This is a genomic window from Acinetobacter sp. A22 (assembly GCF_030913345.1).
Taxonomy (GTDB): Bacteria; Pseudomonadota; Gammaproteobacteria; order Pseudomonadales; family Moraxellaceae; genus Acinetobacter; species Acinetobacter junii.
In genome coordinates this window covers 1959808-2421180 of record NZ_CP133162.1, presented here as the reverse complement: position 1 = coordinate 2421180, position 461373 = coordinate 1959808, and the positions used below count along the sequence as shown (strand labels likewise).

416 protein-coding genes, 13 tRNA genes, 5 rRNA genes, 17 pseudogenes and 3 riboswitches (2 of these 454 cut by a window edge) are annotated in these 461373 nt (G+C 39.4%); of the genes and pseudogenes, 261 read left to right on the top strand and 190 right to left on the bottom strand.

All coding sequences use genetic code 11. The features are described from left to right. The 3 genes and pseudogenes from Q9Q86_RS11820 to Q9Q86_RS11810 all read left to right on the top strand — a co-directional run. Nucleotides 1-1740: ribosomal RNA gene (locus tag Q9Q86_RS11820) — 23S ribosomal RNA — on the top strand; it begins 1152 nt to the left of the window's first position. Between the two features lie 174 nt (nt 1741-1914). Continuing rightward, a 5S ribosomal RNA gene (gene rrf, locus Q9Q86_RS11815) occupies nt 1915-2029 on the top strand. A gap of 204 nt (nt 2030-2233) precedes the next feature. Continuing rightward, nucleotides 2234-3625: pseudogene (locus tag Q9Q86_RS11810) on the top strand (Na/Pi cotransporter family protein); the annotation flags it as partial. Between the two features lie 40 nt (nt 3626-3665). On the opposite strand, the gene Q9Q86_RS11805 reads toward Q9Q86_RS11810, so the two are convergent. Then, nucleotides 3666-4741 (bottom strand): IS3 family transposase gene (locus tag Q9Q86_RS11805; protein ID WP_140986748.1). Its coding sequence is split into 2 segments (ribosomal slippage): nt 3666-4489 and nt 4489-4741, totalling 1077 coding nucleotides; the frame shifts between segments, so codons are not numbered across the junction. A 333-nt stretch (nt 4742-5074) separates the two neighbouring features. On the opposite strand from Q9Q86_RS11805, the gene cysK reads away from it, so the two are divergent. Then, complete coding sequence (gene cysK / locus Q9Q86_RS11800) at nt 5075-6076, top strand: cysteine synthase A (RefSeq protein ID WP_112987662.1); 1002 nt, start codon at nt 5075-5077, stop codon at nt 6074-6076. 60 nt (nt 6077-6136) lie between these two features. Here cysK and Q9Q86_RS11795 read toward each other — a convergent pair whose 3' ends face one another. The 5 genes from Q9Q86_RS11795 to Q9Q86_RS11775 all read right to left on the bottom strand — a co-directional run bounded on the left by Q9Q86_RS11795 (nt 6137) and on the right by Q9Q86_RS11775 (nt 9210). After that, entirely contained in the window at nt 6137-6655 is a 519-nt protein-coding gene (locus tag Q9Q86_RS11795) for a lytic transglycosylase domain-containing protein (RefSeq protein WP_004957196.1), read from the bottom strand. 362 nt (nt 6656-7017) lie between these two features. Continuing rightward, nucleotides 7018-7581, bottom strand: a complete 564-nt coding sequence (locus Q9Q86_RS11790; RefSeq protein WP_004917154.1) for a lytic transglycosylase domain-containing protein — start codon at nt 7579-7581, stop codon at nt 7018-7020. A 327-nt stretch (nt 7582-7908) separates the two neighbouring features. Beyond that, the gene (locus Q9Q86_RS11785) at nt 7909-8139 is read right to left on the bottom strand and encodes a DUF2798 domain-containing protein (protein ID WP_004917151.1); all 231 of its coding nucleotides are present in this window, start codon (nt 8137-8139) and stop codon (nt 7909-7911) included. Between the two features lie 4 nt (nt 8140-8143). Further along, nucleotides 8144-8707, bottom strand: a complete 564-nt coding sequence (locus Q9Q86_RS11780) for a flavodoxin family protein (protein ID WP_112987661.1) — start codon at nt 8705-8707, stop codon at nt 8144-8146. Nucleotides 8708-8721: 14 nt separating this feature from the next. Further along, nucleotides 8722-9210 carry a DUF2938 domain-containing protein gene (locus Q9Q86_RS11775; RefSeq protein ID WP_112987660.1) on the bottom strand — a complete coding sequence of 163 codons (489 nt, stop codon included), beginning with the start codon at nt 9208-9210 and terminating at the stop codon, nt 8722-8724. A gap of 81 nt (nt 9211-9291) precedes the next feature. On the opposite strand from Q9Q86_RS11775, the gene Q9Q86_RS11770 reads away from it, so the two are divergent. The 8 genes from Q9Q86_RS11770 (at nt 9292) to Q9Q86_RS11735 (ending at nt 18275) form a co-directional block, all read left to right on the top strand. Beyond that, nucleotides 9292-9696 (top strand): helix-turn-helix domain-containing protein, encoded by a 405-nt coding sequence (locus Q9Q86_RS11770; protein ID WP_112987659.1) that lies wholly within the window; start codon nt 9292-9294, stop codon nt 9694-9696. Between the two features lie 125 nt (nt 9697-9821). Continuing rightward, nucleotides 9822-11072, top strand: a complete 1251-nt coding sequence (locus tag Q9Q86_RS11765; protein ID WP_171293834.1) for an esterase-like activity of phytase family protein — start codon at nt 9822-9824, stop codon at nt 11070-11072. Between the two features lie 78 nt (nt 11073-11150). Then, nucleotides 11151-12356 (top strand): MFS transporter, encoded by a 1206-nt coding sequence (locus Q9Q86_RS11760; RefSeq protein WP_112987657.1) that lies wholly within the window; start codon nt 11151-11153, stop codon nt 12354-12356. 82 nt (nt 12357-12438) lie between these two features. Then, complete coding sequence (locus tag Q9Q86_RS11755) at nt 12439-12822, top strand: transposase (RefSeq protein ID WP_004762545.1); 384 nt, start codon at nt 12439-12441, stop codon at nt 12820-12822. Continuing rightward, entirely contained in the window at nt 12819-13154 is a 336-nt protein-coding gene (gene tnpB / locus Q9Q86_RS11750; RefSeq protein ID WP_157938043.1) for an IS66 family insertion sequence element accessory protein TnpB, read from the top strand. The genes Q9Q86_RS11755 and tnpB (Q9Q86_RS11750) overlap by 4 nt, the downstream gene beginning before the upstream one ends. Nucleotides 13155-13228: 74 nt before the next feature. Continuing rightward, entirely contained in the window at nt 13229-14854 is a 1626-nt protein-coding gene (locus Q9Q86_RS11745; protein WP_308150308.1) for an IS66 family transposase, read from the top strand. A 201-nt stretch (nt 14855-15055) separates the two neighbouring features. Beyond that, a complete protein-coding gene (locus Q9Q86_RS11740; protein WP_004958398.1) occupies nt 15056-17440 on the top strand; it encodes a YgiQ family radical SAM protein in 2385 nt (794 codons plus the stop codon). A 301-nt stretch (nt 17441-17741) separates the two neighbouring features. Further along, nucleotides 17742-18275 carry a DUF2726 domain-containing protein gene (locus tag Q9Q86_RS11735; RefSeq protein WP_112986910.1) on the top strand — a complete coding sequence of 178 codons (534 nt, stop codon included), beginning with the start codon at nt 17742-17744 and terminating at the stop codon, nt 18273-18275. Here Q9Q86_RS11735 and Q9Q86_RS11730 read toward each other — a convergent pair. The 9 genes from Q9Q86_RS11730 to mdtD all read right to left on the bottom strand — a co-directional run bounded on the left by Q9Q86_RS11730 (nt 18272) and on the right by mdtD (nt 27170). Then, entirely contained in the window at nt 18272-18628 is a 357-nt protein-coding gene (locus tag Q9Q86_RS11730; protein WP_004957219.1) for a RidA family protein, read from the bottom strand. The genes Q9Q86_RS11735 and Q9Q86_RS11730 overlap by 4 nt on opposite strands. Nucleotides 18629-18703: 75 nt before the next feature. Further along, entirely contained in the window at nt 18704-18907 is a 204-nt protein-coding gene (locus tag Q9Q86_RS11725) for a hypothetical protein (protein ID WP_004957220.1), read from the bottom strand. Between the two features lie 61 nt (nt 18908-18968). After that, nucleotides 18969-20372, bottom strand: a complete 1404-nt coding sequence (gene creD / locus Q9Q86_RS11720; protein ID WP_112986909.1) for a cell envelope integrity protein CreD — start codon at nt 20370-20372, stop codon at nt 18969-18971. Nucleotides 20373-20447: 75 nt separating this feature from the next. Beyond that, nucleotides 20448-21881, bottom strand: a complete 1434-nt coding sequence (creC, locus tag Q9Q86_RS11715; protein ID WP_235655795.1) for a two-component system sensor histidine kinase CreC — start codon at nt 21879-21881, stop codon at nt 20448-20450. A gap of 42 nt (nt 21882-21923) precedes the next feature. Continuing rightward, complete coding sequence (gene creB, locus Q9Q86_RS11710; protein WP_039046885.1) at nt 21924-22646, bottom strand: two-component system response regulator CreB; 723 nt, start codon at nt 22644-22646, stop codon at nt 21924-21926. A gap of 298 nt (nt 22647-22944) precedes the next feature. Continuing rightward, on the bottom strand, nt 22945-24012 hold the full coding sequence (dinB, locus tag Q9Q86_RS11705) for a DNA polymerase IV (RefSeq protein WP_039046884.1): 1068 nt from the start codon (nt 24010-24012) through the stop codon (nt 22945-22947). After that, a complete protein-coding gene (locus Q9Q86_RS11700) occupies nt 24002-24763 on the bottom strand; it encodes a GH25 family lysozyme (RefSeq protein ID WP_075695877.1) in 762 nt (253 codons plus the stop codon). The genes dinB and Q9Q86_RS11700 overlap by 11 nt, the downstream gene beginning before the upstream one ends. An 11-nt stretch (nt 24764-24774) precedes the next feature. Then, entirely contained in the window at nt 24775-25743 is a 969-nt protein-coding gene (locus tag Q9Q86_RS11695; RefSeq protein WP_112986907.1) for a hypothetical protein, read from the bottom strand. 38 nt (nt 25744-25781) lie between these two features. After that, nucleotides 25782-27170: a multidrug transporter subunit MdtD gene (gene mdtD, locus Q9Q86_RS11690; RefSeq protein ID WP_112986906.1), complete on the bottom strand. Its 1389-nt coding sequence runs from the start codon at nt 27168-27170 to the stop codon at nt 25782-25784. Between the two features lie 164 nt (nt 27171-27334). Between mdtD and Q9Q86_RS11685 the strand changes: the two genes are divergently transcribed. Beyond that, complete coding sequence (locus Q9Q86_RS11685) at nt 27335-29113, top strand: choice-of-anchor I family protein (protein WP_112986905.1); 1779 nt, start codon at nt 27335-27337, stop codon at nt 29111-29113. Nucleotides 29114-29163: 50 nt separating this feature from the next. Here the strand turns inward: Q9Q86_RS11685 and Q9Q86_RS11680 are convergent, their stop codons facing one another. Beyond that, nucleotides 29164-29784, bottom strand: coding sequence for a TIGR00730 family Rossman fold protein (locus tag Q9Q86_RS11680; RefSeq protein ID WP_004917099.1), 621 nt, complete (start codon nt 29782-29784; stop codon nt 29164-29166). 327 nt (nt 29785-30111) lie between these two features. Here Q9Q86_RS11680 and Q9Q86_RS11675 point away from each other — a divergent pair, with 327 nt between their 5' ends. The 5 genes from Q9Q86_RS11675 (at nt 30112) to Q9Q86_RS11655 (ending at nt 37432) form a co-directional block, all read left to right on the top strand. Further along, nucleotides 30112-31686, top strand: a complete 1575-nt coding sequence (locus tag Q9Q86_RS11675; RefSeq protein ID WP_004917094.1) for a TerC family protein — start codon at nt 30112-30114, stop codon at nt 31684-31686. Between the two features lie 98 nt (nt 31687-31784). Next, nucleotides 31785-32267: a YchJ family protein gene (locus Q9Q86_RS11670; RefSeq protein ID WP_112986904.1), complete on the top strand. Its 483-nt coding sequence runs from the start codon at nt 31785-31787 to the stop codon at nt 32265-32267. 52 nt (nt 32268-32319) lie between these two features. Beyond that, complete coding sequence (locus Q9Q86_RS11665; RefSeq protein ID WP_112986903.1) at nt 32320-32964, top strand: trimeric intracellular cation channel family protein; 645 nt, start codon at nt 32320-32322, stop codon at nt 32962-32964. Between the two features lie 414 nt (nt 32965-33378). Beyond that, nucleotides 33379-35598, top strand: coding sequence for a DNA topoisomerase IV subunit A (gene parC / locus Q9Q86_RS11660; RefSeq protein WP_004917083.1), 2220 nt, complete (start codon nt 33379-33381; stop codon nt 35596-35598). A 154-nt stretch (nt 35599-35752) separates the two neighbouring features. Then, the gene (locus Q9Q86_RS11655) at nt 35753-37432 is read left to right on the top strand and encodes a long-chain-fatty-acid--CoA ligase (RefSeq protein WP_004958444.1); all 1680 of its coding nucleotides are present in this window, start codon (nt 35753-35755) and stop codon (nt 37430-37432) included. Between the two features lie 94 nt (nt 37433-37526). Here Q9Q86_RS11655 and Q9Q86_RS11650 read toward each other — a convergent pair whose 3' ends face one another. After that, nucleotides 37527-37919 (bottom strand): hypothetical protein, encoded by a 393-nt coding sequence (locus Q9Q86_RS11650; protein ID WP_004958447.1) that lies wholly within the window; start codon nt 37917-37919, stop codon nt 37527-37529. A 144-nt stretch (nt 37920-38063) separates the two neighbouring features. On the opposite strand from Q9Q86_RS11650, the gene Q9Q86_RS11645 reads away from it, so the two are divergent. Together Q9Q86_RS11645 and ppa are read left to right on the top strand one after the other, a co-directional pair. Continuing rightward, nucleotides 38064-38462: an MAPEG family protein gene (locus Q9Q86_RS11645; RefSeq protein ID WP_004957262.1), complete on the top strand. Its 399-nt coding sequence runs from the start codon at nt 38064-38066 to the stop codon at nt 38460-38462. Nucleotides 38463-38577: 115 nt separating this feature from the next. Beyond that, the gene (gene ppa, locus Q9Q86_RS11640; protein WP_004957263.1) at nt 38578-39105 is read left to right on the top strand and encodes an inorganic diphosphatase; all 528 of its coding nucleotides are present in this window, start codon (nt 38578-38580) and stop codon (nt 39103-39105) included. Between the two features lie 106 nt (nt 39106-39211). Here the strand turns inward: ppa and Q9Q86_RS11635 are convergent, their stop codons facing one another. Continuing rightward, nucleotides 39212-40537: an OprD family outer membrane porin gene (locus Q9Q86_RS11635; RefSeq protein ID WP_112987536.1), complete on the bottom strand. Its 1326-nt coding sequence runs from the start codon at nt 40535-40537 to the stop codon at nt 39212-39214. Nucleotides 40538-41272: 735 nt separating this feature from the next. On the opposite strand from Q9Q86_RS11635, the gene Q9Q86_RS11630 reads away from it, so the two are divergent. Beyond that, nucleotides 41273-42085 carry a TorF family putative porin gene (locus Q9Q86_RS11630; protein WP_112987537.1) on the top strand — a complete coding sequence of 271 codons (813 nt, stop codon included), beginning with the start codon at nt 41273-41275 and terminating at the stop codon, nt 42083-42085. A gap of 275 nt (nt 42086-42360) precedes the next feature. Here Q9Q86_RS11630 and Q9Q86_RS11625 read toward each other — a convergent pair whose 3' ends face one another. Both Q9Q86_RS11625 and Q9Q86_RS11620 read right to left on the bottom strand, forming a co-directional pair. Beyond that, nucleotides 42361-42939, bottom strand: coding sequence for a hypothetical protein (locus Q9Q86_RS11625; protein WP_227540307.1), 579 nt, complete (start codon nt 42937-42939; stop codon nt 42361-42363). Between the two features lie 29 nt (nt 42940-42968). Then, nucleotides 42969-43610: pseudogene (locus tag Q9Q86_RS11620) on the bottom strand (ATP-binding protein); the annotation flags it as partial. A 114-nt stretch (nt 43611-43724) separates the two neighbouring features. Here Q9Q86_RS11620 and Q9Q86_RS11615 point away from each other — a divergent pair. The 7 genes and pseudogenes from Q9Q86_RS11615 (at nt 43725) to Q9Q86_RS11585 (ending at nt 50991) form a co-directional block, all read left to right on the top strand. Next, a complete protein-coding gene (locus Q9Q86_RS11615) occupies nt 43725-44420 on the top strand; it encodes a heteromeric transposase endonuclease subunit TnsA (protein ID WP_004756440.1) in 696 nt (231 codons plus the stop codon). Then, nucleotides 44417-46015 (top strand): annotated as a pseudogene (locus Q9Q86_RS11610) (Mu transposase C-terminal domain-containing protein); the annotation flags it as partial. The gene Q9Q86_RS11615 and the pseudogene Q9Q86_RS11610, both read left to right, overlap by 4 nt. Before the next feature lie 66 nt (nt 46016-46081). After that, a protein-coding gene (locus Q9Q86_RS11605) for an IS3-like element ISAba21 family transposase (RefSeq protein ID WP_089024808.1) occupies nt 46082-47247 on the top strand; the annotation gives its coding sequence in 2 pieces (ribosomal slippage) (nt 46082-46340 and nt 46340-47247; 1167 coding nt in all). A 42-nt stretch (nt 47248-47289) separates the two neighbouring features. Next, a pseudogene (locus Q9Q86_RS11600) lies at nt 47290-47583 on the top strand (transposase); the annotation flags it as partial. Continuing rightward, nucleotides 47580-48431, top strand: coding sequence for a TniB family NTP-binding protein (locus Q9Q86_RS11595; protein ID WP_004756436.1), 852 nt, complete (start codon nt 47580-47582; stop codon nt 48429-48431). The pseudogene Q9Q86_RS11600 and the gene Q9Q86_RS11595, both read left to right, overlap by 4 nt. A 19-nt stretch (nt 48432-48450) precedes the next feature. Then, the gene (locus Q9Q86_RS11590; protein WP_004756433.1) at nt 48451-49542 is read left to right on the top strand and encodes a TniQ family protein; all 1092 of its coding nucleotides are present in this window, start codon (nt 48451-48453) and stop codon (nt 49540-49542) included. A gap of 18 nt (nt 49543-49560) precedes the next feature. After that, nucleotides 49561-50991 (top strand): hypothetical protein, encoded by a 1431-nt coding sequence (locus Q9Q86_RS11585; protein ID WP_004756430.1) that lies wholly within the window; start codon nt 49561-49563, stop codon nt 50989-50991. Nucleotides 50992-51194: 203 nt separating this feature from the next. Here Q9Q86_RS11585 and Q9Q86_RS11580 read toward each other — a convergent pair whose 3' ends face one another. The 3 genes from Q9Q86_RS11580 to Q9Q86_RS11570 form a co-directional block, all read right to left on the bottom strand. Continuing rightward, a complete protein-coding gene (locus Q9Q86_RS11580; protein WP_004756429.1) occupies nt 51195-51887 on the bottom strand; it encodes an SDR family oxidoreductase in 693 nt (230 codons plus the stop codon). Nucleotides 51888-51953: 66 nt separating this feature from the next. Continuing rightward, a complete protein-coding gene (locus Q9Q86_RS11575; RefSeq protein ID WP_005329743.1) occupies nt 51954-53843 on the bottom strand; it encodes an FAD/NAD(P)-binding protein in 1890 nt (629 codons plus the stop codon). Between the two features lie 131 nt (nt 53844-53974). Further along, on the bottom strand, nt 53975-54589 hold the full coding sequence (locus Q9Q86_RS11570; RefSeq protein WP_227540289.1) for a glutathione S-transferase N-terminal domain-containing protein: 615 nt from the start codon (nt 54587-54589) through the stop codon (nt 53975-53977). A 307-nt stretch (nt 54590-54896) separates the two neighbouring features. On the opposite strand from Q9Q86_RS11570, the gene Q9Q86_RS11565 reads away from it, so the two are divergent. From Q9Q86_RS11565 to Q9Q86_RS11525, 9 genes are read left to right on the top strand one after another with little or no spacing between them, the layout of a single operon-like run. Continuing rightward, the gene (locus tag Q9Q86_RS11565; protein ID WP_005329741.1) at nt 54897-56387 is read left to right on the top strand and encodes an aminotransferase class V-fold PLP-dependent enzyme; all 1491 of its coding nucleotides are present in this window, start codon (nt 54897-54899) and stop codon (nt 56385-56387) included. Between the two features lie 40 nt (nt 56388-56427). Then, on the top strand, nt 56428-56658 hold the full coding sequence (locus Q9Q86_RS11560) for a sulfurtransferase TusA family protein (protein ID WP_004756412.1): 231 nt from the start codon (nt 56428-56430) through the stop codon (nt 56656-56658). Nucleotides 56659-56689: 31 nt separating this feature from the next. Beyond that, nucleotides 56690-58216, top strand: a complete 1527-nt coding sequence (locus Q9Q86_RS11555; RefSeq protein WP_004756411.1) for an NAD(P)-binding domain-containing protein — start codon at nt 56690-56692, stop codon at nt 58214-58216. After that, nucleotides 58206-59516: a hypothetical protein gene (locus Q9Q86_RS11550; RefSeq protein ID WP_004756409.1), complete on the top strand. Its 1311-nt coding sequence runs from the start codon at nt 58206-58208 to the stop codon at nt 59514-59516. Before Q9Q86_RS11555 ends, Q9Q86_RS11550 begins: the two co-directional genes overlap by 11 nt. Continuing rightward, on the top strand, nt 59513-59863 hold the full coding sequence (locus Q9Q86_RS11545; protein WP_004756408.1) for a DsrE family protein: 351 nt from the start codon (nt 59513-59515) through the stop codon (nt 59861-59863). Before Q9Q86_RS11550 ends, Q9Q86_RS11545 begins: the two co-directional genes overlap by 4 nt. Continuing rightward, on the top strand, nt 59860-60204 hold the full coding sequence (locus tag Q9Q86_RS11540; protein ID WP_004756406.1) for a DsrE family protein: 345 nt from the start codon (nt 59860-59862) through the stop codon (nt 60202-60204). The genes Q9Q86_RS11545 and Q9Q86_RS11540 overlap by 4 nt, the downstream gene beginning before the upstream one ends. Then, complete coding sequence (locus Q9Q86_RS11535; protein ID WP_004756404.1) at nt 60201-60440, top strand: hypothetical protein; 240 nt, start codon at nt 60201-60203, stop codon at nt 60438-60440. Before Q9Q86_RS11540 ends, Q9Q86_RS11535 begins: the two co-directional genes overlap by 4 nt. An 18-nt stretch (nt 60441-60458) precedes the next feature. Further along, nucleotides 60459-61694 (top strand): asparagine--tRNA ligase, encoded by a 1236-nt coding sequence (locus tag Q9Q86_RS11530; RefSeq protein ID WP_004756402.1) that lies wholly within the window; start codon nt 60459-60461, stop codon nt 61692-61694. A 33-nt stretch (nt 61695-61727) separates the two neighbouring features. Further along, nucleotides 61728-62789, top strand: coding sequence for a nitronate monooxygenase family protein (locus Q9Q86_RS11525; RefSeq protein ID WP_004756400.1), 1062 nt, complete (start codon nt 61728-61730; stop codon nt 62787-62789). Nucleotides 62790-62837: 48 nt separating this feature from the next. Here the strand turns inward: Q9Q86_RS11525 and Q9Q86_RS11520 are convergent, their stop codons facing one another. After that, the gene (locus tag Q9Q86_RS11520; RefSeq protein WP_004756399.1) at nt 62838-63713 is read right to left on the bottom strand and encodes a LysR family transcriptional regulator; all 876 of its coding nucleotides are present in this window, start codon (nt 63711-63713) and stop codon (nt 62838-62840) included. Nucleotides 63714-63837: 124 nt separating this feature from the next. Here Q9Q86_RS11520 and Q9Q86_RS11515 point away from each other — a divergent pair. Beyond that, a protein-coding gene (locus Q9Q86_RS11515) for an IS5 family transposase (protein ID WP_112987637.1) occupies nt 63838-64589 on the top strand; the annotation gives its coding sequence in 2 pieces (ribosomal slippage) (nt 63838-64174 and nt 64174-64589; 753 coding nt in all). A gap of 70 nt (nt 64590-64659) precedes the next feature. Here Q9Q86_RS11515 and Q9Q86_RS11510 read toward each other — a convergent pair. The 13 genes and pseudogenes from Q9Q86_RS11510 to Q9Q86_RS17490 all read right to left on the bottom strand — a co-directional run. Further along, nucleotides 64660-64864, bottom strand: a pseudogene (locus Q9Q86_RS11510) (transposase domain-containing protein); the annotation flags it as partial. Between the two features lie 117 nt (nt 64865-64981). Beyond that, nucleotides 64982-66853, bottom strand: coding sequence for a hypothetical protein (locus Q9Q86_RS11505; protein WP_112987117.1), 1872 nt, complete (start codon nt 66851-66853; stop codon nt 64982-64984). Nucleotides 66854-66897: 44 nt separating this feature from the next. Beyond that, a complete protein-coding gene (locus Q9Q86_RS11500) occupies nt 66898-68292 on the bottom strand; it encodes a dsDNA nuclease domain-containing protein (RefSeq protein ID WP_004756395.1) in 1395 nt (464 codons plus the stop codon). A 2-nt stretch (nt 68293-68294) separates the two neighbouring features. Then, nucleotides 68295-68756, bottom strand: coding sequence for a Mov34/MPN/PAD-1 family protein (locus tag Q9Q86_RS11495; protein ID WP_004756394.1), 462 nt, complete (start codon nt 68754-68756; stop codon nt 68295-68297). A 5-nt stretch (nt 68757-68761) separates the two neighbouring features. Continuing rightward, complete coding sequence (locus Q9Q86_RS11490) at nt 68762-70474, bottom strand: ThiF family adenylyltransferase (RefSeq protein WP_004756392.1); 1713 nt, start codon at nt 70472-70474, stop codon at nt 68762-68764. Next, entirely contained in the window at nt 70474-71487 is a 1014-nt protein-coding gene (locus Q9Q86_RS11485; protein ID WP_000211631.1) for a nucleotidyltransferase, read from the bottom strand. The genes Q9Q86_RS11490 and Q9Q86_RS11485 overlap by 1 nt, the downstream gene beginning before the upstream one ends. A gap of 114 nt (nt 71488-71601) precedes the next feature. Beyond that, complete coding sequence (locus Q9Q86_RS11480; protein ID WP_001141890.1) at nt 71602-71781, bottom strand: hypothetical protein; 180 nt, start codon at nt 71779-71781, stop codon at nt 71602-71604. A gap of 205 nt (nt 71782-71986) precedes the next feature. After that, entirely contained in the window at nt 71987-73069 is a 1083-nt protein-coding gene (locus Q9Q86_RS11475) for an ImmA/IrrE family metallo-endopeptidase (protein ID WP_000148670.1), read from the bottom strand. A 261-nt stretch (nt 73070-73330) separates the two neighbouring features. Further along, the gene (locus tag Q9Q86_RS11470; protein ID WP_112987118.1) at nt 73331-73885 is read right to left on the bottom strand and encodes a metallophosphoesterase; all 555 of its coding nucleotides are present in this window, start codon (nt 73883-73885) and stop codon (nt 73331-73333) included. 58 nt (nt 73886-73943) lie between these two features. Continuing rightward, nucleotides 73944-75569 (bottom strand): IS66 family transposase, encoded by a 1626-nt coding sequence (locus tag Q9Q86_RS11465; RefSeq protein WP_157938044.1) that lies wholly within the window; start codon nt 75567-75569, stop codon nt 73944-73946. Nucleotides 75570-75643: 74 nt separating this feature from the next. Beyond that, on the bottom strand, nt 75644-75979 hold the full coding sequence (gene tnpB, locus Q9Q86_RS11460) for an IS66 family insertion sequence element accessory protein TnpB (protein WP_157938043.1): 336 nt from the start codon (nt 75977-75979) through the stop codon (nt 75644-75646). Beyond that, nucleotides 75976-76359, bottom strand: a complete 384-nt coding sequence (locus Q9Q86_RS11455) for a transposase (protein ID WP_004762545.1) — start codon at nt 76357-76359, stop codon at nt 75976-75978. The genes tnpB (Q9Q86_RS11460) and Q9Q86_RS11455 overlap by 4 nt, the downstream gene beginning before the upstream one ends. An 88-nt stretch (nt 76360-76447) precedes the next feature. Beyond that, nucleotides 76448-76576: pseudogene (locus Q9Q86_RS17490) on the bottom strand (serine/threonine-protein phosphatase 2); the annotation flags it as partial. A gap of 141 nt (nt 76577-76717) precedes the next feature. On the opposite strand from Q9Q86_RS17490, the gene Q9Q86_RS11450 reads away from it, so the two are divergent. Together Q9Q86_RS11450 and Q9Q86_RS11445 are read left to right on the top strand one after the other, a co-directional pair. Further along, entirely contained in the window at nt 76718-76996 is a 279-nt protein-coding gene (locus Q9Q86_RS11450; protein ID WP_000993734.1) for a hypothetical protein, read from the top strand. A 73-nt stretch (nt 76997-77069) separates the two neighbouring features. Then, a protein-coding gene (locus Q9Q86_RS11445; RefSeq protein WP_112987637.1) for an IS5 family transposase occupies nt 77070-77821 on the top strand; the annotation gives its coding sequence in 2 pieces (ribosomal slippage) (nt 77070-77406 and nt 77406-77821; 753 coding nt in all). Between the two features lie 92 nt (nt 77822-77913). Here Q9Q86_RS11445 and Q9Q86_RS11440 read toward each other — a convergent pair. Both Q9Q86_RS11440 and Q9Q86_RS11435 read right to left on the bottom strand, forming a co-directional pair. Then, nucleotides 77914-78759: pseudogene (locus tag Q9Q86_RS11440) on the bottom strand (YifB family Mg chelatase-like AAA ATPase); the annotation flags it as partial. 69 nt (nt 78760-78828) lie between these two features. Continuing rightward, nucleotides 78829-79056 carry an accessory factor UbiK family protein gene (locus tag Q9Q86_RS11435; protein ID WP_004958469.1) on the bottom strand — a complete coding sequence of 76 codons (228 nt, stop codon included), beginning with the start codon at nt 79054-79056 and terminating at the stop codon, nt 78829-78831. Nucleotides 79057-79331: 275 nt separating this feature from the next. Between Q9Q86_RS11435 and glnK the strand changes: the two genes are divergently transcribed. The 7 genes from glnK (at nt 79332) to Q9Q86_RS11400 (ending at nt 86178) form a co-directional block, all read left to right on the top strand. After that, nucleotides 79332-79670, top strand: coding sequence for a P-II family nitrogen regulator (gene glnK, locus Q9Q86_RS11430; protein WP_000780326.1), 339 nt, complete (start codon nt 79332-79334; stop codon nt 79668-79670). A 67-nt stretch (nt 79671-79737) separates the two neighbouring features. Then, the gene (locus tag Q9Q86_RS11425) at nt 79738-81150 is read left to right on the top strand and encodes an ammonium transporter (protein WP_075695870.1); all 1413 of its coding nucleotides are present in this window, start codon (nt 79738-79740) and stop codon (nt 81148-81150) included. Nucleotides 81151-81320: 170 nt separating this feature from the next. After that, nucleotides 81321-81785 (top strand): transcriptional regulator NrdR, encoded by a 465-nt coding sequence (gene nrdR / locus Q9Q86_RS11420; protein ID WP_004957298.1) that lies wholly within the window; start codon nt 81321-81323, stop codon nt 81783-81785. A gap of 12 nt (nt 81786-81797) precedes the next feature. Then, the gene (ribD, locus tag Q9Q86_RS11415) at nt 81798-82898 is read left to right on the top strand and encodes a bifunctional diaminohydroxyphosphoribosylaminopyrimidine deaminase/5-amino-6-(5-phosphoribosylamino)uracil reductase RibD (protein WP_112987271.1); all 1101 of its coding nucleotides are present in this window, start codon (nt 81798-81800) and stop codon (nt 82896-82898) included. Then, nucleotides 82895-84187, top strand: coding sequence for a DNA adenine methylase (locus tag Q9Q86_RS11410; RefSeq protein WP_004917048.1), 1293 nt, complete (start codon nt 82895-82897; stop codon nt 84185-84187). Before ribD ends, Q9Q86_RS11410 begins: the two co-directional genes overlap by 4 nt. Before the next feature lie 342 nt (nt 84188-84529). Beyond that, entirely contained in the window at nt 84530-85369 is an 840-nt protein-coding gene (locus tag Q9Q86_RS11405; protein ID WP_112987270.1) for an MIP/aquaporin family protein, read from the top strand. 149 nt (nt 85370-85518) lie between these two features. Further along, a complete protein-coding gene (locus Q9Q86_RS11400; RefSeq protein ID WP_039046875.1) occupies nt 85519-86178 on the top strand; it encodes a riboflavin synthase in 660 nt (219 codons plus the stop codon). 33 nt (nt 86179-86211) lie between these two features. On the opposite strand, the gene Q9Q86_RS11395 is transcribed toward Q9Q86_RS11400, so the two are convergent. The 3 genes from Q9Q86_RS11395 to Q9Q86_RS11385 form a co-directional block, all read right to left on the bottom strand. Beyond that, entirely contained in the window at nt 86212-86838 is a 627-nt protein-coding gene (locus tag Q9Q86_RS11395; RefSeq protein WP_005403523.1) for a hypothetical protein, read from the bottom strand. Between the two features lie 34 nt (nt 86839-86872). Then, complete coding sequence (locus Q9Q86_RS11390; RefSeq protein ID WP_004917037.1) at nt 86873-87289, bottom strand: DNA polymerase III subunit chi; 417 nt, start codon at nt 87287-87289, stop codon at nt 86873-86875. A 153-nt stretch (nt 87290-87442) separates the two neighbouring features. Next, the gene (locus Q9Q86_RS11385; protein WP_112987269.1) at nt 87443-88891 is read right to left on the bottom strand and encodes a leucyl aminopeptidase; all 1449 of its coding nucleotides are present in this window, start codon (nt 88889-88891) and stop codon (nt 87443-87445) included. A gap of 158 nt (nt 88892-89049) precedes the next feature. Between Q9Q86_RS11385 and lptF the strand changes: the two genes are divergently transcribed. The 4 genes from lptF to Q9Q86_RS11365 all read left to right on the top strand — a co-directional run bounded on the left by lptF (nt 89050) and on the right by Q9Q86_RS11365 (nt 94069). Then, nucleotides 89050-90150, top strand: a complete 1101-nt coding sequence (lptF, locus tag Q9Q86_RS11380; protein WP_004917030.1) for an LPS export ABC transporter permease LptF — start codon at nt 89050-89052, stop codon at nt 90148-90150. Next, entirely contained in the window at nt 90150-91220 is a 1071-nt protein-coding gene (gene lptG, locus Q9Q86_RS11375) for an LPS export ABC transporter permease LptG (protein WP_005403525.1), read from the top strand. The genes lptF and lptG overlap by 1 nt, the downstream gene beginning before the upstream one ends. A gap of 119 nt (nt 91221-91339) precedes the next feature. Next, nucleotides 91340-92884: a 2,3-bisphosphoglycerate-independent phosphoglycerate mutase gene (gpmI, locus tag Q9Q86_RS11370; RefSeq protein WP_005403526.1), complete on the top strand. Its 1545-nt coding sequence runs from the start codon at nt 91340-91342 to the stop codon at nt 92882-92884. A gap of 9 nt (nt 92885-92893) precedes the next feature. Continuing rightward, entirely contained in the window at nt 92894-94069 is a 1176-nt protein-coding gene (locus Q9Q86_RS11365; protein ID WP_005403527.1) for a S41 family peptidase, read from the top strand. 39 nt (nt 94070-94108) lie between these two features. On the opposite strand, the gene Q9Q86_RS11360 is transcribed toward Q9Q86_RS11365, so the two are convergent. From Q9Q86_RS11360 to Q9Q86_RS11350, 3 genes are read right to left on the bottom strand one after another with little or no spacing between them, the layout of a single operon-like run. Then, nucleotides 94109-95539 (bottom strand): sigma-54 dependent transcriptional regulator, encoded by a 1431-nt coding sequence (locus Q9Q86_RS11360; RefSeq protein WP_004917021.1) that lies wholly within the window; start codon nt 95537-95539, stop codon nt 94109-94111. Between the two features lie 22 nt (nt 95540-95561). Then, nucleotides 95562-97127, bottom strand: coding sequence for a PAS domain-containing sensor histidine kinase (locus Q9Q86_RS11355; RefSeq protein ID WP_112987268.1), 1566 nt, complete (start codon nt 97125-97127; stop codon nt 95562-95564). A 15-nt stretch (nt 97128-97142) separates the two neighbouring features. Then, complete coding sequence (locus Q9Q86_RS11350) at nt 97143-97778, bottom strand: response regulator (RefSeq protein ID WP_004957336.1); 636 nt, start codon at nt 97776-97778, stop codon at nt 97143-97145. A gap of 211 nt (nt 97779-97989) precedes the next feature. Here Q9Q86_RS11350 and pbpG point away from each other — a divergent pair, with 211 nt between their 5' ends. The 4 genes from pbpG to Q9Q86_RS11330 all read left to right on the top strand — a co-directional run bounded on the left by pbpG (nt 97990) and on the right by Q9Q86_RS11330 (nt 101723). Beyond that, on the top strand, nt 97990-99051 hold the full coding sequence (gene pbpG, locus Q9Q86_RS11345; protein WP_146751475.1) for a D-alanyl-D-alanine endopeptidase PBP7/8: 1062 nt from the start codon (nt 97990-97992) through the stop codon (nt 99049-99051). A 164-nt stretch (nt 99052-99215) separates the two neighbouring features. Beyond that, the gene (locus tag Q9Q86_RS11340) at nt 99216-100244 is read left to right on the top strand and encodes a transposase (protein WP_305156047.1); all 1029 of its coding nucleotides are present in this window, start codon (nt 99216-99218) and stop codon (nt 100242-100244) included. Between the two features lie 76 nt (nt 100245-100320). Then, the gene (locus Q9Q86_RS11335; protein WP_004957343.1) at nt 100321-100935 is read left to right on the top strand and encodes a hypothetical protein; all 615 of its coding nucleotides are present in this window, start codon (nt 100321-100323) and stop codon (nt 100933-100935) included. Between the two features lie 23 nt (nt 100936-100958). Beyond that, nucleotides 100959-101723 (top strand): hypothetical protein, encoded by a 765-nt coding sequence (locus Q9Q86_RS11330; protein ID WP_112986667.1) that lies wholly within the window; start codon nt 100959-100961, stop codon nt 101721-101723. An 82-nt stretch (nt 101724-101805) separates the two neighbouring features. On the opposite strand, the gene thrC is transcribed toward Q9Q86_RS11330, so the two are convergent. The 4 genes from thrC to xerD form a co-directional block, all read right to left on the bottom strand. Next, entirely contained in the window at nt 101806-102945 is a 1140-nt protein-coding gene (thrC, locus tag Q9Q86_RS11325) for a threonine synthase (protein ID WP_002048893.1), read from the bottom strand. A 58-nt stretch (nt 102946-103003) separates the two neighbouring features. Further along, the gene (locus tag Q9Q86_RS11320) at nt 103004-104305 is read right to left on the bottom strand and encodes a homoserine dehydrogenase (RefSeq protein WP_004917010.1); all 1302 of its coding nucleotides are present in this window, start codon (nt 104303-104305) and stop codon (nt 103004-103006) included. Between the two features lie 126 nt (nt 104306-104431). Beyond that, nucleotides 104432-105247 (bottom strand): DsbC family protein, encoded by an 816-nt coding sequence (locus tag Q9Q86_RS11315; protein WP_004957350.1) that lies wholly within the window; start codon nt 105245-105247, stop codon nt 104432-104434. A gap of 136 nt (nt 105248-105383) precedes the next feature. Next, complete coding sequence (gene xerD / locus Q9Q86_RS11310; RefSeq protein ID WP_112986666.1) at nt 105384-106304, bottom strand: site-specific tyrosine recombinase XerD; 921 nt, start codon at nt 106302-106304, stop codon at nt 105384-105386. A gap of 149 nt (nt 106305-106453) precedes the next feature. On the opposite strand from xerD, the gene Q9Q86_RS11305 reads away from it, so the two are divergent. The 5 genes from Q9Q86_RS11305 (at nt 106454) to ftsW (ending at nt 111540) form a co-directional block, all read left to right on the top strand. Next, the gene (locus tag Q9Q86_RS11305) at nt 106454-106714 is read left to right on the top strand and encodes a FeoA family protein (protein WP_020899909.1); all 261 of its coding nucleotides are present in this window, start codon (nt 106454-106456) and stop codon (nt 106712-106714) included. Further along, on the top strand, nt 106711-108564 hold the full coding sequence (locus Q9Q86_RS11300) for a ferrous iron transporter B (protein ID WP_112986665.1): 1854 nt from the start codon (nt 106711-106713) through the stop codon (nt 108562-108564). Before Q9Q86_RS11305 ends, Q9Q86_RS11300 begins: the two co-directional genes overlap by 4 nt. Before the next feature lie 13 nt (nt 108565-108577). Further along, on the top strand, nt 108578-108829 hold the full coding sequence (locus Q9Q86_RS11295; protein ID WP_039046864.1) for a DUF6587 family protein: 252 nt from the start codon (nt 108578-108580) through the stop codon (nt 108827-108829). 148 nt (nt 108830-108977) lie between these two features. Next, complete coding sequence (gene murD / locus Q9Q86_RS11290; RefSeq protein WP_039046863.1) at nt 108978-110336, top strand: UDP-N-acetylmuramoyl-L-alanine--D-glutamate ligase; 1359 nt, start codon at nt 108978-108980, stop codon at nt 110334-110336. Between the two features lie 10 nt (nt 110337-110346). Then, nucleotides 110347-111540, top strand: a complete 1194-nt coding sequence (gene ftsW / locus Q9Q86_RS11285; RefSeq protein WP_004916997.1) for a putative lipid II flippase FtsW — start codon at nt 110347-110349, stop codon at nt 111538-111540. Between the two features lie 54 nt (nt 111541-111594). Here the strand turns inward: ftsW and gluQRS are convergent, their stop codons facing one another. From gluQRS to thiC, 5 genes are all read right to left on the bottom strand, one after another. Continuing rightward, nucleotides 111595-112458 (bottom strand): tRNA glutamyl-Q(34) synthetase GluQRS, encoded by an 864-nt coding sequence (gene gluQRS / locus Q9Q86_RS11280; RefSeq protein ID WP_112986664.1) that lies wholly within the window; start codon nt 112456-112458, stop codon nt 111595-111597. Between the two features lie 133 nt (nt 112459-112591). Beyond that, the gene (gene dksA / locus Q9Q86_RS11275; RefSeq protein ID WP_004916993.1) at nt 112592-113125 is read right to left on the bottom strand and encodes an RNA polymerase-binding protein DksA; all 534 of its coding nucleotides are present in this window, start codon (nt 113123-113125) and stop codon (nt 112592-112594) included. Between the two features lie 189 nt (nt 113126-113314). Further along, nucleotides 113315-114130: a 3',5'-cyclic-AMP phosphodiesterase gene (gene cpdA, locus Q9Q86_RS11270; RefSeq protein ID WP_039046861.1), complete on the bottom strand. Its 816-nt coding sequence runs from the start codon at nt 114128-114130 to the stop codon at nt 113315-113317. 21 nt (nt 114131-114151) lie between these two features. Continuing rightward, nucleotides 114152-114763: an NUDIX domain-containing protein gene (locus Q9Q86_RS11265; protein WP_039046894.1), complete on the bottom strand. Its 612-nt coding sequence runs from the start codon at nt 114761-114763 to the stop codon at nt 114152-114154. Between the two features lie 75 nt (nt 114764-114838). Continuing rightward, nucleotides 114839-116734 carry a phosphomethylpyrimidine synthase ThiC gene (gene thiC / locus Q9Q86_RS11260; protein WP_005403539.1) on the bottom strand — a complete coding sequence of 632 codons (1896 nt, stop codon included), beginning with the start codon at nt 116732-116734 and terminating at the stop codon, nt 114839-114841. An 84-nt stretch (nt 116735-116818) separates the two neighbouring features. Further along, nucleotides 116819-116938, bottom strand: a riboswitch (TPP riboswitch). A gap of 147 nt (nt 116939-117085) precedes the next feature. Between thiC and phoU the strand changes: the two genes are divergently transcribed. Together phoU and Q9Q86_RS11250 are read left to right on the top strand one after the other, a co-directional pair. Continuing rightward, nucleotides 117086-117808: a phosphate signaling complex protein PhoU gene (gene phoU / locus Q9Q86_RS11255; protein ID WP_004916988.1), complete on the top strand. Its 723-nt coding sequence runs from the start codon at nt 117086-117088 to the stop codon at nt 117806-117808. A gap of 219 nt (nt 117809-118027) precedes the next feature. After that, nucleotides 118028-118147 carry a hypothetical protein gene (locus tag Q9Q86_RS11250; protein ID WP_004916987.1) on the top strand — a complete coding sequence of 40 codons (120 nt, stop codon included), beginning with the start codon at nt 118028-118030 and terminating at the stop codon, nt 118145-118147. 437 nt (nt 118148-118584) lie between these two features. On the opposite strand, the gene Q9Q86_RS11245 is transcribed toward Q9Q86_RS11250, so the two are convergent. Both Q9Q86_RS11245 and argH read right to left on the bottom strand, forming a co-directional pair. Next, a complete protein-coding gene (locus Q9Q86_RS11245) occupies nt 118585-118860 on the bottom strand; it encodes an oxidative damage protection protein (RefSeq protein WP_039046860.1) in 276 nt (91 codons plus the stop codon). Between the two features lie 9 nt (nt 118861-118869). Then, nucleotides 118870-120303 (bottom strand): argininosuccinate lyase, encoded by a 1434-nt coding sequence (gene argH, locus Q9Q86_RS11240; protein WP_004957372.1) that lies wholly within the window; start codon nt 120301-120303, stop codon nt 118870-118872. Between argH and Q9Q86_RS11235 the strand changes: the two genes are divergently transcribed. From Q9Q86_RS11235 to Q9Q86_RS11080, 32 genes are all read left to right on the top strand, one after another. Next, complete coding sequence (locus Q9Q86_RS11235) at nt 120294-121436, top strand: sensor histidine kinase (protein ID WP_005403540.1); 1143 nt, start codon at nt 120294-120296, stop codon at nt 121434-121436. The genes argH and Q9Q86_RS11235 overlap by 10 nt on opposite strands. A gap of 57 nt (nt 121437-121493) precedes the next feature. Then, a complete protein-coding gene (locus Q9Q86_RS11230) occupies nt 121494-122234 on the top strand; it encodes a LytTR family DNA-binding domain-containing protein (protein WP_004916982.1) in 741 nt (246 codons plus the stop codon). Between the two features lie 110 nt (nt 122235-122344). Continuing rightward, nucleotides 122345-123262 carry a hydroxymethylbilane synthase gene (hemC, locus tag Q9Q86_RS11225; protein ID WP_004916978.1) on the top strand — a complete coding sequence of 306 codons (918 nt, stop codon included), beginning with the start codon at nt 122345-122347 and terminating at the stop codon, nt 123260-123262. Between the two features lies 1 nt (nt 123263). After that, nucleotides 123264-124040 (top strand): uroporphyrinogen-III synthase, encoded by a 777-nt coding sequence (locus Q9Q86_RS11220; RefSeq protein WP_005403542.1) that lies wholly within the window; start codon nt 123264-123266, stop codon nt 124038-124040. Then, nucleotides 124037-124867: a hypothetical protein gene (locus tag Q9Q86_RS11215; RefSeq protein WP_112986663.1), complete on the top strand. Its 831-nt coding sequence runs from the start codon at nt 124037-124039 to the stop codon at nt 124865-124867. The genes Q9Q86_RS11220 and Q9Q86_RS11215 overlap by 4 nt, the downstream gene beginning before the upstream one ends. A 6-nt stretch (nt 124868-124873) precedes the next feature. After that, complete coding sequence (locus tag Q9Q86_RS11210) at nt 124874-126067, top strand: hypothetical protein (protein WP_004916972.1); 1194 nt, start codon at nt 124874-124876, stop codon at nt 126065-126067. Nucleotides 126068-126075: 8 nt separating this feature from the next. Beyond that, a complete protein-coding gene (locus tag Q9Q86_RS11205) occupies nt 126076-126507 on the top strand; it encodes a thioesterase family protein (RefSeq protein ID WP_004958542.1) in 432 nt (143 codons plus the stop codon). 382 nt (nt 126508-126889) lie between these two features. Continuing rightward, nucleotides 126890-127216 carry an H-NS family nucleoid-associated regulatory protein gene (locus tag Q9Q86_RS11200; protein ID WP_004958548.1) on the top strand — a complete coding sequence of 109 codons (327 nt, stop codon included), beginning with the start codon at nt 126890-126892 and terminating at the stop codon, nt 127214-127216. A 180-nt stretch (nt 127217-127396) separates the two neighbouring features. Continuing rightward, on the top strand, nt 127397-128140 hold the full coding sequence (gene gspN / locus Q9Q86_RS11195; protein WP_005403545.1) for a type II secretion system protein N: 744 nt from the start codon (nt 127397-127399) through the stop codon (nt 128138-128140). Further along, the gene (locus Q9Q86_RS11190; RefSeq protein WP_004957388.1) at nt 128140-128988 is read left to right on the top strand and encodes a type II secretion system protein N; all 849 of its coding nucleotides are present in this window, start codon (nt 128140-128142) and stop codon (nt 128986-128988) included. The genes gspN and Q9Q86_RS11190 overlap by 1 nt, the downstream gene beginning before the upstream one ends. 41 nt (nt 128989-129029) lie before the next feature. After that, a complete protein-coding gene (gene gspD / locus Q9Q86_RS11185; protein ID WP_004916953.1) occupies nt 129030-131285 on the top strand; it encodes a type II secretion system secretin GspD in 2256 nt (751 codons plus the stop codon). A 63-nt stretch (nt 131286-131348) separates the two neighbouring features. Further along, entirely contained in the window at nt 131349-131960 is a 612-nt protein-coding gene (locus tag Q9Q86_RS11180; protein WP_112986662.1) for an FHA domain-containing protein, read from the top strand. A 65-nt stretch (nt 131961-132025) separates the two neighbouring features. Next, the gene (locus Q9Q86_RS11175; RefSeq protein ID WP_112986661.1) at nt 132026-132718 is read left to right on the top strand and encodes a phosphoglycolate phosphatase; all 693 of its coding nucleotides are present in this window, start codon (nt 132026-132028) and stop codon (nt 132716-132718) included. An 82-nt stretch (nt 132719-132800) separates the two neighbouring features. Beyond that, on the top strand, nt 132801-134294 hold the full coding sequence (trpE, locus tag Q9Q86_RS11170; RefSeq protein WP_112986660.1) for an anthranilate synthase component I: 1494 nt from the start codon (nt 132801-132803) through the stop codon (nt 134292-134294). Between the two features lie 98 nt (nt 134295-134392). Further along, nucleotides 134393-134468: transfer RNA gene (locus tag Q9Q86_RS11165), tRNA-Thr, on the top strand. A 53-nt stretch (nt 134469-134521) separates the two neighbouring features. Then, nucleotides 134522-134605 (top strand) — tRNA-Tyr (locus Q9Q86_RS11160). A gap of 34 nt (nt 134606-134639) precedes the next feature. Continuing rightward, nucleotides 134640-134715, top strand: a tRNA-Gly gene (locus Q9Q86_RS11155). 11 nt (nt 134716-134726) lie between these two features. Beyond that, nucleotides 134727-134801 (top strand) — tRNA-Thr (locus Q9Q86_RS11150). 165 nt (nt 134802-134966) lie between these two features. Beyond that, on the top strand, nt 134967-136157 hold the full coding sequence (gene tuf / locus Q9Q86_RS11145; protein ID WP_004913952.1) for an elongation factor Tu: 1191 nt from the start codon (nt 134967-134969) through the stop codon (nt 136155-136157). Between the two features lie 54 nt (nt 136158-136211). Continuing rightward, nucleotides 136212-136287: transfer RNA gene (locus Q9Q86_RS11140), tRNA-Trp, on the top strand. Nucleotides 136288-136363: 76 nt separating this feature from the next. After that, on the top strand, nt 136364-136801 hold the full coding sequence (gene secE, locus Q9Q86_RS11135) for a preprotein translocase subunit SecE (RefSeq protein WP_004674339.1): 438 nt from the start codon (nt 136364-136366) through the stop codon (nt 136799-136801). A 7-nt stretch (nt 136802-136808) separates the two neighbouring features. After that, on the top strand, nt 136809-137342 hold the full coding sequence (gene nusG, locus Q9Q86_RS11130; protein WP_004916944.1) for a transcription termination/antitermination protein NusG: 534 nt from the start codon (nt 136809-136811) through the stop codon (nt 137340-137342). Nucleotides 137343-137453: 111 nt separating this feature from the next. Continuing rightward, nucleotides 137454-137882 (top strand): 50S ribosomal protein L11, encoded by a 429-nt coding sequence (rplK, locus tag Q9Q86_RS11125; protein WP_004637639.1) that lies wholly within the window; start codon nt 137454-137456, stop codon nt 137880-137882. A gap of 3 nt (nt 137883-137885) precedes the next feature. Continuing rightward, complete coding sequence (gene rplA, locus Q9Q86_RS11120; RefSeq protein ID WP_004916940.1) at nt 137886-138581, top strand: 50S ribosomal protein L1; 696 nt, start codon at nt 137886-137888, stop codon at nt 138579-138581. A 246-nt stretch (nt 138582-138827) separates the two neighbouring features. Then, entirely contained in the window at nt 138828-139334 is a 507-nt protein-coding gene (gene rplJ / locus Q9Q86_RS11115; protein ID WP_004957403.1) for a 50S ribosomal protein L10, read from the top strand. A gap of 42 nt (nt 139335-139376) precedes the next feature. Then, a complete protein-coding gene (rplL, locus tag Q9Q86_RS11110; RefSeq protein WP_004916934.1) occupies nt 139377-139748 on the top strand; it encodes a 50S ribosomal protein L7/L12 in 372 nt (123 codons plus the stop codon). A gap of 308 nt (nt 139749-140056) precedes the next feature. Further along, nucleotides 140057-144145 (top strand): DNA-directed RNA polymerase subunit beta, encoded by a 4089-nt coding sequence (rpoB, locus tag Q9Q86_RS11105; protein ID WP_112987503.1) that lies wholly within the window; start codon nt 140057-140059, stop codon nt 144143-144145. Between the two features lie 149 nt (nt 144146-144294). After that, entirely contained in the window at nt 144295-148488 is a 4194-nt protein-coding gene (gene rpoC, locus Q9Q86_RS11100) for a DNA-directed RNA polymerase subunit beta' (protein ID WP_004916929.1), read from the top strand. A gap of 170 nt (nt 148489-148658) precedes the next feature. Next, a complete protein-coding gene (locus Q9Q86_RS11095; RefSeq protein WP_004916926.1) occupies nt 148659-149015 on the top strand; it encodes a hypothetical protein in 357 nt (118 codons plus the stop codon). A 178-nt stretch (nt 149016-149193) separates the two neighbouring features. Next, nucleotides 149194-149577: a transposase gene (locus Q9Q86_RS11090; protein WP_148699016.1), complete on the top strand. Its 384-nt coding sequence runs from the start codon at nt 149194-149196 to the stop codon at nt 149575-149577. 20 nt (nt 149578-149597) lie between these two features. Continuing rightward, nucleotides 149598-149909, top strand: a complete 312-nt coding sequence (tnpB, locus tag Q9Q86_RS11085) for an IS66 family insertion sequence element accessory protein TnpB (protein ID WP_158319084.1) — start codon at nt 149598-149600, stop codon at nt 149907-149909. Between the two features lie 74 nt (nt 149910-149983). Then, on the top strand, nt 149984-151588 hold the full coding sequence (locus Q9Q86_RS11080) for an IS66 family transposase (protein ID WP_305155932.1): 1605 nt from the start codon (nt 149984-149986) through the stop codon (nt 151586-151588). A 27-nt stretch (nt 151589-151615) separates the two neighbouring features. On the opposite strand, the gene Q9Q86_RS11075 is transcribed toward Q9Q86_RS11080, so the two are convergent. Beyond that, nucleotides 151616-152086, bottom strand: a complete 471-nt coding sequence (locus Q9Q86_RS11075; RefSeq protein ID WP_112987534.1) for a DUF4442 domain-containing protein — start codon at nt 152084-152086, stop codon at nt 151616-151618. A gap of 114 nt (nt 152087-152200) precedes the next feature. Between Q9Q86_RS11075 and Q9Q86_RS11070 the strand changes: the two genes are divergently transcribed. The 5 genes from Q9Q86_RS11070 (at nt 152201) to htpG (ending at nt 158166) form a co-directional block, all read left to right on the top strand. After that, on the top strand, nt 152201-153076 hold the full coding sequence (locus Q9Q86_RS11070; RefSeq protein ID WP_112987535.1) for an alpha/beta fold hydrolase: 876 nt from the start codon (nt 152201-152203) through the stop codon (nt 153074-153076). 122 nt (nt 153077-153198) lie between these two features. Further along, the gene (locus tag Q9Q86_RS11065) at nt 153199-154620 is read left to right on the top strand and encodes a Na+/H+ antiporter family protein (RefSeq protein WP_020899659.1); all 1422 of its coding nucleotides are present in this window, start codon (nt 153199-153201) and stop codon (nt 154618-154620) included. A 452-nt stretch (nt 154621-155072) separates the two neighbouring features. After that, nucleotides 155073-155657, top strand: coding sequence for an OmpW family protein (locus Q9Q86_RS11060; RefSeq protein WP_004916920.1), 585 nt, complete (start codon nt 155073-155075; stop codon nt 155655-155657). Nucleotides 155658-155777: 120 nt separating this feature from the next. Continuing rightward, complete coding sequence (locus Q9Q86_RS11055) at nt 155778-156128, top strand: lysozyme inhibitor LprI family protein (RefSeq protein WP_112987533.1); 351 nt, start codon at nt 155778-155780, stop codon at nt 156126-156128. A 118-nt stretch (nt 156129-156246) separates the two neighbouring features. Beyond that, nucleotides 156247-158166 (top strand): molecular chaperone HtpG, encoded by a 1920-nt coding sequence (htpG, locus tag Q9Q86_RS11050; protein ID WP_004957422.1) that lies wholly within the window; start codon nt 156247-156249, stop codon nt 158164-158166. 95 nt (nt 158167-158261) lie between these two features. Here the strand turns inward: htpG and Q9Q86_RS11045 are convergent, their stop codons facing one another. The 4 genes from Q9Q86_RS11045 to Q9Q86_RS11030 form a co-directional block, all read right to left on the bottom strand. Then, nucleotides 158262-159383 carry a hypothetical protein gene (locus Q9Q86_RS11045; protein ID WP_112987532.1) on the bottom strand — a complete coding sequence of 374 codons (1122 nt, stop codon included), beginning with the start codon at nt 159381-159383 and terminating at the stop codon, nt 158262-158264. A gap of 171 nt (nt 159384-159554) precedes the next feature. Further along, nucleotides 159555-160991 carry a hypothetical protein gene (locus Q9Q86_RS11040; protein ID WP_112987531.1) on the bottom strand — a complete coding sequence of 479 codons (1437 nt, stop codon included), beginning with the start codon at nt 160989-160991 and terminating at the stop codon, nt 159555-159557. 11 nt (nt 160992-161002) lie between these two features. Continuing rightward, on the bottom strand, nt 161003-161188 hold the full coding sequence (locus Q9Q86_RS11035) for a hypothetical protein (RefSeq protein WP_112987530.1): 186 nt from the start codon (nt 161186-161188) through the stop codon (nt 161003-161005). A gap of 388 nt (nt 161189-161576) precedes the next feature. Continuing rightward, nucleotides 161577-162272 carry a DsbA family oxidoreductase gene (locus Q9Q86_RS11030; RefSeq protein ID WP_112987529.1) on the bottom strand — a complete coding sequence of 232 codons (696 nt, stop codon included), beginning with the start codon at nt 162270-162272 and terminating at the stop codon, nt 161577-161579. 175 nt (nt 162273-162447) lie between these two features. On the opposite strand from Q9Q86_RS11030, the gene Q9Q86_RS11025 reads away from it, so the two are divergent. The 4 genes and pseudogenes from Q9Q86_RS11025 to Q9Q86_RS11010 form a co-directional block, all read left to right on the top strand. Beyond that, entirely contained in the window at nt 162448-163197 is a 750-nt protein-coding gene (locus tag Q9Q86_RS11025; RefSeq protein WP_112987528.1) for a hypothetical protein, read from the top strand. 64 nt (nt 163198-163261) lie between these two features. Then, nucleotides 163262-163780: pseudogene (locus Q9Q86_RS11020) on the top strand (ABC transporter transmembrane domain-containing protein); the annotation flags it as partial. 49 nt (nt 163781-163829) lie between these two features. Beyond that, nucleotides 163830-164581, top strand: a protein-coding gene (locus Q9Q86_RS11015; protein WP_112987637.1) for an IS5 family transposase whose coding sequence is annotated in 2 segments (ribosomal slippage) — nt 163830-164166 and nt 164166-164581 — 753 coding nt in all. Because the reading frame shifts where the segments join, the coding sequence is not laid out codon by codon here. A gap of 13 nt (nt 164582-164594) precedes the next feature. Further along, a pseudogene (locus Q9Q86_RS11010) lies at nt 164595-165884 on the top strand (ABC transporter ATP-binding protein); the annotation flags it as partial. A gap of 83 nt (nt 165885-165967) precedes the next feature. Here the strand turns inward: Q9Q86_RS11010 and Q9Q86_RS11005 are convergent. Beyond that, nucleotides 165968-166666, bottom strand: coding sequence for a hypothetical protein (locus tag Q9Q86_RS11005; protein WP_112987187.1), 699 nt, complete (start codon nt 166664-166666; stop codon nt 165968-165970). Between the two features lie 302 nt (nt 166667-166968). Between Q9Q86_RS11005 and Q9Q86_RS11000 the strand changes: the two genes are divergently transcribed. Continuing rightward, entirely contained in the window at nt 166969-167481 is a 513-nt protein-coding gene (locus tag Q9Q86_RS11000; RefSeq protein WP_004916891.1) for a hypothetical protein, read from the top strand. 57 nt (nt 167482-167538) lie between these two features. Here the strand turns inward: Q9Q86_RS11000 and Q9Q86_RS10995 are convergent, their stop codons facing one another. The 3 genes from Q9Q86_RS10995 to fadB all read right to left on the bottom strand — a co-directional run bounded on the left by Q9Q86_RS10995 (nt 167539) and on the right by fadB (nt 171666). Then, nucleotides 167539-168162: a PH domain-containing protein gene (locus Q9Q86_RS10995; RefSeq protein ID WP_112987186.1), complete on the bottom strand. Its 624-nt coding sequence runs from the start codon at nt 168160-168162 to the stop codon at nt 167539-167541. Between the two features lie 165 nt (nt 168163-168327). After that, nucleotides 168328-169500, bottom strand: coding sequence for an acetyl-CoA C-acyltransferase FadA (fadA, locus tag Q9Q86_RS10990; RefSeq protein ID WP_005403562.1), 1173 nt, complete (start codon nt 169498-169500; stop codon nt 168328-168330). Between the two features lie 12 nt (nt 169501-169512). Then, nucleotides 169513-171666: a fatty acid oxidation complex subunit alpha FadB gene (gene fadB, locus Q9Q86_RS10985; RefSeq protein WP_112987188.1), complete on the bottom strand. Its 2154-nt coding sequence runs from the start codon at nt 171664-171666 to the stop codon at nt 169513-169515. 654 nt (nt 171667-172320) lie between these two features. On the opposite strand from fadB, the pseudogene Q9Q86_RS10980 reads away from it, so the two are divergent. The 6 genes and pseudogenes from Q9Q86_RS10980 to pgsA all read left to right on the top strand — a co-directional run bounded on the left by Q9Q86_RS10980 (nt 172321) and on the right by pgsA (nt 178791). Further along, a pseudogene (locus tag Q9Q86_RS10980) lies at nt 172321-173380 on the top strand (diguanylate cyclase domain-containing protein). Nucleotides 173381-173525: 145 nt separating this feature from the next. Next, complete coding sequence (gene lpxO / locus Q9Q86_RS10975) at nt 173526-174440, top strand: lipid A hydroxylase LpxO (protein ID WP_004957454.1); 915 nt, start codon at nt 173526-173528, stop codon at nt 174438-174440. A gap of 245 nt (nt 174441-174685) precedes the next feature. Continuing rightward, nucleotides 174686-175249, top strand: coding sequence for a hypothetical protein (locus Q9Q86_RS10970; RefSeq protein ID WP_146751470.1), 564 nt, complete (start codon nt 174686-174688; stop codon nt 175247-175249). Between the two features lie 145 nt (nt 175250-175394). Further along, nucleotides 175395-177194: an excinuclease ABC subunit UvrC gene (uvrC, locus tag Q9Q86_RS10965; RefSeq protein ID WP_112987184.1), complete on the top strand. Its 1800-nt coding sequence runs from the start codon at nt 175395-175397 to the stop codon at nt 177192-177194. Between the two features lie 105 nt (nt 177195-177299). Beyond that, on the top strand, nt 177300-178124 hold the full coding sequence (locus Q9Q86_RS10960) for a thioesterase family protein (RefSeq protein ID WP_112987183.1): 825 nt from the start codon (nt 177300-177302) through the stop codon (nt 178122-178124). A 79-nt stretch (nt 178125-178203) separates the two neighbouring features. Further along, complete coding sequence (gene pgsA, locus Q9Q86_RS10955; protein WP_004916874.1) at nt 178204-178791, top strand: CDP-diacylglycerol--glycerol-3-phosphate 3-phosphatidyltransferase; 588 nt, start codon at nt 178204-178206, stop codon at nt 178789-178791. A gap of 224 nt (nt 178792-179015) precedes the next feature. Here the strand turns inward: pgsA and Q9Q86_RS10950 are convergent, their stop codons facing one another. Then, nucleotides 179016-179795: an IclR family transcriptional regulator gene (locus Q9Q86_RS10950; RefSeq protein WP_112987182.1), complete on the bottom strand. Its 780-nt coding sequence runs from the start codon at nt 179793-179795 to the stop codon at nt 179016-179018. A gap of 417 nt (nt 179796-180212) precedes the next feature. Here Q9Q86_RS10950 and Q9Q86_RS10945 point away from each other — a divergent pair, with 417 nt between their 5' ends. The 3 genes from Q9Q86_RS10945 to Q9Q86_RS10935 are packed head-to-tail and all read left to right on the top strand — an operon-like array spanning nt 180213 to nt 183567. Continuing rightward, a complete protein-coding gene (locus Q9Q86_RS10945; protein ID WP_112987181.1) occupies nt 180213-182306 on the top strand; it encodes an FUSC family protein in 2094 nt (697 codons plus the stop codon). Next, entirely contained in the window at nt 182299-182505 is a 207-nt protein-coding gene (locus Q9Q86_RS10940) for a DUF1656 domain-containing protein (RefSeq protein ID WP_112987180.1), read from the top strand. Before Q9Q86_RS10945 ends, Q9Q86_RS10940 begins: the two co-directional genes overlap by 8 nt. A 60-nt stretch (nt 182506-182565) precedes the next feature. Then, nucleotides 182566-183567 carry an HlyD family secretion protein gene (locus Q9Q86_RS10935; RefSeq protein WP_112987179.1) on the top strand — a complete coding sequence of 334 codons (1002 nt, stop codon included), beginning with the start codon at nt 182566-182568 and terminating at the stop codon, nt 183565-183567. Nucleotides 183568-183732: 165 nt separating this feature from the next. Here Q9Q86_RS10935 and ruvX read toward each other — a convergent pair whose 3' ends face one another. From ruvX to recN, 3 genes are all read right to left on the bottom strand, one after another. Further along, nucleotides 183733-184176 carry a Holliday junction resolvase RuvX gene (ruvX, locus tag Q9Q86_RS10930; RefSeq protein WP_004916868.1) on the bottom strand — a complete coding sequence of 148 codons (444 nt, stop codon included), beginning with the start codon at nt 184174-184176 and terminating at the stop codon, nt 183733-183735. Next, nucleotides 184169-184723 carry a YqgE/AlgH family protein gene (locus tag Q9Q86_RS10925; protein ID WP_112987178.1) on the bottom strand — a complete coding sequence of 185 codons (555 nt, stop codon included), beginning with the start codon at nt 184721-184723 and terminating at the stop codon, nt 184169-184171. Before Q9Q86_RS10925 ends, ruvX begins: the two co-directional genes overlap by 8 nt. Nucleotides 184724-184837: 114 nt before the next feature. After that, nucleotides 184838-186499 (bottom strand): DNA repair protein RecN, encoded by a 1662-nt coding sequence (gene recN, locus Q9Q86_RS10920; protein WP_099949296.1) that lies wholly within the window; start codon nt 186497-186499, stop codon nt 184838-184840. 334 nt (nt 186500-186833) lie between these two features. On the opposite strand from recN, the gene Q9Q86_RS10915 reads away from it, so the two are divergent. From Q9Q86_RS10915 to Q9Q86_RS10900, 4 genes are all read left to right on the top strand, one after another. Then, on the top strand, nt 186834-186986 hold the full coding sequence (locus tag Q9Q86_RS10915) for a hypothetical protein (RefSeq protein ID WP_171293753.1): 153 nt from the start codon (nt 186834-186836) through the stop codon (nt 186984-186986). A 35-nt stretch (nt 186987-187021) separates the two neighbouring features. Beyond that, nucleotides 187022-187348, top strand: coding sequence for a pyrimidine/purine nucleoside phosphorylase (locus Q9Q86_RS10910; protein WP_004958605.1), 327 nt, complete (start codon nt 187022-187024; stop codon nt 187346-187348). A 189-nt stretch (nt 187349-187537) separates the two neighbouring features. Beyond that, nucleotides 187538-188287, top strand: a complete 750-nt coding sequence (rlmB, locus tag Q9Q86_RS10905; protein WP_004916859.1) for a 23S rRNA (guanosine(2251)-2'-O)-methyltransferase RlmB — start codon at nt 187538-187540, stop codon at nt 188285-188287. A 30-nt stretch (nt 188288-188317) separates the two neighbouring features. After that, nucleotides 188318-189229 carry a DMT family transporter gene (locus tag Q9Q86_RS10900; RefSeq protein WP_112987177.1) on the top strand — a complete coding sequence of 304 codons (912 nt, stop codon included), beginning with the start codon at nt 188318-188320 and terminating at the stop codon, nt 189227-189229. On the opposite strand, the gene coaE is transcribed toward Q9Q86_RS10900, so the two are convergent. From coaE to pilB, 4 genes are read right to left on the bottom strand one after another with little or no spacing between them, the layout of a single operon-like run. Then, a complete protein-coding gene (gene coaE / locus Q9Q86_RS10895; RefSeq protein WP_112987176.1) occupies nt 189226-189825 on the bottom strand; it encodes a dephospho-CoA kinase in 600 nt (199 codons plus the stop codon). The two genes, Q9Q86_RS10900 and coaE, sit on opposite strands and share 4 nt — an antisense overlap. A gap of 1 nt (nt 189826) precedes the next feature. Next, nucleotides 189827-190687, bottom strand: coding sequence for an A24 family peptidase (locus Q9Q86_RS10890; RefSeq protein ID WP_112987175.1), 861 nt, complete (start codon nt 190685-190687; stop codon nt 189827-189829). Beyond that, nucleotides 190687-191913: a type II secretion system F family protein gene (locus Q9Q86_RS10885; protein WP_112987174.1), complete on the bottom strand. Its 1227-nt coding sequence runs from the start codon at nt 191911-191913 to the stop codon at nt 190687-190689. Before Q9Q86_RS10885 ends, Q9Q86_RS10890 begins: the two co-directional genes overlap by 1 nt. A 24-nt stretch (nt 191914-191937) precedes the next feature. Continuing rightward, entirely contained in the window at nt 191938-193662 is a 1725-nt protein-coding gene (pilB, locus tag Q9Q86_RS10880; protein ID WP_112987173.1) for a type IV-A pilus assembly ATPase PilB, read from the bottom strand. 345 nt (nt 193663-194007) lie between these two features. Here pilB and tpiA point away from each other — a divergent pair, with 345 nt between their 5' ends. From tpiA to Q9Q86_RS10835, 9 genes are all read left to right on the top strand, one after another. Then, nucleotides 194008-194799 (top strand): triose-phosphate isomerase, encoded by a 792-nt coding sequence (gene tpiA / locus Q9Q86_RS10875; protein WP_112987172.1) that lies wholly within the window; start codon nt 194008-194010, stop codon nt 194797-194799. 12 nt (nt 194800-194811) lie between these two features. Further along, nucleotides 194812-195141, top strand: coding sequence for a preprotein translocase subunit SecG (gene secG, locus Q9Q86_RS10870; RefSeq protein ID WP_004916847.1), 330 nt, complete (start codon nt 194812-194814; stop codon nt 195139-195141). Between the two features lie 57 nt (nt 195142-195198). Next, nucleotides 195199-195283, top strand: a tRNA-Leu gene (locus Q9Q86_RS10865). 43 nt (nt 195284-195326) lie between these two features. Beyond that, nucleotides 195327-195403 (top strand) — tRNA-Met (locus Q9Q86_RS10860). Between the two features lie 85 nt (nt 195404-195488). Further along, nucleotides 195489-195565: transfer RNA gene (locus tag Q9Q86_RS10855), tRNA-Met, on the top strand. Nucleotides 195566-195763: 198 nt separating this feature from the next. After that, on the top strand, nt 195764-196288 hold the full coding sequence (gene rimP, locus Q9Q86_RS10850; RefSeq protein ID WP_004916844.1) for a ribosome maturation factor RimP: 525 nt from the start codon (nt 195764-195766) through the stop codon (nt 196286-196288). A gap of 37 nt (nt 196289-196325) precedes the next feature. Beyond that, nucleotides 196326-197810 (top strand): transcription termination factor NusA, encoded by a 1485-nt coding sequence (gene nusA / locus Q9Q86_RS10845; protein ID WP_112987097.1) that lies wholly within the window; start codon nt 196326-196328, stop codon nt 197808-197810. 10 nt (nt 197811-197820) lie between these two features. Continuing rightward, nucleotides 197821-200535, top strand: a complete 2715-nt coding sequence (gene infB / locus Q9Q86_RS10840; RefSeq protein ID WP_112987098.1) for a translation initiation factor IF-2 — start codon at nt 197821-197823, stop codon at nt 200533-200535. After that, nucleotides 200535-200936: a ribosome-binding factor A gene (locus Q9Q86_RS10835; RefSeq protein WP_112987099.1), complete on the top strand. Its 402-nt coding sequence runs from the start codon at nt 200535-200537 to the stop codon at nt 200934-200936. The genes infB and Q9Q86_RS10835 overlap by 1 nt, the downstream gene beginning before the upstream one ends. Before the next feature lie 64 nt (nt 200937-201000). On the opposite strand, the gene Q9Q86_RS10830 is transcribed toward Q9Q86_RS10835, so the two are convergent. The 15 genes from Q9Q86_RS10830 to Q9Q86_RS10760 all read right to left on the bottom strand — a co-directional run bounded on the left by Q9Q86_RS10830 (nt 201001) and on the right by Q9Q86_RS10760 (nt 217249). Continuing rightward, the gene (locus tag Q9Q86_RS10830) at nt 201001-201381 is read right to left on the bottom strand and encodes a Na+/H+ antiporter subunit G (RefSeq protein ID WP_112987100.1); all 381 of its coding nucleotides are present in this window, start codon (nt 201379-201381) and stop codon (nt 201001-201003) included. Between the two features lie 11 nt (nt 201382-201392). After that, nucleotides 201393-201668 (bottom strand): monovalent cation/H+ antiporter subunit F, encoded by a 276-nt coding sequence (locus Q9Q86_RS10825; protein ID WP_004916826.1) that lies wholly within the window; start codon nt 201666-201668, stop codon nt 201393-201395. Beyond that, nucleotides 201665-202192 carry a Na+/H+ antiporter subunit E gene (locus tag Q9Q86_RS10820; protein WP_099949289.1) on the bottom strand — a complete coding sequence of 176 codons (528 nt, stop codon included), beginning with the start codon at nt 202190-202192 and terminating at the stop codon, nt 201665-201667. Before Q9Q86_RS10820 ends, Q9Q86_RS10825 begins: the two co-directional genes overlap by 4 nt. Nucleotide 202193: 1 nt before the next feature. Beyond that, a complete protein-coding gene (locus tag Q9Q86_RS10815; protein WP_112987101.1) occupies nt 202194-204005 on the bottom strand; it encodes a monovalent cation/H+ antiporter subunit D in 1812 nt (603 codons plus the stop codon). Then, complete coding sequence (locus tag Q9Q86_RS10810) at nt 204005-204373, bottom strand: Na+/H+ antiporter subunit C (protein ID WP_004876507.1); 369 nt, start codon at nt 204371-204373, stop codon at nt 204005-204007. Before Q9Q86_RS10810 ends, Q9Q86_RS10815 begins: the two co-directional genes overlap by 1 nt. A 1-nt stretch (nt 204374) precedes the next feature. Further along, the gene (locus tag Q9Q86_RS10805; protein WP_112987102.1) at nt 204375-207218 is read right to left on the bottom strand and encodes a monovalent cation/H+ antiporter subunit A; all 2844 of its coding nucleotides are present in this window, start codon (nt 207216-207218) and stop codon (nt 204375-204377) included. 252 nt (nt 207219-207470) lie between these two features. Next, nucleotides 207471-208853 carry an AAA family ATPase gene (locus Q9Q86_RS10800; RefSeq protein ID WP_005403583.1) on the bottom strand — a complete coding sequence of 461 codons (1383 nt, stop codon included), beginning with the start codon at nt 208851-208853 and terminating at the stop codon, nt 207471-207473. Nucleotides 208854-208877: 24 nt separating this feature from the next. Next, nucleotides 208878-210380, bottom strand: coding sequence for a UvrD-helicase domain-containing protein (locus Q9Q86_RS10795; RefSeq protein ID WP_004916813.1), 1503 nt, complete (start codon nt 210378-210380; stop codon nt 208878-208880). 9 nt (nt 210381-210389) lie between these two features. Continuing rightward, nucleotides 210390-211157: a bifunctional phosphoribosyl-AMP cyclohydrolase/phosphoribosyl-ATP diphosphatase HisIE gene (hisIE, locus tag Q9Q86_RS10790; protein WP_005403584.1), complete on the bottom strand. Its 768-nt coding sequence runs from the start codon at nt 211155-211157 to the stop codon at nt 210390-210392. Between the two features lie 92 nt (nt 211158-211249). Continuing rightward, a complete protein-coding gene (locus Q9Q86_RS10785) occupies nt 211250-211630 on the bottom strand; it encodes a VOC family protein (RefSeq protein WP_039908824.1) in 381 nt (126 codons plus the stop codon). Nucleotides 211631-211652: 22 nt separating this feature from the next. Further along, nucleotides 211653-212969 carry an NAD(P)/FAD-dependent oxidoreductase gene (locus Q9Q86_RS10780; protein WP_112987103.1) on the bottom strand — a complete coding sequence of 439 codons (1317 nt, stop codon included), beginning with the start codon at nt 212967-212969 and terminating at the stop codon, nt 211653-211655. Nucleotides 212970-213092: 123 nt separating this feature from the next. Further along, nucleotides 213093-214712, bottom strand: a complete 1620-nt coding sequence (locus Q9Q86_RS10775) for an AarF/ABC1/UbiB kinase family protein (protein ID WP_004916803.1) — start codon at nt 214710-214712, stop codon at nt 213093-213095. Nucleotides 214713-214724: 12 nt separating this feature from the next. Further along, a complete protein-coding gene (locus Q9Q86_RS10770) occupies nt 214725-215393 on the bottom strand; it encodes an SCP2 domain-containing protein (protein WP_005403588.1) in 669 nt (222 codons plus the stop codon). Between the two features lie 10 nt (nt 215394-215403). Continuing rightward, nucleotides 215404-216348: a bifunctional demethylmenaquinone methyltransferase/2-methoxy-6-polyprenyl-1,4-benzoquinol methylase UbiE gene (gene ubiE, locus Q9Q86_RS10765; RefSeq protein WP_004916798.1), complete on the bottom strand. Its 945-nt coding sequence runs from the start codon at nt 216346-216348 to the stop codon at nt 215404-215406. Between the two features lie 193 nt (nt 216349-216541). Beyond that, entirely contained in the window at nt 216542-217249 is a 708-nt protein-coding gene (locus tag Q9Q86_RS10760) for a hypothetical protein (protein ID WP_171293754.1), read from the bottom strand. A gap of 204 nt (nt 217250-217453) precedes the next feature. Here Q9Q86_RS10760 and Q9Q86_RS10755 point away from each other — a divergent pair, with 204 nt between their 5' ends. Then, complete coding sequence (locus Q9Q86_RS10755; protein ID WP_004916792.1) at nt 217454-218872, top strand: hypothetical protein; 1419 nt, start codon at nt 217454-217456, stop codon at nt 218870-218872. Between the two features lie 21 nt (nt 218873-218893). Here the strand turns inward: Q9Q86_RS10755 and Q9Q86_RS10750 are convergent, their stop codons facing one another. Continuing rightward, nucleotides 218894-219400 carry a hypothetical protein gene (locus Q9Q86_RS10750; protein ID WP_004916789.1) on the bottom strand — a complete coding sequence of 169 codons (507 nt, stop codon included), beginning with the start codon at nt 219398-219400 and terminating at the stop codon, nt 218894-218896. A gap of 183 nt (nt 219401-219583) precedes the next feature. Between Q9Q86_RS10750 and Q9Q86_RS10745 the strand changes: the two genes are divergently transcribed. The 3 genes from Q9Q86_RS10745 (at nt 219584) to recD (ending at nt 228793) form a co-directional block, all read left to right on the top strand. Beyond that, complete coding sequence (locus tag Q9Q86_RS10745) at nt 219584-223225, top strand: exodeoxyribonuclease V subunit gamma (protein WP_112987105.1); 3642 nt, start codon at nt 219584-219586, stop codon at nt 223223-223225. A 3-nt stretch (nt 223226-223228) separates the two neighbouring features. After that, nucleotides 223229-226948, top strand: coding sequence for a UvrD-helicase domain-containing protein (locus tag Q9Q86_RS10740; RefSeq protein WP_112987106.1), 3720 nt, complete (start codon nt 223229-223231; stop codon nt 226946-226948). A gap of 99 nt (nt 226949-227047) precedes the next feature. Next, a complete protein-coding gene (gene recD / locus Q9Q86_RS10735) occupies nt 227048-228793 on the top strand; it encodes an exodeoxyribonuclease V subunit alpha (RefSeq protein ID WP_205669700.1) in 1746 nt (581 codons plus the stop codon). 675 nt (nt 228794-229468) lie between these two features. Here recD and Q9Q86_RS10730 read toward each other — a convergent pair. Next, nucleotides 229469-230767 carry a serine hydrolase gene (locus Q9Q86_RS10730; RefSeq protein ID WP_112987108.1) on the bottom strand — a complete coding sequence of 433 codons (1299 nt, stop codon included), beginning with the start codon at nt 230765-230767 and terminating at the stop codon, nt 229469-229471. A 236-nt stretch (nt 230768-231003) separates the two neighbouring features. Between Q9Q86_RS10730 and rpsO the strand changes: the two genes are divergently transcribed. The 3 genes from rpsO (at nt 231004) to Q9Q86_RS10715 (ending at nt 234920) form a co-directional block, all read left to right on the top strand. Continuing rightward, a complete protein-coding gene (gene rpsO, locus Q9Q86_RS10725) occupies nt 231004-231273 on the top strand; it encodes a 30S ribosomal protein S15 (RefSeq protein WP_004656162.1) in 270 nt (89 codons plus the stop codon). 255 nt (nt 231274-231528) lie between these two features. Then, nucleotides 231529-233616, top strand: coding sequence for a polyribonucleotide nucleotidyltransferase (gene pnp, locus Q9Q86_RS10720; protein WP_171053834.1), 2088 nt, complete (start codon nt 231529-231531; stop codon nt 233614-233616). Nucleotides 233617-233699: 83 nt separating this feature from the next. After that, nucleotides 233700-234920 carry a magnesium transporter CorA family protein gene (locus Q9Q86_RS10715; RefSeq protein ID WP_004916768.1) on the top strand — a complete coding sequence of 407 codons (1221 nt, stop codon included), beginning with the start codon at nt 233700-233702 and terminating at the stop codon, nt 234918-234920. A 23-nt stretch (nt 234921-234943) separates the two neighbouring features. On the opposite strand, the gene Q9Q86_RS10710 is transcribed toward Q9Q86_RS10715, so the two are convergent. The 5 genes from Q9Q86_RS10710 to Q9Q86_RS10690 all read right to left on the bottom strand — a co-directional run bounded on the left by Q9Q86_RS10710 (nt 234944) and on the right by Q9Q86_RS10690 (nt 241634). Next, entirely contained in the window at nt 234944-235270 is a 327-nt protein-coding gene (locus tag Q9Q86_RS10710; protein WP_004957551.1) for a chaperone modulator CbpM, read from the bottom strand. Between the two features lie 11 nt (nt 235271-235281). After that, entirely contained in the window at nt 235282-236226 is a 945-nt protein-coding gene (locus Q9Q86_RS10705; protein ID WP_112987109.1) for a DnaJ C-terminal domain-containing protein, read from the bottom strand. A gap of 332 nt (nt 236227-236558) precedes the next feature. Further along, nucleotides 236559-237434 (bottom strand): Hsp33 family molecular chaperone HslO, encoded by an 876-nt coding sequence (gene hslO / locus Q9Q86_RS10700; protein WP_112987110.1) that lies wholly within the window; start codon nt 237432-237434, stop codon nt 236559-236561. A gap of 119 nt (nt 237435-237553) precedes the next feature. Continuing rightward, nucleotides 237554-239374, bottom strand: a complete 1821-nt coding sequence (locus Q9Q86_RS10695; RefSeq protein ID WP_112987111.1) for a cation:proton antiporter — start codon at nt 239372-239374, stop codon at nt 237554-237556. 34 nt (nt 239375-239408) lie between these two features. Beyond that, nucleotides 239409-241634, bottom strand: a complete 2226-nt coding sequence (locus Q9Q86_RS10690) for a primosomal protein N' (RefSeq protein WP_171293756.1) — start codon at nt 241632-241634, stop codon at nt 239409-239411. Nucleotides 241635-241834: 200 nt separating this feature from the next. On the opposite strand from Q9Q86_RS10690, the gene gspF reads away from it, so the two are divergent. The 3 genes from gspF to Q9Q86_RS10675 all read left to right on the top strand — a co-directional run bounded on the left by gspF (nt 241835) and on the right by Q9Q86_RS10675 (nt 244109). After that, nucleotides 241835-243040 carry a type II secretion system inner membrane protein GspF gene (gene gspF, locus Q9Q86_RS10685; RefSeq protein ID WP_004957567.1) on the top strand — a complete coding sequence of 402 codons (1206 nt, stop codon included), beginning with the start codon at nt 241835-241837 and terminating at the stop codon, nt 243038-243040. A 23-nt stretch (nt 243041-243063) separates the two neighbouring features. Next, nucleotides 243064-243501 carry a type II secretion system major pseudopilin GspG gene (gspG, locus tag Q9Q86_RS10680; RefSeq protein ID WP_004916750.1) on the top strand — a complete coding sequence of 146 codons (438 nt, stop codon included), beginning with the start codon at nt 243064-243066 and terminating at the stop codon, nt 243499-243501. 263 nt (nt 243502-243764) lie between these two features. Beyond that, nucleotides 243765-244109 carry a hypothetical protein gene (locus Q9Q86_RS10675; protein ID WP_112987113.1) on the top strand — a complete coding sequence of 115 codons (345 nt, stop codon included), beginning with the start codon at nt 243765-243767 and terminating at the stop codon, nt 244107-244109. 55 nt (nt 244110-244164) lie between these two features. On the opposite strand, the gene lnt is transcribed toward Q9Q86_RS10675, so the two are convergent. Both lnt and Q9Q86_RS10665 read right to left on the bottom strand, forming a co-directional pair. Next, complete coding sequence (gene lnt, locus Q9Q86_RS10670) at nt 244165-245724, bottom strand: apolipoprotein N-acyltransferase (RefSeq protein WP_112987114.1); 1560 nt, start codon at nt 245722-245724, stop codon at nt 244165-244167. Beyond that, entirely contained in the window at nt 245721-246560 is an 840-nt protein-coding gene (locus Q9Q86_RS10665; RefSeq protein WP_004916742.1) for an HlyC/CorC family transporter, read from the bottom strand. The genes lnt and Q9Q86_RS10665 overlap by 4 nt, the downstream gene beginning before the upstream one ends. Before the next feature lie 175 nt (nt 246561-246735). On the opposite strand from Q9Q86_RS10665, the gene tusA reads away from it, so the two are divergent. Beyond that, the gene (tusA, locus tag Q9Q86_RS10660) at nt 246736-246993 is read left to right on the top strand and encodes a sulfurtransferase TusA (protein WP_004916739.1); all 258 of its coding nucleotides are present in this window, start codon (nt 246736-246738) and stop codon (nt 246991-246993) included. A gap of 4 nt (nt 246994-246997) precedes the next feature. Next, nucleotides 246998-247594 (top strand): LysE/ArgO family amino acid transporter, encoded by a 597-nt coding sequence (locus Q9Q86_RS10655; RefSeq protein ID WP_112987115.1) that lies wholly within the window; start codon nt 246998-247000, stop codon nt 247592-247594. Nucleotides 247595-247606: 12 nt separating this feature from the next. Here the strand turns inward: Q9Q86_RS10655 and Q9Q86_RS10650 are convergent, their stop codons facing one another. Beyond that, nucleotides 247607-248221 carry a DoxX family protein gene (locus tag Q9Q86_RS10650; RefSeq protein WP_004916732.1) on the bottom strand — a complete coding sequence of 205 codons (615 nt, stop codon included), beginning with the start codon at nt 248219-248221 and terminating at the stop codon, nt 247607-247609. 161 nt (nt 248222-248382) lie between these two features. Between Q9Q86_RS10650 and Q9Q86_RS10645 the strand changes: the two genes are divergently transcribed. Together Q9Q86_RS10645 and Q9Q86_RS10640 are read left to right on the top strand one after the other, a co-directional pair. Then, nucleotides 248383-248688: a hypothetical protein gene (locus Q9Q86_RS10645; RefSeq protein WP_112987116.1), complete on the top strand. Its 306-nt coding sequence runs from the start codon at nt 248383-248385 to the stop codon at nt 248686-248688. A 65-nt stretch (nt 248689-248753) separates the two neighbouring features. Beyond that, nucleotides 248754-249320, top strand: a pseudogene (locus Q9Q86_RS10640) (DUF692 domain-containing protein); the annotation flags it as partial. Here the strand turns inward: Q9Q86_RS10640 and Q9Q86_RS10635 are convergent. Further along, the gene (locus Q9Q86_RS10635) at nt 249303-250331 is read right to left on the bottom strand and encodes a transposase (RefSeq protein WP_305156084.1); all 1029 of its coding nucleotides are present in this window, start codon (nt 250329-250331) and stop codon (nt 249303-249305) included. The pseudogene Q9Q86_RS10640 and the gene Q9Q86_RS10635 sit on opposite strands and share 18 nt — an antisense overlap. A 53-nt stretch (nt 250332-250384) precedes the next feature. Here Q9Q86_RS10635 and Q9Q86_RS10630 point away from each other — a divergent pair. From Q9Q86_RS10630 to Q9Q86_RS10615, 4 genes and pseudogenes are all read left to right on the top strand, one after another. Beyond that, nucleotides 250385-250726 (top strand): annotated as a pseudogene (locus Q9Q86_RS10630) (DUF692 family multinuclear iron-containing protein); the annotation flags it as partial. Then, on the top strand, nt 250723-251454 hold the full coding sequence (locus Q9Q86_RS10625) for a DUF2063 domain-containing protein (protein ID WP_112987617.1): 732 nt from the start codon (nt 250723-250725) through the stop codon (nt 251452-251454). The pseudogene Q9Q86_RS10630 and the gene Q9Q86_RS10625, both read left to right, overlap by 4 nt. A gap of 16 nt (nt 251455-251470) precedes the next feature. Further along, nucleotides 251471-252088 carry an RNA polymerase factor sigma-70 gene (locus Q9Q86_RS10620; RefSeq protein WP_004958699.1) on the top strand — a complete coding sequence of 206 codons (618 nt, stop codon included), beginning with the start codon at nt 251471-251473 and terminating at the stop codon, nt 252086-252088. Next, complete coding sequence (locus tag Q9Q86_RS10615; RefSeq protein ID WP_004916718.1) at nt 252082-252273, top strand: zf-HC2 domain-containing protein; 192 nt, start codon at nt 252082-252084, stop codon at nt 252271-252273. Before Q9Q86_RS10620 ends, Q9Q86_RS10615 begins: the two co-directional genes overlap by 7 nt. A gap of 78 nt (nt 252274-252351) precedes the next feature. Here the strand turns inward: Q9Q86_RS10615 and Q9Q86_RS10610 are convergent, their stop codons facing one another. Beyond that, nucleotides 252352-254064, bottom strand: coding sequence for an electron transfer flavoprotein-ubiquinone oxidoreductase (locus Q9Q86_RS10610; RefSeq protein ID WP_004916716.1), 1713 nt, complete (start codon nt 254062-254064; stop codon nt 252352-252354). A 187-nt stretch (nt 254065-254251) separates the two neighbouring features. On the opposite strand from Q9Q86_RS10610, the gene Q9Q86_RS10605 reads away from it, so the two are divergent. The 5 genes from Q9Q86_RS10605 to Q9Q86_RS10585 all read left to right on the top strand — a co-directional run bounded on the left by Q9Q86_RS10605 (nt 254252) and on the right by Q9Q86_RS10585 (nt 258680). Beyond that, nucleotides 254252-254863, top strand: a complete 612-nt coding sequence (locus Q9Q86_RS10605; protein ID WP_112987616.1) for a DUF1285 domain-containing protein — start codon at nt 254252-254254, stop codon at nt 254861-254863. Nucleotides 254864-254907: 44 nt separating this feature from the next. After that, nucleotides 254908-255780, top strand: coding sequence for a glutamate racemase (gene murI / locus Q9Q86_RS10600; protein ID WP_112987615.1), 873 nt, complete (start codon nt 254908-254910; stop codon nt 255778-255780). A 110-nt stretch (nt 255781-255890) separates the two neighbouring features. After that, nucleotides 255891-256919, top strand: a complete 1029-nt coding sequence (locus tag Q9Q86_RS10595; RefSeq protein WP_004957594.1) for a DUF4062 domain-containing protein — start codon at nt 255891-255893, stop codon at nt 256917-256919. 69 nt (nt 256920-256988) lie between these two features. Further along, nucleotides 256989-258005, top strand: a complete 1017-nt coding sequence (gene hemH, locus Q9Q86_RS10590; RefSeq protein WP_004916701.1) for a ferrochelatase — start codon at nt 256989-256991, stop codon at nt 258003-258005. Nucleotides 258006-258035: 30 nt separating this feature from the next. After that, nucleotides 258036-258680 carry an MBL fold metallo-hydrolase gene (locus tag Q9Q86_RS10585; RefSeq protein WP_004916699.1) on the top strand — a complete coding sequence of 215 codons (645 nt, stop codon included), beginning with the start codon at nt 258036-258038 and terminating at the stop codon, nt 258678-258680. Here the strand turns inward: Q9Q86_RS10585 and Q9Q86_RS10580 are convergent. After that, nucleotides 258677-258868 carry a DNA gyrase inhibitor YacG gene (locus Q9Q86_RS10580; protein ID WP_004916696.1) on the bottom strand — a complete coding sequence of 64 codons (192 nt, stop codon included), beginning with the start codon at nt 258866-258868 and terminating at the stop codon, nt 258677-258679. The genes Q9Q86_RS10585 and Q9Q86_RS10580 overlap by 4 nt on opposite strands. A gap of 90 nt (nt 258869-258958) precedes the next feature. Between Q9Q86_RS10580 and Q9Q86_RS10575 the strand changes: the two genes are divergently transcribed. From Q9Q86_RS10575 to Q9Q86_RS10555, 5 genes and pseudogenes are all read left to right on the top strand, one after another. Then, the gene (locus tag Q9Q86_RS10575) at nt 258959-259603 is read left to right on the top strand and encodes an SAM-dependent methyltransferase (RefSeq protein WP_005403605.1); all 645 of its coding nucleotides are present in this window, start codon (nt 258959-258961) and stop codon (nt 259601-259603) included. Next, complete coding sequence (locus tag Q9Q86_RS10570) at nt 259596-260798, top strand: TIGR03862 family flavoprotein (RefSeq protein WP_112987614.1); 1203 nt, start codon at nt 259596-259598, stop codon at nt 260796-260798. Before Q9Q86_RS10575 ends, Q9Q86_RS10570 begins: the two co-directional genes overlap by 8 nt. Before the next feature lie 118 nt (nt 260799-260916). Next, nucleotides 260917-262191: pseudogene (dctA, locus tag Q9Q86_RS10565) on the top strand (C4-dicarboxylate transporter DctA). Between the two features lie 113 nt (nt 262192-262304). Continuing rightward, nucleotides 262305-262718, top strand: coding sequence for a GFA family protein (locus Q9Q86_RS10560; protein WP_004916686.1), 414 nt, complete (start codon nt 262305-262307; stop codon nt 262716-262718). A gap of 23 nt (nt 262719-262741) precedes the next feature. After that, nucleotides 262742-263350, top strand: a complete 609-nt coding sequence (locus Q9Q86_RS10555) for a flavin reductase family protein (RefSeq protein ID WP_042890903.1) — start codon at nt 262742-262744, stop codon at nt 263348-263350. Between the two features lie 43 nt (nt 263351-263393). On the opposite strand, the gene Q9Q86_RS10550 is transcribed toward Q9Q86_RS10555, so the two are convergent. Continuing rightward, nucleotides 263394-263726: a HopJ type III effector protein gene (locus Q9Q86_RS10550; RefSeq protein ID WP_004958735.1), complete on the bottom strand. Its 333-nt coding sequence runs from the start codon at nt 263724-263726 to the stop codon at nt 263394-263396. Nucleotides 263727-263865: 139 nt separating this feature from the next. On the opposite strand from Q9Q86_RS10550, the gene Q9Q86_RS10545 reads away from it, so the two are divergent. The 3 genes from Q9Q86_RS10545 (at nt 263866) to Q9Q86_RS10535 (ending at nt 265703) form a co-directional block, all read left to right on the top strand. Further along, entirely contained in the window at nt 263866-264714 is an 849-nt protein-coding gene (locus Q9Q86_RS10545; protein WP_112987613.1) for a DUF2071 domain-containing protein, read from the top strand. A 76-nt stretch (nt 264715-264790) separates the two neighbouring features. After that, a riboswitch (Fluoride riboswitch) is annotated at nt 264791-264857 on the top strand. 117 nt (nt 264858-264974) lie between these two features. Next, nucleotides 264975-265355, top strand: coding sequence for a fluoride efflux transporter CrcB (crcB, locus tag Q9Q86_RS10540; protein WP_004916675.1), 381 nt, complete (start codon nt 264975-264977; stop codon nt 265353-265355). A gap of 15 nt (nt 265356-265370) precedes the next feature. Then, on the top strand, nt 265371-265703 hold the full coding sequence (locus Q9Q86_RS10535) for a DUF190 domain-containing protein (RefSeq protein ID WP_112987612.1): 333 nt from the start codon (nt 265371-265373) through the stop codon (nt 265701-265703). 94 nt (nt 265704-265797) lie between these two features. On the opposite strand, the gene Q9Q86_RS10530 is transcribed toward Q9Q86_RS10535, so the two are convergent. The 4 genes from Q9Q86_RS10530 to Q9Q86_RS10515 all read right to left on the bottom strand — a co-directional run bounded on the left by Q9Q86_RS10530 (nt 265798) and on the right by Q9Q86_RS10515 (nt 269516). After that, entirely contained in the window at nt 265798-266052 is a 255-nt protein-coding gene (locus Q9Q86_RS10530) for a type B 50S ribosomal protein L31 (protein ID WP_004916670.1), read from the bottom strand. Between the two features lie 141 nt (nt 266053-266193). Continuing rightward, nucleotides 266194-267486: an AarF/ABC1/UbiB kinase family protein gene (locus Q9Q86_RS10525; protein ID WP_112987611.1), complete on the bottom strand. Its 1293-nt coding sequence runs from the start codon at nt 267484-267486 to the stop codon at nt 266194-266196. Nucleotides 267487-267668: 182 nt separating this feature from the next. After that, complete coding sequence (locus Q9Q86_RS10520; protein WP_112987610.1) at nt 267669-269018, bottom strand: MATE family efflux transporter; 1350 nt, start codon at nt 269016-269018, stop codon at nt 267669-267671. 36 nt (nt 269019-269054) lie between these two features. After that, the gene (locus Q9Q86_RS10515; protein WP_099949258.1) at nt 269055-269516 is read right to left on the bottom strand and encodes a DMT family transporter; all 462 of its coding nucleotides are present in this window, start codon (nt 269514-269516) and stop codon (nt 269055-269057) included. A gap of 136 nt (nt 269517-269652) precedes the next feature. Here Q9Q86_RS10515 and hemW point away from each other — a divergent pair, with 136 nt between their 5' ends. Further along, nucleotides 269653-270807, top strand: a complete 1155-nt coding sequence (gene hemW / locus Q9Q86_RS10510; protein WP_112987609.1) for a radical SAM family heme chaperone HemW — start codon at nt 269653-269655, stop codon at nt 270805-270807. A 46-nt stretch (nt 270808-270853) separates the two neighbouring features. Here the strand turns inward: hemW and Q9Q86_RS10505 are convergent, their stop codons facing one another. From Q9Q86_RS10505 to Q9Q86_RS10485, 5 genes are all read right to left on the bottom strand, one after another. Beyond that, complete coding sequence (locus Q9Q86_RS10505) at nt 270854-272029, bottom strand: DUF4382 domain-containing protein (protein WP_112987608.1); 1176 nt, start codon at nt 272027-272029, stop codon at nt 270854-270856. A gap of 267 nt (nt 272030-272296) precedes the next feature. Further along, nucleotides 272297-272372 (bottom strand) — tRNA-Lys (locus Q9Q86_RS10500). Between the two features lie 119 nt (nt 272373-272491). Next, nucleotides 272492-272567 (bottom strand) — tRNA-Lys (locus Q9Q86_RS10495). Nucleotides 272568-272740: 173 nt separating this feature from the next. Beyond that, entirely contained in the window at nt 272741-274582 is a 1842-nt protein-coding gene (locus Q9Q86_RS10490) for a long-chain-acyl-CoA synthetase (RefSeq protein ID WP_112986899.1), read from the bottom strand. 191 nt (nt 274583-274773) lie between these two features. Beyond that, nucleotides 274774-278133, bottom strand: a complete 3360-nt coding sequence (locus Q9Q86_RS10485) for an Rne/Rng family ribonuclease (RefSeq protein ID WP_112986865.1) — start codon at nt 278131-278133, stop codon at nt 274774-274776. Nucleotides 278134-278923: 790 nt separating this feature from the next. Between Q9Q86_RS10485 and Q9Q86_RS10480 the strand changes: the two genes are divergently transcribed. From Q9Q86_RS10480 to Q9Q86_RS10465, 4 genes are all read left to right on the top strand, one after another. Next, the gene (locus Q9Q86_RS10480; RefSeq protein WP_112986866.1) at nt 278924-279856 is read left to right on the top strand and encodes an RluA family pseudouridine synthase; all 933 of its coding nucleotides are present in this window, start codon (nt 278924-278926) and stop codon (nt 279854-279856) included. Next, complete coding sequence (locus Q9Q86_RS10475) at nt 279853-280527, top strand: HAD-IA family hydrolase (protein ID WP_112986867.1); 675 nt, start codon at nt 279853-279855, stop codon at nt 280525-280527. Before Q9Q86_RS10480 ends, Q9Q86_RS10475 begins: the two co-directional genes overlap by 4 nt. Before the next feature lie 75 nt (nt 280528-280602). After that, nucleotides 280603-281301, top strand: coding sequence for a YafY family protein (locus tag Q9Q86_RS10470; protein ID WP_004957644.1), 699 nt, complete (start codon nt 280603-280605; stop codon nt 281299-281301). Between the two features lie 51 nt (nt 281302-281352). Next, nucleotides 281353-281964 (top strand): glutathione S-transferase family protein, encoded by a 612-nt coding sequence (locus tag Q9Q86_RS10465; protein ID WP_112986868.1) that lies wholly within the window; start codon nt 281353-281355, stop codon nt 281962-281964. A 44-nt stretch (nt 281965-282008) separates the two neighbouring features. Here the strand turns inward: Q9Q86_RS10465 and Q9Q86_RS10460 are convergent, their stop codons facing one another. Beyond that, a complete protein-coding gene (locus Q9Q86_RS10460) occupies nt 282009-282917 on the bottom strand; it encodes a LysR substrate-binding domain-containing protein (RefSeq protein ID WP_112986869.1) in 909 nt (302 codons plus the stop codon). Nucleotides 282918-283303: 386 nt separating this feature from the next. Here Q9Q86_RS10460 and Q9Q86_RS10455 point away from each other — a divergent pair, with 386 nt between their 5' ends. After that, a complete protein-coding gene (locus tag Q9Q86_RS10455; RefSeq protein ID WP_112986870.1) occupies nt 283304-284356 on the top strand; it encodes an MBL fold metallo-hydrolase in 1053 nt (350 codons plus the stop codon). On the opposite strand, the gene Q9Q86_RS10450 is transcribed toward Q9Q86_RS10455, so the two are convergent. The 3 genes from Q9Q86_RS10450 to katG form a co-directional block, all read right to left on the bottom strand. Beyond that, nucleotides 284343-284750: a DoxX-like family protein gene (locus Q9Q86_RS10450; protein WP_112986871.1), complete on the bottom strand. Its 408-nt coding sequence runs from the start codon at nt 284748-284750 to the stop codon at nt 284343-284345. The two genes, Q9Q86_RS10455 and Q9Q86_RS10450, sit on opposite strands and share 14 nt — an antisense overlap. Continuing rightward, entirely contained in the window at nt 284747-285187 is a 441-nt protein-coding gene (locus tag Q9Q86_RS10445; protein WP_112986872.1) for a thiol-disulfide oxidoreductase DCC family protein, read from the bottom strand. The genes Q9Q86_RS10450 and Q9Q86_RS10445 overlap by 4 nt, the downstream gene beginning before the upstream one ends. A gap of 102 nt (nt 285188-285289) precedes the next feature. Beyond that, complete coding sequence (katG, locus tag Q9Q86_RS10440; RefSeq protein ID WP_004957656.1) at nt 285290-287494, bottom strand: catalase/peroxidase HPI; 2205 nt, start codon at nt 287492-287494, stop codon at nt 285290-285292. A gap of 533 nt (nt 287495-288027) precedes the next feature. On the opposite strand from katG, the pseudogene Q9Q86_RS10435 reads away from it, so the two are divergent. Beyond that, nucleotides 288028-288486, top strand: a pseudogene (locus Q9Q86_RS10435) (hypothetical protein). A 117-nt stretch (nt 288487-288603) separates the two neighbouring features. Here Q9Q86_RS10435 and ptsP read toward each other — a convergent pair. Continuing rightward, nucleotides 288604-290898: a phosphoenolpyruvate--protein phosphotransferase gene (ptsP, locus tag Q9Q86_RS10430; RefSeq protein WP_004957663.1), complete on the bottom strand. Its 2295-nt coding sequence runs from the start codon at nt 290896-290898 to the stop codon at nt 288604-288606. 92 nt (nt 290899-290990) lie between these two features. Further along, the gene (locus Q9Q86_RS10425; protein ID WP_004876647.1) at nt 290991-291467 is read right to left on the bottom strand and encodes an RNA pyrophosphohydrolase; all 477 of its coding nucleotides are present in this window, start codon (nt 291465-291467) and stop codon (nt 290991-290993) included. A gap of 183 nt (nt 291468-291650) precedes the next feature. Here Q9Q86_RS10425 and Q9Q86_RS10420 point away from each other — a divergent pair, with 183 nt between their 5' ends. The 4 genes from Q9Q86_RS10420 (at nt 291651) to Q9Q86_RS10405 (ending at nt 295519) form a co-directional block, all read left to right on the top strand. Then, nucleotides 291651-292301 carry an HAD family phosphatase gene (locus Q9Q86_RS10420; RefSeq protein WP_004957667.1) on the top strand — a complete coding sequence of 217 codons (651 nt, stop codon included), beginning with the start codon at nt 291651-291653 and terminating at the stop codon, nt 292299-292301. A gap of 150 nt (nt 292302-292451) precedes the next feature. Further along, on the top strand, nt 292452-293891 hold the full coding sequence (locus Q9Q86_RS10415) for a DUF2252 domain-containing protein (protein WP_112986873.1): 1440 nt from the start codon (nt 292452-292454) through the stop codon (nt 293889-293891). A gap of 53 nt (nt 293892-293944) precedes the next feature. Continuing rightward, nucleotides 293945-294691, top strand: coding sequence for a sporulation protein (locus tag Q9Q86_RS10410; protein ID WP_112986874.1), 747 nt, complete (start codon nt 293945-293947; stop codon nt 294689-294691). A 72-nt stretch (nt 294692-294763) separates the two neighbouring features. Continuing rightward, nucleotides 294764-295519 (top strand): hypothetical protein, encoded by a 756-nt coding sequence (locus Q9Q86_RS10405; RefSeq protein WP_112986875.1) that lies wholly within the window; start codon nt 294764-294766, stop codon nt 295517-295519. A 2-nt stretch (nt 295520-295521) separates the two neighbouring features. On the opposite strand, the gene Q9Q86_RS10400 is transcribed toward Q9Q86_RS10405, so the two are convergent. Both Q9Q86_RS10400 and Q9Q86_RS10395 read right to left on the bottom strand, forming a co-directional pair. Then, nucleotides 295522-296385, bottom strand: a complete 864-nt coding sequence (locus Q9Q86_RS10400; RefSeq protein ID WP_004916621.1) for a LysR family transcriptional regulator — start codon at nt 296383-296385, stop codon at nt 295522-295524. A 51-nt stretch (nt 296386-296436) separates the two neighbouring features. Next, nucleotides 296437-296643: a DUF2061 domain-containing protein gene (locus Q9Q86_RS10395; RefSeq protein WP_017397277.1), complete on the bottom strand. Its 207-nt coding sequence runs from the start codon at nt 296641-296643 to the stop codon at nt 296437-296439. Nucleotides 296644-296962: 319 nt separating this feature from the next. Between Q9Q86_RS10395 and leuC the strand changes: the two genes are divergently transcribed. From leuC to leuB, 4 genes are all read left to right on the top strand, one after another. Continuing rightward, the gene (gene leuC, locus Q9Q86_RS10390) at nt 296963-298381 is read left to right on the top strand and encodes a 3-isopropylmalate dehydratase large subunit (protein WP_112986876.1); all 1419 of its coding nucleotides are present in this window, start codon (nt 296963-296965) and stop codon (nt 298379-298381) included. 12 nt (nt 298382-298393) lie between these two features. Continuing rightward, nucleotides 298394-299044: a 3-isopropylmalate dehydratase small subunit gene (gene leuD / locus Q9Q86_RS10385; RefSeq protein WP_004958794.1), complete on the top strand. Its 651-nt coding sequence runs from the start codon at nt 298394-298396 to the stop codon at nt 299042-299044. A 147-nt stretch (nt 299045-299191) separates the two neighbouring features. After that, the gene (locus Q9Q86_RS10380) at nt 299192-299767 is read left to right on the top strand and encodes a hypothetical protein (protein WP_112986877.1); all 576 of its coding nucleotides are present in this window, start codon (nt 299192-299194) and stop codon (nt 299765-299767) included. Between the two features lie 45 nt (nt 299768-299812). Continuing rightward, entirely contained in the window at nt 299813-300892 is a 1080-nt protein-coding gene (leuB, locus tag Q9Q86_RS10375; RefSeq protein WP_112986878.1) for a 3-isopropylmalate dehydrogenase, read from the top strand. A 60-nt stretch (nt 300893-300952) separates the two neighbouring features. Here leuB and Q9Q86_RS10370 read toward each other — a convergent pair whose 3' ends face one another. After that, a complete protein-coding gene (locus Q9Q86_RS10370) occupies nt 300953-301360 on the bottom strand; it encodes a hypothetical protein (protein ID WP_112986879.1) in 408 nt (135 codons plus the stop codon). Nucleotides 301361-301516: 156 nt separating this feature from the next. Here Q9Q86_RS10370 and Q9Q86_RS10365 point away from each other — a divergent pair, with 156 nt between their 5' ends. Next, nucleotides 301517-301888 (top strand): lysozyme inhibitor LprI family protein, encoded by a 372-nt coding sequence (locus Q9Q86_RS10365; protein ID WP_112986880.1) that lies wholly within the window; start codon nt 301517-301519, stop codon nt 301886-301888. A 59-nt stretch (nt 301889-301947) separates the two neighbouring features. Here Q9Q86_RS10365 and infA read toward each other — a convergent pair whose 3' ends face one another. After that, nucleotides 301948-302169, bottom strand: coding sequence for a translation initiation factor IF-1 (gene infA / locus Q9Q86_RS10360; protein ID WP_001284370.1), 222 nt, complete (start codon nt 302167-302169; stop codon nt 301948-301950). Nucleotides 302170-302399: 230 nt separating this feature from the next. Here infA and Q9Q86_RS10355 point away from each other — a divergent pair, with 230 nt between their 5' ends. Then, nucleotides 302400-303407 (top strand): AraC family transcriptional regulator, encoded by a 1008-nt coding sequence (locus tag Q9Q86_RS10355; protein WP_112986881.1) that lies wholly within the window; start codon nt 302400-302402, stop codon nt 303405-303407. 41 nt (nt 303408-303448) lie between these two features. Here the strand turns inward: Q9Q86_RS10355 and truA are convergent, their stop codons facing one another. The 5 genes from truA to asd form a co-directional block, all read right to left on the bottom strand. Then, the gene (truA, locus tag Q9Q86_RS10350; RefSeq protein WP_112986882.1) at nt 303449-304246 is read right to left on the bottom strand and encodes a tRNA pseudouridine(38-40) synthase TruA; all 798 of its coding nucleotides are present in this window, start codon (nt 304244-304246) and stop codon (nt 303449-303451) included. Between the two features lie 15 nt (nt 304247-304261). Further along, on the bottom strand, nt 304262-305230 hold the full coding sequence (locus Q9Q86_RS10345) for an asparaginase (RefSeq protein ID WP_171293836.1): 969 nt from the start codon (nt 305228-305230) through the stop codon (nt 304262-304264). Nucleotides 305231-305274: 44 nt separating this feature from the next. Next, complete coding sequence (locus Q9Q86_RS10340) at nt 305275-306582, bottom strand: FimV domain-containing protein (RefSeq protein ID WP_112986883.1); 1308 nt, start codon at nt 306580-306582, stop codon at nt 305275-305277. A 63-nt stretch (nt 306583-306645) separates the two neighbouring features. Further along, entirely contained in the window at nt 306646-308064 is a 1419-nt protein-coding gene (locus Q9Q86_RS10335; RefSeq protein ID WP_087539903.1) for a FimV domain-containing protein, read from the bottom strand. A 140-nt stretch (nt 308065-308204) separates the two neighbouring features. Further along, nucleotides 308205-309323: an aspartate-semialdehyde dehydrogenase gene (asd, locus tag Q9Q86_RS10330; RefSeq protein ID WP_004916583.1), complete on the bottom strand. Its 1119-nt coding sequence runs from the start codon at nt 309321-309323 to the stop codon at nt 308205-308207. Between the two features lie 189 nt (nt 309324-309512). On the opposite strand from asd, the gene Q9Q86_RS10325 reads away from it, so the two are divergent. Further along, nucleotides 309513-310622 (top strand): endonuclease/exonuclease/phosphatase family protein, encoded by a 1110-nt coding sequence (locus Q9Q86_RS10325; protein ID WP_112986884.1) that lies wholly within the window; start codon nt 309513-309515, stop codon nt 310620-310622. Nucleotides 310623-310897: 275 nt separating this feature from the next. Here Q9Q86_RS10325 and Q9Q86_RS10320 read toward each other — a convergent pair whose 3' ends face one another. Next, nucleotides 310898-311833 (bottom strand): lauroyl acyltransferase, encoded by a 936-nt coding sequence (locus Q9Q86_RS10320; RefSeq protein WP_112986885.1) that lies wholly within the window; start codon nt 311831-311833, stop codon nt 310898-310900. Between the two features lie 206 nt (nt 311834-312039). Here Q9Q86_RS10320 and Q9Q86_RS10315 point away from each other — a divergent pair, with 206 nt between their 5' ends. Next, nucleotides 312040-312582, top strand: a complete 543-nt coding sequence (locus Q9Q86_RS10315; protein ID WP_112986901.1) for a DUF4334 domain-containing protein — start codon at nt 312040-312042, stop codon at nt 312580-312582. Nucleotides 312583-312635: 53 nt separating this feature from the next. Here the strand turns inward: Q9Q86_RS10315 and Q9Q86_RS10310 are convergent, their stop codons facing one another. Then, nucleotides 312636-314549: an ATP-binding cassette domain-containing protein gene (locus Q9Q86_RS10310; protein WP_112986886.1), complete on the bottom strand. Its 1914-nt coding sequence runs from the start codon at nt 314547-314549 to the stop codon at nt 312636-312638. 32 nt (nt 314550-314581) lie between these two features. Here Q9Q86_RS10310 and Q9Q86_RS10305 point away from each other — a divergent pair, with 32 nt between their 5' ends. From Q9Q86_RS10305 to Q9Q86_RS10250, 12 genes are all read left to right on the top strand, one after another. After that, the gene (locus Q9Q86_RS10305; protein ID WP_004916571.1) at nt 314582-314827 is read left to right on the top strand and encodes a SlyX family protein; all 246 of its coding nucleotides are present in this window, start codon (nt 314582-314584) and stop codon (nt 314825-314827) included. A 15-nt stretch (nt 314828-314842) separates the two neighbouring features. Beyond that, nucleotides 314843-315778, top strand: a complete 936-nt coding sequence (locus tag Q9Q86_RS10300) for a PIN domain-containing protein (protein ID WP_112986902.1) — start codon at nt 314843-314845, stop codon at nt 315776-315778. Between the two features lie 89 nt (nt 315779-315867). Next, the gene (locus Q9Q86_RS10295) at nt 315868-316317 is read left to right on the top strand and encodes a hypothetical protein (protein ID WP_004958841.1); all 450 of its coding nucleotides are present in this window, start codon (nt 315868-315870) and stop codon (nt 316315-316317) included. 33 nt (nt 316318-316350) lie between these two features. Then, the gene (topA, locus tag Q9Q86_RS10290) at nt 316351-318990 is read left to right on the top strand and encodes a type I DNA topoisomerase (RefSeq protein ID WP_004958844.1); all 2640 of its coding nucleotides are present in this window, start codon (nt 316351-316353) and stop codon (nt 318988-318990) included. Then, nucleotides 318991-319836: an NYN domain-containing protein gene (locus Q9Q86_RS10285; RefSeq protein ID WP_112986887.1), complete on the top strand. Its 846-nt coding sequence runs from the start codon at nt 318991-318993 to the stop codon at nt 319834-319836. Nucleotides 319837-319843: 7 nt separating this feature from the next. Then, nucleotides 319844-320602 (top strand): hypothetical protein, encoded by a 759-nt coding sequence (locus Q9Q86_RS10280; RefSeq protein ID WP_004659076.1) that lies wholly within the window; start codon nt 319844-319846, stop codon nt 320600-320602. 168 nt (nt 320603-320770) lie between these two features. Continuing rightward, nucleotides 320771-321343 (top strand): HdeD family acid-resistance protein, encoded by a 573-nt coding sequence (locus Q9Q86_RS10275; RefSeq protein WP_004659074.1) that lies wholly within the window; start codon nt 320771-320773, stop codon nt 321341-321343. A 123-nt stretch (nt 321344-321466) separates the two neighbouring features. Beyond that, nucleotides 321467-323446, top strand: a complete 1980-nt coding sequence (locus tag Q9Q86_RS10270; RefSeq protein ID WP_112986888.1) for an ATP-dependent helicase — start codon at nt 321467-321469, stop codon at nt 323444-323446. Nucleotides 323447-323504: 58 nt separating this feature from the next. After that, nucleotides 323505-323750 carry an RNA-binding protein gene (locus tag Q9Q86_RS10265; protein WP_004916519.1) on the top strand — a complete coding sequence of 82 codons (246 nt, stop codon included), beginning with the start codon at nt 323505-323507 and terminating at the stop codon, nt 323748-323750. 6 nt (nt 323751-323756) lie between these two features. Next, nucleotides 323757-324116 (top strand): ASCH domain-containing protein, encoded by a 360-nt coding sequence (locus tag Q9Q86_RS10260; RefSeq protein WP_112986889.1) that lies wholly within the window; start codon nt 323757-323759, stop codon nt 324114-324116. Nucleotides 324117-324185: 69 nt separating this feature from the next. Next, on the top strand, nt 324186-324689 hold the full coding sequence (locus tag Q9Q86_RS10255; protein WP_004916508.1) for a DUF6586 family protein: 504 nt from the start codon (nt 324186-324188) through the stop codon (nt 324687-324689). 116 nt (nt 324690-324805) lie between these two features. Then, nucleotides 324806-325084 (top strand): hypothetical protein, encoded by a 279-nt coding sequence (locus Q9Q86_RS10250; RefSeq protein WP_004916505.1) that lies wholly within the window; start codon nt 324806-324808, stop codon nt 325082-325084. Between the two features lie 47 nt (nt 325085-325131). On the opposite strand, the gene Q9Q86_RS10245 is transcribed toward Q9Q86_RS10250, so the two are convergent. The 4 genes from Q9Q86_RS10245 to Q9Q86_RS10230 form a co-directional block, all read right to left on the bottom strand. Beyond that, complete coding sequence (locus Q9Q86_RS10245) at nt 325132-326847, bottom strand: cation:proton antiporter (RefSeq protein WP_004916503.1); 1716 nt, start codon at nt 326845-326847, stop codon at nt 325132-325134. Nucleotides 326848-327110: 263 nt separating this feature from the next. Further along, entirely contained in the window at nt 327111-327266 is a 156-nt protein-coding gene (rpmG, locus tag Q9Q86_RS10240; protein ID WP_003654787.1) for a 50S ribosomal protein L33, read from the bottom strand. 12 nt (nt 327267-327278) lie between these two features. Then, the gene (gene rpmB / locus Q9Q86_RS10235; protein WP_004649871.1) at nt 327279-327515 is read right to left on the bottom strand and encodes a 50S ribosomal protein L28; all 237 of its coding nucleotides are present in this window, start codon (nt 327513-327515) and stop codon (nt 327279-327281) included. Nucleotides 327516-327683: 168 nt separating this feature from the next. Beyond that, nucleotides 327684-329138, bottom strand: a complete 1455-nt coding sequence (locus Q9Q86_RS10230; protein ID WP_005403636.1) for a coniferyl aldehyde dehydrogenase — start codon at nt 329136-329138, stop codon at nt 327684-327686. Nucleotides 329139-329259: 121 nt separating this feature from the next. On the opposite strand from Q9Q86_RS10230, the gene Q9Q86_RS10225 reads away from it, so the two are divergent. The 5 genes from Q9Q86_RS10225 to Q9Q86_RS10205 all read left to right on the top strand — a co-directional run bounded on the left by Q9Q86_RS10225 (nt 329260) and on the right by Q9Q86_RS10205 (nt 332967). Beyond that, nucleotides 329260-329961 (top strand): TetR/AcrR family transcriptional regulator, encoded by a 702-nt coding sequence (locus tag Q9Q86_RS10225; RefSeq protein WP_004916498.1) that lies wholly within the window; start codon nt 329260-329262, stop codon nt 329959-329961. 81 nt (nt 329962-330042) lie between these two features. Continuing rightward, nucleotides 330043-330909 carry a formyltetrahydrofolate deformylase gene (gene purU, locus Q9Q86_RS10220; RefSeq protein WP_004916496.1) on the top strand — a complete coding sequence of 289 codons (867 nt, stop codon included), beginning with the start codon at nt 330043-330045 and terminating at the stop codon, nt 330907-330909. 230 nt (nt 330910-331139) lie between these two features. Beyond that, complete coding sequence (locus tag Q9Q86_RS10215) at nt 331140-331898, top strand: energy transducer TonB (protein WP_112986890.1); 759 nt, start codon at nt 331140-331142, stop codon at nt 331896-331898. A 42-nt stretch (nt 331899-331940) separates the two neighbouring features. Then, nucleotides 331941-332561 carry a MotA/TolQ/ExbB proton channel family protein gene (locus Q9Q86_RS10210; RefSeq protein ID WP_004958871.1) on the top strand — a complete coding sequence of 207 codons (621 nt, stop codon included), beginning with the start codon at nt 331941-331943 and terminating at the stop codon, nt 332559-332561. 1 nt (nt 332562) lies between these two features. Beyond that, a complete protein-coding gene (locus Q9Q86_RS10205) occupies nt 332563-332967 on the top strand; it encodes a biopolymer transporter ExbD (protein ID WP_004916491.1) in 405 nt (134 codons plus the stop codon). 49 nt (nt 332968-333016) lie between these two features. Here Q9Q86_RS10205 and msrA read toward each other — a convergent pair whose 3' ends face one another. From msrA to Q9Q86_RS10165, 8 genes are all read right to left on the bottom strand, one after another. After that, nucleotides 333017-333541: a peptide-methionine (S)-S-oxide reductase MsrA gene (msrA, locus tag Q9Q86_RS10200; RefSeq protein WP_004916488.1), complete on the bottom strand. Its 525-nt coding sequence runs from the start codon at nt 333539-333541 to the stop codon at nt 333017-333019. A gap of 109 nt (nt 333542-333650) precedes the next feature. Beyond that, complete coding sequence (locus Q9Q86_RS10195; protein WP_227540282.1) at nt 333651-334049, bottom strand: META domain-containing protein; 399 nt, start codon at nt 334047-334049, stop codon at nt 333651-333653. A gap of 138 nt (nt 334050-334187) precedes the next feature. Beyond that, nucleotides 334188-335243 carry a DUF4105 domain-containing protein gene (locus Q9Q86_RS10190; protein ID WP_042890915.1) on the bottom strand — a complete coding sequence of 352 codons (1056 nt, stop codon included), beginning with the start codon at nt 335241-335243 and terminating at the stop codon, nt 334188-334190. A gap of 20 nt (nt 335244-335263) precedes the next feature. Further along, nucleotides 335264-335773 (bottom strand): dihydrofolate reductase, encoded by a 510-nt coding sequence (locus Q9Q86_RS10185; protein ID WP_112986892.1) that lies wholly within the window; start codon nt 335771-335773, stop codon nt 335264-335266. Nucleotides 335774-335793: 20 nt separating this feature from the next. Continuing rightward, complete coding sequence (gene thyA, locus Q9Q86_RS10180; RefSeq protein WP_004916477.1) at nt 335794-336636, bottom strand: thymidylate synthase; 843 nt, start codon at nt 336634-336636, stop codon at nt 335794-335796. 158 nt (nt 336637-336794) lie between these two features. Then, nucleotides 336795-337370 (bottom strand): xanthine phosphoribosyltransferase, encoded by a 576-nt coding sequence (locus Q9Q86_RS10175; RefSeq protein WP_004916475.1) that lies wholly within the window; start codon nt 337368-337370, stop codon nt 336795-336797. A gap of 88 nt (nt 337371-337458) precedes the next feature. Further along, nucleotides 337459-338175, bottom strand: coding sequence for a DUF3108 domain-containing protein (locus tag Q9Q86_RS10170; RefSeq protein ID WP_004916473.1), 717 nt, complete (start codon nt 338173-338175; stop codon nt 337459-337461). 193 nt (nt 338176-338368) lie between these two features. Then, the gene (locus Q9Q86_RS10165) at nt 338369-339046 is read right to left on the bottom strand and encodes a hypothetical protein (protein ID WP_112986893.1); all 678 of its coding nucleotides are present in this window, start codon (nt 339044-339046) and stop codon (nt 338369-338371) included. Nucleotides 339047-339290: 244 nt separating this feature from the next. Here Q9Q86_RS10165 and Q9Q86_RS10160 point away from each other — a divergent pair, with 244 nt between their 5' ends. Both Q9Q86_RS10160 and Q9Q86_RS10155 read left to right on the top strand, forming a co-directional pair. After that, nucleotides 339291-340178, top strand: a complete 888-nt coding sequence (locus Q9Q86_RS10160) for an energy transducer TonB (RefSeq protein ID WP_004957789.1) — start codon at nt 339291-339293, stop codon at nt 340176-340178. A gap of 253 nt (nt 340179-340431) precedes the next feature. Then, entirely contained in the window at nt 340432-342582 is a 2151-nt protein-coding gene (locus tag Q9Q86_RS10155; RefSeq protein ID WP_112986894.1) for a TonB-dependent siderophore receptor, read from the top strand. 64 nt (nt 342583-342646) lie between these two features. Here the strand turns inward: Q9Q86_RS10155 and Q9Q86_RS10150 are convergent, their stop codons facing one another. The 4 genes from Q9Q86_RS10150 to miaB form a co-directional block, all read right to left on the bottom strand. Continuing rightward, nucleotides 342647-342946: an antibiotic biosynthesis monooxygenase gene (locus Q9Q86_RS10150; protein WP_112986895.1), complete on the bottom strand. Its 300-nt coding sequence runs from the start codon at nt 342944-342946 to the stop codon at nt 342647-342649. Between the two features lie 11 nt (nt 342947-342957). Continuing rightward, nucleotides 342958-343443: an rRNA maturation RNase YbeY gene (gene ybeY, locus Q9Q86_RS10145; protein WP_039047584.1), complete on the bottom strand. Its 486-nt coding sequence runs from the start codon at nt 343441-343443 to the stop codon at nt 342958-342960. Nucleotides 343444-343735: 292 nt separating this feature from the next. Continuing rightward, nucleotides 343736-344809 (bottom strand): PhoH family protein, encoded by a 1074-nt coding sequence (locus Q9Q86_RS10140; RefSeq protein WP_004916462.1) that lies wholly within the window; start codon nt 344807-344809, stop codon nt 343736-343738. A gap of 39 nt (nt 344810-344848) precedes the next feature. Then, the gene (gene miaB / locus Q9Q86_RS10135) at nt 344849-346300 is read right to left on the bottom strand and encodes a tRNA (N6-isopentenyl adenosine(37)-C2)-methylthiotransferase MiaB (RefSeq protein ID WP_004958909.1); all 1452 of its coding nucleotides are present in this window, start codon (nt 346298-346300) and stop codon (nt 344849-344851) included. 215 nt (nt 346301-346515) lie between these two features. Between miaB and Q9Q86_RS10130 the strand changes: the two genes are divergently transcribed. The 4 genes from Q9Q86_RS10130 to Q9Q86_RS10115 all read left to right on the top strand — a co-directional run bounded on the left by Q9Q86_RS10130 (nt 346516) and on the right by Q9Q86_RS10115 (nt 350777). Then, a complete protein-coding gene (locus tag Q9Q86_RS10130; RefSeq protein ID WP_112986896.1) occupies nt 346516-348507 on the top strand; it encodes a lytic transglycosylase domain-containing protein in 1992 nt (663 codons plus the stop codon). 26 nt (nt 348508-348533) lie between these two features. Then, a complete protein-coding gene (locus Q9Q86_RS10125; protein WP_171057508.1) occupies nt 348534-349220 on the top strand; it encodes a ribonuclease I in 687 nt (228 codons plus the stop codon). Between the two features lie 168 nt (nt 349221-349388). Continuing rightward, a complete protein-coding gene (locus Q9Q86_RS10120; RefSeq protein ID WP_004916445.1) occupies nt 349389-350375 on the top strand; it encodes a malate dehydrogenase in 987 nt (328 codons plus the stop codon). A gap of 159 nt (nt 350376-350534) precedes the next feature. Further along, nucleotides 350535-350777 carry a DUF2789 family protein gene (locus tag Q9Q86_RS10115; RefSeq protein WP_004916443.1) on the top strand — a complete coding sequence of 81 codons (243 nt, stop codon included), beginning with the start codon at nt 350535-350537 and terminating at the stop codon, nt 350775-350777. Nucleotides 350778-350792: 15 nt separating this feature from the next. Here the strand turns inward: Q9Q86_RS10115 and Q9Q86_RS10110 are convergent, their stop codons facing one another. Together Q9Q86_RS10110 and Q9Q86_RS10105 are read right to left on the bottom strand one after the other, a co-directional pair. Further along, nucleotides 350793-351320, bottom strand: a complete 528-nt coding sequence (locus tag Q9Q86_RS10110; RefSeq protein WP_112986897.1) for a hypothetical protein — start codon at nt 351318-351320, stop codon at nt 350793-350795. A gap of 63 nt (nt 351321-351383) precedes the next feature. Next, on the bottom strand, nt 351384-351992 hold the full coding sequence (locus Q9Q86_RS10105; RefSeq protein WP_004916440.1) for a 2OG-Fe(II) oxygenase: 609 nt from the start codon (nt 351990-351992) through the stop codon (nt 351384-351386). Between the two features lie 118 nt (nt 351993-352110). Between Q9Q86_RS10105 and Q9Q86_RS10100 the strand changes: the two genes are divergently transcribed. The 12 genes from Q9Q86_RS10100 (at nt 352111) to Q9Q86_RS10045 (ending at nt 364663) form a co-directional block, all read left to right on the top strand. Further along, nucleotides 352111-352968, top strand: a complete 858-nt coding sequence (locus Q9Q86_RS10100; RefSeq protein WP_112986898.1) for a 23S rRNA (adenine(2030)-N(6))-methyltransferase RlmJ — start codon at nt 352111-352113, stop codon at nt 352966-352968. A 39-nt stretch (nt 352969-353007) separates the two neighbouring features. Beyond that, nucleotides 353008-353841 (top strand): CDP-diacylglycerol--serine O-phosphatidyltransferase, encoded by an 834-nt coding sequence (pssA, locus tag Q9Q86_RS10095; protein ID WP_087540924.1) that lies wholly within the window; start codon nt 353008-353010, stop codon nt 353839-353841. Nucleotides 353842-353858: 17 nt separating this feature from the next. Next, on the top strand, nt 353859-354920 hold the full coding sequence (locus Q9Q86_RS10090) for a DUF6670 family protein (RefSeq protein ID WP_039047591.1): 1062 nt from the start codon (nt 353859-353861) through the stop codon (nt 354918-354920). A 419-nt stretch (nt 354921-355339) separates the two neighbouring features. Continuing rightward, nucleotides 355340-356876: ribosomal RNA gene (locus Q9Q86_RS10085) — 16S ribosomal RNA — on the top strand. A gap of 59 nt (nt 356877-356935) precedes the next feature. Then, nucleotides 356936-357012, top strand: a tRNA-Ile gene (locus Q9Q86_RS10080). A 70-nt stretch (nt 357013-357082) separates the two neighbouring features. Beyond that, nucleotides 357083-357158: transfer RNA gene (locus tag Q9Q86_RS10075), tRNA-Ala, on the top strand. Between the two features lie 420 nt (nt 357159-357578). Next, nucleotides 357579-360470 (top strand): 23S ribosomal RNA (locus tag Q9Q86_RS10070). 174 nt (nt 360471-360644) lie between these two features. Beyond that, nucleotides 360645-360759 (top strand): 5S ribosomal RNA (gene rrf, locus Q9Q86_RS10065). The 16S, 23S and 5S rRNA genes sit together here with 2 tRNA genes alongside, the layout of an rRNA operon. Nucleotides 360760-360866: 107 nt before the next feature. Then, nucleotides 360867-361256: a hypothetical protein gene (locus Q9Q86_RS10060; protein WP_112987559.1), complete on the top strand. Its 390-nt coding sequence runs from the start codon at nt 360867-360869 to the stop codon at nt 361254-361256. A 323-nt stretch (nt 361257-361579) separates the two neighbouring features. After that, nucleotides 361580-362065, top strand: a complete 486-nt coding sequence (locus tag Q9Q86_RS10055; RefSeq protein ID WP_235655798.1) for a DUF4256 domain-containing protein — start codon at nt 361580-361582, stop codon at nt 362063-362065. 168 nt (nt 362066-362233) lie between these two features. Next, nucleotides 362234-363397, top strand: a complete 1164-nt coding sequence (locus Q9Q86_RS10050) for an acyl-CoA dehydrogenase family protein (protein ID WP_112987561.1) — start codon at nt 362234-362236, stop codon at nt 363395-363397. A 93-nt stretch (nt 363398-363490) separates the two neighbouring features. Beyond that, on the top strand, nt 363491-364663 hold the full coding sequence (locus Q9Q86_RS10045) for an acyl-CoA dehydrogenase family protein (RefSeq protein ID WP_112987558.1): 1173 nt from the start codon (nt 363491-363493) through the stop codon (nt 364661-364663). 43 nt (nt 364664-364706) lie between these two features. On the opposite strand, the gene Q9Q86_RS10040 is transcribed toward Q9Q86_RS10045, so the two are convergent. Then, the gene (locus tag Q9Q86_RS10040) at nt 364707-365204 is read right to left on the bottom strand and encodes a GNAT family N-acetyltransferase (protein ID WP_087539358.1); all 498 of its coding nucleotides are present in this window, start codon (nt 365202-365204) and stop codon (nt 364707-364709) included. Next, nucleotides 365201-365800 carry a TetR/AcrR family transcriptional regulator gene (locus Q9Q86_RS10035; protein ID WP_004964166.1) on the bottom strand — a complete coding sequence of 200 codons (600 nt, stop codon included), beginning with the start codon at nt 365798-365800 and terminating at the stop codon, nt 365201-365203. Before Q9Q86_RS10035 ends, Q9Q86_RS10040 begins: the two co-directional genes overlap by 4 nt. A 191-nt stretch (nt 365801-365991) precedes the next feature. Between Q9Q86_RS10035 and Q9Q86_RS10030 the strand changes: the two genes are divergently transcribed. From Q9Q86_RS10030 to Q9Q86_RS10005, 6 genes are all read left to right on the top strand, one after another. Further along, nucleotides 365992-367797, top strand: coding sequence for an acyclic terpene utilization AtuA family protein (locus Q9Q86_RS10030; protein WP_112987557.1), 1806 nt, complete (start codon nt 365992-365994; stop codon nt 367795-367797). 18 nt (nt 367798-367815) lie between these two features. Continuing rightward, a complete protein-coding gene (locus Q9Q86_RS10025) occupies nt 367816-368694 on the top strand; it encodes an SDR family oxidoreductase (protein WP_112987556.1) in 879 nt (292 codons plus the stop codon). Nucleotides 368695-368699: 5 nt separating this feature from the next. Next, the gene (locus Q9Q86_RS10020) at nt 368700-370313 is read left to right on the top strand and encodes an acyl-CoA carboxylase subunit beta (RefSeq protein ID WP_112987555.1); all 1614 of its coding nucleotides are present in this window, start codon (nt 368700-368702) and stop codon (nt 370311-370313) included. A 90-nt stretch (nt 370314-370403) separates the two neighbouring features. Continuing rightward, the gene (locus Q9Q86_RS10015; protein ID WP_112987554.1) at nt 370404-371561 is read left to right on the top strand and encodes an acyl-CoA dehydrogenase family protein; all 1158 of its coding nucleotides are present in this window, start codon (nt 370404-370406) and stop codon (nt 371559-371561) included. 14 nt (nt 371562-371575) lie between these two features. Continuing rightward, the gene (locus Q9Q86_RS10010; protein WP_112987553.1) at nt 371576-372409 is read left to right on the top strand and encodes an enoyl-CoA hydratase/isomerase family protein; all 834 of its coding nucleotides are present in this window, start codon (nt 371576-371578) and stop codon (nt 372407-372409) included. Continuing rightward, nucleotides 372409-374367, top strand: a complete 1959-nt coding sequence (locus Q9Q86_RS10005) for an acetyl/propionyl/methylcrotonyl-CoA carboxylase subunit alpha (RefSeq protein WP_112987560.1) — start codon at nt 372409-372411, stop codon at nt 374365-374367. The genes Q9Q86_RS10010 and Q9Q86_RS10005 overlap by 1 nt, the downstream gene beginning before the upstream one ends. 29 nt (nt 374368-374396) lie before the next feature. On the opposite strand, the gene Q9Q86_RS10000 is transcribed toward Q9Q86_RS10005, so the two are convergent. The 7 genes and pseudogenes from Q9Q86_RS10000 to Q9Q86_RS09970 form a co-directional block, all read right to left on the bottom strand. After that, nucleotides 374397-374864 (bottom strand): hypothetical protein, encoded by a 468-nt coding sequence (locus tag Q9Q86_RS10000; protein WP_112987552.1) that lies wholly within the window; start codon nt 374862-374864, stop codon nt 374397-374399. Between the two features lie 111 nt (nt 374865-374975). Next, nucleotides 374976-375895, bottom strand: a pseudogene (locus tag Q9Q86_RS09995) (lipase secretion chaperone). A 12-nt stretch (nt 375896-375907) separates the two neighbouring features. Further along, nucleotides 375908-377254 (bottom strand): sphingomyelin phosphodiesterase, encoded by a 1347-nt coding sequence (locus tag Q9Q86_RS09990; protein ID WP_112987551.1) that lies wholly within the window; start codon nt 377252-377254, stop codon nt 375908-375910. Nucleotides 377255-377590: 336 nt separating this feature from the next. Then, on the bottom strand, nt 377591-378010 hold the full coding sequence (locus Q9Q86_RS09985) for a roadblock/LC7 domain-containing protein (RefSeq protein ID WP_005402056.1): 420 nt from the start codon (nt 378008-378010) through the stop codon (nt 377591-377593). Between the two features lie 21 nt (nt 378011-378031). Continuing rightward, on the bottom strand, nt 378032-378574 hold the full coding sequence (locus tag Q9Q86_RS09980; protein WP_004909026.1) for an ATP/GTP-binding protein: 543 nt from the start codon (nt 378572-378574) through the stop codon (nt 378032-378034). Nucleotides 378575-378582: 8 nt separating this feature from the next. After that, complete coding sequence (locus Q9Q86_RS09975; protein ID WP_004964145.1) at nt 378583-379554, bottom strand: hypothetical protein; 972 nt, start codon at nt 379552-379554, stop codon at nt 378583-378585. A 150-nt stretch (nt 379555-379704) separates the two neighbouring features. Then, nucleotides 379705-379950: pseudogene (locus Q9Q86_RS09970) on the bottom strand (roadblock/LC7 domain-containing protein); the annotation flags it as partial. Between the two features lie 56 nt (nt 379951-380006). Here Q9Q86_RS09970 and Q9Q86_RS09965 point away from each other — a divergent pair. Beyond that, nucleotides 380007-380939 (top strand): IS5 family transposase, encoded by a 933-nt coding sequence (locus Q9Q86_RS09965; RefSeq protein ID WP_041525416.1) that lies wholly within the window; start codon nt 380007-380009, stop codon nt 380937-380939. Between the two features lie 53 nt (nt 380940-380992). On the opposite strand, the pseudogene Q9Q86_RS09960 reads toward Q9Q86_RS09965, so the two are convergent. The 6 genes and pseudogenes from Q9Q86_RS09960 to rplM form a co-directional block, all read right to left on the bottom strand. Beyond that, a pseudogene (locus Q9Q86_RS09960) lies at nt 380993-381112 on the bottom strand (roadblock/LC7 domain-containing protein); the annotation flags it as partial. A 393-nt stretch (nt 381113-381505) separates the two neighbouring features. Beyond that, complete coding sequence (locus tag Q9Q86_RS09955; RefSeq protein WP_087539375.1) at nt 381506-382168, bottom strand: hypothetical protein; 663 nt, start codon at nt 382166-382168, stop codon at nt 381506-381508. An 18-nt stretch (nt 382169-382186) separates the two neighbouring features. Further along, a complete protein-coding gene (locus Q9Q86_RS09950; RefSeq protein WP_087539377.1) occupies nt 382187-382612 on the bottom strand; it encodes a ClpXP protease specificity-enhancing factor in 426 nt (141 codons plus the stop codon). 14 nt (nt 382613-382626) lie between these two features. Further along, entirely contained in the window at nt 382627-383283 is a 657-nt protein-coding gene (locus Q9Q86_RS09945; protein ID WP_112987460.1) for a glutathione S-transferase N-terminal domain-containing protein, read from the bottom strand. 132 nt (nt 383284-383415) lie between these two features. Further along, nucleotides 383416-383802, bottom strand: coding sequence for a 30S ribosomal protein S9 (gene rpsI / locus Q9Q86_RS09940; RefSeq protein ID WP_004909015.1), 387 nt, complete (start codon nt 383800-383802; stop codon nt 383416-383418). 12 nt (nt 383803-383814) lie between these two features. After that, entirely contained in the window at nt 383815-384243 is a 429-nt protein-coding gene (gene rplM / locus Q9Q86_RS09935; RefSeq protein ID WP_004909012.1) for a 50S ribosomal protein L13, read from the bottom strand. Between the two features lie 261 nt (nt 384244-384504). Here rplM and Q9Q86_RS09930 point away from each other — a divergent pair, with 261 nt between their 5' ends. The 17 genes from Q9Q86_RS09930 (at nt 384505) to Q9Q86_RS09850 (ending at nt 400351) form a co-directional block, all read left to right on the top strand. Beyond that, nucleotides 384505-385173, top strand: a complete 669-nt coding sequence (locus Q9Q86_RS09930; protein WP_112987461.1) for a hypothetical protein — start codon at nt 384505-384507, stop codon at nt 385171-385173. Nucleotides 385174-385291: 118 nt separating this feature from the next. Continuing rightward, nucleotides 385292-386260, top strand: coding sequence for a 4-hydroxythreonine-4-phosphate dehydrogenase PdxA (gene pdxA / locus Q9Q86_RS09925; RefSeq protein ID WP_004909007.1), 969 nt, complete (start codon nt 385292-385294; stop codon nt 386258-386260). A 32-nt stretch (nt 386261-386292) separates the two neighbouring features. Further along, nucleotides 386293-387105, top strand: a complete 813-nt coding sequence (gene rsmA / locus Q9Q86_RS09920) for a 16S rRNA (adenine(1518)-N(6)/adenine(1519)-N(6))-dimethyltransferase RsmA (RefSeq protein ID WP_004950303.1) — start codon at nt 386293-386295, stop codon at nt 387103-387105. Beyond that, nucleotides 387105-387944: a symmetrical bis(5'-nucleosyl)-tetraphosphatase gene (locus tag Q9Q86_RS09915; RefSeq protein ID WP_112987462.1), complete on the top strand. Its 840-nt coding sequence runs from the start codon at nt 387105-387107 to the stop codon at nt 387942-387944. The genes rsmA and Q9Q86_RS09915 overlap by 1 nt, the downstream gene beginning before the upstream one ends. A 124-nt stretch (nt 387945-388068) precedes the next feature. Continuing rightward, entirely contained in the window at nt 388069-389385 is a 1317-nt protein-coding gene (locus Q9Q86_RS09910; RefSeq protein WP_171293790.1) for a glycosyltransferase family 1 protein, read from the top strand. 27 nt (nt 389386-389412) lie between these two features. Then, nucleotides 389413-389964: a phosphatase PAP2 family protein gene (locus Q9Q86_RS09905; protein WP_004908998.1), complete on the top strand. Its 552-nt coding sequence runs from the start codon at nt 389413-389415 to the stop codon at nt 389962-389964. A gap of 82 nt (nt 389965-390046) precedes the next feature. Continuing rightward, nucleotides 390047-390247 (top strand): Fe-S cluster assembly protein IscX, encoded by a 201-nt coding sequence (gene iscX, locus Q9Q86_RS09900; protein WP_004652532.1) that lies wholly within the window; start codon nt 390047-390049, stop codon nt 390245-390247. A 106-nt stretch (nt 390248-390353) separates the two neighbouring features. Then, on the top strand, nt 390354-390785 hold the full coding sequence (ndk, locus tag Q9Q86_RS09895; protein ID WP_004908995.1) for a nucleoside-diphosphate kinase: 432 nt from the start codon (nt 390354-390356) through the stop codon (nt 390783-390785). Between the two features lie 121 nt (nt 390786-390906). Further along, nucleotides 390907-392142, top strand: coding sequence for a 23S rRNA (adenine(2503)-C(2))-methyltransferase RlmN (gene rlmN / locus Q9Q86_RS09890; RefSeq protein WP_004950309.1), 1236 nt, complete (start codon nt 390907-390909; stop codon nt 392140-392142). A gap of 16 nt (nt 392143-392158) precedes the next feature. Continuing rightward, nucleotides 392159-392959 (top strand): type IV pilus biogenesis/stability protein PilW, encoded by an 801-nt coding sequence (pilW, locus tag Q9Q86_RS09885; RefSeq protein WP_004908991.1) that lies wholly within the window; start codon nt 392159-392161, stop codon nt 392957-392959. After that, the gene (locus Q9Q86_RS09880) at nt 392950-393741 is read left to right on the top strand and encodes a RodZ domain-containing protein (RefSeq protein ID WP_004950312.1); all 792 of its coding nucleotides are present in this window, start codon (nt 392950-392952) and stop codon (nt 393739-393741) included. The genes pilW and Q9Q86_RS09880 overlap by 10 nt, the downstream gene beginning before the upstream one ends. Before the next feature lie 24 nt (nt 393742-393765). Beyond that, complete coding sequence (gene ispG / locus Q9Q86_RS09875) at nt 393766-394881, top strand: flavodoxin-dependent (E)-4-hydroxy-3-methylbut-2-enyl-diphosphate synthase (RefSeq protein ID WP_004908985.1); 1116 nt, start codon at nt 393766-393768, stop codon at nt 394879-394881. Then, on the top strand, nt 394878-396170 hold the full coding sequence (gene hisS / locus Q9Q86_RS09870; RefSeq protein WP_075696795.1) for a histidine--tRNA ligase: 1293 nt from the start codon (nt 394878-394880) through the stop codon (nt 396168-396170). Before ispG ends, hisS begins: the two co-directional genes overlap by 4 nt. A 31-nt stretch (nt 396171-396201) precedes the next feature. Next, nucleotides 396202-396900: a tetratricopeptide repeat protein gene (locus Q9Q86_RS09865; protein WP_004950316.1), complete on the top strand. Its 699-nt coding sequence runs from the start codon at nt 396202-396204 to the stop codon at nt 396898-396900. Next, complete coding sequence (gene bamB, locus Q9Q86_RS09860; RefSeq protein WP_004908980.1) at nt 396900-398042, top strand: outer membrane protein assembly factor BamB; 1143 nt, start codon at nt 396900-396902, stop codon at nt 398040-398042. Before Q9Q86_RS09865 ends, bamB begins: the two co-directional genes overlap by 1 nt. 177 nt (nt 398043-398219) lie before the next feature. Then, nucleotides 398220-399629, top strand: a complete 1410-nt coding sequence (der, locus tag Q9Q86_RS09855; protein WP_004908978.1) for a ribosome biogenesis GTPase Der — start codon at nt 398220-398222, stop codon at nt 399627-399629. 65 nt (nt 399630-399694) lie between these two features. Further along, nucleotides 399695-400351 carry a 4'-phosphopantetheinyl transferase superfamily protein gene (locus Q9Q86_RS09850; protein ID WP_004908977.1) on the top strand — a complete coding sequence of 219 codons (657 nt, stop codon included), beginning with the start codon at nt 399695-399697 and terminating at the stop codon, nt 400349-400351. Nucleotides 400352-400429: 78 nt separating this feature from the next. Here the strand turns inward: Q9Q86_RS09850 and secF are convergent, their stop codons facing one another. The 7 genes from secF to queA all read right to left on the bottom strand — a co-directional run bounded on the left by secF (nt 400430) and on the right by queA (nt 407824). Continuing rightward, the gene (gene secF / locus Q9Q86_RS09845; protein WP_004908975.1) at nt 400430-401398 is read right to left on the bottom strand and encodes a protein translocase subunit SecF; all 969 of its coding nucleotides are present in this window, start codon (nt 401396-401398) and stop codon (nt 400430-400432) included. 10 nt (nt 401399-401408) lie between these two features. Beyond that, complete coding sequence (gene secD, locus Q9Q86_RS09840) at nt 401409-403310, bottom strand: protein translocase subunit SecD (RefSeq protein WP_004964104.1); 1902 nt, start codon at nt 403308-403310, stop codon at nt 401409-401411. Between the two features lie 51 nt (nt 403311-403361). After that, entirely contained in the window at nt 403362-403691 is a 330-nt protein-coding gene (gene yajC / locus Q9Q86_RS09835; protein ID WP_004908970.1) for a preprotein translocase subunit YajC, read from the bottom strand. Nucleotides 403692-403802: 111 nt separating this feature from the next. Then, nucleotides 403803-404933: a tRNA guanosine(34) transglycosylase Tgt gene (gene tgt / locus Q9Q86_RS09830; RefSeq protein ID WP_112987464.1), complete on the bottom strand. Its 1131-nt coding sequence runs from the start codon at nt 404931-404933 to the stop codon at nt 403803-403805. A gap of 162 nt (nt 404934-405095) precedes the next feature. Beyond that, a complete protein-coding gene (locus Q9Q86_RS09825; protein ID WP_112987465.1) occupies nt 405096-405665 on the bottom strand; it encodes a LemA family protein in 570 nt (189 codons plus the stop codon). A 79-nt stretch (nt 405666-405744) separates the two neighbouring features. Then, nucleotides 405745-406773, bottom strand: a complete 1029-nt coding sequence (locus tag Q9Q86_RS09820) for a hypothetical protein (protein ID WP_112987466.1) — start codon at nt 406771-406773, stop codon at nt 405745-405747. Between the two features lie 13 nt (nt 406774-406786). Continuing rightward, a complete protein-coding gene (queA, locus tag Q9Q86_RS09815) occupies nt 406787-407824 on the bottom strand; it encodes a tRNA preQ1(34) S-adenosylmethionine ribosyltransferase-isomerase QueA (protein WP_099949190.1) in 1038 nt (345 codons plus the stop codon). 180 nt (nt 407825-408004) lie between these two features. Here queA and Q9Q86_RS09810 point away from each other — a divergent pair. From Q9Q86_RS09810 to Q9Q86_RS09770, 9 genes are all read left to right on the top strand, one after another. Further along, a tRNA-Leu gene (locus Q9Q86_RS09810) sits at nt 408005-408091 on the top strand. Nucleotides 408092-408704: 613 nt separating this feature from the next. Then, complete coding sequence (locus Q9Q86_RS09805) at nt 408705-409976, top strand: sensor histidine kinase KdpD (RefSeq protein ID WP_112987467.1); 1272 nt, start codon at nt 408705-408707, stop codon at nt 409974-409976. Nucleotides 409977-410048: 72 nt separating this feature from the next. Continuing rightward, nucleotides 410049-412796, top strand: coding sequence for a bifunctional [glutamate--ammonia ligase]-adenylyl-L-tyrosine phosphorylase/[glutamate--ammonia-ligase] adenylyltransferase (gene glnE / locus Q9Q86_RS09800; RefSeq protein WP_112987468.1), 2748 nt, complete (start codon nt 410049-410051; stop codon nt 412794-412796). A 26-nt stretch (nt 412797-412822) separates the two neighbouring features. Further along, complete coding sequence (locus Q9Q86_RS09795; RefSeq protein WP_112987469.1) at nt 412823-413749, top strand: branched-chain amino acid transaminase; 927 nt, start codon at nt 412823-412825, stop codon at nt 413747-413749. 142 nt (nt 413750-413891) lie between these two features. After that, entirely contained in the window at nt 413892-415052 is a 1161-nt protein-coding gene (locus Q9Q86_RS09790) for a nucleotide sugar dehydrogenase (RefSeq protein WP_112987470.1), read from the top strand. Between the two features lie 166 nt (nt 415053-415218). Next, the gene (locus Q9Q86_RS09785) at nt 415219-415974 is read left to right on the top strand and encodes a glycosyltransferase (RefSeq protein WP_112987471.1); all 756 of its coding nucleotides are present in this window, start codon (nt 415219-415221) and stop codon (nt 415972-415974) included. A gap of 4 nt (nt 415975-415978) precedes the next feature. Next, nucleotides 415979-417604, top strand: a complete 1626-nt coding sequence (locus Q9Q86_RS09780; RefSeq protein ID WP_171293792.1) for a glycosyltransferase family 2 protein — start codon at nt 415979-415981, stop codon at nt 417602-417604. A 99-nt stretch (nt 417605-417703) separates the two neighbouring features. Beyond that, nucleotides 417704-418357, top strand: coding sequence for a hypothetical protein (locus tag Q9Q86_RS09775; RefSeq protein WP_227540275.1), 654 nt, complete (start codon nt 417704-417706; stop codon nt 418355-418357). Between the two features lie 32 nt (nt 418358-418389). Then, on the top strand, nt 418390-419439 hold the full coding sequence (locus tag Q9Q86_RS09770; protein ID WP_112987487.1) for a glycosyltransferase: 1050 nt from the start codon (nt 418390-418392) through the stop codon (nt 419437-419439). Here the strand turns inward: Q9Q86_RS09770 and Q9Q86_RS09765 are convergent. From Q9Q86_RS09765 to Q9Q86_RS09745, 5 genes are all read right to left on the bottom strand, one after another. Next, entirely contained in the window at nt 419428-420537 is a 1110-nt protein-coding gene (locus tag Q9Q86_RS09765; protein ID WP_112987473.1) for a glycosyltransferase, read from the bottom strand. The two genes, Q9Q86_RS09770 and Q9Q86_RS09765, sit on opposite strands and share 12 nt — an antisense overlap. Before the next feature lie 53 nt (nt 420538-420590). Next, nucleotides 420591-421457 carry a lysophospholipid acyltransferase family protein gene (locus tag Q9Q86_RS09760; protein WP_112987474.1) on the bottom strand — a complete coding sequence of 289 codons (867 nt, stop codon included), beginning with the start codon at nt 421455-421457 and terminating at the stop codon, nt 420591-420593. Between the two features lie 5 nt (nt 421458-421462). Then, nucleotides 421463-421684, bottom strand: a complete 222-nt coding sequence (locus tag Q9Q86_RS09755; protein ID WP_004908914.1) for a hypothetical protein — start codon at nt 421682-421684, stop codon at nt 421463-421465. A gap of 159 nt (nt 421685-421843) precedes the next feature. Beyond that, complete coding sequence (gene aspS / locus Q9Q86_RS09750; protein ID WP_004950367.1) at nt 421844-423625, bottom strand: aspartate--tRNA ligase; 1782 nt, start codon at nt 423623-423625, stop codon at nt 421844-421846. Nucleotides 423626-423778: 153 nt separating this feature from the next. Continuing rightward, nucleotides 423779-424537, bottom strand: a complete 759-nt coding sequence (locus Q9Q86_RS09745) for a DUF4184 family protein (protein WP_112987475.1) — start codon at nt 424535-424537, stop codon at nt 423779-423781. 133 nt (nt 424538-424670) lie between these two features. Here Q9Q86_RS09745 and znuD point away from each other — a divergent pair, with 133 nt between their 5' ends. Then, on the top strand, nt 424671-426746 hold the full coding sequence (gene znuD / locus Q9Q86_RS09740; RefSeq protein WP_112987488.1) for a zinc piracy TonB-dependent receptor ZnuD: 2076 nt from the start codon (nt 424671-424673) through the stop codon (nt 426744-426746). A 78-nt stretch (nt 426747-426824) separates the two neighbouring features. Next, entirely contained in the window at nt 426825-428288 is a 1464-nt protein-coding gene (locus Q9Q86_RS09735) for a phospholipase D family protein (protein ID WP_112987476.1), read from the top strand. A gap of 30 nt (nt 428289-428318) precedes the next feature. Here the strand turns inward: Q9Q86_RS09735 and Q9Q86_RS09730 are convergent, their stop codons facing one another. Further along, nucleotides 428319-428765, bottom strand: coding sequence for a hypothetical protein (locus tag Q9Q86_RS09730; protein WP_004908900.1), 447 nt, complete (start codon nt 428763-428765; stop codon nt 428319-428321). A gap of 168 nt (nt 428766-428933) precedes the next feature. Here Q9Q86_RS09730 and Q9Q86_RS09725 point away from each other — a divergent pair, with 168 nt between their 5' ends. Together Q9Q86_RS09725 and Q9Q86_RS09720 are read left to right on the top strand one after the other, a co-directional pair. After that, nucleotides 428934-429419 carry an RcnB family protein gene (locus Q9Q86_RS09725; RefSeq protein WP_112987477.1) on the top strand — a complete coding sequence of 162 codons (486 nt, stop codon included), beginning with the start codon at nt 428934-428936 and terminating at the stop codon, nt 429417-429419. 138 nt (nt 429420-429557) lie between these two features. Further along, nucleotides 429558-429935, top strand: a complete 378-nt coding sequence (locus tag Q9Q86_RS09720) for an RcnB family protein (RefSeq protein ID WP_112987478.1) — start codon at nt 429558-429560, stop codon at nt 429933-429935. Nucleotides 429936-429971: 36 nt separating this feature from the next. On the opposite strand, the gene Q9Q86_RS09715 is transcribed toward Q9Q86_RS09720, so the two are convergent. From Q9Q86_RS09715 to Q9Q86_RS09700, 4 genes are all read right to left on the bottom strand, one after another. Further along, the gene (locus tag Q9Q86_RS09715) at nt 429972-430469 is read right to left on the bottom strand and encodes a phosphate-starvation-inducible protein PsiE (RefSeq protein WP_004950384.1); all 498 of its coding nucleotides are present in this window, start codon (nt 430467-430469) and stop codon (nt 429972-429974) included. A gap of 129 nt (nt 430470-430598) precedes the next feature. Next, nucleotides 430599-432380 carry an acyl-CoA dehydrogenase C-terminal domain-containing protein gene (locus Q9Q86_RS09710; protein ID WP_112987479.1) on the bottom strand — a complete coding sequence of 594 codons (1782 nt, stop codon included), beginning with the start codon at nt 432378-432380 and terminating at the stop codon, nt 430599-430601. 160 nt (nt 432381-432540) lie between these two features. Further along, nucleotides 432541-434343: an acyl-CoA dehydrogenase C-terminal domain-containing protein gene (locus tag Q9Q86_RS09705; RefSeq protein ID WP_112987480.1), complete on the bottom strand. Its 1803-nt coding sequence runs from the start codon at nt 434341-434343 to the stop codon at nt 432541-432543. A 481-nt stretch (nt 434344-434824) separates the two neighbouring features. Then, on the bottom strand, nt 434825-435202 hold the full coding sequence (locus Q9Q86_RS09700; protein WP_112987481.1) for a heavy-metal resistance: 378 nt from the start codon (nt 435200-435202) through the stop codon (nt 434825-434827). A gap of 130 nt (nt 435203-435332) precedes the next feature. Here Q9Q86_RS09700 and baeS point away from each other — a divergent pair, with 130 nt between their 5' ends. Both baeS and Q9Q86_RS09690 read left to right on the top strand, forming a co-directional pair. Continuing rightward, the gene (baeS, locus tag Q9Q86_RS09695; protein WP_112987482.1) at nt 435333-437000 is read left to right on the top strand and encodes a sensor histidine kinase efflux regulator BaeS; all 1668 of its coding nucleotides are present in this window, start codon (nt 435333-435335) and stop codon (nt 436998-437000) included. 47 nt (nt 437001-437047) lie between these two features. Next, nucleotides 437048-437731 (top strand): response regulator, encoded by a 684-nt coding sequence (locus Q9Q86_RS09690; protein ID WP_004908887.1) that lies wholly within the window; start codon nt 437048-437050, stop codon nt 437729-437731. A 44-nt stretch (nt 437732-437775) separates the two neighbouring features. Here the strand turns inward: Q9Q86_RS09690 and Q9Q86_RS09685 are convergent, their stop codons facing one another. The 6 genes from Q9Q86_RS09685 to Q9Q86_RS09660 all read right to left on the bottom strand — a co-directional run bounded on the left by Q9Q86_RS09685 (nt 437776) and on the right by Q9Q86_RS09660 (nt 443816). Beyond that, the gene (locus Q9Q86_RS09685; protein ID WP_112987483.1) at nt 437776-438852 is read right to left on the bottom strand and encodes a hypothetical protein; all 1077 of its coding nucleotides are present in this window, start codon (nt 438850-438852) and stop codon (nt 437776-437778) included. A 598-nt stretch (nt 438853-439450) separates the two neighbouring features. Then, nucleotides 439451-440032 carry a murein L,D-transpeptidase family protein gene (locus tag Q9Q86_RS09680; protein ID WP_112987484.1) on the bottom strand — a complete coding sequence of 194 codons (582 nt, stop codon included), beginning with the start codon at nt 440030-440032 and terminating at the stop codon, nt 439451-439453. Between the two features lie 10 nt (nt 440033-440042). Next, complete coding sequence (locus Q9Q86_RS09675; RefSeq protein WP_112987485.1) at nt 440043-441485, bottom strand: YdiU family protein; 1443 nt, start codon at nt 441483-441485, stop codon at nt 440043-440045. Between the two features lie 120 nt (nt 441486-441605). Beyond that, a complete protein-coding gene (locus Q9Q86_RS09670) occupies nt 441606-442775 on the bottom strand; it encodes an acyl-CoA desaturase (protein ID WP_004908876.1) in 1170 nt (389 codons plus the stop codon). Nucleotides 442776-442972: 197 nt separating this feature from the next. After that, nucleotides 442973-443515 (bottom strand): IS630 family transposase, encoded by a 543-nt coding sequence (locus Q9Q86_RS09665; RefSeq protein ID WP_305155981.1) that lies wholly within the window; start codon nt 443513-443515, stop codon nt 442973-442975. After that, complete coding sequence (locus Q9Q86_RS09660) at nt 443466-443816, bottom strand: IS630 transposase-related protein (protein ID WP_112987694.1); 351 nt, start codon at nt 443814-443816, stop codon at nt 443466-443468. Before Q9Q86_RS09660 ends, Q9Q86_RS09665 begins: the two co-directional genes overlap by 50 nt. Nucleotides 443817-443896: 80 nt before the next feature. On the opposite strand from Q9Q86_RS09660, the gene Q9Q86_RS09655 reads away from it, so the two are divergent. Next, on the top strand, nt 443897-444424 hold the full coding sequence (locus tag Q9Q86_RS09655; RefSeq protein WP_112986218.1) for an META domain-containing protein: 528 nt from the start codon (nt 443897-443899) through the stop codon (nt 444422-444424). 23 nt (nt 444425-444447) lie between these two features. On the opposite strand, the gene Q9Q86_RS09650 is transcribed toward Q9Q86_RS09655, so the two are convergent. The 3 genes from Q9Q86_RS09650 to Q9Q86_RS09640 all read right to left on the bottom strand — a co-directional run bounded on the left by Q9Q86_RS09650 (nt 444448) and on the right by Q9Q86_RS09640 (nt 447727). Beyond that, nucleotides 444448-445167, bottom strand: a complete 720-nt coding sequence (locus tag Q9Q86_RS09650; RefSeq protein ID WP_112986217.1) for a glycerophosphodiester phosphodiesterase — start codon at nt 445165-445167, stop codon at nt 444448-444450. Nucleotides 445168-445188: 21 nt separating this feature from the next. After that, nucleotides 445189-445776, bottom strand: coding sequence for a cob(I)yrinic acid a,c-diamide adenosyltransferase (locus Q9Q86_RS09645; protein WP_004950418.1), 588 nt, complete (start codon nt 445774-445776; stop codon nt 445189-445191). A gap of 94 nt (nt 445777-445870) precedes the next feature. After that, nucleotides 445871-447727, bottom strand: a complete 1857-nt coding sequence (locus Q9Q86_RS09640; protein ID WP_112986216.1) for a TonB-dependent siderophore receptor — start codon at nt 447725-447727, stop codon at nt 445871-445873. A gap of 36 nt (nt 447728-447763) precedes the next feature. Next, nucleotides 447764-447977: riboswitch (cobalamin riboswitch) on the bottom strand. 118 nt (nt 447978-448095) lie between these two features. On the opposite strand from Q9Q86_RS09640, the gene Q9Q86_RS09635 reads away from it, so the two are divergent. Genes Q9Q86_RS09635 through Q9Q86_RS09625 form a run of 3 tightly spaced genes read left to right on the top strand, consistent with a single transcriptional unit; the run spans nt 448096 to nt 450487 of the window. Next, a complete protein-coding gene (locus Q9Q86_RS09635) occupies nt 448096-448752 on the top strand; it encodes a phosphoribosylanthranilate isomerase (protein WP_112986220.1) in 657 nt (218 codons plus the stop codon). Further along, a complete protein-coding gene (gene trpB, locus Q9Q86_RS09630; RefSeq protein WP_004908869.1) occupies nt 448736-449965 on the top strand; it encodes a tryptophan synthase subunit beta in 1230 nt (409 codons plus the stop codon). The genes Q9Q86_RS09635 and trpB overlap by 17 nt, the downstream gene beginning before the upstream one ends. A gap of 9 nt (nt 449966-449974) precedes the next feature. Next, nucleotides 449975-450487, top strand: a complete 513-nt coding sequence (locus Q9Q86_RS09625) for a DUF1543 domain-containing protein (protein WP_112986215.1) — start codon at nt 449975-449977, stop codon at nt 450485-450487. Nucleotides 450488-450535: 48 nt separating this feature from the next. Here Q9Q86_RS09625 and Q9Q86_RS09620 read toward each other — a convergent pair whose 3' ends face one another. After that, nucleotides 450536-452317 (bottom strand): bifunctional UDP-sugar hydrolase/5'-nucleotidase, encoded by a 1782-nt coding sequence (locus Q9Q86_RS09620; RefSeq protein ID WP_112986214.1) that lies wholly within the window; start codon nt 452315-452317, stop codon nt 450536-450538. A gap of 214 nt (nt 452318-452531) precedes the next feature. Here Q9Q86_RS09620 and Q9Q86_RS09615 point away from each other — a divergent pair, with 214 nt between their 5' ends. Next, complete coding sequence (locus Q9Q86_RS09615; RefSeq protein ID WP_112986213.1) at nt 452532-453527, top strand: DUF2804 domain-containing protein; 996 nt, start codon at nt 452532-452534, stop codon at nt 453525-453527. A 39-nt stretch (nt 453528-453566) separates the two neighbouring features. Here Q9Q86_RS09615 and Q9Q86_RS09610 read toward each other — a convergent pair whose 3' ends face one another. After that, nucleotides 453567-454442: a metal-dependent hydrolase gene (locus Q9Q86_RS09610; RefSeq protein ID WP_075696782.1), complete on the bottom strand. Its 876-nt coding sequence runs from the start codon at nt 454440-454442 to the stop codon at nt 453567-453569. A gap of 116 nt (nt 454443-454558) precedes the next feature. Here Q9Q86_RS09610 and Q9Q86_RS09605 point away from each other — a divergent pair, with 116 nt between their 5' ends. Next, entirely contained in the window at nt 454559-455581 is a 1023-nt protein-coding gene (locus Q9Q86_RS09605) for an AraC family transcriptional regulator (RefSeq protein ID WP_112986212.1), read from the top strand. Between the two features lie 35 nt (nt 455582-455616). On the opposite strand, the gene Q9Q86_RS09600 is transcribed toward Q9Q86_RS09605, so the two are convergent. After that, nucleotides 455617-456948 carry a Na+/H+ antiporter NhaC family protein gene (locus Q9Q86_RS09600; protein WP_039047033.1) on the bottom strand — a complete coding sequence of 444 codons (1332 nt, stop codon included), beginning with the start codon at nt 456946-456948 and terminating at the stop codon, nt 455617-455619. Nucleotides 456949-457223: 275 nt separating this feature from the next. Between Q9Q86_RS09600 and trpA the strand changes: the two genes are divergently transcribed. The 5 genes from trpA to Q9Q86_RS09575 form a co-directional block, all read left to right on the top strand. Beyond that, nucleotides 457224-458027: a tryptophan synthase subunit alpha gene (gene trpA, locus Q9Q86_RS09595; protein ID WP_004908864.1), complete on the top strand. Its 804-nt coding sequence runs from the start codon at nt 457224-457226 to the stop codon at nt 458025-458027. Then, the gene (accD, locus tag Q9Q86_RS09590) at nt 458024-458920 is read left to right on the top strand and encodes an acetyl-CoA carboxylase, carboxyltransferase subunit beta (protein ID WP_004908863.1); all 897 of its coding nucleotides are present in this window, start codon (nt 458024-458026) and stop codon (nt 458918-458920) included. The genes trpA and accD overlap by 4 nt, the downstream gene beginning before the upstream one ends. Further along, nucleotides 458917-460203 carry a bifunctional tetrahydrofolate synthase/dihydrofolate synthase gene (gene folC / locus Q9Q86_RS09585; protein ID WP_112986211.1) on the top strand — a complete coding sequence of 429 codons (1287 nt, stop codon included), beginning with the start codon at nt 458917-458919 and terminating at the stop codon, nt 460201-460203. The genes accD and folC overlap by 4 nt, the downstream gene beginning before the upstream one ends. After that, the gene (locus Q9Q86_RS09580) at nt 460194-461267 is read left to right on the top strand and encodes an SPOR domain-containing protein (protein ID WP_112986210.1); all 1074 of its coding nucleotides are present in this window, start codon (nt 460194-460196) and stop codon (nt 461265-461267) included. Before folC ends, Q9Q86_RS09580 begins: the two co-directional genes overlap by 10 nt. Before the next feature lie 75 nt (nt 461268-461342). Then, nucleotides 461343-461373, top strand: partial view of a hypothetical protein gene (locus tag Q9Q86_RS09575; RefSeq protein WP_112986209.1) — the start only. Its footprint extends 908 nt past the window's final position; the window shows 31 of its 939 coding nt (coding positions 1-31); its start codon is at nt 461343-461345; the stop codon falls past the right edge of the window.

Genomic DNA, 461373 nt, shown 5'->3' with positions numbered 1-461373 from the left:
GGATGTATACTTTGTATACGTGGTAGGGGAGCGTTCTGTAAGCCGATGAAGGTGTATTGAGAAGTATGCTGGAGGTATCAGAAGTGCGAATGCTGACGTGAGTAACGACAAAACGGGTGAAAAACCCGTTCGCTGAAAGACCAAGGGTTCCAGTCCAACGTTAATCGGGGCTGGGTGAGTCGACCCCTAAGGCGAGGCCGAGAGGCGTAGTCGATGGGAAATTGGTTAATATTCCAATACTTCTGTGTAATGCGATGAGAGGACGGAGAAGGTTAAGTCAGCCTGGCGTTGGTTGTCCAGGTGGAAGACCGTAGGCATGCATCTTAGGCAAATCCGGGGTGCTCTATGCTGAGAGTCGATAGCAAGCTGTACTTGTACAGTGAAGTGGCTGATACCATGCTTCCAGGAAAAGTCTCTAAGCTTCAGTTACACAGGAATCGTACCCGAAACCGACACAGGTGGTCAGGTCGAGTAGACCAAAGCGCTTGAGAGAACTCTGCTGAAGGAACTAGGCAAAATGGTACCGTAACTTCGGGAGAAGGTACGCTGCTGACGGTGATGGGACTTGCTCCCTGAGCGGTTGGCAGCCGCAGAAACCAGGCCGCTGCAACTGTTTATTAAAAACATAGCACTCTGCAAACACGAAAGTGGACGTATAGGGTGTGATGCCTGCCCGGTGCTGGAAGGTTAATTGATGGGGTTAGCGTAAGCGAAGCTCTTGATCGAAGCCCCAGTAAACGGCGGCCGTAACTATAACGGTCCTAAGGTAGCGAAATTCCTTGTCGGGTAAGTTCCGACCTGCACGAATGGCATAATGATGGCGGCGCTGTCTCCAGCAGAGGCTCAGTGAAATCGAAATCGCTGTGAAGATGCAGTGTACCCGCGGCTAGACGGAAAGACCCCGTGAACCTTTACTGCAGCTTGACATTGAACTTTGACCTTACTTGTGTAGGATAGGTGGGAGGCTTTGAAGTTGGAACGCTAGTTCCAATGGAGCCGTCCTTGAAATACCACCCTGGTAATGTTGAGGTTCTAACTCTGTCCCGTAATCCGGGACGAGGACCATGTCTGGTGGGTAGTTTGACTGGGGCGGTCTCCTCCTAAAGAGTAACGGAGGAGTACGAAGGTGCGCTCAGCGTGGTCGGAAATCACGCGTAGAGTATAAAGGCAAAAGCGCGCTTAACTGCGAGACCCACAAGTCGAGCAGGTACGAAAGTAGGTCTTAGTGATCCGGTGGTTCTGTATGGAAGGGCCATCGCTCAACGGATAAAAGGTACTCTGGGGATAACAGGCTGATACCGCCCAAGAGTTCATATCGACGGCGGTGTTTGGCACCTCGATGTCGGCTCATCTCATCCTGGGGCTGAAGCAGGTCCCAAGGGTATGGCTGTTCGCCATTTAAAGAGGTACGCGAGCTGGGTTTAGAACGTCGTGAGACAGTTCGGTCCCTATCTACCGTGGGCGCTGGAAATTTGAGAGGATCTGCTCCTAGTACGAGAGGACCAGAGTGGACGAACCTCTGGTGTACCGGTTGTCACGCCAGTGGCATCGCCGGGTAGCTATGTTCGGAAGGGATAACCGCTGAAAGCATCTAAGCGGGAAGCCTACCTCAAGATAAGATTTCCCTAGGAATTTATTCCTCTAAAGAGCCGTTCGAGACTAGGACGTTGATAGGTTGGGTGTGGAAGCACGGTGACGTGTGAAGCTGACCAATACTAATTGCTCGTGAGGCTTGACTATACAACACCCAAACAGTTGTTGTATTCAAGATAAATTCAATACATAACTTGATTTAGTGTACAAACTAGTTACAATACAGACCAATTATCTAATCCGTTAATAACTCTTTGGATCGTAAGTAAGGCAAACATTATTAATTAATGTGAATAAGACCCGAAAACACCACAACAGTTTGCTGGCGACAATAGCAAGAGTGAACCACCTGATCCCTTCCCGAACTCAGAAGTGAAACCTCTTCGCGCTGATGGTAGTGTGGCGTTTGCCATGTGAGAGTAAGTCATCGCCAGCTTTTAAATCTAAAACACCCCCTCCGCATACGCAGAGGGGGTGTTTTTTATTGAAATAAGAAAACTTAAAACTAATCTCAATTGTTTTATCTCTACTTCAATTTATAATCGAGTTAAATTCATAATTATAAAAAAGGAATTCAGCATTGAATGTAATTATCCAGTTGCTAGGTGGTATAGGCCTATTCCTTTTAGGCATGTCTCTGATGACGGATAGCTTAAAAGCAATCGCTGGTGAAGCTCTACGACAATGGTTAGTTAGATTTACAAATTCTCCGATTAAAGCTGTTTTATCAGGGATTGGTCTAACTGTAGTTGTACAATCCTCTACAGCTACTACTTTAGCAACAATTGGTTTTGTCAGTGCAGGCGTTCTTAGTTTTAGTCATGCAATTGGAGTGATTATCGGAGCGAACATAGGGACAACAAGTACGGGATGGTTAGTTGCACTGCTGGGATTGAAATTCTCAATTGCAAGTTTCGCCTTACCTATGATCGGAATTGGAGCTCTGCTTAAAGTATTAGGTAATGAAAAAGTTTCTTTTTTAGGATTAACTTTAGCTGGATTCGGCCTGCTATTCTTTGGAATTCAAATATTACAAGATGTGATGAGTGGTATCGCTGAACTTATTGATTTATCTCGTTGGGCAGAGCCAACACTTATAATGAAGGTCATTTTAGTGGTGATAGGCATTTTGATGACCATCCTATTACAGTCATCAAGTGCAGCAATAACAACGACATTGGCAGCATTATCTACTCAAGCAATCAATTTTGAACAAACTTTAGCATTAGTGATCGGTCAGAACATTGGGACCGTCGCAACAGCAGTACTCGCGGCGATGGGAGCGACCACAAGTGCAAAGCGGACAGCAGCGGTTCATGTTATTTTTAATGTAGTTACGGCAATTTTTGCTTTTCTTATTTTGTCTCCAATCTTTGTATGGGCATATCAACATGTGGATGCGATCCATCAATTAGATGAAGTATTGTTAGTTGCAGCATTTCATACAGCTTTTAGCTTATTGGGAGCATGTATTTTCATGCCTCTTTTACCTAAATTTGAGCAACTGATTATCCGTTTACTACCTGAACAAGAGCCTGTGACGACCCGTTATTTGGATGAGTCACTTTATAGCGTTCCAGCATTGGCAATTGCAGCAGTAGAACGAGCATTATTGAAGTCGATTGCAGATATGTACAGTGTATTGGTTCGTTGTATCCGAAACGAGATTATTCCTTCACTTGTAAATATAAGTGAATATGATCATACACTTGTAAAAGTTGAGCAGTATCTAAAAGAAATGTCGATTCCACAGTCGAATATTGATCAGCAGCGCTTTATTATTTTGTTACGGTTAGTTGTGTATGTTCGAGTGCTTAAAAATGATTTAGCTGATGTTTCTAAAATTGAATTTATTCAAAATCAAAGCATTATTTATGATTTAGCACAGCGTTTCGCCACAGTTTTGGAGCAGAATATTTCTTATTTACTGCAGCAACCTTTTTCAAATTTACCTGAATCATTGGTAAATGAATTAACTGAAATAGTCGAAGAGCTGAAAGAGAAACAAGAATTTGTTCGACAACAACTGATAGGGTAATCCTCCCATAAATAACTGAATTTAAAAGTAGAGGTTAAGCAGCCATCAAAGGTGGTTTGCCTCCGTTAGCTTGATGTGGTCGTTCATGATTGTAGTGCCACAACCACTGTGTTGCATAATCTTGTACTTGCTCCAATGTATCGAACAAATGTTTGCTCACCCAACTATAACGCATTGTACGATTGTATCGTTCGATATAAGCATTTTGTTGTGGCTTGCCTGGTTGAATATATTCAATACGGATACCATGCTCAGCTGCCCAACGTACGAATTCGTGGCTGATAAATTCAGGTCCATTGTCGCAGCGAATCACAAGCGGTTTGTCTCTCCATTCGAGCAATTGGTTAAGTGTACGAATGACGCGCAGTGCAGGCAGTGAAAAACCTGCTTCAATCACTAAACCCTCACGTCGATAGTCGTCAATTACGTTAAGCAAACGGTAACTTCGTCCATCACTTAACTGATCATGCATAAAATCCAATGACCATATTTGATTTGGATGAGTTGGTTCCTTCAATGGTTCAGGTACATGTCGTTTTAATCGTCTTCTTGGTTTGATCCGCAGATTCAATGCCAGCTCACAGTAAATACGGTAAACACGCTTGTGATTCCAGCAGCAACTCTCAACATGCCGTAAATACGAGAAGCACAAACCAAAGCCCCAATCGGAATTTTCCTCAGTGAGTTCAATGAGCTGTTCAGCAATAAGTGCATTGTCATCGCTGAGTTTGGCTTGATAGCGGTAGCAGGTTTCACTAATGCCAAATGCTTTACAAGCCAAACGAATACTAATGGCATGCTGGGCAACTGCCTGTTGTGCCATCTTACGACGACAAGATGGCTTTACCACTTTTTTGCCATCGCTTCCTGGATGATTTCGGCCTTTAATCGCTCTTCCGCATACATCTTTTTAAGTCTGGTATTTTCGGCTTCTAGCTCTTTCAGTCGAGCCATTAATGATGTATCCATACCACCATATTTGGCACGCCATTTATAAAAGGTAGCATTACTCATGCCGTGTTCACGGCAAAGGGTCGCTACAGGTGTGCCAGATTCTGCCTGTTTCAAGATGGACATGATCTGACTGTCAGTAAATTTAGATGTTTTCATGCAGAATCTCCTGCTCGTATCTTAAGAGAAAATTCTACTTTTAGATCCTATTATTTTTAGGGGGGATTACCATAGAAGATGCTGCAAACAAGAATATTCCTGCGACTTATACTTTAGAGCTCTTAGCTGCGCAAAGATGGTTGGAACATCTTATAGTTCACTGTAGCCGTGTAGCAATCTTGTTGAGTGATACAACACACATATTAGTGGATGATGAAGTAGAGTTAGCTCATTAAAATATAACTTTTCATAAATCCTACGTTTTCTACTTTCCTACTCAGCTGACAAGCCTATAATGATTGAGAATCATTCCAAATCTAATAAGGAAATAACATGTCGACCGATCAACAATTTCCAACGCCTGCAAACTTAGGGATAGCAGTATATTCAAACAATGCTGAAGCGATTGGTAATACACCATTGGTTCGTATCAATCGTCTGATTAAAACTGGCGCAACAGTATTGGCAAAAGTTGAAAGTCGTAATCCTGCATTCTCAGTGAAATGCCGTATTGGTGCAGCTTTGATTGCGGATGCGGAAAAGCGTGGTGTGTTGAAAGCGGGTATGCATATTGTTGAACCAACCAGTGGCAATACAGGAATTGCATTAGCATTCGTTGCAGCAGCAAAAGGTTATCCAATCACTTTGACAATGCCAGCCAGTATGAGTTTAGAACGCAGAAAAGTATTAAAAGCTTTAGGCGCGAATCTTGTTTTAACTGAACCTGCTAAAGGTATGAAAGGTGCAGTAGATGAAGCGGTTCGTTTAGCAACGGAAAATCCAGAGCTTTATTTTCTACCACAACAATTTGAAAATCCAGCCAATCCACAGATTCATGTTGACACTACAGGTCCAGAAATCTGGCAGGCAACCAATGGAGAAGTTGATATTCTAGTTGCAGGTGTTGGCACGGGCGGGACAATTACTGGCATTTCTCGTTATTTTGAGCAAGTTCAGAATAAGCCAATTTATTCTGTCGCAGTTGAACCTGCTGAATCTCCAATCATTACTCAAACAAAAAATGGCGAAAGCATTTCACCCGCACCGCATAAGATTCAAGGTATTGGAGCAAACTTCATTCCTAAGAACTTAGATTTGGATTTGGTGGATGAGGTTGTACCCGTAAATAGTGCCGATGCGATTGAGTGGGCAAGAAAGTGTGCAACTCAAGAAGGCATTTTGGTTGGTATCTCAAGTGGTGCAGCTTTAGCAGCAGCAGCTCAAATTGCAGAACGTCCTGAAAATACCGGTAAAACCATTGTGGTGATCTTGCCTGATAGTGGTGAGCGTTATTTATCTTCTGTTTTATTTGAAGGTTTATTTGACGAAGTTTGATTCTATTGTTTAGTGAGTAAAAACCATGCCTAAGCGCATGGTTTTTTTATTACTTCATTCTTATAAGGCTTTCTTTAAGGTTTTTTCATGGCGCTTAACTGAGCGTGCATATTTCTTCGCTTTATGGCGAGTCCAAAAACTACGTTCATAGCCTGTCGGTCCAACATTGTAATACGCTACAGCTTTAGACCAACTGCCAGCAGATTTGTAATAGCTAGAAAGAATATAAGCACCACAGTTGATATTGGTATTTTCATCATACAAATTGCCAGGGCAAGATGTACTCCAATAACTAGAAATAATTTGAGTTAGACCAATCGCACCTGTGGGAGAACGCGCTGAGCTATTAAAATTTGATTCTTGGCGAATTAGTGCAGCAAGTAAAGTCGGTGAAACATCATAACGTTCAGCACTTTGCACAATCATAGGAGATAAACGATTGGCAGTATTTGGAGCAACAGAATAAGCATTTTGCAAACCTGAAGACAATTGATTAGATCGGTTTGCAAATGACCCGCTTAAACTACTGCATGCTGTCATACTGATCGCTATCATGATCAAACTAATTTTTAAAATCATTCCATTAAATTTATTGATACGACTGTATTGATCAGTATGATTGAATAAGAATTGCAAAATAATAAACCAAAAGTACAAAGATGAATTGATGGTATTAACACCATGTAAATGAGTCAATAATAGTTATTTTGCGATCATGTGAAGAGCATTGTTTAGATATAAAAAAAGCCCCGACATCCTGTCGAGGCTTTTTCATATTTGGTTTCTTGCCGTTAACTCCTGTCAACGACCACGTCCTGTGCTTCTTGTTGTTCTGAATGAGACTTCCTGTCTCTTTATGATTCTTATAATAGAGCTTTATACTTTAGTCGTATATTCGCTAATCACCGCAACTGATGTACGTATATGCGTACATGATGTAATCATAATGCTTCTTTTAAAGCTTGCTCATGGCGTTTTACTGAGTTGGCGTAGCGATGTGCTTGATTGCGCATGTAAAGACTTCTTTTATAACCGGTTGGCCCGACATTGTAATAACCAAGTGCTTTGAACCAATCACCAGTCGCTTGATAGTATTTTGCAAGAATGTATGCGCCACAATTAATATTAATCTGTTCATCATAAAGATTTCCAGAACAGGTCTGTTGCCAAAACTTGGGACGTACTTGGGTCAAACCTACGGCATCTGCTGATGATCTGGCATTGGCGATATAGCTAGATTCTTGTCGAATCAGTGCAGCAAGTAAATGTGGAGAAATGTTATAAGATTCAGCACTTTGCAGAATCATGGGTGCGACACGATTTGCAGTCGTTGGATGAACAGAAAAAGCCGTTTGAATGCCTTGTGAAAATTGTTGTGAATGGTTGATTGTTGGTGATTTTGTTGTTGTACATGCAACGATGAAGTAGGCACTAATAACTATAAAGCTGAGTTTAAGACATTTGTTTTGAAACTGAGTAAAAGAAAATCTGTATCGCGTTATCATCGTGAAAAAAGTGTGTCCATTCTATAAAAGCACGCGGATAGTAAAAAGAGGCCTAGTTCGGGTCAATGATAGTTCATAGGCAAAATCGTTGGTTTTTATATTTTAGGCTTGACTTAATTTAGAAAAAAAGAAGCCTCGACTTCCTGTCGAGGCTTCTTCGTATTTGGTGCTATCACCAACTCCTGTCGATGACCACGTCCTGTGCTTTTTATTATTTTAAATGAGACATCCTGTCTCTATGTCTTGCATTCTAGGTAAGTATTGGCATGTTGTATATGCGTTAATCACCTGATTTCGTGTAGGCTGTGGCTTACATAGTTGAATATCTCAATGCTTCAAATTGGCTGTCTTTATTATCCATGCTACTAGCTTTTGAGCAATCGGTGCACAGACTAATACACTTGGAAATGCAAACATCCACGCCACAATCCAAGCTGACATCCACATTGAAAAGAAGTTATCAATTAAACCTACCGCTTTAAAGGTAGTAATTCCTGAGATGAGAAATGACATCATGCAAGATAATATGAATGGAAATAAAAGACTTGCTGCCTTCACGTAATCACCTCTGAATTGCATTTAAATTTAATGCAAAATTTTGCCCGAATAATTGGGCGGTTTTAATATCACCAAAATCAAACGCATTGGCTGCACTTTGATGTTCAGCTTGTGCCATTAAACCTGACCAAGAACCAAGACGATTGAGTGCCTGAGTATAAGGTATACCTTGATGTTGTTCAGGTAGAACAGGATTACCAATCCATATCATACCGTGTTGCATACAAAAGGTGAAAAGTGAAATGAGTGTCGACTGTTTATCTCCAGCAGGAAGTGATGAAACCGTAAATCCTGCCGCGAGTTTTCCTTTTAGGCTTTGCTTTTTCCATAATGGTCCTGTGAGATCCATCAGTTGTTTGAAGGTGCCTGAAACACCGCCTAAATAAGTTGGACTACCCCAAATGAGTCCATCATATTGGGTGATGAGGTCTGGATGAGCCATCAATGATTCTGCTGTAAACAAATCAATTTGAATATTCTCTACTTGTGCAGCACCTATTTGAATTTGCTCTGCAATAGATTGTGTATGACCTTGGCGGCTATGATAGATAATTGCGATAGATTTCATGGAGTCGTCCTCGATTAGAAAAAATTAAGCAATACAGCGGTGAGAAATAAACCACACCCAAAAATACTGTGATTGATCAAACTTTTGATGCGGTTAATAAAAGGCTGAGGTGTTTTTGAGGCAGCGATACCTAAACCCATCGCGGGTTGCATGATCAGGAAAGGGATCAAAACAGTGATGACACTAAAGGAAAGTGCAGAAGGAAATTGAGGTTGAGCCAACCAATTTTGGCCTACCATTAAAATAAAGCTGAAAGAGAAAATGACACCCACACTGTAATGAGCAATCCAGCCAAGTAGATATTCATGTCGAATTTCTGGACTTTGAGCAATGGATTGATGCTGGATTTTTCCACGCAAAATCCAGCCAACCCAACGCCCAAGTAAAGCAAAATTTAACGTTGGGATATTGAATCTTTTTAGTATCAACAACCAAATATCCATGATGATGGTTGCACCAATACCAAGTCCAAAAATGTAAATCAATCGTTCCAACACATTCATTTCATCACCTAGAGCCTTTACCAATAAAATCTGATAAATTGATTGTGCAAGTTCAAGTTAACTTGAAGTCAAGGGGGATTTATGGATATTGGTGAAGTCGCAAAAAAAGCAAAGCTCACGACATCGACATTGCGCTTTTATGAAGAGAAAGGGTTAATCAAATCGATTGGTCGTCATGGCTTACGTCGTCAGTACAGTAAACAAGTTTTGGATCAACTGGCTCTCATTGCATTAGGTCGAGCAGCAGGCTTTTCATTGGATGAAATTGCAAGCATGTTTGGGCAGGATGGAAAGCCTGAGTTGGATCGGAAAATGCTGAATGATAAGGCAGAACAATTAGAACAAATGACACGACGTTTACATTTTATTAGCGAAGGATTGAGACATGCTGCGATATGTCCCGCAGAAAATCATATGCAATGTCCGACTTTTCAGAATTTTTTAAAAGCTGCGATTGCAGGTGAATATCAGCCCACAAAACTCTAAAACAAAATAGAGTTTTAAGGAGAAAGCATCGGATTGCATCGCCATAAAGATGTCATTTTATTGAAGTCAAAGTTTCATAAAAACTTGTTCTAATTTTTCTTAATTTTTACCAAATGTATAAAACCATGAACAAGAAAACTTTATTGGCTTTATTGTGCTGTAGTGCTTTGGCTTTAACGGCATGTAATGATGATGATCAAGATCAAAAAACATCGGTAGATCAAGTGACTGAGCCAACCTTGATCTCTTTTGCTAAGCTGCCTGTAGAAACCTATGCGATTGGACCTGATTCTGGCAACGCTGTCAGTGGCGCTAATGGTATTTACCCACCATTTAAAGGGCAACCTGTACAAGGTTTCTCGGCTGCTTTGAAAAATGAAGACGGTAGTTATATGGCGATGTCTGATAATGGTTTTGGTACGCAAGACAATTCAGCGGATTATTTATTGCGTATTTATAAAATCAAAGCCGATTTCAGAACAAAAAATAAAGGTACAGGGCAAGTTTCAGTCCAAAGCTTTATTCAATTACGTGATCCCAATAAACGTATTCCATTTGAAATTGTGAATGGAAGTACTTCAGAACGATTATTAACGGGTGCCGATTTTGATCCTGAGTCGATGCAACGTGCAGTAGATGGGAGCTATTGGATCGGTGATGAGTTTGGCCCTTACTTATTACATTTCTCAGCAGAAGGAGTTTTATTGGATGCACCAATTGGATTGCCTAATCCTTTAAATTCAGCCCAAGAACTACGTTCCCCTCAAAACCAATTCAACAAAGCCAACATCAATTTTGTTGAGCCTTTGGTACAGCGCAGTGGGGGCTTTGAGGGAATGGCGATTTCTCCAGATGGCAAATATCTATATCCTTTACTGGAAAAGCCATTGCTGAATGATGCTACAGGTCAACTTCTGATTTCTCAATTTGATATTCAGAAGAAAAGCTATACGGGACAATATTATTGGTTCGCTTTAAATAGCAAGGCAACCAATATCGGTGATTTCCAATTGTTTAGTGATAAAGATGGCATCATCATCGAACGTGATGCGAGCCAAAATAATTTAGGTGGGTATAAAAAGCTGATACGAGTTACTTTGACCGAGCCTAAACAAATGGTAGTGCGTGAAGATTTGTTGGATTTAATCAAAATTGCCAATCCAAATTTACTCTATGGCACAGCGCGTGAAGGGGATATTGGAACAGGTCAGGTCTTTGCTTTCCCATTTGAAACGATTGAAGATGTAATTATTGAAAATGGAACGACATTAACTGTATTGAATGACAATAATTTCCCAGGTTCTTCGGGACGTAATGCCAAACTTGCGGACGACAACGAAATTATCCAGATTCGTTTGCCGAAAGCATTATTTTAAACGTCGGGTAAAATTAGCCGAAATGGTCATTCCTCATTTCGGTTGAAAGCGTATACTGATCAGGCAGAAGGAGTCCTCATGTCTGAATCAGTTACACGCCCAACCCATATTGAATATGGTTCAAAATCGTTTACCGCGATTTTATGGTCTTTGTTCTTTGCTGGTTTTGCTTCCTTTTCATCTTTGTACTGTGTACAGCCGATGATGCCAATCTTTGCAAAATTCTTTCGGGTCACACCGACCCACAGTAGTTTCCCTTTATCTTTTTCAACCATTGCACTCGCGATTGGTTTGTTGTTCACAGGATTCATATCTGATCGTTATGGACGCAAAAGGATTATGGTGTTTGCCTTATTTTTTGTTTCCATATTATTGCTGATTAGTGCTTCATTTCCGATTTGGGAAATTTTTCTGACTACTCGTATTTTTATTGGCTTAGCAGTGAGTGGTGTCGCAGCGGTTGCAATGACCTATATTGGAGAGGAGATCGCACAAAAAGATATCGGTTTTGCCATGGGGCTATATATTTCAGGTACGGCAATTGGTGGAATGGGAGGGCGTTTAATCGCGGGAGTTTTAGTTGATTTTATTTCTTGGCAATCTGCTACTTATATTATTGGTTTTCTAAATCTGATTATCGCTTGTTTATTTTATTTTTTATTGCCCAAATCGCAGCACTTTAAACCGTATCCCTTTCGGTTTTCTCGCTTTAAGGATGCATTTGAACAAAACTTAAAAGATTCAAAATTAAGGATTTTATTTGCCCAAGGTTTTATCTTAATGGGCTGTTTAGTGACAGTATTTAACTACATTAGCTATCATTTATTAGAAGCACCATTTCACTTATCACAAGCATGGATTGGTGTGATTTCGATTGCTTATCTAGCAGGTATTTATAGTTCGCCTAAAGCCGCGCAATGGGGCTTTAAGTATGGACGAGATAAAGTTCTGCCGATGATGTTAATGACGATGATGATTGGCTTGTGGTTTACACTCATTCCATCATTATGGTCAATTTTGATCGGTTTGATTATCTTCGCTTTTTCATTTTTTGCAGCGCATTCGACCGCAAGTAGTTGGGTTTCAGTACAAGCAGTTCAATATCGTGCAGTGGCATCCTCGCTGTATTTATTCTGCTATTACATTGGTTCAAGTTTGCTCGGCAGCTTCGGTGGATTGGTTTGGGAGCAGTTTGGCTGGATTGGAATTAATTTGAGTGTGAGTGTGGTTTTGGTGATTGGGTTAGTATCCGCTTTATATCTTGGTAAATTACAACGTTCGTAAGCGTCCGCTGAACACACCTTATGAATTCATCCTATAAGCCTTAATTTAGTCCCCACTTAAAAACAAGTGGGGACTAAAATTTATGACTACAAATCACCAGACATCCATCGCATCTCTTGCGAAAAAACGAAGAACATACAGTGCTGAATTTAAACAGCAGATCGTTCAGGCTTGTAAAGCACCGGACGTTTCAATTGCTTCGGTCGCTTTGCAACATGGATTGAATACAAATCTTGTATCCAAATGGATTCGCTTAATTGATGGTAAGCCAGGGAATGATCGCTCACCACTACCGAATAAACCTGCATTTATTGCCTTATCTTGCTCTGCACCATTAGATCCTACTCCTACTGACATGTTAACGGTTCAAATTACTTTACCCCACTCAAAAGCAGAAATTGGCTTGAAATGGCAAGTATCAGAAATATCTGCTTTAGCAGAATTACTCAAGGCACTTGCAACATGATCCGCATTGATGAAATCTGGCTTTCTACCCAACCTCTGGATATGCGAGCAGGGATGGATACTGTCATTGCTCAGGTGGTGAGAACCTTTGGCTCGATCAAGCCGCACTGTGCTTACCTGTTCTGTAATAAACGTGGTCATCGTATGAAAGTACTGGTGCATGATGGACTGGGCATCTGGCTGTGTGCCCGGCGGCTGGAACAGGGCAAATTTCACTGGGCTAAGCTTCACCAAGGTGAAACCGTGGCCCTCAGCCCGGAACAGTTACAGGCACTGATCCAGGGTTTGCCCTGGCAGCGCATTGGACGACAGCAGGTGGTGACGATGCTTTAAACCAGGCTGTTCCATTCCGCTATTCTCCAAACGTTCTATTTCATTCTTCTCATGACCTCAGGCATACTGCGGTCATGAATACGCTGCCTGACTTAAGCCAACTGACCCATGAACAACTGCTGGAATTTACCAGACAGTTGGCGCTGCAGCATCAGTCTCTAGCACAATCAAACCAGCAATTAGATGCCAGAGTTCAACATCTTGAAGTCACCAATCAGCAATTAGATTCTAAAGTTCAACATCTTTCTATTCTCAATCAAAAATACGAGCATGAACTCGCACTATTTAAACAGCACAAATTCGGCAGTAAAAACGAACATCTCACTGCAAAACAAATCCATCTCTGGGATGAAGCGGTTGAAGAAGATATTGCTGCTGTTGATCTGGAACTGGAACGGCTGAATGCAGATAAAACCGATGCAGCGACACAGAAAGCCAAAACCAATAAACCTAAACGTCGACTGCTGCCCGATCATCTACACACCATTCGTATTGAGCATGAACCAGCATCAACCCAATGCAGTTGTGGCTGCCAGTTACGTCGTATCGGCGAAGATATCAGTGAAAAACTGCATTTCAGACCGGCACAGTTCTATAAGGAACAGCATGTGCGTGGCAAATGGGTCTGTGATCAGTGTGACACCCTGACTCAGCAAGCGATGCCCGCCTATGTGATTGATAAAGGCATTGCTTCACCTGAACTGCTCAGCCATGTGCTGGTATCGAAGTATGCCGATCATTTGCCGCTGTACCGTCAGCGCCTGATCTATCAGCGGGCGGGCATTGATCTGTCCAGATCTACTTTATCTGACTGGATAGGTCGCTGCGGTGTGGAACTGGAACCTCTGGCCAATGCCTTAAAACAGGTGGTGCTGCAACAGCGGGTGATCCATGCAGATGAAACACCAGTCACCATTATGCGGATGGGTGATGATGAGAAAAAACCGAAGAAAGGTTATGTCTGGGCCTATGCCACTACACAGTACAATCCAGTTCAAGCGGTGATCTATGACTTTCAGGATAGCCGTTCAGGTCAGCATGCTGCAGAGTTCTTGAATGGCTGGCAGGGTTATCTGGTCTGTGATGATTACAGTGGTTATAAAGCACGCTTTAAATCAGGCGATGTCATTGAGGTGGGCTGCATGGCGCATGCACGTCGTAAATTCCATGAGCTACATGTGACTGGGAAAAGTCAGATCGCTGAACAGACATTACTGATGATTCAGAAACTGTATGCGATAGAAGCCGAACTCAGGAAAAAGACCGATAGTACAGCAGAACACCGCCGCGAATACCGACAACAGCACAGCCAACCGGTGATGCAACAACTGTATGAATGGCTCAACCAACATTATCTGACGGTGCCATCGAGTTCTCCAACCGCCAAGGCCATCAATTACAGTCTGAAGCGTTGGCCAGCCTTAAGCCGCTATCTGGATGATGGCAATCTACCCATTGACAATAACTGGGCAGAGAACTCAATGCGCCCCTGGGCATTGGGCCGTAAGAACTGGTTGTTTGCAGGTTCGCTGCGCAGTGGACAGCGAGCGGCAAATATCATGACTTTAATCCAGTCAGCAAAGCTGAATGGGTTGGATCCGTATGCCTATCTCAGTGATGTGCTGAAAAGGCTGCCGACGCATAAAGCGACCCAAATAGAAGAATTACTGCCACATCGCTGGAAATCCAACTCAAATTAAAAAATAGGCATGGGGTTCAGCGGACGCTTACCAACGTTCAGCCTAAATTATTAAATCTGAATAAACTTTGTACAAATAATTTGTTATCTCCTTGTTCTTGAATGCTTTATAAACAGGGAAAATGAATTGAATTCATGTTAAAATGATCGGCTTTCATCTTTAGATGTCTCTCCTTCATCTGCTAGCCGAGATTCGCAAGCTATGTCTACTGCCTATACCAAGCAGACTGCGCCTAAAGCGCTGTTTGATTACGACAAATATTGGGCGTCGTGTTTTGAACCCGCACCATTTTTGCCGATGTCACGAGAAGAAATGGATCTACTCGGTTGGGATGCGTGTGACTTTATTTTAGTTTGTGGTGACGCTTATATTGATCATCCATCTTTTGTATCGGGTGTGATTGGGCGTGTGCTCGAAGCACAAGGCTTCCGTGTAGGTATTATTGCTCAACCAGATTGGACCAATGTTGAAAGTTTCCGTGTTTTAGGTAAACCAACCATTGCGTGGGGCGTAACTGCGGGCAATATGGATTCGATGATTAACCGTTATACGGCAGATCGTAAAATCCGTTCAGATGATGCTTATTCGCCAAATAATGAACCGAATAAACGTCCAGATCGTGCTGCCACGGTGTATTGTCAGCGTTGCCGTGAGGCTTTTCCTGATGTGCCAGTATTGCTCGGTGGGATTGAAGGTAGCCTACGTCGTATTGCTCATTATGATTATTGGTCAGACAAGGTTCGCCGTTCAATCTTGATGGATTCTAAAGCCGATTTATTAATGTATGGAAATGGTGAGCGTGCAATCATTGAAGTGATGCATCGTTTAGCTAAAGGTGAGAAAGTTCATGACATCACTGATGTTCGTGGTACTGCATTTATTATTAATAAACACAATAAAGCATCAAAAGCACAATTTGTTGAAATCGCAAGTAATGATGTGGATACGATTGGTCGTGTAGACCCAATTATCAATCCATATGTCATGACTGAAGATATTGATGGCTGTGAAGTTGAAAAAGAAAAAGGCAACTCACTCGCACAATATCAAAATTTCCAAAAAGAAATTGTGACCAATCCAATCGTTCGTGAAGGGGATCAACTTGATCCAGATACGCAGATCGTACAGTTAAAACCTGCGCCATCCAAAGCGATTAAACATAAGTTACCTCCACGTGAACTCGCTGTGATTCGTTTGCCTTCTTTTGAAGAAGTCGCCAATGATCAAGTGCTGTATGCGCACGCCAACCGTATTTTGCATCTGGAAACCAATCCAGGAAATGCTCGCGCATTGGTACAACGCCATGGCGAACGTGATGTTTGGATTAATCCACCACCAATTCCGTTAACAACGGAAGAAATGGATTATGTCTTTGATTTACCTTATGCACGTTTACCGCATCCAGCTTATGGTAATGCGCGTTTCCCTGCATTTGATATGATCAAATTCTCTGTGAATATCATGCGTGGTTGTTTTGGTGGTTGTACGTTCTGTTCGATTACTGAACATGAAGGTCGTATTATTCAAAACCGTTCTGAAGAATCAATTCTGCGTGAAATTGAAAAGATCCGTGATACTGCACCTCAATTTACAGGCATTATCTCAGACTTAGGTGGTCCAACGGCAAACATGTACCGTTTGCACTGTAATGACCCTGAAATCGAGAAGAACTGCCGTAAACCGTCTTGTGTTTATCCAGGTGTTTGTCAAAACTTACACACTGATCATGCGCCATTGGTTCAGCTTTATCGTAAAGCACGTGAAATCAAAGGCGTGAAGAAGATTTTGATTGGTTCTGGTCTGCGTTATGATCTCGCAGTATTAAACCCTGAATATGTCAAAGAGTTGGTACAGCACCATGTTGGTGGCTATCTGAAAATTGCACCTGAGCATACCGAACATGGTCCATTATCCAAGATGATGAAACCAGGGATCGGAACTTACGACCGCTTTAAACAAATGTTTGAACGTTTTAGTAAGGAAGCAGGGAAGGAACAATATTTAATTCCTTACTTCATCGCTGCGCATCCGGGTACAACGGATTACGACATGATGAACTTGGCGATTTGGCTGAAAAAGAATGGTTTCCGTGCCGATCAGGTACAAACCTTCTATCCATCGCCAATGGCAACTGCAACCACTATGTATTATTCAGGCAAGAATCCATTGTCTAAAGTGGCGCGTTATACTGAAAATGTCGATATCGTGAAAGGCGAAAAACGTCGTCGTTTGCATAAAGCTTTCTTGCGTTACCATGATCCAAATAACTGGCCTTTATTACGTGAAGCACTGAAAGAAATGGGGCGTTCGGATTTAATTGGTAATTCGAAACAGCATCTGATTCCAACCTATCAGCCACAAGGCACGGCTGAAGGTGAATATAAGTCTGCTCGTAAGAAAAACTCGACCGTGGCTGGTGATTCTGTAAAACGTGGTCAACAGTCTCGTCCGCAGTCTCAATCGAGTCAGAAACGTCCACAAAAAGGACAAATCTTAACGCAACATACAGGTTTACCACCGCGTGAAACTGGTGATAAAAAGCCATTTTCAGGAAAGAGTAAACCTAAGGCTAAAGCTCATCGTTAATATTTAAAAGAAAGGGAAACATGCTTTCCCTTTCTTTTTGTCTGAAAATGTCAAAATAATCACAATTTAAGTGTAAAACTACAATTTATAGAAACATATACTGACAATATCAACTTGAAAATTTAAGCTATGATGATTATAAATAAAGAGCAGAACAACTTTTACGACTTTGGTCGACTAGTAGAAAACGATTAAAAACTTTAAAGTTGCACTGCTAAAATGACTTTGCTATCGCTGTTATTGATTAAAAAAATGGCATAAAGCCAAATGATTATAAAAAATCTAAAGGGATTGGTTAGAAATGTATTATTTCATTACATTAGCTGGGTTGCTAATAATTGCAGCACTCGCGCTTCGGCGTATGCATCAAAATCAACGTCAAGATAGTCCGTTAAAACGCCGCGGCATTCTCACGATTTCTGAACAAATTACACTTATGCGCTTACAGGCTGTTTTGCCACGTCATACTGTACTTGCACACGTGTCTTTTGATGCTTTATTGACAACAAAATATGCGCATACACGCCGTAAGTATCAAGGACTAATGGCAGATTTTGTTGTGCTTGATCAACAATATCAGGTTCTCGCTGTGATTGAGATTGCAGATGAGTCTTCAATTAATCGTTTGAATCAAAAATACTATCAAGATAGTTTGTTGGAGCTGGCTGGTTATAAAGTGCTACGCTACAGTAGTATTCCAACAGAACATGAATTACGTGAAGATTTGGTATCTGATCCTTATGAATCAAACACCATTATGACAACTTCATCTACCTCATTGCCTCAAACAGAACGTATGATGAAGTACAGTATGTTTGCTGCAAAATCGTCTTAATCTGGAAGAACAGCAGTAACGGTCATTTCTACTAGTACGTCAGGTGCATAGAGTTTAGATTCTACGCAGGTACGTGCTGGGGGATGACCTTCAGCAATCCATGCATCCCAAACCGCATTCATCGCGGCATAATCTTTCTCGATGTCTTTAAGAAAAATAAGCACTGACAAAATATGGGTTTTATCTGTTCCTGCTTCCGCTAGTAAACGATCGATATTATCTAAAGTCTGCTGTGTCTGAGCAGTCACATCTACACTGGTATCATCAGCTAATTGACCTGCTAAATGAACCAAATTTCCTGAAATTGCGACTTCGCAGTAACGAGAAGTAACATGCAAACGCTGCACAGACATAAGATTTACCTGAATGAATAACAATAGAAAAGATTGTACTTGATACAATTCTGATGCAGTGTAAATTTGTTTAAATTAGGCTGAAAAAGTTTCTATTTCCATTAACTTACGTTGTTTAAAAATCAAAATAGAGCGGGATTGTGGGCAAATAATAATATTGCCGAGATTCAGAAATTGAATTTTGGCTTGTCGAAGTTGATTTAAACAGCTCGCAATAGAGCTCTGGTTGGGACACAGTTGTTTGAGTTGGCTCAGAGCTGAAGTGGTCGTGTGATACATGATCTTATTCCTTATCATCATTGTTAAAAATTGGGCAAAGATACGACCTTGCCCGATTCGTTTATATGTTTTGTTGTTCGGATTGATACCAATTGACGTGGCGTGTGATGTACATGACGCATGCAATTAAAATGAAAGACAAAATGGAGCCGAACAAGAACGTTTTTCCGCTGGATTGTAGTAATAGATACATCATGCCGTATAAAGCACTGAGCAAAACACCGAAGAGTATGGCGGCTTTAAAACCTTGAACGACGAAGTATAAATACCAAGTAATCAAGCCAATACATGCAACTGCCGCAATCAGATAGGCAAGGGAAAAAGCGTAATATTCACTGATTGATAGTAATAAGACGAAGAACACGCCTTGTGCCATGGCAACCAAAGCATACTGAACAGGATGAATTTTGAGATTCTTCAAAACCTCGAATAAAAAGAAGCAACCAAAGGTAATAATGATCACCATAATGCCATATTTGATGGCACGATCAGTTTGGGTATAAATATTAACGGGTTCTAAAAATTGCGTTGAAATACCAGAAATGTTATTTGAAGATGTATTTGAAGTAGCATAAGCAGCTTCAACATCACTGATCAGATTGCTTTGAGTATTTAAAGCTTGGTAAAAACACTGACTGTTTTCACAAGTTGAGAGACGATCTAAATTACGTTTACCTAAAGCAATATTTTTCCAGTCCGCTTCAAAAAGTTGTCTTTTGCTCAGTTTCTTAAACGGTAAACTTTGACCATCGTATTTCACATCACCCCAATTGCCTTTAGCTTGATATGTCATTTCGTAACTGGTTGGGATAAAGGCAAATTCGCTTAAACCTTCTAGATCAAATTGCAGATTAAAGCTAAAACCTTGTTGGAGTTTTTGGATCAGTTCAGGATATTGCTTGCTGGTGATATGTAGTAGATCAAAGCCATGCTGTCCTTGGCTTTGTTCAGAAAAGTCAAATTTGTAATTTTTTCCATCAATATTAAACGTTGGCTTTGTGTTTAGACCGCGAGCATCTTGGATAGGGAAAATGATTTCAGCTTGATCCCAAAGATAGTTGTGTTGAGGTTCAATCGTAGCGCCTTTAAATACGCCTTTTCCTTGCATGTGATTTTGATAACTAATCGCTTTATACATACTACGTTTGTAGGTATTGTCTGAAACTTTAAATTCAGCTGTCCAGTCTGTTGTTTCTGCACCTAAGGTAATAAATGCTGTTTGCGTGCAATCGTAAGTTTTCTTTTGTTCATCGGTACATGTAGTTTGAATTTGATAGGGAAGTTTTAAATAGGGTGCAATCACTTGTTGTGGGCGAATTTGTTCTTTTGCTATGTCCCGAATTACTTGTTGTTGATAGCTTTGGCGCTCATCTACTAAGTTGGAGATGAAAAAAAGACCAATATAAAAAATCAAAATCAGGAACAAAATCGCTCCTATTTTCAGATTAATAAAGTTTCTGCGCATGGTGGATTCCATTGTCATTGTGATCTGACAAGTATCTCGAATCGATATGCGTTCTAAATGAGTTGTAATTGAAGCTTATGTGAAGTTTCGATGAAGTATAATTTTTACCAGTACTCCTGATTTGTGTTGCTCTAAGAAGTCTAAATCATTTTCAGGGATATTTTGAATGGTGACGTGACCTTGATGCTGTTGGATAATCTGTTGCACGATACTCAGACCAATACCTGTACTTCGTTGCTGATTTTGCGGACGAGGTAATGAAAAATAGGTTTCAAAGACACGATTTAAAGCGTATTCAGGGATGGTTTCACCCTCATTGAATAATAGAATTTCAATACCACCAGTGATAGTGACGGTATTTGCCCTGAGTTGAATTGCGAGAAGACCGTGTTCAGAGCAAAAGTCTCTTGCGTTATCTAAAAGATTATTGATTGCTTGCTTAAGCCAAAAGGGATCAGCATAGATTGCGCAATATTCAGGAAGATTCAGCTCTATTTGAATCTGTTTAATTTGAAGAGCACTCTGTTGTTGTATCAAACAATCCCGAATTAATTTTGATAAATCAATGTTTTGAAACTCTAAGGCGTGCTGATTTTTCTCTAAGCGTGTGAGCAGTAGCATGCGTTCGATTAAAGATTGTAAGCGATGACTTTGCTCAACAATATGTGCTGCAAATTGTTGTTGATCTGCTAAGGGTAAATCATCTTGTAATAGTTCTGCACTGGCTTGAATTGCCGTGAGTGGGCTTTTTAACTCGTGGGTTAGCGTATTGACATAATTTTCGACATAAGCACGATCTTCGAGTTTCTCTCGCATTTCACTGAGCGCTTGTGTCACTTGGTTGAGCTCTTTTGCAGAATAGAAAAATGGAGCTTGATTGACGGGTGCTAGTGCTTGAGCATAGCGACGCACTTTATCAATGCTGTGTCTTAACCAATATGCCACCATGCTTGCGAGTAATAAACTCAGTGCGGCGATCCAAAGCGCTTGATGAATCAGTTGACGTTCTGCACGAGCAATATACGGTTGCACGGACTGATTTGGTTTACCAATGCTAACTACACCAAGTAATTGTTGTTTGTAAATAATGGGTGCAGCAATATGCATCACGCTGCTGTTTCGATCATAAGGATTGGTTGCAGTAGAACGTGCGCCGTATTTGCCGCGTAAAGTCAGATAAACATCATTCCATTTAGAATAGTCTTGCCCAACGGCTTGATCTTCGGAGTCGTAGATGACAATACCGTGCTGATCTGTAATATACAGTTGTTGGTTAATTTCATCTTTTTGATGCTGCCAAATTGTGGCATTGAGTTGGCGTGATAATGCTGTTTGAATTTTTTGATCAAATTCAGGTGTACTGACTTTTTGTTGTGCCACATCTTCTGCAATCAGTTGGGCAATAATATTGGCATTCTCGGCGAGAGTATCTTCGACCACTTGACGGACATTTGGTTTAACCTGTTGATTCAACGTGTAGGCAATAAAGCTCAGGCTCAGCATAACCACTAAGCTAAAGAAAAACCAAATGCGGATAAAGATGGACATTGGTTAACCTAACTTCACTAAACTATACCCAAACCCTCGATGTGTCCGAATGGGATCATCATCAGGGGTAATTTGTTTAAGCTTTTGTCTTAAACTTTTAATATGGGTATCGACTGTACGTTCTAGGCTATGCTCAGGATGTTCCCAAATATGATCCATCAGTTGTTGTCGGCTAAACACTTGTTCAGGATGCTGAATAAGTAAAAATAACAAACGATATTCATAGCGTGTCAGTTGCAGTGTTTTCCCATGATATTGAATCTGTAGCGATTGTGGATTGCACGTCCATGTTACAGATTGTAGGGGTATTTCTACTTGGCTGATTGATGGTTGTGATGAGATATTTTGCGCCTGTATTTCCATTCTGCGCCAAATGGCTTTGATTCGTGCCACAATTTCTCGTGCACTAAAAGGCTTTGTACAATAATCATCTGCGCCGATTTCTAGACCAACAACACGGTCAATTTCGTCATCTCGTGCAGTGAGGAATAATAAAGGTGTTTGATATTTTTGGCGTAGCTGTTTGCAGACTTCAAAACCATTCTGATCAGGTAAACCAACATCTAAAATAATAAAATCAAAAGCTTGTTCTGAAAGATATTGTAGTGCTTGAGCCCCTGTATTTGCCCAACTCACGTTCCAGCCTTCGCGCTCAAGAGCATAACGTAGCGGAAGAATAATCGCAGCTTCATCTTCAACACAGAGAATTTGTTTTTGATTCATCATGATTAACTAATCAATATTTTCTAATTTTATTGGGTTAGTTTAGCGGAAGATATGGTTGAGAAAAGTAGGAATACTCATTTTTATAATTATTTAATAAAGCAAAGGACACTTGAAGTGCCCTGTAATATTCGGATTTGATCGTCACGCCAACCACAGGAGCAAATGCTAAAAGCGAGGATTTCTTTAGCAAGAGCAAATGACAAGGATAATGTCACTGCGATGCTTAGAGTACTGAAAACCGCATAAAAAGCAAACATAAATTTGAACGAGAATTGTGCTTTTGCATAAAAAAGCAACGTTACCACAAGGAAAGTTGAGATTCTTCCTCATGCGTCTGTAGTTGGTAAACGCCTACACCGACTAAACGGAACTGAAAACTTTGATCAATATGCATTTCTTCGATTAATTGCAAAACCACTTGTTCTAAATCTTGCTGCGAGCGCAGAGGGAGTTTAAAACTCTTACTATGCTGCAAGGTTTGAAAGTTTTTGAGTTTGAGTTTGACGTTTACCCCACGAGCAGTCAGTTGTTTTTTTTGCAAACTGCGCCAGACTTGTTCTGCTAAAGGCTGCCAAGCATGAGCACATTGATTCAATGTGTAGTCATCATCAAAGGTAACTTCTTTCGAGATTTGTTGGCGTTCACGTTCTGCTTTAACTGGACGATGATCAATGCCTTGTGCATATAAATACAGCTGTTTACCGTATTTTCCGAAGTGATGGATGAGTACGTTCTCTTCTATTTTTTGTAGGTCGCCCAAGGTGTGTAAATTTAATTGATTTAATTTTTCATGCGTGACTTTGCCAACGCCAGGGATTTTATTCAGTGCTAAGTCTTGAATAAAATGTTGGATTTGATGGGGTTTGATTACAAATAATCCATTCGGTTTATTCCAATCAGATGCGATCTTAGCCAAAAACTTATTAGGTGCAACGCCTGCAGAGGCTGTCAGTCCTGTGACGGCAAAAATATCTGCGCGAATTTGAGTCGCAACTTCAGTAGCGCTCGGGATGTTTTTTAGATTCTCAGTGACATCCAAATAAGCCTCATCTAAAGATAATGGTTCGATGAGTGGTGTGTATTGCTGAAAAATTTGATGAATTTGTGCTGAAACCTCTCGATATTTCTCAAAATGAGGTTCAATCACCACCACTTGAGGACAAAGCTTTTTTGCTTGTCCCATCGACATCGCAGAACGTAGACCAAAAACACGAGCAGGGTAGGAGGCAGCGGCAATCACAGCACGTGGGTGGTGTGAGGAAATGACCACTGGTAAATCTTTAAGTTCAGGACGATCACGCAGCTCAACTGAGGCAAAAAAAGCATCCATATCGATATGAATGATTTTGCGTAACTCATTTGCCATCTTGAATGCCTTGCTGCTCAAGAAAGATACGCCACTGGCGTGGTGAATCCGCATACACATTTAAATCAACTGCTTTAGATATCCCATCAATTTTTCCAGTTTGGGTGTGTTGCCAAAATAGCCATTTACGTCCGTCTTTTAATTCAGGTTTAGCTTCGTAATCACGAACCCATAGCGGCGTATCGTTAAAGCTCCCCATCAAAACGATGTGATAAAAACTCTTAGAAATATAGAAAATAGGTTGTTTGCCATAATGTTGTTGTAATTGATCATGCATGACCTGAATTTCTTTGAGTAACTGTTCTTTGGTATAGGTATTAATACAATTACTGTCATATTCCAAATCAATCACAGGGGGAAGGGCATCTGCTTTCTTTGGAACAGTCGCGATAAAATTTTCAGCTTGAACTTTGCCATCACGACACAGGCGATAGAAATGATAAGCACCGACATGCAACCCCTGTTCGCGAGCTTTTAGCCAGTTGTCCTGAAACTTACGATCTTTAAAATCGCCACCTTCTGTGGCTTTGAGATAGACAAATTGATATTGCATCGGAGAGATTTTTTTCCAGTTAATCTCACCTTGATGATGTGAAACATCAAAACCGCGAATCGAATAATCTTGTGCAGAAGCTTTTTGTTGGTAGAACAAACCGAAATAACTGACGATACCTAACATGACGGCTAAACCGATACTGGTATAAGTTGGATAATGCTCAGAGAGTCGGTATTTCGCAGTTTTTTTCGCCATGTCGTCAGAAGTTATGCAAGGTCTAATAGAGAGTCGGATTTACAATACTGATCATGGATTGATTGTACTCGTTTTGCTTTGGGATGAACCATCTGACTACCAAATTGTTCCACAAATCTACACGATGCATAATCTTTAGCCTGTTGTTCATATTCACGAACCCAGTTTTCTCTGTGTGCCATGCGCTCGTTTGATATCGGCCATATACCTTGTCTTAATCGCTCTACGCCTATTCGCCACGGTTTAGGACTGATTCGGGCGCGAAAGCAATTTTGATTTTGGCACATCAGGTCATAATAGGGATCGGCATAAATTGCTTTGAAAAATGATTGAACTTGCTCACCACGAGGTTCAAAGGTTTGATGCATAACTAAAATTCGATAACCATTGGGCGTGCGATAAACACGTAAGTGCCATGTTGGATAATGTGTTGAGAACGCTCTAATTTTCTCTAGAGCTTGTTGTTCAGGTGCGCCCTTAAGTTTTTGTTGGAATTTAAATACCGATTTTGCAATCAGGCTCGTAACTAGAAGCGAAAGGACAAATCCAATGCCAAAGATAAACCAAGAAGAAAAATAAAATGCGCCTAAACCGCTGCTAGCCAGTAATACAAAGAAAATGATGAAGTACAAACTAGAATGAGGTTGGGTCACAAAATCAATATCAGCGAATAAGACATCAGGTGTGTTTAGACATAATGCACCATAGCTATTACGCGTAATAATCACATCATCGTACTGGCTGATGATTTCCTCTCGAATAGGTAAGCCCTCTGCACCGTTATAAGCAACTTTATGATCGATACGCCGAACCTTTTTATCTATTTTAAGTTGTTCAAGCGCCTCAAAGACTCGTTGCTCGGCATGCTGCTGAGCCGCTTCAATATTTTCATCTGACCAACCAAAGCGTTTAATCGTATATTGGCGACCTTCAAATTTCGCTTTGGTTTTTGCTTCAGCCCAATATTTAGGGATGATCATCTCTAAATCCTTCTTATTTTTGATATTTTATTACTTAATTAATCTGTTGTTTCTTTCGGAATTTGCCAAAAAATCCAAGCAGTAATGATATTGATACATCCTAAAGAGATGAGTGTGGCATGGAAAGCTGTAGTTATCGATGATGTTGGAAAATGTTGACCATATACATTGATCAATGTACCTGCTAAAGCAACCCCGATACTCATCGAGAGCATCATAATCATCGATAAGAAGCTATTTCCACTACTCGCATCATGCTGTGGTAAATCTTTAAGGGTGAGCGTATTCATGCCAACAAACTGCAGTGAGTTGAGCGTCCCAAAGATAAATAAATGTAATATTTTTAGCCATAGAGGCGTATCAGCGGTCATTAATGCAAAACTGGCAATACATAGACCCACCAATACGGTATTGGTGAGCAGAAAGCGACGATAACCCACTCTTTGAATGATCGGACGAATAATCGGTTTGGAAAATAATGCACCTAGTACCATCGGGATCATCATTAAACCTGTGATAAAGGGTTCGAAGCCAAAAGCCACTTGCAGCATCAACGGTAAAATAAAGGGAATCGCATTACTGCCTAGACGAGCAAAGAAATTTCCTAGTACCCCAATTGAAAAAATCTTATAGCGAAATAAACGTCCATGAAACAAAGCATTTTGATGGCTATGTGCATGATAGGCATAAGCAACTGTTGCAATCGTACCTGCAACTAATAAGGAAATACTGACTAAACCTGAATATTGAGGTGCAGCAATATTCTCAATGCCTAAAGACAATCCGACCATTGCGATCATGAGCAAGATAAAACCACTTAGATCAAAGGCTTTTACGCTCGGTTCTTTTTGGTTAGGCATGACTTTGAAGGTCATGATCATCCCTAAAACTCCCATCGGGATATTGATCAGAAAAATCCAGTGCCATGTAGTGACTTCGACGAGCCATCCGCCCAATGTCGGTCCCATGAGTGGACCAATTAAACCAGCCAAACTCATTAGGCTCATAGCAGAGAGAAACTGAGAGCGGGGAATTAATTTAAGTAGTGCCAAACGACCAACAGGCATGAGCAATGCACCACCAATCCCCTGAATGACACGAAAGAATAGCAACTGATCGAGATTTTGGGATAAGCCACAACCTAGTGATGCTAAGCTGAAAATTACCATCGAACTGAGATAAATATTGCGAATACCAAAGCGATCAGCAAGCCAACCGCTTAACGGGATACAGGCTGCAACGGATAATACATAAGCGACAATGACTCCATGCATTTGCAATGGGTCTTCATTGAGCTGAACTGCCATTGCAGGAATCGCCGTGTTGACGATCGTGGTATCTAAGGCCTGCATAAAGAAGCCTATCGAAACCAATAATACCAACAAGCGAAATTCAGGTTGTACAGCTTGATGAGTCGTCGTTGTCATATATTTTAAGGTGCTAAAACTCCATTCAAGTTTAATGCAAAAGAGCCTGAAAGAAAGACAATAATTGTCAAAGAGACGTCATCGAAATGACATCAAAATGTCATCGAATTTGAATCTCAGAACACTAGATTGATCCTACATAATAAATCGTATGGAAATTGATCATGAAGTTTAAGATTTCAGTTTTATTGACAGCTTTACTGTCTGTGGGATTAGTGGCATGTAACGATAATAATGACAACAACAATAAATCAGAACAAATTGAACCTACCCCTGAAACCATTAAATTAAGTGTATTAGGACACTATAAAACCAATATTTTTGCTGAAAGTGCAGCAGAAATTCCTGCGTATGATGCGGCAAGCAAACGGTTATTTGTCGTGAATGCACAAAAAGGTTTGGTAGATGTACTGGATGCATCTAAGCCTGAACAACCTGTTCATATTGCAGAACTTTCTGCACGTGATTATTTAGCTGACTCAGAAGTGAATAGTGTTGCCGTACAAAATGGCATCGTGGCGATTGCAGTCCAAGCAAAAAATAAAACCGATGCAGGTCTCGTGGTTTTCTTTAATGCCAAAGATTTGAGTTTTATGAGTAAAGTGGCTGTAGGTTCGTTGCCTGACATGCTGACCTTTAGTCCAAATGGCAAAACTGTTTTAGTGGCAAATGAAGCTGAGCCAAATGATGATTATTCGATTGATCCTGAAGGTTCGGTCAGTATTATTGATATTCAAGACATTAAACAACCTAAAGCGAGTATTGCTGATTTTAGAGCTTGGAATAGCCAAAAGGCAGATCTCATGGCAAAAGGTGTGCGTATTTTTGGACCAAATGCTACGGTTGCTCAAGATTTAGAACCCGAATACATCACCATTTCAGGTGACAGCAAAACGGCATGGGTGACATTACAAGAAAATAATGCGATTGCACGAATTGATATTGCTCAGCAGAAAGTTACCGATATTTATCCATTGGGCTATAGAGATCATGGCGTAATGGGTAATGAACTGGATGTCAGTGATAGAGACAGCAAGATAGATATCAAAACTTGGACTGGTTTAGTGGGTATGTATCAGCCAGACTCGATTGCGAATTATCAAGTGAATGGACAAACCTATTTGGTCACAGCCAATGAAGGGGATAGCCGTGAATGGTTAAAAGATGAAGATGCCTATTTTGCGGGTAACTTAGCTCAAGGTTATGTTGAAAATATCCGTATGAAGCATTTATTTAACAGTAAAGGCTTCAATGCGGAAGGTGATTATCCTGCCCATTTACAAAAGATCGCAAATGGTGTGAAAGGAGCTAAACTTAATCCTGTTACATTTGCCTATTGTGGTGCGACAGCAACCGAAGCAGGAGATTGTCGTAAAGATGGTAATTTAGGCCGTTTAAATATCGCATGGAATATGGGATATCAAACCAATGCGGATGGATCACCAAAGCTAGATGCAAATGGACGATTAACTTACGATAAATTGTATGCCTATGGCGCACGTTCATTTAGTATTTGGAATACACAAGGACAGTTGGTATGGGATTCAGGAAGTGAGTTTGAGAAGAAAATTTCTGAACTGTTTCCAACTTATTTTAATACCGATCATGAAGCCGTTAGTTTAGATGATCGTAGTGATAATAAAGGTCCTGAACCTGAAGGTATTACACTGGGCACGATTGGTGCGAAGACCTTTGCATTTATTGGTTTAGAGCGAATGAGTGGCGTGATGGTATATGACATTACTACACCAATGCAGCCTAAATTTGTTGAATATTTCACGACTCGTAATTTTGTGGAAACGGATAGTGCCAAGCAAGGTGATTTAGGACCAGAAGGTTTGATCTTTATCGCTGCCAAAGACTCACCAAACGGCAAGCCCTTATTGGTTGTCGGAAATGAAGTGAGTGGCTCTACTGCAATTTATCAAGTGAATGTTCAGTAATAAGTTATAAAAAAGCGGATCAATAGATCCGCTTTTTTGATCAAAATACATCAAACTTCAATATGGGTCGGTGCATCCAAATTTTTAATTACATTAGAAATTTGTTCAGTAGTTTCACAAATAATCACTTTGGCACGATGTTGAGGGGGAAGAAATCCTTCTTCTACTGCATAATCAAGTTGGGCAATCAGTGCATCATAGAAACGATTGACGTTATAAATAATCATTGGTTTTTGATGCTGATTGAGTTGTCCCCAAGTCGCAATTTCTAGAATTTCTTCAAAAGTTCCCAAGCCACCTGGCAGAGCAATAAAGGCACTAGCACGCTCAGCCATTAACGCTTTACGTTCATGCATGGTCTCTACGACGTGTAACTCGGTGAGTTTACTATGAGCAATTTCATAATCCAGCATGAACTCAGGAATGACGCCAACGACTTCGCCACCATGTTCTAAAACCGTATCTGCGACTTGTCCCATTAGACCAATACTGGCACCGCCATATACGATGCCAAAGCCTTGATCAGCGACATGCTGTGCGAGTTCAATCGCTTTATCGCGGTAGATTGGTTTATTACCTGTACGTGAACCACAATATAGCGCAATTAAAGCTTGAGTTGTTTTTGGGAGAGGTGTTGTTCTTTTCTCAGTCATTCTTAGTACACTATTCATTTCGTTTATTTTTCACCTTATCATTTTCATTCTAGTTGTCTAGGCTAAATCACTTTTATGACAGTTTTATGCACATTTTACATACAATCTCTTTTGGCAATACTTAGAAAGAATTTGTAAGAAACATCCACATAAAAAAGGTGAATTTCACTACGATCTTGCCTATACTGAAAATCCTTTTATTAATTTATGTACCTCTATGAGTAGTGGTTGTTGTCGATCCGCTTTGTTTTTATTTCCTAAGAAAAATGTTTTGGCTGCTAATGCCGGCCTTTTAAAATTTAAACTCCAATACCTTGCTGCCAATTTTGCAGAGGAGTCTCGTCAATGATCTTCGAATGGATGTCTGACCCTTCTGCATGGGTTGGTTTGGCGACTCTAGTCGTATTGGAAATCGTATTAGGTATTGATAACCTTGTTTTTATTGCGATTTTGGCGGAAAAATTACCGCCAGAACAACGTGCTGCTGCTCGTAGAATTGGTTTAATTCTCGCATTATTAATGCGTTTGGTTTTGTTGGCATCCATCGCTTGGGTGGTCACTTTAACCCAACCGCTTTTCCATGTGTTCGATCATCCTTTCTCAGGGCGAGATTTGATTCTGTTGTTCGGTGGTGTGTTCTTATTGTTTAAAGGAACAATGGAATTACATGAGCGAATTGAAGGTAAGCAGACCTTAAAAGAAGAAAATCCAGTACATGCTGCATTCTGGATGGTGGTTGTACAGATCGTTGTACTTGATGCGGTATTCTCACTTGATAGTGTAATCACCGCTGTGGGTATGGTCAAAGACCTTTCAGTGATGATGATCGCGGTGACGATTGCGATTGGTATCATGTTGTTGGCAGCACGTCCTTTGATGGAGTTCGTCAACAAACACCCAACCGTTGTGATTCTGTGTCTCGGTTTCTTGATGATGATTGGTTTCTCCTTAGTCGTTGAAGGCTTTGGTTTCCATATTCCGAAAGGCTATTTATACGCAGCGATCGGATTCTCTGTTTTGGTTGAAATGGTCAACCAAACTATGCGTCGTAACCAAGAAAAACTTGTGACAACGACTGACTTGCGCTATCGCACTGCTTCAGCAGTGTTGCGTATGTTGGGCGGCAAAAATGATGGTCAAAACAAAGAAGCGGAAGATGTTTTAGCAACTCAAGCTTATGCCAAAGAAGTCTTTGACGAAGATAATGGTGTGTACCATAGCGTACTTGTACAAGGTGTACTGGGATTGTCGGAACGACCTGTTAAATCGGTCATGACACCTCGTCCAGAGTTAGAGTGGTTAGATTTAGATTCTGATCCTGAAGAGTTAAAACAGCGCTTAATGGCAATGACCCACTCACGTTTAATTATTGCGCGTGGTGAGCTGGATAATATTGAAGGTATTGTTCTGACTCATAAAGTATTAAATGAATATATTGAAACAGGCTCAATTGATTTCACAAAACATATTAGAGAACCTTTGATTGTTCATGAAAATGCGCAAGTGTTGATGGTGATGGAGCAATTACGTCAAGCACCTTTGCAAATGGCGATTGTACTCAATGAATATGGTTCAATTGAGGGTATTGCGACTCCTATTGATGTGCTTGAAGCGATTGCTGGTGAGTTCCCTGATGAGGATGAACTCGAAGCTGCGGCGGCAAGCTTAGAAGACGGTTCGATGTTGCTAGAAGGATCGACTGATATTCGCCATGTGTCATTGTTACTCGGTAAGGACTTAGTTGATGAAAGTGAAGAATATTCAACTTTGTCGGGTTATATTCTTTTCCATTTAGGACGTTTGCCTGAAAATGGTGAAATGATCGAAGCCGATGGTCATCGCTTTGAGGTGGTGACGATGGATGGGCACAAGATTGAAAAAGTGCGCATCATTGCAAAAGACAAAACATCTGAAAAGTAATTCGATTTGTTGAGTTGCTTTAAATCCCTGAGCTAAATCTAATATGTAGAGCAATCACATTATGGTTTTCTCAGGGTTTTTATTTTTGAGAATGAAAAATGACTGTGTTAGAGAATTGCCCTTGCGGACAAGGTTTATACATAAATTGTTGTCAGCCTTTGCATCTAAAACAACAATTTGCTGAACATGCAGAACAGTTGATGCGTTCACGCTATAGCGCATTTGCCTTGCAAAAAATAGATTATATTGTTGAGACGACTGCTTTAGGTCAACAGTCTATGCTTGATCGTGTGGCAATTGCAGATTGGAGTCAGTCCAATCAATGGTTAAAATTAGAAGTGTTACAATACCAGCCTAAACTTGATAAAACTCATGCCTTAGTCGAATTCAAAGCCCATTATTGTGATCAAAATCAGGATGCAAAACAGCAGCATATACATCATGAAATTTCACATTTTGTTTTACATCAGCAGCGTTGGTATTTTCTTGATCCAACCTTGAATATGCAAGTCACCATGAAACAACCGTGTATTTGTGGTTCGGGGAAAAAATTTAAACAATGTTGTGCACAATTCATCTAAGTTTGTCTTAAAATAGCGCACACTTTTATGCCTGATTGAAGGATGTAGGCAGATGTTGCTCACCGTTATTTACATTATTGCCATTACTGCGGAAGCAATGACAGGAGCTCTGTCAGCGGGCCGTCGTAGTATGGACTGGTTCGGTGTGACACTGATTGCCTGTGTGACAGCTTTGGGTGGTGGTTCAGTTCGAGATGTGTTGTTAGGGCATTATCCTTTAACTTGGGTGAAGCATCCTGAGTATTTGGTACTGACGTGTTGTGCCGCATTTGTCACGATTATTATTGCCAAATGGATGAAGCATTTACGCAATATCTTCTTGGTACTTGATGCTTTAGGTTTAATTGGTTTTACCATTATTGGTTGCCAAATTGCGTTGTCGATGGGGTACGGTTTTGTCGTCTCAGCCGTTGCAGGAGTTTTGACAGGAGTATCAGGTGGTATTCTGCGTGATATTCTGTGTAATGACGTGCCTTTAGTGTTCCGCCGTGAGCTATATGCCAGCATCTCCTTTGTTGCTGTGATCTGTTATTGGGTCTGCTTAGAGGTTGGTTTGCCACATGATTTGACCGTTATTTTTACTTTGGTTTTTGGTTTTACTTTACGTTTGATCGCGATTTATTTTGGCTTGGAAATGCCGAAATTTATTTATAAAGAAGATGATGCGGAATCTGCTTCGTCTACGGATGAGCATTGATTGATTAGCTGTATATGCGATGCTTTGAGATAAATTAAAATGAATGATATCAAGTTTGATAAGAAAGATTTTTATAAAAGTAACAAGCTTTTTCTTATCTTGGTGATTGTATATTTTCTGGCACAGTATAAGTTTCAGTTAGATGTTTTAAACATTCTGCATGATCTCCTTTTATTCGGAGTGACTGTCGGATTGTTCAAATTACTAAGAAATACTCAACAAGATCAACTGAATTATCTTATTCCGAATATTATGTTTATTTGTCTCATAATTTTTCAGATTGTATTTAAAAAATAACATCTCTTGTAAGACAGCATTTGACGTTTAAACAACAACAAGGGCTTGTCACAACGCTTTCATCCACATAGCATACAAAGCATTGACGATAACAATGATTTTGGATGACTTGCTGAAATGACCAGCCTTGCACATCATGCAACCGAAAACCGTTCCGTAGCTGAATTCACAGAACAAGCTTATTTAAACTATGCCATGTACGTGATCATGGATCGTGCATTGCCACATATCAGTGATGGTTTAAAACCTGTACAGCGCCGTATCGTATATGCGATGAGTGAGTTAGGTTTAAAATCAACAGGTAAGCCAAAGAAATCTGCACGTACTGTCGGTGATGTACTGGGTAAATACCATCCACATGGTGACTCAGCATGTTATGAAGCGATGGTGTTGATGGCTCAGCCATTTAGTTATCGTTATCCTTTGATCGAAGGTCAAGGCAACTGGGGTTCACCAGACGATCCTAAATCCTTCGCTGCGATGCGATATACCGAAGCTAAGCTATCCGCTTATAGTGAACTATTGCTGAGTGAACTAGGACAGGGCACCAGCGAATGGCAAGATAACTTTGATGGTTCGATGAAAGAACCAATCACGTTACCTGCACGTATTCCCAATATTTTGCTGAATGGCACCACAGGAATTGCGGTGGGGATGGCGACTGACATTCCGCCTCATAACTTACGTGAAGTGGTAAAAGGTACGATTGCATTGATTCGCAATCCTGAAACCACAGATGAAAAATTAGCAGAATACATCCCTGCACCAGATTTACCGACTAAAGCAGAAATTATTACCCCACCTGAAGAATTATTAAAAATTCAAACCACAGGTCGTGGTAGTTATCGTATGCGTGCGGTATATACCATTGATAAAAATGAAATCGTAATTACTGAACTACCGTATCAAGTTTCAGGTTCCAAAGTGATTACTCAAATCGCTGATCAAATGATCGCTAAGAAATTGCCTTTGGTCAGTGATGTACGAGATGAATCGGATCATCAAAACCCAACACGTTTGGTGATTGTACTGCGCTCTAACCGTGTCGATGCAGAAACGGTAATGAGTCACTTATTTGCTACGACGGATTTGGAATCTAGCTATCGCGTCAATCTAAATATGATTGGCGCGGATGGTCGTCCGCAAGTTAAATCGATTCGCCGTATTTTGTTGGAATGGATTGAAATTCGTAAGCAAACGGTGACACGTCGTCTTCAATACCATTTAAATAAAATCGAAAAACGACTGCATATCTTGGCAGGTCTTTTAATTGCTTATCTCGATATTGATACTGTGATTCGAATTATTCGTGAGGAAGATCAACCAAAACCAGTGTTGATGCAGCACTTTGGGATTGATGACATTCAAGCGGAAGCCATTTTAGAGTTAAAGCTTCGTCACCTCGCCAAGCTTGAAGAAATGGAAATTCGTCGTGAGCAGGAAGAGTTAGAAGCGAAAGCTGCGATTATTCGTGAGCAATTGGCAAACCCAGAATCATTGAAGAATTTAATCATAAATGAATTAAAAGAAGATGCTAAAAAGTTCGGTGATGATCGCCGTTCACCTATCGTTACTCGTGCTGATGCTGTACAAATTAAAGAGCAGGACTTAATGCCTGCGGAAACGGTGACGGTTGTTTTATCCGAAGCAGGTTGGGTGAGAGCTGCCAAAGGCGGTGATGTCGATGCTGCGAACTTAAACTATCGTGCTGGCGATCAATATCTCAGCCATGCAGTTGGAAAGACCAATCAGCGGGTGTATTTCTTGGATGAAACAGGTCGAAGCTATGCTTTACCGATCAGTAGTTTGCCATCGGCACGTGGATTGGGTGAGCCTTTAAGTTCTAAACTTGCACCAGCCAGCGGTGTGTCATTTATTCAAGTCTTTATTGAAGATGATGCGAGTGAATTGCTTGCCGTGAGTTCAAATGGTTACGGCTTCAAAACACAAGCAGCTCAACTTGATACCAATGCTAAGGCAGGTAAATCCTTCTTGACTGTGGCAGATAAAGCGACGGCATTACCATTGTTGCCAATTCAGCAAGCGACACATGTTGCAATCTTAAGTTCTGCGGGTAGGTTACTTATCGTTGATTTGACTGAGTTACCTGTGCTGAATAAAGGTAAAGGTAACAAGTTGATACAACTTGATGAAAAAGAGCAAATTTTATCCATGACAACCTTGAATTTAGATGAAATAATCCAAGTCGCTGCAGGACAACAACATCTAAAACTGAAAGGGGATGATCTCCAAAAATATATAGGAAAAAGAGCAACAAAGGGGCAACTTTTACCACGGGGATATCAAAAAGCAAATAGACTCCTCATTCAGAGATAAGGCTAGTATTCTGCGACACAAATACGTTATATATGAAATATATTCATCTTGTGTGAATAGATTGACAAGGCAATTCAAAAAGTTAAAAAAAATGTTTTGCCATGGAAAGTAACGTTGTTACATTTTAAGGATTACACTCGGAGATAATGGCATTATGGAAAAGATTTGGTTTGCTGAATACCAAAAGACAGGAATTCCAGAAACAGTTGCACTGCCTGCTGAAAACACCTCACTTGTTGATATTTTTGAACGCAATTTCCAAAAATTTGGTTCACGTGATGCCTTTATCTTCATGGATAAAGTTTTAACGTATAATGAATTAGAAGTCGCTAGTCGTAAATTCGCAACATATTTACAAAGCCTGGGTTTGGCAAAAGGATCACGCGTTGCGGTGATGATGCCTAACGTATTCCAATACCCAGTGGTTGCTTTAGGTGTATTCCGTGCAGGCTTAGTACTGGTAAATGTGAATCCACTTTACACAGCACGCGAACTTGAGCATCAATTAAATGACTCAGGCGCGGAAGCTCTTGTGATCATTGAAAACTTTGCAAGTGTATACCAAAGCATTATTGGTAAAACGCCTGTGAAGCATGTTGTGGTAGCAACTGTTGGCGATATGTTGGGGACCTTAAAAGGTACGATCGTTAACTTCGTTTTACGTAAAGTGCGTAAGCAAATTCCTGCTTGGAACATTCCAGGTCATGTGAAGTTTAATACTGCATTAAACAAAGTAAGCCCAAGCAATTATAAACGTCCAAGCTTAACCTTGAGTGACACTGCTGTACTTCAGTACACAGGTGGTACAACAGGTGTTTCAAAAGGTGCTGAATTAACTCATCGCAACCTTGTATCAAACTTATTGCAGTGTGACGGAATTTTCTCAAGTAAATTCGGTACGGGTGATGGTGCTAAAGATGACCGTATCGTATGTGCTTTACCGCTTTATCACATCTTTGCATTCATGGTGTGTGCACTTTACGGTATGTACAAAGGTCAAGCGAATATCTTGATTCCTAACCCACGTGACTTACCAGCTGTTGTTGGTGAATTACGCAAATACAAACCTTCATTCTTCCCAGCAGTAAATACATTATTTAATGCTTTAGTGAACAATGAAGAGTTTAAACAACTTGACCATAGCAATCTTAAGATGGCAATGGGTGGTGGTATGGCTGTATTGCCTTCAACTGCTGCTGCTTGGAAGAAAGTAACAGGTACGATCATTATCGAAGGTTATGGTTTATCTGAAACTTCACCAGTTGCAACTGCAAACCCACCAACAACAACTGAGTTTAGTGGCACAATCGGTATTCCATTGCCATTAACAGAAGTTGTATTGCTTGATGATGATGGTAACGAAGTAGCACAAGGCGAACAGGGTGAGATTTCAATCCGTGGTCCTCAAGTCATGAAAGGTTACTGGAACCGTCCTGACGAAACTGAAAAAGTGATGACTAAAGATGGTTTCTTCCGTACTGGTGACGTCGGTATCATGGATACACGTGGTTACTTCAAGATTGTAGACCGTAAGAAAGATATGATCTTGGTTTCAGGCTTTAATGTTTATCCAAGTGAAATCGAAGAAGTGATTGCAAAACATCCTAAAGTATTGGAAGTTGCTGCGATTGGTGTACCTGATGAAAAATCAGGTGAAGTGCCAAAACTATTCATCGTGAAAAAAGATCAGTCATTAACGACTGAAGAAATCTTGGCTTATGCAAAACAAAACTTAACAGGTTACAAATGCCCTCGTTATGTTGAGTTTATGGATGACTTACCAAAATCAAACGTAGGTAAAATCTTACGTAAAGATTTACGTAAACCTGCTTAAGCAACCAACCTTTACACTGCTATAACCGCAGCTCACCCTTTAAAAAAAGGGAGGCTGCAAAAACGCCGCAATCGCGGCGTTTTTTTGTTTGGGTTTATTTAGAGTTATTCGACTTCATTAACCAGCGATCAATATACGGTCGACCTATGCCGACAATCCCGACAAATACAACCATTGTGGCAAGTTGGAAACGTAGACGAGTAGGATCAATCCCATTAAAACTAAAATAATTATCTGCTACAGCGTAAGCAACAATAATACTCAACCAATGCCAAAGCGTTAAACGCTTAATCCCAACAGCATAGAAGGCAATCGTCAGTATAACAAAGGTCCCTAGAGTTGATTGCCAGTTCAAGTTTGCACAAATTACGCTAAGCAAAAATGCCATGATTGGCAGCACGACTTTCAATACACGATCTACGAGGACTTGATGTTGTCGTTGCTGTGCAAGTACTTCAAACATTTCTTTTTGATCTGGATGTTGCATAGTCTAACCCTAGAAAACTAAAAATGAGTTACAAGTGGATGGCATATAAACTTGAGAGATTTGTCGAATATACACAAATGAAAATTAAATAAATTTTAGGTTATGATAGCATGATCAAAAGAATTTCAAGTGACGGATGTGAGCATGCAAGGTATTGGCGGCATTATATTGATTATTATCGTCGCGTGTCTGTTGCCCTATGTTTTCACCTTGATTGCAAAATCGAAGGGTGGTTTTCAAGCAAAAGATAATCAGAATCCGCGTGAATTTCTAGCTAAAACGACAGGTTTGGCCGCACGTGCCAATGCTGTACAGCAAAATAGTTTTGAAAGCTTACCTTTGTTTATTGCGGCTATATTAATGGCTGAATATATGGTGGTACCTGAGAAATTTATTATGACTTTAGGTTGGGCTTATATCGTTTGTCGCGTGATTTACGGTATTTGTTATCTAGCGAATTTAGCGACTTTGCGTTCGATCATTTGGTTTTTTTCGCTACTTTGTCCGATTCTCCTTTTTGTGATTACTGTCAAAATGACTTAAGGTGAATAAAATAGAAAATTCTCTAGCTAGTGGTTTTCTAGCATCATTTTCATTGTATTCACGTTATAATCTCTCGGATTTACATCTAAGTTCACCAATATAAACGAGTGTTGATATGAGTTATAGCAATATTCCTGCGGGTAAAGACGCACCAAACGACATTTATGTCATCATTGAAATTCCTGCAAATGCAGCACCTATCAAATACGAAATCGATAAAGATTCGGATGCGTTATTTGTAGATCGTTTTATGGGTACAGCAATGTTCTACCCTGCGAACTACGGTTATGTGCCAAATACATTATCTGAAGATGGTGACCCATTAGACGTTCTTGTTGTAACGCCACATCCTGTTGCTGCTGGTTCTGTGATTCGTTGCCGTCCAGTTGGTAAATTAAATATGGAAGATGATGGTGGTATTGATGCGAAACTCATCGCAGTTCCACATGAGAAGTTATCTCCTCTCTATAAAGATGTTAAAGAATATACAGATCTTCCTCCTTTATTGATTAGCCAAGTTGAGCATTTCTTTGCACATTACAAAGATTTAGAGCCTGGAAAATGGGTAAAAATTAGCGGTTGGGAAAGTGCTGATGTTGCTAAAGCTGAAGTGCTTAAAGCGATCGAAGCTGCTAAGAAGTAATTTTCTGAGTAGATTCAGCTAGATTTTATGATTTAAAGTCTAGCTGATAAAAAAACCTCCATTCAATTGAATGGAGGTTTTTTTATGACTTAAATAAAGCTGTGAATTAGAACAGTTTCACAGGAATATCAAGGAACAAACGCCATTCATTGGTTGAGCCAATGACATTGCTGACATATTGACCAGAAACATTATTATAGGTATCACTTGAACGTAAGTAAGAATAGCGAACACGTAGGCTTGCATCTTTCAATGCACCTGTTTGAACTGTATATTTGACTTGGTTAAAGAACTCATGTTCTTCGGCTTGGTCAATGATTTTTGAGCGATCTGTTATTTTAGCGATATCAATATCCCAACCATAAACAAATGCAGTTGTCCAGTTTAGACCAGGTAAACCGTGATTTTTGAAGTTGTAGTTATATTGTAGCCCGACAGATTTTTCATCATTACCATTAAAGTCACCTAAATAGGAATTAGGGACACAGATACTTTGTAAACCATCAGCATTATAGCCATAGTCATATCCAGTATTACCTGTGTTATCTTGATAAGAAAGCATGACATTATGTACATCTTTGCCATAGCCCACTGAAACAGCCCAAATCGAGTTTTTACGGTTTGCTAGATCATCTGTGGTATGTGAATCAGTGAGTGCATCTTTATCCCATTTTGTATGATAACCCATGGCATCAAGTGTTAAGGTACTCTTGTCTTTTAAGCTTTGGGTAAAGTTTACATTAGCATAATGACGTTCTAACTTATCTTGAACATCTAAGCCATAATACGATGAATTGAGTTGATCATTAAATTTATATTTAGCACCCCAAACTACTGCACGATCAAGCCCTTGACCTGTCACATCTTTATCGGTACTAATTTGGTTTGACATTTGGTTTTTTGTGAATTTACCTGCAACCACATTTAGATTTGGAATTTCATTACTTTCAATGAAAACACCTGTGTAATACTCAGGCACTAAACGGGCTTGATTACTTGCCATGACAGGAAGTGTTGACACCTGTGTACCATAAGTCACGGTTGTGTTGGAAATACGTGCTTTCACATTGGCACCACCACGAGCCCAATGATCATAAGCAAATCCACGATCATCTACAGGAATCATTTGATTACCCGTATTATTATTCGCACCAAGCTTGAAAGATGCATCACCTACTAGGCCAACACCAAAGCCAACAACACCCTTTGTAAAGCCTGATTGAAGATCAAAAATGGCAGTTTGCGCTGTTGAGCTTGTATCATTTGTTAAACCGTCTTTTTTATCACGATTTAAAAAGCCTGTGCGGAACAATACTGAACCATTTGCATCCTCAATAAAACCTTTAGCTTCGCTTTGTTCGCTTGCATATGTTGAGGAGATCAATGCGGCATTAATCAAAACCGCTAATGTTATTTTCTTTGCCTTTGGCATAGGTAGCCTCATAATAAATAAAATCAATTTTGGTCAGAATCAAAATTTTGACCAATTGTATAAGTTATGCATGAAAAAGATAGATTTTTATTAAAATATTTTAATTAAATTTACACAAAATTAGGATAAGATTTTTTGTTTTTATTCCTGTATAAAAAATAGATAAATTAAAATTAAATCAATGATATTTAATAAATAATTAATATCTTATTATTGTGATTAATATCGATTATTTTTTGATTATTTTTATGTAAAATATGTGACGATATTGAATAATTTTTTTTTAATTTAAATAGTTATTTACTAACTGGTTAAAAAGTGATTAATTTGAGTTTGCAAAAACTAACATCCCGATAAATGGTCGTTATTTTTGTGTAGAAAATATTCAGATCAGTACCTAAATTCGGTTATGCACTTTTATTGGGCGTGATTTCCCTGCCATTTTGATTGTAACTTAAAATAATCTCTGTCGTATGATTGTTGATCATTCTATTTGCATTATTCTTGTGCGAAAAAATAATTTATCTAGCTTTGTGCTTAAAAATGGATCATAAATAGAGAGAAAGATGCAATAAAAAGCATTTTGTAATTATTTTTATTATAACTATGACGATTTTATGACATGAGCACTAGGTTTTATGGTGCTTCAGTTAAGTTGGCATAGCATTTGCTATTCACATAGTGATGCAACTTAAAACATAAATCAGTCGAATATCCATCATGGGGGAGATCAGTATGATGAAATTTGCATGTAAAGCGATCGCGTTAAGTATTTTTGCTGTGACTTCGACTTTTGCTATGGCAGAAGATAAACCTTCATTCTATGGCGTTACTGCGTCAGGCAACGTATCAGCAGTAACGGATTACCGTTTTCGTGGTGTGACCCAGTCTTCAAACAACCCTGCGATTCAAGGTGGTTTTACTTTTTCACATACTTCAGGTGCATATTTAGCACTTTGGGGTTCAAGTGTTGACTTTAGTATTCCTGGTGTTTCAACTGAAACGGATGCGACACTCGGATTTACAAATAGCTTTGCTTTAACCGATAAAGTTAAACCGACTTATGATGTTGGTGTAATTCATTACGGCTATATTGGTTCAAAATCTAATTATACAAATGCTTATAATGGTAAGAAAGGTTTAGCGTTTACAGAAGTATTCGGTAAACTTACTTTCCCTGAAACATTATTAGCAGGCGATGCTCTAAGCGTAGGTGTAAATTATTCACCTGATTACTGGGGTAGAACGGATGATTTTTGGTATTTCAATTTAGGTTATTCTGCGCCTATTGCTAGTACTGGTTTAACAGGTTTAGCATCTGTAGGATACAACAAGCATAAAAACAAACATGCTTTAGGTGTTGTTGCTGGTGGTCCAGGTACAGATAAAAATTATGTCGACTATAAAGTTGGTGTAAATTATAACTTACTTGGTATTCTTGCTGAAGTTGATGTGGTTGGTACAAATGTCAGTACTTCAGGTATGAGTGATAATGCGAAGAAACCGTATGACACAGGTGTGTTATTTAGTTTAACGAAAACATTCTAATTCCTAAACGGAATAGATAAGTAAAAGCCAGCAGACATGCTGGCTTTTTTATTTGTCAGTAAAAAGAAAGTAATGGCTACTCATATTTTGCTTGAACTTATTTTTGCACCAATATTTCTATCTGCATGTACGATTGCCGCACTATTTTAATAGACTGTGTTTTTGGTGAAAGTAAATTTCTCTCCGAAATCGTTGTCAACATGAGTCAAGCTATATTCTTTTCCGTTTTCTATTTTTCGATAGCCTTTTAGAAAAACATCTGTTCCTACACCCCATCATCGTTTATCCGTACTGACCATGATTGCACCATTTGGATACATCTGTTGCACAGGGCCATCAAACATAAATCCATACGGAATATAAAGTGCTTTATGTACTTCCTCCTTACGGACTTCCATAAAGAACGGATTATTTTGATCAATCAGTTTCGAGTCTCGTAATACGCTTGATGCACGTTTATTATAAAAATCAATGATATTGAGTTCATTCTTGGCATAAACTAAGAGTGCTTTGATACTTTGTAAGTTTAAGGTTTTATTCTGCCCCAATAAGGCATTATATTTTTCAAGCAGTAACGAAGCCTGAGATGGTGTAATGTCATTAATGATAATACAGTCTTCGCCATTTCCAAGCGCGGCTTGCCATGCTGAGTCAACACCATTATAAAAGACGATGCCTCTACCTCGTTTAATTTGTTGACCTACATATCGACTTTGTTGTGGAAAGATAAGTGCTTCGCCGCCATGTAAGAGTGCAGGAACAAAAATAATAAAACGTTGAGTCCGATTGACAACTTTAAGCCCATGTTGAAAGTCACTTGGCTTTAGCTTTAATAAGGGTAATGTCTGATTCATCTTATTTTTTCTATTTTTAGTCCGTTAATTTATCCTCGATAGGACAATGCTTCGGTTAAATGGCTGCTCAAAATTGGATCACTTTCGGCTAGGTCGGCGATTGTACGTGCAACGCGTAAGACCCGATGATAGGCACGCGCGGAAAGATTTAAGCGTTGTTGCGCCATTTCAATAATTTTGACTGAGTCTTGATCTAAAAGCGCATGTTTTTCCAACAACTTTGGAGAAAGCGCTTGATTTAAACACTGCTGTCTGTGGATTTGTTTCTCGTACGCGGTGATGACACGCTGTCGTACAATTTCAGAATTCTCAGTCGTTGTGTGGTCTTGTAATTCTTTGGCTTGTAAGGGAGGTACATCAATATGTAAATCAATACGATCCAATAGTGGTCCAGAGATACGGTTTTGATAACGTTGAATACTTTCAGGTGAACATTGGCAGCGACTGTCCCGATTAAATGCATAACCACAAGGACATGGATTCATTGCAGCAATAAACTGAAAATTTGCAGGAAACGTCATTTGTCTGGCGGCGCGAGAAATCACAATCTCTTTTGACTCAAGTGGTTGTCTAAGAACTTCTAAAACTTTACGATCAAATTCAGGGAGTTCATCTAAGAATAAGACTCCTAAATGTGCAAGCGTAATTTCTCCCGGTTTTGGTTGTGAACCACTGTCATTTCCAAAGAACTATGCGACAATATGATTTAGGCTCAATGACTTAGACCCCATTTTACAAAGAACTATGCGACAAATTTTATAAAGAACTATGCAACGGAACCTAGAATGAACAATCAATCATGCGACACCGTTAACATCGTACCAGCTCGAAGAAAAATTGGTAATACACGCATTAGTGTATCTGGTTTATACCCTTTTAAAAAAGATTCCGCAGTGGCCTTTGAATCAACATTGGAACGCGATTTTCTCATTCGATTAGAGGTTGACCCTAATGTTCTTGCTGTTGAGTCTCAACCCTTTACCATTGAGTATTTTGATAATGGACAGAAACGAGTTTATACCCCTGACTTTCTCGTAACTTATAAGCATGATGATTTTCTTCCATTTATTGCACCTAAACTGGTTGAAGTAAAACCTATAGATGAATTGCAAGTTAATTTACATTTATGGAAAGCTAGATATCGTGCTGCCATGAGGGTATGCAAAGAAGAGGGTTGGAAATTTCATATTGCACATGAGGGTCGGATTCGGGATCAGTTATGGTCGAATGCCATGTTTTTACAAAAGTACCGAAAGATGGAATTTCCTCCTGCCGATTCAATGCACCTATTGGCTTATGTGAGAGATCGAGGAGCCGTAACTTTTGAGACTCTATTAGCCAGACATTTCCTTGGCAAATGGGACAGAGCAAATGGAATTAGTCAAATTTGGTATTTAGTTGCTCATGGTTATCTGGTTTGCGATTTAAATGCACCTTTACAGCCATCTACTGAACTTTGGGTAAGTGGGAGTTTGTCATGAATGATAGACGTGTGAATATCAAAATAGCTGCTGGGGAGCCTGTTCAGATAAAAGGGATTCCCCATACGATTATTGAAGTCATTGACCTGAAATCAGTTTTTGTTGAAAACAATAATACAGGTAGGAAAAATGTTGCGGCTATCAGTGAATTAAGGCCGTCAATAGCTGTGGAACAACATGAAGATCTAGAGCTCATCGCTGATAAAGACTGGATTGAGGCTGAAAGGCGTTTCAACATCATCCGTCCTTTCATTGAGGGAGGTGTGAGTGGTCGTAAGGAAGTAGAATTACGTGCTCAGGAACATGATATAAATCCAGCCACCATATATAGATGGTTAAAAATTTATAAAGCATATGGAACTATTGATGGATTGCGACCTAGAAAAGAGGGATTGCCACAAGGCAAGAAGATAATTAATAAACATGCTGAAGCAATCATTGAAAAAGCCATCAACGATTTATACCTAACTAATCAAAGAATAAGTGTTCAAAAAGTTGTACTTGAAGTGAAACGCTTATGTCATGAATACCATATCCTAGAGGTGCCTCATGCCAATACAGTAAGAAATCGTATTGCAGCGATTAGCCAGAGAGACTCTCTTCGTAAGAGGGGGTATAAGGAAAAGGCCGATAACAAATTTACACCTGCCGCAGGGAAATTCCCTCATGCTGATTATCCACTTGCCGTTGTACAGATTGACCATACACCCGTTGATCTTATTCTGGTTGATGATTTTAGCAGGTGCCCTATAGGACGACCTTTTCTTACATTGGCAATTGATGTGCGTACAAGGGTAGTTGTGGGATATTACTTATCATTAGATGCTCCCTCTGTTATGTCGATTGCAATGAGCGTTTCTCAAGCTGTACTGCCCAAAGAGAAATGGCTAGCTTCGCGCAAGATTCAAGCTGAATGGCCTGTCTGGGGAATTATGAACACCATTCATGTCGATAATGGACCTGAGTTTCACTCAGAAACTTTCAGAAATGCCTGTATGGCACATGATATTCGTCTGGAATACCGACCAGTTAAAAAACCACGTTTTGGTGGGCACATTGAACGTTTGATGGGAACATTTGCAACGGATATTCACGCAGTTCCAGGAACAACTTTTTCAAATATTTTTGAAAGAAAAGGCTATAACTCAGATACGGAAGCAGTTTTCACATTTTCCGAATTTGAGGACTGGCTAATTGATTTTATCTGTAATGTTTACCACAAAAGAAAACACTCTGCTTTAGGTACTTCTCCACTACATGCTTTTGAGTTGGGTATCTTTGGCGATAAAAACACGTTAGGTTCTGGAGCTGCCAGATTGCCTGCAAATGATCATAATTTCTTTCTTGATTTTCTACCAAGTTTTGAAAGGACGATTCAAACAACAGGTGTAACAATTGATGGCCTTGCTTATTATGCTGATGTATTAAGAGGTTGGATTAATGCTGTAGACCCCTATAATCAAAAGGAAAAACGTAAATTTATCTTTAGGCGTGATCCAAGAAATATTAGTGAGATATGGTTCTTTGATCCCGAAATCAAAAATTATTTTAAGGTACCTTTAGCGGATCAAAGTATTCCGCCATTTAGTATTTGGTGATGTGTGCTGAGAAAACAGGAGGTTTTAACTTGGTAAACTATAGACACTCATCAGGAGTTTACCATGAGCAAGAAACAGAAGACTTACACCGCAGAATTTAAAGTTGAAGCAATAAAATTGATTGAAGCCAATCAAGGCAATGTATCGGAAACAGCCAGACAACTTGGCATTTCAATGCAAACTCTTTCAAATTGGAATAATAAAGCAAAGACTGGCACCTTAGCAGGCACTAAACAATATTCACCTGATCTAAATGCCTTACTCGAAGAAAATAAAAAGCTCAAACAACAGCTCAAAACAGCTGAAATGGAACGTGAATTTCTAAAAAAGGCAGCAGCGTACTTTGCGAAAGAAAGTCAGTAAGGTACGCCTATATGAAACAGCAAAGATATTTATTCCCGATTAGCTTTATGGCTAGATTACTTCACGTTTCAGTGTCACGATTTTATGATTGGCTAAAACGAGGCATGAATAAAAGATTGGTTCAGCGAAATCAACAGACAATTTTGGTCAAAATAGCTCATGAGGAAACTAAACAAAGCTATGGCTATATTCGATTAACTAAGCATTTACAAGCGCAAGGTATCAAAATCAGTACGTATGCTGTACGTCAAATAAAAAAGCTCAACCAGCTGTATTGTAAGCGTCATAAGCGTTTCAAAAGAACTACGAAGAGTGATCATAATCGAGCGATCTACGCAAATTTACTAGAGCAACAGTTTTCAATGACTAAGCCCAATCTTGCATGGTCAAGCGATATTACATACATTTGGACTGCTGAAGGTTGGTTATACTTGGCAGCAGTAAAAGACCTGTACACGAAACAAGTGGTTGGCTATAGCTTAAATGAGCGTATGACCGCACAACTTGTTTGCAATGCACTGACTATGGCGATTCGTAATCAAAAACCAACGAAAGGCTTAATTGTTCATTCGGACAGAGGCAGCCAATATTGCAGCCATGAATATCGAAAGATACTGGAAAAATGTGATTTTCAAGGTTCAATGAGCAAACGTGGGGACTGTTACGATAATGCACCGATTGAAAGTTTCTGGGGCATACTCAAGAATGAATTAGTGCATCATTGCAACTATAAAACCAGAGATGAAGCTAAAGCAGATATTACAAAATACATTGTGTTATTTTATAATCAGCGAAGAATTCAAAAGAGTTTGGATTTTAAAACGCCAAATCAAATAGCAGAGAACTTTTATCGGTTAGCTGCCTAGCATATCCCAAGTGAAAGTCTCCTGCTAATTCAGCACATATCATGGGAACACAAAAAGATTCAGGAACTAAAGAAGGAAACTGGCGAATATCTAAAAGATCATGAACTTGGACAGGCTCTAGCTAAACTTAGGGAACGTGTTCAGGAAGCAAGCACTAAAACTCGACGGGCTCGCAGATCACGTCAGCGCAGTACCCAACACCAAATGAGTGTTAACCCTGCATCAATTCAGGGCAAAAAACATCAACAAGAGAGTACGATTTTGGAGCAACAGCTTGAAAGCGTATATGGTTTATTGCCTCTCGATGAACTGGAAAATGATGAGGATATTTCATGAGTAACTATTCACATGTTTTTCAAGAGTTTCGCCCTATTGTGGAACAGTCTATTGAGGACAGGCTCTACTTCCTGGAAGAGGACCGATGGATTGGGTATCCAGCAGCCAATGACTTACTAGACCAATTGAAAGGATTCCTGACACTTCCGAAGCGGAGCCGTATGCCCAACTTACTGGTATTGAGTAAGCCAAATAATGGTAAGACCTCAATTATTAATCAGTTCTTTAAGCTGTATGGGGAGGGTCATATCAATGCAGAAAATAATGCAGTAAAACCTGTAATTATTGTGCAGGCACCTGTTTCACCTGATGAAAAAGCTTTGTATATGGCTATTCTTGATAAGTTCTGGGTTCCCTTTCGAGAAAGAGACCCCGTTGCGAAGCTACGTTACCAAGTGGTCCATTGCCTTAAACTTTACGAGGTAAAACTCCTCATTATCGACGAAATGAATTCTTTATTATGTGGCAGCCCGATTAAGCAAAGAACTGTAATGAATGCAATTAAGTATTTGTGTAATGAAACACAGATACCCATTGTCGGGTTTGGTACAGAAGAAGCGATTAGTGTCCTGCGTACTGATCCACAGCATGTAAGTCGTTTTCGTGTGGTTAATTTGCCCTTATGGAAACTAGATAAGGACTTTCAAGCCATGGTAAATAAGTTTGAAAAAGTTCTTCCACTCAAACAGGCTTCAAAACTAGCTGAGCCAGCAACAGTAAAATATCTACATGATATTACCGATGGAAATTTAGGTAATCTGCGAACGATTTTACGGGAAGCTGCAAAGAAAGCTATTGTTTCTGGTCAGGAGTTTATCGACCGTAGCTTACTAGAAAGTGTGAAATAAGCTATGTGGAGGGCTGGGTATGATAGGTACAACAGAAGTCCATTCATGGTTTATCCCCACGACTTTACAGAAAGATGAGGCATTGTCTTCATGGTTGATACGTGCTGCACTTGATAGTGGTTGTGACCCATTAAGTCTAACTGGGGTACTCTGGCCCAAATGGCGAATTTGGTCAGTAGATGTAGATCGAGGTTTAAGCTCAGAGCATTTACGAACCTTGGCCACTACAACAAAAATTGATGAAAGCCAATTTGATTCTGCTACGCTTCGCAATTTCTTAATTAAATATAACTTGGATAATGGAACCCTTGATTCATGGTATCTGGTATTAGGTACAAGAAACCGTAAGCATCGAGGTGGCTGGCAATATTGTCCTAAGTGTTTGTCTGAGGATGGTGTTGCCTATTTCCGTTTACACTGGCGCTTTGCCTGGCATACAGGCTGTATTAAACATAATCAGCGTTTATATGATCAATGTCCGCATTGTCATAATGCCATTCAACCTAGACGACTTGAAGCCCCTGATCAGGTTATGACTTGCTGTTCAATATGTAAAAAAAACCTATTGGAAGTTAATGAATGCTTTATGAATTGTCATGCCCTGGCATTCCAAAAAGTCTTTGGTCAATTCTTGGAACAAGGCTATGCAACCTATCAAGACAAGTTGATTTCACTAAATGATTGGTTAACGGTGATTAAGTTATTTTTACAATTTATTAGAAAAGTTCTAGCTGGCTCAATAAATGGAAAAGGATGGGCTTTTCTTGAACAGCTCAAAATTCAGATGCCCCATTCTGAGTTTATCTCGAATGGATTGGTTGTTAGTCAACTTCCAGTTATCGAGAGAGAGCGGCTATTTTCCTGTATTTATCAATTACTCATCATTCCCCTAGAAAAATTTATTGAAACAGCACAATCTTTAAATATGAACAGATCTTCATTTTGGGATAAGAGAAACCAGTTGCCAGCCATATTAAGACCTATTGAAGAACAGTTAGGCTCAGTTTATCGGAACTACCCTCCAAAGAGAGCATTGGTTGATACCCTAAAACCTAAAAGTAAGGAAGCTGTAATACGAAAGTTTTTGAGATTAAAAAGAAAATTAGGATAACGCTCGGAGGGAAACGCCATGCCTCAGTGTGATGAATGTGGTGATGCGGTTGAAAAGATACACCGATGCTATAAACAGCGTAACTATTGCCATAAATGCTATGTACGAGTTTTTAAAAAACGGGATTGCCCATCATGTGGTAAAAGCTCAAGATTGCACAAAACTGATCAATTGGCTGTTTGCCAAAAATGTGAAACTAATCGCCCGTGTATTCTATGTCAACGTATAGAATATCCATTAGGAAAAATAACGGCACAAGGACCTGTTTGTAATAGCTGTTCAGTTTATTTTAGAGAGTTTCAAGCTTGTGAGCGATGTGGCGTGGCATCACAACGTTTGTCTCGTATCAGCCGTTTTGAGGATAATTTAAGAGTTTGCCCAAAGTGTGCAACCCGTGATTACCAGACATGCCAAAGTTGTAGAAGATATAGGTCGGTTGAACAGGATGCTGTGTCAGGCAAAATGCTTTGTAAAAAATGTTTAAGCTGTCCACCACTTCAATGCTTAACCTGTCAGCAACAAATTCCTGCTGGATGTGGAAAATATTGTGAATCATGTTCATGGCGAAGAATATTGGGCAATAGGATTAAGGAACTAGTTAATACATTAGTGAATCCAAGTCTTAAAGGTTACTTTGAAGAATATATGAATTGGCTTGATCATGAGGTAGGACCACATAAGGCTGCATTGCTAATTCATAAACATATTCAGTTTTTTGAAAAGACCAATAATCTTTGGAGAGATCAGATCCCAGATTATGCGCCTTTATTACATCGACTAAGGACAAGTGGTTTACGCAAATATGAGCTGCCCATCCGGTGGTTGGTTGCAGTGCATTATCTGCATATAGATACACAATCTAAAGGTCACTGTTCTGAATTTGACCAACTGAGAAAACTGGCAAACTCATGTCCAGATTCATCACTTTCAGCCCAAATTCTTCAGAACTACTATCAGGTTTTAATAAATAAAATGGATTTAGGGAAAACAAGTATACGTTCTGCCCGTTTAGCCATGAAACCAGCATCTGCTTTAATGCTGTTGGTAAGTCAATCACGCTTAGATTTACCAACAATGTGGCACGTAAAATATTACTTATTTAAGTCCCCTGGACAAGCTTCCGCTATTGTTGGTTTTCTTAATTTTTTAAACAAGAATTATGATACGAACCTTGATACGTCATGGGTACTAGATGAAAAAATAACAGAGAAAAGTAATATGAAGAAACTGGAAAAACAACTGTTAGCCATTATGAAAGTCCCAGAGGAAAATTTTAATGCACTAGAGTGGATAAAGTTAGGATTGATGTATTTCCATAATTTGGATAAATCTATTTTTAATCATATGGATAGTATTAATTTTAGGGTGCTGGATGATGGCTTTGAAGTGAGGCTTGGTGATCAGCAATATTGGATACCAAATCCAAACTTATATTTTAATAATCTATGAAAAAATTTCTTAAATAGAAATTGAATTCATCTACATTGTTGATTTTATTGAAAATAAATATTTTTTATTTATATTCACTTATAATTTTGATTGAATATAGAAAATAGATCAAGCATATCATACTGAACATATATGCCAATACGATATATGTACTTGATTTAACTGTCTTAACGTTCAATAAATATAGCAGTTTCTTGGTATAATTAACGATAATTCACTCCATTATTTAAATCAAATACTTCACCACTTAAACAATTTGGTGCCTTATCAGCTAGCCACAAAGCTGTATTGGCAATCTCTTGTACTTGGCAAAACTTGTGATTTAAGGTTGCTTCCTTTAAACGTTTTTGTCTCTCAAATGGGATCTTTTTCATTATTTCTGTTTCAACGGGACCTGGCGCAATACTAAAAGTTTGAATATTATGCTGAGCATGACTTCGAGCCATACTACGCATCCCATTAATCAATCCTGCTTTTGAAATGCCATACCAAATATCAGGGTGTCCAATTTGCCCTGCAATTGAGGCAATACTTATAATACGGCCTGATTGCTGTATTTTAAAAATATTTTCTGCAACATCAATGCTCAATTGTATTGTGTGAATCAAATTCACATTCATGATGTTATGCATTTCATTCCATGTATATGAGCTTGCCGTAAGCGTATTCATATAACCTGCATTATTAATTAGAACATCAAATGAACCAATTTGATGAATTACTTGTTCAAGCTGATCATAATAAAGCATATCTGCTTGCCAATGGCGTAAATTAGGATGTGAATATTGTGGTGCATGACGAGAAATATTATGTACGATATATCCTTGATTCAAAAATAGTTTAGCAATTTCTTGACCAATTCCTTGACTTGCACCAGTAATAACTACTTGTTTCATAATTTACCTATTTATCTAATGGAAGACACATATAAATCTCTCTTTAACTCAGCTGGTTACTTAGTATTAGAGAGTTTCGATTAGCTCTTGACTGTTCTTTACTTTTGAGGCGGCAACTACTTCATGGGTTTCTAATTGTTCAAAGAGTTCTAAGACACATTTACCTGCATCTCTAATTGCACGTGAGTTGACGCCTGGGCGAGGTAAGACATAAGTATAGAAGTTTGCTCCTTCAACTATATTTCCTAGGGCCCAAAGTGCCTTCACTTCATCACCATTTTTATTGATAGGATGATGATGATGACTTATTGCTATACCACTTGGATGATAATCACCATTAAAGAAAGGTTGGATTGTGCCATTCTTTAATAGGTTCGCAATGAATGGAGATTTATCTAATGCTGGATAGAAAGTATCTGTTCTTGCTTTTATTAGAATGTCAGCACTACTCGTATATGAGCCATCAGAAAATTCACTAATAATGTTAAAGCGACTTGTCTGGTAATTAAGTTCAACACGCCCTTTTGGACCACAAGCAAATTCAATAACTCCAGCATTTAGTAAAGCTAATAGTTGTTGGCTACGTATAACAGGAGGTCCAACAGCAATTCGATTCATAATAGGACAATATTGTTCAATAAATATTTTATGTGATGTTGGTGTTAATCCTGCATAATCAACAGCATAACGTAAACAATCCCGAATATCCCTAATAATATCTGTTGTTGCTTTAATAGCACCATCAATGTTCCCTTTTAAGGCATCTTCAATATCTGTTTGCAGATAGTTTATTGCGTATTCCTTGAATGCTTCATAGTTTTGCAAACTTGGTAATTTTCCAAAGAAAATTTGCTCAATCTTGGTAAAGTCATCAGATGTAGGCACATAAGCTTCTATATCGTACCATTTCTTATCTATAGTACATCGATATACATAACACATTTCTTTCAACAAAATTGGAAGCAATTCCTGCTCAAAATCAAGTTGCCCATTGCCTCTATTTTGTTGATTAGCTATACGTAATTTATCAATTGCATTGGTTGTAAAAAAACGAGCTTGATATTGTCCATGTGCACCTTTCTGATTTATTCCTCTACTTGCATATGGTAAGCCATAGCGAGAATACACTAGGATATGTGGTTCCTCACCAGAGGGAAGATATTTCAAGGTACCATCTGTATTTTTTATAAATTTTCCAGATCGACCTTCGGTTAGTTGAGAAATTAGGTCATATGTTGTGAGGCCTATACCTTCAATTGCAACGACAGCTTCTGAACTAATGTGATGTAACGAATAAGTATTTGTAATATTTCTAATAAAATCAGCTTTGTGGTTGGTTTTTGCAACCTCCTGAACAAATTTGAGGTACATCAAATCTTGTGGTGATGGTGTATTTTCTCCATGACCTGTTGTAATAAATACTTTATCAGCATGAAAAGTATACCCATTCGCCAATGTGATAATCTGCTGGCCATCATCCATTGAATCAATATTGTATGCAAGTTGTTGATGACGAATTATTTTAATATTTGGATGTAATTGATTGATTTGTTCACGATAAACCCAAGATAAATATTCACCTAACATACGACGTGGTAAATAAGCATTAGCATTGATTTCATTACAGATATGATTGCCTAAATAAAGAAATTTATTATTTAATTCTCGGTATCCATGCTGCCTTGCCCATTCAAGAATAGATAAACCTGGAATAATTGGTCCAGCATCTGTTACCGAATCATCGCTAAACATTGTTATTTGGCAGGCTATGGTATTTACCAAAAGATGATCTGATTGCTCTGAAGTATGAATACCTTGCCCATAAACACGAGGATCTATTAAGTGCAACTCAAACTTAAGATTCTGATCTGAAATTTTGTATATTGCATTAAGCCGTTCTAATATACTAAGACCTCTAGGCCCCATACCAATAATAGCAATTCTCACCTTGTTCATATATGTTCCTTGAATAAAATGGAGTTGATTAATTCACAAAAAATACTTAAAAATATTGTTCTATAAAATATTTTAGTAAGTTTAAATTAATTTCCTCCATTTCTTTGGTTAATAAACCTATAAACAAAAAATTATAGTATTGTGAACTCTGTTTCTTTCATGGATTTATATTGTTTAACTTTTTCAAACCATTCGTAAAGTTCGTGATATTTACTCCCCCAGTTAATATTTGGTAATCTGAAATTTAAATAGGAAAGTGCACATGCTAAACCGATTTCTGGGATATCAAATTTGATTTTATATTCACTGATTTGTTCTTCACAAGCCTGAAGCCCACGAAGAATGTGGGCAGTATGACGTTCAATAATCATTGAAGACTGATATTCAATAGGTCGTCTGCTTTCTATAACTAATTGTAAGGCACTATCAATTATTCCATCTGCTAGTGCTACACGTATTTGATCTTCCCATGTACTATTAGATAATGAGTAGATTGATTTTTTAATATCAGGTTGATAATTATTTAAATATTGACATATTATGATGCTGTCATAAATATTAAGTGACTGATCTTTCAAAACTGGAACTCGCCCAAGAGGGTTGTATTTTGTAACCAGATTTGACTCATAAACATTTGTTATTACTTCTGTAACTATAGCTTCTAAACCTTTTTCACGTAGTAGTACTCTTGCCTTGCGGGAATATGGAGATGTTGGTGATATTATAAGCCTCATAGGTACTACCATTTAAATTTTTGTTTAAAAGTACATAAAATAAATATTTATGCTTGCTTGTATATTTGATTTTGTTTGAATAAATATCAAAGAAAATCGTTTGATGTATTAAAACAGAAGTAAAATTAAAGATCATATAAAGACCTGTCAATTAAGTAATTTTTATAGGTCTATAATTTTTATTTATTTCCATATTTTTAATAGTGGTGTTAATAATTGTCACACTAATTTTTGCTGGATTTTTTTTGCAGTAATTATGTGTAATTTAAATTGCTTTTGTTGTGCCTAAAATATTTTATATTATGTGGTGAATAAATCTATGATAAATCTGGATCAAATTAGAAACCTTTTTATAGGATTGGAAACAAAATATCCAACAAGATTGGGAACGAACATTCGACAATGCTATTTGGATTCAACAGCATCAAGTTTGGCATTCCTACCTTCCGTAAATTTTATTAATGATTATCTAAAGTACTATGCAAATGTTCATAGTGATAGCCATAACTCTGCAAAAATATCGACTCAACTTTTTGAGTGGTCTGCTAATGAAATTCTGAAACTGGTTAATGCAGATCCTGAGATTTATACATGTATATTTTTGGGTAGTGGCGCAACAGCAGCAATTAATCGAGCATCTCAAATATTACGACAAATCAATCCAAAGCCTCGTGTGCTTGTTTCTTTGATGGAACATCACTCTAATGATTTACCACATAGACAACGAAGTGAGGTAACACATTTATCTTTACTTGATACACCAACTGGTCTTGGAGGAATCGATATTGAGAAACTTGAACAAGAATTAAAGACAAAAGATGTATCGTATGTAGCTGTTACTGGAGTGAGTAATGTTACAGGTATCATTAACCCAATTGAAAAAATAGCTAAATTAGCTCATAGCTATGATAGCTATATCATTATAGATGCAGCACAAATGGGACCGCATATGCCTATTGATTTAGCCATATGCAAGGCAGATGCGTTGGTTTTGGCTGGACATAAAATGTATGCGCCATCCTCACCAGGTGTTTTAATCATTAAAAAAGTTCTATTAGATTCATCCAAACCTATCGATTTAGGGGGAGGAATGGTTACTGATGTTTCATTAAGTGATTATGCCATTTCAAATATTTACCCTGACCGAGAATTAGCTGGGACACCTAATATTGTTGGTAGTATTATGCTTGGTGTTACAGCTAACACCCTACGAAGAGTGGGGATGCATAATGTTCAAGCAAAAGAACAATCTCTTACTCAATATTTGTTAAATAAATTAGCCGAGATTCCTCAAATTACAGTATATGGCAATTTAGATCCTCATAATCGTGTTGGGGTTATTTCTTTCAATATTAATAAATTACCACATAAACTCACAGCAATTATTCTCAATGATTACTTTGGTATTGCTGTCAGGAATCAATGCTTTTGTGCTCATCCATATGTACGTTCACTCATACGAGAAGAACTTTGGAGCATGGCTGATGACATAGATTTACCTGAAGAGCAAGTTGATGCTTATATTGATCGATATAAAGGTATGGTTCGCATTAGTCTTGGACTATACAACACTGTAGAAGATATAGATTGTGTTGTTTCCGCACTAATTGAAATCATATCTCATATTGATTATTACAAAGAACAATATATTGAAGATACAACTGGTGGATTTATTCATATATCTGAAAAAGAACTACCTTTGCCATTATCACAACCTGAAATTGTAATGGAAAAATATATCAGAGATCATTTAAAAAAATTAAATAAGGGCGAGGTTGAGTTTGTAAATTTAGTCATAAATGAATATTGATAATCATATTTTATTTAATTGATCACGATATGAGGATTTTATGGAAAATATGGATTTAGGGCGTATCAATCTGCAGGGGCTAAGATGTCCTATTCCAATATTAAGGATTAAGAGGATGCTTAAAAATAATTCTGATCTGAAAAATCTAGAAGTTATAACTGATCATTTAGACGTTGTCAAAGATATCTATTTATTTTGTCAGAAAAATGAATATGGATGTGTTGATCAAAGAATAAATGATACTGAATTTCTGATTGTTATAAAAATTTAGAGCAAAAGTTTAACCAATGGAAAGAGCTAAAATGGCTGACATGCAAAGACAAAAAGTTATATTAAATAAATTGGCTATAGTATTGAGTGTTAATCAAGGTGAAGGATGGCTTATTGTTGATCATCATCGTAAATGGGTAGATAAAAATAGCCTTATTTTGATTGAAGGCTATGATGAACTTACCATTGAGTCACTAACTGCATTAAATATCGAACAACGCATTATTAATCATATACCATCTAATATCAGAGACCAAAAACTTAGAACTCTCGATAAACGTGTTCTCTCCGAATCTGGTAAATTTTTTCCTATTATTGCATTGGGAACTCTTGGTAGTTTATCATTGACATTTAACTGCTCTAAACGTGGCTTAGATTCTTTAGAAGTACAAACGAAAAAGCTTCCAATAGAAAATTCATATGATTTGGTTATTGTTGGTGCTGGGCCTAGTGGAGCCTCTTTAGCAGCACATGCTGAACATGCTGGTTTAAATTACTTGTGGCTTGGCGAACCATTCAGCTTTTGGCTATATCATATTTTGCCAAATGATCTCCGCTCTCCTGCTGCTGCATCAGGTATCAATACACCTATAAATGACATGGACTTTATAAGCTTTGCTCAGTGTATTGGTGTTCCAATTGATCAACCTGTTTCGATGCCTCTAGCTTTAGCGTATTTCAATTACTTCGTCACAAAACAAAATCTAACTCCATTACCATTTACTGCTGAAAAAGTAGACTATCAGGACAATAGCTACAATGTACAACTACGAATGGCGGATCAATACCAAACTGTAAAATGTCGTAATTTGGTTTGGTGTGCTGGTCTTAAAGGAATGGAGAATATTCCAAAAATTTTACGTCAAATTCCTAGTAAAAATTTCACACATTCAAGTGATACAAATATTCCGAACACCTTATCCAAAGATTATAAAATTGCAGTAATAGGCGCAGGTCAAAGTGCTGCTGAACATGCAATACTAGCTATTGATAGTGGGGCACAAGTAAAATTATTAATTCGTGATAGCAATCTCATCTTTCGTAATTTACATTCACCAGGAAATCATCTCTACAAATGGTGTTCTAAGAATGCTGATAGTTTTGTTTATCGTCTACCTTCATTTATACAAAAGCGGTTCTTATCCTATTTATTAAAAGGAACTACTGAGCCAAAAATGAAGTTGATTAATCAATGGGATAAGCTAAAAATAATTCCAAAATTCGATTTAATACAAGCCAATGTTTTATCCGATGGAAAATTAGAACTTAAAGCACGTAGTGGGCAATGTGAGTATGTAGACCACTTAATTCTTGGCACTGGTTATAAATATGAGATCAATAAAATAAAGCCCTTAAGTGATTTACAACATCAAATAAAGAGTTCAGATGGTTTTCCGTTACTAGATGAAAATTGTATGTCTAGTGTACCTGGGCTGTTCTTCGGTGGCTATGCCGCTATGAAAAGAATAGGTCCCAAGTGCCAATTTATTGCAGGTTCCGCACTTACTAGTAAAGCACTAATGTATGGTATCTCTCAGCGATTAAAACATGATAATTAATTTACGTTCTGGATTATGGCTATTATTAGCATTGCTGCGAATTTTTGCTCCTGAGCAAGCTCTTCTAGCAGTTTTTATATTATTAACTATTCTATTTACACAACACTGGTCATGGATAAAACTGCGTAGTGGAAAGATAGCACTATTCATATTAATACTTGCAGTCATTTTACCTAATCACTGGACAACGGTATGGCATAAACTCATGCCATATGTAGATGTCATAATTATGTTGGTATCACTGAATCTCCTGAGAAGTGCAATTGCTAATAGTGCGATAAGTCAGATACTCTCACAGTGGCTGACTCAACATCGTCGCCCTTGGATAACACTTGGTGTATCAGTTGGTATATCACCTATATTTAACATGGGTACTATACCAATCTTGTTGGCAGGTTTAAGTAAGAAAGAACTGACAAACAATAGAGAAATACCCAATATTGTTGCTCGCGGAGTTGCTACAGCTAACCTTTTAGCTCCTACTTCTGCGCCTGTACTATTAACATTAAGCATGTTTCCAGCGATTAGTTGGTTCAGTGTAATGTCTATAAGTCTATTTGCCATCGTTATTATGATTGCACTAATTGGATTAAATGCTTATAGATCAAATCATTTGTTCAGTAATAATATAAACATCATTAAAGAAATTACTCCACCTGACATTTCAATCACAAACATAAATAGGTGGAAGAGTCTATTACCTGTTATTATTTTTCTCGGTACATTATTAACATTGAGTATTATTCTGCATAAACCATATTCTCAATCAATATTTATCGCATGTTTTATCACTTGGTTTTCTAGCAGTATCATTAATAACCACTCAGATTTATTTCAATTAATCAATATAGCTCAGACAAAGCTCCTACCTGAACTCATATTATTCATTGCCTGTGGCATATTAGCAATACGTCTTTATGATATCTTTGAAGGTATACAAATAGGCATTTTTTCACAAATACCAGTGTATTTAACTAGCTTTCTAATTTGTATTTTATTACTAATTGTTATGCCCTTGGTATGTCGAATAGGGCTACATCCCATCATTCCTTTCTGTATCGTTGCACCTTTAATTAGTCCGTTAACGAATGAAATCAGCCTTCCCATAATTATAACCCTTTGGCTGTGTTATTGGGTGCAATCACTCATTATTTCCCCAAGTTCAGTCATCAACTTAACTGTGAATGCAACTCTTGGAGATAACTCTTGGTACAAACCAGATTTGAGGTTCCTTTTTATCAGTAGTAGTTTTTTAACCTTACTATTTGTAGTTTTAATTGAAATGAGGATCATGTATTGAAAAATATTTTCTTTGTACTCGCTTGTGGGCCTAGGGAAAGTCGCACATTAGCCGCATTAGAAATGGCTAAGGTCTTTTTGGATAAAGGGCTTCAGGTCAACATCTTTTTAATTGGTAATGGGATCTACAATGCTATTCAGACACAAAGCATAAAGAACCATATTATTCGCTTAAGAAAACTAATTGCTCAAGGTGCAACAGTATCTACTTGCGTCAACATGGCTAAATTTTCTGGATTAGATGAGAGCAATGTTCAGGAAGGAATCCAAATAGAAAATATGATGACGTTTGCAGAGCAATACAATATGGCAGATCGCATCATCTTCTTTGGAGGAGACTCCAAATGAATGTATCCGCTTTATTTGTTCTTAGTCAAAGTCCAGCTATGTCTGATATAAACATGCAAGTTGCTCGAATGGCACTTTCTATTAGTAGTGATACCGATGTGAGTTTTGCATTTTGGCATGATGCTGTCTATCTTCTACATCATGATCATAGTAGTCCGTTTTATAATTTTTCTAATCAATACAAGTTTTTAGTAGAAAGTGATGTTCCTTTGGTTGTGCGAAAATCCGATTTGGATCAAAGGGGGCTTGAGGAATATGGAACAAAATTTCCAGTGCAATTTCTAACGAATGAGCAATTTTCAGCATATATCAATCGATATGATAAGGCATTTTTCTTATGAGCCGTTTAGTTATTTTGACAAGCTTAAATGCTATTGAAAAGTATCAAGAAATTAGAATTAAGAACGATGTAGTTTTATTGGTTGCAGAATCCATATTTAGCCGTAGTTTCACGAACCAGCCACATTTTATATGGTCAACAGAACCTTTGAAGCATATATCTCCATATGCGGAATGTATTAGTAATGATTTTTTAACTGAATTATTCAATAAACATGAAGTGATTTTAACCATCTAATAGTATCAGGAGTATCACATGCAAAATCTAAGAAATACACAACAACAATTGGTCGCGGCAGGTTGGATTGAACAAATTCAATTATTGGAAAAAGGGATTTTTAATGTCTCGATTCGACAAAATAACCAAATACATAATTGGCGTGTAGATGATAAAGATCATTTTTTAGAAAACTTGCCATTACAATCAATAGTACAATTAAATGGTGATATTTCAGAAAAAGATCCTTTATGTACTTTAAATGTATTGCATACAGCAGAGCCATTACCTATCGATATTAATCAATATAACTACAAAGACCTTGAACATCGACACTTAGGCATACGTAATAATTTCTTTCGAGCTACAGCAGAGTTTCGCCATCTTGTTAGAAAATATGCTTTTGAATTTTTGGATGATCAAAATTGTATGTTGGTTCAAACCCCAATTTTAACAAATGCATCTTGTGTTTGTAGTGGTGATGTATTTACGTTTCCTTATTACGGAAAACAGGTTGCGACTCTTATCCAAAGTCCATGGATGTATGCTGATGCGCTAGTTAGTGGGGTAGAAAGAGTCTATGCATTAAATCCCTCTTTTCGACGAGAAACTGATGCAACAGGTATACATCTGGTTGAAATTTGGCAATTGCAAGTAGATTTGGCATGGGCTAGTAATGATGAAATTATGCAAATGGAACAGGACTTAATCCACTTTATCGCAGAAAAACTCAAAAAGCATACCGATTTATATGCAAAAGCTCAGTTAGGGACAGAACATTTGGATCAGTTACTGAAACCATTTGCACGTATTACGTATGATGAGTCTGTAACTTTACTTAACGAATTAGGATACTTATTTGATTATGGAAATGATTATACAGAAGAGCATAACAATGCAATTGGTAAACATGTAAAAGTACCATATTTTATAACTGATTTTCCAATGAGTCTAAAAAACTTTTGGTTCGCTCATAGTACAGATAACTATGATTTAAGCCCATCGAATGATCTCTTTTCTCATATGGGACAAGGTGAGATAGTTGGTGGTGGTACACGAGTTTCTGACTATGAAGAACTCAAAGCAAATCTAGAATATTTTGGCCATGACTTGGATGAATTCGCTTGGTTTGTTGATATACGTCGTCACGGTTGTGTACCTCATTCAGGTTTTTCAATTGGTTTTGATAGGCTTGTTGCAACCTTTATGGGAGTAAATGATATACGCCAAGCAACTTTATTCCCTCGTATACCTCAAGGTTTATTAAAACCCTAAGTAATCAGAATTAAATGTTATAGGAGTTAGATAATGATTTTATCAGGACATGCAAAAATGATTACTGAGAGATTCCAATTTAAGTATCCAATTATTCAGGCTCCCATGGCAGGAATAACAACTGCGGAAATGGTTGCTCAAGCATGTGAAATTGGGATTTTAGGATCATTAGGTGCGGGGATGCTTGAACCCTCTGCGATTAAATCTACCGTTGAAAAGATACGTCAGCTTACGAATAAACCTTTTAATATTAATTTATTCATCATCAATGATCATCCTAAACATGATTGGGATAAGTTGGATATCGAGAAGTTACAGAAATTACATACCTCTCTAAATTTACCACCATTAGAGCTACCTACTAAATTTGCTCCAAAATTTAGTGAACAGTTTGATGTCCTTTTGCAATTACGGCCAGAGATCGCAAGCTTTACATTTGGTATTCTTAATAAACAACAAATTACAAATTTGCATGAGCAAGGATGTTTTGTCATTGGCACAGCAACTACTGTACAAGAAGCCCTAGCATGGGAGGCTATAGGAGCTGATGCAATTTGTTTACAAGGCGTTGAAGCTGGCGGCCATCGAGGTATGTTTTTAAAATCCGAAGATAGAGGAATGGCTTTATTGCCTCTGCTTATAGAAACAAAAGCTAAAGTAAAATTACCATTAATCGCTGCTGGTGGGATTATGACTGGACAAACTATAGCAGCACTGCAATCTATTGGTGCTGATATGGTTCAGTTAGGCACAGCATTTTTATTTTGTGATGAAGCTAATTTATCGCCAGCATATCGTAATAAATTACTAAGCTCATCTGGTCATGATACCAAACTGACTCAAACATTCTCAGGTAAACTTGCTAGAGGGATTGAGAATCAATTTATGAGAGAGTTGGCAAATAATGAGACAGTACCAATTTATCCTATTCAGAATGCATTATCTGGGCCTATACGTAAATGGGCAAAAGAACAAAATAATGCGGAATTTATGTCGCTTTGGGCAGGGCAAGGTGTAGGTATGGGACGTCCTCTCTCAATGCAAAAATTAGTCAGTACACTTGTAGATGAATGGTACAAAAGTAAATCTATTTAATTTTATATTTCTTTAATAATAAGGAAGAACATGATCTTCCTTATTAACCTAACATCTAGCTGAAACATTGTGAATAAGAATGTCATGAAGTAAATAAAGCTCTTTAAAATTATATAAGTAACGATTTTGACATGAGAACCATATTTGTACTGAGCTATCAGTATCATGGATCTCTTGTAAAGTAATAAGATCATTATTCATTCTCTCAATATAACTATGGGGTAACACTGCATACCCTAAACCATTGAGAACTGCCTGATATATATTGTCAATATTGTCGAAATCAATTGTTGTGAAATTAATATTTTGATTTAATAAAATTTTCTCACCAATTTGGCGGTAATAGCAACCCTTTGGATAAGCGATAAGATTAATTTCTTTAGAATATTGGGTAAGTGGTGGAAATAATTTATTGTTATAACAAAGTACAGCCGTTTCTTTCCATAAAGGAATATTATAGATACAAGGATGAATTAATTCTTCATTAATTAATCCACAATCAATATTTCCAGCGATCAATTCTGATTTTAAATGGTTTAAAGACATAGTTTTTATTGATAATGGTTGTTTCGTTTTATTGTTTAGATGCTGGATACAATCAATAAGATTACGTTGGTTAACAGTTTGTAGAATGCCGATATCAAGTGGACATGACTGTAATGTATTATTGTCAGAACTAAGATCATCCGATGCTGCATCTACAAGATCTAAGATCTGATCGCTATATTTTTTAAGTTTAACACCTTCAGCGGTTAGACAAATACCTTTAGGAGATCGAACCAATAATCTTACACCTAATAGACTTTCTAATTTATTGATATGTGAAGTAATATTGGGCTGAACACAATGAAGTTTCTGAGCTGCCCCTGAAAAACTTCCTGTTTCAATAACAGCATTAAAAACCTTTAACCCCTTGATATCCATATTTATTCCAAAAATTGATTTGTTATTTATAAATCAGAATAAATGAATAATAAACTAAATAATGTTAATCATCTAGGGCTTGTTGAGAATTAACAAAGACTACTGATTAATTTATAATAGTACTATGGATAGATACATACTTACTGATGCCCAATGGGCAAAAATGGAACCTTTTTGCCTAGGTAAAGTGACCGATCGAGGTCGTAGTGGAAAAGATAATCGATTATTTTTAGAAGCAGTCCTATGGATTGCCCGTACAGGCAGTCCATGGCGTGATCTACCTGCTCATTTTGGTAAATGGAATACCGTCTTTAAAAGATACCGTGACTGGGTTAAAGCTGGTGTATTTGAAACTATTTTTGCATCTGTAAATGAAGATGTTGATTTGGAATACGCCATGATTGATGGAACGATTGTTAAAGTTCATCGACATGGGCAAGGTGCAAAAGGGGGACTTTCAAACAGTCTATAGGTAAATCTCGAGGTGGAATGACCTGTAAAATTCTTGCCTTAGTGGATAGTCTAGGCAACCTCATTAAGTTTCGATTAATGCCTGGTCAATATCACGATTTAGTAGAAACCAAACCTTTAATTGAAGATGTTGATTTTCAAGCATTACTAGCTGATAAAGCATTTGATGCAGATTGGCTCATCCAAGAACTCAATGAACGTAAAGTGAAAGTGGTGATCCCACCCAAATCTAATCGAAAAGTAATGAGAGCATTTGATACGACTATGTATAAATGGCGTCATCTCATTGAAAACTATTTCTGTAAGTTAAAAGAATTTAAACGTATAGCGATGCGTAGTTGTAAAACAGATACGAGTTTTGAAGCCATGATTCAATTGTGCGCGAGTGTAATTAACTCTCGGTAATTCTCAACAGACCCTAGAGAGATTCAGTTTTTATTCGATAAATGTAAGCATTTGATTAAACCCACTTGACTCAAACAGGCTTCCACATATGTGGTAGTAGCTCTTCGATGTCTTTCATTTTATGTGTTGGTAGTCTTTTTAACACATCACTGAACTAGGCATACGGATCCAGACCATTCAGTTTGGCTGACTGAATTAAAGTCATGATGTTCGTCTGCCCGTTGACCTCTAAGTAATGATCCTGCAAATAACCAGTTTTTTCTGCCTAAAGCCCAAGAAAAATAAAAATCTTTACATTATAGGTGACCTATGTCTAAAAGATTACTTGCAATGGAAAGATATAAATCTGCTATTAAGTTACCAAAGAATTTAGAGATTAAAGGTTATTAATCTCAATAGATGGGCTTTTCTTCTGTTTTTTCCTTTAACTGAATATTGGTAATTCCAATTTTTCTTAGAGCATTCAATAAAGTTGATTCACCATCTGAAAAGCCAGCAGATTTTGAGCGCCTAAAAACAAATAATTGGGTAACAAGATTGGAGCCCTGAAGAGTTTTCGAATAAGAGCCCTCTGACAAAGGTAAGCTCTTCATGAGATCAGAAATATACTGTTCAAATTGTTCTAGGGTCTTTGACCTAAATACTAGCCCAGAATGCCCACGTTCCTTGTGGATGCTTTTTCCCTCTACATTTGAAATATAAATCGCTGGTTGTATATCGAAAATATAAACTGGAGGGCAATTTTTAAGAGATAGTCGAATGACTAATGCTCCGCGAGTTGCTGTTTTATTTGAATTTGCATAACACCAATTTTTATAAGCTTGCTTTTCTCCATCTGAAATATCTTCATTTTCTAAAGTTTCTGAATTGACGGAAAAGGCCATTAGAGTGGGTTTATCGTTGTAATTAAAGTCTTCTTCAAAAGTATAATAGTGTACTGCATTGACAATACTGGGATTTAACAAGCGTGCTTTTACGCAAGCATTCCAAAGGTCCATAATTCTTCCTTGTTCTGGAGCTTCAAATTCTGTGGCATTATCTTTATTAGTGGTCGGATTAATTGTGGCATTAAGAACATCCTTGGAGCTATCAGGTTCCCCTGTACCAACTGTATTGGTTTCTTTTATATTTTTCTTCCTTTGTGACCGAGTAATGGTTCTTTCATGTTTTGTTTTACTTTTTTTCGCGATGGGTCCTGAACCTAACCATTCAAATTCATGATCTAAAATAACCGTTTGTGACAATGGTCTGCGCCCTCCTTGATCTTCAGATACATTAATCTGACCAGAGCCTAGTTGTAGCTCAGGAGGCTTAGGTGCGTTGTGGTCTATAGGTTTCTTAACTTGGTGAACTTCCTTTGTGACACTTCTGATGAGGGTTTGATCTGGTAAATCTATTCCAAGAATTCTTAGACCTAAAAAAGCATTGGTACCAGAAATATTGAAACCTGAAACTCGAATCTTTCTCGTTTCCTCGTGCCATGGCATTACTTTAGGGTATATATGATTTTTTTTATCAAAATCATCATGTTTTGCAATACTGCTAAATAATATCCTTACAGCATTTTGGGTATATTCACTGTATTGATAATAGGCAATAAATACATGGTCATTTAATGTAAGGCCATCACCTATAAGAACAGTCCATGTGCCTTCCTCTCCTGGATGAGGAGTGTAGAGCCGTTCATGCCGTTCGGCCTCATCGTATGTTGTCAGAATTCTAGGAAGTTCAGTAGATAGACCATACCCTCTAACCAGAAACTCAAAACAAGGTACGAGAAGTTCCTTATATTCCTGATCCGTTAAGGAGAAAGAAATACAATTCTCACGTTTGCTTGGCTTAATATAAAATTCATTTATGTTTGAGAGGAAATGATCTATTTCCCCAGTCTTTTCGTCTCGCTTATATGTTTGAACATAGGTATGTTTAAAATCCGTATGGTCAATATCAAACTCCCGTATTTCTAAGGGAAGATAATCAACCAATCGTTCATGATGCCAAACTGTGCCAATAGGCCAAGACACCAAATCTGTTATATTGGCATCAATAAAAATAAAATTATCTGTGGGTGTGTAATCTTCCAGAAGTTCCCTAAAAGCCACATGAACTTTAGGTTGGGTATTTCTACGTTCAGCTTTTGCTAACGCCCCATACCACCACACCATTAAGAACTTTTCAGCATTGGATTCAAGAACTTTGAATGCGGGTGATTTTTTTTTATCTAAAGAGTTATCAGTATTTTCTTCATTAGAATGATTGTTCATGATCAACCTCTCTATTGGTAATATTATCGACTAGTCAATTCTTCTTATAAGTTCAGTTCGGCTGTAGGGATATATTGCCCATCTACCCAATCGTAAAGCTGGATATCGCAAATACCATTCAAGCGATGTCCCAAGACCATTGCAAAAACTGAGGGTGCTTTAATAAAGAGGTGTAATTTAGATAACTTATTTTCAGATTTGAATGAAACTAAAGCGGATTTTGCCTCTCTCACAGCAAGATTTAGAGTTTCCATATTATCAATCACATAAGAGCTTTCTAAATTCAGTCTAGGTAAGCTCTTTACTTCATCCATTGTAGAGTCAATGTCTTTACCTATAGTTGTAGGAAATCCGATAGTAACTATGGCTTCAGTTTCACCCTGTAGCTCAACAGGGTCGATTTTATTAAAAAATTGTCCCTCTTTCTGTTTATGGTCATCAGTGCGATAAGCGAGGCCATTATGTTCTATTTCAAGTAGGAAGTTACGTGTGGCACTAAAAACATAGCCAAGCATACATGCGTTGGACATTCTTTGTTTGCCATCTATAAGGAGGGTTCTACGGTCACCACTGCTATGAATAAAATCCCCAATCGATACTGCTTTTTTGATTAGGTTGTTCCAGTCGCTGGAGTTTTTTTGAGCACGATCAGGACCATTGAAATCACTAATATCTAAGTTTAAGTCTTGATACTGACTGGATGATGCTGAAAGATTAATTTTTATAGGATCGGATAGCCACTGACTTCTACTTATATCTTCTTCAAGAGCATGGCAAATAAAACTTTCAAAGTCTTTACGATATATTGGACCAAAAGATGAACGAGAAATTAGATTTTTGAACTGATCTTTTAGTTGTTTGACCTGACTCCTGAGCAGTTCAATATTTATTGTGTCTTGAATTTCACTTAGAAATATAGACTCACTATTCTCAGAATTAAAAGTTATGAAACCAACATAATCAAGAGCAAATTCAGCTAAAGAGAAATCAATTTTTTTACCAACACACCAATCAAGGTATTCCGAGCGCCCATTCACTGAAACTGAAGAGTCGTCATCATAAGAAGATCCAACCCCTCTTAATCGGTCTATTTTTGAAATTAATGGTGAGATAGCGGTGTTATAACTTGGGCATACTAAATTAAACCAAATAAAGTTTTTTGGGTGGGTATCAAAAAGACTTTTAAAACGCCTTATTTCATCCCAAAATTCCGTAGCCGTTAAGGAGTGATTTTTTGCTTCATACATTACATGTAATGACTTTTCCGAAGAAAAATAACAAACTTCTATATCACTTAATGCTTCACTCACTATATGGCTAAATGCACTTTGTGAAAGCCATAGCGGTAAGCTCCTTAATACAAATGCATCCTGATATTCAAATCCTACTCGTGCAATCGCACCACCAGTTGATTGTTTTTCTAACAGACTCGCACTCATTATTATCTCTCTAAATCTAGGGTGGATCGGTAACAGGAACCATCTGATAGGTAGGTGTGAGCACTGCCCTCAAGATGATTGTTTTTTAAATGAAAAATCAGTAAGACTACAAAATTTGCCCCAACTTTTGGATCGGACACCAATTCCCTCATGGTGTGATGGTCTTTACTGCTGGGTTGTACACTAAAGAGAGGATGGCTATGCCATTCACCTAAATAGTTAAATTTTTGATAATTATTGTTTGTTGATTTATGAAAAAGGCGAATTGCTTTAATAGCATCCGTAATTCCACGTACAAAGGATGCTATCGTTCCACTCTTTTGAACAGTTAATGAGCTAACTCTAAAATGGTTTGTACCTATATGCTCACCCATTAAAACACCGCCACATTCGTGGGTTCCAGACTTCAACAGGGCTTTTATCAGTAAAATTTGTATATCAGTAGGAATGGATATTTTCAGCATCAGTATTAACCTTTCATCGGTTCAGGCTCTTCAATAGAATTGCCATTTTCACTTTCAGATATCTGTTTATCCGTAGGAGATTCTGTTACTAACGCACCTGAACAATCGATAGGATGAGTATCAAAAGGACATTGAAATATCCAATATTTACGGAACCCTATTAAATATGCTGAATATGGATAAGAGGATTGCTCATCAATTGTACATAAAGTATCTAATGTGAACTGCGTCATAGACGCTGCAAGAGCCGTTACATCTGCATCTGATGCAATATATGTTTGGTTTTGTGTTTGAAAGCAGTAATTATTAACTTTGCCTTCTGGGATTGGTTCCAACGTTTGTAAGACACCATAAATATGATTGCGAAGCTCTAAAGGTGAGGCATCTAACGTTGGGCGACTACGGGCCATCATTGCTCCACCACCGCCACCAAAGATTTCACCCCATACCATTGGTATATGTTTTCTTTTAGCAATTGCAGCTAAGGTTAGAAATGTATGTGAGCTTGCTGTCGCATCAATAATCAGATTACATGTGGCAATGGCATTAGCGATATTGGAATTTAAATGAGGATTTTCCTGTCCACCAATTTGCATTTCATACGTTTCAACTTCTATGTCTAATACTGTTCGTTTTAATGCTCTTTCAACAGCATGGGTTTTAGCAAAGCCAACATCTAACCAGCTGAGTTCATTACGGACAAGATTGTGTGGGGCCAGAATATCATCATCAATAAGTAGAAAGTTTTTACAGCCCGACCGTGCCAGTGAAATTGCAATTTTACTTCCTAACGATCCAAGACCTACAATTGCTATCCTTGTATTATTGAGATGGCTAAATTGTGCTGGCAATCTTTGATTCTGATCATCATGTAGATTAATAGCAGGATAACTTACGAAAAGTGGTGCTGTATTATTAATCAAGAATAGTTCCAAGTTACCCTTTAAGTCATATAACAATATAGGCTGTATGGAATTTGTGAATTCCTCTTGAGCAGGCCATAAATTGCCTAAAAAGGATTCTAATGAAACTCGGTCATTTACGGATTCCTTTAATTGAGGAACAGAATCAATTCGTATCGCCCATCCAGACAATTCAAATCTTTCATTAGAAAATGATGGTACGATGTCAGGTAGAGGTTTGTTCTGAATATTTGTTGGAACAATAACGGTTTTGTCTCGAAAGCTTGAGATGGCAATCTTAAAGTCCATTTTCTCAGAATCACTACCCAAGAGTATGTGACGTAACATAGGTGTTTCAATGAACCTTTCTGAAACACCTCTTAATTTTTGACCTATTGTTTCAGAATGCCTAGATGGTACAGGTTCTACATTCATCTCCAATACAGTCATTGCATCTGTTAATAAAAGAAGCTGGGCACTTCTAACTAGATCCACTCCACTGATATTGGTATTCCAATTATCTGGGCCATATTCTAGACACAGCACTCCTGAACCACCATACTGGTGCAAGATACTCCATCTTTCACCAGATTTTTGTGGGCGTATATATGCTGGTAGCTCTGGGAAAAGCTCTGGATATACTAAAACACCATTAAAATCTATAGTTCCTATCTTTAGAGAGAAGTTCAAATGCAGTTCATTTGTGTCTGTTGAGTTCCACTCCTGAATCTTAAAACTATTTTTCTCTTTCTCAAGATCAGTCAATAACTGCCGTTCTTGAGCTAGGCGTTCTAATGGTGTTTTTAGCAGTTCCATTACGCAAAGCCTCCTGGTTTATTTGGATAAACAGGGGTTGATGGAAAGGTTAATCCCGCACCTAGAGCAGAACGGATTAAAGAGCTGGCCATATCAGCAGAGTTTGCACTTTTGTGTGATGCCGAACGTGGAAAACGATTACCCAGAACCTGCCGCCATAGGGCTAATGCTTTATCATCATCTGTTTCATTTAAGGCGTTTCGTGCAATAACAGCTTGTTCTTCTACCTTTTCATAAAAAGTTTTGAACTCATCTGCTGTAACCGCAGAAAAAACATTATTGCCTGCAACACCAGGATCTTCTAAATGTGGAATTATGCCTAGTGACGCATAAATCCCATAAGAATCCCTGATCGTTTCTAAAAGATAAACAAACAACTTTTCATAGTTGGATTCGTAGTAATTCATATGCTTGGCAACCAGGCATTCTAAAATGAATCCTTTTGGTCTTTTTAAATCAGACAAGTTCTCACGACGCCACCATTTAAATAGCTTCACAAGAGGCTTAAATCGACCATTTGCATTTTTATTCACCTCAACAGTCCACTCGGTATGGGCTGGAGGGTTGGTAACTAGCCATTCTTCAAGATGAATGTCTGGAATCAGATAGCCGCCATATCCATCTGAAATGATAGGGACAACATCCATATCAACTTTTTTCAACTTAACATTTACTGAACGACGGTTAACGGTAAGATCGGTATATCCAATATCCTTTAATGCAGTATGTACTGCATCAAGGACAATTTGAGGATCATCATTAATTGTGTGATTTGTAAGGGCAATAATATCTACATCTGGCCTTTGTGTGATTCCGCCTATGGTAGTCGGACGTACTGCCGTATTTCTTTTATAAGAACCTGATAAGAATGTATGCACATGTACTTTGCTGAATTCATTATGCACTTTTAAAGCATCACGAAGCGTATTATGTGCGCTTGAACAATCATTAACCGTTGTTGTAGATGGTTCAATATCGGAAAGTAGGTCAAGAAACTGCTGTTGAGTTGTCATAATTCTCTCTGAGCCCATGTACTAAAATGGGGCATAAAATTAAGTGCGATCAGAAAAATTAAGTAACGTACTGCTGTGAACTTTGTTGCATAGCAGTAGGTTATTTAACCTTGTTTACGATATTGAGTTTGAGTTATCAGGATCATCCGATTTTTTATTACGGATAGCATCCTTTTCTTCTTTCAATGGCCGAGTTCTGGGAAATTTAAAATATCCAGTTGGATGGACAATAATTTTTCCAGATTTATGGCGATAAGATTTACAAAACACGAAGTCTTGATTTTCGGTAGGCATTGTTAGCCCTCCTATTTTGGCGGCTCGTTTTTCAGGGCGCATACCAAAATAAGCGGGTAAATCTTGAGATTTACGGGCCTAAATGTTAGAATGGGGTTCTGACAGCCAGATCTAACATGAGGTATGCGTAGGGCTTAGAGCCATATGCCTTTCCTGTGTGAAAATCTATCAAGCCGACTCTACCCAATAGAGTCGGCTTTTTAATTTATGAAACCATCTCAATAGTCTCCATTGAATCTAGGTCAAAATAATATAGTTTTTTAAAGTCATCTTCATATAAGTCAAATAATTGAGATAACTCACTAATGACAGATGTTGATGTTTTTTTTGCATCTATTGCGTAGTCAAAGAGCATTGAAGCTACTCTATATGTCGGTTCTCGATCCAATTCATTTGGTTCAACTTTACGATAACCACGCATAGCCATCTGCCGCCATAAATTGGCACTTTGACTTGAAGTTATAGTTCCTAACTCTGACGCCCTATAGATTAAGGCTGCCATTGAGGTTTTCCATTCCTTTTTAAGTCTTAGATAGTGAGCTAAATTAGTTGAACCTAATTGATCAATAATTTTTTCTTCTGGCATTAAGAATTCGGCAGCAAAGTCATTTGCTTCTTTTTCCATGAACTCAGATGGCTCTTCATGGAGGACCAAATGCCCAAGTTCATGTGCTAGTGTGAAGCGTATTCTGTCATTTGGCTGGTTTGCATTTAGAAATACACATGGAGACACACCATGCATTTTTAAGGATACGCCATCAACATTGTTATCTTTAAAGTCGCATAAAAAGACTAAAACCCCTGCATCTTCCACAGTGGCAGTTAGGTTTTCAAGAGGTTCATTCCCTAATGCCCACAATGACCTAAGTTTTTTAGCAGCTTCTTGAGGAGTGTTTATATCTAGGCCAATTTTAAAAGTTGGTAAGGAATTTTTTCTTTTTGGCACATTTGTGAATAATTCTAATGTTTGTACATGGCCCATTTTTAACATCATTTCAGCATTCATGCGGCTCAATGCTTTAGCTGTGGTAGAGCTTTTTTTTCTGTATGCATGCAAACTAATTGGCAGTGCATTTAGCTTTTCAATATGTTCGAAAAATCGTATAGGGAAATGTAGGGCATTGGATAGATTATGGATAACTTCATCGGAGGGTTTTAAGTCCCCACTTTCAATTTTAGATAATGAAGCCTGGGTAATAGACTGTCCCATTTCAGCAATTAGTTCAGTTTGACTAAGACCACGAAAGTTTCGTGCAATACTAAGCATGTCAGGATTGAAATGAGTCATATTCACCTCCAAGATGATTGACTTACAGATCAAGTTAATCGAATAATAACTGAACAGAAAAGAGTATGCAAATTTTTCTTCAAATTATTCCTAAAATGTTTCGTTTTAATGGGTTTAAGCTTGTTTTTATGCATATATAGTGTTTTTTGTTTTTATGGATACTATATATAGTGTTTTGGTTTTTACATTTTAACATGTAAATTTCCTGAAAGAAGTATGTTTACGTCAAGATACTAAAATATGAAACCTAACATAGATCTCTTATAGTTCAAGAATGGTTAAAGGTCCCCCAAAAACAGCACCAGTATCGATAAAAAAACAATTCTGATGCTTAACAGGTTCCTTGACTACAGTATGGCCGAAATAAATTTCATCAACTCCCGTTACAGTCTTATAGATAGGATTGTATGTACTAAAACGGACACGTCCTCTATGCCATAATGCAATTTGCATGGCAGATTGTTCACCTTCAATGAAGTAGTTATTTTTAAGAACCTCTTGTTTGAAATTATCCCAGTCATTGATATGTATATCTGCATGCACAAAACCATAAACTTTATTATTATGATGAATTTCAAGAATGATCGGTAAATTGAGACACTGTTCAACAACAATTTGTTGTTGAACAGTAGGTAGCTTATATAACCAGTCTCCACCATGATAAGCATGCATTTCTTTCATTTCATTATCAAAAGTTGCTTCAATACACATCTGTTCATGATTGCCACGGATTGCTTTAAACCAGGGCTCATTAATAAGACTTAGGCATTCAAGATTTTCTTGGCCGCGATCAACCAAATCTCCAACGGAGACCAATAAATCCTGCTGAAAGTTAAATTCTAGGTAAGCGTCCGCTGAACCCCATGCCTATTTTTTAATTTGAGTTGGATTTCCAGCGATGTGGCAGTAATTCTTCTATTTGGGTCGCTTTATGCGTCGGCAGCCTTTTCAGCACATCACTGAGATAGGCATACGGATCCAACCCATTCAGCTTTGCTGACTGGATTAAAGTCATGATATTTGCCGCTCGCTGTCCACTGCGCAGCGAACCTGCAAACAACCAGTTCTTACGGCCCAATGCCCAGGGGCGCATTGAGTTCTCTGCCCAGTTATTGTCAATGGGTAGATTGCCATCATCCAGATAGCGGCTTAAGGCTGGCCAACGCTTCAGACTGTAATTGATGGCCTTGGCGGTTGGAGAACTCGATGGCACCGTCAGATAATGTTGGTTGAGCCATTCATACAGTTGTTGCATCACCGGTTGGCTGTGCTGTTGTCGGTATTCGCGGCGGTGTTCTGCTGTACTATCGGTCTTTTTCCTGAGTTCGGCTTCTATCGCATACAGTTTCTGAATCATCAGTAATGCCTGTTCAGCGATCTGACTTTTCCCAGTCACATGTAGCTCATGGAATTTACGACGTGCATGCGCCATGCAGCCCACCTCAATGACATCGCCTGATTTAAAGCGTGCTTTATAACCACTGTAATCATCACAGACCAGATAACCCTGCCAGCCATTCAAGAACTCTGCAGCATGCTGACCTGAACGGCTATCCTGAAAGTCATAGATCACCGCTTGAACTGGATTGTACTGTGTAGTGGCATAGGCCCAGACATAACCTTTCTTCGGTTTTTTCTCATCATCACCCATCCGCATAATGGTGACTGGTGTTTCATCTGCATGGATCACCCGCTGTTGCAGCACCACCTGTTTTAAGGCATTGGCCAGAGGTTCCAGTTCCACACCGCAGCGACCTATCCAGTCAGATAAAGTAGATCTGGACAGATCAATGCCCGCCCGCTGATAGATCAGGCGCTGACGGTACAGCGGCAAATGATCGGCATACTTCGATACCAGCACATGGCTGAGCAGTTCAGGTGAAGCAATGCCTTTATCAATCACATAGGCGGGCATCGCTTGCTGAGTCAGGGTGTCACACTGATCACAGACCCATTTGCCACGCACATGCTGTTCCTTATAGAACTGTGCCGGTCTGAAATGCAGTTTTTCACTGATATCTTCGCCGATACGACGTAACTGGCAGCCACAACTGCATTGGGTTGATGCTGGTTCATGCTCAATACGAATGGTGTGTAGATGATCGGGCAGCAGTCGACGTTTAGGTTTATTGGTTTTGGCTTTCTGTGTCGCTGCATCGGTTTTATCTGCATTCAGCCGTTCCAGTTCCAGATCAACAGCAGCAATATCTTCTTCAACCGCTTCATCCCAGAGATGGATTTGTTTTGCAGTGAGATGTTCGTTTTTACTGCCGAATTTGTGCTGTTTAAATAGTGCGAGTTCATGCTCGTATTTTTGATTGAGAATAGAAAGATGTTGAACTTTAGAATCTAATTGCTGATTGGTGACTTCAAGATGTTGAACTCTGGCATCTAATTGCTGGTTTGATTGTGCTAGAGACTGATGCTGCAGCGCCAACTGTCTGGTAAATTCCAGCAGTTGTTCATGGGTCAGTTGGCTTAAGTCAGGCAGCGTATTCATGACCGCAGTATGCCTGAGGTCATGAGAAGAATGAAATAGAACGTTTGGAGAATAGCGGAATGGAACAGCCTGGTTTAAAGCATCGTCACCACCTGCTGTCGTCCAATGCGCTGCCAGGGCAAACCCTGGATCAGTGCCTGTAACTGTTCCGGGCTGAGGGCCACGGTTTCACCTTGGTGAAGCTTAGCCCAGTGAAATTTGCCCTGTTCCAGCCGCCGGGCACACAGCCAGATGCCCAGTCCATCATGCACCAGTACTTTCATACGATGACCACGTTTATTACAGAACAGGTAAGCACAGTGCGGCTTGATCGAGCCAAAGGTTCTCACCACCTGAGCAATGACAGTATCCATCCCTGCTCGCATATCCAGAGGTTGGGTAGAAAGCCAGATTTCATCAATGCGGATCATGTTGCAAGTGCCTTGAGTAATTCTGCTAAAGCAGATATTTCTGATACTTGCCATTTCAAGCCAATTTCTGCTTTTGAGTGGGGTAAAGTAATTTGAACCGTTAACATGTCAGTAGGAGTAGGATCTAATGGTGCAGAGCAAGATAAGGCAATAAATGCAGGTTTATTCGGTAGTGGTGAGCGATCATTCCCTGGCTTACCATCAATTAAGCGAATCCATTTGGATACAAGATTTGTATTCAATCCATGTTGCAAAGCGACCGAAGCAATTGAAACGTCCGGTGCTTTACAAGCCTGAACGATCTGCTGTTTAAATTCAGCACTGTATGTTCTTCGTTTTTTCGCAAGAGATGCGATGGATGTCTGGTGATTTGTAGTCATAAATTTTAGTCCCCACTTGTTTTTAAGTGGGGACTAAATTAAGGCTTATAGGATGAATTCATAAGGTGTGTTCAGCGGACGCTTACAATTCTAGTTCTTCTAACTTATTCATAAGTAATGTATAGCAACCATGTAGGTCACCAACTACAAAAAGCCGACCTCGAATAGGTTTTGTATAGAACTCTACTAAGTTAGAACCTAAATCTACTTCTCTCATAATTATCCAATTGTTTAATATCAAAGTCTTCATCAAACAGGGGGAGTTTGAATAGATTGATTCTCCTTTTAATTGGACATTTGATCTTTATGTGGGGTTTTATTCTAAAATAAACGAATGTAAGTAATGGAACACAGCTAAATGAATGCACAATTAGAAGTGATGTCAGATCAGGAATTAAATAAATATGAACAAGAGCTCCTTGCTAAATGGACACCGAGAGTGGCGCTTGAAGCTCAAATTGATAGACTTAATTCTCAACGATCTGAATTGTTAGAAATTTATCACAAATTAAAGAATCCAAGGCATCCACAAAATACAAGATTGATCCATTCAATAAAGTCATTAAAACATAAGTTAGAGGACTTTGAAGATGAATTAGATGATCTTATTCAGGATGGTCAATTCAAGCAACATTAAAAATATTTATAACTACCTTATTTAGGGCTTGTTGAGAATTAACAAAGACTACTGATTAATTTATAATAGTACTATGGATAGATACATACTTACTGATGCCCAATGGGCAAAAATGGAACCTTTTTGCCTAGGTAAAGTGACCGATCGAGGTCGTAGTGGAAAAGATAATCGATTATTTTTAGAAGCAGTCCTATGGATTGCCCGTACAGGCAGTCCATGGCGTGATCTACCTGCTCATTTTGGTAAATGGAATACCGTCTTTAAAAGATACCGTGACTGGGTTAAAGCTGGTGTATTTGAAACTATTTTTGCATCTGTAAATGAAGATGTTGATTTGGAATACGCCATGATTGATGGAACGATTGTTAAAGTTCATCGACATGGGCAAGGTGCAAAAGGGGGACTTTCAAACAGTCTATAGGTAAATCTCGAGGTGGAATGACCTGTAAAATTCTTGCCTTAGTGGATAGTCTAGGCAACCTCATTAAGTTTCGATTAATGCCTGGTCAATATCACGATTTAGTAGAAACCAAACCTTTAATTGAAGATGTTGATTTTCAAGCATTACTAGCTGATAAAGCATTTGATGCAGATTGGCTCATCCAAGAACTCAATGAACGTAAAGTGAAAGTGGTGATCCCACCCAAATCTAATCGAAAAGTAATGAGAGCATTTGATACGACTATGTATAAATGGCGTCATCTCATTGAAAACTATTTCTGTAAGTTAAAAGAATTTAAACGTATAGCGATGCGTAGTTGTAAAACAGATACGAGTTTTGAAGCCATGATTCAATTGTGCGCGAGTGTAATTAACTCTCGGTAATTCTCAACAGACCCTAGTTAGGATCTATTTTCTTCTTACTTATCAGATTATTTGTCGCATAGTTGTTTGTAATGTCGCATAGTTCTTTGGAAATGACAACCACCTCCAACCAAGGCGATTGCTGATGCTGTATGGTGTGGAGCACGGAAGGGGCGTTGTCCAAAGGTATGTTGTGCATTCGCAACCGAATAGATACTAGCGACTTCTAAATTTTCTTGCGCATTTAATGGCGGTAAAATCGAAGGGAGTCGAGATGCAAGTAAGGTTTTACCTGTGCCAGGTGGGCCTTTAAAAAGTAAAGAATGCCCACCTGCAGCTGCAATTTCTAATGCACGACGAGGGCGCAATTGACCTTTGACATCAGCGAGATCGAATTGATAATAAGAAGACGCTGTATTTTCTCGTTTTGGTGAAGCCTGTAGTTGAGAACTGCCCGAAAAGTGTGCGCATACTTCTTGCAAATGTTGTGCGCCATAAACCTCAAAATTTGGAAGTTGATTTGCTTCCTCTAGATTAGCCGTAGGAACTAATAAGCGATGTTGGGCATGTTGGCAAGCCATCGCAATTGGTAATACGCCTGAAACAGGGCGTAAATGTCCATCGAGTGCAAGTTCACCAATTAATTCAAACCCTTCAGTGCAGTTTTCAGGTAATTGACCTGATGCAATCAAAATTCCAAGTGCAATTGGCAAGTCTAATCTAGAGCCGTCTTTAGGAAGATCTGCGGGTGCTAAATTGATGGTTAAGCGTTTGGTTGGGAAAAGAAAACCACTATTAATTATTGCGGATCGAACGCGATCTTTACTTTCTCGAACTGCTGCCTCAGGTAAACCCACGATAGTTAAAGAGGGTAGGCCAGAACTAATATGAACTTCGACCTCGATTTGAGGGGCATGTAGCCCCAATAATCCCCTTGTATAAATTTTTGCAAAAGACATTTTATTATTGTTCCATTGTGGTGCTTTATTTTTAATCATTTAAATGTGCAAGTTGCACTGAAAAGGTGCTTATTTTTTGTTCTGCACCATTTCTTCAAGAGTTTTCATCTGTTGTTGTAACTCAGTAAGACGTTGGTTGGCTAAATTGAGGGCAGTTCTTTGACGATCTAGTTCTTGTTTGGAAACAAGATCGAGTTTCTCGATGCTTTCATTTAATAATGCGCGGAGGTTCTTTTCTAAATCTTTTTTAGGTTGATCAATTTGCTGCAAAATCGCTTGTAAAAGAGTTTCAATCATAATGAGCTCAATGAGTTATGTATATTTGCTGCTCAGTGTAACACTGCTTGTCTGAATCCTCTAGACTTGTTGTTGAACGTTGGATGACTGGAGACTTGTTTTAGCTAAACGTTGGCAAATGAAACTTATTTTCGATTGAATATCTACATCTTCAAGGCTAAATAGGTTATAAAGAAAGCTTGTGCCTGATATTTAAAAATCCCCAACCTTTAAATATTGGCACGAAAATTGAACATAAAACCTTACTGGTGAAAATAAGCCGAAGGAAAACAAACATGAAGCTTGTAACTGCAATTGTAAAACCATTCAAATTAGATGACGTGCGTGAAGCGCTCTCTGATATTGGTGTTCAAGGGATTACCGTAACTGAAGTCAAAGGTTTCGGGCGTCAAAAAGGTCACACAGAATTGTACCGTGGTGCAGAGTATGTGGTTGATTTTTTACCAAAAGTGAAGATTGAAATTGCGATTAGCGATGAAATGGTTGATGCCGTAATCGAATCAATCACTCGTGTCGCAAGCACTGGAAAAATTGGTGACGGAAAAATCTTTGTTACGAATTTAGAACAAGTCATCCGTATTCGTACTGGTGAAACAGGGCCAGATGCTGTCTAAATTGGCATAAAGTTTGCTGAGTTAGAAATAAGAGAAATAGCTCACAAAATAAGGTTGGGGGACACGAATGAAAAAAATGCTTATGGCGCTCAGTCTATCTGGCGCACTCTTAGGTGGTTCGGCTGTTGTTTGGGCAGAAGAAGCTGCTTCAACACCAGCAACAGAACAAACTGTAGCAGCATCTGATACTGTCGCTGAAACAGTAACGACTGTTGTTGCTGAAACTACCGCTCCTGCAGAGGCTGCTCCAGCACCTGAAGAGACACCAACAGCAGATACAGGTGATACCGCTTGGATCCTTGTTTCAACAGCACTTGTTCTGTTAATGACTATTCCAGGTTTAGCGCTGTTTTATGGTGGTATGGTTCGTAAGAAAAACGTACTCAGTACCATGATGTTCAGCCTTTCAGCTGCAATTCTTGTGAGCTTGATTTGGGTGATTGTTGGTTATTCTCTCGCATTCTCTGGTTCAGGTGCCTATGTTGGTGACTTGGCGAAGGCGATGTTAAATGGCGTTGCTTTTGATGCGCTGAGCGGGACGATTCCTGAAAGCTTATTTGTAATTTTCCAAATGACCTTTGCGATCATCACTGTGGCAATTATCAGTGGTTCTATTGCTGATCGCATGAAGTATTCTGCGTTCATGGCATTCATCGCAATCTGGGTCATCCTTGTCTACGCTCCAATTACTCACTGGGTTTGGGCTGCAGACGGCTGGTTATTCAAAGCAGGTGCTTTAGACTTTGCTGGTGGTACTGTTGTACATATCAACGCGGGTGTTGCTGGTCTAGTTGCTGCATACATGTTAGGTAAACGTACAGGTCTTGGTCGTGAATCTATGGCACCACATAACCTTACTTTAACTGTAATCGGCGCGAGCTTGATTTGGGTAGGTTGGTTCGGTTTCAATGGTGGTAGCGCATTAGGTGCGGGTGCTCGTGCAAGTATGGCAATCTTGGTAACTCAAGTTGCTGCTGCCGCTGCTGCATTCTCTTGGTTACTTGTAGAACGTCTAATCCGTGGTAAAGCTTCTGTTCTTGGTGGTGCATCTGGTGCGGTGGCTGGTCTTGTTGTAATCACTCCTGCTGCTGGTTTCGTTGGTGTAGGTGGTGCATTGATCATGGGTCTGATCGGTGGCGTAGTATGTTTCTGGGGTATTACAGCACTGAAACGCTTACTTAAAGCTGATGATGCTTTGGATGCATTCGGTTTACACGCTGTTGGTGGTATCGTAGGTGCAGTACTGACAGGTGTCTTCTATAGTGATGAAATCATTAAAGCTGCTGGTGTTGTACTAGCTCCGACATTCGCTGGCCAACTTTGGGTTCAAATTGAAGGTGTATTAGCAACAATCGTATATAGTGGTGTTGTGACTTTCATTATCCTTAAAGTGATCGATCTTGTGATTGGTATACGTGTAAGCGCTGATGATGAGCGTATGGGTCTTGACCTTAGCCAACATGGCGAACGTATCGAATAATTGATCTTTCGAATATCGATAAAAAAGCAGCCCGTAAGGGCTGTTTTTTTATGTCAATGAAGAAGCATTTATATACTTTTGGTTGTACTGATGGGCTATTGTGGCTCTCTGTTTAGCAATAGCTGAAACTTTGATACACTTGGTTGATGTGAATAACTAATTGCACAACTATGCATTGTCCATTTTGTAACGCCGCTGATAGTAAAGTTATCGATTCCCGTTTGGCTGCCGAGGGTAGTCAGATTCGTCGCCGTCGTGAATGCGTGGTGTGTGGTGAGCGTTTTACAACTTTCGAAAGTTATGAAATGGTAATGCCGCGGGTTATTAAATCAGATGCGAAAAGTGAGCCTTTTGATGAAGCAAAACTTCGCCGCTCTCTGATGCACGCTTTGCAGAAGCGACCTGTGACTCAAGAGCAAATTGAGACAGTGCTGAGCGACATTCAATCCCAAATTCGCCGTCTCGGTGAACGTGATGTCAAATCTAGAACCATTGGTGAAATTGTCATGCAGGCTTTGTTTGCATTGGATCATGTGGCGTATGTTCGTTTCGCTTCTGTATACCAAGATTTCCAAGATGTAGAGGCATTTCGTCGTCAAATCGAGCAAATGCAACAACGTGAAAACGAAGCTTAAGTTAGGGAAATCATGTCCGATTTAATCCAAGACCATCTTTCTGAAAATCAGTACTGGATGCAACAGGCTATTGATTTAGCACGACGTGGTCAGTATTCGACTAAACCAAATCCAAATGTGGGTTGCGTTATTGTTAAAGATGGAAAAATCATAGGTGAGGGTTTTCATCCCAAAGCAGGTCAGCCACACGCAGAAGTATTTGCACTTCGACAAGCTGGAGAAAATGCCAAAGATGCCACGGCATATGTGACTTTAGAGCCGTGTGCCCATTTTGGTCGGACGCCACCTTGCGCGGAAGCCTTAGTAAAAGCTCAAGTCAAAAAGGTTGTCGTTGCTTGTTCTGATCCAAATCCTCTGGTTGCTGGTAAAGGCGTCAAAATCTTGCAAGATGCAGGCATAGAAGTGGAAACTGGGATTTGTAATGAAGAAGCCAAAACTTTAAATTTTGGCTTCTTAAAAGCGATGTCGACAGGTTTACCTTATGTACGTTTGAAAATTGCATCTAGCTTGGATGGGCGGACTGCGATGGCATCAGGTGAGTCGAAATGGATTACTGGAACAGCAGCACGTCAAGATGTACAACATTGGCGAGCCATATCTGCTGCGGTGATTACAGGTATCCAGACCGTTCTGGCAGATGATTGTGAACTCAATGTCCGTTCCTTAGACGGGATTGATCTCAGCTCGGTTGTACAACCTAAACGAATTATTTTAGATCGTCAGGGACAGTTACCCCTGAGTGCCAAGATTTTACAAAATCCTGAAACCGTCATGGTGATGACACCATTTCGTCAAGAACTTGCCGATTTAGGCGTGATACAATTAGCGCCGCAACCATTGAATCAATTATTGCAAACCCTCACTCAGCAATATCAAATTTATGATGTGTTGGTAGAAGCGGGTGCAACCTTATCAACCGCCTTTTTAGAACATGGTTTGGTTGATGAAATGATTAGTTATGTTGCACCTACTTTACTTGGTCAATCTGCCCGTCCAATGTTCAACGCTAAGTTTAGCAAAATGGCAGAGCAACTTCGTTTTGAGTTGGTCGATGTAATCCAACTTGGGCAAGATATTCGCCTGAGATTGCTCCCTATCCAAGAGATGATATGAATCCAGAACCATCGGTTTATCACAAACGTCGTCATGCAGCACGTACCACTGACGAGTATCTTTTTCATCAGTTAGTTCCATATCTCGGGAATAAGCGTCGACTTCTACATTTGATTTTAGAAGCGCTTGAGATTACAGGTACTCTGAATAGTAAAAAGAAGAACCCACCGATTTTTGCGGATTTTTTTGCAGGGAGTGGTGTTGTTTCTCGTTTAGCCCGCCAAAATGGGTATCGTGTGATTGCTAATGATTGGGAGCCCTATAGTCATGCACTCAATCATGCCATTTTAGCTTGTGTGGATGCACCAGCTTTCAAAGAGTTGGGTGGTTATCAAAAGGCGATTGATTACTTAAACAGGCTCCCTGAAGTCAAAGGCTGGGTGACCCATAATTTATGCCCGCGCAATGATGATATTTACGATCCTTCCCGTGATCGATTGTTCTTTAAACGCCGCAATGGCATGCGTATAGATGCAATTCGACAACAGATTGCGACATGGCAAGCTCAAGGTGCAATTAATGATGTCGAGATGAGTGCTTTGTTGGCGCCATTACTTTATTCAGCCAGTTTTGTGAGTAATACCAGTGGTGTATTTAAAAGTTTCCATCAAGGATGGGGGGGGAGAACCCAAACTGCACTAGAACGTATTGAATCTTTATTGTGGCTTACCCCAAGTCGCTTTTGTGAAATTGGTGATAGCAAACGACCTGCTGCTGAAATGTGGTGTGTAGATGCTCAGCATTTAGCAAATCAAATGAGTGGTTTTGAGGTTGATGTTGCTTATCTTGATCCTCCTTACAACCAACATGCTTACAGCAGTAATTATCATGTCTTAAATGCTTTGACTTTGTGGGATCAAGTCGACTTGCCATCACCTGATACAAAAGGCTTCAAGAGTGGTATTGATCGAGCATGGCGTAAAGAGCGTCCTAGCCCTTATAACTCTTCGAAGCATGCCAAAGATGCTTATGAGAAGTTACTTGAAACGATTAATGCACGTTATATTTTGACGAGCTATTCAACTGATGGAAATATCGAGCCTAAAGATTTACTTACAGCGAATTTAAAACGCGGCAAAGTAACACTACTGACGCAAGATGTTCCACGCTATCGAGTTAGTAAACAACGCCAATCTGAACGTGCGCGTGTACTTGAATTTATTGTCATTACAGATACTCATGCTAAGTCTGGTCCTCCATTAAGACAACTATTAGGGCAGCTTTATCATTTTGCTGAGCTAGGCGGGGTCGATACAACAGGCAACAGCACGCAACTTGCACTATGGTAGGTTCATGCAGACATCATTTTTTATAAAATGGTGTCTGGGCTTTTCTATTTTTTATCTTTTTTAATCATTAGAGCTAATATTTAGATTAAGTTATTGTTTTGTATGTGAGTTATAAAGCACTTTTATAAATTCATATTTAATTGTTAATTTTATAAATAATAATCAAAAACAGAAGCTTATATTATTTTCATTTGAACTTGTTGATTTTGTTGTTTGAAAAATATTTTACTTTTTGGTCTAAAAAGAACCTTAAAAATATTGATCATTTTCGAAAATGAATATATTTTGCCGAGCTTGATTTAAGGTCATGCTGATCAGTAGCTATGACCAAGTGAGGTTGTTATGAGTCGCTCGGAACCTACTTTATGGGGTCAATGTGTCGCAGAGTTTTTCGCTACCGCAATATTTCTATCATTTGGTATTGGTGTTGTGGCTGCACTTAAGCTTGCAGGAGCGAGCTTAGGTTTATGGGAAATTAGTATCGTTTGGGGTTTAGCAGTTGCTCTAGCTGTTTATCTGTCAGCGGGCATTTCAGGTGCTCATCTCAATCCTGCAGTGACTATTGCTTTAGCTTTATTTGCTGGGTTTGATAAACGTAAAGTCCCTTTTTATGTCATTTCACAAGTCGCTGGTGCAGCCTTGGGTGCATTCCTTGTATATGCTTTATACAGTAACTTATTTTTGGACTATGAGCAGACTCATCATATGCTCCGCGGCAGCGTAGAAGGTTTAGAGTTAGCTGGAATTTTCTCAACCTATCCACATCCGTTGTTGTCTATTGGTCAAGCATTCATGGTGGAAATGTTTATCACTATGCTTTTACTTTGGTTAATTATGGCCATTGGTGATGATACTAATGGCTTACCACGTGGAGCTTTAGCACCTATTTTGGTCGGATTGCTTGTCGCTGTAATCGGTGCTTCTTTTGGCCCATTAACAGGGTTTGCAATGAATCCTGCACGTGATTTTGGTCCTAAATTGGTTGCTTACTTTATGGGCTGGGGACCTGTCGCTTTTACTGGTGGTCGTGATGTTCCATATTTTATGGTTCCTATTTTTGCACCAATTTTAGGTGCGTGTTTAGGTGTATTGGGCTATAAATTTTTCTTTAGCCAGTTCCTAAAACATCAGCAAGTCGAAGTCAAAGAAAAGATGAACTCACAAATTTCTGAGTTTCAATAAACCTCATTGAATTGTTCAAAGGTAGTGAAATGACTACCTTTTTTATCTTTGACGATTTGAACTCTGAGTGGCTTGTTATCTCAAGTTCTTTGCTTTAAGGTATCTCATTGACTATGGCGCGTATTGCATAAAGATAGGTTGAAACTCCCATGTTTACAGGCATTATTGAAAGTTTAGGTAAGGTTGAGAGCTTACAAAGTGTGGGCGGCGATGTTCGTTTACGTATTCAAACTGATCTGGATATGTCGGATGTGCATTTGGGGGATTCGATTGCAACCAATGGTATCTGTTTGACGGTGATCGAATGGGGCGATAACTGGTATGCGGCTGATGTTTCCCGTGAAAGTTTGAATCGTACGACATTGGGGCAGTGGAAAGTTGGTCAAGTGGTGAATGTCGAAAAGGCAATGCTGCCAACGACTCGTTTTGGTGGGCACATTGTCAGTGGTCATGTTGATGGTTTGGGTGAAATTACTTTAGTCCGCCATGATGCTCGTTCATTGTATTTTGAAGTGACTGCACCTGTTGAATTAGCCAAATATTTGGCAGAAAAGGGTTCTGTGACAGTTGATGGGATCAGTCTGACCATTAACCATTTACGCGGCAATATTTTGAGTTTGAATTTGATCCCGCATACGGCTGAACGTACCAATATTGGAACTTGGCAAGTTGGAAGCAAAGTCAATCTTGAAGTTGATGTGTTGGCTCGTTATATCGAAAGATTACTACTCGGTGATAAGGCGGCTGAGCAGAAAACTGAATCAAATATCAGTATGGCATTTTTGGCCGAAAATGGTTTCTTGAAATGATTCAAAAAAGCCCAGTTTGAACTGGGCTTTTTATTATTCTTCATCTGAAAATTGACTATTTTTGAGAATGTATTCTATTTCGTCTTGCGCAATCGCATGTAATTTTGCTCTAAAAACTGTGACCGCTTGTTCAATCATACTTTCAGCTTCTAGTTCCAGTCGGACACGCACACTTTCAAGCTCAGATTGAATTTGCTCATCTTTAATGACCATGTATTGGGCTTGAGCATAATCAATACTTGGCTGTTCTGGATTTACTTGATAACGTTCAGTTTGGTCTGCAATTTCTTGGTCAATATGATGACGTAATGCTGCTAAATGTTCAGTTTGTTGTTCGAACTGACGCTCTTCGTCCGCTTGAAGCTGTGCTGCATATGCTGCTTCAGCAGCTCGTTTTTCTTCAAGCGCCTTTTCTAAAGCCAATTGTTTACGGATTCTTGCTTGTTCGATTAATTCTGCTTTGAGATCAGCATATGCTTTTTCAATTCGTTGTGCAGAATTTCGTTGTGCTTGTTCATCATGATGAACCCAAGTTTGGATGGGTGTTTGGGGCAGGAGTAAATCACAGATGCGAGCTAAATCTTCTTGATACGTTTGGCGAACCGCTTCAGGCGTGTTTAACCAACGTTTTTTAAAGTCTTGACCTACATTTAATGCCACCTGACACTCCTCGAATGACGCTCTAATTTCGGATTTATAATTTAAATGTTCGAGGTGCTATACCTAAACGACGATACATTTTAAATTTTTCTCGACCGATTTGTTTCGCAATTTCATTATTTTCAATAATTTCGATAATGTGTCGAAATTCTTGAGTTTGTTCAAGTGCATGATTGTTAAAATTAAAGACAATCCAATCATTGGATGATGGTAATTCTTCTGAAATACATACGGCACTATTTTCTAAATGAATCCCATGGGGGATAAAACTTGTTGGATCAAAAGTCCAAAGCTTCTCATCAAGTTCGTTCTGCATTTCTGCATTATCGCAATACCACCACACTTTAGGATGTTGGTTCAAAATTTTTCGGCATAAACGACAAGCACTTTCAACTTGTCGCTCAGTACTATTTTCAAATAGATAAAAACTAATTTGAGCTTGAGTTGACATCTAATTACACATATCTGTTTTTTATGGTTGAGTTGATGTATTCACTAGCGAATACATCAATATGCTCAAATAGGGCTAGAAATTTCTCAAGTTTGAATCGTCCAAAGTTATATTCAAGCCCTATTTTTATGACAAAAATAAATGTCACAACATTCAGCTATTTGCTTGAGCACGATTTGCTAAAAATTGCATCAATAATGGAACTGGGCGACCTGTTGCTCCTTTAGCTGCTCCAGATAACCATGCTGTACCAGCAACATCGAGATGTACCCAGCGATAGTCACGTGTGAAACGTTCGAGGAAACATGCTGCTGTGATTGCCCCACCATGTGGGCCGCCGATATTCGCAATGTCTGCAAAAGGTGAATCTAGCAATTCCTGATATTCTTCCATCACAGGCATGCGCCAAACACGATCGAGTGATTGTTCGCCAGCTTGTAGCAGCTCTTGAGCCAATTCATCATCAGGAGTAAATAAGCCACTTACAACTTTACCTAATGCAACGACACATGCACCTGTAAGTGTTGCAATATCAATCACAAGAGCAGGGTTAAAGCGTTTGATATAGGTGAGCGTATCACATAGAACCAGACGACCTTCTGCATCAGTATTTAAAATTTCTACAGTTTGACCACTCATGGTCGTTACAATATCACCAGGTCGAGTTGCCCGACCTGATGGCATATTTTCCGCTGCGGCAATCGCACCTACCACATGAATTGGTAGCTGTGCTTCACAAAGAGCCTGCATTGTGCCAAGTACTGAAGCAGCACCACACATATCAAATTTCATCTCATCCATACCAGCACCAGGCTTCAGTGAGATACCACCTGTATCAAAGGTTACACCTTTACCGACAAGTACGATCGGAGCTTGATCTGTATTGGCTTTGTATTCAAGAGTAATCACTCGACCTGGACGATCAGATCCTTTGCTTACAGCAAGGAACGCATACATCCCAAGGTCAGCCATTTGTTGTTCATCAAGAATGGTAACTTGCAACATATCTGGATATTGCGCAGCAAGAGCCAGTGCTTGATCAGCTAAATATTCTGGGAAGCAAATATTTCCTGGTCGATTACCTAAGTCGCGTGCATAGTTTTGTCCAGACTGAACAGCATGAACTAAGTTGAGTTGTGCATCATCTAATAGAGTTGTTTCAGCAACAAGATGAATGGTTTCTAAGACAAATTCATTTTTTTTGGATTTGAATTCGTCATAACCATAGCCTGCTTGACTTAAAGTGAGTGCGAATAAGGCATGTAAATCTGTTGGCAAAGCAGTGAGATCAATCGTAATTTCTTTAAATTTATTTTGTGACGATTTGATAATGCTTTGTGCGAGTTTTGCTAATTTATTCGGTTTTAACTCGTTACTTTTACCTAAACCAAGCAGTTGGGCATTAGCTTGCACTTCTATTTGAGCAATAAGCGGTAAATTCTCGTTAAAGACTGCTTTAAATTGTGTTGCTGAAATAAGATTATCTAGGTTGTTGATTTTATAAGACTTTGTGCTGTGTTGTAATTGCTCTGAATCAACTAAAATCCACAAGGATTCACTAGACGCTTGAGTTGGTAATGCGGTATGAAGTGTAAATTTCATTGTTTATGTAAAACCTAATGAGCAAAAAAGATAGATAAGTCCATTAAACACGTTCAGGTATGAGCTTGCAATCGGCAACATGCGATAGGTTTTATATTTTTAACATTCGGGTAAACTAGCGTTACCCCACGATTGGTCTATTTTTTGGAAGCATTACTTTGATTATTCGGCGTTATCTCGTCAAACAAGTGGTGTCCACTTCTTTGGTTGTAACTGCATTACTTACGCTCATTATCATGGGTGGTCAGTTAATCAAGATTTTTGGACGAGCTGCACAAGGTCGTTTAGATGCTGGCGTTTTGCTGAGTATCATTGCATATCGTCTACCCGAATTTTTGACGTTGATTCTTCCACTCGGTTTCTTTATTGGATTGATGCTGGTATTTGGTCGACTTTATGTTGACCATGAAATGGCGGTGTTAAATGGTAGTGGCGTCAGTCGAAATCAATTGGCAAAATTATTATTACCGATGACCTTCGTTTATTTGCTTGTTCAATCTTTTCTGATGTTTTGGGGATCATCGTCGGGAATCAGAGCTTACGAGAGTTTGATGCAAACTCAAGCAGTGCGAGCAGGTTTTGATTTGGTTCGACCGAAGGAGTTTATTTCTTCTGGGCCATACACCATTTATGCTGGCTCTTTGTCAGAAGATCGCAAAAACTTAAAAGATATTTTCTATTATCAAAAAGCTGAACGTGAAGACAAACCTGATGTCATGATCTTGGCAAAAGAAGCTACACGTGTGGAAATGGCGAATGACACAGCCAATGTGGTGGACCTCGTTCAGGGGCGACGTTATGAAATTTATCCGAATCAGCCACGCTACACTCAAGCAGAATTTCAGTCATATCGCTTACGTTTAGAAAATGATAAAGACATTAAATTTGAAAGTGATGATGTTGAAGCATTATCGATGAGTAAATTATGGCAAAAACGTGATGATTCGGTGGTTCGTAGTGAGTTGGGATGGCGGATATTTGGACCGTTTGTCATCCTTGTTGCTTTGTTGCTTGCCGTAGCATTATCAGAAGTTAGCCCGAGACAAGGTCGTTATTATCGTCTCATTCCTGCGATTTTTATTTTTGCCAGTTTAATTGTATTGATGATTGCAATTAAGACCCGAATTAGTAAAGAAGAGTTAGATATTTGGGCATATCCAGTTGTGCTTCTTGTCTATGCAATTGCAGCAGCGATTTTTGCACGCAAACAGAAATTAGCGCCTAAAATTAAGAAAGGCATTCAGCGAGTGGGGTTATGATGTTAGCACGTCGAATAGTCGCCAAACATGTGACAAAAACCACGGTACTCGCAATGTTGGGAACAACATTGGTGCTTTCCTTTTTACAAGTGTTGTTTACGTATCTAGGTGAGTTAGGCTCACTTAAACCTAATTACAATGCATGGCAGGCATTTTTGTATGTCATGTGGGGTGCGCCTCGATATTTGTATGAAATTTTGCCTGTAGCTGCGTTGATAGGTTCTGTACTTGGTCTGGGGGCATTGGCATCGAACAGTGAACTGATTGTCATGCGCTCGGTGGGTATAAGCCTATGGCGTATAGTTGGCTGGGTTATGCGTTCGGCACTGTTATTAATTGTTTTGTCTTTTGTATTAAGTGAATGGGTTATTCCATATACAAATGAAAAAGCTCAAAGCATTAAAAAACAACGTAGTGTTGCGACTTTAGGTGAAGTAAAAGGATATTGGTCCAGAGAAGGTCAACGTTTTACATATATTGACTATGCAAACTCTCAAGGGCAATTGCGCAATATTCAGTCAATTGATTTTGATCAAAATTATCGTCTTCAGTCTTTTATTACTGCTGAGAAAGGTCAGTTTGTGAAAGATGGTCAATGGACTTTACAGGACTCACATCAAGTTGATTTGCTGGCTCAAGGAAATGCGATCAAAACTGATCATGCTCAACAGGCATTAGGTCTTGCTTTGCAGCCGAAATATGTGCACATGGTAACCTTAGATCCTGAAGATTTATCTCCAAGTCAGTTGGTTAGTTTTATGCGCTATTTGGAAGAATATAGCCAAGTACCAAAGAGCTATGAACTGGCTTTCTGGCAGAAAGTATCTTCTCCTTTTGCATTGATTGCGCTGGTTTTAATTGCGTGTTCTTTTATTTTTGGTCCATTGCGTCAACAATCGATGGGCTTTAGGCTCGTGATTGCATTATTTACGGGGTTAGGATTCTTCTATTTACAAGACTTCTTGGGTTATGCAAGTTTAGTCTATGCACCATCACCTGCATGGTTTGTATTGTTGCCAATTATGCTGATGTTCGGCATCGGTAGTTATTTGCTCTATCGAGCACGTTAACGCAGCATTTGCTTTCCCTATCTTATCGATTGAGCAAAGCCATCCGTCAGGTCATAGAGAATTTTGTCAAATTTCGGTAAACTATGCCGATCAAATGATAGACAAATAGAGAGTCCAATATGACGGATGCAAATGCTGGCAAAATTCCTCACGTTCTAGTAATCATGGATGGTGTAGGACATCGTGAAGCAGTTGAAGATAACGCGTATTTAGCAGCAAAAACGCCAAATCTAACCGCCATGAAAGCGAAGCATCCGAATAGTTTAATCTCTGGTTCAGGTGAAGATGTCGGTTTGCCAGATGGGCAAATGGGTAACTCTGAAGTTGGGCATATGAATCTCGGTGCAGGTCGAGTGCTGTATCAAGATTTTACTCGTATTACTAAAGATATCCGTACTGGTGCTTTCTTTGAACATGAAGTGTTGGTTGATGCTGTAGAAAAAGCCAAAGCTGCAAATGGTGCTGTGCATATCATGGGCTTGCTGTCAGAGGGTGGCGTTCACTCACATGAAGACCATATCGTGGCGATGTGTGAGCTTGCACTAAAACGTGGTGGAAAGGTCTACTTACATGCATTTCTCGATGGTCGTGATACTCCACCACGTAGTGCAAAACCTTCGTTAGAAAAATTAGATGCTGTATTTGCTCAATACCCAAATCAAGGTCGCATTGTTTCGATGATTGGTCGTTATTTTGCAATGGACCGTGATAATCGCTGGGATCGTGTTGAACAAGCTTATCGTTTAATGACTGAGGGTGAGGCGACTCGTGTTGCTAGCAATGCGGTTGAAGCGTTGGATCTCGCTTATGCTGCTGATGAAAACGATGAATTTGTCAAAGCCACACGTATTGGTGACATTGTTAAAGTACAAGATGGCGACAGTATAGTATTTATGAATTTCCGTGCTGATCGTGCGCGTGAAATTACTCGTGCTTTTGTTGAAAAAGATTTTACAGGCTTTACACGTAAAGTAATTCCAGCACTTTCCAAATTCGTTATGCTGACTCGTTATCAAGCAAGTATTGATGCTCCCGTTGCTTATATGCCTGAAGAGTTGAAGAATTCGATTGGTGAATATCTATCAGGGTTGGGTAAGACACAGTTACGAATTGCTGAAACAGAAAAATATGCACATGTCACGTTCTTCTTTAGTGGTGGTCGTGAGGATGAATATGCAGGTGAGAAGCGTATTTTGATTCCATCGCCGAATGTCGCAACTTACGATTTAAAACCTGAAATGAGTGCAATTGAAGTCACTGATGAGTTGGTTAATGCAATCAATTCAGGTGAGTTTGATCTGTTAGTTGTGAACTATGCTAACGGTGATATGGTTGGTCATACTGGTGTGTTTGATGCTGCTGTGAAAGCAGTAGAAACTGTGGACGCATGTTTAGGTCGAGTCTACGAAGCAGTGATGGCAAACAAAGGTCATATGTTAATTACTGCTGATCATGGTAATGTAGAGCAAATGCAGGACTATGAAAGCGGACAGGTGCATACGCAACATACCACTGAGCTGGTGCCATTCATTTATGTTGGACCTACACAAGCAACAATTGCTGAAGGTGGCGTGCTTGCAGATGTAGCACCAACATTGCTTAGTTTGATGAATCTTCCTGTTCCACAAGAGATGCAAGGCAAAAATCTAATTACGTTACAATAAGGTGAGAGAATGACCCCACACAACAACATATATCGCGCATTATTTGCTAGTTTGTTGATGTGTGGGGGATATTCCTCCTTTGCTGCGCCGATCTCACATACGCATGAATGGGATGAGAGTCCTGAATCGCGTAGTGCCGAAGTTCCGATAGAATCAATTCAACAGTTTGTTCAAATCTATAGCATTGTGAAGGACAATTACGTCGATAAAAAATCTGATGATGCTTTGTTCCAACAATCCATACAAGGCCTAGTCAGTGGTCTAGATCGTTATTCTCGTTATCTTTCTGCAGAAGAATATCGCCAACTCATTCAATATACCGAAGGTGATTTAGCATCAGTTGATTTTAATTTGAATTACGACACGCATATGCGCGCATGGCAGATTCAAGATTTAAAAACAGGTTCTGATTCAAATAAATTGGGTTTGCGGAATGGGCAGACAATTTTAAAAATTGATAATCAAGAATTAAAAAATCTAAATCAAGATCAAGTTCTCGGCTTACTTTATGGGTCCATCGGAAGTACAGTACAAATACAAGCTGAAAATAGCACGAGTACTATCATCTTAGTCAGAAACAAAAAAGTTGAAACGGATATCGAACCTGAGTTACTGCACAATCAAGTTTTAGTTTTAAAAATTCGTGTCTTTCAACAAGACACTGCAAATGAAATCAAAAGAATTATTGATGAATATAGTTCAAATCGTTTGAAAGCTGTTGTTTTGGATTTACGTAATAATCCAGGTGGATTGTTATCCGCTGCTGTTGAGTCAGCCGATTTATTTTTAAACCAAGGTTTGATCGTGACGACAAAAAGTCGTTCTGAGGGAGATCAACAATTTCAAGCACTTCCTTCAAATGACTTTCAAAATCTAAAAGTAGGAATTTTGATTAATCATCGTTCCGCATCAGCTGCTGAAGTATTTACTGCTGCATTAAAAGAGCATAAAAGAGCGTGGGTAATTGGTGAAAATAGTTATGGGAAAGGTGTGGTGCAAAAGCTTTTTCCACTTCCTAGCGGAGCCGCCTTACAAATGACGGTTTCTCATTATTACACGCCTGAAGGACATATGATTGAAGGTCAAGGGATTCAACCTCATCAAACCTATCCCTTGTCGCCTGAAACAAGGGAAGATGCATATCTAGAACATGTGGCAGAGTTGACTTTAAAAAGCAAAATCTAAAAAAAACCCCAAACTTTATGGGGCTTTTTTATTCGAAGATTACTCATCATCCTCAGTATCTAAACCAAACTTTTTCAAACGATAGCGTAAAGATCGGAAGGTCATTCCAAGTTTTTTTGCTGCTAGCGTTCGATTCCAGTGGGTCAGATTTAAAGCATTCAATAACACTTCTTTTTCAATATTTTCTAAATAGCGCTCCAAACCTTCTGGCGGTAATTTTTTAGAGCTTGGGTTTGGACTCGCACTTTGCAGCGTTATTTCACTTTCATCTGACTGAACATAAGCATTTGAAGGAATACTGATTGAGCTACGCAGAGGTGCAGTTTGCAAATGAGCCAAATCAATGGTTTCATCATCACTGAGAGTGATTGCACGTTCAATAATGTTTCGAAGTTCGCGAACGTTACCTGGAAAATATTGCTGCAAGAGGAATTGCTCTGCACGTGTGGTGAGGGATTTAACAGGTAACTCCCATTCTTGGCTAATCTTTTGAATAAAATGATTTGCCAGAATTAAGATATCTTGACCACGTTCACGAAGTGGGGGCAATACGATATCCATCACATGAATGCGGAAGAATAAATCTTGTCTAAAGCGACCTTGCTGAACCAAGAGTTCTAAATCTTGGTGGCTGGCACTAATCACACGGAAATCCACATCAATTTCTTGATCTGAGCCAACTGGACGAATTTTTTTCTCTTGTACTGCACGTAAAAGTTTTACTTGCATATTTAAGGGAAGTTCTGCGATTTCATCTAAAAAAAGGCTGCCGCCGTGTGCCGATAAGATAAGACCTTGTTTATCTTGTGTTGCACCTGTAAAGCTGCCTTTCTTATGACCGAATAATTCGCTTTCCATTAATTCTGTTGGAATAGCACCACAGTTGATGGCAATGAAAGGTCCTTCGCTGCGATTACTTAAACGATGAACTAAGTTCGCAACAACTTCTTTTCCTGTTCCTGATTCACCTGTGATAAAAACAGGCGCTTGAGAACGAGCAATCTTTTTTAAAGCGATGCGTAATTGCTGAATAGGAGCTGAACGACCAATCAGCAATTTGTTTTCTAAGGCTGTTTCTACCGCCTCTTGTTCTGGTTGAGGGCGGTTTAATGCTTTTTGAATCAGTTGATCGAGATGTGTCTGATTCACTGGTTTGCTAACAAAGTCAAACGCTCCAGCTTTTAGTGCTGCAATTGCAATGTCCATATTTCCGTAAGCAGTAAGAACAGCGATTGGTGTGTTTGGATAGTTTTGAGTCACATGTTTGACAAGATCAAGACCATTTCCATCTGGAAGGTTAAGATCGGTTAGACATGCATCGTACTGAAACTCGGTAAAGAATTTTTTGGCTTGCTCCACACGATATGCAAGATGAGTTTTGATTCCCATACGTGCGAGCGTCATTTGCATAAGAAGACACAAGTCTTCTTCATCGTCTACGAGTAAGACGAGAGGTTGTTTAGTTGCCATTTCCCCGAAAAACCTAATTTAATCAATGAATTTTTGAGCATTCAATCCTGAAACATGCTCCTTGTTGTTGCTCTATATAATTGAGCTTTGCATGATTTGCCTCACAAAAACTATGAGACAAGTACAATCCTAAACCAGTTCCTTTAATTTCGGTACTAAAAAATGGTTTGAATAACTGAGAAATATCTCTTTTTGCAACGCCTGTACCAAAATCAATCACATCTATTCGGGTGCGACCATCATTTAGATGAATATTCACTTCAATATATTCTGCTTCAGGTGCATTGTGTCTTATAGCATTACGAATAAGATTGATTAATACTTGTCTTAATTGTTTTTCATCAAACATGATCGTTAAATTTTCAGGCAAACTGATTCGGATCTTAGATTTAACATCTGCTAAATCTTCATTTAATAATGTTTCAAAAAATTCTGTTAATTGAATAATTTGTGGTTCAGTGGGTTTATTACGTGCCATTCCCAGAGTATCTTGAATGATGCTATCGATCCTTTTTGCCTGTTTGCTAATCATTCGAGATAGCATGTCTTGCTGATGGATATCGCTACCCTTAAGTAATTCATTGGCTTGTACAATAGCTGCAAGTGGATTTCTGATTTCGTGTGCAATACTTGCAGAAAGTTGTCCTAAAGCTGCCAATTTTAATTGTTGAACCTGTTGAGTAAGTTTTTGGGCATCTTTCAGGATCAATAAGAATAGGGGCTGTTCAGGAACAATTAAATGTTTGACTCGAACATTGACCGTGTATGGGCTAAGTTGTGATTCAAAACTAAATTCCTCACCATCTTTTAGCTCACTAAATTTGATCAGCTCAAAAAGATCAGGTTGCCATTTTATTAAAGGTGTTTTCTCAGTAGAAACAGGGACATTAATTCCAAGTAAAGTATTGGCAGCAGGATTACTTAAAACAATATGGTTACTTTCATCTAGAACGAGATAACCATCTTCAATCTGTTCAAGGATGTAGCGGTTGATATTTTGAAGTTGATGAATCTCTATGGATTGATGGAATGTCAACGTCTCTAAAATTTTAAAACGTTGTACTGCAATACGTCCAATCGCATGCACAACAAAGAATAAAAAAGCGAGAAAGATACTATTACTTAAATGATTTAAGTTGTTGTAGTTAAAGAAATCGCCAATAAAACGTTGATAAACCACCATAATGACAGCAAAAAGTGTCACGATCAGCGAGAGCTGAGAGTTTAGTAGAATTGCAGAAGAAAAGATTACGATTACGTACAGCAAACTTAATTGTAAGTTTGGCCCCCCCGCAGAGAAAGTAATCAACGCTAAACAAATCACATCAATAAGAAAAATTAAAATGAGCTGTTTAGTGACTTGTACTGGAAGTATTTTGAGTAAAAAAAGCTGGAAAATACTAAATGCAATAAAGCAAATCAGTGTATAGAAATATAAAAAAGGATAATCATAATCTGAGGCTAATTGCTCAGCCGTTAATAAATAAATGAGCAAAAGGCTGATAGAGATAATCAGCCGATATCCACTATACCAAATACCGAGCTTATAGACAGTTTGGGAGACGGAAGAGGCTATTTTGCCCAGCATATGTGATCACTTTTCTTAAGGTTTAATAAGACCGTATCGAATCGCTAAGTGTGTGAGTTTGACATCACTATCAATCCCAAGTTTTTCAAAAATACGATAACGATAAGTATTGACAGTTTTAACGCTTACAAACAATTTATCAGCAATTTCCTGAGCACTAATACAGTTAACGACCATCATCGCAACTTGCATTTCACGTTCTGAAAGCGAATCAAATGGGGATTGTTGAGTATCTGAAAGATATGAGCTAGCTAACTGCTCTGCAATATCAGCACTGAAGTATTTACCACCTTGCATGACTTTATTGATCGCTCGAACCATCTCTGAAATTGGTGCACCTTTGGTAATATAACCTTTAGCACCAGCTTTGAGCAGTAGTGATGGGTAGGGTTCTTCTGCTAAACCACTGACAGCAATCACTTTTGTATCTGGTGCTGACTGGAGTAGTCGGCGAGTAGTTTCAACGCCACCAATTCCTGGCATATTGACATCAAGCAACACCACTTGAGGGTGTTTTTGACGAACCAATGCAATTGCTTCCTCGCCAGATTCAGCTTGTCCAATAACATCTACATCTGGATGGTCTTCTAACATACGGCAAATGCCTGTGCGTACGAGTTCATGATCATCAACAACGAGAACAGTGATCAAGAAGACCTCCTTTTTTTTCAAAAAACTGGTTTTTTGTTACATAAAGCAAAATTAGCTTGCAATGAAACGACAAAATTAGCAATCCTATTCTTTGTGATTAGAGAATAGTTGTACACAATTGTGTCTACAAAAGCTTTACCCGATTTGTTCAAATGTAAGGCATAATGATAGTAAGCGCAAATGTACAGCGTCCTGAGTTGAGTATTGTGTCGTGAAAAATTCTAAAAAATCTGTCTTGCATGTGTTAAACATGTCGATCTTGTTGGCGTGGAGTTCAACAAGTTTTGCTGAATTAGTGAATAATAATTCAGTATCTCCGAGTGCGGGCAGTTCGTCAGCTTCGATTAGTTGGTCTGCAAATGATGTCAGTCAATTTCTGGAAGATGATGAGACTGAGATCAGCCCACAAGGTTCAACTTCAGTCACGACAAGTTTACGAGGGAGTGGCTCTGCTTCCATTACTTCATCAACGGCGCCTCAAAAGAACGTACAAATACGTGACACTTTCGGGTATAGCAATCAACCCTCTGTCAATGCACGTGCAGCATTAGTCATGGATGCACAAACTGGTGAAGTACTGTACAGTAAAAATAGTAGCTTAGCAGTTCCAATTGCATCGATTACTAAAGTCATGACCGCAGTTGTGACAGCTGATGCTCGTTTAGACATGTCGGAAGAGATCACCTTACAACAAATCGATTTCGCTGGTGCTGGTGGTAAGAACTCAAGTTCTACATTGCGTGCCGGGGATACGATGAATCGTGCAGAACTACTGCTTTTCGCATTGATGAAATCTGAGAATCCTGCTGCTGCTGCTTTAGCTCGTACATATCCAGGCGGTCGTTCAGCGTTTGTGGCTGCGATGAATGCTAAAGCAAGACAACTAGGTATGACATCAACGCGTTATGCTGAATCTACAGGCCTTGATCCACATAATGTTTCATCAGCAAGAGATTTAGGTATTTTGGTGAGTGCTGCATCTCAATATGGTTTGATTCGTCAGTTCTCAACAACACCTACTTATGATTTTAATTTAGGCTATCGTGTTTTGAAGTCTAATAATACCAATGCATTAGTACGTAATGGTGGTTGGAATATTAACTTATCAAAAACAGGTTATATCAATGAGGCAGGACGTTGTGTAGTGATGCACACCACAGTTAATTCTCGTCCAGCTGTTGTCGTATTGCTCGGGGCTTCAACTTCTCAAGCACGTACAAATGATGCGACTAATCTATTAAATTGGGTGGCTACCCTACCAAAACGTATTTAGTAGCATTGGATTGTTAAAAGCTCTTCTTTATGAAGAGCTTTTTTATGTCTTTAAAAAATCAGAGAAAGACGACATAACTTGTCTTTTATCAAATAATTATATGTATTATAGGACTTACGCATTGACGGATTCAAAAAAGTACTAAAATACTTTATAAAGTATCTGTGATCAGACGAATTAAACATGCTTCTACAGCAACTTGTACTCTACCCATTTATATGGGCTTTCTCATGACAGAACCGAACTCTATTAGCTGCACACAACTTGCCGAGACTTATAATATCTCGCATGATAGTGTAAATCGCTTTCTAGAGCGTGAAGATTACACACCTCACGACCTATATCAAGAATCAATTCAACATATTGATAATAATAAACTTATAGTCAGTATTGATGATACTGTTTTAGATAAACCATATAGTCAACATATGGACTTAGTTAGCTATTTTTGGTCAGGCAAACACCACCGATCCGTCAAGGGTATTAATCTGATTACCTTGTATGCGACAGATCAAAATGGTCAAAATATTCCAATTAATTTCCGAATTTATGACAAATCTGAAAGTAAAACCAAGAATGATTACTTTATGGATATGTTAAGTGAAGTACTCAGTTGGGGTGCAAAGATTCAATTTATTACAGGTGATAGTTGGTATTCATCGACTGGAAATCTAAAAACCATAAGAAAATATGGTATTCGATTTATGTTTGGTATCGACTGTAACCGTAAGGTTTCCCCAGAAAAAGGACAATGGTTTCAACTGCGTTTATTGCCAGATTTCCATCAGGGTCAAGTAGTCTGGCTCAAAGATTTTGGCTTTGTACAATTATTTAAGACTCAGTTAAAAGAACAGCAGAGGTTTTATATTGTGCATCAAGATGAAGATGATTTATTGTCCTTTGATGGTTTTCATGAATTACATTCAAGTCATTGGAAAATAGAGCAATATCACCGGGTGATCAAACAGGTTTGTCATATTGAAAAGTTTCAAGTAAGACGATCTAAACTGATTTTGAATCATATTTTTTCAGCCTTGATGGCCTACGTTGAGATACAAAAGAACCATTTTGAGCGGATCTTTGAAAATATATATCGTTGGCAGAAGAAATTATTTAGACCAATGATCAAAAACTTCATTGATGACTTTATTCTCGATAAAAATCATCTGCTACCACAGAGAATCTATAAATAATAGTGCGTAAGTCCTATATTAATAAATCAAAAATAGAGTAATATTTATTCATTACAATAAATGATGACATTCAATCATGAATGCGATGCAACATGCTCGGATTTCCGCAAAACGTTGGGGTGGGGAGCCTGAAGACTACTATGAAATTCATGCTTTTATAGATAGTACCAAAAGCTTATGCAGTGATGCACGACACCGAGTTTTGCATACTTTATGGGGAATTAACTCAGTTGTAGTACCGATCTTTGGGCATAGTCTAGTGACGAGTACAGGCAAATCTGTTGATGTTAAAGATTTGTGTGAGCGTGATCATTTGTTAGTGGACTATCAACAGCGTTTTATTCCGACCTTACATGATTTTGTAAATGCGATAGATGTAAAACAATTACCCCAAAATTTTGAACAACATTTAGAACAATTACATCTTAACTATGTAAAGGATAAAACACTTTCGCAAATGATGTTATCGCCATTAGCACAGACGGGTAAATTACATTCTTTATTACTGACACATAATAGCTGGTTTATTTTTGATATCTTACCTCGATTGGGATCACTGCCTAGTTTGGGAAATATTCGTTATAGCCCTGCTGATTTTTTTAATGCGATGCATTTTGAATTGTGGATGGACAATGGGATGGCAATTCCTCTGAGTGCGCAAGCATTACATCAAATAAAACAAACGACTTAACGATATATTTTTAGGGGAATAAAATGAGCACATATGTGATTCGTGCCAAGTATTTTGGTTATAACGATGAAGTTTTCTACGTAGCTGGTAATCGTATTGCTAATGTTTTTGATAATAAGCAACAGGCTGAATTAGTTTATAAAAAACTTGAGATAGATGGAGCGCGTGATTTTGCATTATATGAAGTTGAATCCCTTTTTGATGCTGATGAAGCATTATTGCAGCAATTAGATGATTTCGTATATTCACGTTGTGGTGAACATATTTGCGAAGAAGGGGATGTTTCTCACGATGTATTACCTGCAAGTTTAAGTGACGATGATACCTTTGAATTTATTCAGCTTGCTGGAATGCAAAAATTCCAATTGGTTGAATTCGAAAATGAAGTCAAGTTTTATGGTTTATGGTCTGTAAAAAAACAACAATGGGTGGAGGAGCATGATGAATGCTTTGCGGGTTTAATATATTCAGAAAGTTTAGATGCTTTTAAATCTAAAGTTGAGCATATTTTTGCTGATTATGATTATTCAGCAATTGAAATAAAAGGCAGCTTGGATGAACTTTCAGCCCAACCGATTTTATTGCAAGCAATGATTAGTACACGATCTGGTTTAAGTTATGATGAAGCAAAACAAACCCTTGTCATTGATGCTTGGCAAGATGAAGCATTGTATGCTGTGAATTCGCTATTGAAGCAACCTTTGTTTGAAATTAAAGAAATTAATCTAGAAGAAATTCAAAAAATTGAAAAAGACTTAGCGAAACAATACAGCTACGATGAAGATTAATGAATATGAAGAATAAAATCATGTTCTAGTTAATAAAAAACCAGTTGCAAGCAACTGGTTTTTTATTACTAAAAATTTATTCTTACATATTTGAAAGAATAGAATCTTTAACTTGATCCATCGTTGCATCGATGGATAACATCACAGCATCCGCACATTGTTTGATTGCTGTATCTGGATCTTTCAAACCGTTACCTGTCACAGTACATACGATCACAGAACCTTCAGCAATTTTACCTGCTTTGATGTCACGAATAGCACCACCGATAGAAGCAGCAGAAGCTGGCTCTACGAAAACACCTTCATACATAGAAAGTAAGCGTTGAGCTTCAAGAATTTCGCTATCTTGAAGTTCATCGAACCAACCTTTCGAATCACGTACAACTGCTTTTGCATGATTCCAGCTTTGTGGATTACCAATACGAATAGCCGTTGCAACGGTTTCAGGACTTTCCACTGGAGCACCACGTAAGAATGGCGCTGCACCAGAAGCTTGATAACCAACCATCGTTGGTAAGCCTTCAGGTTTAGGACCAGTGAATTGATCTGTTGCTGCATCATAGATGACTTGTTCGAACTGATCAGCAGGTTGATTTGCTACTGCTTCTGTATACCCCATCCAGTGTGCAGTGATATTCCCTGCGTTACCTACTGGTAAACAGTGGTAGTCAGGTGCACGCCCTAGAGCTTCAACAATTTCGTACGCAATGGTTTTTTGACCTTGCAAACGGTAAGGATTGATTGAGTTTACGATAGTCACAGGTGCTTGATCTGCTACTTCTTTTACTAGACGCATACCATCATCGAAGTTACCGCGGATTTGCATGGTGATTGCACCGTACATCATTGCTTGAGCCATTTTACCCATTGCAATTTTGCCTTCAGGAATCAAAACGAATGCTTTAATTCCTGCACGTGCTGCATATGCCGCTGCTGCAGCTGAAGTATTCCCTGTTGATGCACAGATAATTGCCTTCGAGCCTTCTTCAACCGCTTTGGTTACAGCCATCGTCATACCACGGTCTTTGAATGAACCTGTTGGGTTAAGACCTTCGTACTTCACATAGATTTCAACGTCTTTGCCAATAATACGTGGAATGTTCTCTAGTTTAATAAGAGGAGTATTTCCTTCGCCTAAAGAAATTGCACGTGTAGTTGCAGACACAGGTAAACGGTCACGATAACGATCTACAAGACCAGTATAACGATTGGCATTCGACATGATGGTGTTCCAATATGAGGTAGAGCGGGGTGAGGGAAGGCATTTTCCCTCAACCTGATTAACTATCGAGCGATTCTAAACGAATTCTTACGATTTCGCCACGAATAGCTGGTAATGCTTGAATTTGAGCAAGAGCTTCATCCATTTTTGATTCAACAATTGGATCAGTCAAAATCACGATTGGGATGAGGTCTTTAAGGCGAGATTGTTGCATGATCGCATCAATACTAATACCTGAACGGCTGAGAATGCTAGTGACATCAGCGAGCACACCAGTTTGGTCTTCTGCATTTAAACGAATGTAATATCCCGTTGTCATTTCTTCACGGCTTAGGATTGGTACATTTGTAAGCGCTTCGAATGCAAGTTGAGGGATTGTTCCAGCACCATCTTCGGTGTATGAGATATCCCGAACAATATCAATCACATCAGCTACGACTGCGGAAGCTGTTGGTCCTGCGCCTGCACCAGCACCGTAATACAGTGTCGGACCCACCGCATTTGCTTGAACAAGTACCGCATTTTTTACGCCATTCACGTTTGCGATCAATTCTTCAGCAGGAATCAAGGTTGGGTGTACGCGTAACTCAATGCCTTTTTCAGCACGACGCGCAATACCTAAATGTTTGATACGGAAGCCAAGTTCTTCAGCATATTTCACGTCTTGAGCTGTGATTTTACTAATGCCTTCGGTATAAACCTTATCGAATTGAAGTGGAATACCAAACGCACAAGATGCCAAAATCGTCAGTTTGTGTGCAGCATCAATCCCTTCAACATCAAATGTCGGATCTGCTTCAGCATAGCCAAGCTCTTGAGCTTCTTTGAGAACATCATCAAATGCACGACCTTTTTCACGCATTTCAGTCAGAATGAAGTTACCTGTACCGTTGATGATGCCTGCAAGCCATTCGATATGGTTAGCTGCTAAACCTTCACGGATGACTTTAATAATTGGGATACCACCAGCAACAGCCGCTTCATAAGCAATTTGCACGGCATTGTCTTCTGCTGCTTTGAATAGCTCATTACCATGTTCTGCGAGTAAAGCTTTGTTTGCGGTAACAACTTGCTTGCCATGCTTAATGGCTTCCATGATGACTTCATAAGCAGGATGAATGCCACCCATGACTTCAACGACTACATCAACATCAGGTTGACGCACGATCTCCATGAGATCTGAGCTTTGTTTAATGCCTTCGAGTTGTAGATCTGGACGTGGACGGCGGGTGCCTACGTGTGTAATTTGAATTTCTCGACCAGTACGGCGTTTAATTTCAGCAGCATTTTCTTGTAATAATTTAAGGGCTCCACCACCTACAGTACCAAGACCGAGTATCGCCAGACGAACTGGTTTCACGTCACACTCCATTTTATTCAATCATTTTAATGAAGCTTGATCATAGCTAAAAAAGTGCGCAGACACTAGGGCTAAGATCATCTTTAATCTGTCGCCCAAGTCGCTTTGTGGAGTTGCTGTGAGGATTTATTTTTCGAGTCGTTTAATGATTTCTTCTGGTGTCATATATCCACCAAGATATTCGCCGTCAACGTTATAAATTGCTGGTGTGCCATTAACGCCCATGTTTAAACCTAACTGATATTGATCACGTACAGGGTTTTTACATTCTGCTGCAGTAACAGGAAGACCTTGTGATGCTTGATCAAATGCAGCTTTGCGATCTTCACTACACCAAATTGCTTGCATCGTAGGCATAAACTGCTCACCACGTGGCCATGCGATATAACGAACTTCAATACCTTTGGCATTAATTTCAGGTAAATGTTCATGCAGCTTGTGACAGTACGGGCAGCTTGAATCGGTAAAGACATAAATCACATGCTTAGCTTTACCGCCTTCCGCTGGGTAAACAATTAAATCTTCAGTTTTGAGTGCTGCTAAATGTTTTTTATTTTCTGTAGCTTGCAGAGCTTCGCTAACATTTTGTAGCTGTTTGTCGCCTAAACGGATCACATCGCCTTGGATGATGTATTGACCATCACTAGTGGCATAAACAGAACCCATGCCTTCTAGACTCACCCAGAATAGATTAGGAACTTCTGTTTTTTTAACTGCAATAATTTTAGCGTTGATATTTGCAGTTTTAAGATGTTTTTCTAAGGTTGAGACTAAACGTTGTTGCGCGTTTCGTTCACTTAAGGTTGATGCTTCACCCGTAGCAGGCGCTGTTGCTGTAAGAGCATCTTGTTTTTGCGCTGAATTTTCTTTTGAGCAGGCACTAACTAATAAAGTTGATGCTAATGCACAAGCAAGTGCAAGCTTAGACCGAGTAAACACCATAAAGAACCTTTTTTCTACGTATTCATTTGTATTAAGGGTCTAAGCATAACAAAAAAAACATCTGACTTCGTTAAATCTTGCTTAAGCTTTGTGAACTCAATCAACTTGTTGAATGCGTCATAGATAAACGGTCGGTTTAACCTCTTGGATGATGTTTGCTATGCAGCTCTTGCATTCGATGTTGAGCGACATGCGTATAAATTTGTGTGGTTGAAAGATCGCTATGACCGAGTAGCATTTGTACTACACGCAGATCAGCGCCGTGATTGAGTAAATGTGTGGCAAACGCATGTCTCAGGGTATGCGGGGATAATTCTGCAGATATATTGGCCTGTAAAGCATAGCGTTTGATCGCGTACCAAAAGTTTTGCCGACTCATGATTCCGCCATGTTGGGTAAGAAATAAATAATCGGTATTACTTTTATAAAGCTGTGGACGGGATTTTGATAAGTATTTCTCGACCCATTCACATGCGTATTGACCTAGCGGGACAAGACGCTCTTTATTTCCTTTACCTGTAATACGTAAGAAGCCTTGTTTTAAATTTATTAACTCTAAACGTAAATTCAGTAGTTCTGTAACACGTAGACCACAAGCATATAAAACTTCAAGCATGGCTCGATCACGTAAACCCAAAGCGGTACTGATATCTGGTGCATTTATCAGTGCTTCAACATCATGCTCTGATAAATCTTTGGGTAATGCTCGACCAATCTTTGGGGATTGATGTGTCGCAACAGGATTATCATCTCTAAGTTTTTGTTCTCTGAGAAATTTAAAAAATTGCCGTAAAGCTGATAAACACCGAGCAATCGAGCGTGGGCTTTTGCCATGTTTGGTCAGTGCGATCAGTACATCGGCAATATCATCACTTGACCACTCAGTAAGTACCACTGTGTCGTGCAAGTCACTACATTGAATTAAATCAGATAAATAGGCATTACGAGTATGCGGGCTTACTGTTTGTGCAACTAAATAATCACGAAATCCATGTAAAAAACTTAAATGTTCAGGGATTTTTACAGCAGCAGGAATACGAGGTTTTTTATTTAACATAACAGCTTAAATCCTTTCATCTACTGCACTGTAAAAGAAAAAGTATTTGTTGTCGATCTGTGACAAGACTAAATGCCACTGAGATTGCTTTTGGTAATTATTCTCATTTGCTTGTATACTACGTGCAAAAGAGTTATGGGTTAGAAACGGTGCGATTGTCAGCATTAAAAGTCAAACAAACAGCGAAAATCACGCAAGTGAATCGCCTAGTGAATGATAATGATGAACCAGATCTGGTAGCGATACGTCTTGAGAGTTTGGGTTTTGTGCCTGGCGCACAAGTTCAAGTGATTACCAAAGGTGTTTTTGGTGGTGACCCGATTCTAATCCAAATAGGTTTTACCCGTTTTGCTCTGCGCAAATCTGAAGCCGATAAAATTGAAATTCAGCTGGAAGGAGCACCTACATGAGTGATGCACTTCGTGTTGCCCTTGTGGGAAATCCAAACTGCGGTAAAACATCTTTATTCAATCATTTAACTGGTACCCGCCAGAAAGTAGCAAACTATGCGGGTGTTACGGTTGAACGTAAAGTTGGACATTTCCAGTTGCCATCGGGGCGTAGTGTTCGTGTTCTAGATTTGCCAGGAACTTATAGTTTACAAGCAACTAGTCCCGATGAAGCAATTACTCGTGACGTCTGCCAAGGTAAAATAGCTGAGGAAGGTCAGCAAGATGCTTTCTTGTGTGTGGTAGATGCGACGAACTTAAAACTACATCTTGGTCTCGTATTAGAAATTATTGAGCTTGGTCGTCCGATCCTCGTAGTTTTGAATATGATGGATGAAGCACGTCGTCGTGGTATTCAAATCAATACACAAAAATTATCTCAACGTTTAGGTGTACCTGTGGTTGAGACGGTTGCTGTACGTAATTCAGGAATCGAAAATTTATTACATGCACTTGATCAAGAGAAATATACCGTTCCACAGACCGAGCTGAGTGGTTTGACTGGTGAGCATCATCAGAAAATTGAAACCATTTTCAAAGATGTCGTGAATTTCGTAGATCAGGAAGATAAACGTACAGATTTCCTTGATAAAATCTTCTTGCATCCAGTGTTGGGTTTGCTCAGTCTAGCGGTGATGATGTTCATCGTTTTCCAAGCTGTATTCGCTTGGGCGGCACCATTTATGGATGGAATTGAAACATTCTTTGGATGGCTTGGTGAAACATTAGGTGCTCATATCAGTCAACCGCTTTTACAAAGTTTAGTGGTTGATGGAATTATTGCAGGTGCTGGTGGCGTAGTGGTGTTTTTGCCACAAATTCTGATCCTGTTCTTCTTCATTTTAGTCTTAGAAGAGTCTGGATATCTACCTCGTGCTGCGTTCTTGCTTGATAAATTGATGTTTAAAGCAGGTTTGAGTGGTCGTGCGTTTATTCCATTGCTTTCAAGTTTTGCTTGCGCTGTTCCGGGTATTATGGCTACTCGAAGTATTAGTGATCCCCGTGATCGTTTCACGACGATTATGGTCGCACCATTAATGACTTGTTCAGCTCGTCTACCTGTCTATGCTTTATTGATTGCAGCTTTTATTCCAGCTCAGACCGTTTGGGGAATCTTTAATCTTCAGGGTTTAGTGCTGTTTGGTCTATATATGGCCGGTATTGTTAGCGCATTATGTGTTTCATTTGTGATGAAATTTTTGCAAAAAGATAAATCACAACATGCGCTTTTATTGGAGTTGCCAAGCTATCGTATCCCCGATTTAAAAAGTGTCGGCATTGGTTTATTGGATCGTGGAAAAATCTTCTTAAAACGCGTGGGTGGAATTATCTTCGCGCTTTCGATTCTACTTTGGTTTTTATGTACTTTCCCACAAGCGCCTGAAGGTGCCACTCAACCTGCGATTGATTATAGTTTTGCTGGTATGTTGGGGCATTTAATGCAGCCTATTTTTGCTCCAGTGGGATTCAACTGGCAGATATGCATTGCACTTATTCCAGCGATGGCAGCACGTGAAGTGGTTGTTGCTGCACTGGGTACAGTATATGCCTTATCAGGAACTGATGATGATGCTGTTGCCCAAGGCTTGGCTCATTTAATTAGTGCAGATGGAACAGGTTGGTCTTTAGCTACTGGGCTGTCTTTGCTGGTGTGGTTTGTTTATGCACCACATTGTTTAGCAACTTTGGCAACGGTGCGTAGAGAAACAGGTTCTTGGAAACATGTGGCTGTGATGACCGCATATTTATTTGGTTTGGCTTATTTGATGTCTTTCTTTACTTACCAAATCGCTTCGCGAATTTGGGGCTAGATAGGAGCTGCATATGTTTGAGTATCTGATTATTGCGGTTTTGGTCGGTTGGAGTGCCATAGTTGTCTTTAAAAAGGTATTTCCTCAAACCGCAAATGCTATGTTCATGTCTTTGTCGAATGTATGTCAACATTTTGGTTGGCAACGCTTAGCTCTACGATTGAAACCTAAAATGGTTGTTGGATGTGGTGGTGGATGTGGTTGTGCAAGCGATGAAAAGGACAATAAAAAAACTGAAGATATTCAAGCCGTGAAATGGCGTTAAGATTTTTTGTTTATAAAGCCATCGAATGATGGCTTTTTTACGCACTGACACAAAAAAATGCGAATAAAGATAAAACTGAAAAAGCATTCAAAACAGCAAAGTGCTAACATTTTTGCCATTCTGTGATCTGCGATAAAATGGGGCAAAAATGTTAATACAACGTGGTGGATTAAAAGTTGTTGCTGGCTTGGGTATTTCTGGTGTGTCAGCAGTAAACTTTCTGCATGAACAAGGCTACCAAGTTGCAGTAACAGACTCTCGAGAAACTCCACCAGGTCATGATCAAATTCCTGCTGAGGTGAGAACGAGCTTTGGACGACTCGATACAGAGCTATTACTTCAGGCTGAAGAGATTATTTTAAGTCCTGGCTTAGCACCACAATTACCTGAAATTCAACAAGCCATTGATAAAGGAATTCCAGTTGTAGGGGATATTCAGCTTTTACGCCGTGCAACTGATGCTCCCATTATTGCGATTACAGGGTCAAATGCTAAAAGTACAGTGACAACACTCGTGGGTTTGATGGCTCAGGATGCTGGAAAGAAAGTGGCTGTTGGTGGAAACTTAGGTCGACCAGCCTTAGATTTATTAAAAGATAAACCTGAACTCATCGTTTTGGAGTTATCGAGTTTCCAGTTGGAAACTACTTCGCATTTGAATGCTGAAGTTGCGGTTGTTCTCAATATGAGTGAAGACCACTTGGATCGTCATGGTGATATGTTGGGTTATCACAAAGCCAAACATCGAATTTTCCAAGGTGTTAAAAAAGTCGTTTATAACCGAGATGATAATTTAAGCCGTCCTTTAGTGCCTGATGCAACACCAATGCAAAGTTTCGGTTTGAATGCTCCTGATTTAAATCAATATGGTGTGTTGAGAGATGCAGATGGCACCATGTGGCTGGCACGTGGACGAGAGCGTATCTTAAAAACCTCTGAGATGTATATTCAAGGAATGCACAATGTAGCAAATGTACTTGCTTGTTTAGCCATTGGTGAAGCTGTTGGATTTCCGTTGCCGAGTATGTTAGAGACATTGAAAACATTCAAAGGCTTGGAGCATCGTTGTGAATATGTGCAAACGATTGATGGTGTGCGTTATTACAATGATTCAAAAGGAACAAATGTCGGTGCAACTTTAGCGGCGATTGATGGGCTTGGTGCTGCTATTGAAGTCAATAAAGGCAAATTAGCACTTATTTTAGGCGGTCAAGGCAAAGGTCAGGATTTCCGTCCTTTACGTAATGCAATACAAAAATATGTGAAATCTGTCATTCTAATTGGCGAGGATGCGCCTGTAATTGAACAAGCGATACAAGGAACAAGTGTTATTCAGCATGCGTCTAGCTTAAAAGCCGCGGTCGAGCTTGCTCAGCAAGTAACACAAGCTGAAGATGTGGTTCTGTTGTCGCCAGCATGTGCAAGTTTTGATATGTTTAAAAGTTATAATGATCGCGGGCATCAGTTCGTGGCATGTGTAAATGCCTTGAGTGAAAATAAAAACTAGGAACAGCGTTATGGCGGATTTGGCCCAAAATACAGTGCAGAAGATTTCTCAAATCTTAAATCGATTGCCGAAGCTTCCAGCAGAAATGACACCACGTAACATTCTGATTTTCTGTGTGGTGTCTTTACTCTGTTTGGGTTCGGTGATGGTGGCCTCTGCTTCCATGCCGTATGCAGAATATATCCACGAAAATCCATTTTACTTTCTGATTCGACATGGTATTTCGATTGTTGTCGCTGCTGTGGTTGCATTTTTGACTTATCGTGTCTCTTTAAACTTATGGTTTAAAAATGCGTTTCCATTATGGCTCATTACGATCATATTGCTGCTCGCCGTTTTGGTGGTCGGGTCAGAAGTGAATGGCGCACATCGTTGGATTAAAGTTGGTGGTTTCACAATACAGCCAACGGAGATTGCTAAGATTGTGATGGCAATTTTTACGGCAGATTATGTGGTGCGCCGTGCGAAAGAGGTTCGAACGCACTGGAAAGGCTTGCTACGCTTAAGCGGAGTAATGGCACTTACAGTCGGTTTTATCGTTGCTGAGCCTGATCTTGGGGCAACAGCGGTGATAGTTTTAATGATGGTTGGTGTGTTCTTCTTAGCTGGCGCACCTGCGACTCAGTTCTTGATTATGTTAGGGGCGATTCTTGCAGGGATTACCGCACTGATTTTATTTGAACCATTCCGCTTTCAACGACTTATTTCATTTACTAACCCTTGGGCTGATCCATTAGGTGTGGGTTATCAGTTGTCAAATGCTTTGATGGCATTTGGTCGGGGTGAATGGTTTGGAACAGGTTTGGGACATAGTGTCCAGAAACTTTCCTATCTTCCTGAAGCACATACAGACTTTATGTTAGCAGTCTTAGGTGAGGAGTTTGGATTCTTCGGTGTAACCACGGTCATGATTCTCTCATTTACTATGCTGGCATGTTGTATTCGTATTGGTCATCGTGCATTGCAGCATAATTATCTACGTGCAGGTTATTTAGCTTATGGCATCAGCATTATTTTCCTGTTACAGATTTTGGTAAATGCGGGCATGAATATGGGCTTGATGCCAACTAAAGGTTTGACACTGCCATTTATTAGTTATGGTGGTACATCATTGATGATGTGTGCTGCGATGATTAGTCTAATTTTGAAAATTGATGCTTCAACCCAAGAGCTAAATCCTGTCAAAGAAGAATCGAATTTCTAAGGGATTTAGTTTCTGATACAAAAGAGACCCTAATTTATTAGGGTCTCTTTTGTTTTATAAATAAGTTCCTGTCAAATGAATGCCTTTAGGGATTAAATTTACATCCCATTGCTGTTCAGCTTGTTGCAGCATTATTCTAGGTTGATTTAATTCAACATTTGGTTGCCCAAGTGCCAATATGGCTTGCTGTAATAATTCAGAAGCCTTTGATACGTCTAATGCTTGTGCCAAATTTTGCTTAGATAATTTCTGACCTTGATCATTCATAGCTAGGGGTAAATGCATATAACTCAAACTTGGATAGTTCAATATAGAACCAAGCCAGATTTGTCGAGCGGTATTATCTAATAAATCTGCACCGCGAACGACATGCGTAATGCCTTGTAAATAATCATCTACCACAACTGCTAATTGATAACTAATGATGCCATCTCTTCGTTTTAGAACGAAGTCACCGAGATCATCTTTTAGGTTGGAAAATTGCCGACCTTGTAATCTGTCTTCAAAACAAATCAGCAGATCATCGACTTTTAAACGAATGGCTTGCTCAGCAAAATCAAGATTTAAATCTCGGCATGTGCCAGCATAGATGTGATTAGAGCCGAGCATTTTGCGGGTGCATTGGCAAGCATATATGGCATGTTGCTGTTTGAGTTGATCGAGTACTTGCTCATAAATAGCTAAACGATCTTTTTGGAAAATAATCTCGGCATCAGGTTCAAATTGAAAGGCATCGATGCAAGATAAAATGTGAATTTCGCTATTTGGATAAATGCGAGGAATGTCGGTATCTTCTATTCGTACTAACCACTTACCATGATTGGCTTTGGCATCACAATAGCTTGCGACAGCAGTCAGTAAAGAACCAAAATGTAAAGGGCCAGTAGGAGAGGGTGCAAAACGTCCGATATAAGACATAAAGATTTATTGTTGTCTAAATAATTAAATCTACACCTAATCCCTCCAATACAAGGAGGGAGATATGCGAAAACAATGGGTTTTTAAAATTCGCAATATTCCTCCCTTTCTAAAGGGAGGTTAGGCGGGATGGTTATCCGTTGTTTTGCTTTTCTTTGATTTCAGCCAAAGTTTTGCAATCGATACATTGAGTAGCTGTTGGACGAGCTTCTAAACGGCGTAAGCCGATTTCGATACCGCAAGTTTCGCAGAAACCGTAATCACCACTTTGGATCGCTTCTAATGATTGCTCGATTTTACGAATCAGCTTACGCTCACGATCACGTGTACGTAATTCAATCGCAAACTCTTCTTCCTGAGTCGCTCTATCATTTACATCGGGTAAAGCTGTTGATTCATCTTGCATTGTGTTGAGCGTACGATCAACTTCTGACATTAACTCTGCTTTCCATGCATTTAAGATTTGGCGGAAATGCTCAAGTTGTCCATCAGACATGTATTCTTCATTTTTTTTCGGCTGATAAGGTTCAATCCCAAACAAGCTCGCAGTTGTACCGCCTTCAGAAGCTTTAGGTTTGGTTTTGCGTACACGTTTTACAGTCGATTTTTGTTCGTCGATCACTGCTGTGTGTTCGTCCAAGACTTGATTTTGGTTGTCATTCGCCATATAGGGCATTCCTCATCTTACACGTACTATCTATACGCAAAAAATATGGTGATATGCAAGTGTTTTTATAGAAACCTAAGATGGTTTTTTCCATCAAGGGTCGACATCATATAGACTTTTTCAGCAAGATGGTAGTCATTACTGTCTAGAATTAGTGATAAATCTAGGATGTGATTTGTAATCAAAAGTTTAGTCATAACCTAAGACTTCTGAACTACTCAAGCGTTGAGAATTACTCAGACGATGTACTTGTGTTTCAATCTCGCCATTTGCTTTCAAACGGATATAACGGTAGCCAGGGTGTTCTTCATCAAGTGCAAATTTTTCACTTTTTGGTTTGAACTGAATACATGTAGAAGGGGTTGACAGGAATTCTATACCTTGCCATGACGTAATAGAGTCTTGATGTACGTGTCCACAAATAATTGCCTTAACATTGCTAAAGGGCTGAATGGTTTCAAGTAAATCAGAAGAATTTTTTAATTTATGCTGATCAATCCATGCAGATTGCATTGCAAAGGGATGGTGGTGACATGCAATCATGACATAACGATCATGTAGTTGAGTCAATAATTTTGGAAGTTGCTGCAATTGGGCATCTGCGATTTTGCCGTCAATACGATTCGGCTGGGCGCTATTTAATAAAATGACACACCAATTTCCAAGCTCGACAACTGTTGGAGCAGTCTTGTCTTGCTCATGGAATGGAAAATGATTGACATCATCGTGATTCCCAGGTGTTTGAAAAAAAGGAATGCTCAAGCTGTGCATATACTCGAGATAGCGATGATAGGTGAGTGGCGTCGGATTCTGAGCTAAATCACCTGTATGAACAATCAAGTCAATCTCAGGGTGTGTTTGACGCATCAAGTCGATTACTGCATGAAAACTTTGTTCGGGTTGCATTCCGACAAATTCTAAATGTGGATATTCAAGTAAATGAGTATCCGTAATCTGGATCATCACAAAATCTTTTTGTGATAATGTTGAGACTTGAAAAGTCACCGCTTTATCCCCTTCAGATTTTTATTGTTGTCGTAAATGCTGAGTAAGCCACTGCAATGCCATAATGACAGGTGCATTTCTCAACCGCCCATTTTTTAATAATAGAGGTGCATCAGAATAATCAAACAAATGAAGTTGAATGTCTTCACCTTCGTCTGGCATTCCAAACACGCCACCTGATGTTGGTAATTCAACATTTGCAACATATAAGTGAAAAATTTCTGAACATGCCCCTGCCGAAGGATAGAAGGTGAATAAATGTTGTAAGTCATTAACTTCACAACCCGCTTCTTCTAAGCTTTCACGGCGAATACATGTTTCAGGTGTTTCATCCCCATCTAAAACACCAGCAATCACTTCTAATTGCCAAGGTGAAACGGTATCGTTTAATGCGCCAATTCGAAATTGTTCGATCAAAGCAAAACGTCTTTGCTGATTATCATATAATAAAACACCAGCCGCTTCGGGACGGTGAATTAATTCACGATGAATAGATGATGAATAATTAGATTTATTAAATAATCTATGTTTTATTGTGACTTTCTCTACCTGAATGAACCCTCGAAATAAGTTCTCTCGAGATTCTATCGAAACGTCGGATGCTGAAAAGCTGGCGTGCTCAAGAATATTCATCATAAATTAGGATGAGATTGTACATATCTCATCCTAACCGAGAATGGTTCGTTGGAAAATCTTTTTTTAGTCGATTTACACTTTGTGGTACAGTTTTTGACCATGTTCCTGATAAGCGGTTTTCATTGCATTGAGACCTGCTTCAACTTCTGCATCTTCATCATTTGATTGATTGGCATTGTGTTGATTTTGCGCATAATCTCGCACATTCTGTGTGATTTTCATCGAACAGAATTTTGGTCCACACATCGAACAGAAATGAGCTGATTTATGAGCTTCTTTTGGAAGTGTTTCATCATGCATGCTACGTGCCGTATCAGGGTCTAAGCTCAGATTAAACTGATCGTCCCAACGGAATTCAAAACGTGCTTTAGAAAGTGCATTATCACGGACTTGCGCACCTGGATGACCTTTGGCTAAGTCTGCCGCATGCGCTGCAATTTTGTAGGTAATGATGCCATCTTTTACATCTTTCTTATTTGGTAAGCCTAGATGTTCTTTCGGTGTAACATAGCAAAGCATCGCTGTACCATACCAACCAATCATCGCAGCACCGATTGCTGAGGTAATGTGATCATATCCTGGTGCGATGTCAGTCGTGAGTGGTCCAAGAGTATAGAAAGGAGCTTCTTTACAGACTTCTAGTTGTAAATCCATATTCTCTTTAATCATATGCATAGGCACATGACCAGGACCCTCAATCATCACCTGAACGTCATGTTCCCAGGCGCGATGTGTCAATTCTCCCAGTGTTTTAAGTTCACTAAATTGCGCTTCGTCATTGGCATCTTGAACACATCCAGGTCGTAGTCCATCACCTAAGCTGAATGAGACATCATAAGCTTTCATGATTTCGCAAATTTCATCGAAATGCGTGTACAAGAAGTTTTCCTGATGATGTGCTAAACACCATTGAGCCATAATTGAACCCCCACGAGATACAATGCCTGTGAGGCGATTTGCAGTCATAGGAACGTAGCGAAGTAAGACACCAGCATGAATGGTGAAATAATCTACACCTTGTTCAGCTTGTTCAATCAAGGTGTCTTTAAAAATTTCCCAAGTGAGGTCTTCTGCAACACCATCCACTTTTTCTAAAGCTTGGTAAATTGGAACAGTCCCAATTGGAACAGGTGAGTTGCGAATGATCCATTCGCGTGTTTCATGGATATTTTTACCAGTCGATAAATCCATAATGGTGTCAGCACCCCAACGTGTTGCCCATGTCATTTTGGCAACTTCTTCATCAATAGATGAGCCAAGCGCTGAATTACCAATATTGGCATTAATCTTCACTAAGAAGTTACGACCAATAATCATCGGTTCACATTCAGGGTGATTAATATTTGCAGGGATAATCGCACGTCCTGCAGCAATTTCTTGACGTACAAATTCAGGGGTAATTTCTCTTAAATTTTGTGCACCAAAGTTTTGTCCCGCATGTTGGCGCATATCAACGTCATGACGTTGGCGTTGATTCTCACGAATTGCAATATATTCCATTTCTGGCGTGATAATACCTTGCTTCGCATAATGCATTTGCGTGACATTTTTGCCTGCTTTTGCGCGGCGAGGATTTTGGATATGAGCAAACCGAATATCTGCTGTACGAATATCTTTTAAGCGTGCTTGTCCAAACTCAGAACTCAAGGTTTCTAAAACATCGGTATCATTGCGTTCTTCAATCCATGATTGGCGAACTAGAGGTAAACCTTTGTTCAAATCAATTTGGACATTTGGATCTGTATAGACTCCAGACGTATCGTAAACCATGATCGGTGGATTATGTTCGCCACCTAAACCAGTAGGAGTATCTGTGAGACTGATTTCTCTGAACGGTACTTGGATGTCTGGGCGTGAACCTTCAACATAGACTTTTTTAGAGGCAGGTAAGATACGGGTTAAATCTTTAGCATCTTGCTCATGTTGAACAGAAATATCAGCAGGGGAAAGATTCGTTAATTGGTTCATTGCATGATCCTTATGTTTGGCATTAACGAATCAAGCACGACCAAAAACGATGGCGGATTTATCTCTTTGATAAATAAAGGCGAAGTTTTTGCTGGGCTTGATTCCTACGCAGGTGTTAACCTGATCAGGTTCAACGGTACTTGTCTTTAAATTGAGAATTAAGACAATCTCAGCAGTTTGTTAACTGCGCTCCGTCAAGCTAGGCATTTAGACTAACAGATTTTTGCTTTATTGTTGTATCAATTAACACCATTCGTTAATTGCCAAATCCATGCTATTGTCATAAAAGTTTCATCATAGTTATGGTTTAATCACCAATCATTTTTTCCATGTGTCTAGTGGAGGCATCCTGTGTGTCCAAGTAATCCAGTGTTAAGTCACCATATTTCTTCACAATTTAATGAAGACCTACAAGATGTTCATACCAAATTTATGACAATGGGTGGATTAGTAGAGCAGCAAGTTGCTAACTCAATTCATGCTTTATTAGACACAGATGCCAATTTAGCGATTGACGTTCAGTTCAAAGACAACACGGTGAATCAATATGAGCGAGATATTGATGAAGGTTTGACTTTAATTTTGGCGCGCCGTCATCCTGCTGCGATCGATTTGCGTATGGTTATTGCAATGAGCAAAGCCAATACCGACCTTGAGCGAATTGGTGATGAAGCTGCAAAAATTGCACGTATTGCCCAAAATCTTTGTGAAGAGGGTGAGTCACCACGTGGTTACATGGAAACGCGTCATATTGGTAATCAGGTTCGTGTCATGATCCATGATGCATTAGATGCATTTGCGCGTTTAGATGTGGATCAGGCTTTGAAAGTTGTTATGGCTGATGTCGATATTGATCGTGAATATCAATCAGCGACTCGTACACTTATGACATATATGATTGAAGATCCACGTCATATCGCACGTGTTATTAATGTGATGTGGGTGTTACGTTCTTTAGAGCGAATTGGTGATCATGCGCGTAATATTTCTGAGCAAGTGATCTATATGGCGAAAGGTATGGATGTTCGTCATACTAGCATTGAAGAAATTGAACAAAAAGTAAATCAAAAGTAATTTTGGCACAGCCAAAAAGATTTAATAGAAAGTGAATTTAATCAAAGTAAATCTGAAGCAGATTTTGATTAAGTTCACTTTTTTTATGAAAAACGGTTTGTTTGGATCATTTTGGGGTGATTTAAATGATCTGTTATAGTTTTTTTTGAAGGCTTTGTGGCTATATTTAGAATCAGTATTTTTTCAAAATAGTATTTTCAACCTAAAGGCGAGAATGCTATGAGTTTCCTAAAAAAGAAAAATAATGCGAGCTTCGTTTTCTTTATTATCGTTCTATATGCATGTCTTGGATTTGGTTTAGGATTTGTGATTTGGGAGTATTTCCTGCTATCTCCATAAGATTCCAGAAACGAATATGTCACACAGATATTTAGATAGAGTAAATAAAAAAATCCCAGACTTCGGGGGAAAAGTCTGGGAGAGAAATATCATGCATTGTTGAGATATTGGGGGTATCTCTATCTTTCTATAAGTAACTTTAAATAGAATCGTTCAATCTGTCATGTAGACAACTGTGTATACTCTGTAATCCTTTATTACTAGTGTAAAGATCACGTAAATAAAAATGATAAATCATAAGTGTTTTTAAATCAAAATTTGAACCTATGGTAAAAAATAACCTGTAATTAAAAAATAAAAGTTGTCTTGCCTATTTTTAAATAAAAAAAGCAATGATGGAATCATTGCTTTTGATACAAGAAATTTTAAAAATACTAAGCCCCCTTGCTTAACTTGGCAGAGCTTAGCTTTTCGATAAGGGTAGAGCGTTACTCAGCTTATCCTTGTTCAGGCTTCCAGCCTTCGGCTTTTTCTACGCTTTGATCATTGTTGAAAAATTTCTCGCGTTGTTCCTCGAGGAATTTTTTTGCATCTGGTTCAAAGACATTTAAACGTTTTTCGTTAATCAATGTGGTTTGATGTTTTAACCATTCTTGCCAAGCTTGTTTAGATACAGTCTCAAAAAATTCTTGACCCTTTACACCAGGGAATGGTGCAAAATCTAAACCTTCAAGTTCTTGTTGGTATTTACGGCAAAATACTTGTCTAGTCATGATCAGTCCTTAAGCGTATAGCTGTTCTAAGCGGGTGTGTGCACGAACAATTGCGGCTTCAACTTGTTTAGGTGAAGTTCCACCAATATGGTCACGTGCATTCACTGAAGCTTCTAAAGTCAAAGCTTTGTCAAATACATCTGCTTCAATCAGATCAGAGAATTGTTGTAACTGTTCAAGAGAAAGCTCAGACAAATCTTTTTCTTCTGCTACGCCAAGAGCAACTGCTTTACCAACAATTTCATGCGCATCACGGAAAGCAACCCCTTTTTTAACAAGGTAATCTGCAAGGTCAGTTGCTGTAGAGAAGCCACGTAAAGCCGCTTCACGCATAACTTCAATATTTGGTACCAGTGCTGGAACCATGTCTGCAAAAGCCATAAGTGAGCCACGAACGGTATCAATGGCATCAAATAATGGTTCTTTGTCTTCTTGGTTATCTTTGTTGTATGCCAATGGTTGACCTTTCATTAAGGTCAATAAGCTAATCAAGTCGCCAAAAACACGACCTGACTTGCCACGAACTAATTCAGGAACATCTGGGTTTTTCTTCTGGGGCATGATTGAAGAACCGGTACAGAAGCGATCAGGAATATTCACAAACTTGAACTGAGCTGAAGTCCATAGAATTAGTTCTTCAGACATACGTGATAAGTGCATCATGATCAAAGATGCTGCGGCATTAAATTCAATCGCAAAATCACGATCTGAGACTGCATCCAGAGAGTTTTCTGAAACTGCTTCAAAACCTAATAACTCAGCGGTATAGGCACGATCAATCGGGTAGGTTGTACCAGCTAAGGCTGCTGAGCCGAGTGGCATACGATTGACACGTTTACGGCAGTCTTGTAAACGTTCGGTGTCACGAACAAGCATTTCAAACCAAGCTAATAAGTGATGACCAAACGTCACAGGTTGAGCAGTTTGTAAATGAGTAAAGCCAGGCATGATAGTATGCGTATTTTGACTTGCTAAACTCAGTAAACCTTTTTGTAAGCGAAGTAATAAGCCTAAAATGTCATCAATTTCATCACGTAGATATAAACGAATATCTGTTGCGACTTGGTCATTACGACTGCGACCTGTATGAAGTTTTTTACCTGTGATGCCAATACGTTGAGTCAGACGAGACTCAATGTTCATGTGGACATCTTCTAAATCAATACGCCATTCAAAATTTCCAGCTTCGATTTCTGCTTTAATCGTGCTTAAACCTTGAATAATGTCATCACGTTCAGCTTCAGTGAGTACACCAACTTTCGCTAACATGGTTGCATGAGCAATAGAGCCTGCAATATCTTGTTTATAAAAACGTTGGTCAAATTGCACAGATGCTGTAAATTCTGCAACAAATGCATCCGTTGCTTCTGAGAAGCGACCGCCCCACATACCAGAGGTTTGATTAGGGCTTGCTGAAGATGAGGATTGAGAAGATGTGGTCATGGCGGCTCAGTAAAATAAAAAAGAGTATAGCAAATCCAAACGCAGATGCCGAAACTCGACGCAAGAAGTTATCGCAATCTCGTCAGATGAATTCATCAGGCACGTATTTTTTTACGAAAATTGGTCAATGGCAACACTTATTAGAACTAATTGTTGCAAGTAATGTATTGGCAATGGTTTTAGCATTGGCGGAAGCTCGCTCTTGGCATGCTTTGGAAGGTATTCGCGTTTTACAATACACCTTTTTTATTAATTGGGTGATTTTATCTTTTTCCGCATTTGTCGATTATTTTCAGGATTTCTTTACTAAGTTAAGTCAAAAGGTTGCTTTGACTTTGGGTTTTGTTGTCCTGCAAATCATTGTGTTGCTTACAACTTGCGCTGTGAATATCATTCAGTTTTGGGCAGCTCGATCTACTGGTTTTTCCGAAGATGTCTTATTTCATGGCGTAAGTTTGCATTTGGGGTATGGTATTTTATTGGGAGCTTTTTGCTTACGTTATTTATATATGCGTGAGCAATGGTTGCGTCAGCAGTACAGTGAGTTAAATGCGCGTATTCAAGCGATGCAAGCAAGGATTCATCCACATTTTTTATTTAATAGTTTAAATAGTGTGGTGAGTTTGATTTCAATAGATCCAGATAAAGCTGAAAATATGTTGATCAGTCTTTCTCGATTGTTTCGGGCCAGTTTTCAGGAGTTGAAACTGGTAAGTTTGGAGGAAGAAATTGATCTGTGTAAGCAATATCTCAGTATTGAGAAAATGCGTTTAGGTGACCGATTAACCGTAGAATGGAATATTCAAGCGACACCAATTGAGTTAAAACGAGCGACTATTCCATTATTAACGTTGCAACCTTTGTTAGAGAATAGTATTTTTCATGGGGTGGAAAAAGTTTTACAAGCTTCAACGATTAGCGTATTGGTTGAAATATTGCAAAATCAAGTCACTATAGTCATTACTAACCCCTATTCTCACGATAAAATAAAATCCAGAACAGGGAATGGTATTGCAATAGAAAATGTTGAACAGCGCTTGAAGGCTTATTATGGGCCAGCTGTGAAGTTTCAAGTGTATGGGGGAGTGTCGTTATATACGACTGTGGTGAGTTACCACGATCGAGTAAAATAATAAGTCCAGTTAACCATAAAAAATATGGATGATGTTAACGGTGACAAGGAGGAGAGGATGAAAGTTCTGATTGCTGATGATGAACCTCTCGCAGTAGAGCGTTTATCACGTTTAGTGACCCAGATGGGGCATGAAGTGATTGCGACAGCACATCATGGGCAAGATGTGTTAGATCATATTGAAAATGATTCACCAGATGTTGTTTTATTAGATATTCAAATGCCAGGGATGAATGGATTAGAGTGCGCTGAGCAATTGAGTCACTTGAACCCACGTCCTGCTATTATTTTTTGTACGGCATACGATCAACATGCATTGGAAGCATTCAAATTTCAAGCCCAAGGATATTTACTCAAACCTGTAGCCCAACAAGATTTACAGCAGGTTTTTGATAATTTAACTCAACTTACCCAAGCTCAAATGACGGGTTTAAAACAACAAGATCATATGTACGATACTAAAACTCAACGTCACCAAATTGCTGCGAAAACTTATCGTGGGGTCGAACTTATCCCTGTAGAAAATATTTATTATTTTTTGGCGGATCAGAAGTATGTCACCGTGCGCCATAAAAATGGCAGTGTATTGATAGACGAAACATTAAAAGATTTAGAGCATGAGTTTGCTGACCGCTTTATTAGAATCCATCGTAATGCGCTTGTTTCACTAGATTATTTAGAAGGTCTAGAGCTGGTTGCTGCTGGACAATACCAAGTTCGATTACGTGAACTTGAGGAGCGCTTGTCGGTGAGTCGCCGTCATTTACCAAGTCTAAGAGAGTGTATGCATCAACTATAATTTGTTGAAGCTAAGCTTGTTATGATCACTTTTTGCTTTTTTTACTTGCATTTTTAAATGATCAAGTTAAGTTTGGAGCAATTGCTTTGATCAATACTTAACTTAGATTTATGAAAACTCTAAAAATTGCAACTCGACAAAGTCCTCTTGCACTTTGGCAAGCTGAGCATATTCGTGCTCGTTTAAATGAACTTTATCCTGATTTAACGGTTGAATTGGTTAAGTTTGTAACCCAAGGTGATAAGATTTTAGATACGCCTTTGGCAAAAATTGGTGGTAAAGGATTATTTGTAAAAGAGCTGGAAGCAGCACTACTGGATGGGCGTGCTGATTTAGCTGTACATTCAATGAAAGATGTTCCGATGCATTTACCTGAAGGTTTAACACTTGCAGTGATCTGTGAACGCGAAGATCCTCTAGATGCTTTTGTATCGAATCAATATGCTCATTTTGATGAGTTACCACATGGTGCGAAAGTAGGGACCTCAAGTCTACGCCGTAAATGTCAGATACTTCAGCAACGTCCTGATTTAGAAATTATTGATCTACGTGGTAATGTCGGTACGAGGTTATCTAAACTCGATGATGGGCTGTATGATGCGATCATTTTAGCGAGCGCAGGTTTAAAACGCTTAGGTTTGGCAGAGAGGATTCGCCATTGCCTCGCACCTACATTGAGTTTGCCTGCAGTAGGGCAAGGTGCTTTGGGTTTGGAATGTCGCGCAGATGATCAAGAATTACTGGAATTAATCTCTCCTCTTCAACATGAAGTAACTTCAATTTGTGTACGTGCAGAACGTGCTTTTAATGCCTATCTTGAAGGTGGATGCCAAGTTCCGATCGCTGGTTATGCGACAATTACTCAAAATCAACTTCATATCGAAGGTCGAGTCGGTAGTGTGGATGGAAAGACGCTATTAAAAGAACAATTGTCAGGAGCATTGGATGAGGGAGAGCGATTGGGTGTGGTTTTAGCCGAAAAACTATTGGCACAGGGTGCAGGTGAGCTACTGAAAGCTTTATATTAAAATGTTATTCATCAATACGCGCCCTGAAGATCGAGCACATTCATTAAATCAAGCTCTGATTCAAGAGGGGATACAGGTTGAATCCTTGCCCTTACTTGAGTTGGTTGCTGAGCCATTTACAGCAGATTTGATGCAGTTGTATGATCAACTCAAGGCTTCGCAAGTGATCGTTGTGGTTAGTCCAACTGCTGTTGAGATTGGTATGCTGTATCTCAAGAATAGTGGGATTGATTTAGATCAACTTAAACATATTCAATGGATCGCGGTTGGGCAAGCCACAGCAGCAGCGCTAAAAACCTTTGGGATTGATAGTCTTGTTCCTGATGTGGAAAGTTCAGAAGGGATGTTGCAGCTACCGATACTTAGAGAACGTGTTGACTTAAATACAGTCGCCTTTTGGCGTGGGCATGGCGGACGTCAATTTATGATGCAACATTTGCAACAAACAGGCGTTAATATTCTCAACTTTATCCTTTATCGTCGCCAATGCCCTGAACTAAGTTTGACTAAATTTCCTAAACTCGTATCTCAATTGGTAGCACAACAACCAGTTTTTGTGTTGATTAGTAGTGAAGCAAGTTGGAGAAACTGGCAAAAGCTCACCGCACAGATTAGCAAAGAGTTGGATTGTATTTATTTAGTACTTGGTGAGCGTTTAGCTCAGGTATTGTGTCAAACGCAAAATCAAGTAGATTCTATGTTGAAATATATTCAGTTAGAAACATTAGCACCATTAGAAATTATTCATTCTATTCAAGGCTGGCAAGGACAATCATGAGAAAAATTGCTTATTTCATATTGGTTCTGGGTTTGGTGTGGTTGGCGAAACTCAGTTATGACGTTGCGCAATATTCTCAAACAATTCCTCAGCTTCAACAGCAGTTGGTTGAATCACAGCAACAATACTCTTTGTTAAATGACCAATTAGTCGGTTTACAACGACAACTGCAAGACAAAAACACCTCAAATACCAATAATAAACTTGTAACTACACCGATAACGATTGATGGTATTGCTCCCGCCGTTGTAATCAAGCAAAAACTACAATTAGTGCAGTTTGCTGTAGATCAGCAACAATTTATTTTTGCGCTAGAACAGTTGAATCAGTTGCAACAACAAATGGCTCAACATCAAGTTTCACCAGCATTGCAGCATGGTCTTATCAAAGCGATTGAACAAGATAAGCAAAACATTCAACAATATGTATTGCTGCAAACTCAGCAGCGTCAGCAGTTTGATACGTTGTTGCAGTATTTAGATCATCAGCTTCAGCAAGAAATGCAGAAACCCGATATTCGACTGCAGAAAAACAGTGAACGTTCATGGTGGCAATGGTTCAAATTTGAAAAGGTGCAACGTACTCCACCAGACTTAATCCAACGAAGTATTTTACTAAAAGAGGCTCAATTAAGATTATTACTTGCAGAGCAAGCATTACATTTAAATCAAGCCACTGAATATCGTAAGTCAATGCAAGAAGTTATGCTACTTTTAGAGGATTTGCCAGATCGTAGTAGTCAGCAAATGAAACTACGTGTGGAGAAAATGCTTAATCTTCCCGTCGTTCCTGCTCCGAAACTAACGACTCTCGGTTTGCTAGGGTAGTCCGATATGAAGCATTTATTGAAGATATATTTCCTTGCAATCCTTAGCTTATTCGCTATTTTTTCAGTCTTTAGCTATGGTTACGGTAGTGGTTACGCTTATATCTATTGGCGGGATTGGCAGTTTCAAAGTAGCTTTTGGGGATTAGTAACCTGCTTTATCCTTGTTAGCTTCATCGCTCAGGCAGGATGGTTATTAGCAAAAAGATATCTCGCACAACAGCAAAGACAGAAAGATACAATTCTTCGATTTAAAGATTTACATCCTTATGAGCAGCTTGGCATCGTTTGGTTATTAGATGCTGCCAAAGATCAGCAAGTGTTCATTGAGCGAGTTTTCACACAGTCAGGTTTACTGAGTAATATCGTTGATGCTCAATTTGATTATCGCAATGGTGATTATGAAACGGCATTGATGAATCTAGAAAAGTCAGCCCCTATGGCTTTTGAACTTGCTGAATTGCTTAGAGTGGATATTTTTCTAGAGCGACAAGAAACAGAAAAAGCACTTACACATTTGGAATTTCTCGCACAACATCAACTATCCCCTTGGCTAAGCGAAATTGAAACGGCATATCAGCAAAAAATAACCAGTTTGTGGGGTAAATTGGCCTTACAAAAGCCATGGGTGTTTTTACAAAGTACTCAACATGGGCTGCTAGATGCAGAACATCGTGATCTTTGGTTGCAGCAATTATTAATTCAATTTGATCAAGCTACTGTCGATGATTTAGGTGCACTTCAACAACGTTACATGATGCTGCATTCAGAAATAAAAGCACGGCCGTATACCAGTAAAGTACTTTGGTTAAAATTATTGGCTCGAATGCCTGAAATGAGTGTTCAGCACGAGGAGCTTGCCTTACATCTATTGCAAGAGCATTTTGATCCTGAAGTATTTTATTTGTGGTTTCAACAACAGCTACTTAAGCAAATTCCTGATTATGCTTATGTTGAACAACGAATTATGGAGTTGGAACAAAAATATACCAGCGTTCCAATGCTGGCTTTTGCAAAATGGCATATATTTATGGCGACAGATCGCCAGACTGATGCAGCACAATTGTTGGATTTATATCCTGATAATATTTTAATGAGTTATTTAAGGATTAAATCCACCTTGGGTGATGATTCTGATTTAATCAGACAGTTGAATTTAATCTTTGAAAATGATGTTAATTTTCTTAACTTTAAGATATGAGTGAAATAATGAAAGAGCTGTCTGTCTATCCAGTAATTCTTGAGCAAGCTGTTGCATGGGGGGATATGGATGCTTTTGGACATGTAAATAATGTTCAATATTATCGATATATTGAAAGTGCACGAATTGCTTATTTAATGAAATTAAACATATTCGATGAGGATATATTGACGGTTGTTGCTTCGAGTCAATGTAAATATTTAAGCCCAGTATTTTATCCTGATGTGCTGCATATTGGTGCAAGAATTGAAGAGTTAAGAAATAGTGCGTTTAGAATGCATTATGTTTTATGGAGTCGTGATCAAGCTCAAGTGGTTGCAACTGGTGAGGCCGTCATGGTGTGTGTTGGCAAACATGATTCAAAGAAAATTAATATACCTACCGAGATTCGTAATCGTATTATAACGTTGGAATCAAGTGTTGGACATCATATTGAATAATATGTAAAGACAGTTATGTATAATTTTATCTAAGTCATATTTATTGAGTTGTATCGAGGTGCAATTCAATAAATTTTTTAAAATAAAGCTTACTTATAAATCTAGATTAAGTTTATTTTAAGGTGGGTTTTGAATTGATATTTTAAGAAATAATAACAATAAAATATGAAGTTAAAAGAATGGTAAAATGTGCTGTAATATTTGATGTGAACAAAGTTTCTTTGTTTTATTGTAAATAATAGCTGATTTAAGTGAATGCTGTGATTAAGTTGACTATTTTAATATTGATTATCTAATTACATATAAATTAATATTGAGTTGAATTTTTAATTCATTTTATTTTTTGAGTGATATATTTCCCTTTTGAGTTGGAGTGGTTCTAATGAAACCAGATATTAGTGATTTATCTGTTGAAGATCTCAAGCGTTTGCAAGCTGAAGCTGAAGCTTTAATTGCAAGCAAAAAAGATCAAGCAATTGAAGATGCTTATAATCAAATTATTGCGATTGCTGAAAACGTTGGATACAGCGTTGAAGAGCTTTTGGAGCTTGGTGAGCAAAAACGTAAGAAAACAACCCGTAAAGCTGTTGAGCCGCGTTACCGTAATAAAAATAATGCAGAAGAAACTTGGACAGGTCGCGGTAAGCAGCCACGTTGGTTAGTTGCAGAATTAGAGAAAGGTGCAAAACTTGAAGATTTCTTAATCTAAGTCAAGTTTTAAAGTCATCGTATTGTCATAAGGTGATTTTATTCTTTATTAAAAAGCCAGGCTTAAAAAGCTTGGTTTTTTTATATGAGAGAATTGGCGATGTTGAAAAAGTATGCATAATGTCAATCAGAGGGCGAGTGTCTCGACAAGGATGATATTTTGCGTGTTGGTAAGGGTGGAATGAAGAAAAAAACAAAACAATGGAGATGGTGGATTTTCGCCGTTTTTGCATTCTTAATTTTTATTATTTTACAAATTCCAGCAACATGGTTAATTGCTAAGTTTTCTAAAGATAATCAAATATTACATAATGTTAGTGGCAATATCTGGCAGGGACAGGCGGATTGGCAGCGTGGTCAACTGCGAGGAACTGTCCATTGGAAAACTAGACCTCTAGATTTATTGTTATTACGTGTTGGTGCAAATCTCGATATACACAGTGGAAATACCCAATTTAATGGTGTTTTTGGTTATGGATTTGGTAAAAAAATCATGATCAAGAATCTTCAAGGTGAAGTTTCACCTGAAACCTTAAAGTATTTTGCAAATTGGCAGTGGCCTGAGAACGCGATTCAATTAAAAGATGTTCAGTTAAATTATCAAAAAGAAAAAGGATTTAGTGCTGCGGAAGGGCAGCTAAACTGGGGTGGTGGTGAATTGAATTATACATTCGGTCAACGTCAAGATCGTATGAATATGCCTTCATTAATGGCTGAAATAAAAGATGAAAATGGTCAGCTACAAGTAGATGTACGTGATCAGCGTAGTCAAAAAATGGCAAATCTAAGTCTAGACCCTAGTTTGATGCTTGATGTGCAATTGACGCAACGAATGCTTTTGAATATTCCATCATATGAAGGAAAAGCTGGTTTAGACACTTACGTGATTAGCTCACGTCAACCACTCATGCAGGGTGGCTTCTGATGAAACAATTTGCTCAAAAGATTCAACAATTGAGATGGCAGAAATTAGACAAGCTAGGTGCGTTGGTGTTGGTAATATTAGTGCTATGGCTATGTTGGAAGTTGGCTTCTTTATTTTGGTTTGTTGTCGCACCGCCGCAGCCGATGCAGTTTGATCGAGTTGAGTTGGGTTCGCAGCAAGCTCAAGTACCCAACATTAGTTCGTTTGCATTATTTAACGAACCCGCAGCAGTTTCTGCTCAAGATAATGTTAATTTAGAGTTGCAGGGTGTTTTGCTAGGTTATCCAAGTTATTTATCCTCTGCTGTCATTAAACTCAATGATGTTGCTGAACGTTATCGTGTCGGTGAGACGATTGGCTCAACGTCCTACCAACTTGCAGAGGTTTATTGGGATCATGTGATTCTTAGGCAAGGAAATGGTGCTACACGAGAAGTTAAATTCAAAGGTCTAGAAAACGGCTTATATCAACCGATAGCACCCGTTTTAAATGAAAGTATGAATAATCAGCCAACTCAAATGCAGCCCCAAGCACCTTCTCAAAGTTCTCCGCAATCTGCTTTAGGTCAAGCGATACAGCAGATGCAAGATAACCGAGAGCAGTATTTAAAAAATATGGGTGTGACTGGCGGCGGTTCAGATGGTTATGAAATCTCTGATCGAACACCATCGAACTTGAAAAACACATTAGGTTTGCGTTCAGGTGATCGTATTCTGTCGATTAATGGTCAAACTGTTGGGCAAGGGCTAAGCGAAGTACAATTATTAGAGCAAGTACGTCGTGAAGGGCATGCCAAAATAGAAATAAAACGTGGTGATCAAGTGATGACCATACAACAAAGTTTTTAGTGATAACACGTCACCACATAAGTTAGGAATAAGTGCAGGTTATGGCTTTTTTAAATCATCAACGTCCGCTTTGGGCATTACTTGCCGCAGCACCTTTAGCCGCGTCAATCAGTACCCATGTGCAAGCACAAACATGGAAGATCAATTTACGTGATGCGGACTTAACAGCATTTATTAATGAAGTTGCAGATATTACGGGGAAAAACTTTGCGGTTGATCCTCGTGTACGTGGTAACGTCACGGTGATTTCAAATAAGCCTTTAAATAAAGATGAGGTTTATGACCTATTTTTAGGTGTTTTGAATGTTAACGGTGTTGTGGCTTTACCATCGGGAAATACTGTAAAACTTGTTCCTGATAGCAATGTGAAAAATTCTGGTATCCCATATGATTCACGCAGTCGTGCGGGTGGAGACCAAATCGTTACACGTGTGATTTGGCTGCAAAATACCAACCCTAATGATTTGATTCCTGCACTTCGTCCTCTGATGCCACAATTCGCGCATTTAGCTGCTGTAGCAGGAACAAATGCGCTGATTGTTTCTGATCGTGCCGCAAATATTTATCAGTTAGAAAATATTGTGCGTAATCTTGATGGCACAGGCCAGAATGATATTGAAGCGATTAGTTTGCAATCAAGCCAAGCAGAAGAAATTATTGGTTTGCTAGAAACGATGAGTGCAACAGGCGCATCTAAAGATTTTATTGGCTCACGTGTACGCATTATTGCGGATAATCGGACTAATCGCATTTTGATTAAGGGTGATCCTGATTCGCGTAAACGTTTACGTCAAATGATCGAAATGTTGGATGTGCCTTCGGCAGATCGTTTGGGCGGTTTGAAGGTTTTTCGTTTGAAATACGCCAGTGCAAAAAACTTAGCTGAAATTTTGCAAGGCTTGGTCACTGGTCAATCAGTTTCATCGTCTTCAGCATCAAATAATGCAGGCTCATCAAATAACCCAATCAATAACCTTGTTTCAAACAATCAAAGCTCAAATTCAACATCTGGATCATCTTCCTCGATTTCCACGCCTTCAATTAATTTGAATAGCGGCTCAAATAATCAAAATGCAGGTGTTTCAAGCTTTAATGGAAATGGTGTTAGCATTATTGCGGACAGTACGCAGAATGCATTGGTAGTTAAAGCGGATCCTCAGTTAATGCGTGAAATTGAGGCCGCGATCCAGCAATTAGATATACGTCGTCAACAGGTGCTGATCGAAGCGGCAATTATTGAAGTTGCTGGTGATGATGCAGATCAATTGGGTGTTCAGTGGGCATTGGGTGATATAAGTAGTGGTATTGGATTAATAAACTTTACCAATGTTGGATCTAGTTTATCAAAACTAGCTGCTGGATATTTGACAGGTGGAGCGGCTGGTTTGGGTTCTGCAATTGGGGCTGGTTCTTCGATTGTAGTGGGTGACTATAAAGAAGGTGCGAATGGTTCACGTAAGCTTTATGGTGCATTGATTCAGGCGCTAAAAAGTAATACGAAATCCAATCTTCTTTCTACACCATCTATTGTGACGATGGATAATGAAGAAGCCTATATTGTTGTGGGTCAAAATGTGCCATTCGTAACAGGTTCTGTGACGACTAATAGTACAGGTGTGAATCCATACACCACTGTTGAACGTAAGGATGTGGGTGTAACGCTAAAAGTTGTACCGCATATTGGTGAAGGTGGTTCTGTTCGGTTAGAGGTTGAGCAAGAAGTCTCTGCTGTACAGGAAAGTCGCGGTCAAGCAACTGATTTGGTGACCAGTAAGCGTGCCATCAAAACTTCGGTTTTAGCTGATCATGGTCAAACGGTTGTTCTGGGCGGTTTGATTTCCGACAATTCAATCCATTCGAGACAAGGATTGCCTGTCTTAGGCGATATTCCTTATCTTGGGCGATTATTCCGTGCAGACAGTAAAACCAATGAAAAACGTAATCTCTTGGTTTTCATTCACCCAACGATTGTTGGTGATTCGGATGATGTGCGTCGAATTTCTCAACAACGTTACAATCAGCTTTATAGCTTGCAGCTAGCTATGGATAAAAATGGTAATTTTGCTAAGTTACCTGAAAATGTGGCTGATATTTATCGTCAACAACCGTTAAATACTACGTCACCGTATCAAAAGGTTCCAACAGCAACACAAAATCAAAGTAGTGTCGTAACTACACCTGTAGCGACTATGGAACCTCAGGTACAACAGCAATCTATTCAGCTGCCAGCAAAATCGACTGAGCGTAGTAAGAATACAGTGACAACTACGACGATTCGTTCGGCATCTTCACAGTAGATGCACAGAAGACCTTATGTCACAATGTTAAAATTGAGAGAAATTTTATAAGGATATGCATCTATGACTTGGAAACTACAAGCCATTACGGGTGAATTTACGGGGCAAGAGATTAGCGTAGAGCGTGATATGTTAGTTGGTCGTCATCAAGATGCTGACCTTTTGTTGCAATCTGCTGATATTTCTCGTCGACATGCTGCCTTGTTGTTGAAAGATCATCAGCTTTGGGTTCAAGATTTGAATTCTTCAAATGGCACATTTATCAATGATTTGAAAATTGAACAAGAAACAGAGTTGCATGATGGGGATATTTTGCAATTTGCGAGCTTTATGTTTTCTGTACTTGCACCTGTTGATGCTGAATTGCCTGAAATTGAAGCAGAGCCAGTGCCATCAACATCACACGACCAAGGTATGCTGAGTATAGCTGAACGTGCTGTCGAAACTCCAATTAGTCGTGATGGAATGCCGCAGCAAGTTGCGATTCCAAAGCCTGCGCCGATACCACAAGGTGTTGATGTGCAGTTGACTTTAGAGCAACAACCTATTCCATTTGAAGAGCCTGTATCACGAGTGGCACAAGAAGTTGAGCAACAGAAAAATGCATCTGTAGGTTTGATTTCAATTATCGTGCTGATCATTTTGGCTGTGATTGCTTGGCTGTTCTTTAAATAATTACGCGAAGCTTTTACAATCAGGGCATACCATGAGCGTATGCCTTTTTTATGTCGAGTAAATTTATGCTAATTGCACAGTTAGAGCGTCGTAGCCTTATTCTCTTTGATCTCGATGGAACACTTGTTGATTCTGCAGCAGATTTGTACCGTGCGATGAATCTCAGTTTGGAAAAACTAGGATTTCCATTAGTCACGGAAGTGCAGATTCGAGCTTGGGTTGGAAAAGGCGCTGCAAAGTTGTGTGAAACGGTGCTTGATCATTTATTTGGAGATGCTAATCCAGAGCAACTCAATCATTTACTTGATACATTTGTTGAAATTTATGCGCAGGAATTATGTGTCGACACGAAAGTATATGCAGGGGTGCTGGAATTTTTACAGCATTGTCAAACACATCAAATTACGATGGCATGTGTAACCAATAAGCCTGAACACTTGGCTCGAGGTATTCTCGATGTTTTGGGATTGAGTGCTTATTTTAAAATGGTAATTGGTGGTGATAGCTTGGCTGAGCGAAAACCACATCCATTGCCATTGTTACATTGTATGCAGCAGCAAAATGCTCTGGCTTCTGAAACCTTGATGATTGGCGATTCAAGTAATGATGTTGAAGCGGCAAGACGTGCAGGTATAGATTGTATTGTGGTCAGCTATGGCTATAATCATGGAGAAAGTATCTATGACTGCCAACCACAACAAGTGATAGATAGTTTGGCAGAATTGGTAGATGAAGATCAGGTGAGGAGAAGGGCATGAAAATGAGTATGGTTTTTCGATGGCGGGATTAAAGCAGCATTAAAACTAAACGCAGATTAAATCGAAACCATAGAGAATATTCATGACGACCTTAGTACAATTCGAACAGTTAAAATCTTTAGGCTACAACACTATTCCTGTATACCGTCAACGTTTAGCGGATACAGAAACTCCGCTTTCTGTTTTCGCGCGCTTCAAAGAACACAAACAAGCATATTTGTTTGAGTCTGTTGAAGGTGGGGAGAACTGGGCGCGTTATTCCATGATTGGGTTGGGAGAGTCGACAGTTTTTTCTTGCAATGCAGGAATCTTGACTATTCAACAGTTGGATGGTTCTGTTATTCAACAAGAATGTAGTGATCCATTCCAATATATACGTGATTTTCAAAAACAATTTAAAGTGCCGACTCAAAATGAGTTACCTGATTTACCAAGCTTTACTGGCGGTTTAGTTGGTTATCTTGGTTATGATGCAGTGCGTTATATTGAACCTAAACTTAAAAATGTACCAATAGCCGACCCTGTGTCTTTACCCGATTTATGGTTAATGCTATCTAAAACAGTTATTGTTTTTGATAATTTGAAAGATACGTTATTTTTGATTCATCATGCTGATGTGAATCAAGAAAATGCCTATCAACAAGCACAACAAAAATTAGATCAACTTGAGCAGTTGCTCGCTACGCCTGTCAGCTTACAAGCGAAACCTCATACTTCGCCACATTTCGAATCCATTACGGGTAAAGAGAAGTTTTTAGAAACCGTTGAGAAAGTAAAAGAGTATATCCGTGCAGGCGATGTGATGCAGGTTGTGCCTGGTCAACGTATGGTTTCTGATTTTGATGGTGAAGCATTGCAGGTTTATCGTGCACTCCGTCATTTAAACCCTTCACCTTATTTATTCTTGGTACAAGGACAAACACTGACAGATCAGAAGCCTTTTCATATTGTTGGTTCATCTCCTGAGATTTTGTCTCGTTTGGAGAATGGTATCGCAACAGTACGTCCTTTAGCAGGCACTCGACCACGTGGAAAAACTAAAGAAGAAGATTTGGCTTTAGAGCAAGATTTATTGGCTGATGAAAAAGAAATTGCAGAACATTTAATGCTGATTGATCTTGGACGAAATGATGTTGGTCGGGTTTCAAAGATTGGTAAGGTTCAAGTCACTGATCGTATGGTGATTGAGCGCTACTCACATGTGATGCATATCGTGTCAAATGTACAGGGTGAGGTTCGAGATGATGTCGATGCGCTTGATGTATTTAAAGCGACATTCCCTGCGGGCACACTTTCAGGTGCACCTAAAATTCGTGCAATGGAAATCATTGATGAAGTAGAACCAGTTAAGCGTGGTGTATTTGGTGGTGCTGTTGGATATTTGGGTTGGCATGGTGAAATGGACATGTCGATCGCGATTCGTACCTGTGTGATTCGTGATAAAAAAGTATATGTGCAAGCTGGAGCAGGGCTTGTTGCAGACTCAAATCCAGAATCAGAATGGAATGAAACCCAAATAAAAGCTCGTGCAGTGATCAAAGCGGTTGAATTATCATCAAATGGTTTGATTTTATGAGTTTTTCGCAGTTTTTATAAAAAAACTGCTTGCATAGCCTGAGAGTTTTGCTAAACTGCACACCGTTCCGATACGAAACGTACGAAACACTAAGAAACGCCGGCATAGCTCAGTTGGTAGAGCAACTGACTTGTAATCAGTAGGTCCACAGTTCGAATCCGTGTGCCGGCACCATCTTAATGTAGTAGAGTGTTAGAGTGAAGAACAGCACTGTGTAAGTGTGATATGGTGAGATTCCCGAGCGGCCAAAGGGGGCAGACTGTAACTCTGTTGCGAAAGCTTCGAAGGTTCGAATCCTTCTCTCACCACCATCTAGCTTCGATTGAAGTGGTTAAGTACCAACGCGCGGGAGTAACTCAGTTGGTAGAGTGGCAGCCTTCCAAGCTGCATGTCGCGAGTTCGATCCTCGTCTCCCGCTCCATCGAAGAGATCGCTCTTATAGCTCAGTGGTAGAGCACTCCCTTGGTAAGGGAGAGGTCTCGAGTTCAAATCTCGATAAGAGCTCCAGATATACAACTTGGTAGAATTTCTATAAAGATTTAAAAAGAAGCAGGCTATTATAGTCTGCTTTTCAAGTATTAGGTGTCTAGTTTTTTAGGCGAATGTCGATAAAGAAAGTTTTTCAGGGTTGTTTTTCTCTAAACTGGTGTCGACGTAAACGAGGAAAATCAAATGGCTAAGGCTAAGTTTGAACGTAATAAACCACACGTAAACGTGGGTACAATTGGTCACGTTGACCATGGTAAAACAACTTTAACTGCTGCGATTGCAACAATTTGTGCAAAAACTTACGGCGGTGAAGCGAAAGATTACTCACAAATCGACTCTGCTCCTGAAGAAAAAGCACGTGGTATTACAATTAATACATCACACGTAGAATACGATTCTCCAATCCGTCACTACGCTCACGTAGATTGCCCGGGCCACGCCGATTATGTTAAAAACATGATTACTGGTGCTGCTCAGATGGACGGCGCGATCCTTGTATGTGCTGCGACTGATGGTCCAATGCCACAAACTCGTGAACACATCCTTCTTTCTCGTCAGGTTGGTGTACCTTACATCATCGTATTCTTAAACAAGTGTGACCTTGTTGATGATGAAGAATTACTTGAATTAGTAGAAATGGAAGTTCGTGAACTTCTTTCTACTTATGACTTCCCAGGTGATGACACTCCAATCATCCGTGGTTCAGCTCTTCAAGCATTAAACGGTAACGACGGTCCTTACGGCGAAGCTTCTGTTCTTGCACTTGTAGAAGCGCTTGACTCTTACATCCCAGAACCAGAGCGTGCAATCGATAAAGCATTCTTGATGCCAATCGAAGACGTATTCTCTATCTCTGGTCGTGGTACAGTAGTAACTGGTCGTGTAGAAGCTGGTATCATCAAAGTTGGTGAGTCTGTTGAAATCGTTGGTATCCGTGATACTCAAACGACTACAGTTACTGGCGTTGAAATGTTCCGTAAACTTCTTGACGAAGGTCGTGCGGGTGAGAACTGTGGTATCTTACTTCGTGGTACTAAGCGTGAAGACGTACAACGTGGTCAAGTACTTGCTAAACCAGGTACAATCAAGCCGCACACTAAATTCGATGCAGAAGTATACGTACTTTCTAAAGAAGAAGGTGGTCGTCATACTCCATTCCTTAACGGTTACCGTCCACAGTTCTACTTCCGTACAACTGACGTAACTGGCGCGATCAAATTACAAGATGGCGTAGAAATGGTAATGCCTGGTGACAACGTAGAAATGTCAGTAGAGTTAATCCACCCGATCGCAATGGACCCAGGTCTACGTTTTGCGATCCGTGAAGGTGGTCGTACTGTAGGTGCTGGTGTTGTTGCTAAAGTAACTGCATAAGCCCAATACTGTGTTACACTCAAATCGGAAGCTTCGGCTTTCGATTTGCTTAATAGGTCAGTAGTTCAATTGGTAGAGCGTCGGTCTCCAAAACCGAATGTTGGGGGTTCGAGTCCCTCCTGGCCTGCCACTTTTTTTAAATAAAAAAGCTTGATTCTGGCTAAGTTGTCATATAATAAGTCGCGAATTCAACGACGAGTAAAAAAATGTCGAATGATAAATCGCGTGACGCATTAAGCGACGCGCCAATCCCTCAAAGAAATAATGCAGAAGTTGTAAGTTCAGGTTCGCCATTGGATGCTGTCCTGTGGTTGGTTGCTATTGCTTTGCTAATCGGTTCTGCATTGGTAAATCAGCATTTACCTGCCTATTGGGCGCCTGCAAATGATATTTGGGTGCGCGTTGGGGTAATTTTGGCTTGTATCGTTGTCGCTTTAGGTTTATTATACGCCACCCATCAAGGTAAAGGCTTTGTGCGCTTGTTGCAAGATGCACGAATTGAACTGCGTCGAGTGACTTGGCCGACGAAACAAGAGACGATCACCACTTCGTGGCAGGTGCTCTTGGTAGTAATTATTGCATCTCTAGTGTTGTGGTGCTTTGATTATGGGTTAGGTTGGTTTATTAAGTTAATTATCGGGTAAGAGCGCCATGAAACGTTGGTATATTATTCATGCCTATTCAGGCTTTGAAAAACAAGTGTTGCGTTCGCTTAATGAACGTATTCAACGTAGCACGGTAGCTGACAGCTTTGGTGAAGTCCTAGTTCCTACTGAAGAAGTAGTTGAAATGAAGGATGGTAAGAAACGTAAATCTGAACGTAAATTCTTTCCAGGCTATGTGTTAGTCGAAATGGAAATGAATGATGATACTTGGCACATTGTAAAAGAATGTCCAAAGGTTCTTGGTTTTATCGGTGGTACGCCAGAAAAACCAGCGCCAATCACACAACGTGAAGCTGATGCGATTCTTGCTCGTGTACGTAATACTGGTGAAGCACCGCGTCCTAAGACGATGTTTGAACCAGGTGAAGAATTGCTCGTTATTGATGGTCCGTTCACTGACTTTAAAGGAGTTGTGGAGGAAGTTCAGTACGAAAAGTCACGTTTAACGTTGACGATTAATGTATTTAATCGACCAACTCAAGTTGAACTTGAATTTCGACAAGTCGAAAAAACAGTTTAATTTCAGTTGTTTGAAAAGCGCCCGATTTGATCGGGCATTGTTGTTGTAATGTTTCGGCATTACTTGTTTTTTTGGGGAGCCTAACGGCGTCTGTACCCAGAGGTAATTTCAATGGCTAAGAAGATTGACGGCTATATCAAGCTGCAAGTTCCAGCTGGTAAAGCGAATCCATCTCCACCAATTGGTCCTGCTTTAGGTCAACGTGGTGTAAACATCATGGCATTCTGTAAAGAATTCAATGCTGCTACACAAAAACTTGAAGTTGGTTTGCCAATTCCTGTCGTGATCACTGTGTACAACGATAAGTCGTTCACTTTCATCATGAAAACTCCACCTGCATCTATTCTTCTTAAGAAAGCTGCTGGTATTCAAAAGGGTTCTTCTGTACCTAACAAAACTAAAGTTGGTAAGTTGACTCGTGCTCAATTAGAAGAGATTGCGACTACTAAAGAACCAGATTTAACTGGTGCTGATTTAGACGCTCGTGTGCGTACCATTGCTGGTTCTGCACGTTCTATGGGCTTGGAAGTGGAGCTATAAGACATGGCAAAGTTAACTAAACGTCAAAAAGCCATTGCTGCTGCTGTAGAAGCAAACAAAGTTTATACTTTGGAAGAAGCAGTACAAGTTCTTAACAGCCTTCCAGCTGCGAAGTTCAAAGAATCTTTAGATATCGCTGTAAACCTTGGCGTAGATCCACGTAAATCTGATCAGGTTGTTCGTGGTGCGACTACTTTACCAGCAGGTACAGGTAAAACTGTACGTGTTGCAGTATTTGCTCAAGGTGCTGCTGCTGAAGCTGCGAAAGCTGCTGGCGCTGATATCGTTGGTTTTGATGATCTTGCTGAAAGCATTCAAGGTGGAAACCTTGATTTTGACGTAGTAATTGCTGCTCCTGATGCAATGCGCGTTGTTGGTAAGCTTGGTACTATTCTTGGTCCACGTGGTTTAATGCCAAACCCGAAAGTGGGTACGGTTACTCCAGACGTTGCTAACGCAGTTAAAAATGCTAAATCTGGTCAAGCACGTTACCGTGTTGACAAAGCGGGTATCATCCACGCTGCGATTGGTCAGCTTGGCTTTAGCGAAGAAGCTGTACGTCAAAACGTTGAAACTTTAATTGCAGACTTGAAAAAATTAAAGCCTGCTACTTCTAAAGGTGTATACGTTAAAAAGATCACTTTAAGCTCAACTATGGGTCCTGGTCTTACTGTTGACGTAAACAACGTTTCTAAGTAATTAGACAGAATTTTAAAGCCTCAGACTCTTTTTTTAAAAGAGTTTGAGCAAACTTTGAATTGATAAATGAATATTTATCAGCGTCAAAGACCTCAGGTGAGAAGTGTTTTCGAACATTTTTCTTAATCTACCAGCCTGAGTAGACGTGGTGGTGTGATTTGTTCCTCCTCCACGTGTAAGTCGAAAGGCTTACGAATTGGGAGTGCATCTTTATAGATGCATAAATCACCGTTAGGAGGTTTTACAATGGCTCTTCTTATCGAAGGCAAAAAACAGATCGTTGCAGAAGTAAGCGAAGTTGCTTCTAAAGCGTTTTCTGTTGTTGTGGCTAACTATCAAGGTTCAAGCGTAGAGCAATTAACAACACTTCGTGTTGAAGCTCGTAAGTTAGGTGTGACGACTCGTATCGTTCGTAACACTTTGGCTAAGCGCGCATTAGAAGGTACTCAATTCGATATCTTAAATGACAACCTTGTTGGCCCAACCATTCTCGGTTTCTCTACTTCTGAAGATGACATGGGTGCAGCTGCACGCTTGTTCGAAGAATTTGCGAAAACTAACAAAGCATTTGAACTTAAAGCTGCTGCATTTGATGGCAAGGTTTATCAAGGTGCTGAAGTTAGCGTGATTGCAAACCTTCCGAACCAAGAAAAAGCGCTTACTATGCTCGCGTCTGTTCTTCAAGCTCCTATTTCGAAATTGGGTCGCCTCATTACAGCGCTCAAAGAGAAAAACGAGTCAGAAGCAGCTTAATCCTATTTTCACACCATTCAATATCCATTTGGAGTTATTCTCATGGCTTTAACAAACGAAGAAATCTTAAACGCAGTTGCTGAAAAAACAGTTCTTGAACTTGTTGAATTAATTTCTGCTTTCGAAGAAAAATTTAACGTATCTGCTGCTGCTGTAGCTGTTGCTGCTGCTCCAGGCGCTGGAGCTGCTGCTGCTGAAGAACAAACTGAATTCAACGTTGAGTTGACTTCTTTCGGTGCTAACAAAGTTGCTGTAATTAAAGCAGTTCGTGAAGCTACTGGTCTTGGTCTTAAAGAAGCTAAAGACCTTGTTGAAGGCGCTCCAGCTGTTCTTAAAGAAGCTGTTTCTAAAGAAGAAGGCGAAGAGCTTAAGAAGAAGCTTGAAGAAGCTGGTGCTACAGTTACACTTAAGTAATTCTGTAGGGAGTCGATTTTTTTATAATCGGCTCCAAAAAATGGCTGATGGCTCTTGGGTCATCAGCCTTTTTGCGTTACAATAATCGGCTCGTTTTTTGTTAGTTTTGCATATTTCGTGCAAATTTTTATAGAAAACAAATAAAATCAAATGCTTACCAATATTTTTTTGCTTATAAAAATATTGTTAAGCGTTTTGATACCACTAAAAATTGCAGCATTTGTAAACAGTGGTGGCCATATCGGCCTGCGTAATTCCTTCTAGGCCCGTTCTGCAGGCGGGCTTAGTTTACTTTCCGAGGACTCCAGATGGCATACTCATATACCGAAAAGAAACGGATCCGTAAGAATTTTGGTAAATTGCCCCACGTAATGGAAGCACCGTACTTACTTTCGATTCAGGTCGATTCGTATCGTACATTCTTACAAGGTGGTAAAACTCCAAAAAATCGCGAAGATATCGGTCTCCAAGCCGCATTTCGTTCAGTTTTTCCTATTGAAAGTTATTCTGGCAATGCTGCTTTAGAATTTGTTGAGTATAGCCTTGGTAAACCCGAGTTTGACGTGCGTGAATGTATTTTACGTGGTTCGACTTATGCGGCACCAATGCGCGTAAAAATTCGTTTGATCATTAAAGATCGCGAAACGAAATCAATCAAAGATGTTCGTGAACAAGAAGTGTACATGGGCGAAATGCCGCTCATGACCGACAACGGTACTTTCGTTATTAACGGTACTGAACGTGTAATCGTATCTCAATTACACCGTTCACCCGGCGTATTCTTTGATCATGATAAGGGTAAAACACACTCAAGCGGTAAAGTGTTGTATTCAGCACGTATCATTCCTTACCGTGGTTCATGGTTAGATTTTGAATTCGATGCAAAAGATTTAGTTTTCGTACGTATTGACCGTCGTCGTAAATTGTTGGCGACAGTGATCTTACGTGCTTTAAATTATAGCAATGAACAAATCTTGAATTTGTTCTATGAAAAAGTACCTGTATATCTTGATATGGGTAGCTATCAAATTGACCTCGTTCCAGATCGCTTACGTGGTGAAATGGCGCAATTTGATATCTTGGACAATGATGGTAAAGCAATCGTTGAACAAGGTAAGCGTATTAATGCACGTCATGTACGCCAAATGGAAGCAGCTAACTTAGCTAAGCTTTCTGTACCTGATGAATATTTATATGAACGTATTACAGCTGAAGACATCACACTTAAGAATGGTGATGTGATTCCTGCAAATACCGTACTTAGCCATGAAATTATGGTGAAATTGGCTGAAGGTGGTGTTAAACAATTTAACATCCTATTCACTAATGACATCGATCGTGGTTCGTTCATTGCAGATACATTACGTGCAGATACAACAACAGGTCGTGAAGAAGCGCTTGTTGAAATCTATAAAGTAATGCGTCCAGGTGAGCCACCGACAAAAGAAGCAGCAGAGAACTTATTTAATAACTTATTCTTCTCTTCTGAACGTTATGACCTTTCTCCAGTAGGTCGTATGAAGTTTAACCGTCGTTTGGGTCGTCCTTACGAAGTGGGTACTGATCAGAAGTCACGTGAAGTTGAAGGTATTTTATCGCATGACGATATCATTGATGTACTTCGTACATTAGTTGAGATCCGCAATGGTAAAGGTGAAGTCGACGATATCGATCACTTGGGTAACCGTCGCGTACGTTCTGTTGGTGAAATGACAGAAAACCAATTCCGTGTTGGTTTGGTTCGTGTTGAACGTGCTGTGAAAGAGCGTTTGAGCCAAGCTGAAACTGATAACTTGTCTCCACAAGATTTAATCAACGCGAAACCAGTTGCTGCGGCAATCAAAGAATTCTTTGGTTCAAGTCAGTTATCTCAGTTCATGGACCAAAACAACCCATTATCTGAGATTACACATAAACGTCGTGTGTCTGCGCTAGGTCCTGGTGGTTTGACACGTGAACGTGCAGGCTTCGAAGTGCGTGACGTACATCAAACTCACTATGGTCGTGTTTGTCCAATTGAAACACCTGAAGGTCCAAACATTGGTTTGATCAATTCGCTTTCTGTCTATGCTAAAGCGAATGACTTCGGTTTCTTGGAAACACCATACCGTAAAGTTGTAGACGGTCGTGTTACAGATGAAGTTGAATATTTATCTGCAATTGAAGAAGTAGGCACTGTCATTGCACAAGCCGACTCAGCAGTGGATAAAGATGGCAACTTGACTGAAGAAATGGTTTCTGTACGTCATCAAGGTGAATTCGTACGTATGTCGCCTGAGCGCGTAACACATATGGACGTTTCTGCACAGCAGGTTGTTTCTGTTGCAGCGTCATTAATTCCATTCCTTGAGCACGATGACGCAAACCGTGCATTGATGGGTTCGAACATGCAACGTCAGGCTGTTCCTACACTTCGTGCTGACAAACCACTTGTCGGTACGGGTATGGAAGCAAACGTAGCACGCGACTCAGGTGTATGTGTGATCGCGGGTCGTGGTGGTGTAATTGAATATGTTGATGCATCTCGTATCGTTATTCGTGTGAACGAAGATGAAATGATTGCGGGTGAAGCAGGTGTAGATATCTACAACCTGATCAAATATACACGTTCAAACCAAAATACATGTATTAACCAAAATGTCATCGTAAACTTGGGCGACAAAGTTGCTCGTGGCGATATTTTGGCTGACGGTCCATCGACTGACATGGGTGAACTTGCGCTGGGTCAAAACATGCGCGTCGCGTTCATGACATGGAATGGTTATAACTACGAAGACTCGATCTTACTTTCTGAGCGTGTGCTTCAAGAAGACCGTTTAACGTCGATTCATATCCAAGAGTTGTCATGTGTAGCGCGTGATACTAAGTTAGGTGCAGAAGAAATTACTGCTGATATTCCTAACGTCGGTGAAGCTGCATTGTCTAAACTTGATGAGTCAGGTATTGTTTATATCGGTGCTGAAGTTACTGCAGGTGATATTCTTGTTGGTAAGGTAACACCTAAAGGTGAAACTCAGTTAACACCTGAAGAAAAACTACTTCGTGCAATCTTTGGTGAAAAAGCGGCTGACGTAAAAGATTCATCTTTACGTGTTCCGTCAGGCACTAAAGGTACAGTGATTGACGTTCAAGTCTTCACACGTGATGGTTTAGAAAAAGATGAACGTGCGCAAGCAATTGAGAAAGCTCAGCTTGATGCATACCGTAAAGACTTGAAAGAAGAATACAAAATCTTCGAAGAAGCAGCACGTGAGCGTATTGTTCGTTTGTTGAAAGGTCAAGAATCTAACGGTGGTGGTTCGACTAAACGTGGTGAGAAGCTTTCAGAAGATATGTTGTCTGGTCTAGAGTTAGTTGATCTACTTGAAATCCAACCAAAAGATGAAGCAATTGCTGAGCGTTTAACTCAAATTCAAGTGTTCTTGAAAGAAAAGAGCCATGAAATTGATGAAAAATTTGCTGAGAAGAAACGTAAACTTTCTACAGGTGATGAGTTAACAACTGGTGTATTGAAAGTTGTTAAGGTTTACCTAGCAGTTAAACGTCGTATCCAACCTGGTGATAAGATGGCGGGTCGTCACGGTAACAAGGGTGTTGTATCAAACATCTTACCAGTTGAAGATATGCCACATGATGCCAATGGTGTGCCAGTTGATATCGTATTGAACCCACTCGGTGTACCATCACGTATGAACGTGGGTCAGATTCTTGAAACTCACTTAGGTATGGCAGCAAAAGGTTTGGGTGAGCAGATTGATAAAATGCTCAAACAACAACGTACAATTGCCGAGTTACGTTCATTCCTTGATAAGATTTATAATAAAGTGGGTGGTGAGCAAGAACAGCTTGACACACTAACTGACGAAGAAATCTTGAAGCTTGCAGGTAATTTACGTGCTGGTGTGCCTTTGGCAACTCCAGTATTTGATGGTGCTGAAGAGTCACAAATCAAAGAGTTACTTGAGCTTGCAGAGTTACCACGTTCTGGTCAACAAATCTTGTTTGATGGACGTACAGGTGAACAGTTTGATCGTCCAGTAACTGTCGGTTACATGTACATGCTTAAGTTGAACCACTTGGTTGACGACAAGATGCATGCACGTTCAACTGGTTCTTACTCACTTGTGACACAACAACCGCTTGGTGGTAAAGCACAATTCGGTGGTCAGCGTTTCGGTGAGATGGAAGTATGGGCACTTGAAGCATATGGTGCAGCATATACCCTCCAAGAAATGCTCACTGTGAAGTCGGATGACGTCGAAGGTCGTACACGCATCTATAAGAACATTGTAGATGGAAACCATTATATGGATCCGGGTATGCCTGAATCGTTCAACGTATTGACCAAAGAGATCCGTTCTTTAGGTATCAACATTGAACTGAAAAATGGTGACTAATTAGCCATTAATTCTCCTAGTTTCCACTCGAAAAGGGTGGGGGCTTCCCTCCTGAGAAAAGGAGGGGTTGAGGGAGGGTTGTTCAGTTAAAAAACAATATTTGTGACCCAGTCAGGTAAGCCTAGCTTCCTGACACACGGAGAAAAAAATTGAAAGACTTGCTCGATATCATGCGTAAGAAAACGGATTCAGAAGGTCATGCACCGATTGAATTTGACCGTATCCGTATTGGTCTTGCGTCACCAGAGATGATTAAGTCATGGTCTCACGGTGAAGTTAAAAAGCCTGAAACCATTAACTACCGTACTTTTAAACCTGAACGTGACGGTTTGTTCTGTGCCAAAATCTTTGGTCCAGTAAAAGATTACGAATGCTTGTGTGGTAAATACAAGCGTATGAAATATAAAGGCGTCATTTGTGAAAAATGTGGCGTTGAAGTAACGACTGCTAAAGTTCGTCGTGAACGTATGGGTCACATTGAACTTGCTTCTCCAGTTGCACACATTTGGTTCTTGAAATCATTACCGAGCCGTATTGGTTTACTTCTTGATATGACATTACGTGATATCGAGCGCGTATTATATTTCGAATCTTATGTCGTTACTGATCCTGGTATGACTCCGTTTGAAAAGTATCAACTTTTAACGGATGAAGAATACTACAATGCACTTGAAGAGCACGGTGATGAATTCACAGCGAAAATGGGTGCAGAAGCTGTTCAAGACTTGTTGAAAGACATCGATCTTGAAGCTGAAATTGCTCGTTTACGTGAAGAGATTCCACAAACGACTTCAGAGACGAAACTTAAAAAAGCGTCTAAACGTTTGAAGTTGATGGAAGCATTCAAAGAATCAAACAATAAGCCTGAATGGATGGTGATGAATGTACTTCCAGTACTTCCACCAGACTTACGTCCGCTTGTACCTCTTGAAGGTGGTCGTTTCGCGACTTCAGACTTAAACGATCTATATCGTCGTGTGATTAACCGTAACAACCGTTTGAAACGTCTTCTTGATCTTGCTGCACCAGACATTATCGTACGTAACGAAAAACGTATGTTACAAGAGTCTGTTGATGCATTGCTTGATAACGGTCGTCGTGGTCGTGCGATTACAGGTTCGAACAAACGTCCATTGAAATCTTTGGCTGATATGATCAAAGGTAAACAAGGTCGTTTCCGTCAAAACTTACTTGGTAAACGTGTTGACTATTCTGGTCGTTCGGTAATTACCGTAGGTCCTACTTTACGTCTTCACCAATGTGGTCTTCCGAAGAAAATGGCGCTTGAATTATTCAAACCATTTATTTTCGCGAAACTACAAGCATCTGGTCAAGCAACAACCATTAAAGCTGCGAAGAAAATGGTTGAGCGTGAGACTCCTGAAGTTTGGGACGTTCTTGCTTCTGTAATTCGTCAACATCCAGTAATGTTGAACCGTGCGCCAACACTTCACCGTTTAGGTCTTCAAGCATTTGAACCGATTCTGATTGAAGGTAAGGCGATCCGTCTTCACCCACTCGTATGTGCTGCGTTTAACGCCGACTTCGATGGTGACCAAATGGCGGTACACGTTCCATTGACATTGGAAGCGCAGCTTGAAGCTCGTGCATTGATGATGTCAACAAACAACATCTTGTCGCCAGCCAACGGTGAGCCAATCATCGTTCCTTCTCAGGACGTTGTATTGGGTCTTTACTACATCACACGTGATGCAGTAAATGCCAAGGGTGAAGGCATGGTGTTTGCGGATACTCACGAAGTAAACCGCGCATTGGCAACGGGTAAAGTAGCGATTCACGCACGTGTAAAAGTACGTGTACACCAAACTGTGATCAATGAAAATGGTGAACGTGAACAGCAAACGATTATCGTTGATACAACACCAGGTCGTTGCTTACTTTGGGAAGTTGTTCCACAAGGTTTAAGCTTTGATATGATCAACCTTGAGATGACTAAAAAGAACATCTCTAAGTTAATCAACTCTTGCTACCGTAAACTTGGTTTGAAAGATACTGTTATCTTCGCTGACCAATTGATGTATTTGGGCTTCCGTCAAGCGACGCGTTCAGGTGTATCTGTTGGTATGGAAGACATGCTGATCCCACCAACGAAACAAGTCATTATTGACAAAGCTGAAACAGAAGTTCGTGAAATCGAACAACAGTTTGAGCAAGGTTTCGTAACTGCGGGTGAGCGCTATAACAAAGTGGTCGATATTTGGGCACGTACCAATGACCAGGTTGCGAAAGCAATGATGGATAACTTGTCTTACACACTTGTTAAAAACAAGCAAGGTGAAGACGAGAAGCAGAAATCATTCAACAGTATCTACATGATGTCTGACTCGGGTGCCCGTGGTTCGGCAGCTCAGATTCGTCAGTTAGCGGGTATGCGTGGTTTGATGGCGAAGCCAGATGGCTCGATCATTGAGACACCGATTAAAGCAAACTTCCGTGAAGGTTTGACAGTACTTCAGTACTTCATTTCAACACACGGTGCGCGTAAAGGTTTGGCCGATACAGCTTTAAAAACAGCGAACTCTGGTTACTTGACTCGTCGTCTAGTAGACGTAGCACAAGACTTAGTAATTACTGAACCTGACTGTGGTACAGCGGGTGGTTTAGTGATGACTCCATTCATTCAAGGTGGTGATGTCATCGAGCCATTACGTGACCGCGTATTAGGTCGTGTAACGGCTGAAGATGTACGTCGTGCATCTGATGATGAAGTTGTATTACCTCGCGGTACGCTTATTGACGAGAAAATCGCAGCTCAGCTTGAAGAAGCGGGTGTCGATGAAGTTAAAGTACGCTCAGTAATTGCATGTGAATCTACATTCGGTGTGTGTGCTCGTTGTTATGGTCGTGACCTTGCACGTGGTCACTTGGTGAATCCAGGTGAATCAGTCGGTGTAATGGCTGCTCAGTCAATTGGTGAACCTGGTACACAGTTAACGATGCGTACGTTCCACGTTGGTGGTGCTGCGAGCCGAACTTCTGCTGCGAACAGCGTTCAAGTACGTAACAAAGGTACTGTACGTTTCCACAATGTGAAAACTGTACAACATGCCAAAGGTCACTTAGTTTCAGTTTCTCGTTCAGGTGAAATTGGTATTGCGGATGACTTAGGTCGTGAGCGCGAGCGTTATAAACTTCCTTACGGTGCCAGCATTTTGTTGAAAGATGGTGAGACTGTAGAAGCTGGCGGTATCGTAGCGACTTGGGATCCACATACACATCCACTTGTTACAGAAGTTGCGGGTAAAGCACGTTTCAGCCAAATCGCTGATGGTGTAACTGCAACCTCTAAGACTGATGATGCAACAGGTATGACGACTGTTGAAATCTTGCCAGTAACAGCACGTCCTGCGTCTGGTAAAGATTTACGTCCTGCGATCGTGTTGGATACAACAGATGGCGGCGAACAGTTCTACTTCTTGCCGCAAAATACAATCGTGACTGTCCGTGATGGCGAAACGATTGGTGTGGGTGATGTAATCGGTCGTGTACCACAAGAATCTTCGCGTACTCGTGATATTACCGGTGGTCTTCCACGCGTTGCAGACTTGTTTGAAGCACGTAAACCAAAAGAGCATGCGATTTTGGCAGAAGTGTCTGGTATCGTAAGCTTTGGTAAAGAGACCAAAGGTAAGAACCGTTTAGTGATCACACCTGATGATGGTTCGGAGATCTACGAAGAGTTGATTCCTAAATGGCGTCAAATCAACGTGTTCGAGGGTGAGCATGTAAACCGTGGTGAAACCATTTCTGATGGTCCACAAAACCCACATGACATCTTACGTTTGAAAGGCGAAGTTGCTTTAACAAACTACATCGTGAACGAAGTTCAAGACGTTTACCGTCTCCAAGGTGTAAAAATCAACGATAAGCACATTGAAGTCGTCGTACGTCAAATGTTGCGTAAAGTTGAAATCACTGATGGTGGCGATACAAGCTTTATTAAAGGCGAACAAGTGGATTACATCCGTGTTGTTCAAGAGAACCAAGCTGTCTTGGCTCAGAACAAGTTCCCTGCGAAGTTTGAACGTCAATTGATGGGTATTACCAAAGCGTCGCTTTCTACTGACTCGTTCATCTCTGCTGCATCGTTCCAGGAAACAACACGTGTGTTAACTGAAGCGGCTGTAACAGGTAAAGAAGATGATTTACGTGGCTTGAAAGAAAACGTTGTTGTTGGTCGTTTGATTCCTGCTGGTACAGGTCTTGCGTATCACCTAGAACGTCGTCGTCAAGAAGCGGAAGCTGCTGAGTTTGAACTTCACAATGATTTCAGTGAAGTTGATCAAGCGTTCAGCCAAGCATTAAATTCGGATCAATTCTAATTATGAGTTGATTCAAAAAAAGCACCTTCGGGTGCTTTTTTTATTGGTTTAAGATTGAGTTTAAATTTACAAATATTAAAGCATTAGCTAACCCAAATTACATAACATGATCAAAGTCCACATAAAAGAAGATTATTATTTTTAACATACAGAACAGGAGAGTATCCGTCATGAAAAAAACAATTGGTGTTGTTTCCGCTTTAGTCATATCAACGGTTATGTTTACAGGTTGTCAAAATATGAGTGCATCAGACCAGCGTATCGGTGCAGCAGCCTTAGGTGGTGCAGTAGGTGGTGGTGTTGGTAACCATGTTGGTGGTGGTCTAGGTGCGGGTGTAGGTGCGGCAGCTGGTGCTGGTGTAGGAGCAAATACCCAAGGTGGTAGTAGTCGTACGACTACAAGTAGTGCAATTGGAGCAGGTATTGGTTCAGTTGTAGGTAAAGCGTTATTAGGTGGTGATTCTGGTGCTGCAATAGGTGGTGCGATCGGTGGTGGTGCAGGTGCTGCCATCCAAGAAAAGAAATAATCTCTAATTTCGTAATAAAAAATGCCTGTGATTCCTCTCAGGCATTTTTTATCTAGCTGTATAGATTAAGTAGTAGCTTTAGCCTTTTTTCTGTAAGCGTCCGCTGAACACACCTTATGAATTCATCCTATAAGCCTTAATTTAGTCCCCACTTAAAAACAAGTGGGGACTAAAATTTATGACTACAAATCACCAGACATCCATCGCATCTCTTGCGAAAAAACGAAGAACATACAGTGCTGAATTTAAACAGCAGATCGTTCAGGCTTGTAAAGCACCGGACGTTTCAATTGCTTCGGTCGCTTTGCAACATGGATTGAATACAAATCTTGTATCCAAATGGATTCGCTTAATTGATGGTAAGCCAGGGAATGATCGCTCACCACTACCGAATAAACCTGCATTTATTGCCTTATCTTGCTCTGCACCATTAGATCCTACTCCTACTGACATGTTAAAGGTTCAAATTACTTTACCCCACTCAAAAGCAGAAATTGGCTTGAAATGGCAAGTATCAGAAATACCTGCCTTGGCAGAATTACTCAAGGCACTTGCAACATGATCCGCATTGATGAAATCTGGTTGTCTACTCAGCCCATGGACATGCGTGCAGGTATGGATACGACCATGGCTCAGGTGGTGAGAGCCTTTGGCTACATCAAACCGCATTGCGCCTACCTGTTCTGTAATAAACGTGGTCATCGTATGAAAGTGTTGGTACATGATGGACTGGGCATCTGGCTGTGTGCCCGGCGTTTGGAACAGGGTAAATTTCACTGGGCTCAAGTTCACCAAGGTGAAACCGTGGCCCTCAGCCCGGAACAGTTACAGGCACTGATCCAGGGTTTGCCCTGGCAGCGCATTGGACGACAGCAGGTAGTGACGATGCTCTAAACCAGGTTGGTGCATTCTGCTATTCTCCAAACGTTCTATTTCCTCTGCGTCATGACCTCAGGCATACTGCGGTCATGAATACGCTGCCTGACTTAAGCCAACTGACCCATGAACAACTGCTGGAATTCACTAGACAGTTGGCAATGCAGCATCAGTCTCTGGCACAATCAAATCAAGAATTAGAAAAATCAAACCAGCAATTAGATTCTAAAGTTCAACATCTTTCTATTCTCAATCAAAAATACGAGCATGAACTGGCGCTGTTTAAAAAGCACAAATTCGCTCAAAAGAATGAACACTTAACGGCAAAACAAATCCATCTGTGGGATGAAGCGGTTGAAGAAGATATTGCCGCGGTTGATCTAGAACTGGAACGGCTAAATGCAGATAAAACCAATGCAGCGACACACAAAGCCACAGTCAATAAACCTAAACGTCGACCACTGCCAGATCATCTACACACCATCCGTATTGAGCATGAACCTGCATCAACCCAATGTGCTTGTGGCTGCCAACTCCGTCGTATCGGCGAAGATATCAGTGAAAAACTGCATTTCAGACCGGCACAGTTCTATAAGGAACAGCATGTGCGTGGCAAATGGGTCTGTGATCAGTGTGACACCCTGACTCAGCAAGCGATGCCCGCCTATGTGATTGATAAAGGCATTGCTTCACCTGAACTGCTCAGCCATGTGCTGGTATCGAAGTATGCCGATCATTTGCCGCTGTACCGTCAGCGCCTGATCTATCAGCGGGCGGGCATTGATCTGTCCAGATCTACTTTATCTGACTGGATAGGTCGCTGCGGTGTGGAACTGGAACCTCTGGCCAATGCCTTAAAACAGGTGGTGCTGCAACAGCGGGTGATCCATGCAGATGAAACACCAGTCACCATTATGCGGATGGGTGATGATGAGAAAAAACCGAAGAAAGGTTATGTCTGGGCCTATGCCACTACACAGTACAATCCAGTTCAAGCGGTGATCTATGACTTTCAGGATAGCCGTTCAGGTCAGCATGCTGCAGAGTTCTTGAATGGCTGGCAGGGTTATCTGGTCTGTGATGATTACAGTGGTTATAAAGCACGCTTTAAATCAGGCGATGTCATTGAGGTGGGCTGCATGGCGCATGCACGTCGTAAATTCCATGAGCTACATGTGACTGGGAAAAGTCAGATCGCTGAACAGGCATTACTGATGATTCAGAAACTGTATGCGATAGAAGCCGAACTCAGGAAAAAGACCGATAGTACAGCAGAACACCGCCGCGAATACCGACAACAGCACAGCCAACCGGTGATGCAACAACTGTATGAATGGCTCAACCAACATTATCTGACGGTGCCATCGAGTTCTCCAACCGCCAAGGCCATCAATTACAGTCTGAAGCGTTGGCCAGCCTTAAGCCGCTATCTGGATGATGGCAATCTACCCATTGACAATAACTGGGCAGAGAACTCAATGCGCCCCTGGGCATTGGGCCGTAAGAACTGGTTGTTTGCAGGTTCGCTGCGCAGTGGACAGCGAGCGGCAAATATCATGACTTTAATCCAGTCAGCAAAGCTGAATGGGTTGGATCCGTATGCCTATCTCAGTGATGTGCTGAAAAGGCTGCCGACGCATAAAGCGACCCAAATAGAAGAATTACTGCCACATCGCTGGAAATCCAACTCAAATTAAAAAATAGGCATGGGGTTCAGCGGACGCTTACTTTTTTCTACGAATGTATAAGGTTTTCTCGACTTCTGCGATCCGAGTACCAGCTTCATCCACAATATTTAAAGTATATGATCGAAGTACAGGTTCGTGATTTTCAGCTAATCGTTTAATTTCGCTAATTTCTTCTGGGCTGATCCGAATATCAGCATAAACAGTGCTTCGACCTGGTGATAAAAAATTGATTGCAGCACTTTTATCCCACACAATGTATTTGTTTCCCAAATGATGTATCAAAATAAGCATATAAAAGGGATCAACCATGGAATACAAACTGCCACCAAAATGTGTTCCAACAATATTCCGATTTTTTCGTGTAAGCGGCATTTTGATTCGAATGAAATAATTGTCGAGGTCAATCGTTTCAATTGCTATTCCTGCACCGCGATAAGGTGAGTAATGATTGATCATAAATTTTGAAACGGCTGGAATGGTTCGAATTTTTTTGAAAAAGTTTTTCATGGTCAATTTTTTTTCTGATAACTCTATTCATACTTCATAAGTATCATTTTTATTGTATCGCTGGCAATGGCTGTTTAGTTGACCAAGCCACTTGAAAACAAAATGGGAAAAATTATGCAACCACAAGTAAAAACTGTCACAACTTCTGATCAGCAAACACTGTGTGTGAAGACATGGGGCGATGAGAAAAAAACACCATTGGTTTTAGTACATGGTTATCCAGATAATCAGGAAGTTTGGGAGTCAATTATTGAAAAGCTCGTCAATGATTATTTTATTGTAACTTATGATGTGCGTGGCGCAGGTTTATCTTCTATTCCAAAACGTATCAAAGACTATCGTCTACCGCGTTTGTCATTAGATTTACAAGAAGTGGTAGATCAAGTTTTGCCAAATCGTAATTTCCATATGGCAGCGCATGATTGGGGTTCATTACAATCTTGGGAATCGGCAACTGAGCCTAAACTTAAAGGTCGTTTGTTGTCTTATACAACGATCTCTGGTCCTTGCTTAGATCATGCTTCTTTATATTTGCGTGAAAAGTTTAAATCAGCACCAGCAAATGTTCTGAAAATGCTGACAAAGTCATGGTATATCGGTGCATTCCATTTACCACTCATTGCACCTACAGTTTGGACTTTCTTCAGTCCAGAAAAATGGGGCAAAATCTTGAATGGATTAGAGAAAAAACAAGATTTACCATTAAATGCAAATATTGTTGCAGATGGTAAATACGGGATTAACTTATATCGTGCAAACTTTATTCCTTCTTTAACTCAACCGCGTCAACGTTATGCGCAATGTCCAGTACAAGCGATTGTATTGCGTCGTGATGCATTTGTTAGTCCAGAATATATTACTGAGTCTATGCCGAAGTGGGTTGAAAAGTTTGAATATACAGAACTTGATGCGAATCATTGGGCTGTCATCAGCCAACCTGAGAAAATTGCTGAACTTATTCGTGGTTTTATTCAGCGTCAGGCTGCTTAAGATTGAATGATATTTAACAATAAAAATCACATAAGATTTACGCACTTTATTCGGCGATATTTTCAGCTTCATCTCAATGAATCTGCTAGAATGTCGCCTTTCTTTTGCTCCTACTTTTTTTCATGAATGCTGTCGTAATCGCGATTGCCGTGATGTTTATACTGTCACTGGCACGAGTTTCTGTTGTTCTCACTTTAGTGATTTCAGCCATTATTGGTGGTTTAGTTGCAGGTTTGAGTCTTTCCCAAACTGTGGAAGCATTTAATGCTGGTTTAGGTGATGGTGCTGAAGTTGCCTTAGCGTATGCAGTATTAGGTGCGTTTGCTTTAGCACTTTCAAAATCAGGTTTACCTGACTTACTTGCGCATAAATTGATTGGTTTACTGGGCTTTGAAGCAAGTAAAAATCAAGAAAAAAAGGTGAAGTATCTTTTATTAACTATTTTGTTAATTGCAGCAATCTTTTCGCAAAACTTAATCCCAGTTCATATCGCTTTTATCCCTGTACTGGTACCTCCATTGCTGAAAGTCATGAACCATCTAAAATTGGATCGTCGTGCGGCAGCATGTGTGTTAACGCTTGGTTTAGTGGGAACATATATTTTCCTGCCTGTAGGTTTTGGTGCGATTTTCCTTGAACAAATTTTGATGGGGAATATTAACAAAATTGGTGCAGCGTATGGTTTGCATGTCGAACGCAGTATGATGCCGATTGGAATGGCTATTCCTGTTTTAGGAATGGTTCTTGGTACGCTTGTGGCAGTGTTTGTGAGTTACCGTAAGCCACGAGAATATGTAGATCGTACAATCACAACGGTAAAAACTATTGATTTAGATAAACCATTGCGTACAACATCTCAAGTTGAGCATGATCTCAAAGCCGATGCTGAAGAGCTTCGACATGAAGCAGAAAATGTACCGACAATTTCTAAGAAAACCATGTTTATGGCTTTGCTTGCAATTGTGCTGACTCTGGTTGCACAACTGTATTCTGGTTCTATGATTCTAGGTGGACTGGTTGGATTTGCTGTGCTATCCGCTTCTGGAATTTTTAAATGGCAAGATGCGGATGATGTTTTTGTGCAAGGCATGCGGATGATGGCATTGGTAGGCTTCATCATGATTTCTGCTGCTGGATTTGCATCAGTCATGACGCATACAGGCGATATTAATCAATTGGTAAATGGTGTGGTCAATATCATTGGTGATAATCATGCATTAGCTGCATTTCTGATGTTATTTATCGGCTTATTTGTTACGATTGGGATTGGATCATCTTTTTCAAGTGTGCCTGTATTGGCTGTTATTTATGTACCGTTGTGTGTGCAGTTTGGGTTTTCACCATTGGCGACGATTGCATTGATCGGTACAGCTGCGGCTTTGGGAGATGCAGGATCTCCAGCATCGGATTCAACTTTGGGACCAACGGCTGGTTTAGGTGTGGACGGTCAACATGATCATATTTGGGATACGGTCGTTCCAACATTTATTCATTTTAATATTCCTCTTTTGATCTTTGGCTGGATTGCAGCCATGATTCTATAATAATCTTTCTAAATAAAGGTCCTGATTAAGGGCCTTATTTTTTGTGAATTAAATTACGTATTTTATTTATTTAATATCTTGGTTAACTGATTTTAAAATAATCATGTGATATTTTTAGTCTCTTTTTTATTCTATTTTAATAATGATGACTTTATATTAAAAATTGTGGATTTATTATTTTTAAGTAGAATTGAATTCTATTTTTTAAATAAATTTACCAGTCTTTATTAATGGTTAATTCTGATAAAATTGCTTGGTTTTATAGGTATTTATCTTGACCTAAATGGTCTGGATTAAAGTTATATTACATATTTTAACAATTATATTTTTTTGTTATTCAATGGATTAAATAAATAATTAAAATAGTCGGATTTTATCTCTATTGTATAATAATGTGAACTAGTGTTTATTATATTGGACAAGAACATAATTTTTTAAATGAGGTTATTTAAATGTTAAAGAAAGTTTTAGTGGTCGCATTATTGGGGTTATCTTCAACTGCATTTGCAGGAGGTTTTCAAATAAAAGTGGGTGCGAGTTTAATTGACCCAACAGCAGATACAACGCTTGCACCTGGTGCTACGGTAAAAGGTGATCATGAATTTGCATTTACACCGTCAGTTGAATATTTCTTTGGTGATACACCGTTTTCTGCTGAAGTGTTATTAGCTAATCCTATTAATCACGATGTTTTATTAAATGGTGAAAAGGTTGCAAGTGTGCGCCAATTACCACCAACAATTACAGCAAAATATAATTTTAAAAATTCAACTCGTTTCACGCCTTATATCGGTGTCGGTGGTACAGCATTTATTGCATGGCATGAAAAAGGCGTGGCAGATGACGTAAAAAATGCATACGGTGTTGCAGGTCAGTTAGGTTTCAATTTCCAACCTGCTGATGCGAAAAACTGGGGTGTATACTTTGATGCACGTTATGCAGACATTAGCCCTAAAGTTAAATTAGTTGATGGTACTAAATTTAAATTAGACTTGAATCCAATGGTCTATACCCTCGGTTATAGCTATAAATTCTAAGTCATCTAGTTGTGCAAGCCTCACATTATATGGGGCTTTTTTTATATTAAAAACCTACATAAAAATTAAAAAACTGCTCTTATGATAAATAGAATTCACTATATTTATGTGTGATTTGATATGAAATTTAAATTAGGGTGTATTGGGTTTATTTTGTTTCTATTGTTTATTTCATCTGTGGAAGCTGCTAGTTTTTCATGCCATCAAGCAAAATCAACGGTTGAACATCAGATTTGTAATCAACGAGAATTAAATGATGCCGATGTAAAGTTGGCAACAACTTATCAAATTATCTTGCATGCTCTTCCAATGGGAGGGCGTGATGCTGAAAAAGATAAGCAGTTTCAATGGTTGAAACAGCGTAATCGTTGCGGTGCGAAAACATTATGTTTGAGAAAAGCATATTTACAAAGACAACAAGAACTTGATCGTATCCTACAAGATCGCGTGTTGAGTCAGGGACCTTTTTAGCTCACGTAAATTTGAGTGATTTAGATAAAAAATTGCATTTTAAGGATTGAAAAATTTTAGTTATACACCATTCATAGATCATTCCAAATTGATAAGCCTCACAAATAAGGAGTGATTTATGAGTGAACAAGCATCACAAAATTATAGTTTCCAAGCTGAAGTTGCTCAGTTATTGCATTTAGTGACGCATTCTCTCTATTCAAACCCAGAAATTTTCTTACGTGAACTCATTTCGAATGCATCAGATGCATGTGATAAATTACGTTTTGAGGGAATTAATCATCCCGAATATTATGAAAATGATCCAAATTTACGAGTGCGTCTGACTTTAGACAAAGAAAATAAAACGCTTACAATTTCAGACAATGGTATCGGTCTAAGCCAACAAGAAGCGATTGATAATTTAGGTACGATTGCAAAATCAGGTACAAAAGATTTTATGTCTAAGCTGACTGGTGATCAGAAAGCAGATGCGCAATTGATCGGTCAGTTTGGTGTTGGTTTTTATTCAGGTTTTATTGTTGCGGATAAAATCACTGTCGAATCTCGTCGTGCTGGTTTAGCTTCAACAGAAGCGGTACGTTGGATTAGTGGTGGAACCGGTGAGTTTGAGGTTCAAAGCATTGATAAAGCAACACGCGGTACAGATATCATCTTGCACCTACGTGATGATGCACTGGATTATTTAGAATCTTGGAAAGTAAAACAAATCGTTAATAAATATTCTGACCATATTAGCTTGCCAATCGAAATGCAAAAAGAAGTCTGGCAAGAGGAAGAGACTGCTGAGGGCGAAGAGCCTAAAGGTGGTCAAATGGTCAAAACAGATGAATGGGAAGCGATTAACTCTGCGAGTGCATTATGGACACGTAGCAAGAGTGAAATTACTGAAGAGCAGTACATCGAGTTTTACAAAAATTTAAGTCACGACTTTGCAGAACCATTGGCTTGGGCACATAACCGAGTTGAGGGAAGTACTGAATATACGCAATTGTTGTATATCCCAAGTCAAGCGAAACAAGATTTATTTACCCGTGAAGCAAAAGCTGGCATTAAGCTATATGTGAAACGTGTTTTCATCATGGATGAAGCAGATAATTTGATTCCAAATTATTTACGATTTGTACAAGGTGTCGTGGATAGTGCTGATTTGCCATTGAACGTCAGCCGAGAGTTATTGCAAGAAAGCCGTGATGTTAAAACTATTCGTGAAGGGAATGCACGCCGTGTATTAACCTTATTAGATAGTTTAGCTAAATCTGAAGATGAAAAAGATCAAGAGAAATTCAAAAAATTCTATGCGGAATTTGGATCTGTACTAAAAGAAGGTCTAGGCGAAGACTTTGGTAATCGTGAACGCATCTTAAAATTATTGCGTTACGCAACGTCGACTAATGATGAGGTTGTTACGTCTTTTGCTGACTACAAGTCGCGTATGAAAGAAGGTCAGAAGGCTATTTATTATGTGACGGCTGAAAGTTTGAGTGCTGCTAAAAACTCTCCTCAACTTGAAGTATTTAAGAAAAAAGGCATTGAAGTATTGCTGATGGCAGATCGTGTTGATGATTGGGCGATGAATTTTGTCCATGAGTTCGATGGTACGCCATTACAGAATGTTTCAAAGGGTGCTGTTGACTTAGGCGATTTACAAGATGCTGAAGAGAAGAAAGCGCTTGAAGAGGCAGCTGAGCAGTTTAAACCTGTCGTCGATCGCTTGAGTGCTTCACTCAAAGAGAAAACTAAAGAAGTCCGTGTGACTACACGTTTGGTGGATTCTCCAGCATGCTTAGTCACTAGTGAGGGTGAACTCTCACCTCAGTTGGTACGAATGCTTAAACAAGCAGGGCAAGCAGTTCCAGAGATTAAGCCTACCCTTGAAATTAACCCTGAACATCCACTGGTGAAAAAGTTAGAAAGTTCTGAGCAATTTGATGACTTAGCGAATGTGATTTTTGATCAGGCTGTTATTGCGGAGGGTGGTTTACCTGAAGATCCAGCAGCATATGTAAAACGAATCAATAGCCTACTATTGAAGTAGTTTTATCTCATCTGATAGCAAAAAACCTCTAAGTGATTAGAGGTTTTTTGCTATGGATAAACTTAAAGTTACCCACAAGATCGCTGTTAATTTCATCAAAACAAACTTTCAAAGCGAACAAATGTACTGACGTAATGGCTTCGATCTTCATGGTGGTCGTTAAAATAATTGAGATCTCCTTGTACATAGAACCATTCGCGCCAAAGAGGTTGTCGCCAAGATACAAAAGGTCCCCAACTATTTAGACGTAAATCGTTGTTATCGTAATAGCCACCCGTGTAAATACCGTACTTAAAACTATTGTGTGCGAAAAATTGGTGTTGGCGGAATGTACGGTTGTCCCATCGTAGATCATCATCTTGTGTATCAGCATAGGTCAAACTGAGTTGATTTGATAAAAAAGGTTGGTTTGGGCGTGCGTGAATCAGTTCTAAATTTGTTCGAAGATAGTTTTCACTTTTACTGCCATAGCGATAGATTTGTTCAGCATTGAAATTAAAGTCATGATCTAAATCCCAATATTTTTTTGCTCTCAAACGTAAATAAACATCATCACCAGAGCGAATACCGATATCTGCATCGGTATCAAATGGTAGTCGTTTGGAGAAATTTGACCAACGTAATGCGATTGATCCATTACTGTCTCTAGTTTGTTTTGAATCAAATTTTTTATCAGGATCTTGATTCGGTTGAGTGTTGGTATTGGCAACATTGTTGTCAAACTCATCATCAAGCGAGTCATCACCAAAAACAACACTGAACTTTTTTTCTAAAGTTGGTAGTTTGATTTTTCCACGAATACGAGGTTTAACCTCATATTGATCATATTTATTCCAATAATTATCAACCAAGACCCGAATGGTAGCTGAAGCAGGCTTTTCTGGATCTACATCTCCAAACCAATCATCAATTTTGACAGAAGTTCGGTCTGCCCAATTCCGAATATCTTTTTGTTTGCGATCAATCCACGTTCTATCTTCGGTTTCTGAAGTTGGTGGAACGATAGGTTGATCAGATTGTTCAGGAAGTATAGTAGGTGTAGCATCGACCCATTTAGGTATATAACTTAATAGATTTGCCGAGTCTGATGCATGAGCTTGTTCACCCTGAACGGATGTTTCTTCAGTGGCGTAAGTGGCTTGAGTTATCACGCCAAATGGAAGAGCCAAAAGTGTTGGAACAAGGGCGATAGGGACCGTTTTTAAAAAAGTATTCATAATTTAAGCTTATATATTGTTCTTCTTTTCACTCTTTATTATTTCGTTATTAAAATCAATATTTAGACACAAAAAACAGCAATTTATCAGAGAGCTATACAAATAAACTTTAAAAAAATAAGCCACATTCTGAGATGAATGTGGCTATATAAATCTTGTGATAGATTTTTGTTATGCTGAAACGTCCGCCTTAGCTAAAGCATCATACAAGGCGTGGACTGAGATCGGTTGAGCTAAACTACTAATCACTTGTCGAATCAATTGCCATGTATAGCCATTTGTACGATCAAGTAATAAGAATGGATAGGCTTGATCTTCAGAGGAAAGTTTGATGCGTTCTAACCCATGTATAACACGAATTTTTTGACGTTCTTTTAACAGAATAATTGGTGTAAGGAAATTAGCCTCTGTTTCATCAAAAGGAATGAACTTCTGTGTATTGATAAATGACGCTGGAATATATGGATAAGCATCTTCATCACGTTGCCAAACTGTATGACCATTCATGATGCATTCATTAAACAGCGTTTCATGTTGATGATAGTGCTGTTTAAAGGTCGTCCAATGTGTCTGATGTATGGAGCTGGTACGCGTATGGCGTTGATCAGTGTAAGTTTGTAAAACACTCGTTGCATATTCAACGCTGTGTGTACCAATTAAGACAACATAATGTGAAAATTGACCTTGTGCATAGAGTTGTTCAGCTAAAAAGATTTGAGCTGTTTCCCAAATTGGTTGTTCATCATTTTCAGCTTTTAAATATAACCAATCAATTTTAATGTTTTGATTAATCTCATCATGTAGATCTACATGATACAAAGATGGAAAAACTTTTGGATCTACACGTTCAAGTCGGCAAACTAAACCATCTAGATTAAATTCTGTATTTAGAGGTTTAATTTTTTCTAGATTCGCAGTCGGTCGAGAAGCGGATTTAAAACTTGGTTTTGGTCTGCTTGCAACTGATGGTGTCGAAGGTGCAATTGGTGGTGCAGTTTGTAATTTTTCTTGAATAATCGCTTCAAGCTGTGCATCGAAATTCGCAGTTTTCTCTTTAAGCACCGTTAACACATCCTTGGTTTCAGTTTGAGTTGCCTTTGTTGTTGAATCTAACCCAGCTTCACTGATTGGTTCTAAGATTGGAATGATTTGTTTTAGCTGCTCATCAGTTTTGACATATTGCTTAGCGTGTTTAGTTAACCATTCTAAAGCTTCTTTGCTTGAGTCCATCCACGGACTTTTCAAAAATGATAAAGCAGGGCGAACCACCCATACCTGCCAATGATTAGCTTGGCGTAAGGTTGCCCATCCCATATCAGGAGCAGCAAATAAAGCATGCTCAATTTTTTCTGAGAAGTTATATGTGCCGTAATAAGTCATCGAAAAACCATATGCAGCAAGTTCCTCTGATGGGACTTCTTCTTGTTGTATATATTGTTTGAACTGCGCTAATTCTTCTTGAAAAAGAGGGTCATTACATGATGCACAAATGTCTTTAATTCTTTTTTTTGATTTGGCAATTTCAAAAAGCGAAGCTTTATTATCATTAAGCCCAACAATAAGATGTTTGAGCTCATCAACCAATAATGCTTTCTCTAATACGTCCATTGCTTATTTCCTTAGAGATAGGCTTGAGCCTGTTTTAAATAATAAGTAAGTACAACATTGACAGCATCTTCAAGCAATTTGTATTCAGTCGTGGTTGCCAAAGTGTGCTGTTTTGCCAATTCTACAAGCTGTACTACACATATTTGTTCTGGTTGAATCTGACCGTTTATTAAGGCTTGTAACTCTTGCATTTCCATAACAAAAGATTGTCACTTTATGACGATTATAGAAGAAAAATGCGTAAAATCTATAGTGCCTAAGTTATTCAAATTCTGTATTTAAATTTGCTAAATCGAGATTTAGATCATACTTTTGGCTTTAAAACTGCTACGTATTAAAAGATAGAATCGGATAATTAGATGGCTATACACAAAGATATCTATAAATTTAAATTCTTTATGTGAGCTTCATCACAAAGCCTGTAGTCAAAACTTGATCAAAATAATTACAGGATTTGTTTCATATTATTTAGTGCAATAAAAATGCCTGATTTGTGATCAATAATGATTGGAATTGTATTGATTTTTACATGCGTGGAGCGCATAGGTTTCGGGGTGAACCGAAACCTATGAGATGAATGATGTCTTAATGTTTGATTTCACAAGATTCATCATTACATTGAGCTGAGTTGTCCTGCTCAATGCTTTCTACTGATGTGGTTTGTGCTTGTTGAAGTGCTTGTAAAAAGATTTCTCGAGGCTGTGCGCCTGAAAGAGCAAGTTTCTGATCAAAAACAAAGAAAGGAACGCCTGTGACCTTCAATTGCTCATGTGCAATTTTTTCATCATGACGTACAAAGTCAGCTAATTCATCTGAATCTAGCACGTATTCAACCTCAGCATTGTCTAAACCAATACGCGAAGCAATTTCCTCAACAACTTCTCGCTCGCCAATCGCCAAACCTTCAGTCATATAAGCATGGAAAAAAGCTTCTTTTGCTTCATTACCTAAACCTTTGCTTTGTGCCAAATGAATGATGCGATGAGCGTTAAAACTATTCCCAGAGTTGGCTTTTTGCCATTGGAAATCGATGCCTTCAGTCGCTGCCATAGCGGCGACATTACGCTCCATTTCTTCCATCTCTGCATAACTACGTCCATACTTTTGCGCGAGACGTTGAGTATTTGAAACCTCGTGTTTTGCAGGGGCGTCAGGATCAAGTTCAAAGCTATGCCAATGAATATCTAGCTCAATGCCTGCTTGTTCAGCTACATGTTCAAGACGCTTTTTTCCGATGTAACAGAAAGGACAAACTACATCTGACCAAATATCAACGCGCATAAAATTTCTCTTCAATTATCGTTAAAAGAGATAATAGGGGCGTAGTTGCTGAATTTAAAGCGATTAAAATGTAATGCTCCGTTACGAGAAGTGAAATAAAAACTATATATATTGTTTTCTTATTGATTAAACTGACTTTAACAACAAAAAAATAAAATGAAGCTAGGGAGGCTTTATGCGCCGTATTTTAATGATTCTTGGTGTGATCGTGGTATGTATAGGGGCATTTTTCATCTATCAAAATAATTCAAAACAGCGAACAATTCAAAATCAGAAAATGTTTGATGTCGTGATGGCAGAAAAAATGCGTGAGCTATATATCCAAGCACAGGATTGGTCAACGCCCGTACAATTGGAGGTTGAAGATGATCGGCTATCTGGTGATTATCAGTTGATGTCGGAGTTTCTACTGAATTATTGGAAGGAGAATATTGAGGCGCGTAATCACTATTTACGTCAATTAAAAGCAGCACAGTGGGATGCATTTTTAGATGTAGAAAGGTTGGAGCGTGATAGTAAATCAAACTATAAAGAAACAGAGCAAATGTTTAGCGATGTTCGCCGTGCATCATTAGAGTACGATAAAAAACGTCAGCAGATACAATCTCAAGCTTTAGCTGATGCCAAAGAACTTTCTCTAGATGCTGACTTACAGCAACGCCTACAACAGAAACTCGCCAAGAATCTGCATGTTGATCCAGCTCAAGATATTTTTGCTATAGAACAGCAAATCATTGAAAAAGCCCAAGCGATGTTTGATTTGTTAAAAAAATATGAATGGCAGCGACAAGGAAAACTTATTTTGTTTCATGAATCTGCCCAAGTCCGCAAATTCAATACGTTATATCAAGATGTTTTAAAGCTAAATGCTCAAATAGAGAAAATTAAAAATAACAATGTTGCTGTTTTAGAAAAAGAGCTCTAGGTTATTTAGACGATAATGGTTTGAATTAAATTAAAAGTTTTTGAGGAGAGTTGACGTTAAAAACATGAATCTATGGCAACTTTTTATCAAAGTTCGACCTTTTGTGAAGCCTTACAGACTATTGGTGATAATCACCTTAATCCTGACTTTGATTGGAGCATTGACCGCTCAGGTTAATGCTTTAACGCTGCAATATGCTGTTGATCAAATCAATCGTTTAGTAGAAGCGGGAGATGGTCTTGCTCAAGATTGGCATATTTTAGTAACGATCAGTGTTATTTTACTTAGTAAAGAAATTATCAGTACTTTGATTCAGTTTGGGCAAAAGTTATTTGGTGAACGTCTCAGAATCATGGTGTCACAAGATGTTGCCCAAGCAATTATTGAGAAATTTCTGACCTATCGGCTTTCATTTTTCACTCAAGATGACAATCAAGCAGGAAAATTACAAACTCGTATTGATCGTGGTATTGGTTCGATTACACGTTTGATTCAAATCTTCTTTATCGACATTTTGCCTTTATTCAGTAGCGCGATTCTCGCATTGGGTTTGATGTTCTATGCTAATTTTTGGATTGGGCTAGGGCTTGTTGAGAATTAACAAAGACTACTGATTAATTTATAATAGTACTATGGATAGATACATACTTACTGATGCCCAATGGGCAAAAATGGAACCTTTTTGCCTAGGTAAAGTGACCGATCGAGGTCGTAGTGGAAAAGATAATCGATTATTTTTAGAAGCAGTCCTATGGATTGCCCGTACAGGCAGTCCATGGCGTGATCTACCTGCTCATTTTGGTAAATGGAATACCGTCTTTAAAAGATACCGTGACTGGGTTAAAGCTGGTGTATTTGAAACTATTTTTGCATCTGTAAATGAAGATGTTGATTTGGAATACGCCATGATTGATGGAACGATTGTTAAAGTTCATCGACATGGGCAAGGTGCAAAAGGGGGACTTTCAAACAGTCTATAGGTAAATCTCGAGGTGGAATGACCTGTAAAATTCTTGCCTTAGTGGATAGTCTAGGCAACCTCATTAAGTTTCGATTAATGCCTGGTCAATATCACGATTTAGTAGAAACCAAACCTTTAATTGAAGATGTTGATTTTCAAGCATTACTAGCTGATAAAGCATTTGATGCAGATTGGCTCATCCAAGAACTCAATGAACGTAAAGTGAAAGTGGTGATCCCACCCAAATCTAATCGAAAAGTAATGAGAGCATTTGATACGACTATGTATAAATGGCGTCATCTCATTGAAAACTATTTCTGTAAGTTAAAAGAATTTAAACGTATAGCGATGCGTAGTTGTAAAACAGATACGAGTTTTGAAGCCATGATTCAATTGTGCGCGAGTGTAATTAACTCTCGGTAATTCTCAACAGACCCTAGTCGCCCTAAGTATCGTGCCGATTTATTTTTGGTTGACCTTTAAACAAGCGCAGAAATTAGGTGGAGTAAGACGGAGTTTAAGAGATGGTCGTGAGCGGAAAAGTCAGGGTATTTTGAGTATTATTAATTCGATCACAGTCATTAAGTCGTTTAACCGTGAACAAGTTGAAGCTGAAAAACAACTGATCTTACAAAAGCAGCTTACCGACAATCAGATGCACACGCGTCAAATTAGTTTTATTTTTGATGGCGTTAAAACTTTTACTGAGCAAATTGGGATCGTTTTTATCATTATCCTCACCGCGTATTTTGTGTTGATTGGCGACATGAGTATCGGGATGATTATGTTTCATATTTTGCTATTTAATAATGTTTCAGCTCCTATTCGCTCATTGCATCGTATTTATGATGAGGTCAATGATGCCATGATTTATGCGGAAAGTTTTTTTCAGATTCTTGAAGCGGATAATCAGATTGAAACCTCAGGACAGCAGAAACCTTCACAACTCAGTGGAAAGTTTGAGTTAAAACAGGTCGATTTCTTCTATCCAAATGGTCATCATGCGCTTAAAGAAATTAGTATGACCATACAACCCAATAAAATTACAGCACTGGTAGGATTATCTGGTGCAGGCAAATCGACTTTAATCAGCTTATTGGATAAATTTTATTTACCGCAGACAGGACAAATTCTGTTGGATGGTATTGATTTGAATGATATGGATACTCAATATTTGCGAGATCATATTGGTTTGGTGCTGCAAAAAAATCATATCTTTCAGGGCACGATACAAGACAATATTTGCTATGGAAAAATGGATGCAAGTGAAGACGAAATTATCCAAGCTGCTAAAAAAGCATCGATCCATGAGCAAATTTTAAAGTTACCTAAAGGTTATCAATCTGATGCATTGTTATTGTCGGGTGGACAACAGCAACGAATCGCAATAGCACGTATGTTTCTGAAAGATCCACCGATTATTTTTCTAGATGAACCCACAGCGAGTTTGGATGCAATCGCAACAGAGCAGATTAAGCACAGTTTAGATGAAATCAAACAAGGTAGAACTGTGATTATTATCTCTCATAGTCTTTCTCAGATCATAGATGCTGACTACACCTATGTCATGCAAGATGGTGCCATTGTTGAGCATGGTGAACATCATCAACTTTATCAGCAACAGGGTGTATATAAAGATATTTTTGATGCGATGGCTAAAAGCCTAAATATCGAAAAGATCGCTAAAACTTTTGATAATGAAGGCGAAGAAGAAACACATAGTTGATATAACACATTGATTTAGAATTAACACAGTACAAAGGTCTTTGAGCATCTTTCAGAACAATGATCAAAGACCTATTTTTTTATTTAATCAAAAATCTTTTCAGCTGCTTGGAACGGTAAGCTCACTACATCAATCGCCACTGCAAATGGCAACAAAACAAGTTTTTCAAAAGGATTCATACCTGATTTAGAGCTATAAGTTTCTTGTTTGTGGGTATAAATCGAGACTTGATAAGGTTTACTTAATGCTTTTAATGAACTGAGATTATTTGCAGCAGGGTAGACTACCCCTGCCAATTTAATATCAAAACAAAAGCGTTGCGCTTGCATACGTTCGTCACTAGATGATGAACATTCTTTGGCACCATTCTCTATGAAAAATTCTAAGTCCTTTTTGCTCAGGTCTTCTTTGAGTTTTACATAAGACAGCGGCAATGTACCTGAGAAATTTCCATCATTCTTTTCCGAATAGAAGTTGAGTTCTCTGGTGATTTGAATGTTTTTAGGATCAAGTTTATTGATCAAAGTGACAAACTGAGTGCCGCCTTGCGTCAGGATATAACTGTTTTTTTGCCCTGCAATCACAATACTGTCTTTCGGTAAGTTCGCAGATGCTTGCGCAGGTCGTCCGAACGCAACGACATTGTCCTCAACTAACATGACACGTTCAGTACGGGTATATGTTTTACTGTCTTTAGTAATAAGGGTTTTAGTTGCACATCCAGTTAAAGCAACGCCTGATAGCATGCAGATCATTGTTATTTTTGCTGATGTTGAAGACATCCATTTACTCCTAATATTTTGAATTTTAAATTTAAAAAAGAACAAAAAATATGAAAATAACTCATAGGACAATAATCAAAAAAGACGATATATGCGAGGTTTTTTTGGCGTTGAAATTTGATTTTTTACAAACATCTAACAGATGAGTCTATTTTAATTTTTTTTATCTAAAGTTTAAAATTTTAATGAAATTTACCGTTTATCTGACCTCTGCTGAATAAAACAGCACTTTGTTGTAGCCTATAGGTAGATGCTTTTATTTAATCTCATCACGGATTTGATGACTGAGTTTTGGAGCAGAAATGAACTTACTCAAACGATCATTGCTGATTACGATGTTAACTTATATCGGTATTGCCACTGTTCAAGCCGAAGAACAGGTAGGTTCTTTGCCTACGATTCGGATCATGGCAGAATCAGAGCTACGTGAAGAGGTTGGATTGGTTCCTTTTCAGGAAGATATCAAAGTCCGCCAAGCCCTACAACATTATATAAACAAGCAGCAGACTGATATTCAAAATGCTCAACTCACCGAAGTCACAACTTCGATGGATTATCAGCCGAGAACCGTACAGCCTGATTTATCTCAAGTTTCACCTTTTTTAGAAGATTATATTATGGCTGTTGCGATGGGCTTTCAGTCATCTAATCCAAGTAATGGGGTCTTCAAAATGTTAGAACCCCTCAATATTAATCGGGATAATGCGAATGCATTTCGTGAAGGCACAATAAAAGTAAGTTTGGATGATCTATTAAAATTACAACAACAAATTGAAGCGGGTTTGAAAACACCTCAGAACTTTCTAACACGTTAACTTAAATCATATGTTGAGATATAAAATCCCCGTAATATGGTACGGGGATTTTTTTATTTATTCTTTTATATAACGCTCAAAAATTGAAGAAAAATCATAGTTTTCAATCTTTTTACGATGCTCCGTCAGTTTTGTTTCAACTTGAATCGTTGTTTGCGAAATGATACTTGGTAAATTTAATAACACTTGCTCAGGAAGTTCACGCAACGAGAACATATTATTTACAGCTTGTTGTGTTGAAAAAAGCAATGATGATTGGCGCTCGATTTCTTTACAAGCCTCACCAATGCTAAACAGTGCTTTATATAAATCGCGCACTTTTTCAATTTGTGATTTTTCAATATCAATTGAATATGATGCACCGCCTAGATGGAACTTGAGTTCTACATCACGGTCTACTGTACCTGCAGTTTCGAGCTGAACATGACTGATTTGATAATGTTTGTAGGGATATCGGTTTAAAGTACGTTTTTTACTTACAGCACTTGTACCATCGAGATGGATGAAAGCAGAGTTTGTGAAACAATATTCATCAGTTTTGGCTTTGATCAGGAAAAAGATTTTTTCGTTATCTTCATGAAAAATATAGTCATCAATATCAGTTTTGTCATAGTCTCTTGGTTCGATGATCCGACCAATGTCGCTTGTCCCCATTAAATCTGCTGCCATATTTTTAAACATTGTTAGAGCCTTATAATTTTTGGAAATCCGATATTAATCTGATGCCACTTTGTTTGTCTATAGACTTTTTTGGATGGATCGCTGTTTTAAATTCTCTAATAAATAGAATTGGTTATAAAAAAATCCCCGCACATGGCGGGGATTTTTCTTTTATCTCAGTGTCGATTAAACACGTTCGATAATTGTCGCGATACCTTGACCAAGACCGATACACATAGTCGCAAGACCAATTTGTGTATCTTGTTGTTCCATCACGTTCAATAATGTAGTTGTGATACGAGCACCAGAACAGCCCAATGGGTGACCTAATGCAATCGCACCACCATTCAAGTTAATGATGTCTTGTTTATCATAGATGCCTAAGCCTTTCATTACTGATAAGCCTTGAGCAGCAAATGCTTCGTTTAATTCGATAGTTTGGATATCCGCCATCGTTAAACCAGCACGTTTAAGCGCTTTTTGAGTTGCTGGTACTGGACCGTAACCCATGATCGCAGCATCACATCCTGCAATAGCCATAGAACGAATCACAGCACGTGGTTTTAAACCAAGCGCTTGAGCACGTTCAGCAGACATAACTAACATTGCAGAAGCACCGTCAGAAAGAGCAGAAGAAGTTGCTGCTGTTACTGAACCACCTTTAGGATCGAAAACTGGTTTCAACGCTTTGAATGCTTCAAGGTTTGCGTCAGCACGAATCACTTCGTCGATGTCACAAAGGATTTTGAAACCATTTGCATCATGACCTTCAACACCAACGATTTCGTTTTTAAAACGACCTTCTTGTGTTGCAGCCCATGCACGACGGTGAGATTCAACACCGAACGCATCTTGTTCTTCACGAGAGATACCGTTCATACGACCTAACATTTCAGCAGTTAAGCCCATCATGTTAGATGCTTTTGCATAGTGTTTAGATGCTTCAGGGTTAAGGTCGATGCCGTGCATCATACCTACGTGACCCATATGCTCTACACCACCGATGATGAAGATGTCACCTTGGTTGGTCGCAATTTGTGCAGCAGCAGTATGAAGTGCTTGCATAGAAGAACCACAAAGACGGTTAACGGTTTGACCGCCAGCAGTCTTTGGAATATCAGCTAATAAACCAATGTTACGAGCAATGTTCATACCTTGCTCTAAAGTTTGGTTTACACAACCCCAAATGATGTCTTCAACTTCGTTGGTATCAAATTGGTTACGAGCAACAAGTGCACGTACTAATTCAGCAGATAAACTGTCGGCACGTACATTGCGGAACATACCGTTACGTGATTTGCCCATGGCAGAACGAACGCCATCAACAATCACAACGTCACGTGGATTTAAAGTAGCCATTCACGTCGCTCCTTAACCGTAGAATTTTTTGTTGTTAGCAGCCATGTCACGCAACATTTGTGGCGCTTCATAAGCTTTACCTAAGTGTGCATATTTGTCGCAAAGCGCAACGTATTCAGCAACACCAGTTTGGTCGATATAACGGCATGGACCACCACGGAATGGAGGGAAACCTACACCCATGATCATCGCCATATCTGCTTCAGAAGCAGTTGCAACGATGTTGTCTTCTAAGCAACGAACTGTTTCGTTACAGAAAGCAAGCATCATACGGTCAATGATTTCTTGTGGATCAAATTCACGTTTTTCGCCAGTCACGAAAGGCGCAATGATTTCGTAAGCTGTTGGGTCAACAGTTTTCGCTTTCTTACCTTTCTTGTCTAACACATATTTGTAGAAACCGACATCGTTCTTTTGACCAAGACGTTTTGCTTCGTACATCGCTTGGATAGAACCTTTGTAGTCTGGTTTCATACGGTCAGGGAAACCTTCAGCCATCACTTCTGCACCATGTACACCTGTATCGATACCAACAACGTCGATCAAGTATGCAGGACCCATAGGCCAACCGAATTTCGCCATTACATTATCAACTTGCTGGAAGTCAGCACCGTCTTTAACGAGTAGGTCGAATGCACCGAAGTAAGGGAACAATACGCGGTTTACCAAGAAACCTGGACAGTCGTTTACAACGATAGGTGTTTTACCCATTTTCTGAGCAAGAACAACAGTTGTTGCGATTGCTTCATCAGAAGTTTTTTCACCACGAATAACTTCAACCAATGGCATCATGTGTACTGGGTTGAAGAAGTGCATACCAACGAAGTTTTCAGGACGTTGTAATGCTTTCGCAAGGCGTGTAATTGAGATTGTAGATGTGTTAGATGCAATGATCGTGTTTTCACGAACATGCTTTTCTGTATCTGCAAGTACAATTTCTTTAATTTTAGGGTTTTCAGTTACCGCTTCGATCACGATATCTACTTCTTTAAACTCATCGTAGCTTAAAGTAGGACGGATGCGAGCAAGGGTTTCACCCATTTGCGCAGGTTTCATTTTCTTGCGTTCAACTTGCTTTGTTAGCAAGCCATTCGCTTCTTTCATACCTAATGCAAGTTGTGGGTTACCAATATCTTTCATGATGATTGGAGTGCCTTTGCTTGCCGCTTGGTAAGCAATACCACCACCCATAATACCAGCACCTAATACAGCTGCTTGGTTTACAGGATGAGCACCTTTTTCATATTTTTTCGCAGTTTTCTTCACAACTTGATCGTTGATGAATAAACCGATAAGTGCGCCAGCTTGCGGTGTAATCGCAGCTTTAGCGAAACCTTGAGCTTCTGCTTTTAATGCGTCGTCACGAGTTGAGCTTGCACCTGCTTGTAATGAGTCAAGCAATAATTTAGGAGCAGGGTATTGCGCAGGGTTTGCTTTAGCAAGAACCGCACCTTTCGCTGTATTGAACGCCATCATTTGTTCAAGTGGGTTCAATTTAATTGCGTCTAATTTTTCTTGACGCTTTGCTTTCCAGTTCAAACGACCAGCAAGTGCTTGTTTAACTAAGTCAACAGCAGCTTCTTGAAGTTTGTCAGCAGCAACAACTGCATCTACAGCACCATCTTTAAGCGCAGCAGCTGGCTTCTTAGGATTCGCCATTGCCATCCATTCAACAGCATTGTCGATACCGATCAAACGGCTTAAACGAACGCTACCACCAAAACCAGGATAGATACCAAGTTTGATTTCTGGTAAGCCAACTTGTGCTTGTTCAGACATGACACGGTAGTCACACACTAAGCACATTTCAAAACCGCCACCAAGCGCCATGCCATTGATCGCAGCAACTTTAGGCATTTCTAAATCTTCAAAGCTATTGAAGATTTCGTGTACAGGAATAAGCCAATCAATGATTGCTTGTTCACCAGCAGCGAAATTGTCGCCGAATTCAGTAATGTCAGCACCAACGATAAATGTTGATTTTCCAGAAGTAACAACTAAGCCTTTAATATCGTTATTGGCTTTAACTGCAGCAATTGCTGCTTGGAAGTCTTCAATGGTTGCACGGTTAAATTTATTAACCGACTCACCTTGTAAGTCAAAGCGGAATTCTGCAATTCCGTCCGCAAGCATTTGGACGGTAATGGCATTGCCAGCGTGGATCATGCCTGATCTCCCTTGTTGTGGAGGATTCTGAGTTGATGTCATAAAAGCGTGTGTGTGGATATAGGCACACAAAATGCTTCCCTAATCTTACGATAACTATATCCAAAAAGAACATAACAAGTTGTATCAAGCCGTGACGCTAGGGTCATCTATTGTTTTGATGGATCATTTTTTATTATTTTAATTAATTTAAATCAATGGTTTATTGTTGTTTATAATGATGATTGTAAATAAAAAATGCTGAAATGAATAAAATAATCTCCATAAGTACTTACAACAATAAATTTATCTAGAACACTCATTTACTGTGGAATATGTGCTTTCTTAAAGGAATTGATATTAAATTTTATTTGTTCAAAGGCAAATTCTTTATTTTGGTCTATTTCTTGCTGCATTTTTAGAAGAAAATCACATTTAGCGCTAGAACCTTGAAATAGGGAAGCTGTGGTTCTTTTAAACATTCACAGCATTTATTTTTCATATTGAAACACCGTCATCAGCTGACAAAAAATGTTAGTTAATGCTTGAAGTGGAAAGTGAAAATAAAGGCTAGAATTTAACTAAAGATGGTTTGCACACTTAGAACAAGATAGAACTGAAAAATCAATCCAATTCGATTCTCGATAATCTTGTTTGGGGATGAGAGGTGTCAGGATGAATCCAACAGACCAAACCTTGATGCAACAAATGCATATTTCCTCAGAGGAAATAGAATATCGAAAATCTTTATTGTCGTTGACGAATAAAGAACTTCTCCAGTTGGTTCAATTAGGTATAAAGCTTGAGCCTTTATTTGATCAAGTTGTGATGGAGTTTTATCAACAACAAACTTCAGTAGCCGAAATTGCAACTTTGATTGGAGATGTAGATACCTTATCTCGTTTACAACGTGCGCAACGACAATACGTCACTGAGTTATTTTCTGGGACTTATGATGCCAATTACGTTAACAACCGTCTAAGGATTGGTTTAGTGCATAAGCGGATCGGTGTAGAACCCAAATTATATTTATCGGCGATTTTATCATCTCAAAACTAGATTAATGACTTTGGTGTATGAGCAAATTGGACATACAGATGAATATCATCAAGTTGTGCAAACTCTAGAAAAACTATTCATGTTTGATATTTCTTTAGTTGTTGAAACCTATGTTTGGAGTTTAGTCAGTGAAATCAAATCGTCTAAAGAGAAAATTGAACAATATGCCAATGTCCTCGAAGATCGCGCACAACAAATGGAAGCATTGTCACAAACTGATCCTCTGACAGGTTTACTGAATGTTCGACATTTAAATAGTATTTTGAATGCAACTATATGTACGGCTGAACATACTTTAGAACCTGTGACGGTGGTATTTATTGATATTAATGATTTCAAAATGATCAACGATACATTTGGGCACCCACGTGGCGATCAAATTTTAAAAATAGTGGCAGATGGTATCCGCTATGTTGCTCGACTTGATGATCATTGTTTCCGATGCGGAGGTGATGAATTTTGTATCATTTTCCCAAGATGTACAGAATCTCAAGCGATAGAGAGTTTTGTACCTCGTTTGGAGCAATATATTCGCCAAATAGAACCTTCAATTAGCTTGAGTATCGGTGTCAAACAAACCGATCATGTTGAAGGCTATATTGATGCAACAACCTTAATCCATGAAGCCGATGCAAGAATGTATCAGGTGAAAAAAGAGCGTAAAACAAAAATATAGTTTTTAAAAAAAAGTTATTAAGTTTTTGAAAAATAGAATTAAAAAAAATTAACTCGCTATCCAAGTCGGAGTTTGAGTAAAAGCGGCTAGAAATTGTGAGGGATGGTGTTAAAATTTGGCGATTAATTTTTAAGTGCCGATATCAATGATTAAATGGATCATATTAGCGATCTTTATCATTTCGGCGTTGTATATTCAGCGTCGTGGTAAAGTTAAGCATTCGTTTTATCGTCAATTTTTTGACCATTCTACTGTGCTCGCACCGATTAATTTCTTAATGTACATGTTTTCTAAAGTACCGAATCAACCTTATATCGATACTCAATATTTCAAAGACCTAAAAATTTTAGATGAAAATTGGGAAATGATTCGTGATGAGGCGAAAGCTTTATACGACAAGGGTGGGATTAAAGCTTCAAGTAGTTACGATGATTTAGGTTTTAACTCATTTTTTAAAACAGGTTGGAAGCGTTTTTATCTTAAATGGTACGATTCAGCACATCCGTCAGCTGCTGAGCTTTGCCCAAAAACGACGGCTTTGTTGAAAACATTGCCAAGTATTAAAGCTGCGATGTTTACCGAGTTGGCACCAGATAGTCGTTTAGTACGACATCGTGACCCTTATGCAGGTTCGTTGCGTTATCATTTAGGTTTGATTACGCCAAATGATGACCGTTGCTTTATTGATGTGGATGGCGAACGTTATTCATGGCGTGATGGAGAAAGCGTTGTGTTTGATGAAACCTACATTCACTATGCTGAAAATAAAACAGATCAAAACCGTATTATCTTTTTCGCTGATGTAGAGCGTCCATTAAAGACACGTTTTATGGAAAAGTTTAACCACTGGTTTGGTAAAAGTGTGATGACTGCTGCGAGTTCTCCTAATGAAGCAGGTGACCAAACCGGTGGTTTAAATAAAGTTTTTGGTTATGTTTACCAAATCCGAATTAAAGCCAAAGCATTAAAGAAATCAAACCGCCAACTTTATTACTTTTTAAAGTGGTTCTTAATGTTAGGATTATTCTTCCTGATTTTTATAAGACCGTATGTTTTTTAACAAAGATGCCCGCAAGGGCATCTTAAATATCAATAAAAAATAGAGCATCTATACAAATGATTCCAATTGGAACATGGAGTTTTTTTCATTTCTTTCTGCTGCTGATTTGCCCGCTTTTGGGTGGGATATTACTCTATATTTTTTTAGGCTGCTTTATTGGTTTTATATATAGGAAATATAAATTAAAACAAAAGGTTGTATTCTTTACTCGAAGCATGAAACTGCTCCTGTTTGTGGTCATCTTAATGAATAGTTGGAGTCTTTATTTGTCATATTCTTTCTATCAAATTGTACAAGAAATAGCACAAAAGGATGAAAATAAGGCAAAACGCAGTCGCTTTATTTTGGATCAGGATTTTCAATTTGATCAGCAACTTTTTCCAAAAGGTACACTCATTAATCTCTATAACGTGCATGATGCAGGAGAGGATTTTCGTCCTTTAAGTCTATATGGTTTGCAGGCTGCACAATTTCCACGACCCATGTATATTGCGGGTGTTTGGGTAGATGCGTACAAGGAGGAGTCTGCTTTTGTGCAGTTATTACAATTGGCACAGGATCAGGTAATCGCTCCTGTTTATATGAATGATCATAAAGGTGGATGGGTGTTGGACTCAACACGCAAAAACATCCGCTGTCAAAAAGGACAAGTGGCAGAATTTCGGGTAGGTGATCAATATTATCCAGATAAAGACTATTCAAAAGAAAATTGGTATGCCGAAGAAGTGATTACCTTTAAACCTGCGTTATGGAAGTTTGTGGGTTGCACGACAGCAGCCCCGATATTGCTTGAACCTGCGTACCAGTAAGCTATGCATTTTATAATGACAGAGTTAGAGAAGAGCCTTTGCGTAAGGGTATATTTATTCATCCGCTATATTTCACGATTTACAACTTGAAAAAGCTTACGTAAACATTACATCATGTGATGTAAATAAAGATAACAGGCTGGCTGTGAATCCAAACGCGCGTGAACATATTGAAAAAATCCTGACTCATATGACTCAATTGCCTGGTGTTTATAAAATGCTCGGTAAAGATGGAGAGTTACTGTATGTTGGGAAAGCCAAAAACTTAAAGAATCGTGTATCCAGCTATTTTGTTAAAACGATTGACCATCCCAAAACACAGGCATTGGTTGCCCGTATCTATGATATCGAGACATTGGTTGTCCGTTCTGAAACCGAAGCGCTACTGCTTGAACAAAATCTGATTAAACTGCATCGTCCGCCATACAATATTATGCTGCGCGATGATAAATCCTATGTGTATATCTTTGTCTCGGCAGACAAGCCCTATCCCCGCATTGCCAGTGGGCGTGGCAAGGGTAAGCATCAGGTCGGCAAGTTTTTTGGGCCTTATCCCAGTGCCTATAGTGCACGAGATACCTTACTGGTTTTACAAAAATTATTTAATGTTCGCCAATGTGAAAACAGTTATTTTTCACAACGTAAACGCCCTTGTTTACAGTATCAGATTAAACGTTGTACAGCGCCTTGTGTTGGTCTGATTAGCCCTCAGGACTATAAGGAAGATGTCGATAATTCAATTCGTTTTTTACAGGGTGATACCAAAGAACTCAATCAAGAGCTGATTGGAAAAATGGAGCAAGCGGCAGAAGCTCTTGAGTTCGAAAAAGCGGTATTTTATCGAGATCGATTGTCTTTATTACGTGAAGTTCAAGCCCAACAAGCAGTGTTTAAAATAAAAGGTGAGGCTGATATTTTAGCTATTGCCTATCAAGCGGGCGTCACCTGCGTACAAATCATGTATGTGCGTAATGGTCGTATGCTGGGAGGAAAAAGCTATTTTCCAGATATGTTGGGTGATGATCTTGGACAAATGCTCAGTGATTTTATTGCTAACTTCTACTTCCAAGTGGCAGATGAAATCCCTTCTGAGTTGATTGTGAATGTCGAACTTCCTGATCGAGTTCAACTCGAAGAAGCTTTACAACAAACCTTTGAGAAGAAAGTTCAGATCAAGCACAAAGTTCGAGAAACACGGGCTGAGTGGCAAGAGCTTGCACAAATGAACGTGCAGCATGCAATCAAAGGGAAGTTGAGTAATCATTTAGAGTTGAATGAGCGTTTTCATCAACTTGAACAAGTTGCAGGACGTCCGATTGATCGAATTGAATGTTTTGATATTAGTCATACCATGGGGGAAGCACCAATCGCTTCCTGTGTGGTGTTCGATCAAGGTGGAGCGCGGAAAAGAGATTATCGTCAGTTCGCCATTCAGGACATTACCGGTGGTGATGACTATGCAGCGATGCGTCAAGCACTGATTCGTCGTTATAAGAAGAATATGTTACCTGACCTTTTACTGATTGATGGTGGTAAAGGGCAGTTGCATATGGCTATGGATGTCATGCAAGAGCTTGGTCTAGATGCATTTATGATTGGGGTCTCTAAAGGTGAAGGGCGAAAACCAGGTTTAGAAACCTTACATTTTACTGATGGTACAAAGATCCAATTGCCTGAAGACCACAAAGCTTTGCACTTGATTCAGCAAGTTCGAGATGAAGCACATCGTTTTGCCATCACCAAACATAGAGCCAAGCGAGATAAACGACGTAGTAGTTCAGTATTGGAAGCAATCCCAGGTTTAGGACCTAAACGTCGACGCGATTTATTGACTCATTTTGGCGGTATACAAGGCGTGCTAAAAGCTTCAGAAAAAGAATTAATGCTTGTTCCTGGTTTGGGAGAAGTGATGGCAAGGACGATTTATAAAATTCTTCATGAATAAAAGGGCGGATTGACCGAATCTTCCATAGAGTTGTGGATAAATGATCATTCACAAAACTTAAGAAACGTTGAAAGATAAAGTGAATTTGCTCCTTAAGGAATAATAATGTCACTGCTTGGATTGTATCAACAGCTAGAACAACAAGAATGGATTGATATTCCATCAGGATGGTTGCAAGGGCGTACGGTATTTGGTGGTCTTATCGCAGGTCTGCTGATTCAAAAAGCAATTCTTACAGTCAATGATTCAGCAAAACAGCTTTTAAGTTGTAGTGTCAGCTTTGTTGGACCTGTACAGCAAGGTGCAGCCAAATTGACGGCTGAAGTATTGAGACAAGGGAAATCAGTGACGACACTTGAAATTCGTCTTTGGCAAGACGATGCAGTGCAAAGTGTTTTAGTTGCAAGCTTCGGTTTGGGGCGAGAGTCGAGAATTGTGGTGAATAACCAACCCACGGTTCCTGACTACGTAACAGCAGATCAACTGGAAAAAATGGTTTATCTTGAAGGTTTGATGCCTGAATGCTTACAACAGTTCGAGCTGTGTTGGGCTGAAGGACATTATCCAATGGCAGGAAGTAAAACACCTGATTTTGGTGGATGGTGTCGTTTTTCTCCTCAATTACACTCAAATCGTGATTTATATTTGGGTGATTTATTTTCTTTAATGGATGTGTGGCCGCCAGGTGTTTTGCCAATGTTTAAAACATCAGCACCCGCGAGCTCTTTAAGTTGGCACATTACATATATACACCCGATTGAAAATCAACTGCATGACTGGTTTAAATATAAAGTCGTTACTGAGTTTGCAGAACACGGTTATTCAACAGAATATGCTTATCTTTGGGATAGTGAAAATCGATTAATTGCGATCCTTAGGCAGACGGTTGCCATTTTTTGCCTAGTCGACACTTCCTCGTATTTCGTATAAAGTTGCTTACAGATGGATACAATCTCGGCACAACCTTTGTGCAATATGCATATTTGATGCGACCAACATGGCGGTGTTTATGAGCACAGGGCGAATCCTGAACATTCCTAATATTCTAACATTGGCACGTATTGCCTTTATTCCTGTTTTTTTGGTGATTGCCTATTGGCCACCAGCGATTGGAATTGCTGAGCATCATGGTGGGATGATGCGACATTTGATTTTGACCGCGATCTTTGTCCTTGCAGCTGTAACAGATTGGTTTGATGGCTACCTCGCAAGGACATTAAATCAAACATCGGCTTTTGGACGCTTTCTCGATCCTGTCGCTGATAAATTGATGGTCGCTGCTGCTTTGATTGTTTTGGTTCAATGGCAACCTACAATTTCCATGGCATTTGCTGCGATTGTGATTATTTCTCGTGAAATTACAGTTTCAGCATTGCGTGAATGGATGGCAGAATTGGGTGCAAGAACCAATGTTGCGGTTTCAACCGTAGGTAAATATAAAACTGCCTTTCAAATGATTGCGATTAGCGTATTTTTGTTGAACTGGAAGCCATTAGAAATCTGGGCGTATGCTTTATTGTATGCTGCGGTGATATTAACCTTGTGGTCGATGATTATATATCTACGAGCTGCATGGCCTTATTTAAAACAGCCTTAATTGCTCATCAATCTAATAGCATCAAATCTAAGAAGCTCTCTAACTAGAGGGCTTTTTTATTGCCTCATATATACAGCTCAAGAAAAAAGCCCATAACGAATATGAGCTTAGTTCTCTGAGGAAAGTCATGCTCTTTTTGGGAGAGTATGCTGAAGAACATAATCATAATATGAGAATATACTGATATTTACAACGCATGAAAGTGTAAAGATTTTTTAATATTCTCAGTTTTGATTTGCTTGGTTTTCAGTCAGTGTTGCAAATTTATGTTCGATCTGAGCTGCATTGCTTTGTAAGATTTCGATAAGCTTCTGAATATTCAGAAAATCAAAACGATTTTTTGATGCAACTAAGGTCAAGGCGATCGGTGCTTCCTTTGTGGAAAAACGTATCGGTACAGACAGACCGCAAACTTGTGGATCAATTTCACCTTGAGATAAATAAAATCCCTGCTTTTTTATTTTTTTCATCTGTTGAGTGAATTCATCTAGATCATGGGCAAAGCCAACTTTGGCAAGCTCATTTGAGAATTGCTCATAGTAAGACTGAATTCTTTGTTTGGTTAAATGAGCAATCACAATTTTAGGTGATGCCCCCACATATACAGGTCGAGGACAGCCACGTCCGTATGAAAGCAGCTCGGCTGCTTTGAAGGTTTCATGATGTAAATCAATACAGTAATCATGATTCAAATAGGTGAGTAAGCAGCAAAGTTCTGTACGATCTACGATGTCTCGCATGAACGGAATACTGATTTGTACTAAAGGATCTGTACTATGCGAAATATAGTCTAAAACCGCTATTTTAGAGCCTAAAGTGTAGTCACCAGATGTTCCACTAATACGTTTCAAGATATCAGTTGATACCAGTTCCTTTAAATAGCGATATGCAGTGGGTTTTGAGAGATTGAGCTCATCACAAATGATATCAACGTTGATAATCGGGCGAGAAACTGAAAATAAGTCCAGTACAGTGAGAATTTTACCAAAACTCGAAATTGCCATGATGAGCTGTTTACTCCTTAAAAAATAGTCTAAAGCTGTGGCTTTTATTTGCTTTATAACAGAAAAGTCATTCAGCGGGTATGCACTTTTAGCGTAGTTGATTCTAAAACGTATGAATAAGTTCTCTGATGAGAAAAATGATATTTTTTGAATGACATATTCTATATTTAATTAAATAATTATCAAATAGTGATAATTTATGTTGACTAAATAACTTTGTTTTGAAAAAATTATAAGCACAATTTCTTCATTGGATAATTTGTTTTAAATTTATCCCTGAAATGTTTGCCATTCCGATCAGTTCATTCTATTTCACGGTCAATTGAATGCTCTTTTAGTCTCTATCAAGAAGCTAAATGCAGCTGAGTTGTGTTGTGAATTTGCGTTTCCTAACGCGGCTAGTATTGAGAAAAGTTCATGTTATTTAAACAGTTGTTGGCTTTTAGGCCGAGTCGACTTGACATTATTTTTGCGTGCAAAACCTTTGTCGCAGGGATGTTGGCACTGTTTATTTCATTTGAGCTTGATTTGATTAACCCAATGTGGTCGATAGGGACGGTATTAATTATTGCCAGTCCTTACTCTGGAATGGTTTCTTCCAAATGTATTTATCGCTTGGTTGGTACGGCTGCAGGAGCAATTATTGCGTTGCTTTTGACACCACATTTTATCAATACGCCGTGGTTGTTTACGATCATCTTGGCATTGTGGGTCGGGTTTGCACTGTATATATCGCTCTTAGATCGTACTCCTCGTAGCTATGTATTTATGTTGGCTGGATATTCCACCGCAATGATTGTGTATAACGCCATCACTTATGTTGATAGCTATAATATTTTTGATATTGCTCTGGCACGAGTATTAGAAATCTCTGTGGGTGTGATTTCAACCGCTGTCGTTTCAGCAACTTTTTTTCCTGTTCATGTGGGTGCCATGATTAAACAACGTGTCATCAAAACTTTGCAGGATCTGGAAAATATTTTTGAAAAACTCATTTCAGCCCAAGATACAAACCAAAACTACACACAAATTTTAGGGGTGATCACTCGTGATGCATCAGATATCCATGCTCTAGCAGTTCATCTCGCTTATGAAAAAGGCGAGTTGCAAGGCATGACCAAACCTCTACAAGAAATGCTGCATCAGGTCTCGCTTGTTGTAGCCAATCTAGTTGCCATGTCTCAACGGATTAAACAATTAGAGCAAATGCCATTAACCACATTAGCTCCAAGGTTAAGCCAACTACGACAACAGACCTTACAGTTTTTAAATCAAGAAAAACAATTAACTGCCGATAACTTACGTGATTTACCACCACAGTTTGAACAAGATTTTAGCGAATTGATTGCGATGGCTTCGTCTGAACAAAAGACTGTGTTGGCTGCCTTAAAAATGGATGTACGTCATTTTATCGCCAATATGTTGGCAGTGAAGTTACTTTGGCAACAGATCCAGAAAGGTCATAAAGAAATCCCATCTGAGATAACTACGATCACCACCAAATATCCAAGTTTACACCGTGATCATGGTATCGCGGTACGCGGTGGAATCAGTGCGGTTCTCATCACTTTCATCGTGACAGGAGCGTGGATTTTATCAGGTTGGAAAGCTGGATTTATGATGGCGCAAATGGGCGCGATCACAGCGTGTATTTTGACTGCTTTGGATAATCCTGTACCTGTGTTGCGCATATTTATCTGGGGGAGCATCGTTTCAGCGGGATTGGTTTTTATTTATGCCTTTGTAATTTTTCCCCACATTACGCACTTTTGGCAATTAGCACTGGTACTTTTTCCAATTTTCCTTGTGGCTGTAAGCATGATGGCAAATCAAATGCTAATGCCGATAGGTATGGTTTTAGGCATTAATACCATGATGGGGCTGAATTTACATAATAAATATTCAATGGATGCGGTGTCTTATTTAGACAGCTCCTTTGCCATGATTTTAGGTGTTTTGGTCTCATTAATTGTGATTGATTTGGTTCGTGCTGTTTCACCAGATACAAGCGCAACACGTATTTTAAGTTTGCATTACCAAGCGATGCGTCAAGCTTTAACACTGAGTTATGGGATTGATTTCAAAATTCATTTACGTAGCATGCTTGATCGAGTTGGGGTTCTAAATAGCAAGATGGTACAAAATGCTGAACTGAAATATGCCATCCAAAATGCCTTAATTGAAAGTGCATCGATTGTTGATCTTGTGCGATTACAGGAAATCCGCCAAAAGCTTCCACATTATGTGGACTTGCAAATGCAAATTGCTCTTTTAGAACAGCAGCTTGCCGAATATTTTCAAACACAATCAGAGCAACTTTCATTTCAAACTTTTCCAACGAAAATTCTTCAGCAAATCGAAGTGGTCAAGCATCTTGCAATGCCAATTAGTGAAGATGAGTTGCATCAAAGATTATTGATTTCACTGAATAATATTCTCAAAAGCATTGGGCATGTTTCAAATGAACAGGTGAGTTTAAATATGAATGACGTTGAGGTTGCTCATGGGTGAAATCAATCTATATGGAATTTATATTCCAACGTTGTTAGTGCAAGCCGTGATTGCTTATGTGCTGTTTAAGATATTAAGTCCATTTGTAGATCGTTTCGCTCAGGCGGGATGGATCGGGTTACCCAGTATTTTTAATCTCTGCTTCTATTTAGCTTTGATGCTTTGTGTGCATGAAATTTTTGTCCGACTTTGGATCTGAGCTAAATTTTTGATTGTTTAAATTTCTCTGATTTAAAAAAGAGTAGTAAAGGTGAAGAACATGAATGCATTTGATATGCGAAAAGTCATACGACCCGTGGTTCTTATCGTTGCCATTATTGTGGCGACATACACGATTGTGCATTTATGGAATTACTATAATGCGGCACCTTGGACGCGAGATGGTCGTGTCCGTGGCGATGTCATTCAAGTGGCTTCAGATGTCAATGGTTTGGTGACTGAGGTTTTGGTACAAGACAACCAAACTGTAAAGAAAGGACAGGTCTTGTTTAAAATTGATGTCGCACGTCAAGCACTGGATGTAGAGCAAGCCAAATCTGATCTTGCGAAAGCTAAAGCAGGTCTAGCACAAGCTCAAGCGACTCTCGCGGGTACCAAAGCTAGCTTAGTAAAGACCGAAGCCAATATGAAACTTGCCGAAAAGAATGCAGCTCGATATACCAGTCTTATGGATGGTGCAATTTCCAAACAGGAACAAGATCAAGTTTTTGCTGCACGTGATCAAGCTTTTGCTGAACGCGAACAATTAAAAGCAAGTATTGAACAAGCTAATGCTGCGATTGAACAGCAACATGCGTTACTGGATGTGGCGACAAGTAATTTGCACTTGGCAGAATTGAATTTACACCGTTCAGAAGTTGTTGCTCCTGCCGATGGAACTTTATCAAATTTTGATTTACGTGTGGGTAATTACGTTAAAGTTGGACAAGCTGTAGCAGCTCTTTTAGATCGTCAGCAACTTTATGTGGTTGGTTATTTTGAAGAAACAAAACTTGACCGTATTCATGTTGGAGATGTTGCAACAGTTCAATTGATGGGGGACAAACAACGTATTCGTGGTCATGTGCAAGGTATTGCATCTGGGATTGAAGATCGCGAGCGTTCGGGCAGTTCAAACTTATTGGCAAATGTAAATCCAACTTTTAGTTGGGTACGATTGGCTCAACGAGTGCCTGTGAAAATTGTATTAGATGAACCACCACAAAATCCATTGGCATTCGTTTCTGGACGTACTGCAACGGTGAGAGTGATTGAGAAATAAGCTTTGAAGTTGTTAATAAATAAAATTAGTAGAGTGATATTGGTTAGGAAAGCTCATAAGCTCAATTCAACGTTGTTATTCCGTTCCGCCTTCAATGTCAATTCAGCTCAAAAGGCGATATGGATATCGCCCGCCAAGATATTCATTTATATCTAAGATGTCTGATTAAGGTGTGATGCCTGTAGGATCGCGATACCAGCTTTGTATCAACAACGCTGCTGCAAAGCTATCTGCTGATAAGCGTTTTGCTTGACCTTTACTTTGATAAGATTCGAGTTCTTCTCTCGCTTCACGAGTTGTTAGGCGTTCATCCACCATCCACGTTTGGATATTTGTCTGGTGACGTAAACGACGAGCGAATTTACGAGCCCGCGCTGAGAGTTCGGATTCACTATCATCCATATTCAAAGGTAGCCCAACTAGAAATAAGTTCGGTTGCCACTCTTTAACAAGTTTGAGTAACTGGTTCCAGTCAGGGATGCCATCTTTCATTATAAACAAAGGCAGAGGATTGGCACTTTCAATCGCGGATTGACCAATCGCAATGCCCATTTTTTGTGTACCAAAATCAAATGCCATAATCGACTGGGAAGTTTGTATATCAGGCATGGCCAATCTCAGAAGCAAACCAAGTACGATCTACACCGATTTTTTTATAAGCCGCATCCCAACGATCGCTGTATGGAAGATTAAAAATAAGATCCATATCTGAATCGCAAATTAACCAGTCACCACGAGTGATTTCATCTTCAAGTTGATTTTTACCCCAACTCGCATAGCCTAGAGCAATTTGATAGCGACCAACGCCTTCATTGTGAGCAATCGCATCTAAGATATCTTTACTGGTGGTGATGCAGACATTTTCTCCTACCGCAATAGAGGAGTGCCAAGTCGGTTGACCAGTATGTAGAACAAAGCCTGCTTCTGGGCGTAAAGGACCGCCCTGCAAGACCGCGTGAGGGTGAACATTATCCGCATCAATCTCCAAATCATTGAGAAGTTCTTTGATTTGTAAATCAGACGGACGATTGATAATGATGCCTTGTGCACCGTCTTCATCATGGCGCGCAACATAGATGACAGTATTTGCAAAGAAGTCATCTGCCATGTCTGGTGGAGCGATGAGACAACGGTGAGTTAAGTATTGTTTCGTCACCTAGGCGGTTCTCCATCAAAAGAATGTACGTTTCTATCTATATAGGTTCTTTATATCAACATACAAGAGTTAATCGGATTTCGCCAATCATTTTCTGATATTTTGCCCTAAAAATCAGGCAGGCTGAAACTTAAGCTGTCGCAACTGCTTTGCATGTTGCAAAGTTGTCTCACTAATTTCGACACCACCAGACATACGAGCAAGCTCTAGAATACGCTGTTCTTCGTCAAGTTCGATGATGGTACTGCTAGCTGGATCAGTTTGTTGTTTTTTAACGAGTAGGTGTTGATCGGATTGCGCCGCAACTTGGGCTTGGTGAGTAATACATAATAATTGAACATGCTGTGCTAAATCAGCCAGTAATCGTCCTACAACTTCTGCAGTTCCACCGCTAATTCCGACATCAATTTCATCAAATACTAGAACTTCTGCTTCGGTCTTCTCAGCATTCATGACTTGCATGACTAAAGCAATACGAGAAAGCTCACCACCTGAGGCAACTCGTGCTAATGGTTGTGGAGGAATTCCTTTATTTGCAGTGAATAGCAGTTGAATAAAGCTTAGGCCTTCTGATGATGCTTGTTCTAATGGTTCGAATTTGAATTCAAAATGAGCTTCAGGAAGAGCCAAAGGTTTCACTTGTTCAGTAAGTTGTTTGGCTAGTGGAATCGCAGCGGTTCGACGAATATCATCTAAGTGCTGTGCTTTTTCAATAAAGGATTGATAGGCAATTTCAACTTGTTCAGCCAAAGTTTCAGGATCTTCAAGTTGATGAAGTTGTTCTAATTCCTGTTGCCATTGTTCAAAATCTTGTTTGAGGGACTCTGGTTGAGTTCTGTATTTACGTGCCAGACGATGGAAGATTTCAAGTGTAGAATTTAATTGCTCCATGCGTTCAGGATCGAAACTTTGGCGATCTATGAACTGACGCAAGCTTGCTGTGGCATCTTCAATTTCGCTTTGTGCATTTAATAAAGAATTATAAATGGTTGAAAGCAGTTCGCTGCGTCCAGCATGAGACTCTAACCGACGGATAATCGATGAGATTTCTTGAGTAATATTTTGTTCTGCTTCATCTAATACATTTAGGCTATAACCACAGTCTTGCATGATGTGTTCGTGATGGCTCAAGCGATCAAATTCTTGTTCAATTTCTCGATAGTCTGTTTGTACGATTTCTTCAAGTTCCTCTAATTGTGCTTCTAAGCTTTGTATCTTTTGCAGGCGAGTAGCTTGCGCATCTAGCGCGGCTTGGTGTTGTCGGATATTTTGCTGCCAAATGCTATATGCTTCACGAACCGCTTGTGCTTGATCACCAAAATTGTGATAACGATCTAACCAGTGTTTTGGATAAGGTGGTTCTAGAAGTTGTTGTTGGCTGTGCTGGCTGTAGAGCTGGACTAATAATCGCCCGATTTCTTTAAGTTCAGCAAGGCTACTAGGTCTTCCATTAATCCAAGCTTTACTACGGCCAGTTGCAAAGATGACGCGACGCAAATGAATCTCGCCTGATTCATCATCAAGCTCATGATCTATGAGCCAATTGGCTTCAGCACTATCAGCTTGGTAGCTAAAAATAGCCGTAACGTCAGCTTTATCTGCACCATATCGGACATAATTTGTATCTGTGCGTTCACCTAAACATGCAGATAAGGCATCTAACAATAAAGATTTTCCTGCGCCTGTTTCTCCTGTGAGAACATTAAAGCCTTGTTCAATATCTAAAGCTAAGTGGTCAGCGAGTGCAAAATTAATTAAAGTTAAATGGGTGAGCATAAACGCATCCAATGCACAGATTGTTTTGCTTAAAGATAGAGAGTTTTTATAGTGGCGACAAGTCGTGATTCACCTATTTTGTTGCTTTCACAACAAAACGATTTATTGGAATTTGGAAAAATGAATAAGTCATATTGTTTGATAAGCAAAGAGCTGAAAGTGCATGATTTCAAGCTGATCCATAATTTAAACTAATAATGTTTTAGCGGTGTTGTTTTTTAGTGCTTCAGATGGTTTATTTCTGAAGTCGGTCTCATATATTGAAGTTTGATTTTCTTAATCCTCATCATTCATCGCGGTGCAAATCACTTTATGCAGGGCAAACTTAACTAAGATGATTCTCGCCACTCGTAGCATAACTACTCGTCTTGAGCCCGGACAAAGCTTCGCTTTGTTTTTTCCTCGCTCAGGTATGAAAATTGCTGTATTTACGCCAGAAAATGGATTGATTAGTTGTAAAGGCACAATTAAACTACGTCCAGCATAACCTAATATAAATGCGGCAGAATTTGGAGAGTACGCATGAGTTCAGTGCAGTTTGATCATGTAACGGTCATTAAGAAATCGAATGTGTATTTTGGCGGGGCATGTATTAGCCATACAGTACAATTTGAAGATGGTACAAAAAAAACTTTAGGCGTTATTTTACCTACTGAACAACCTTTGACTTTTGAAACACACGTCCCAGAGCGTATGGAAATTATTTCTGGTGAGTGTCGCGTAAAAATTGCAGATAGTACAGAAAGTGAATTATTCCGTGCGGGGCAGTCATTCTATGTCCCTGGAAACAGTGTATTCCATATTGAAGCAGATGAAGTACTTGATTATGTGTGTCATTTAGAAGGTTAACCTTTTCCTTCATAAATCGAGTACACTATATCTGAAGAAAATCCTGTAAAGTCATTTACAGGATTTTTTTATTAAATTCCTTTGCGGAGCTATTCGCTCCTCACCTGTAAAGTCATTTACAGGATTTTTTATTTTCAAAATCCCCCCAAATATCCTGCTTTAAGTGGGAATGCTGAAAAGAGGTCGCTCATGGCAAAACCTGAATATTATTATGGCGTTCATTCCGTGGAGTCATTATTAGAATTGGAGCCTGAGCGAGTACTCACATTGTTTACGCTTAAAGGTCGAGATGATCAGCGTTTACAAAAAATCTTAGCACTTGCAGAACCTTTCGGGATTAGTGTGCAAAAGGCAAGCCGTGACAGTCTGGAAAAATTAGCAGGTATGCCATTCCACCAAGGGGTTGTTGCTGCTGTACGTCCTCATCCAACGCTTAATGAAAAAGATTTAGATCAATTAATGCAGCAGCATCCCGATGCGTTATTGTTGGCACTTGATCAAGTGACTGATCCACATAATTTAGGTGCTTGCATCCGAACTGCTGCCGCTATGGGAGTTCAAGCAGTCATCGTACCTAGAGATCGTTCAGCAAGTTTGACGCCAACAGCACGTAAAGTTGCAGCAGGTGGTGCAGAAAAGGTTAAGTTTATTCAAGTCACTAATCTTGCTCGTACCTTAGCGCATTTAAAAGAGACTACCCATACTCGTGTGATTGGTACGATGCTTGATGAGAAGGCTTTGCCTATTCAGCAATGTGATTTTAGCGGTTCGGTTGTGATAGTGATGGGCGCTGAAGACACTGGACTTCGACCAATTACCCAATCGCAATGTGATCAAACAGTGTTTATCCCAATGGCAGGTGATTTGCAGAGCTTAAATGTAAGTGTTGCAACCGGTATGGCACTTTATGAGGCGTGTCGACAGCGTACTACTGTATAATCATCGTTACGCTCTATTCAAAATTGAAAAATGACAGTTCGCTCGCAAGGTTATCTTTTTGTCCTGATCACGATGTGTATATGGGGCGGATTTACTATTTTCTCCCGACTTAATGCGCATTGGCATGTCAGTATGTGGGATTTGGTTGCGATGCGCTTTGCAATTGCTTCTGTTATTTTAGTGCCTGTTTTAATTTATAAAAAAGATTTTGCCTTTTTATGGCATCCACGCCCTTTGATTTTGGCACTGATCGGCGGGCTAGGCTATTGTTTTACCGTATATACCGCTTTTTTGCATGCCCCAGCTGCACATGCTGCTATTTTTTTAAATGGTTGTATCCCTTTGTGTACTGCTATTGCTGCATATTTATTATTTAGACAGCCTTTTGATAAACATACGTGGTTCAGTATTGCAATTATGATGAGTGCATTATTACTTATGAGTTATTTAATGCTGCATGATCAAAGTGCTGTATTGGGTTGGGGGGATCTGTTGCTGTTTATTAGTGCGGTGTGGTGGGGTATTTTTACCGTTCTCCTAAAACAATGGAAGCTATCTGCTTGGCATTCAACAGCGGGTGTAGTGATTTGGTCTGCGATTATCTACCTGCCTATTTATATTTTATTTATTCCAAAACATTTTCAAGATGCAGAACCTCTTCACCTCTTGATTCAAGGACTTTTCCATGGTGTGTTGGTGGTGATCGTTGCGACTTTGACTTATGTTGCAGCAATTCAAAGGTTAGGCGCATTTAAAACAGGAAGTATTGTAACTTTAGCACCATTTATAGCGGCTGTTGTCGCTGTTCCTTTGTTAAATGAACCAATCAATCTTGCCATTATCAGTGGTTTGATCGGAATGGCGATTGGTGCACTTCAACCGTGGCGATGGTTTCAAAAAGACACCTTAGAGGCTCAGCTCGAACAACAAAACAAAAATTAATATTCAGCGCGTTTTAGATAACTGAAATGTAATGGTTTTAATTGTTGGTGTAGATGTTCCAATAGGCCATCATTTACCACAATGTCATTTGCCAAACGTTGCTTTTCAGAGCGGGGCATTTGTGCTGCAATAATATGACGAATTTGCTCTTCACTTTGCCCATCTCGTTGACTTGCGCGTTCCAATTGAATGTGCTCACTTGCATCGATCAATAAAGTATGATGAACAAGTTCATGTTGATTAGTTTCAAACAAAAGTGGTGAGACTAAAATGACATAAGGGCTTTCAGCTTGTTGTAATTGTTGAATGATAGATTGGCGAATAGCGGGATGTGTGATTTTTTCTAATGTCATACGTGCTTCAGGATGGCTGAAGATATGTTCTCTCAAGGCTCGACGATTTAAAGTTCCATCTTCTAATAGAACCCAATCTCCAAAAGCACGGTGTATTTCTTTTAAAGCAGGTTGATTTGGTGCTACGATTTCTCGAGCAACAATATCTGCATCTATTACCACAATACCTTGGGACTCAAACCATTGGGTTGCAGCAGATTTACCACTCCCAATACCACCCGTAATCCCCAAGATAAATGTCATATTAACCCCCAAGATACACTTTCATAATTTGCTCACCCCATAGAAAGGCAATCCAACCGGCAATTGCAATATAAGGACCAAATGCAAAAGGTTGATTTTCACCGCGCATTTTCATCAGCATAATACCAATAATTGCGCCTACCATAGAAGAGAGTAATACGATGAGGGGTAACATCATCGGACCCATCCATGCACCAAGGGCTGCAAGCAGTTTAAAATCACCATAGCCCATGCCTTCTTTGCCCGTGATGATTTTAAATAGGTAATACACAATCCAAAGACATAGAAAACCGATTAAATAGCCCCAGATCGCAGCACTAGCCGTTGTATAGATTGCAAAAGTATTGATACCCAGCCCTAATGCTGCTAAAGGTAGCGTAAATCGATCAGGTAGTAACTGTGTATCAAAATCAATAAAAGTGAGTGCAATAAGTGCCCACGTTAGAGTTAAGCCGAACAGCATCTGAATTGTTGCACCGAATACTGCCACAACGATCAATGAACAGATCATAGTAAGTAATTCAATCAACGGGTAGCGAATGCTGATTGGATTTTGGCAAGTGCCACATTTACCGCGAAGTACTAACCAACTAATAATAGGAATATTCTGGAACCATTTAATAGGCGTTTGACACTTAGGACAAGTAGAAGCTGGCTGACTTAATGTTAACTTGCTCTGATCTATGATCGGCTGTTCAGGGTGTAAAAGCATTTGGCATTCCTGATGCCATTCTTGCTCCATCATTTTTGGAGTGCGAAAGATCACAACATTTAAAAAACTGCCGATGCACAAGCTGATTAATCCAACTGCAAGGTAAAGTGCAGTTGGATTTTCAAGGAAGTAAAAGAAAAAAGATTGCATTACACTACTGAACCCATCTGGAAGATTGGTAGATACATGGCAATAACGAGACCGCCTACTAATACACCAAGAATTGCCATAATAAGAGGTTCCATCATTGAAGTGAGACCATCTACTGCGTTGTCGACTTCATTTTCATAGTGTGTTGCGACTTTATCTAACATCGAATCAAGAGCGCCAGACTCTTCACCAATTGCAACCATTTGAATTGCCATCGCAGGGAAGAGGTTTGAAACACGCATCGCGAATTGGAGCTGTTGTCCAGTCGCAACATCTTCTCTAATTTTAAGTACAGCTTCTTCATAAACAACATTATTGGTTGCACCTGCTGTGGATGTAAGCGCATCAATTAATGGTACGCCTGCAGCAAAAGTGGTAGCTAAAGTGCGGCTATAGCGAGCAATAATTGCTTTATATACAAGATCTCCAAAAATCGGCAATTTTAGAGCAAGCTTATCCAATGTATCTCTAAACTTTTTACTACGTTTTTTTGCCTCCAAGAATCCTGTGATAAAAAAACCTATAGCAATAATGAGGATAAACCAATACTCTTGCATCCATTTAGACATATTTACAACCATTTGGGTAAAAGCTGGTAGATCAGCTCCAAAGGATGTAAAGAGGTCTTGGAAAACGGGTACTACCTTAACCATTAGAATGATTGTTACAATTACAGCTACAACGATAACAGTGGCAGGATATTTCATCGCTTTTTTAATTTTTTGTTTGAGTAACTCACTTTTTTCCTTATATACCGCGACACGATCTAGCATAGTCTCAAGAGCACCCGACTGTTCCCCTGATTCGACCAGTGAACAAAATAAGGTATCGAAGTATTGAGGGTATTTTTTTAAAGCGCCAGCGAAAGTATTACCACCTTCAACTTCACTTTTTAATCCTAGTACGACCTCACGCATGGATGGGTTTTCTAAGCCTTCAGCAACAATCTCAAAGCCTTGTACCAACGGTACACCTGCTTTCATCATTGTAGCTAATTGGCGTGTGAAAACCGTAATATCCAAGGTCGTTACTTTTTTCTTCATAAAACCTTCGAGAATATTTTTACGTTTTTCTCGAATATTTTTAATCGTCACACCTTGTTTACGTAAGGTGACTTTTGCTAAAGCCATATTACGTGCTGGAAGTTCCCCTTTAATTTTTGCCCCTTTACGATCGACCCCTTCATAGGCAAAAGTAGGCATCATTTGCGCTTTTTTCGCTGCCATGACCATTAATCCTTTTTATTGATTTTATTCACTTGTTACTCGGTTAACTTCTTGCAAAGAGGTGATCCCTTGCATGACCTTTTTTAAACCAGAACGGCGTAGATTATTGAAACCAGCCTTTTCAGATGCTGCTGCAATTTGTAGTGCATTTCCATCTTCCATAATAATCTTGGAAATCTCGGGTGTCACTTTCATTACTTCATAAATACCGACACGCCCTTTATATCCTTCACGACAAGCATCGCAGCCGACAGGTTGAAAAATTTGAAAGTCAGGGTTGGCTAAATCTTGTTCAGTGAAGCCCATTTCTAAAAGGCTTTGCTTAGGAATCTCGATAGGTTGTTTGCATTCCGAGCATAGGCGGCGGGCTAAACGTTGAGCAATCACTAGATTAACCGAGGTTGCAATATTGAAAGAGGGAACCCCCATATTGCGTAGTCGTGTGAGTGTTTCAGGAGCGCTGTTGGTATGTAGGGTTGACATCACCATGTGACCTGTTTGAGCTGCCTTAATTGCAATTTCAGCTGTTTCGAGATCACGAATCTCACCGACCATGATGACATCAGGGTCTTGACGTAAAAATGCTTTTAATGCTGCTGAGAAAGTTAAGCCTGTTTTAGGGTTGACGTTAACTTGGTTAATACCTTCTAAGTTGATTTCGACTGGGTCTTCTGCGGTCGAAATATTGGTATCTTCTGTATTTAAGATATTTAGACCTGTATATAACGATACGGTTTTACCAGAACCTGTCGGACCTGTAATCAGAAGCATACCCTGAGGCTTGTCTAATGCACTCATAAATAGTTCTTTTTGTTCATCCTCATAGCCTAATGCTTCAATACCTAACATTGCGCTTGAAGGATCTAAAATACGAAGAACCAGTTTCTCTCCAAATAAAGTTGGAAGTGAGTTAACACGAAAATCAATCGCTTTAGTCTTAGATAGTTTAAGTTTGATACGACCATCTTGAGGCATACGCTTCTCAGAAATGTCCATTTGAGACATGACTTTTAAACGAGACGCTAAACGAGTTGCGAGTTGTAGTGGTGGGTTTGCAATTTGTCTGAGTACACCATCCACACGATAACGCACGCGATACATTTTTTCATAAGGTTCAAAATGTAAGTCAGAGGCTCCCATACGAATCGCATCAATCAATAGTTTATTGATATATTTGACGATAGGTGATTCATCTTGATGGTTTGTATCATCATCCTCAGTCGTGTTGTTTGTATCAGTCGATGCAACATCAACATTATCTAAGTCAAAGTCGTCATTTTCCCCAAAATCGAAACTGCCACTATCTCCAAACTGCTGTTCAATTAGTTTTTCGAGTTTATTGTGCTCAACAATCACAGGTTCGATATTCAATTTGGTATTGAACCTGATTGCGTCTAATGCATCAATATTCGTCGGGTTGCTGGTCGCAACATACAAAATCTGACCACGTTGTATGAGTGGAACAACACGATGTTTTTGAATCAGTTTGCTGTCAGTTATTTCACGAAGTAATAGAGCCGTATCAAATACAGCAAGATCAAAAAGTGGCTCACCAAACTCTAAAGAGATGCTTTCCGCAATTGTCAGAGGTGATAGGCGATGATGTTCAATTAAGTGAGCAACAATATCTTGTTGTGCTTTTTTTGCAGCATCAATCGCACTCTGCATATTTGATGCAGCAATGTGACCATCATCGACTATGCGTCGAATAAACCCCGAAAATTTTGGAGACGTATGTATTCCTGACATCTGTCCGCCTTATGACAATATGGTTATAATAGCTATATATCAAAATTATACTTTCGTTACGTAAAATTACTACCATTGAAAGTGTCGTTTTTGACTTGATTAAGCTTTAAAACTTTGAACTGATCGAATCTTTTGCAAATTTATTTTTATCATAAACTTGTAGTTATGATGTTTTGAATAAATAAATGTCTCAGCCAACCAAATCCACTTTGGTTAAACTGATAATACTCTTTTTCTTCCCGTAGTCACTGCTTTAAATTCAAACGATATAAAAAAACTGAATTTTCTAAAAAACTGTGTAAAATATGCAGCATTTTTTAGAATTTATTCGTAGGTTGGCGGAGTATGTCGAATTCGACCATTACCCCTTGGGTTGTTGGCAATTGGAAAATGAATCCAATGCATGCTGACGCTTTAAAATTAATAGAAGAATTTAAACTGTTATTACAACAGGAACCTATTTCTCAAGCGGCATGTCATATTGGTGTTTCTCCAGTATCGATTGCGCTTACAAATATACAAGCACATTTAGCTGAATTTAATCGAACAATCTATACGGTCGCTCAGGACGTTTCCAAAATTGCTGGCACAGGTGCGTATACGGGTGAGGTCAGTGCTGAATTGCTAAAAGATAGTCAAATCGAATTTGTATTGATTGGACATTCTGAACGTAGAGAATTATTTGGTGATAATGTAGAAATCATCAAGGCTAAACTCAACAACGCTTTAAATGCAGGATTGACTGTGATTTATTGTGTTGGTGAAAGTTTAGAGCAACGCGAGCAGGGCGCTGCTGAACAAGTTGTATTACAACAAATTTGTGATATCGCAGCGATTGTGAAGCCTGATCAATGGCAGCGTATTGTGGTCGCTTATGAGCCGATTTGGGCGATTGGCACTGGAAAGACTGCTTCTCCTGCTGATGCACAAATGATGCATGCAAAAATTCGTGAAGGTTTAAAACAAATCACACCTTTTGGAGCAAATATTGCTATTTTGTATGGTGGAAGTGTGAAAGCTGAGAATGCTGTTGAATTAGCTGCATGTCCAGATATTAATGGCGCTCTGGTTGGTGGTGCATCACTCAATGCGCAATCCTTCTTCCAAATCGCAAAAGCTTTTGCTCAAAGCAAATAACGAGGAATAGAAATGTATAGTTTTATACTCGTTGTACATATCATTTTGGCAATTTTGATTATTGCTTTGGTTCTTGTACAACAAGGTAAGGGTGCTGAAGCTGGCGCATCTTTTGGTGGTGGCGGTGCTGCCACAGTATTTGGTGCTTCGGGTGCAGGTAACTTCTTGACCCGTTTAACTGCTATTTTTACGGCATTATTTTTTGTAACTAGTTTAACTTTGGCTGTGTTCGCTAAAAAACAAACGACAGATGCATATACGCTTAAATCAGTTCAAACGACGACAACAGCTCCTGCCTCATCGTCTGAAACTTCATCAAACGCGCCAAAAACAACTGAATAAGTTGATTTAGGACTTTTCTTTTTCGCTTTAAACGAATAGAATGCGTCCCACAAAGCTGCGGTGGTGGTGGAATTGGTAGACACGCTACCTTGAGGTGGTAGTGCTTTCGGGCGTGGGGGTTCAAGTCCCCCCTTCCGCACCAAACTTAATAACCAGTAAGTTTGGTGTATGCAGTGTTTTGTTGATGCGGGATGGAGCAGTCTGGTAGCTCGTCGGGCTCATAACCCGAAGGTCGTTGGTTCAAATCCAGCTCCCGCTACCATTTGATTAAGGTGCAACTTAATCAAGCAAGTATGAAAACTTAAATTGACTTTTTTTCATATTTGTATATAATTTTTGCACGTTGATGCGGGATGGAGCAGTCTGGTAGCTCGTCGGGCTCATAACCCGAAGGTCGTTGGTTCAAATCCAGCTCCCGCTACCAAGTTTCTTAAAAGAGGCTCACAATAAGGTGGGCCTTTTTGCACAGTGGGCAATGCTTTTCTGTGTAACATAGGGGCGATTTACGCCCTTTTTTATTGGTTGTTTAGCTATCGTGTAGTGTTCGACATCAATTGGTCAAATAGTCGTGCTTCACTATACGGTTAAGATTGATTGGCTCGCATGAGAGCGACGAGAGTAAATGAAATTATCAAATAAATCTCAAGCATTGCATGATCTTATCGCGCCAGCTGTAGCTGCGTGTGGTGTAGATCTGTGGGGGATTGAATTCCTTCCACAAGGAAAGCGTTCTTTATTACGTATTTATATCGATAAACCTGTCGATGAGAACGCAGAACCTATTCTGAATGAAGATGGTGAATTAGAACAAGGGCGTGGTATTGGCGTTCAAGATTGTGTGCTCGTTACACAACAAGTGGGTGCAATGCTTGATGTTCATGATCCTATTTCTGGTGAATATGCTCTTGAAGTATCATCACCTGGTTGGGATCGACCATTCTTTCAATTAAATCAATTACCAGCATATATTGGACAACAAGTGGCTTTACGCTTGATTGCTGCCGTCGAAAACCGTCGTAAGTTTCAGGCGAAATTACTTTCTGTAGATTTGGAAAATGAACTAATCCAAGTTGAAGTGGAAGGTAAACACGTGCTTGAAATTGATAGCAATAACATTGATAAAGCAAATTTAATCTATCAAGACTAATATTAACTTAATTTTATAAGAAATCGGTAGGTGACTTATGGGCCGCGAAATTCTTACCGTTGCAGAAACGGTTAGTAATGAAAAAGGTGTTAGTCGTGAAGCGATCTTCCAAGCGTTAGAGCAAGCCCTTGTTGCAGCAACGAAGAAAAAGTTTTACGAAGGTACACATTCAGAAGAAGCTCAACTTCGCGTTGAGATTGATCGTAAAACAGGTGATTACCGTACTTTCCGTCAGTGGACAGTTGTTGCGGACGAAGATCATGAAATGCCAGCTTGCCAAGATGCAATTTCAGATGTAGATCAATCGAAATGGTCGATTGGTGATGTGCGCGAACTTGAAGTCGAGTCAATCGAGTTTGGTCGTATTGCTGCACAGATCGCAAAACAAGTGATTGTACAAAAGATTCGTGAAGCTGAGCGTGCATTGGTTGCTGATGCTTATGAATCGAAAGTCGGCGAGTTGATTTACGGTGAGGTGAAAAAGCAAACGAAAGATGGCTTTATCATTGATCTAGGCGACAACGCAGAAGCTTATTTGGCGCGTGAAGAAACGATCCATAAAGAAATTTTGCGTCCTAAACAACGTATCAATGCAATTTTATATAGCGTGAATCGTGAAGGTCGTGGCGCACAACTTTTGTTGTCTCGCTCACGTCCAGAAATGCTGATTGCATTGATGAAAAAAGAAATTCCTGAAATTTCAGAAGAAATCATTGAGATTAAAGCAGCAGCACGTCAACCAGGCGTTCGTGCTAAAATTGCAGTGAAAACTAACGACCACCGTATTGACCCTGTTGGTGCTTGTATTGGTATGCGTGGTACACGTATCCAAGCAGTACAACAAGAGTTAAATGGTGAGCGTATCGATGTTGTGGTGTGGTCTGATGATCCAGCGCAATATATCGCAAGTGCTTTAGAGCCAGCAGATGTATCTGGTATCGTATTAGATGAAGATGCACGCAGTGCAGACATCATTTTTGCGACCAATGATCAATTGGCGCGTGCGATTGGTTCACAAGGACAAAATGTTCGTTTGGCATCTGAATTGACGGGTTATAAACTCGACATGATGTTAGAAGAAGAGTATCGTGCTCGTCAGCAAAATGAAGCTCAACAATATCTCGATATGTTTGTTTCTCGTCTTGATATTGATGAAGATTTAGCAATGGCATTGGTTGAGATGGGCTTTACTTCATTAGAAGAAATTGCTTATGTTCCAGCTGAAACATTTGATGAAATCGAGCTTGAGGCTGATTTAGTTGAATTGTTACAAAGTCGTGCGAAAGAAGCTGCATTAACGGATGCGTTAAAACAGCAAGAAAATATTCAAGAGCCAAGTGCAGAACTTCTCGGTATGGAAGGTATGACCACTGAGATTGCATATGCATTGGCGGCGCGTGGTGTGATTACGATTGATGATTTGGCTGACCAAGCGACTGACGATATCTCAGATATCGAAGGTTTAGGTCATGACAAAGCAGGTCAGTTAATTATGAAAGCACGTGAATCATGGTTTAATTAGGAGATAATAGATGACGGACAAGTCGATTCAAGAGTTAGCGCTCAGCGTAGAACGTCCTGTAGAGAAACTCCTAGAGCAGGTTCGCGATGCAGGTCTACCACAGCGTAAAGCAGATGACATCATTACCACTGAACAGCAAGATACTTTGGTCAATTATTTGAAAAAAGTACACGGTCAGGAAAGTGGTAACACAGGAAAAATTGCGTTGAAACGTAAAACAACGAGTACTGCTAAAGTAACAAGTACATCGGGTAAAGCTAAAAACATTAATGTTGAAGTGCGCAAAAAACAAGTATTTGCGAAACCGAGCCCTGAGTTACTTGCAGCAGAAGTAAAAGCGCGAGCTGAAGCAGATCAGAAAGTACGTGTTGAACAAAAAACACGTGTTGAAGCTGAACAGAAAGCGCGTGATAGTGCTGAGCAAAAAGCTAATGCAACTTTAGAAGCAATGCGTGCAGAGCATACTTCTGACAGTTCAACACAAGCACCAGCTAAAACAGCTGTTGTCGTTAAAAAACGTAACAGCGACAAGATTATTAAAGCACCTGTTGTTAAGCCAACAGAAACGCCAGAACAGAAAAAAGCTCGTGAAGCTCAAGCTGCTCAGTTAAAAGCTACGGAGGAAGCTGTACGCCGTAAAGCTGCTGAAGAAGCACAACAGCGTACACTTGAGCAAATGCGTAAAATGGCATCAAAATATTCAAATGATGATGCTACGACTACGATTCGCGTCATTGATGATTCTCCTTTGGCTGCTGGTCTTGTTGGTCAAGCATATGAAGATTCATTCAACAAAGAAGACCGTGAAATCAAACGTGGTGGTGCAACTGCAAATCCGCGTGCTGGTAAGAAAAGCGGTCGTGGTGGCGATGCTCAAGCAGAGCAAAGTTTCAGTAAGAGCCATCACAAGCGTGGTTTGAAAACGAGCCAAGCGAATAAACATGGTTTTGAAAAACCTGTTAAGAAGCAGATTTATGATGTTGAGATCGGTGAGAAAATCATTGTTGCTGATCTTGCTCAAAAAATGGCAGTTAAAGTCCGTGAAGTAATCAAAACACTCATGAAAATGGGTGAGTTGGTTACTCAGAACCAAGCGATTGATCAAGATACAGCTGTACTTGTCGTCGAAGAGTTAGGTCACAATCCAGTACTAGTTTCTGATACTCAAGCAGAAGACAACTTACTTGAAGCTGCTGAAGAAGCACGTGGTGAGCAAACAACTCGTCCACCTGTTGTAACAATTATGGGTCACGTTGACCATGGTAAAACGTCATTATTAGATCGTATTCGTCGCTCTAAAGTGGCAGCTGGTGAGGCGGGTGGTATCACTCAGCACATTGGTGCTTACCATGTTGAAACTGAGAAAGGTATTATTACTTTCCTAGATACACCTGGACACGCAGCGTTTACGTCTATGCGTGCTCGTGGTGCGAAAGCAACAGATATCGTAGTACTAGTAGTTGCTGCTGATGATGGTGTAATGCCACAAACAGCGGAAGCTATTGATCATGCTCGTGCAGCGGGTACGCCGATCATTGTTGCAATCAACAAGATGGATAAAGAATCAGCTGACGTTGACCGTGTACTTAATGAGTTGACTACAAAAGGTATCGTGCCTGAAGAATGGGGCGGTGATGTTCCAGTTGCAAAAGTATCTGCGCATTCAGGTGCTGGTATCGATAGCTTACTTGACCTTATCTTGATCCAAGCAGAATTGATGGAGCTTAAAGCTTCAGCAGAAGGTGCGGCACAAGGTGTAGTAATTGAAGCGCGTGTTGATAAAGGTCGTGGTGCAGTTACTTCTATCCTAGTACAAAACGGTACTTTGAATATTGGTGATCTTGTATTGGCTGGTTCATCTTATGGTCGCGTACGTGCGATGTCAGATGAGAATGGTCAACGTATTACTTCGGCTGGACCATCAATTCCAGTTGAAATTTTAGGTTTACCTGAAGCACCTATGGCGGGTGATGAAGTTCTAGTCGTAAATGACGAGAAGAAAGCACGTGAAGTTGCTGATGCTCGTGCAGATCGTGAACGTCAAAAACGTCTTGAACGTGCAAGCTCTATGCGTCTTGAAAACATCATGGCGTCTATGGGCAAGAAAGATGTTCCGACTGTGAATGTTGTACTTAAGACTGATGTACGCGGTACTTTAGAAGCATTACATGTTGCACTTGATGAGTTATCTACTGATGAAGTGAAAGTACGTGTAATTGGTTCAGGTGTTGGTGCGATTACAGAATCTGATGTTACTCTTGCAGAATCTTCTGAAGCTGTTTTATTAGGCTTTAACGTTCGTGCAGATAACACAGCGCGTCAAAAATCTGACCAAGATGGTATCGACATTCGTTACTACAGCGTTATCTATCAATTAATTGATGACGTGAAAGCAGCAATGAGCGGTAAACTTGCTCCTGAACATCGTGAAACAATCTTGGGTGTTGCTCAAGTTCGTGAAGTGTTCCGTTCAAGTAAGTTTGGTGCTGCTGCAGGCTGTATGGTAATGGAAGGTGTAATCCACCGTAACAAACCAATCCGCGTCTTACGTGATGATGTGGTTGTATTCCAAGGTGAGCTTGAGTCATTACGTCGTTATAAAGATGTAGTAGAAGAAGTTCGTGCTGGTATGGAATGTGGTCTTGCGGTTAAAGGTTATAATGACATCAAAGAACTTGATAAAATCGAAGTTTATGATGTTCAATTGGTTAAACGGAGTCTTTAATGGCGGGTAGCCAACGCTTAAAGCGCATGGCGGATTCAGTACAACGTGAGTTGTCAGAGTTGATCCGTCAGGAGCTTAAAGATCCTCGCTTAGGTGGTCTAGTGACCATCTCTGCGGTCAAAGTCAGTGCTGACTTAGGATATGCTGAAGTTTATGTAACCGTGATGGGGCGTGAGCTTGGTGATGAGCAAAGTGAAGCAGCAAATAAAGAAACTTTAGATGTGTTAAATAAAGCATCTGGTTTTCTGCGTCATGAGTTAAGTCGTCGTATTAAGACACGTATTACCCCTAGATTGCGTTTCCATTATGATAAAACCAATGCATACGGTAACTACATGTTTGGTTTGATCGCGGAAGCTGTCAAGGATCTGCCTGAACAAGGGCTAGAAGATAAAGAATAAATTTAAAAAAGCCACCTTCGGGTGGCTTTTTTATGATGAGAATATATTGTTTAAATCACAAGGTTTAGTTCTGATCTTCTTTATTTGCTGTACGACGATAACGTTGCCACGGTAGAGGACGATTTAATGCTTCTGGCACATCACCACTCATAGAACGTAATCGTAAATGTAACGCAGCTTGTGCCATCAAATTGGCTGAAACTGGCGCTGTGATAAAGATAAATAGAGTGATAAGTAATTCTGCAAAGCCGAATTTTCCTTGAGTTGCACCAAAGATCATCGCAGCGATTAAGAAACTACCTAAACCTAATGTGCTTGATTTTGTGGGTGCATGTAGGCGCATAAATAAATCAGGTAAACGAATCATGCCGATAGAACCTACCAGCATAAAAAATGCACCAAAAATCAAAAAGAAGGAAATAATTATTTCAAAAACAAATTGCATGATTTATCTCCTTAATCGATCACATGACCCGTTGTAAAGTAACGAGCAAGAGCCGCAGTTGACACAAAGCCCAACATGGCAACCAGTAGTGCGCCTTCAAAGACATTCGTGCTGACCCAATACACACCTAAAACGATAATCAGACAAGTCGCGTTCAGGAAAAGCGTATCCAACGCCAATAATCGATCAATCACTGATGGTCCTATGATTAAGCGAATTAGGCAAAGAAACATAGAGATCGTAATCGCAATTAAGCAAATACCAAGAGCATAAGGCAAGATTGTCATTGTTCTACTCCTTGCATTGGCTTGACATTAAAAATCTCCAATAAAGGTGTTTCATATCTATTTTTGATTTCTTGAATATCAAGTTCTGCATTATCTGAACTGAGTGCATGAACTAGAATATCACCTCGCTCTTGATCAATACCTGCTGAAACTGTACCTGGTGTTGTGGTGATGATCATCGCAAGTAATGTATTCACTTCTTCATGTTCCGTTTCAAGCGGCACTCGATACCATTTAGGTTGTAAGTGATCTATTGGTCCAAGCACCATCCGTGCAACACGAAAGTTTGAAATCACGATATCCCAAAACACAACAAAGAATAATTTGATAGCAGGTATCCAATGTATATGTGGTGTGCGTGCGATGAAAGGGCGTACTAATCGTGGAATAATAATGGCTAACAAGGTAGCTAGAAATAATGTTGATAGTTCAACGCTTCCTGACAACATTAACCAACTGAGAAATACCATAAATGAAACAAATGGGTGTGGAAACCACCGATCAAGCAAAGCGATTTTTTGCATGTTAGTGTTCCTCCATCGGTTTTAGTTGACTGGCATTTGGAATTGTTGGTGCTTCAAGAGTTTGCTCTGCAATCTGACGTTGTTTGTATTCCGAAATGTGCTCACCTTGCAATGTTGGTTTAGAAATCACATTTGGAATCAACAGCGCATTATGATCTTCGACTTCACCACCATATTTCGTTTCTGGCAAATAGCTAGGGTCATAAGGTTGTACGCTAATAGGACGACCTTGATCATCAAGTTTTAATATTGCTTCATTATAAAGTGCATGATTCTGAATTTGCTGTGCGGTCGCAGTCATATAATGTTGTACTGGCGCAGCAAAAACGACATAACTTATCAAGCCGAATAAAATGACATAAATCACTGTGTCATTACGATTAGGTGCTTTTTCAGGTAAATCTTGATAAGTAGCAAATGCTGCTTCATCAGGATTGTCTTCAGGTGAGGTCGCTCGCCAGAACAGAATAAAACCTACACGTGTTAATGCGATGATACTCAGTAAGCTGACAACTAGAATCACAGCAATAATCCAACCTTGATAAGCTGTTTCTGCTGTTGCTTGAAGAATAAAGACTTTACCTAAAAAACCGCTAAACGGAGGTAATCCAGCCATCATAAGTGCGATGGTGAAATAGGTAAATGCAGCTACTTTTTCTTGCTTTATTTTGGGTGCGATTTTTAAATGATCTTTAAACTCGCCACGTTGTGAAGTCATCCAGCCACAGAATAGATAAAATGCTGCAGCGATTAATGTACTATGCACTAAATAATAAAGACCTGCTGCCCAAGCTTGGGTGTTTAGCATAGCGATCGCAATCAGTAATGTTCCAATTGACGATAGCACCATAAACCCAACAAAACGACGTAAGCGATCTGCTCCAAGTGCACCAATTACACCATATAGAGATGTAATTAATCCAATAACCAGTAAGACATGCTTTAAGATGTCTTTTGCCATCGCATCATCGAATACCGTTCCATTGACACGTAATATGGCATAGATACCTACTTTGGTCATGATTGTGAAAATCGCTGCAACAGGCGTGCTCGCTACAGCATATGTTTTCGGTAGCCAAAAACCCACGGGCAACATTGCGGCTTTGATACCAAAGACAACGAATAACAAAAAACCACCAGCAATTGCGAGTTTGTGCTGATCATTGTCTAGGGTAGGGACAAGACGGCTGACATCAGCCATGTTTAAACTACCGACGCTGCCATAGATCATGCCTAAACCGATGAGGAAAAGCGCCGAGGCAAGTAAATTAATCGTGACGTAATGAACGCCAAGTTGAAAGCGAGGACGACCTTGACCATGCAGTAATAATACGTACGATGCCATCAACAAGATTTCAAAAAATACGAATAGATTGAACAAGTCACCTGTTAAGAATGCACCAGATAATCCCATGAGTAGGAAGTGGAACATTGCATGGAAATAGCGACCACGAGTATCCCAATTATCACTGGCATACCAAAGTACAGGGAGCGCCAAACCATAAGTTAATACCAGCATGAAAGCTGAAAGTCGATCTAAGACTAAAACAATACCAAATGGTGCAGACCACTCACTGAGTTGATAAACCGTTATCTGACCTGTGCTCGCTAACAGTAAATAGCTCACTGCAGTAATCAGCCCCAAAGTGACTGAACCTAAACTAATACTCCGTCGCCATGGTTGACGCCAATCTTGTTTTAAAGAACCAGAACCAGGATTTCCTAAAATTAATAGAAGGAAACTTGTAAATGCGGGAATTAAAATACTAAAAATTGGAGCGTGACTTAGCCAAAAATTTGAAAAATTGAACATTATGGCTCATCCTCGCGTGGGTCATATGTCAAGGTTGGTTCCTCTTTGGAGTCAACATGATCCGTACCAGACTCATAACGACTGCGTAACGCCAATTGCACAATAAATGCGGTTGTTGCAAAACCAATTACAATTGCTGTCAAAACTAATGCTTGAGGAAGTGGATCGGTTACTTTGGTTGCTTCAGTTAAAATTGCAGGCGCGTTGACTTGTAAGCGGCCCATTGCAAATAAAAATAAATTCACCGCATAACCAATCATTGCAAGTCCAAGAACGACAGGAAATGTCCTTGCACGCAAAATCAAATAAATGCCTGTTGCAGTCAGTAATCCAATTCCCGATGCGAGTAAAAATTCAATACTTACCATTTTATTTATCTCCACTTGGGATTGGACCCGACATACTTGAGTGGCGAGAGTCACCTAAAACTGAAATTAACAGCATCGTGGCACCCACAACAGTGATGTATACGCCTAAATCAAATGCAGCCGCAGAAGCTAAATGCATTTTGCCTAGAAGCGGAGGCTCAACATAAATATGAGCACTGGTCAAGAATGGACGTGCCCAGTACCACGCGGCAATCCCTGTTAAACCTGCAATCGTGAGTCCAGAACCAATCCATATCTCATAAAGGCGACCAGATTTAGCTTTGATCATTTGCTCTGCCTGATCTTGACCTAAAACGATATATTGAATAATCAATGCCATCGAAGTAATCAATCCTGCAATAAAGCCACCACCAGGATAGTTATGACCACGCAAGAAAATATAAACACTAACCACTAATGCCAGAGGAAGTACCCACGAAGCAGTAATACGTAACATTAACGGTGACGGATTAAAACGATAGCTAAGACCTTGCGTCATGGTCGTACCATGAGCACGCATACCATCCATTAGACATAGGGCGCCGATTGCAGCAATACCAAGTACTGCAATTTCCCCAAAAGTATCGAAACCTCGGAAATCAACTAGGATCACGTTGACAACATTTGAGCCACCGCCTAATGGAATTGACTGTTGCAAGAAGAACCAAGAGATAGAATTATGGTCTCTGGTTAGGATTAACCATGTAATCCAACCAATGCCAAAACCTCCAGCAATTGCCAAGCTTGCATCACGCCAACGACGAGGGCGACTTGATTCGTATGGTGTTAATTGCGGAAGTAATGATAGGCTCATGAGAAGCAATACAGTGGTGACAACATCAACTGTGATCTGAGTTAATGCAAGATCTGGAGCAGATAAAGTCACGAAAACCATAGTCACGACTAAACCAACGGCTCCGCTGATTAACACTGCCTTGATACGTTCATGATGGAACCACAGCATCATCCAACATGCTGAGAATAGAGTAAGCCAAAGAACGATTGCGACCCAAGGTGCATGTGTAAGTTCTCTAGTACCAGTGGTTAAACCTTGATTGAACAAAGGTAAGGCGACCATGATGATGCTGAACAAAACGATCCAGAGCAAATAGCTTTGTAATGAACCATTTTCAGTTTTTTGCTTAATTTTACGGCTATTCAATAATAAATGTTTAAGGAATAACTCGAATAAAATCTTTCCTTGAAACTTGCCTAAATACGGATCTAAATCGATTTTACGAATGCGACCATCTTTGGCGAGGCTAAAATAGAAAATTGCACCGCCAATTAATGCAACCACACTCATTAGCAATGGAGCATTGATGCCGTGCCAAATCGCGAGATGTGTCCCTTCAAAATTTGGTTGCATGAGGCTGGCACGTGTCACGCTGTTGACCATCGTACCTGCAAGAAGGGCAGGGAAAATACCGACTAAAATACATAAAGTCGCAAGAAAAATTGCAGGTAAACGCATACCTAAAGGTGGTTCATGCGCATCTTTATTCGGTACTTGATTCCCAAGCTCGCCGTCGAAAAACACCCCGTGAACTAGGCGAATCGAGTAACTGACTGCAAATATGCCTGCCAAAGTTGCAACGATAGCTGAAATGACCATCACTGGTCCTGACAAATTAGCGAGCAATTCGGTAAAGAACATTTCTTTGGAAATAAAACCATTGGTCAGTGGAACACCTGCCATTGAGGCAGCTGTGATCATAGTTAATGTGCCAGTGAACGGTAATAATTGCCAAAGACCACTAAGCTTGCGTAAATCTCGCGTGCCGCTTTCATGATCAATAATACCAGCGATCATAAACAATGCAGCTTTAAAGGTTGCATGGTTAATGATATGGAAGATTGCGGCTGCTAAAGCAAGAGGAGAACCAATACCAAGTAAACAAACAATTAAACCCAAGTGACTAATTGTTGAATAAGCCAATAAACCTTTGAGATCTTCTTTGAAAATCGCGAAACCTGCTGCCATACACAAGGTAAACAGACCAACAAAAGTTACGATATTGTGATAAAGCGCAGCACCAATAAAAATAGGTGCTAAACGAGCAAGTAGAAAAATACCTGCTTTTACCATAGTCGCTGAATGTAGATAGGCAGAAACAGGCGTTGGTGCAGCCATCGCATTCGGTAACCAAAAGTGGAATGGAAACTGGGCACTTTTGGTAAATGCACCTAATAAAATTAATAATAGTGTCGGAACGAATAAGGCATGTTGTTGAATTTCATCTTTCATCAACACCAGTTGATCGATTTGATAGGTCCCTGTAATTTGCCCCAAAAGAACAAATCCACCTAGCATCGCTAATCCACCCATCCCCGTAATGGTGAGAGCCATACGTGCGCCACGTTGAGCAGCATCGTACTGACTCCAGTAACCCACTAAAAGAAATGATGAAATACTGGTAAGCTCCCAAAAAACTAAGAGGATCATCAAGTTGTTTGAGAGTGAAATCCCGAGCATCGCTGCCATGAACAACATCAAAAGTTGATACAGTTTAGCTAACGAATTTTTAGGACTTAAATAATAATAAGCATAAATATAAATAAGCGTACCGATACCGCTAATCAGTAAACTAAACAATAAACCTAAAGCATCTAAACGAAAGCTTAAATTGATCCCAAATTGCGGAAGCCAGTCCCAGCTTTGTATGAGCGGTGTGCCCTGAAGAACCGTTTGTGCTTGAGTTAGCAGTAATAAAAAACAACTCAGGCTAATGCCTATCGCCCCTAGTGCCGTCACACCACGTGAAAAACGTTGCAGCTGTGAGACAAGGGTGGTGCCGAGTATAAGCGGTAATAAGATAATAATCGGTAGCACACTGGTATCCATGTCGATGATTTAGATCAAAGGACCTAAGGGTGAATTTTCTTCCAAGATTCACAGGCATTCAAAGAGATTGCCAAAGTTTCAAATCTCGAAACCCAATCAAGTTAACGGAGGCAGCAAGTTGTATTGCACAACTTGAAAATAAAAAATGAGTTTTATCTTACTATAAAACATCAATAAAAACCCGATGGTATTACATGAAGTAACAACATTCTAGCAACTCAAAAGCCAAAAATCGTTCACCAAAACAATCAATTAAAGTGAAGTCTCTTGAGGGGTATCATCTATTTTTAACAGATTGAATAAATCAGTTTTTTCTTGTGGATTAAGTTCCTGTATTTGATGAAATAACTCATCCACTTTACTTACAAGAGTTTCTGTTTCTAATAAATTATGCGTTTGAGCAACGTTAGTTCCTTCACTCCATACCAGTTGATTATAAAGTTGCGAGAGTTGGTTTTGAGATTGTGCAAGATTGATTTCGTAGATTTCGTTGGCATCCAAACGTAAACATTGATAATCAAGCGCATGTTCTAAAAGCTCATCTCGGTTGCCTGTTACGATGATTTGTAGTCTAGGGAATGCAAGATGTAGTCGCTGTAGAATTTCTGCTGAGAAGTTTTGATCGAGTTGATGATCAACCTGATCAATTAATAAAATCCCATCACCTTCTAAGCATGGATCGAAGCAATGTTGGTTAAGTAAACATAAGCGACGTGTCACATCACCGATCAGTGCGATCCATGTTTTGAGGGAGGCTGATAATTGTTGAAATGGAATGAGTTGCTCTTTGTAGCGCACCATCAATTGCAATTTTGGTACATATTGTATAAATAAATCAGTAACTTCTGGAAAAACTGTATGTAGACTTTTTTTCAGAGCATATAAGTTTGGTGCAGACAGCTGTTTGGGATGATTGGCAAGTTCTTGTTGAAGCTGCTGTAAAATTTCAGACTGATTTTGTTGTTTGAAATCATTCCCCATTAAGCGTCGAACAATATGAGCAGAGTGCGCATTTTCCACGTCACTGATTTCTCGTAACCATTCAAAAAAACGTGCAAAGGTTGTGTAGGGAAGTGCTGTTAAATCATATGCCGCAATTTCTTGCAAAATACCTGGAACATTTTTGCTTTGTAGATTGACTTCTTGGACGAAGCGTTCAGCAGGGTAGTAAGCAATCAGGGGTAAGCCGAACAAAGGATCTTGCAGGCTGGTTTTCTGATAAAGATTCACCACTTGATCTAGTTGTTGAGTTTCAACCTGACTGATACCAACGCCTTGACTGTTAAATGTTTTAAATAATTTCCATGAGCAACTATGCGTATCTGTTTCTAGAGCAGAACTACTTTCAGCAAGAGCACCATTTAACTCAGAACTGATTCTAACGTTGACTTGAACTTTTGCTTGAAGTCGAGTCAGCATAATATCTTGATCAGAGATCACTACGCCTGCGGTTCGAATATCTTTGAAACGTGCTGAAAACCAAGTCAGGGCTTGGTAAATATTTTTTAAAACTGTGGTTTTGCCTGTCGCCTGATCACCAAGGATTAAGGTAATTGGGCGTTGTGCAGGGTGAAATTCAACAGTTAAATCTCGGAACATTCCGACATGTTTAAATTGAACCGACTCGAGTTGCATAAGCTCACCTCAATCCTGAGCGCTTTATCCTGCGGACTGGCGAAGAGTTGAGGGAGCGCATCGTTTTAATTGTTGTATTAAGTCATATAGATGATGAATATTTAGACTTACTTTAGCACGTGTACACGCAACGTAAAGTAATCTCAGCTCTTCATCTGTAATTTTATGTTCCAAGCCATTTATTTTAAATTGATAGTCATCTTCGATATGCACGCGATTCCACTCTAAGCCTTTGGCTTTATGAGCGGTTGAAATGACATAATCAGCTTGTTCAATCGGGGTGATTTTAGCTAAAGCGCGTTTGAGTGGCTCAGTCCCATGATCATCAACTAATTTCACTAAGGGTTTGATATCACTGCCATCATTCGTTTCACAGTATTCATGTACATCATGCCATGAATTAAACCAAGCAAGCTCTGGTACATCGGTGATGCGTTTACCTTGTTTGAGTAAACTGGCAGCATCAACAAAACGACTCAGTTTTTGGTGATCAGCTTGTAAGCTGACTTTATCACCATGGACTAAACCTGAAAGTAATAACTCCATCGCTCGTGCATTGGTCCGACATAAAATCGCATCGCGCATTTTGGTATGCGGTTTGTTGACGACATTGGACTTAACATTTGGATTGCCGAGTAAAGGGACAGTTTCATTCAACGCACCTAGTATGGAGTTTGCTACATCAGCAATCGCATCACCAAAACGAAATGAAGTCGTCAAGCGACTTTCATGTAAGGGCATTTGTTGCATTGCATTGACTGCGCCACGCCATGCATAAATCTGCTGATGTGCATCACCAACATAAATCACTTGGGTACTTTTTTGACGAAGTAATATGCCAAGCATCAGAGGATCTGCATCTTGTGCTTCATCAAACAAGACATAATCTGTTGGAATATTGGGTTCTGATAAAGCCCATAATTTCAAATAAATGTCATGCCCAATACCTGCTTGATGATTTGGATCAATCGATTCTAACCAACGTCTTTCTACTGCAGGGTAAAGGTGTTGTTGTAACGACTCAATATCATCTTGGTGCAACCAGCTAGGTGCTTGAATATGACGAGGTGCAGGATATTGCGAACTTGTCGAGCAAAAATAACTAACTGCATTTGCCACTAAACTCGCAAGTCGACTAGGCATCAGTACATATTTTTCATAACGTCCCCCCATAAGGCGACGTAATGTAATCGGCTCAAGACGATATTCTTTAGCGATAAAACTTGGGCTTAAACGTGGTAAGCGTAATTTATCAGTCACGCCACGAGGCACGCTGCGAAAGGCTAGGGAGTGAAAGGTTCTGCAATTCACATTGCCATGAAATTTATTTTGCGCTTCAGATGCGATGGCTTTGTTAAATGCCAAATACATACCACGCCGTTCAGGCATGGCATCACTGATCATTTGTAATGTCGTGGTTTTACCTGTGCCAGCATACGCAATCACTTTAAATGATTGTCCTAAACGAGCATTATCTATGGCAATCGCTTGCTCGTAGGTAGCTTTGGGTTTCTCGTGATTTGACACAGGCTCTAATTACGCTTCTTTGCTACGATTTGCTTTTTCAACCAAACCAGATAGACCTTGACGGCGAGCAAGTTCATCTAAAACTTCTTGCGGATCAAGATCGAAATAGCCCAACATGACAATACTGTGGAACCATAAATCGGCAACTTCATAAATGAGGTCATGTTTGTTTTCGAGAGAGGCTAGTGCGGCATAATCTTTGGCTGCAATAATGCTTTCAACACTTTCTTCACCGACTTTCTCTAGAATTTTATTGATGCCTTTTTTGTATAGACTCGCAATATAAGAACTATCTGCGGCAGCATTTTTACGCTCTTGCATCAAGCGACCTAAATACGCAAGTACATCGACTTGTTCACTGTGGTTATGCTCGTGAGTTTCTACTTTCGCTGATACACCATAAATCGCCGTTGGATCTTTCAGCTGGGCATCTACAATCTCCCAACCTTGAGGGGTCAGTTTGCGATAGAAACAAGATTCACGACCTGTATGACAAGCAATACCACCATGTTGTTCAATTTGTAGAATAATAACGTCAGCATCGCAATCTAGACGGATTTCATACACTGTTTGGAAGTGTCCAGATTCTTCGCCTTTGTGCCACAATTTTTGACGTGAACGTGAGTAATACACCGCTTGATTCTTTTCAGCCGTCAGTTGTAATGCTTCACGGTTCATCCATGCAACCATTAACACTCGACCAGTTTGATGATGTTGGGCAATGGCTGGAACAAGACCATTGGAATCAAATTTAACTTCATCTAACCAGTTTGACATGAGTGAAAAATCCATTGAGTGGAAAGCCGTTAGTGTAGCGTTTGTGGCTTAGGTTGGCTATGCTTGTTGGGTAAAAAGTCATGGATCAGGCTTTAAAGGTAGTTTGAGATTTCAATCAAGTTCTGATCTGGATCACGAAAATAAATCGAAAGGATTTTTCCCATCGCACCTGTTCTTTCGATTGGACCTTCAATGATTTTAATGTGCTGTGCCTGAAGGTGCGCAATCACTTCATGGAGCGGTGTTTCCGCAATAAAACATAAATCGGCCGATCCTGCTGTTGGACAATATGCTTTCGGTTCAAATTCTTTACCAGCTTGATGTAGATTGATTTTTTGATTGCCGAATTGCAGGGCTTTTCGGTTTTCGGCAAAAGTAATGACTTCAAAATTCAGGGCTGATTGATAAAACTGACAGGTGATTTCAATATTAGCAACGGTCAAAACAAAATGGTCTAAATAGCTAATTTTCATATTTAATTTAACTCTCTTTTTTTTATTCACATTCAGGTAATGATTGATTGTTTGTAATCAAACGATTTTCATGGTGTTGATACTCAGCAATTTGCTGATAACTCATTTGTTGAAGAGGTCCTTTTTTTAAGCCTGAAATTGTGATTGCCATTTCTTTACGAAAATAGGGGATTTGATACATCCACGGGAAAATTAAGTCACGTAAACTACCTGCCCACCAGTGATTGGATTGATAAAGAGGTGTCAGTAAACGGCTGAGAAATTGATAGAACTGAGTCGAGGAGCGGCGATGTTGATGATAGTGTTGCCATAATATCGACCAATCAATGTGCTGGTTTTTCCGAGCGAGGCGCAATGATTGCGAAAAAGCCCATGCATCTAACAGTGCCATATTGGCGCCTTGTCCCAACTGAGGGCTCATGGCATGTGCTGCATCACCGATGACCCCGATTCGACCTTGACCAAATTTTGACATCACCACATCACGATATTGAGCTGATAACCATTGCGGTTGATTTTGTTGGTCTAATAAAAGTTGACTGAACCATTCAGCCACATCTGGCCAGCGATCTGAAACTTGTTTTAGCCATTCCTGCTTTGCAGATTCACCTTTTAAGAAAGATTGCAGTTGCGATGTTGGTAAACTCCAAAACACACTTGAAAGCCGTTGTTGTGGTGCTGCAGGAATAGCTCCTGTCGGTAATATTCCCATCATAATGTTAGAGCGATCATAAAATTGATGCAGAATCTCAGGATTCAAGCTTAAGCATTCAGGCACGATTGTCCATGCAGCTCCCCAAGGATAGGGTTGATCGATTTTAACCCATGCTTTAGGGCGAAGTTGGCTTCTTGCACCGTTGGCAATCAGTACCGCATCAAAACAATCATCGAAGAATTGGTGTTTGCATGAGCCAAAGATTCGAACTTCACTTTGTAGTTCCTCAAGTCCGTCGATACGATGTCCCATTCTCCAAGTGACATGACTCGAATATTCAGCCAATTTTTCAGTTAAGACGTGACATAAGGTGGCACGATGGATACCAAGACCAAAACGAAGAGCCTCAGCTTGGTGATAATGACTATTTACCAATAGACGTTTATCTGCAAGTTGACCTTCTAAACCTGTGACTTTTGCACCTAATTTCAATGCTTGATCAAGTACACCAAGATGTTCGAAAACAGCTAAGCCAGCAGGTTGTAAAAGTAAACCAGCACCAACAGGAGAGAGTTCGTCAACGTGTTCAAAGATCGTGACTTGATGACCTTCGCGTGCAAGTAGAATCGCAGTGGCGAGTCCTGCAGTACCAGCGCCAATAATTGCAAAATGAGGTGTTTTCATTATTTTTTCTTTTAAAGTATTTGTATATTGATCTAGCCCTGATCTTAACTGATATCTATATTTTGAAAAAGATTAAAAAACTGACTTATAAAAAAGCCCTTGTGTGTACAAGGGCTTCAGAACTTATTTCACAATCCGCCACAGCGCCAAAAGGCTACTTAAGACGATCAGAATGATCGAAACAAACCAAGGGCTTATAATTGCGATTGTTAACATAATCAACATCGTGCTGCCAAACATCCAGCTACGACGTTGTTGCTGTTGCATTTGCAAACGCATTTGTTGTATTTCGCGCAGTTGTTTGTCTTGCCATGCCGACTGGTTTTTTAAACCATTCAAACTATCAATGAGTAGAGTTGGTAAATCCTGAGCACCCAAAAGTAAGTCTGGGATTTGTTGTCCAATTTCTTTGATATTTTTAACTGGGTTCATATTGGCTTTGACCCATTCAGTCAAAATCGGTTTTGCCAATTTCCAAATATCAAGTTGAGGGTAAAGATCAGTTCCTAAGCCCTCTACATGGACTAAGGTTTTCAACAACAACATCAGTTGAGGTGGGATTTCTAAATGGAATCGACGCGCAATATCCATGACTTGAATCAAAATACCTGCAAAATCTAATTGATCCATTGGTTTTGAGACCATTGGACCCACAGTGCGGCGCATCTCACGAGATAAAGCATCTTGGTCAGTACCAGGTGGAATCCAACCTGCTTGATGTACGATCTGAATCAATTGCATGAAGTTACTGTTCATGACAGCAAGTAGCATCCGCGCTACGGTCATTTGGTCATGTTTTGACAACTCACCCATAATGGCGCAGTCCAACGCGATAAAGCGTGGGTTACTTGGGTTAATTGTTTCCACAAACACATTACCGGGATGCATGTCAGCGTGGAAAAAGTTGTCACGGAATACTTGGGTGAAGAAAATTGTTAAACCTTTTTCCGCCAAATCAGCACGATCCATGCCTAGACGATCAAAAGTTGCGGTATCTGAAATTGGAACACCAGTGATGCGTTCTGCGACCATCACGTCTTTACTGTCCATATAGACTTCTGGCACATACATCATGCTTGAGCCAGTAAAGTAATGACGCATGCGGCGAGTGTTGTCTGCTTCTAGACTTAGATCAAGTTCATTTAAGATAATTTGGCGATAATCTTGAATGATTTCAGATAAGTGCAGCGCACGCGCAGCTTCTAAACGGTTTTCTAGCCAATCGCCCAACCATGCCAAAATCTCAAAGTCTTGCAAAATTTGACTGCGAATATCAGGACGAGTGACTTTAACGATTACCTCACGTCCATCGTGCAAAGCCGCAGTATGAACTTGTGCAATCGATGCAGCCGCAAGCGGTTGTTCATCAAAACGTAGAAATAGTGTTGAAATATCTGCTTTTAATGAGTCTTGAATGCGCTGTTTCGCCAATTGTGTGTCATAAGGTTTTACACGATCTTGTAATAAAACCAATTGTGATAACACTTCAGGCGGGATCAAATCTCGGCGAGTCGAAAGCAATTGCCCAAGTTTAATGGCCAAAGGACCCATATCCTCTAGGGCTTCTTTTAACTTGAGAGGATTCTTTTTCTCACGACTTGACCACGCCGCAGGATGCATTTTGATGATGTTTAATGCATGACGTGCTTTAACTGGTAACTCTTCCGCAGGAAACAAGGTGTCAAGGCGGTAATGTGCTGCAATACGCCAGAGTTCGAGTAACCGTGTAATATGCGGAATCATATGGAATTTTACCTAGTCTTGTGTGGGATTAAACTGAGATTTTAATTGCTGAAATTTTGCTTCTAAGCGATCAATTTCTTGATTGAGCTGACGAGTTTCTCGATTCAGATCATCCATTTGCCAACGTGGCGCAAACAAACCACTATCTTCTTTAAGTGTATCTTCGACAAAGAACAAATGACTTTGCAACGAGCGCTTTATTTGCTGAGGCGCAAGCTGAATTTTTCCTAACTCATGTGCGAGTTGTGGACCAATCCAAGGGGATAAATGTGCAGCGAGATCAGGTTCCGCCTGTTGCATGATGCGCTGGATATCTTGCAATAAATGATAATCACCCTGTAAAGGAATATTACCGATTTGATCCATATCACTTAGCAAAAGTCGCATCAGTTCAACCACGTTTGCAACATGTAAGGTTGCAGTGGCATCGGTGATCTTATTTTGATGATCGAAAGGGCGCTGCTCAAAAATAGAAGGAGTTTGACTCTGTCCAGTGACAGTGGGTTCTAGACGAACTTTATTTTCATCAAAGAAAACATCAACTGAGAGTTGTGGACTATCGATCACAACTCGTAATAGTTGACCTTGTAATTGATTCAGTTGGATACGCGTAATCGCATCCAAATCAATCACATGATGAATGATACGTTCGACTGCACCGAGTGCTAAAATCGACCACATATCTTAAGCCTTACAGTTTGAATCCACGGTGAACTGCAACAATACCACCTGTTAAGTTGTGATAATCACAGCTTTGGAAGCCTGCATTTTCCATCATGCCTTTAAGTGTACGTTGGTCTGGGTGCATACGAATAGATTCGGCAAGGTATTTATAACTTTCAGAATCATTCGCCACCAATTTACCCATCATAGGAAGTGCGGTGAATGAGTAAAAATCGTAGAGTTTTGAAAATGGCTCAAAAACAGGTTTTGAGAACTCAAGTACCAATAAACGACCACCTGGCTTAAGTACGCGATACATCGCTTGTAAAGCCGCATCTTTGTCAGTCACGTTACGTAAACCAAAACTGATCGTCACTAAATCAAAACTATTATCCGCAAAAGGTTCTAATGTTTCTGCATTGGCAAGTACGAAATCAACATTGGTGCAGCCCGCATCAATCAAACGATCACGACCAACATTCAACATGGATTCATTAATATCTGAAAGTACCACATGCCCTTGAGGACCGACTTCACGGCTAAAGACTTTCGCTAAATCACCTGTACCGCCTGCAATATCTAAGACATGCTGCCCACGACGAACACCTGACATGTTGATCGCAAAGCGTTTCCATAAACGGTGAATACCAAATGACATCAAGTCATTCATGATGTCGTATTTACTCGCAACTGAATGGAAGACTTCAGCAACTTTTTGAGCTTTCTCATCACTGCTAACAGTCTGATAGCCAAAGTGTGTGGTCGCGCCGACATTGCCAGTATTGGCACCACGCGGTAAGTTGTATTTTGGTACAGAGCCACCTGTAGGGGTAGATGCAAGTCCTTGTTGTAATGATTGTTGTTGACCTTGCGGTGTACCTTGCGGAAGCGGTGAACTTAGGAATGGACTGACTTTGTCTGAACTCGGTTTTTGCTCAACTTCTGGGGTAGGCTGTTGGTTTTCGTTAGACATTGTTTTCTCCTAAACTCTCGTTCTAGCGATACGAATCAACATGCATGATGACAGATTTTGTAATTTTTTACAGGGCTTAGCATGTAATTGTTATGAATAATATACAGAAAGTCAGTGACTAAAAAGGGTTTCCAAATCGAAAAATGCTTATGCGTCATCTCTCAATAAAAATTAGCAGAGATGACGCTGATCTTTAAGGGCGAAATGGGTCTGGGTGACCTGCATGAACTTTCTCAATAATTTCACGCTCTTTGTCAGTGAAAGTTTTGATGAAGTTAGCCGCTGATTTCATTGGTTTCATCGCTGCAAAACCTTCTTGGATAAAGTCATACATGCGTTCGAATTGGTATTTATGGGCAATGCCTTTACACATTTTAAATGCAGCGTACATCATGGTTGAACGCATATATTTATCTAATGCGACACCTAACTCATCCAAAAGACGTAATTGCTCATAACGATCTTCGCCTTGATCCAATTTGATGAGCGTTTGACGCATAATTTCATCAGTCAATACAGTGTCAGCTGGGTAATCTTGTAAAAGTTGTACAGCAACTTGCTCATCCAAACGTGTTGCTAAGACAGCTAGGCTAACTGATTTGGTTCCCGTTTTAATTGCATTATCTGGCAATAGACTTTCTGCTTTGTGTGCATATTTCAATAGACGTTCGATCTGCTGTGCCATTGCATCAAAATCTGGTCCACCATACAAACGGTTTAAAAAGTATTGTGCCATCAACTGATTTTCAGGTTGGGCAAAAAACTCTTGGTGTGTGGCAGCAATACGTGCTTTCATCCATGCTTGTACGTCATGTAAACGCTGAGCTAGAACTGGATCTTGATGGTAATTTAAGCTTTGGTATTGTAATAAAAGTTGATCAAATGCAGCGAGTTTTGACATGTTCGAACTCAAAAGAAATAAAACCTTAAAATCATAGGCGTGATGATAACTTAGAACTATGACAGCACAAACCTAAAATCTTTAATAATCGGTCAGTCGAGATATGCACTGAATCTAATCTACATAAACTGTACACGGGATTTGATGCCTTTTTATCAGATTTAACTATACTTATTGTTAATAATTAAACATTTAGAATTAAATATGAGCACACAACAACCGACGTTTGAACTACGATCAGAAGAAGAACTTTCTTTGGATTTGATCGAGGCTCAATATGCTTTAAAAGATAGCCAAGATAAAAAAAATGCCAAAAGCGTATTAATCCTTGTCAGCGGGATTGAACTTGCAGGTAAGGGCGAAGCGGTTAAGCAATTACGTGAATGGCTTGATCCTCGTTATCTTAAAGTGAAAGCTGATGCGCCTAAGTTGTTGAGTGCCGATGAAACATTCTGGCAATCCTATACTCGGTTTATTCCTGCTGAAGGGCAAATTGTCGTGATGTTTGGTAATTGGTATAGTGATTTGTTATCTACTGCGATGCATGTTGCGAAGCCTTTGGATGAAACACTGTTTGATGCTTATGTTGAGCAGATGCGATCATTTGAACATGATTTGCAAAACAATAATGTCCATGTCATTAAGGTCTGGTTTGATTTATCTTGGAAATCATTACAAAAACGATTAGACCAAATCGATGCATCTGAGCAGCATTGGCATAAATTGCATGGCTTAGATTGGCGTAATAAAAAACAATACGATACATTGCAGAGTCTCAGCCAACGATTTACGGATGACTGGTATGTGATTGATGGTGAAGATGCAGAGCGACGTGATCAATGTTTTGCTCAATATATTTTGCAGACTTTACAAGAACTCCCTGTTCATCAAACTAAAGTCACTGAGAAGTGGCAACAAGCCAAAGTTCCAAACGAGTTATTAGAACCATCCAAACAAGTTTTGGATAAAGATCAGTATAAGGATGAGCTTAGTAAACTCACCAAAAAGGTGGCTGATGCACTTCGATATGATGACCGTAAAGTGATTGTTGCATTGGAAGGAATGGATGCAGCAGGCAAAGGCGGAGCAATCAAACGGATTGTGAAGAAGCTAGACCCTCGTGAATATGAAATCCATACGATAGGAGCTCCAGAACGGTATGAGCTACGTCGTCCTTATCTTTGGAGATTTTGGAATAAGCTCAATGATGGGGAGAAAATTACGATTTTTGATCGCACATGGTATGGGCGTGTTTTAGTCGAAAGAATTGAAGAATATGCAACTACTGTAGAATGGCAACGTGCTTATGATGAGATTAATCGCTTTGAGCAAAGCTTAGTCGATAGTCAAACCATAGTGGTGAAGATTTGGCTTGCGATCAGTAAAGATGAACAGGCAGTTCGATTTAAAGAAAGGGAAGAAACACCTCATAAACGTTTTAAGATTACTCCTGAAGATTGGCGAAATCGTGAAAAGTGGGACGATTATTTAGACGCTGCGGCAGATATGTTTGAGCGAACGAATACTGACTATGCACCTTGGTATGTGATTGCGACAGATGATAAAAATACAGCAAGGATCGAGGTGTTGAAGGCGATTCTAAAACAACTGAAGGCGGACTAACCGCCTTAGTTATAAGGTAAATTAGGCAACAATTGTGCTGCGACTTTTTTGCTGAATACGTTTTGCCAAGTTATAGCAATCTTGGATATGTGCTTCAGTGATTTTACGCATCATAAAATAACCAAGGCTTGCTGCGATCAGTTGACCGCCCAAAGGGATAAATTTAGTCACTTGTTTCGTGGCGATTTTGGTAAAAAAGCCGTTAAAAGATTTTTTCATTGCTGTGCGTGCGACAACGAAACCAGAGAACTCAAAACCACGTTTGCGTAATTCGTCCCAATGGATTTTCTTGGTTTCAGGATCGTAAACACTAATATGTTCAGGGGCTAAACCAAAGCGTGCATTAATATGCGGAATGATTTGCGTCAACATGCCTAAGTCGACAACAACATCAAAAAATGGAATCGGTACAATTGCTGCACCAGCAGACCAATATGCACGTTTTTTTGTTAATTCTAAACATTCCTCACGGATTTGCTCCAAGTTTAAACTTGGATCTATTGAATCAGGAATTTTTTCGATTTTCATAAAGTTATACCTAATGTCTATCCCTTGATAGTACATTCAATCGTATTGAATGATGAATTTCAAAACAAATTTTTTATTTGATTGTTAGATTAACGTGACATAGTTCGTTGAAGTTGTATAGTGATGATTGTGTACGAATTTGTGCATTCGAATGGTGATTTATTAAAGAGGTTTCTTTAACACATGGGTATTCATGTCATTCAAAGTCAGCGCCTAGATGTATTATTACAAGGGGTGATGGCCTCGATGAATCAGCCGAGTTCGTCACCATTTCAAGTTTTTCAAACGCAGCATTTTATAGTTCCTAGCCCTGCTCAAGAACAATGGCTAACGCAAAAAATTGCTGAGCAGCAAGGCATGTCAGCGAATTACCAATTTCACCAGCGTATTCGTGGTTTTCAATGGTATGCCTATCAACAGGTGCTTGAAAATAAAGAACAAGTTCGTAAAGCCAATATTCCTCGTTTGATTTTAAAATGGCGTATATACCAAGCTTTACAACCTTTTATTCAGTCCGCACAGATCAGCTTGCTTGAAGATCATCCTTTATATTCGATTGTGCAGCGTATTTATGACAGTGCCGACCAATTACAAGATGGCACAGAGAAGCAGTTAAAAAAGCAAAGTATGCTGTATTGGGTCGCTGAGCAAGTCTCCCATCTTTTTAATAACTACATGATTTATCGCGGAAGTTGCCAACGTGGCTGCGTACAGGATTGTAGTTGTGCGAGTAACTGGTTGTCTAAATGGGGGCGTAATCAAGCCCTCGATATTGAAAAGTTAATCTCGACAACAGATCAACAGACGTCTGCGTTTAGTTTGAACCAAATCGAACAGTTAGAGGCTTGGCAGCGTTGGTTGTGGCAGCATTATTTCCATGAGGATTTTGTGGAAATGCAGCGTATTGATACCGACTTTTGGAAACTTTTAGACAATGAGGTTACAAGAACGCAGGCTTTGGCTCAACTTCCCAAGCAGATCATTATATTTACACTATTAGATTTACCACCCAGCCAATTACAGTTTTTACGCCGTTTAGGGCAGTATCTTGATGTGTTGATTTTGCATTTCAACCCGTCACAAGAGTATTGGGCAGACAGTGTCGATCCGCAATGGAAGCAGCGTTACGATCTTGGTGTCAAAGAGCGCTTTATTCTTAAAAATCCAAAGGCGACAGATGCAGAAATAACGGCCTTTTTTGAACAATTCACTTTGTTTTTTAATGCGCAGGCCCGTGAGTCACGTCATCCTTTATTGACTCGACTGGGTAAACAAGCTCGAGATCATTTCTCACTTTTATCACAACTGGCAACAGGTGAGGAAGGGAAGTGGGTCGATGCCTTTGTGGATCATTTTCCAGAAACTTTATTGGGTAAAGTGCAGTCAGATATTTTCTATCTTGCTGAACCCAAAGCTGAACAGTATCAGTTGGTTGAAAATGATCAGTCGATTCAGATTCATGTATGTCATTCCAGTTTAAGACAACTTGAAGTGCTGAAAGAGCAATTGGTGCATTGGTTATCTGAAGTAGATGACATACCACGCCGTCCGAGCGATGTTTTGGTATTAACGCCTAATTTAACTGAATTAGAACCTTTAATTCGCAGTGTGTTCCCTGCGGTTGCTCATACTCAAGAGGCATTTTTACCCGTCAAAATTGCTGGGGTGGCGCAGCTTGATGCACTCAATGCATGGCGAGCTGTTTTAGGTCGGATGCAATTACCACAAGGGCGTTTTACTCAGGATGATTTTGCAGATTGGTTGAATCTAGCCGCAACTCAACAACGTTATGGTCTTGATTATAGTCAAGCTCAACGCATTTTAGCTTTGTTAAATGATGCAGGCTTCAAACGTGGCTTGGATGCAGCACATTTACAGCAAAGCTTAAGTGCTAGCGATGACGACTATCGCTATAGTTTTAAGTTTGCTTTAGATCGATTAGCACTAGGGATTGCCATCCCAGCTCATGTGATGGTGCAGCAGACTTTAAGTTATGCAGATGTTCAGCCAAGTGACTTTGAGTTGATAGGTTTGTTGATTGAAATTTATCAAGATTTATCGGCACGGCGTGATTGGTGGGTTGCACATGAGTTAGGACAGAGTTTTACTGTGGAAGCTTGGTTGAAAAAGCTAAAGGAAGACATCCAAGAGTTTGAACAAGCTGATATTGTTGCCCTGAAAGCAGTACGCGATATTGTCCATAAGCAAGAGCGAATGCTGACTTTGGCGAGCTATTATGACGATGCTGAAACTCAATTACGTCAGATTTCACTGCCTTTGCCTTATATCGTTGATGAAATTCAACGGGCTTTAGAAAGCCAATCTGCACAAGTCGAACCGACAGGGCAAATTACATTTAGCCAAATTGGTCAGATTCGCCCGATTCCTTATCGATTGATTGTGCTTTTGAATTTAGATACGGGTAAGTTCCCTAATCGAGATAGTCATATTCCCTTTGATTTAATGGATGCTCTTCGTCAGCAATTAGGTGATCGTTCTCGACTGGAAGATGATCAAGGTGCATTTTTGGATGCAGTTTTGCTAGCACAAGAGCAGCTTTGGCTATTCTATAATGGTTTTGATGTGAATGATGGTGAGGTACGTGAGCCATCAAGTGTATTGCAGGGGTTTCGAGATCATTTGGGACTGATTATAAAGCCTGATCTCGCTGACTCATTTGCCAATACAGAAACTTCTTGCACGGATGATTATAAAGCTTTGCAAATCCCGTCAAAACTTTATCCACTTTATCATTTGCATCGCTTACAACCTTTTGATCCATTAGGATTTATCGCTGAGCAAAGACATATACGCTATCAAGATCATTGGTTTAAGGTGGCATCCCAGTTGCAGCAGATTAAGGGTGAACGTCAGGCTTGGGTTAATACAAGCTATCCACTTGAACGGCAAGACATGATCATTCTAGATGCCCATTCATGGATTCAGGACGTGATTTTCCCTGCACGTTTGTATCTTAAAACGCTGGGTATTGAAAATCTAAGTGCTACAGAAATAGTGGATCAGACTGAACCTCTGATGCTCGATGGTCTAGGTAAATACGCGATTCGTCATTTTTTACAACAAAACATAGATGCTACGGCACCCGCTTTATTGCAAGATCAGTTACCTGTCGGAAAAGTGCAACACAGTGCATGGCAACAAAGTCGTATAGAGCAACAACGTTTGTTGGAACGTTTGCGAGACTATGCAACTTCCCCAACAGAAACCACGCAACGTGTTTGGCGAGTATCGAAACAACTTCAAATCAGTTGTGTTACACCCAAACACATTGCGCAAGACTGGATTAGCTTAGATGCTTCGAGTGCACGTGCTAAACGCTTTGCCAAAGTTTGGCTTGAGTATTTGCTGTGGCTTGTCATTTTGGATCAAGAGACGGCTTCTGAAAAACGTCGTGTGGTGGTATTTAGTGATCAAACCGTGATTTGTGAGGGGGTGAGTTCACAGCAGGCGAAGCACTATCTACAGCATTGGTTACAGCTTTGGCAACAGGCCCAACAGCAACCTGTGGTGCTGCCTGCGGCATTGTTATTAAAGCCTTTAGAAAAAGGGAAAGCATATGACTGGGTTGAACAGGATGCACTACATACGCTGAGTGAAGAGAGCCAAAATGATTTGCTGAAAATCTGGAAAAATACCTACAACACAGGCTTTGTTGATTTCAGTCAAGATGAGGCGAATCAACAGCATCGAGATTGGCAGTTTATTTTGCAGGAACAGGATGCAACGGCATTGTTGCAATTCGCCTGTGATCATTATTCTTATGCTTTATATCAACCGATTTTTGAATTTTTACGAGTGGAGTAAGACATGCATTCACAATTTCCAGTGTCTTACCAACCGATTCGTGATATTCAATTCGAAGGTTTACATTTAATTGAAGCTTCGGCAGGAACAGGTAAGACTTATACTCTGTCGAGTCTCATGGTGCGGATATTTTTAGAAAAATATTTGCCACATCAGGTGATTGCTACAACATTTACTCGCGCAGCAGCAGCAGAGTTAAAAACGCGGATACGCGCGCGTTTAGTTGAGGTTCAACAGTTTTTAGAACCATTTCGAAATGTATTGGAAGCGGATATTTATCAGTTTGCCTTGCAAGAAAATGATCCATTAAAGCAACATATTTTACAAACTTTCGCACCGCGTATTGCCTATGCTTGTGAACGGTTAAAGCTAGTAATAGATCAGTTAGATGAGTTATTTGTTGGCACATTAGATAGTTTTAGCCAGAAATTATTACGAGAATTCGCTTTTGAAAGTGGCAAGATCGAACGCGCGCAAATTACGGAAGATGCAAAAGCCTATACCCGTCAATTGATCCACGATGTACTGCGTGAATGGATTCAAGCCCAGCCCCAACCGTTGATTGATACACTTTACATGGTGGGCGGATTAAAGAATGTCGATTACTTTATTGGTATGGTCGAAAGTTCACTAAATTTTAGTTCAGCACAATTTAAGTTGCCGAATTTTCCTGAGATTGAATGCGCTCAACTGCAACAATGGCGGCAACAAGCGCAGCAAATTGAACTTAATTGCTTGGCTGAATATTTTAATTTGGATGGTGCGCATTATTCACATATCAATGGAACTTCTTTTCGTAATCATGCATTTAATAAACTGTTTAGTGAATCTCTGCCTCAACTATTAAAAACACTTACTGAGACGGAGAATTTACAAGTTTTTGATGCTTATTTTTCCAGTCAACGTGATGCCGCATTTAAATTTTTAGATAAGCTCAATGAGCAGAAAATATTTAAGAAATGTCCGGCTGATATTTCAGAAGGTTTTTATCAACATCCAACCCTTTTACAACTACAACGATTACTTCAATCTCTGCAGCAGACTCAACAACAATTCGAACAATTGCAAGTTTATTTAAAAGCTTATTTATGTGTTGAAGTCAAAAAACGTTTGCCACAAATATTACAACAAAAGGGGGAAACCACTTTTGCTCAGCAAATTAAAACCTTGTCAGATGCTTTAAAGGGTGAGCAGGGGCAACGTTTTGCAGTCTTTGTACAAGCCCGATATCCGCTTATTTTGGTAGATGAGTTTCAGGACACAAACCAAGATCAGGATGATATGTTGGCGAGTATTTGGCGGCATCCACAGCGTTATCAAAAGGGTTGCATGATTATGGTTGGGGACCGTAAACAGGCGATTTATGGGTTCCGTGGCGGGGACATGCTGACCTTTCTGAATGCCTATCAAGATATTATGGCAAAACAGGGACGCGAATATAAATTGATTCATAACCATCGATCAGTCAAAGAATTGGTCGAAGTGGTGGATGCTTTATTTCAACGACAAATAGATTTTGGCGAGCAAGTGATCTATGACCCGATTCAAGCAGGAGAGCGACCACATCCTGTCTTAATCGATGATCATCAAATTAATCCTGCCCCTTTACGCTGGTTACAGCTTGCGGACTCAAAAGAACAAGCGACTCAGGTCGCATGGAAAATTCAAAGTTTGCTCAATCAAGCACACTTAAATCAACTGTATCTTCAAGGTGAAACTCGGAAAGCAATTGACGAAGATGATATTGCTGTACTTTCACGTAGTCACAGACAGCTAGACGAAGTACAACAGGCATTGCAGCATTTGGGAATTCGTGTCAATCGACCATCAAAACGCAGCGTATTTGACTCGCCTATCGCACAAGATGTGGCAGCTTTATTGACGGCTCTACTTCATCCCTTTGATGAGGCTAAGTTGAAACGAGCCTTACTTAGCCGTTTATTTGGATTTGATCTTAACCGATTGTTAGTACTCGAGCAGAGCCCAATTGGGTTAAGTGAGTACATGCAATCCTTTGATGATCTTCGTGAACTGTGGATTAACCAAGGTTTCTTGGTGGCGTGGCAACAATGTCTAAATCAATTCGAGATTTGGCAGCAATTGGTGATCACTCAAAGTAAAGATAATGAACGTGCCGTGGTAAATTTACGTCATTTGACCGATATTTTGAGTCAGCATAGCGAACATGTACAAGGACCTCAGAATCTCTATCATTGGTATCTTAAACAGCTGAATTCGCCAAGTGATCGAGAGTGGGAACTGGAACATAAACTATCCAGTGAAGCTGGTGTACAACTCATGACGATTCATCAATCTAAAGGATTGGAGTTCAAAATCGTCTTTTTATTGGGTGCAAATAAATCACCCTCAAATCAATCAGAAGCTTTAAACTTTTCCACTACAGAGATTCAACTCCCTGAAACAGGACAAATCCGAACACAACGTGTCGTTGCGATCGCTGATAAAAATTTTCTTCAAGATACAGAAATCAATCAGCATCAACAACGCGCTCAAGCCGAACAAAACCGTTTATGGTATGTCGCACTAACGCGTGCTAGTCATCGTGTTTATGCTGTGTTTGAACCTGAAAAAGGGGATAAAGCCAAAGCATCTGCTTTAGCTTTTTGGAAAAATCAAGCTGAGGTTTTTCAGCACATCTATAGTGCGGATGAGGCGTGTCTTCAGGAACGTCCAGCAACTCTTCGTGCCGCAAAGATCTCTCAAGATTTAACACTTGCTGCACAGCCTTTACCGACACAACGTTTTTATGCACGCGGCAAAACCAGCTTTAGTTATTTGGCACAACATTTAAAACATAAAGCCAATCGTATGGATCGCTTGGCAAATATGGATCAGAATCTACAACAGGCTGAAGATGAATTAGAGCTCACACAAATCATCATTGATGAGAGACCTGTTTCGCAGCCAATCGCATGGATTAAACAAAATTTTCCAAAGGGTGCTTTGGCAGGTAATTTCTTACATGAGATTTTTGAGCTGATTGATTTTCAACAACCTGATACTTGGGTCGAAGAAATTCGTCGCCGTTTTAAGAATACTTATCAAAGTTTATGGTCTGATCTTTTTAGCTTATATCAACAGCAGTTTCCAGAACAGCCACAAGCTGAGCAGCTGTTATATCAGTGGATTGCGGAATGGCTACAAGATGTTTTGGCTACACCTCTGAATGGTGAGTTTCAGTTAAAGCAGTTAATAGCAGGACAGTATCTATCGGAATGTCCATTTTATCTGTCTTTATCTGATCGTGTATTAGCAATGCAACGCATACAGCAGTTGTTTGAAGAATATGACATTTATATGCCTGAACTATTGGAAGCGAAATCAGCACGTTATCTAAATGGTTCTATTGACTTGGTTTATTTTGATGGTCAGCGCTACCATATTGCCGATTATAAAAGTAATTATTTAGGTGCAGATCAATCAGATTATGCTGCTGAACAGATTGCTGACAGTATGTCATTGTCCAGTTATTGGCTTCAGGCAGGGTTATATTTAGTCGCTTTGCATCGCTATCTTCGCGTTAAACTGCAAAATTATAATATTGCAGAACATCTAGGTGGTGCATCTTATCTGTATTTGCGTGGTATGAATGGGCAAGCTCAGCAAGGCTATTTTTATTGGAAGCCAAATGATGAGTTTATTTTACGATTAGATGCAATACTGGGATATTTTTCTGAGGATAAAAATCAGAAAATAATGTAGATAAAGTGTGTAATTTTAAATTAAACAAAAGTTTATCTTGTGAATAAGTCTGTCTATAACCTTGTGGACAAGCGTGTGGGTAAGTTTGAGGATAACTCTGTGGACAAAAGAATTAGTCAGCAACCAGAACAAAACCAGTGGTTGAATGTGTGGAGTCGCTATCTTTCTCAAGCACCGTTCTCTCAATCTGCTCAACCATCGAATGCTGCGAAAATATTAGAGCAATTGATGGAAGCCAGTTTACAAGGCGACAGTTGTATTGATTTTGAAGCAATACAGCTTGAAGCATTAGGTGATCTAGCGGTTTCCAGTGAAATCGCAATGACTCAGGTTGCCCCATGCGTCTATGATCAGCAGGGCTTGGCATTATACCGATATTGGCAATTAGAACAACGCCTCGCTCATCAGATTTGTCGATTAAAGCGACGAATGGTACCAGAGATTGATATTTCTGTTTATCAACATTTATTGAGTGATGAATTTCAGCAGAAAGCTTTAAGTATGGTGCTGCAACAATGGCTCAGCATCATTACAGGAGGACCAGGTACAGGTAAAACTTATACTTTGGCACGCATTATTGCTGCATTAAATCAAACAATCCCTGATATTCGGATTGCCATGGCTGCACCTACTGGTAAGGCAGCGCAACGTATGCAAGAAGCATTGCAAAACTCATTTAAGGATCCCAAGTTGCTTGAGTCTGGGCTAGTAACGGATAACCTACGACACCAAAGTACCCAAACACTGCATCGATTGTTAGGAATGGGGAATCGACAAGTTCCACGCTTCAATCTCAAACAACCATTACCTTATGATGTCATCGTAGTGGACGAGGCGTCGATGTTAGATTTGAGTCTTGCGACCGCGTTATTTGAAGCGGTTCCTGAGTCATGTCGAATTATTTTATTGGGAGATGCCAATCAATTAGCATCCGTCGATGTGGGAGCAGTTTTAGCAGATTTACAGCAGGTGAAAGGCTTGGCAGATAATCGAGTAGAGCTAAAAAAAAGTCGCCGTTTTTCTGATGAAGCCAAAATTGGTCAGTTGGCTCGTTTTATTCAAGCACAGACGGCTTCTGCTGACTCTCATTTAGTTTTATCTAAACTTGAAAGTGAAATTGTAAAGCCTGCTTTACTTCAGCAGATTAAACTCAGTAAAGAAATGCCTGATTTTATTCAGTTGGAATATTTACCTGAGCAACAGGGTATAGATGCTGAGCAGTATCAACAAAAACTAATGTATGGCTTTCAAGATTATGTCGACGTATTAAAAAACTATATAGAAGCCGACCAACCAGAATCATATATTCAACAGGTTATTCAGGTCTTTGATGATTATCGAATTTTAGCGGCAGTGAAACATGGTGCTTTGGGGATTGAACAACTCAATCGCTATGCTGAACGTTGGGTGAATCAGCAGCTTAAACAAATTGCAGTTGCAGAATGGTATGTTGGACGCCCTGTGATGATGACCTATAACGACTATCAGTTAGGAATTTCAAATGGTGATATTGGGATTTGTTTTAAACATCGAAGCCAAGTACAACAATTTGAAGTGTACTTTCCGAGTTTAAATAAGTGGATTGCAGCACATCGACTACCGCGTAATATGCAAACAGCGTTTGCATTGACCATTCACAAATCTCAAGGTTCTGAATTCTCTCATACTGCAATTGTCTTAGATGCACATGCAGAAAAATTGTTGAGTCAGGAATTGATTTATACAGCAATTACAAGAGCGAAAAAAGTCGTGAGTATTTTAGCGACACAGAAATCATTACGAGCAGCCCTTACGATTCGAACAGTTCGTCGCAGTGGTTTAGTTCAAAAGATTAATTTAGACTGATTGTGAAATTATTCTTTAAAATGAGGGTTTTTGTAAGCAAAAGCTTACACAGATTCGAGATATTGTCGCTAGAGCTAAATACGTGTTTTTGAGATTATATAACCACAAACAGCCTAGCAAGGAATGCTAGGTAAATCGCACAAAGATAATAATAAAGTCGTTATGACAGCGAACTTACAGTGAGGTAAGTGATAAAAGAGGAAACTTACAGCCGCTAAGCCTTGTAGTTTTGGGAGAGACTACAGGGCTTTTTTATTTTCTTGATTTTTATTTATCTGATTTCATCAAATTGCAATTTAGTTTGTTTAACTTGCAACACGTTAATATTCACTCTGAGTCATTTTAATATTTAGATTATTATTTAATCTAAAAAAATGATTGTAGGACAACAAATTTGTATTATTAAGTTAAATGTTATACAGATCTGTACGTTTTTGCTTACACAGAGATAAGAAAAATGCTATTTTTCTCCACAATTGATTCTGAGAGAATAGTAAGCATAAAGAGGAACAAGCTCTAATAACTGCACAGTACACCAAGAAAATGATGTGCTGATATGCTCAGAGGGTTGAATGTAGCAAAACAAGAAAAGAAAATTAGAAGAATAGTGATAACTATAATTACGCGCAGAAGCCCAAGTCTAACTTGGGCTTTTTTATGCGTGAACGTTTCAGATTAAACGTTATCATTTTCAGTACGATCAGTTGCAAACAATGAGCGTCGCTGATTCTTTGGAATTTTTGGGCAGTTGGTAGAGATTTGATAGAGGGTCTTTGCTAATGCAGGTAAATGAGTTCCGACGACTGATTTGCCCGTTGTCAGTAGAGAAACACTGATGTCGCGCTCTGGGTCTGCCCAACATAAAATATTCGAGAACCCGATATGCCCAAATGCTTGTCCAGTCATTGGACCAAATAAGCCAATTGGATTGCTTCCAAGCATAGGTCCTAACGCATAGCGCATAGGGGCTAATAAGGTACGATCTAAGCTAACCCCAGAAGTTGGCAGGGTTGAACGGAATACCGTTTGTGGCGACATGATTTGTTTGCCTTCATATTCACCACCACTCAACAACATTTCAAAGAAACGTCCTGCTTGTTCAGCACTGGTGTAAATATTTCCCGCTGGACAGATGGTATCCATAAAACGGTTGTCATTGGTTACATCAACTGCAAGTTGTAGTCCACCACCTAATACGTGGTGTAGATAGTGATCCGCCCCTAAACTTGGATGGATTCCTGTGGCATAGTTTAATGCCGCATCGGCACGATATTCTGGTTTGAGACCGTAGTTAAAATAGTTAAGCCCCATTGGTTTTTCGATTTGTTCAGCCAAAAAGTCACGAACATTTTGCCCTGTTACACGTTTAACGATTTCACCCAAGATATAACCTGCGGTAACTGCATGATAGGCGAGGTGAGTACCTGATGGTGAAACAGGTTTAGCAGCACAAAGTAACTTTAAAACTTCATCTTGGTTGAACAGAAGTTCTGGTGTTACTTCTTGATCAATACGAGGGATTCCACCACGGTGAGAAAGTAAATGAAAAATGGTGGCACGACGCTTTCCGTTGACACCATATTCAGGGATATAGTAGCTGATTGGATCTAGTAAATTTAGATCACCACGCTCATCTAACATATGGATGAGCATCGCTGTGACCATTTTCGATGCTGAAAATAAACAAATTGGAGTATCTGGTGTTCCGATTTGCGCATCAGCAGCTAAACCTTCTGGAGCATTTCCCCGTGCATAGCCAATACTTCGGTTGAGTAGAATCTGTCCATTACGGCGTAAGCACAGGGTTACAAGCGGGTAATTACCTGTTTTATAAAGTTGTTCGACACTATTCCAAATTTTTTGGATTTGACGTTCCGTCATCCCACCCAATTCAGCTGCGACCTCATCTTTGGAGCGAATAACTTGATTCAGGTCTTTTGGAACATAACAGGTATTGGTAGATAAAATTTTCACGATTCCCTCGAATTTTTTCGTTTTCTTTCACTTCTGTTATAAATTGAAAACAGATTCATCCTAGTGTGCCGTTTTTGTTCAACGCTGTCAGCTGCCGAATTGCCAGTAAACATAAAACATTTTTGCAATATAACGATAGATCACTTAAAATAGCACCTTGCTGTAGTGATGCACGGCAGTCGGTTGCTCGCAACTGATCATTATCATTTAACTTTTAAGCATCTCGGAGAAATCGAATGGCTTTAACTAATACTGATCGCGCAGAGATCATCGCTAAATTTGCTCGTGCTGAAAATGACACTGGTTCACCAGAAGTACAAGTTGCTTTGTTGACTGCTCAAATCAATGATTTGCAAGGTCACTTTAAAGAGCACAAACATGACCACCACAGCCGTCGTGGTTTGATTCGTATGGTTAACCAACGTCGTAAATTACTTGACTACTTAAACGGTAAAGATCACGGTCGTTATGTTGCTTTGATCGGCGCATTAGGTTTACGTCGTTAATTCGATTTTACTTTGTTTTCGCTATTTCGCATGTTGTTATGCTTTATCGCTGAAAAGAGAGTTTCATCTAATTTATTTTAGGTGATTTTAAGAAGGGGCGCTTGTTCGCTCCTTCTTTGCGTTTAACTTTTTTAAATATTTGATCTAGTGCGATGGCTTCTAAGCTTTGTCATTTATCTACACAGCAGTTGTGGTCTGAATGCCAAACCTTAGGGGTCTCACTAGAATAAAATTAGGAAAATACAATACATGTCTATGTTTAATATAGTTCGTAAAGAATTCCAATTTGGTCAACACCAAGTTGTTTTAGAAACGGGTCGCGTTGCACGTCAAGCAAATACAGTTTTAGTCACTATGGGTGGTGTAACTGTTTTAGTTGCGGTTGTTGCGCAACCTAAAGCAAAAGCAGGTCAAGATTTTTTCCCGTTGACTGTTAACTATCAAGAAAAACAATATGCAGCGGGTCGTATTCCTGGTGGTTACGGTAAACGTGAAGGCCGTGCATCTGAAGCTGAAACTTTGATTTCACGTCTAATCGACCGTCCAATTCGTCCGTTATTCCCAGAAGGTTATTTCAACGAAATCCAAGTAACAGCAACGGTTGTTTCTTCTGATAAGACGATGGATGCTGATATTGCCGCTATGCTAGGTACATCAGCTGCATTATCAATTGCTGGTACACCTTTCCGTGGTCCAATCGGTGGTGCTCGTGTTGGTTTGATCAATGGCGAATACGTTTTAAACCCGAACTTTGAACAACTTGCACAATCTGATCTTGATTTAGTTGTTGCGGGTACAGAATCAGCAGTATTAATGGTTGAGTCTGAAGCGAAAGAACTTTCAGAAGACCAAATGTTGGGTGCTGTACTTTTCGGTCATGACGAAATGCAAATTGCAATTCAAGCCATTAAAGAGTTTGCTGCTGCCGCTGGCGCAGTTGAATCAACTTGGGTTGCTCCAGTTAAAAATGAAGAGCTTCGTGCAAAATTGAAAGAAGCTTTCGAAGCAAAAATTTCTGAAGCTTATACGATTGCAGTTAAACAAGATCGTTATACAGCACTAGATGCATTGTATGCTGAAGCTGTTGCACAGTTCGTTCCTGAAAATGACGAAACTGGTATCGCTGATGAAGTAAATGAATTATTTGAAGATCTTAAATATCGTACAGTACGTGACAACATCTTGTCAGGTAAGCCACGTATTGATGGTCGTGATACTAAAACTGTTCGTGCGATCGATGTTCAAGTCGGTGTATTAGATCGTGCTCACGGTTCTGCGTTATTTACACGTGGTGAAACTCAGGCGTTGGTAACAACAACTTTGGGTAATACTCGTGATGCGTTGATGGTTGATACCCTTGCTGGTACTAAGACTGACAACTTCATGTTGCACTATAACTTCCCTGCATACTCTGTAGGTGAGACTGGTCGTGAATCAGGCCCTAAGCGTCGTGAAATCGGTCATGGTCGTTTAGCACGTCGTGGTGTTCAAGCTGTTCTTCCTGCTGCTGATCGTTTCCCGTACGTGATTCGTATCGTATCTGATATTACTGAATCAAACGGTTCATCTTCTATGGCTTCAGTATGTGGTGCTTCATTATCACTTATGGATGCAGGTGTTCCACTTAAAGCACCAGTTGCTGGTATTGCAATGGGCTTAGTGAAAGAAGGTGAGCGTTTCGCAGTTCTTTCTGACATCTTAGGTGATGAAGATCATCTTGGTGATATGGACTTTAAAGTAGCAGGTTCAGCAAACGGTATTACTGCGCTTCAAATGGACATTAAGATTGAAGGGATCACTGAAGAAATTATGGAAGTTGCGTTAAACCAAGCATTTGCTGGTCGTATGCACATCCTTAATGAAATGAACAAAGTGATTTCACGTGCTCGTCCTGAAATTTCAATGCATGCTCCTACTTTTGAAGTGATCAGCATTAACCCAGACAAGATTCGTGATGTCATTGGTAAAGGTGGCGCAACGATTCGTGCCATTACAGAAGAGACTAAAGCTGCGATTGATATCGAAGACAATGGTACAGTTCGTGTATTTGGTGAAACTAAAGCTGCTGCTCGTGCTGCGATTGCAAAAATCCAAGCACTTACTGCTGAAGTTGAACCAGGTAAGATCTATGACGGTAAAGTAATCCGTATCGTTGAGTTTGGTGCCTTTGTAAACATCATGCCAGGTACTGATGGTTTACTTCACATTTCGCAAATCTCAAATGAGCGTATTGCAAACGTGACTGATGTATTGAAAGAAGGTCAAGATGTGAAAGTACAGGTTGCGGATGTTGATAACCGCGGTCGTATTAAGTTAACAATGAAAGATATTGAACAAGCGTAAGCTTCTCAATATACAAAAAGTCCGCTAAATGCGGACTTTTTTATGGCATCATCTTTTTAAAATTTAATCTGAACATTAGAGTTATGCAGCTTTATTATTTTTATCGACATAACAGTGAAAATACGATTTTTATTAGTGCAGAAGAACAAGCAGAACATCATCTAGAGTTTTTATGGGTCGATAGTTTAAGACAAGATTTAGTGAATCATAACGAGATGTGGCAAAAGAACATTTATGAGCATACTGGTGTGGTGCTCAATGAATTTCATATGCGAGATTTATTAAATATCGAACATCCGTGTGCTTTTGATAGTGTTGAAGAATATGATCTTCTGGTTTTTCGTAAGTTAATCACGCCAGATGACCAAATTTATGAAAATGAAGCATCTGAATCTCATGAAAGCGTTTTTGGTTTGGCGACAACGCCTATCAGTTTTATTTTAACGCCTCATATTTTGATTAGTCTTAGAGAGCAGGGCAATAAAGCGGTAGAGAGTTATATCCAACGTATTCAGATGATTATGGAAAAACCCATAGCTGAACAAAACAAACCGCGTAAATTACCAAGTACACCTGCTGATTTATCACTTCGTTTATTAAACAGTATGATTGATGGTTATCTAAATCTAAGAACCCCATTAACACGACGTGTTGAATATTGGCAGCAACAGTTATTGCAAGGAAATCGTCGATTTAAACAATGGCATCAGTTGTTTCATGAAGACATGGCATTTCAGCAGATTGAAAATCTATGTGAAGAGCAAATTGAAACTTTACAAGAGTTTCGGGATGAGCTTGTAGATAATTATCATCATGTGGTTGGAGAACATAAGCACAAAACTCAAGATATTCTGTTAGTTCGTTTAAATGATTTGATGAGTCATGTCGAACGCGTGCAAAAGCATACTTTGAGGCTTCGCAATGCTGTGCAATCTGCAATTGATCTACATTTTTCTGCGATTGCGAACCAAACTAACGAGAATATGCGAATACTTGCAATTATCACGGCAGTTTTTGCACCATTAACTTTACTTACGGGAATCTATGGAATGAACTTTGAGTTTATTCCTGGTCTTAAATCACCCGTAGGTTTTTGGATTATGTTAGGTGTGATGTTGCTGAGTACAGTCTTGCTACTTTATTACTTTTATCAGCAACATTTGGTTGGTCGTGGTGAGCGTAGTGTGATTGATTTGCTCGCACAACAAAATAAGCAGCGAAATATTAATCTGCTTTGGTTCTTAGATTATGAGCCAATCAAACAAACACTGAAGGAAGTTGAGAAAATGACCAAATTAAAATGATGAATTTGGTCTGTGTATTTTACTCAGTGGAAATGTTTGAGTTGTCTTCTTAATTGTTGGACTTCATCAATTAAATCCAACATTACTGCCACAGCTGAGAGGCTAGCATCGAAATCCCGTTGTAGGCGATAAGCACGACGAGCACGAGCCACATCTTCGCCAATGAATTTATAGCTTTGTGGATCAACTTTGATTTGTAAAATATCATAATCAATCAGTTTTAAAACCCAATCGGTACTTTGACCACACGCTTCAGCGAAGTGCTCAAGATCAAGAGCCAATTGTTCATCAATGATTTCAACTTGGCAGTGACCGTCATATTGAATTTCTTTGTATTGAATTGTTGTCATGATCTTACTCCTTATGAAGCACGTGGATTGAACGATGAGAAGGCTTCTGAGAATTGTTGATATGCCTTTTGTTCTTGTTCAGTTTGTGCCGTTGGTAAAACAATATTCACAATTAGATAAAGGTGCCCTGGATGTTTGTTTGGAATCCCTTTTTCTTTTAAACGGAGCTGTTGCCCATTTTTCGCCTGTTTAGGCAAATTTACTTTTAGCTGTCCTGCAGGTGTATTGACCTCAATACTTTGACCTAAAGCAGCTTCCCATGGTGTAACGTCAATAGTTTGGTAAACATCTACACCATCGACATGAATGCGGTTGGTATCTTTGTATTGGATTTCGATATATAGATCGCCATTTGGTCCTCCATTGACTCCTGATTGTCCTTGTCCACTGAGACGGATTTGTTGTCCTTCTTTCATTCCCTTCGGAATTTTCACCTCAAGTGTTTTACGTTGAATTTCGGGTTCACCATAGACATTGTAGGTCGGTATTTGTAATGTAATTTGCTGCGTTGAGCCCTGATATCCAATTTCTAAATCGATTTCAATACGTGCATGTTGGTCTTCACCGCGGTAACTATGTTGTTGACGTTGTGAGCGATGTTGACCACCCCCGAAACCAGCGCCAAAACGACCGAAGATGTCTTCAAAACCACTGAAATCAGCACCTGCCCCTGAACTTTGTCGATAATATTGTGCACCATCAAAACCACTTTGATTGTTTTGCCCAAAACCTGAGAAACCTTGAGGCTGATCGAGCATTTGGTCATATTCAGCTTTTTTGTCTGCATGACTCAAGGTGTCGTATGCGACATTGATGGCTTGCATTTTGGTTTCAGCATCGGCTTCTTTACTGATGTCAGGATGATATTTTTTTGCCAGTTTTCTATAGGCTTTTTTAATTTCATCTGCTGAGGCATCTCTAGAAACACCTAGCTCTTCATAATAATTTTTTGTCATGATATTAAATTAGGATAGTTATCTGTTTCTTTCATTATGAAACGAATCCAATTTAATGCAATGCATTCGATTGTATAAGACTTGTTTTAATTCAATTCGGATAATTTTTTATTTTTATTATTAGTGGCTTGGAATATTTTCTTATTAAAATATTTCTCGAAAAATATACTAATCAAACCATATCTGCGTTGGAAATATTAGCAATAAAGTAATCTTTAAAATCGCGGGTAAATTTTATTCAAACTAAGTGGCTTGAAATTAATCTGCAAAAAAAATGCCCAATCATTTGATTGGACATTTTTTGAAATTAACCCAGAAACATTGCACCTGAATTAACTCAAATGTTCACCGAACAAGCCCAAAGCTTCTTCCGCTGTAAACTCATAGCGTGTATTACAGAATTGGCAATCCATTTGGATTGGGTTTTGTGCTTCAAGCGTTTCATGAACTGCATGAACACCAATTTGAATCAATGCATTGGCACAACGTTCTTTTGAACAGGTACAGCCGAATTTGAGCTGTTCAACTTCTGGTAAGCGAACCTCTTCCTCATTGTATAGTCGATACAAAATCTCATTGGCTGGAAGATCTGTTAGTTCTTCTGATTTGAGTGTTTCAGTTAACATTCTCAAACGTGGCCATATATCTTCATCAACAAGTTTTTGTTCTTCCTCATCATTGCGAGGTAAGAGCTGGATTAAAAGACCACCAGAACGCTCTCCACTGGTTGCTAGTACAATATGTGTTGGGATTTGCGCTGACAAATCATAATATTGCATTAAACAACCTGCTAGAGTCGGTTGATCAAGAGGTACAATCCCTTGGTAACGTTCACCATGTTCAGGTTCGATATTGATAAAAAGAACAGGGTTGGTGAGGGCTGCCAAAACAGTTCGACTGTCACTACCTTCATTAAATCTTGGATCTTCTTCGTAATCAGCTAATGCACGTACTTCACCTAAATGATTACACTCCGCCATTGCCCATTTGAATGTCCCGCTCGCCTGAATTTGTAGGCTGATGCGCCCACGAATTTTAAGCGTGCTTGCAAGTAATGCCGTTGCGCTGAGCATCTCACCTAAAAGGCTTTTAACCGCAGGCATGTATTCTCTTTGAGCCAAAATCGTTTGTAATGTTTCTTCTAGATGAACCACTTCACCACGAACAGGACAGTCTTCGATATAAAAGCGTTGGCGTAAATCAGACATATTTTTCTCCAATACCCCGTTAGGGGAAAACAAAGCAATGCTTTGCCTTGAAAAGCGCTTATGGCTTTATAAGAAGGTGAATGGTTATGCAGTCAATAATGGTGTCAGTTTACGAAAACTCAAGATATTTCCTGCTGAGAATTTGCTTCACTTTGTGTATTTTGCTCATTCATCAAACGATGTTTTGCAGAAATAGATGTGTTTTCAAATAAATATTCAAGTTCTGCAAGTGCATTCGGGTAACGCTCTATTTGATCGTCTTCATCATATGTACTGTAATGCGATCTCAAAAGCACCTGATCGTGCTGTTTAAACTCTTCAATTCGAGTTTTTGTCTCATCAATTGATAGACCTGTTTCTATCAGCACATCTTCTGCCATACCTAAAGATGAGAGATAGGTTTCACGATAAATTTGTTGCACGCCTAATTGATGCAGTAGGTGTGCATGATGTCGATCACGAGCACGTGCAAATAAAATTAATTCTGGATAATTCAAACGAAGGTGACGAGCGAGATTCATACTATCCTCAACATCATCAATCACTAAAATTGCCAGCTTACAGTGTTCTATACCAGCGATACGAAGATTCTCGATTTGAGTCACGTCAGCATCAATAAAGCGATGTCCATATTGTTCTATAAAATGAGCAGCAGGTTGATTGCTATCAATGACGCTAAAGTGTTGACCTTGAGCATGTAATACTCTAGCGATGATTTGCCCAAATCGCCCGAAACCTAGAATTAGAATCGGATGTTGCGCAACTTCGTCTGAATCGGGCTGAACTGGCTTTTTCAAGATCAAAGGTAAAACTTTAGAATTCACCAGCCAAAATAAAGGTGGAGTCAAAAGCATTGACCCAAATACCACGACTAGAGTTGGCTGTAATATTTGCGTACTGATGACTTTTTCACTTTCTGCAATTTTGAGCAAGATAAAGGTCAACTCTCCACTTTGTGCCAGCAATATAGCGGACAGGTTACTGAGTTTTAGTTGGCGTTGTTGAAAATAGCTTGTCACTCCAATAATGCCTGCTTTAATCACCACAAGCCCAACGATCGCAGCGACAATAAAAACAGGAGTTTGGAATAAGGGATTGAGTGTTAGGTTCAATCCTAAAGCAAAAAACAGCAGTCCGATGAGCGCATGTTTAAAAGGTTGAATAAAGTTTCCGATCTCAGTACGAAAATCAGTTTCAGCGAGCACCAGACCTGCTAAAAAAGCAGCGATTAAGATATGAATATTTAAAATCTGTAGTATCAAAAAAATACTGAGTACAACCAGCGTGCTAAGGATGGGAAGAAGTTCAAGACTTTTATGACGCGCTAAATAATGAAAAGCTGGACGCACTAGATAGCGGCTTGCTAAAAATAACCCCGAGATTGTTGCAATGATTGCAGCAAAATAGGCGATACCATGACGTGTAGTTGCGGTATCTTCGAGTAATGGAAAAAGGATAATAAGGATCACAGCAAAACAACTTTGTAGTTGAACTGCGGTTAAACTATTTTGTCCTAATTGACTATGAACCTGATTTTTTTGCTCTATAAATTGTTGTACTAAAAAGACAGATGAAAAGCTCAGGGATAGCCCCAAAAGACAGCCTAGTAACAACTGATCCAACAAGAGAAAGCATACGACACAGAGGACAATGCTAATCAAAGCCAAAGGCATAGCATAGAGCTTTAAGACATGATGACGTTGTTGCCACAGTTGTTTAGGTTTTAAATAAAAACCTAGGAAAAACAAAACAGCCAACATGCCTAAGTCGGTTAAAAGTTGAATTTCATCAACATCATCAATCAGTTTGAAAACACTAGGACCTAACAACAGTCCTGCAATCGTAAAGCCTAAAATCGTTGAGAATGTATAACGCTTTGCGATTGGTGCAAAAATTAATGTTGCTACGAGGAAAAAAAGGACAGTAATCAATAAAGACATTTAATGCCTCGAATCTAAAATTCTTATCGTGAATTCAACTAAACTCTTGTGGATCAACATCAATTGATAATCTGAGTTGATGTTGGCGAGGTAAATGTACCACTTGTTGCCACCATTGACGTAAATAAAAATGCAGTTTTGCTCGGTCGGCAGATAAAATCACCATATGCGCTCGATAACGCCCTGCTTTGCGTTCCATTGGGGCAGGAATAGGTCCCCAAATTTCAATAATATCTGCTGCAATAGCTCTTAAGCCTTGTGCTGCTTCCATTAAAAACTGTTGACTATAATCACGATCTTTCGACTCCACACGGACTAAAACAGCGTAACGATAAGGCGGTAACATCGCAACTTTACGTTCACTCAGCATCTGTTTTGCAACGGCACGATAGTCTTGTTCAATCAAGGTTGTGAGCATTGGATGATCGGGTCTTAAACTTTGTAAATATACGCTGCCTTTATGTTCACCACGTCCTGCACGTCCTGCAACTTGTATGATCAATTGTGCTGTGCGCTCAGGTGCTCTTGGGTCTACGCTTAATAATCCTGAGTCTATATCCAGAATAGCGACTAATGTGACGTGTGGGAAATGATGTCCCTTCGCCAGCATTTGAGTACCTAACAAGATGCTTGGTTTATTCTGTTGAATTCGATCATAGATTTTTTGCCAACTACCCACACGACTTGTACTGTCACGATCTACCCGAATTACTTCATGATGGGGGAATAACTCGTGTAACTGTTCTTCAACTTTTGCAGTTCCAGCACCAATGCTTTTTAACGTTTGATGTTTACAAGCAGGGCATTCGTCTGGCAGGCGATTGATCGTACCGCAATGATGACAGTGTAAATAAGAATAAGGCTGTGAATGTACAGTGAAATGTGCATCACAATGTGGGCAATTTGCTTGCCACCCACAACTTTCACATAGTAAAACAGGAGCGTAACCTCGACGGTTTAGGAAGATAAGAACCTGTTCTTTGCGCTCTAAAGTTAATTTAATTTGATCAATTAGGTTTTGACTGATGCCATTTTTCTTCTTTGCTACTTTTAGATCAATCACATGCATTTTCGGTAAGACCGCAGTTCCAGCACGTTGATTGAGTTCAAGTAAATGCAATTTACCAGACTCCACTAGATGATAACTATCAATACTTGGTGTGGCTGAACCCAAAATCACAGGACAATTGTGTAAATGACCACGATATAGGGCGACATCACGAGTGTGATAACGGAAACCCTCTTGTTGTTTATAAGAGAGATCGTGTTCTTCATCTAAGATGATCAAACCTAGATGCGGCAAAGGGGTGTAAATCGCAGAGCGCGTTCCAATGATGATAGATGCTTTACCAGTTTGTGCATGTTGCCAAGCCTGCAAACGTTTTGAATCATTAAGTCCCGAGTGCAGTAAAGCAACATCACAATGAAAACGAGATTTGAAGCGTGCGACTGTTTGAGGTGTCAAACCAATTTCAGGCACCAACACCAAGACTTGTTTCCCTTGCTTTAGGATCTCATGCATTACTTGCAAATAGACTTCGGTTTTACCACTGCCTGTAAGTCCATCTAGTAAAAAGGCTTGGTAACGTTGTTGAGCTTTGAGTATTTGTTGAATTGCTCGCTTTTGATCTTCGTTCGGCGTTAAAGGCATTTGTGCAAGTTGTACAGGCATCGGTGTAAAGTCATGAGCTTCAAGCTGACATTCAATCAGTCCCTTTTTTTCCAATGCCTTTAATGTTGCAGTTTCTACACCACTAAGATTTAAAATATTTTCGGTAGCGCCATGTGGATGAAGTTTTAGAATCTGATAGGCATCGTATTGCTTTTGAGAACGTTTTAATAAAGATTCTGGATCGTCATGTGTGAGAATATTCCAGTGGTGAAATAAGATATCTAAAGCACGACCCTGTCTTAAGAGTGCAGGAAGTGCACTTTGCATCACTTCACCAATCGGGAATTGATAATACTGCGCAGACCATGTCAACAAAGTTAAAACTTGTTGGTCTAAGATAGCATCTTCATCAAGAAGTACTGTAATCGGTTTAAGTTTGAATTGCCCTGTAAACGGCTCATTTGGATCAACTTTCTCAGTAATGATACCGATTAGATTTTGGCGACCAAATGAAACAGAAACACGTGCGCCTATTTGAGCTTGCAGGTATTGCTCTGCACTGACCGTATAGTCAAACGTGTCATACACATAGACGGGTAATGCAACTCGAATACGGTAAAGAATAGCGTTAGAATTTTCGGTAGGCATATTGGCTTTATTCACGTGTAAAATGGCATGACGTCATATCATGGAATTATGCTAAAGTGCTGTGCACAAGGCGTATCAAATATTCAAATCAAAACAGTAATTTTACGATCTTGATGAATATAGAATGGAACTATCGTTCCTTATTCCTTACATGGATGCAACAGTAACGACAACTATTTTTGGACAATTAGAACAGAACCATGCCTGCTTATCAATTTACTGCAATCGATGCTGCTGGAAAGCAACACAAAGGTGTGCTGGAAGGCGATTCCGCTCGACAAATTCGTCAACAGTTGCGTGACAAAGCGTGGACACCGATTGCTGTTGATGCGGTTGAGCAAAAAGACAAGCAACAACAGCGATCATGGTTTAGAAAAAGCTTTAGTGCTTACGATTTGGCACTGATGACACGACAGTTATCTGTTTTAGTCGCAGCAGGCATTCCTTTGGAAGAAGCACTGCGAGCTGTGAGCAAGCAGAGTGAAAAGTCACACGTTCAAAATCTTTTAATTTCGGTTCGATCAAAGGTTTTGGAAGGACATTCACTGGCACAGGCAATGCAACAATCAGGACGGTTTCCAGAATTGTATATTGCGACAGTTGCTGCTGGCGAAAGGTCTGGACATCTGGATCTGATCTTAGATCAGCTTTCTGATTACACTGAAAATCGTTTTGCGATGCAGAAGAAAATTCAAGGTGCAATGATCTATCCGATTATCCTGATGTTGATGTCATTTGGGATCGTGATGGGATTGATGACTTATGTTGTTCCTGAAATCGTAAAAACCTTTGAACAAAGTAAAGAGGCATTGCCTTGGATCACCGTGTTATTGATGAAAATTAGTGCGTTTATTCGTCAAACATGGATAGGCATGTTGATCATTGGTTTTATTGCTCTCATTCTGTTTACGAGGTTTTTAAGAACAACTGCAGGGCATTATGCATTTGACCGATTAACACTCAAATTGCCACTATTTGGTAAACTTTCACGTGGTATAAATGCTGCACGGTTTGCCAGCACTTTATCAATTTTGACACGTTCAGGTGTTCCTTTGGTTGAGGCTTTGCGTATTGGTGCAGAGGTGAGTAACAATTGGGTGATACGTGATTCGATTGAAGTCGCAATGGAGCGTGTAACAGAAGGTGGTAATTTGGCAACACAGTTAGAACGTTGCGGTTATTTTCCACCAATGATGGTACAAATGATTCGTAGTGGTGAAGCTTCAGGTGAATTAGACCGTATGTTGGATCGTGCATCTACGATGCAAGATCGAGAAGTCACGACTTTTATCTCCACCTTATTGGCACTGCTAGAACCTCTGATGTTGGTTTTCATGGCAGCGATTGTATTGGTGATCGTGATTGCGGTAATGTTGCCAATTATTAATATGAACAATATGATTTGATGAATTGCATGAAAGAGATGAAAATGAATAAGCAAAAAATGTATATGAAGCAATCTGGCTTCACGTTAATTGAAGTGATGGTTGTGATTGTCATTTTAGGTGTTCTAGCTGCATTGATCGTTCCGAACGTGATGGGACGCGGCGAAAAAGCTAAAGTTGATACCACGCAAATTACTTTAAAAGGTGTTGCTGGCGCTTTAGACCAATATAAATTAGATAATGGGCGTTACCCATCGATGCAAGATGGCGGTCTAGATGCATTAGTGAATCAACCTGCAACCGCAAAAAATTGGTTGCCTGGTGGCTATGTGAAAGGTGGTTATCCTAAAGACAGCTGGGAAAATGACTTACAATATGTGATTCCAGGTCGTGAAGGTCGCTCTTTTGATTTGTATTCGTTTGGTGCAGATGGAAAAGAGGGTGGTGAGGGTAATGATGCAGATATTTATTATCAACCATAAATTCTAATTAAAACGATCACTTCACTTTTAGAATAAATAAATCAAGAGTGAAGTGATAATGTTTCTTAATTCATAAAATAATCATAAATTTATGAAAAACATGATAATAATATAATCAAACTAATTTGAGATTTATAATAAGAATTATTCCCATATTTAATAGTTACAAGAAACAGAAGTGATTCATTAAATTAAACTTTTTATTTAGATTAAAGCTTTGCATAATAAATTCAGATCATTTAAATGGGTGGTGGAGAAATCAGATGAAAGCATTTTTTTTGTTAGATGAACTGAATCAGTTTCATTGGGCAATGCTTAAATCTGTATTGCTCATTTTAAGTTTACTACCTGTCTGTGAAGGGGCATTAAACTTATGGCAAACGGCTGAAGGAAGTAGTCAGATCGTCATTGGCTTTTTTGCGATCAGTTTATTGAGTACGTGGTTTATCGTTTGTTTCTTGAGTGCTTTGAAAACCAGTATTTGGAATATTAGTCATCTAATTCCAAAATATGAACAATTCATTTTTAAAGCTTATCGAGCTTTGCCGATGTTTTTCTTATCTGGTTTAGTCGCGTATCTCACGGTACAGTTTTCAATCTTATTTTAATTTGAATATTATGAATAAAAAAAGAGCGCTTTGGATTCAAAACGCTCTTTAGAAATTATCGACGTGATTTAAATGAAATATCGATTTTTCTAGGACGATATATCCAACCGATAATTAAAAGTAGAACAGAGAAAATAAGAATCGGGTAATCACTTAAACGATTATAAAGTGTTTGACCTTGCATCGCTGGTAAATCACCACGTAATACCGCTTCGTGATCCATAGGAGCCTGTTTCACAATATGACCATTCTGATCAATAAATGCCGTGACGCCTGTATTGGTTGCTCGAATAAACCAACGACCATTTTCTTTGGCACGCATTTGCACCATTTGTAAATGTTGCCAAGGTCCAGCCGTTCCTGTAAACCAAGCATCATTTGAAACTGTGATTAAAAAGTCGCTATTGAGTGCATTACGGCGAGTGAGATTTGGATAAGCCACTTCATAACAAATTGCAGCTGCAAGCGCATGTCCTTTCACAGACAATGGTTTTTGATCTGGTTCTCCGCGAGAAAAACCACTCATACTTACATCGTTCTGCATTGCAGGAAGTACCCATTTCAACATTCCAGATAATGGAATGTATTCACCAAAGGGTACGAGGCGTTGCTTTTTATATAAGCCAGACGATTCACTACCAGAAGCCATGATACTGTTATAGTACAAAGGCTCACCTACTTGTTGTGATTTAGGGATGTCCCAATAAGGAATACCCGTAACCCAAGCAGTATCTGATTTTTTAGCCTGTGCATCCATTGCTTTTAAAAAGTCAGGAATGTCTGTTTGAAACAGAGGAATCGAAGATTCAGGCCAAACAATTAAATCACGTCCCCATTCAGCACGACTCAGGTTGGCATAGATTTCCAAGGTTTTAATTTGATATTCAGTCAACCATTTCAGGTCTTGAGGAATATTGCCTTGGATTAATGAAACACTGAGTGGTTTTTCTGTTTTGGGTTGTACAAATTGAATGAAACCCGCACCCCATGCACCTAAGATCAGTAAACCAGATGGAATGGCCCAAAACCAACGACGATTAAGGATTTCGACAAGAGCACATGCGAGCACGATCACGACAAACGATACAGCATAGACCCCAAATAAAGGCGCATAACCATCTAATAATCGTTCTGTGAATGCATAGCCTGCAAAAAGCCATGGAAATCCTGTGAAGACCCATGTTTTTGCCCATTCAAATAAAACCCAAAGTGGTGCAAATGTCAGTGGAGTTTCAGGGAAAAATCGACGGTAAAGCCAAGTCTGAAAAGCGGTAAATAAGCCCATTGCGGCTGCCATAAAGGCAATCATCAAAACGCTTAAAAAGGAGTTAGTATCACCATAGACGTGAATGGAGGTATATAACCAAAATGCACCTACGAACCACAATCCGAATCCGTATGCCCAGCCCAATACAAATGCCTGTCTGGGATTACGCTGGCGTAATACGGCATAGAGTAAAGCAGGAGATAAGATTGCTAACCACCAAAAGTAATACGGTGCGAGCGCAAAACTAAAGATTGCACCTGAAATAAGTGCAATCAGGAGTGGAAAGATAAACGGAAGCTGTTTGTGGGTTTGGGATGGGTTGAACAGCTTTTCAAAGTAGCTTCTCATTGACGTACAGCTCGAATCAGATGAATAGTGCGTGCATCTGCTTCAATAATGGTAAATTCCCAATCACCAAGTTCAATCGTCTGACCTTGTAGATCGCTCACTAAACCGATTTCTTGCAGCAGTAAACCGCCCATAGTTTCAACTTCATCGTCAGAAAAATCTGCATCTAAAATTGTGTTGAAATGTTCAATTGGTGTAAGTGCTTGAACAATCCAAGTATTTGCTGTGGTTGGATCATTGTCAGGAACAATGTACAAAGCTTCTTCATCAGCAATGTCATGTTCATCTTCAATTTCACCAACGATCTCTTCAAGAATATCTTCCAGAGTAACTAAACCAGAAGTTGAACCATATTCATCAATCACGATGGCGATATGCGTTTGTGTGTTTTTTAGCATACGAAGCACTTGATCTGATCGCGCACTTTCAGGAACAAACACAGGTTGGCGCATCAATGAGCGAATGTCGACTTTGACATTGCGTTCAGTGAGAAATGGCAATAAGTCTTTTGCAAGAAGAATGCCCACAACATTGTCAGTTTGATCAGCAGAAAAAACGGGAAAGCGAGAGTGTGCTGATTCAATTAAAACATGCAAGATGTCAAGCAGCTGATCATCTTCTTGTAAGCTAATAATTGCAGTACGAGGTGTCATAACCTCTCGAATCTTCGTTGCTGGCAGATCTAGAACACCTTCAAGCATTGCGACTGTGTCGGGTTCTAAGAAGCGACGTGAATCTTGAACTAACTTAAGTAATTCATCGCGAGTTTCAGGTGCAGTACCTAACCATTTTCTTAAGCCACGCATACCCCACGACGGACTGGATTCATCGACCATGATCTTTCCTAAAGACTCTCTATATCAATTAGATGATTTTCATCATACCGAAGAAAAAGCGGATATGCATTAATAAAACGATGCAAGAAATGTACAGTTTTTCAAAAAAGTGCAGGTGATTTCTACAGTATGACTTTATGATAAAATGTGAAAATTAGCATATTTGAGTTATATGATGTCTGAACAAACCAAACTCCCAACAGTACAACTTAATACCCGTGGTTTACGTTGTCCTGAACCAGTGATGATGCTGCATCAAGCGATTCGTAAAGCAAAATCTGGGGATGTGGTAGAAGTTTTTGCAACAGACCCTTCAACTTCTTGGGATATTCCTAAATTCTGCATGCATCTAGGGCATGAATTACTGTTGAAAGAAGAGTCTTTAGACGAAAATAGCAATACTGAATATCATTATTTAGTACAAAAAGGTTAATCGTTTGCTTTCGACCTATTTCTCAGGTTTTGCGCTGGGACTTTCACTGATTCTCGCAATTGGGGCACAAAATGCTTTTGTTTTAAAGCAGGGATTGCTCAAACAGCATGTATTTTGGGTATGTCTGATCTGTGCTTTATCCGACGCATTTTTAATTTGTTTAGGTGTGTTTGGATTTGCTTCAATATTGAGTCAACAAGCATGGTTGATTCAAGCTATGAAGTATTTCGGCGCACTCTTCTTGTTTATTTACGGTGCCCGCAGCTTTTACAATGCTTATAATTTGCAGTCAGGTTTAATTGCCTCTGAACAAGAAACAACGACTTTCTGGCAAACGATAGTTTTATGTCTCAGTTTCTCTTGGTTAAATCCGCATGTCTACTTAGACACGGTTGTATTATTAGGTTCTATATCTGCTCAATATGCAGATAAGATCTCTTTTGCTAGTGGGGCAGTATCAGCGTCATTTTTATTCTTTTTTAGTTTAGGATTTGGGGCGAGATTATTGCGTCCTGTATTTGCAAATCCTAAAGCTTGGAAAGTCTTAGATCTATTGATTGGCTGTATCATGTGGTTGATCGCACTTTCACTATTAAGATAGGTTTTTATGCACCTATCTTTTTGATTTAATTACTTTACGACTGATCCAGTAATCACAACTTACATATCTTCCACCGCCAAGAACCAGTAGTGCACCCAACATAACCAAATAGGTCACTGCAAACTCAACGCCATTATTCAATATGACAAATGAGCCACTAGATGTAAGCCAATCATAATTTCCATAAGTGCTCAGAATCTCTCTCGCTTTCTCTAGTTTTTCAGCCGATTCAATCACTTGCATATTTGCAAAAGGAGCATGTGGATCAGCAATGGCTTGCCATCCATTTTGAATGTGGACGGTAAAGATAGCGACCAGCATAGTGATGATCAATGGAATACAAATCAGTCGCGTTGCAAGACCTAAGGCAAGTAAGACAGCACCACCTAACTCAGCCGAAATTGCAAGGCTAGCCATAACCAATGGGAAGGGCAATCCCAAGCCCCATTCACTATTGCCAAACCATTCAACTGTATCATTGAAATGTTGTAGTTTATTGTGTCCAGCCATCCAAAAAATAGGAATTAAATATAGGCGAAGCGCTAAAGAAGCGATTCCATCAAAATAATTTAAGTTGGAACCCAAATTCTGATAGCGTTTATGTAAAGAATAAATTAGATTTTTCATGAGAAATTCACAACGAATAAGTTTTATTAGTTATTGGTCGTTTGAATTTTTGATTTCTTACACAAAAAAAATCTAAATTTGACTGTAATAATTTGATTGTTCGCACGTCTAATTTTATGTACCTAGTACAAAAGCAATATTTACTTAAAAGGAACTTCACAATGAATAAATTAAACTCAATGACTTCGGTTGCCGCTTTAGTTGCATTATCTATGGTTGGTGCAGCAACCCAAGTTTCGGCAGCATCGACGACGACTGAAACACATGTGACTAAAACTGCAGATGCAAAATGTGGTGAAGCGAAATGTGGTTCAGATAAAGCGAAAAAACAACACAAAACTACTGATGCAAAATGCGGCGCAGATAAAAAAGCTGCGGATGCTAAATGCTGTGCAGACAAAAAAATGGCAGATGCAAAATGTGGTGCTGACAAGAAAGTGGCTGATGGGAAGTGCGGCGCTCACTAAGCCTTATGCAGACGGTAGATGACAGCATCTAAAAAGATGGCTGTCATTCACCAAAGGGATTCTTTATGGATGCGATCACAAGTGTGGGTCTTGGTCTAAGACGAGATTTTATCGAGGCATTTTTAGGTGCGACTCATCATCCTGACTTTATTGAAGTTGCTCCAGAAAATTGGATGGGTTTTGGTGGTCGACATGCGAAACTTCTAGCTCAGTGTGTAGAAAAATCTCCATTAATTTGTCACGGTCTCTCTTTGTCGATTGGTGGTCCTCATCCCTTAAATATTGATTTTATTCATCAAATCAAAAAATTCTTAGATTCTTATAAAGTCGAGATTTATTCGGAACATCTGAGTTATACCAATGATGGTGGCTATCTATACGATCTCTTGCCTATTCCAATGACTGAAGCTGCTGTGAAGTATGTAGTGGAACGAATTTCTCAAGTTCAAGATATTTTAGGGCGAAGATTAGTATTAGAAAATGTTTCTACTTATCTTATGCCGAATGCTGAAATGTCCGAGGCAGAGTTTGTCCGTGAAGTCATCACACAAGCAGATTGCGAATTATTGTTGGACGTGAATAACGTTTATGTAAATAGTAGGACTTACGCACTATCATTTATAGATTCTCTGTGGTAGCAGATGATTTTTATCGAGAATAAAGTCATCAATGAAGTCTTTGATGATTGGTCTAAATAATTTCTTCTGCCAACGATATACATTTTCAAAGATCCGCTCAAACTGGTTCTTTTGTATCTCGACGTAGGCCATCAAGGCTGCAAAAATATGATTCAAAATCAGTTTAGATCGTCTTACTTGAAACTTTTCAATATGACAAACCTGTTTAATCACTCGGTGATATTGTTCTATTTTCCAATGACTTGAATGTAATTCATGAAAACCCTCAAAGGACAATAAATCATCTTCATCTTGATGCACAATATAAAACCTCTGCTGTTCTTTTAACTGAGTCTTAAATAATTGTACAAAGCCAAAATCTTTGAGCCAGACTACTTGACCCTGATGAAAATTCGGCAATAAACGCAGTTGAAACCATTGTCCTTTTTCAGGGGAAACCTTACGGTTACTGTCGACACCAAACATAAATCGAATACCATATTTTCTTATGGTTTTTAGATTTGCAGTCGATGAATACCAACTATCACCTGTAATAAATTGAATCTTTGCACCCCAATCGAGTACTTCACTTAACATCTCCATAAAGTAATCATTCTTGGTTTTACTTGCTGACTTATCATAAATTCGAAAATTAATTGGAATATTTTGACCATTTTGATCTGTCGCATACAAGGTAATGAGATTAATACCCTTGACGGATCGGTGGTGTTTGCCTGACCAAAAATAGCTAACCAAGTCCATATGTTGACTATATGGCTTATCTAAAACAGTATCATCAATACTGACTATAAGTTTATTATTATCAATATGTTGAATTGCTTCTTGATATAGGTCGTGAGGTGTGTAGTCTTCCCGCTCTAGAAAGCGATTTACACTATCATGCGAGATGTTATAAGTCTCAGCAAGTTGTGTGCAGCTAATAGAGTTCGGTTCTGTCATGAGAAAACCCATATAAATGGGTAGAGTACAGGTTGCTGTAGAAACATGTTTAATTCGTCTAATCACAGATACTTTATAAAGCATTTTAATACTTTTTTGAATCCGTCAATGCGTAAGTCCTAAATAGTATCAACCACCAAGCAGATGCTTATGCTTTCATTGAAGCGATGCCGAAACAACGTATTCGTTATTTACATATAGCAGGGCATGAACAGGTGACTACAGATTTACTCATTGATACACATGGTGCTGAAGTATGTGATCCCGTGTGGGCATTGTTGGAATACACTTATCAGGTTTGTGGTGTGAAACCAACGTTATTAGAGCGCGATTTTAATATCCCAACATGGCAGCAACTTCAGAGTGAATTGAATAAGATTCAGCAGTTACAGCATCAATATTCAAATCAACATACACTAATCCCAATGAGCCAGAATTTGGTCGATGGGGTGAATGTATGAGTATGAATGAGCATACTTTTCAGCAGACCCAACATGATTTTTGTAACTGGCTGCGTGATCCAAATTCAGTAAAAGCAGTGCCTTTTGCTTTGGATCGTATGCAAGTTTATCGAGAACTGTTGTTCAACAATGTTTGCTCATTTATCAATTTAGTTTATCCGGTGGCTCGATCTTTATTGCCTGAGCAGCAATGGCAACAGTTACTGACGGATTTTTTTCGAGAATCTCAGAATCAGTCTCCACTTTATAACGATATCTCGTTGCAATTCAGAGAGTTTCTCACAGAAAAGCAGCATCCTATTTTATTTGAATATCCGTGGCTTGCTGAGCTATTGCAATACGAATGGCTTGAACTGTACTTGGATACACTTGAAATTGAAGATGTTACTTTGAATGCCGAATTAAATTGGCAGCTGACTACACAAGTTTGGGTGTTGGTGTATCAATATCCTGTTTACCAGTGGTCAATCAATCAAATTAACAAAGATCCCGCTCCAAGTGCCATCATGGTTTGGCGAAACAAACATGATCGGGTTTGTGTTGAATTATTGACTCCATTAACCGCTTATCTAATTGAGCAATTAGCACAACAACCATTGCCGCGAATAGCACTCACTGAATTTATCCAGCAAATAATTCCAGATCTATCGGTCAGTGAAGTGAATACTCAACTGGATGAACTTGCAGAAGATTTGATCCGCTTAGAATTGTTATACAAACCTGACTAACACAGTGAGAAACGCGATGCCTGAAATGACAACATCGAATGCTAATGCATCGCAGCAACTGTATAACGATGATTTTCTGATGGAACTACGACAACAAATGATGAAATTTGCAGTATTGCAACTTTCTTCATTTCATCAAGCTGAGGATGTTGTGCAAGAAGCTTTAGTCAGTGCTTTACAACATTCAGGTTCTTTTTCTGGTCGCTCTGCATTTAAAACATGGGTATTTGCTATTTTAAAAAATAAAATTGTTGATCTGATTCGTCAGAAGCAACGTTTAGTCAGTATGTCTGAATTGTTTGATACGGAAGAAAATGAGCGAAGCGTGGATGAGTTGTTTGATGCTTCAGGGCATTGGCAAAAATCAGAAAGACCAAAAGCATGGTTGAATCCTGAGGAAATGATGGAGCAGCAAGATTTTTGGATGATTTTCGATACCTGTTTGAATCATTTACCAGCAAAGTATGCACAAGTGTTTATGTTGCGGGAAATGATAGAACTTAGTTCAGATGAAATCTGTGAGAAATTAGAGCTAAGTGTCTCAAACTTGAACGTTTTAATGTATCGCAGTCGAACCAGACTACGTGAATGCTTAGAAAACAAATGGTTACTTCAGGAGGATTGTTCATGTTGACGTGCCGAGAAGCGACCCAATTGCTTTCAGAAAAACAAGATCGGACACTGAACTTCAAAGAAATGAGTGCCTTACAGTTTCATGTGGTGATGTGTAGTTCGTGTCGACGTTTTGGCAAGCAGATGAAGAGCTTAAGTTTGTTATCAAAACAATATAAAAAATTTGATGAAAAACAGAAAGATTAAAATAAGAAAGCCTCATATTTCATGAGGCTTTCTTAGCTTAATTCGTACTAAAAACTGAGTTTCAGCACAAATTAAAAATTACATATTCGGGTAGTTTGGACCACCGCCACCTTCTGGCGTTACCCATGTAATGTTCTGTGATGGGTCTTTAATATCACAAGTCTTACAGTGTACACAGTTCGCAGCGTTGATTTGGAAGCGTTTAGAACCGTCATCATTTTCCATCACTTCATAAACACCAGCAGGGCAATAACGTTGAGCAGGCTCATCCCATTTTGGTAAGTTTACGTTGACTGGAATAGATGGATCAGTCAGCTTCAAGTGAGCTGGTTGATTCTCTTCGTGTACAGTATTTGAAATAAAGACAGAAGATAAACGATCAAATACTAACTTACCATCAGCTTTCGGATAGTTAGGTTTGAATGTTGACGCATCTACAGTTTTAAGAGCAGCAAAGTCTTGTTTTAAGTCATGTAATGTAAATGGTACTTTAAAGACATTTTGGTCAATAAAGTTGAACGCACCACCAATCCATGTACCAAACTTATGCATCGCTGGACCAAAGTTACGTGCTTGATATAACTCTTCTTTTAACCAAGAGTTGTTATATTTATCTGTATAAGCAGTTAACTCTTTAGCAAAATGATCATCGCCTTCAAGTACACGAGCAATGGCAAGATCACCACCTTTCGCTACACCAGCAGCGATGGCTTCAAATACAGCCTCGCCACATAACATGCCTGACTTCATTGCAGTGTGTGAGCCTTTGATTTTTGAGAAGTTCAAGAAACCAGCATCATCACCGATCAAGCAACCGCCTGGGAATGTTAGTTTAGGTAAAGAGTTGAAACCACCTTTCACTACCGCACGCGCGCCGTAAGAAATACGCTTACCACCCTCTAGGAATTGCTTAATCGTTGGGTGTGTTTTCCAACGTTGCATTTCCATGAATGGATACATGTGAGGGTTTTCGTAAGATAAGTCTACAATCATACCCAAAGTAACTTGGTTATTTTCAGCGTGATATAACCACCAACCACCTGCAGAACCTGTCTCAGACAAAGGCCAACCCGCACCATGCATTACAAGACCAGGCTTGTGTTTTGCAGGATCGATTTCCCAAAGTTCTTTGATACCAATACCATAATGTTGTGGATCAGCATCTTTATCTAAGTTGTATTTAGCAATTAAACGCTTACCGAGGTGACCACGGCAACCTTCAGCGAATAAAGTATATTTCGCATGAAGTTCATAACCAGGAGTAAAGTTGTGTGTTGGCTCACCATTTTTGCCAATACCCATATCACCTGTTTGGATGCCTTTTACAGTACCATCTTCATGATAAAGTACTTCAGATGCAGCAAAACCAGGGAAAATAGAAACTTCTAATTCTTCAGCTTTTTGACCTAACCAACGAACAACGTTACCAAGAGAAATGACATAGTTCCCTTCGTTGTGCATTGATTTAGGAACCATCCAATACGGCATCTTTTGTGCTTTAGTATCAGATAATAAGAAATAAGTTTCGTCATCCGTTACAGGAACATTCAGCGGAGCGCCTTCTTCTTTCCAGTTCGGGAACAATTCATTCATGGCACGTGGTTCAAGTACAGCACCAGAAAGGATATGCGCACCAACTTCAGAGCCTTTTTCAACCACACAGACTGAAAGGTCAGGTAGGTTGTTTTCAATCGCTAATTGACGAATTTTAATCGCAGCAGATAAACCCGCAGGTCCAGCGCCTACGATCACTACGTCAAACTCCATCGCTTCACGTTCGATGTGTTCCATGTAGGACTCCTCATATTTTAAGGGTGGCAACCGTAATCATTGCTATTCGGTGCTGCCATGAGTGTTCTGAATTGCCAAGCACAAAACTATCTATTGCGCTTGCAAACGTTTGGGATAGTATAGTTTTAAACCTTGATCTCGCCAATTGGCTGAGTGGTCATATTTTCCCGTCAGCAAGGCATAAACTATGATAAATGAAAATGATTCTCCACAGAATACAGGAAAAATCGTGTTGTCTGATGATAAAAACTTAATGAACATTGCACAATACTTAAAAGATGTACAGCAAAGTCACAAAAGGTCAATTCCACCTTTAGACCAATGGCATCCAAAGCATTGTGGCAAAATGGATTTGAAAGTAAAAGCCAATGGTGAGTGGTGGCACGAAGGTCAATTGGTTAAGCGTCAGGCACTCTTAGATCTGTTTAGTAAAGTGCTTTGGAAAGAAGATGGAAAATTCTACTTAAAAACACCAGTTGAACAGATTGAAATTGAAGTTGAAGATGAGCCTTTACTCATCAATCAAGCTGATCAAATAGAACTAGATGGAAAAAAATATCTACAACTTACGACCAGTAATCAAGATGTCATCATTGTGGATGAACAGCATCCGATTTTTATGCGTGAATATGCAGGTGAGTTAAGACCTTATGTTCATGTTCGATTTGGAATCAATGCCTTGATTCAGCGTCAAAGTTTTTATCATCTCGTGAATTACGGCACTTTGTCTGAAAATTCACAAGGTGAAGCTGTTTTAACATTAAAAAGTGGTGATTTAGTCTTGCATTTGAGCACCTGAGGTTTAATCTTTAACAGAGATATTTCACCACTACGTTTTCGTGTATGACAGCTGTTCAACCTATCGCAGAGTTATTAAATCCTATGCCTCATGCATCCTCAGATGCTCCGATAGGTGTATTTGATTCTGGGATTGGAGGCTTGTCGATTGCTCAAGAAATTGCCTCTCATTTACCCAATGAGCGCATTCTTTATTATGCTGACACCGCTCATGTACCTTATGGGGCGCGTTCTGATCAAGAAATTCGTGAGCTAACGGCAAAAGCAATTGAATGGCTTTATAGGCAAGGTTGCAAAATCGCTGTCGTTGCTTGTAATACTGCATCAGCATTTAGTTTGGATTATCTGCGTGAACATTATGGTGAGCATTTTCCGATTGTAGGCTTAGTGCCAGCGTTGAAACCTGCTGTACTTCAGACGCGATCAAAAGTCGTCGCTGTGCTAGCAACACCTGCAACGTTTCGTGGTAAGTTAATTAAAGAAGTCATGCTAAAGTTTGCAGAGCCTGCAGGTGTGAAAGTTTTAACTGTTACGAGCCTCAAACTTGTGCCTTTTGTAGAGGCAGGAGAGCAGATGAGTGAAGCATGTTTAGTTGAGCTTCATAATATTTTGCAACCAGTGGTAGATCAGGGGGCAGATTTTCTTGTACTAGGCTGCACTCACTATCCATTTTTGAAAGATGCTATTCGTCAGATTTTTAATGAAAAGTTAAAATTAATCGATTCAGGACAAGCAGTTGCGCGACAAACAGCGTATATTTTAATAAAAAATAGGTTATTATGTGACAAAATAAGTCATAATATTACACGTATTGAATGTTTCGTTAGTGGACAGAATGCAGTCGAGTTACAACCCGTAGTTCAGCATCTTATGTCGTCACAATTGACGTGGACAATCAATAATTTGGATGAAGTTTAGATATTAAGCTCGACTCATACCATATTTAAAATTTTATTTGGGGTTATCTGTTAATAGGTTTTTGGGCGGTTTAGCTTAAACTTATGGATAAGTGAAGTGGGGCACAGGCTATGCAAGATACTCGTTATCAAGTCTTTATTTCTACGTCTGGCAATGAAATGCAACCAGAGCGAGCAGTACTGACTCAAACTTTGGTGGGAATGGGCTTTTTCTCTTGGGGCTTGGAACAACGCACGCCATTGAGCACATCGATCGCCCGACGTCAAATTGATGACTGCGATTACGTAGTGATTTTGCTTGGCAGCCAGTATGGAGAACAATCTGTGTCTGGCGTAGGTTATATGCATTTAGAGTATATCTATGCGATGACCAAGCAAAAACCTGTGATTGTATTTATGCATGAAGATCCCGACTCGCGTGACTTACAACTGCAAGATAATAAACCTGAATTAAAAGAAAAGTTTAAAGAGTTTAGAAAACAGCTGCAGCATGATGTTGATCAAATATTTACATATCGTACCTTAAGAGATTTGGAACTAGCTGTTCGTTCGAGCATGCCACAAATGTTAGAGCGTTATCCTGTGGTAGGTTGGGTACGTCCTCAGAACACTCAAGTTTTACAAGATGAGATCGATAGTTTACGCGCCAAACTAAAACAACTCGAAACTGAGATGGGTAGTCGCGAAGCAGATCCAATTTCAATGTTACCTAAGGTTTCAATGCATGAGCTTTATTCTTTTGAATATCGTATGCATGCCTATCAAGATGGTAATTTTAAAGACATCAAAACGTTCCGTAAATTAACATGGGCACAATTGCTCAATGTACTTGGTTCATCTTTTGTTAGTCCAACTCCTGAAGAATATTTTTCAAAACGTATGAATGAATATTTAAATGAAACAGGTTTGGAAGATGCGCGTAAAGAGATGCCAAGAGCACACGCCGTTTCAAGAGCACAGATCAATATACGTGCTTTGCATGAGATAAAAATGCAAATGCGTCAGAATGAATGGATTGTACCTACGGGACGTGATGATCGCCAACGTATGTTATGGCAGTTAACGCATAAAGCTCAAAAGCTATTGGAAAGTAATGTCCTAGATAGTAATCGGGTTTTTCAATTTAAAACAATGCATTAAACCAATTTAAAAAAGAATCATAAAGCTGCTAAAGTAATTGAAGAAATTCAGCTATAGCGGAAACGATCTATGTCAGCGACACCAAAACCAAAAGTCACTGTGATTTTAGCAAATTTAGGTACGCCCGACGAAGCGACTGCACCAGCAGTACGTCGTTTTTTGAAGCAATTTTTATCTGACACGCGTGTAATTGAAATACCAAAATTTATTTGGTGGGTGATTCTACATGCTTTTGTTCTTCCATTTCGCCCAAAACGGGTTGCTCAAGCGTATGCCTCAGTTTGGTCAACTGACTCACCAATGCGTGAAATTGTTCTCAAACAAACACAATTGATAAAACAGCGTTTGCTGGATGAAAATCATCAATTTGACTTAACGGTTGTGCCTGCCATGACTTATGGCCAACCAAGCATTTATGCAGTATTTGAGCAACTTGAGAAAGTGCCTCAAGAGCATGTGATTTTATTACCATTATTCCCGCAATATTCTGCGACATCGACTGCACCTTTATATGATGCTTTCGCACGATGGATTCCAAATCAGCGCCATTTGCCTGGAATAACCATGATCAAAGATTATTATCAGCATCCATTATTCATTCAAGCTTTGGTGGATAGTGTGCTTGCTTATCAAGAGCAGCACGGAAAACCTGAAAAATTATTGATGTCATTTCATGGTATTCCTCAGCCTTATGCAGACAAAGGTGATCCTTATGCAGATCGTTGTCGTATGACCGCAAAATTGGTTGCTGAAGCATTGCATTTAAATGAAGATGAATGGGCAATCAGTTTCCAATCTCGTTTTGGTAAACAAGAGTGGGTTAAACCTTATACCGATGTTTTATTGGAACAATGGGGACAAGCAGGGGTTCGATCTGTACAAGTGCTGAGTCCTGCTTTTTCAGCAGATTGTCTGGAAACATTAGAAGAATTGGCAGTTGAAAATAAAGAAACTTTCCAACACGCTGGTGGTGGAGAATATGCTTATATTCCTGCATTAAATACTGACCAAGCACATATAGATTTGCTTGCAAGTCTGGTTCAGGCTAATCTTGATGCTCTTACTCATACCTTAGCTCATCGTTAAGACGATCTTCTTTCACGCCAGAGGTTTTTTATGCTGCAAGTCAAAATTGTTCCTGTTACCGCATTTGCTCAAAATTGCTCAATTTTATGGGACAGTGAAAGCAAAGAGGCGGTTTTGATTGATGCAGGTGGCGATGCAGCAGTACTAAAAAAAGAAGTTGAGGCTTTGGGTTTAACCGTTAAGGCACTATGGTTGACGCATGGACATCTTGATCATGCTGGTGCTGTAGGAGAATTGGCTGAAGCTTGGAAAATTCCTGTGATTGGTCCGCATAAAGAAGACCAATTCTGGTTAGATATGATTCAAGAAGTCTCAGCACGTTATGGTTTCCCAATTCCCCAACCTGTTAAAGTCGATCAGTGGTTAGAAGGTGGTGAAACCTTAAAACTGGGTGAAGACGAATTCGAGGTGCGTTTTGCACCAGGACATACGCCTGGTCATGTGATGTTTTACAATCAAAAGCATGGTTTGCTTTGGACGGGTGATGTGTTGTTTAAAGGCTCGATTGGACGTACAGATTTTCCAAAAGGAAATCATCAGCAGTTACTCGATTCGATTAAAAGAGAATGCTTTAGCTTACCTGATGAAACTCAGTTTATTTCGGGGCATGGTCCAATCAGCACAATCGGTTACGAGAAACAATTCAACCCATTCGTTGCAAGTAAAGCTGGCTAATCCTCGTATTCATCTTCATGACGTTTATCGCCTGCCTGAGGTGCATCTTGGGTAGGCAGTTTGTATTCATCGTTTGCCCAAGCCCCTAAATCAATCAGCTTACAACGCTCTGAGCAAAATGGGCGAAATTCATTACCTTCCCAAGTGCTGTCTTGTCCACAACGTGGGCAGGGGAATGTACGTGGCATAGAAAATTCCTACATCAAAAACAAATAGATTAGGCAAAAGCAAAGTGAATTGTTAGACTTATGCCGATTTCTAGATAGTTTGATGTGAATATGTCGATTCGTCAATTTCAAGCGCACCGAATGCAAGCACCACGTGATTTTCAGGTGATTCCGAATACGCCGATTTGTGTTGAAATCGGTGCGGGTAAAGGTAAGCATGCTTTACTGTTCACAGGGCAAAATCCGCAAACGACGTTGTATGCTATCGAACGAACTAAAGAAAAATTTTTAGCTATGCAAAAACAGCATCAGCTTGAACCACGTGAATATTTATACCCGATACATGCTGATGCTTTGCCTTGGGTCGTACATGCTTTGCATCCTGCACAAGTAGAACAATTTTTTATTCTTTATCCAAACCCAGAACCCCATAATCCAGCACAGCGTTGGTTAAATATGCCGTTCTTTGAGTTTTTACTTTCACGTCTTCAGCCGAATGGCACCATTACTTTAGCAAGTAATATTGAAGAGTATATTGAAGAAGCTGAACAGCAACTGATTCAATTGTGGAAGTTGCCTTATGAAAAGCAAAAAATAGCAACAGACTCTGCACGTACACATTTTGAAGTCAAGTACTTGGAACGTGGTGAACTTTGCCAACAGTTGATCATCACCAAGCCTGAAAATTATTCGACTCGTTTTGATGATTTTGCACCTTTGCAAGGTCAAAATGCTCAAGAGCAATCTGATGTCTAAACGTATTGCGATTATCGGTGCTGGCCCAGCAGGTTTGATGGCTGCTGAAGTATTGAGCCAATATGATTATCAAATTGACGTTTTTGAGCAGAAGCCTTCAGCAGCGCGTAAGTTCCTTATGGCTGGGAAAACAGGTTTGAATATTTCTCATGCTGAGCCAATCGATACTTTTATTCAACGCTATGATCACTCAGTGTGGTTAAGTCCATGGGTGAGACATTGGGACGCGCAGTGGATTCAAGACTGGATGAAAGGTTTGGGCATAGAGTCCTATGTGGGGAGTTCAGGGCGAATTTTCCCGACCGAGATGAAAGCAGCTCCTTTACTCCGTGCTTGGCTAAAACGATTGGTAGATGATGGGGTGAAGTTTTATTATCGTCATCGTTGTGTCGATGTGACCAAGAATCAGTTAACGATTGAAAACCAAACAGGATGTTACACTGATCATTATGATGCGATTGTGTTGGCCTGTGGAGCTGTTTCATGGTCACAATTAGGCAGTGATGGTGCTTGGCAGCAATGGTTGTCTGAAGATCAGATTGAACCCTTTCAAGCCAGTAATGCAGGTGTATTGAAAGCATGGTCACCATTTATGCAAGACTGTTTTGGACAGCCACTTAAACGCGTTGATGCATGGGTGAATGCAGAACATAAAACGCATGGTGATATTGTGATTACTCACTATGGTTTTGAAAGTGGTGTGATTTATAAATTAGGGCGTGATTTAAGAGCTTTGAATCATCTAAAGCAACCTTTCATATTGTATCTGGACTTATTGCCAGATGTCAGTGCCGAACAATTAGAAAAAAAATTACACAGCAATAAAAAGCAATCCCTAACCAATATTTGGCGAAAAGCAGGCTTAGATCACGTCAAAATTAATATGTTACGTGAAGTCACGAATAAAAGCATATGGTCAGATGCAAAACAGATGGCCCAGCAGATCAAGAACCTGAATATTTCACTTGATGGCTTTCGTCCAATCGAAGAAGCCATTAGCTGTGCGGGTGGTGTTAAACAGATCGCTTTGTCTTCTCAATTACAGTTGCAATCAAATCCTTTTGTGTTTTGTTGTGGTGAAATGCTGGATTGGGATGCACCAACAGGGGGATATTTACTCACTGCTTGTTTTGCAACTGGGCGAGCGGCAGGAACAGGGGTACATCAATACTTAATATCTGACACTCTAAGATAATGTTTTAAAAAGTGTTTATAAATTTAATGTATTTTTCATGTTTTAAATAATACGATTTTTACCTATTGGCGAGTTTCTTGCAAAGTTGAGATTTGTCTTTTTGATATATGAATATTCAATGTTGCAGAGATTCAAATCTAGTCTATTTCTTCAAGTCATTTTTGCGTTAATTCTCGGTATTATCATTGGAATCAGTTTTCACGATTTTTCTTTAGCTTTAAAACCACTAGGTGATGGCTTTATTGCACTGATCAAGATGCTTATTGCGCCTATTGTTTTCTGTGTAGTTGTGCTTGGATTGTATGGAGCAAATGATCTTAAAAAAATGGGGAAGGTTGGCGCAAAAACGATTTTATATTTTGAGATTGTGGCCAGCATTGCTTTGGTTTTGGGAATTGTGATTGCATATGTCTTCAAACCTGGCGTTGGTATGAATATTGATATCACCCAGTTAGATGGAAAGGATTTAAATGTTTATACCGAACGTGCGCACACGATGAGTTCGGGATCAGATTTCTTATTACATATTATTCCTAAAACATTTGTAGATGCTTTTGCTCGTGGTGATATTTTACAAGTCTTATTGATCGCTATTTTGTTTGGTGTCGCTTTACTCATGATTCCAAAGCATTTGGCAGAGTTGGTATGTAAAGCAATCTAAGCTTTTTCTGAAGTGTTTTTTAAGATGATGGCTTTAATCATTCGTTTAGCACCAGTTGGGGTATTCGGTTCAGTCGTTTATACCACTGCTAAATTCGGATTAGATTCATTGGTTCAGCTTGGCTATTTAGTCTTATTGTTTTATGTGACTTGTATTTTGTTTGTACTTGTTATTTTAGGTGGAATCCTGAAATTTACAGGTTTAAATATATTTAAATTTCTAAATTATTTTAAAGCAGAACTATCCATTGTATTGGGAACTGCATCCTCTGATTCGGTGCTATCTCAGATAATGAAAAAGTTAAAAAATCTAGGAATTAAAGATTCCACCGTGGGTTTAGTGATCCCGACAGGTTCTTCTTTTAATCTAGATGGATTCTCTATCTATCTAACTCTTGGCGTTATATTTATTGCCCAAGCTTGCAATATTGATTTATCGATGCATGTTTTACTTGCAATTTTATTGGTTTCTTTGGTTACTTCAAAAGGTGCACACGGTATCCCAGGTTCTGCACTAGTGATATTAGCTGCAACTTTGTCTGTCATACCCAGTCTTCCAACGATTGGCTTGGTGTTGTTATTGTCCGTTGATTGGTTTATTGGGATTGTACGTGCTTGTACGAATTTGATCGGAAACTGTGTGGCAACGGTTGCGATTGCTCATTGGGAACAGGATATTGATCATGCACGTGCCCAAGCTGTATTGGATCAAAAGATTGAGTTGAATTCCTAGATTAAATCACTATCTGAGACAATAAATAGTTTCTTAAAAATAGCATTTCTAATTTGCATGGAGCTTATATCTAGCCTATATTTTTAATGGAAAATTCATCAAAGGAATGTGCAATGTCTCAAACTTTACCTGTATATCACGGCAGTTGTTTATGCAACGGTATTCGTTATGAAATCCATGGCGAAATTGGAGATATTGTGCAATGTCATTGTCAGCGTTGTCGTAAAGCCAATGGCACAGCTTATGCCACAAATGCTCCAATTAAAGTAAGTGATTTTAAAATTACGCAAGGTGAGCATCTACTCAAAAAATTTCAATCCACTGAGACGACTCAACGTTGTTTCTGTACAGATTGTGGCTCACCTATTATAAGTATTAAATCAGATATACCTGAGTTTTATCGCCTAAGAATAGGTACTCTGGATACCGCTATTCAGCAAAGACCAACCATGCATATTTTTGCTGCATCAAAAGCTGAGTGGGACTGTATTGCAGATGATTTACCACAATATGTTGAGCGACCATAATCGCTTTAGGTTGAGGATTAAACATGATTTTTGAGACGGCATCGTTAAGCCCAACGGAAGTGTATCGACTTTTAGTCGGTGGGATTACCCCTCGACCAATTGCATGGATCAGCACTTTATCTAAAGATGGTGTCGCCAATATCGCCCCTTATTCATTTTTTAGTGTGGCGAGTTGTAACCCACCGATCTTATGGTATTCACAAGTGAACCCACAAAGTGGGCAGGATAAAGACACACTTCGAAATCTTATTGATACTCAAGAGTGTGTGGTCCATATCGCTGATACAAAACTACTTGAGAAATTGAATTTGTCTTGTGCATCATTAGCTGCTGAGCAAAGTGAATTTGAATATGCTGAGATTGCATCTTGTCCAAGCTATTCAGTACAACCTTTATCTGTTCAAGACTCTTTGGTTCGTTACGAGTGTCGCTTAAGAGAAATTTTAGAGTTCAGCACACTTCCCTCTGGGGGAAAAGTTGCTTTACTCGATGTTCAGGCGATTTATGTAGATGATCGGGTCTGGAATGGAACGATGATAGACCAAGAAAAATTAAACAGTCTTGGAAAAATGGGTGGTGATTTTTATAGTTTAACTAGTGATCTGCGTAAATTATCGAGACCGCAAATTTAATCGAGATTCAAAAAAGGAGGTTTTAATCCCTCCTTTTTTTAGATTATTTTACAGACAATGCCTGACCTTCAAATTTCACACCATCCCAGCCATTTTGCATAAACTGACGAATATTTTGGTGATCTGTTCCTTCAGGTGTTGCGAGCACAGATGCATAGTGTTCCGCAAATAAACTTAAAGTATCTGCTTGGTTTAAACCTTCTAATTGAGCAAAACTAAAGACTTTTGCACTTCCTTGGTTTTCAGTTGCAGCATTAAATTGAGCGCCATTTTGAAAAGCTGTAGGCGTGTGTTGATAACGTGCTTCAATAAAGGCAATAACATCAGCAAATTTTGCAGAACCATCTTTCAGTTGTGCCAATAAGGTTTGAGCCATTTTAAAATTCCATGTGCATAAAATGAATGTGAGCATCATACCATCGAATCAAGAAAATTGATGTTTGATGCTGTGGAAACTAGACCGAATAGGGCAAGCTGTTTATGCTGTAAAAGATAAATCAAATGTATAAATAATAATGAATCGACATCATTTTAAAGTACCTAAACACAAGCCTTTCCTCCGTTATTTTAGCTTGCTGCTTAGCTGTCAATTTATATTGACTGTGCGTCGTTTTTTCATGCATCTATTACCCTTTATACGATTTGAAAGTCAGGCTAGCCATATTGTGTATTTATCATGGTTAGTCGATATCGAGCAGGTTCGAGAACGCTATCCTGAGCGGGTTCATTTATGGGAAAGGCAGGGGAAAACAGTTTTTACCATTCTCAGTTACCAACATCATCATTTTGGCTTTCGTTTTCTTGGTCCATTTCGACGTTGGATGCCTTCTCCTCGACAAAGTAACTGGCGTTTTTATCTCAATGATACGGCACCTAAAACGGTCATTTTTGAACAGGTTTTGATTGACCATGCTTTATATGTTGTTGGTGGTCGTCTTGCAAGCGATGTAATGCCTGCCCAATATGCTGCAAAGTTCGAGCATCAATTTGATTCTAAACAGCAGACTATTCAGACGGAGGTTTATCTAGATCAAGATTATTCTTTTAAGAGCCATGTCGGTATTCGACAGGAAAAAAGTTTACCTGCAACATGGCAGAATTTATTTGATTCATGGGCGGATGCTGTGCATTTTCTAGTTGACCAAGATCATGCATGGACAGAGTGGGTTGATCAACCCCAACGAATGTCGCAAGGTGATATTCAAATGCCAGTCTGCTTCGAGCAAATTCAAGCCGCAGAAGTGCTTGCTCTAAGCCCCCCTGAACTGCTAAAGCAGTTCCAAATAGACGCTGATGCAGATGTTTTTGCTTTTGTAATTCCTGCTCTAGATTTTCACGTCTTGAATGAAAAAATATTAAATTGAACATCAAGTTGTGGATAACTGAAGCGTTATACACAGGAAAAAACATAGGTTGAGTTGTTCAAAATCTATGTTATTTTAGGATGAAGGAGATGGCATTCCTCCTTTTACAAACCGCCAAACTGGCTAATGATGCCTACGTTGTCCTGTACAGGGAGCGTAGGTTTATGCGCGCTCTGTTTATCTTCTGGAGTCCGCAGATGGCAAAAGTACTCGCTATGTTTAATGCATTACTGTCTCCAAATCTGAGTTTGGAGTAAATCATGTACTATCCACTTATCTCAATTGCATTAGGATCAATCTTAGGTGCTTGGCTACGTTGGTTGATTGGTTTAAAGCTCAATCCTATTTTTCCAGCGATCCCATTGGGTACAGTCACCGTAAATTTTATTGGTGGTTTTATTATTGGATTTGCAATTTCATATTTTTCACAAAGCGCACTTAGTCCAAATTATAAGTTATTTGTGATCACAGGTTTTTGTGGTGCATTAACGACTTTTTCAACCTTTTCAGCAGAGATCATTGCATTATTGCAACAAGGTAAACTGAGCTATGCTGTTGCTGCGATTGTTATTCACGTGATTGGTTCACTCGTCTTTACTTTGATTGGCATGAGCTTGCATCAGTGGTTGAGTGCTGCATAGTTCGGGAGAGAACTTATGAATGGATTCTTAATTACCTTTTATGCTGAACGCAGTCGAATGTACCAAGGTCAACCGATTGTTGAATGGTTATTGTCCGTTGCCCAACAAATGAAGTTGGGAGGTGCAACAGTCATAAATGCAACACATGGCATGGATCATCGCGGGCAAATTCATTCTGCAGGATTTTTTGAGTTGGCTGATCAGCCTGTTCAAATTCAATTCGCCGTGAATGATGAACAGGCTACAGCGTTGTTTGAATTTCTTGAAGAAAAAGCGATTTCTCTATTTTATGTCAAGCAGGCTGTTGAATATGGTGTGATTGGACAATCATCACTGCGAGATGGATGACAAATTTTTGACATAAAAAAAGAAGTCTAAGTGGAGGAGATATAACCTTAGACTTCGAATGCTTCTAATGTACAGCGTCAAACTTAAAATAAGATTAAGCTTTACGACTAAAACGACCAAATCGTTTATTGAAGCTCGCAACACGACCTTCGTTGCTTGCTTGACGTACTTCGCCTGTATAAAACGGATGTGATGCGCTTGAAATATCTAGAGTCACATAAGGGTAAACTTGACCTTGATATTCTTTAGTCTGTTTGGTTTGGATCGTACTACCAATCAAGAAGTAAGCATCGGCATTGGTATCGTGAAATAGTACTTGTTGGTAAGCAGGGTGAATATCTTTACGCATTTTTAAGACTCCTAAAATTTTATAGAAATGTTATAACATAACAATATGTGAAGTCAATTTTGAGTATTTCAAGTTTTGCTTTGAAATGACATATAGATTTTCGTCTTTCGATTAAGTAAGGGGCACTAAGTTTTAAGAAATTTAACTAGGCACGAGTTCTTCAAATAAATCGTTTAGATTGTCATGCACTTTGAGATGAATGAGATTCCAATAATGTCCAGATACAGTACGATTCACCATCAATGTATCGGGAGAAGGTTTAAATACATCCCAATATTTTAAAGATTTTTTCACTAGGCGCATGCCATCGTGATGTGAAGAGTTTTCTGCAAAATCATAATGTGTACTGAGCGGACGTAATAAAATTTCAATCCATTGACTATAAAGTTCGTCAGGGAACTTTTCTTTTTCAGCCAATGCCTTTAATTCGACTAATAAGTCTTCAACTTGAGCAATATTCTCTTGTCGAGCAGCATTGACGAGAGATTTAAAATATTGAACGATCTCAGGCGATAAGGTTTTTACACTGCCATAATCGTAAATAATTACGCTACCATCTTCTCTAAATGCAAAGTTACCTGGGTGTGGATCGCAATGAAATCGTCTTAAAAAGAAAATTTCTTGTCCAAGCGCACGTACGATTCGACGACCAATTTGATTGCGTGTTTCGACAGACCACGTACTTGCCGTTTCGATTGATTCACCTTTTTCATAACTGAGTGTGAGTACACGGCGAGATGAATAGTCTTTATAGACGGTAGGTATAATCACTTGTTGATCGAGTTTTTCATGGAAGGTTTTAAATACTTCTAGGTTCTGGGCTTCAATTTCATAGTTCAATTCAGCTGATAGACTGTCTTGGATTTCTTTAAAAAGTTGATCTTGAAGTTTTTTATCAATTTTTAATACACCCATTAAACGTAAAGCAAGGCGAACCTGTTTTAAATCGCTTTCACAAGCTTGATCGACACCAGGATATTGTACTTTGACTACCACTGCTTGCCCATTCGGAAAAAGAGCACGATGCACTTGACCGATGGATGCTGCTGCAAATGGTTCGGTTTCGAAAGAGCTAAAAATTTGGTTTAAGGGTTTGCCTAACTCTTTTTCGACTTGCTGCTGGATCGCAGCAAAAGGCATGGCAGGGGCTTGGCGTTGTAACTTAGCAATCGCTTTGGCGACTTCTGGTGGAAAAATATCTTTGTATTGAGAGGCAATCTGTCCGACCTTCATTACAGCACCTTTCATTTCTCCAAGTGTATCAGCGATTTGAATTCCGATATCTTGGAAAAGTTGGCTACGTGCTGCATTTTTTTGTTCTTCATCGGCAGTGAGATTTCGAATAGAGTTAGCCACGCTTTTGCTTGCAATACTTGCGGTCATGCCTGCCAGTTTTAAAAAGCGTTTACCGGAAGAACTCGCATGCTTTGCCATATTCGTTAGACCTCAATTGTTTTATCTCAAAGGAGTATCTTGATCATAGGGTACAAAACTTAAATTGCCTATAAGAAAATGTTAAGTGATGTAAGTCATTATTTATGAGTAGGTCGATAATAAATGGAAAGCTCAGTTGTTAGAGCTTTCCATACCATGAATACGTTAGAAACGAATATTCTTTATAGTGTTTTCTCTAAGCGTTGATTGTATAAATACAAACGACCAATCAATAATACACAAGCAATCGTTAAGCCAATAATCAAACCTAGCCAAACACCTGCAACACCCCAAATCGTATAACGAGCTAAATACAAACCGATTGGGAAAGCAATCACCCAGTATGCCATCAGTGTAATCCACATAGGGGCTTGCGTGTCTTGCATACCACGTAGGCAGCCTGCAGCGCTTACTTGCCATGCATCCATTAATTGGTATGCCATTGCAAACCATAGCAGATACATCGCCATTGGAATCACATCTATATCATTGGTATAGATTGCAACGATATATGGTCGAGCAGAGGCAATCAGAAGCATCGTGCACAATGCAAAGAATGTCGCACTTATTAATCCTACTTTCTGTGCTTGGCGCATGGCTTGCCAATTCTTTTCCCCATAATACATTCCGACCCGAATTGTTAAGGCAATCGCTAAGGATAAAGGAATCATAAACAACTGAGATGTGACTGAAATTGCAATTTGATGTGCTGCAATCGCATTTTCTCCCAGTGGTCCTAATACCAAAGCACCTGTGCTAAAAATACTGACCTCAAAGAAAACTGCTAAGCCAATTGGAAAGCCAAGTTTTAAAATTCGTTTAACCCAAGTTGGGTCTATTTTTTTCCATTGCGTAAAAATAGGAGCTTGTTTATATGCACTTGCTTTAGAAATGTATATTGCAAGTGTAATGAACATTAACCATTGTAGAATCGCTGTCGCAAAGCCACATCCAGCACTGCCTAGAGCTGGAATTGGCCCAAAGCCGTACATGAAAATAAAGTTCAGTGGAATCAGTACTAAGAGTGCCAATAAACTGATTACTGTGACTGGGCGAGGATGTCCAAGTGCTTCTGAATAGCTACGTAAAGCTGCATACATCATTACAGCAGGCATACCAAAACCAATCGCATGTAGGAATAGGCTGGCTTTCGGGAGGAGATGCTCTGGTACGCCAAAGTAAGGCAACAAAAGTGGCATACATTGCAAAATAAACATTGCAACGACACCTAGAATCAATGCTACCCATAAAGATTGACGTGCGATAGTCGGAATTTTTTCAGGTGTTTTAGCACCACGTGCTTCAGCGACGAGTGGTGTGGTCGCAATCATAATCCCAGCAAACAACAGCATGATAGGAATCCACAGACCTACACCCACAGCAATTGCAGCAAGATCGCCAGCAGAAAGATGACCTGCCATAATTGTATCAATCAAGCCTAATCCAGCTTGGGCAAACTGAGTGATTAGTATTGGTAGCATCAAGTGAAACAGTTGTTTTAATTCATAGCGCTTGCTGGTTGCTTGTAACACAAAAAATACTCTTATTTATTAAAAACGGAAGAAACGTTAGCGCTGTAAAGTGAGTAAAACGCCAATAAAAATAATGATACCACCGAGTAAACGCTGCCAGTTGATAGGTGCTTTATCTGTACCTAACCAGCCAAAATGATCGAGCAGCATTGAAATAGCGATCTGACCAAAAATAACTAATCCTGAAAATGTGAGAAAACCTAATTTTGGAGCAGTATAAATACTCATGCTAATCGCATAAACACCGAGAAATCCACCAATCCATAAATACCATGGAATGCTTGAAAGTTCATGTAAATTTGGTTTAGATGCATCCTGAAAATAGACGAGTGCCGCTAAAACAGCAGTACCGATGAGAAACGAAAGAAATGCTGCTTGAAGGGGAGAGCTTAAATGTTCTCTCAATTGTGAATTTATTGCAGTTTGAAATGCCATTGCAATTCCTACTCCAAAGGCTAAAGGCAGAAAGAGTAGCAATTGGCTAGAAATTTTCATCATCATCTCAATGTAATTGTTCTTCGTTATCTCAGTCTAACTGAATACTTACAGGATGATAAGCCGTGTCTACAGAACCAGCAACAGACTCTGTAAGAGTCATGTTAAAATAGCGATGTTCTGTCATTGAGCTTCTACTTTGAGTCTGTTAAATCCAATTAATATCCCACTTTCCTTGTATATCCATATGCCTTGGTGTGTGCGTAAGTGTCCTTACTGTGACTTCAATTCACATGCCGTGCCTGATGGTCAACTCTCAATGGATTTGGAACAGCAATATTTAACAGCATTGGTCGCTGACTTTGAAACACAAGTTGAAATGGCGCAGGGAAGATTAATTCATAGTGTATTTATTGGTGGTGGAACGCCATCATTGATTTCCGCTCAAGGCTATCAGTGGCTTTTTGATCAGCTTAAAGCACGTTTAAGTTTCTCAGATGATTGTGAGATTACCTTAGAAGCAAACCCTGGAACGGTAGAGCATGATCCTTTTGCGGATTATCTTTCTGTTGGGATCAATCGCCTGTCGATTGGTGTGCAAAGCTTTGATACAGAACACTTACAACGCTTAGGTCGTATCCATTCCGCGCACAATGCTATGGATGCAATTCAGCAGGCTCGTCAAGCAGGCTTTGAGCGCGTCAATGTAGACCTTATGCATGGTTTACCCTCGCAAACTGTCGAGCAAGCTCTAACAGATCTTAAGTTGGCTGTAGAGCATGGTGCAACGCACATCAGTTGGTATCAACTTACGATTGAGCCGAATACGGTTTTCTTTCGAACGCAACCTGCTTTACCGCAAGATGAGATTTTGGAGCAGATTCAAGAACTGGGTGAAGCATATTTAATTGCGAATGGTTTTATTAATTATGAGGTGTCAGCATGGAGAAAAGAAAAGCCATCTGCCCATAATTTGAATTACTGGCAATTTGGGGATTATTTGGCGATTGGTGCTGGTGCACATGGCAAGGTCACAAGACCTGATGGAGTATACCGTTTCCAAAAAACTCGTTTACCAAAAGATTATCTTGCTAAAGTTCCTGCTGAACATCTACAAATGAAACGTATCAAGGCTGATGAGCTACCTTTTGAGTTTATGATGAATGCTTTACGTTTGAATGAAGGTGTTGCTGCTGAGCTTTATCAGCAAAGAACAGGTCTAGATTTAAATCACCTGCAAACGCCATTGAGTAAATTACGTCAGAAAAAACTATTGCTTGATGATACAAGTAAAATTGCTTGTACTGAGCAGGGGCATATTTTTTTAAATTCAGTCTTAGAATCATTCTTATAAGAACAAAAACTCCCTTTAACGAGCATTGCTAAAGGGAGCACAAATATTAAAAATTAAAGTTAATGTTGTTTACATCCATCGTTGAAATCGTAACAGGTGCATTTTGAGTCGTTGCTTTTACTGTATCGGTCGCACTGATAGTGTATTGTCCATTTACGGTAATATCAGGAGTTAATACGATTGGCAATGTACCTGTGTATGGACCTAAATAAGGTGCACCTGTACTTAAGGATAAGCTATAGGCACCAGTGTCTAAAGTCGCATTGATTGTATTTACTGTATAAGTCGTACCACCACTAGTTTGTTTTGCATTGACTTTAATTAAGTCGCTGCTTGGAGTCGCTGTTCCACTAACACGATAGTGTGTTGCTACATTTGTATTAATCGGTAATGCTTGAGTAGAAATGGTGGTAGTTTGTTCAGCGGTGACAGGAACTGATTTAATCACTGCAGTTGCATATCCAGGAGCGGTTATAACAATGTCATAGTTGCCATTAGTTTTACTTTGGACAAGTGGCATTAATTTAAAGTCACCTGTCGCTGGTACAGGAGTACCTTTAATGATTTCACCATTTTGCTGTGCATAAACGGTTGCACCTGCTTGAGCAAGGCTTGGGCTGACGAAGCCACTGATGGTTCCACTCACAACTTGTGGTGTTGCTGTGACAACTGGTTTCAGGTTGTATGAACCATTTCCACGTTTCACAATAGATTGGCATGCATCAAAATCTAAAACAAGGTCAACTAGTGTGTCTGGCTTTACATCAAATGATCCCACGACTTTATAGCCACTCTGAGCCGCGCTCGGTGTCGTCAATGCTAGCTCGGTACCTCCTGTAGGAACAACAGAGTTAACCCACTTTGATCCTTGATTTTGATCCAGAACTAAACGGATTTGTGTATAGCGCCCAGCTGGAAGAGGGGTCTGTCCTAAAGTTGTGAGAGCACCATTGGTCAGTGTAAGTAAATCTATTTTTTTAGGATTAGCTAGTTTTACTGAATACCAGCCTGCATCACTATCTTTTGCTGTACTACTGCTATGTACTTTTACCTCTTTGACAGTGACATAGACGTGATCCATTCCACAAGCAGGGTTATCGGTTAGGCTGACATTGAGCGTGCCTGTATTGTTTGAATTATTATCAGCGCTGCTTCCACCACCACATGCAACTAAGCCTAAAGAAGTTATAGCAACCAAGCTAATCAATTGAATATTCTTCATGAATAGGTCCTTTCATCCGAGAATAGTATGTAAAATTGTTTTCGGAATATAAAAGATTTTGTCAAAATACTATGTTGTATAATTATAAATATTTGTTTTTATTGATTAAATTGGTGTGAGCTGGTTTCTGTTTTATACATAAAGATAGTTTTAGATCATGATTAGATATCATTTTAGATGAAGTAATCACAAATCCTAACTTCACAGATATTAACTTCATGAATAGGCATAAAAAAACCTCATCATATGATGAGGTTTTTTAGAATTTGGTGGGTCGTCCGCGACTCGAACGCGGGACCAACGGATTAAAAGTCCGCTGCTCTACCAACTGAGCTAACGACCCTGAATGAGGATAAGTAAAATAACCTTTACTTAGACCTTAGAGAAAATCTATGATTTTTCTAAGTTAAACCTCTTACAGGCGTTTGTAAAATACATTTTACAAACTATCAAAACATTAAGTGGTGGGTCGTCCGCGACTCGAACGCGGGACCAACGGATTAAAAGTCCGCTGCTCTACCAACTGAGCTAACGACCCTAAGCAAGCGATTAAACATGCTTCGCAAGTAAAACTAATCAGTTCTAAGTGCGTCTTCGTTTTGATGTTGCGTATTCTAGCAACTTATTCAGCTAACACAAGAGGAAATTTAAAAACATCTGCATGATTGTTTATAAAAAGCACGATTTCCTCTTGTTTAGCTAAAAAATAAACTAGAAACGGTATTGATATGCCTGAATATTCTCAAAGATTTCAGCATTTACATCACAGTATCTCGTTGCGCCTGGTAATAAAACCAACAAGCGTTCATCTGTCTTGCTTGGGTCAAATGCATCTTCTTTCAGCTTATTCTTTTGATACTTAAAGGTACCTGTTGTTTCAACTTTGGCTTGTACACGTAAGAACACTGGAATCGCATAAGCTGGTAAGCATTTCTTGAATACACTGACCATTTCCGTAAGGTCATTATCATTCAGTTCAGCGCCATCGGTTAAAGTGATAGCAGCCATACCTGCACGACCATTGGTGTTTGGAATTTCTACACCATAAACAACAGCTTCAGCGATCTTTTCGTATTCAGAAACCATGTTTTCAACTTCAGTCGTTGAAACGTTCTCACCTTTCCAACGGAAAGTATCACCCAAACGATCTACAAACTGTGCATGACGGAAGCCAATATCACGTACTAAATCACCAGTGTTGAAATACGAATCACCTTTAGTAAAGACATCTTTCAAGATAACTGATTTGTTTTTCTCAGGATCAGTATAACCATCGAAAGGTGAACGGCTAGTAATCTTACCTACGAGTAAGCCGACTTGCCCTGTTTTGACTTTCTTGCAATAACCCTTGCTGTCACGTACTAGTTCGTTTTTCTCTTTGTCATATTCAACAATTGCATATGGTGTTGGAGAAAAACCAACTGTATTGTCAAAGTTGAAAATATTGCTGAAGCCAACGTTACCTTCACTTGATGCATAAAGCTCAAGGACTTCTTGAACACCAAAGCGCTCTTTGAATTTGCCCCAAATATTTGGTCTCATACCATTACCAATCATTTTGGTAACACGGTGAGCACGGTCAAGTTCTGTAACGGGTGCATCCATGAGGTAACGACATAATTCACCGACATAACCGATCGCTGACGCATTAAATTTCTGAACATCTTTCCAGAATGCACTCGTCGAGTATTTACGACGTACAGCTAAAGTTGCGCTACCAGCAATCACACCACACCAGCACACGACGACGCCTGTTGCATGATAGAGCGGTAAAGTGACATACATTACGTCATCTTTACCTAAATTTAGAATATGACCGTATGTACCATAAGCAAGTGTCCAACGGCTATGCGTGAAGATTACAGCTTTAGGCAAGCCTGTCGTACCAGATGTATAGATATAGAATAATCCATCTTTACCTGTCACAGTGTGTGTGGTTGATGGATTGAATTTAGGGAATTGATCAATTTGTTGAGCAAGATTGACATAGCCTTTAGGTGCTACACCGGCATTTTGACGAGTTTCTTGATCTGCAAACCAATGGAAACGATCTTGAGCAACAGTTAAATCTTGACGAATTTCATCTATCGCAGCTCGTACTTCTTCGCCAGCAATCACCGCGATAGGATTAACTAAGTTAATACTGTGTGCTAGAACTTTGCCGACCTGTGATGTATTTACAAGTGCAATCGTTACGCCAATTTTAGCTAAAGCAACAATAGTGGCAATCAATTCAGGGCGGTTTTCGACCATCACTGCAATTACATCACCTTTTTTTGCCCCAATCGACAAGTAGTAATGCGCAATTTGGTTTGCCCATTCGTTCAAAGCACTGTAGCTATAACGTTGATCTTCAAATAACAGGGCGATTCCTTGCGGATTACGCTTAACTGCTTTTTCAAAGGCAATTCCTAAGCCTGCTGGGGAAGTAGGCGTCCGCAAATAAGCCTGTTTAAGACCATTGAGGATATGAGGTACTTTTGTGATGAAGTTGGGAAGGCGAGTTGCGACATCACTAAGGGTAATAATATCGGTCTGTGTAGTTTGGCTCATATCAATCCTGTTTATTTTTCGATCAATCCAAAAAATGGCTATCTGTTGGAACACAACCATTAAGATCATTGTTGTTAATGCTGTTTTTTAATGGGAAGTTCCTAGAGCAATCAACCTAATCTGACAAAATAACAAAAAAGCCTAGTCATCGAAATGACTAGGCTTGTGCTTATTGTGTGCAATTTAGCAAATTATTCATTGCCAGCAGTTGCTTTTTTCGGTGGACGACCACGAGGGCGACGAGGGCGACTAGATTTATCTTTCTCTAGTTTCGCAGCTTCATCTTCCGCTTCAGTCTCATCACCTTCAACAACAGTCTCTACTTTTTCTTCGGCTACAGCAACTTCAACGGTTTCTGTTTCAGTTGCTTCTTGTTGAAGAACAGTGGTTTGTGCTTCTTCAATTGCTTCTGCAGCAGTTTCTTGAGCATCTTGCACTTCTGTTGCCGTTGTGAGCTCGAGAGGTTGCTGCTCAGGAATTGCATCAACTGGCTCTGAAGTAGAAGTTGCTGGTTCAGCTTCTTTTGCTTCAACTGGCGTCTCTGCGGTAGTTGCTGGTTGAGCTACTGAAGCGTTCGCTGCAATATGTGCTTCTTTTGCTTGTTCCGCAGCAAGTTTGGCAAGGCGACGGCGTTCACGAGGGTCATTTGCAACGCGAGTCACAGGAGCTTCAGGTGGTGTTAACGGTAACACTGGTGCAGGTTCTGCTTCCTGAGTTGGCTTCTGTGAAGGAAGAACAGCATCACGTGTAACAGGACGCTTTTCTTCAACCACAACAGTTTCTACTGCAATACTACTTGCGTATTGTTCAGCGAACTTTTGTAATGCACGGTTGAACGTTGTGACTAAACCAAATTGTTCAATCAAAATTGTGCAATCTTCACCATAGATATGGCGAATCAGACCACCAATAGTATATTGCCCTAAGGTTGGTATCTGCGAGTGCGCAATTTTAGGTGCTGGCTTTTGATTAGTATGCCCGCCACCATGATGCGAACGGCGACGTGAACGAGGATCGTTACTTGCACGTTTTACAGGCGCTACTTGAGTTGATGGCTCAACAACAGCAGTTTCTTCAACTTCTGGCTGTGCCGCTTGAGTTGGCTCAACTGTTTCTGCTGTCGCATTTACAGCTTTTACAGACTCAGTGTGAGGCACATCTAACGGTACTTTTTCTGCATTAATTGCAACGATTTCACTTTGACCTTGATCAATATTTACGATCAATGCCGTGTTCATCGCTTCCGCACGTGGTGCATCAACAACGTCCACTTTTACTTGTTGTGGATTAACTGCCGCTTCAGCTGTGACTACTGGAGTTTCATTTAAAACACTTTGGTCACGATGACGGTTTGGTCGGTTCGGACGTTGTTGGTTGTTGCGATCACGACGTGGCAAAGGCGCAGACTCATTCACTGCAGTCTCTTGATGTTGCTGCTGAGCTTCTTGAGGTTGATGACGCTTTTGCTGGCGTTTTTGATCACGTTGTTCTTGACGTTGTTCATGACGTGAAACTTGAGTCACTTCTTCATGCACTTGATTTTGTGGTTCATGTGCATGTGAGTGTTGCTCACGTTGTTCTTTATGTTTGCGCTTCTTCTGGTTTTGATTAGGACGATGAGATTTTTCGTCTTTTTCAAATGTTTCACGTGCTTCTTGTTTTGCTGGTGCTTGTGAAATATAAGCGTTATTGCTTGCAGGAGCAGGTGTTTCTACAGCTGCAGGAGCAGGGATATTCACTTGTCCAAACTGACCACGACTTACTGCGCCGTTATTGATCATTTGCTCAATCGCAGCAGCAGCGTTTTGTGCAGAACGAGATTGATCAGTAGTTTGAGCTTGTTTTTGAACAAATAAGTTCTCTAACCAAGCACAAGGGCTTGCTGATTTCTGTACAGTCGCTTGAGCTGGTTTTGCTTGTGCAGCTTGAGCTTGATGGGCTTTCTTTTGTGGTGCTGTTGCATTTTGTGCAGGAGCAGCTGGATGGCTGTGATCTGCTTCTTCTAAATGCCAATCAGAAGACTCATAACCAAGTTCTTTTTCACTTGAACGAGTTGCTTCAGTACGTTCATAGCTAGATGGGGCAAAGCCATCTGGATTGAACTGGATTTGATAATGTGGTGTTTCCAAGTGCGGGTGAGGCAACACAGTGACACGTACATTTGAAGTTTGTTCAAGATAAACAAGGCTGTGACGCTTTTCATTCAATAAGAACGCAGCGATTTCAACAGGTACTTCAACTTGAACTTCACCTTGGCGTTCACGTAAAGCAATTTCTTCAACTTTACGCATAATCGAAAGTGACAGTGAACGTAAGTCACGAACCATTCCTGTGCCATGACAGCGTGGGCACACATAACCTGTCGCTTCTTCTAAAGAAGGACGTAAGCGTTGACGGCTCATTTCCATCAGACCAAAACGTGAAAGTTGACCGAACTGGATACGTGCACGATCGCTTTGTGTCGCTTCACGTAATTTCGCTTCAACCATACGTTGGTTGCGATCTTTGGTCATGTCGATGAAATCGATCACAACTAAACCGCCAATATCACGTAAGCGAAGTTGACGCGCAATTTCTTCAGCTGCTTCTAAATTGGTATTTAATGCAGTTTCTTCAACATCGTGACCACGCGTTGATTTCGCTGAGTTAATATCAATTGAAACTAAAGCTTCAGTTTGATCAATCACAATTGAACCACCTGAAGGAAGTTTTACTTCACGTTCATAAGCGGTTTGGATTTGACTTTCAATCCCGAAGTGAGCAAATAAAGGCTCATTCAAGGTATAAGTTTTTAACTTATCAAGCTGACGTGGCATTACTGCTTTAACAAAGTTATACGCTTCGTTATATGCTTGCTCGCTATCAATCAAGATTTCTGCAACGTCATCACGTAAGTAATCACGAATAGCACGCGTCACTACCCCTGCTTCTTGGTGAACAAGCATTGGTGATGGACCTGAACTTGCAGAGCTTTGAATTTGAGCCCAAAGATCCAACAAATGTTGTAAATCCAGTTGAAGTTCTTCTTGGGTGCGACCGATACCTGCGGTACGAACAATGACGCTCATGCCACGAGGTACATTTAGAGAAGATAAAATTTCTTTTAGTTCTTCACGCACAGAACCTGAAATTTGACGGCTGATACCACCACCTTTCGGGTTGTTTGGCATAAGAACTAAATAACGACCTGCAAGAGAAATAAAGGTAGAGAGGGCAGCACCTTTGTTGCCACGCTCTTCTTTCTCAACTTGAACGAGTAGTTCAGTGCCTTCGGTGATCAGTTCACGAATGTTAGAAGTTTGACGAGGATCTGCTTTGAAATACGAGTTTGCAATCTCTCGCATTGAAAGGAAACCTTGACGCTGAGCGCCATACTCGACGAAAACCGCTTCTAAAGATGGTTCAACGCGAGTGACGTGACCTTTGTAGATGTTTGATTTTTTTTGTTCACGAGTACGGTTTTCTAAATCGAAATCGTAAAGGCGATTACCAGTGATAAGTGCAACGCGAACTTCTTCGGCGTGGGTTGCATTAATCAACATACGTTTCATGGGTGTGACACCTAATAGTGATGCACACAAACAACAAGCTCAATACTTTTGAGCAAACATCAAATTGACGCGATCAAGACTCAGAGACTACTTTTATTTGCGAAGCTCTGAAACCACTGACTGTAAATTTCCAGTTTGGGCTTTGATACGGTTGTTTCGATGTTGGCAATACTGCTTCTATCTTTGGTCTGTTGATATTTCATCTCTGTCTTGCATCTGAGAAATATGGTAAGACCCCGACATAATCAAAGTTTCCTGTACGCTTCACTGGCGGGTGAGCGGTGCATTGGATGGTGACTTTCACTGTCATTAAGCATTGAAGTCGATCCATCTGGAAGTCTTGATACGGAATGATCATCGTATCACTGCTTAGCAGTTCCAATGCATCAACGCTTTAGCCTGAATGCGACATCAGGGAGCAAATTGTCTGATGTGGATCAGTTTACGTTTAATAACCAACAAATTGCTGGCGACATATTTTTTCTGAGCAAACTGCATGTGCTGATGCACAATTAAACGCAACAGTTTGTCATTTTGCCGATATAATAAGCCTTCGGCGTCGGCATAATTCTTTAGGACCTATCCGAGTTGTTGGTGAAGATCTCATCGATTTAAAATTTTATCTAAATAAAATTTCTGATTTGATGCTCACTTACGGTGGTATCCGTGCGCTGAATATATCAAACCTTGCGGCATCTGCCTATGGGCTAAGTTTAGGTTTCTTGTGAAATAACTTAGCTAAATGATCATTTTTTAATCGTATTTAGCAAATCTTGGATGAATCGAACGTATGAATTCTACACAACAATGGCAAAGTGTCACTTGGTTTGACGTGGATGAGCATCAAGAAGGGCAGCGAATCGATAATTTTTTATTTACCCGATTAAAAGGTGTTCCTAAAAGTCGAATCTATCGTTTGATTCGTGAAGGACAGGTTCGGGTCAACAAAAAAAGAATAAAAGCAGAAACACGACTGAGTATTGGTGACCAAATTCGAGTTGCGCCGATTCGTTATGAACAAAAAGATGAAACCGATGCACCCGTGAGTGATGGTGTAGCACAAAGTTTACTCAGCCGTGTGGTTTACGAAGATGAAGGCTTATTAGTGGTGAATAAACCATCTGGTATTGCAGTTCATGGTGGTAGCGGGGTTGCATATGGCTTGATTGAAGCCATGCGTGCTGCGACAGGCAAAAAATATTTAGAATTGATTCATCGTATTGACCGTGATACCTCCGGTCTAGTGATGATTAGTAAGAAGCGAAGTACCCTCAAGTTACTTCAGGATCTATTGCGAGAGCATAAGATTAAGAAGACCTATGCAGCAATCGTCAAAGGGCAAGTGAGTTTGGATCAGCAATTGATTGATGCGCCTTTGCTTCGTTATGAACTTGCGAATGGTGAGCGACGTGTCCGTGTCACTAAAGAAGGTAAACCGAGCAAGACGGAATGGAAGGTGATTGAGCGATTTGAAGCCGCAACATTAGTCCACGCTTCACCTTTATCTGGTCGTACGCATCAAATTCGTGTACATGGTCTAAGTATCGGGCATCCTTTGATTGGGGATGATAAGTATGGTCACAATACAGCTTATACAGGTCCTGAAGCACGCCGTTTATGCTTGCATGCAATGCGCTTAGATATTCCGAACTACCCAACCATCGAAGCACCAATGCCTGAAGATATGCAACAGGTGATTAATGAGTTGAGAAAGCAAAAATGAGTCAGAATGTTGAATTAGTCATTTTTGATTGGGATGGGACGTTGTTTGACTCGGTTGGGCAAATCGTGGCAAGTCTGCAATACGCAGCACAGCAGTTTGAACAACCGCTTACCGATGATGCTGCAAAGAGTATCATTGGTTTAGGCTTACCTGAAGTCATGCAAATTTTATTTCCACAGGTTCCGCATTTACAGCAAGATATTTTGCAATGCTATGCAGATCATTATGTTGCCAACTCTAAAGGTGATGCTTGGTTTACGGGTGTTGCTGAACTTTTGCTAGAGTTAAAACAGCAAGGTTTCAAACTTGCTGTGGCGACAGGTAAAAGTCGTAAAGGTTTAGATCGAGTTTTGAGCCAAACCAATAGCCATCACATTTTTGATATTACCCGCGCAGCTAGTGAAACTAAGTCAAAACCAGATCCGCTGATGTTGCAGGAAATACTCACGGAAATGGATGTGGCTGCTGAATCTGCAATTATGGTAGGTGATACCAGTTATGATCTTGAGATGGCTCAAAATATTGGCATGCCTCGAATTGGGGTGAGTTATGGTGTGCATACTGTTGAAACATTAGTACAGTATCAACCTTTGACGATTGCAAATGATGTGGCGGAGTTGCATCAGTATTTGCGCAATCACTTAGCTGAGTCTGCTTTAACTGAAAGTTAAACAACAAAAATCATTTGAGACGACATAGATAGGGATTGATCAATCCCTATCTTCAATAATAAAAATAGGGAAAGTATGAGTCGTTCCATTCGTTTACTTCATTTATTACAACTGCTTAGAGAATACCGTTATCCTGTTACTGCACAGGCGCTAGCCGAACGTCTTGAGGTTAGCCAACGCACTTTATATCGAGATATTGAAACACTACGTGAGCAAGGCGTCAGTATTGATGCTTCGGCAGGACTGGGATTTCAGCTAAAAGAAGATTTTCTTTTGCCGCCAATGACTTTAAATGAAACTGAAATTGAAGCAATTTTTCTTGCGTTGAATTGGTTAAAAGACATTCCTGATCAAGCACTGAAAGCGGCATCAACCTCCGTGTTAGCTAAACTGAATGCAGTTTTACCTCAGCACTGTCAGCATTTGCTAGAGCAGACGACCTTGAGGTCGATTAATACATGGTTGCCTGTCGATGAAATGCTCGTTGAGCAAGTGCGTTTAGCTATCCGCCAACAAGTAAAAATCCTCGTGGATTATGCAGATGAGCAACAACGAATAAGTACAAGAATGCTTTGGCCTTTTGCTTTAGGATATTTTAATGATCGTATTGTGTTAGCAGCATGGTGTGAGTTACGCGAAGGGTTTCGACACTTTCGTATCGATAGAATACGTGAGTTAAGTTTGACCCAAGTCCATTATCCACAATTCAAACAGCAATTATTTCAACAATGGTGGGTTCAAGAAGTGTGTGAATCGACTACTGACAAAAACTGACAATCAAAGCGATTAAATTTAAATAAAACCAATAAACAAGGAAATACAAAAATGGCACTTAAACTTTATACCAATAGTTTTTCACGCGGTGTGGTCGTGGATTGGCTACTACTAGAACTCGGAATTGAATGTGAGCGTATTGAGGTTGCATTTAAAACTGAAATGAAAACACCAGAATATTTGCAGATGAATCCTTTTGGTAAAGTACCTGTTCTGGTTGATGGTGACATTGTTATTTATGAATTGGGTGCAATATGTGCCTATTTAGCTGATAAATTTATCGATAAAGGACTAGCACCTGCACTCAACGATCCCAAACGAGGTTTATATTATCGTTGGTTGTTCTTTATCTCAGGACCATGGGAAGCGGCAGCGACAGATCGAATGTTGGGTATAAATGAGGTTACACCTGAGCAGAAATCTTCGATTGGTTATGGTGACTACCAAGATGCTTATCATGCTTTTGTGGTTGGATTGAATGAAGCAGCTCCTTTTTTATGTGGAGAACAATTCACCGCTGCTGATGTGTTAGTTGCAGCAATGCTATTTTGGCAGTTGAAAATGGGTGAAGTACAGTCGCATCCTACGATTGAGCGATATTTACAGAGTGTTAGTCAGCGCCCAAGTTATCAGAAGTTTGCTGAATTCTTTAGTAATGCTTAAGCCCAAACATCAAAAAAGCCGACAACTCGGCTTTTTTTATTTTTTCAGCTTGCATAAAGTGCAAATTGATCAAGTGCAAAAACTTGTCGAATCTCTTCCAAAAATTGTTCGGTCGCTTGATTGGGGGGATTTTTATTAAACGCCATAAATACATCCAAACTGGGCAATGGCTTAGCTAAGGGTTTTACAATGACTTGATCAGTCGCTAGGGCTTCCATATAGGATGGCAGAATTGCACAGCTCACACCTGAGTTTACCGCTTGAATGCAATCCACTATATGATTGGTTTCATGGATGGTTTTGAACTGAATTTTATTAAATTCAATATATTGCAAAATCGTTTTCGATAAGGGTTGTGACAATTTATTAGAAAGGATGGTTAACTCTAACTCTTTTAATTGCTCAAGTTTAATTTCTTCAAATTTAGCAAAAGGATGTTGTTTCGGGAGCATAAATACAAGAGGCTCTTTCAAAACTAACTGACTGGCAAAAGTATCATTTTGAAAATCTTGATTAATAAAAATAATGTCTAAATCACCTTTTTTTAATTCAGTGATTTGGTCAGTTTCTTTTAGATTGAGTGTACAAATTTGTAGTTTTGGAATTTTCACGCGTAAACGTGGCAAAATATAAGGAAAAATACGGATTTCTGCTGAAGGAACGAATCCAATTCTAAGACATTGAACTTTTGCAGCAGCAACTTGTCGCGCCATTGTCACTGCTTTATCTGCTTGAGTGATCGTTAAACGTGCCTGCTCTAGAAAAACGTGACCTTCATCTGTCAACTCTACTTTTCGTTTGGTTCTATGAAATAATTGAACACCAATATCATCCTCTAAGTCTTTGATTTGTTGACTTAAAGAGGGCTGTGCTGTGTGAAGCTTAATTGCTGCTTTACTAAAACTTAGCTCTTCGGCAACGGTGATGAAGTAACGTAAATGTCGTAATTCCATAAGACGAATCCAAGTGTGCCTTATTCTAGTTTTAGAAAGATTGATAATGGGTGAAACTGGCGTAAGACTATATCATAGCTGTTTTTATGACCGATGTGCTCAGTTTTGAGATAGAAAAAATGTATTAAAAACCTAAAATTGTGACTTAATCTGATCATGATAAAAAATTGAACCTTTATATAAATTTATGTTGACTCATTAGGTGAAAATCAGCATAACTAAATGGGTTCTACGAGGACTAAAGTGCATGAATTGAAATGCATTCAAACTTCTCAAAATTGATACATTCACGTGAGATGGAAAACGTTAAAGTAGAAAGCTATTTATCTGATAAATAGATCACCATCGCTGCTTGAGATGATTAAATTCCACTATAGAAGAAGTACATGAAAGATAAGCCGACATTAACTTACCAATTGCCGACCCAATCTTGCTTGAGCCATACTTTTGGGAAACCACCATTTCCTCATGAGGCTTCTGACCATTGTGGTTTTGATCGTTTTTATAATATTGAAAAACGTGATCCACCATTTGATCGAACACGCTTGTTTAAATGGCTTGCAACACGGAAGTCATATACGTGGAACGTTGATCGATATCACGAGCAAAATCTACGAAATCAGATGCTTGAGTTACCTCAAAATCGACCACATGCTGATTTAAATGACTGGAAAATTTGGTTCGTAGGGCATGCAACGGTATTGATCCAAATCGGTCGTTACAATTTCCTGACGGATCCCGTTTGGTGTGAGTATGTGAGTCCTCAGCAGGGGCGTGGTCCGCAACGTGTTTGCCCTGCAGGTATTGCTTTGGAACACTTGCCTTGGATTCATGGTGTGTTGTTAAGTCATAACCATTATGACCATATGGATATAGCCAGTTTAGAATGGTTGCATCAAAAATTTACGATGCCAATCTATACTGGGCTTGGTAATGGATATTATTTGCCTAAACACTTTCATGTTATTGAGATGGATTGGTGGCAAGAAATTCCGTTTCATGATGAATTAAAAATTGCTTATACACCTGCACAGCATGCCTCTGGTCGTGGCGTGCGTGATCAAAATCGGGCCTTATGGGGTGGTTTTTCATTATTGGCAAAAACAGGACATTGTTTCTTTGCTGGTGATACGGGATATTCTCCGCATTTTAAAAAGATTCATGAGCGTTATGGTGATGCCCGTGTAGCTCTATTACCAATAGGGGCTTACGAACCACGTCAATTGATGCGTTTTGTTCATATGAATCCACAAGATGCTTTTCATGCACACTTAGATCTACATGCCCACCGATCATTGGCGATTCACTATCGAACTTTCCAGCTCACCGATGAAGACCGTGATGCACCTGAACATGAGTTGCAACAAGCAATGAAGTCCTCGTCAAAATTGGTCAATCCATTTTATTGTATAAGAGAAGGACATTTTATTCGTGCTTGATCTGTTTGAGAGCATCAATACACCACAATGCAATAATTGAAAGGCTAATCAATCCTAGATTCATGACGACAGGATTAAATGCTTGGTAAATTCGGTTTGGGTAGATCAATAAAACGAAAAAAAATAACCCAATCAAACTGATAATATTTAGCCAGTGTAAATACCGCTGCGTAAACAATAAAAACATAAAACCGAAGATAATTTCAGCGATCCCTGAAAGTGAAATGATCCAGAAGATGTACTCTGAAGTTAAGCCCATGTATTGCCAAATGTATTGTTCATCTTCTACTTTAAAAATCAATTTTGGAAATAAACCCTGATAAATCCATAGTAAGGCAATCATCCATTGACTGAATTTCAAAATACGTTGATGGGTTTGGATTAATTTATTCATGAGACCATATCATCAGTTAAAAAATGCGCCGCGATTTCAGGTGTCATTCTGTAGCATTGTTCAGTCTTGCCAAAAAGACGATAACGGTTGAGCGCAATTCGTCGGTATCCAAAATCTCGGATCACTTTGGGAATAAACTGAGTGTACTGAAGTGTTGAATATGGAAAAGATAAGTGCTTAATGATTCTGATAAATGCAGTTGATTCTGTATATAGTTTTCCATGCTCTACTAATACCATTGTTTCAAAATGATCAGTAGGAAGTTGATATATCGTTAAAATACGTTGACCTATTGGTGACTGAACTGATGCTAACTTGAATTGAAGTTGAGGATCATTTTTCACCATGAAATCTGCCCATGCAGAGCATAATACACAATGAACATCAAACAAGATGATGCTATTGGTTTGGATTATATGATCGAGTGAAGTAGTCATTGTTATTATTTTCCTGATTCATTGTTGTGATCATAGTTCAAAATCCAGCATAAAAAAATGAAGAACCATAAAAGGTTCTTCATTTCTTCATTTTAAGAGGATTTAGGCAAGATCAAATCGATCTGCATTCATCACTTTTACCCAAGCTTTCACAAAGTCTTTAACGAACTTTTCTTTATTGTCATCTTGAGCGTAGACTTCAGAATAGGCACGTAAAATCGAGTTCGAACCGAAGACTAAGTCAACACGACTTGCAGTCCATTTAACTGTACCTGTGTCACGTTCAACGATGTTGTAACTATTTCGACCAGTTGGCTTCCAGTTGTATTTCATGTCTGTCAAATTCACAAAAAAGTCATTGCTCAGAACACCTACTCGATCGGTCAATACACCTTGAGGATTATCGCCATAATTTGCACCTAACACACGCATACCACCGATCAATACGGTCATTTCAGGTGCTGTTAAACCTAAAAGTTGAGCCTGATCTAACAACAACTCTTCAGGCGTTACATCATAGTGTTGTTTCTGCCAATTACGGAAACCATCATGCAATGGTTCTAATGGCTCAAAAGAGTAAACATCAGTTTGTTCAGCTGTTGCATCGCCACGACCTGCAGCGAATGGTACAGTGATGTTGACACCTGCTTTATGAGCGGCTTGTTCGACCGCAGCAGTACCACCAAGTACGATCAGATCTGCAAGGCTCACTTTTTTAGCCAAACTCGCTTGAATTGACTCTAAAACTGAAAGGACTCTTTGTAAACGTTCTGGTTCGTTAGCTACCCAATCTTTCTGCGGAGCTAAACGGATACGTGCACCATTTGCACCACCACGGAAGTCCGAACCACGATAGGTACGCGCGCTGTCCCATGCTGTTGTAATAAGATCTGAAGCAGAGAGCCCACTTGCAAGTAACTTCGCTTTAAGTTCTGCAATTTCACTATCTGTCAAAGTGTAGTCCACTGTTGGGATAGGATCTTGCCAAATCAAATCTTCTTGTGGAACATCAGGTCCTAAATAACGGCTTTTTGGCCCCATATCACGGTGGGTTAACTTAAACCATGCACGAGAGAATACTTCAGCCAAATAAGCTGGATCGCGATAGAAACGTTCAGAAATTTTACGATATTCTGGATCAATTTTGAGTGCCATATCGGCATCAGTCATGATCGGGTTTCGGCGAATATTCGGATTGTGGGCATCAACAGGTTTATCTTCTTCTTTAATATTAATCGGTTCCCATTGATGAGCACCTGCAGGGCTTTTACGCAGTTCCCAATCATAGGTAAATAATAAATAGAAGAATTCATTGTCCCATTTGGTTGGATGTGTTGTCCAAGCGCCTTCGATTCCACTGACCATGGTATTTGCACCATTACCCGTACCTTCAGAGTTGTGCCAACCTAAACCTTGGAACTCGACATCAGCGCCTTCAACATCAGCACCTAGATTTTCTGCTTTACCATTACCGTGTGCTTTACCAACAGTATGACCACCAGCTGTTAATGCGACTGTTTCTTCATCATCCATTCCCATACGATCAAATGTGGTGCGCATATCTTGAGCTGTTTTCAGTGGATCAGGTACACCATCAACACCTTCAGGATTTACGTAAATTAAACCCATTTGTACAGCTGCAAGTGGATTCTCTAATGAAGTACGATCTTGATCATTTTCATAACGATTTTTGGTTGCATCCAACCATTTTTTCTCGCTTCCCCAGTACACGTCTTTTTCAGGTGCCCAAATGTCGACGCGACCACCAGCAAAACCAAAAGTTTTCAACCCAGCAACTTCATAAGCTACTGTACCAGCTAGTACGATTAAATCGCCCCATGAGATTTTGTTGCCATATTTACGTTTAATTGGCCAAAGCAAACGGCGGCCTTTATCTGTGTTGACATTATCTGGCCAGCTATTAAGAGGAGCAAAACGTTGATTACCTGTGTTCGCTCCACCGCGACCATCCTGTTTACGATAGCTACCTGCAAGATGCCAAGCGGTACGAACCATCATGCCAACATAACTGCCCCAATCGGCTGGCCACCAGTCTTGACTGGTATTAATTAATTCTCGTAAATCTTGTTTAACGGCTTCTAGATCAAGTTCAGAAAATGCTTTTGCGTAATCGAAATCAGGATCCATGGGATCAGTTTTCTTATCATGTTGATGCAAAATGTCGAGGTTTAGTGCATTTGGCCACCATGCCATTGGTCCACCATGAACCTCGGTATTACCACCATGAATGACAGGACATTGTCCTGAAGTCGTTGTATTTGATTGTACTTTATTGTCTTGGCTCATGATCTTTCTCCAGCAAAGTGACCTGTGAGCGAAGTCACTTTTACTATTTACCGTTCAAAATGATGAATGCTTTAATGATCCTTTACACAAATTGGGTATCGATCTGGGTGATGCCTAAATTTGATTGCATATGAATCAATTCACACTCTTTGTACTTTTACTCTAGGTTTGTGAAACCTTTTTTTCCAATGGATTAAAGTTGATGTCTTAAATGCTTTATTCGATTGAAGCTGATTAAATCTTAAACTTGAAATGTCGAAGTGTAGAGATGATATTTGTATTTTTTTATAAAAATCATTTAAAAATATATATTTACAATTTCTGTTTTTTTGGAGGAGTCGATATAGTTTATCTAAAGTTCATAATTATAAATCGCTTTAAATCCGTCAAAGCATAACAATTTTCATGTAGTAGTTCTGTAAATTGTGCTCAGTGTATCCAGTTTCTTAGACTCTGTTGATGGTCTGTAAGCAAACGGGATTTGGCAAAATTTTATGTTATTTTCGGATAAATGAAATGATTGGGAATAGCAAATGAAGAAAGTTGCGTTTGGTGTTGGTTTAACAATAACTATTCTAACGGGATGTGTTTCATCTCCTCAAAGTCAGGAGCGGTAAGCAAGCAATTCAAATTTACTCTCAGTTGAGTTTGTTGGGAATAGTTCATATAAAGTCCCACAACAACAAGGTACAGTGCGTTTGTATGCTTTAGAAAAACGTATGGCTGATGCACCTGCCACTTTGATTCAAGAAAAAAAGGTTCAGGTTTCGCAGATTCCGTTTACGGTTGAATTTGCTATTCCTCAGACGCATCGTGAGCATATTCAACCCGCTGTGAAGGACAATGCAGAGCTCACTTATTATGTTACTTGGGAAGCTGACGCAGCTAATCCAGTGACTAAAGATACAATTATGATTGATTATGATCGACAGTTTCCATGCGTAAGCTTGGGTGCAGGTAAACAACAAGTACTTTTACGTGATCGCCAATAATAGTGAATCTTCTGAATAGGAACATAGGGATATGTTTTGAAGCGTTTAACTATTTTATTCTTTCAAAGAGAAAGGATGATCCAATCAGATCATCCTTTTTGTTTTTTGTGTATTGATTTAAGCATTCAACATACGATTTGATTTCACCATGTCAGCTAAACCATGTGTTCTGAAATAATGTTCTAACCAACTTTTTACAATCAGTGGGTTATTCATTTTCAGTACTTCATCCAAAAGTTGTTTGGCATCGCTCATTGGAACATGACAAATTGCTTTTCGAACACGCAAGATATTACTTGAACTCATTGAAAGCGTATTAAAGCCCATCGCCATCAATAAAATCGCAGATAAAGGATCACCTGCCATTTCGCCGCACACACTGACGGGTTTTTGATGGATGTGGCAGTCTTCAACTAAACGACTTAATGCACGCAAAACTGATGGATGAAAATGCGAATAAACGTTTGCAACATGAGGGTTGTTTCGATCGACTGCAAGTAAGTACTGGGTCAAATCGTTAGAACCGACAGAGAAGAAATCAACTAGCTCGGCAAACTCACTGATTTGAAAGAGGACACTAGGTACTTCGACCATAATTCCGATTTTTGGTCGAGTGATTTTAACTTGTTCTTCTTCTTGAACCGCAATCCAATCACGTTCCAATAAATAAAGAACTTCCTCAACTTCACTGACGCTTGTCACCATCGGCAATAAAATATGTAAGTTATTTAGACCAATACTCGCTTTTAACATCGCGCGAATCTGTGCAGAGAAAATCTCAGGATGGTCTAAGGTAAAACGCAAACCACGCCAACCTAAAGCAGAGTTTTCTTCTTCAATGCTGAAATAAGGCAAGTCTTTATCCGCACCAATATCGAGGGTACGCATAATCACTGGCTTATTTGCAAAGTGGCTTAGCTGTTGACGATAGATAGCACGTTGTTCTTCTTCACCTGGAAAGCGCTCACGAAGCATAAAAGGAATTTCACTACGGTATAGTCCGACACCTTTTGCACCACGTTGCACACCACGGACAACATCAATCATCAAACCTGTGTTGACGAATAGAGGAATTGATACACCATCAGGGGTAATTGCATCCTTGGTTTCATATTGCTTTAAGTCTTTCGCAATTTGTTCTTCTTCTTTTTGGACTTCTTTATATCGTTGGCGCAATCGACGTGGCGGATTAACGAAGACTCGACCTTGATAAGCATCGACGATCATTTCAATGTCATCAAGTGTGGTGATTGGTAATTCAGTGACGCCAACAACTGTTGGAATACCAAGCGCACGAGCCACGATCACCATATGTGAATTGGCAGCACCTTCAGAAGTAACGATTGCCGCAATATTATCAACAGGTAATTCAACCAGAGCAGCCGTACTGATTTCTTCACCAATCAGGATGCTGTCAGGGCTTAGCTCTCGATGACTCGAATCGGCTTCTTGCAAACATGCCAAAATTCGACGACCTAGGTCTTTTAAATCTGAAACACGTTCACGCAGATAGTCATCTTCCATTTGCGCAAACAACGCAATATGTTTATCAATAACTTTACGGACAGCACCTTGTGCCCAACTTCCAGCTCGAATGTGGTCTTTAATTTCACTTGGTAATGCATTTTCATCCAACATTCTCAAGAACACACTAAATAAAGCACGTTCTTCAGACATGAGTGAGTCTTGCATTTTTTCATCTAAGGATTGAATTTCCTTACGTACAGAGGCAATCGCTTGATCAAGAAGTTCGAGCTCCTCACTAATATCTTCTGCTTCTCGATCTGGAATTACCGTAAGATCAGCAGGAGGGTAGAGCACAATTGCACGTCCTAGCGCGACACCGCCTGCACCTGAAACACCTTGGAACGTTTTGTATGTTGAGCCACTAGTAGGCTTACGGAAAACATCAATATTACCAACGGCATGTGCATGTGCAATTACGCCAGAAAGCTGAGCACAAAGCGTCACGAGGAATGATTCAGCTGCTTCACTAAAGTCTTGAGGTTCTTTATTTTGAACAACTAAAACGCCCATAACCTTACGGCGATACATGACTGGTACGCCAAGGAATGAGTTAAATAGCTCTTCACCTGTTTCAGGTAAATAAGCAAATCGGTCATGCTTAGGAGCATTGTCAAGGTTAACGATTTCTTCGCGTTGTCCAACTAAGCCGACCAGACCCTCACCAATATTTAATGAGACATGTCCAACTGCTTCAGGTTTAAGACCTTTTGAAGCCATCAACACATAGCGTTTATTACGTTCATCCAATAGGTAAATCGAGCAAACATCTACATGCATCGCCTCAGCCACATGGTTGACCATAATGTCCAAGGAGTCATGCAAACTGACGGACGCATTGATTTCTTGCACAATGCGTCTAAGCGTGTCGAGTTGCATGTTTGACATGGATGTTTACTCCAATTTATAAATCGTTATGAACCTAGTTATAACAGCTCTCTAGTCAAAAATCATTGCTTAAAGTGATGATTTATTGATGTTTAGCGTTGAGGTAGTTGCAAACACAACTCCATCATGGCTTTACGGTAAACATCACGTTTGAAATTCACCACTTGACCTAATGGATACCAATAACTCACCCATTGCCATTCATCAAATTCGGGTGGGTCGGATAGGTTTAACTGAATATGATGCGGCGACGCCGTTAACTTCAGTAAAAACCACTTTTGTTTTTGTCCAATACATACGGGATCTGAATCTGACCGAATGTACCGATGTGGCAAACGATAACGCAGCCAACCTTTAGTTTGCGCTATAATCTGGACGTGTTCGGGCAATAAGCCGACTTCTTCTCTCAGTTCACGATAAAGTGCCTGTTCAGGGGTTTCTCCAAACTGGATACCTCCTTGTGGAAATTGCCAAGCATTGTGACCAATGCGCTTTGCCCATAAGACTTGTCCGTCATCGTTTGCCAAAATGATCCCGACGTTGGGTCGGAAACCTTCTGAGTCGATCATTTGGCTACCTAAATTTTGTCTATATCGTTGACTTTGATCTCGGGGACAGTCACTCTTCACGTCCAACTCGAAAAAGGTCAAAGTAAAATGTTTAAAATTGCTATGATCTTAACGAATTTCTATCGACTAGCGGAGATAGATTTACATTTTTTTTCTTAATTTTCAGTTTAAACGAGAAATTCTATGCAATTGGCTTTGTTTGATTTAGATCATACCCTGTTAAATACTGACTCTGACCATTCTTGGGGTGAATTTTTGGTCAATGAAGGTTTGGTAGATCCAGTTCATCATCGTCAAATGAATGACAAATTCTATGAAGATTATAAAGCTGGGCAACTTGATCCGATTGCCTACAATGAATTTGTATTCCAATTTTTAACTCAGCATGACAATACTTATTTAACTGAGTTACATCAGTTGTTTATGCAGAAAGTTATTCGTCCTAAAATGCGCCCTAAAGGTTTTGATGCAATCAAAAAACATCAAGATTTAGGACATGCGATTGTCGGGATAACTGCGACAAGTGATTTTATTACTGCACCGATTTTTCGTGAATTTGGTATTACTGAAATTATTGCGACAAATGCTGAAGTTGTAGACGGGAAATATACCGGTAAAGTGACTGGAATTCCTTGTTATCAAAAAGGCAAGCTTGCACGTTTGGATCAGTGGTTGGCTGGGCGAACAGTAGCTGAGTCATGGGCATATTCTGATTCGATTAATGATCGGTTCTTACTTGAGTATGCAACTCATGCAATTGCGGTAAATCCTGATGACCGCTTAGAAAAATTGGCAAAAGAACAGGATTGGGACATTCAAGACTGGTCGATTTAAGTTTCTGAATTTAGTTGTTTAAAAATAGACGTTGTAATGACGTCTATTTTTTTATTTTTGATAAAGATGATATTGAATAAAAACATTGAATTAAGCTGGTATCAAGATTATAAGAATATAAAATTTTATTTAAAAAATGATGAGGGGATAATGCCAAAAACACCACAAATTAAGTTACCAAAACAACTTTGGAATGATGAAACGATTGATTTGACACGTCATAGTTATCAGGGGAAATTACTCAATAAAAGCGAAGGCTTTAAATTAGGTAAAGCTCAACGGAAAAAAATTCCACGCGAACAACTATCACAATTATCTGAACGCCCAAAGGGAACAACAGCACTCACGATTTATGATTGGAGCAATCAAGGACGTTTAGAATTGCTTAAACCAATTCGTGCAAAACGTATGAGCGTTTCACCATTTACCTTTTATCGTGGTATGCCTTCCTTAATGCTATTTGATCAAGCTTGGGAGCAGTCGAACTCTGGTTTATTTCAACAGATTTGTGGCGATTGTCATTTGAGTAATTTTGGTGGCTTTGCTAGTCCAGAACGTAACTTATTATTTGGTATTAATGATTTTGATGAGACTTTGGTTGCGCCATTTGAATGGGATTTAAAACGTTTAGCCACTAGCTTTGTGATTGCTGCACGTGATATTGATCTAGCAGATAATGTAGGATTAAAAGCAATTAAAACAATGCTGAACAGCTACCGTCAGCATCTACTGGAAAATACGGAACTTTCACCATTACAAGTGTGGTACGAAAAAGTTGATGCCAGTACCTTGTTAGAAAATACTGAATGTCGAAAGCTAAGAAAGAAGCGTGCGAAGCATCTTGATTCTGCACAAAAAAGAAATGCATATTCTGTTTTGCCTAAGCTCACGCAAAAAGATGAAGATACAGGATTCCGCCATTTCGTGGATGATGCGCCATTATTATGGCATCCAAATTCAGATGAACCATTTAGCAAAGATGTAGATATCTTCTTCAAACAATATCGTGAATCTTTGAAATATGATCGCCAAGTGCTCTTTGATCGTTATCAACGCACTGATGTAGCGTTGAAGGTAGTCGGAGTCGGAAGTGTTGGGACACGATCAGCTATCGCATTATTCCAGGATGCGGATCGTGAACCATTAATTTTACAAATGAAAGAAGCCAATCCTTCTATTCTTAGTCCGTTATTTTTGGACAAAGTGATACATGAGGGTGAGCGTGTAGTGCATGGTCAGCAACTCATGCAAGCCGCTAGTGATATTTTCCTAGGTTTCTCTTCAACACTTGATCAACATTTCCATGTGCGCCAATTGCGCGATATGAAAATTTCAGTTGATCTGAGTGATATGGATGATGAATATTTTTATGAATATGCTGAAAGTTGTGGTTTGGCTTTAGCTCATGCTCACGCTAAGGCTGGAAATGCTGATGTATTGATGGGATATCTTGGTGAGGGTGGTACGATTGTAGAGGTATTGCAATCGTATGCAGAAGCTTATGCAGAACGTAATCTAAATGACTATCAGCAATTTATGAATGAAGTTGCTGATGGTAAGATTCAGCTCGCTGGAGATGATGCGCTGTAACAATAAGTATGCTGCTACAGATGATATGAAATAATTCGAAAGGTTAGAGAAAAATGTTTAATAAAATTATGTCTGGTTTGGGTCTTCAAGGCGTGACTGTAGAAACACGTTTACAGAATCCAAACTTGCAAGCAGGTGAGACACTGCATGGGGAAATTAGTTTCAAAGGGGGATCTTCTGATAAAGAAATTAATGGTCTTTATTTACAATTGATGACGATAGCAGAAGTAGAATCTGGTGATCATGAGTTTAATCAACCTTTGGTTTTACAAGAATGGTTAGTGAATTCGAGATTCTTATTACCTGCACATCAGGCTCATTCTTTCCCATTTAGTATCCAATTGCCTTTTGAAACACCAATTACAGAAGTTGCATGTCGTAGAAATGGTGCGCGAGTTTGGATTCAGACTCATATGGATGTTGATTGGGGCTTAGATGCCACTGATCGTGATTATCTAAAAGTATTGCCAACAGCAGCAATGCAAAGCTTTTTACAAGCGATGCAACAGTGTGGTTTTGTTTTATCTACAGTTGATGTCGAAAAAGGACAGCTTACAGCTCGAAACTTTAGATCGACAATTGGCTGCTATCAGGAGTTAGAGTTTGTATCCTCACATATGTTTAGTGGCTTTAATGAGGTAGAAGTTTCATTCGTCGCAGAAGCACAGCAAACCCATATCATGTTAGAAATTGATCGTACATTCCGTTCAGATCAATTATTGACGATGACTATTTCAAATCAAAACCTTGATGTGAATCAAATCACACAGCAAATTCGCCGTTTATTACAGATTGCATAATCAAGTTAAAAGCCTCCCATTTGGGAGGTTTTTTGTCATATAACTGTCATCTTTTCTTCTTAAGATAAAACTATGAAAATAAAAATAAATCAGGAAGAATATACTTCTCCTAAGCTTGATGCGTTACTGAAACTAGATCGACAACAACAACACTTAAAAATACTATGGATTATATTGCCCATCTTGATTGTTCTACTGATGTTTGGTTGGCAACAACATCTGTTTACAGCTTGGGTGATTTTGCCGAGTATATGGATGCTGCTGGTCTTTAACCATTTACTGATCATTCGAAGCAGAAGACAAAAACTACAAAAGATTCAAGAGATAAAACTTGACCCTGTTTTTATGCGATCGTTACAACAACTCTATCCGCATATTAGTTTAAAGCAACGTCGTCTGATAGAGGCAGGATTTAAAGATTATCTAGCCCTGCATGCAATTCAACAGCAAGCATATGCAATGCCTTCAAACGCAGTCGATGCCTTATGGCTTGAGATGTTGGAATATCCTGATCAATACAGAAAATTATGCATTCAGACTATTGGCCGAGAGTTGAATCATCATCCTTATGGTGATGAGACTCAACCAGAGCAACAAGCGAAGCAATTATTTGAAGCATGGAAATATAGTTGTATGTTGCATGGATATGATCCTAGAAACACGACGCAAATGCCTCGATTATTTGCAATTGACCAAGCTTTGAATTGGGAGCAGGGACAACACTTTGATTTGGATAAAATGACTAAAGATTATGCAAAATACTTGCAAGAACAGTCGTCCTCATCATCGAGTTGTGGAAGTAGTTGTAGCAGTTGTGGTGGGGATTAAATTTAATCGTTTTTCATCAGTTGAATCAGCTCTTCAGCAGCTCTAGATTGAATCCGCGCTGGATGCCAAACCATACCGAGTTGACGATTCATTTTTAAATTTAAATCGAGTTGTTTTAAATCTTCGTTTAGAAAAGTTTTAGGCAAAACCGACCAACCCAAACCTATTGAAACAAGCATCCTGATAGATTCTAAAGGATTGTTACTCATGGTTATTTTAGGTTTTAGACCATTTTTTTCAAACTCTGACAACGTAATTTGACTCGTATAAGTTTGTGCAGCAGGCAAAAGACTAGGATAGGCGATTAAATCTTCAAGATTAAGTTGAGTTTGTTTTGCCAAAGGATGAAAAGGTGCACTCACAAATACTAAGGGGTCATTCCAAATAGTCACGTAGCTGAGTCGATCATCACCTGCTGGGGGTAACGTTAAAAAGGCAAGTTCTAACTCTCCTGCAAGGACTTGTTCATGTGCTTGTTCAGAGTCGACAAAATGCACATCCAAAGTGACTTGAGGAAAAAGTTGAACAAATTTCTTAAGTGGTTCGGCGAGATGATGTAGACCAATATGATGGCTAGTGCCAATTTTAAGGCGACCTTGCACCTGAGTCTGTTCATGGCTAAGTGTGTGGTGAATCTCACCTAATTCATTTAACCATGTCTTTACTTTTGGAAGTAATGAATGTGCAGCATGTGTTGGTTGAATACCTCGACCTGCTGACTCAAATAATTTTACGCCAAAATAATCTTCTAAACTATGAATACGTTTAGTGACAGCAGGTTGAGTGATAAATAATAATTCTGCAGCGATTGAAATAGAACCTGTTTCCATCACTTTCACAAATGCTTCAAAAGCAGCAAGATTCATATTGGCTTTCCATAAGGCGTTTAAATTCGTTGTGTCTGCAACGGATAGGTTCTAGAAACGACTCCATACTTTTTCATGGAAGAAAAATGCAAAGGCTTGCACTGTTGGCTCAAGCAAACTGAGCGTTGCTGCCATGATCAAATTGCCTGTCACTAGATATGCCACCATCATAGCAACAGTGATGTGCATGATGTAGTAACTCAAGGTTTTTTTTAAAGTTCGTTGGTTATTTATCACGAATTTTTGAATATTTGCCATCTGAGTCACCATTTTAAATCTTAATTATTTAAATAATAATCATTATCACTTGTATTGTAAAAAAGAAATTTCAATTGATGATGATTGGATTTATAAATGAATCAACGATAAGTCTTCATCTGAGTGCTAGTTTCTAGTTTTTTATATAATTCAAGCTTATATATCATTTGAAATCCTGAATCATTTGAAAGAGTTTTTTATTCCTAAAAGTTTGTTAATTTATAAAAATGATAAATTAGATTTATGTGAAACGGTTGTTATAATCAAGCTAAGATTACAAATACCCAGTCCTATGGCAAGCACTACGGAGAGCGAAGACATGGCAGGCAAAACATTATATGACAAATTATGGGATGATCATTTAGTCACTGAGCGTGATGATGGATCGTGTTTAATTTACATTGATCGTCATTTATTACATGAAGTGACTAGTCCACAAGCATTTGAAGGTTTACAGCTTGCAGGACGTCAACCATGGCGTTTAAGTGCCAATGTCGCAACACCTGACCACAATGTACCGACCTCTAAAAAAGAGCGTGAACAAGGCATTGCAGGGATTGAAGATGATACTTCTCGTATCCAAGTTCAAACCTTAGATGATAACTGTAAGACCTTTAATATCGTTGAATTTGGTATTAATGATATCCGTCAAGGTATCGCACATGTTGTTGGTCCAGAACAAGGTTTAACATTACCTGGTATGACTGTTGTGTGTGGTGATTCTCACACGGCTACGCATGGTGCATTCGGTTGTTTAGCACATGGTATCGGAACATCTGAAGTTGAGCATGTTTTAGCGACTCAATGCTTGGTACAGAAAAAATCGAAGAATATGCTTGTTCGTGTCGATGGTGTATTAGGTAAAGGTGTCACTCCAAAAGACGTGGTTTTAGCGATTATTGGTAAAATCGGTACAGCGGGTGGCACAGGTTACGCAATCGAATTTGGCGGTCAAGTATTCCGTGATATGTCGATTGAAGGTCGTATGACTGTTTGTAATATGGCGATCGAGGCTGGCGCACGCGTGGGTATGGTTGCTGTAGATGATAAAACCATTGAATATGTAAAAGGTCGTAACTACGCACCTCAAGCAGAGCAATGGGATCAAGCAGTTGCCTACTGGAATACTTTGCATTCTGATACAGATGCTGTGTTCGATGCTGTTGTTGAGTTAAACGGTGCAGAAATTGAACCACAAGTGTCTTGGGGAACTTCACCAGAAATGGTGATTCCTGTATCACAAGCAGTACCGACTTTAGAGCAAGCTAAAGATGACGTGCAACGTAATGATTGGACACGTGCATATCAATATATGGGCTTAAATGCAGGTCAAGCATTGGCAGATATCCAATTAGATCGAGTGTTTATTGGTTCTTGTACAAACTCACGTATCGAAGATATTCGTGCGGCTGCTGAAGTTGTCAAAGGTCGTAAAGTTGCTGCTAGCATTAAACAGGCGATGATTGTTCCTGGATCTGGCTTAGTCAAACAACAAGCAGAACAAGAAGGTTTAGATCAGATTTTCTTGGAAGCAGGTTTTGAATGGCGTGAACCAGGTTGCTCAATGTGCTTAGCGATGAATGCTGATAAATTGCAACCAGGTGAGCATTGTGCATCGACTTCAAATCGTAATTTTGAAGGTCGTCAAGGTAATGGTGGACGTACTCATTTGGTTAGTCCAGCAATGGCAGCAGCGGCAGCAATTGCAGGTCATTTTGTTGATGTTCGTTCATTCTAAAGGAGCTAAATCATGGAAAAATACACTGTAGAACAAGGTATTGTTGCACCTTTAGATCGTGCGAATGTCGATACGGATTTGATTATTCCAAAACAGTTTTTGAAGTCAATTAAGCGCACAGGTTTTGGCGATAACTTATTTGATGAGTTGCGTTATTTGGACGAAGGTTATTTGGGGCAGGACATTAGTAAACGTCCTAAGAATCCAGATTTTGTTTTAAATAAACCGCGCTATCAAGGTTCAACAATTCTATTGGCTCGTACTAATTTCGGTTGTGGTTCTAGCCGTGAACACGCGCCTTGGGCATTAAATGAATATGGTTTCCGTACTGTAATTGCGCCAAGTTTTGCAGATATTTTCTTCAATAATTGTTTCAAAAATGGCATGTTGCCCGTGATCTTGTCTGAAGAGATTGTTGATCAGTTATTTAAAGAGTGCGCTGAAACAGAAGCTTATCAACTTACAATTGATTTAGCTGCACAAGAAGTACGTACTCCGAATGGAGAGGCGTTTAAGTTTGAAATTGATCCATTCCGTAAGCACTGCTTATTAAATGGTTTGGATGATATTGGTTTAACATTACAAGCTGCCGATGATATTCGTCGTTACGAAGAAAAGGCAAAACAACAACGCCCATGGGTGTTTCAAGAGATCCAAGCCTAACTATTTATATTATTTAAATGTAAATATGAAGCGATGTCTTGGAGACATTTTGAACATAACCATAGCGCGGTGATTGAACTCTTGTTAACATGCTAGCGAATACGATTTGCTTGCATGTTTGCATGAAATGAGGACTGGGCTTGAATAATGAAAAGAAAACTCGCTCGCAGTAGTTTGCTGTGTTTATTTATCGGTACGACTTTAACTGCGTGTCAGAATGCACCAAATGTAGTTGATCAAGTTCGTATTGCGCAAAATGCACTAGAAGACAAAGCGGAAAATGCAACTTTATATTGTTCAGGTGTCGATAACTGTGAGTTTGAACGACTAGGTGATACTGTCGTGATGGATCCCAAATCACGTCGTATTAGCTCACAAGCAATGGAAAAAGGAATCGTTCGGTTACATGGTCCAGTATTTAGTCGCAAGCAACAAGTTTATCTCAGCGTGCCTGCTAAACAATATGAAGTAGTGATTCGTTATTATCCTATTTCACCTGACCGTGCTGAAACTTTTCATGTGATTCATGCGTTTAAGTCTAACCAGCGCTATACCTTCAAAATGTACCGAGATAGAGCACATCAGTCAGGTAGCTTGTTAAAAGTCTCTGTGCCTGAACCTTTATGTGTGGATTTACTACAAGAGCAACGAACAATCCGCCGTTTCTGTCGTCCATTTGATGTCAGTACGGGATTGGGTGAGTTTGTAGAAAAGAAAATTTAATCGAAGTGCAGTGTCGTAACTGCTTACATGAAACTGGAAATATAGATGTCTAAGCATATTTTAATTCTAGCGGGTGATGGAATTGGTCCTGAAATCGTTGGTGCAGCTGAAAAAGTATTAACTAAGGTCAATGATAAATTTAACTTAGGTTTAACATGGGAACATGGATTGCTCGGTGGTTCTGCAATTGATGCACATGGTGAACCATATCCAGCTGTAACAAGTGAACAGGCTAAAAAAGCAGATGCTATTTTGTTGGGTGCTGTAGGCGGTCCTAAGTGGGATAGCATTGAGCGTTCGATTCGTCCTGAACGTGGTTTGTTAAAAATCCGTAGTGAACTCAATTTATTTGCTAACTTGCGTCCAGCGATTTTGTATCCACAATTGGCAGATGCATCTAGCTTGAAACCAGAAATCGTTGCAGGTTTAGATATTCTGATTGTACGTGAATTAACGGGTGGTATTTATTTTGGTCAGCCTCGTGGTATCCGTGAGTTAGAAAACGGTGAGAAACAAGGTTATAACACCGATATTTATTCAGAAAGCGAAATTAAGCGTATTGCTAAAGTTGCATTCGAATTAGCTGGATTACGTGGTGGTAAAGTTTGTTCAGTAGATAAAGCTAATGTGCTTGAAGTCACTGAATTGTGGAAGCAAACCGTCACTGATTTACAGCAAGCGCAGTATTCAAATATTCAACTGTCTCATATGTATGTTGATAATGCTGCAATGCAATTGGTACGTGCTCCTAAACAGTTTGATGTTATTGTGACTGGTAATTTATTTGGTGATATCTTGTCTGACGAAGCCGCTATGCTTACTGGTTCGATCGGGATGTTGCCATCAGCATCTTTAGATGAAAATGGTAAGGGGATGTACGAACCATGTCATGGTTCAGCACCTGATATCGCAGGTCAAAATGTTGCGAATCCGCTTGCAACAGTGCTCTCAGTTGCAATGATGTTGCGTTACACATTCCGTGAAGAAGCTGCTGCGAAAGCAATAGAAGATGCTGTAGGTCAAGTTTTAGATCAAGGCCTACGTACAGCAGATATTATGTCTGAAGGGATGACAAAAGTTGGAACAGATGCGATGGGTGAGGCTGTAGTTTCGGCGCTCAACTAATTCGGTATCGAACTCAATAGAAAACGTAGCTTGCGCTACGTTTTTTATTGCAAATTTTTGCTAGCACGCCTTACCTTCATAACGTATTGAACGAGCAATTTGTTGCTGATCTAATTCAAAAATAATATGACAGTAAAAATTAACATCATAAGATTGCTGACTAGTTGTTATTGATCCTAATCGAGTACCAGTCATGGTTGGTCCTATTCCACCTATGCTTTGTGTCATAGGCACAGGAATATTGATTGGACGTAGCACCGTAAATATTAAATATTCATCGGTTTTTTTAGGTGCTTTCAATGTTTGAAAACCTAACTCTCTAAGATTCAAGTTTTGTTGAATGTTGCTTGCTGGTTGACCGATATAGGGTTGTAAATAATCTTGAAGCTGTACCGATCTCCAATTTGGTGTGGTACATGCTTGTAATAAAATAAATACTGCTAATATCCATACCTTGTAATACTGCATAAGTCATCCTTTATTGAGCAAGTATTTAAATGAATGATCATCTATCTATTTAAAACCATTAAACAAAAATATACAAACTCGTCTATCGGTCGGCAATGTTCAATTCTTGCGAAATATGCTTAGATATTTGGATAATAAATTGTTTGGAAAGAACTCATGCATAAGATCATCTTAGGTTTAATTTTGGGGGTGGCATCAACATTCGCGATGGCAAATAATTGTGATAAAGCTCGGAATACCTATGATGATATTTACTGTACCAATAAAATTTATGCGAGTGCTGATGCAGATTTGAATAAGAACTACCAGCAATTACGTCAGAAATTAGATGAAACACAACAAAAAATTTTGAAAAAGTCACAACTTGCTTGGATTCGCTATAGAGATGCTGAATGTACTGATGATCAGCAAGTTTCTGTAGATGTACAATGTCGCTTATCAACGACACAAGAGCGCAATCATTGGCTATTAGAGCGTTTACGTGAATGTGAGACAGTAGGCTGTAAAACTACACGTTTGAGTGAATAGCGCAATTTATAGATATAAAAAAAGCCACAAATCATGTGGCTTTTTTGCATTCACTAATCTTAGCGTGCACGGTACGTGATACGACCCTTAGTTAAGTCATAAGGTGTCATTTCAACTTTAACACTGTCACCTGTTAAAATACGGATATAGTGTTTACGCATTTTACCAGAAATGTGAGCAATAACTTCGTGACCGTTTTCTAAACGTACACGGAACATCGTATTAGGAAGCGTTTCGGTGACAACGCCTTCGAACTCAATGAGTTCCTCTTTATTGGCCATGGCCTACCTGATGATCAAATTGGAAAGGCGCAAATTATAGTCAATTTATTTAAAATTTACAAGACGCTGGCTTAGCAAAGGCTGCAACGTTTATTTTGAGAAAACTGTCTAACAATCTGTATTTTTTTTTAACAAAAGAAGCATAATAGTGTTGTCAGTTTGGTCAATCAACGTTAATCTAAAATCATCGCTTATTGTCATAATAAAGTATCTACAGGGAAGGGCACTGCGTGGGTCAGTTAACAGATGCATCGGTTGTATTGCGCTTTGGTTATCAGGCAATTCGTAAAGCAGGATTACCAACTGAAGAGATTTTAACAAAAGCAGGTGTTGCTCTAAATCAAGTTGATACCAATGCCAGAACCCCTTTAAGTGCTCAAAATGCATTTTGGATCGCAGCACAGGAAGTGAGTAATGATCCAGATATTGGTCTGCATTTAGGTGAGCATCTTCCATTATATCGTGGTCAAGTCATTGAACACTTATTTATCAGTAGTGAAACGTTTGGTGAAGGGCTTAAGCGTGCCTTAGCCTATCAACGTCTGATAAGTGATGCGTTTGATGCGAAGTTAGTCATAGAAGATGGTCGTTGCTATTTAAGCAATGGTGAACAATATTGGCCTGATAATTTAGTCAATCGTCATTTTTCTGAATGTGCGATGTCAGGTATTTTGCGCTTCTTCAAGTTCATTACCGAAGGACAATTTCATCCGATCTTCATTGATTTCAATTTCAATGAAGGCGCTGATGATGATGAGTATTTCAGAGTGTATGGCTGCCCTGTCAGTTTAGGTCAGAAAGAAACACGTCTTTATTTTGATATGGCTGTGCTTGATTATCCACTATGGCAGGCCGAACCAGAATTATTACAACTACACGAGCAACTTGCGATTGAGAAGTTACAAGAATTAGCTCGCTATGATCTGGTGGGTGAAGTACGTCGTGCAATTGGCTCAACATTAGAAAGCGGTGAGACAACTTTAGAAACCGTTGCAGCCCAGCTCAACATTACACCGCGTCGTTTAAGAACTCAGCTTAGCGAGGCGAATACCAGTTTTCAGCAAATCCTCTCCGATTATCGTTGTCGTTTGGCGAAAAAACTTTTGGCAAATACCAATGAAAGTGTTGAAAGAATTGTTTATTTAACGGGCTTTTCAGAACCAAGTACATTCTATCGTGCATTCAAACGCTGGACGAATGAAACCCCTGTTGAGTATCGTAAAAGAAAACAGCGTTAATCTTTTACATCAGGAAAAACCCTCAAGAAGAGGGCTTTTTTTTATTCGGGTAGATTTAACCAGTGAGGTCCGAGAGGCAGCTGAGGTAAATCAAACTGATCTGGGTAATAAGATTGGATAAAATATAGACCATCTGCGGGAGCAGTAATCCCTGCTGCGCGACGATCTTCGGCAGCAAACATCGAGTCTATATGGTCAATCTCATACATTCCTTGCCCGATCTCAAGTAAGCACCCCATGATATTTCGAACCATGTGGTGTAAGAAACCATCGGCTTGAATATCTAAAACTAAATAGCGACCATGTTCAAATAAACGACAATGCTTTACATGTCGTACAGGTTGATTGGATTGGCATGCGGCAGCTCTGAATGACTCAAAATTGTGAGTGCCTTCAAATTTCGCAGCAGCTTTAATCATTTTTTGCACATCTAATTCTTGGTGTAGATGGGTGACTTGCTTGTGGAGTAAAGCAGGACGAGTGGGGGCGTTGTATACTACATAACGATAACGACGAGCCATTGCTTTAAAACGTGCATGAAAATTTTCATCCATGCATTTGATCCACTGAATAGAAATGTCTTTTGGGAGTTGGCTATTTGCTCCCATAAGCCATCCACGTTCGGGACGAATGGCCGTGGTATCGAAATGTGCGACCATATTGGTTGCATGAACGCCAGCATCAGTCCGGCCAGCAGCATGAAGAATGACAGGGTGGTCAGCGATTTTACTGAGTACCTTTTCGATGGTTTCTTGCACACTTACAACGCCTGCTTGTTGAGTTTGCCAACCACGGTATTGAGTACCACAAAATTCAATACCGATCGCGTAACGTTGCATGCTTAAACCTCAATCTTAGTGTGTATTCCAATGTTCAAACCATTGAACATGAGTCGGGTATTTTAAATACATTTGCAATGCTTTTGCATATAAATCCGCATGACTATGACAATCATTGATTAATACTTTGGCATTTTCTATCCAAGAACTCACAGCGTATCGTTGATCAAGTTTACCAAACACCACTTGTGAGCTAATAATGACAACACAACCTCGTTCATATAATGCTTCGAATAAATTCAATAATTCGGAATTGGTTGCAATATTTCCTGTTCCAAACCCTTGTAATATCAAGAAGTGTGGCGGGTTTTTAATTAAATTTTCGAGTTGAGCAGCAAGTTGTTCTTTTGCGATTGGCTGCAACATTAAATTCAGTACGGTTAATGATGAGGCACGTTCTATATGTTCAGCTTGAACGATAAAATTTTCGATAGAAGTTTGGCATGATTGATGTGCATCAACGCCTGCAAAAGCATCTAATTCAGTCGTATGTACTTTCAGAACAGTTTGCGCATGGAAAATATGTTGATGAAATGCTAAATATGTACCGACAGGAAGGCTAAGTACCTGCTCAAGTGCTAAATTTAGATTCCCGAGAGCATCAGTAAATTCTCGAGTGTCATTCCCTTCAATATTAAGTAGAGGATATTGACTACCCGTAATCATAATATGAGATGACTGTCCCAAGAAACGTGCAAGTGTCGCTGCAGCATAACTGAGTGTGTCAGTGCCATGAATGATGACAAAATGTTGATAGTTTTTGAGTTGAAGGTCTTGAATTTGCTGAATAAGCTTCACCCAATCTACAGCCGTACAAGCACTACTGTCTTTTATACTAGGTGCTGCAAAACAATCAACATCAAGATGGGGTGGAATGACTTTTTCAAGTAAGGGAATAAACTCATTTTCAGGCATTGGCATTAACGGATTACCGACACAGCCAAACGTACCACCCATGTAGATCAAAGCAATTTTTTTCATCATAAAAAAAGCAGTCCGAGAGACTGCTTATATTAGACTGATCAAATTTAGGAAGCTATTTTATTCAGTAACTTTTCTACGTATTGTTGTTGATCTTGATTAAAAAGTGATTGATTGGTCTGCAATATAACTCGCGCAGATTCATAAGCACCTAATTCAATATATTGTTCTGCTAGATCAAGATTAAGTTGAGCTTCGTCCATAGTTTGCAAATCTGGAAAAGATTGCATTAAAGGATCGTTAGTTGAAAGAGCAGGTGCTGTTTGAGAGACTGGTGTGATGAGTTCAGGTTGAGTTTCTTCAGCCGTTGTCGGTTCGTTAATCTCAAATGTAAATGCCGTTTTGTCAAAGACTGGCTGTTCTTCAAGCTTAACTTCAGGTTGATTGAAGTCTAAATCTAAATGAATTGGTGCTTCAGTTTTTGTTTCAGGTTCAGGTGTTTTTAGTTCAAGATCAGCAAAACTAAAATCTAGACCAGATTTGGTTTCTTCAACTTTGACTTCCTGTTCAGTGACAGTAGGTGAGGTTGTAGGTTCGAGGTTGAAAGAAAATTCAAGAGGGGCTTGATCTTTTGATTCTGTTAATTCAGGTTCAGGCGAGGATTTGGTTTCAATTTCTATTGCAGGTTCAGCAGTTTCTTTTTGTTCAAAAGAAAAACTAAAATCTAAAGGTTTAACTTCAGGAGTAGGTTCAGCTTCTATTTTTGGCTCTTCGACTGGAGACGGTGTAACTTCCGTTTGCAGTTGATCAAATGATTGAGCTGGGCTAGGTGAAGCAACCAATGCATCAAAATCTGCTGAATTATCTTGTACAGGAGTTTCGGTAATAGTTGATGTTTGACCAAAATGAACTTTGCTAGAATGAAATTCTAAAGCATCTGAAGGTTTATTGGTTTCGTATTCTTTTTTCTTGTCCAGTGCAGTTTGGATCAGTGAATTTAGTTCTAAATCTTGTAAATGTTTAATCAACTGATTAATTGCAAAATCATCTTTTTGAGTGATGTGAAGATCTAACAATAAGATATACAAGTCATGCTGAGAATCATCTGTTTTAAGTGCCTGATTGATTTGAGCTTCAGCAGCTTGAAAGTTATTAGCAAGAATAAGTTGCTCAATCTTTTCTTTCAGTTGTGTTGGTACAAGTGTACTGGCTTGAACTTTATTTGTCTGTTGTTGTGTTTCGACTTCAGCAATAGGTGTTGATTTGGTCGCAACTTTTTTTGATGCTGCTTTCTTTTGAGGTTTGGCTGCACCTCCTTTTTTAGGAGTTGCTGTATTTTCATTGTCAGCACGTTTTTTTAAAACGATCGCAACGACTAATACAATAACTAACAATACAATGATGATAGTTGACATGATCTTCACCCCTTAAAGATTAGAGCAGCTTTTAGTGTAAATTTATGAGAATCTTCTCGTAACCTAGCGTGTTGGCTTTTTAGTTTCCTGTTGAGCTTTTAGTTGCTCTTGTAATTCAGCCAGTCGAGCATTTAATAGCTGGATACGCTGTTCCTTTTGACGCAATGCCAACTCTAACTGAGTCACGTTTCGTTGTAATGTAACGGTTTTTTCCCTTGCTGTCATAACTTTTAATGATAAATCAGCACTGGTTTTTTGTTGTAATGTGTCCTTCTTCGCACTTCCTGTGCTGGAATCTTGATTACTCTCGGCAACTAGAGACATTTCAGCTTGTTGTAAACGGTATTTGGTACGTCCATTAGGTACAGTTGTGGTTTGTGCTGCAAGCTGATTAGCATTTTGTGCTGGACGACTTGGAATATTGCTTAGATTAAAGTTTAAACGTGAACCTTGGCGTATTCTATTTTGATTACCCCCAATAAATGCATGTTCGTTTTGTTTTTTAATTTGAGACATGACTTGTGTTACTGGCTGTTGAGTCTGACTTGCGATTTGCTGTGCAATACTCCACAGAGACTCATTGCGTTGAACTACGTGTTGTTGGTTTTTTTCAGAATTTAGTTTTTTCTGCTCAGGTGCTTTGACTTTTGCCTGCTGAGTTTTGTTAGGTTGTTGAGTTGGTGTTGTTTCCACCTTTTTCATGTCCTGACGAGCAATCGTTTTTTCACTATTGAGATCCGTCTGTGGTGTTTGCGAAGACTCAACGACTTTCGAAGGTGCAGGAGTTTGAGCAACTTGTTCAGCATTGACGTTATTATTTGCTGAGGCTGTTTGTTGTAACGTATTTGGCTGCGCACTTGGTTGTGGTGCAATTGAAATAGCTTCAGCATTTACTGAAGAATCATCATTATTTAAAACAGGAGGAAGTTTATATGGTGCATTCAGCAAAGTTTCTTGTTTTAAACTTTGCTCTTTTGACTCAGATGTATTGGCATTAAATCGAGTACTCACTGGTAAGTTTAATGCGATATCTTTTTCACTCACAATAAACTTAGGCGTAAGCGGTTTTTCGGCAATTGATTTAGCTAAAACAGGATCAACAGATCTACGAATAGGCTGTCGGATATGTTTTAAATGTGATGCGCTACCTTCCTGAATTTTTAAAATAATATTTAATTCAGCTTCAGTCATTGGGCGTGTGGAAGTAATAACAATCGTTCCTTCGCCTTGGCTATTGCGTCTTGTAAAAAAATTTAAACCAGATGGTGGTTGGTGTGCTGCGCCAATCATCATTAAATCTTCAGGCGTAGCTAAACTCACTTCTAGTTTTGAGTTCGTGTCTGCTTGATGAAAACTCATCTCAGCGTAAAGTAATTCCCCAGGCGCAGATTGAACTTGCAACGGATCGAGTGTAATTGCGTAAAGATGTTGCGAAGAAAATATGGCTAAAATGGCAATTTTTAATTTGTTATAAACAGTCATCTCGATCCATGAAAAAGTGATGTTATAGTCGTGTAAAAGTATACATTAACGTGATGTAAATGAATTGTAAATTCTTCAAAAGTGAAAACATAAAAAAGCCGATCAAGTGTGATCGGCTTTTGATTTTTAGGTGTTTTTGCTTAAGCGTTCTTGTATTCAACTAAAATACGAAGCATACGGCGTAAAGGTTCAGCAGCACCCCAAAGTAGCTGATCGCCTACTGTAAATGCACCTAAATATTCTTTACCCATATTTAGCTTGCGTAAACGACCTACAGGAACAGTTAAAGTACCTGTTACTGCAACAGGCGTCAGGTCAGTCATTGAAGCTTCACGAGTATTTGGAACGACTTTAGCCCATTGGCTAGAGTTGCGAATCATGTCTTCAATTTCATCAAGCGCAACATCTTTTTTCAACTTTAAAGTGATTGCTTGTGAGTGACAACGCATTGCACCGATACGAACACAGTGACCATCAATTGGAACGATTTGTTGATTACCCAAGATTTTATTGGTTTCAACTTGGCCTTTCCATTCTTCTTTTGATTGACCACTTTCGAGTTGTTTGTCGATGTATGGAATCAATGAACCAGCGAGTGGCACGCCAAAGTTTGCTTTAGGGAAACCTTCACCACGTTGTAAGTCAGCAATTTGACGATCAATATCAAGAATCGCAGATTTTGGATCATCTAGTAATTCTTTAGTATTGTTGTACAAATAGCCCATACCCGTGATGAGTTCACGCATGTTTTGCGCACCAGCACCAGAAGCTGCTTGATAAGTCATCGAAGTTGCCCATTCCACTAAATTATTTTGGAACAGAGAGCCTAAACCCATCAACATAAGTGAAACTGTACAGTTGCCACCAACGAAAGTTTTTGTTCCGTTGACTAAACCATCTTTAATCACATTTAAGTTTACTGGATCAAGTACGATGATTGCATCATCCGCCATACGAAGGGTAGACGCAGCATCAATCCAATAACCATCCCAACCTTCTGCTTTAAGTTTTGGGAATACATCAGAGGTATAGTCACCACCTTGGCAGGTTAAAATGACATCCATTTGTTTCAGACTCTTAATGTCTGAAGCATCCATAAGTGCTGGGGCAGTCTTACCACCAAATGAAGGCGCTTCGCCACCTGCATTACTGGTAGAAAAATAGAATGGCTCAATATGAGCAAAATCATTCTCTTCAACCATACGTTGCATAAGGACAGAACCCACCATCCCACGCCAACCGACCAGACCTACTTTCATGTCATTGTGCCTCGGTATTTCAAAAAACTTTTAAGGGGTTTGAGTGTATCAAAAGCGACCACAACTGCAAGCTTTACGTAAATAAAACGATAATTTAATTGAGTGAAATAATTTGTTTGTATTAGATAGAAAATTGATAAAGCCATAACTTTATTGAGAATCTAAGACATCCCCACGAGAAAAATGAACATGATATGGATTCAGATTTGTGCAGTATTGGTTATATGGCTTTCGTTTTGGTCATTAATCCCCAGAGATGAGTGGTGGTTTAGAGGTGCGGACTTTCCGCGTTTACAGATTCTGGCACTCGGTCTCTTCGCCTTTTTTGCCATGTTATTTGCCATTCCCGAATGGACCTTGACTACCGAGTTGTTGTTTGTTGGATTGGTCGCAGCAATCGCTTATCAGTTGAAAATGGTTCTACCATATACCCCGATTTGGAAAAAACAAGTTCAAAAAGTTAAGCCTGAGCAAATCAATGAAAACCAGCAAATCTCATTGCTGGTTGCCAATGTATTGACGCCAAATGATAAATATCATTTATTACTTGAGCATATAGACACATTAAAACCTGATGTTGTGCTGACATTAGAGTCAGATTCAAGTTGGCAAAATGCGTTAGTTAACATTGAACAAGATTATCCTTATCGCGTGCCCGTACCTTTAGATAACTTATATGGTATGCATCTATATAGCCGCTTGCCATTGCACGATACAGAAGTGAAATTTATCTTAAGTGATGAAATTCCATCTATACACGCTTCGGTAACATTACGTTCAGGTATCCAAGTACAGTTATATTGTTTACACCCTAAACCACCAAGCCCAACTGAAGCTAAAGATTCAACTTTAAGAGATGCCGAGCTTTTAATTATTGGCGATCGAATAAAAGATTTGGATGAAAGTTGTATTGTCATGGGGGATCTTAATGATGTGGCATGGTCACGCACCACGCGATTATTTCAACGAATCAGTGGTTTGCTAGATCCACGGGTAGGTCGCTATTTCATGAATACTTTTCACGCAGATTATCGACTTTTACGTTGGTCTTTAGACCATATCTTTCATAGTACTGACTTTGGCTTAGTGGAAATGAAACGTTTATCTCATATAGGTTCTGATCATTTTCCAATTTATGTCGTTTTACAGACGGGTCGTATTTTTGAGCAACAGCAGGAAGAACTAGAACAAAGCGCTGAAGATGAACGAGAGGCTCAAGAAGCGATTCGGGATGGTATAGAAAAAGCAGAACAAGAGCACAAGCAAGTTGTTGATGAATTGGCTCAGCCTTATAAGTGATTCAATAGAATGAAATGGCAAATATCGTGATGTAAGCAATATCGTACATTGATTTAAGTCTACGGCGAATAGTCGAGTTTGATCAAAAGATTTATTCTAAATACATCAGCACATGGACGCAGGAATGGATTTCCGTTTAAGGATAGCGACGCTGAGATGGAAAATGCATTATGGATATGATGCCTGCTACGGAAGCAAGATAATAACAAAGATCTGAGAGCACAACCTCATTTGCCCGAGTTTTGCAGGATGCGAAACTCGGGTTTTAATTTTTTCTAATAGATTTTTTCGTAACCTTCTGCTCGAGTTTTGAATCTACGGTGAAACCACATCCATTGTGTCGGTGCAATACGTAGTTGAGCCTCAATAATTTTATTTACACGAATCGCATCATCTACTTCATCTTCACTTGGCATATTTTCGACGATTGGTTCGATGAGTACTTTATATTGTGGATTGTGGATATCACCATAACGGTAAAAATACAATGGAATTGCAACGGACTTAGAGATTTTTAATAAACGACGATGCGCAGTCACGGTTGCAGCAGGCACACCAAAAAAGGGAGCCATCACACCTTGTTTTAAACCAAAATCTTGATCGGGGCTGTACCAAATAGCACCGCCATCTTTTAAACGACGTACTAAGCCTCGCATATCATCATGATCAATTTGTTGTTGATAAATAGTCGCTCGACAACGATAAATCAACATGTCCAACATTGGATTATTCTGTGGTCGATAAACAACATCGGGTTCAAAGTATTGAGCACAAATATAACCACCCGCATCAAGCAAGGTACTGTGTGTGCCGAGTAACAATATGCCTTTACCTTCGGCTTTGGCATCAAGGATATGCTCTAAGCCTTCTATGGTATGTCGACCTTTAAACCAATGTGGGCAATACCACGCATTTAGAGTTTCAAACACACCTAACATCATGTCGACAAACACCTGTTTGGCTTGAGCTTCAACTTCGGCAGGCGACCATTCAGGAAAACAAACTTCTAAATTTTTTAGCGTGGTTTTACGACGCGATTTTAATAGATACCAACATAATGCTGCTAGTCCATGTGCTAAGCGCCATTGAATTGCCCAAGGCAGAATAGCCAAAAGCATAAGGAAAATAATGGCGATCCAAATTTTCCAGTATTTTGGAAGTAAAAATTCCCATCGAAATTCGCCAGGAATATAAGACTGTTGTTGGCTCATATACTTAGATGCGTAAATAAGTTGAATTTTTGCGAAGTGTAACACGAAGTTGCTTTTCTAATAATTGTTCTAGGAGGTTTGTTGTATTTACAATAAAAATCATAGAATGGTGGTTGATTTTTACTCTATTGAAGTGCTGTATAAAAAAACAGTTATTTAATAGATTGATTGTAGGGATAGCTAAAATAATTAAGGTAAAAAGACAGATGAATATTTCAGAAATATTTGATGGCAAGAAAATGGATACTCAGGAAATGATGAATTATTTTGATCATTTAGAGAGTGTTGATTGCGAGTTTATGCATGGTCAATGGAAAGGTTTGGAAGTCATCACTAGTCATCCAATGAATGGTCTGTTGGATAAAGCAAATTGGTACGGGAAAAAATTTATAGATGATGAAACAGTATTTCCACTGGTTTTACTGAACCCAAAAAGTTCCAACTTATTTAGTATTGATCCGAAATGGTTGCCATTAGGTTTAGATTTTAGCTTTTTAAAAAGTAAGAGTAAGTATCTGGTGAGAGGATTGAGATTACTCAAAACAGATAAAAGTAAAGCAAGATTAAGGATGATTGAGTTTAGAGGTAAATCATCTGCCACCATGATTTATGATGAAAAACCGATTAATGATGTATTTAGGCGTATTGATCAAAATACAGTGCTTGGGTGGATGGATTTAAAAGATCAAGCTCAGCCATATTTTTTTATTCTTATACGAGATGAGGGAAGTAAACATCTATGGGAATAGCCCAATCTTCAAATTACTATGTAATATCCTGAAGATTGGGCTTGTGAAATGAATTATGAACCTTTGCTAAGATTTTCTAATACATCCCAACGCTCTAATTTTTCAAGCAATAACTCATCAATTTCAGCTAAGCGTTGACTGGCTAAAGTCGCCGCATTCGCGTCAGAAACAAACCATGAACCATCCGCTAGTTTCTCTGAAAGTTTAGTTTGTTCTGCTTCTAATTTCTCAATTTCAGCAGGAAGTTGCTCAAGCTCACGTTGATCTTTATAGCTTAACTTCACTTTCTTTGGCGTTGGAGTTGCGGCAGCCAATGCAGCAGCTTCAGCCTTAGCTTGTGCCTTTTTTACATCACTCTTTTGATCAACGACTTTCTGATCTGGTCGTTGCTCCAAGTAATCTTGGTAACCACCAATGTATTCATCAATATTACCTTTTCCATCGAACACCCAGGTTGAGGTGACGACGTTGTCCATAAATGCACGGTCATGCGAGATGAGTAACAAAGTGCCTTTATATTCAGACAACATTTCTTCAAGCAACTCAAGTGTCACCATATCCAAATCATTGGTTGGCTCATCCATCACAATTAAGTTTGATGGTTTGAGTAGAAGTTTTGCCAATAGAATTCGGTTACGCTCACCACCAGAAAGGGCTTTCACAGGTGTACGTGCACGTTCAGGTGAGAATAAAAAGTCCTGCAAATAACTATAGATATGACGACGGTTACCATTCACATCGACAAAGTCTGAGCCTTCCGATACGTTCGCCATAACGGTTTTTTCGAGGTCGAGTGCATTACGTAGTTGATCGAAATAAGCAACTTCGAGTTGTGTACCCGTTTTAACCGAACCGCCGTGTTGGATTTCACCTAAGATGGCTTTGATGAGTGTGGTTTTTCCGACACCATTATCACCGACTAAACCGATACGATCACCACGTAATACGATTGCAGAGAAATCTTTAATGAGTGGTTTACTATCATAGCTAACACTTAAGTTCTCTATCTCAAAGACCAGCTTACCTGAACGGTTAGCCTCTTGTGTCGCCATGCTAACTTTGCCTTGTTGGAAGCGACGAGCTTTAGATTCTTCACGCAAAGCTTTTAAAGCACGAACACGACCTTCATTACGGGTACGACGTGCTTTGATACCTTGACGAATCCAAGCTTCTTCTTCAGCAAGTTTTTTATCAAATAAAGCATTCTGTTTTTCTTCAGCTTCCATTTGCTGAGCTTTAAGTTCTAAGTAACGTGAATAGTTACCTTCATAGCCACGCATAATACCACGATCGAGTTCAACAATACGGGTCGCAATACTATCTACAAATGAACGGTCATGTGAGATAAATAAAAGCGTGAGATTGTTTTGATCTAATAGGAATTTTTCTAACCATTCAATACTTTCCACATCCAAATGGTTGGTCGGTTCGTCGAGTAATAAAACATCAGGTTGAGTGAGTAGCGCGCGCGCCAGTAATACACGACGTTTACGACCACCTGATAGGTCAGCCAAATCTGCATTTGGGTCGAGTCCCATTTTACCCAAAATGGTATTTACTTTATTTTCTAATGCCCAACCATCTAACTGATCTAGCTTATGCTGCAGCATACCCATACGGTCGCAGGCATCCATATCACCTAGCACACAAGCATCACTTGCCTCATGATATTCTTTTAAAACACTTGCGGCTTCACCTGCACCATCCGCTACAATGTCGGCAACTTTGCCTGAATCCATTGGAACATCTTGGGCTAACATAGAAACGGTTAAGCCATTTTGAATCGAAACTTCACCACTATCGGGTAATAAGCTTCCCTCAATCAGTTTAAGTAAAGTAGACTTACCTTCACCATTACGACCGATTAAACAGACTCGTTCACCACGTTCTAGGTTAAAGTTCGCGCCGTCGAGTAGGGCTGGTCCGCCAAATGCGAGATGGACATCCCTTAAAGTAATATAGGCCATAATGTTTCCTAAAAGCTCAGATGAGGTCTGAAATGACTAAACAACAAAATTTTGATGATCACGCGTCATTGTCCGCACCCATTGAAGATTTGCAAGTGCGAATTGCATTTTTAGACGATTTAGTTGAGCAACTCAATCAACAGCTCGCAATTCAGACACAAGAAATTGCAGTTTTGAAGAAACAAATGCAGCTTTTATACCAACGCGTTGAGTCTTCAGACTTGTCAGAAGGGATTGCACCGTTTGATCCAATGAGTAACAAACCACCACATTATTAAAACATGACTGATATTATGCAAAATATATTATTATTGGATATCGAAAACCAACCTAAAAAAATTCGTGAATTAAGAACTTTATTAAAACAATATGATCAAGTAATTTTAGTCTATGCACACTCAAACTTAAATATTGCATTAGATGATCTAATTGAGTTGAGTGTGGCGATACAAGATAAGAGATTGTTAATTATAAAAATGCCTAAAACTGGTGCTAATTCAGCTGATTTTGGATTGACATTTATAGCAGGTCGGTTATCTGCACAATTAGGAAAGGGAAGCCTAATTGATGTTATGTCAAATGATACGGCAATGTCGTATGCCGTTGAATTATTAGATCAGGTTGGGATTCAATCTACTCTACTTAAACAATTGGATGAGCCAGTTAAAGTAGTGCTTGAGCAGAAAAATGTTCAAAATGAAACGAAGCTTTTAGATTGTAAAAAAGAGCTTAATGTTGATATTAAAAAAGTTTTAGCTCAACTTTTAAAAAATCAACCTAAAAAAACTAAAACCTTAATTAAATCATTAATGTCTTGGTGTGATTTAGATATAAATCAAGCCGAATATATTTTAAATCAATTACAAGAAATTAAGGTGTTGGTAGTTGATCAAGAAAAATGTTTATACAATAAGAAACAGTTAAAAAAAGAGCTTGGCTCAAATATTGAAAGTAAAAGTAATTTACCGTCATCATTACTTGAAATTGAAACACGACCGCACTTGATTAGAATTAAGCAATATTGTGATTATTTAAGTAAAATTAGTAATAACAAACCATCAAAAATAGAAACATTAAGTAACTCCATAAAATCAGTCTTTAAGTATGAAAAGGATGAACATGTTTTACAAATGATTAACCTATTAAAGAAGCATCAAATCATTCAGATAAATGTTAAAAAAATTGTATACTTACAAGAAAATATAAATTATTGGTCAATGATCAAATAATACTTTTTCTAAAAATGAATTTGTCTGGTTACTTGCCTTTTTCATTCAACTTATGTAACGCTAATAAAAGGAAGTTTTGGGCATCTTTAATGAGCAATGTTGGAATTTGGATAACTGTTGCCATTGTACTATTTGTACTTGGCTCTATTTTTGGTTTACGTGTTAGTCCAAGAGAAAAAGCACTCGGTTTAATGCGCGATCAAGCTCGCAAAATGGGATTACACCCACGACTCATCGTTGCGCCTGAGTGGACGAAAATTCCAATGGCATCTGAAAAACGCGCCAGTATGGTTGCTTATTATAGTGTACTTATTCCGGATGCTCGCTTAGCACTTATGCGTGCAAGAGTTGTTGATGGCAAGCTTCAGGTTGTGCAGGGTGATCAGAAATTTAATGACTTACCCATTGCATTAAAAGGAGTTTATGCTATTGATATGCAGGCAAACTGTGTGGGACTGTATTGGGATGAGGAAACTGATCTCAGAGCCACTCAGCTTGAAGATATAAAAGTTTATTTACACGAACTAGCACAACGCTAATTTATTGATTGATCATAGGAAAAACGATTCATTATGGCGAATACTCCACGCTCTGCTTCCAAAAGCACAGCAGCTTCTAACTCTGCTGCAACTAAACGTGCCTTAGTGATTGTGGAGTCGCCTGCAAAAGCGAAAACCATTAACAAATATTTAGGTTCACAATTTATTGTGAAGTCATCTGTTGGTCACGTACGTGATTTACCAACAGGCGGGGGAGCAAAAACAACTGAAAAGAAGCCTGCAACCCGTACTAAATTAACTGAAGAACAAAAAGCTGAAAAAGCTCAGTCTGCACTTATTAATCGTATGGGCGTTGATCCCGAGCATGATTGGGTCGCACACTATGAAGTTTTGCCAGGCAAAGAGCATGTTGTTGCTGAACTGAAAAAACTCGCCAAAGATGCTGATGCAATCTATCTCGCAACGGACTTGGATAGAGAAGGAGAAGCAATTGCATGGCATTTAAGAGAAGTGATCGGTGGTGACGATAGTCGCTATCATCGTGTGGTATTTAACGAAATCACTAAAAATGCGATCCAAGAAGCTTTTAAACAGCCTACTCGTCTTGATTTAAATCGAGTGAACGCTCAGCAAGCACGTCGTTTCCTCGACCGTGTAGTTGGCTTTATGGTATCGCCTTTGCTTTGGGAAAAGATTGCCCGTGGCTTATCTGCTGGTCGTGTTCAGTCTGTTGCTGTAAAACTTGTGGTTGAACGTGAACGTGAAATTCGTGCCTTTGTTCCAGAAGAATATTGGCAAGTGTTTGCTGATACGATGTCTAAAAAAGAAGACATTCGTCTAGAAGCTGTTAAACAAGCTGGCAAGACACTTAAGCTCAAGAATAAAGCTGAAACAGATGCACTATTAAGTGTTTTGAAAGATGCTGAATATAAAGTTGCGTTGCGTGAAGATAAACCGACAAAGGTAAATCCAAGCGCACCTTATATCACTTCAACTTTACAGCAAGCAGCAAGTACGCGTTTAGGTTTCTCTGTTAAGAAAACCATGATGTTAGCGCAACGATTGTATGAAGGTGGTTTTATTACGTATATGCGTACTGACTCAACTTTCTTGAGCGATGATGCCGTGAATATGGTTCGTAACCATATCCAGCAAAACTTTGGTGACAAGTATTTGCCTGCACAACCAAATCGTTATGGCAATAAAGCAGGGGCACAAGAAGCCCATGAGGCAATTCGTCCTTCCGATGTAGCACTCACTGGCGATAAACTTGCTGGTGTAGAACGTGATGCACAACGTTTGTATGATTTGATTTGGCGTCAATTTGTGGCTTGCCAAATGACACCTGCTGAATATTTGTCTTCAACCTTAACTGTTGAAGCTGCAAATGTTGAATTAAAGGCCAAAGGTCGTACCCTTGTTTTTGATGGTTTTACCAAAGTTCGCGGTGCGAATAAATCTGATGATGATGTATTGTTACCTGCTGTAAAAGTAGGTGAAGTACTCAAATTAGAAAAACTTGATCCGAGTCAACACTTTACTAAACCACCTGCACGTTTTACTGAAGCATCTTTAGTTAAAGAATTAGAGAAGAAAGGCATTGGTCGACCTTCTACTTATGCAGCGATCATTTCAACCATTCAAGAACGTGGTTATGTGAAACTTGAAAATCGCCGTCTCTTTGCTGAGAAAATGGGCGAAATCGTGACGGATCGTCTCGATGAAAGTTTTAATAATTTGATGAACTATGCCTTTACTGCAGATTTGGAAGGTCAGCTGGATAAAGTCGCGACAGGTGAGCGTAACTGGAAAGAGCTATTAGATACATTCTACGGTGACTTCAAAAAGCGCCTGACCAATGCTCAAGGCGAAGACGGTATGCGTCGCAATCAGCCTATTGAAGTAGCTGATGTTGCTTGTCCTGAATGTTCTCGTCCAATGCAAATTCGTACAGGGACGACAGGGGTATTCTTGGGTTGTTCAGGTTACAACCTGCCACCGAAAGAACGCTGTAAAGGTACTTTAAACCTTACGCCAGTCGAATCTTTAGCTGCGTTATCAGATGATGATGGTGCTGAAACTGCTGATTTGATGTCAAAACACCGTTGTCCAAAATGTGGTACTGCGATGGACAGCTATGTCGTGGATGGTGGTCGCAAATTACATGTTTGTGGTAACAACCCTGATTGCGATGGTTATGAAGTCGAAGAAGGCGAATTCAAGATCAAGGGTTATGATGGCCCGACTATCCCATGCGATAAATGTGATGGTGAGATGCAGCTTAAAACGGGTCGTTTTGGTCCATATTTCGCATGTACTAGCTGTGACAATACTCGTAAGGTACTCAAGAGTGGTCAACCTGCTCCACCACGCGTAGACCCAATCAAAATGGAGCATCTACGTTCAACGAAGCATGATGACTTCTTTGTCTTGCGTGATGGCGCTGCTGGTTTATTCTTGGCTGCAAGTAAATTCCCGAAAATTCGTGAAACGCGTGCACCAAAAGTATCTGAATTACGTAGCGTAGCTGAACAACTTGATCCAAAATATCAATTCTTGCTGCAAGCTCCTGATACTGATCCTGAAGGTAATCCGACAGTTGTTAAATTTAGCCGTAAGAATCAAGAGCAGTATGTTGGTTCAGAAACTGCGGAAGGTAAACAAACCAAGTGGAGTCTAGTATTCCAGAATGGAAAATGGGTTGAAGCTTAAATGGAGTTAAAACCGAAGAAGCTTGCGGTATTGATTGATGCTGATAACTCTTCGGTCAATTCAGTTGAATCCATTTTAGAAGAAATTGCTAAATATGGTATTGCTAGCGTAAAACGAGTATACGGTGATTGGAGTAGTGACACTTTGAAAAAATGGCGTGATGTGTTATTACCTCACGCTATAACGCCAGTACAGCAATTTGCTTATACAAAAGGTAAAGATGCTACTGATATGATTCTAATTATTGATGCGATGGATTTACTTTATAGTGGTGCACTAGATGGTTTTTGCATTGTATCCAGTGATAGTGATTTTACTCCATTAGCTTCAAAAATTCGAGAAAGTGGTTTAATTGTTTATGGTTTTGGACGTAGTAAAACACCTGAAGCATTTATTCGCGCCTGCGATAAATTTATTTATGTAGAAAATTTAATTGAAGAGCAAGAACGAGTTGTTAGTAATATTGAACCTAATTTCGAACCTAATGATCTAACTGTTAAACAAAATAATAAACAAAATGCTGTTCAAAAAGATGAGACTGTTCTTAGTGAGACAACAATCAACTCTGATGATAAGCGAGATACTTCTGTTATTGATAGAGCAACACTAAATTTAATTTATAAAGCTGTGAAAGATAATACAGAAGATAATGGATGGGCTAATTTATCAATAGTTGGACAATATATTACAGCAGTTAAACCTGATTTTGACTCTAGAAATTATGGTCGTGCAAAATTATCTGGTTTAATAAAAATGTTAAATTTATTTGAAACTAAGATAGAAGATAGTCAAATGTATTTAAAAAAGAAGAAAAAAAATGGCACGACAACAGGCGAACAGAAATAGAGCTTCAATGTGGAAAAATATTAGGGTTGCATGTCTTTTAGTTGTTTTATTGATTGTAGCAATTAATGCGTATCGTGATCAAAACCAAGACTGGAACCAACCGATCAATATTCTGCTACATCCCATCAATGCTGATGGCTTACCCTCTACTCAAAAATATATCCAAGAATTACAGCTAGATGATTTCTATGAGGTCAAACAGTATTTAGAAAAAAATAGTCAACAATATCGTGGGAAAAGCAGTTATTTTATGGTTCAGATAGGACGTGAATTACAACAAATACCACCTAAGACACCTGAACAACTAAGTGTTATCAATAATATATTGTGGAGTTTAAAGTTTCGTTTCTATGCTTGGAAACAACATGAATCAATAGATGGTTCTCCAAGTTTAACTTTGTATTTGAATTATTATGATCCAAAAAATACAAAAGAGTTAAAACACTCTACTGCGCTTGAGCGAGGTCGTATTGGTTCAGTCAATTTATTCGCAGCTCATAAGCAAGAAAGACAGAATAATGTTGTGCTCGTACATGAGTTGCTTCATGGTTTTGGTGCTACGGATAAATATAATTTAGCCAATGGCGAACCACTTTTTCCAATTGGCTATGCTCAATACGAGAAAAGACCCCTATATCCTCAAACTGAAGCCGAAATTATGGGGGGGAGAATCCCTTTATCAGAGCAAAAAAGTAAAATGCCTGATGATTTAGAACAAACAGTTATTAGTCTGCTCACAGCAAAAGAGATAGGATGGGTTCAATAATCTGTGGATAAGTTCTGACTTATCCATACCAATCAAATAAAAAGATCAATGTAATAAAAAGCGTGATTTCCTGACATTCGGTCATTATTTCTCAACATGCTTTATACAATATCGTGTATGGAACACGCTCAAAATAGAGCTATAACATTGATGATAAAAGAGTAAATAATGATGAAAACGGTGGGTAACGATCTGATTCGCAATCAGCTACACGCTGATCGTAAATGGTATCTGTTATTAGGTGTCTTATTGGTTATTTTTGGTTTAGTTCTTTTAGCTGCACTGCCTTTTGCAACATTATCAGCGGTCCTTCTTTTTGGTGTCCTTATGATGCTCGGCGGTATTTTACATTTTATCGCTGCATTTATGGTCTTTCAGGGTGGGACACGGTGGTTGTGGGCATTATTCGGCGTTTTGTATATTGCAGCTGGTTATTTCGCTTTTACTACGCCCGTGATTACAGCAGTGGTTTTGACCAATTTATTGGCAATCGCATTGATTATTGCTGGAATTATACGTAGTGTTAATGCCTTTATTTTAAGACCGATCTCAGGTTGGGGATGGGTGTTGTTTTCTGGTGTATTAACACTTTTAACAGGTATTCTCATTCTATCGTCACCTGATTCACCATTTTGGGTACTTGGTATGTTTCTCGCGATTGATATCCTTTTTCAAGGGATTAATTATTTAACTTTTGCAAGTGCAATCAAACAGCTCCCACACAGTTCAACTGTGATTTAACATTCGACAATTATTGAAATATTGAGAGCATGTTGATACATGCTCTTTTTGTTTTGGTAGTAGAAAACCGCGATGCAGTTTTAGTCTGCTAAAATAGCACTTCATTTCTGATTGACCAATTTTATGACGCTCGCCAAGCTAATTGATGAACTCAACCCTCAACAAAAACAAGCAGCCACTACGATTGCGCATAACTGTTTAGTTTTAGCAGGGGCGGGTTGTGGAAAAACCAAAACGATTGTAGCTAGAGCAGCATATTTAATTGATCAAGGTTTACCTGCACAGCAGATCCAAATTTTAACGTTTACTCGGCGAGCTGCCAGTGAGATTGTTACGCGAGTTGAACAACATATGGGGGCACAATCCAAAGGTTTACGTGCCTCAACATTTCATACCTTTTGTATGTATCTTTTGCGCCGTAATCCACGCGCTTTTGGTTTGACACAATTCAGTATCATTGATCGAGATGATCAATTGCTGATGTTCCGCTTATTGCGTGGTAAGGATAAAGGTAATGTGTTGCCAAAAGCTGCTGAATTATGTGATTTATATTCTTATGCACGGAACACGAAAACCAAATTATCTGATGCTTTATTCGAGCAATTACCGCAAGCTGTAGAGTATAAGTCGCAAATCGCCGAGTTGATGAAAGCCTATGAGCAGCGCAAGCAAGAGCGTAATTTCCTCGATTATGACGACATTCTTTCGATTGTGGCGGTGCATTTACAAAACTCACCTGAGTTGGTGAAGTGGGTGACGGGTTTCTGTTCAGCATTGTTAGTCGATGAAATGCAGGATACTAATCCACTGCAATGGGCTTTATTGCAGCCTTTGGTAGGTAAGGTGAAATTATTCTGTGTTGGTGATGATGCTCAATCTATTTATGGTTTTCGTGGTGCAGATTTTGAAAATATTCATCACTTTAAAGAGCGTGTACCAGATGCTGAAGTGTTGACTTTAGAAATGAATTATCGTTCGACCCAAGGTATTTTAGATTTATCCAATTGGTTACTTGAGCAAAGCCAAATTGATTATGACAAGCATTTACAAGCCTATCGAGGAAAGGGTTTAAAACCACAATTGCATATCCTGAGTAATGAGTTTGAAGAAGCCAATTGGATTGTTCAAGATCTAAATCAACGGCATTCGCAGGGTGCTGCTTGGGCAGAGCATATGATTCTATTACGTTCAGGTTTTAGCGGGCGGTATTTGGAAGGGGCTTTGATTGCGGCGAATATTCCTTATCGATTTATCGGTGGCGTAAAGTTGCTTGAATCCGCTCATGTCAAAGATGTTTTAAGTTTGCTTCGCGTCAGTGTCAATCCACAGGATGATTTAGCTTGGATGCGCTTTTTGACGCTTTGGGATGGTGTAGGTGATGTTGGGGCAAGTAAATTAGCGCAAGAGCTCATTCAGTTGCCTGATATCGAAGCACGTTGTCAGCGATTAGAACGACATGGCAAAGTGCCACAAAAAGCGATTTTGATCTTGATGCAATTAGATGTATTACAGCAGCATGTAGAAGCTTGTATCGGCTTAGCTTTGGATGCTTTAAATGAGCAATTAGAAAATAACTACAAAACCAAAGATTGGTCACGCAGAGTCAAAGATTTTGATTTGGTGAAACAATTAGCACGTAAGCATCATTCACTTGGTGAATTTTTAGAAGAATATGTACTTGACCCAATTTCGATATCAGAAATTGATAAGACACCCGATCAAGACTTAGTGACTTTGATTACGATTCACTCTGCAAAAGGAGCTGAACAAAAGGTTTGTTATGTTCCACATGTATCTCCAAATCAATATCCACATGCACGGGCGCAGGGGGATTTTGATGATGTCGAAGAGGAGAGGCGTGTTTTGTATGTCGCATTGACGCGTGCAGAAAATGAGTTGATTTTAACCAAACAAAATTTAAATTTATGGTCACAAGATCAGTATGATGAATTGGGTAGAAAAATAGAAAGCTACTTTCTAAATGATTTACCTCAACATTTAGTGGACATTCAAATTCATCGTGACATTCCTCGTGCATATGGGCAAACGAATCGTGCTCGCTCAAGCACAATCAATTTAGGTTTTGGCATAGATTTCGATTAAACTAGAGTGATTCATTTCTTTTGATTCACTTCATGGTGAATCATCTCTAGGTTTTAACATGAAAATTTTAGTTCGCAATTTAGATCGTTTGGTGACAGACGCAGAAATCCTCGACTTATTCAAAGCTTATGGCAAAGTCGATTCTTGTGTTGTAGTCAAAGATGCTGAGACTGGTAAATCCAAAGGTTTTGGTTTTGTTGAAATGCCAAATCCACGCGAAGCGATTAAAGCCGTAAAAGGGCTAAATACATTAAAACTCAAAGGTCTTGGGATTCGTGTAAAAATAGCTGAAGATAAAGCTTAATCCTTAATGACAAAGCAATATCAAGTCTTATCGACTGTTGCTCCAAATGCTGAGCGAATTGTACAAGGCATAAAGACCTTAGAGGTTCGCTCGTGGCGACCTGAGAAATTACCGCTTAAAGATTTAGTGATTGTTGAGAATACGCACTTTTTGAATAATGATGGCGATGAAGAGATGGGCAAAGTAGTGGCTTTGATCGATATCGAGTCAGTACATCCTTGGTTGGCTCAAGAAATTGATGCAGCTTGTGCAACTGATTGGGCGGATGAATATTTCGCTTGGGTTATTTCAAATGTACGTCCTTTAAAGCAACCAATTGAAGCAATTGCGAAACGAAAACTTTATCGTCTTGAATTGAATCTATAAGTGCTATTTTTTTCATCTCCAATACGCTTTACAATCAGTTTTCGTTTTAAATGAAGATAGGGATTTATTATGTCTCGTGTTGCTCGCTATCATGCCGATCGTACCAATCAAAAACTCTATTTTGCTCGTCTCGCATGTCAACAAGCAGAGCAAACTGACAATATCCAACAAGCACAGGCACATCGCGAAGCAGCAGTTTTTCATTTGCATGGTGCAATTTTGGCTTTTCTTCAAGAGTTGGTTCGCTATTATCGTCTCAATGATATGCAACCAACATTTAAATCAATTGAAGAACACATGGCTGATAAAGGTCAAGTTTCTCCAGAGGTTGCAGTATTGCAGCAATTGGCCAAAGATGGGTTCATTGCTGAGTTAAAACGTGCTTATCGCATGTGCCAATACGCGCCTGAACCAACTTCTCCTGAGCCAGAAAGTGAAACATCTTCAAACCTGATTATTAAAGTCACTCAAAGTCCTCAAGCGTGGTTGCCAGATTCAAAGATTCTCCGAGAATGGCATCGTGAATTGAGTCATTTGATCGATGGTTTTCGTAATGAAATGGTTGAATTCTAACTCCAGCAAGATCGTTACTGACTTGAAATCTAATCAAGCCGTACCTATATAAGTAAGACGTGAGATTGTAAAGTGCAAGGGTGCTTTGCCACCATGTTGAATCATGGAGAAAATAGATGTCTATGCAACAGTTAAAAGAATTATTTGGTAGTCAGGAAGCGATTCTTGAATTGGTTCAACTTGAAGGTGGTGAGCTTGCTTTACGTAATGCGGGTTCAGAAAATGAACCTCTTGTAAAAATTCAGTTCAGTGAAGAAGTAAAAGCGATCTTAGGTGATCAAACACCTCTCGTCGCACAACATATGATTCAAGCAGCTCTATTTGGTTTATTAGAGAAACAAATGAATCAGTGGCAAGCCGAAGTCGTTGATGAAAAACCTAAACATTTAAGCTAATAATAAAAAAGCGTACCTTGAGTACGCTTTTTTATATGACCAAACAATCAATGAGCATTCGGTTGATGCGCAAGCTCGATCTGATTCAAAATATGATGGCTCATATTCTTTGCCATTTCTTCTTTTGCGTAGAATACCTCACCAATATTTTCCTCACGGATAACAGCGGCTTCTTCCTTACTCTCGGCACAGATTAATACCTGTATCTCTGGATTTAGCTGTTTTGAAATATCGACAATTCGATGGATGTCGAGGATATCCATGGGTGAAATCACCAATAAACGTGCATGTTGAATATGTGCTTGGATCAATACATTTGGTTCAGTGGCTTCACCACTCACGGCTGCAATACCACTAGCACGTAACTTCTCAACAATCTCACGATTTTCTTCAGCAATAACGACTTTGATGTTCTGCTCAATCAGATTTTCACTGATACGACGTCCAACACCACCATAGCCAATGATTACCACCTGATCACGAAGATAGGACTGATCAACTTCGTCAGGTAACATTGCTAATGGGTCACCACTACGCTCTAGTAGACGGGCTAAATGTGAGCGCTCACGAATCCAGCGTTGTGCAGGTTCAATTGCAGAAAACACAAAAGAATTAAGTGTAATTGAAAATAATGCACCTGCAAGAATTAGGTTTTGCGCCTCAGGTGTAAGTAATCCTAGAGCTAAACCTAGCGTCGCTAAAATGAAAGAGAATTCTCCGATTTGTGCCAAACTTGCACCGACAGTCAATGCAGTATTGATTGGATAACGGAAGAATAAAACCAATGCCATGGCAGCTAATGTTTTACCGACCATGATGATTGCGACGACAGCTAAGATATGGAGTGGTTCTTCGACCAATATTCTTGGATCAAAGAGCATTCCAACGGAAACAAAAAATAGAATCGAAAAGATTTCACGTAGCGGAAGGGTTTCTTCTTCAGCACGATGGCTAAAGTCAGACTCTTTAACCACCATTCCCGCAAAGAACGCACCGAGTGCCATAGAAACGCCAAATACAGCATAAGAGCCATATGCAATTGAAACTGCAGCAGCAACTACAGTAAGCGTAAATAACTCACGAGAACCCAAACGAGCGACAAACTGCATGATCATCGGAACAAGTCGTTTGCCGATGATCAACATAAATGCAATAAAGCCTGTGACTTTTAGTAAAGTAATACCAATCGTGACCCAAATACTTTGAGATGGATCTGTGTTGGGTAATGCATGCCCGCCCAGTAAAACCGCAGTTGCAGGTAACAATACTAAAGCCAAGACCATGACAAGGTCTTCAACCAATAGCCAACCGACAGCAATTTTTCCATTAACAGAATCAAGTAAACCACGATCCCCTAGGGCTTTTAATAATACAACCGTACTGGCACAGGAAAGACTTAAACCAAAAATGAGTGCTGAGCCAAAACCCCAGCCCCAGAGCATTGAAACTCCCATACCTAAGAGGGTAGCGACAGCGATTTGAAGAATAGCCCCAGGTAAAGCAATACGACGGACTTGTAATAGATCGTTAAGGGAGAAGTGCATTCCTACACCAAACATCAAAAACATCACACCTAGCTCTGCAAGTTGGTTGGCTAGATGAATGTCACCGACGATACCTGGTGTATTTGGGCTAATGATAATGCCCGCAATTAAATAACCGATCAAAGGAGGTAGGCGTAAACGTGCTGCGATATAGCCAAAAATAAGAGCCATACCAAAGCCAACAGCAAGTAATATGATTAAATCAACATCATGTGGCATCGAAGCTCCTTAATCGTTGCGGTTAAGGTCAAAATAAAATAAGCATAAAAAATGCCAAAGCAAGTAGCTTAAAATTTTAGCAATTAAAATCGAATTTGTTGATGATAATTTTTTTATTTATCAAAAAAAATCATGTAAATTGCTGTAACATTTTCTAAAGCCTAGCGCATTTATACAGTGAGAGAAAGAAATCTTAAAAGATAGGAAATTTAAAGTAAAAAAAACGACTTCATGAGAAGTCGTTTTTTTTTAAAGAACTAAAATTATTTAATTTTAGCTTCTTTGAAAATTACGTGTTGACGGATTTTTGGATCAAATTTTTTGATTTCCATTTTTTCCGGCATAGTACGTTTGTTTTTAGTAGTGGTATAGAAATAACCTGTACCAGCTGTAGAAACGAGGCGAATCTTATCACGCATTGTTCAGACTCCTTAGATCTTTTGACCTTGAGCACGGAGATCAGCAACAACTTTCTCGATACCCAATTTATCAATAATACGCATACCTTTAGTGGTTAAACGAAGACGTACAAAACGCTTTTCGCTTTCTAACCAAAAACGGTGGTGGTGCAGGTTCGGCTCGAACCGGCGTTTGGTTTTGTTGTTTGCGTGCGATACGTTGTTACCAACGATAGGACGCTTGCCGGTAACTTGGCAAACCTTAGACATGGTGAACTCCATTGCTAGTTTATACAGCACCGTTTCGTGCAACTAGCCATTCAAGTAAACGGATGAAATCATTCAAGGGGCGTTTTATACCAAAAATACGATTAAAAGACAAGCGAATTTGGTAAAAACAGGGCATGATCTAGTGTGATAGATCATGCCTTGATCAGCTTAGCGGAATAGTGTTTTTAAAAGCACTTTATGCATCGCTTTATTATACGGTGGAAGGATGAACTTCAAGCTATAAAGTTTAGGGCTTACAGGATTCGACATGACTGAACGTTCATGAGAGAAGCTAAAGAAACCTTCTTTACCATGATATTTGCCCATACCTGATGCACCAACGCCACCAAATGGAAGATCATCCTGTGCAACGTGGGTCAGTGTTTGGTTAATACCAAAATGCCCAGAGTGCGTGCGACTTGCTACGTATTCAGCACGAGCACTATCAATATCAAAATAATAGAATGCCAATGGACGTGGATGGTTATTGATGAACTGAATCGCATCTTCAATATGTTCATATTCTAGAACAGGTAAGATTGGACCGAAGATTTCATTCTTCATGATTTGCATTTCAGTTGTTACACCAGTAACCAATGTTGGAGCAATCTTGCGAACGTCAGTTAAAGATTCATTTTTCGTATTCAACTCAACAATTGTTGCGCCTTGGTCACGTGCATCTTCTAAGTAGCTTTGCAGACGATTGTACTGCTTGTCATTGATAATAGAGGTGTAATCTTTATTATCACGAAGGTTTGGGTACATTGTATTTACAAAGTCGTTATAGTGCTTTGTAAAGTCTTCAGTCTTGCCCTTAGGTAAGAATATATAGTCTGGAGCAACACAAGTTTGACCCGCATTCCAAAGTTTACCAACAGCGATACGTTGAGCTACATCACGAATGTTCATTGCTGAATGAACAAGAGCCGGTGATTTACCGCCAAGTTCCAATATCACAGGAACTAGATTTTCAGCTGCAGCCGCCATCACTGTTTTACCAACAGACGTAGAACCTGTGAAAATCATTTTATCAAATGGTAGATGGCTGAAAGCATCAGAAATAACACCGCCACCATTTACAACAGCAACCAACTCTTGTGGAAATGCCTCTGCTAAAGCATTTTCAAGAACATAACCAAAGTTTGATGATGCACTTGAGATTTTGATCATGGCATGGTTACCCGCTGCCAATGCACAAATCAAAGGACCAACTGAAAGCAATAATGGATAGTTCCATGGCGCAATAACGCCGATCACGCCCAATGGTTGATATTCTACCCAACCTTTTGCTGGTTGGTGTAACATGCTGATATGACGCTTAGATGGTTTCATCCATTCTGTTAAATTCTTGCTGTAATATTTGATGTGTTCCAAACATGTAAGAACTTCACCAATTTTGGTTTCCATTACCGCACGATTGCCATAATCTTGATTAATTGCGTTAGCAAATTGATCTTGATATTTTACCAAGATATTTTTAAGTCGAGCCAAACGTTCAATACGTTCTTTGGCACTTGGTACAGGATGGCGTTGGTAAGCTGCTTTTTGCTGATCAAGCAAATCATGTAGCCGTTTTACATCAACATGAGGTGTCATAGCGGTTGTTTTTGTTTGACTGTTCATAGGAGTGGACCAAAATAAAGCTTATTATTTTTTAATTTTTAGAGTAAATACTCTAAAGTGTCAAGTCGCTTTATGAGTTTGCTTTATAACCTATTGATAATGTTATAGATGGTTAAAAACGATGTCGCACGCTAAACCGAACAAAACTAAAGATAGAATTTTGCAAATCAGTTTGCAGTTGTTTAATGAGCGTGGAGAGCGTTCGGTTACAACCAATCATATTGCGGCTGAGCTGGGGATTAGCCCTGGCAACTTGTATTATCACTTTCGTAATAAACAAGAAATTATCAAAGAGTTGGCTCAGCAATATCAGGCTGAGACATTGGAAATGTTAGCCTTACCCGTTGATCGTCCACTCAATGCAAACGATAAAATTAGTTATTTTCAGGTGTTGAGCAACCAACTTTGGGCTTATCGCTTTATTCATCGTGATGTTTATCATCTTGTAGAAAATAACGAAGACTTTAGAAAAATCTACCCGCGATTTGCAGGGCAAGTGATGCAACAAGGTCAAAAGATTTATCGTGCCTTTGTGGATGCTGGTCTGATGAAGATGACCGATTCTGAAATTGAGGCATTGATTATTAACTTGTGGATCGTTCTTACCAACTGGACTAACTTCTTGTACATGTCTGGGCATATCAGTGATAACACACACTTAGAAGAAAAGTGGGTTTGGCAAGCATTGAGACAGATGGTGTTTTTAGAAGGACCATATTTAATGGGTGAAAGTCGTCAAACTTATGAACAGTTGCTCCGGTCACTTGGTCCATCCGATTTGTTTGCAAGTTTATCCAACCTTAAAAATGACGATGAGTCGTGATCAGGTATTTAGTCAGACGCAAAAAAGAGCTAGAATGCTCGGCTTGATTTTAATTTGATTTGAATAAGTGATATTAACCACATGAACACGACCACTGCCAATACAGCACGTTTACTGATTACTTGTGAAGACAAGCCGGGAATCGTGCAAGCTGTATCGAGCTTTTTGTATCATCAGGGAGCAAACATTACCGCACTTGATCAATACGCGACAGAAGCTCAGGGCGGACGTTATTTTATGCGTGTTGAATTTGAACTTGATCATTTGCAATCTCGTAAAGAAGCCTTGATGCAAACCTTTGCTGCTAACGTTGCTGAGCGTTATGAAATGCAGTGGAAACTGACTTTTGTAAATGAATTGAAGAAAGTTGGTATTTTGGTTTCAAAAGTTGATCATGCTTTATTAGAGCTTTTATGGCGTCATGCACGTGGATCATTGCCATGTGAAATTACTCAAGTCATTTCAAACCATCCTGATTTGCGTGATGCTGTTGAAAACTTTGGTATCCCATTTCACGTTGTGCCAGTGAATAAAGACAATAAAGTTGAAGCTTATGCACAGATCAATGACATGATGCAGGGCAACGATTTATTAATCTTAGCCCGTTATATGCAGATCTTAAGCGAAGATTTTGTTGCTCAATGGGAAATGAAGATTATCAATATTCATCATTCATTCTTACCTGCTTTCGTGGGCGCAAACCCATATAAACAAGCATATGAGAAAGGAGTGAAACTGATTGGAGCAACTGCGCATTATGTAACAGCTGATCTTGATCAGGGACCAATCATTGAACAGGACGTTGAACGTGTAAGCCATGATTATAACGTCGAACAATTACGTGAGCTTGGTGAAGACGTTGAACGTAACGTGTTGGCACGAGCGGTCAAATGGCATTTAGAAGACCGTATTATTGTTGATGGCAACAAAACCGTTGTTTTTCAATAAATAAATTAAAAAAATAAAGCATGCATAAACGCGTGCTTTTTTTTATGTATTTATTGTAATGTTATAACATTGATTTTGTTGGCTTGTCGTGAGCTAATCGGCAGATTCACAAAAAAATAGTTGCAAATGAAAACACTTCTCATTTATTATTACGGCACTTTTATTGTTCTATCCGATGATTGAAATCGCTTTTTCGAAAGTATCATCATCTATTAGGTACTTAGATTCTTATGAGTCAATCTCCTGCTACATTCAACGCACCTTATTCGATGAAAAAGAAAGTCATCGCTGCTCTTGTTGCAGTTGCGATTGGACACGCTGGCGTTTTGTGGGCGGTGAGTCACATGAAAACGATTGAACTGCGACCAATCGAAAAAGAGCCTTTAAAAGTAAAGTTTGTTAAAATTAAAGAAGTCACACAGCCTGAATTACCTAAACCGAAAGAACAACCAAAACCTGAACCTAAAAAAGAGTTTAAAGAAGTCAAGGTTGTTGATAAACCTTTACCTCCACCGCCTAAAAAAGTTGAAAAAGTTCAGCAAGTCAAAACTGAAACACCAAAACAAGTGATTCAGAAAACAGAACCGAAAGTCGAACCTAAGATTGAAACGAAAGTTGTCAGTACTGTCGTAACAGAAAAAGTGGTTGAAAAGCCTCAACCTGTTCAAGAAGTTGTGAAGCCACAACCTGCGGCTGACCCATCACCAAAGCGTGTTTCAATTGGAGGTGCTGGTATTCAATGGAGTCGTTCGCCAAAAGTTTCATTTACCCCGAGAGATTTAGAAAATCAGACTCGTTTGATTACGGTGTATATTGAAGCTGATGAGAAAGGTCGAGTGACTACGGCACGTATTACCCGTAGTAGTGGCTTACCGAATTTAGATGAAAAAGCATTACGTGCAGTGCGAAATGCTAAATTTAAACCGTATATGGAAAATGGCGTTGCTTACCCGATTAAAACAGAGCAACCGTTTGAGTTTAATCCTTAATCAATTTGAGTCCTTGTGACAGATTAAATCAGGAGTTCGTATATGAACTTTTCAGTTTATTGGCAACATGCAGATGCAGTAAGTAAAACTCTGTATTTCATCCTTTTAGCAATGTCGATTGCAACGTGGACGATTTTTATTCTACGTTTAATGGGAACTCGCCAATTAAAACAACAGGCTTATGCTCAACTTGCTCAAGCTTTGACGTCGCTCAAATCTAAACTACAACCATTGACGTTTGAACAACGTAAAGCGGTTGCTGAGCAAGCATTGTTGCGTCAAATTTCTGCTGAAAAGTCTCAAGCGGAAAAGGGCGTATCTGTATTGGGTACCATTGCTTCGATCGCACCATTCGTTGGTTTGTTTGGTACAGTCTGGGGAATCTTCCACGCGCTTGTTGCTGTCGGTAAGAGCGGTCAAGCAGGTTTAGCTCAAGTAGCAACACCAGTGGGTGAGGCATTGATTATGACGGGTCTTGGTCTTGCAGTTGCAATTCCTGCGGTACTTGCTTATAACATCTGTGTACGTTTCAATCGTGGTTTAGCACATGACTTACAAGATCAGGCACATAGTTTATTGATCGATACGATGTTGCAACAAGAAAGCACGACGAAAACCGAAGCTAAAGCGACTCAACAAAGTTTAGTTGGAGGTCAAGCTTAAAATGGGTTTCCAATTGGGTGAAGACCACGACAGTGGTATGAATGAGATGAATCTCATTCCTCTGATCGACATTATGTTGGTATTGATGATTATTTTCTTAGTCACAGCAACGGTTGCTAACCCATCAATTCCATTAAGCTTGCCAAAAACCACGGCTGAAATTATTGATCCACCGCCGAAAGCCATCACCATTAGCATTAATCAAAATGGCGAAGTTGCTTGGGATGCTCAGATAATAAGTTTAGAAGAGCTAGAAAAGCGCTTCCAAGAAGCGGGGCAGGCTGAACAAAAACCTACGGTTCAACTGCGTGCAGATAAAGAGTCGAAATATGATACGGTTGCTCAGGTGATGTCGCGTGCTAGTGAAGCAGGTTTGAGTGATATTGCCTTTGTCAGTGAAAATTAAAATGATTTAGGATTTAAAAAAGCAACTCATCGAGTTGCTTTTTTTATGTCTATTCTGTTTTAAGAAGCTCAGTAAACTTACAGCGTAGTTTAGAGAGCTTTGGGGGAATGCTAAAATTGCAGTAACCTTGTGAAGGATTGCGCGCATAAAAATTTTGATGATAATCTTCAGCTGGGTAGAACGTTGGCACGGGGCTTAGCTCTGTAACAATATTTAAACCCTCACTGATTAGGTTTTCAATCATTTGCTGCGCTTGTGCTTTTTGATCATCATTAAAATAATAGATGACAGAGCGATATTGCGTACCAATATCATTCCCTTGACGATTTAATGTTGTTGGATCATGTGTGGCAAAAAATACATTTAATAAATCACTATAACTGATTTGCTGTTCATCAAAGTCAATTTGCACGACTTCAGCATGTTGAGTATCACCTTGGCATACTTGTTCATAACTTGGGTTTGCAATATGACCACCGGCGTAGCCACTCACGACTTTTTCAACACCTTTAAGTTGTAGAAAAACAGCTTCTACACACCAAAAACAACCACCGCCAAATAAAGCTTGTTGCATGTAACTCCCCAATTTTTATTTTAAGAATGCTACTAAAGTAAACGAACCCAAAAAAAAGTAAAGCCCTAAGAGTCAGTTAAGTCTGTACTTTTTATGGGGTGAATTAGATTTAATGGTGTATGTGCGCTGATGAGTTAAATTGAATCAGAACCTTTCCAGATTGATCGAGTAGTTGCAAAGTATTCGCTTTCAAACTGTAACGTTGTGTTTGTGATAAAGCATCTAAATATTGGCGTGAAACAGCTGCATTATCGCCTATACAAGCCATTTTGGTTGACATGACAGGTCCCAGTTTTAATTGATTATTTTCAGCTTTGAATGAACCGCGAATTCGGTTGCAACCATCTGATCCACTAAAGCTTTGAGTTGAACTTTCAAATTGAATATGTGGGCTACGAGGGTTATTACTTAAAGCAAGTTGTGTGCTTTGAATTTGTGTTGCAACCCAAGTGCTATGATCAAGCGTTTGAGTTGAGTTTAATGATGTTGTCGTTGCGCATGCGCTCACGATGGCTGTAGTTGCTAAACCTAGGCTGATGAGAAATGGTTTTAATATAATTTTATTTCCTTATTCATGTGAATATTTTATTTTAATTGCGAATTAAAAAAATGAAGAATGGCTGTGGATTTCGTGTCGGTATGTAATCTAATCTGCTGTTGGAATACCTAAACGGATTATTTTTGAGAAATTTTCACTACTTTGATCCATTTGTTGATCAAATTGCTCAGCACGAGGATTAATATGTGTTAAACGATACCAATCTTTTAAGCTGTAATTTTGGTTGAGCACTTCGAGATCATATAAGTAATTAGGTAAGTATCCAGAGGCAAGCAATCGATAATCTTTAGGTAATTGTTGGGGATTAATTGCTTGAGCCATATCAAATACCAGCGTAGTACAGTTACTGGTTAAAGTATTGTACCATTTTGCTTCTGCTCGTAATTCATCTGCCTTATGTAAATACTCTATAAATAATGCCTTACGTTGATCTGCGGGCATTTTGATTGGAAATAAATACACTTGCTCATGACGAACGTTACTGCGTGTATACACAATATCTTTTTCATCTGATGCAACTAGGCTAAGTTCATATTTTCGAAAAAAACCTCCCACAGCAGAGAATTCTTCGCCTTTTTCTTTTCGGATTTCAATTGAGAAAACCAGAGGTTTTTGATCTGAAAAATCAAAACTTACTAGGGTGTGTGCAATCTGTGGACCCATCCAGTAGGAAGTAATGACATTAACACCTGTGATTTTATTTAAATCTATTTTGCGATCTTCCCAGTGTATTTCATAGCTTCCATCTGTATGCCAGCTAAAGTTCCGAATATTATGCAAATGGACAAGATCACCTTGTTTTTCATAGTAAAGCTGCTGTGCAACTTCAGGATCCCATTCGCGGTCTTGTTTCGCTTGAATGGAAAAATACCAGATCAATGAACAAGCAAATGCAAGGCAGTAAATAATGATATCTGTGCGACGGCTGAAAAGATGACCACTAACGTATACACCAATTAGACTTAAAGCAAAAATGGTCCAGACCACAATCACAATACGACTGAAGACTGAACCAAGAGGCTGTTGGATCCAAAGTGCAAGACATAACCACACGCTAGACAGGACCACAAATAAGGTGAAAAGACTATGGAGCAGACCTATTCCTAAAGCGAGAAAAAACTCACGTGATCCAATATTCTGCATAGTCCTGTGCGATCCATTATTTATTTTTGATAGGTCGCAAACTCAAACTTAACCAGCGATTTTTCATCTTGATGATGTTCTGAGTTTACTTTTTGGAAATCCTCAGAGATTTTCGGGTAATGTGCATCACCTTGTACATCTAAATCAACATGAGTCAATTCTAGACGATCAGCGATGTTGAGGGTTTGAGTGAAAATCTCTCCACCACCAATAATAAATAAAGACGCTTTTTCAGAATGTTGTACGTCTGTAAGTGCTTCATTCAAGGCATCTTCAATGCTATAAGCGACCTTTACACCTTCAAATTGCCATAATGGATCACGAGTAATCACCCAATTCACACGATTAGGTAGCGCGCGACCCATAGACTCTAAAGTTTTACGACCCATGATGACAACGCCACCTTGAGTAATCGCTTTGAAATGTTTTAGATCGGCAGAGATATGCCAAGGCAATGCATTGCCTTTGCCGATACAGTTGTTCTTATCCATTGCGACAACGTGAACAACTTCGATACCTTGCCATGCCATTTTCTTGATCTCACTTATCGTTAAACTGCTACAGGTGCTTTAATTGCTGGATGTGATTCGTATCCTACGATTTCGATGTCTTCAAACTTAAAGTCGAAAATATCTTTGACATCAGGATTGAGCTTTAACTGACATAACGGTAACGGTTCACGAGTAAGTTGTAATTTGGCTTGCTCAAAGTGGTTTGCATATAAGTGTGTATCACCACCAGTCCAAACAAAGTCCCCAACATCTAAACCACAGACTTGTGCAATCATATGGGTGAGTAGGGCATAGCTAGCAATATTAAATGGCACACCTAAAAATACATCTGCACTACGTTGATAAAGTTGGCAAGAGAGTTTGTTATCATGCACAAAAAATTGAAACAGGGTATGACAAGGTGGTAAAGCAACCTTACCTGCTTCATTTGGATTCCAGCCCGAAACGATTAAGCGACGTGAATTCGGATTGGTTTTGATTTCATTGACGAGCCATTTAATTTGGTCAAAACCATTTTGTTGGTAACTACCATCTTCATTTTGGCTAGCACCAAAGTTACGCCACTGGTGCCCATATACAGGACCAAGCTCACCTTCAGGTCGACCGAAGCGAGCGGTTTGCTCAGCAGTTGCCCATTCATCCCAAATAGTGACTTTATTGTCTTTGAGATATTGAACGTTAGTATCACCTTTGAGGAACCAAAGAAGCTCAATTACAATTGAACGAAAGTGAACTTTCTTAGTGGTTAGTAATGGAAAACCTTTAGAAAGATCAAAACGCATTTGATGACCAAATACTGAACGTGTACCTGTACCTGTACGGTCACCCTTGTCACCGCCATTGTCTAGGATATGTTGTAAAAGGTCTAAATATGTACGCATAACGCTCTCTAAAATCGTTTGTGAACTTACATGTTAAACAGCTTAATCTGCTCAACATCTTTGATAGGGAATGATACTTGATTATTCCTGCTTATAATATTTCTATTCTTTAAAAATACAAAGAGCGCTCTATAAGCGCTCTTTGTTTCTAGTCATCTTTATTCAGTGACAAAGGTTACTTTGCCATCAGCAAGGGATTTAACACGTGCTAAAGATTCCACGCGATAACCTTTTTCAAGTAATACATCTCGACCTGGTTGGAATGATTTTTCAATCACAATACCCACGCCTACAACTTCAGCATTTGCTTGATGAATAAGATCGATTAAACCTAATGCAGCTTGACCATTTGCCAAGAAGTCATCAATAACCAACGCTTTATCAGTTGAATTAAGATGCTTGTTTGAAATAGCAATTGTGCTTTCAGTCTGCTTAGTGAATGAGAACACTTTAGAACGATAAAGATCATCTTTTAAAGTCAATGACTGGTATTTACGAGCAAAAATCACAGGAACACCAAGCTCTAAACCTGCCATAATCGCAGGTGCAATCCCAGATGCTTCAATGGTAATAATCTTAGTAATGCCTGCATCTTTAAAACGCGCAGCAAACTCTTTACCAATCTGTTGCATTAACACAGGATCGATTTGGTGATTTAAGAAAGCGTCAACTTTCAATACTTGATCAGATAGAACGATACCTTCATTTAAGATTTTCTGTTCTAAAGCGTACACGGGAGAATCCTCTAAACGGATGCTTTTTCAAGCAAAGGCATATTTTAAAAAGCATCCAAAAAATTGCAAGCTAAAATTGACCAGATGGTTAATTGGTTTTACCCGAATAGCCAGTCAATAATAGTCCATAGGATGACTTACCATCATTATGTGTCACTTTTACAGGAAGATAATCTAATTTGGGAGCTAACCAAAATACGGTATTGCGTTCAGGTTTGCTGTGTTGTAACACGACTTTGATCGTATTAAATGTTCCATAACTGGTTTTAATACTTTCAGTGCCTTGTTTAATAAAACGTCGCTCATCGACACCTTTCGCATCCGAAATATAATAACGTGGTTGCAAGGTATTGCCGTTTTTTAAATCTTCACGAACTTGTAACTCAGCATTTAACTCGTCCAAAACACCAGCTTGCCAAGCAAAAGAACGTTTCTTGTCATCTTTTTGGGTGTTAATCACTTTAGCACTTGGATTGAAGTTAATATTCATCGTGTTGTTGTGCACTAAAATTTTACTGGTACGACTGAACTTTTGTGAAGTGATTTTGTTATCTGAGAAAGCAAATTGACTTGTTTCAGATGCAGAAGCAATACCACCCGCTTTAGCAACAAATTTATATGTCCAGTTGTTGCCTTGCTGAGATAATGTACGTGTTGCTGAACCCAAATTCTTATTGTTATAACTAAATTGATAGCTCGCTTGGAATGGCGCCATTGCATAGGCATGGCTAAAGAAGCTTGCACAAGCAAGTGTTGCAGAAGTTACCGTTGCAATACTCAAAAACTTAGTAAATTTGTTTGTCATAGCATTGTGTCCTTTGGATGAGCATTTGATGGGATCATCCAGATATCATTACGATTTGTTGTTATTATGCCTGTAGATTATGAAGAAAAGATCAGGTTTTTTACTAAGTGCTTGTTAATTTTTCGTATTAATCATGAAGTTGGAGATTTCTGTGGCAGAGTATAAATAACATGCTGCCACAGGATGTTTGGAATTATCTTTTTGAGTCTTTTTGCTGGATTGGGGTAACTTCGCTAATATCTAAATCATCTTCCTCATCAAATTCATTGTTTGGGGAGAGGATCGCTGTAAGATTCACATTTCCCCAAACAATTAATTCTGCTGGTCGGACACGTGCACGATTTACATGCACCTTACTCAGGGTCTCAATAATACTTGGCTTTTTACTAAACCAGCGATTTAAATCTAGATAAAGTAAATCATCTTTTACGGTTACGACTTCAAAGTGTTCTAAAATTTTCCCTAAAGGATCTTCCTCACGAAACTTTTGGTAATACCAAATCGCAAGATGAAAGCCCCATTTTTGGAAAATGTTTTTGAAACTCGCCTCAATCACTTGAGTGTTACTGATTTGCTCAAAAACCATAAGTTGAACATCTTTATTCATTTCCATCTGCAACAGCTTTAAATCAACAGAAAGGGTGGTATGTAGACCTTTGACGTCTATCGTCGAGTACAGTCTTAACCAGCCATCATATAAATCAGCATGCAGGTCTTTAATGATTTCAACTTTTTCGGTGACATAACGCTCCATCGTCGCGTTCACAAATACTTGTGAAAGCGAAAACTCTCTTTCTTCTTCGATGAATTCTTCGGCTTTTTGGTAAACTTTACGTAGACGTTTAACAACAGATGAAATTAGCGTTTGCATAAAAGTTGTTCCAGAAAGTGAATTGTTTTAGATAGCAATGCCACGATCTTTGTAATAACTAAAAAATAAAAATAAATTTCTGACTTGCAGTGTAGCAAAATTAATTGCTACATTTTCATAAAATGATGGTATGGATACACTGTAACTATAAGTGGATCATATTTTTGTAAAATTTTGAATACTGGTTCGGCTTTTTATACGGCTTTGCCGTTGGGGATGAGGCAATTTTTGCCGCTAAGATGCCATGTGGAATAAAATAAATTTTCGTTCGGAGTTGTCATCTCATTGGTGGCAAGACTCAATTTTTGTAGGGGCTGTGATTTTAGCATTGCTTCTGCATTTGGCTGTGCTTGCAGTACAGTTTGCTATGCCAACTCCATCCGATACCTCCACAAAGGAAATCGCAGTTTCTATTCGCCCTAGTACTGATAAAGTAGAAAATGCTGATTTTCTCGCTCAAGCCGATCAAAAGGGTTCAGGTGAGTTTCGAGAAGCACATCGCATGTCGAGTGATATGCCTTCACCGATGCAAGCTGATGCGACTACAGGTGAAACTGAGTTTGAAAGCTTAGAAAAAATTCAGCAAAAGCGCGAGTTAAAATTTGAAGAAAAAGTTTTAATGACCGTATTGAGCTGGCAGAAACAGGCAGAACAAAGCGAGCGTAAAAAAGCCTTAGAGGATTTACAAAGTCAGTTCCAAGCAAAAGCTGCCATGGTTGCTAGTCTTGAAGCTCAGTATTTACAACGACAACAAAATTTTAGCCGTAAACAACGGATTAAAACGGTAGATGGTATTCAAGCTAAACAGGATGCTTCTGCTGCGTATCTAGATAAATTCCGCCAAAAAGTTGAGCTGTACGGAAATCGCTATTACCCAGATGCTGCTAAACAACAGCGGTTATCGGGTGAAGTTAGATTAATGGTTATTCTGAACTCACAGGGTGGGATACGTGCAATTCGTTTAATTGAGAGTTCGGGACATTCTATTTTAGATGAAGCAGCTAAGGCTTCAGTGCGCCGTGGAGCCCCTTTTGGTGCATTTGATTCAACGATGAAGAAGGATATTTCTGAATTACGTATCATTCGGACTTGGCGTTTTGATCCCGTGGATGCTGAGTTTGAAGTGCATTGATTTTAAAAAATAAATCATTTATAAAAAGCTATTTAATTACAATTAGATAGCTTTTTTATTGTTATTCATTTTTCTTTTTTTACAACACTCTATTACATTTCATAAATAAAACTTGAATTGATAATAAAAATAATTATCATTTGTATTGTGTTTTTAATTGTTTTGTATGCGCTCCTGTGCTGAAAAGTAAATGCTCTGGGGGAGATCGGCGCATGCATTTTAAATCTCATATCTTTGCATAAGGAAATTTCCCATGCATCAATCTCAGACTTTTCAATCTTTTAAAGCCCATCCTCTTATGTTGGCGATGGCGATATTACTTCCTTCATTTGCCTCTGCAGAAACCAGCACCTCTTCATCGACAGTTGCACTACCTACGATTAGCCTCAAAGCACAAGATAATCAATCCTCAATTACAGAGGGAACTCAAAGTTATACGGCGAAGAGTGCAAATACAGCGACTAAGTTGAGTCTATCGCTTCGTGAAACGCCACAATCCGTTAAGGTTTTAACTCGTGAGTATTTGGATGATGCCAATATCAGTTCTTTTCAGGATCTATTAAATAATGTCACAGGTGTGTCAGTTAACCAATGGGATGAGCGTCAATATCCTACAGCGCGAGGCTTTGATGTCGACTATTATTTATTTGATGGTGTTCCAAGTAATGTAGGCATGGAAGCAAATGATCCTGATTTAACAATGTATGATCGCGTAGAGTTGGTCAAAGGTGCAAATGGTTTAATGACTGGTGCTGGTAACCCAGCCATAGCTATCAATATGATTCGAAAGCATGCTAATGCGAAAGAACTAACTGGGCAGGTAAGTACTTCTTTGGGTTCATGGAATGCATGGACGAGCTCGGCAGATATTTCTACACCATTGAATACGGATGGAACAGTTCGTGGTCGTGTCGTGGTAAAGCACGAAGACACTGACTCTTTTATGAAAGGGTATGAGAAAAATAATAATGTTGTATATGGGGTGGTTGATGCTGATATCAGCGACAAAACCTATGTCTCTGTTGGGGCAGGTTATCAAAACTTAGAGCGTGATGGAGTACGGTGGGGCGGATTACCAGCATTTGATAGTAATGGTCAACGCGTTGATTTTGATCGATCCAAAACAGTAACTTCTGATTGGACTTATTGGAATACGGACACCACCACAGCCTTTGCAACCTTGAAACAAAATCTATTCAATGATGTGAATTTGCATGTAAATTATGCATATCGTGAAGTAAAACAAGATACTGCATTGCTCTATTTGTGGGGGAGTTTCGATAAAACTACAAATACCAGTAAAGGTACATTAATGACTTGGTCTGATGCTACTAAGACGAAAGAAAATAATATTGATACTTATCTTTCTGCTCCCTTTTCTATTAGTGGTTTAGACCAAGAAATTGTGGCGGGTCTTATGTATAACCAAGCACAAAAAGACACATGGTATTCAGGTAATCCTCAAATTGCATCAGATGCGGTACTTGATTTTGATCATCCAAATGTACCGTTATTAGGATCGATTCAAAATAACAATGTCTATCAAGTTCCTAATAAAACGACTCAAACAGGCGCTTATTTGGCAGGTAAATTTAGCTTAGCTGAGCCTTTGAAATTAATTACAGGCATACGGTTATCAGACTGGAAATATGAGAGTGATGATGGTGTCGGAAATAGAAAATTCAAAAATGAAGTAACTCCATATGCAGGTTTGGTTTTTGATTTTCTTGATCAGTATTCTTGGTATGCGAGTTATACCAGTATTTTTAAACCAGAAGATAAACGAGATATAAATAAGCAGTACCTTGATCCACGAGAAGGTAAAAGTTATGAGACAGGTTTAAAAGGGGAGTTCTTAAATAGAAAGCTGAATGCTGCTTTATCGGTATTCCAAACCAAACAAGATAATGTTGCAGAAGAAACTGGAACTTTTATACCGAGTCCAGATGGAACACCAACAACAGAAAAAGCGTACCGTAGTGCTGATGGTGTCGAAAGCAAAGGTGTTGAATTTGAGTTAGATGGAGAAATTGCCAATAACTGGAATTTAAGTTTTGGTATTGCTCATTTCAATGCCAAAGATGCTCAGGGTAATGAAGTGCAAACAATGTCTTCAAGAACTAACGCCAATTTATTCACCAAATATAAGTTAGATAAATGGAGTGTTGGTGGCGGTGTAAATTACAAGAGTAAGTTTTATACAGGAGAAGGAGACAAACGCATCACACAGGATGCCTATGCTTTAGCAAATTTAATGCTTGGCTATGATATAGATTCAAATATTAAAGCTCAGATCAATTTGAATAATATTTTTGACAAAAAATACTATACTGGCATTGGCGATAATTTGATGGTGTATGGCGCACCTCGTAATGTGACCTTTACATTACGATATCAATTTTAAGAATTCAAAAAACGGCTGAAATTGTATTCAGCTATTTTAAAATTGTGGATAAGTTTCAGCTTATTCACAATTTATTTGTACTTGAGTAAACCCGTTCGATTTTACAGATTTCGATATTAAAATGCTGGTACCATTTTTCTTTACCTAAGTGTTGGGCAACTAAATGCTCAGCATCTTGTTGCCAGCGTTGAATATCTTCGAGGCTGTTCCAGTAAGACAACGCTATTTCAAAATCATTTTCACAACATGCTTCAAACTTAACACAGTGATATTGGCCGATTGCTTTATCTCTAAGCTTTTGTGCCATTTCGGTGTAAGTAGAATCCAATTGTCTAATGGTGGCTTTAAAAATAACGATATACATAGGACTCAGGCTTAATTTTCATCAGCTTGGTAAGGATTACTGATCCCAAGTTTTTTCAGAATCTCAATTTCCAAAGCTTCCATTTCTTCAGCTTCGGCTTCACTGGTTTCATGGTCGTAGCCGAGTAAATGTAAAATCCCATGCACGAGTAAGTGAGTGAAATGATCACTTGGTGTTTTTTGTTGCTCTGCTGCTTCTTGTAACACAACAGGAATACAGATGACCAAGTCACCTAAAGGCTCTGCTTCGAGTAAGCTGAGCATTTCTTCTGGAATATCGCTTGGAAAAGATAAGACATTGGTTGGTTTGTCTTTCTCTCGGTATTGCAAATTCAGTTCATGACTTTCTGTAAGATCAACGCAAGCAATGCCAATCTCACAATCTGCGTCAAAACCAACATGACGTAATGCAGTTTCAATTTGTTTTTTGATTTGACCACGCTTCAATGGTAAATCATTAGCTTGAAAGTCTTGTTGAAGACTTAAATTGATTTTCAAAATAGATCCTTAAATATAAATTGCATCTACAAACTTAGAGTGAAACTCAATGGGATAGAAAGAAGACTGGAGGATTGCTTTACTGCATATTGATCCAATTTGTTGCATCATTTGTCTTTTCATGTGCCATCTTTCAAAAAATTGATGATCCATAAGTTTGCTGACAAAACACAAAACTATCCTCATTTAGATCACTGTAGGCTACTCACACTCATATACTTAACTCGGTAATGACCATGGAGCCTACAGATTTCAAGTGCCTTTTTTTAATATCACACTAAAAGCATATTCATTAATGTTGAGCGTCAGCTTTCTCATCATTTTCTGCTACCAGTGCTTCTTGTCTCGCTTTGCGTTCAGCACGAGCTTCTGCTGACAAACGTTGTTGTTCGCTGTCCCAGCCTTCATAAGCTTCGACAATTTTTTGTACCAGTTGGTGACGCACTACATCTCGAGAGTGGAAGCGCGTGATATGAATTTCATGGACGTTTTCAAGAACACGTAAGGCATGAGCCAAACCTGATTGCTGACCACGAGGTAAATCCACTTGTGTTACGTCACCCGTTATCACCGCTCTTGAACCGAACCCTAGGCGTGTAAGGAACATTTTCATCTGTTCAGGCGTTGTATTCTGAGCTTCGTCCAAAATGACAAAAGAATGATTCAATGTACGTCCGCGCATATAGGCGAGAGGTGCTACTTCAATCACTTGGCGTTCAATGAGTTTAGCTACTTTTTCAAAGCCCAGCATTTCATATAGGGCATCGTAAAGTGGTCGAAGGTAAGGATCAATTTTTTGAGTTAAGTCACCTGGTAAAAAACCAAGTTTCTCACCTGCTTCAACTGCAGGACGTACCAGTAAGATACGTTGAATTTCATTACGTTCGAGCATATCTACTGCTGCAGCGACTGCAAGATAGGTTTTACCTGTACCCGCAGGCCCTATACCGAAGGAGATATCGCTTTGTAAGATACGTTGTACATAGCGTTTTTGATTTGCGCCACGTGGATTGATGCGGCCTTTACGCGTTTGTAGCCAAACGTTATCAAGCCCAGTATGTTCTTGATCAGAGTCATCCAAAAATTCACGATCAGTTTGAGATCCTTGAATCATTAAATGAAGTACATCCGCACTGATTTGAGAAGAAATTTCAGATTCTTGAAAGAGCCGTTGCAAAAGTGCTTCGGCTCGTTCGACCGCTTCGATATCACCGTCTAAGTAAAAGGCATCGCCTCGGTGAGTTATTTTGACATCTAAACGTTGTTCGATTTGTTTTAAATGCCCGTTATACGCACCGAGCATGCTTTTTAAACGTTCCATGGAAATTTCAGGGAACGTTACTGTACGTCGAATCGCTGCAGTCAAGAGAAACCCTTTATGTTGTCTTGTAAGAATACCCTTACATTACGCCACGTCAGGTTCAAGATTCAAGAGTTCACCATAAACTAAATTTAAAGTTTTGATTTCAGTAATCTCAATTTCAGCAAAACGTCCAACCCAAGCTGCATCACCGATAAAAGTAACAAGACGAGTGTTGTCCGCTGTACCGATCAGAAGATTTGGATCTTTATCAGAAACTTTTTCAATCAGTACGCGTTCAATTTTACCCAGCATCGCATCAGTTTTATCGATACTAGATTGTTTAATCACTTGTTGTACTTGTGCTAAACGATCTTTTTTCACTTGCTCTGGAGTGTCATCAGGAAGTTCAGAAGCAGGTGTACCAGGGCGTTTTGAATAAACGAAACTATAAGAGTGGTCAAAATCTAAATCTTTAATAAACTGCAAAGTCTCAGCGAAGTGCTCATCCGTTTCGCCAGGGAAGCCAATAATGAAGTCACTTGATAAATGCATATCAGGGCGAACTTTGCGTAGTTTTGCGATTTTATCGATGTAGACATCAATCGTGTGATTGCGCTTCATGGCTTGCAATACATCGTTTGAACCACTTTGTACAGGTAAATGCAAATGCGAAACCATCTGAGGCAAATCACGATAACATTGAATCAACTCATCAGAAAACTCTAATGGGTGAGAGGTGGTATAACGTAAACGACCAATCCCTGGAATTTCAGCAACTAAGCGCAGTAATTCAGGGAATGTGCAAATGCCACCTTCAAAGGTTTCACCACGATAACCATTTACATTTTGACCAAGCAGGCTAATTTCACGAACACCTTTCTCTGCCAATCCAGCAATTTCTGCTAACACATCATCGAGAGGGCGCGAAACTTCTTCACCGCGTGTGTAAGGGACTACGCAGAATGAACAATATTTCGAACAGCCTTCCATGATCGAGACAAATGCTTTAAAACCTTCAACACGTGGTTCAGGTAAGAAATCAAATTTCTCAATATCTGGAAAAGAAATATCAACTAATTTGATTTTTTCTTTCTTTGGCTTTTCCACTTGGGCTTGATGCTGATCAAGCATTTGTGGCAAGCGGTGTAGGGTTTGTGGACCGAATACCATGTCGACATAAGGTGCGCGCTTTTGAATGTTGTCACCTTCTTGAGAAGCAACACAGCCACCGACACCAATCACTAGGTCAGGATTTTGTTCTTTCAGTTTGCGCCAGCGACCAAGCTCACTAAAGACTTTCTCTTGCGCCTTTTCACGAATTGAACAAGTGTTCATTAACAAGATATCAGCTTCGTTTGGATTTGTGGTCAGAACGTAGCCGTGTGAGTCGCCAAGCAAATCTGCCATACGATGACTGTCATACTCATTCATCTGACACCCTTGAGTTTCAATATATAACTTCTTCATTGAAACATCAGTGGTGTGCGTTGGCTGGGTAACAGTGTTTTCTGAGGCAGCTTTTGTAGCACTAGGAGTGAATGTTTGAACCGTCATGCAGGCTCCTAAACGAGGTGGATTTAAACAAACCGCGGATTATAGCAGCATTTTTGAATGTACGCTGAGAATAAAAAAATGACTAAAATGGACACTTTGTGGATGAAAATACGTGAATTTTAATGAATATGAATCAGCAAGTTACATAACACAACAATAGAAAGACTTGAGAGTTATTAAACTATAATCGCAGGCGAAATTAGGCAAATGTATCGATGAAGATGAATAAGCAACACAATTCAGTTCCACACCTCAAAATAAAACTAAATAACAAGAAAATCTTACAACGTAGTTTTGTTGTTGGTGGTTTGCTTGCGTGTTCGTCTGTTTATGCTTTAGATGATCAGTTTAATGATGCTTTACGTGCTGCGAATGCGGGGAATACCGCATTGCTCGATCAGTACCAATATGAGATGCAAAATGATGTTTTGGGTTACTACCCAGAATATTGGAAATTGAATAGTAATCTTGGGTTTCAGCCAGCATCTTCAATTATCAATTTTGCGCAACGTTATCCAAAGTCTGCAATGGCTGAAAAGTTAGCAGCAGATTATGTTGAAGAAAAGGTAAAACAAGCGAACTTTAGTGAGGCAAAACCAGTCCTCAGTTATGTAACGAACCCTGATCAAGACGAAAGTTGTGCTGTGGCGCAGGTTCGAGCTCAAACTGGGGATAGTTTGGTTTATGCAGAATATAAGGATATTTGGTTGGCAACAAATACCCAACCTGAATCATGTAATGGTTTGGGGCGTATGATGTTATCAAGCCCCTTAATGACTGCTCAAGATCGTAAACAACGTTTATGGGGACAACTTAGAGCTGGTCAGTCGGGGCAAGCAATCGCAACTGCACAAACTATGGGTTTAAGTTTATCTCTGGCCCAGTTTAATCAAATTCAATCTAATCCTCTCGCGTACCTATGGAGTGCGCCAAAAGCCAATGACGCGGATTACGCCTATTTAATTTTTGCGTTAGGTCGCGTAGCAGATAGTGATTTAACTAATGCTTTAGGCAATGTGCAACGTGTTGCTCAAGATTTACCAAGTCCAGTACAAAAATATTTGTATCGTACTATCGGCTATGTTGGTGGTACAACTGTAATGAAAAATGGTTTTAATCGTGAAGTATTAAATGCATTTGATAAGAGTTATGGTTATCCATTTAGTCCTGAAGAAGCTGAAATTTATGCGCGTCAAGCGGTGCGATTTGGTGCATGGGAAAGTGTAATTCGTGCAGTAGACTCAATGTCGGTCACACAAAAACAAGAAGATCGTTGGCAATATTGGTTGGCTCGCGCATCAGAGCAAAGAAATGACAAAGACTCGAAGTTAGCAGCTCAACAAATTTATCGCAAACTAGCGCAAGCTGGTGATGATTATCACAACTTGCTTGCTAAAGATCGTTTAGGTGAGCGATACAATCATCAACCTTATAATGAACAACCAAGCGCACAAGATATTCAGCGTTTAAACCAAAATATTCACTTTAGACGTGCATTCGCTTTACGTGATATTAATGCTCCTGCCAATTATACCAATAGAGAATGGAACTGGGCTGTCAGACAGGCTTATCTACAAAAAGACGATGGTTTATTATTGGCGGCTGCTAAGCGCGCACATGATATGGGCTGGTATGATCGAGCAATTTATGCGGCTGATCGAACCAGCACTCGACACAATGATACCTACCGTTTTGCAACGCCGCATCGTAGTAATGTGACTAGTCATAGTTACAATGCTGGTATTGATCCAGCTTGGGCGTATGGTTTAATGCGCCAAGAAAGTCGATTCGTGACCACAGCGAGGTCGCATGTCGGGGCTGGTGGTTTGATGCAGATCATGCCAAACACGGCCAAATTGATTGCTCGACAAATGGGAGAAACCTATAACCCTGCGGCATTGAGTGAAATGAACACGAATATTCGATATGGGACATTTTATCTTTCGATGATTCATGGTCAATTGAGCGGAAATGCAGTGCTTGCGACAGCGGGTTATAATGCTGGTCCAAATCGTGCACGTCGTTGGCAACCTGATTTTCAACCAATTTCGGCTGATCAATACACTGAGTCAATTCCTTTATTAGAAACACGTGACTATGTAAAACATGTCATGACCAATGCAACACACTATGGGGTAGTGTTAGGGCAGGGACCTCAATCTCTGGAAAAACGTATGAGTATTATTCCTGTACGTAATGAACCTTAACGCATGGCATCGTTGAACTTGAGATAATGAAGTTTTTGTATTTGATGAAATCAATGTGCTTGATGAAGGAATCAATGTTTAGGGCTATACAGATACTAATCTGTTATTTAGCTCTTTCATTTGCTGTTCCATTATATGCAGCGGACAAAGCTGATATTGCTGGATATGTGATGCATGTCCAAATGACACCTGCTGTCTGTTCATTTGATTCTTCACGCCAAAAACAACGTAAATGTTTAGAAGGTTATTCTTTGACGATCTCAAGTTTATTACCTGAAGTTCCTGTTGGTCGAGACTGTCAAACAAAATCATCGGCTAAATTATCCCCCCTACAAGCTAAAGTGGTTGCACGTGTGATGCCTGATGAAAATGCACGGGTACAACTTTGGCAAAATGTCGGTGGCTGTGTGCCAATGAATGCGAGTCAATATTTCAGAACGATTATTAATTTTGCGGAACGGTTAAAAATACCTGCTGATTTGACTAGCCCTAATACGATTGAAGTACAAAAAGAAAATTTAAGGCAGCAATTCACTAAACTAAATCCTTCTCTACCACCCAATGGAATTCGATTTACTTGCCAAGCATCCAAATTTGACTCTATTTTGACTGAGATTCGAGTGTGCTATCAGAAAAACGGTCAGTACAAACAGTGTTCGAGTCATGTGGTCACAGGATGTCCAAGTGAATTTACAATTAAAGGAAGTTATTAAGCTTTTTTTCTGAATTAATTTGTATTTTCTATCAGACTTTTGTTGAAATCCATTCTCTTTTACATGCATCTGCGTTCGCTTTAGAGTACAATCTTTGCCGTTTATGATAATTCGGTTGAATAACAAAAGAATTCAATCGTGCTAACGCATCTCATTGGAGAATATCACATGAAGCAACCCGTTCGTGTTGCCGTTACAGGCGCTGCAGGTCAAATTGGTTATAGCTTATTATTCCGTATCGCTAGCGGTGAAATGTTAGGTAAAGATCAACCTGTAATTTTACAATTGCTTGAAGTTCCTTTTGAGAAAGCTCAACAAGCGCTTAAAGGCGTAATGATGGAACTTGATGACTGTGCTTTCCCATTATTGGCAGGCATGATCGGGACTGATGATCCAGAAGTTGCATTTAAAGATGCTGACTATGCGTTATTAGTAGGTTCACGTCCACGTGGTCCTGGTATGGAACGTGCTGACTTATTGAAAGTAAATGGCGAGATCTTCATTGGTCAAGGTCAAGCTTTAAATAAAGTTGCTAGCCGTGATGTTAAAGTATTAGTTGTTGGTAACCCAGCAAATACAAATGCTTACATCGCAATGAAATCTGCTCCAGATCTTCCAGCGAAAAACTTCACAGCTATGCTGCGTCTTGACCACAACCGTGCATTAACTCAACTTGCTCAAAAAGCTGGCGTTGCAGTTTCTGACATCGAGAACATGACTGTTTGGGGTAACCACTCTCCAACTATGTATGCTGACTACCGTTTTGCAACTGCAAATGGTGTAAGCTTAAAAGACAAAATCAACGATGCTGAATGGAATAAAGATGTATTCCTTCCAACAGTTGGTAAACGTGGTGCTGCGATCATCGAAGCACGTGGTTTGTCTTCTGCTGCTTCTGCTGCAAACGCTGCAATTGACCATATGCGTGATTGGGCGTTAGGTACAAATGGCAAATGGGTAACTATGGGTATTCCTTCTGACGGTTCTTATGGAATTCCTGAAGGTGTAATGTTTGGTTTCCCTGTAACAACTGAAAACGGTGAATACAAAATCGTTCAAGGTTTAGAAATTGATGAATTCAGCCGTGACCGTATCAACTTCACTCTTAACGAGTTAGAAGAAGAACGTGCAGCGATTGCTGACATGGTTAAATAATTTGTCATTTTGATAAATTATGAAAAGCACTCTCTTGTAGAGTGCTTTTTTATTTTAAGAAACAAAATACAACAAGAAAATATAGAGATATGCCTGCAAGTTAATACAGTTTATTGTTAGATTATTTATTAGATGGGTTTTACCTAAGGAGAAGAAAAAATGTTTGAACAACAACCAACACTTGAACTTTTATTTGAACAATTGGGGCTTGATGCAGATGAAGTTTCGATGGAAAACTTTATTAAAACTCATCAATTGAGTGCTAGCCAGAAATTACACGAAGCTGATTTTTGGAGTGCTGGGCAACGAGACTTTCTTAAGAGTCATTGGGATAAAGATGATGAATGGGCTATCGTGATAGATGAGTTGAATCAGCAACTACATGTTGATAGTACAACTTAATAAGAAAAGCTCACATCAGTGAGCTTTTTTATGGATTAAACTTATGAACCATTCTTCTTGGCGGGCTTGATTAAAAGCTGGATGTGCATTTAACAACTGCAAGTCGTGATCTACACATGCCACATATTTTTTTAACCAATGTCGAGTCATCGCAAACTCTTCTTTACTTGCAGATGCATAAGCCAAAAAGAAGTAAATATCTAGATGATCGTAGTGAGCGAGAGGCTTTAGGATTTGCTGTGTAATAATCGCAAAACGTTGTTCTTTGGTTAGCTCAAAATAAATCATATAAGCTTTGGCTAAATTCAACGAGAGATCAAGATAAAGGCTTAATGGCATTTCCTCAAATTCAATTCGAGCTTGCTCAAGTAGCACGATGGCTTCTTGCAAGAAATGCAATTGTTCTTGACGGACATGACTGAGTACAACCAATTGCAGACGTAAGTCAGCTCTTTCTAAAGCAAGTTCAGGTGTATTTTCACTTAAATAGAGTTGGTCTGTTTTACCAATTCGATTTACTACATGTTTCGTTTCATTTGACATCAGTTTATCCAAAACCTTGATCTATGCATGCATATATAGGGCTTTATTTTGCAATTTAAAGGTTTAGGCATTCCAAAGCGAATTTCCACTGCGTAACCATGCTGTAATTGATAGACGTTGCTGTTTTGAAAGCAACACTTCATGTAGTAAATCACTTTGGAAGATAGCAAGCCGATTAGGCAATGGTTCAATGGTATGCCATTGTTCATTTTTATCTTGCAAGCGTAACTGACCGCCAAAGTCTTCTTGCCACTGTTCATGTAAATAAAAAACAGTTGAAATCATGCGATCATTCTTTTTCTGAGGATTATCTCGATGTAATGCATAAAATTCACCTGCGTTGTAACAGGCAAAATGAGCTTCTACTTCTTTGATTCCCAAATAAAACGCTTGATTTAATAACTGAGACAAGTTCTTTAATGCATTAATATGTTGTTGCGCGATCGGTAATTGTTCATCAATCCACAATATATGATCGCTACGTATATGACTCACAATACCATTTTGAATGCCTGCAGCTCTGAACTCAGCAAGATGTGAATTGCATTCGTTTACTAGGGAGTTTACAAATGCAGCAGAATAAACATTATCTATAACGGCAAAACCTGATTCATTTAAATCATCCAAAACTTTATCTAAATCCCACGATTCAGGAAGAGAACTTTGCTGCATATATTTCCAATAGATCTTGGTGAAGAGGCTGTATGATCTTAGTCGATCACATCAACGCTAAAGAATACTTTTTTCATTCGTGATAAACTACCCTTTGAATTGAGGAATAATTGTCAACATGAATTACCGTCACCATTTCCATGCGGGTAACTTTGCCGATGTTATGAAGCATGTACTTTTGCTTCAACTGCTCGCTCGTTTAAATGCTAAAGATAAACCTTATCGATATATAGATACCCATGGCGGTGCAGGTAAATATGATTTATCTACGTCTGAAGCACAAAAATCAGGTGAGTTTTTAACGGGTATCCATCGTTTGGTCAAGCTTGACGATTCGATTAAACGTAATGCACCTGAAGGCGTAAAACAATATCTTAAAATTGTTGAAGATATGCGTGCAGGTTCAGGTAAAGGTGCTTATCCAGGTTCACCTTGGTTTGCGCTTGAAGGCATGCGTGATATTGATAAAGCAACTATATTTGAAATGCAGCGTGATGTGTTTCAACAATTGTATTTTAATATTCGCGATAAACGTGCGGGCTTACATGAGCGTGATTTTTATGAAGGTTTGATGGGTGTCATTCCGCCTAAAGAAAAACGTGGATTGGTCATGATTGACCCACCATACGAAATCGAACGTAAAGATTTCCCTCAGTTAGTTGAGTTGTTACAAGCTGCACATAAAAAATGGCCGACAGGTGTTTTTGCTGTGTGGTATCCAATTAAAGATCGCGCGATGATTGACCGTTTTGAGAAGAAAATGTTTAAGACTGGTATTCGTCGCCAATTAATTTGTGAAATTTGCGTATGGCCAGATGATACTCCAGTTGGATTAAATGGTTGTGGTTTATTGGTGATTAACCCACCTTGGAAATTTTCAGAAGATGCAGATCAAGCCTTACAATGGCTTTTCCCTCATTTACGCATGAGTGAAAATGGTGGTCATGCTGCAGTGCGTTGGTTGGTGGGTGAATAAGCCCATCAATGTCAAACTATTCTCGAGGAATTGAAAATAATGACAAATTCTCCTAAGTCAGATTCTGATTTGAAGAAAGAAGAGCTTTCTTTTGATGGGATCACCTTTGAAGTCGAAGAAGAAGAACAAACGCATGAAGGGCAAAAAGTTAAAAGACGCGGCATTTATTTATGGCCAAATCTGATTACAACAGCGGCATTACTTTCAGGTTTTTATTCGATCATCGCTAGTATGAATGGTAATTTCACTCAAGCTATTTATGCGATTTTCTTAGCAGCATTGTTAGATGGTTTGGATGGTCGAGTTGCTCGTGCAATCGGAGCACAAAGTGCTTTTGGTGAACAGTATGATTCACTTTCGGATTTATTAGCCTTCGGTGTAGCTCCAGCTATTTTGATGTACAGTTGGAGTCTCAATGATTTGGGTCGAATTGGTCTAGCTTGTTGTTTTATTTACACAGCCTGTGCAGCATTTCGACTTGCACGCTTCAATGTACAAATCGGTGTTGTGGATAAACGTTACTTTATAGGAATAGCAAGTCCATTAGCTGCTGTAACCGTTATTTCAATGGTATGGGTGAGTCAAGATTATCCACTGGTATTTGATTTAAATGACATCATAATACAAATCATCAACGCCGTGATTATGGTTTCGATTGGTTTGCTTATGATTTCAAATATCAAATACTATTCATTTAAACAAATGGATCGCAAACGTGTTCCTTTTGTAGTCATGTTGCCTGTAGTCTTGATTTTTGCTGCAATCACCTACAATATTCCTGTAGGGATACTTGTTGTATGTATCATCTATGTGTTGTCTGGTTTTGTAACGACACTATTAGCTAAAAAAAATGATTCCAAAATAACAATCTAAATAAAAGGAGGTTCGGCATGCCATTGTTGATGAATAATAGTCAATTAAAGCAGCTGAACCTCAATAAGTCAGATGCTTTAACTTTTTACCCACCCAAAGGTTTATTTAAAATTGTTTATCAAGGTTTGATTCTACCCAATCTGCCTGCACCTTTTCATTATGTAAATTTCATTAGTTTGATCGGGCAACCTCGTATTCCCATTTGTTATAATCCAAGTGCAATTTCCACAACAGCGATCGATACAGCTACAGTGTTGGTAAGCAGTAGCTTATCAACAGTTGGACATCTAAAAAGTTATAGTGCAAAAGAACAGTGTCAATTTGAGACTGATTCTTATCAGTTTTTAGATGTTGATCAAATTCATGTTGATTTTCCAAACTATTACTTCAAACGAAATGACAATGAATTTAGCTGTGATTTAAGGGTAAATATCTGTTCTGAAATAGAAAATCATACAGCATTGCACTGGGGCGTTGCTGACTACTGGTATGTACAATGTCAGTGCGTTGGGGAAATTGTTTATAAAAATCAAAAATATTTGATTGAGACCAAAGGTATTTTAAAACATGCAAGGGCGGTATATTTACCTTTTATTGCTTTTCACTTTTTTACATATCAAATCATTCATATTAATGAAGAAATTCAAGTCATCCTTTCAGAATTGCGCAACCAATGGAATAACGTAATTTTCTCTCGAATTGAGGTTCAAACCAGCCAACAAGGTTCGACTCTTTATGATCGAAATGTAGTTTTTGATACCCTTAGAGTATATCCAAAGATTCAAACTCCTAATGGACGTGAGATGTATCTTCCACGTGAATTCATTTGGCAATATCAAGAAAATGAAGAAGTTATCTTTCAATTACACGGACAGAGTAGGGGCGATTATAAATTTGGTCTAGCGGCGGGTTATGTTGGTAGTTTTAGTTATGATTTATTTTGGAATAATCAGTCCTATCAAGGGAGTGGGTATTGTGAATACATCGATTGTCGACCTTTGCATTGGCAAGAAAAAAGTAAAACTGAACAAATCTTAGACCAAATTCCACATTTTCAGCCTTATTTGTGTAAAAAATAATCTATCAGTTTAAATATTAAAATAAATTCCAATAAATCACTTGCAACCATACTGAAATGCTGTAGAATGCACATCCATCGGCGGTGATGCGGATAAAAACTTGTTGAGAAACAAGGATTTGGCTAAAGTGGTTAGATTCTTGGGTTGGTTGATAAGTTTTAAAAATATCTAAATTACCTGTTGACTTTAAAGAAATTTAGAGTAATATAGCCGACCTAGCTTGATGATGACGAATCATCGAGAAGATCATTAAGAGAATAGAAGAACAACTTGTGTGGATTTTTACTGGTTGATCGATCGAATATATTTTCATTGATTGAATGGTAGAAATTTCTCGAAGTTTATTTGAGCGAATTTTTAGTCAGAAAATTGATGAGCCAGAATTAGCACCTTGTCTTAACTAAGGTGCAAAATGATTTTAACTGAAGAGTTTGATCATGGCTCAGATTGAACGCTGGCGGCAGGCTTAACACATGCAAGTCGAGCGGAGATGAGGTGCTTGCACCTTATCTTAGCGGCGGACGGGTGAGTAATGCTTAGGAATCTGCCTATTAGTGGGGGACAACATTCCGAAAGGAATGCTAATACCGCATACGTCCTACGGGAGAAAGCAGGGGATCTTCGGACCTTGCGCTAATAGATGAGCCTAAGTCGGATTAGCTAGTTGGTGGGGTAAAGGCCTACCAAGGCGACGATCTGTAGCGGGTCTGAGAGGATGATCCGCCACACTGGGACTGAGACACGGCCCAGACTCCTACGGGAGGCAGCAGTGGGGAATATTGGACAATGGGGGGAACCCTGATCCAGCCATGCCGCGTGTGTGAAGAAGGCCTTATGGTTGTAAAGCACTTTAAGCGAGGAGGAGGCTACTGAGACTAATACTCTTGGATAGTGGACGTTACTCGCAGAATAAGCACCGGCTAACTCTGTGCCAGCAGCCGCGGTAATACAGAGGGTGCGAGCGTTAATCGGATTTACTGGGCGTAAAGCGTGCGTAGGCGGCTTTTTAAGTCGGATGTGAAATCCCCGAGCTTAACTTGGGAATTGCATTCGATACTGGGAAGCTAGAGTATGGGAGAGGATGGTAGAATTCCAGGTGTAGCGGTGAAATGCGTAGAGATCTGGAGGAATACCGATGGCGAAGGCAGCCATCTGGCCTAATACTGACGCTGAGGTACGAAAGCATGGGGAGCAAACAGGATTAGATACCCTGGTAGTCCATGCCGTAAACGATGTCTACTAGCCGTTGGGGCCTTTGAGGCTTTAGTGGCGCAGCTAACGCGATAAGTAGACCGCCTGGGGAGTACGGTCGCAAGACTAAAACTCAAATGAATTGACGGGGGCCCGCACAAGCGGTGGAGCATGTGGTTTAATTCGATGCAACGCGAAGAACCTTACCTGGCCTTGACATACTAGAAACTTTCCAGAGATGGATTGGTGCCTTCGGGAATCTAGATACAGGTGCTGCATGGCTGTCGTCAGCTCGTGTCGTGAGATGTTGGGTTAAGTCCCGCAACGAGCGCAACCCTTTTCCTTACTTGCCAGCATTTCGGATGGGAACTTTAAGGATACTGCCAGTGACAAACTGGAGGAAGGCGGGGACGACGTCAAGTCATCATGGCCCTTACGGCCAGGGCTACACACGTGCTACAATGGTCGGTACAAAGGGTTGCTACACAGCGATGTGATGCTAATCTCAAAAAGCCGATCGTAGTCCGGATTGGAGTCTGCAACTCGACTCCATGAAGTCGGAATCGCTAGTAATCGCGGATCAGAATGCCGCGGTGAATACGTTCCCGGGCCTTGTACACACCGCCCGTCACACCATGGGAGTTTGTTGCACCAGAAGTAGGTAGTCTAACCGCAAGGAGGACGCTTACCACGGTGTGGCCGATGACTGGGGTGAAGTCGTAACAAGGTAGCCGTAGGGGAACCTGCGGCTGGATCACCTCCTTAACGAAAGATTGGTGACCGGTAAGAATCCACAACAAGTTGTTCTTCGAAGATGTATCTGAGGGTCTGTAGCTCAGTTGGTTAGAGCACACGCTTGATAAGCGTGGGGTCACAAGTTCAAGTCTTGTCAGACCCACCACTACTGACGAAGTGATGAATAATCACAAGCTGCTAGATAAAAAGATATGTCGTTCATTATGATTAAAGCTGGGGACTTAGCTTAGTTGGTAGAGCGCCTGCTTTGCACGCAGGAGGTCAGGAGTTCGACTCTCCTAGTCTCCACCAAATTCGAGGGTAAACAAAGCAACGCTTTGTCCGAGAATTTAAGCAAACAGCTATGCTGTGCGCAGGCACACATAGAACGAAGCTTAGAGCTAAAGATTACAGAACTTAGTAAGCAAATAGCTTCTTAACTTCTGTGATTTATCACAGTTTACTACTCGCTGACGAGGCGGTAGTTAATCATTAACAGATTAGAAAATTGAGTCTGAAATAAATTGTTCACTCAAGAATTTAAGTTGATCGAAGTAATTTGATTGATTTAAACATATTGAGAACTAGTAAAAACACTGAATCAAGCGTTTTGGTATATGAATTTAGATTGAAGCTGTATGGTGATTAAATTCACAGACAACAAACCAGTAGCAATTAAGTTTGCAACGATAACACTCACTTGTATGTGTTAACGACTGTTTGGGGTTGTATAGTCAAGTAATTAAGTGCATGTGGTGGATGCCTTGGCAGTCAGAGGCGATGAAAGACGTGATAGCCTGCGAAAAGCTCCGGGGAGGCGGCAAATATCCTTTGATCCGGAGATTTCTGAATGGGGGAACCCACCCGCTATAAGGCGGGTATCATAAACTGAATACATAGGTTTATGAAGCGAACGAGGGGAAGTGAAACATCTCAGTACCCTTAGGAAAAGAAATCAATTGAGATTCCCTTAGTAGCGGCGAGCGAACGGGGAGCAGCCCATTAAGTTATGTGTGTTTTAGTGGAACGCTCTGGGAAGTGCGAACGTAGAGGGTGATATTCCCGTACACGAAAGGGCACACATAATGATGACGAGTAGGGCGAGGCACGTGAAACCTTGTCTGAATATGGGGGGACCATCCTCCAAGGCTAAATACTCCTGACTGACCGATAGTGAACCAGTACCGTGAGGGAAAGGCGAAAAGAACCCCTGTGAGGGGAGTGAAATAGATCCTGAAACCGCATGCATACAAGCAGTGGGAGCCGACTTGTTCGGTGACTGCGTACCTTTTGTATAATGGGTCAGCGACTTATATTCAGTAGCGAGGTTAACCGAATAGGGGAGCCGTAGAGAAATCGAGTCTTAATAGGGCGTTTAGTTGCTGGGTATAGACCCGAAACCAGGCGATCTATCCATGAGCAGGTTGAAGGTTGGGTAACACTAACTGGAGGACCGAACCCACTGTCGTTGAAAAGCCAGGGGATGACTTGTGGATAGGGGTGAAAGGCTAATCAAGCCTGGTGATAGCTGGTTCTCCCCGAAAGCTATTTAGGTAGCGCCTCGGACGAATACCATTGGGGGTAGAGCACTGTTTCGGCTAGGGGGTCATCCCGACTTACCAAACCGATGCAAACTCCGAATACCAATGAGTACTATCCGGGAGACAGACTGCGGGTGCTAACGTCCGTAGTCAAGAGGAAAACAATCCAGACCGCCAGCTAAGGCCCCAAAATCATAGTTAAGTGGGAAACGATGTGGGAAGGCATAGACAGCTAGGAGGTTGGCTTAGAAGCAGCCACCCTTTAAAGAAAGCGTAATAGCTCACTAGTCGAGTCGGCCTGCGCGGAAGATGTAACGGGGCTAAAACTATGTGCCGAAGCTGCGGATGTATACTTTGTATACGTGGTAGGGGAGCGTTCTGTAAGCCGATGAAGGTGTATTGAGAAGTATGCTGGAGGTATCAGAAGTGCGAATGCTGACGTGAGTAACGACAAAACGGGTGAAAAACCCGTTCGCTGAAAGACCAAGGGTTCCAGTCCAACGTTAATCGGGGCTGGGTGAGTCGACCCCTAAGGCGAGGCCGAGAGGCGTAGTCGATGGGAAATTGGTTAATATTCCAATACTTCTGTGTAATGCGATGAGAGGACGGAGAAGGTTAAGTCAGCCTGGCGTTGGTTGTCCAGGTGGAAGACCGTAGGCATGCATCTTAGGCAAATCCGGGGTGCTCTATGCTGAGAGTCGATAGCAAGCTGTACTTGTACAGTGAAGTGGCTGATACCATGCTTCCAGGAAAAGTCTCTAAGCTTCAGTTACACAGGAATCGTACCCGAAACCGACACAGGTGGTCAGGTCGAGTAGACCAAAGCGCTTGAGAGAACTCTGCTGAAGGAACTAGGCAAAATGGTACCGTAACTTCGGGAGAAGGTACGCTGCTGACGGTGATGGGACTTGCTCCCTGAGCGGTTGGCAGCCGCAGAAACCAGGCCGCTGCAACTGTTTATTAAAAACATAGCACTCTGCAAACACGAAAGTGGACGTATAGGGTGTGATGCCTGCCCGGTGCTGGAAGGTTAATTGATGGGGTTAGCGTAAGCGAAGCTCTTGATCGAAGCCCCAGTAAACGGCGGCCGTAACTATAACGGTCCTAAGGTAGCGAAATTCCTTGTCGGGTAAGTTCCGACCTGCACGAATGGCATAATGATGGCGGCGCTGTCTCCAGCAGAGGCTCAGTGAAATCGAAATCGCTGTGAAGATGCAGTGTACCCGCGGCTAGACGGAAAGACCCCGTGAACCTTTACTGCAGCTTGACATTGAACTTTGACCTTACTTGTGTAGGATAGGTGGGAGGCTTTGAAGTTGGAACGCTAGTTCCAATGGAGCCGTCCTTGAAATACCACCCTGGTAATGTTGAGGTTCTAACTCTGTCCCGTAATCCGGGACGAGGACCATGTCTGGTGGGTAGTTTGACTGGGGCGGTCTCCTCCTAAAGAGTAACGGAGGAGTACGAAGGTGCGCTCAGCGTGGTCGGAAATCACGCGTAGAGTATAAAGGCAAAAGCGCGCTTAACTGCGAGACCCACAAGTCGAGCAGGTACGAAAGTAGGTCTTAGTGATCCGGTGGTTCTGTATGGAAGGGCCATCGCTCAACGGATAAAAGGTACTCTGGGGATAACAGGCTGATACCGCCCAAGAGTTCATATCGACGGCGGTGTTTGGCACCTCGATGTCGGCTCATCTCATCCTGGGGCTGAAGCAGGTCCCAAGGGTATGGCTGTTCGCCATTTAAAGAGGTACGCGAGCTGGGTTTAGAACGTCGTGAGACAGTTCGGTCCCTATCTACCGTGGGCGCTGGAAATTTGAGAGGATCTGCTCCTAGTACGAGAGGACCAGAGTGGACGAACCTCTGGTGTACCGGTTGTCACGCCAGTGGCATCGCCGGGTAGCTATGTTCGGAAGGGATAACCGCTGAAAGCATCTAAGCGGGAAGCCTACCTCAAGATAAGATTTCCCTAGGAATTTATTCCTCTAAAGAGCCGTTCGAGACTAGGACGTTGATAGGTTGGGTGTGGAAGCACGGTGACGTGTGAAGCTGACCAATACTAATTGCTCGTGAGGCTTGACTATACAACACCCAAACAGTTGTTGTATTCAAGATAAATTCAATACATAACTTGATTTAGTGTACAAACTAGTTACAATACAGACCAATTATCTAATCCGTTAATAACTCTTTGGATCGTAAGTAAGGCAAACATTATTAATTAATGTGAATAAGACCCGAAAACACCACAACAGTTTGCTGGCGACAATAGCAAGAGTGAACCACCTGATCCCTTCCCGAACTCAGAAGTGAAACCTCTTCGCGCTGATGGTAGTGTGGCGTTTGCCATGTGAGAGTAAGTCATCGCCAGCTTTTAAATCTAAAACACCCCCTCCGCATACGCAGAGGGGGTGTTTTTTATTGCGTGGTTGAAAATAGGGTTTATGCTAATATCCCTATAAAGACTTAGATTATTTATAATGATGATTCAAAAGAATATTTTATGGGTAGATTGTTGTACAGCTGCTTTAGCAGGTTTAATAGTTTTGTTTACAGCACAATGGTTGAGTCAAATTTATCATTTACCAAAAAACATCATCATTTTCATTGGTTGTACTAATTTATTGTATGCATGTTATTCATTTATATTAGCAAATTATAGAAGGCGATCAGCTACTCTCATCAATATTCTTGTGATAGCAAATGGATTTTGGTGCATCATTTGTTTGATTATAATATGGTGGTTTTGGCATGAAATGACGATATTGGCGATTATGCATATTGGTGGAGAAGCAATTTTTGTCGCTACTTTCGCTAAATTCGAGTATCTCTGGAGAAATAGGCTAGTAGTTAGTGACTTTATTTCATAGTTAATATTAAATCTAAGAGCTATAAAAATCATTAAGCTTAAATAAATCAAATATATATAAAAAATTAGTAAAAATTCTGAACTCGAATTTCTATAATAGCTAAAAAGTCAGGTGTGTTTTTTGTTCTATTTTTAATCTAAATATTTATAAAATGGATCATTTAAATGAAAATTTGATTAAGTGGTTATTCTAGTTTTCATCATTTACATAGATATAAATAATAGATTATTGAAAAAGTGGAGTATAAATATAATGGAAAACAATTGGTTGAGAGAGAGAAGAAGTTATTGTTGGAAAAATTAAAAATTCGTTTTGAAAACAACATGCATCGACATTTGAACTTAAGTTGGTATCAGGTTGAGGAAAGATTAAAACAAGTACCAGATAAATTATGGTCATTGCATCAAATGGAAGAAACAGCTGGAGAACCTGACGTAGTATCAATATATTCAGACTCATCTGACATCATATTTTATGATTGTTCATTAGAATCACCCAAAGGTCGCAGAAGTCTTTGCTACGATCGAGAGGCACTAAATTCACGGAGAGAACATAAACCAATTAGCAATGCTGTTGATGAAGCAGAAGTGATGGGAGTTGAATTGCTGACAGAAGAGCAATATAAGCAATTACAGTCTATTGAGCATTTTGATTTACAGACGTCGAGTTGGGTGAAAACGCCAGATGATATTCGGGTGAAAGGAGGGGCTATCTTTTGTGATTGTCGTTATGGACGAGTTTTCACTTATCACAATGGTGCTCAATCTTATTATTCAACTCGAGGATTTCGTAGTTTGTTAAAAATCTAAGTTCCATTGGGATGAATGATTTTTTGTAGGAAGTTAAAGTAAACGAACCAATTGAATATTTTTTTAATTTTAAATTTTGCCAAGCGCTTGCTTGGTTTTTGTGGTTTTGATACCTTAGTGCTCACTAAATATTCGAAAACAATGACCAATAATCGCCAGGAAGCAAGCATGCAACTTAATCCCTTATATTATACTGAGCAACATTTAGCCTTTGCTGAGAGTGTTAGGCGCTTTACTGAAAAAGAGATTAGCCCTTTTATTAATGAATGGGATGAAGCAGAAACCTTTCCTCGAGAGCTTTATAAAAAAGCAGCCGATATTGGCTTGCTCGGCGTTGGCTTTGATGAAAATTATGGAGGTATTGCTGGGACGGATGCATTCTATACTCTACTTGCCTCAGTCGAGCTAGCAAAATGTGCATCAGGCGGTTTGGCTGCATCTTTACTTTCACATACGATCGGTACACCACCAATTCAACATTTTGCTCAAGAAGAAGTAAAAGCTGAAGTATTACCAAAAATTTTATCGGGAGAGAAAATTTCTGCATTGGCAATTACTGAACCGAGTGGTGGTTCAGATGTTGCGGCTTTAAAAACTAAAGCGGTGCGAGATGGTGATGATTATATTGTCAGTGGTGAAAAGACCTTTATTACATCAGGTATTCGTGCAGATTATTATTCTGTTGCGGTGAGAACTGATCCCGATGCGAAGGGGGCTAATGGTATTTCAATGTTGCTGATTGATGCACATAGTGAAGGCATTACAAAATCAAAACTAGATAAAATGGGTTGGTGGGCATCGGATACAGCTCATTTGCATTTTGATAATGTGCGCGTGCCAGCTAAAAATTTACTCGGCGCAGAAAATATGGGCTTTTTCGTCATCATGAACAACTTCAACATGGAGCGTTTTTTTCTTGCTGCCAGTAGCTATGGTTATGCATTGGTTTGTTATGAAGAAGCTTTGGATTGGGCCCAACAGCGTCAGACTTTTGGTAAACGCTTAATTGATCATCAAGTCGTCCGTCACAAGTTGGTGGATATGGCGACACGTTTAACTTCAACTCGCGCATTATTGGAAGATACAGCCTACCGTTTAGGAAAACCCGAATTACAGGGAAATGAACTGATTGCGCAAATTTGTATGCTTAAGAATGTTGCAACACAAACTATGCAATTCTGTGCTGATGCTGCGGTACAGACATTAGGCGGTATGGGCTTTATGCGTGGTACGAAATCAGAACGTATTTATCGTGAAGTAAAAGTCAACATGATTGGTGGTGGGGCAGAGGAAATCATGAAAGATCTTGCCAGTCGCCAACTGGACTATTAATACATATTTTAAAGGCTTTGAATCAAGAGGAAGTTGGTTTAAAGCCTTATCCGCATAACAAGAATGAGTTAAATAATAATTTAGGAAAAAGGCATGGATGGTTTATCACTTAACCCAATTTATTACACATCTGAACATCTAGCTTTTGTAGATAGTGTTAAACGCTTTGTTGAAAAAGAAATTTCACCCTATGTAAATGAATGGGATGAAGCAGGCACTTTTCCGCGAGAACTTTATCAAAAAGCTGCTAGCATTGGTTTACTTGGTTTAGGTTTCGATGCAGAACATGGTGGAATTCCTGAAGCTGATGCATTTCATGTATTGCTTGCTGCAATTGAGATGGCAAAAGCAGCATCGGGTGGGGTTCATATTTCATTGATGATTCATAGCATTGGTACTCCACCGATTCATCACTTTGCACGTCCTGAGATTCGTGATGAAGTTATGCCGAAAATTATTGCAGGTGAAAAAATCTCAGCCCTAGCGATTACTGAACCGAGTGGTGGTTCCGACGTTGCCGCTTTAAAAACAAAAGCGGTTCGTGACGGGGATTATTATATTGTGAGCGGAGAGAAAACCTTTATTACTTCAGGTATTCGAGCTGATTATTATACGGTTGCGGTACGTACAGATCCGAATGGAAAAGGTCCAAAAGGGATCTCGATGCTTTTGATGGATGCGCATAGTGAAGGGATTACAAAATCACCTTTAAAAAAGATGGGATGGTGGGCTTCTGACACAGCTCACCTACATTTTGATGAAGTGAGTGTACCAGTAAGTCATTTGCTCGGTCAGGAAAATGCTGGTTTTAAAGTGATTATGAATAACTTTAATATGGAGCGTTTTTGGCTAGGAGCGATAGCCTATGGTTATGCATTGGTTTGCTATGAAGAAGCTTTGGAATGGGCACAACAACGTAAAACCTTTGGTAAGCGCTTAATTGATCATCAAGTGGTACGTCATAAACTTGTCGATATGGCTACGCAACTCACAGCTACTCGTGCTTTGTTGGAAGATACTGCATATCGTATGGGAAAAAAGGAACTGCAAGGTAGTGAGCTCATTGCACAGATATCAATGCTTAAGAACGTTGCTACTCGTACGATGCAATTCTGTGCTGATGCTGCGGTACAGACCTTGGGTGGTATGGGTTTTATGCGAGGTATGAAGTCCGAACGCATTTATCGTGAAGTGAAGGTGAATATGATTGGTGGTGGTGCCGAAGAAATTATGAAGGATTTGATTAGTAAGCAGTTGCAATATTAATTGGTAAAAAAGGGGGTGATCACTAATTCATCCCCTTTTAAAATTATGTGGATTCAATCCACTCATGATTTAAAATCGCCCAACGCTCATGATCTTTCCATTCTTTACCACCAACGCGTAAATATTGGCGTGAAAACCCTTCTTTAACAAAGCCTGCTCCTGCCACAAGGTGAATGGAGCGAGAATTTTCAGGTTGGATATTCGCTTCTAATCGATGCAAGTTCAGTGTTTGAAAAGCTTCTTGTAAAATAAGTTGAAGCCCATGTCGCATATATCCAAGACCTATATATGGATAAAAGGCTTCATAGCCTATATAAGCAGAATGAAAGTGACCTCGAATGATATTCGATATATTAAAGGTTCCTACAATTGTATGGTTTTCAGTTAAACAGACAAAATAACGATATTCTTGCTGTAGGTATTGTTCAAAATCTGTAGGAGGATATGTCCATGGTTGATGTAGATGAACACTATTTTGGTAGGCTTTTTTGATTTCAGCTAAATCACTGAGTTGAGGCTTACGTAAATAGATCTGACTCATTTCAAAGCCATTTCCCAAACCATTTCAGTCAATTCATCAATTTTCACTTTACCTTCTGGTCGGTACCATGTGACTGTCCAAGAAATAGAACCACCGACTAAACGTCGCCAAATAAACGCATCATGTTTGACTTTGCCTTGAGTACGTAATTTTTCAATCACATCAAGCCAGACTTGCTCATATTCATTACGCATTTTCAAAAGGTATTCTTGTTTTTCTTTAGAAAGCGCAAACCATTCATGTACCAGTACTGCCATTGCCGCACCAGTATCACCAGTAATTGAAATCAATTCAGCTCTAATTAAATCACGCAATTGTTGTTCAGGATCATTTGAACGTTCAGCCGCTTCTTTAAGCCGTGCAAAGTTATAAATAATGGTTTGCTCCATCACAGTAGCTAGAATGTCATCTTTACTTTTGAAGTGATGGAAGAGACTACCTGATTGAATACCAATAAATTCACCAAGTTGGCGAACCGTGGTTTTATCATATCCTTGCTTATAAAACAGATAGGCGGCACCTAAGAGCAAACGTCCACGTGGGCTATCGTCAAAACATACGATTTTTGGTATTTGCTCAATTGAAGTTGCGATCATGCCTGTCCGTCTATCCCGTTTAATCAAAGTGTATTGTATCAAAATTCATTTCATGAATTGTCTTATCTTTTTATAACAAGCATTTGCTTGATTTTGTCTGTTTTTGCTAATACAGCATATCATTCTGCACTTTACAAACCAAGCACTTGCTTGGTAATGTTGTGTTGTTTTTAATAATAATGAGAAAGCTCATGACAAGCGTCAAGCAGGATGACCAAAAGTTAGTAAAAATTGGATGTGCTTCTGGGTTTTGGGGCGATACCAATACAGCTGCTTTTCAGTTGGTGCATTTGAGTGATATTGATTATCTGGTCTTTGATTATCTATCTGAAATTACTATGTCAATCATGGCTAAAGCAATGATGACTGATCCTAATCATGGTTATGCATTGGATTTTGTTAGTCGTGTGATGTCTCCACTGATTAATAAAATTGCTGAAAAGAAAATCAAAGTAATCAGTAATGCAGGTGGGGTAAATCCCTTAGCTTGTCGTGATGCTTTACAAAAAATCATTGATGAAAAGGGCTTAGATTTAAAAGTAGCTGTGGTACTTGGTGATGATGTATTGCCAAAGCACACCGAACTGCAGCAAAAAAATATCAAAGAAATGTTTAATGGTGAGCCTTTGCCTGCACATGTGGCGAGCAGTAATGCCTATTTAGGTGCTGTTGCTATTCGTGACGCTTTGGATTTGGGTGCAGATATTGTGATTACAGGTCGGGTGGTCGATTCGGCGGTTGTGCTTGCACCCTTATTGCATGAATACAAATGGTCACTGGATGATTATGACAAGTTGGCACAGGGCTCATTGGCAGGGCATGTGATTGAATGTGGTGCTCAATGTACAGGTGGGAACTTTACCGATTGGCGTTTAGTACAAGGCTTTGACAACATGGGCTTTCCAATTGTAGAAGTCAGTGCAGATTCCTCTTTTGTTGTGACTAAACCACAAGGTACAGGTGGTTTAGTGTCGACTGCAACGGTCGCAGAGCAAATCGTTTATGAAATAGGTAATCCACAAGCCTATTTACTTCCTGATGTAACAGCTGATTTTAGTCAAGTCTATTTAGAACAAGTGGGTGATGATCGAGTTAAAGTCACAGGTGCAACAGGTCGAGCACCAACTCAACAATATAAAGTGAGTGCCACTTATGCCGATGGTTATCGTGTTTTAGTCAGTTTCTTAATCGCAGGTCGCGAAGCGCCTGAGAAAGCACAAACCATTGCCAATGCCATTATCAATAAATGTGAGCGTGTATTGGCTTTACGTTCTGTTCCTCCATTTACAGAAAAATCGATCGAAATTTTAGGTATTGAAAGCACCTATGGGGCACATGCACGCATTAAAGAAAGCCGTGAAGTCGTGGTCAAAATTGCAGTCAAACATATGTTTAAAGAAGCATGTATGTTCTTCGCTTCGGAAATCGCACAAGCTTCTACAGGTATGGCACCTGCATTAGCGGGCATTGTCGGTGGTCGTCCTAAAGCTTCTGCAGTCGTGAAATTGTTCTCTTTCCTGATTGATAAAGATCAAATCAAGGTTGAAGTTGATTTTGCTGGTCAGCGACATCCTGTTGAGATTCCTACTGGCTCAGCTACACAGAATTTTGTTCCCCATCCAACTGGTGAAGTCGTAACTTATCAAGGCGATGAAATCGAAGTGCCTTTGATTGAGATTGCTCATGCTCGTAGTGGAGATAAAGGTAACCATAGCAATATTGGTGTGATTGCGCGTAAAGCAGAATATTTGCCGTGGATTCGAGCGGCGCTCACTGAAGCAAATGTTTCAGACTATATGCAGCATGTTTTAGATCCAGAAAAGTCAAAGGTCATTCGTTATGAATTACCTGCGATGAATGCACTGAATTTTATTTTGGAAAATGCCTTAGGTGGCGGTGGGATCGCAAGTTTACGCATTGATCCCCAAGGTAAGGCTTTTGCACAGCAATTGTTAGATATGCCAGTCAAAGTACCAGCGAAATTGTTAGAAAAATAAGTAAGGGATGTAAATCAAATGGGTTATCAATCAATTTTCAGAGCAGATGCATTTGACGACAAAGTGATTATCGTCACAGGTGGCGGCTCAGGTATTGGACGCTGTACAGCACACGAGTTGGCATCTTTAGGTGCTCAAGTTGTGATTACAGGTCGAAAAATTGAAAAGTTAGAAAAAACTGCAGCAGAAATTAGCGAAGATGGTGGAAAAGTCCATTTTATCGTTTGTGATAACCGTGATGAAGAACAAGTCAAAAGTATGATTGCTGAAGTCATTGAAAAATTTGGCAAGCTTGATGGTTTAGTGAATAACGCAGGTGGGCAATTTCCTTCGGCTTTGGAAAATATTTCTGCTAATGGCTTTGATGCTGTGGTTCGTACTAACTTGCATTCTACATTCTATTTAATGCGTGAAGCTTATAACCAATGGATGGCTAAACATGGGGGCAGCATCGTCAACATGACCGCAGATATGTGGGGTGGTATGCCAGGTATGGGGCATTCAGGTGCAGCACGCTCAGGAGTAGATAACCTGACTAAAACGGCTTCAGTAGAATGGGGTAAATCGGGTGTGCGCGTCAATGCAGTTGCGCCAGGATGGATTATTTCATCAGGTATGGACAACTATAGTGGTGACTTTGCCAAAGTAATCATTCCAAGTTTGGCAGGTAATGTTCCGCTAAAACGTATGGGTACAGAATCTGAAATTTCTTCAGCAATTTGTTATTTGCTTTCTGATGCAGCGGCTTTTGTTTCAGGGGTAACTTTACGTATTGATGGTGCTGCATCTCAGGGAACACGCATGTATCCATTGGCAGATGCAACCAATAGCCAGTCTTTTAATGGTTTCCATCGTGCTTTTATTCCAGAAATTTTTAAAGACAAAGCTGGAGAATAAAAAGAATGACCATTCTCCAATCTGAAATTGCAGTCGGTAGTGAGCAATATCAACAAAACCGTGAAGCTTTGTTGAATCAAATTGCGGAAGTACGTGCAGTACAGCAAAAGAGTATTGATAAATCTTATGCGGCTAAACCAAAGTTTGATAAGAAAGGTAAAATTTTGCCGCACGAACGTGTGCGCTTACTATTGGATGCGGATTCACCTTTTGTCGAGTTGTGTGGCTTAGTCGGCTACAACATGCATGATGATAAAGAAGGTTCAGAAGCAGGTGGCGGTATTATTGCGGGTTTGGGCTTTGTTAGTGGTGTGCGATGCCTTGTCTCTGCGAGTAATAGTGCGATCAAAGGTGGAACTATGTCACCGATGGGTGTACAGAAAACCTTACGCTTACAGAAAATAGCACTTGAACAAAAGCTACCGATTGTTACTTTAACGGAAAGTGGTGGGGCAAATCTTAATTATGCCGCTGAAGTATTTACCTATGGCGGTATGACCTTTGCCAATCAAGCACGGATGTCTGCGGCAGGGATTCCACAAATTTCGGTGGTACATGGTAATGCCACAGCAGGTGGAGCATATCAGCCTGGTCTGTCTGACTATGTGATCGCGGTGCGCAAACAAACCGAAATGTTACTGGCTGGTCCGCCATTGTTATTGGCTGCGACTGGTGAGGTGGCAACGGCTGAAGAGTTGGGCGGTGCTGAAATGCATACCCAAGTTTCAGGTGTAGCAGAATATTTGGCGGAAAATGATGCAGATGGGATTCGACTTGCTCGTGAGATTTTAGAGCATTTGAATTGGAAGGAACAAACCACTAGTCTAAATCAAAACTACAAAGAACCGCGTTTCGCGCCTGAAGAGTTGCTTGGCATTATTCCCAAAGATCCAAAGCAACCTTTTGATATGAAAGAGGTTGTAGCTCGTATTGTTGATGATTCAGATTTCCTTGAGTTTAAACAGGAATACGATGCTTTAACCGTATGTGGTTGGGCGAAAATGGGTGGCGTACATATTGGCATTATTACCAACAATGGACCTATCACACCACAAGGTGCGGTCAAAGCAGCACAATTTATTCATCTGTGTGAGCAGACCAAACGACCACTTTTATTCCTGCATAACACCACAGGTTTTATGGTGGGAACAGATGCTGAACAGAACGGCATCATTAAGCATGGTTCGAAATTAATTCAAGCAGTTGCGAATGCGACTGTACCGAAAATCTCGATTATTGTGGCTGGCTCCTACGGTGCAGGCAACTATGCGATGTGTGGGCGTAGTCTCTCTCCAAGTTTTATCTTTGCATGGCCAAATTCACATGTTGCGGTAATGGGGGCAGCACAAGCGGGGAAAGTGTTGCGTATCGTCGCAGAAGGTAAACAGAAAGCTTCTGGAATGGAACCGAATCCGCAAATGTTGGATTTCCTAGAGCAAAGCACTGCGATGAAATTAGAACAGCAATCGACTGCTTTGTTTAATACAGCAATGTTGCATGACGATGGCATTATCGATCCAAGAGATACGCGTAAAGTCCTGATCTTCTTGCTACAAACCATTTATGAAGCACAACAACGTGAACTTAATCCAACACGTTTTGGTGTATCGAGATTTTAAAAAATCCCTCCCGACCTCCCTTTAAAAAAGGGAGGAGTTCCCCTCTTTAATAAAGAGGGGTTAGGGGAGATTAAATTTAAGGAAAAAATAATGAAATTTACCGCAGAGCATGAAGCATTACGTCGTACCGCACGTCAGTTTGTAGAAAATGAACTAAATCCATTTATTCCAGAATGGGAAGCAGCGGGACGCTTTCCGATTCATGACGTGTTTAAGAAAATGGCAGATTTAGGTTTGCTGGGTATTTGTAAGCCAGAAGAAAATGGCGGTTTGGGTTTGGATTATTCATATAACCTTGTTGTCGCTGAAGAATTAGGGCGTGCAGCATGTGGTGGTGTGCCATTGGCGATTGGTGTGCAAACCGATATGGCAACACCTGCACTTGCTCGTTTTGGTAGTAAAGAACTGAGAGAAGAGTTTCTGAATCCTGCGATTCGTGGTGAATATGTGGCATCAATTGCAGTTTCAGAAGTGCATGCAGGTTCAGATGTTGCAGCGGTTAAAACCACCGCAAAAAAAGATGGTGATGATTATGTGATTAATGGCAGCAAAATGTGGATTACTAATTCACTGCAAGCAGACTTCTTCTGTTTACTTGCCAATACCTCTGACGACAAACCACACGTCAATAAATCAATGATTATTGTTCCTGCGAAGACTGCAGGCATTAGTTTCTCAGAACCACTGAATAAGCTAGGAATGCGCTCCACCACAACGGCTCAAGTTTATTTCGATAACGTTCGTGTACCACAGCGCAATCTGGTGGGTGCTGAGGGTATGGGCTTCATGATGCAGATGATGCAGTTTCAGGAAGAACGTATGTGGGCATGTGCGAATGCTGTGGGTGGTTTGGAAAATGTGATTCAACAAACCATTGATTATACGAAAGAACGAACGACATTTGGTCAGCCACTCATCAATAATCAATATGTGCATTTCCGTTTTGCTGAATTGATGACTGAAGTTGAAGCGCTAAAAGCACTTACTTATCAAGCTTGTGAACAACACATTGCTGGTGAAAATGTCACCATGATGGCTTCGATGGCAAAGCTCAAAGCAGGGCGCTTAACTCGAGAAGTGGCGGATAGCTGCCTACAATATTGGGGTGGAAATGGCTTTATGTGGGAGAACCCTGCATCACAGTTGTATCGTGATGGACGTTTAGGTTCGATTGGTGGTGGTGCAGATGAAATCATGCTCGGAATTATCTGTAAATTGATGGATATCTTGCCGAAGAAGCAGAAATAAGGCAGGGGAAGATCATGACGCTTTCAACTTCTCTAACTGATTTACAAGTGGATGAAAGTCTCCAACTTGAACAACAGGGCAGTATTTTAACGATGTGGCTTAATCGACCTGAAAGTCGCAATGCCATGAGTCTCAACATGGTCAATGCCATTCAACAGGTCTTTGCTCACATTGCTGACGATGTTTCGATTCGTGCTGTGATTTTACGTGGTAAAGGCGGACATTTCTGTGCAGGCGGTGACATTAAAGATATGGCAGCACTCCGTGTAGAGGCGGCGAATGTGGGTAGCTTACAGCCATATGTTGATTTTAACCGTCGTTTCGGTGCCATGATTGAACAAGTTGATCAAGCGCCACAAACCGTGGTTGCGGTATTAGAAGGTGCGGTATTAGGTGGAGGTTTTGGCTTGGCTTGTGTTTCTGATATCGCGATTAGTCTCGATACGGCACAGTTTGGCTTACCTGAAACAGGCTTAGGTGTTTTGCCAGCGCAAATTGCACCTTTCGTAGTTAAACGCATTGGATTAACACAAGCGCGTCGTTTGGCATTGTTAGGTTCTCGTTTCAATGGTGAGACTGCTCAGAAGTTAGGTGTAGTACATGATGTAGTATATGATGAAAATGAGCTCGAGCAGCTACTGAGCGATACAGTTCAACAAATCAAACGTGCTGCACCATTGGCCTCTCGCAATACTAAAGCATTACTACATCGTACTTTGAATGAACCTTTAGATTCTCTACTTGATGATGCTGCACAGCAATTTGCGCAAGCTGTCGGTGGAGTAGAAGGTCAAGAAGGTACGATGGCATTTATTCAAAAACGTTTACCAACTTGGACTGAGCAATGATGAAATTTTCAAAAGTTTTAGTCGCAAATCGTGGTGAAATCGCAGTTCGAGTGATGCAAACAGCGAAAGCGATGGGCTATCAGACAGTTGCTGTATATTCAGATGCAGATGCCAATGCTCGCCATGTTCAAGTGGCTGATGAAGCTGTATACATTGGTGCATCTAAAGTCTCTGAGTCTTATTTGTCGATCACCAATATTATCGAAGCCTGCAAAAAGACTGGTGCCGATGCTGTTCATCCTGGATATGGATTTTTATCTGAAAATACTGATTTCGCCCAAGCTTGTAGTGATCATGGCATCACTTTTATTGGTCCAAATGCCGCGGCGATTCATTTGATGGGTAGTAAGCGTTTGTCAAAAATTGCCATGATTGAGGCGGGTGTACCTTGTGTACCGGGTTATGAAGGTGATCGACAAGATATCGAATATTTAGCAGAACAAGCAGAAAAAATTGGTTTCCCCTTGATGGTGAAAGCATCTGCTGGTGGTGGTGGGCGTGGTATGCGCTTGGTTCACCAGTCTGCTGATTTACTCGAAGCTTTAAAAACAGCGCGTTCAGAAGCCGAAAATGCATTTGGTTCAGGCGAACTCATTATTGAAAAAGCAGTGATCGCACCTCGTCATGTGGAAATTCAAGTATTTGGTGATACGCATGGCAATTACGTTTATTTATTTGAACGAGACTGTTCAATTCAGCGCCGTCATCAGAAAGTAGTCGAAGAAGCACCTTGTCCCGTGATGACACCTGAATTACGTCAGCAAATGGGCGAGGCTGCTGTTGCTGCCGCCAAAGCTTGCGACTATATCGGTGCAGGTACAGTTGAATTCTTACTTGATCAATCAGGTGAGTTTTATTTCCTGGAAATGAATACCCGTTTACAGGTTGAGCATCCAGTAACAGAAATGATCACGGGCCTCGATTTAGTTGAATGGCAACTACGTGTCGCAAATGGTGAAACTTTACCTCTACAGCAGCATGAACTCACTTTAAATGGGCATGCAATTGAAGTGCGTTTATATGCAGAAGATCCACGACAGGATTTCTTGCCTCAAACAGGAAAGGTACTCAGTTGGCAACCTGCAGGCTCTGATGGAATGTTACCAAATGTTCGGATTGATCATGGTATGTTAGAACAGGGTGAAATTAGCCCGTTTTATGATCCAATGGTGGCGAAGATAATTGCTTATGGTAAAACTCGTCAGGATGCGATTCGTCTGTTAGCGCGTGCAGTAGATGATTGTGTGCTATTGGGTGTGAACAGCAATAAACAGTTTTTGGTGAATTTATTACGTCATCCAATTGTCGTGACAGGTGATACCAATACCGCATTTATTCAACAACATTTTCAGGATGATGTCAGCCTTCATCAACAGGCACCAAGTTTGGAAATCCTTGCGGTTGCTGCAGCAGTGTTCACTCAACTGAACCAAGCGAAAGTTTCATGGCAAACGGGTATTTCTGTGCCTTTCCCATTAAAACTGAAATGTGCTGATCAACAACTATTACTTCATGTCCAAACAGATCATGATCAACTGATCGCTATGCTATGTGATCAGCAAGTCAAGATTAAGATTCTAGCGATTCAAGATACACAGATCATTTATGATGTAGATGGTATACGCCGTAAATTGAGTTATGTACTTGATCAAAATCAGCTTTATTTAGATACAGCGAATGGCAATCTCATAATAGAGAATAGCACTTACGCAGAACCTGAAGCGGTTGAAGTTATCGGTGACGGAAAGATTCGAGCGCCAATGGATGGTGCAATTGTGAATCTATTGGTCAACGCTGGTGATACCGTTACCAAAGGTCAAACTTTATTGATCTTGGAGGCGATGAAAATCCAGCAACAGATTAAATCTGATGTGGATGGTGTTGTTGATGAGCTCATTGGTCAAGTCGGTCAACAAGTGAAAAAACGACAATTGTTATTAAATGTCGCAGTTGCTTAAAGCTTATTAATTAAAAAGCTAGGTTTGACCTAGCATTTTAATAATTTTTCTACAGTATTGAGTGAGCTTCTCGAATTTCCTTTTAATTCTTGTGTTGCAAACTCTGCCAAAGCTTGTTCATGTGCCAATAAATATTGCAGAAAGGTTTGAGTCTGAGCATCAGCGTGTTGATTCATTCTCTCAAACGTTTTCATAAACGGTTCAGTGCCTTGTTTAAGTAAATGCATCGCAACTTTCCAAGGAAGTTTTGCCATCGCAATCCCAGATGCTTTGGCTTGTAATTTAATATGTGGTCGAATCTTTGCGGTATGACCATTTTGAATCAAAAACTGCTGTAACTTATGCAAAGTTTGAGTTTCTAATTGAGCCAAGACATTCCATTTATATTGTTGCTCAGTCGAGCGGGTATGCTTTGCTGCATTCAGAAAAACCAATTCACCTAAGATTTCAGATTCTAGTGCGGTATTTAAGTCATGTTGCAGTTTTGGGTAATTCATTCCATTGATTTCCAAAAAAGAAGCTTTTCGTGAGTTTTACTTTTACCTCAGTATAGGTGAAAAAATGAGATGCTGAAATAGTCGCCATCTGTATATCAGATGGCATCAAAATCAAGGAAACAGATTCGATCGCAAGCTTTCAAGACGTTGTTGATACTGCTTTTGCCACTCAGTTTCGGAAAGCTGAGACTTGAGCGGTTGCATTTCTTGTTGCAGTTGTTTGAGTGCCTGTTGATATTGATCCACTTTTTGCTGCTGCTGTTGTTCACGTTGTTGCTTAAATTGCAGGTCTAATTGCTCTTGTTGTGTGAGATAGCGTTGTTGTAATTCTCGTTTTAGACGTTGAGTTTCAGCAGTCGGTTGTTTTTCATCAAGTAGCTGAACAGCTTGTTCATAACGAGCAAAATTATCCTCTTGCTCCATTAATCGAGGATATTCTTGTTGAAGCGTTTCTAATGCAGCTAATCGTTGTTCAGGGTTCAATTGCGTACTCTGTTTAAGTTTCGCATAAGCAAAACGATAATCTGCATATTCACGTTCTTGTCCAAAACCTAAAGCCGCTTCGTCTTTGCCTAGCATCTGTTCTCTAAGTTTCCAAATTGCATCAAAGCGTTCTTTGGGGGATAGCGCCGTTGATAATACTGTACTTTGCATTTGCTGTTCATATTGCGGCATACGCTTCAATAAATTTTGCACAGTTTGAGCGAATTTTTGATCAGGATAGGCATTAAGTGCTTTTGTTAATGCAGCATTGCAGTCATCTAAATGGCAACTGGCTCGGTATTGATTTAAAAACTGGTTAATATTGCCTGGATTTTTTGTAAAGCCTGTAACTGTGTCTGTAATGATTGTTGCAATATCTCATCCTTACTTCTGTTTTGTATATCATTTGAATTAGACACAGTGTGATTGGAGGACTGTTCATTTTTGGTTTGTTGCGTAGCAGCGGAAGAGGTGGTGCTCTTCCAAACTGCAAACGCAATTAAGACCAATAGAACAATAAGGCATGTGATCCATAGTCTTTTATTCATAATACTTCCTACTTAGGGACCGTAGTTAAAATGTCCCATCACAGGGAAGTGATCTGATAAATCCCAAGTCATATAAAGCGGATCTGCGGTAGAACGTAAAATACGAACGTCATTGCGAGATTGAATAGGCTGACGATGTGTATTTGAAGAAACGACATAATCTAAATATTCAACCGTTGTTCCACCCGAACCAGCTGCGCCAGCTAGTTTGTTGACACGTGGGTCAAAAGTTGAAGCAGTGTAACCAGTACTGATTGGTGCAGTTGCATTAAGATTGGTCAGCATATCTTGATAATCTTGCGGCCATAAGAATTTATTTACATTAAAGTCACCACCCATTAATACCGCATCGAAGCTAGGAATATTTTGCTGATTAACTAATTGACGGATTTGTTTAAATTGGACTTGTCGTAATGCACGTGCTTCATCTGTATCGAAGGAAGCCGTGTGGGTGGATGTTACGTGATAAGCTTTTCCATTTTTGATGATCTCAGCATAAATTACACCTTTGTCAGCAAAACAATCTGTTCCTGTACAATCTGGATAAATCATTTCAGCTGTTTTTACGATTGGATATCGACTTAAAACAAGGACACCACTGTCATATAAGTTATAGCCTGAACCAACTGGAACATGGGTTTGATATGGATATTGTTGGGCTAGTTGATTCAGCATACTAGTCCGTGATGATGAAAATGCTTCTTGAAGCAAAATGACATCATATCCATTTAAATGATTTGGTAACTCTGCTAGGCGTTCGCTAATTTTGCTTGCAACCATAGGCAATGCATAAATATTGTATGACAGTACTTTTAATTCATCTGCGCTATTGGATACAGGTTCTTGCACTGTGTTTTGGTGAATTGTGTAGTGGAAATCATCATACCCACCCGTATATTCAGCTTTGACCGCAGCCTGAGCAGATAAGCCTGCATAAGTTGTATTAATTCGATGAATTGCACGATCAGAATACCATGGCGATGTCGTGGTTGCTGTTTGGATACCATGCTTAATCGTACTACCTGTCCAAGTTCCTGTCATGGTTTGTTTGAGCGTTACTTGTGAATTTCCACTCGTTACAACAGTGTCAAAATTATAGGTTTTACCTGATTTTATGCCTGAGTATCGATTCATTCGCAGCACGCGTTTAGTCTCATAGGGTGCGATTTGAGTCGCTTCCTGAGCCCACTCATTTCCAGCTTGTAAAATATGCGTTCCAGTTTGAGTGATTTGTACAGATACCGTTTGAGGTGTTGTATTCGTGACAAATACATAAGAATCAGCATATGCATTTTGTGCAGATACGCCACCTGCTAAAAGCATAACCCCAGCGGCAAATTTAAAGCTGTCCAGCTTCATCGTTCTTCTCCGTTAAATTTAATTATTTGTGAACAAACTCCTTTTCATAATCATTTAAATTTTCGTTTTTGAATATTTTTTGGGTTATGATTTGTTCGAAAATAATCATAATTGAAAAATATTTATAATTCATTTAATTTTTTTTACCATTCATCTGAATTTGTATGATTTATCTTGTTGTTTAAGCATATTAAAAACTGGATAAGTAGGGTTTGTTCTGAATAGTTGGGTTATTTGCAATACTTCAAAAAAGAAAATTATAGAATGTGGATTTTCGAAATTAAAAAAGCTCTGACAAATTGATCATTCATCAGAGCTTAATTTATGCGTTATGAATTATGCTTGATCAGCTTCTATGATTGCTGCGCTTGCTTGCTTAAGGCTATATAACAATTGACCAAGTAATACGTCTTTGTTGCTTAAAGTCACCATAACCATTGGGTGGTGGGGGGCAGGGATTGAGGTCAGGATCGCCTTACCATTTTCTGCATCTAAAGTAATACTTTGACAGCCAGTAAGTTGAATCTCTTTTAAAAAGGCACTCACCATAGCCAGAATAGAACTACTCACCGCAGCAAGCTTAGTACTATTATATGGATTCTTCTTGTAAACTGATGCCAATTCAAAACCATCTGTAGAGCAGAGCATAATATAATCAATGCCACGAATATTCATCAATATGTCATTGGCTTGAGCTTTAGCCAAATGGATCAACTCCTTTGGCGCTGTACGTTGTTGACTTGGAATGCTGAACATAATTCTTCTCTTTCAAAATGATTAATTCGTTGCTCTCAGATTGACTTCTAATGCTGCAATCAGTGATTCAATCATCAGCAGAATGTGTTCTTGTTTTCGGGCATCAATAAAAAACAGAGGATATTGATACTCATTTTGAATTAACCAATCTCGATAAATTGAAATCGGTTGCCCTTTATTTTCATCAACATGCGTGATGCCGATCGAAATATTTTGTGTATAGTCTTTAAAAGTATCTAAATAGCCTTCTAGCTCCTCTAAAGGAACTTTACTATTATGATCAACCAAGATAATTACACCCAAAGCACCTTGGCAAATAACTGGCCAAATGAAATCAAATCGTGCTTGTCCAGGTGTTCCATAAAGTCCAATTTTAACACCGTCATCTAAAGTAATTTCACCATAATCAATGCCAACAGTTGTTTGCATTTTATTATGTGCTTGACTGTCTGTATTAAATGCTTCGGTTGCAAGCACAGGAATTTCGGAGAGTGATTTAATCGCTTCAGTTTTACCTGCACCCATGCTTCCTGCAAATACAATTTTATATTGTTGAAGAATCATAGAATTCCTTATAGCCCAAATCGGCGTCGGATTTTGCCGAAAAACTTATTTAAAAAGCCTTGTTGTTCGTTAGAGGCTTTGGTTTCCTCTAATTTTAAATAATGACTTTCTGACGCTGGGATAACACCGCCATTATTTGAAATAATGCATGCGGAAATAAATAGTTGAACCGTTTGAATAGGGAGTTTGAGTTGCGTAGCAACCTGTGAAAGTTGTGCTCCTTGTATAAAACATGCTGAAAGTAAAAGTGCAATTTTTCGATCTGTGCTTTGATGTGGTTGAGGCCAATACTCAATTTTGTAATATTCGTTTTCTTTAGGCGATAGCTTTTGAAATTCAGAAGAATGCCAAAAAAGATTCCATAACCAGTCTTGTAAGTCATATTCGACTTTACGAGAAACCTTAATAAAATCAGATGTAGTAGCAAATTTATAGTTAAAACTATGATTTGTTTGTGTATTTAGTCGAGTTGGCTCTAACCATGCAATTTGGCTACGTGTATCAATGATGGCTAAAGTGCCATGATCATCAAAGATGTGTAATCTTGCATTTTCTGGATTAAACATTTCAGCAAGAAACTTTTCATTTATTGCATCATGTTCTATCTTCAATTCATTTGTAGTTTGTTGTGGTTGGTGACTAGCCAAATAACTTAATAATCTATGTTGAATCCAGTTTTTTAATGCATCTCCTTGCTGAAATGGCAGATAAAGTGTGTTGTTTTCTTCTATAGTTGATGAATCGTGATGTCCTTTAGATACTTTTAAGCAGGGTAATTGTTTTTCTTTAATAATTCGCTGGATACCTTCAGTATCAAAAAAATTTTCATTTATTAGTAGCAAGTCTATATTTGGATCGGCGATGTTTATCCAATTAATGCCAAATTCATTCGGTATTGTTTTTCTAAGTTCTATTTTTAATTCGTCTGAAACTTTTAAACTTATACCTGAAATTGCGATATTAATGCAATGTCCATTCATAGTATCACTTTAATGTTTTATAAAAAATTGGACTGCACAAAATTAGTCATAATCAATGACTAATAATAGACCTCTCATATATTTTTATATTTTAATGGAATATAAAAATATACAAGAAGTCTAGTATATAATGTAACTAGATAATACTAATTAAGCAAAATCTAATTCTTTTTCAAACGTTTTAAGTTCGTGACGAGCCATAGCAAGGTTTGACTTGCTGCGGTCTAAAACAAGATAAAGGAACAAATTGCCATTGCTTTCTAGAGGACGAATAAGGTGATAAGCCTTACCTAAAGTAATCAAAATATCTTCGATATCATCGTTAAGTTTCAATGAGTTAGCTACACGCCGCTTTGCGCGGATTACTTCTGTATTACCAGCTGCTGCTAGTTCTAAATGGCTTTGTTGCACAAACCTATCTGTAAAGGCTTTTTCAGCGATATAATTTTCAAATGAAGAAGCCTACACACAAAATCTACCGCACAACCAATTGGCCCGCATATAACCGAGCACTTATGAGTCGCGGAAATATTGCCATTTGGTTTGATCCGGCTACGCAATGGTATGCTCCATCAAAAGGCAAACAAGGGCGAAATCAAACCTACTCCGACGCAGCCATCCAATGCTGCTTAATGATTAAATCCTTATTCCGTCTGTCTTTACGTATGGTTACTGGCTTTGTGCAAAGTCTGATTAAACTTTGCGGATTAAATTGGATAGCTCCAGATTACACCACGCTTTGTAGAAGACAAAAGCATATTGATATTGTAATCAGCTACCAAAAAAGTCGTGATGGGCTGCATCTACTCATGGACTCTACAGGCATGAAGTTTCTAGGTGAGGGCGAATGGAAGCGCAAGAAACATGGACCTGAATATCGTCGCCAATGGCGTAAACTTCATATTGGTATAGATGCTAAAACCCTACAAATACGAGCAGTTCAGCTTACAACCAATAATGTCAGTGATTCACAGGTGCTTGGTGATTTACTTAATCAGATTCCACAAGATGAGCAGATTGACTCTGTTTATACCGATGGAGCTTATGACACCAAGCAATGCCGTCAGGTCATTGCAGATCGGCAAGGGCATGCGGTGATTCCACTTAGAAAAAATGCGAAACCATGGAAAGATACAAAGAGTAGCTCGCTAGAGCGAAATGAATTACTTCGAACAGTTAAGCGTTTAGGCAGGACACTATGGAAAAAATGGTCAGGCTATCATCGGCGAAGTTTGGTTGAAACTAAGATGCATTGCATCAAATTATTAGGAGATAAACTCAGTGCAAGGAGTTTTGATAGCCAAGTGAATGAGATCCATGCACGTGTAGCAGTCCTTAACAGATTTACGGAATTAGGTCGACCACTTACCCAAGTTACGCCTTAAATTTGGCTCAATTAGGGGCGCTTTGCATTTCAAATCTTTGTGCAACAAAGCCGTTCTAAATCAATTGATCCCCCACCTTGAGTTGCTAGTGCTAAACCGCTTTCTGTATCTACTAACGCTGCTGCAACGAACCCATCAATATTTGTTAAGCTTTCTAGTGAAATTTTAGCCATGATATTATCTCTACTAATACATCTTGTTTATGAATTTATATTCCCTACTTTTGTTTTAGATTATTCTTCAAAAGCAGTTAATATCATTATAGGAATCTATAAAATTAAATCAATTGGGCTTTAAAATAATTTAATTCACAAGATGGCTGTAAATTGACAATTTTTTTCAAGCTATCAAAATAAAATAATAATTGAGGACTATATTTTAATTTTATTGTGAGTTGTTTCACATAAATAAATAGGTTTAAGTAGGTTTAAGTAGGTTTTTTGATTGTAAATAAATGTAAATAGAATGTTACTTAGACAAGCTTAAAAATTTTATCAGAAAATAAGTGTGCTTATAAGGTATTGATTCAGCAGGTAATAAATACCTGCTGAATCTTTCTGACGTGTTTAGTTGATCATTAATTGGCTGTATGAACAATACATAAATAGCAAAATGACCAATGCAACAAATGGTGAAACAATGTACGCCCATTTTGGCGAGTCAATCATGTTTGTTTCATTTTCTTCAGTAATATCATTATGATGCGGTTGTGCTTGATTTACCATTTGATTGAACTCCTGCATGGTTGCTTCTAATGAAATATCTATTTGCTCAACTGGTTTTGAGCCAATTAACTCATTTAATTGAGCACTTGACCAAACCCAATCATCTGCCTGGCCAGAAAGATGTTCGATTTGTCCTAATAACAATTCTGACATCCCAATTTGACCAAAATGACCTGTTTGATCGAGTTGATTTAATTCATTGAGTTGAAGAACAAGAATCTCTGAAATACTTGTTTCTAAGTCATTGGGAGCTAGTGCTGACTGATTATGCTGTGAGGTCGTAAGATGCCTAGCAATTTCTTGTATATACAGAGGATCCGCAGTTTGGATTTCTTGATATAGTTTTTTAGCGTTTTGCTTCCAGAGACTGATTAGGCGAGCAAGTGCAAGAGCATTGATCTCCTGAATGAAGACAGCCTTTTCTTTTACCGAATACTGATTTAAGAGTTGAGGTTTTTGAATTTTTATTTGTTCAGCAAAATATTGGACTAGGTCAAACGCCATATTCGATTTCCTTTTATTTTAATCTAAAATTCTAAGGGACGGTTTTTTCTTACTTGGTTCAGCAACTTCTGTTGATGGAGCTGTTTCAGCAACATTGTTTGTTTCTACAGCATCATATTCGCTTGGGTCAAAGAATAACCCCTGACCATTTTCTCTCGCATAGATGCCCAAGACAGCCTGAATAGGAACGTAGATGTCTTTTGCTACACCACCAAAACGCGCTGAGAAAGTAATGGCCTCATTACTCATATGTAATTGATGAATAGCATGTGGCGCTAAATTCAAAACAATTTGACCATCTTTCACAAATTGTAAGGGCACTTCGGTATGCGGTTGGGTTGCATCTACGAGTAGATATGGTGTGAGTTGGTTATCACAGATCCATTCATAAATTGCGCGGGCAAGATAGGGGCGTGTAGGGCTGAAATTCAATTGCTCTGACATAACTTATAAGCTTATTAAATCGTTGAAATTAACTCATTGTAGCTGTTTTTTTCTTGTGGTGTCATTGATTTGATAAATGCTGGTCTGTTGAAGATGCGGTGACAGTAAAGAAAAATAGGGCGGCAGTGCTGTTGGGGTAATTCAACCCCCATGTTTTTAAGTCGTAAAAAAATAGGGGCTAAGATACAGTCCAAAATCGAAAATGTTTCAGACATAAAAAAAGGGAAATGTTGAAATAAAGGCGTTAGCGAAATAAGCGTATCTCTTAGCTCTTTTTGTGCTTTTTGCTTAAGTTCTAAATTTAATGTGTCTGCGTGCTTTAGCATGTGATCAGCAAGTTTGAACCAGTCTTGTTCAAAACGCCATATATATTGACGTTGTTCGGCTCTTGCCATCGGTGCGTCAGCATACAGCTTATTTTGACGATATCGATCATCTAGATATTCTGAAATTACGGTAGCTGAAAATAGTTTTAGATTTTGTTCAATCAGCATGGGTAATTGATTGTAGGGATTAAGATCAGCGAGATCTTCATCTTCATGATCTGTGATAATTAGATGATATTTGATTTGCTTTTCAGCTAATAAGAAACGAATCCAATGTGAGCGGAAATCATCTGCATGACTATACAACGTAATGCCTTGAATAGGCGTATTTTCAACCGATGACATATCACAAAACTAATTATATAAACGTTTTAGCATACTAAAAAAATCATACAAAAGCATCTTTGAATTCTTTTGTTTAATCTAAAATAAAAAACCTCGGAAAAATCCGAGGTTTTTGTCCAATTCGTAAAACGATTAACGTTTAGAGAATTGAGGACGTTTACGAGCTTTACGTAAACCAAGTTTCTTACGTTCAACTTCACGAGCATCACGAGTAACGAAGCCAGCTTGACGAAGAGCAGGTTTTAAAGTTTCGTCAGCAGCGATCAATGCACGAGTAATACCGTGACGGATAGCGCCAGCTTGACCACCAATACCACCACCTTTAACAGTGATGTAAAGGTCATATTTTTCAGTTACTTCTAAAAGCTCTAAAGGCTGACGCACAACCATACGAGCAGTTTCACGACCGAAATATTGCTCTAAAGTACGATTGTTGATTACGAGTTTACCTGTACCAGCTGATAAGAAAACACGTGCAGTTGCGGTCTTACGGCGACCTGTACCATAGTTTGTAGCCATGTGCTGTATCCCTTAGATGTCCAAAACTTGTGGCTGTTGAGCTGTGTGAGGATGCTCAGCACCAGCATACACTTTCATTTTCTTGATCATAGCATAACCAAGAGGACCTTTTGGCAACATACCTTTTACAGCGCGTTGGAAAATTTCTTCTGGTTTGTGAGCAACTAACTTTTCGAAGTTAGTTTCACGGATACCACCAGGGAAACCAGTGTGGCGATAATATTTTTTATCTAGAGACTTGTTACCAGTTACTTGAACTTGTTCAGCATTGATAACAACGATGTAATCACCAGTGTCAACGTGAGGAGTATAAGAAGTTTTGTGCTTACCGCGTAAACGACGAGCGATTTCAGTCGCAAGGCGACCTAAAGTTTTGCCAGAAGCATCAACAACGTACCAGTCGTGTTGAACTTCAGCTGGCTTAGCGCTGAGAGTTTTCATTAACCACTACCTATTATAGTTGGTTTGAGCAAGGAATCGCCCAAACAAAAGGAGACCGAATTCTACATGAATTAATTGATCATCACAACAATAATCCTTTGGAAATGTCATATTTTGTGAATATTCGACCAGTTTTGTAATGTTCTTAAAATTAAGTGTCAGAAACGAATTTTAGCTTGTTAGGGACTCAAAACTGCCCTATTATTTTTATACCAAATATTTAAAAAATAGAAGTACTTATATGTTTTTTGGGGGAATTTGATGGACTCGTCGTTTTTTTTAAAAATTGCCATAGCTGTCTTGCTTTTACAGTTAAGCATAACCCAAACACATGCTCGGAAGCTCTATAAATGGGTGGATAGAAATAGTATTACAAATTATTCAGAATTTCAGCCGAAGGAAGGGTCGACACGCAAACTTGAGGTTTTGGAAAGTCGTGGTAATGAACATGTTGATCCGATGATGGCTGTCACAGCTGAAATGAAACCTATCGAAATTCCAGTTGATCCGATGAATCTTCAGGGAACATCGAGTTCAGCTGCTGCAACTCAAACAGTGAAACCTTCGACTCAAACTGTTGTGAAACAAGGAGTGCTTGCTGCTCAGCCTTATACAACTCCAATGAGCAGCACAGTTGTATCAAATGTAATTCAGAAGAAAGAATCACAGACTGAGCTTGCTCAACAAACTAACGATAAAAAAGAAACTCCGATTAATCCTGTGGCTGATAAAGCTGCAAGTACTGTAGTTGTGACTGAGAAAACTGCGAATACAACGATCACTATTGAGAAAAAGGAAAAGCCACAAGCAATCGTGGTTGCTCAACCTGAGAAAAAAGATAAGCCTAAAATTAATCCATGGACGAGAACACCAACTTTCTCACCTTCTAACTTAGTGCCATCTAATTTGCCAAAAGTAAAAGTGCCTTAAATTTTGCTCAAATTATTTTTGATATTTCACTGAGTACCAAAAATAAAGCAAATGCACTCAATCAAAATTTAATAGCGGTATATAATAGTTAGCATTGAAATCAAGTTAGGTCTGTAAGATGCTGCCGTTATATGTCACGTCAGGTGAGCCAGCTGGCATCGGTCCTGATATTTGTCTTAATTTGGCAAATAGACAAGATTTGCGTCCCGTTGTCGTTTTAGCTGATATAGATATGTTGAAACAGCGGATAGAACAACTCGGGCTTGAGGTTGAATTAGTTCTATACTCAGGTCAGACTGAACCGAGTTTGAATGGTCAATTATACGTCGAGCATATTGCTCTTGCTAAACCTGTCATTTTAGGCTGTTTAGATGCCGAGAATGCTTCTTATGTATTAGAACAACTTCATCGTTCAGCTGATTATGCCTTGTCTGGAAAAAGCGTAGGTGTTGCGACAGCTCCTGTACAAAAGTCGATTATCAATGATGCAGGAATTGTCTTTAGTGGACATACTGAATATTACCAAGAGTTTGCTCACGTTGATCGTGTTGTGATGATGTTAGCAACTAAAACCTTACGTGTAGCATTGGCGACAACGCATTTGCCATTACGTGATGTTCCAGATGCTATTACTCAAGAGCGATTGCATCAAGTCATTGATATTTTGATTCATGATTTAAAAACAAAATTTAAAATTAACCAACCACGTATTTTGGTATGCGGGTTGAATCCTCATGCAGGTGAAGATGGTTATTTAGGACGTGAAGAGATTGATGTGATCAATCCTGTTTTGGAAGAGTATCGTGTTCAAGGTGTCCAAATGAGTCTGAGCTTACCAGCAGATACTTTGTTTACCTCTGAAAATTTAAAAGATGCGGATGCAGTTTTAGCCATGTATCACGATCAAGGTTTACCTGTGCTAAAATCACAGGGCTTTGGTGAAGCAGTCAATATTACTTTAGGCTTGCCATTTATTCGAACTTCGGTTGATCATGGTACAGCACTTTCTCTTGCTGGTACTGGGCAAGCAAAAGCGTCTAGCTTGCATGTCGCAGTTGATTTAGCACTTGATCTCGCTCGTGATTGATTAACGAGCCAATTATTCGCATTGGAATTATTATGTATCAAATTAATGCCCTAAACCCTAAAGATGAAGGGCATCAGGCTCGAAAACGTTTTGGTCAAAACTTTTTACATGATCAACGTGTGATTGCCAAAATTGTACGCTCAGTGAATCCTCGTGCGGGCGACAATATAGTTGAAATTGGTCCAGGTTTAGCGGCTTTAACTTCTCCATTGATCGGTGAGTGCGATGCTTTAACCGTAGTCGAACTTGACCGAGATTTGGCAGCAGGTTTACCTGGTCGAGTACCACATCCTGAGCGACTCACTATTGTTGAAGCAGATGCTTTGAAATATGACTTTACCCAATTATTCCAAGAAGGGCGTCCGCTCCGCGTAGTAGGGAACTTGCCGTACAATATTTCAACGCCATTGCTTTTTCATCTCTTAGAGTTTGGCGATAAAGTCAAAGACATGCATTTTATGCTGCAGAAAGAAGTAGTGGATCGTATTACTGCCGAACCAAACACCAAAGAATATGGACGTTTATCTGTAATGATTCAGTATTACTGTAAACCAACGTTCTTATTTGAAGTGCCACCAGGTTCCTTTAACCCACCACCTAAAGTGACTTCAGCCGTGTTTCGTTTGGAGCCTTATGAGACGAAGCCAATTATTGCAAAAAATGAAAAAGCTTTGGCTCGCTTAGTTGGGCACGTCTTTACACAACGTCGTAAAACATTGCGTAATAGTTTGAAAGGTATGTTGGCTGAAGACGGCTTTGAGAAAGCTGGTGTAGATCCGATGGCTCGTCCTGAAACATTAAGTTTGGCTGACTTTGTGGCTTTATCTGACCAAATGGTGTCTTGATGTCTAAACGCTATAACTATGTGATTGGTGATGTGCAGGGTTGTTTTGAAGCATTAAAAGCACTTTTAAAAGAGATCCGTTTCGATCCTGATCAGGATTTTCTTTGGTTCGCTGGTGATTTGGTCGCGCGTGGTGAAAACTCGGTCGGTGTATTGCGTTTCGTCAAAAAACTTGCTGATCGTGGTGCTGCTGCAACTGTATTAGGTAATCATGATCTGACATTGATTGCCTGTGCACGTGGGTTTAAGAAAATCAAAGACAAAGATCGGACTCAAGATGTAATTGATGCGATTGATGGTGATGAACTCATCGATTGGTTGCGCAAACAGCCATTAAGTTTGTCGCCAAATGCCACTACGCTTATTACCCATGCTGGGATTCCCCATATTTGGTCAGCTGAAAAAACCGTGGAGCTTGCTCAAGAGGTGCAACACGCTGTCGGACATGAAGATCTGAGCGTTTTGGATGCTTTTCTGCGGGAAATGTATGGAGAGCAACCTGATTTGTGGACTGATGAATTATCAGGTGCTGAGCGTTTACGATGTATTACCAATTATCTGACTCGTATGCGTTTAACGGATATTGATGGGCGTTTAGAGTTTAAATTTAAAGATGCTTTAGATGCTCCAATGCCTGAAGGGTTTAAGCCTTGGTTTGAATATGAAAGTTTGGCTGCGAAAACACACCATATTATTTTTGGGCATTGGGCAGCTTTACAGGGAAAAACAATTAATGCCAACATTCAGAATGTAGATGGTGGTTGTGTTTGGGGGCAGCGGTTGCTTGCATATCGTTTAGAAGATCAGCAGATCTTTGCGATAGATAATCCAATACAATAGTTTTTCTATATTTTATAAAATGCCCAGTATTTATCCGATATTGGGTATTTGTTGTTATGGCTTGTCAAAAAACTGTCACATCCTGATCATTAAAGTGTCAAAAAATATTTATAAGCTTTAAAGCATGAAAATAACGACACAAATGGATGGCGATATGCAAAGTACATACGCGACATCTCTTTTAGAGCAAGAACAGTTTCCTGAAAGCTTTAAGTTTTACTTTAAAAGGAAGCAACTTAAAAACAAACAAGATGAATTGTCTGAACTTCGAGATTTAGTTCGCCCACGTTTAAGAATCGCAATTGTTACTGAAACTTGGCCACCAGAAATTAATGGTGTCGCGATGTCGATGATGCAATTGTGTCAAGGATTACAAAGATTAGGGCATAAAATTTTATTGGTACGCCCGATCCAAAAAGAAGTATGTACAGAATTTCACCCTGATCAAGAGTGCTTAGTGCTGTCACAACCTGTACCCAAATACCCAAGTGTTCAGTTCGGTTGGCCACAATATCTTAAAGTTTCCAAAGCTTTTGAAAAATTTGCGCCTGATGTTGTGCATATCGTGACAGAGGGGCCATTAGGTTTAACAGCCTTACAAGCTGCGAAAAGTAAAAAAATTGCAGTCTCAAGTGGATTTCATTCAGCTTTCCATGATTTTAGTCGTTTTTTTGATTTGGCTTTTTTAGTCAAACCCATCCAGCGATATCTAACATGGTTTCATAACAGTACTGACGTAACCTGTGTCCCTAGCCAATTTACTGAACAAGCATTACGCAGTTTTGGTGTGACATGTCCGTTGGTTGTGGTTGGTCGTGGAGTGGATGTAGAAAAATTTTCGCCCAAGCATCGATCTCAAAAACTACGTCAAAGTTGGGGGGCTGATACAGATACTCGCGTGATGCTATATGTGGGGCGTTTATCTCCAGAAAAAGAAGTAGATGTTCTCATTAAGAGCTTTCATGCATTACAAGCTCAGCAAGGTTGCAATATTAAGTTTGTGATCGTTGGCGATGGTCCTGATCGTGTCCGTCTAACAAAATTAGCAAACTCAAAAGATATTATTTTTACTGGTAATTTGAGTGGACAAGATCTTGCCGCTGCTTACGCGAGTGCGGACGTTTTTACCTTCGCTAGTCAGGCAGATACCTTTGGGAATGTCGTTTTAGAAGCGATATCAAGTGGTCTAGCCGTTGTTGCTTATGATTATGTTTGTGCTCATCAGCACGTCAAACATGGTCAGACTGGCTGGCTAACACCTTTGGGTAACACAACTGAATTTGTTGAATTAATCTGTAATTTACCTGCGATAACGCAATTAAGAGCAATGGGGCAACTGGCGAGTGAAAGCGTTCAGTCGAATAGCTGGCAGTATCCCGTACAACAATTAGAACAAGCACTGTATCAGGTCGCAAAGGAGTCTCCCATGACCGTGACCTAAGCAATTCTCATTAAGAGGAGAAAAAATATGAAATTTGAAAATGCAAAAATAAAAATGCTCGATCTCGATTTAAAAGGCTGTGTTTACCTTAACCATCTATCACAGTCACAACGTATTGCACTATTTTTTAAAACGATTAGTCGTTTGGGAGATGGACCATTTTGGTATGTCATGTTGTTGTCTGTTTGGACAATGCAGGGTTTGGCATACGGTCTGAATATACTCTATCTCGTTGTGATGGGTTCTATAGGGACACTCATTTATAAATTCTTGAAAAATAAAACGACCCGTCCTCGACCTTATCAAGTGCATCAGGTGATTGTACTAGGTGAGCGACCTTTAGATCATTTTAGCTTTCCTTCGGGGCACACTTTGCACGCAGTGATGGTGACAATCACATTAGGTTATATACAACCACTTTTACTCATTCTGATGTTGCCGTTTACCATACTGGTCGCTTTATCTCGTATGGTGCTTGGTCTGCATTATCCGAGTGATGTGATTGTTGGTGCGATCATTGGTGCATCGGTAGCTAGCACCATTATCTTACTCGCGCCAAGTTTTAACGTGATTTTATGATATTTTTGGTGGTCATCACTATCTCTTAAAACACATCATTTGTTAAAGTACGTTCAATAATCACATTCTATTAGGTTAACTCATGGGTTTACGTTGGACAGATACGATTGATATTGCGATTGAACTCACTGAAGCACATCCAGATGTGGATCCACAATGGATTCGTTTTACTGATTTACATGCATGGGTTTGCGCATTACCAGACTTTAGCGATGATCCAAATAAGTCGACAGAAGGTTTGCTTGAAGCCATTCAAATGGCTTGGTTAGACGAAGTTCGTTAAAAATTTATCACAAATCTCAGAACTTTTAGATATTCAAGCTGATTATTAACGATTACATCGGTATAATGCGGCAAATTTTTTAGTTTACACATAATAGGAGTCAATCATGGCGATTGAACGTACTTTATCTATCGTAAAACCAGATGCAGTTTCTAAAAACCACATCGGTGACATTTTTGCTCGTTTCGAAAAAGCGGGTTTGAAAATCATTGCGACTAAAATGAAACACCTTTCTCAAGCTGATGCTGAAGGTTTTTATGCAGAGCACAAAGAGCGTGGTTTCTTTGGTGATTTAGTTGCTTTCATGACTTCTGGTCCAGTTGTTGTATCAGTTCTTGAAGGTGAAAATGCAGTTCTTGCTCACCGCGAAATCTTAGGTGCTACAAACCCTAAAGAAGCTGCTCCAGGTACGATTCGTGCTGACTTCGCTGTAAGCATTGATGAAAATGCTGCTCACGGTTCTGACTCAGTAGCTTCTGCTGAGCGTGAAATCGCTTACTTCTTTGCTGATAACGAGATTTGCCCACGCACTCGTTAATCCAAAGTATTCAAGCCAGATAAGTGGTATACTACTTATCTGGTTTTTTGTTTTTTATAGATTGAATTGTGTGGATAATGCACAATATTTTCTAGTGCTGATATCGTTTAGGTAAATATACATGAGTTCTGCAGTGGTCGTTTCATCAGAAAATTTGGATGAAAAACAACAGTCTGTTTCTACATCTGTCGTCCAAGCTGCCGATAAAAAAGTAAATTTACTTGGCATGTCACGTACAGAATTAGAAGCCTTTTTTGAAGAATTAGGTGAAAAGAAGTTTCGCGCTGGTCAAGTGATGAAATGGATTCATCAATATTTTGTTACTGATTTTGCTGAGATGACCAATATCTCGGGCAAACTTCGCGAAAAATTAGAAAAAATTTGTGAAATCAAAGCTCCTGAAGTTGTACACCGTAATTATTCTAAAGATGGTACTCGTAAATGGGTTTTCCGTGTAGGAGATGGTGAGGGGTCTTTAGTTGAGACTGTACTCATTCCAGCAGAAGACAAAACGGGTGCGCGTAAAACACTTTGTATTTCATCTCAAGTTGGATGTGCGCTTGATTGTTCATTCTGTTCAACGGGTAAACAAGGTTTCCAACGTGACTTAACACCTGCTGAAATTATTGGTCAGCTTTGGATGGCAAATTATTCTTATATGGAAGATGTGCCTGTTGCTGAGCGTGAAAGAACTGTAACTAATGTCGTAATGATGGGTATGGGTGAACCATTACTCAATTATGATGCGGTGTTGAGTTCTATGCAGTTAATGCTAGATGATTTCGCTTATGGTATGTCTAAACGCCGTGTAACTTTATCGACCTCTGGAGTTGTACCGAAGATTGACCAACTTGCACAAGATATTGATGTTGCTTTGGCAATTTCTTTACATGCGCCAAATGATGAGTTACGTAACGAGTTAGTGCCAATTAATAAAAAATACCCATTAGCACAGTTAATCGCTGCTTGTCAGCGCTATTTAGCCAAAGATGGTAATGAAAGCGCACGTCGTCATGTCACGATTGAATATGTCATGCTTGAAGGTGTCAATGATCAGCCTGAGCATGCTCAACAATTATTAAAATTATTAAAAAATCTACCAAGTAAAATCAACCTGATTCCATTTAATCCATTTCCGCATGCACCATATGGTCGTTCAAGCAGAAATCGTATTATTGCATTCCAAAAAACTTTGTCTGATGCAGGATTTGTGTGTACGATTCGTCAGACACGTGGTGATGATATTGATGCAGCATGTGGTCAATTGGTTGGGCAAGTTGCAGACCGAACTCGCCGTGCAGAACAATGGAAAAAGAAAGTGGCGCAACGACAAGAAATATTGCGTACACAAGGATAATCTTAGGGGAAAAGCGTTGAATACAACTCGACTAAAAACGATTTTAGCTACTACTGTTGTGTTTACTGTATTAGGTTTGACTGCCTGCCAATCAACAACGTTAAGAAAAGATCCAGAAAAGGCAGTACAAGTCCGAACTCAACTCGCTGCTGAATATATTCGAACACGTGATTTGGATTCAGCGAAACGCTCCCTTGATCAAGCTTTAAAAATTGATCCACGTGATGCTACTGCCAATATGATGATGGGTGTTTTGTTGCAACAAGAAGGCAGCAAACCAAACATGGAGAAAGCAGAAGCTTATTTTAAGCGAGCAATCTCTTCAGAACCCGATAATGCCCAAGCTCGTAATAATTACGGTACATATTTGTATCAAATGCAACGTTATAATGAGGCGATTGAGCAATTTACCGTTGCAGGTGCGACGTTAGGTTACGAACAGCGTTACCAATCGTTGGAAAACTTGGGTCGAATCTATTTAAAACTGGGTGATGTTGCGAATGCTGAAAAATCATTCAAGCAAGCCTTACAAGCAAATCGAAATTCGACAATTTCAATGTTAGAGTTGTCCGAAATTTTCTATTTGCAACAAAATAATAGAGATGCATCGCAACTTTATGAACAATACGTTCGTAATGTCGGGCAGAAAAATCAAGGTGCTCGTGCACTTTGGATCGGTATACGCATTGCTCGAGCGAATGCGGATCAATTAGGAATGCAAGTATTAGTGAATCAAATGCGTGCTTTATTTCCTGATAGTCCAGAATATCAACGTTATTTGCAATTACAGTACAGTACTGAGGCCGTATGGAAATAAATCCAAATTCACATCAGCCAACTGGCTCAACCTCACCTTCGTCTACGTTAGGAAATATTCAACGACCAGGTGAGTATTTGCGTCAAATTCGTATTGCACAAAAGAAAGAACTTGAAGAGATTGCAAACGTTTTGAATATGCCTGTTAAAACGTTAACGGCATTAGAGCAAGATGATTATAAATCATTGCCAGAAGCAACTTTCATCAAAGGTTACTATCGTGCGTATGCCAAATGCTTAAATGCAGATGCCAGTGTGATCATTCAACGTTTTGATGAAATCTACGCAAACGATACAGGCTTAAAAGCAAATCATGCTTTGAATAACTCTCCAATTAAAATTATGGGGAAACTTTCAGGCTCTAAAAGTGTACGTAATCGTAAATGGCTAAAACGTTTATCGATTTTAGTTGCTGTACTTGTTTTGGGGTGGCTGGCTGTAATGGCTGTACAGAACTGGACCTCAAGTCAAAAAGATGAAGTTGATGTACCAAAAGTGACGAATTCAGATGTCGAAATTCTTCCAATGGGCAATACCGTAACTACATCAGGTGATCAGTTGGTGCTTGGTTTTAGTCGTCCAACATCAGTTCATATTGTTGATGCGACTGGTAAAGTATTGGCAACAGGTCGTCAATCATCTACATTGACACTCAGTGGTGAGTCACCATTCCAAATACGTTTGGATGATGCAACTGCTGTGTCATTGAGTTTAAACCAAGAGCAAATCTCCTTATCTCCATACACCGTTAATGGAAAAGCAGAATTCCGTTTGTCTCGTTAATGCCAATTAGAGTAGAGCTATACGATGATCGTGAACCCAATTAAGCGCCGCCCGACACGAAAAATTCGTGTTGGTTCGGTGTATGTCGGTGGTGATGCGCCGATCAGTGTTCAAAGTATGACAAATACAGAAACTTGTGATGTCGATGCCACAGTTGCACAAATTCAGCGTTGTGTAGATGCTGGTGCCGATATCATGCGTGTTTCAGTGCCATCTATGGAGGCTGCTGAAGCTTTCGGTGCGATTAGAAAACGCGTTTCGGTTCCTTTAGTTGCTGATATTCATTTTGACCATCGTATTGCTTTGGCTGTCGCGGATTATGGGGCAGATTGTCTTCGTATCAATCCAGGTAATATTGGCTCAGATCAAAAAGTGCGTGAAGTCGTTGCTGCTGCAAAACATCATGGCATTTCAATTCGTATCGGGGTGAATGCAGGTTCTTTAGAGAAAGATCTGCAAGTCAAATATGGCGAACCAACGGGTCAGGCATTGCTTGAGTCTGCGATGCGTCATATTGATATCTTAGATCGTTTAGACTTTCATGAATTTAAGGTTAGTGTAAAAGCATCGAATGTATTTTTAACTATGGATGCTTACCGTTTATTATCACAACAAATTGATAATCCTCTGCATCTTGGTGTGACTGAAGCAGGCATCTATCGTACTGGAACGGTGAAATCAGCAATTGCACTTGGTGGGTTACTGATGGAAGGCATCGGCGATACCATGCGTATCTCGCTAGCTGCAGAACCAGAAGATGAAATTAAAATTGGTTTTGATATTTTAAAATCATTAGGTTTACGTTCGAATGGTATTAATTTCATTGCGTGTCCAAGTTGTTCACGTCAAGAATTTAATGTTATTCAAGTGATGCAAGCATTGGAAGAGCGTTTGGAAGATATCCGCACACCAATGGATGTATCTGTGATTGGCTGTAAAGTCAACGGACCAGGGGAAGCTAAAGAAGCTGATATTGGTGTCGTTGGTGCGTCGCCGCGTTCACTTGTTTATCGCAATGGTGAAAAAAGCCATTTGATTGATACAAATCAGTTGGTTGATGAAATCGAGTCGATGGTTCGTCAACGTGTTCAAGAGCTTGAAGAAGCAAAATCTAAAGAAATTATTCGTAGTTCATCATGAGTTCAATTGTCGCTATTAAAGGTTTTAATGACACCCTTCCATCGCAAACAGCGGCATGGAGAAGTCTGGAACAACAACTTGCATCTTTGATGGATGCTTACGGTTATCAGCAAATTCGTTTACCTATTGTCGAGCAAACTGGTTTATTTAAGCGCGCGATTGGCGATGCAACGGATATCGTTGAAAAAGAAATGTATACCTTTTTTGATAAAGGTAATCCACCTGAATCATTAACCTTACGTCCTGAAGGTACTGCAGGTTGTGTGCGTGCAATGTTGGAACATAACTTACTTCGTGGGGCAACTCCACGTGTATGGTATGTCGGTCCAATGTTCCGCTATGAAAAACCACAAAAAGGTCGCTATCGTCAGTTCCACCAATTTGGTGTCGAAACTTTTGGTGTGGCGACACCAGATATTGATGCTGAAATCATCCTTATGACGGCGCGTTTGTGGAATCGTATGGGTGTCGCGGATAAAGTTCAACTTGAGTTAAACACTTTAGGCGAAACTGATGAGCGTACAGAATATCGTAATGCATTGGTTGCCTTTCTCAATGAGCATAAAGATGCATTAGATGAGGATTCACAGCGTCGTTTGACTACGAATCCGCTTCGTATCCTAGATTCTAAAATTGAATCGACACAAAAAATTCTAGAAAATGCACCGAAGCTACATGATTTCTTGAAAGAAGACTCATTAAACCATTTCAACCAATTACAGCAATATTTAACAGATGCTGGCATTCAGTTTGTTATTAATCAAAAGTTAGTACGTGGTTTAGACTACTACAACAAAACTGTATTTGAATGGACAACAACCATGTTGGGTTCACAAGGTACAGTATGTGCTGGTGGTCGTTATGATGGTCTAGTTGGACAACTCAAAGGTAAAGCAGATCAATCGGTTCCTGCAGTCGGCTTTGCGATGGGAATGGAGCGTTTGCTGCTTTTGCTTGAGCAAGTTGAACAAGCTAAACCAGTTCGTGATTGCGAAGTGTTCTTATTGGCTGAGCCTGCTTACCAAGCGAAAGCATTGGTATTGGCTGAACAAGTCCGTGATCAGTTAGAGGCAGTCAACAGTTCGATTCGTTTCAAAACGGGTTCTCAGGGCAGCATGAAAAGCCAAATGAAAAAAGCAGATCAATCTGGCGCGATCTATGCGGTGATTTTAGGTGAGCGTGAGTGGGAATCACAACAGCTTCTGGTTAAAGAGCTTGCGACAGGGGAACAATCTCAAGTTGCGGTCACTGAATTGACAGCATTTTTGCTCGAAAAATTTAAACAATAAATTGCACAATATTTAGGAAAAGGACAATCACATGAGCTTAAGTGATGAAGAACAACTCGACAGTTTAAAGTCGTTTGCCAAAAAATATGGTTCTGCCATGATTAGCGGAATTCTCATTGCCTTGATTGCCTTTTTTGGTTGGGAATATTGGCAAAAGAAGAATTTGGCTGAATCACAGAATCAAACAGCTAAAGTCCAAAAGCTCATGGACGAAGCTAAAGCGGTTGCGGGTCAACCCAATGCTTTTGCGACGGTATCAGAAGCTGCTGATAAGATTGTGAAAGATGATGCTGATTCAGTGCAAGCAATTCAGACGCAATTCATTTTGGCTAAGCTAGCATATGAAAAACAAGATTATGCTGCAGCTGAAAAAGCATTAAAGAAAGTCGAAAACTCAAAAGTTAAAGATGCAGGTTTAATGCAAATTGTGAAAATACGTTTAGCTGATTCGCAATTGGCACAGAAAAAATATGATGAGGCTCTAAAAACCTTATCTAATGTTTCTGAACCTGCTTTTAAAGCAACAGTAGATGAGTTGCGTGGCGATATTTATGTTGCTAAAAAAGATGTTGAATCTGCACGTAAGGCGTATCAAAGTGCATGGAATAATGTACTTGAACGTAAGCAAGAACGTCAGCTTTTACAAATTAAACTCGAAAGTGTTGGCGTTTTAGTAGATGATCCTGATTTTGAACGCCCAATCTTAGATACTAAAGTGGATGAGTCTTAATGCAGAATATACTAAAACTCCCTTTGGCAATTGCAGTTGCTTCAGCCTTATTGGTTGGATGTTCGAGCAACAAAGTTAAAGAAGCAAAACCGAATCCTTTGCCAAAAATACAGCAACAACAAAGTCTTAACCTTGTATTTTCGCAAAGTGTTTCTTCAACGAATGCTGCTGAAGCATTACGTTTGCAATTGGACACAGATAATGGTGTGATTTTTGCGATTGATCCAGACGGTCAGGTTTCTGCTTACAAAGGTAAAGATCGACTTTGGAAAAGTAAAATTACCAAACAAGAGCTAACTGCTGGCGTGGAAGCTGCTGAAGGCATTGTGATTATCGGCAACCGAAAAGGTCAATTATTTGCTCTTGATCAAATGACTGGCGAACAAAAATGGACAGCACAATTGTCTGGTGCCATTTTATCTCCATCATTAATCCAATCAGGGCGTGTGATTACGATTGCAAATGACGGTACTGTTTTTGCTCATGATGCAGTTACAGGGCAGCAAGTTTGGGCCTATAAATTACCAAATGTTCAATTCAGTTTACGTGGTCAACCAGCACCAGTGGCATTAGATGAGCGAACAGTTTTAGTCGCTTCTGCAAATGCTTATGTTTATGGCTTGGATGTAATTAGTGGAGTCCCACGTTTCCAACGCCGTGTTGCAATCAGTGAAGGGCGCTCAGACATCCAGCGTTTAATCGACATTGTTGGTGATCCTGTTGTTGCTGGTCAATATTTGGTTACAACAAGCTTCCAAGGTCAAGTCACTGTCACTGACTTAGCGACACAACGTGTGGTGTGGAGCGAGGATGCAAGTAGTACTAATCGTCCTGAAGTCGCAGAAGATAAAGTTTTCATCTCAACTGTTGATGGCAAATTAAATGCTTACAATTTAGCGACAGGTGAGTTGGTTTGGCAAAATGAAGAATTACTGAATCGCCAACTGAGTAACCCAGTTGTACTTGGTCAAAACCTTGTGGTTGGTGATCTAGATGGTGTTTTGCATTTGATTGATCCAGCGTCAGGTAAACTAGTTGGGCGTGCAAAAACCAGCGGTGAAGTGCAGTCCTTACGTGTCATCAATGACCAACTTTATGTGGCAACACGAAAAGGTGCATTAAGCATTTGGCAGAATCGTTAATTTTTCCTACGCTTGTGTTAAAATGCTTAATTAGCAGTTGCTAATAAAAGAATGATCGGGGTATTTGTGTATACAAAACCCCGAATTTTTATTGTGATTTTTTAAATCACCAAAATCTTCCATACTGTTTCTAGAATGCTGTCATCAACGATGGCTCGTCTGAATTAAGGTTAATTTATGAAACCCGTTATTGCGCTCATTGGTCGTCCAAACGTCGGAAAATCAACGCTATTTAACCAAATCACAAAAAGCCGTGATGCTTTGGTTGCTGACTTCGCTGGTTTAACTCGTGACCGCAAATATGGTGACGCGGTTTATCAAAACAAATCCTTTATTGTGGTTGATACAGGTGGTATCGGTGAAAATGAGGGTGGTATTGACTCTTACATGGCGGAGCAGTCAAAAACTGCGATCCATGAAGCTGATATTATTATCTTTGTAGTTGATGCGCGTGCTGGACTTTTAGCATCAGATGAGCAAATTGCCCGTGAACTACGTACATTGGGTAAAAAAGTTTACTTAGTTGCTAACAAAGTTGATGGTGTACATGCTGAAGCAGCCCTTGTTGAGTTTTATAAGCTCGGTATGGGTGAACCGATGCAAGTTGCTGCGAGTCATGGTCGTGGTGTTCAGCAAATGCTTGAAGAGGTATTAGCCGAAGTACCTGAAGATGAGAATCCAGAAGAGCATAATAAAAATACAGGTTTACGTTTAGCCATTATTGGTCGTCCTAACGTTGGTAAATCAACATTGGTCAACCGCTTACTTGGTGAAGAACGTGTAGTTGCATTTGACCAACCAGGTACGACACGTGACTCGATTTATATCCCATTTGAACGAGATGGTCGTCAATATACGTTGATTGATACTGCAGGGGTGCGTCGTAAAGGTAAGGTTGATGAAATGATTGAGAAATTCTCAATCGTAAAAACTTTGCAAGCAATGAAAGATGCACATGTAGTTGTCGTTGTAGTTGATGCTCGTGAAGGGATTGTTGAACAAGATTTACATTTGATCGGTTATGCGCTTGAAGCGGGTCGTGCGATGGTGATTGCCATCAATAAATGGGACAACATGACCGAGTACGATCGTAAGCAATGTAAACTCGATGTTGAACGTCGTTTCGATTTCATTCCTTGGGCAAAGATTCATTTGATCTCAGCTTTACACGGTACAGGTGTAGGCGAATTATACCCATCTATTCATCGTGCCTATGAATCTTCAAATCTGAAAGTATCACCAGCTAAATTAACGCAAATTCTAAATGATGCGACTGAAGCACATCAGCCGCCTTCAATTGGTGGTCGTCGTATCAAAATGCGTTATGCGCATATGGGTGGACAAAATCCACCAACGATTGTGATTCACGGGAATAAAGTGGATAAGACACCTGCGGATTACCGTCGCTATTTAGAAAACGTGTTTCGTAAGGTTTATAAACTGGAAGGCACCCCTGTAAAAATCGATTTTAAAACTTCTGAAAATCCATTCGAAGGGCGTAAGTCTCAAGTGGATGAGCGCGTTGCAGCACGTAAGCGTCGTTATATTCAGAAATTCAAAAAGGCTGAAAAGAAATTTAAGCGATAATTTTTTGAGTGTCATCAAAACCCAAATTTTAATTTGGGTTTTTTTTATCAATAAGGACATGATCGATGAGTCAGCGTAAGATTGAATTACATGTTCAAACGTTAGATAACATTTTAGATTTACAGCAAAGCGATTTTTCTGATTTTCGCTCATTTAATGATTATAAAAAACAACAGATTAAGCAGTTTCGTAATCAATTACTATCACAACATCTCGGATGTGATCTTAGTGATTTAGATTTTGCCAAACACGAGCATGGTAAACCTTATTTAACTTCTCATATGCTCAACTTTAACCATTCACATAGCAAAAAAAGCTATGTGTTAGGACTAAGTGATCAAATTCTGGATATTGGTGTTGATCTCGAGGAATTGGAACGCAAAGTGCGTTTTGATGCTTTTGCTAAACATGCTTTTCATCCCAAAGAATATGAAATTTGGCAACAGTTGGATGAAGATAGGGAGTACTGGTTTAAAGTTTGGACGACCAAAGAAGCTGTTTTAAAAGCTTCGGGTCTGGGTATCCGTTTGGATCTGAATACTCTGAATACAAATGTACATCCAGAACAGCAGGGAGGGATGTGTTCACATCCTTTAATTGGAACATTTGGTTATCAGAACTTTTCGTTGAATCAAAAAATTATATTGACTATAGCTTGGCGAGCTGAACTCTCTTGTAGAGGTTTCCAGTTTCCTGATATTCAGGTAATTCAACATGACTAAATACTAATTTAAAAATGATCACCTACAAAAAATGCCAGTGATAACACTGGCATTTTTAATCTGTATTTGTGGAAAACTTTAAGGAATATGATCTTCTTCAAATTCAGGTTTAACTTGAACAATAAAATCTTGACGGTTAAGACCACGCCATAATGCAAATGCTGTTCCGATATAAATCGATGAATAGGTACCAACGAATACACCGACAAACATGGCAACAGAGAATAAATGCAGACCATCACCACCAACAAACATCATTGCTAGAACTACAAGTAACAATGTCATTGAGGTATGAATGGTACGACGTAAAGTTTCTGTTAATGCGATATCAACAATTTCACGTGGTGTCGCACCGCGAATCTTACGGAAATTTTCACGAATACGGTCTGAGACAACGATGTTATCGTTAAGTGAGAAACCCATTACCGCAAGAATCGCTGCAAGTACGCTTAAATCAAATTGCCATTGGAATAAAGCAAATGTACCAATAATGATGATGATATCGTGGAATAACGATAATACAGCACCCATCGCAAGTTTGAATTCAAAGCGAATCGTCACGTAGATCAACATCAGAATCATCGCAAGCGCTAATGCACCCGCAGAGCGAATGTATAGCTCATTACCGACTTGACCGCCTACAGCATCAACTTTATGTACTTCAGCAGCATTGTTTGGTAACTGCACTGCTTTAGTAATCGTTTCACTTAGGTCTGCTACGTTTAAATCTTCTTGTACTGGCATACGTACAATTAGGTCAGTATTACTTCCTAAAGTTTGTACAACAGCATCTTTAAATCCAGCACGATCTAATGCTTGTGAAACTTGAGCAGGTTGAACTGCCTGAGCATAATTCAACTCAGCTGATACACCGCCTGTAAAGTCTAAACCGAGGTTTAGACCTTTCGTCGCAATAAAAAAGATACTTACGATGGTCAGCAAGATTGAGAAGATTGCAGCAGGTTTTGCTATCTTCATAAATGGGATGATTTTTGCATCATCAGGACGACCGTATTGTTTTGAGTCTTGTTGAGTCAGATCAGTCATATGAATCTCCTTAAATGCTCAACTTAGTCAAATTACGGCGTTTGCCATAAATGAGTTGTACGATCGCACGTGTTACTGTAATCGCAGTAAACATCGAACATACGATACCAATCATAAGCGTCACAGCGAAGCCTTTAATAGGGCCTGTACCGATAGCGAATAAGATAAATGCAACAATAAACGTCGTTAAGTTCGAGTCAAAAATAGTGTTATAGGCTCGATCATAACCCGCAACAATGGCTTGTTTTGGAGAGGCACCCCACAGCATTTCTTCTCGTATTCGTTCACAGATCAGAACGTTTGCATCGACAGCCATACCGATACCAATCACGATACCTGCAATACCAGGAAGGGTAAGGGAAGCACCTAACCAAGACATAACAGTAAGAATCATCGCAAGGTTAAATACCAGAGCGAAATTCGCAATTACACCAAACAAACGGAAGAATACCACCATCCAGATTGCAACAAGAATGAAACCAATCTGAGTCGATAATACACCTGCATCAATATTTTCTTGACCGAGGCTAGGACCAACCACACGTTCTTCCACGAAGTACATTGGCGCAGCCAAGGCACCTGCACGAAGCATCAACGCCAGTTCAGCCGCCTCCTGTGGAGAGTCAAGCCCCGTGATACGGAACTGTGAACCCAAAACGGCCTGAATAGTTGCGGCATTGATCACAACAGATTCAGTATACGGTGTGCGGACTTCTGTTTGAGTACCTGTAGCTGGATCAGTGACATAGCTAATTTTTTGTTTATTTTCAATAAACAATACAGCCATACGTTTGCCAACAGCATTACGTGTTGCATCTGCCATGAGCTTACCGCCAGCAGTGTCTAACGTAATATTAACTTCTGCACCACCAGAGTCTTGGCTAAAACCAGAACTTGCATTTTGAACGCGTTCACCTGTCAAAATACGGTTACGATTTAACAGAAGCTGTCGGCCACTATCCAGTGATTCATAGGCAAATAATTCCGTGCCTGGAGGAAGCGGCTGACCATTATATTTTCCTGTATATGGGTCAATATATTGATCATTACTATCAGCAACCAAACGGAATTCTAAGTTTGCTGTACGACCTAAGACACGTTTTGCTTCAGCAGTATCTTGAACGCCAGGTAACTCAACCACGATACGGTTGCTACCCTGAGTTTGTACCAATGCTTCAGCAACACCTAACTCGTTAATACGATTACGTAGGGTCGTTAAGTTTTGATTCACCGCGTAAGATTGAATTTCTTGACGACGAACATCTGTATAGTTGAGTTTTAGTAAAGCACCATCTGTACTTGCTAGTGCTTGCTGTGTGAACTCATTGCCATTTCGACGTAAGAAATCTGCTGCTGCATCACGGTCAGTTGTATTGGCAAACTGAACAGTAATGGTATTGTTATTCAGTGCTAAATTATTAAATTTGATTTTGTTGTCACGAAATTGACGACGCAGATCAGTTGCCGATGTTTCCATACGTTGGCTAATCGCTTTATCCATGTCGACTTCGAGCAAGAAGTGTACACCACCGCGTAAGTCCAAACCGAGTTTCATCGGTTTTGCACCAATCTTTTGCAACCATTCAGGTGTGGTTGGCGCAAGGTTAAGTGCAACCACGTAGTCTTCACCTAAATCACGACGTAGCACTTCTTTCGCTTTTAATTGAGCTTCTGAAGTGTCTAAACGTAATAATGCCGCATTGTTGGTGAAACTATTATCATGGCTACTGATGTTGGCAGCTTTCAGAATCTGCTCAGCTTTTTGCACAACCGTTTGATCAATTTGTGTCCCTGCTTTTGCACCAGAAATTTGGACAGCAGGTTCATCAGGATACAGACTTGGAAGTGCATATAACGTACTGATCACGAGAACGACGAGAATCAGTAAATATTTCCATGCAGGGTAACGCATTCGTTTTCTTCTTAAATGAAAAAGTCGTGCTGAGGCACGACTATTTTATGATTAAAGGTTATTTAGTGTGCCTTCAGGTAATACTGAAATGACACTTGCACGTTGGATTTTTACTTCTACGCCACGGCTTAACTCAACAACAGCGAAGTCACCATCAAGCTTCGTGATTTTCCCCATTAAACCACCAGCAAAAACGATTTCACTTCCTACACCTAAGCTTTCGATCAAAGAACGGTGTTCTTTCGCACGTTTAGCTTGAGGTCTCCAGATCAAGAAATAGAAGATTGCAATAAAAACAGCAATCATCAATAAGTTTGCCATTAAGCTTGGGCCTTGAGCTGCTGCAGGAGCAGCGTGAGCGGTAGAAATGAAAAAGCTCATTTTAATTTCCTAATAAAAGATAAAGCGAAAAATTACGATTAAATTCCAATTCGTTTTGCAATGTACCTTGTCTTGCGTTTAGGCGCAAATCTTGATGCATTTACTTATACATTAATCTTCAGGGCAGGGTGGAACCTCTAAACCACGACGGGCATAAAAGTCTTGAACATACTCGTCAAACGTACCATTATCTAGAGCATCACGCAGGCCTTGAGTAAGGCGTTGGTAATAACGTAAGTTATGAATCGTACCGAGCATCGATGCCAACATCTCACCGCACTTCTCTAAATGATATAAATAGGCACGAGTAAAGTTTTTACAAGTGTAACAGTCGCAATGAGGGTCTAAAGGTCCTTTATCATGACGATATTTGCTATTACGAATTCTTACCAGACCATCAGTGACAAAATAATGACCATTACGTGCATTACGTGTAGGCATTACGCAGTCAAACATATCAACACCGCGACGAACCGCTTCAACGATATCTTCTGGCTTACCTACACCCATCAAATAGCGAGGTTTATCCTGAGGCATTTTGTTTGGTAAATAATCAAGAACTTTGATCATTTCCTCTTTAGGTTCACCTACAGAGAGACCTCCGATCGCATAACCATCGAAACCGACTTCGAGTAAGCCTGCAAGAGATTCATCACGCAAATCCTCGTACATACCACCTTGGATGATGCCGAATAATGCATTTTTATTCTTAAGTTCATCGTGGTGGTGGGTTTTACAACGTTTTGCCCAACGTAAAGAAAGCTGTAATGATTTCTGAGCTTCTTCATGTGTTGCTGGATAAGGTGTGCACTCGTCAAAAATCATCACGATGTCTGAATTTAAGACATGCTGAATTTCCATCGAAATTTCAGGAGATAAGAAAACTTTTGAACCGTCAATTGGAGAACGGAAAGTCACGCCTTCCTCTTTGATTTTACGCATTGCGCCCAAGCTAAATACTTGGAAACCACCTGAGTCAGTCAAAATTGGTTTATCCCATTGAATAAACTCGTGCAGACCGCCGTGCTCTTTAATCACTTCTAAGCCAGGGCGTAAATATAAATGGAAGGTGTTACCCAAAATAATTTGTGCTTGAATCTCTTCAATATCACGAGGCAACATGCCTTTTACAGTACCGTAAGTACCAACGGGCATAAATACAGGTGTCTCAACAACACCATGTTCTAAAGTGAGTCGACCACGACGGGCGCGTCCCGACTGACCTAATTTTTCAAATTGCATGACACCAATCCATCAAGGCGAAAAAACAGTTCGCTGATCAAAAACGGCTATTTTCCTTGATTATGGTGTGTAGTTCTACTACTAAATGTAGCTATAGAGAAAAAATAAAAAAGCCATTTCAAAACGAAGCTGAAATTGGCTTTTAAATGTTTAAATTTACTTTTAAAAATTTGGTCTATAGTCAAAATTTTCAGTCGCTAAATTATCTTTGAAAGGACGAATTTCTTTCTTCGACAGTGTCATTGTATTGATCAAATTATTTGGGAAAATCTGGATATGATTGTTGAATAACTCAACATTACGGTTAAAGATCGTAATAGCAGCACCGACATTTTCATTTTGTTCCTGAATATCATCCATCATTTTGCTGTAAAGCGTATCAGCTTTAAGCTCAGGATAATTTTCAACAACAACGTTGAGACTGCGAATGAGTTCTTTGCTCATTTTTTCGATGCTTTGTAGTTGAGAAATATCAGTATCATTAACATTTAAATTAAGGATCTGCTGACGAAGCTCAGTTACTTTTTCTAAGGTTGATTTTTCAAACTCAGTGTAACGGCTCAAGGTCGTTTCTAAAGATTCAAGCGTTTTAACTTTTTGACGTTCAAAATTGGCCACTTCTGACCATGCACGTTTGGTCGCATTAAAGTAGCGTACAATCGTATTGCGAATATGAATGCCCCATACAATCAAAAGAACAAAAATCCCCAAGAAAATAATTAAACCAGTCATGACCTTACCTCGTTATTGTTGCCTTAATGGAACAGCGTATATTCCATTTATCTTTGTTCTAAAAAGATTTATCGGCTATTTATTGAATTAAATTAAGCATCAATTGTTGAAAACGCTGATATTCAGGCATCGTCATGGTTCGTAAATGACCTCTCAATGCTGGTATATCGTGGATTGCATCATGTTTACTCGTGATTCGGAAAAGATCTTGTTCACCGAGATAACATAAAATCTGTTCTTCATGATGATAAATTAAATCACCTGAAAAATGTTCAAAAAAATCATGTAACTTGAGTGTCAAACTTGGGCTAATACTTTTTGCAAGTTGATGCTGATCTAGACCAAAAATATTGAGTTTCTGATTAATTAAAATATCACTGCTTTGCCATGAGCGAGTATACGGTTCAAAAAAACGAGAGCGCTGATCACTAACAGCAATGCCCAAATTCGGCATTTGAAAAACAAAAGCACCCCATAAATCTTTATGGATTTCTTTGACGATTTTTTTATCGCTATTGCCATCTTGCAAAATTGGCATTTCAGTTACGTAATGGTATTTAAAAATCAGGACTTGATGTTTAGTCGTTCCATCGTCCCAAACGGTAGAAGCATAATGTGTAATTTCATTTGATTCAGTTCCACGATTAAACAGTGGGAAAGATTGCTTCAATTTACTTATTACAAGTAATGGTTGCGCCTGAATCGGAAGATAAGCAGGGAGTTGTTGGAAGTTTAAACCATAACGAAGTTGAATCATTCTTTGTTCTAAATATTCAATCACTTGTTCAAGTGGTTGTTTTGACTCATAAAGTAGATAAGCAAGAAAACCTGTCAAAAAAGCACCCAAAAAACTCCAAATAAATTGTAGATGGGGGTGTAGAAAATAGCCAAAGATTAAAGTACTTAGACTAATTGTTGCCAATAAATAAGGCAAAATATTAAAAAAACGCAGGCTGTGATCTTCACGCCACGGATGCAAGGCATCTAGTAATGCTTGATCCGTGTGTGATGATTGTCCCGCTTCCCACAGCCGAGCGATATTGCGAAAAACTTGAGCATTTTTTTTACGTCTTATATGTAATGCTTGTTGTACTGTATCGATCGGCATAAGCGTATTTAAATCAAACGATTAATTTGTCTATTAGCATAGCATCACCGTAACTAAAGAAACGATAACGTTCTTTAACTGCATGCTCATAAGCCGATAAAATGTTGTCTCGATTTGATAACGCAGAAACAAGCATTAAAAGTGTTGATTCGGGCAAATGGAAGTTGGTAATCAAACGATCGACGATACAGAATTGGTAGCCTGGATAAATGAAAATCTGGGTATCACCTGTCCATGCAGCAATTTTGCCATCATTTGCTTGAGCCGCGCTTTCCAATGCACGAGTTGCTGTCGTACCGACTGCAATCACTTTATTACCACGTGCTTTGGTTTCTAAAATAAGATCAATCGTGGATTGTGGAACATCACACCATTCACTGTGCATAATGTGATTGGTAATGTCTGTTGTACGAACTGGCATAAATGTGCCTGCACCGACATGCAAAGTCACAAATGTCTTTTGCACACCTTTTGCCGCTAATTTTTCTAATAAATCTTGGTCAAAATGCAAACTTGCTGTTGGAGCAGCTACGCTAGCAATTTTTTCAGGATCGTGAAAAACCGTTTGATATCGTTCTGTATCAATTTCTTCTGCTTCACGATTGAAATAAGGGGGGATAGGGAGCTGACCGTATTGATCAAGTATCGATAAAATCGGTTGTGAAAACTCAACCACAAACAAGTTTTCATGGCGACCTTTTACTGTAACTGGAACTGAATCTTCACCGATATAAAGTTCTGCACCAGCTTTAGGTGAATTACTTGATTTAATATGACAGTGAGCTGTGTGTGTGTCCAGCATACGTTCAACAAGAACTTCAATTGCCCCACCAGTTGCACGTTTACCTTTCAAGCGAGCCTTCATGACTTTGGTATCATTTAATACGAGCAAATCACCCTCGTTTAATAAATCCAAAATATCAGTAAAGCTATGATCATGGTAATGACCTTGATCATCGATATGAAGTAAACGCGAAGCGCTACGGCTTTCTAGAGGATAGCGAGCTATAAGTTCATCAGGGAGATCAAATGAAAAGTCTGAAAGTTGCATACATCTAAAACATTGCAGAAATTGTGCGTAGTATAGTCTTTTTTGTATTTTTGCGCTGAGCTGCTGATAACTTCCTAAGAAAAATAACTGAATGATTTAAAAGTGAACAATAAGTTAAAGATGGGGTTTGACAATAAAATCAAACAGGTTATCATACGCAACACAAAGCATCGCACTCTTCCCGAGGTGGTGAAATTGGTAGACGCGGCGGACTCAAAATCCGCTGTCAGAGATGACGTGTCGGTTCGAGTCCGACCCTCGGGACCAAGATTCAAAGACCCCAAGCTGGTATTAAAGGCTTGGGGTTTTTTAATGCCAAATCATTTTTAATTTAAAATTTTATTCCGACAATAAATATAAAAGAGTATTGAGTGTTAGATTTAATTATAAAAGTATGACAAATTTTTTAACGATCTTGCAGCTCTTTGTTCGGTTAGATAAAGCAAAAAGATTTACTCATAGATGGAAATTCTATTGAGAGCAGTGAGCAGCGATAACTGATTATATCGACAATTATTATGAATAAGACAAAGAGAAGATTGTAAAGGATTGTGCTGCTCAGGCTTTAGTGTGTTCTGAAAGAGTAAGCCATCTTGAAGTTGATTATGTCATTAAAGAGTACCCACTAAGTCTTTTTAGTATGATCAGATGCGATGATAGAAATATATGATGATTTAAACATTCAACATGTAGCTAAAAAATAAATCTTCGATACATAATTCAATACGTTTAAATTTAATGAAATTTCACGTTTTGTTGCGAATTGATCTAATCAAGAATTGCCTTTTATGTTAAAGTTTGTTAATAGTAGTGATAGTTTTCACATTTTTTCTTATTAAAACGTAAATAACCGAATAACGATAATATCCGAGAGGCAAGCATGGCTATTCAATTACTAGAATTACAGCAAGCCGACAAGTTAAGTGCTTGTAAAATTTCTCTTTCTTTGGGTCTCACTTCAGAGCAAAATTTGCTTGAACAGTTCTTACAATTCAATAAAACATTAATGCAAGTCGGTAAAGCTTTACTTATTTTTCATCAAGAGCCTTATTTTTGGCATCACTGTTCAGAAAAGTTGACTGCAATTGACGCTACAAAAGTCACGAAAAGTTTGAATACTCTGTTTGTAAATAACGATTTTATTGATGAAACACACCCACATTATTTAAATTTACTTTCGTTTGTACATGCGTTGAAATCTAAAGCACAATCCCTTGTCGCTGTTCATCTGAGGCATCCAGATCAAACTTCTTTAGGTTATCTAATTTTGTTTGATGAAGCTGTTCGAGACTTTAGTGCAGTTCAGAAACAACTTTTACAAGACCACTGTAAAAGCTTTATGCAAAAACTTGAATTGAAACTCAATCACGATGAACTCAAAGAATTATACGAACAAGAGTCTGCATTAAATTTTAGCAAGACAAAATTCTTTTCTATTATTTCCCATGATTTACGCGCTCCCTTCCATGGTTTATTGGGTTTTTCAGAGATTTTGGCTAAAGAGCGTGATACATTGGATGAATCTAGTATCCAAAACATCGCTGACTATCTCTATGAGACGTCACAGTCGACTTACAACCTGTTGGAAAGTTTGTTGAATTGGGCAATGGCTGAAGGTGGGCGTTTTGTATATCACCCAATAAATTTTAAATTAAGACAAATTACCGATATCGTGACAGATATTTTAAAAACCTTAGCGTTGAAGAAAAATATCCAATTGATCAATGAAGTAGATGAGAGTCTTAAAGTCTATGCAGATATGAATATGGTGACTTCTTTGATCCAAAACCTTGTTTCAAATGCATTGAAATTTACGGATACGGATGGCGCAGGAAAAGTTTATATTCAAGCCCAACCTCAGGGCGAATTCGTGGAAATACGAGTGAAAGATTCTGGTTTGGGAATGACAGAAGAACAGATACAGAATTTATTTCAACCACGTATGACGGTGAGTTTAAAGGGCACAGCTGGTGAAAAAGGTGCGGGTTTAGGGCTTTCTTTGTGTAAGCGTTTTGTTGAGCTGAACCATGGTGAAATCAGTGTGACATCTCAAGAGGGTGAGGGCACGGTCTTTAAAGTTTGCTTACCTGCTGAACGCCAACATGCTGAATTATCTACCGAACAACATAAATCGAAAGCGAAATTAGTCTAAAGTGATTTTAAAGATAACGATGTAACTGATATAACTACTAGAGATGACCAGACATCAGTTGAGCTTTTTTATATGAATGCGGAACAGCTACATAAAACCTTAGTTGCAAGCCAATATGCAGAACAAGTTTTAAATTTATACCAATCAGAATTAGAACAAGCCTATAGCAAAGATCAATTTTCAACCTCTTTATCTACCGAAACGATTCACCAAACCGTCCAAGAAACGGTTGCAGTTCAGACTGATGAGCAAGCATGGATGAAGGCATTGCGTATTTTGCGTGCCAAATTAATGTTTCGTTGGATTTGGCAAGATGCAAACCAATTAACCGATGTAGTGACACTGACTCGAGAGCTTTCTGCTTTTGCTGATGCTTGTATCTGCGTTGCGAAAGATTTTGCGCGAAAGCCATTGATTGCTAAACACGGTGAGCCAATCGGTTATTCAGGTCAGGTTCAGGATTTGATTGTCATTGGAATGGGGAAACTTGGTGCAAAAGAGCTGAACTTATCCAGTGACATTGATCTAATTTTTGCTTTTGATGAGCAAGGTGAGACCAATGGCCGTAAATGTATTGATGTTCAGCAATTCTGTATTTTGTGGGGACAGAAGTTAATTTATCTGTTGGACCATATCACTGCAGATGGTTTTGTCTTCCGTGTAGATATGCGTTTACGTCCGTGGGGTGACGGTTCAGCTTTAGCGATCAGTCATACAGGTTTGGAAAAATATCTGAGCCAGCATGGGCGTGAATGGGAACGTTATGCATGGATTAAAGCCCGTGTGATTACAGGTGGAAAAGAAGGCGAAGATTTGATGGATATGGCTCGTCCATTCGTCTTCCGGCGTTATGTTGATTATTCTGCATTCGCTGCGATGCGTGAAATGAAAGCCATGATTGAGCGAGAAGTTCTACGCCGTAATATCGAAGATGATATTAAATTAGGCGCTGGCGGAATACGTGAGATCGAGTTTATCGTGCAAGTTTTTCAGTTGATCTATGGTGGTTCCCGACGTGAGCTGCAAGATCGACAATGTTTAGTTAACTTGCATCATTTGGGTGATGCTGAATTATTAGATCAGCAAGCTGTTTTTGATCTTGAAGATGCTTATTTGTTTTTAAGACGAGTTGAACATGCAATTCAGGCATTAAATGATCAACAAACTCAATCTCTACCGTCTGAACCTGAATTGCGCCAACGTATGATAGATACCTTGGGTTTTAGTGATTGGAATTCTTTCTTAAATGTTCTGAATCAAAAAAGAGATAAAGTCAAAGTTCAGTTTAAACAACTCATTCAAGAGAAAGAGTTCTCTGCTCCCATAGATGATTCTGTAGAACTAGAACAACGTCTGAATGCAGTTCTGGATGATGATGCTAAAAACTTGATCCAAAATTTTTGGCATGGGCAAGCACTACGTAAAATTCCTGCGAGTGCTTTAGAACGGCTTAAGAAATTTTGGCCTCATCTAGTCGAAGCCATTTTACAATCAGATCAACCTCAAATGGCTTTATTACGATTAATGCCCTTGGTTGAGTCTGTATTACGACGAACTGTCTATTTAGTCATGTTGATGGAAAGTCGTGGTGCTTTGCAGCGTTTAGTAAAAATGGCGACAGTAAGCCCGTGGATCTGTGAAGAGTTAACACAATACCCCGTCTTGTTGGATGAGTTCCTTTCAATGGACTTTGGGTTGCCGCAACGCAAAGATTTAGAAGATTCCTTACGCCAACAATTAATGCGCATTGAAATTGATCAGGTTGAAGATCAAATGCGAGTATTGAGATTGTTTAAAAAGAGCAACGTACTCGCTGTAGCTGCCAGTGATGTCTTGGCTGAAAGTCATTTAATGAAAGTCTCAGATGCATTAACAGATATTGCTGAAGTATGTGTCCAAGCGACTTTAAATTTAGCTTATCAAGCGATTGCGCAACGTCATGGTTACCCTGTCAACAGTCAGGGTCAACGATGTAGTTTGGATGCGCAAGCTTTTGCCGTAATTGGTTATGGCAAGCTAGGTGGTATCGAGTTAGGCTATGGTTCTGATTTGGATTTAGTATTTATTCATGACTTTCAAGAGCAAACAGAGACTGACGGACGTAAAGGGATCAGTGGTGCAGAGTTTGCGATCCGTGTTGCTCAGAAATTTATGTCCTTGATGACTACTCAAACACTTGATGGTCGGGTCTATGAAATTGATACCCGATTAAGACCGTCTGGTGAAGCAGGGATGTTGGTGACGAGTCTGAAAGCTTATGAGCAGTATCAACAAAAAAGTGCTTGGCTTTGGGAACATCAAGCGCTCGTTCGTGCACGTTCAATTGCAGGTGAGAAAAGTTTATGTGAGCAATTTGAACGGGTACGCTGTCAAATCTTAACTCAGGTTCGTGATGAAAATCAGGTACGTGAAGAAGTGTTAAAAATGCGTCAGAAAATGAAAGATCATTTGGGTTCATCTTCTGAGCAAAAAAAACATGGGATTTTTCATTTAAAACAGGACTCAGGTGGTATCGTTGACATCGAATTTATGGCACAGTATGCAGTGCTTGCATGGAGTGGGACGAATACAGATCTCGCCCATTTTTCCGATAATGTAAGAATTCTAGAAGATGCTGCTAAAGCAGGCTGCTTATCCAGTGAAGATGCCACAGCATTAATACACGCTTATCTCCGTGAACGAGCTGAGAGCCACCGTTTAGCACTTGCAAATCAATCTATGCAAGTTAATGCTGCGGATTGGCACGATACCCGCGAGATCGTTTGCAAGTTATGGCAAAGGTTAATTGATCCAAGTGCAATAGCATTGGAAAGTGAATGATTGTGTAAAAAAATGGAGTATGTGCGATGAGTTTGGCTGATCGTGATGGTTTTATTTGGCAAGATGGAAAATTAGTGGATTGGCGTGATGCAAAAATTCATGTCTTAACTCACACACTACACTACAGTATGGGCGTCTTTGAAGGTGTCCGCGCCTATGAAACCCCAAATGGTACAGCAATCTTCCGTTTGCAAGATCACACTAAGCGCTTATTAAATTCAGCAAAAATTTATCAAATGAATGTTCCATTTGATCAAGCGACATTAGAACAAGCACAAATTGACGTTGTTCGTGAAAATAAATTAGCGTCTTGCTACCTTCGTCCATTAATTTGGATTGGCTCTGAGAAACTTGGTATTGCTGCAACAGATAACACGATTCATGCTGCTGTAGCTGCATGGGGTTGGGGCGCATATCTTGGTGAAGAAGCGATGGCACGTGGTATTCGTGTAAAAACTTCTTCATTCACTCACCATCATCCAAACGTGACGATGTGTAAAGCGAAAGCATGTGGTAACTACACAGTTTCTATCTTGGCACACCAAGAAGTCGCACGTTCAGGTTATGACGAAGCAATGTTGCTTGACCCTCAAGGTTTCGTCTGCCAAGGCGCTGGTGAGAATGTATTCTTGATCAAAGATGGCGTATTACATACACCTGATTTGGCTGGTGGTGCATTAGAAGGAATTACACGTCAAACGGTGATCACGATTGCTAAAGATTTAGGTTATGAAATGATCGAACGCCGTATCACACGTGATGAATTCTATATCGCTGATGAAGCATTCTTCACAGGTACAGCTGCTGAAGTAACACCAATCCGTGAGTATGATGACCGTCAAATTGGTTGTGGTTCACGTGGTCCGATTACTACAGAAATTCAAAAGACTTTCTTTGATGCCGTCCAAGGTCGTAATGATAAATATGCAGATTGGTTAACTTACGTTAAATAAGTAAAACTCTGCGAAGAAAGCGAAGCTCATGCTTCGCTTTTTTATTGAAACAATGTCAATAGATTGCAATTAAATCATCATTAATCTTTCATCTAACTTCTTTAGCTTGGTCACTAAGATCAAGAATAAAATCAGAGAACGAATGAAGATTACTGTAGTGGGTGCTGGCTATGTGGGTTTATCAAATGCCTTATTGTTTGCTAAGCAGCATAATGTGGTTTTACTAGATATTGATAAAAGTCGTGTAAAGTTATTAAATCAAAAAGTTTCACCGATTAGTGATACTTGCATACAACACTATTTAACTGAGTCGCATCTAGAGGCAACGACTGAAAAAGAGCGTGCCTATCAGGATGCTAAGCTGATTATTATTGCTACCCCAACAAACTATAATCCTGAAACCAACTATTTTGATACTTCTAGTATTGAATCTGTCATCGATGATATTCAAAAAATAAACCCAAAAGCGCTGATGATTATTAAATCTACAGTGCCTGTGGGCTATACCAAAGAAATTTCGAATAAGCTGAAACTTAAGAACTTAATCTTTGCTCCAGAGTTTTTGAGAGAGGGGCAGGCCTTACAAGATAATCTCTACCCATCTAGAATTATCGTAGGTGAAAAATCTAAACGCGCAGAAAAGATTGCGAAATTGTATTTAAAAGCCACGGTCAGAAAGGATGCAGTTTTACTCTGTGTTGACTCAACTGAAGCTGAGGCCATTAAACTATTTTCAAATACATATTTGGCAATGCGAGTAGCATTTTTTAATGAGTTGGATACGTATTGTATAAAAAACAAGCTGAGTGCTTTGGATATTATTAAGGGGGTGGGTTTGGATCAACGCATCGGTGATCACTACAATAATCCTTCTTTTGGTTATGGAGGTTATTGCTTGCCTAAAGATACCAAACAGCTTTTAGCTAATTATGATGATACTCCTCAAGAGCTGATTTCAGCGATCATTCGCTCTAACCAAACTCGCAAACAGGCGATCATTGAAGATATTAAGAGTCATAATGTTTCATGTGTGGGTATATTTCGCCTAACGATGAAAGCCGATTCAGATAATTTTAGAGAATCTGCTGTTCATGATGTATTACAAGGACTTGCTCAAGAAGGCATAAAGATTGTGATTTATGAGCCTACTTTGGATGTTAAAGAGTATTTTGGGCATCCGGTGATGAGTAGTTTACAAAAATTTAAATCGGCTTCTGATCTGATTATTGTCAATCGTATGGTGCCGATGTTCAGTGATGTCATGGAAAAAATCTACACGCGAGATTTATTTGGTATCAATTGATAAGGTGATAAAAACATAAATGGCTTGAAGGGTTTGACGAATTAATAATAAAAAAAGTTACAAGGTCTATGCTAAGATAGCTCAACATTCAGTGCATATTGTTTTGACGATTTGGGATTATTTCCCGCGCATTTAAAATAATATCTAAGGCATTTAAGGTTAGCAGATGGCAGACATTCAACAAGATTCGGCAGCTCATGAAGACAATATTATTTTGTGCATGAAATGGGGAACCAAGTACGGTGCCGAGTATGTCAATCGTTTATATAATATGGTGCAACGCCATCTTACTTTACCTTTTAAAATGGTGTGCTTAACGGATCGTACAGAAGGTATTGATCCGAATGTACAATGCTTCCCGATTCCTCCATTAGATTTGCCTGCAGGAAGTCCAGAGCGTGGGTGGAATAAACTCTCAACTTTTGAACCTGATCTGTATGGTTTAAAAGGCAATGCACTGTTTTTAGATTTAGATGTTGTCATCGTAGATAATATAGATTGCTTCTTCCAAGAACCAGGTGAGTTTCTGATTATTCATGACTGGAAGCGACCTTGGCGTATTACAGGGAATAGTTCTGTTTATCGTTTTAAGTTAGGGGCTTTTCCTGATATTTTGCCGTATTTTCGTGAAAACTTTGATGAAATTCGTCAAAAATTCCGTAATGAGCAAGCCTATTTATCTTGGTTTGTTCACAAAGAAGGAAAATTGAGTTATTGGAATGATCAGTGGTGTAAAAGCTATAAATATCATTGTCTAAGAAAAATTCCATTTGCTTATTTCCAAGCACCAGTAAAACCAGAAGGCGTTAAGATTATTATTTTCCACGGTGAAATTAATCCACCTGATGCAATCAATGGTGGTGGTGGTAAATGGTATCGTTATGTATTGCCATCAGATTGGATTAAAGAGGCTTGGCAGTAATTCTATGTCGTCTGTATTAAATCAACAGCCTCGACCATTTCGCTTAAGTGTTGTGATGATGGTAAAAAATGAGGCAAAAAATTTAGCCATATCCTTACCTGCTTTAAATGGTTGGATTGATGAGCTTATTGTTCTTGATTCTGGTAGTACAGATCAGGGTCAGCAGTTGGTTGAAGCTGCTGGTGGTCAATGGTTTGTAAATACAAATTGGCAAGGTTTTGGTAAGCAAAGACAGTTGGCGCAAAGTTATGCAACGGGTGACTGGATTTTAGCACTAGATGCTGATGAAGAAATCACTCCTAAATTGAAGGAAAGTATCCTTCAGGTTATAAAAAATAAGCCGGAAAACACAATTTATGGTATTAAAAGAATTGACTGTATTTTTGGGCATGCAATTGATAATCCATATTGGCCGTTAAAGGCGCATTGGCGATTGTATCCAGCAAATTTTCAATATAATGATAATTTAGTACACGAATCAATAGAAATCAAAGATGCTCATACTTCTACTTTGCAAGGTCTTTTATTACATCATACTGCAGAAACGCCATATTTTTGGATAGATAAGCGTTTATCTTATGCCAAGGCTTGGGCTGATGATCGTGCACTACGAAATAAAACTTGTGGTGCATTAAGCATTTTTGTGCATACTTTTTGGGCGTTTTTTAAGCAGTATTTTATAGATGGTCGTTTCCTTATGGGGAAGTATGGGCTGGTTTATTCGTTACTATTTACTCAATATACTTTCAATAAATATGCAATTTTATATGACTTAGTTAATAATCAGGCAGAACTAGCATTTCAGGAATCTGTAGATATTGCAAAAACTTTAACCCCAATTGATCAATCACGAAAAAAGTCTACTTTGTCTTTGGTTATGATTGTTAAGAATGAAGCAAAACATTTAGCAGCTTGTTTAAATACAGTACATGATATTGTAGATGAAATTGTGATTTTAGATTCAGGTAGTCATGATCAAACTGCTCAGATTGCTGAAAAATATCATGCTCGGTGGTATGTGAATACAGATTGGCAGGGATTTGGAAAACAACGTCAATTAGCACAGCACTATGCAACGGGTGACTATATTTTAGTATTAGATGCTGATGAGCGATTGAGTCAAAGTTTACGTGAGTCGATAGTCAAGATTTTAAACCAGTCAGTACAAACAGATTGCGTTTTTAGCTTGGCTAGAGTGAATTATTTTTCAGGTATACCGACGCATTTAAGAGGTTGGTATCGTGATTGGGAAAATCGCCTTTATGCTCGTCACTTTTTTTCTTATTCTGATTTGGATGTGCATGAGTCTGTCAATACAAACAGAGCTCAGATTGTCAAATTAAAAGGTTTGCATCTCCATTTTACTAGTGAAGATTTATTTCATTATGTGGTGAAGCGTAATCGTTATAGTCTTGATTGGGCTTGTGATAAATACAAATATCAGAAAAACATTAGTTTGATTAGTATACTCTTGCGGACCTGTTTTTCGTTTATACGTGAATATTGGATACGCGGCGCATTCTTATCTGGTGCATATGGGATCATTTCATCTTTAGTTTTGATGTTTTATACATTTGATAAATATTTGATTCTTTGGGAAAAGTCTCAAGGAAATAGCTTAAATAAGTAGTGGTGTGTGATGCCTCCTAGAAAAAAATCCAAGTTTGAGCAATGGTTTTCATTTAGTCGACATCAACGTCGTTTTGGTGCAGATAAAATTTATGAAAGCTTGGAGCAAACTGATATAGAGACACTTAAGAAAAAGTTGATTGTTGGAAATGACATTGAATATACCTATGGCTCTGAAAAAGATTTAAATAAGCATATAGAAAATCTTAAGCGAGAGTTTGTTGGGCAGCCTGAGATCAATCATTTTCACGCCAGTTTAATTGTTTTGATTCGTCGTGAAATTGATATTGATAAAAATTATAATAAATTCAAAGATTTGTGGCTAAGTGAGCGAGATTTTTTATTAAACTCTTTGAATACGCGATGGTTGGTTTCTGCTTGTGATACTTTCATAGATTATGAAAAAGATACTACTCTGAGAGCAATATTGATGATAGCGGTAGTATTGATAAATACAATTAAAGCTCAGGAAACAGAAGCTATTTTGTGTAATCAACGATATGTGGAAAACAAAACCGCCTTAGAAAAATTACAAAGTCAACGGGTTGCTCTCTTTGATGGAACATCAGCTTTGGCAGTTGGCACAGATGATACACTTCGAAATATGCGTTGGCGCTTAGATCAGGTTTGTTCAGAACATCAATTAGGTGCAATTGTTATTGAAATCTTTAAACGTCTACAATGTGAAGAAAATAATAATATTTATTCACGTTCGAAACAGCGTCATAAAAGAGAACGCACAAGCTGGTGGTAAGTCTTGGATATTGATAAATGGTAAATCTTCAGATGAAAAAAATTGTAATAGCTATATTCACCTTACAAGGGAATGGAGCAGAGCGATTCGCATTAACACTTGCAAAAGGTTTGGTTGATGCTGGACATGAAGCACATATTGTTTATTTTAAAAATATTATAGATTTGCCTATACCTGAAAATATCCAGCTTCATTTTTTTGATTATCAAAAATACCGTGCAATTCCAAAGTTTATGCGGACAGGTTTTGCAGCACGGGCATTTGATAAGTTTGTGCTAAAAAATATTGGTATACCTGATCTTGTACTTTCAAATCTATATCCTGTGGATTTTATTTTGGCTCATAGTCAATTACCCAATGTTCATTTGGTAATTCACAATACCACTAGTCAGGAATACGCAAAGCAACTTACTCCTCAATTTATTGAGCAATTGAAGAAGACCTATTTAGCAAAACCTTGTATTGGTGTAAGCGAGGGAGTTACGCGGGATTTTAGGCTGCTATTTGGTGAAAAAAGCCAAATTAAGACTATTTATAATCCAATTGATGTGGATGTTGTGCGGAATGCTGCAAATGAATCTATTCCTGAATATCAGGATTATATTGTTAATGTTGGGAAATTTAAGCAGCAAAAACGCCATGATATTTTGATTCAAGCATACGCCAAAGCAAATGTATCACAGAAGTTAGTGCTGGTGGGTACAGGTGAATTGATGGAAACCTCAAAACAACTGGTAAAAGAATTGAATATTGAAGATAAAGTTATCTTTGCTGGATTCCAGAAAAACCCTTATCCATTTATTAAGAATGCAAAATTAATGGTGGTCTCTTCTGATTTTGAGGGTTTTAGCATCGCAATTTTAGAAGCATTGGCATTAAATACACCAATTATCAGTACGGATTGCCCATCAGGACCCAATGAAGTTTTACCATCCAATCATTTGGTCCCTATACAGGATATTGATGCTTTGGCCAATAAAATTGAAAAAACTTTGGATGATACTACATCTTATACAATAGGGTTGGATCAAAAATTCTTGCCAGTCCAAACAGCCAAGCAATACCTGTCTTTAATCAATTAGTTGTATAAATGCTTGTGTCATTTGATCCATACTATATCGTTCCATAATATCCTCAGGAATATGATAGGGGTGTTGAATGACATCTTCCAAAGCATTTTTTAAAGCATGAATATCATTGGTTTTCACCAGCCCACGTTGCATATCTTTAGTGTATAGCTGGTATGAAATTCCTTGACTACAATTATAGGCAATCACAGGTGTACCAAGTATTAGCGCTTCACCAATTACTAAGCCAAAACCTTCTGTTTTAGATGGCAGAACTAGGACTTTACTTTGCTGGATATACTGCTGTGGGTTTTCAACCCAACCTGTAAATATTACGCGTTCCTGCAAATCTAATTTTTTCACCAGTTTAAGTAGTTTATTTTTTCTATCGCCATCACCCACAATTACCATCTTTCCAGAAAGGTTGGATTGGCTTAAAGCGCTTATGCCATGTTCAATTTGCTTAGAGGGTGATAATCGACCTACATAACAAATATCCCAAATCTTTTCATTTTGGGTATCTGCTGGGATTTTCGGATTAAGTAAACCATTATAAATGACTTGAATATTAATATTGTCCAGTAATTGCTTATATTTCTTTTCTAAATCTGTATTGAGGACAATAATGTTCTGATTGGAAAAAATTTCTTTAAATCTTTCGGTAAAGAGTTTTTGCTTATATATATTGCGTAATAGTTTAATCGGATTCCATGTTTTTTTAAAGGCTGGAAGAATATCGCCTTGTGACCAAACCCATAGATTGGGGTGCTGGATATAAGGTAGGGTGAGGTAGGCATACCAGATCGTTACAATAATGGCAGAGGGATTGATTAAATTGATCATGGATTGAAAATGAGCAATTTTCCCTGATTCAAGTGGTTTGTCTATTAGAAGTTTCCCGCCGACAAAGTGTTGAGGAAAACATGCACAATGTAAATGGAATTTTGTTGTGCGTTCCTGATAGTTGTTGATATCCAATAGAGTCATTATATGGATAGTATAACCCTTGGCAAAGAGATGATCTGCAAGATTAAGTAGCATAATCTCTGCACCCCCTCCTTTAAGATGATCAACAATGAAAAGAAGATTTTTATTATTTGATGGTGCTGTCATTAAATGATGCTCATTGGATGGGATTAGACAGAAGAGAATTGGATAAGCAATTTTTATTTATATGGATCAGGTATATCTCCACCCCTAAACCGTTTATACCCCCACATGTATTCAGTTGGGAAGCGGTTGATCATTTGCTCTACCGCTTTATTTAATGCAGTTGTTGCAACTTCTATATCTCGATCATAAAGTTCAGGATCATTGAGATCATCACAGTAGACCTCAAAACCTTCACCATCCTCTCTTCGGAAACAACTTAATCCCACTAAGCGGCATTGAGTTTTTTGTGCCATTTTGCTGGCTAAAGTACTGGTTAAGCAGGGAATTCCAAAAAAAGGAACCACGACACCACCAGAGGGTTGAGGGACATGATCTGGCAGAATTACACTGAAACCACCTTGTTTGAGGTTTTTGAATAATGCTTTAACACCGTTGGCATCAGTTGGAACTAGTGTCGCGTTTAACCGTTGGCGAGCATGTAAAGCAAAAGCATTAAATCCTGAGTCTTTCATGGGTTTATACATAATGGTAGGAATACCATATTGGTGTACCCATGCATTCATCATTTCCCATGTACCGAGATGAGGGGTAATAATTAAAGCACCTCGGGGATCATTTAATGCATTTGTTAGTACATCTAAATGATGAACCATCTTTATTTGCTGGATACTCCATTCGGGAGGCATTGCCCAGCATTTCCCAGATTCGATATAACTTAAACATTGCTTCGTTACGCTTTCTTTAGCAAGCTTTTCACGCTCACTCTCAGGAATATCTGGATAAGCAAGACTTAGATTTACCCGTGTTTTCCAAAGCATACTTTTATCTGGGTTTTGATTAATAAAGTAAGCCGCCACTTTTGCAATACTGCGCAAAAATGCTAAAGGTAGAATACTGAGTAAAGTGGTATAAAACGACATTGCGATTAATCTTGTTTATTCGCGTTGCCTTTGAGGACCATATAAATGAGGGCGACAAAGATTAGAAGTGCACCTGCTAAGCTACTAACGCAAAAATATAAAATGCGTTCATTGGTCGTCATATTGAAAAGTTCATTTGCTAAGATATAGCGCATAAAAAACCATTGTGCCAAAGAAAACACAATAATCACAATTGCATGTCGACGTACATCCGGACGCATTGCCATAACAATGACCTCTCAATAAAAAGCAGTTCATTATGCCACTAGCATAGATATTCTCAAAGTATAAATTATCGTACCAATGCTCTCCAAAATGAGGGGGCTGATAGCCATAAAAAAACCCTGTACGAGACAGGGATTTTATTTGATCCATAAAACTACAGATTATTTTTCTTCAGCTTTCGGCTTTTCACGTAAACGAATGCCTAAGTCACGCAATTGATTTGCTTCAACAGGAGCTGGAGCTTGAGTCAATGGACATTCAGCAGTCTTCGTTTTCGGGAATGCGATCACATCACGAATTGAAGATGCACCAGTCATCAACATGATCAAACGGTCAAGACCAAAAGCCAAACCGCCGTGTGGAGGCGCACCATAACGTAATGCGTTTAATAAGAAGCTAAATTTTTCTTCCGCTTCTTCTTCGCCGATACCTAAAGCTTCAAAAATTGCTTTTTGCATTTCTAGTGTATAGATACGAAGTGAACCACCACCGATTTCAGTACCGTTCAATACCATATCGTATGCAACTGACAATGCCGCACCTGGATTGCTCTTCACTTCTTCAACACTTGATTTTGGTAGCGTGAATGGATGATGAACAGATGTCCATTTACCATCATCAGTTTCTTCGAACATTGGGAAGTCAACAACCCAAAGTGGAGCCCACTCGCATGTTGCAAGATTCAAGTCATGACCGATTTTCACACGAAGAGCGCCCATCGCGTCATTTACGATCTTCGCCTTGTCTGCACCAAAGAATACGATGTCACCGTTTTCAGCACCAACGCGTTTGAGTAGGTCAAGTACGATTGGTTCGATGAATTTAACGATTGGTGATTGAAGACCTTCGATGCCTTTCTCAAGTTCATTGACTTTAATATAAGCCAAGCCTTTAGCACCGTAGATGCCTACGAATTTAGTGTATTCGTCAATCGCACTACGTGGTAATGAACCTGCACCAGGAACACGTAACGCTACAATACGACCTTTAGGATCTTTTGCAGGACCAGCGAAAACTTTGAACTCAACGTCTTGCATTAAGTCTGCAACGTCAACCAATTTCAATGGAATACGCATATCTGGTTTATCAGAAGCATAATCACGCATTGCGTCAGCATAAGTCATACGTTCGAATTTATCGAATTTTACATTCAATAATTCGTTGAACATTTTAACTGTTAAGCCTTCCATTAAATCCATGATGTCATCGTCACTCATGAACGATGTTTCAACGTCGATTTGGGTAAATTCAGGCTGACGATCTGCACGTAAATCTTCGTCACGGAAACATTTCGCGATTTGGTAATAACGATCAATACCACCGACCATCAACAATTGTTTGAACAATTGTGGTGATTGTGGAAGCGCGTAGAAACTACCATTTGAAACACGGCTTGGTACTAAATAGTCACGTGCGCCCTCAGGAGTAGCACGAGTCAAGATAGGTGTTTCAACGTCTAGAAAACCGTGATCTTCGAAATAGTTACGAATTAAGTTAGTAACTTTAGAACGGAAGCGTAAACGATCTAACATTTCTGGACGACGGATGTCCAAGAAACGATATTTCAAACGAATTTCTTCAGAAATATTGGTATTTTCGTCATTTAATGGGAATGGTGGAGTTTCAGAAGCAGCAAGAACTTCGATTTCTTTTGCCAAAACTTCAATTTGACCACTCACCATGTTGGCATTTTCGGTACCTTCATAGCGACGACGTACACGACCTGTAATTTTTAAAACAAATTCAGAACGTGCTTTATCCGCAGTAGCGAATGCTTCTGGTGTATCAGGATCAATAACGACTTGAACTAAACCATCACGGTCACGCATATCAAGGAAAATCACACCGCCATGGTCACGGCGACGATGAACCCAACCGCATAGAGTAACTGTTTGATCGATTTGGGCTTCAGTTAAAGAGCCACAGTAATGAGTGCGCATCATATTGAATTATTTATCCAAACTATATTGGCTAGAAGGTGAATGCGTAAACAGCGCAGCACCAATGAAGGGGAGATTATGCCTTGTTGAACGTATAGTCTCAAGTCTTAATGCTTTAACAGAATCTTAAACATCCGCTTTTAATTAAAATGAGCTTTAGTTCTTATTTCGATCTAAAAATAATAGGACTAAACATGAGGCAGTAAATAGTATTAACCCTGTCTGAGTAAACTCATTAATTGATTTGCCGATAAAAAAATATCGTTCGGTGTTCCAAAGATCAGAATGGATGTGGCGACTATAGCCCCAGACAGATAACATCCCAGAATTTGTTGAAATTATTAAGCTTATGATCATGAATAATTTAATTTTTACAGGAACAGCTTTCGGTTGCTTATGAGTATGGTAATAGCTTTTACACATGCAAAAGATAAAAGGTAAAGCCACTACAGATGAAGTAATTTGCAATATGAAATGTAATGGATAATTTAAACCAAATATTGAAATGTTCTGAGCCAGTAAATCTCTAAAAACGAAAGTTCGAAAATCCAGATGCGTTAAACCATCCCATACTAAATGGGTTGCGGTACCGATGATAATTGCAAAACAAGTCATTAATACGAAAGCGATGACTTGATCAAACGATTTAATATTTAGAGGATGAATGATCCCTAGCACTCTATACATCACAGGGCGGTAGATCAGATACCAAAGTAAGCAGAAAAACAAACCTATCGGAAGGTTGGGAAAAATAACTCCTGACCATTGGTGTGCGATAGGTAGATTGGCTTGAGTAAATAAACGATATAAATCAGGTGTCATGCATCCAATCGCCAAAGCAGCAATAGGAAGATGTCCTTTAGTCAGTTTTGATAATGGTGGTGCAAGTACAGCGTGGGAAAGTGTAAAAGGCATATCGTTAGAAAACGAGTTTTTATGAAATCATGGAGCAGCAGTGTAGCAAATGTTTCGTGTTGTGATGTTTCTTATTGCAAATTGGATGAAATGTTATAATATAACAAAAATAAATTGGTTCGAGATATTGTTCATGTTGTTTTATAAAAATATATTAACGCTGTCTATATTAGCAGCTGTTTCTGTAACAGCTTTTGCTGCTGAAAACGAAAAAGTTGAAAGCTTAGAAACGATTAGAATCAAAGCGCATCCATTGGAACAAACCTCACAGGATTTTGCGGTAGCCGATAGTGTGATTGATCAAACTAAATTATCACAAGGTGCCGTAACCATTGGGGATGTTCTTGGGCAACAAACGGGGATTTATTCAAATCAGTTCGGCGCTGGTTCAAGTCGTCCTGTCATCCGAGGTCAAGATGGTGCTCGAGTTAAAATCTTACAAAACTCATCTGAAAACATTGATGTATCGACCTTATCACCTGATCATGCGGTAACTGTAGATCCTGCATTAGCAAAACAGGTCGAAGTGATTCGTGGTCCTTCTACATTATTATTTGGTGCAGGTACAGTAGGTGGTTTAGTCAATGTGATTGACAGTAAGTTACCTACGCAAATGCCTGAAAAAGGTTATGAAGGAAATGTTGGATTACGCTACAACACGGGAAGTGATGAAAAGCTGGCAAGTGCTGGTGTTACAGTTGGTTTAGGCGATCAAGTAGCATTACGTGTTGAAGGTTTAAAACGTGATGCGAATAATTACATTGCACCCGATTATTTTCATGAAGGTGAAAAAGAGCGTCGAGTTGATAATACTTTTGCTGAAGGTCAAACTGTAAATGTTGGTTTGTCATGGATCTACGATCGTGGTTTTACAGGGATTTCTTACAGTAATCGTCAAGATAAATATGGTCTACCTGGCCACAGCCATGAATATGAAAGTTGTGAGGCTCATTTAGTTGGGACTCCACATTTACATTGTGGTGATCATGAACACGAAGATGAGCATGGTGGTGATCATCATGATGAACATGAAGGTGAACACGTACATGAAGCCGGACCGTGGATTGATTTAAAATCTGAACGTTATGACATTCGTTCTGAATTAGACAATCCGTTCAAAGGTTTTAAGAAGTTTAGAGCGCAAGCAAGCTATACAGACTATCAGCACGATGAAATTGAAGAAGATACGATTGATACTCGCTTCAAGAATAAAGCATATGATGGACGTGTTGAGTTGGTACATAACCCAATCGGTACATGGGAAGGCGTGATAGGTACTCAGTATGGACAACAGAAATTAAATTTAACGGGTGAAGAAGCATTTTTAGCGCCAAATACGACAAAAAAATGGAGTCTTTTTGCCCTAGAACATGCCCAATTCAATGATGTACATGTTGAGTTGGCAGCTCGTGTGGATCAACAAAAAATCGATATCGAAGATTCAAGTAAGAAAGATTTTGATGGTTCAGCATTTTCTGCTTCAGGTGCCGCTAACTGGGAATTTGCACCAGACTATAAACTTTCTTTAGTTGCATCGCATCAACAACGCCTACCACTAGCTCAAGAGTTATATGCTGATGGTAAACATTTTGCGACCAATACTTATGAGTTAGGAAATGATCAGCTCAAAAAAGAGCAGTCGAACAATGTGGAATTAGGCTTCCATTATGATAACAACCGTTTTGATTATCATATCCATGTTTATCATAACTGGTTTGATGACTACATTTACGCACAAACTTTAGATCGTTACGAAGACTTCCGCCTAGTAAAATATACTCAAGACAAAGCACGTTTTTATGGAGCTGAGGCAGAAGCTGCTTACCAAATTTCTCCTACATACAAAATAGGTGTGTTTGGTGATTACGTGCGTGGAAAAATCGACAATGAAAATGCTCCACGTGTTCCAGCGGGGCGTTTAGGGACTAAAGTAAATGCTGATTTTGGTGATGGGTTCACTGGATCTGCTGAGTATTATCATGTCTTTAACCAAGACAAAATCACGGCATATGAAACCGAAACGCAAGGTTATAATATGTTGAATCTTGGTGTCGCTTACTCGGGTGAATATAGTAATTTAGGTAATTATCGCGTTTTTCTAAATGCAAATAATCTTTTAGATGATCAAATTTATCAACATGCATCGTTCCTTTCAACGATCCCGCAAGTTGGTCGTAATTTTACAGTTGGTGTAAATTTTAACTTTTAATTTTCACTGAAATCTTATTGAAATATCAATCTATAAGCTCTAGCCTTGGTTCATTAGGCTAGGGCTTTTTCTGTTTATATGCGCATCTTCCAAAGAATTCATCAAAAGTTAAACTGGTCAGGTCGACGTTACATGGCAGTGATATTATGTATTTTAGCGATAGGATATATTGCTTCTGCAATTTATCATACGGTGAAACCTATTCCTAAAGGATTGAATTTCACTGGTCAATTACGTCATGCCAATGTGAAATTTCTAGCAGACCAAACTTATGTCGATGCGCAAGGAACTCAACATCTCGATCAGAAAATTTTTACTGAAATTTTTAAATTAATTGATGATGCACAAACCACAATTGTGCTGGATATGTTTTTGTTTAATCAAGAAGTAGGTCAATCCAAGATTCAGCAAATCCCTTTGATGCAAAAATTAACAGATGCATTGATTCTAAAGCGACAACAGAACCCGAACATTCAAATTGTACTGATCACTGATCCAATCAACTCGGTATATGGTGGGATTGCACCTGAACATTATCGTTCATTGCGCCAAGCAGGTATTGATGTAATCGAAACAGATTTGAAACCTTTACGTGCATCTAATCCACTTTGGTCTGGTTTTTGGTATATCTGTTGTCAGAATCTAGGCAATAGTTCAGAAGGTGGATGGTTAAAAAATCCATTTGGCGACGATAAAATCACTTTACGTAGTTATTTAGAACTATTTAACTTCAAAGCAAATCATCGAAAAACTTTGGTTGTGGATACGGAACAAGGTTGGAAAAGCTTAGTGACTTCTGCAAATCCACATGATGGCAGTTCACATCATAGTAATGTTGCTTTAGTTGTAGATGGTCCAACTGCGGTTGATATGCTACAGACAGAGCAAGCAGTTGCATCTATGTCTAAGGGCTCAAGTCCTGTTGTGATCATGGGCGCATTTGCTGAGGATAAGAGCTTGCCACAAGTGCAGGTACTGACTGAAAAAGCAATTTATGATGCTGTAATCAAGATGATAAATGAGGCTAAAGCTCAAGATCATTTAGATATTGCTATGTTTTATTTATCAGAACGACAAATTATTGAGGCACTTAAACAAGCTAAAAAGCGTGGTGTTGATGTGCGGATGATCTTAGATCCGAATAAAGATGCATTTGGTCGACAAAAAAATGGTATACCCAATCGACAAGTTGCTTCTGAATTGAATGCTGTTGGTATTCCGATTCGATGGTGTGATACTCATGGAGAGCAATGTCATAGTAAAATGCTGCTTAAATATAATCATCAGCATGCAGAGTTGATTCTTGGTTCTGCAAATCTAACTGCACGCAATTTAAAAAATTATAATCTTGAAACCAACATGAAAGTTGTTGGGAATACACAAGCACAGGTTTTTCGTGATGCAGAGACATATTTTAATTCATCGTGGAATAACCTAAATGGCCGTCAAATGACGGTTGATTATGCAAAGTATGCAGATGAATCAAAATTAAAATATTGGATATATCGTTTTATGGAATGGTCTGGATTGTCGACGTTCTAAAAAGAAAGAGGCTTATAGCCTCTTTTTTTATTATGGATTTGGTGGAATCAACTGATCCAAATCCTTATCAGCAAGTTGATCTAATTCACTTAGATCAGTTTGAATTTTCCACTGGCTTTCATCTTCAACAGGGTTGGGCAAACGTGCTTCAAGCCAATCACAAACGGTATTGGGATCAAATTCAGGATGGTTACATTGAATGACCCATGCCAAAAAGTCCTTTGCTTCACCATTCATATAGGGTGGTGGTGACACAGGGAAAAATTGTGTTGGTAAGCGCTCGTTGGTTGATAAGTAATTCAGAACATGTCCAAGTTCTTGAACAGTTTGCCATGCCAGTGCGTGTTCTACATTAATACTAAATTTAAACCACCACGCATGTTGCTCGTCTGTGCCATGTGCAATGATTCTTTCCTTTTGCACGCTTGGAATTTTAGAAAAGAAATCGTAAAGACGATCAAAATTCATTTCAGACACTGAACCACTCCAATACTAAAAAAAAGATATTAACATACTTAAGTTATGCTTCATTCAACATCAGCCCATCTTGTAAATTTTACTGGTTGTCGAAAAAAATATTATTACTACAGTGCTGGTGCTTTTCTGTACTAAACTAATTGTAGAAATCATTTTGAGGTACTAGAAATGAGGAAAAATAAACTTCAAATTTTGAGTTTAACTTTGGCAGTCAGTGCTTTGCCAGCCTTAAGCTACGCAAATGACTGGAGTGGCTATCGAGGAGTTGAACGTCGTCCATATCATGAATCTCAACAAACTTATCAACCTCCAGCTCAAGACCCTTTTGCGTTCTCAAATCAGCGTTATACACCTACAGCACCACCGAAGGGGTATTATTATCAACCCTACCAAAATAATCACTACTCTTACCAATATCGCCCAAGTGTCAGTATTGAATACTATCCTGAGACTCACTCTGAACATACATATCGCCGAGAGACATTTGTAGTCGGAAATGAGTTACCAAGTGAGTTTCGGAGTGAGCGTTATGTGATCCGAGATTGGGATTATTATTCTTTGCGCGAACCACCACGTGGACGCCATTGGGTGATGATCGATGGAAGATATTTTTTAGTGACTGATGATAATTTTAGAATCGAAATTATTCGATGAGCTTTAATACCTTAGGTTGAGATATCTCCATAGTTTCTCAGTATTGATTACAAAGTTTTGCAATCTCATTCGTTTTATTCATGGTTTCTCCTAGAGTTTTGCTTAATCTGAGTTCAGATCAAAACAGAGGATCAAACAATGAAAAAGACAGTTATGTTGTTGGTATCAAGTTTAATGTTTGGTGCATCTGCTTCAGCAATGGCAGATTCAAATCGTTGGAACAATCATCACGACTATAAAGATCGTTATGAGCAGCGTTACGATCGAAATGACCACCGACATGATCATAGAGATCCACCGCGATGGTCAAATGCAGATCGTGGAAACCATTATGGACAGCGAGTAAACTTTAAACGTGGCGAGCGTTTACCATCGGAATTCCGTAGTAAACGTTATGTGGTTTCAAACTATCGCTATCATCGTTTATATCAGCCACCACGTGGTTATAACTGGATGCAAGTACAAGGAAAATACGTGTTGGTTGATTCAAAATATCGTGTTTATCGAATCGCATAACTTAATGAATTTAAAAGCAGCCGTAAGGCTGCTTTTTTATGCAAGCTCATCGTCTTGAGGTCGAGGTGTCTTATTTGCTGGAATTTGCTGTTCCTGCTCTTTGCCTCGGATCACAGAGGGGTAGTTCCATGAAGCAAAACGAACAATGAGAATAGCCAAAGCTAAGATCAAAATGGATCCTGTGATGATGACCTGATCCATAGACGCTTTGTGATTATGTTGAATATCTGCGATAAGCAAGCGTGTAAGTGCTGTGATTGCAACATAAATCAGAAATCGTACAGGCATATGGTTGGTTTTGAAGTAAATTCCAACCATAGCGCCAAGCTCTAAGTAGATAAATAATAATAAAATATCATCAATCGTCGCATATTTTTTGACGGTTAAAATATCAATTACGGTATGAACTGCTGACCACGCGATCATACAGCCAATAATAAACAAAGCTAAATAATGGAATGCTTCAACGGCATAGTGACCAAATCTGTCAAATAAGCGTTGAATGCTTTCGAGTCTCTCTTTTGAAGTCGGCATAAAGATTAAATATTCTATAAAAATGTATAAAGATATTATGCAATTGTTGTGCAAAAATTTAATTATTGACATAAAAAGCTGCCTAAACCAGATGATTTAGGCAGCTTCTAACATTACTTTACTTTGGAGTTAAGATTGATTTGTAAAATAGTCTTCACTGAAGTTCATGATGAGATCAGAACCAGCTTCAACTTTCTTAATGCGAGCTTCTAACTCAGGCAAGATACGAGTCACAAAGTATTGAGCTAATGCAAGTTTGTTTTGATAGAAGTCACCTGACTTATCTTTAGCAGCAGCAGCAATTTTTGCAAACATGTAGCTGAAGCTGAGTAAGCCAACTGCATGTAAGTAATCTACAGCAGCAGAGTTAGGGAACTCTACATTTTCAGCTGCTTGTTCAATGATGAATTGAGTAACTGCTTCTACTTCAGTTGCTGCATCTAAAGTTGCATCTTTAATGAAGTTCAAATCTGCATCTAATGTATTTGCAAAGTCACGAATTTCAGCAATGTATTCAGCGATGAAAGCACCACCATTCTTAATCACTTTACGACCGATTAAGTCTTGTGATTGAACGCCGTTTGTCCCTTCATAAATTTGAGAAATACGAAGATCACGGATGCACTGTTCCATACCCCATTCACGAATATAACCGTGACCACCAAATACCATTTGCGCATCTAAAGTTGCTTGGAATGCTGTATCTGTTAGATAAGCTTTAGCGATAGGTGTTAAAAGCGCAACACGGTCATTGGCTTTTTTAACAGCTTCAGCATCGGTTGAGAACTTCGTAATATCGAGCTGTTGGCCTACATAAACAGCAAATGCACGTGATGCTTCATTGTTAGCACGTACGTTTAGTAACATACGACGAACGTCACCGTGAACTAAAATGCTGTCTGCAGGTTTGCTTGGTGACTGAACACCTGAAGCGCTACGACCTTGTAAACGATCAGTGGCGTATTGTGCAGCATTTTGATAAGCAAATTCAGAAGCACCTAGACCTTGGATACCCATCGATAAACGTTCATAGTTCATCATGACGAACATCGCTGCAAGACCTTCATTTTCTTTACCAACGAGGAAACCTTTAGCACCGTCAAAGTTCATGACACAAGTCGCAGACGCTTTGATCCCCATTTTGTGTTCGATTGAACCGGCACCAACTAAGTTACGTTCGCCTAAAGAACCATCTTCATTTACAAGATACTTAGGTACGATAAATAAAGAGATACCACGTGAACCAGCAGGAGCATCAGGTGTTTTTGCAAGAACTAAGTGAATGATGTTTTCAGCTAAATCGTTGTCACCACCTGTAATAAAGATTTTTGTACCTGTGATGTTGTAAGTACCATCTTCATTACGTTCAGCTTTGGTTTTAATAATTCCTAAATCTGTACCTGCATGCGGTTCAGTTAAGCACATCGTACCAGACCATTCGCCAGAGTAGATTTTAGGTAAATAAGTTTCTTTTTGCTCTTGAGATGCATAGCTGTTTAATGCCATACCTGCACCCACAGAAAGAAGCGGGTAGAGCAAGAATGATGGATTGGTTGCGAATAACATCTCATCAGCAAGAACAGTCAGCATTTTTGGCATTGCCTGACCGCCCCATTCCTCATCAGCACCTAAGCCAATCCAACCACCTTCGGCATATTGACGGAAAGCATCTTTGAAACCAGCTGGAGTGAATACTTCACCATTTTCCCAACGAGCGCCTTCTTCATCACCTGTACGGTTAAGAGGATGAGTTACATTCTGCGCAAATTTAGCCATTTCTTCTAAAATAGCTTCAGCCGTTGCCGCATCTACATGAGCAAGTTTTTCATTAGCTTGCCAAAATTGTTCTGCGTTAAATACATCATTTAAGATGAATTTCATGTCTGCTAAAGGAGCATTGTAAATTGGCATAATCGTTCCCTTCTAGGCACAGGCTCTGTGCAAAGTGATCAAATAAAACGAACAAATAAATGAATAATCTAAATTTAGCATTGATTAAACAAAAAAAGGACGGTCAAAACTGACCAGTCCTTTTTTTGTGATGAACGTTGCATCTCACTCTAATCTATGATTAGAACGCGAAGTGTTCCGCATCAAGTTCAAACAATGGCGCAACACCAGTTGAAAGTACATCTACATGCGAGCGAACACGTGGCAGGATCTTCTTGAAGTAGAAGCGAGCAGTCGCTACTTTCGCATTGTAGAAGTCAACATCAGTTGAGCCTTCAGCCAGTTTCTCCTGAGCAACAAGTGCCATACGTGCCCATAGGTAAGCAAGTGTGACATAACCAGAGAAGTACATGTAGTCAACCGCAGCTGCACCAACTTCATCAGGGTTTTGCATTGCACGCATACCGATTTGCATCGTGATATCGCCCCATTCTTTGTTTGCAGCAGCCAATGGTGCAAGGAATTCTTGCATTGCTGCGTTGTCTTTGTTCGCTTCAACAAATTTATGGATGATCTTAGTGAAGTCTTTTAACATTGCACCTTGAGTTTGCAATACTTTACGACCTAACAAGTCAAGTGCTTGGATTTCAGTAGTACCTTCGTATAAGCAAGCAATACGTGTATCACGTACGATTTGCTCCATACCGTGCTCAGAAATAAAGCCATGGCCACCAAAGATTTGAACCCCATGATTTGCAGATTCGTAACCAGTTTCAGTTAAGAATGCTTTTGCAATTGGCGTCAATAAAGACAAGATGTTGTCAGAGAATTTACGATCTTCTTCAGTTGCACCTTGTTCAACGATATCTGCGTGTAGAGACAACAGATACACTAGTGCGCGACCACCTTCTGCAAATGCTTTCTGGGTCAACAGCATGTTACGTACCGCAGGATGCACAATGATTGGATCTGCTTCTTTTTCAGGCGCTTTAGGACCTGAAAGTGCACGCATTGCTAAACGATCTTTCGCATATGCTAAAGCACCTTGGAAAGAACCTTCAGATGCAGCAAGACCTTGAACTGCTGTACCAATACGTGCAGTGTTCATGAATGTGAACATGCAGTTTAGGCCGCGGTTTTCTGGTCCGATCAAGTAACCTTTTGCTTTATCAAAGTTGATCACACAAGTTGCGTTACCATGGATACCCATTTTGTGTTCGATCGAACCACAACGTACAGCATTGCGCTCGCCAACTGAACCGTCAGCATTGACATGGAACTTAGGTACGATAAACAGCGAGATACCTTTAGTGCCTTTAGGTGCTCCTGGTAAACGTGCAAGAACAATATGGACAATGTTCTCTGCCATGTCATGTTCACCAGCAGAGATAAAGATTTTCTCGCCAGAGATTGCATAGCTGCCGTCTGCTTGCGGTTCAGCTTTGGTGCGGATAATACCCAAGTCAGAACCTGCATGTGATTCAGTAAGACACATGGTACCTGTCCAAACACCAGATACTAGGTTGGGTAAATAAGTTGCTTTTTGTTCATCTGAACCGTGATGTTCTAAAGTACGTACCGCACCATGAGAAAGACCAGGGTACATACCCCAAGACCAGTTGGCAGTACCAACCATTTCAGAAATCACGTTTCCTAGAGAAACAGGTAGACCTTGACCGCCATATTGCTCTTCAGCAGAAAGAGATGGGAAACCAAGTTCGATATATTTTTGATACGCTTCTTTGAAACCAGTAGGCGTAGTGACAACACCGTCATTCCAAGTACAACCTTCACGGTCGCCTGATTGGTTGATAGGAGAAAGTTCATTCTCACAGAAATCTGCCGCTGCTTCTAAATATTGATCAACCAATTCACGGCTTACGGTGCCCTGAAATGCAGGCAGTTTTGCGTAATGTGCTTCAGCATTTAATAATTCGTGCAATACGAACTGCATATCACGTAAGGGTGCTTTGTATTGTGGCATAGCGGGTTCCTCAATACTGGTCAAACCAGAGTTATAATCTTAGTCAATGATAAATGTGCCCAATTAATGGCACCATTTTGTACCCCTAATCGTGCAACAAGTTATAGTTTGGTACAAGCTATTACAGGTCATTTCTTAGTGACTGCGAAGTCAAAGATTGTCATTTTGCCTGTATAAGCACTGAGATTGTATGTGTTTTTTCTAATTTTTACTTGTACTGCTTGTTTAAAATCGTAAGCAGCTGTGTAGTGGTTATTTTGATCTGAATTAATGATGATAATGTAAGTGAGATCATCGGAATCAATATTTTCACGATTTATTATGGCGCAACTTTGCAGACTTTCATCAGATTTTTATTTTTAGATTAATTTTTAGAAAATGAAAGTAACCAGTACTCTTGAGTAATTATTAGTTATGATTTTATAAGTGTCTCGTATGCATTGATAAAAAAAGGCGCTGTGAAACGCCGTAAGGAAGAGGGTTAAGTAGTTGGATGCATTTGACGCTTAAATTGTGATTGATCAGGGCTGAAACGGACTTCACAAGTACCTTCGATGACACGATTATTCCATTGAATATTCACGCGTTCACCAATGCGCTTTCCTTGACATGCTTGTTCGATCTTCGCTTTTTGAGCTTGATGATGTTGACGCATTTGTTCACGTTGTTCTAAACGCTGCTCACGCTTAGCTTGCCACTCGGCACGCTGTTCAGGGCTAAGATTTTGGCGCTGCATTGTATTATGTCGATGATGATCTCTATTCATATTTTGTTCAGCAGGCGTAGTGGATTGGCAAGCTGCTAAAGCTAGTGTTGAACCGAGAACTGTGCTTAAAATTGCAATCTGAGTCTTCTTCATTTTTTATCCAGTAAACTACTTGCTCATTGATGAGTTAAAGATTAGACAATAATGATGAAGAAACAATGGAGAGTTTTTTTCTGACATGTTGGTTACAATCAAAAGATAGATCCATGTTGAGACTATATATTTGAGTATTCGTCGTATTCCTATAGCTTTACGCTTATTCCTAACCGTCTTGTTAACAACGTTGTTGATCGCCACGATTAGTTTGGGGATTTTACATTGGACGATGCAAAAGAACTTTGCTCGATATGTTGCCGATGTGGAAATGCAAAAGTTAGATCGTTTGATTGCCAATTTGGGGAATGTATATAACGTTTATCAAGATTGGGGGAATGCGATTCAGGCGCAAATTTTACAAATCGAAGGAACTGCCGCACCAGATGACTATGATCGTTTATCACAGTGGTGGTTGCGTCGTCAGTACGACATTGCTTTGCAGCAAAGATACTTTAATGAACACACTTTATTAAGCATGTCTCCAAGCTTATCGCAAAATAATCAGGAAATAAGAAATCGCCAAATTTTTAATAGCGAAGAGCTGAATATCCTCAAGCAAAATCTGCCGTCGGAATATCAACCATTTGAGGGTTTAAAATTTCCATTAAGTCCAAGTCAATTTAAGTTAAAAAAAGATAGTTCTGAGCAAAAGTCTAATAAGCAAAATGATGATACTCAAAATGGAAAAAAACGTTTTGTTTCGATTCCAGATCGATTGGGATTGAGTTCTCGCTTGTCTCTTTATGATGCAAAACATCAATTTGTTGTTGGTGAACCCGCGACAGATCAAATCTCTTACCGTCCGATTATGGTCGGGCAACAAGTAGTGGGTTATTTAGGTTTAAAGCCTGTGCTTGATCAAGATGATGCCTCAAGTATTAATTTCTTTAGTAATCAGAAACGTTATTTATTCTTGGTTTATGTGCTGACTGTATTGTCGAGTTTGGTTGCAGCATTGTTGATGGCAACTTATTTTAAAAAGCCAATCCAGCGCTTATTAAAAGCGACCTCAGAATTGACCAAGGGTAACTATCAACATCAGGTAGCGATTAAGCGTAATGATGAATTAGGTGATTTATCTAATCAGTTGAATCATTTGGCTGATATTTTGCATCAACATGAAGAGTCACGTCGTCAATGGGTTGCTGATACTTCGCATGAGTTAAAAACGCCTTTAGCTGTATTACAGGCACAAATTGAAGCGATGCAGGATGGGATTCGTAAGGCAACACCAGAGCACTTAAATGCCATGATGTTGCAAGTCTCTAGTTTAAAAAAATTAACTCAAGATTTAGCTGATTTGGCTCAAGCTGATGCTCAACAACTTAAATGTTATTTTGCTGATGTAAATCCTTGGGAGATTATTCAGCAAGAAGTTGAAAACTTTAAATCAACTTTTGAACAGCATCAGTTAGAAGTTTCACTTTCTGGCGAAGGAGCGATTCTTTCATTAGACCGAGATCGATTTAAGCAAATCATTGTTAACTTGTTAGGAAATAGTGTTCGCTATACCGAACAAGGTGGGAAAATACAGATTCATACTCAACAAAATGCTAAACAGTGGATATTGTATGTGGATGACAGCCCATTTGGTGTGAATGATGAGCAGTTAGCGCGTTTAGGCGAGCGTTTCTATCGTGTTGATGATTCTCGTACTCGGAGTACGGGAGGGACGGGTTTAGGCTTGGCTTTGTCTTGTAAATTGGCACAAGCATTGGGTGGTTCACTGACATTTGAGCATTCACCATTAGGTGGTTTGCGTTGTGTTCTGACTTTTCCAAAACAAATCAAATAACTTTTTATTCCTCTATTTCTGAGGATGTGATGTATAGGATGTAGACCATGAAACATATTATGTTGGTTGAAGATGAAGTAGAGCTAGCACAGTTGGTTCGAGATTATTTAGAGGCTGCTGGTTTTGAAGTCAGCATGTTTCATGATGGTCAAGATGCTTATACTCAATTTCAGCAACGCAAACCAAGCCTGATGATTTTAGATTTGATGGTGCCACGTATGGATGGATTAACGATTTGTCGTAAAGTCCGTGAGCAATCAGATTTACCAATTATTATGGTTACTGCACGTACTGAAGAAATCGATCGTGTGTTGGGGCTGAATATGGGGGCTGATGACTATATTTGTAAGCCATTTAGTCCGAAAGAGTTAGTTGCGCGAGTGCAAGCCGTGTTACGTCGCTTAGAGCGAAAAGCTGAGCCTGAACAGAATGATTTATTCCGTATTGATAAAGCTCAGCAACGAATTTGGTATCAACAAAAAGCGCTGACGCTAACGCCAACAGAGTTCCGTTTATTAGAATTGTTTTTAGAGCATTTAGGACAAGTCTATTCACGTGCGCAGCTTTTAGATCACATCAATCCTGACAGTTTTGATGTCGCGGATAGAGTGATTGATAGTCATATCAAAAACCTTCGTCGCAAAATCACAGAAGCTGCTGATACAGGTAATCGTCATGAGTGGATACAAGCCGTTTATGGGGTTGGTTATCGTTTTGAATACCCTGAATAATTTTATGCTAGCCTTATGTAGATCATAAGGCTAGCTTTTCTTTTTTAGAAACACACCAAGAAACACATGATTTGTGACTTATCTAAACTTACATTAATCGTATCGCCATCTTTGGGGATGGTCACAGGTTTCTCAAAAGAAGTCCCTTCTTTCACAATATAATTCCAGCGAGCAATTTGGTCGTTTGAGCCGACATATTGATTCCCCACATAAACATCAGTTCGCCCAACAACTTCAGTATGGCTAACATTTTTTTCATAAGAAAAATTTGCAATGAGAATGTATTCACCAGCAGGTAAGTTGGTAAATTTAAAACGTCCTTGATCATCTAAAATACGCGTAGACATGAAATGTTTGAGAATAGATTCTGGAATATGAGTTGGTAGCTTTTGATCACGTTTAACTTTTTCATACCATGCTTTAAATTCATCTGTCATCCAAATTAAACCAACGGCTTGTGTTCCTTTGGGTGGATATTGTTTTTTTGCAAGAATTGCACCTTTGTAAAATGCTTGTCCTGTGATCGTTGAATTACCAACAGGGCGAATTTCAGCTGTTGCTTGTTTCAATGATTTTATTTTGACCGCTTTACCCGAGAGACAATCCTGCATCGCTGTTCGTGCTTGAGCTAAACCATCATAGTCAAGTGTGTAAATCGTGGCATTGTTTAATTTTAATTGTAGGTTTTTTTCTTGATCACGCATAGATTTAAGCGTTTGCTGAATATCTCCTGTGTTAACTGCAAGCATACCTGTACTTGAACTTGGCAAAAGTTGAGCTTTTAGGGGGGTCGCAGCTAAATCTTGCTGTCGGAGTTCGACTCGCATCTCTTCTGCTGTATGCGTGGTAGGAATGCTTTTACCTTGAAATAGGATCGTTGCATGTGAAGTTTTTTTTGTAGCACCAAAAATAGAAAAACTGTTTTCAGTATCTTTAGTAGAAATAAATCGAATAGCACAGTTGAGTTTAGGCTGGTTTAAGTCTTGTTTTAGCATCCAAACGCCAAGAGGTGATCTTGAAATGATTTGTGTATCTTCGTCAAATGAAGGGGCGGCATGCAGCAGACACGAACTGGAAAGTGCAAAAGCAAATAGTATTTTGGTAAGTGTGTTGAAAGGCATCTGAAAACTAATCCTAATCATGTGTAGTTTATTGTTTTAAACCCAATTCGCTATGTTTCATTTCAATCTGAATGTATATGCTAAATTCACCATGAATTCTAGTCACAAAAGCTGAGTGCTGATCCAAAATTTAAAATCACCAAATCTTGGGAAGAGATTATATTGTGTTGTTTGAATTTTATACAAATTTTACTATCTTAGGCCTAAGACTTAAAAGACTAACAACGAATTTGATTGTGAGCTTATTTTTTACATAACTTTATTGGGGTGTTTGGATGTGTAGAATTCTTTCACAAGGAGATAAATCTAATAAGAAAAATGAGGCTTTAATTTTATCCTGTGGATAACCACAGTATTATCCACAGAAAATGTGGATAGTTTGATAATGATTTTGCAGAAATAATCTACTGGTAAAGTACTTAGAGAATCAATGAACGGTCTAGTATTAAGCGTATTTTATTAATTTACAAAAGCTTATGCTGATTTTTTAAGTGCTGGGGGGATATAAATCTAGATGATGAACTTATGCTGTGAATAAGCCTTGTCCAGTTTAATCACAATACTTGTCTCTAACACAGCTTCAATGCGCTTGATTCAATTATGGGTGAATAATGATTTGCGTGCCATTTTTAACAAGTTGCCAAATTTCATCCATATCAGCATTTGTCACTGCAATACATCCTAAAGTCCAATCTTTACGAGGCATATAAGTGGAACTCGCAGGGAATGATGTTGCAGGAGTAGGAACTGTGCCATGAATCATCACATCACCGCCCGCTGACTTTTGCCGTTGCTTTGCATAAGCGAGATCATTCGGATTTGGATAGGAGATATGCAAAGATTTATAATAAGCACTTTGAGGATTGCGCCAGTCAATTGTATAAGTGCCTTCTGGTGTTTTACCATCACCTTCAAATTGTTTATGCCCAATCGGATTGAAGCCTAAGCGAATCGGATAACTTCGAATGATTTGATCATGGTGTTTGAGTTTCAGTTGCCGTTGTTGTTTAAAAACTTCTATTGTGGTTACAGGCTTTGTTTTATTAATCTCTTCTATTTCTTGAGCTGAAAGAGCTGGGTGAATAGGAGCTAAGTTAGGAATAAACTTTTCATATTTATAAAAAGCTAATCCTAACAAAATAACTAGTAAGGCAAATCCAATAGCCAGCCCTAATTTCATAGAATATCTTCTATGATGAACAACTTACTGATATTTCAGGTACATCACTCGGAAGTGGGGCAGTATCTTGTTCAGTTTCTAAGTCTAGTTGTCGTGTGTAGGGTTGATTTAGCAACTTGAATAAACGATCAACTTCACTAAAGTCTCCACGTTCCGCTTGTTCAATGGCTTTTTGAGCCATGTGATTACGCAAAATGTATTGAGGATTCACTTGTTTCATTACAGCATCTAATTCATCTGTATCTTGATGTTCACGAATTGTTTGATACTGTTGGAGAAAGCTATCAAACTGACGGATATCTAAACAATCATCACGAAGAGTTTTATATTGCTTATCCTGAAGGCGAATAAAACTTTGCGTATAGTCCAGTTGTTCAGTTTGTAATATTCGTAAGAATGCAAAACTGCAATCCAAGCTGTCTTTATGGAAATGTGGTAGTCCCATTTTTTGGCACAAGCCTTGACCATAATGCTCTAAAAAAGCTGGCTCAAACTGTTCTAAACATTTTGCCAAATCCAGTTTGAACTGTTCTTTTTGTTCAGGTTTGGCTAGGGGAATCAGATTGTTTAACCACGTCCACAGATTCCAATGTCCAATGCTTGGTTGATTCTGATAGGTATAACGCCCCTGATAATCTGAGTGGTTATTGATCCAATTCGGACGGAAACGTTCCATAAACCCATATGGACCGAAATCTAAAGTTGAACCTGTGATATTGAGATTATCAGTATTCATCACACCATGAGCAAAGCCCACCAATTGCCATTTCGCGATCATGATAGCAGTACGCTCAATCACGCTTTGAGCAAATGCGAGTATTGGATCCTCTGATTGTAGGCATTCTGGATAATGCCATTCGATACATTTTTCAGTGAAATCGGTTAATAATTCAGGTGCGTATTGATTGATCCATTCAAAATGACCGAGACGAATATGACAATCCGAAGTGCGTAATAACATCGCACCAAGCTCTAAAGTTTCACGTTGTACGCCTTGCGTAGAGGTAGTGAAACCTACCGCATGACTTGAAGCTACACCAAGTGCATTGAGTGCATGACCCGCAAGATACTCTCGAATGACCGAGCGAAGAACAGCACGACCATCACCCATACGCGAGTAGGGAGTAGACCCAGCACCTTTCAAGTGTAAATCGATAGTTTCACCATGCTTATTGAGTATTTGTCCGATCAATAATCCTCGACCATCACCCAATTGTCCTGCCCATTGACCAAACTGATGACCCGCATAAACCATGGCTAAAGGTGGGAAGTCGGTAAAGGTTTTTTGACCGCTGCAAATTTCAACCCAGTTAGATTTATCATCTGCATTCCAAAGTAATTCATCTGCCAGAGCCTCATTAAAGTGACCTGCTTTTACACCACGTAAAGGGCTTGGTTGTTGCTGGTGATAGAGCTTAGGATTCAGTGAATTGTAACGGGGATTAAATTGCATAAAATAAGGTCAAGAGATGGGCTGAGTAATCACTATATCAAATATAGGTTTGAATAGGCGAATTGCTTATAGGCATAAAAAATGGCCTCATCGAGAGACCATTTTGATTGAGTAACTTGATTACTCTGAAACAGGTGCTTTTTTGATATTTCGAACTAAAGTTTCTAAGCATTCACGGTGATGAGCAAGACGATGCTCAAGCAGTTGGAAATCAACTTTAAGCTTATGATCCATTTGATGAATCTTTTCAGCCATAGCCGCTTTTTTAGTTTGAAGTTCTTGCTCTTTCAATTTAGCCCAATCATTTAAGGTATTGGTAAATGCTTCATATTCTTGAGCAATACGTTGTTTCATCTGAGCAATATCTGTATTGACATCATGACCATAAATCGCAAGGTCTTGTTCAGCATATTTAAACTTCATCGCAAGTTCGGCTTTTTGGATATTGAAGCTAGGAATGCGACGTAAGTTTTTGGCTAAACCAAGTTTAGAGCTTGTCCAAATTAACCATTTAGTAGGATCATATTGCCACCATTTCACGCCGTTACGGTAATCGTATTGGAAAATATGGTGATAATTATGGTAACCCTCACCCCAAGTGAGAATGGCTAAAATGAAATTGTCACGTGCTGTGTTTTCGTCAGTATATGGACGTTTGCCCCACATGTGACAAAGAGAGTTGATGAAGAAGGTAACGTGATGGCTAATGAATAAACGAATTAAACCACCAAGTAGTAATACGCCCCAAACATCGCCAACAAGCCAACCGATTGGTAATAGAAGGCCTGCATGCACTGCGATCACTAATGGAACATAATATTTATGTTGGAACATGACGAGCTTGTCATTTAACAAGTCAGGTGCATTTTTATAGTTTGGTTCAGCCGCAGGGTAGTTACGCAACATCCAACCCATGTGTGCATACCAAAAACCGTTATTGATCGAATAAGGATCTTGATCGACATCATCAACATGGCGGTGATGAGTACGATGACCTGAAGCCCAAAACAAAATACTGTTTTGAACCGCAAAAGTACCAGCAATCATAAGTAAGATTTTAAGAGGTAAAGCTGCTTCATAAGCACGGTGTGCCCATAAACGGTGGTAGCCAGCGGTAATACCTAAACTGCTTACAGCCAGTAAAAAGAACATGCTAATCCATGCGCCCATACTGAAGTCATGATGGTAGCTATAGATTGGAACCGTAATTAGCGCAACGATTGGTAAAAATACCAATGCAAAAATTGCAATCCAATTAATGGGTGCTTTCTTGAGTGGGGCGGAATTCATATCCGTCAGCGCTCCTAATAACCTTGTTTGCACAAGATAATAAAACTAAACGAGATAGCAAAACCAATCATGACGATATATTGCTATTTTATCACTGATATTAGCATGCCCAGATTCATAAGCACTAGTATTATTGTACAGTTGTATCGAAAGAACAGTAACAGAATTCATTTGTTAATATGGTCAATGAATTATAGTTAAGTCTTTATAAAATCGATACAGCCCATATCATAAAATAGTTTAGGTAGATTATTCTCCATCCACCCTTGGCGTAGAAACTTAGCCTGTGCCCACTTCTTCTCGATAGGGTTTAGATCAGGGCTGTACGGTGGTAGCCAAAGAATACGATGGCCATGTCTGTTGAGTAGCTTTTGAATACGTTTGCTTTTATGAAACCGAGCGTTATCCATGACAATCACGCATTTAGTCTTGAGACTTGGAATTAAAGTGTGTTTGCACCAGTCGTAGAATATGGTGCCATTGATGTTCTGCTCAAAGTAATCAAGCGCAAAAAGCATTTTTTCATAGAGAGCTCCGATGACGTTGGTTCGCTTTTTTGCTTGCCAGTTGTAGCTATCGATACAGGGTGTACCAATCGGTGCATAGCCATGAGAACGAATGGTTTCAGCCTCAAAACCGCTTTCGTCCATATACACAATGGGATAACCTTGCTGTTTAAAGTTATCAAGCTTACTCTGATACGCCGCTCTTTTTATTGGACATGCTTTTGGATGTTCCAAGGTCTTTTTTTTGACTGACACCAAGACGCTTTAAAGCATTAAAGATGCCCGTTTTACTACAGTTCAAGCGACGAGCTCTTTCATAGTTATAATCATCTGGGTATCTTTTTACGTCTTCAATCAATGCGTCATCAGGTATTTTAGTCGGTGCTTTATTTCTGGTTGTTTTAGGCGCTAATTTCTTCTGCCAGCTGTGAATGGTGCTGGTGCTAAGTCCATAAAATAGCGCAGCTTCTCGTATGGTCATACCATCAGCAATGCTAGAAAGTACCTGTTTGCGATAGTCTATTGAATAAGTCATTGTTTATTTCATTAATTAAGATTGTTATAAATATTGTATCGGTTTTATTTGGATTAGACTATAAAAGGTGAACTAAATCAATGTCTGAGCAAATTACCGTGAAAAATATCATTTCTTATTTGAAGGCATTTTTTAACAAAAGTTTAATCATATCGACAGCTCTTGTGATTTCGGCTTGTCAAAGCCAACCACAAACGACCCAGTCTAAAACCTTGCAGCCAAAACGTGTGAATCAACTTCCAACGCTACAAGTTCGCAAGAGTACAGATGGTGTGCAAGATGTAACATGGCAAATTACTCACATTCATAACAAAAGGGCATTATTCTTTAATCAATATCCAAATTTCGCTCTTAATTCAGCAACAAATCTAGTCTCTGGTCATACAGGGTGTAATAACCTATATGGTCGTTATACGTATAACTTTGCGCAACACAGATTAGATTTTGATGTGATGGCTGGACACAATAGTTGTGACAAGGCTTTGGCCCAAGAAGCTGATTTAATGGACTCCATGCAGCGTGTGAAAAAGTTTCAGTTTGATGGGACGAATTTATATTTGTTAGATGAAAAAGGTCAGCGCCTAATTCAAGCCCAACGCCAAAGATAAAGACGACTTAAGTCGTCTTTTTTTTAGAGTTTGAGGTGTTGCAGCATGAGTTGAGGGACATCTGTAATCAACCCCTCTATACCGAGTTGTTGAAGATGTTTTGCTCGATCAATGTCATTCACAGTCCAAACACTGGTTTTTAAATTCGCATGTTGGGTGAGCTGGATGATCTCATCAGTGGCAAGCTGGTCTTTCCAACCTATTTGCTGACATTCATATTGTTGAGCAAGTTCAATGGCATATTCACCAATCGGGATTTCAACCAACAAACCGCGTTTATAGTGACTACGAATGTGTTGTAAGGCAGCTAAAATTTTGACATCAAAGCTAGTGATCGTTGCTGAAGTCTCAAAACCTTTTAAATCTTGATGTAATTGCTCGATCAGGCGTTCGGCAGCAGCTTCATCTGCGACTGCTTTGATTTCCACTTCGATGTGGTCAAAATCTGTTAGGCATTCTAATACATGCGGCAAACTTGGGGTGTATTCTTCAAATGTCCAATGCTGCCATTGATGGCGATGATCAAATTGTTGAGCTTCAGATAAATCGCAGCTTTCAACATGTTGTGCTCGACCTGTGGTACGCACAAAATCATCATCATGAATAACTACCAGTTGCCCATCTTTGAGTTGACGTACGTCAAACTCGACTGCACGTATCCCCAATCCATGTAGATAGCGAAATCCACCTAGTGTATTTTCAGGGGCTTCGCCTCGTGCACCACGATGACCAATGATTTGCATTTCGACTCACCTTAGAAATAATTATGCTTGTTCAATGCTGTCATTAATGTTCTTTTGCCAGAGTACTTCGCTACCGCCTTCTGCACGTTGCAAAGCACGGGAAGCAACAAATAACCAGTCTGATAGACGATTCAATAGCTGTAAAGCCGTTGCTTGAATATTTTGATCACGACTGTGTACCGACATTAACGCACGTTCAGCACGACGACATACAGCACGTGCCTGATGTGCATAGCTACATGCCAGACTACCTGAAGGTAAAATAAACTCTTTGAGCATCGGTAGCGATTCGTTCATTTGATCAATTTCTTTTTCAAGGAATTCAATACAAATCGGTTGGAGTAAATGATAGTTTGGAATACAAACCTCACCGCCTAAATCGAATAGCCAGTGTTGAATAAGACTTAAGCTTTTGTCCCATTGGGCTTTGCTTTCTATTTGGCTAGCTGTGATCTGAGCACGAAGTACACCAATCGTTGCATTCAGTTCATCAACATCACCTAAGGCTGTAATACGCAAATCATCTTTAGCTACACGTGAACCATCTCCAAGCCCTGTTGTACCTGAGTCGCCAGTGCGAGTGTAGATTTTACTTAAACGATGTCCCATCAAACTGTCCTACCAATAAAAAGGGGATAATGTCGGTCAAAACATTACCCCGAAAATGGAGTTAATAAAATATTTTTAGGATATTATTGCGCGATTAATAACGGAACGTAACACCTGCTGAAGCTAGACGACCACCGTTAACGTAGTAAACACCACCACCGTTATAAGCGGTTTTGTAGTTCACATCACCGATGTTCTCGAGATTAGTGAAGATTCTGATCATTGGCGTTGGTTGCCAATATGCATTGACATTAGTAGTTACGTAACCTGGTGTTGTGGTTGGAGTTGTTGAAGGCCAGTCGGCAAAATCTTTAGATTTAGATTTCGCAACGATAGATGCTGAAATACCGTAGATTCCATCATCCCAACCAGTGGTTAAAGTAAAGCTTTGTTTCGGACGACGATTTAACTCTTTATTTGTTTCATCATCTTTGGCTTGAACATAGGCATATGTTGTATTTAAAAACAACTCATCTTGTTGCCACTTAAATGATGCTTCGCCACCTGTAAACGTTGCTTTGTTAACATTAATCAGTTTGCCTGCTTGGAAGCTAATTAAATTATCCACTTTGTTACGGTAAACCGATAACCCCAAATCAATACCATAGTTTAGCTTTTGGTCTACACCAATTTCATAAGAAAAACTTTCTTCTGGTTTTAGGTCAGGATTGGCGCCCCAAGACATCGCATACAAGTCATTTGTAGTTGGCGCACGGAATGCAGAGCCAATATTCGCATAAACACTTGTTAGTGGTAATACTTGGTATCTGATTGCACCTTGACCTACAGTATGTGTACCAAACTTATCGTTATCCTCTACACGAACGCCAACTTGAGTTTCTATGCCATCTTGCTGGTATTGATGTTGAAGAAAATAACCAACTGTATCGATAGATTCTTTGTATTTTACGTCTTCTCCACCCCAAAGATTTTTAGAGTACACATCACCTTTAATGTCTTTAAAGGTTGAACCCAATAAAATGTTTTGTGCAGGTGTGAATTGCCATTTTGTATAGAGTTCCGCCTCTTGAGTCGTGCTATATACGTAGTCAGCAGAATTATTTTGATTTAGGTCGTCTTTATACTGTGATAGTCGTGCATGTACAGCTAAGTTCTCTAGAATATTGGCACGCGCTTTTAGGTTAATCGCTTCATTTTTAAAGTCTTGAGAAACTAAATTGCCGTAATTGTCGTAGTCACTGTAGCCTTCATTTTCACTATAATCAACAGAAGCAGCATAGTTTTCTTGTTCTACACCAATTTTTGCACTATAGCCTTTTTGATCAAAACTCGCTTTCTTCGAGTTTTTAGCATCAGTGACAGGCGTACCATCAGTTTCTAAACGTTGACCACGCAGTTGTGCATAAAAACCATTTTCTGCTAGGTCTGCACCAATTACAGATTTATAAGTTTTATTTTCACCCATCTCACCTGTTACAAAAGCTGAAGTTTTTTCAGGTGTTTTTGAGATGAGTTGCACTACACCGCCAATAGCATCAGCACCGTATAAAACAGATGCTGGACCTTTTAATACTTCAATTTGTTTGATGTCAGTGGTATCAATAAATGGAAGAGAAGCTGCGCCAGATGTATTTGAGTTAAGGCGAACACCATCTCTTAATAATAGTGTGTGATTTGAATTAGTGCCTCGTAAAAAGATTGAGGCTGCTTGTCCGTATCCACCGCTTTGGACCATATTGATTGAGGCATCTGTTTGTAACAATTGCGGTAATGATGCAATTGGAGATTGCTCAAGAATCTTCGGTTCTATGATGTTGATACGGGCAGGGACATCACTAATTTTTTGTTCTGTACGTGTTGCTGTGACAACGATCGTATCGAGTGATGCAGTTTTATTAGTTGATACGGTTTGAGCAAAAGCAGTTGAACTTAACCCCATCGCAATAGCGATAGCCCCAGCCAAATGTGCCGGTTTTAAATGTGTAGACATGATGTCGCTCCATACATTCACCCATCGTGAATGTTAACGTGGAAGTAAACAACAAGCAGGTCTCCGGACTTCACTATATCATCACAATCGTGATGCTATTAATCATCTTCCCACATCATTCAGATGCAGTGATTTGGCTTAGAGCTGAGATTAATAATTCGGTGTTACCGTTGCGAGGGCAGTGTTGGATTTGCACCAACTTCCCTATAAGCAAAAGAATTTGCTTTAGACTTGTTGCGAGATTGAGCGCAGTATAAAGTGTTCACGTTTTTTAAACAATCGCATTTCAGACTGAACTTTGCCCCAAGCTGGTTAAATTGGATTACAATGCGGTGCAATCAAATTTTAATGCTAAAATTGGACTTATTATGCGCCAAATTCAAAGCCGAACTCGCGCCAAGATTTGTGGCATCACACGTGCACAAGATATTCAAGCCGCAATAAGTGCTGGCGCAGATGCAATTGGTTTGGTTTTTTTCCCTCCGAGTCCAAGGCATGTCACTATTGAAAATGCACAGGAACTTGCGAATCTCGTTCCTCCCTATGTGCAATTGGTGGGTTTATTTGTCAATGCAAGTGCACAAGAAATCCAAGCGGTGCTTGATTCAGTTCCTTTAGATGTATTACAACTACATGGCGATGAAACCCCTGAGCAATGCCAACAAATTGCTGCGCAATGTAAGCGCCGTTGGTACAAAGCGATTCAAGTTAAGCCTGATTTAGATGTTGTGACTGAAATTCAACGTTATGAAGCTGCGGGAGCCAGTGCAGTACTTTTAGATGCATGGCATCCTCAGTTAAAAGGTGGGACGGGGCATTGTTTCGATTGGAATCAATTTCCTCAACTTGATATCCCACTGATTTTGGCAGGCGGTCTAACCCCTGAAAATGTGAGTGAAGCTATACACACTACGGCTGCTTTTGCTGTAGATGTGAGCGGAGGCGTAGAGTCCGCAAAAGGTATAAAAGACCAACAACTCATTGAAAAATTTATGCAAGGAGTCCAACGTGGATCAGCAAAATAATGTGATTGACTACACCCAGTTTCCAGATGCTCAAGGGCATTTCGGTATTCATGGTGGACGTTTTGTGTCAGAAACGCTGATGGCTGCGCTTGAAGATTTAGAAAATCTTTATAATCGTATGAAAAATGATGAAACGTTTTTGGCTGAGTTTGATCGTGATCTTGCGTACTATGTTGGTCGTCCTAGTCCTCTTTATCATGCTGAGCGATGGTCTCAGCACCTCGGCGGTGCGCAAATTTACTTAAAACGTGAAGACCTAAACCATACTGGCTCTCACAAAGTAAATAACACGATTGGTCAGGCATTATTGGCAAAACTTTCGGGCAAAAAACGAATCATTGCTGAAACAGGTGCTGGTCAACATGGTGTAGCAACCGCAACAATCGCTGCTCGCTTGGGTATGGAGTGCGTGGTGTACATGGGTGCTGAAGACGTAAAGCGTCAAGCAATGAATGTATATCGTATGCGTTTGCTTGGCGCAAAAGTTGTACCAGTGCAAAGCGGATCCAAAACTTTAAAAGATGCATTGAATGAAGCGATGCGTGATTGGGTAACTAATGTCGATACGACATATTACGTAATTGGTACAGTTGCAGGGCCACACCCATATCCACAACTTGTACGTGATTTCCAGTCGATTATTGGACGCGAAGCGCGTCGCCAAATCCTTGAGCAAGCGGGTCGTCTTCCTGATGCATTAGTTGCTTGTGTCGGTGGTGGTTCAAATGCGATGGGCTTGTTCTATCCATTCCTGAATGATCAAGATGTCAAAATGTATGGCGTTGAAGCTGCTGGTTACGGTATTGAAACAGGTAAACATTCTGCTCCATTGAATGCAGGTCATGTTGGTGTATTGCATGGTAACCGTACTTACCTCATGTCTGATGCACAAGGTCAGATCATTGAAACACACAGTATTTCTGCAGGTTTGGATTATCCAGGTGTTGGACCAGAACACAGTTTCTTGAAAGATATGAAACGTGTTGAATATGTTCCGATTAAGGATGATGAAGCTCTGCAAGGTTTCCGTGATCTCACCAAAATTGAAGGGATTATTCCTGCTTTGGAAAGTTCACATGCGATGGCGTATGTCACTAAACTGGCACCAACAATGTCAAAAGATCAAATCATCATTGCGACTGTTTCAGGTCGTGGTGATAAAGATTTAATGACGGTAGCCCGTATTGATGGCGTCGAAATGGTTGAGATGTAAGTCAACAGCATGCCAAGTTTGTTTATGGTGATGTTGGGTGGTCGACATGCTAAAGCCATTACCGAAGTCCATGATGTGGTTATGGCAATCGGTGATGATGTGCAGGAGATCATTCCTCAACTGAAGCAAGCTTGGTTTGGTGAGTTGAAGGGTTTACATATTGACGCTTGGGCTCAGTTTTCTGGAGTTCAGACGCAAGGTGTAGCTTATCAAATTCACTTCGCGCTTGCTGCCCCAGCAGTAGACGAGCAAAAGTTATATTTGATCAATCTCGGCGGATATTCAACAAATCAATTTGGCGAGTTACATCGTTATCACTTGGTGGTTGCTAAAAATACTACTCAAGCTAAACAGATTGCGAAGCAGTTGATACCACCAGAGTGGGGCAAACCACATACTGACCGTGTTATTGAGGTGGATGATTGTATCCCAATCGATCATGTTGCAGGGCGTTATGTGCATTTAGTGAAAGGTCTATTTAAGCCGATAACTTGGCAAAATACTTATCTTCCAATTGATTAAATATCATAAAAAATGGGGGGCGAAAGCTTCCCCATTTTTTTATGTGAACTACTGAATAACTTTAATACGGTTGGTTTCAGGTGCTTGAACAGGTGAATTTTGGTTGATGTATTTTTCTAATGCATCAATGTCTTGTCCACCACCTACACGATTGGTTCCTTTTGTGAGTACAGTAAAGTTATCGCCACCATCTGCAATAAAACTATTTACGGTGACTCGATAAGATTTGCTATCCATTAAAGCCTGCCCAGAAATCATAATTTGAGTAGCACGTGGGACAGCAGTTGTATCTTTTTTATAAGTATAACTCAGCTCTTTAGACGGCTGTAATATACGAGGTCGATCAGCATTTGCCCCAGACCACTGTTGTTCTAAAAGTTCACGAATTTGTTGGCCTGTTAGGCTTAAAGTGATAATCGAATTACCAAAAGGTTGTACTGCAAATACATCTCCAAAAGTAATTTGATTATTACTGTTGGTTTGCAGGTCAGCACGTACCCCACCTGGATTCATTAAAGTGAAATCAGAGCCTTGATTACTTGCAGTTAAAGCTGCTGCTTGTTGGGCATCTGCAATTAAATTACCTAAAGCGGTTTCACCACTTTCAGCTGCATTTCGATTAATGACTGTGGTCGCAGTGCCTACGATACGTGCAGAAATTGTAGTTACAGCTTGACGATATTTATCAAGAATTGCTTCGATACTTGGTGTTTTGTTAAATTTCTCATATAAGTTAGTCAAGTTAACCGTAGTCGTTCCAGACGTATATGCTTCGCTTTGAATTGGTACCTGTTGAGCATCTTTCTTGATGATATCCCCAGTTTTACCATCGAGCTCAAGTTTAATGTTGGTAATTGCTGTGCCGTATTGTCCTGCTGAGGTCAATAGAAATGGCTTTTGTGGGTTTAAGGTTGAATAGTCACAGATATAAGACTGGTGGGTGTGTCCTGAAACCACGACATCAACCGCAGTATCTAAACGATCTAATATTCCAGTCAAAGGTCCACTTAATCCTGCGCAGGTTTTCGCATTAAATTTAGTACTTGGCGCTACACCTTCATGTACCACTACAACAATTGCTTCAACCCCTTGCTTTTTTAACTCAGGTATAAGTGAATTGACAGTCTCGGCTTCATCATGAAAATCAACATCTTTGATACCTGCCGCTGAGACAATTGTTGGTGTTGCTTCTAAGGTCAAACCAATAAATGCAACAGGGATATTGCCATAGCGCTTAATTTTATATGCAGGAAATAGTGTTCTTTTGGGATCAGCTTTCAAAGAGACATTTGCTGCTAAAAAGTTAAATTTTGCACCAGCGAAATCTTTGTTAATTTGGCAAGGTTTAGTGGTGGTATATTGCTGACAACCACCATTTTGCAAACGACGTAATTCATCAGTTCCACGATCAAATTCATGATTACCAACCGCGTTAAAATCAATTTTGATTTCATTCATGGTTTCAATGGTCGGTTCATCCAAGAATAGGGATGAGGTAAGTGGCGAGGCACTAATTAAATCACCCGCAGATACCACGGCATTGTTAGGATATTGAGCACGGAGTTTATTGATTGCATCTGCAAAATAACTGACACCACCTACAGGAATTCGTACCGATTTATTCGTGTCAGTGGGGTCTTCAGCCTCAATAAAACGTTTTGGTGGTTCCAAATTACCGTGAAAATCATTGAAAGCTAAAATATTAATACTTTGATTTTGTCGTTCTGGTTGGGTTGCAGAACTATTTTGATCATCGTTGTCGTTACATGCTGTCAGTGCTAATACTATGAATCCCAATGCGTTGACTTTTAATAATGGATGTAGAGTCATGTTTTTTGATCGAGTGGTATAAGATTGTTTTTTAAAATAAAACTTGAGTATGAATATTTGATGAAATATTAAGCTAAAATACATCTTGCTGCTCACTCGCATTAGTCTGAACTTATTTGAGTAATTTTGATGGTTCGAGATAATGCTTGAGAAATCATAGAGATTGGACTTTATGACGGTAATAGATGCAATGACGCAATCATGGAAATCGACAATGGATTTGATACAAACAAATGGTCAACCTCGTTATGGACGTTTCGAACACGTTCCATCACGTATTAATTTAGATGACTATATTTATAAAACCCCTTATGGTCAGGTATTAAAAGGTTGGCGAAAACAGCTTAAATATAAGAAGTTTAAATTCTGTGGATTACAACATGAGCATTTTAGCATCGGGATTGCGATTGTTGATTTGTCATGGGCAGGGCATGCTTTTTATTATGTGTATGATCATCTTGCGCAAAAAGTCATTGAGTGGAATGCGATACAGCCTTTGGCTTTAAAAACACAACTTGACGAACAGCCTTTGTTTAGTCAAAGTTTTTTTAAAAAGTCTGCCTACCAATTTGATATGCAACATGCGAATGGTGTGCGTTATATTCAAGTGACTAAACATGGCGAAACACAGTTGAAAGCACGGATTTTTTGTGCAGGAACTGATGCTTTGAGTATGTGTTCACCGACAGGTATTAATGGATGGACGTATACACAGAAGCAAACCACCTTAGCTGTTGAAGGTTTTTTTATTAATCCTGATCAGCAACGCATCGACTTTAATGAACAAAGCCTAGCAGCTTTAGATGATACTTGTGGTTTTCTTCGCCCAGAAACAGCTTGGTTTTGGTTGTCGTGTCAATTTAGAGATCAACAAGAGCGACGGATCGGTTTAAATTTAGCCTCAGGTGTGAACGAAAGTTTTGGCAATGAAAATGCTTTGTGGGTCAATGGTCGTCTCTATCCGCTCAATGATGTTTTATTTGAACAGCAAAACGAAACAACATGGACAATTCGTTCTTTAGATCAACGTCTCAACCTACTTGTTGAAACAGGGTGGTGTCGTTTTGAAAATATTAATTTGCGTTTGATTGGCAGTCAGTTTAATCAATGGCAAGCGAAAGTAACAGGGACGGTTGATTTGGAAGCGGTTGAACCTGTTGTTCTAAATGAACAATATGGTTTATTAGAGCAGCATTACGCGAAGTGGTAAGTTCTAAAAAACCTCCCGTAAAGGGAGGTTTTTTATGGTTTATAATCCAGCCTGCCAAAAGGCTTCGCCCGCAGCAATCGGATCGTTAGTTTTTGCTAAGGTATCGATCCAAACATCATATTGACGAATAATCGGATGCTGATTGGGATGAAAGTCTTTTTTGAACCAATCGCTGTATTGTTCACGTTTAGAAGTCAAAATACCTTTTCGACCAAAGAACCAAGGTAAACCTTTACGTGCTAAATCTAGGCGTTGTTTTAAATTAAAACCATCTTTTTTCAGCATGACATCGGTACGATACATCGTAAAACCAAACATCAGAACTGTAGTGAGTACTAATGCTGAGCGACGTGTGAACTCAGATACATCGCCCACTTCTTTCATGACATCAAAGGCAACATCACGGTGCTCCATTTCCTCGATCGCATGCCAAGCAAATAGCGCTCGAACAAAGGGATCAGCATCCGCAAGAGTTTCCTTTTTACTGTAGAAAGTATCTGCCATGAGCGCCGTCAAATGTTCCGCTGCAGCAGTCATCGCAATGTTGTACTGTGGCGAACGATATTTGAGTTCAAATTTAAAAATTTTCTTCAAACGATCAGTGAACTGATCAACAGGCATACCTTGCTCTTTCATGACCTGATTCATTTTGTCATGGGCAATACCATGTTGTGCTTCTTGACGAATAAAGTCAGCCACACGTGCTTGCAAGTCAGGATCTGTGATTTTGTCACGAAACAATCGAACAGACTCGATGAAATAGCGCTCCCCATCTGGGAATGTCAGACTCAATGCATCGAACATACGAGTACGGAATGGATCACCACCAAACCAAAAGCGTGGTGCTTCATTAAGGTGAAAATCTAGTTTTGTTCTTACAATTGGATCAACTTGATAGGAAACATGTGCATTCATCTTTGCTCTTCCTTTTTCTTTTTCATGTACTCAGTATGGAAAAAGTCCGATGAAATGTTTTGACAGTTACAGCCAAGTTTTATACAAATAACGACATATCAGGATGAGATTGGCATATGTCAGTTAAAATTATAATTGGATATTTGCGATTGTTTAATCGTGTTCTTCAACAAGAGCAAGTCGATTTGTCTAAAGTTGTGGAACAAGAATTATGGTTAACATTTCAAAATTGTTTAGAACATCCTGATGAGCAAGATTTTGATGTAGAACGATATGTTGTACTTCTACAAGCAGCACAAAGTTATTTTTCGCGGCCCATTACACTTGTTTTGGCTGAACATGCTAACTTGCAAGATTTAGGGCTAATGGGATATTTGGCTTCAACCAGTTTAGACTTACAACAAGCATTGCAACTCTTACAACGATATTATTCTTTGGTCTTTAAGCAAACAAATCTAGAACAATTGAGCGTGCAACAGTTTGCCGAGTACATCCAAATTGTTTGGGGAGCATCGTATAGTGACTATCGTGAGATGTATGAACTGAATTTGGCATTGATCTTTAAAATTGCGCAATCCATCGTACAAGATGCCCTTGTTCCACCTCAAAAAATACAGTTTGGTTATCTTCCTCATACGGCGTTGTATCATTATGAAAAGTTTTATGGATGTCCTATTCATGTACAAGCAGGGCAATATGCCATTCAATTTTCAAATCAAATTTTAAAAGCGAAAAGTATTGCAGGAGATCAACAGCTTAATCATGTGCTATCCACACAGGCACAACAATCTTTAAATAGTGTGACTTCTTCTGAGTTACAGCAACAACAATTTAGACAGAAAATACAAACTTATATCGAGCAGGGATTGGCTCAACAAGAAGAGGTCTTGCAAAGCTATGTTGCAAAGCGTTTGCATTGTTCTGAGCGAACTTTGCAACGTCAACTAAAAGCTTATCAACTTAACTTTCAGGATATTTTAGATCAATATCGTTTAGAACAAAGTAAGTTGTATTTGCAGCAAGGAAAATCCCTTTCTGAAATTGCTGAACGACTAAATTATGCTGATCAAAGTGCATTTGGACGTGCTTTTAAACGGTGGACTGGCGTGACACCGAAACAGTTTTTAAAGTCTCTTTAATTTTAAAAACAAAACTAAAGAGACTTTGCAAATGTTTAAGATGTTTTTAATCGTGGATAATTAAACAAGATCGCTAAAATCGCAAATACGGCAAGAATCCAGCAATAGTAAATATGTCCGATTAACTCGACTGGCGAGAGCTTTGCAATTGAGCAAGCCAAAAGCAATTGTGCACCGTAGGGAATAATGCCTTGAATCACGCAAGAAAAAATGTCTAACAGTGCGGCGCTACGTTTCGGATCAACGCCATATTCTTTAGCCACTTCACGAGCCATATCGCCTGATAAAATGATCGCAACTGTATTATTCGCAACAAACAAATTGGAGAAGACCACAAGAAAACTAATGCCCAATTCCCCAGCACGCTGACGACCAAATTTAAATAGACGGGTGATACGATAAATTTTTTCGATTAACCACTGTAAACCACCTTCTTTTTGCATCAAAGCAGACAGACCGCCAAGTAACATTGATAGTAGTGCAACTTCAAACATTCCCACGAAGCCATCATAAATAGAAGAATTTAATTTCAATAAATCAAATTCAGGCTTTTCAATCAGACCGATGATTCCAGATAGCACCACTCCAATCATTAAAACTGCAAGTACATGTAATCGGCTGAATGCTAGAAAAAAGACCGCTAGATAAGGCAAAATTAACCATAAATCATAAGCTTTTGATTGAATTGATTCAGCTTGTTGGCTGAGTAGCACATAAGCAATCAAGGTCATGATGGCAGCAGGTAAAGCAATCCAAACGTTGACTCTAAATTTATCTCGAAGTTCGACGTTTTGACTTCTTGTGGCAGCAATCGTTGTATCAGAGATCATGGACAGATTGTCACCAAACATTGCACCACCAACGACAGCCCCAATCGCATAAATTGGTAAAATGTCAGTCGCTTGAGTAAAACCAAAAGCAATCGGTGCACAAGCAGCAATGGTACCCATAGAAGTACCCATAGCAGTAGCAATAAAGGCTGAAATGATAAACAGCATGGGTAACACAAATTCAGCTGAAATCAATGACAAACCTAATTGAACTGTGGCATCAACGCTTCCAATGGCACTTGATACACTTGCAAAAGCTCCAGCCAACATGAATACCATGAACATTAAAATAAGGTTCGGATGACTTGCGCCTTGAAGAAACTCTTCGATGGCTGTGTTGAGTTTCTGTTTGTATAGCAGTAAAGCTAAAATGATGGCAGGGATTGCTGCGACTGGCGCTTTTACTTGATAAAAGGCAAATTCTGTCCCAATCATTGAATGATAGAGACCACTCCCGAGAAAGATGATCAAAAATACCAATAAAGGTAACAAAGCAAGCGCATTGCTTTGCACTTTTTCCTGAGAGTAGGCAGACATAAAAAATAAAAGAATATTTAAAAATTGCGCCTAGTATAAAGGAGCTTTGGTGATTTCTAAAATGCAGGTGGTTTTCTTGAAAATTAGGAATCTTTGATCATTGAGAATTCAGCCAAAATATAGATAAATGTGTCAGGGTTGTTGTAAGTAGCAATATTCACGTTGCAATCACGTCAAAACCTGTTCAATGAGCAAAAAATAGCGTTACAATGCAGTGTTTTTGTATGTCTACAAACAACTCCTCAATTTATATAAATCAAGGAAAGCATAATCCTATGTCACGTCTTGCCACTCGTTTTGAACAGCTTAAATCTCAGCAACGTAAAGCGCTTGTTTCTTATGTTATGGCAGGTGACCCGCATCCACAGGTAACTGTTCCATTACTTCACCAAATGGTTGAAGCTGGCGTCGACGTTATTGAGTTAGGTTTACCATTCTCAGATCCGATGGCCGATGGTCCAGTCATTGCACTAGCTGCTGAGCGTGCATTGGCAGGTGGAACCAATACACTAGATGCGTTGGATATGGTCAAAGCCTTTCGTGAAAAAGATCAAACCACACCTGTTGTTTTAATGGGATATTTGAATCCTGTTGAAGTGATTGGTTATGAAAAATTTGTTGCATATGCAAAAGATTGTGGTGTTGATGGTGTACTTCTTGTGGATCTTCCACCTGAGGAATCTAAGCAGTTTGGTGAAGTCTTAAAACAAAATGAGATGGATCAAATTTTCTTATTAGCACCAACATCAACTGATAAGCGTATTCAGCATGTGGTGAATCATGCGAGTGGTTTTGTTTACTATGTGTCATTAAAAGGTGTGACAGGTGCAGCAACATTAGATACCTCAGAAGCTGCAGCTCGTATTGCGAAAATCAAAACCATGACCAACGTACCTGTTGGTGTTGGATTTGGTATTAGCGATGCTGCATCTGCAAAAGCAATGGGTCAAGTTGCTGATGCCGTGATCGTCGGTAGTGCTTTCGTTAAATCTTTTGCGACATTGCCAGCAGATGATGCTGTGCAAGAGACGGTAAATAAAGTGAAGGAGCTTCGAGCTGCGCTCGATGAGTTAGTATGAGTCAAGAGTTAACAACAGGGAAGGTTCTTAGCCCTTCAACGCCTTGGATTGAGCGTCAAGTCCCTGGTATTCAAGTTGCTACTGAGCAGCAGACATTCAAAGCAACTTTTACTGAGCCTACGATTGAATGCCCAGAGTGTCATGCATTGGTGACACGTACAGCAATGTCTTTCAATGCTTATGTTTGTCCTCAGTGTGACGAACACTTACGTATGCGTGCTCGTGATCGCTTAAACTGGTTTTTTGATCAAGTTAATGCAGAATTGGGACAAGAGTTTGCTGCTAAAGACCCATTAAAATTTGTGGACAGTAAACCTTATCCTGAGCGTATGCGCGAAGCTCAAGATAAAACAGGTGAAACAGAAGCTTTGGTTGTGATGCAAGGTTCACTTAAAGGTTTAGACCTTATCGCATGTGCTTTTGAGTTTGACTTTATGGGTGGCTCAATGGGGACAGTCGTAGGTGATCGTTTTGTCCAAGCGGCTGAACGAGCAATTGAATTACGTCAACCTTTAATCTGTTTTGCTGCATCGGGTGGTGCTCGTATGCAAGAGGGCATGTTGTCTTTGATGCAAATGGCACGTACTTCAGCCGCGATTCAGCGAATGAAAGATGCACGCCTTCCGTATCTGGTTGTGTTGACACATCCTGTCTATGGTGGTGTTACCGCTTCTCTCGCAATGTTAGGTGATGTACATATTGCTGAACCTAAAGCGATGATTGGATTTGCAGGTAAGCGCGTAATTGAGCAAACAGTTCGTGAAAAGTTAGAAGAACCATTCCAACGTGCTGAATATTTGCTTGATCATGGTGTGGTCGATCAAATTGTTCATCGTCATGCATTACGTGATACTGTATATAGACTTGTTGCTAAATTGATGAACTTACCTTGACACAGCAAACACCACATTCTGATGATACATTAACAACATGGCTCGATTATTGGAGCCATGTTCACGTTACGGGCATTGATTTGGGATTGGAACGCGTTATTCCAGTTGCTGAAAAGCTTGGAGTAATGAAACCCAATGCAAAAGTTTTTACGGTTGCAGGGACCAATGGCAAAGGCTCAACGACAACAACGCTTGCTGCGATTTTAAATGCACAAGGCTATAACGTGGGGCTTTATCAATCGCCGCATATTTACCGTTTTAATGAGCGGGTAAAGTTAGCTGGGCAAGAGGTTGATGATCAGAGTCTTATTGATGCTTTCGTACTCGTAGATCAAGCACGTCGTGAGTGTGGATTAAGTTTATCTTTTTTTGAAGCAACCACTCTGGCTGCTTTTTTGATTTTTAAGCAAAAGCAATGTGATGTATGGGTACTCGAAGTAGGACTCGGTGGTCGCCTAGATGTAGTCAATTTGATCGATCCTGATATTGCCGTGATTACCAATATTGGTTTGGATCATGTGGATTGGTTGGGCGATACAATTGAAAAAATCGCTTTTGAAAAAGCTGGAATTATTCGTCCGAATATTCCCGTGATTTTTGGTGGTAATCAACCTTTACCGCAAGCGATACAAGATAAAGCGCTTGAATCTAACGCTAATCTATACGCATTAAACCGAGATTATTTTTATCAATTAAATGATGACGGTCTGTCATGGTGTTTTGCTTCTTCAGGTACAACATTAAAGTTGCCGACAGGACATTTGGCAATTGAAAATATTTCAACTGCTGTAGCTGCAATCTTAGTAAGTGGTTTGCCTATTTCTCAATCCACAATTGCTCAAGGTATTCAGCATGCTTCATTGCAAGGACGTTTTGAAATTCGTCAAATTCAAAACAAAACCGTCATTTTTGATGCTGGGCATAACCCTCATGGTGTCGAATTTTTGTTGAATCAGTTGCGAAAATTCTTAAAATACAATAAACAGTACACAGAAGTTGTGGCTGTATTCTCAATGTTGGCAGATAAAGATATTGCATCTGTAACTGATTTACTAAAAACAACAGTAAAAAATTGGTTTATTGCTACTTTAGATGTGCCTCGAGCTGCACCAATGCAACAATTAAATGAAGCATTGGCAGGTCAACAGGTGCACGAATTTAGCAGTATCCAGCAAGCGTTTGAAATCGTGTTGAAACAATGTAATAACAATCAACTGATTTTAGTCTGTGGTTCGTTTCATACTTTAGAAGCGGTCTGGGAGTATTTAGAAGAATGTCAATAAATAACAAACAACGTTGGATGGGCGGCGTTGTTCTACTTGGAGGAGGTGTTTTATTGGCAGCCTTACTTCTCAAGGGCAATGAAGAAATAGAGCAAGACAAAGCACAAGCAACAATCTCTCATCCGATTCCCAAAACTCAATCAAACTCAAATACAGCACAACCTTTACAAGATGGCGAAATGGTTTCACTCCAACAACTTGCTGTGGATGTTGAAACTGAAAAGCGATTACTTGAAGAGCAGCGCCTCGCTCGTGAAAAAGCTGTTGCAGAGCAAGAAGCCAGAGCCGCTGAGTTCTTGAAAATGCAACAAGAAGCTGAAGCTGCTGCCGCGCGTAAAGCTGCTGAAGAATATGCAGCTTTAAATGCACGCCGTACTTCAGAGCAAGAAAGTTCAGATAATATTCCCCCTGAACTTGCAGAAGATGACAAAGCAAAAGCTCAGCGTCTAGCTGAGGAAAAGCGAAAGTTAGATGAAAAAAAGAAAGCTGAACAACAAAAGCAAGATCAACTTAAGTCAGACGCTGAAAAGAAGCTAGCGGAAGAAAAACGTAAAGCTGAAGCTGAGAAAAAAGCAGCAGAAGATAAACGTAAGGCTGAAGCAGATAAAAAGGCTGCTGAAGAAAAACGCAAAGCTGAAGCTGAGAAAAAGGCAGCAGAAGACAAGCGAAAAGCTGAAGCTGAGAAAAAGGCAGCAGAAGACAAGCGAAAAGCTGAAGCTGACAAAAAAGCGGCTGATGATAAAAAACGTAAAGCTGAAGAAGACGCCAAAAAGAAAGCTGAGGCTGAAAAAGCACGCGATCTTATGGAAAATGGCGATAAGAAGTGGATGGTTCAAGTGGCATTGGCTGCAAACCAAGCAAATGCAGATGCTGTCGTATCCAAGCTACGTGCTAAAGGCTATAAAGTCACAACCAGTTCTACCTCGAAAGGTATTCGTATTATGGTTGGACCTGCCAAAGATCGCGATGTTGCTGATGCAACTCGGAAAAAGATTTCTTCTGATGAAAGTCTGAATATGAAATCAGCTTGGGTAATTGACTGGGTTCCACTAGATCAAAGATAAACAGTTGTTTAAGTAAGCTAAGTATCTTTGAAGTTGAGTTGATTGTGCGTTTTTCATCGAATAGGAGATGAAGTAATGGAGCAAACGGATTTAAAGATACTTGAAA

What these genes read in the sequence shown, in the direction of transcription:
- cysK (WP_112987662.1), top strand. Translation starts at nt 5,075, where the DNA reads ATGTCGACCGATCAACAATTTCCAACGCCTGCAAACTTAGGGATAGCA.
- Q9Q86_RS11795 (WP_004957196.1), bottom strand. Translation starts at nt 6,655, where the DNA reads ATGATTTTAAAAATTAGTTTGATCATGATAGCGATCAGTATGACAGCA.
- Q9Q86_RS11790 (WP_004917154.1), bottom strand. Translation starts at nt 7,581, where the DNA reads ATGATAACGCGATACAGATTTTCTTTTACTCAGTTTCAAAACAAATGT.
- Q9Q86_RS11780 (WP_112987661.1), bottom strand. Translation starts at nt 8,707, where the DNA reads ATGAAATCTATCGCAATTATCTATCATAGCCGCCAAGGTCATACACAA.
- Q9Q86_RS11775 (WP_112987660.1), bottom strand. Translation starts at nt 9,210, where the DNA reads ATGAATGTGTTGGAACGATTGATTTACATTTTTGGACTTGGTATTGGT.
- Q9Q86_RS11770 (WP_112987659.1), top strand. Translation starts at nt 9,292, where the DNA reads ATGGATATTGGTGAAGTCGCAAAAAAAGCAAAGCTCACGACATCGACA.
- Q9Q86_RS11765 (WP_171293834.1), top strand. Translation starts at nt 9,822, where the DNA reads ATGAACAAGAAAACTTTATTGGCTTTATTGTGCTGTAGTGCTTTGGCT.
- Q9Q86_RS11760 (WP_112987657.1), top strand. Translation starts at nt 11,151, where the DNA reads ATGTCTGAATCAGTTACACGCCCAACCCATATTGAATATGGTTCAAAA.
- Q9Q86_RS11755 (WP_004762545.1), top strand. Translation starts at nt 12,439, where the DNA reads ATGACTACAAATCACCAGACATCCATCGCATCTCTTGCGAAAAAACGA.
- tnpB (WP_157938043.1), top strand. Translation starts at nt 12,819, where the DNA reads ATGATCCGCATTGATGAAATCTGGCTTTCTACCCAACCTCTGGATATG.
- Q9Q86_RS11745 (WP_308150308.1), top strand. Translation starts at nt 13,229, where the DNA reads ATGAATACGCTGCCTGACTTAAGCCAACTGACCCATGAACAACTGCTG.
- Q9Q86_RS11740 (WP_004958398.1), top strand. Translation starts at nt 15,056, where the DNA reads ATGTCTACTGCCTATACCAAGCAGACTGCGCCTAAAGCGCTGTTTGAT.
- Q9Q86_RS11735 (WP_112986910.1), top strand. Translation starts at nt 17,742, where the DNA reads ATGTATTATTTCATTACATTAGCTGGGTTGCTAATAATTGCAGCACTC.
- Q9Q86_RS11730 (WP_004957219.1), bottom strand. Translation starts at nt 18,628, where the DNA reads ATGTCTGTGCAGCGTTTGCATGTTACTTCTCGTTACTGCGAAGTCGCA.
- Q9Q86_RS11725 (WP_004957220.1), bottom strand. Translation starts at nt 18,907, where the DNA reads ATGTATCACACGACCACTTCAGCTCTGAGCCAACTCAAACAACTGTGT.
- creD (WP_112986909.1), bottom strand. Translation starts at nt 20,372, where the DNA reads ATGCGCAGAAACTTTATTAATCTGAAAATAGGAGCGATTTTGTTCCTG.
- creB (WP_039046885.1), bottom strand. Translation starts at nt 22,646, where the DNA reads ATGATGAATCAAAAACAAATTCTCTGTGTTGAAGATGAAGCTGCGATT.
- dinB (WP_039046884.1), bottom strand. Translation starts at nt 24,012, where the DNA reads ATGGCAAATGAGTTACGCAAAATCATTCATATCGATATGGATGCTTTT.
- Q9Q86_RS11700 (WP_075695877.1), bottom strand. Translation starts at nt 24,763, where the DNA reads ATGGCGAAAAAAACTGCGAAATACCGACTCTCTGAGCATTATCCAACT.
- Q9Q86_RS11695 (WP_112986907.1), bottom strand. Translation starts at nt 25,743, where the DNA reads ATGATCATCCCTAAATATTGGGCTGAAGCAAAAACCAAAGCGAAATTT.
- mdtD (WP_112986906.1), bottom strand. Translation starts at nt 27,170, where the DNA reads ATGACAACGACGACTCATCAAGCTGTACAACCTGAATTTCGCTTGTTG.
- Q9Q86_RS11685 (WP_112986905.1), top strand. Translation starts at nt 27,335, where the DNA reads ATGAAGTTTAAGATTTCAGTTTTATTGACAGCTTTACTGTCTGTGGGA.
- Q9Q86_RS11680 (WP_004917099.1), bottom strand. Translation starts at nt 29,784, where the DNA reads ATGAATAGTGTACTAAGAATGACTGAGAAAAGAACAACACCTCTCCCA.
- Q9Q86_RS11675 (WP_004917094.1), top strand. Translation starts at nt 30,112, where the DNA reads ATGATCTTCGAATGGATGTCTGACCCTTCTGCATGGGTTGGTTTGGCG.
- Q9Q86_RS11670 (WP_112986904.1), top strand. Translation starts at nt 31,785, where the DNA reads ATGACTGTGTTAGAGAATTGCCCTTGCGGACAAGGTTTATACATAAAT.
- Q9Q86_RS11665 (WP_112986903.1), top strand. Translation starts at nt 32,320, where the DNA reads ATGTTGCTCACCGTTATTTACATTATTGCCATTACTGCGGAAGCAATG.
- parC (WP_004917083.1), top strand. Translation starts at nt 33,379, where the DNA reads ATGACCAGCCTTGCACATCATGCAACCGAAAACCGTTCCGTAGCTGAA.
- Q9Q86_RS11655 (WP_004958444.1), top strand. Translation starts at nt 35,753, where the DNA reads ATGGAAAAGATTTGGTTTGCTGAATACCAAAAGACAGGAATTCCAGAA.
- Q9Q86_RS11650 (WP_004958447.1), bottom strand. Translation starts at nt 37,919, where the DNA reads ATGCAACATCCAGATCAAAAAGAAATGTTTGAAGTACTTGCACAGCAA.
- Q9Q86_RS11645 (WP_004957262.1), top strand. Translation starts at nt 38,064, where the DNA reads ATGCAAGGTATTGGCGGCATTATATTGATTATTATCGTCGCGTGTCTG.
- ppa (WP_004957263.1), top strand. Translation starts at nt 38,578, where the DNA reads ATGAGTTATAGCAATATTCCTGCGGGTAAAGACGCACCAAACGACATT.
- Q9Q86_RS11635 (WP_112987536.1), bottom strand. Translation starts at nt 40,537, where the DNA reads ATGCCAAAGGCAAAGAAAATAACATTAGCGGTTTTGATTAATGCCGCA.
- Q9Q86_RS11630 (WP_112987537.1), top strand. Translation starts at nt 41,273, where the DNA reads ATGATGAAATTTGCATGTAAAGCGATCGCGTTAAGTATTTTTGCTGTG.
- Q9Q86_RS11625 (WP_227540307.1), bottom strand. Translation starts at nt 42,939, where the DNA reads ATGAATCAGACATTACCCTTATTAAAGCTAAAGCCAAGTGACTTTCAA.
- Q9Q86_RS11615 (WP_004756440.1), top strand. Translation starts at nt 43,725, where the DNA reads ATGAACAATCAATCATGCGACACCGTTAACATCGTACCAGCTCGAAGA.
- Q9Q86_RS11595 (WP_004756436.1), top strand. Translation starts at nt 47,580, where the DNA reads ATGAGTAACTATTCACATGTTTTTCAAGAGTTTCGCCCTATTGTGGAA.
- Q9Q86_RS11590 (WP_004756433.1), top strand. Translation starts at nt 48,451, where the DNA reads ATGATAGGTACAACAGAAGTCCATTCATGGTTTATCCCCACGACTTTA.
- Q9Q86_RS11585 (WP_004756430.1), top strand. Translation starts at nt 49,561, where the DNA reads ATGCCTCAGTGTGATGAATGTGGTGATGCGGTTGAAAAGATACACCGA.
- Q9Q86_RS11580 (WP_004756429.1), bottom strand. Translation starts at nt 51,887, where the DNA reads ATGAAACAAGTAGTTATTACTGGTGCAAGTCAAGGAATTGGTCAAGAA.
- Q9Q86_RS11575 (WP_005329743.1), bottom strand. Translation starts at nt 53,843, where the DNA reads ATGAACAAGGTGAGAATTGCTATTATTGGTATGGGGCCTAGAGGTCTT.
- Q9Q86_RS11570 (WP_227540289.1), bottom strand. Translation starts at nt 54,589, where the DNA reads ATGGTAGTACCTATGAGGCTTATAATATCACCAACATCTCCATATTCC.
- Q9Q86_RS11565 (WP_005329741.1), top strand. Translation starts at nt 54,897, where the DNA reads ATGATAAATCTGGATCAAATTAGAAACCTTTTTATAGGATTGGAAACA.
- Q9Q86_RS11560 (WP_004756412.1), top strand. Translation starts at nt 56,428, where the DNA reads ATGGAAAATATGGATTTAGGGCGTATCAATCTGCAGGGGCTAAGATGT.
- Q9Q86_RS11555 (WP_004756411.1), top strand. Translation starts at nt 56,690, where the DNA reads ATGGCTGACATGCAAAGACAAAAAGTTATATTAAATAAATTGGCTATA.
- Q9Q86_RS11550 (WP_004756409.1), top strand. Translation starts at nt 58,206, where the DNA reads ATGATAATTAATTTACGTTCTGGATTATGGCTATTATTAGCATTGCTG.
- Q9Q86_RS11540 (WP_004756406.1), top strand. Translation starts at nt 59,860, where the DNA reads ATGAATGTATCCGCTTTATTTGTTCTTAGTCAAAGTCCAGCTATGTCT.
- Q9Q86_RS11535 (WP_004756404.1), top strand. Translation starts at nt 60,201, where the DNA reads ATGAGCCGTTTAGTTATTTTGACAAGCTTAAATGCTATTGAAAAGTAT.
- Q9Q86_RS11530 (WP_004756402.1), top strand. Translation starts at nt 60,459, where the DNA reads ATGCAAAATCTAAGAAATACACAACAACAATTGGTCGCGGCAGGTTGG.
- Q9Q86_RS11525 (WP_004756400.1), top strand. Translation starts at nt 61,728, where the DNA reads ATGATTTTATCAGGACATGCAAAAATGATTACTGAGAGATTCCAATTT.
- Q9Q86_RS11520 (WP_004756399.1), bottom strand. Translation starts at nt 63,713, where the DNA reads ATGGATATCAAGGGGTTAAAGGTTTTTAATGCTGTTATTGAAACAGGA.
- Q9Q86_RS11505 (WP_112987117.1), bottom strand. Translation starts at nt 66,853, where the DNA reads ATGAACAATCATTCTAATGAAGAAAATACTGATAACTCTTTAGATAAA.
- Q9Q86_RS11500 (WP_004756395.1), bottom strand. Translation starts at nt 68,292, where the DNA reads ATGAGTGCGAGTCTGTTAGAAAAACAATCAACTGGTGGTGCGATTGCA.
- Q9Q86_RS11495 (WP_004756394.1), bottom strand. Translation starts at nt 68,756, where the DNA reads ATGCTGAAAATATCCATTCCTACTGATATACAAATTTTACTGATAAAA.
- Q9Q86_RS11490 (WP_004756392.1), bottom strand. Translation starts at nt 70,474, where the DNA reads ATGGAACTGCTAAAAACACCATTAGAACGCCTAGCTCAAGAACGGCAG.
- Q9Q86_RS11485 (WP_000211631.1), bottom strand. Translation starts at nt 71,487, where the DNA reads ATGACAACTCAACAGCAGTTTCTTGACCTACTTTCCGATATTGAACCA.
- Q9Q86_RS11480 (WP_001141890.1), bottom strand. Translation starts at nt 71,781, where the DNA reads ATGCCTACCGAAAATCAAGACTTCGTGTTTTGTAAATCTTATCGCCAT.
- Q9Q86_RS11475 (WP_000148670.1), bottom strand. Translation starts at nt 73,069, where the DNA reads ATGACTCATTTCAATCCTGACATGCTTAGTATTGCACGAAACTTTCGT.
- Q9Q86_RS11465 (WP_157938044.1), bottom strand. Translation starts at nt 75,569, where the DNA reads ATGAATACGCTGCCTGACTTAAGCCAACTGACCCATGAACAACTGCTG.
- tnpB (WP_157938043.1), bottom strand. Translation starts at nt 75,979, where the DNA reads ATGATCCGCATTGATGAAATCTGGCTTTCTACCCAACCTCTGGATATG.
- Q9Q86_RS11455 (WP_004762545.1), bottom strand. Translation starts at nt 76,359, where the DNA reads ATGACTACAAATCACCAGACATCCATCGCATCTCTTGCGAAAAAACGA.
- Q9Q86_RS11450 (WP_000993734.1), top strand. Translation starts at nt 76,718, where the DNA reads ATGAATGCACAATTAGAAGTGATGTCAGATCAGGAATTAAATAAATAT.
- Q9Q86_RS11435 (WP_004958469.1), bottom strand. Translation starts at nt 79,056, where the DNA reads ATGATTGAAACTCTTTTACAAGCGATTTTGCAGCAAATTGATCAACCT.
- glnK (WP_000780326.1), top strand. Translation starts at nt 79,332, where the DNA reads ATGAAGCTTGTAACTGCAATTGTAAAACCATTCAAATTAGATGACGTG.
- Q9Q86_RS11425 (WP_075695870.1), top strand. Translation starts at nt 79,738, where the DNA reads ATGAAAAAAATGCTTATGGCGCTCAGTCTATCTGGCGCACTCTTAGGT.
- nrdR (WP_004957298.1), top strand. Translation starts at nt 81,321, where the DNA reads ATGCATTGTCCATTTTGTAACGCCGCTGATAGTAAAGTTATCGATTCC.
- ribD (WP_112987271.1), top strand. Translation starts at nt 81,798, where the DNA reads ATGTCCGATTTAATCCAAGACCATCTTTCTGAAAATCAGTACTGGATG.
- Q9Q86_RS11410 (WP_004917048.1), top strand. Translation starts at nt 82,895, where the DNA reads ATGAATCCAGAACCATCGGTTTATCACAAACGTCGTCATGCAGCACGT.
- Q9Q86_RS11405 (WP_112987270.1), top strand. Translation starts at nt 84,530, where the DNA reads ATGAGTCGCTCGGAACCTACTTTATGGGGTCAATGTGTCGCAGAGTTT.
- Q9Q86_RS11400 (WP_039046875.1), top strand. Translation starts at nt 85,519, where the DNA reads ATGTTTACAGGCATTATTGAAAGTTTAGGTAAGGTTGAGAGCTTACAA.
- Q9Q86_RS11390 (WP_004917037.1), bottom strand. Translation starts at nt 87,289, where the DNA reads ATGTCAACTCAAGCTCAAATTAGTTTTTATCTATTTGAAAATAGTACT.
- Q9Q86_RS11385 (WP_112987269.1), bottom strand. Translation starts at nt 88,891, where the DNA reads ATGAAATTTACACTTCATACCGCATTACCAACTCAAGCGTCTAGTGAA.
- lptG (WP_005403525.1), top strand. Translation starts at nt 90,150, where the DNA reads ATGTTAGCACGTCGAATAGTCGCCAAACATGTGACAAAAACCACGGTA.
- gpmI (WP_005403526.1), top strand. Translation starts at nt 91,340, where the DNA reads ATGACGGATGCAAATGCTGGCAAAATTCCTCACGTTCTAGTAATCATG.
- Q9Q86_RS11365 (WP_005403527.1), top strand. Translation starts at nt 92,894, where the DNA reads ATGACCCCACACAACAACATATATCGCGCATTATTTGCTAGTTTGTTG.
- Q9Q86_RS11360 (WP_004917021.1), bottom strand. Translation starts at nt 95,539, where the DNA reads ATGGCAACTAAACAACCTCTCGTCTTACTCGTAGACGATGAAGAAGAC.
- Q9Q86_RS11355 (WP_112987268.1), bottom strand. Translation starts at nt 97,127, where the DNA reads ATGCTGGGCAAAATAGCCTCTTCCGTCTCCCAAACTGTCTATAAGCTC.
- Q9Q86_RS11335 (WP_004957343.1), top strand. Translation starts at nt 100,321, where the DNA reads ATGAATGCGATGCAACATGCTCGGATTTCCGCAAAACGTTGGGGTGGG.
- Q9Q86_RS11330 (WP_112986667.1), top strand. Translation starts at nt 100,959, where the DNA reads ATGAGCACATATGTGATTCGTGCCAAGTATTTTGGTTATAACGATGAA.
- thrC (WP_002048893.1), bottom strand. Translation starts at nt 102,945, where the DNA reads ATGTCGAATGCCAATCGTTATACTGGTCTTGTAGATCGTTATCGTGAC.
- Q9Q86_RS11315 (WP_004957350.1), bottom strand. Translation starts at nt 105,247, where the DNA reads ATGGTGTTTACTCGGTCTAAGCTTGCACTTGCTTGTGCATTAGCATCA.
- xerD (WP_112986666.1), bottom strand. Translation starts at nt 106,304, where the DNA reads ATGTTAAATAAAAAACCTCGTATTCCTGCTGCTGTAAAAATCCCTGAA.
- Q9Q86_RS11300 (WP_112986665.1), top strand. Translation starts at nt 106,711, where the DNA reads ATGAGTGATGCACTTCGTGTTGCCCTTGTGGGAAATCCAAACTGCGGT.
- Q9Q86_RS11295 (WP_039046864.1), top strand. Translation starts at nt 108,578, where the DNA reads ATGTTTGAGTATCTGATTATTGCGGTTTTGGTCGGTTGGAGTGCCATA.
- murD (WP_039046863.1), top strand. Translation starts at nt 108,978, where the DNA reads ATGTTAATACAACGTGGTGGATTAAAAGTTGTTGCTGGCTTGGGTATT.
- ftsW (WP_004916997.1), top strand. Translation starts at nt 110,347, where the DNA reads ATGGCGGATTTGGCCCAAAATACAGTGCAGAAGATTTCTCAAATCTTA.
- gluQRS (WP_112986664.1), bottom strand. Translation starts at nt 112,458, where the DNA reads ATGTCTTATATCGGACGTTTTGCACCCTCTCCTACTGGCCCTTTACAT.
- dksA (WP_004916993.1), bottom strand. Translation starts at nt 113,125, where the DNA reads ATGGCGAATGACAACCAAAATCAAGTCTTGGACGAACACACAGCAGTG.
- Q9Q86_RS11265 (WP_039046894.1), bottom strand. Translation starts at nt 114,763, where the DNA reads ATGAATATTCTTGAGCACGCCAGCTTTTCAGCATCCGACGTTTCGATA.
- thiC (WP_005403539.1), bottom strand. Translation starts at nt 116,734, where the DNA reads ATGAACCAATTAACGAATCTTTCCCCTGCTGATATTTCTGTTCAACAT.
- Q9Q86_RS11250 (WP_004916987.1), top strand. Translation starts at nt 118,028, where the DNA reads ATGAGTTTCCTAAAAAAGAAAAATAATGCGAGCTTCGTTTTCTTTATT.
- Q9Q86_RS11245 (WP_039046860.1), bottom strand. Translation starts at nt 118,860, where the DNA reads ATGACTAGACAAGTATTTTGCCGTAAATACCAACAAGAACTTGAAGGT.
- Q9Q86_RS11235 (WP_005403540.1), top strand. Translation starts at nt 120,294, where the DNA reads ATGTGGTCATGGCGGCTCAGTAAAATAAAAAAGAGTATAGCAAATCCA.
- argH (WP_004957372.1), bottom strand. Translation starts at nt 120,303, where the DNA reads ATGACCACATCTTCTCAATCCTCATCTTCAGCAAGCCCTAATCAAACC.
- Q9Q86_RS11230 (WP_004916982.1), top strand. Translation starts at nt 121,494, where the DNA reads ATGAAAGTTCTGATTGCTGATGATGAACCTCTCGCAGTAGAGCGTTTA.
- hemC (WP_004916978.1), top strand. Translation starts at nt 122,345, where the DNA reads ATGAAAACTCTAAAAATTGCAACTCGACAAAGTCCTCTTGCACTTTGG.
- Q9Q86_RS11220 (WP_005403542.1), top strand. Translation starts at nt 123,264, where the DNA reads ATGTTATTCATCAATACGCGCCCTGAAGATCGAGCACATTCATTAAAT.
- Q9Q86_RS11215 (WP_112986663.1), top strand. Translation starts at nt 124,037, where the DNA reads ATGAGAAAAATTGCTTATTTCATATTGGTTCTGGGTTTGGTGTGGTTG.
- Q9Q86_RS11210 (WP_004916972.1), top strand. Translation starts at nt 124,874, where the DNA reads ATGAAGCATTTATTGAAGATATATTTCCTTGCAATCCTTAGCTTATTC.
- Q9Q86_RS11205 (WP_004958542.1), top strand. Translation starts at nt 126,076, where the DNA reads ATGAAAGAGCTGTCTGTCTATCCAGTAATTCTTGAGCAAGCTGTTGCA.
- Q9Q86_RS11200 (WP_004958548.1), top strand. Translation starts at nt 126,890, where the DNA reads ATGAAACCAGATATTAGTGATTTATCTGTTGAAGATCTCAAGCGTTTG.
- gspN (WP_005403545.1), top strand. Translation starts at nt 127,397, where the DNA reads ATGAAGAAAAAAACAAAACAATGGAGATGGTGGATTTTCGCCGTTTTT.
- Q9Q86_RS11190 (WP_004957388.1), top strand. Translation starts at nt 128,140, where the DNA reads ATGAAACAATTTGCTCAAAAGATTCAACAATTGAGATGGCAGAAATTA.
- gspD (WP_004916953.1), top strand. Translation starts at nt 129,030, where the DNA reads ATGGCTTTTTTAAATCATCAACGTCCGCTTTGGGCATTACTTGCCGCA.
- Q9Q86_RS11180 (WP_112986662.1), top strand. Translation starts at nt 131,349, where the DNA reads ATGACTTGGAAACTACAAGCCATTACGGGTGAATTTACGGGGCAAGAG.
- Q9Q86_RS11175 (WP_112986661.1), top strand. Translation starts at nt 132,026, where the DNA reads ATGCTAATTGCACAGTTAGAGCGTCGTAGCCTTATTCTCTTTGATCTC.
- trpE (WP_112986660.1), top strand. Translation starts at nt 132,801, where the DNA reads ATGACGACCTTAGTACAATTCGAACAGTTAAAATCTTTAGGCTACAAC.
- tuf (WP_004913952.1), top strand. Translation starts at nt 134,967, where the DNA reads ATGGCTAAGGCTAAGTTTGAACGTAATAAACCACACGTAAACGTGGGT.
- secE (WP_004674339.1), top strand. Translation starts at nt 136,364, where the DNA reads ATGTCGAATGATAAATCGCGTGACGCATTAAGCGACGCGCCAATCCCT.
- nusG (WP_004916944.1), top strand. Translation starts at nt 136,809, where the DNA reads ATGAAACGTTGGTATATTATTCATGCCTATTCAGGCTTTGAAAAACAA.
- rplK (WP_004637639.1), top strand. Translation starts at nt 137,454, where the DNA reads ATGGCTAAGAAGATTGACGGCTATATCAAGCTGCAAGTTCCAGCTGGT.
- rplA (WP_004916940.1), top strand. Translation starts at nt 137,886, where the DNA reads ATGGCAAAGTTAACTAAACGTCAAAAAGCCATTGCTGCTGCTGTAGAA.
- rplJ (WP_004957403.1), top strand. Translation starts at nt 138,828, where the DNA reads ATGGCTCTTCTTATCGAAGGCAAAAAACAGATCGTTGCAGAAGTAAGC.
- rplL (WP_004916934.1), top strand. Translation starts at nt 139,377, where the DNA reads ATGGCTTTAACAAACGAAGAAATCTTAAACGCAGTTGCTGAAAAAACA.
- rpoB (WP_112987503.1), top strand. Translation starts at nt 140,057, where the DNA reads ATGGCATACTCATATACCGAAAAGAAACGGATCCGTAAGAATTTTGGT.
- Q9Q86_RS11095 (WP_004916926.1), top strand. Translation starts at nt 148,659, where the DNA reads ATGAAAAAAACAATTGGTGTTGTTTCCGCTTTAGTCATATCAACGGTT.
- Q9Q86_RS11090 (WP_148699016.1), top strand. Translation starts at nt 149,194, where the DNA reads ATGACTACAAATCACCAGACATCCATCGCATCTCTTGCGAAAAAACGA.
- Q9Q86_RS11080 (WP_305155932.1), top strand. Translation starts at nt 149,984, where the DNA reads ATGAATACGCTGCCTGACTTAAGCCAACTGACCCATGAACAACTGCTG.
- Q9Q86_RS11075 (WP_112987534.1), bottom strand. Translation starts at nt 152,086, where the DNA reads ATGAAAAACTTTTTCAAAAAAATTCGAACCATTCCAGCCGTTTCAAAA.
- Q9Q86_RS11070 (WP_112987535.1), top strand. Translation starts at nt 152,201, where the DNA reads ATGCAACCACAAGTAAAAACTGTCACAACTTCTGATCAGCAAACACTG.
- Q9Q86_RS11065 (WP_020899659.1), top strand. Translation starts at nt 153,199, where the DNA reads ATGAATGCTGTCGTAATCGCGATTGCCGTGATGTTTATACTGTCACTG.
- Q9Q86_RS11060 (WP_004916920.1), top strand. Translation starts at nt 155,073, where the DNA reads ATGTTAAAGAAAGTTTTAGTGGTCGCATTATTGGGGTTATCTTCAACT.
- Q9Q86_RS11055 (WP_112987533.1), top strand. Translation starts at nt 155,778, where the DNA reads ATGAAATTTAAATTAGGGTGTATTGGGTTTATTTTGTTTCTATTGTTT.
- htpG (WP_004957422.1), top strand. Translation starts at nt 156,247, where the DNA reads ATGAGTGAACAAGCATCACAAAATTATAGTTTCCAAGCTGAAGTTGCT.
- Q9Q86_RS11045 (WP_112987532.1), bottom strand. Translation starts at nt 159,383, where the DNA reads ATGAATACTTTTTTAAAAACGGTCCCTATCGCCCTTGTTCCAACACTT.
- Q9Q86_RS11040 (WP_112987531.1), bottom strand. Translation starts at nt 160,991, where the DNA reads ATGGACGTATTAGAGAAAGCATTATTGGTTGATGAGCTCAAACATCTT.
- Q9Q86_RS11035 (WP_112987530.1), bottom strand. Translation starts at nt 161,188, where the DNA reads ATGGAAATGCAAGAGTTACAAGCCTTAATAAACGGTCAGATTCAACCA.
- Q9Q86_RS11030 (WP_112987529.1), bottom strand. Translation starts at nt 162,272, where the DNA reads ATGCGCGTTGATATTTGGTCAGATGTAGTTTGTCCTTTCTGTTACATC.
- Q9Q86_RS11025 (WP_112987528.1), top strand. Translation starts at nt 162,448, where the DNA reads ATGCGCCGTATTTTAATGATTCTTGGTGTGATCGTGGTATGTATAGGG.
- Q9Q86_RS11005 (WP_112987187.1), bottom strand. Translation starts at nt 166,666, where the DNA reads ATGTCTTCAACATCAGCAAAAATAACAATGATCTGCATGCTATCAGGC.
- Q9Q86_RS11000 (WP_004916891.1), top strand. Translation starts at nt 166,969, where the DNA reads ATGAACTTACTCAAACGATCATTGCTGATTACGATGTTAACTTATATC.
- Q9Q86_RS10995 (WP_112987186.1), bottom strand. Translation starts at nt 168,162, where the DNA reads ATGTTTAAAAATATGGCAGCAGATTTAATGGGGACAAGCGACATTGGT.
- fadA (WP_005403562.1), bottom strand. Translation starts at nt 169,500, where the DNA reads ATGGCTACTTTAAATCCACGTGACGTTGTGATTGTTGATGGCGTTCGT.
- fadB (WP_112987188.1), bottom strand. Translation starts at nt 171,666, where the DNA reads ATGATCCACGCTGGCAATGCCATTACCGTCCAAATGCTTGCGGACGGA.
- lpxO (WP_004957454.1), top strand. Translation starts at nt 173,526, where the DNA reads ATGATTAAATGGATCATATTAGCGATCTTTATCATTTCGGCGTTGTAT.
- Q9Q86_RS10970 (WP_146751470.1), top strand. Translation starts at nt 174,686, where the DNA reads ATGAATAGTTGGAGTCTTTATTTGTCATATTCTTTCTATCAAATTGTA.
- Q9Q86_RS10960 (WP_112987183.1), top strand. Translation starts at nt 177,300, where the DNA reads ATGTCACTGCTTGGATTGTATCAACAGCTAGAACAACAAGAATGGATT.
- pgsA (WP_004916874.1), top strand. Translation starts at nt 178,204, where the DNA reads ATGAGCACAGGGCGAATCCTGAACATTCCTAATATTCTAACATTGGCA.
- Q9Q86_RS10950 (WP_112987182.1), bottom strand. Translation starts at nt 179,795, where the DNA reads ATGGCAATTTCGAGTTTTGGTAAAATTCTCACTGTACTGGACTTATTT.
- Q9Q86_RS10945 (WP_112987181.1), top strand. Translation starts at nt 180,213, where the DNA reads ATGTTATTTAAACAGTTGTTGGCTTTTAGGCCGAGTCGACTTGACATT.
- Q9Q86_RS10940 (WP_112987180.1), top strand. Translation starts at nt 182,299, where the DNA reads ATGGGTGAAATCAATCTATATGGAATTTATATTCCAACGTTGTTAGTG.
- Q9Q86_RS10935 (WP_112987179.1), top strand. Translation starts at nt 182,566, where the DNA reads ATGAATGCATTTGATATGCGAAAAGTCATACGACCCGTGGTTCTTATC.
- ruvX (WP_004916868.1), bottom strand. Translation starts at nt 184,176, where the DNA reads ATGCCTGATATACAAACTTCCCAGTCGATTATGGCATTTGATTTTGGT.
- recN (WP_099949296.1), bottom strand. Translation starts at nt 186,499, where the DNA reads ATGCTCACCCATTTAACTTTAATTAATTTTGCACTCGCTGACCACTTA.
- Q9Q86_RS10915 (WP_171293753.1), top strand. Translation starts at nt 186,834, where the DNA reads ATGATTCTCGCCACTCGTAGCATAACTACTCGTCTTGAGCCCGGACAA.
- Q9Q86_RS10910 (WP_004958605.1), top strand. Translation starts at nt 187,022, where the DNA reads ATGAGTTCAGTGCAGTTTGATCATGTAACGGTCATTAAGAAATCGAAT.
- rlmB (WP_004916859.1), top strand. Translation starts at nt 187,538, where the DNA reads ATGGCAAAACCTGAATATTATTATGGCGTTCATTCCGTGGAGTCATTA.
- Q9Q86_RS10900 (WP_112987177.1), top strand. Translation starts at nt 188,318, where the DNA reads ATGACAGTTCGCTCGCAAGGTTATCTTTTTGTCCTGATCACGATGTGT.
- coaE (WP_112987176.1), bottom strand. Translation starts at nt 189,825, where the DNA reads ATGACATTTATCTTGGGGATTACGGGTGGTATTGGGAGTGGTAAATCT.
- Q9Q86_RS10890 (WP_112987175.1), bottom strand. Translation starts at nt 190,687, where the DNA reads ATGCAATCTTTTTTCTTTTACTTCCTTGAAAATCCAACTGCACTTTAC.
- Q9Q86_RS10885 (WP_112987174.1), bottom strand. Translation starts at nt 191,913, where the DNA reads ATGGCAGCGAAAAAAGCGCAAATGATGCCTACTTTTGCCTATGAAGGG.
- pilB (WP_112987173.1), bottom strand. Translation starts at nt 193,662, where the DNA reads ATGTCAGGAATACATACGTCTCCAAAATTTTCGGGGTTTATTCGACGC.
- tpiA (WP_112987172.1), top strand. Translation starts at nt 194,008, where the DNA reads ATGTCGAATTCGACCATTACCCCTTGGGTTGTTGGCAATTGGAAAATG.
- secG (WP_004916847.1), top strand. Translation starts at nt 194,812, where the DNA reads ATGTATAGTTTTATACTCGTTGTACATATCATTTTGGCAATTTTGATT.
- rimP (WP_004916844.1), top strand. Translation starts at nt 195,764, where the DNA reads ATGAAATTATCAAATAAATCTCAAGCATTGCATGATCTTATCGCGCCA.
- nusA (WP_112987097.1), top strand. Translation starts at nt 196,326, where the DNA reads ATGGGCCGCGAAATTCTTACCGTTGCAGAAACGGTTAGTAATGAAAAA.
- infB (WP_112987098.1), top strand. Translation starts at nt 197,821, where the DNA reads ATGACGGACAAGTCGATTCAAGAGTTAGCGCTCAGCGTAGAACGTCCT.
- Q9Q86_RS10835 (WP_112987099.1), top strand. Translation starts at nt 200,535, where the DNA reads ATGGCGGGTAGCCAACGCTTAAAGCGCATGGCGGATTCAGTACAACGT.
- Q9Q86_RS10830 (WP_112987100.1), bottom strand. Translation starts at nt 201,381, where the DNA reads ATGCAATTTGTTTTTGAAATAATTATTTCCTTCTTTTTGATTTTTGGT.
- Q9Q86_RS10825 (WP_004916826.1), bottom strand. Translation starts at nt 201,668, where the DNA reads ATGACAATCTTGCCTTATGCTCTTGGTATTTGCTTAATTGCGATTACG.
- Q9Q86_RS10820 (WP_099949289.1), bottom strand. Translation starts at nt 202,192, where the DNA reads ATGCAAAAAATCGCTTTGCTTGATCGGTGGTTTCCACACCCATTTGTT.
- Q9Q86_RS10815 (WP_112987101.1), bottom strand. Translation starts at nt 204,005, where the DNA reads ATGTTCAATTTTTCAAATTTTTGGCTAAGTCACGCTCCAATTTTTAGT.
- Q9Q86_RS10810 (WP_004876507.1), bottom strand. Translation starts at nt 204,373, where the DNA reads ATGGTAAGTATTGAATTTTTACTCGCATCGGGAATTGGATTACTGACT.
- Q9Q86_RS10805 (WP_112987102.1), bottom strand. Translation starts at nt 207,218, where the DNA reads ATGGATACCAGTGTGCTACCGATTATTATCTTATTACCGCTTATACTC.
- Q9Q86_RS10800 (WP_005403583.1), bottom strand. Translation starts at nt 208,853, where the DNA reads ATGCAACTCGAGTCGGTTCAATTTAAACATGTCGGAATGTTCCGAGAT.
- hisIE (WP_005403584.1), bottom strand. Translation starts at nt 211,157, where the DNA reads ATGTCAAACTGGTTAGATGAAGTTAAATTTGATTCCAATGGTCTTGTT.
- Q9Q86_RS10785 (WP_039908824.1), bottom strand. Translation starts at nt 211,630, where the DNA reads ATGAAAATTAGCTATTTAGACCATTTTGTTTTGACCGTTGCTAATATT.
- Q9Q86_RS10780 (WP_112987103.1), bottom strand. Translation starts at nt 212,969, where the DNA reads ATGAAAACACCTCATTTTGCAATTATTGGCGCTGGTACTGCAGGACTC.
- Q9Q86_RS10775 (WP_004916803.1), bottom strand. Translation starts at nt 214,712, where the DNA reads ATGATTCCGCATATTACACGGTTACTCGAACTCTGGCGTATTGCAGCA.
- Q9Q86_RS10770 (WP_005403588.1), bottom strand. Translation starts at nt 215,393, where the DNA reads ATGTGGTCGATTTTAGCACTCGGTGCAGTCGAACGTATCATTCATCAT.
- ubiE (WP_004916798.1), bottom strand. Translation starts at nt 216,348, where the DNA reads ATGTCTAACGAAAACCAACAGCCTACCCCAGAAGTTGAGCAAAAACCG.
- Q9Q86_RS10760 (WP_171293754.1), bottom strand. Translation starts at nt 217,249, where the DNA reads ATGTCAAAACTCGCTGCATTTGATCAACTTTTATTACAATACCAAAGC.
- Q9Q86_RS10755 (WP_004916792.1), top strand. Translation starts at nt 217,454, where the DNA reads ATGAGCACACAACAACCGACGTTTGAACTACGATCAGAAGAAGAACTT.
- Q9Q86_RS10750 (WP_004916789.1), bottom strand. Translation starts at nt 219,400, where the DNA reads ATGAAAATCGAAAAAATTCCTGATTCAATAGATCCAAGTTTAAACTTG.
- Q9Q86_RS10745 (WP_112987105.1), top strand. Translation starts at nt 219,584, where the DNA reads ATGGGTATTCATGTCATTCAAAGTCAGCGCCTAGATGTATTATTACAA.
- Q9Q86_RS10740 (WP_112987106.1), top strand. Translation starts at nt 223,229, where the DNA reads ATGCATTCACAATTTCCAGTGTCTTACCAACCGATTCGTGATATTCAA.
- rpsO (WP_004656162.1), top strand. Translation starts at nt 231,004, where the DNA reads ATGGCTTTAACTAATACTGATCGCGCAGAGATCATCGCTAAATTTGCT.
- pnp (WP_171053834.1), top strand. Translation starts at nt 231,529, where the DNA reads ATGTTTAATATAGTTCGTAAAGAATTCCAATTTGGTCAACACCAAGTT.
- Q9Q86_RS10715 (WP_004916768.1), top strand. Translation starts at nt 233,700, where the DNA reads ATGCAGCTTTATTATTTTTATCGACATAACAGTGAAAATACGATTTTT.
- Q9Q86_RS10710 (WP_004957551.1), bottom strand. Translation starts at nt 235,270, where the DNA reads ATGACAACAATTCAATACAAAGAAATTCAATATGACGGTCACTGCCAA.
- Q9Q86_RS10705 (WP_112987109.1), bottom strand. Translation starts at nt 236,226, where the DNA reads ATGACAAAAAATTATTATGAAGAGCTAGGTGTTTCTAGAGATGCCTCA.
- hslO (WP_112987110.1), bottom strand. Translation starts at nt 237,434, where the DNA reads ATGTCTGATTTACGCCAACGCTTTTATATCGAAGACTGTCCTGTTCGT.
- Q9Q86_RS10695 (WP_112987111.1), bottom strand. Translation starts at nt 239,374, where the DNA reads ATGTCTTTATTGATTACTGTCCTTTTTTTCCTCGTAGCAACATTAATT.
- Q9Q86_RS10690 (WP_171293756.1), bottom strand. Translation starts at nt 241,634, where the DNA reads ATGCCTACCGAAAATTCTAACGCTATTCTTTACCGTATTCGAGTTGCA.
- gspF (WP_004957567.1), top strand. Translation starts at nt 241,835, where the DNA reads ATGCCTGCTTATCAATTTACTGCAATCGATGCTGCTGGAAAGCAACAC.
- gspG (WP_004916750.1), top strand. Translation starts at nt 243,064, where the DNA reads ATGAATAAGCAAAAAATGTATATGAAGCAATCTGGCTTCACGTTAATT.
- Q9Q86_RS10675 (WP_112987113.1), top strand. Translation starts at nt 243,765, where the DNA reads ATGAAAGCATTTTTTTTGTTAGATGAACTGAATCAGTTTCATTGGGCA.
- lnt (WP_112987114.1), bottom strand. Translation starts at nt 245,724, where the DNA reads ATGAGAAGCTACTTTGAAAAGCTGTTCAACCCATCCCAAACCCACAAA.
- Q9Q86_RS10665 (WP_004916742.1), bottom strand. Translation starts at nt 246,560, where the DNA reads ATGGTCGATGAATCCAGTCCGTCGTGGGGTATGCGTGGCTTAAGAAAA.
- tusA (WP_004916739.1), top strand. Translation starts at nt 246,736, where the DNA reads ATGTCTGAACAAACCAAACTCCCAACAGTACAACTTAATACCCGTGGT.
- Q9Q86_RS10650 (WP_004916732.1), bottom strand. Translation starts at nt 248,221, where the DNA reads ATGAAAAATCTAATTTATTCTTTACATAAACGCTATCAGAATTTGGGT.
- Q9Q86_RS10645 (WP_112987116.1), top strand. Translation starts at nt 248,383, where the DNA reads ATGAATAAATTAAACTCAATGACTTCGGTTGCCGCTTTAGTTGCATTA.
- Q9Q86_RS10625 (WP_112987617.1), top strand. Translation starts at nt 250,723, where the DNA reads ATGAGTATGAATGAGCATACTTTTCAGCAGACCCAACATGATTTTTGT.
- Q9Q86_RS10620 (WP_004958699.1), top strand. Translation starts at nt 251,471, where the DNA reads ATGCCTGAAATGACAACATCGAATGCTAATGCATCGCAGCAACTGTAT.
- Q9Q86_RS10615 (WP_004916718.1), top strand. Translation starts at nt 252,082, where the DNA reads ATGTTGACGTGCCGAGAAGCGACCCAATTGCTTTCAGAAAAACAAGAT.
- Q9Q86_RS10610 (WP_004916716.1), bottom strand. Translation starts at nt 254,064, where the DNA reads ATGGAACACATCGAACGTGAAGCGATGGAGTTTGACGTAGTGATCGTA.
- Q9Q86_RS10605 (WP_112987616.1), top strand. Translation starts at nt 254,252, where the DNA reads ATGATAAATGAAAATGATTCTCCACAGAATACAGGAAAAATCGTGTTG.
- murI (WP_112987615.1), top strand. Translation starts at nt 254,908, where the DNA reads ATGACAGCTGTTCAACCTATCGCAGAGTTATTAAATCCTATGCCTCAT.
- Q9Q86_RS10595 (WP_004957594.1), top strand. Translation starts at nt 255,891, where the DNA reads ATGCAAGATACTCGTTATCAAGTCTTTATTTCTACGTCTGGCAATGAA.
- hemH (WP_004916701.1), top strand. Translation starts at nt 256,989, where the DNA reads ATGTCAGCGACACCAAAACCAAAAGTCACTGTGATTTTAGCAAATTTA.
- Q9Q86_RS10585 (WP_004916699.1), top strand. Translation starts at nt 258,036, where the DNA reads ATGCTGCAAGTCAAAATTGTTCCTGTTACCGCATTTGCTCAAAATTGC.
- Q9Q86_RS10580 (WP_004916696.1), bottom strand. Translation starts at nt 258,868, where the DNA reads ATGCCACGTACATTCCCCTGCCCACGTTGTGGACAAGACAGCACTTGG.
- Q9Q86_RS10575 (WP_005403605.1), top strand. Translation starts at nt 258,959, where the DNA reads ATGTCGATTCGTCAATTTCAAGCGCACCGAATGCAAGCACCACGTGAT.
- Q9Q86_RS10570 (WP_112987614.1), top strand. Translation starts at nt 259,596, where the DNA reads ATGTCTAAACGTATTGCGATTATCGGTGCTGGCCCAGCAGGTTTGATG.
- Q9Q86_RS10560 (WP_004916686.1), top strand. Translation starts at nt 262,305, where the DNA reads ATGTCTCAAACTTTACCTGTATATCACGGCAGTTGTTTATGCAACGGT.
- Q9Q86_RS10555 (WP_042890903.1), top strand. Translation starts at nt 262,742, where the DNA reads ATGATTTTTGAGACGGCATCGTTAAGCCCAACGGAAGTGTATCGACTT.
- Q9Q86_RS10550 (WP_004958735.1), bottom strand. Translation starts at nt 263,726, where the DNA reads ATGGCTCAAACCTTATTGGCACAACTGAAAGATGGTTCTGCAAAATTT.
- Q9Q86_RS10545 (WP_112987613.1), top strand. Translation starts at nt 263,866, where the DNA reads ATGAATCGACATCATTTTAAAGTACCTAAACACAAGCCTTTCCTCCGT.
- crcB (WP_004916675.1), top strand. Translation starts at nt 264,975, where the DNA reads ATGTACTATCCACTTATCTCAATTGCATTAGGATCAATCTTAGGTGCT.
- Q9Q86_RS10535 (WP_112987612.1), top strand. Translation starts at nt 265,371, where the DNA reads ATGAATGGATTCTTAATTACCTTTTATGCTGAACGCAGTCGAATGTAC.
- Q9Q86_RS10530 (WP_004916670.1), bottom strand. Translation starts at nt 266,052, where the DNA reads ATGCGTAAAGATATTCACCCTGCTTACCAACAAGTACTATTTCACGAT.
- Q9Q86_RS10525 (WP_112987611.1), bottom strand. Translation starts at nt 267,486, where the DNA reads ATGGCAAAGCATGCGAGTTCTTCCGGTAAACGCTTTTTAAAACTGGCA.
- Q9Q86_RS10515 (WP_099949258.1), bottom strand. Translation starts at nt 269,516, where the DNA reads ATGATGAAAATTTCTAGCCAATTGCTACTCTTTCTGCCTTTAGCCTTT.
- Q9Q86_RS10505 (WP_112987608.1), bottom strand. Translation starts at nt 272,029, where the DNA reads ATGAAGAATATTCAATTGATTAGCTTGGTTGCTATAACTTCTTTAGGC.
- Q9Q86_RS10490 (WP_112986899.1), bottom strand. Translation starts at nt 274,582, where the DNA reads ATGAGCCAAACTACACAGACCGATATTATTACCCTTAGTGATGTCGCA.
- Q9Q86_RS10485 (WP_112986865.1), bottom strand. Translation starts at nt 278,133, where the DNA reads ATGAAACGTATGTTGATTAATGCAACCCACGCCGAAGAAGTTCGCGTT.
- Q9Q86_RS10480 (WP_112986866.1), top strand. Translation starts at nt 278,924, where the DNA reads ATGAATTCTACACAACAATGGCAAAGTGTCACTTGGTTTGACGTGGAT.
- Q9Q86_RS10475 (WP_112986867.1), top strand. Translation starts at nt 279,853, where the DNA reads ATGAGTCAGAATGTTGAATTAGTCATTTTTGATTGGGATGGGACGTTG.
- Q9Q86_RS10470 (WP_004957644.1), top strand. Translation starts at nt 280,603, where the DNA reads ATGAGTCGTTCCATTCGTTTACTTCATTTATTACAACTGCTTAGAGAA.
- Q9Q86_RS10465 (WP_112986868.1), top strand. Translation starts at nt 281,353, where the DNA reads ATGGCACTTAAACTTTATACCAATAGTTTTTCACGCGGTGTGGTCGTG.
- Q9Q86_RS10460 (WP_112986869.1), bottom strand. Translation starts at nt 282,917, where the DNA reads ATGGAATTACGACATTTACGTTACTTCATCACCGTTGCCGAAGAGCTA.
- Q9Q86_RS10455 (WP_112986870.1), top strand. Translation starts at nt 283,304, where the DNA reads ATGAAAGATAAGCCGACATTAACTTACCAATTGCCGACCCAATCTTGC.
- Q9Q86_RS10450 (WP_112986871.1), bottom strand. Translation starts at nt 284,750, where the DNA reads ATGAATAAATTAATCCAAACCCATCAACGTATTTTGAAATTCAGTCAA.
- Q9Q86_RS10445 (WP_112986872.1), bottom strand. Translation starts at nt 285,187, where the DNA reads ATGACTACTTCACTCGATCATATAATCCAAACCAATAGCATCATCTTG.
- katG (WP_004957656.1), bottom strand. Translation starts at nt 287,494, where the DNA reads ATGAGCCAAGACAATAAAGTACAATCAAATACAACGACTTCAGGACAA.
- ptsP (WP_004957663.1), bottom strand. Translation starts at nt 290,898, where the DNA reads ATGTCAAACATGCAACTCGACACGCTTAGACGCATTGTGCAAGAAATC.
- Q9Q86_RS10425 (WP_004876647.1), bottom strand. Translation starts at nt 291,467, where the DNA reads ATGATCGACTCAGAAGGTTTCCGACCCAACGTCGGGATCATTTTGGCA.
- Q9Q86_RS10420 (WP_004957667.1), top strand. Translation starts at nt 291,651, where the DNA reads ATGCAATTGGCTTTGTTTGATTTAGATCATACCCTGTTAAATACTGAC.
- Q9Q86_RS10415 (WP_112986873.1), top strand. Translation starts at nt 292,452, where the DNA reads ATGCCAAAAACACCACAAATTAAGTTACCAAAACAACTTTGGAATGAT.
- Q9Q86_RS10410 (WP_112986874.1), top strand. Translation starts at nt 293,945, where the DNA reads ATGTTTAATAAAATTATGTCTGGTTTGGGTCTTCAAGGCGTGACTGTA.
- Q9Q86_RS10405 (WP_112986875.1), top strand. Translation starts at nt 294,764, where the DNA reads ATGAAAATAAAAATAAATCAGGAAGAATATACTTCTCCTAAGCTTGAT.
- Q9Q86_RS10400 (WP_004916621.1), bottom strand. Translation starts at nt 296,385, where the DNA reads ATGAATCTTGCTGCTTTTGAAGCATTTGTGAAAGTGATGGAAACAGGT.
- Q9Q86_RS10395 (WP_017397277.1), bottom strand. Translation starts at nt 296,643, where the DNA reads ATGGCAAATATTCAAAAATTCGTGATAAATAACCAACGAACTTTAAAA.
- leuC (WP_112986876.1), top strand. Translation starts at nt 296,963, where the DNA reads ATGGCAGGCAAAACATTATATGACAAATTATGGGATGATCATTTAGTC.
- leuD (WP_004958794.1), top strand. Translation starts at nt 298,394, where the DNA reads ATGGAAAAATACACTGTAGAACAAGGTATTGTTGCACCTTTAGATCGT.
- Q9Q86_RS10380 (WP_112986877.1), top strand. Translation starts at nt 299,192, where the DNA reads ATGAAAAGAAAACTCGCTCGCAGTAGTTTGCTGTGTTTATTTATCGGT.
- leuB (WP_112986878.1), top strand. Translation starts at nt 299,813, where the DNA reads ATGTCTAAGCATATTTTAATTCTAGCGGGTGATGGAATTGGTCCTGAA.
- Q9Q86_RS10370 (WP_112986879.1), bottom strand. Translation starts at nt 301,360, where the DNA reads ATGCAGTATTACAAGGTATGGATATTAGCAGTATTTATTTTATTACAA.
- Q9Q86_RS10365 (WP_112986880.1), top strand. Translation starts at nt 301,517, where the DNA reads ATGCATAAGATCATCTTAGGTTTAATTTTGGGGGTGGCATCAACATTC.
- infA (WP_001284370.1), bottom strand. Translation starts at nt 302,169, where the DNA reads ATGGCCAATAAAGAGGAACTCATTGAGTTCGAAGGCGTTGTCACCGAA.
- truA (WP_112986882.1), bottom strand. Translation starts at nt 304,246, where the DNA reads ATGCAACGTTACGCGATCGGTATTGAATTTTGTGGTACTCAATACCGT.
- Q9Q86_RS10345 (WP_171293836.1), bottom strand. Translation starts at nt 305,230, where the DNA reads ATGATGAAAAAAATTGCTTTGATCTACATGGGTGGTACGTTTGGCTGT.
- Q9Q86_RS10340 (WP_112986883.1), bottom strand. Translation starts at nt 306,582, where the DNA reads ATGTCAACTATCATCATTGTATTGTTAGTTATTGTATTAGTCGTTGCG.
- Q9Q86_RS10335 (WP_087539903.1), bottom strand. Translation starts at nt 308,064, where the DNA reads ATGACTGTTTATAACAAATTAAAAATTGCCATTTTAGCCATATTTTCT.
- asd (WP_004916583.1), bottom strand. Translation starts at nt 309,323, where the DNA reads ATGAAAGTAGGTCTGGTCGGTTGGCGTGGGATGGTGGGTTCTGTCCTT.
- Q9Q86_RS10325 (WP_112986884.1), top strand. Translation starts at nt 309,513, where the DNA reads ATGATATGGATTCAGATTTGTGCAGTATTGGTTATATGGCTTTCGTTT.
- Q9Q86_RS10320 (WP_112986885.1), bottom strand. Translation starts at nt 311,833, where the DNA reads ATGAGCCAACAACAGTCTTATATTCCTGGCGAATTTCGATGGGAATTT.
- Q9Q86_RS10315 (WP_112986901.1), top strand. Translation starts at nt 312,040, where the DNA reads ATGAATATTTCAGAAATATTTGATGGCAAGAAAATGGATACTCAGGAA.
- Q9Q86_RS10310 (WP_112986886.1), bottom strand. Translation starts at nt 314,549, where the DNA reads ATGGCCTATATTACTTTAAGGGATGTCCATCTCGCATTTGGCGGACCA.
- Q9Q86_RS10305 (WP_004916571.1), top strand. Translation starts at nt 314,582, where the DNA reads ATGACTAAACAACAAAATTTTGATGATCACGCGTCATTGTCCGCACCC.
- Q9Q86_RS10300 (WP_112986902.1), top strand. Translation starts at nt 314,843, where the DNA reads ATGCAAAATATATTATTATTGGATATCGAAAACCAACCTAAAAAAATT.
- Q9Q86_RS10295 (WP_004958841.1), top strand. Translation starts at nt 315,868, where the DNA reads ATGAGCAATGTTGGAATTTGGATAACTGTTGCCATTGTACTATTTGTA.
- topA (WP_004958844.1), top strand. Translation starts at nt 316,351, where the DNA reads ATGGCGAATACTCCACGCTCTGCTTCCAAAAGCACAGCAGCTTCTAAC.
- Q9Q86_RS10285 (WP_112986887.1), top strand. Translation starts at nt 318,991, where the DNA reads ATGGAGTTAAAACCGAAGAAGCTTGCGGTATTGATTGATGCTGATAAC.
- Q9Q86_RS10280 (WP_004659076.1), top strand. Translation starts at nt 319,844, where the DNA reads ATGTGGAAAAATATTAGGGTTGCATGTCTTTTAGTTGTTTTATTGATT.
- Q9Q86_RS10275 (WP_004659074.1), top strand. Translation starts at nt 320,771, where the DNA reads ATGATGAAAACGGTGGGTAACGATCTGATTCGCAATCAGCTACACGCT.
- Q9Q86_RS10270 (WP_112986888.1), top strand. Translation starts at nt 321,467, where the DNA reads ATGACGCTCGCCAAGCTAATTGATGAACTCAACCCTCAACAAAAACAA.
- Q9Q86_RS10265 (WP_004916519.1), top strand. Translation starts at nt 323,505, where the DNA reads ATGAAAATTTTAGTTCGCAATTTAGATCGTTTGGTGACAGACGCAGAA.
- Q9Q86_RS10260 (WP_112986889.1), top strand. Translation starts at nt 323,757, where the DNA reads ATGACAAAGCAATATCAAGTCTTATCGACTGTTGCTCCAAATGCTGAG.
- Q9Q86_RS10255 (WP_004916508.1), top strand. Translation starts at nt 324,186, where the DNA reads ATGTCTCGTGTTGCTCGCTATCATGCCGATCGTACCAATCAAAAACTC.
- Q9Q86_RS10250 (WP_004916505.1), top strand. Translation starts at nt 324,806, where the DNA reads ATGTCTATGCAACAGTTAAAAGAATTATTTGGTAGTCAGGAAGCGATT.
- Q9Q86_RS10245 (WP_004916503.1), bottom strand. Translation starts at nt 326,847, where the DNA reads ATGCCACATGATGTTGATTTAATCATATTACTTGCTGTTGGCTTTGGT.
- rpmG (WP_003654787.1), bottom strand. Translation starts at nt 327,266, where the DNA reads ATGCGTGATAAGATTCGCCTCGTTTCTACAGCTGGTACAGGTTATTTC.
- rpmB (WP_004649871.1), bottom strand. Translation starts at nt 327,515, where the DNA reads ATGTCTAAGGTTTGCCAAGTTACCGGCAAGCGTCCTATCGTTGGTAAC.
- Q9Q86_RS10230 (WP_005403636.1), bottom strand. Translation starts at nt 329,138, where the DNA reads ATGAACAGTCAAACAAAAACAACCGCTATGACACCTCATGTTGATGTA.
- Q9Q86_RS10225 (WP_004916498.1), top strand. Translation starts at nt 329,260, where the DNA reads ATGTCGCACGCTAAACCGAACAAAACTAAAGATAGAATTTTGCAAATC.
- purU (WP_004916496.1), top strand. Translation starts at nt 330,043, where the DNA reads ATGAACACGACCACTGCCAATACAGCACGTTTACTGATTACTTGTGAA.
- Q9Q86_RS10215 (WP_112986890.1), top strand. Translation starts at nt 331,140, where the DNA reads ATGAGTCAATCTCCTGCTACATTCAACGCACCTTATTCGATGAAAAAG.
- Q9Q86_RS10210 (WP_004958871.1), top strand. Translation starts at nt 331,941, where the DNA reads ATGAACTTTTCAGTTTATTGGCAACATGCAGATGCAGTAAGTAAAACT.
- Q9Q86_RS10205 (WP_004916491.1), top strand. Translation starts at nt 332,563, where the DNA reads ATGGGTTTCCAATTGGGTGAAGACCACGACAGTGGTATGAATGAGATG.
- msrA (WP_004916488.1), bottom strand. Translation starts at nt 333,541, where the DNA reads ATGCAACAAGCTTTATTTGGCGGTGGTTGTTTTTGGTGTGTAGAAGCT.
- Q9Q86_RS10190 (WP_042890915.1), bottom strand. Translation starts at nt 335,243, where the DNA reads ATGCAGAATATTGGATCACGTGAGTTTTTTCTCGCTTTAGGAATAGGT.
- Q9Q86_RS10185 (WP_112986892.1), bottom strand. Translation starts at nt 335,773, where the DNA reads ATGGCATGGCAAGGTATCGAAGTTGTTCACGTTGTCGCAATGGATAAG.
- thyA (WP_004916477.1), bottom strand. Translation starts at nt 336,636, where the DNA reads ATGCGTACATATTTAGACCTTTTACAACATATCCTAGACAATGGCGGT.
- Q9Q86_RS10170 (WP_004916473.1), bottom strand. Translation starts at nt 338,175, where the DNA reads ATGACAAACAAATTTACTAAGTTTTTGAGTATTGCAACGGTAACTTCT.
- Q9Q86_RS10165 (WP_112986893.1), bottom strand. Translation starts at nt 339,046, where the DNA reads ATGCAAACGCTAATTTCATCTGTTGTTAAACGTCTACGTAAAGTTTAC.
- Q9Q86_RS10160 (WP_004957789.1), top strand. Translation starts at nt 339,291, where the DNA reads ATGTGGAATAAAATAAATTTTCGTTCGGAGTTGTCATCTCATTGGTGG.
- Q9Q86_RS10155 (WP_112986894.1), top strand. Translation starts at nt 340,432, where the DNA reads ATGCATCAATCTCAGACTTTTCAATCTTTTAAAGCCCATCCTCTTATG.
- Q9Q86_RS10150 (WP_112986895.1), bottom strand. Translation starts at nt 342,946, where the DNA reads ATGTATATCGTTATTTTTAAAGCCACCATTAGACAATTGGATTCTACT.
- miaB (WP_004958909.1), bottom strand. Translation starts at nt 346,300, where the DNA reads ATGACGGTTCAAACATTCACTCCTAGTGCTACAAAAGCTGCCTCAGAA.
- Q9Q86_RS10130 (WP_112986896.1), top strand. Translation starts at nt 346,516, where the DNA reads ATGAAGATGAATAAGCAACACAATTCAGTTCCACACCTCAAAATAAAA.
- Q9Q86_RS10125 (WP_171057508.1), top strand. Translation starts at nt 348,534, where the DNA reads ATGAAGTTTTTGTATTTGATGAAATCAATGTGCTTGATGAAGGAATCA.
- Q9Q86_RS10120 (WP_004916445.1), top strand. Translation starts at nt 349,389, where the DNA reads ATGAAGCAACCCGTTCGTGTTGCCGTTACAGGCGCTGCAGGTCAAATT.
- Q9Q86_RS10115 (WP_004916443.1), top strand. Translation starts at nt 350,535, where the DNA reads ATGTTTGAACAACAACCAACACTTGAACTTTTATTTGAACAATTGGGG.
- Q9Q86_RS10110 (WP_112986897.1), bottom strand. Translation starts at nt 351,320, where the DNA reads ATGTCAAATGAAACGAAACATGTAGTAAATCGAATTGGTAAAACAGAC.
- Q9Q86_RS10105 (WP_004916440.1), bottom strand. Translation starts at nt 351,992, where the DNA reads ATGCAGCAAAGTTCTCTTCCTGAATCGTGGGATTTAGATAAAGTTTTG.
- Q9Q86_RS10100 (WP_112986898.1), top strand. Translation starts at nt 352,111, where the DNA reads ATGAATTACCGTCACCATTTCCATGCGGGTAACTTTGCCGATGTTATG.
- pssA (WP_087540924.1), top strand. Translation starts at nt 353,008, where the DNA reads ATGACAAATTCTCCTAAGTCAGATTCTGATTTGAAGAAAGAAGAGCTT.
- Q9Q86_RS10090 (WP_039047591.1), top strand. Translation starts at nt 353,859, where the DNA reads ATGCCATTGTTGATGAATAATAGTCAATTAAAGCAGCTGAACCTCAAT.
- Q9Q86_RS10060 (WP_112987559.1), top strand. Translation starts at nt 360,867, where the DNA reads ATGATGATTCAAAAGAATATTTTATGGGTAGATTGTTGTACAGCTGCT.
- Q9Q86_RS10055 (WP_235655798.1), top strand. Translation starts at nt 361,580, where the DNA reads ATGCATCGACATTTGAACTTAAGTTGGTATCAGGTTGAGGAAAGATTA.
- Q9Q86_RS10050 (WP_112987561.1), top strand. Translation starts at nt 362,234, where the DNA reads ATGCAACTTAATCCCTTATATTATACTGAGCAACATTTAGCCTTTGCT.
- Q9Q86_RS10045 (WP_112987558.1), top strand. Translation starts at nt 363,491, where the DNA reads ATGGATGGTTTATCACTTAACCCAATTTATTACACATCTGAACATCTA.
- Q9Q86_RS10040 (WP_087539358.1), bottom strand. Translation starts at nt 365,204, where the DNA reads ATGAGTCAGATCTATTTACGTAAGCCTCAACTCAGTGATTTAGCTGAA.
- Q9Q86_RS10035 (WP_004964166.1), bottom strand. Translation starts at nt 365,800, where the DNA reads ATGATCGCAACTTCAATTGAGCAAATACCAAAAATCGTATGTTTTGAC.
- Q9Q86_RS10030 (WP_112987557.1), top strand. Translation starts at nt 365,992, where the DNA reads ATGACAAGCGTCAAGCAGGATGACCAAAAGTTAGTAAAAATTGGATGT.
- Q9Q86_RS10025 (WP_112987556.1), top strand. Translation starts at nt 367,816, where the DNA reads ATGGGTTATCAATCAATTTTCAGAGCAGATGCATTTGACGACAAAGTG.
- Q9Q86_RS10020 (WP_112987555.1), top strand. Translation starts at nt 368,700, where the DNA reads ATGACCATTCTCCAATCTGAAATTGCAGTCGGTAGTGAGCAATATCAA.
- Q9Q86_RS10015 (WP_112987554.1), top strand. Translation starts at nt 370,404, where the DNA reads ATGAAATTTACCGCAGAGCATGAAGCATTACGTCGTACCGCACGTCAG.
- Q9Q86_RS10010 (WP_112987553.1), top strand. Translation starts at nt 371,576, where the DNA reads ATGACGCTTTCAACTTCTCTAACTGATTTACAAGTGGATGAAAGTCTC.
- Q9Q86_RS10005 (WP_112987560.1), top strand. Translation starts at nt 372,409, where the DNA reads ATGAAATTTTCAAAAGTTTTAGTCGCAAATCGTGGTGAAATCGCAGTT.
- Q9Q86_RS10000 (WP_112987552.1), bottom strand. Translation starts at nt 374,864, where the DNA reads ATGAATTACCCAAAACTGCAACATGACTTAAATACCGCACTAGAATCT.
- Q9Q86_RS09990 (WP_112987551.1), bottom strand. Translation starts at nt 377,254, where the DNA reads ATGAAGCTGGACAGCTTTAAATTTGCCGCTGGGGTTATGCTTTTAGCA.
- Q9Q86_RS09985 (WP_005402056.1), bottom strand. Translation starts at nt 378,010, where the DNA reads ATGTTCAGCATTCCAAGTCAACAACGTACAGCGCCAAAGGAGTTGATC.
- Q9Q86_RS09980 (WP_004909026.1), bottom strand. Translation starts at nt 378,574, where the DNA reads ATGATTCTTCAACAATATAAAATTGTATTTGCAGGAAGCATGGGTGCA.
- Q9Q86_RS09975 (WP_004964145.1), bottom strand. Translation starts at nt 379,554, where the DNA reads ATGAATGGACATTGCATTAATATCGCAATTTCAGGTATAAGTTTAAAA.
- Q9Q86_RS09965 (WP_041525416.1), top strand. Translation starts at nt 380,007, where the DNA reads ATGAAGAAGCCTACACACAAAATCTACCGCACAACCAATTGGCCCGCA.
- Q9Q86_RS09955 (WP_087539375.1), bottom strand. Translation starts at nt 382,168, where the DNA reads ATGGCGTTTGACCTAGTCCAATATTTTGCTGAACAAATAAAAATTCAA.
- Q9Q86_RS09950 (WP_087539377.1), bottom strand. Translation starts at nt 382,612, where the DNA reads ATGTCAGAGCAATTGAATTTCAGCCCTACACGCCCCTATCTTGCCCGC.
- Q9Q86_RS09945 (WP_112987460.1), bottom strand. Translation starts at nt 383,283, where the DNA reads ATGTCATCGGTTGAAAATACGCCTATTCAAGGCATTACGTTGTATAGT.
- rpsI (WP_004909015.1), bottom strand. Translation starts at nt 383,802, where the DNA reads ATGGCTACAAACTATGGTACAGGTCGCCGTAAGACCGCAACTGCACGT.
- rplM (WP_004909012.1), bottom strand. Translation starts at nt 384,243, where the DNA reads ATGAAAACTCTCAGCGCTAAGCCAGCTGAAGTTCAACACGACTGGTAC.
- Q9Q86_RS09930 (WP_112987461.1), top strand. Translation starts at nt 384,505, where the DNA reads ATGGACTCGTCGTTTTTTTTAAAAATTGCCATAGCTGTCTTGCTTTTA.
- pdxA (WP_004909007.1), top strand. Translation starts at nt 385,292, where the DNA reads ATGCTGCCGTTATATGTCACGTCAGGTGAGCCAGCTGGCATCGGTCCT.
- rsmA (WP_004950303.1), top strand. Translation starts at nt 386,293, where the DNA reads ATGTATCAAATTAATGCCCTAAACCCTAAAGATGAAGGGCATCAGGCT.
- Q9Q86_RS09915 (WP_112987462.1), top strand. Translation starts at nt 387,105, where the DNA reads ATGTCTAAACGCTATAACTATGTGATTGGTGATGTGCAGGGTTGTTTT.
- Q9Q86_RS09910 (WP_171293790.1), top strand. Translation starts at nt 388,069, where the DNA reads ATGAAAATAACGACACAAATGGATGGCGATATGCAAAGTACATACGCG.
- Q9Q86_RS09905 (WP_004908998.1), top strand. Translation starts at nt 389,413, where the DNA reads ATGAAATTTGAAAATGCAAAAATAAAAATGCTCGATCTCGATTTAAAA.
- iscX (WP_004652532.1), top strand. Translation starts at nt 390,047, where the DNA reads ATGGGTTTACGTTGGACAGATACGATTGATATTGCGATTGAACTCACT.
- ndk (WP_004908995.1), top strand. Translation starts at nt 390,354, where the DNA reads ATGGCGATTGAACGTACTTTATCTATCGTAAAACCAGATGCAGTTTCT.
- rlmN (WP_004950309.1), top strand. Translation starts at nt 390,907, where the DNA reads ATGAGTTCTGCAGTGGTCGTTTCATCAGAAAATTTGGATGAAAAACAA.
- Q9Q86_RS09880 (WP_004950312.1), top strand. Translation starts at nt 392,950, where the DNA reads ATGGAAATAAATCCAAATTCACATCAGCCAACTGGCTCAACCTCACCT.
- ispG (WP_004908985.1), top strand. Translation starts at nt 393,766, where the DNA reads ATGATCGTGAACCCAATTAAGCGCCGCCCGACACGAAAAATTCGTGTT.
- hisS (WP_075696795.1), top strand. Translation starts at nt 394,878, where the DNA reads ATGAGTTCAATTGTCGCTATTAAAGGTTTTAATGACACCCTTCCATCG.
- Q9Q86_RS09865 (WP_004950316.1), top strand. Translation starts at nt 396,202, where the DNA reads ATGAGCTTAAGTGATGAAGAACAACTCGACAGTTTAAAGTCGTTTGCC.
- bamB (WP_004908980.1), top strand. Translation starts at nt 396,900, where the DNA reads ATGCAGAATATACTAAAACTCCCTTTGGCAATTGCAGTTGCTTCAGCC.
- der (WP_004908978.1), top strand. Translation starts at nt 398,220, where the DNA reads ATGAAACCCGTTATTGCGCTCATTGGTCGTCCAAACGTCGGAAAATCA.
- Q9Q86_RS09850 (WP_004908977.1), top strand. Translation starts at nt 399,695, where the DNA reads ATGAGTCAGCGTAAGATTGAATTACATGTTCAAACGTTAGATAACATT.
- secF (WP_004908975.1), bottom strand. Translation starts at nt 401,398, where the DNA reads ATGACTGATCTGACTCAACAAGACTCAAAACAATACGGTCGTCCTGAT.
- secD (WP_004964104.1), bottom strand. Translation starts at nt 403,310, where the DNA reads ATGCGTTACCCTGCATGGAAATATTTACTGATTCTCGTCGTTCTCGTG.
- yajC (WP_004908970.1), bottom strand. Translation starts at nt 403,691, where the DNA reads ATGAGCTTTTTCATTTCTACCGCTCACGCTGCTCCTGCAGCAGCTCAA.
- tgt (WP_112987464.1), bottom strand. Translation starts at nt 404,933, where the DNA reads ATGCAATTTGAAAAATTAGGTCAGTCGGGACGCGCCCGTCGTGGTCGA.
- Q9Q86_RS09825 (WP_112987465.1), bottom strand. Translation starts at nt 405,665, where the DNA reads ATGACTGGTTTAATTATTTTCTTGGGGATTTTTGTTCTTTTGATTGTA.
- Q9Q86_RS09820 (WP_112987466.1), bottom strand. Translation starts at nt 406,773, where the DNA reads ATGCCGATCGATACAGTACAACAAGCATTACATATAAGACGTAAAAAA.
- queA (WP_099949190.1), bottom strand. Translation starts at nt 407,824, where the DNA reads ATGCAACTTTCAGACTTTTCATTTGATCTCCCTGATGAACTTATAGCT.
- Q9Q86_RS09805 (WP_112987467.1), top strand. Translation starts at nt 408,705, where the DNA reads ATGGCTATTCAATTACTAGAATTACAGCAAGCCGACAAGTTAAGTGCT.
- glnE (WP_112987468.1), top strand. Translation starts at nt 410,049, where the DNA reads ATGAATGCGGAACAGCTACATAAAACCTTAGTTGCAAGCCAATATGCA.
- Q9Q86_RS09795 (WP_112987469.1), top strand. Translation starts at nt 412,823, where the DNA reads ATGAGTTTGGCTGATCGTGATGGTTTTATTTGGCAAGATGGAAAATTA.
- Q9Q86_RS09790 (WP_112987470.1), top strand. Translation starts at nt 413,892, where the DNA reads ATGAAGATTACTGTAGTGGGTGCTGGCTATGTGGGTTTATCAAATGCC.
- Q9Q86_RS09785 (WP_112987471.1), top strand. Translation starts at nt 415,219, where the DNA reads ATGGCAGACATTCAACAAGATTCGGCAGCTCATGAAGACAATATTATT.
- Q9Q86_RS09780 (WP_171293792.1), top strand. Translation starts at nt 415,979, where the DNA reads ATGTCGTCTGTATTAAATCAACAGCCTCGACCATTTCGCTTAAGTGTT.
- Q9Q86_RS09770 (WP_112987487.1), top strand. Translation starts at nt 418,390, where the DNA reads ATGAAAAAAATTGTAATAGCTATATTCACCTTACAAGGGAATGGAGCA.
- Q9Q86_RS09765 (WP_112987473.1), bottom strand. Translation starts at nt 420,537, where the DNA reads ATGACAGCACCATCAAATAATAAAAATCTTCTTTTCATTGTTGATCAT.
- Q9Q86_RS09760 (WP_112987474.1), bottom strand. Translation starts at nt 421,457, where the DNA reads ATGTCGTTTTATACCACTTTACTCAGTATTCTACCTTTAGCATTTTTG.
- Q9Q86_RS09755 (WP_004908914.1), bottom strand. Translation starts at nt 421,684, where the DNA reads ATGGCAATGCGTCCGGATGTACGTCGACATGCAATTGTGATTATTGTG.
- aspS (WP_004950367.1), bottom strand. Translation starts at nt 423,625, where the DNA reads ATGATGCGCACTCATTACTGTGGCTCTTTAACTGAAGCCCAAATCGAT.
- Q9Q86_RS09745 (WP_112987475.1), bottom strand. Translation starts at nt 424,537, where the DNA reads ATGCCTTTTACACTTTCCCACGCTGTACTTGCACCACCATTATCAAAA.
- znuD (WP_112987488.1), top strand. Translation starts at nt 424,671, where the DNA reads ATGTTGTTTTATAAAAATATATTAACGCTGTCTATATTAGCAGCTGTT.
- Q9Q86_RS09735 (WP_112987476.1), top strand. Translation starts at nt 426,825, where the DNA reads ATGCGCATCTTCCAAAGAATTCATCAAAAGTTAAACTGGTCAGGTCGA.
- Q9Q86_RS09725 (WP_112987477.1), top strand. Translation starts at nt 428,934, where the DNA reads ATGAGGAAAAATAAACTTCAAATTTTGAGTTTAACTTTGGCAGTCAGT.
- Q9Q86_RS09720 (WP_112987478.1), top strand. Translation starts at nt 429,558, where the DNA reads ATGAAAAAGACAGTTATGTTGTTGGTATCAAGTTTAATGTTTGGTGCA.
- Q9Q86_RS09715 (WP_004950384.1), bottom strand. Translation starts at nt 430,469, where the DNA reads ATGCCGACTTCAAAAGAGAGACTCGAAAGCATTCAACGCTTATTTGAC.
- Q9Q86_RS09710 (WP_112987479.1), bottom strand. Translation starts at nt 432,380, where the DNA reads ATGCCAATTTACAATGCTCCTTTAGCAGACATGAAATTCATCTTAAAT.
- Q9Q86_RS09705 (WP_112987480.1), bottom strand. Translation starts at nt 434,343, where the DNA reads ATGCCACAATACAAAGCACCCTTACGTGATATGCAGTTCGTATTGCAC.
- Q9Q86_RS09700 (WP_112987481.1), bottom strand. Translation starts at nt 435,202, where the DNA reads ATGAAGAAGACTCAGATTGCAATTTTAAGCACAGTTCTCGGTTCAACA.
- Q9Q86_RS09690 (WP_004908887.1), top strand. Translation starts at nt 437,048, where the DNA reads ATGAAACATATTATGTTGGTTGAAGATGAAGTAGAGCTAGCACAGTTG.
- Q9Q86_RS09685 (WP_112987483.1), bottom strand. Translation starts at nt 438,852, where the DNA reads ATGCCTTTCAACACACTTACCAAAATACTATTTGCTTTTGCACTTTCC.
- Q9Q86_RS09680 (WP_112987484.1), bottom strand. Translation starts at nt 440,032, where the DNA reads ATGAAATTAGGGCTGGCTATTGGATTTGCCTTACTAGTTATTTTGTTA.
- Q9Q86_RS09675 (WP_112987485.1), bottom strand. Translation starts at nt 441,485, where the DNA reads ATGCAATTTAATCCCCGTTACAATTCACTGAATCCTAAGCTCTATCAC.
- Q9Q86_RS09670 (WP_004908876.1), bottom strand. Translation starts at nt 442,775, where the DNA reads ATGAATTCCGCCCCACTCAAGAAAGCACCCATTAATTGGATTGCAATT.
- Q9Q86_RS09660 (WP_112987694.1), bottom strand. Translation starts at nt 443,816, where the DNA reads ATGACTTATTCAATAGACTATCGCAAACAGGTACTTTCTAGCATTGCT.
- Q9Q86_RS09655 (WP_112986218.1), top strand. Translation starts at nt 443,897, where the DNA reads ATGTCTGAGCAAATTACCGTGAAAAATATCATTTCTTATTTGAAGGCA.
- Q9Q86_RS09650 (WP_112986217.1), bottom strand. Translation starts at nt 445,167, where the DNA reads ATGCAAATCATTGGTCATCGTGGTGCACGAGGCGAAGCCCCTGAAAAT.
- Q9Q86_RS09645 (WP_004950418.1), bottom strand. Translation starts at nt 445,776, where the DNA reads ATGGGACATCGTTTAAGTAAAATCTACACTCGCACTGGCGACTCAGGT.
- Q9Q86_RS09640 (WP_112986216.1), bottom strand. Translation starts at nt 447,727, where the DNA reads ATGTCTACACATTTAAAACCGGCACATTTGGCTGGGGCTATCGCTATT.
- Q9Q86_RS09635 (WP_112986220.1), top strand. Translation starts at nt 448,096, where the DNA reads ATGCGCCAAATTCAAAGCCGAACTCGCGCCAAGATTTGTGGCATCACA.
- Q9Q86_RS09625 (WP_112986215.1), top strand. Translation starts at nt 449,975, where the DNA reads ATGCCAAGTTTGTTTATGGTGATGTTGGGTGGTCGACATGCTAAAGCC.
- Q9Q86_RS09620 (WP_112986214.1), bottom strand. Translation starts at nt 452,317, where the DNA reads ATGACTCTACATCCATTATTAAAAGTCAACGCATTGGGATTCATAGTA.
- Q9Q86_RS09615 (WP_112986213.1), top strand. Translation starts at nt 452,532, where the DNA reads ATGGATTTGATACAAACAAATGGTCAACCTCGTTATGGACGTTTCGAA.
- Q9Q86_RS09610 (WP_075696782.1), bottom strand. Translation starts at nt 454,442, where the DNA reads ATGAATGCACATGTTTCCTATCAAGTTGATCCAATTGTAAGAACAAAA.
- Q9Q86_RS09605 (WP_112986212.1), top strand. Translation starts at nt 454,559, where the DNA reads ATGTCAGTTAAAATTATAATTGGATATTTGCGATTGTTTAATCGTGTT.
- Q9Q86_RS09600 (WP_039047033.1), bottom strand. Translation starts at nt 456,948, where the DNA reads ATGTCTGCCTACTCTCAGGAAAAAGTGCAAAGCAATGCGCTTGCTTTG.
- trpA (WP_004908864.1), top strand. Translation starts at nt 457,224, where the DNA reads ATGTCACGTCTTGCCACTCGTTTTGAACAGCTTAAATCTCAGCAACGT.
- accD (WP_004908863.1), top strand. Translation starts at nt 458,024, where the DNA reads ATGAGTCAAGAGTTAACAACAGGGAAGGTTCTTAGCCCTTCAACGCCT.
- Q9Q86_RS09580 (WP_112986210.1), top strand. Translation starts at nt 460,194, where the DNA reads ATGTCAATAAATAACAAACAACGTTGGATGGGCGGCGTTGTTCTACTT.